Genomic DNA, 461,373 nt, shown 5'->3' on the forward strand with positions numbered 1-461,373 from the left:
GGGCTATTGTGGATAGTTTGATGAATCTGCCTTTACTATATTGGGCCACGAATGAAACTGGCGATCCCCGGTTTCAAGAAATCGCCATACGTCATGCGGATCGGTTGCTGGAATGTCTGGTGCGAGCAGATGGATCAGTTGGCCATATTGCGGCCTTTGATCCCGCAACAGGGGCCTTCCAAGGCATTGTCGCAGGCCAGGGCTTCGATGAAAAATCTGCCTGGGCGCGAGGCCAAGCTTGGGCGCTTTACGGCTATGCACTCAGCTATCGCCATACGCAACAGGAGCGCTATCTTACTGCCGCTAAAAATATTGCAGCGTTCGTGATACCCAAGCTGCAAGAAGAGGACTATCTCTCCTTAGTGGATTACCGGGCACCTTATCCAAATGGCAAGAAGTACGATGCCAGTGCAGGTGTGTGTATTGCCTGTGGTTTGTTGGAATTAGCCAATTGGGTGACCACCGCCAAAGCTGAGGCCTATCAAAATGCAGCGGTCAGAATTTTGCAGGCCACGGTTGATCAGTGGTGCGATTGGGATACCCAGGCAGACGGTATCGTCCGCATGAGTTCGCAGTCCTATCACCAGCAAGCAGAAACCCACGTGAAGTTGGTTTACGCAGACTACTTCTTTATTGAAGGCATTCTACGTCTTTTAGGCAAAGACTTTATGATTTGGTAGAAAGGTGAAATGAGTGGAAAAAATCAATATTGTGGATCGAGCCAGCCTACGTCAGTATTTTGACAGCCTGCTCACACCCACCGAGAAATATCGGCAAGCGGGCAATGGTCGCCTCAATCTGGGCAGCAGCGCCACCCACTACACGCAAGACCAAGCCCAAATTGAAGGGTTTTTACGGGAACTTTGGGCGGTGGGACCGATGTATGGCAACGGCGATTTATCCGATGCCGATTTCCAATATTATCGGCAAGCTATTTTGAATGGTGTTGACCCGCAACATCCTTATTATTGGGGCGTCGTACGGGATTACGATCAGCTGATCGTGGAGATGGCGTCGCTAGCGGTCACGTTGATTGAAACTAAAGCAAAATTCTGGGATACCCTCACGCCAGATCAACAGCACAATGTGTTCAACTGGCTAAATCAAGTCAACAGCATCGGTGTGTGGCCCAATAATTGGCGGTTTTTCCGAATCTTGGTGAATGTGGCGTTTACCAAGTTAGGATTAAGCGCAAGTCAAGAGAAGCTGCAGGATGATTTAGCGCTAATTGAATCAAAGTCGTTAGCGGAAGGTTGGTACTTTGATGGTTCACCGACCCAAATGGATTACTATATTCCCTGGGCGATGCACTACTATGGATTGTTGTATGCCCATTATATGCAACAGGAAGACCCTAAACGCAGTGCCTTATTTGTTGCTCGGGCCAAGTCATTTGCCCAAAGCTTTCAATATTGGTTTGATACCAACGGGGCGGCGGTGCCGTTCGGACGCAGCTTAACTTATCGGTTTGCCCAAGCCGCGTTTTGGTCCGCCTGTGTGTTTACCGGTGTTGAAGTCTTGCCTTGGGGTGAATTGAAGACACTGGTTTTTAACCACCTGAATTATTGGCAAACACTGCCAATTACTAAGCCAGATGGTGTTTTGAGTATTGGTTACGGCTATGAAAATCTTTACATGTCGGAGCATTACAACAGTCCTGGTTCGCCATATTGGAGCTTCAAGACGTTCATCGTCTTGGCAGTACCACAAGACCATCCATTTTGGACGGCAAAAGCAACTCAGCCCACCCGAGCAGAGCAAATTCGAATTACGCCCGCCAAAATGCTGATCACCAATCAACAGGGAACGAACGTCTGCTTGTATCCCAGCGAACAGCTGGCTGCTCAAGCCCATGGCGATGAAAAGTACAGCAAGTTTGTGTATTCTTCACGATTTGGCTTCAGTGTGAGCACTGGGAAGCACGGCTTGGAAGACGGTGCATTTGATAATGTGTTGGCTGTGGCCGAAGTGGATAGTGATCTATTCGTCCATAAGCCGCTTGATCTGGCAGGCAAAGTGACCGATGAGTGGGTGCAGCATACTTGGTCCCCGCTGCCGGCCGTGGCCATTGTCAGTACAGTGGTCCCGTTAGGCGAGTGGCATGTGCGAATTCATCAAGTCACCAATCAACGGCCCCTCCAGGTCGCAGATGGCGGGTTTAGTAATCTGCTGCATGATAGCCATCCAGATGACCATCCCGCAGTGAATTATGCAGGCGGTCTCGGCTTCACGTCGGCCATTGGGACAACCGTCACGACCAATTTACTGGGCTTTGAGCAAGTGACCAGAGTTTTCCCCAGTCCGAATTCCAATCTAGTTTATCCCAACACCATTATTTTGACGGCGGTGGGGACTTTGACATCGGGTACTCATGTACTGATCAGTGCACATTATGGTGGTGATAAAATCCCGGTTGTTTCACCGAGTGTTGATTATCGGGATGAAGAAGTCGTTGTTAAATTTGCAAATCGGAGTATCAGAGTTGATCTGCGCAAAGATGAGTTGACGCTATCTCTGCGGTGATGAAGCGATGATGTATCGCGGGTGAAAAGGCCTGGTTGAATTCAATGTGCGAAACGACGTACATCGAATTAGCCAGGCTTTTTCTTTAAAGATTCGCCAGCCATGAAATTGAGCGGACTTGATCTAATTTACCAGCAGGTAATTTAATGCCACGTTACACAGGCTCCGCTTCAGCATAAGTGGATAGTACAAGGCCAATAAACTCGATCACACGATTCTGATAGGCATGTCGTCAAAACAAAAAGGCCCATAGTTACGCTGATTAAACGCGACTATGAGCTTATTAACCAATCTCCCGCCCCCCGATCCACTAATCAGCAAGCATTACTGGACGAGTCAATTGCCAGTCAACTGGATCAACGGAAGCACTTTGGAAAATGTGGTTCATGATTAAGGAGGCCGCGCCAATGACGCCAGCATCTTCCCCGAGTTTAGACACCTGGATTTGAGGAATGTCGCCTACGGAAAAGTGGTTCTCCTGAACGATTGGCACAATCTTTTCTAGCAAGTAATCCTTTGAATTGGTCATGCCGCCTAACAACACAATTCTTTGAGGATCAAGGAGATTAGTGATGTTCGTAATGGCAATGCCCAAGTATTGCAGCGCATTACTGACTACTTGAATGGCCACTGGATCGCCAGCAATTGCCGCATCAAATACTTTTTTACCCGTGAGGGGTGTTTGAGTTTTCAAAATAGTCTCTTCACCACGGTCAACAGCCGTTTTCGCATCGCGGATAATCGCACTGATAGAAGAAACGGCCTCAACACACCCATGATTCCCGCATGCACATAATGGGCCGTTGGGTTTAATCAATGTATGTCCCATTTCCGTGTAGCCATTATTGGCGCCTTCATAAAGCTCAGAGTGGGTGATTAATGCCGAGCCAATTCCGAAGCCTAAGCTGATACAAAAGATGTCTGTTGCACCGTCATCGTTGTCAAAGTTTTGTTCCGCTAAAGCCATGCACTTGGTGATGTTGTGTATCTCGATTGGCAGGTCAATGGAACGCATCAATTCAGTTCTGATTTCTGACGTGGCATACTTCATATTTGGTGAATATATTAATTGCCCAGTAGCTCGATTGACAATGCCAGGCGCACCAATACCGATTCCGACCACAATAATACCCCGACTGGCGCAATCGGCAATGATTTGGTGAATGCGAGTATCTAAAATGTTCATCAGTGTGCGATCGGTTGTGGGTGTTGGAATGATCTCTTTGTAAACGACTTGTCCCTTTAAATTCATGACGGCGAAGCGGAGATTGGTGGTACCCATATCTACACCCAAGACAAAATATTGCGTGCCATCAAAACTAACTAGTTGGGCGGGCTTACCTCCCGTTGACTCTGCACGCCCATCTTCCTTAACTAACTTTAGTAACTCTAGCCCGCGGACAATGTTACTGATTGCGGGCACTGTCAGCCCGGTTTCTTGAGCAAGATTGGTGCGGGTGGTAGTTTGATGGATGCGAATTAGATTTAAGACACGTGTTTGATTTGAAGATGAAGTTTGATGATTCAAGGCGACACTCCCCTTATTTTTTAAAATGGATGAAAGGTTTCTAAAAATGTTTTCGTATTCTAGTTGACAGGATAAATGATAGCGCGTACAATCCACTTTGTAAAGTGAATTAATTAAGTGATGTACAATGCTTAGGAGGGACAAGTATTGGTCAAGAAAAAGCTTGGAATTGTTTTGGCTAGTCACGGTCCATTTGCACAAGGAGCACTTCAGTCGGCACAACTAATTTTTGGTCATGTCGATGCTGATCGGGTATTCGCCATTACGCTTAACGCAGGCGATAATGTGGGGCAGTTTGCAGACAAGTTGGCAGCGGCTGTAAAGCAGTTGCTGCAGGAAAATGAAAGGGTCGTCATATTGACGGATATGTTAGGCGGATCGCCCAACAATTCTGCAATGGCACTGCTTCTAAACAATGCACAGGTGGATGTGATTGCGGGCTTCAACATGGGAACGGTAATTGAATTACTTTCGAGAATGGACACTGATGTGGACATCAATGAGCTGGTGAAACAAGGCCAGCAGGCATTATTGAACGTTCGAGAGAAAGTAGAGGAATCGAATAAGGAGGATGACGACGAATGGCTGTAGCATTTGCAAGAATTGATGACCGGTTACTACACGGTCAAGTCGTGACGACTTGGATTAGCCGATACAGTATTGAACAGGTAATTATTGTCAGTGACAATGTGGCTCAAGACACCACCCGCCAATCCATTTTGAAAATTTCTGGACCAGCAGGGTTACGCCTCGTTTTCTTTGATACGGACAAGTTCATCAAAGTATACAACAAGACGGAGATCAAGCGTACGACCATGCTTTTGTTCACCAATCCGGAAGAGGTATTGCGGTGTATTAATGGTGGTGTCAAGATTCCATTCTTGAATGTCGGGAATATGAGTAAGAAGGACGACAACGAGAAGATTACTGTGGGGGTCGCTGTGACCGAAGAAGATCGACAGGCATTTAAGGCAATCTTAGATACCGGAGTCGAGGTAATGATTCAACAAGTACCAGCAGACAAGAAAGAAAACATGGCTGATTTTGTAAAGTAAGGGGATGTTGAGATGTTAATCAAAGCATTATTAATTACTTTAGTGGCGATCATTGCGACAGTGGATTACAATGGGCCGCTGTTCATGCTGCATCGCCCATTAGTGACAGGCTTCATGGTTGGTGTAGTGCTGGGAAATATCACACAGGGCTTGATGATTGGGGCCACGCTGGAGCTGATGTGGCTAGGCGTGACCGGAATTGGCGGTTATACGCCACCGGACACAATCTCTGGCGCAATTGTCGGAACTGCCTTTGGTATTCTGGCGGGGCAAGGGACGACAGCGGCTATTGCGATTGCCGTGCCGGTTTCTGTCGTTACCCAACAACTTGATGTATTGGCCAAAACTGCGGATATCTATTTTGTAAAGAAAGCAGATCGAGACGCGGAGAATGGCGATATGAGTCATATTGGCTTGTGGCAATATTCATCGTTGGCAGTCATTGTATTATTCAAGATCGTACCGATTTTCATTGCCGTGTTAGTTGGCGGCAACTACGTTAAGTCACTATTCGCACTCATTCCACCAGTTATTATGAAAGGCTTGACAGTTGCTGGCGGCATCTTGCCGGCAATTGGGTTCGCAATGCTGTTGAATATGATGCTGAAAAAGAACATGTGGGTTTACTTGTTGGTCGGTTTCACTTGCGTGGCATTCGGCAAGATGTCGACGATTGGGGTGACCATGGTGGGGATCATTGTGGCTTACTTTGGCTCTCAAATTATGGCTAATCACAATAGCAGTCATGGTGGCGGGCAAACGGTAGCTGCTGCACCCGCACCGCATGCTGCCGGTAATACCGAACAGAAGTCGAATGATTCCGATGATGAGGAGGATTATGACCTATGAATGAAGTAAAAGGCAGTGTGAATACACCACAAAAGGCGAACAAAGCATTGGATAAGCGTGACCTCAATAAAATGTTTGGTCGGGCGCTGATGTATGGCGGCTCATGGAACTATGAGCGGATGCAGAACTTGGGATTCTTGTATATGATGATTCCGGCATTGAAAAAGATCTACAAGAAAGATGACAAAGCCGAAGTATCGCAAGCGATGAAGCGTCACCTAGAGTTCTTCAACACCAACCAAACAGCAGCACCATTCATCGCGGGTGTGACTGCAGCTATGGAAGAGAAGCAGAAGAATAAAGGTGCAGAAGCAATTAGCGGTTTGAAAGTTGGTTTGATGGGTCCCTTAGCTGGGCTGGGTGACAGTTTGATCTGGCTAACCTTGGTCCCTATTTGCTTTAGCCTGGGTGCATCGTATGCCAAAAACGGCAGCGTATTAGGTGTTATCATCGCCTTGTTCCTGGTTAACGTCATTAATATTTCACTGAAGTATTTCGGCCTTCGGTTCGGTTATAATGCAGGATCTGATTTCATTAGGCAGGCTCAGCAAGAGGGACAAATGGAACGGATCACCAATATGGCTGTTGGTCTGGGGCTCGTGCTGGTAGGCGGATTAGCTGCGCAAATGGTCACTGTGAACTTTGCTTTGACATTTACGCAAGGAAAGCTAACGGTATCACTGCAAAAAGTCTTAGACGGCATAATTCCGGCGATGGTGCCAATGGCTGTCACCCTGTGGATGACGAAACTGTTACGCAAAGGGCGCAATCCGGTTGTTTTGATCTTTGCGACAATGATTGTTTCCATACTCTTAGTGTGGGCCGGTATCCTGAAGTAATACGATAGGAGGGGCCGTTGTGCAGTTGTATTATAAGGTTCCAGCACATAGTTGGAACGAAGCGTTGCCGATTGGCAATGGACATTTAGCGGGAATGGTTTACGGAGATCCGCTTGACGATACGGTCGAGCTAAACGATGAAACCATTTGGTATCGTGGGGCAGTTGATCGTAATAATCCGGATTCTGTTGGCCATCTCCAAGAGATTCGCCGCTTGATCGCTTTGGGCAAGGTTAAAGAAGCGGAGTCGCTCGAAGCATTGTCGATGTACGCTGTACCGAGGGATCAAAGCCATTACGAAGTGCTTGGGGAACTCTTTATTCACCAAAACGGTTTTTCTAGTGATGAAGTCATGCGCTATTCCCGCCGGTTGGATTTGAACGACGCGACAGCCACCGTTCAATTTGAAGCTCAAGACACAACATACACGCGTCAATATATCACCAGTTTTAATCGGAATATGATGATTATCCGTTTTACTACGTCGAATACGGGCGCGCTCTCCTTGAATTTCTCGCTTGGTCGAAAAAAGCGATTTAGTGACGGCATTACCAAGTTTCAAAACAATGGAATCATTATGACTGGTAATGCCGGCGGGGACCACGGTGTCCGTTTTCATGTCGGACTCCGTGTCTTGCAAACTGATGGCGAGGTTTCTGTGATTGGCGAAACGATCACAGTGCGACGTGCCACTCATCTGGATATAGGGCTGGTCACTTCGACCAATTACCGTCAGCCAGGTGGAGAAATGCTAATTGCTGGTGCCTTAACGGCGTTAGATGATATGGCTGTTGATCAGGAAGTGCAGCATTCAGTTGAAAGATACCAGCGTCAGTACAACCGAGTCGGGCTGCAAATAACAGAGGATTCGGATTCTGAACAAACAACGACAGAACGTTTGGCGGCAGTGCAACAGGGACACCAAGATAATTATCTGCTCAATTTGCTGTGGAACTATGGGCGTTACTTGTTGATCTCCGCTAGCCAACCTGGTGGGTTACCAGCGAATTTACAAGGCATTTGGTGTGACGATCTGAATCCGATTTGGGGCTCTAAATACACCATCAATATCAACACTGAAATGAACTACTGGATGGTTGGGCCATGCGATCTGCCCGAAACAGAATTGCCGTTGTTTGATATGCTGGAGCATATGCGTCAGCCTGGGCGAGTGACGGCAAAGACGATGTATGGTGCACGCGGATTTACAGCGCATCATCATACAGACGGCTTCTTCGATACCGCACCTCAGTCGCATACAATCGGTGCATCCGTTTGGCCACTCACAATACCGTGGCTGCTAACCCATATCTGGGAGTACTATCAATACTTTGGTGATCTGAACCTTGTCAAACAACATTACGCCATGTTTAAAGAGGCGGCTTTATTCTTTGAAGATTACCTCTTCGAACACAATGGGTATCTGATGACTGGACCCTCAGCATCGCCGGAGAATCGCTATCGGTTGCCAGACGGACAAGAAGCTAATGTGACATTTTCACCAACGATTGACAACCAAATATTGCGCTTCTTCTTCGAGTGTTGTATCGATTTTGCAAATCTGGTCCATGATGATAGTGACTTTGTGGCCAAAATCCGGGTAATGAAAAACAAATTGCCACCCACTAAGGTTGGAAAACATGGACAAATACAGGAATGGATTGCTGATTATGACGAAGTAGAAGTTGGACACCGTCATATTTCACCGCTGTTTGGGTTGCATCCCGGGCATGAGATTGATGTGGATAAAACACCCGAATTAGCGAAGGCAGCTGCGGTGACAATTCAGCGTCGGCTTTCGAATGGGCATTATTTAGATGCTAGCACACGGGACAAAGCAATCTCAGATTGGACATCCAGCGGATTATCTGCGAATACTCGAACTGGTTGGAGCTTAGCGTGGCTTGTCCATTTTTATGCGCGGTTGCGTCAAGGAAATAATGCTTATGGCGAGATACAGGGACTGATGGCACACTCGATTCTCCCCAATTTGTTTTGTGATCATCCACCTTTTCAAATTGACGGAAATTATGGTGTGGTGAGTGGTATCTGCGAGATGCTATTACAGAGTCAAAACGATCAAATACTGATTTTGCCGGCATTGCCGAAAGAAATCCCGAATGGCTCTTTCACTGGCTTTCGAGTACGTGGTGGTCAAAAGGTTTCTGTCTCGTGGTCCAATGGCTTTGTGCGAAAAGTGACGATACACGGGAAACCGCATGAATCCGTGCAAATTCGTATACTTGGTGAACGGCTTGAGCAGGGTATTGAGAAGAACGTTGATTTAACGTTAGACAGCAAAGGAGTTTCAGAATTGTCGTTTTAGTATAACCACAATGAAAGTTTCAATGTTTATGATGTTACATGAAGAATCCAAAGTACTTTACGCTGATTGGTGGGAAGGCTTTGGATTCTTTGTGTTCGATAATAGTCTATCCGATAGCAATGGGTGACGCATGAACGGTAATGGCTAAAAAAGCCGTCACCCAGCAAAGGATGACGACACTGTTTTGTCCCACTTCCGGGAAGTTTAATTGTTGAATTTTGAATTCAAAAACACCGCTTCCAGTGATACGCTGAAAGTATAACGATACTTAGGGAGGCCATACGCAGATGGTACAGGGGAGAAAAGCTTTTCGTACCCATCATTGGCTGATGGGTGGATTGTTATTACTGGGAACATTTTTGTCACTGCTAGTCACGGCGCCAGTACACGCGGCCGTGAAGGGAACAAATACGTTTAGTCCGATCGCGAAGACTTTGCCGCTGCCGGTGAAGAATACGGTTCAGGTCCGGGCAGATGCACCAATTTCAGAGTGGATGCCGGATGTGAATCTGCAAAAGATCGTCCTGTATAATTACCAACAAGACGTTGATCAGAACATGACGCTTGATCAATTGACGCAAGCGGATATGGCAAAAATGACGCGGCTTGTTTCGGCGGATTATCAAAACGTAAGTAAGGCCAATTGGCAGAGCTTATTGGCGATAAAATCGTTAGAAGGGCTGCAATATGGTACAAATCTCACCGAAATCAGTTTGCAGTCTGATACGGATGCCAACCTTAATTGGGGAAATACACTCTATGCATTTGGGAACATTTCAGATATCTCACCATTGAAAGGGCTGTCCAAATTAAAATGGGTTGATTTTGCTGAGCAGAAAATCACTGATGTTTCGCCATTGGCCAATTTGACCAACTTAACCCACGTCGGTCTTGGATACAATCAAATTGCAGACATTTCACCATTGGCTTTTATGGCAAATATACCATCTACGATTGTGAGCACGTTGGGGACTGCCTTTCAGTCTATCCGGAGGCCAACAATTACCGTTAATCCGGCAGTTACAGAAATTGTGACGCCGACTTACAATATCAAAAATTTAAAAAATACCAGTGTTGCAGTCCAACCGTTTAAGTCCAGCGATGCGTCAATCCCGGACAATGACCGGACCACTTTTATGCGTTACTCGTCTACAGCCGATGGTACGAATGTTAATTCAACGACGATTCAGTGGACGAACCTATCGAAAAATGGATTGGGATATTTAACGGCTTACTGGAACGCACCGACTTATGCTCTAGAGGATGAATACGCGGGTGTTGTTATTACGCCTTATGTCCTCGACGACACCATCGGCAACATCTTCGTTAACTACGAAACCGCCGACGGCACGCCGCTCCACGACCCGACGATCCTCGCCGAAAAACTGGGCACCGACTACGACCTAACCACGAACACAACGGTCAAAGAAATCGTCGATGGCATCAAGGCGCAGGGCTACGACGTGAAAGTCACCGGTAACGAAAAGGGCACCTACACCAAGGAAGGTACCACGGTCACTTACACGTTCACCAAAGCACCGGCTAAAGTGAAAGTCCCCGTCCACTACCTTGATGCCGATAAAAAGACCATTGCCGGTCAAACAGACGGCGAGCTCAGTGGTGTACCCACCGACAAACTCTCCGCTGCCGACTGGGCCACAGCCCAACGCACAATTGATGGCTATACGTATTCCCACGCGGAAGTGGATGGCAAGACCATCGATCCAACCACGCTGACTTACGCCGGCCTTTCTACCGGCTTGAACATGATCTACACGAAGAATGCGCCGGTGGAAAAGAACGGGACAGTAATCGCTAAGTATGTGGATGAAAATGGCCATGACCTGAGCAAGGCGGTTACTCAAACGGGCAAAGTCGGCGACCCCTACGCGACGGCGCAGCTGGCAATCGACGGATACACATTCAAGCAAATGGCTACGGGCAGTGCGCCGGTCAAGGGCCAATACATTGACGGCACACTCACTGTAACGTATGTGTACGCACCCAATACTCCCGCGGAGCAATACGGCACGGTCATCACGCGCTTCGTCGATAGCACTGGCACCGTCATTCGCGATCAAGTATCGACGACTGGGAAAGTGGGCACTAGTTACACCACCAGTCCGGTGACCGTGAGTGGTTATACTTATCTGCGCGTGGCCAGTGGCAGTGCGCAGCCGAGTGGCCAATATATCCATGGGACACTGATGGTGACTTATGTGTACCAAAAGAATACCCCGCCAGTGACCCAATACGGGACAGTGATTGCGCAATACGTGGATGATCAAGGCAACACCATCCGCACCGCGATTACGACTAGTGGCCTGGTCGGCACCAACTACACCACCGGCCAACTGACGATTCCTGGCTATACCTTCAAACAAATCGCCAGCGGCAGTGCGGCCACCAGCGGTCTCTACGTCAACGGTACATTGACCGTGACCTATGTGTACACCAAGGACACTGCACCGATTCCCGAAACGAGCAAGGTGATTGCGCGGTATGTGGATGAGAATGGCACCGCGATCCATGATGAGATCGTGACCACCGGTAAAGTCGGCGATCCGTACAGCACCGACCAGCTGCTGATCAAGGGTTACACCTATCAGCAACTTGCGGCTGGCAGCGCGCCAATTTATGGACTGTATACAAAAGATACCCAGATCGTTACCTATGTGTACAGCAAGATCGACACGGGCGGTGAAACGCCAGGCACCGGCGATGACGGCGACAAGACGCCAGGGACCGGTGGCGAAAGCGGCGATAAACAACCGACGACGCCGACCAAGCCAGGTCAAGGCGGCGGTACTACTGGTGGTACGACCAGTCCAGTAGAAACACCGACTGGGAATAGCGAAGTTGCCAGAAAGGGTCAATTACCGCAGACCGACGAGGATGAAGGATTGACCTCAATGCTGCTGACGATGCTGGGCGTCGTATTGCTCGGTGTGGCAGCTGTGTCGTATCGGAAACTAAGAGATTAAAAACTGTTCGGCAATGAATAAAAATGTCCGTCGTTTTCTGCATTTCCTAGCAGAAACGACGGACATTTTTACGCCCAAAAACTGAATCCACCGTTCTTGTCTAGCAAAGAATGGCCTTTATTTATCACCCAAGATCCCCTCCAACCAGCCAATCACCTCGTCATAAACCTCATGATTCGCCACGGTCGGCATCCGGTCAAAATCATGCTGATCAGCATTAATCGACACCAGGGTCGCCCGTGGATGCCGTGCTTTTTCCTGAATGGCGATACCAAAAGGTACATCCGGATCATGAAGAGCGTGGCAAATATACATCGGCGGCAGTGCTCCGAACTGAACAGGCCGCTGCATCGCTGGTGTGGCGTCAATATACCCCTGCCACTGGCCCTTTTGCCGCACGGTCAGATAAACAGGGAATCTTTCCGTCAAACTGCCCGTGTATTGCGGTTTTTCCTGCGGTGCGGGCAGCGTCACGCTGGCAAATTGCTGGTAGTAGGCGTCAGGTTGCACCAGCTTGGGCGAGAAAATATCGAAGAAGCCGTAGAAATTGATAAACGCTTTGGGCTGAATCGGCAAATCCTGCGCCATCAATAATTGATAGGCCAAATAGGCGCCAGCGGAACGGCCAAAGAGAATGATCCTGCTTGTGCCAGTCAGCCGCAGACAATTTGCACAAAACCAGTCGTACGCAGTCTGGACACTCTGAATGATCGTTGGCAAAGACACTTCCGGCGCCAGCGGGTAATCAATACTCAGGACGTTGTAATCAGCTGCGGTGAACTGGTCGATGTAGGCAGCGGGCAGGTCGTTTTTGTCACCGTAAATAAAGCCGCCACCGTGGATGTAAAAAATGGTACCGCGATTGTGACCACCCCGGGCCGTATAAAGCTCGGCGTGTTGGTCATCCGTAATTGTCAGCAAAACCGTCATCTCCAAACTATGGGATTAAATGAGTTTCAATAAATTGATACCGATCATCAGATTGGCCAGCGTATCCGTGTTGCGCAAATCAATATGGTACTTCTTAGTCATCTTTTTCAGCCGATAACTCATCGTTTTGGGGTGAATATACAAATTATCGGCACTATCGGTCACGTTATACAGGTGTGCAATAAACGCGTGGAGGGTGTCCACCAAATCGGGTTCCGCCCGGTGCATGGCCAGCAACTCAGTGGGAATCACCGCTTCCAGGTCCTGCGTATTCAGGTGATTCAGCAGCAGTTGATAAATACCCAGGTCGTTTTTGGTCACCACAAAAAATGGCTTATCGGCGTAAATAATGCTGGCGAGCAATAGCACGCTGAGACAGTCCTCGGAGGTTTCTTTGAACTGGGCAAAAGGAATCTTTGGACTAAGCACCACATGGGGCTGGTACTGCCGGTGCTTTTCCGCAGTGACTTGCTGCGCCATGGTCAGCAGTTGGGCCTGCACCGCGTCGATGGCCATATCGGCTTGAATGATAAACAGCAGTCGGTTGGGCCAGATCCGATACAGGCAATGGGGAAAGCGGGATTGGGTGTTTAGGATCAGATGGCGGGTGAACACCGGATTCTTTTCAAAAAAGGTGCCATCTGCCGTGCTGTCGATGCCGGCCTCGCAATACACTAAGAAAAACTCCCGCGTCGGGTCAAAGCCATGTTCACTTAAGATTGCGGGGAAGTTGGCCGTGGTCTCGTGGGTTTCGTTAATGACTGAGTCAATGGCGTCGTTGAATTGTGTCCGTTTCACGTTTTCCAGATTGGTCTGGATGGTTTGCTGGAGGCTGATGAAGTTGACAGCGGTGTCGACGGCAATATAGTCACTGTCGGATAACGGCTGGCTTGATTCGGCAATACATAAGAACTGGGGCGCCGTCCCGGGAACATTTAATTTGGTCAACACTTCCGAGTGCTGCGTCGAAGCGCGCGTGAAGGCATGGTGAAAATAGCTGCGACTGTGCAATTTGTTGGCAGGATGGGGCGTCACCGTTTCGTGGCTAATCGTCCCGTCTGGTTGGTCAGTGCGGTCGGCCCAGCGAATCCCACCGACAATGGTGACGGGGTTGCCTAGGATTGTACTGAGCAATTGCAGCAGCGCCCGGGTGTTCGGCGACTCCGCCATCAAGGCCACGTACTGCTGATTGATTTCCCGATAGTACCGCAACTGTCGATTGGTTTCGGTGAACAACAGCTCCATCACCTGCAACATGATGTCCCGATAGCGAATATGGTTGTCGATCAAAATCAAAGGCAGGCCGATCGCCATACTGACTTTCTTAATCGCCGGCGGAATGTGCTGCAAATAGCGGCCCAACTTCACGATCACCGCGGCACATTGCAGTTCGCCCAGCCGCCGGAACAATGAAACAAATGTGGATTCTGTTTCTTCTGTGTAGCCCACCAGACTGGTCAAAATAATTTCATCCGGCTCGACCCATTTTTCCACATCATGACCCTCCATGATCATAATATCGGCCACTGGCCGGGTGATCAGATCGGGGGTGCTCACCACTTGGGCATTTCGGAGCACACTGAGTTGAAGCACATCAGATAGTGTGACTTTCATTGGAAAACACTCCTTGTTAGTTATATTGTAATCCTTTTCACAACAGGTTCTTTATCCCGGATGGATAAAAAACTACCTCCCACTTTACCATGTTGCGCCAATGTACTGAAACGGCTTTCTTTGTATGGTGGAAACGTAAACAACGAACAGGGAGGTTCAACAATGTTATATACGGTAGTGAAAGATAATTCGTACCAAGATTCGATCAGCCTGATGATGCTGACGACGACCCTGAGTGACATGGCGGGCGTCAATAAGGTCCAAGTGATGATGGGGACGGATGCCAATAAGGACATTTTCCGCGAAGCCGGTTTGTTAACCGACGAGGCGAGCAAGGCTCAACCCAGCGATATGATGATCGTCATGGATGTGGATCAAGAAAGCCGCCAGCAGGCCGTGCTGGATGCCATCGAAGCGTATTTCAACGATATGGCGCAAAAGAAGAGCCAAGTGGGCAGCAGCGAAGACGCCCATGTGACCAACTGGCAAGACGCCCTGGATGCTTTGCCGGATGCCAATGTGGCCTTGATTTCCGTCCCCGGCATTTATGCGGCCGATGAAATCGACAATGCCTTGGATCACAATTTGAACGCATTTGTATTCAGCGACAATGTTTCCTTGGCCGATGAAGCACGGCTCAAGAAAAAGGCCCATGAAAAAGGTCTGCTTGTGATGGGTCCAGATTGTGGTACCGGCATTATCAGCGGCGTACCCATGGCCTTTGCCAATGTCGTGCGCCCCGGCAATATGAGTCTGGTCGGTGCTTCCGGCACAGGAATTCAAGAAGTGACCACTGCCATTGAGCGGTTAGGCGGCGGAGTGATCCACGCGATCGGTACAGGTGGCCGGGATCTGTCCACCAAGGTTGGCGCCCGGACCATGATGGATGCCCTGGTCGGTTTGGCTAACCACGACCAAACCGAAGTGATCGGTGTCATCTCGAAGCCGCCGGCAAAAGAAGTCCGGGATGAAGTCGTGCAATTGCTGCATGACATCCAAAAACCAGTGGTGGCTATTTTCCTCGGTGAAAAGCCAGACCACCATGAAGAAGATGTGTATCTCGCCCATACGCTGGAAGAAACCGCCAAAATCATGCTGGACCTGGCGGCCGGCAAGCCCGTTCAAGAAAACTATTATTCAGCCAAACCCCTAACCCCAGTAGTGCCTGCATTAGTGGGTAAAAAGATCAAAGGCCTGTATTCCGGCGGCACGTTGGCCTATGAAGCCGGCATGATGATCTCTGAGGCTTTGAACCTGGGCGGCATCATCAGTGCGGAAGGCTACGTGCTGAAATCTGACGGTTACGATGTGATCGATTTAGGGGATGACATTTATACCCAAGGCCGGCCCCACCCGATGATCGACCCGTCCATCCGAATCGAAAAGATTGCTGCCCTGGCCAATGATCCGGATACCGGTGTGATCTTGTTGGATGACGTGCTGGGCTATGGCACGCATCCCGATATGGCGTCGGCCCTGGCGCCGGCAATCAAGAGCGCCATCGAATTGGCGGCTCAAGACGGTCGGGAATTACACTTTGTCGGCACGATTGTGGGGACCAACGAAGATCCCCAAGATTACGGCGAACAAGAACGCGTCCTGACCGAAGCTGGCGTCACCGTGTGTGCCACAGACGCCGAAGCCGTGCGTTATGCCTTGAATCTGGTGGGCAAAGACATCCAAGAACCCAATAAGGCGGTCGTGCCCTATACAGCGGCGATTCGGCCATTACCAGAAATCAGCGAGAGTGTATTAGACATGCTGTACACCAAACCCCGGGTCATCAATGTGGGGGTCGAAAGTTTCAACGAACCAATCACGAAGTTTGGCGGCCAGTCCGTTCAGTTTGACTGGAAACCAGTGGCGGGCGGCGATCAAAAGATGATTCACTTGTTGAAGAAGATCAAGCAAGTGCAGCAAGTCGAAAAAGATAATGAAGAAATCCTCACCGCATTTAAGCAAGCCATTCCGTATTTAATTGATGTGGTTCCAGCGAAGAGTGTGATCAGCGAACTGAACGGCAACCACAAGGTCTTGCTGCATGCTGGTCCGCCCATCGATTTTGAAGATATGACGAACCCGATGCAGGGTTCCTGTGTCGGGGCAGCGCTCTTTGAAGGCTGGGCCGAAAACGAAGACGATGCCTGGCGCCTGCTGCGTTCCGGCGAAGTGCAATTTATGCCATGCCATTCCGTGCGCGCCGTGGGTCCCATGGGCGGCATCACCTCCGCCAACATGCCGGTGATGGTTATCGAAAACCGGTTAAAGAATAACCTGGCGTTCTGCACGCTGAACGAAGGTATCGGTAAAGTCCTCCGCTTTGGTGCATACTCCCAGGAAGTTGTGGACCGGTTGGACTGGATGCGGGATGTCCTTGGCCCGACCCTGTCCGCAGCGATCAAGCCCACTGGCGGCCTGAACATCAACGTGATGATGGCCAAAGCCATTACGATGGGCGACGAATTCCATCAGCGCAACATTGCCGCGAGTTTGGTATTCCTCAAAGAAGTGGCACCGTTGATTATTCAGCTGGACATTCCAGAGGATACCAAGCGGCAAGTGATCCAATTCTTGGCCGACACCGACCAATTCTTCCTGAACATCATGATGGCCACCGGTAAATCCATCGTGGACGCGGCCCGGATGCAGAAAGTGGGGACCATCGTCACGACCATGACCCGGAATGGCCGCGACTTCGGCATTCGGATCGGCGGCATGGGCGATCAGTGGTTCACCGCACCGGTGAATACGCCCCAAGGACTTTTCTTCACTGGCTTCTCCCAGGCCGATGCCAACCCCGATATTGGCGATAGCGCCATTGCGGAAACAGTGGGCTTTGGCGGCATGTCCATGATTGCGGCCCCGGGTGTCACTCGGTTTGTCGGCGCTGGCGGATTCGCTGATGCGCAGAAGATCTCCAACGAAATGATGCAGATTTCCACGGAACACAATCCGAACTTCACCATTCCCACATGGGACTTCCAGGGAACACCGTTGGGGATCGATATTGTCAAAGTAGTGGAAACAGGCATTACGCCAATCATCAACACGGGGATTGCCGGTAAAGTCGCCGGCACTGGTCAAGTCGGTGCCGGGACAGTCCGCGCACCGCTGGACTGCTTCAAGAAAGCCTTAGTGGCCTACGCTGCGAAGTTAGGTATCACGGCTGATGACGAGGAGCAGGCTGTTCAAGCAACAGTCACTGTGTAACATGGCCGGGCAGAATGAGCGGAGCAACTACATCCGCTCTTTCTTGCGTGGCGGCTTGGGGCAAGTCGACAGTGTTTTCCAGCACAGTCTCAACGTGGCGTTTGATGATGAACTGCTGCATATCGGCAGCATTGCCAGCGGTCTGTCGGTGTTTGGAATCACTTTGGCCAATGGTGAAATTGAACCGCTGCTGGCGGCTGTCCAAGTCAACGACGAAGTCATCTTTCGCCAGGGGCAATTGACGATTTACACCCGGTCGCGGATGTTCCGGTACCCACTGGATAAATTTGGGGAAAAGGACCTGCGCATTCCCAGGATGATAGTCGATCACAATCGCTTGACCCAGTTGACGGCGTTAGCGAACGAAATGCAGATCAGCGCGGATATTGGCTTGTCACAGGAAAATTATCACGTCGTTAAGCAGGGACTCACTGCACCGATGCGAACAGGTGTTTCACACACGATTGATTTCATGATTGGGCGGGGCAAAGGGCTAACGCCCAGCGGCGACGATATGCTCGTGGGCTATCTGAGTGTCCTGCAAGCCCTTCAGCATCCGGCCAATGCAATGTTTACGGCACCGTTGCGGGCTAAGGTGAATCAGCAGGCCACCACCCAGGTCAGCCGGAATTACATCACCGCCTTGCTCGACGGGTATGTGAGTGCGGATATCCTGGCACTGCTCCAAGCCCTCACTGACAATATTCCCGCAAATGAACTTGCTAAACGAATGCACACCGTACTGACAATGGGCCATATCTCAGGGCATGACACGATCATGGGCATGGTATTGGCCGCACACATGATTCTTGGAGGAAATGAAAATGGAAAATGAAAAAGCTTTGGGAGGAATCAAGGCCCGGTACCAAGCCATGAATGTGTCTCAACGATACTGGTGGAAAGTCGTCGCCCTCTGTTTCGTGGGCTGGATCCTGATGTACGCGGACCGCACGATCCTCAACCCGGTCCAAACTCTGATCGCACAAGAATACAACATCAACAATACCCAACTCGGTTTGGCCAATAGTATCTTCTTCCTGACTTACGCCGTTACCCAGATTCCCTTCGGCGTATTGGGGGACAAGTTTGGCCGGCGACTGGTGATTATGGTCGGTTTCCTGGTGTTCGGTATTATGACATTCTTCACCGGGATTGCCACGTCATTCGGTATGTTCTTATTATTCCGGGCATTGGCCGGCATGGGGCAGGGCACATATTACGGCCCGCAGTATGCCCTATCGACGGAAGCCATTCCGACCAAGGACCTGACCCTGGGCACCGCCATCATCAACAGCGGGATGGCCTTTGGGACGTCAGGCGGCTATCTGCTGTCCAGTAATCTGGTCCTGCAGCGCGGCATGTCCTGGCAAACACCGTTTTATATCATGGCGATTCCGACAATTATTGTCGGTGTGCTCTTCATGGTGTTACTGAAAGAAAAAGTCGTACGGCCGGAAGATCAGGATAGTGCGGCCACTGCGGCAGCGGCAGAAACAGCAAAACCAGCAGCGAAAACCAAGGTCATCGATTTATTCAAGAACCGGAACCTGTTGCTCGCCTTCATTCTTTGCTTCTGTTCCATCTATGCCAACTTCGTGATCATCACGTGGCTGCCGCAATTCTTACAGGCAGAACGCGGTTTTGAAGGGAACAGTGTCGGCTTCATTGCTTCCCTGGTGCCGTGGGCATCCATTCCTGGCGCCATCATCTTTGCCCGCATTTACGACAAAATCAAAAAGACCAAACTGATGATTTCAATGCTCGTACCGCTGTCCCTGCTGGCGGTCTTCGGTATCGCGTTTGTCACCAACCGGACCCTGCTCATAGTGGTCCTGATCGTCTACGGATTGACTGGGAAATTAGCCATTGACCCGATTCTGGTGGCCTTCGTGACGAAAAACGCCCCCCGGGCAGCTTTAGGCACCGCCTTGAGTGCTTACAACTTCATCGGCATGAGCGGCTCGATTCTCGCACCGTACATCACGGGCTGGATCGCCGACAGCTTTGGCTCCATGCAAATCGGTTTCTATCTGGCTGCTGGATTACTACTGGTCGGCTTGATCTGCTTCAGTTTTGCCAGTGACAAGCGCAACTTGACGACGGACTAATTGGAAAGAAGGACGTGTACGATGGAAAAAACAATTGTAGTGGCATTAGGCGGCAACGCCATCTTAGAAAAGGACCCTACCTACGAAGCACAAAAAGCGGCTGTGGAGCGTACCGCTAAGTTGTTAGTCCGCTTAGTGGAGAAAGGCTACAAAGTCATCATCACCCACGGCAACGGTCCCCAAGTCGGGAATCTATTGCTGCAGCAAATTGCCGGCGATAGTGACAAGACCCCGGCCTTGCCGCTGGACTCCCTCGGTGCCATGACCCAGGGCAGCATCGGCTATTGGCTGAGCAATTCCCTAGCAAAATATTTACACCGTGCCGGAATCCATAAAGATGTGGTGCCGGTGGTGACCCAAACTGTGGTAGACCGTAATGACCGGGCTTTCTCCCGGCCCACCAAGCCCATTGGTCCGTTCTATACAGAGGAAGAAGTGGATATTCTCAATCTACAAAACCCCATGTTTGTCTATCGGGAAGATTCTGGCCGCGGTTGGCGGCGGGTTGTGCCCAGCCCGCGACCGGTGCGGATTCTGGAAATCGAAGGCATTAAATCATTGATTGATGCGGGCCAAATTGTTATCGCGGCTGGCGGCGGCGGCGTCCCCGTGGTGGAACAAGATGACGAATTAGTCGGTGTGGAAGCGGTGATCGATAAAGACTTCACGGCAGCTAAACTGGCCGAACAAGTCCATGCCGACGAATTCCTGATTCTGACTTCAGTCGGGAATGTCTATCTGGACTTTGGCAAACCCACGCAACGCGAGATTACCCATATCGATGCCAACGCACTCAATAAGCTCATTGCCAAAAAGCAATTTGCGGAAGGCTCCATGCTGCCGAAAGTCACAGCGGCCAAAGAGTTTGTGGAAAATGTGCCCGATGGCAAAGCAATTATCACCTATTTGGATGGTTTAGAAGACTTTATTGAACACGGTGCAGGCACGGTCATCACCCGGTGGCCAGAGTCCGTCCCGGCCAAGTAGGCCTAACCTACTGGCGGCAACGAAATAGGAGAAATCAAGATGCGCAAAAGAAAACCGTTGTCCATGTCGATTCAAATCTTTGTGGCGATGATTCTGGGTATTATTGCGGGCATGCTGTTTGGCAAATCAATTGCCCCGATCAAACTGCTCGGAGACATCTTTATTCGACTGATTCAGATGAGCATTGTGTTGTTGGTCATGGGTCAAGTGATCGAGGCGGTAGGTAGTCTCAATATCAAACGGTCGGGCAAAATAATCGGCCAGTCCGTCGTCATTTTCCTCATTTCTTCGTTAGCCGCCGCGGTCTTCGGCATTGTCATGGCCGTGCTCTTCACCCCCGGTGCCGGCGCGTCCTTCAGTGGCGCCGCCAAATCCCAATACACGGCGGGTAAAATGCCGGGCATCAGTCAAATTATCCTCGACTTCTTCCCCAATAATGTCTTCGATGCCATGGCCAAAGGCTCGATCGTGCAGACGATCGTGTTCTCCTTGGTGTTCGGACTGGCTTTATCCTTGTATGTCCATCAAGAAAAGGCGACCCATTTACTGGACACCTTGCGGGAGATCAACAGTATCGTGATCCGCATGGTCGGTCTGGTGATGAAAATTGCGCCAATCGGGGTATTCGCCCTACTCGCCGCCACGACAGGCCAGATGGGGTTAACCGTGATCAAACCCATGATTAAATACTTGGGCGTTTACGGACTGGCCACACTCGTATTCCTAGGTTTATGGCTTATCGTGATCGGATTAGTGACCCGGCTGCCGCTGGGCGCACTGATCCGGCGTATTAGCCGTATGTCGATGATGGCTCTGGCGACTACCTCGTCGGCGATCACGCTGCCAGTGGCGTTGAAAGACACCAAAACAAAACTCGGCGTCAAAGACGAAATTGCTCAAATCGTATTGAGCCTGGGCATGTCACTGAATTCCAACGGCTCCGCCATGCATATGGCCATCACACTGGTAACCATCAGCCAGATTTACAATGTGCAATATTCCTGGGGCACACTAGCCTACGTCGCGGTGTTGGCCACACTCGCATCGTTAGCCAATGCCGTTGTCCCGGGCGCAGCACTCGTATCGTTGACCATCGTGGTCCCGCAGATGGGCCTGCCCATTGAAAGCATTGCACTATTCGCTGGGATCGACTGGTTCGTGGGCATGTTGCGGACGATCCTCAATGTGGATTCTGATGTGTTCACGTCGCTGATTGTGGGGCATTGGAATGATGCGCTTGACTTTCCGAAAGAGGCTGCGTTGGTGGAGGATGGTGTTTAGCTGGTCGTTGTAACAAAAATCCGGTCGTTCAGCTTTAAAATGCTGAATGACCGGATTTTTTGTACCATCTGATAGTGAAGAAGATTGTGGTCTCGAACCTTCACACATACGACAGAGGCACTGTCATTACGTGCTTATTCAACAACCTGAACAAACGGTAAAATCTCTGCTGCCAATTTCTTGAAGTCCAAATGATTCACCGTTTGCAGTGTATCGATGAAATGCGGCGGTACTGTCGGATGCAATGCCCCGCAGATTGCCGCACTGATTGCTCCGATTGTGTCAGTATCCCAACCGATCACGGCGCTCAACTCGGCCGCCCGCACCGGATCGCCATCAGCCAATTGCACCACTGCAAATGCCGCCGGAATGCTTTGCAGTGTTTCCATGCCGGTACCCACTTCTTGATAAAGCCGGGACAAGGCAGTGGCGATATTGCTTTCATCCGTCACGATTTTGCGTGCCCACTGCAATCGATAGCTGAGAGAGGCTGATGGAAAATCAAACCCAGTCGTGGCGCTGCGGTCAATGAAATCCTGCGCAATCTCCCAGACCCGATCAATCTCTGTGCCGCCCCGAACACCATAGCTGACGGCAGCAGCCACTGCACTCGCACCCTGCAAAGCCACCCGCGTGTTGTGGGTCGGTTCGCAAACTGTGTACACATCCTTAATCAGTTTGTCAGGATTGCGGTAATCAGCGAGAATGCCGATGGGTGAAATTTTCATTGAAGCACCGTTCGTGGTACCAGTGATGCCAGTCCGATGCACCGGTTCACCGGCCGCTAATGCTTTTAATGCCTTGACGGTGGAAGGACCAGATACATAGGCGGCGACGGCCGAATTGTTTGACCAAGCCGTCAGATGATCAATATACGCTTGCGTATTGATTTGACCCTGATTTTTGACAATCATATCGTGAATCATGAGTGTGTTAATGGTATCGTCGGTCACTTCACCAGCCTGTAATGTCCGGCCAAAAGTGTCGTCGACATCCGACGGCAATAATTGATGAATACCTTGAGGATAGTGCTGGACAATTTTATCCTGCGACCAGCACTCTGTCGGCATCCCCATGGCATCCCCTAGTGCACAGCCGACATAGGTACCCCAAATATGATCTACTAGCGCCATTATTGAGCCACCGCCGTTTCCTGACTGTGATTAAATGGAATCACTGTAAGCAAATCGTCACCGGCTTTGACCTTTGCTTTAGTTGTTGGCAAGATATCAAGAAAGTCCTTGGAATTAGGCACGACAAGGTAAGTTTCCGTGCTGTAATGCTTTTGTGCTAATAAAGGAAAGTCCACTTGGGCCAGCGGTTCACCACGTTTAATGGTCTGTCCTTGGGTCACGAGCGATTTGAAACATTCACCTTTTAATTCAGCGGTATTAATGCCGAAATGGATTAACAGCTCAGTGCCACTGGCCGTCGTGAGTCCAATAGCATGCCCGTCGCCTGCCACAGCGGTGACTGTGCCAGATACCGGTGCGACGATCTCATTGTTGGTAGGGTGCAACAAGATACCCTTGCCCATCGAACCAGAAGCAAAAACCTTATCGGTGGAGTTGCTGATTGCTTCAACGGTACCCGCTACGGGTGCAGCAATCCTTTCATTGTGCAGCAACGGTTGATCAGCACCATTTGCGACAGGGCTTGTTTCGCTGAAAGTGAAGTAAGTGAGCAGGAAGGACACGGCAAAAGTCACCGCCGTGGCCAACAATGCAATCCAAACGAAAGCAAAGCTGCCGGTCTTTGGATTGATGTACGAAACGAAACCGAGTACGCCAAATGAGAAGGCATACTGGCGTGCGCCAGCTAGAGCCATGATAATCCCACCGGCCATGCCACCTAACATGGAAAAGACGAACCGTTTTTTCACCGGCAAGCTGAAACCATAGATGGCGGGTTCAATGATACAGAACAGTCCGGAAATCATTGCTGGAATAGCCAATGCTTTTTGATTCTTATCCCGAGTCTTCAAGAAGACCGCTAGGACAATTGCTGTTTGAGCAAAGTTGGCCGTGAAGGTCATGGGGAAGATACTGAAGTCATACCCTAAAGACCCCATGTTGGCGAGGGCAACCGCCGTCAAAGCCCAGTGCAGTCCAAGAATGACCAACGGCTGATAGAGCAGGGCCACGACAATGGCAGCCAGCAGCGGGGCAAAAGCATAAAGCTGTTCAACACCATTGGTGATTAATACGCCCAAAACGTTAGTGACTGGTCCGATCACTAACATCGAGATAGGACCAGCGATGAGGATCGTGAGGAAATCATTCAAATTGTGGGAAAGAATTTCCGGAATAACCCGTTGCAAGACCTTTTGTACTTTGGAAGCGAAGAACGTAATAAACAAAATTGGAATGACAGTTGATGCATAACCGCCTTGCGGGAACAAAATTGGAATGCCAAAGAAGGTCTTATACACTTTGGTTGCGAAAATCGTATCCGAGAATAATGTATACAGGGCATGTTTGGCCACCAACCCGGATGTGAGTTCAGGCAGGACCAAAGTGGCGCCCAGTAGTAGACCAACGAAGGGTTTCAAGCCGAATGCCTTGGCACTGGTATAACCCAAGATTACTGGGAAGAAGTAAAAGGCGGCCTGACCAAGGGCGTGCAGAATAATGTAGGCCCCATTGGTTTCACTAACCACATGTGTGGCCACTAGTAATGCGAGAATGCCCTGCAGCAGACCAGAGGCAGTTAAGATCCCCAGCACCGGAGTGATGCTTTTCGTAATAATTGCAATGAGTTTGTTCAAAGCACCCTTGGGTTCCTGTTTCTCGGCAGCTTCTTCCGAAAGCCCCAGCTTGCGCATTACCTGGTCATAAACCGCAGCCACACCTGTGCCGATAACGACTTGATACTGACCAGGTGCGGTTTGCGCCGTCAAAATGTCGGGCGATGTTTCAAGAATAGCGGGATCTGGCTTGTTGTAATCATGCAGCACAAAACGCAATCGGGTCATACAGTGCGTGACGGAACTAATGTTACTGGGGCCGCCCACGTTTTTGATGATGAAGCTGGCCAGTTTCTGACTATCAACCACTTTTTTCTCCTCCTTAGACTAAAAAACGGGCAATACTCAAACACGAAAAGAAAACTCTTCCCTGCTTGAGTATTGCCCGTGAGGTTACAATCTCAACAATATTATTGAATTAGGCGCTGCACGTGCAGAATGAGGTAGGCCTGTTCTTCCTTATCCACAGTGGTGTGCAACCGATTCCCCAAATAATGTACCACATCCGCCACACATTTGGTAGCCTCCGGATAAACTTTTTTGATCTGATGATAAAGTTCGGATTGAGTGTATCGAGATGCTTTGTTTTTCAATACATGCTGGATGAAGTAGCGCAAATGCACTACAAACCGTGAATAATTCAAGGAATCTTGGTCCAGTTGAATAGTAAAGAAACGTTCAACGATTTGGGTCACGTTAGCAATAATTTCCACGGCAACTTCCGCATCGTTTTGGGTCTGATTCTCCTGACCATTAACGAAATGCAGGGCGATAAAACCTGCTTCATCCTCCGGCATCTGGATATTTTCGTAGTATTCGATGGTGTCAAGGGCGTGTAGTGCAGCCTGGAACTCTTGGGGATAAATATGCTTAATTTCCCACAATAAAGAATTCGTGAGTGACTGATCAGCGTGGTATCGCTGCAAAGCATAATTGATGTGGTCAGCAATCCCGATGTACGTCATGTCATTAAATACACAGTGAAGTTCCGTTTGTGCTTCTTCGACGATCTTGTCCGCCAACTTCAAGTGGTTCACAGGCACTTCGGCCAACAGCTGTACATATTTGTTGGTCGTATCAGGCGAATCAGCCACGAAAACCCGATCAATTTTTGCTTCATTGACCGGATCGCCTATTTTGGACTGAAAAGCAATTCCCCGACCGAGTACAACTTCGTCGAGTCCAGTGGTGGTACGGGCCAGAATGACGTTGTTGTTAAATATTTTTTTGATTTTCAAGATGCTCGCTCCATTTTTGCTGTGTCGTCCCTTCGATGCCCACAGTTTATCATATTAATCAGAATTTTAAATTGCTAATTTGCCGATAAGTTTCGTAAATAAAGCGTTAACCATCGATTTGTACTTGACAGTAGCCAGAAAGATGAGTGCAACATCTTAATTATGTGCGCGAAATCCTAAGATTAATCGCTTACATTCAAAATGTAAGCGCTATATGATAAGGCTGTGGTGCTTTACAGAAAATAAATAGGAGGCGGTCAAAGGAGTCGGGGACGAGAGCAAGTGGGAAGGATTTCTCTGTTTTTCAAGACGAATGGAGGAAACATCGAAATGAAGAAAATGTTTAAGGTAGGTCTTGCGTTAGCTGCCGCAGCAGGGATGTTGGCACTAATGCTGGCCGGCCATGGTGGGACTGCGCACGCGGCTGATACGACGGAGCAAGCTCCACAGTTTATGGTTTATTATCGGGCGTGGCGAGACAAGGAAATGCAAGGTGTGAATACAAACTTACCGGATAAAAACACTATTGCAATGACGGACTTACCGACTGGTATTGATATTGTCAATGTATTCAGTTATGTACCACCCGAGCAAGCAGGGATGGAAAAACAGTTTTTTGATACGTTGAAGTCGACTTATGTGCCGGCTATGCATGCGCGTGGGGTAAAACTGGTTCGAGCATTAGATTACAGCGGCTTAACGAATATTTCCAAACAATATGGTAGCGACCCAACGGATGAACAGTTTGACACATACGCCAAGGGGTTGCTACATGATTTATCTGAACAATGGGGATTAGACGGTATTGATATTGACATGGAGAAACAAGTGTACGAGACCACCCCTGCGCAAGTAAAGCTTTCTGACGGTGTGGTTAATGCACTATCCAAGTATATCGGGCCAAAATCCGGAAACCCAGATACTCGGTTTATTTACGACACAAACGGGACAAACATGAATCCGTTTCAAAATGTTAAAGATGCGTTCAATTATCTTGGGTATCAACAATATGGCGCTAGATCAAACCGGACTGCCAGAGCCGTGGCGGCGTATGAGGGAATTGGATTTACCAAGGATAAATTCTTGGTAGGAAATTCGTTCCCTGAGGAACAGGACACCACTGATTGGGGAGATACTAAGCCTGACTATGTAGGAAGTAATATCTATGACATTGCCAAGTACACACGGGAAAATAATCTAGGCGGCATGTTCCTTTACGCAGTAGACCGTGACGGACGGGACCACGACGCGGATATTAACAGTATTTTACCAACCACTTTCTCCTGGACTAAGGCAGCTCTCGAAGAGGTTAAGAGAGTTACGTTAGATCAGGCCAAAGCGATCGCAAATTACTATTTAGACCAAAACAAGGGCCAATGGACGGCGGACCAAATTAAGACCGCTCAAGAAACCATCACTAATGGCACAAACATCTATGATGTGAACAAAGCGTTCTTAAACACTGTATACGATCAATCCCTCAGCCCCACCTTTGATCCGCTTGCTGTTAAGAAACAAATGGAAGACGCCGCGGCTCTTGATGCAGCCAAGCAAGCGGCCTTAGCCAACATCGACGCAGCCGCAACAGCTGCCAAGGTCGCCATCGACGGCCAAACCACCTGGTCAGATTGGGCGAAGAAAACAGCCCAAACTAATGTGGATAATGCCGTCGCGGCAGCTAAGAAGGCCGTCAATGGGGCGACTGATGTCGCTGGCGCCAATACTGCTGCTACGCAGGGTGTTCAGCAAATCGAAAAGGCTGCGTCCACGCGGCCAGTACCGCCGACACCACCAGTACAGTATCCTGATCCTGCTTTCACGTTTGCTACAAACTGGGTGAAAGACGCTACTGTGACCCAAGGCCATGACTTTGATCCGACTGATGGGATCTATGCGTGGACAAACAATAATTACACGACCAAGATTCCGGTCAAAGATTGGCAAATTGTCGGCAAAGTGGATACCAGTAAAGCAGGTACGTACACTTTGACCTATACGATAACCAATGAGTTTAGTCGGACAGCAACCTATACGCGGACCATCACTGTGGTTGCCGATACCTCGACGAAATTCACTGATATCAACGAAATCATTTACGTCCAAACAACCAAGGCCAGCCAGTACGCCTATAACGACCAATTTAAGGAAGACGGCAAACTGGCCGGGTTGATGCTCGGTTCTGCTTGGCGGACTGCGCGCAAAGCGGTCACGGGCAACGGCGACACCTACTACCAAGTCGGTGCTAATGGTTGGTTGAAAGCCAGTGATGTCACCCTGACAACAGTTGTCGACGAAACTGGGATCGTCCAAGTGACTAATGATCAAGGCGCTGGTACCGTTGATAACCTAACCAACGGCCAAAAGGTGCAGACTCTTAAGAACGGCACCGCCTGGCGTTATACCGCTCGGGCCGGGGACTATTACCTGGTCGCGGATCGGCAATGGGTTAACGCTAAAGACGTGACTGTGACTCCGACACCTACTTCCGGTATTTTTAAGGCTGGTGCCAAAGGAGCTGCCTTGTATAATGGCGCTGGTGAAAAGCAGAGCCGCACATTAGCAGCTAAAACCGAATGGCGCATCACAGGTGTGAAATGGATCAGCGGCCATGCGTATTACCAGGTAGCCAAAGATCTATACGTGCAAGCAGCAGACGGCGTGATTGTTTACAACGTCGGCAAACAAACTGTCCAGTTGTATGACAATCAAGGCAACACTGTGAACGCGGTTCTCGGTGCCCAAACCAGCTGGCGCGTTACTAGTGCAGTGTCGCGTTTAGGACATTTGTATTATCAAGTGGCGACCAATCGGTTTGTGCGGATTTATTAATTTCGTGAGCTAGTGTGAAGTCAACGGATAGTCCTCAGACTTTTCTGGGGACTATTTTTGCATAGGCTGATGGTTTTCGAGAACTGGTAAAAATTAGTCAATCAAAGAATGCCGATCAGCAAGGAATATTTGTAGGAAGTGGAATACCAGTTGAGTCCACTCCGGAATCATGTTCCAACAATAAGATTGGTCATTCCAAGTTTAATATCTGTTGAACGGTGCATTCAACGCACAATTTTGCGCATGGTGACAGATCTGACATATGTGAGGTATCATAGCTATCGACATTGGATTGTTTCTGGTACCATTTGTGATGAGTAAGACTTAAGTGTACGAGTTTGGGAGGAAAAAATGGGAATTATTTCGAAGGGCGAGTGGATTGCTAAGGATATTCAGTATCGGATTTTTGAACAGCCAGGCAAATTCGATCAAATCTTGTCATCAGAGCGCCAATTATCAGTGGAATACGAAGTATCACGGAATACGATTCGTAATGCAATCACGATTTTGGAAAATCGCGAAATTATCCAGCGAGACGGAAAAGAGTATCGCTTATTGCCGACCAAAGAAGATTTTGAAACCCTTGAGATTATGGGAAAACAATCCTGGCGGACTCAAAACAATGTTGTTCTGGATACGAGCTTTGAGACCAACAAAGTGCAATCTCAAGAGCTCATGCAACCACTTGGAACAAATGTGCGCAAAGTATCCTATATACGAACTTTGGCGGATTCGAATACACCAATTGGAATTGAAACGGCCGTATTGCCAACGAAGGCACTGGATGACGAAACTGTCGCGAACCTGCATTATCAATCAATCCTGTTGTTCGTCGGGAAACAATTCAGTGAGGCCTTTTCCGAGGAATATCAGCAGGTCAATCTGGAGCATGCTGATGAAAAAATGGCACAGCTGCTTAAGGTGCACCGAGGAGAAGTTGTCGTTGACAGGCATTCGCTATTTGTAAGCAAAGACAATTCTATTTTTGTGGAACTAAAATCGAGTATCTTGCCTAGATTCAGTGTAATTGTGCAGCCTGATCAAGATATCAATACAAAGGTGGATGGATTTGTTGAATAATGAGTTTAAGGCGCCCCTTTACATACAAATCGAAAGCCTTATAGAGAATAAGATTGTGGGACAAGAATATCTGCCGGGTGAGCGTCTTCCAGGTGAACGCGAATTGGCCAGTACTTATGGGGTTAATCGAATGACGGTTAAACGGGCAATTAACAACTTGGTTTCGCGCGGTTTTTTGATCCGCAAACAAGGAAGCGGCACCTACGTAAAATCACATGGGGTCGGTGATAAGTACTATTTCGATTTAGCCTTCACGAACGAGCAATCGAATGCGGGTATTTCTGAGTTATTGGCAAAAAACGGAATAAAAGTCAGTAACCAGATTTTAGGACGAGAAATGATCGTGCGGTCGCATTTCTTGGCAAAAAAGTTGGGACTCTCAGCAGACGACGAGATCTTTGGACTTCATCGGGTACGAAATATTGATAATGAACCCTTTGCTGTCGAATATAATTACTTGCCTGGAAGTTTGTTTGCTAATGCGATGGAGATTGACTTTCAGACAATTGGGCTTTATGACTACATGAACTCCAAAGGAGCGCAACCCCGTCATGTTTATCAACGAATACAAACCTTGCGCGCAATGGAAAAGGAAGCAACTTTATTACAAGTAGACAAGGGTGATTGGCTTTATTTGATTCAGTACCAAAGTGCAGATCAGGAAGGCCGCCTTGTGGAATATACGGAAAGTTTTTTAAATCCGGAAAAGGTGAATCTGAAATTTACCGTTGTAAAACCCTCTATCTGACAGGCAATTAGAAAAAAACTGCGAATAAATTTCGCGGTTTTTTTATTTTCCCAGAAAAAGCGCTTGCATTTACTTTTTGCGGTGGTATATTAATTGGTGAAACCGAATTACAAATAGAACCACTTTGAAGGGAGTGAATTTTTATGCGGATGCAGGATTACGTCCGTTATTCACCCGAACAGTTAGCAAAGAACCAATCTCAAGGAGAAAGGTTAGTCAGAGGGATTGTCCGTGTATATCGGAAGAGGACAGTTAGCTCGTTGGTCCTGGTGGCTTCTGGATCATCATTAAATGGGGCGATGATGGTTGCTCAATACTTGATGAAGGCTACCGGTAAGAATGTCATCACTATTACACCTGAATCGATACTCGCTGGTGGCGCATTAATTGATGAGCATAGTTTTGTCATCGTGATTTCCCAAAGCGGTGCCTCAACGAACATTATCGCGGCGCTTAAGTATTTTCAAGATGAAGGCATTGAGACGGTTTCATTGACAGGAAATATTGAATCGCCAATGCGTGAATATTCCGATCGGATTTTTGATTATGGTGTCGGTAATGAATACGTTGATTTTGTCACAATGGGTGTCCAAACCCTAGTTGAGTTCTTTTTGATGTTTGGCTTAGCTCTTGGTAGCGACGGTATTTCTGAAAGCACGTTGAAAGACCTTGGTAACACTATCCGCGATCAAGACACAGTAATCAACACAGCGGAAGCGTACATCAAGAAGCACAAGCTGCAGTTAGCGCAGCAACAACCCGCATTCTTTGTAGGCAATGGACCAAATTATGGCGTCGCAAAAGAGGGCGCTTTAAAGTTTCAAGAGGCCTTGAAGCGGCCCGCCATGTACTATGAGCCGGAAGAATTTCTTCATGGACCAGATATGCAGTTGTCACCGGATTATACGGTGTTTTTGCTAGATGATTTGAATACGGCTTCTCGATTTGATGAAGTATTTACCGCACTACATTTGATTACACCAAATATCCATTTTGTCACATCACGTTATTTCTCGGAAAAGGTTCCAAACGATGTCATCAATATTCCTGGAGCTTCAAGTTCCGAGTTAGTCCCTTTGCTCACGTTGCCAGTGATTCAATTAATTTCAGCAGAGATGGCGGATATCGGTCAAACATGGGAAACAACACCATTCTTTGCCGAGTTTGATCAGAAGATTGCGATCAAAACGCAGGACTACCAAAAAGAACTGAAATCTATTCAGCAAGAGTGGGAAAAAGATCAACAGAAATGAGGCTAACACAGTGACTGAGGTTGTGATTGCTACACATGGGTATTTGGCTAAGGGACTGAAGGACTCTATTGAGTTCATTTTAGGGAAGCAAGAAAAACTGATGGCTGTACCGGCCTATACAGATGATTGCTTAGATCCAAAATCCAAATTCAAGCAAGTGATTGCGGAATTTCAAAATGAGGATATTGTGTTCGCGACTGATGTTTTTGGCGGGAGTGTGAATAACGACCTCCAACAGTTATGCCACGGACGTAACAATCTTCATCTGGTGACTGGGGTAAACATGCCGATGCTTTTGCAGTTAATGATGAGTCTGAATGGTGGTAGTACAGAAACAGCAATTGAGGAAAGCGTTGAGGCGGGGAAAAAAGGAATTGTGAACTGCGACAACTCAACAAATCAGTCAGTTACTGACTTTGACAGTTTTTAGGAGGGAAGAAAACATGATTAAGATGATTCGCGTTGATTATCGACTATTGCACGGTCAAGTCGCATTCTCGTGGACGCAGGCAATCGGCGCTGATGCACTATTATTGGTCAGTGATACGGTAAAAGATGATCCATTACGCATGCAATCATTGCTTCTGGCAAAACCTGAAGGTACTAAGGTGGTTGTGAAAAATACTGAAGAGGCGATCCAGGCTTTGACGAGTGGCGTCACGGACAAATATAAACTCTTCATTATCTGCGAAACCCTATCAATTGCGGAACAAATTGCGAAAGCAGTGGAAATGAAGCAGATCAACGTGGGCAATATCGCCTATGGGGAGGGGAAAGTACAAGTGAGCAAGAGTGTTTTCCTAAATCATCAAGACGCAGAACTGCTCAAGAAGATGGTCAACGAGGGATATGATCTTTATATTCAGATGGTTCCGTCAGAGGTAAAGATTAGCGCAGCAAAGGTGCTAAAAGAGGTGTCATAAAATGATCATCAAAACAGTGTTGATTTTCTTAATCACGCTTCTTGGATATTCTGAATGGCTCCTCGGTACAAGCTTTGTACAACGCCCCATTATCCTAGGCCCGCTTGTTGGGTTAGTGATGGGAGATATCAATCAAGGTATTATTATGGGCGCAACATTAGAGTTGGCCATGGTAGGGGCTGTATCAATTGGTGCGTATAATCCGCCAGATTTGATTGCGGGGACGGTTTTAGGCGTTTCGTTAGCAATCCAATCGCACGCCTCGGTGGCGGCATCGTTAACTCTAGGTATTCCAGTAGCAACGATTATGCTGGCGATGAATACAGCTTTTGGTCAACCGTTAATGCTCATCTTGATTCACCGAATTGATAAAAACGCTGCGAAAGCCGATACTGCCGCGATGACTAGAAATATGTTACTAGCGGGTTATGCCCAAAACTGGTGCGGTATTATCTTTGTACCACTAGCATTTTACTTTGGCTCATCGTTTGTGACGACTCTCTTAGGCAATGTGCCTGATTTTATTCAAACAGGTATGAACATTGCTGCAGGTCTGCTGCCGGCACTTGGTTTCGCAATGCTGGGCCAAATGATCATGAATAAGAAAGTGGCCGCATTCTTCTTTCTGGGATTCTTCATGGTCGCCTATGGAAAAATATCGACCACCGGAGTTGCCATCTTTGCGGTTTTAATCGCACTCATTATGTATATTTTCATCGATAAAGAGAGTGCCAGTAAAACTGGAACAGAAAGCAATGCCGTTCCAAATCAACACGCAGAAGGAGGCGGGTTCGATGAGTTTTAGTCTTAAACCAGCATACGACAAGACAATCCACAAGAGTGATCTTCAGCGATTATTTTGGCGCACGATTCCCTATGAGCATTCCTGGAACTATGAACGAATGGGCAACGTCGGGTTTGCATGGGCATTGATTCCAATATTGAAAAAGCTGTATCCAGATAAGGCTGATTTCTCGAAGGCTTTAAAACGGCACCTTGAGCTTTACAACGTGACACCGTATATCGTGACGTTGCCGTTGGGCATTGCAGCAGCGATGGAGGAAACAAATGCTGCAGATACAACATTCAATGAACAATCGATCAGTGACGTTAAGCTCGCCCTTATGGGGCCTTTAGCAGGAATTGGTGATGCTTTCTTTTGGGGCACACTCCGTATTCTTGCGACCGGTATCGGGACAACTTTAGCGCTTAAAGGAAATTTGTTGGGACCAATTCTTTTCTTCCTGGTATTTAATATTCCACATTACTTGATTCGGTATTATGGGACATTTGTGGGGTATGGATTGGGTTCAAGCGTCATTGGCAAAGTACAGAGTTCAGGAGTAATGGCAAAGCTGACAAAGTATGCCTCAATTATTGGCATGATGGTTGTTGGCGCAATGACGATGGAAATGGTCAAGGTTGATTTCGTTACCAAAATTGGTATTGGTAAAAGCTCAACCTCCATTCAGTCGTTGATTGATGGTATTTTTCCTGGCGTGGCCACGCTTGCGCTGTTTGGCCTAATGTATTGGTTATTGAAGAAAAAGGTTAACCCGTTAATGATCATGCTGTTGATCTTGATTGTCAGCATTGGTGCGGCGTATTTTAAAATCTTAGGTGCATAACCTGACGAATAAGGGGTTTTGGAAATGTTAAAAAATTTTGATGTTGATAAGTATTTAAATGGCGGTAAAGAAACCTACGCACAACGGCAAAATATCGAAGCACTTGCCGACGAGCTAGCACAAAAGGATTACGACAATGTTGTGATGGTCGGAATTGGTGGCACATGGATGGAATGGTATCCGGTAGCAATGTATCTGCGCCGGCTTTCCAATTTTCCAGTGTATTTGGAAAACGCGGCAGAGTTCGTATTGAGTAAGGACAAACCATATTTGAGCCAAAAATCACTGGTTCTTACTGCATCAGCGTCAGGGACCACTAAGGAAATTCTTGAAGCGGTTAAATACTGCAACCGCAAGGACATTGATGTTTACGGATTTACGAAAGATGAAACGACACCGTTGGATAAATTGTTGAAAAAGTCGATTTACAATCCAATGGGTGATTGCGAGGATTCCTACCTGATGTACTTTATGCTAACCTTACGCATCTATGAACAATGGGGGCACTTTAAAGAATACAAACGGTGGGCGGATCAAATGGCAGTTCTGCATGAAAACTTGCTCCGCTTCAGAAATGAATTTGAACCGCGTGGGGAAATAATTGCGCAGAAATATCATGATGCGCCATTGACCATGATTGTCGGTTCTGGGATGTTGTGGGGAGAAACAGCGCTGTTCTCAATGTGTATTCTGGAAGAAATGCAGTGGGTACGTACACGACCAGTCACCTCCGCAGAATTTTTCCATGGCGCATTGGAATTAGTTGATAACACACTCCCAGTATTCTTGGTTAAGGGTGAAGACGAATATCGGCCACTGGATGAACGTGTGGAGAGATTTGCAAAACAGCACACGGATAAGTTTGAAGTATTTGATACCAAGGACTTTGTTTTCAACGGTATCGATGATGATTTTCGTCAAATTTGTTCGCCAATGATCGTGACTGCCATTTTAACCGAACGCCTCGCCGCACTATACGAGTTAAATACGGGTCATAGTCTGGACTTCCGCCGTTACTACCGTCAATTTGATTACTAGAAGGTTCCTTTTGAGTGAGCAGACCATTTGCTTTTGTGAGCAAATGATCTGCTCACTCTTTTTGCCAAATATTTCTAATTCCATATTGGCATTCACCCCGACCTATGGTACCCTTACCAAGTAAACGTTTACGTGGAGGAAATCAAATGCCAACCATCAAAGACATCGCCACCCAAGCCGGCGTATCAATCGCCACCGTTTCCAGAGTGTTGAACAACAGAGGCGGGTACACCGAAGAGACCCGGAAGAAAGTCATGCGCGTTGCGGAAAATATGAATTATTACCGTAATGAGATGGCCGCTGGACTCAAAAAAAGTGCGGCGCGGATTATCGGGTTAATTATGCCAAAGTCATCGACGCTGTTTTATGGCGACATCATTGAAGGCTTGGAGTCGGTGGCGCAGCAACGTGGGTATGGCGTCATTATTGCACATGCCAGCGGGGACGGTATTAATCTCAGTGAAATCATCAGCATTATGGCGGAACGGCGGGTGGAAGGCCTGGTCATTGCGTCGTTTGCCCTGGCCCAGAACGTGATCACGCAGATTAACGGCCTGCCTTTTCCGGTCGTATTGGTCTCCACCCAGTCAGACGACAGCATCCCGTATATCAAAGTTGACGATGAGGCGGCAGCCTTCGACGCCACTGAATATTTAATTCAACATGGCCACCAAAAGATTGCGATTGCTGGTCCCAATGTCACGGATAAGATTGCCGGAATGACGCGGATCAAAGGATACGAACGCGCGATGATGAAGCACCACTTGCCGATCGATCCGAATTGGATTTTTTACGGCGACTTTTCATTTGAGGCCGGGATCCACGCCATGAAGCACTATTTCCAACTTAGTAATCGGCCTGAGGCAGTCTTTTCTGTATCGGATGATACGGCCATTGGGATCATGAACACGGCGATCCAAGAGGGACTGCAAGTGCCCGCCGACATTGCCGTGATCGGGTACGACAATACGCGGGTGGCGAGAATGGCCAACCCGGCACTCACGGCGATTAGCCAGCCCTTTTTCCAGATGGGTGAAAAGGCTGGCAACAAAATCATGAGTGCTGCGGCAGACAATATACCGATTCAATCGGAAATTCTACCGCATACGATTGTAGAACGGCAGTCAGTATAATTTTTTACCGGTGACGTAAACGTATACGTCACCGCCACCAACAGATTTTTTTTTAAGAGGAGGATACTCAAATGTCCGAAAAACCGCTATCGGCCCAAACAAACCAGAACACTGTCCAAATCACTTTTCCCGATCAAACCCAACTCGCATTGCAAGTTTTCAGCGATGCCATTATCCGGGTCTGTCCCATTGATGCACTGCCAGCCGCATCCTATGCCGTGGTGGCCAAACCGCAACCCACACAATTTACCGCCACGGTCAAAAACGGTGTCGCGGCCATCAACACAGCAGCTCTCCACGTCAAAGTCTATCCCGATCACCATATGGACGTTTTCGACCAAAACGACCGGGAACTCATCATGGACTACCGCGGGCAGCGCCAGCCGCTGAACCGCGACCTGGCGGCTGACGAGACGTCACTGCTCGAAGAAGAAGGTCATGCCGGTCATGAAGAGATCGACGCGACTGCGGCCTTGACCCTTACCAAACAACTTGATCCCGACGAAGCTTTTTACGGTCTCGGTGACAAGACCGGCTTCATGAATAAGCGCGGTTATGAATACGAGAACTGGAACACCGACGATCCTGCGCCGCAAATGGAAAACTTTACCCGGCTCTACAAGTCGATTCCCGTGCTCTATGGTCTTCGCCAAGGCCGCCCCTATGGCCTGTTCTTCGATAATCCATACCGCAGCCATGTCGATCTGGGCAAGGAAAGCCCCGCTTACTATTCTTACAGCGTGGTCCACGGTCCGCTGAATTACTACATCATCGGCGGTCACCGGCTGGCCGATGTGGTCGCCAATTACGCTCACCTGACCGGCACGGTGCCTTTGCCCCAGCGCTGGACTCTGGGCTATCAACATTCTCGGTATGGCTACCAAGACGCGCCGGAGATGATCCAGATCGCCGATGGCTTCCGCCAGCACGATCTGCCCTGTGACGCGCTTTATTTTGACATTGACTACATGCACGGCTACCGGGTCTTCACCTGGGATCCCGGGCGTTATCCGGACCCCAAGAAACTCATTGCGCAATTGCACGAGAAAGGGTTCAAGGCGGTCACGATTATCGACCCTGGGGTGAAAAAAGACCCCGGCTACACGGTGTATGACGACGGCAAGAAGCATAAAGTATTCGTCAAAACACCCGCTGGCAAGAACTATGTCAATCGTGTTTGGCCTGGCCGGACAGTATACCCAGATTTTGGTAAGCCCAAAACTCGCCAGTGGTGGGGTCAGTGTCATTTAGCCTTGACTAAGATCGGTGTGGACGGGATTTGGAACGACATGAACGAGCCGGCATCGTTTGACGGACCAATTCCTGATGACACAGTCTTTTCAGACAATGGTAAAAAGTCGACCCATGCCAAAATGCACAATCTCTATGGTCACAACATGTCTCATGCGACCTACGATGCGCTGAAAGAACAGACTGGTCGGCGGCCGTTTGTCATCACCCGAGCGGCTTACGCGGGCACCCAGCGCTATGCGACAGTGTGGACCGGTGATAACCACAGCCTGTGGGCGCACTTGCAAATGATGATTCCGCAATTATGCAATCACAGTATGAGCGGTTTCAGCTTTGCGGGGACGGATCTAGGCGGTTTTGGTTCCGACACAACGCCCGAATTGCTCACTCGCTGGATCGAGGCGGGATTGTTCAGTCCGTTATTCCGGAACCACAGCGCACTGGGTACGCGGCGCCAGGAACCGTGGCTGTTCGGTGAACCCACCTTATCCATCTATCGCAAATATCTTAAGCTGCGCTATCGCTTTATTCCGTACCTGTACGATCTTTTTGCTCTGGCGCAAAGCGCTGGCAAGCCGGTAATGCGGCCGTTGGTTTATGACTTTGACGAGGATCGGCAAGTGTACGATATCGACGACGAGTACTTAATCGGTGATGCCCTATTGGCGGCGCCGGTGGTGACAAAAGGCAAGACCAGTCGCCTGGTCTACTTGCCCGCTGGCCAATGGATCGATTTTTGGACCGGGAAAGTCATCCCTGGTGAGCAAGAAATTCGAGCCGCTGCGCCGCTGGATACATTACCGTTGTATGGTCGGGTCGGTACCATGATTCCTTGGGGCCCAGCGCACCAGTTTCTTACCGATGAACCAGACCAAACCATGACCTTCAAGGTGTTTGGCGATACCGCCAGTTACGACCATTACCAGGATGACGGGTATGATTTTGCGTATCAAAAGGGCGAGTTCAACCAGTACCACGTCACCTTTGCCCAGGGCAAACCGGCTGTGACACTGACGACAGCTGGCTACCCCGCGGGCTTGTACCCGGAAATCACCGTCGCGGCGGGTGATCAGACATTTGCATTGCAGTTAGAGAACGGAAAATATCAACTAATCGATAAGAATTGAGGTAATTGAAAATGAGTCAAGGAAAATGGTGGCAAAACGTTGTCATGTACCAAATCTATCCGCGCAGTTTCCAAGATAGCAACGGTGACGGCATCGGAGATATCCCAGGGATTATTTCACGGTTGGACTATTTGCAAAAACTGGGCATCGGCGGCATCTGGCTAAGCCCAGTATACCAATCCCCCAATGATGATAACGGCTACGACATTTCTGACTACGAAGCCATCATGCCGGAGTTTGGGACCATGGCGGATATGGACGAACTGATCGCAGAAGCAAAAAAGCGGAATATCCGCATCATTATGGACCTGGTAGTCAATCATACCAGTGACGAGCACAAGTGGTTCGCAGCCGCTCGCCAGTCCCGGGATAATCCGTACCACGACTACTATGTCTGGCGGGATGGCCAGGGCGACGGCGACATCCCCAACGACCTGCAGTCCACTTTCGGTGGCTCCGCCTGGACCTATGAACCTGCAGTCGGTCAATATTATCTGCACCTTTTCAGCAAAAAGCAGCCGGATCTTAACTGGCAAAATGACAAGGTGCGCCATGAAATCTATGACATGATGAACTTCTGGATCAACAAAGGCATTGGCGGCTTCCGCATGGATGTCATTGACCTGATTGGGAAAGAACCGGACAAAATGATCACCGGCAACGGCCCCCAATTGCATACTTATTTGCAGGAAATGAATCAGGCCACTTTTGGCGGCAAAGATCTGATGACTGTCGGCGAAACCTGGGGTGCCACCCCGGCTATTGCCAAGCAGTATTCCGACCCCGCCCGCCACGAATTATCCATGGTCTTCCAGTTCGAACATGTCGGCTTAGATCAACAACCTGACGGCGAGAAGTGGGATCTCAAGCCGCTCTCAGTGCCAGCACTGAAACAGGTTCTGTCCAAATGGCAGACTGCCTTGGGCGACCAAGGCTGGAACAGTCTCTTCTGGAACAACCACGACTTACCGCGGATTGTGTCCCGCTGGGGCGATGACGGCCAGTATCACGACCAAAGTGCTAAGATGTTTGCCATCTTGCTGCACATGATGAAGGGGACCCCCTATATTTATCAGGGTGAAGAAATCGGTATGACCAATTACCCGATCACTTCAGTGGATGAAATCAACGATATCGAAAGTATTCAAATGTACCACGCCCGACTAAAGGCGGGCTATACCAAAGAAGAGATTCTCCGGTCCATCAATGCCAAGGGCCGCGACAACGCCCGGACACCGATGCAGTGGGATACCACAGCCAACGCCGGTTTCACTACCGGTACACCGTGGCTGCATGTGAACCCGAATTACGTGCGTTACAACGTTCAAGCCAATCTCGCCAATCCCCATTCGATTTTTGCGACCTATCGGCGCTTGATTCAGTTGCGCCAGAATAATGATTTAGTGGTCTGGGGCGATTATGCATTGGTGCCAGATACGGCGGATAACGTGTTTGCTTATTATCGAACGTATCAAGGAGAACGTTGGTTGATCGTGGCTAATGCGGCTGCGGAAGATAACGTGTTTGAACTCCCAGATGCTGTGGACGAGCACATTATTGGAAATTATGATGATCAGGATGTCAAAACTGGGCGGATTGAGTTGCGGCCTTTTGAGGCGTTTGTGGTGAAGGTTCGTTAATCGATTCCGAGAATTGTAGACAATAAAACACCGGCTGAAAAGTTGCTCGTCACAGACGATTGCTTTTCAGCCGGTGTTTTATTGCTGCTGCTATTTTGTCGTTTTTCGTGCCACCAGTGGTAACACTTCCTGAATAGCCTGATCCCAGACACGCCACTCATGTGCCCCTGGAACGAGTTTTAGAGAATTCTTGAATCCAGATTGTTGGGCCAACACATGGAACTTCTTGTTCATCTCTAAGAAAGGGTCTTCGTTTCCGCAAAGTTGCCACAAAAAAGGTCTCTTTTGATTGGCGGGCCAATGCTGAACTACGGAGATTAAATCATTCGTGCTGCCAGGCAATTCGGTTATCCTGCCAAAAAGCTCATTGTACCAAGGCGTTCGCTCAGGGTGTTCATGCCACTGCTCGATAATATCAGGCACACCTGACAATGCGAAGGCCCCAGCAAACGTTTCTGGATGGAGTAGAGCACACTTTAATGCCCCATAACCGCCCATGGATAATCCACCAACATATGTGTCAGCAGGTTGTGTCGACAATGAGAACCACTGACGGCAACGCGCCACCACTTCTTCACTGATGTAGTTGAAATAACGCATGCCACTAACGGTATTCGTATAATAGCTGCGATCCGCCCGCGGCATGATAACGGCCACTTGTTGACCACGCGCATAGTCCGCAATTTTGGTTTGCTCTAACCAGGCATTTTCATCATCCCCGAGGCCATGAAGCAGCAACAGTATCGGTAAATTGGGTTGCGCGTTTTCTGGCAACAAAACGTTTATGCGGGAACGCATACCGAGTTTTTCTGAACCAAACTCAACGTGAAAAACTGCCAATGGTGAGATCTCCTTCCCGATATAAGGTGAATGAACCGGTATGGCGTGGATGCAGGATGGTTGTCTCGGCTTGTTTTTCTGTCCAAAAATCGTCGCTAGGCATGATGGTGTCCTGATCAGTTAATGCAATCACGGTATCAGTTGTCTTGATTGAAAAAGAAACTTGGTGATTGCTCAAATTGATTATCTCGGCGGTGGTATAGGCCAACTTCCAGGAGGTCACAGTAGTATCCATAGCCAACATTAGGCCCTGTTTGGCGCCGATTGAGATGGAATGTCCCCCAAAGAGCGCACGTCCTTGTGCATTGTGCAAGATAAATGTGGCGGGGACGTCCAATGTGTTCAATAGATGAACAAGTGTCCCATCGGTGCTTTGAGTGATAAAAGCCAATACAAATGGTGCTGCCGGTGTCAGAGTCAACTGGGGCGTGACTTCGAATTGATTCAGCAGCAGCTGGTAGAATGCCGGGTCAAAACGGCCTTCTGAGCCCAAGAATGCAACCTGCCCCCGGCCAACGTTGAATAATGCTCCTACTGCAGCGTTCGATTCCAATTCGCGCCAGAACACAATACTGTCTCGTTGAGTTGGTTCGAATGATTGAAATTGATGAATCCGAACCTCTGGCAGTCCTTCAGCAAATGCGTGGTGTGTAATTGTCGGGAAGTAGGTCACTGATTCCCTTTTCAGTTGTAATGGCATCAAGCCGAGACCGTTGATCAGGGTCGTATCAGGCTGGCCGGTTAAATCGGTTACGGGCAATTCCCCCTGGAGGAGGAGTTGGCCACCCTTGTTAACATAATCCAATAATCGTTGCTGTACTGTTCCTGGCATGGCTTGCCCAGTAGGAACCACCAAGACATGGTGATTATCGTGAGTGGGTAAGTCCTTTTGCAGGTCCCAAGCATCATAGTTGTATTTGGCAGACAACAAATTCAGAAAAATATTATTCCAGGGTAGGGTGGCGCGATTAGTTTCTTGGTCGGCGACGAAATTATCGGATACCTGGCTTTGCGGATAATGATACTCAGTCATGTAATCGTCGGGAATGAAGCCCACGGAAATCGGTGCAGTCACTGAATGCATCGACGCCAATAAACTGTCGGTATTCTTAATGATGTTGCCCACTTGAGCCATGGCGGGCAGGGTATAGTTTGATTTGCCCTCAGGTGATAGCAGCGAACCAAAACCATGGCGATACCCATGAATACCAATACGGGAGTTACCATCGGCCACGGGTACTGCCAATGATCGGTTAAAGCCGCCGGTAAACAGGTAATCATTAATCATTTTGGTGCCCTGGGCTAGTTGTAACCGCGTCTTCAGAGGCAGGGCACTAGCTTCTATTTGCATGGGCAAATGATCATCGTTATTACCCGAACTGGCATTAAATTCCAAAGTGGTGAGCGGCCAATCACCGTCGACACTCTGCATGAAACGATTGAGCGTGTATAAATGGGTAGCAGTGGTCATATCGAAGTCGCCGAAATAAACATCCGTGCCAATAACGACGTCTTTCAGATCAAAGGTGTCATAGAGCTGACTGATGCCAATGGGGAATGTTTCACCGCGGCCTTGATCAGTACCGTGGACATTAATGAGCAAAGGGGTATCGACAATTCCTGCATCACGGACAGTGTCAGCAAGAAAGGCAAGGTAATTCTTAAAGCGATACCGCATGTAATAGCCCAAATCATTTTGATATTGCAACACCCATGCATCGTCTGGTTCTTCCATGTATTGGCGAGTACGGGCAGCGGTCAAGAAATCTGTTGGATAGACCGCCGGTAACTGGTCATGGTACTTATTTTGCAACCATGTTGAAAACTCAGCGATAGTTATATCTGTGAGATCAGGCGCATTGCTGATCCAACTGAGCATCCCCACTTCGTTGTCCAACTGAACACCGATGATTGGGCCGCCATGGACCTGTAAAGCCGGTGCCAACACCTGGCAAACAGCCTGCAGCCAGTTTTGAGCAGTCCGTTTAAAATCTGGATTCGTATAATCAACTGTCCCTGTGGGTACTGTCTGGCCGTGCCAAGAAGTGGGAATAATGGTGGGGTATTTATCTCTTACCCAGAATGGAATTCCTTCGTTCTTCAGTTCGGCCATATTAAAGGGTCCCGGTCGGGCAATCAAATAGAGTCCATTTTGATGAACTAAGTCAATGAAGTCCTTTAAGTTATGTCGTTCATCTAACTGACCGGTGAAGTCAAATACGCCTTCTTGTTCTTCATGGACCAGCCACGGAATATATGTGGACACAGTGTTCATGCCGGTCGCCTTCAATTCGGTTAACACGGATTGCCAACGGGCCGGCGGTAAGCGGAAGTAGTGAACCTCACCAGCTAAAATTGTAGTCGGCTGGCCATCAATTTCAAAAGTGAGAGAGTCTGTCTTGATCATGATTAACTTTTTCCTCTCCAAGCGATCCGCGTTGGATCACTTTGGTTTCAATGTAATGATTACCCGCTTGACCGTTATTTTTAATCATGTCAATCAAGGTCTGGGCGGCGGTTTCGCCCCATTTATGTTTGGAGTAATCAATTGTCGTGAGTTGCGGTGTTAGATAGTGGCCAATGAGGTCATTATCGAAACCAATAATTTTGATATCTTTGCCGACGGTATAACCCAGTTCGGGCAAAGCTTCATAAAGACCGATTGCCAGCTCATCGTTGAGAGCAAAGACACCAACATTTTTGAGATGGGCATTACTGATCTTTTTCGCTGCTTTGCGACCACCATCAATCGTGAAATCGCTGGGAATAACGATAACGGGTGCATCGGTCTTATCACTTAAAGAAGCCAACGCAGTTTGCAATCGCACCTGCGAATCGTAGGAATCAGAAGGGCCACTGATGAAGACATAGTAGTCAACATTGGCTGCTACTAATGCGTCAATTGCTTGTTTGGCCCCCTTAGAATTATCCAATAAGACTTTATGCACATTGGTTCCGGATAGTTCCCGGTCCATAACAACCATTTTGCTGCCTTGTTTAGCAAAGCTTTTAATCAGCCGATCGGGGAAGGCTTGATCCAAAATCACCGCGCCGTCCACAAACTTCTGAGGAATGAGTGCCCGCGACTTATCACCGCCCGCCCCAACAATCAGCTCATAGTGATTGGCGCGAAGGACTTGATCGACGCCATCAATGACGTGGCTGTAAAAATCCCCGCCAAAATCGGCGACATACATCGCAATAATATTGGTACTTTGTTTCTTCAGGGTGCGTCCTGCCAGATTAGGCACGTAATTGAGATCCATGGCAATGTGCATGATCTTGGCACGTGTTTCCTCGGTGACCTTGGAACTGCCATTCAAGGCATAAGAGACTGTTGAAATCGACACACCTGCCTTTTGGGCGATATCACGAATACCGGCCACTTAAATCCCCTCCATATTGTTAGTAATCGGATCTTACTTCTCTGCTTGAACATTGAATCCTTGTAAAATGTACTTTTGGAAGATAATGAAGATAATCACGATCGGTATAACCATAAAGGAGGAGCCGGCCATTTGCAAACCATAATCTGAAGTGTGTTGTCCCTGTAGTAATTGGAGCCCAACTGAAAGGGTATAGTACTTCTGATCGTTGGCGATAATCAATGGCCACAAGAATGCATTCCAACCGCCGATAAAGGTGAGAATCCCCTGGACGGCCAAGACCGGTTTGGAGATAGGGATGATGATGTGCCAAAAAATGTACCATTCGCTGGCACCATCAAGTCGGGCAGCTTCAATAATGGAGTTTGAAATATTGCTCATGAATTGACGGAACAGGAAGATGGCAAAGGCACCCACTAAACCAGGCAAGATAATACCCGCTAAGGTATTGGTCAAGTGCATTTCATTCAAAATGAGGTAAACCGGGATCATAGTGACTTGTCCAGGAATCATCATGGTGGCTAGCACCAGAATAAATAGTGGGCCGCGTCCTTTGAATTTAAATTTGGCAAAGCCATAGCCGGCCATTGCATTCAGTAACATACCCAGGAAGGAAAACAGCGTGATAATTAATGTGTTTTTGAGATAAACACCGAAATTGCTATCCACGAACAAACGTTTGTAGTTGTCGAATGTCCAGTGGTTGGGTAAAAAGTTTTGAGTGGCTTGCGAAATTTCAGCGTTGGATTTGAAAGAAGAAAGAAACATCCATAAGAAGGGCAGGATAGTGATAACGCCCCAGAATAGTAGGATTGCGCCCACTGCGACTTTGCCGTTGCGCACGGCTGACTTATTACCATTAATCATAAATACAGCCTCCTAAAGTCCTTGTTGTTTCTTTTGCAGTTTGAATTGCACTAACGTGGCAAGAATAATTGCGGCGAACATAATGAACGAGCCGGCAGCCGCGTAACCGAAATTACTGTTCTGGAACCCATTTTGATAAACAAACAGAGCGACAGAATTAGTACTGTTCAACGGGCCGCCCTTAGTCATGACGAATGGTTCATCGAAGAACTGGAACCAACCAATCAATGTGGTGACAGTCACGAAGAAGATGGAGAATGATAAGGAAGGCAGAGTGATGTGGCGAGTTTGCTGCCACCAGCCAGCACCATCGAGCTCAGCTGCTTCGTAAAGCGATTCAGGAATGCCCTGTAAGGCGGCCAAGAAGATCAGCATATTGAGACCGATGGCTTTCCATACAGCCAGAATAATTAATGATATCTTGGCCGTAGCTGGATCACTGAGCCAAGGGAAGGGTCCCATACCAATCTTACCGAAGAGATTATTCAGTAAGCCCATGCTCGGGTTGTACATATAAGTCCAAACCACTGCGACCGCCACGGTATTGGTGATTGAAGGTGTGTAGAAAACCAACCGCATAAACCGGAAAAAACGATTTTGGCCGAAGTTGATGAGAATAGCGACGGTCAAGGAAAGCAAGATGACCAACGGGACCCCAATGACAACATAGTACCCAGTGTTCAGAATTGACTGAAGAAAAGCACTGTCGTGAAACAGTTGCGTGTAGTTTTGTAATCCAATAAATTTGATTTGTGACCAATCGCCTAAACCTGTGATGTCCAAACCAGTAAAACTGATGATCAGGGCAATGAAGATTGGGATCAGAGAGAACAGTGCCAGCAGGAGCAGTGCCGGCAAGACAAAGGTATAGGGAACTAGCTTGTCGCGTAATGTCTTAGCCATGAGAATGGCTCCTTTCATTAAGAGGGTGCAGCGGCCCCGATAGTTTCCGACAACCAAGGACACTTGGACAAAAATCGTCACACTGAAAGATTTTGCCCAGGATGTCCTTGGCTCCAGGAAACTGGGTCGCGAATCCCATTTAGAGGACGTGTGCTGGAATAATTTTGAAATAAATACCCCGAGAATACACAAGGGAATTCTCGGGGCAATACAACGCGATACTTCACGTGCCGCGATTATAGTGAGTCAGTACCGCTCCCGGTGAGCCAATTATTTGTTCAATAATTGCTCGGTTTGAGAATTCAGTTGATCCATCGCTTTTTGAACGTTAGCCCCTTGCATAGCAACGGGTTCCCAAGCCTTCAAGTAGTTTTGACCGATTTGGTCCCATTGCTTGATTAAAGGCATTGGTTCAGAACTGTTCAGTTGCTTACGGAATACTTGGATACGGGAGTCGCTTAAAGATTTGTCAGTCCAAGCAGACTTCAGAGTCGGCATTGAGTCGCTGTTCTTGTAGTACTTTAATTGACTGCTCTCAGTAGACAGATACTTCAGCAATTTCATTGCAGAAGACTTATTTTTGCTGTAATTGAAGACTGCCAAGTTACCACCACCAGTATTGGACATGTTGTTATCTTTACCTTTAGGTAATACAGCGACGCCCCATTGATCATCTTTCAGACCGGCATCTTTTTTCACACTAGCCATCATCCATGGACCGGAGATAAACATCGGAATTGGTGCTTTGCCACCGAAAGACTGGCCGATTGTCAATTTCAAATCTTGTTTAGGAGAAGCACCATTCTTGTAAAACTGAGCCAGATATTCCAGTGCTTCTACAGTTGGCTTCTTGTTGAATTGCGGTGTTTTACCTTTAATCAGCGTAGCACCGTTTTGACGAGCAAACATAAAGCCAAATGTTGGTTCAGCGAAGTCAACATTGAAGCCGTACATATTCTTGCCGCGCTTAGATAGTTTTGTGGCAGCGTCATATAATTCATCCCAGGTCTTCGGTGCTTCGTTATAACCGACCTGTTTCAATAGATCTTTCCGGTAATACAGTACCCGGGTTTCAACATACCAAGGCACGGCATAATACTTACCATTGAACTCGGTTGTCCTAACGGATCCTTCAAAATACTTGTCTGGGCTGATATTCTTGTCGCTCTTAACTTCTTTGGAGATATCCATCAAGCTCTTTGAGCTCACGTAATTGGCCATGCCAGTGGTACCCATTAGTACTAAGTCAGGACCGGACTTGGAAGCAGCGGCGGTCAAAAGTTTATCGTTGTACTGTGACCAAGGAATACTCTGAATTTTGACTTTGATACCAGTTTTCTTAGTGAACGCATCCACCATTGGTTTTACGGCTGTATCGGCGTCACCACCGTACCAGAAGGTGATTGATTTGCCGTTGGATCCTGAAGAACTGTTATTGCTGTTACCACAACCAACAAGGAGCAGGGCGGCAGCTACAGCAGCTGCGGAAATGCCCAACCATTTCGTTAACTTCATTTGTTAATTCCTCCGTTTTTGGAATTCGTAATCGAAACGTTTCTACGACTATGATTATACACGAATCGGAACCGGTTACAACTATTTTTTCGATTTTTTTTGAAACTGCTTAAAACGCTGATATTGCAGTGTTTGTAACTGGTATAGGCCAGGCTCCTACACAGCTTATTTTGATACGGATACGCGGTAATCAGTATCAAATGGCAGTGAGAATGTTGAGTTAAACGTTTCTTCATCGGCCAGTTTGAATACACTGTTAAGCAGTGTCGCAATATAGATTCCTGGGCCGCTGCTGTACAACCGCCAGCCGCCTTTCACAGAAACGGATTGATTACGAACATCATCGAAATGTTCTTGGGCGGCATACCGATCAGGAAATGCTGCGTCTGAGCTGGAGAAGTAAACATTGGCTTGACGTAATGCTGCATTGCTCACGCGGGATTGAATATTGATGGGGTTCACCAATTGTAATAATCGCCAAGCTTCTGCTTGATCCCCTGTCTGAGCGACGGCATCGGCATACCGAATATGGGCGTGGACATACAGTAATCCAATCTCTCGACCGAAGTTGGCCGCTTGTTCAGCTCGCTTGAAGATGTGGGAAACACCGCCACGGTAGGTGGAAGGCTTATTCATTAAGCGCACACCGTCTGGGAATAACAGGTGCTGAGTGATAAGCTGCAACGCATGCTCGGATTGCTGCTCATCAAGGATGTGACTCAACACACCTTGCGACAAGGGCAGCAACCGATAGTCGATGCCGGTTAAACCGTCGTTCGGATGAATGATGGGTGTGACATGATGGTTGGCGTCCATCTTGATGAAACCAGGCAGTACATCGTCCTGCATGAAATACCGCTTGAAATCGCCCATCATGTCGTCGGCTAATGTTTGTAGACTCTGGGCAAAATCTGGAATGCTGGCAAATGCCTGGGCCGCATGGCGTAATGTTTCGATAGTCAGTTCTTCGGTCCAGGTACTGGCCATTTCCTTTTTTTGGCGGGCATCGGCGGGTTGCAAAGTATCGTCCCAATCGCCATCACCATAAGCGGAGACTTTGGTGTTGTAAAGGAAATGGCTGGTAATGTAGGCTAACTGACGCTTAATATGGTCTAATAGGCTCTCAGATTCAGCGAGCATCTTGTGCTTTTTCAGGGACATATACGGCAACACTTCACTCAAAACACTAGTGTCTTGAGTGGCTAACAGATAATCGGTCACCACTTTGAGTGGCCATACAATCACGTCTCCATGGCTCTCATCAGCAAATTGTCCTGAATATTCGTCGTACATGAACCATTGGGGCCAATTACCATTTTCACTGAATTGATGGCTGTAAAGATGAAGAATGATTTGTCGAACAATATCATAATGGCCGGTCGATAAAAACAGTTCGGTTGGGCCTTGGGAAACATCCCGCGTGCCCCAGGCAGCACCACCGTATTGCTCTAATCCATGGGGTGAGAGCATGTGCACCAGTGCGTCATGGGCATACCAGCGTAAGACAAGATTTGTCTGCTCTGCCATATCCTGTTTGGCAGGGTTATTTGTAGTGACTTGGAAGTGCCGCAACAGCGATTCGAGATAGGCATGATGTTGTTCGCGGCTAGTGGCGATTGGCTCAGAGTCAGGCGCTTGAACAGTATTAGTTTGTGTCACAATACTGAATTGACTAACAGAATCAAACGCTGTTACCAGTTGATGCGTGGAATCATTCGTGGCGTGACCTAAAATGATCTCTTCCCGACCAATATTGAATGCTTGGGCATTATGCGAATACCGAATACTGTATACACGGTCAGGATCGATTTTCGCCATGGCAGTATTTACTTCCGGTGAAAGTGCGATGGTGTTGTCTGTGATGTCTAGGAGCGGCTTCTCGCCCAATGTTTCTGTATCCCACTGGGAAGTGACCCAGACGTCATAGCGTTGATGATTCAGTGAAGCAAACCGGAGCGTGACTTGCTGCTCCGTACTGCTGGCATCATCACTGATTTTTAATGTGTCGTCGTCAAGTTGATAATACCAGTCGCCACCATTGAAGGTCATGGCATAAGCGGAAGGCATGGTCAGCAAATGATATTGTGTGTCATTCGCTGGTCGCACATAAATACGGGTTCCAGTAACTTTGAACCAGTTCAACGCACTGCGGGTATTGGTAATCATAATGTTCATGTTCGTGTTGCCAAAGACCACATGGGATTCAAAGACGCCAGGCATGAACTGTGTGGCAGCCAGAACAGGTTGAGTGGGGGTCATGGTTCGTTCGGCCATGATAATGTTCCCAGTTAAGCGTTCCTGTTGGTTTTCTTTTTCAGGCAACACGACATGGGTATCATCGGGAGTGAATAAGGACAGCACCTGTCCGGTTTGGCCCCGTTCTACCTGCCGTTGTTGCGGGAACAATGTGGTGAGTTGAGTCTCAGTTAAGGGCGTTCCCGTTAACGGTTGACCCAAGGACTGGTTTGCCGCTGGCAGAGAAACTGACTGCCAGGTCGGGTTGACCGCGGATAGCAGAGCAAAATTTGCTTGAATGTCCGTATCAGGAATGAGTTTTTCCAAATTGCCATTGGGTTGGGTGGCCTTAAATGAAGCATAGAATGTCACTTTGGTGTCGTTTCCTTTAATTGTCATGGGAGCGGAACGTAAAGCAGTGAGGGCACATTCATATTGCAGCACCCGACTGGGCAAGTCTGCTTGACTCATCGCGCTGGGCTCGTTGGTACTCTTGTAATCAGTACCGAAGAACTGAAATCCGTCAGTTGCATAGCTGGCAAGTGACGTTAAAGCGCCTTGTTGTAGGTAAGGATACTGACCGGCTTGCGGCTGATTCTGACGTGCCGTAATCGTGATATGTCCGTCACTGGTGAAGGGGTGTTGATCCAGATATTGGGAGACGTAAGCCTCGTTACTATTCACAAATCCGGGTTCACCTAAGCCCAAGTCTTGGACGTAAGTTAAATCCGCATTGATCGACTGGGAACTGTGGAGTGTAACATGCCAAAACCAGGTTGTGCTCCCAAGCAATAGGGTGAGGGTATACTCAACGCCATTAAATTGGCCTTGCCACCGAGCACCATTTTTGGAGAGCGACAAGTGGCTGGTGCTTGCGGGTCCAATTAAAGGTGTGTAATGGTACTGTCCATCAGCTTGGATACGCAAGTAAATATTAGCCATGCTGCCATCCAATGCGTTCCCGGCGACCTGGTTGACCATGATGTTGTCGGCCGTGATTGTGCCGATTGCGCCGTTGTTTAGTAAATTAATCGTGATGTGATCATTTTTGAGTTGGTGCATATGATTGCCTCCTGAGTTTATTGATGTGTCACAACGGTAAAGGGCTGACTGGCCGTATGGGCGGAGTCAAATCCAAGCATTGCAGTGTAATTGCCCTGATCGGTTGCTCGATGCAAATCAGCGTGGATGGTACTGAGCTGGTCGTAAGGCACTGTCAAAGTAATTGTTTGAGTTTGATCAGCTGCTAGGCTGATTTTCTTGAAGGCTTGTAATTGTTTGACGGGTTGAACTGTTTCCCCAATTGTTTGATGGGTATAAAGTTGCACAACGGTCGTACCCGCATGATTGCCGGCATTGTGGATTGTTGCTTGAACCATCAGCGGTTGGTCGGGAGACACGCTTTGCGGAGAAAGCGTCCAATCGGAAATGGTGAAATCACCGTAACTTAGACCAAACCCAAACGGATACAGTGGTGAATTAGCCGAGTCAATGTACTTCGATAAGTACTTGTTCTCGTCATCAGCTGGTGTGCCGGCAATTGGGCGTCCGGTATTGTAGGCATTATAGTAAATCGGTACTTGCCCCACGTTACGAGGGAAAGTCATCGGCAAACGGCCACTGGGATCGACTTTACCACTGAGTACGTTAGCGATGGCTGCGCCACCTCGACTACCAGGGAACCAAGCGAGTAATACTGCGTCGGAGAGTGCGTCAACTTCAGTGAGGTCTAATGGCCGTCCTGTAATCACGATGGTAATCAGTGGTTTATTCAATTTGGCAAGGCGCCGCAAAAGCATTAGTTGTTCAGTTGGCAGTTTGATATCCGTCACACTGGTTGCCTCGCCGCTTTCGCTGGCAGGTAAGCCCAGTACGGCGATGATCGCTTCTTGTTGGCGGCTGGCATTGACAGCGTCATCCAGTTTACTCAATTGCAAGTGATGATATTGTGTTCCGGGCGTTACGGTGAGGTTGCTAAATTGTTTAGCGAGTGCGGCCGCAATTGTTTCGGTTTTCTCCGGATCACCTTGCCAGGACCAGCTACCGAGAATGTCGCCAGTGTCGGCGGCGGGTCCCACTAGGCTGATGGCAGTAGCAGAATTGAGCGGTAATGTATGATGGTTATTTTTCAACAGCACCATTGATTGTTCGGCTGCTGCCTGGGCAGCAGCGAGATTTTTACTTGTTAAGGTTACTTCTGTCTCCCGTTTGTCGCTCAAGCCACGGTATGGATCGTTGAATAGCCCTAATTGTTCTTTCAAGATAAGAATGCGTTGAGCAGATTCATTGATCAGCTGTTCGATTTGCGTATCAAGTACTGCAGCCTTCGTCAAGTATTTGGCATAGGCAAAGGACATCATATCGATATCGACCCCAGCCTTTAATGCGAGGTCGGCAGCATGTTGTAAATCACCAGCCACTCCGTGATGGATAATCTCGCCAATGGCATCCCAATCTGAAATAAGCACGCCGTGGAATTGTAATTCATTCCGGAGGATATCTCGCATCAGATGCTGATTGACAGTAGCAGGGACACCAAAGAGGGTATTGAATGATGTCATAACCAGCAGTGCCTGAGCTTCAATGGCGGCTGCATAAGCGGGTAGATATTGCTCCCGAAAACGCCATTCAGAAATATCAACCGTGTTGTATTCCCGACCGGCTTCCGGTGCACCATAAGCGGCGAAATGCTTAACACACGCCGCAATATGTTCTTGATCAAGAGGCAGTGTACCCTGAAATCCATTGACAGCTGCCTTGGCCATCACGGAGTTCAGATAGGGATCTTCGCCAGTGGATTCCATCACCCGCCCCCACCGCGGGTCACGCACTAAGTCCACCATTGGTGCAAAGGTGATATGAATACCACCGGCAGCTGATTCTTTGGCGGCTATGGTGGACGCAGTCTTCATGACTTGCGGATCGAAACTGGCACCAAGGGCTAACGGAATTGGGAAGATAGTCTTGTATCCATGGACCACATCGGCCATAAAAAGCAAAGGAATACCCAACCGACTGTGTTTTAGATAATTATTCTGTACCTGGCGAACGGTTTTGGCACCTGAAATACCCAACACTGAACCGGCGCTATAAAGCGCTGCTTCGTCAAGGTGGGCTTCCTTCAAGGGACCAGTAATGGCGACATTGTCTCCCTGGAAAAAGTCGGCGCTTAGTTGCAGCAGTTGCCCAATCTTCTCTTCAATTGTCATCTGTTTCATCAAGTCTTGGATGTTCTTGCTGATCATGCGATTATCCTCCTGTATGTTGTCTCTTTTGGTTAATCGAAACGTTTCACCAAAAGCATATAGCGTTTTCAGAGGGAATGCAAGAACTTTTTGACGAGACGCACCTGAATTGCGGCACGTTGGGAATTCGTAGTGCGTTGAAGCTTTGACCATGATTGAGCAATCAACTATCATTAAGGTAGATAGAAAGGTTCGGCGTGGTGAGAAACCAAGGGAGGGATTGTCAGTGTTCGAGCTAGGAGCAGAGGAAATCATTGGACGATTGTTATTGGCAATTGTCGTTTCCGGACTCATTGGTTATGATCGGGAACACAAAAATCGCCCAGCAGGAATCAAAACCCACATTTTGGTTTGTGTTGGGGCTTGTATTCTTGCTTTGGTGCAAAAAGAAATTGGCTACAATGCATTGAATACAGCCCAGGCATATCCCAAACTCGCAGGCGTGGTCCGGGCCGATGATGCACGCCTAATCGCCCAGGTCGTCAGCGGCATTGGCTTTCTCGGCGCCGGGACGATTATTGTCCAAAGGCAAGCAATTCGTGGATTGACTACAGCGGCCAGCATCTGGGCAGTGGCTTGTTTAGGTATTGCTGTCGGGATGGGTGATTACGTCATTGCCATATCAGGCACCGTGGTTGTATTTGGCGTGTTAGTCTTCATCCAAAAGATCATTCGTGTGCATGCATACAAGAAACTTGAGATTCAGTACAAACATAAGCTGGAGACCAAGGAATTCATCCAGCAGTATTTTGATGAGCACAAGATCGAAGTGACTGACGTCAACTTCAGTGTGACTCAGAACGAGGATTCAACTGTGTACACGAACATTTACGAAATTGAAATTCCCAGAGAACTGAGTTATGCCGACATCATTGAGGATATCTCACTGAACAAGAATATTATGCATATCCAAACAGTGAGTGTTTAGAAATTCAAAAAACGACTTGATAGCGAACTGAAAGCACACCTGCTGAAAAGGTACCGTGAGTAACGGTGCTGTCACCAACAAGTGTGCTTTTTCAATGTATATTCAAAGACGCCGGTCAGCCGACGCTAGACAAGCCTGTGAAGAGATGATAGGGTAATTTTCAGATAACAGCGCTTACAGTATGGAGATGCAAAAAATGGAAAGCAATCAAGACCTTATCTATCATTACGTGCGAGAATCGATTTACTCTGATCCGAAGAATGGCAGTGGTGTGACAACTGAATTCATCGCCACCAACTTGCAAATGCAGCGGACGAATGTGAGTGCTAATTTAAATAAACTGGTGCGCCAAGGGAAACTAGTAAAAACGAAAACTCGGCCAGTTCGATTTGCCATGCCGAGCACCCAGCCCGCAGGTGACGCGTTCACGACCTTGATTGGCAGTTCTGGCAGTTTGAAAAGGGACATTCAATTGGCTAAGGCGGCCATTCTGTATCCCAGTGGCAACCTGAATATTCAAATCACGGCGCATCCAGGAAGCGGTACATCAATATTTGTTGATCGGATTATCCACTTTGCCGAAGAAAATCATGTTGTCAATAAAAACGGTCCGACGATTGCAGTCAATTGTCGAAACTATGCCAATGATATCCACGCGTTAGATGCCGTTCTTTTTGGTGAAAATGACGACTTTGTCGATAGCTGTTTTGACCAGGCCAGGGGCGGTGTCTTGTTTGTCAATCACTACGAATATCTTACCGCCGGTCAGCAAGCCCGCATTGTGGATTTATTGGATAAAAGTACTCAGTTTTACGAATTAAATGAAAACCCGCAATTTGCCCCCGGTAAAGCACCCTTCATGATTTTCTCTTGCTCAACGCAAGGAAAACGCCAACTGGAGCACAAGCTTCCGGTTGTGATTACTTTGCCTAGTTTAGACGAACGACCGCTCAGTGAAAAAATGCAGTTGATCAATCGTTTCTTTGCGCAAGAAGCGCGCACTTCAAAACGCACGGTGAGTGTGGGAATTCCAGCATTAAAGGCCCTGGTGCTGTCAGATTACGTGCATAATATTAAAGAGCTATTGGCGGCAATCACAATGGCCTGTGCCAATGCCTATGTGCGCGTCGTTAACGATAAAAGGGATAGTATCAGTGTCAGTTTAGAGGACTTGAAACCTGCCTATCGCAAGTCGTTGTTAAAGGAAAAGGAAAATCAAACCACGCTGAATATTCTCTTTGGCGATATGGAGAAAATGATTTTCGATCCAAGTGATGACAATACCACTGCGCGATCGAGAACCACGTCTGAGGATATTTATGGGGATATTAATAAGCAATATGCGTCGCTAGTAGATCGCGGCGTCGGCAGTGCCAACATTAAGAGCTTAATCGATGGCCACATCAAGAAGCTTTTTGATAAGTACAATTATTACGATTTTCTTGATAGTGGTGCCAATCAGCAGCAGTTGGCTAAAATTGTTAAACCTCAAATCATTGAGATTGTCCGTGACTGGTTATCGGCGTGTCGGAAGTCGTTGAATCGCAGCTTTGACAATAGTGTATTCTATGGGCTCTGTTTACATATCAACTCATTGTTAACAGTGAAAGTGGGCCACAAGCGGCTTGAGGAAAACCAGGCTAAGCAACTGATTGTCCAATATTCTCAGGAATATAAGGAATCGGTGAAATTGGCACAGATTTTGCGTGATGAATTGGGTTTGCATTTGCCGCTGGAAGAAACAGTGCTGCTCATGTTTTTCATTACCCCGGAGAAGGCAAGTACGAAGGGACATCCCGTTGTTTTGTACATCATGCATGGGAACAGTACGGCCAGCTCATTGATGGAAACGACAAATGCACTCAACCAAAATCACAATGCTTATGGGTATGATTTGAACCTTGATGTCAGTACCAAGACAGCAATGCTCGAAATCAAGGCCCAGATTCAAAAGATCGATCAAGGACAGGGCGTCATTGTCATTTACGATATGGGTTCAATAAAGATCATGTTGGAAACTATCAGTGAGGAGACAAACATCAAGATTCGCTCAATTCAAATACCAATTACACTGATTGGGATTGATGCCGCCCGAAAAAGTGCCATGGAAACAGATGTTGACTATGTTTACCATACAATTTCCACAGATATTCAACAAATGGTGGTTACGGAACAGCAGCGTCCTAAATTGATCGTGACCCTTTGTCATACTGGGGAAGGCGGTGCGGAACAACTCAAAAATTATATTGATCAATATTCGAAATTGGGTATTCAAGTCAAAGCTTTGGCGATGGCCAATAAGCAAGAGCTGGTTAGCGAAGTGAATGACCTGCGCAAGGTTTACCAGATTCATGCTTTTGTGGGGACATTCAATCCCCAGTTGTTTGGTGTTCCATTTATTCCAATTAACAAAGTATTTGAAAACACCCGGAAGGATCTCGATCAAATTTTGATGTTTAAACCGGTGCTTTCTAATGCATTTGCCTATGACCAAATTTACCGATACTTCCAGGAAGAGTTCAAATACGCCGACGTGGCACTGCTCAAACGATTCTTGCCTGAAATTATGGATGAATTATGCTTGGCCTATGATCTGAAGGAAGATCAGCGAGTGGGCTTGTTCGTCCATCTTGGTAGTATGGTGGAACGGTGTTTGGCAGATGATACGACCGTGAGCGAGCCGCAGGGGAAACAAATACTGACTCATTATCCAGAAGATGTCAGGCGGATCGGAAAGATACTCAAGCCGTTGGAAAAATCATTCAAAATCATTGTGACAGATGACGAGATTGCTTCGATTGTGACCATTGTAAGGAAACTTTAGAACGAGGAAAAGCCAAGAGGCTTAGCGTGTTCGATGCGCTAAGCCTCTTTGACTGCTCGATTTTTGATAATGTCTGTTTCCATGTCAAGCAGGGTACTCGACATACGGCCTAACATTAATGCTTGGCTAAACCATCCGAGAATTCTGTTGTGTTGATCTGGTTGATAACTATCAATGTCCTCAATCAGAGTTACCTTCGTTTTTTCTTCTTCAGGTTCAGTTAAGTAGGTGACTGTGACGGTATCAGCGACCGATCTCGAAGTTAACTAGTATTTCTCGCCGCGAATATACTGGTCAATCTTGAACACTACATCTGTCTTGGCTTTCTGGTAGTGCTTCGTGTAAGTTAATCCTCCTTTGACTGACGAATGATTCAAGCGGTTGCCGGTGTTCTCCAATACATCATTAAGGACCCGGTCTTCCAGATAATCGAAAAACTCAGTGCTGGTAACGTCTAAAGTGCGAATTATTTTCATGGCCTCATTATAAGACCAACTGTCGAGTTAAATCAAACCGCTTACATTTAGAGGACTTAATGGATTCCAATACACAAGCCGTCGCCAGCTATACACTAGTAAATTTTTAAGCAAAAAACTGATACACAAATTGAGTGATGTTGATTAAGTCCGTCTTTTCCATTACTGAGGTGGATCAAATTGAGGATTGTGTATCAATTTAGCGATACACAAATAAAGTAAGCGCTTTTGCAACGTGCCCTGCTAGCCTTTATCATGAACCATGTAAACAGAAACAGGACGGAAGCAGGCGGGGATATGTTGGATAAAGAATACAACGACGAAACGGAAAATATCGCAATGGAGATCATTGCACATTCTGGAGATGGTCGGTCACTGGCGTTTGAAGCATTGAAGGCAGCGCGGGAAGGCGATCATCAGAAGGCTGAGAATTTATTGGCGCAATCCAATCGGGAGATCAATAAGGCACACAATGTGCAGTCTCAGATGTTAGTGGATGAGGCCAATGGTAAGCAAACGGATTTCAGTATTTTACTCATCCATTCACAGGACCATTTTATGGCGAGCATGTTGGCCAATGAGTTGATATCCGAAATGGTGCGGATGTATCAAACATTTGAAGGAGGCAAGCAAGAATGAAACAAATGAAAATTCTACTGGTTTGTGCAGGCGGAATGTCCACCAGCATTTTGATGAAGAAGCTGCAAAAGTACAGTGACGATCGCGGTATGGGCGACCAAATCACGGCGGTTGGACTGGGCGCATACGAGGACGTTTATCGAAACTACGATGTCATTTTAATGGGGCCGCAAGTTTCCTACCGCGTGGATGAAGTGAAACAAACAACCGGGTTACCCACCGCTCCGATTCCATCTTATGACTATGCTGTCGGCAATAGCGACAATATTTTCAAATTGGCTGAAAAGCTTGTGACAGACAATGTGTCTAACTAATCCACTGCTGTTTTCAATCGTGTAAGGAGGAAAAATCATGGAACGCTTCTTTAATAGCAAAGCCATGGCAGGTTTGCAAAAATTTGGGCAGAAGCTCGGAACCAATAAATTCATCACAGCGTTACAAGCAGCAATGATGTCTTTAATGGGAATCTTGATGGTCGGAGCAATTTTCCAAATCATTACTTCGGTTTTGGGACCGACAATGTTTGGGGTTTTATCGGATAAGAGCGTCATTTTTAATTACTTGAATATTCCTTATCAGTTCTCGATGAACTCGTTATCTCTCTGGGTAGTCTTATTCCTGGCATTCAACTATGCCAAGACGTTGAAAATCGAAACGCCGATTATGAGTGCAATTAATGCGTTATTTTCATTCTTAATCGTGGCGGGGGCCCTGGTCGTTGCCAAAAGTGGTGCCGTCAGTATCGATATGACTTATCTTGGTGCCCAAGGCATGTTCATTGGGTTTGTTGTTGTCTTCATTTCGGTACAGGTCGAGAAGTTTTGTATTGATAAGAATATCCGGATTAAGATGCCTGATGTGGTACCGCCGTTCCTTCAGGACGGATTCTCAGCTATTTTGCCATTGTTCTTCAATGCCATTATCTTCCTGGCTGCGTCTTTAGCAGTGACAGTTTTGACCGCTGGCAAACTCACCATCACATCTGGATTCATGGCGTTACTGGCGGCACCATTAAGCGCATTAACTTCCACAGTGGGTATCTTTATCCTTTGTATCTTTGGTGCATTGCTGTGGGTCTTCGGTATCCACGGCACAATGATTTTAGTACCGATTATCATGCCATTGTCAATTCAAGCAGTCTCTGCCAATGCGGCCCTTCATGCTGCGGGTAAACCTGTTGTTTTCTATCCCGTGATGTTGTTTGCTTACATGGCCGTTGCTGGTGGGACAGGTAACACATTAGCATTGGCGTTGATGTCACTGCGGTCAAAGTCGAAGCAGCTGAGCGCAGTGGGTAAGATTTCAGCCATCCCAGGTTGGTTCAATATTAACGAACCAATGACTTTTGGGATTCCCATCATGTACAACCCAATTATGAGTATTCCTTACGTCCTGAATATTCCGGTGGTGATGTTGTGTGCACTAGTTCTTTACAAAGTAGGATTCTTTGTCCCTGGCTGGATTGTGATTACCGCTTTGTTGCCAATGGGCTTTGGTAGTTATCTCAGCACACTGAGCTGGACTAACGCCATTGGTGACTATCTCATGCTGATTCCATCTGCGATTGTCTGGTATCCGTTCTTCAAAGTTTACGAGAAGCAATTAGTCGCTAAGGAAGCCAAGGCAGCTGCAGAAGAAGCCGCTCAAGCAAAGGAACAAGCGGCGGCAATTAGCGCCGATCATGATGATACACCGACAATGGGTACGCACGAAGCACAACCAGAATAGGAGGAAACAAAATTGGTATTTCCAAAAGGATTTCTTTGGGGCGGTGCGACGGCTGCCAACCAATGTGAGGGCGCTTATGATGTGGACGGCCGGGGATTGTCGCGGATGGACATCACGACTGCGGGCACTTTGACAGAACGCCGGCAGGTGACATACACCTATCCAGATGGCCGGACTGGTAAGGGCCTCACCATTCCCACAGGCGCTCATGGGGCAGTCCTACCGGGAGAATACTATCCCAATCATGACGGCATTGATTTCTATCATCACTACAAAGAAGACATTGCGCTCTTTGCGGAAATGGGCTTCAAGATTTTCAGAATGTCCATCTCGTGGTCCCGTATTTTCCCGCATGGGGATGAGAGTGAGCCGAATCAAAAGGGCTTAGAATTCTATCGCAACGTCTTTGAAGAACTCCACAAATATGGGATCGAACCACTGGTGACCATTTCTCACTATGAAACGCCATTGTATCTTGAGGAACACTACGGCGGCTGGAACAATCGAAAGATGATCAGCTTCTACACGCATTATGCGGAGACACTGTTTAAAGAATACCGTGGACTGGTGAAGTATTGGCTGACCTTCAACGAAATCAATACCACGATTATGTTTTTAGAAATGCTCGGGGGGAAGGCAGACGATGCGGCTTACCAACAGGCTTATCAGCAATTGCACTATCAATTTGTGGCAAGTGCCCAAGCGGTGAGCATCGGTCACCAAATTAGTTCAGACAATCAAATTGGCTGCATGATTTGTGGCATTGTCTCTTATCCACTAACCCCGGATCCCCAAGACATCATGAAGAATCGTCATGCTTGGGAACAAAACATTTTTTACTCAGGCGATGTGCAATGCTTTGGTGAGTATCCGACATTTTCCAAGCGCCTATGGGATGCACATGATGTTCATCTCGATATCACAGATCAAGATCGCGCCGATTTGAAGTCTGGGACAGTGGATATGTACACCTTCTCCTATTACATGTCGAGCACAACGACGACTCATGCGGTGGAAAATGATGCTCAGGGTAACTTCTCAATCGGAGCGAAGAATCCTTACTTACAATATTCCGAATGGGATTGGGCAGATGACCCAGCCGGCCTACAGTACTATCTGGAAGTTATTTACGATCGGTACCATTTGCCATTGATGATTGTTGAAAATGGCCTAGGTGCAGTGGATAAGGTGGGAGCAGATGGCAGCATCCACGACCCGTACCGGATTGCCTATATGGCAGAACATATTGAGGCGATGGAAAAAGCCATTGCAAATGGTGTTGATTTGGTCGGGTACACCAGTTGGGGATGTATTGATCTGGTTTCCGCAGGAACAGGACAGATGTCTAAACGGTATGGTCTGATTTATGTTGATCGAGACGATGCGGGTAATGGCACTTTTGAACGTCGTAAAAAAGACAGTTTCTATTGGTATCAGAATGTGATTCAAACGAATGGGGCGGCGGTTGCCGTACCTCAAGTCTAGAAGGGTGGATATCTCAATGGCATTTGATAAGAACTTTCTTTGGGGCGGTGCAACCGCAGCAAATCAATATGAAGGCGGATATTTAGACGGTGGTAAAGGACTCAGCACATCAGATGTGTTAACTGCCGGGGCACACGATAAGCGGCGCCGGGTGACTTGGAAGAACCCCACGACTGGTGAAACAGGATCAACGAGTTTCGACTTTTTGAAATCTCAACGTGTCGTTCCTGAAGGGACGGTCCCCGCAGTATTGAATGATGAGTACTATCCAAGTCATGTGGCCACAGACTTTTATCATCACTACAAAGAAGACATCGGCTTAATGGCAGAGATGGGCTTCAAGGCCTTCCGGCTAAGTATCAATTGGGCCCGCATTTTCCCTAATGGTGATGATGCAGAGCCCAACGAAGAAGGATTGGCGTTTTATGATCATGTCTTCGACGAATGTCAAAAACATGGGATTGAACCGCTAGTCACCCTCTCCCACTATGAAACCCCGCTGGCGCTGGCAATCAATTACAATGGTTGGGCGAGTCGTCGGCTGATCGACTTTTTCGTTAAATACGCTACCACTGTCATGACGCGGTACAAGGGTAAGGTGAAGTATTGGCTCACATTTAACGAAATCAATGTCATGGAAATGGCACCCTTCATGGGCGGTGGGGTCATTGCCAGTTCGCCGCAGATCAAAGCGCAGGCCGCCCACAATCAATTTGTGGCCAGCGCGAAAGTGGTTAAGGCGGCACATGAAATTGATCCGACCATGCAAGTTGGTCAAATGTTGGCTTATGGTCCGCTCTATGCTTACACCGCTGATCCGGCAGACCAGTTGTTAGTCATGGAACAGATGCAGGCGAGCATGTTTTACGCCGATGTCCAAACCGGCGGCCATTATCCCCAGTACCGGCTTAAGAAGTATGAGCGGGAAGGTATCAAACTGGATGACACCCCGGAAGACTACAAGCTGTTAGAGAAGTATTCAGCCGACTTCCTGAGCTTTTCTTGTTATGGTTCCAATGTGGTGACCACCCATGAAGATGGTGACAAGACCAGTGGGAACTTCATGATGGGCATTAAGAATCCATATTTGAAGACCAATGCCTGGGGCTGGGCCATTGATCCCGATGTGCTGCGGTTGGCACTCAACACACTCTACGATCGCTATCACAAGCCATTGTGGATCGTTGAGAATGGGATTGGCTGGGATGACCAAATCTCCGCAGACGGTAAGATTCATGACAGCTACCGGATCGAATACCTGCAGCAGAACCTCAATTCAATGCGTGATGCCGTGACGATCGATGGTGTTGATCTCATGGGGTACACCATGTGGGGCTGCATCGACCTCGTCTCCGCAGGGACCGGCGAGATGAAGAAACGTTACGGTTTTGTCTATGTGGATCGGGACGATAACGGTAACGGAACATTGGACCGGACGCCCAAAGATTCATTCTATTGGTACAAGAAAGTGATCGCATCAAATGGCGAAGATTTAACAGATTCGTTGAATGCGGAGAGTGTTGCAGCCAAATAAAGCGTTAATAAGATCACTAAGCAAGCCAGCTTTTGCAGTACGCAGGAGCTGGTTTTTGCTGTCGCCAGTACCGAACATTACAGATTTTCAAAAACTGAAAATATCCACGGTGATTAGAAAATTGACCCCTGAGACCCGGAAACAAAACAAAGCAAGCGTTTTCTATAATAGAAGACAGAAAGGGGTCATCAAAATGACAAATGAGCAATTTCCAGATAACTTCCTATGGGGAGCCGCCACGAGTGCATTCCAGGTGGAAGGAGGAAATCAGGAAGATGGCAAGGGCTTGTCTGTTGCAGACATTCGCTCGTATCCGAAGCGGCATCAGCAGTTAGACACAACTGTGAGTGTTGACCACTATCATCATTGGCGTGAGGATGTTCAGCTGATGAAGGAATTAGGATTGAAAAGCTATCGTTTTTCAATTAATTGGAGCCGAATATTTCCCAACGGTGATGAGGTAGAACCAAATCAAGCGGGTTTACGTTTTTACCATCACCTGATTGATGAACTGGTTGCTGCTAATATCGAACCGATGGTCACGATGACCCATTTTGATCAACCATATGGATTGGTTAAGAAGTACGGCGGTTGGGTGGATCGGCGATCCATTGCGGACTTTGTCAAATATGCCAAGTGGTTGCTTAAAGAATTTTCCCCGCAGGTGCGTTATTGGTTAACCATCAACGAACAAGCGGTGATGGTACTGGCGACGGATATGTTGGGCATCGATGATCACCTTGATGAGCACACGCGGTATCAGATGGCCTACCAGGCTAATTATCACATGTGGCTCGCCCAGGCAGAGGTCTATAAGCTTTGCCATGACGAATATCCAAATTGCATGATCGGTCCTGCCGTCTCTTACATCACCACGTTACCAGCGTCGCGCAAGTCTTATGACATGTTAGCTGCTAAAGAATTGGAAGATTTTTATTCTTTTGCCCAAATGGATGTGGCCATCCATGGCGTCATTCCAAAATACTTTGAAAATGAGCTGGCTAATCTGAATATCGAAATAAGCACACAACCAGGTGATGAACAAGTCCTTCAGGAAGGTCGCGCTAATTATTTGGGCGTGAACTGGTACTGTACAACAATTGTTGAAGCCAGGCGCGATGCCGATCCAAATGGTTTCATTTTCCGGCGAATCAATCGGGTTATAGATCCTGATTTACTGTACACGGAGTGGGGCTGGAACTTTGATCCAGTTGGCCTGCGATACGGTCTGCGGCAATTAAATGATCGCTATCCAAATATCCCAATTGCGATTACAGAATGTGGTTGGTCCGAGCGAGAGGAACTTATTGAAGGAAAAGTCCACGATCCCCAGCGGATTTCATATCTGCACGACCATATCCATCAAATGTGGCTGGCCATTCAAGATGGCGTCAACGTTTTCTCGTTCAACCCGTGGTCGTTTATTGATTTACTCAGTAATGGCGACGGCATGGAGAAGCGTTATGGACTTGTCTTTGTTGATCGGACTAATTTTGACGAAAAGAACCAGAAACGTTACAAGAAGGATAGTTTCTACTACTATCAAAAGGTTCTTCAAACCAACAGTCTTCAGCCCAATTGATGTATCGCCAGCAGGCGGCGGACATAGTAATCCGAAAAAACACGCATGGGATAATTGCCAATTGCTAAATGGCGTCGACTGCTTAAGAAAATAGTTTGGACAAAGCCAAACATATCCATGGCATTGTAATTTTGAGTGATGAGTACCAGTGGAATTTCCGAGGTAGACAAGTGTTGATAGAAGCTCTGATAATGAGCAAAAAAGTTTCCGTAGTTTGAAAGTATAATGACCAGATCTCGACTGGTGTAGCGCGTCATGACTTCTTTCATTTTCACTTGGCTTTCTGCAACTTCAACTGCTTTGCCTAGAACCAGATAACCAAGCTGGATATCCTTAGCCACTTGCAACGAATCGCTGAAGCCGAGCAGAGCGGTGTTCTCTGCTTGGTCGACACGATGAATCAGTTCGTCAACATCTTCAAAGCGCAGGGTCTGTCTGAGATCCTCCAGCGCGTCAATGACTTGACCAGTGTATTCAGATAGAAATGTCTGCGGCTGGGTATTGACCACCGACAAAGTAGACGGTGACATTCGTAAAAAGGAGTTCTTTGAGGAATGGAGCACCTCATCAAAATATTGACGAAAATCCCGAAAGTTTTCCAAACCAATCATTCGCACAAACCGACTAATGGTCGCTTGAGATGTGTATGTTTTCTCTGCCAGTTCCGTAATCGACAGTTGGGGTATCTCACGCAAATGGCGAAGAATATAACTCACGACCTTGTAATAGGTATCGGTGGTGCTCGCGTTATTGTAATATCGGTAAATCACGGCAATCGGATCCATAATTTCTCCTAACGAAAGGTTGGTAAAAATGACCAAGCTTTATTCACATTTTGAAACTGGAATTGAAAAATACATTCTTCCAGCGGCCACCAAATTTGGTCAGAACAAAGTGATTCAAGCCATCTCAGGGGGCTTGATGTACACATTGCCCTTGACCCTGGGTGCATCTGTATTCTCCATCCTGGCAAACTTTCCCATCCCAGCGGTGGATAAGTATTTCTCCACCCTGGGGCTGACGGCCCACTTCAATGCAGTTTTGGGCGGCACACTTAATGCCATTGCACTATTTATTGCTTTTTCTATTCCTTATGCATACACGAAATTGTTGAATCGGTCAAGCGCCAATCCGCTCATTGCAGCGATGTTATCGGCAGCATCATTCATCATCATGATGCCGCAGACGGTTGGTAAAGCTGGGAAAATATCTGCACTCTCGTATGATTATTTGGGCAGTTCAGGGATGTTTGTTGCGATCATTCTTGGCCTGGTCATCGCCCGGATATATGTATGGTTGTCCGGCAAAAAGCGACTGGTGATTCACATGCCAGATGGGGTGCCGCCAATGGTCTCCCAGTCGTTTGAACCACTGCTTGTTTCCCTACTGATCATTCTGGGCGTCGTCGCTGTCCGGATCGTGTTAGGATTTACACCGCTCAAAAATATTTTCTCTTTAGTGCAAATGGTGATTGGCGGGCCATTATTGAAACTTGGCAGTTCTGCACCGGCATTAATTGCAATCACAGTAATTGCTAACGGCCTATTTTTCTTCGGAATCCATCCCAATGCGATTAATTCTGCACTGATGCCATTGCTCTTAACGTTTGCGATGGCCAACGTTGAAGCAGCGCAAAAGGGTTTGGCCATGCCCTACAAAGACATTATGATTTTGAACAGCTTCTTGAATAACGATGCCGTCGGAAGTACGCTGAGTTTAATGGCTGTTATTCTGATTTTCTGTAAAAGTAAACGATATCGGTCGTTTTCTAAAGTGGCAATTGTCCCCAACTTCTTCAATATTAACGAGCCGGTGATTTTTGGCCTCCCAATTATGCTCAACCCAGTACTACTTTTACCATTCCTGATTAGTACAGTGGTCACTGCGTCCATCGGTTATTTAGGTTCTATTACCGGGTTCATTGCGACGTATAATCAGGCCCTGGCGCTTGGCATTCCCTGGACAATGCCAAAAGTTATCACAAGCTTCTTCACAATGGGCTGGCAGGGTGTTGCATTACGAATTCTGTGCTTTGTACTAGTCGGTGCAATTTATTTACCCTTTATCAAAGCGCTCGACAAGAAAGAGCTGGATAAAGAAAAGCTGGATCTCGCGCATGAGCAACTCACGGCGGAGAAAGCATCGATGAATCTTGTGAAGGAGTAACGAAACAATGAAATTATTAGCAGTCGATGTTGGCGGCACATATACCAAATATGCACGATACGATTCTGAGGGAGAAAAACTGCGCGAACTTCCCAAGCAATTAACACCTCAGAGTACGACAAGTGACCTCATCAGCCAAATTGTTGGTGTTCAGAACACGCATCAGGACATCGAGGGAATCGCCATCAGTATGCCAGGCACTTTAGATAACAGGACTGGATATATCTATCAGGGCGGTGCGTTACAGTACAATTCAGGCAAGAACATTGTAGAATTGCTGACTCAAGCGGCACATTGTCAAGTGGCAGTGGAAAATGATGCACGCTGTGCTGCGATGGCTGAGATGTGGAAAGGGAATTTGATTGGCATTAATAACGCACTCGTATTGGTCCTTGGTACTGGATTAGGGGGTGCCATTGTCCAAAATGGTGAGATTTATCGCGGTACGCATTTATATGCCGGAGAACTGTCAATCCTAATGACCAAGTCAATTACGGAATATGGCCTGCAAGCCGTTCTGGGTGCCCAGGTGGGAATCCCCGCTTTCGTGAATGAAGTGGGGGAAAAACTTGGCCGGAAGATTACAGGACCACAGCTATTTGAACTTGTTAAAGAGAGAAACGCAATAGCGACTGAGGCATTCCAACAGTACATCGACAACTTTGTCCCGCAGCTCTTCAATTTTCAAATTATGTACGACCCGCAAAAGATTTTAATCGGCGGCGGTGTCAGTAATAATCCTGTATTCGTGAACCAGTTACGACAGTCGCTTGAGGAGTTTTATGATCGTTTGCCGATTCATATTGCCCACGATCCTCTGGGTGTTTGTAAATTTGGCAGTGAAGCTAATCTGTTAGGTGCGGTCAAGAATTATCTTGATCGGGAGAGAGCATCGGAATAAAGCAAGGGGGACACACTACTTGGCAATCGCTTTTGCCAAGTAGTGTGTCCCCGTTTGATGTGTCGTTTTTAAGCCTGTGACCGATAGGCAAATCGGGTCGAATAATTCAGTTGTTTCGTTTCAATGAGCTCGTGGTACCACAAACCAGACTTCTTTAGATGCCTGGCAAGATTATCTTCAAGATCAATCTCAACTAAACCGTAGCGGTTCTTAAAGGCATTCATGGGAGATACATTATCCGTAAACGCCCAAAGCATATACCCTTCGCAATTTGCGCCTTCATGAACCGCTTTAAGCAACCACCAGAGATGCTCACTAATGAAGTTGATGCGGTAATCATCCTGAATTTGACCTGATGAGTTCTTAAAGCGGCGCTCGTTTTCAGTGCCCATCCCATTTTCACTAATGAACCAAGGGAAATTGTTATAATCATCACGCATCACCTTGGCCATGTCGTACATCATTGGCGGGTAAATCTCCCATCCCCGAGAGTTGTTCATCTTTCGGCCAGGAAGTTCAAAATCGCTGTAGTACTTCCTGGGATTAAATGGAGCGGACGGATCCCACTGATGTTCCGGTGTTTTCACACGTTTTGGGAAGTAAAGATTAAGGCCAATTACGTCAATTGTGTTGGCCTTAATTAAGGCTAGTTCTTCATCAGTGGAGTTAAACAGGATGTGATTATCACTGAGCAATTTAATTAATTCTGGTGAGTAATCTCCTTTAATCAGCGGATCTGTAAAGACCCGATTATAAAGTAGATCGAATCTTTTCGCTGCGAGAACATCTAGTTGGTTGTTAGTCGCACGCGGATACGCAAATTCCCAATTATGGATAATACCAATTCTACCACTTTGGCTAGATGAGCGAAAAGCCTGTACGGTTAATGCAGTAGCTAAGACTTTATTATAGTTGCACTGCATCCACTTTTTTGGATTTAAATCATGAGGATAACGAAGGCCATCTAAATGAATACGGGTCTGCGGCACAATTGGCTCGTTGAAAGTGAACCATTGGTGGACGCGATCCCCGTATCGTTCAAACAAGATCTTTGCGTAACCCACGAAAAGATCAACTACTCTTTTGCTATTCCATCCATCATATTTGTCAATCAAGAATTGCGGCACTTCATAGTGTTCGATCGCAATCATTGGTTCAACATTTGCCGAAATCAGCGCATTAATGACATTGTTGACATGATCGGCGTAGTCCTCATCCACCACTAAGTTTTCGTAATCCGTAAAAAATCGTGACCAGTTAATGGAAGTTCGATAATGACTAAGACCAATTTCTTTCATGAGAGCAACATCTTCCGAATATCGGGTCATAAAATCGGTGGCAACGTCAGGACCTTTACCCTCATGCCACACAAAATATTCGTGCTTAAACCAATCATCGAGATAAGAGTCCTGGCCGGCTTTCTTTCCGTGCCAGCCTTCTGTTTGCCAAGCTGATGAAGCAGCACCAAGCATAAAGCCTTCGGGAATCTGCATTGTATTATTCCTCCTCTTACAAGTCTTGTTTAGGATTCATCCGGTTCATTGCTTGCACAAAAGGCAAGTAGATCAATATTGAGACAATGATACAGATGACTTGGGTTGCGACTGCTCCCCAGTTACCACCTGTGGCCAACCAGCCACTAATCAGAGGTGGCGTTGGCCAGGGAACCATCACGTATGCCCTGGCGGCAAACCCCCAGGCGGTTGCGAAGTAGCCAATGGTTCCGGTAACCAGCGGAGTAATGATGAATGGAATGCCCATGATCGGATTTAGCACAATCGGTAAACCAAAAATAAGTGGTTCGTTGATATTGAACAGACCTGGAACAAAGCTAAGTTTGACAATTGAACGTGTGTCTTCACGCTTACTCGCAATAAGGACGGCAATCATTAAGCCAATGGTGACACCGGATCCGCCCATTGACATGTACATATCCCAAAATGGCATCGTGATGATGTTTGGTAATGCCTTACCTGCATTGAAAGCCTCTGTGTTTGCCGCGATAGCAGCCAACAGTAGTGGTTCACGAACTGGTTTGATCATTTGATTTCCATGAATACCAATCAACCAGAAAATTTGTGCGACTAACATTAAAGTTAAAATCCCAGGAAGACCTTGTACTACGTTTTGCAAAGGCTTCTGAACCAGATTGTAGATGATGTCGTATAAGTACATTCCGGTCATTTTCTGGATGAGAAAAGCGCTTGTGCCAATAATGCCGACTGAAAGCATGGTTGGAATGAGCGCCGAGAAGCTGCGTGAAACATTTGGCGGTACACTGTCTGGCATCGTGATAATGAGCGATTTTCGAGTTGATAACCATGCATATAACTCTACCGAAACGATGGCAATGAACATTCCTAGGAATAACCCTTTGGTATCAGTGTATTGTTTTGCAAAAACGTTGGCGATTTCCAATGTTTTCTTGCCATCAAGATACTGATAAACAGAAGGGTTGACGGTGATGTAACTCATGAGGGCAATGATGCCAGGAAAATACCCTTCAATGTGATTTCGCTTGCCCATCTCGATACCGATTAGGAATACGGCATAAATTGTGAAAAAACTCAAAGTAGCGTAATTGATTGCATCAGATATTGGCTTTAGTTGAACCAACCACCCTAATGCCTTGATCTTGGCTAATCCGTTGACATTATCAAATACCATACTGGAAAACAAAGTCGCAAAAGCACCAGTGATGATGATGGGGATCAACGAATAAAATGAATCTTTGATCGCCGATATGTATCTGTTGCTGTTGACGGCTAAAGCAACACGGTTAAGGCCCCCAATAACTTTCTCCTTCAAAATAATTCCTCCTTTGTAAAGTTCAGTAATGAACGGGATAACGCTTACACGTTACCAAAGCACATTCTAGATGTCAATAGTTTTCAAAAACAGGTTGAAACGATGTAAATTACTTTCAATGGTGACACCCCGACTGGACGTTTCAGGATCAGAATGACGTGCGACGTGATAAACAGTCAGAACTTGTTGATGTACAAAACAGACCAATATTTTTTAAACCGTGAGAAAGCTCATGCGGTCACGAATTATGCGCACGATACCACGATCAGTACTAGTTAAAAATCGAAAAACAGGCTTGACAAAAATTGAAGAAAGCCTTTACACTAATGCTGGCATCAAAAACAGGCATACATGTATGCATAAATTTTCGAAATAGGCGCTAATCAGGCGATTATGAAAAAACTATGCAAACATGGACAGAGCCAATGACTACCAAAAATGTTATGGGAATGATCAAATGGAATATCGGGATGTAAGTCCAACAGTTCAGGCAGAAGAAATGCTCAGATATCTGACAAATGGAATGACTGATGGTGAATCCTTTCCGTCAGAAAGAACGTTGACGGAAAAGATTGGTATCAGCAGAACATCGTTGCATGCCGCAATTACGCAGTTACGCAACTCAGGTGAGGTAACTTCTCAGGAACGCCGGGGAATGACAGTGAATAAAAAGGCCATATTAAATATGCTGGATATGTCCTCAATGTCTGATGAATTGAACCACGCTGGGAAAAAGCTGACTATTCGTTTTCTGAATAGTCAGATTCGACCCGCCGAACCTGTAGAGGAAGCATTTTTAACAGTCGGTGATGGAAAAGTTGTCGAGATATCGCGGGTCCGTGACTTGAACGAAGTACCGGTGACATTTGAAAGGGCAGTTTTGATTGCGGACAAGTTTCCACAACTTGAGAAAGTTGACTTCACGAATCGCTCGTTATACCAAACCTTAGCGAGCAAATACCAAATTAAGGCAACATATGGGCGTGAGGAAATTGCTTATTGTGCGGCTGATGATTTTTTGGCCTCGAAACTCAGTGTGCAAGTTGGAGAACCATTATATCGAGTAGTCAGTCGGACATATGATCAACACGACCAGCCGCTGGAGTACACAACCCAATATTTAGTTGGGAAGCATATTAAGTATCGCTTTTACGCAAAAGGCATATTCGACTATCGGGAGGATGATACCAATGACTCTGTTTGAGGATATTGCAGATGAAATATCCCAAAGAATTAACGAGGGATTTTATTCTGCCAATTCGTCATTACCAAACGAGATCGAATTGCAGGCAAAATACGGTGTCAGTCGGTCAACGGTGCGTAAAGCAATAGACATACTGGTTGAACAACATAAAGTCGTGCGAAAAAGGGGAGTGGGATTATTTCTTGCGCCGGAAATCTCAGCACAGAATATTTTAGAAATGACAGGTATTGCGAAGCCGGCCAGCATTGATGATTTCAAAGTTATCATGCGTGATAAGTACTTGCGAAAAGCAGGTCCGCTTTTTGCGCACCTACTACATATACAGGAAAATGAGCTTGTATATTATGTCAGCTTTCTGCAGCAGGGTGGGGAGAAGGTCACTAAAGAAGTATTGATACTACCGCTACAATATTTTCCGGATTTTGATGTCTCAGTGCTCAAAGTCGTTACAGTACTTGAGGCGATGAGCTCAGGAAAAAGAAAAGTAGCTGACATGGAACAGCAGCTTCAGTTGATCACGGGATCAACTGAGCTGGTGAAACAACTGCAAATTTCGGAGAACGCGCCGGTATTTAAAACGGTCAATTTTATGTATACAGAGGGCGGTGATCCCATTGCGCTAGAAACACGATTCGAACCGGCAGAAGTAACGAAGTATGTGGTTGATTTCTAAAATGAAATGGAGGATCTATCATGATCAAATTATTACGTGTCGATCATCGCCTTTTACATGGTCAAGTGGCAGTTTCGTGGTTTAATTCGCTGGATGTCAACACGATTCTAATCGCTAACGATGCGGTAGCCCAAGACGATTTCCGCAAGTCTGCGATTCGGCTAGCCAAACCAGAAAACGCAAAGCTAGTAATGAAGTCAATCAGTGACAGCGTGGCCGCAATAAATTCGGGAGTGACCGATAAGTATAAGATGCTAGTCGTTGTTGAGTCTGTTGATGATGCGGATCGGTTGATTCGAGGAAGTAAAGAAAAAATCGCAGCATTAAATGTAGGCGGTACCAAACCGCGAGAGGGTACCATTAATTATTCCAAGGCCGTCAATTTAACTAGTGAAGAGGCTGAGAAGTTAGCGGCTTTAGAACACGATGGCGTGAATGTCTACTTGCAGCAAGTGCCTAACGAAACAGCTGAGAAGTTCTCAAAAAAATAGAGAGGAGATGTGCTAAATGAGTCCAATTATTACTGCGATTCTTCTGGCCTTAACTGCCATGTTAGCTAACGGAGAGTATTTCTTGGGATCGTCTATGCTTTCTAGGCCATTAGTGACTTGTACAATTGCCGGTATCATTATGGGCAATGTCCACGCTGGTATTGTGATGGGTGCGACACTCGAGTTGGCGTTTATCGGTTCATTTTCAATTGGCGCATCAATTCCACCAGAAATTATCTCGGGTAGTATTCTGGGAACTGCTTTCGCCATTGGTGCAGGGAAAAGCACAGCCGTAGCACTGACGCTGGGAATTCCGATTGCATCACTTGTATTAATTATTAAAAACCTTTGCTTCATTTTTATCTTGCCATTCTTTGTGCATAAAGCGGATCAGTACGCTGCTGAAGGTGATGATAAGGGTGTCGGTAGAATGAATCTGTTGGGCGGTTTTTTCTCAGTCAACTTGCCCATTGGCTTGATCGTGGGTATTTCATATGTTTTGGGCAGTCCTATGATCAAAGCGTTTCTTGGAATTATTCCGAAATTCGTGATTAATGGTTTAGGCATTGCCACAGGATTGCTCCCTGCATACGGGTTTGCACTTTTATTGAAATTGATGATTAATAAGCGAAATGTCGTATTCTTCGTTCTTGGATTTGCTCTGGCTGTCTATTTGAAAGTGCCAGTGACTGGGGTAGCCATTTTTGGTGGTTGCTTGGCACTTATACTGACTGGTTATGCGGCATTTAAAGCACACGGTGAACCGACGGCAGCCACTGCAGGTCCGGCTCCCGAGAGAAATAGTACAAACAGTTCGGACAAAAATGGAGGCATCGATTATGAAGATGAAGAGTTCTAAACTGCTGACGCGCAAAGACTTAATGAAAACATTCTGGCGCTCCTTCACGATGGAATGGGCTTGGAACTACGAGCGACAAATGAATCTAGGATATTCATATGCGATGATTCCCGCATTGCGCAAGATTTATAAGGGCCAAAAAGGGAAGATGGTATCTGCGCTCAAACGACATCTTGAATTCTTTAATGTCACACCTTGGTTGTCGACATTTCCGCTAGGCATCTCCATTGCTATGGAAGAACAGAATGAGCTGAATCCAGATTTCGATCCAGAATCCATTAACAACATCAAAGTGGCGTTAATGGGTCCATTAAGTGGACTGGGTGACTCGTTTTTCTGGGGAACCCTGCGCGTGATTGCAACAGGGATCGGAACTTCGTTGGCGCTGCAAGGGAATATCTTAGGACCAATTCTTTTCCTGCTCATCTTCAATATTCCGGCAATCTTAGCGCGGTATTATGGGCTGTATCTTGGCTACAACATTGGCGCCAGCTTCATTGAAAAGGTTCAGAAAACAGGATTAATGGATCGCCTATCATATGGTGCTTCTGTTTTAGGCTTGGGAGTCGTAGGCGCGATGGTAGCGACAATGGTGACCCTAAATATGCCGTTAAAACTAGGTACGGGTAAAGGTGCAGCATCAGTCCAGAGCATTGCAGATGGTATTGTGCCAGGAATTCTCCCCCTTTTATTTACGCTGTTTGTTTTCTGGTTGGACAAAAAGGGGGTTAAAGCGCAGTGGATTCTATTGTTGATCGCTGCTATTGGCATTTTTGGTGCATGGACCGGAATCTTAGGATAATGGGAGGCCTTTTATGAAGAACATCGAAGATTACGTATATCTGGAACCAAAGCTGTATGCCGATGTTATTAAGAATCGTGAACCACTTTTTTCGAATCGGTTCAATTCTGCCAATGTCAGTGGAATCGACTCAATTGTGTTATATGCAACGGGCTCTAGTGCCAATGCAGCTTTTGCGGCAGCACCGTTCATGAGCCACGTTTTACACATGCCAGTACAGGTAGAAGAACCGTCATTTGCTGCAAACTATGGGTTATTCACCAATCGGCATACCTTGTATATTGCAATTTCACAGGGCGGGCATAGTTACTCCACGATTCACGTGGTGGAGGAGCTACAAAAGAAAGGACATTTGGTTTATGTCCTAACGTCAGACCCAACGAGTCCAATTTCAAATATTGGACAAAACATCTTAGACATGGGCATGCCGATAGAAGAGATGCCATACGTAAGTGCAGGGTACAGCGTCACCATCTTGGATTTAATGCTTATCTCTTTAGAGCTCCAAAGCACAAAAGAAACAATCTTTGATATTGATAAATACGTTAACCGGATTAATCATGTCATCGAAGAAATGCCAGCAGCGATTAAGCGTGCTTCAAATTGGGTTAACCAACAAATTCCCCGTCTGAATGAGGCATCCAGAGTAATCTTTATCGGGTATGGAGCAGGATACGGCGTAGCACGTGAAGGAGAAACTAAGATTACTGAGACTGTCCGAATCACCGCGCAAGGCAAGGAACTTGAGGAGTATATGCACGGGCCCTATTTGGGATTGCATCAAGACGATGATATTTTCTTCATTGAACCGCAGGGGCGTCTACAGAAACGTGCCGTTCTACTCAAAAACTTTTTGAGCGAGCACGTAAAATCAATTCAGACAATTTATTCCAGCTTCTCCCCAGAAGCGAGCGTAAACGATCTGATGCTGGAGTTGGATACTGACGAGTTGCTCACATCACTCTTTCTAACCACCCCCATTCATTTATTGGCTTATCGTTGGTCACAACTTAAGGGTCATGATCTAACAGTGTCTGCCTACCCAGATTTTGATAAAATCACTGGTTCCAAAATTTGAAAAGCGAGGTAATTGAAATGCTGAAATTTGATAAAGAAAAGACTTTAGAAAACGTTAAGGGTGCTTTGGCACTTCGCCCAGAGATTAATGCAGTTGTCGATGAAATTAATACGAATGGATACAGCAATGTGATGTGGCTGGGTATCGGCGGCACGTATGCTTCCGCCATGCAGGTGGTCGTGCATATGAAAGAACGTAGTGCCATTGAGACATTCTATGAAAATGCGGCAGAATATCTCACAACAGGCAATCGCCGAGTGACAGACAAGACGCTAGTCGTTCTTTCTTCTGTCTCTGGCTCAACTGAAGAGATTGTTGAAGCAGTGGAAAAAATCAAGAAAGAAGTTGGGGCGACGATTCTTGGTTTCATCGACAACGATCAAGCCCCCTTGGCAAGTATGGTCACGCATCTAATTTCTTACCCAACTGACGAGCAGTTGAAGTTCTTCATGGTGGCTGATCGATTAATGTACTTGGCGGGCGAATTTCCAGATTACGATGAATTTTACAAAGAAATGGATGAACATTTTGCCAATGACATCGTTAATGTAGAAGAGAGCGCTGATGCCTTTGGTTTGCAATTTGCCGAAAAACATCATGAAGACGATATCCACTACTTCGTTGGTGCAGGCAATCAATGGGGAGCCACATATTCTTATGCAATGTGTTACTGGGAAGAACAGCACTGGTTGAAGACGAAGTCAATTGAAGCGCCAGAGTTCTTTCACGGGATGTTTGAAATTGTTGAACGAGACACACCAGTTACTGTTTACGTGGGTGAAGATTCTCAGCGCAGTTTAAGTGAACGAGTAGCCAACTTTTTGCCTCAAATCTGTGGAAATTATACAGTAATTGACTCGAAGGAGTATGACTTGCCAGGGATCTCTGAAAAGTATCGAGGTACTCTTTCTCCTTTCATCTTCCATGCGATTAATAATCGAATTGATGCGCATATTGAGCACATTAATCGTCATCCAATGGATATTCGACGTTATTATCGACAATTACAATACTAATGGGGGAGATTGTATGAAGGCAGTTCTGGTATGCACACACGGTCGCTCTGCCGCAGCACTTGTCCAATCCGCGGAGATGATTTGCGGTCAACAGGACGCATGTGTCACAGTACCCTTCAATGTTGGTGAGTCACCAGAACAACTTACCGATGCCCTGACATCGACTTTGGCTGGATTGAAGGATGTGAGTGAACTCATTTGTCTGACTGATCTTAAAGGTGGTACACCATTCAATACTTTGGTGATGCTTAAGCAAAATCATTCGGGAATGGAAATTGTTACTGGTGTCAATGTACCAATGCTTCTGCAACTGTTTATTCAACGTGAACAACTATCACTTACTGAACTGGTTAGTTCTGTCATTGAAGCAGGCGTGGACGGTATCTATCGCTATGAGATGCCAACAGAGAATGAGGATGAAGAGTTCTAAAAATGCGTTTACAGAAAGCGGGACACGCAAAGAATGCGTTGTAGCCGCTTTTTCCGCTGAAATAAAATTTCATTGAAAACCACAGATTATCAATGCTGGTGAAAAAATATTTGAGCTAAATAGTTGACGACGGCGAACAAGTGGGAGTAATATTCAAAGTGTAAGCGGTTACTGTATCACAAGAAAGGGGAGTATTCTCATGCATCATCTCAAAAAGGGATTTTGGATGGTCGCAGCGGCAGTTGTGTCCATGTTGGTGTTGGTCGGGTGTGGCAATGGCTCTTCCTCTTCAAGCGGTTCAGGTGACAAGGGTTCTAACGTTACGCTGACTGTTGGTTTCTGGAAGGGGGATTCAGCTACTGAGTCACAGGCACGTAAGGATGAATTTAAGGCATTTACTAAGAAAACAGGCATCAAGATTCGTGAGAAGGTCTATAACGACTACAACACACAATTGATGACCGATCTGGTCGGAGGGACGGCACCAGACATTTTCTACGTGGATTCTTCAACTTTCCCATCACTCCAACAAAAGGGAGTTCTAGAGTCACTTGACTCTTATATGAAGAAGGATAAATTCACATCAAGTGATTTTTACAAACCTACCTACGATGCTTTCAAGGGAACTGATGGCAAGCAATATGGGGTTCCCAAGGATTATTCAACACTGGGACTGTACTACAATGAAGCATTGCTCACTAAGGCAGGCTACAAAGCAAGTGATATTCCGAAGACAGATACGGAATTTTACAAGTTTTTGGCACAATTAAAGGACAAATTACCCGGCGTGACGCCGTTTGTATTTAGTCCCTTATTGGCGCGTCAAATGTATATCATGCAGTCGACTGGTGCAAAAATCGTTGACAGCAAGGGTAATGCCAACTTGGACGATCCTAAGATTATTTCCGCGCTGGAACCAATGGTTGATGCTGATAAGAAGGGTTTGATGAAGACCTTTAAAGAAATTGGTTATGGGGCACCACAGGACGCGTTTGGTTCGGGTAAGGTTGTCTTTTCCGATGAAGGATCTTGGCAAGTATCTGGTTTGCAGGAAAACTTCAAGAGCTTGAAGTGGGGGACGACTGAATTACCTTCCACCAATGGCAAACAGGCTAATATGGTCTTCACTGTGAGTTGGTCAATGAATGCGCAGTCCAAGCATAAGAATGAATCTTGGCAATTGATCAATTTCTTGACCAGTAAGTCAGAGATGGCCACTTATGCGAAGAAGGCTTCAGTATTACCCACCCGGAAATCAGTTGCGAGTGAACTGAATTTGAATGATAACAAACAGATGGCGCCATTTGTAAAGGCTGCTAATTACGCTACACCGTGGATTGCGGGAACGAATCTAGCTTTGATTCAAACCCGATATGAAAACATTTTTCCTTCCATTTTGCAGGGGAAAGTTAGTTTGAAGACAGGATTGACGGAAGCAACGCAGTCTGCCAACAAGGATATTAAGCAACAAGGCAATTAGGTTGCGTCATGGCTAGAAAGGCCCGCTTCGGTTTATTAAAAACTAGGCGGACCTTTTTTCTGACGAGGGGTGATTATTGATGAGCCGTGCTGAAAGAAAAAAAGAGTTGATACAGGCGGCGGTATTCGTTTTACCAACGCTGGCTGTATTATTGGTTTTCACGCTATTTCCGGTTGTTTATGCGTTCTATCTGTCACTTAACAAGGTGAATCTGGTTGGCAATGTCTCTTACCAGTTTGTTGGCTTTCAAAACTTCATCAATGCTTTCAATGATAGTCGAGTCGCAGAAGCATTGTGGAATACTGCAAAATACGTTTTGATTGTTGTTCCTATTCAAACCGTATTAGCGTTGATCCTGGCAACAGTATTGAATTCTGGAATCAAATTTCAAAAAACTTTTCGTTCATTACTGTTTATTCCTACGCTAACATCTAGCTCCGCACTTACACTGATTTTCATGTTTATCTTTAGCTTGAATGGTCCGATCAACTCGTTATTGATGGACTTGCATGTTTATACACAGCCAATTAATTTCTTGAATGATCAGAGTACGGTGCTCTACGCGATTATGGCAATGAACATTTGGTCAACTGTGCCAATGTTTATGACCATTTATCTGTCTGGACTTCAAGATATCGATTCGGCGATGTATGAGGCGGCGGACATTGACGGTGCCAATATGTTTCAAAAGTGGTTCAAGATTACGATTCCCCAAATTGCACCAGTGACGAATTATGTCGTTATGATGGGCTTGATTTCTACGTTCCAATTATTTGATCAACCGTACATTGTGTCACAGGGATCAGGTGGTCCTAATAATTCCACTTTGACACTGTCGCTGATCATTTATCAATACGCATTTCGGCAGTTTGGCACGATGGGATATGCATCGGCCATTGCGATCTTACTCACAATCGTGATCTTTATCATTTCAATGGTCTTTCGTCGCTTCTCAAGTGAGGATATTACCGGGGAGGGCAGATAAGTATGAAAACGAGAGGAAAAAAGATAAGCCGCACGGTGGCTTACGTGTTGCTAACAATTTATTCAGCCATCACGCTGTATCCGTTCATCTGGGCGTTTTTCGCCTCTTTCAAACCTTATAGCGAAATTGTTAAGGTCGGGGCACCATTGATTCCCCACACTTTTTCGATGGCTAACTATCAATACATTTTTACCCAAGATCCGCTTTTCCCTAAATGGATCATTAATTCCCTGGTCATCTCCATTGTAGGGACGCTCATCAACATTGTGTTCAATAGCATGTCTGGATATGCACTCGCAAGATTACATTTTCCAGGCAGAAATGCATTGTTCATGATCATCTTGGTTTGTATCATGGTTCCCGCCCAGATCTTACTCATTCCTAATTATCTAATCATGAAAGCATTGGGAATTTTGGATAGCTATAGCGCGCTGATATTACCTTCAGCGGTAAACTTCGCATATATTTTCATGATGAGGCAGTTCTTCATTTCATTTCCCAAGGAATTGGAAGAATCGGCGCAATTGGATGGTTTAGGCAGGTTGGGGATTTTCTACAAAATCGTTGTCCCAATGGCTAAATCATCCATTGCGACACAGGCAATCTTTGTCTTCTTGGCTTTCTGGAATGACTTTATGCGACCGCTGCTTTATATCACGACAGAGAGTAAGTATACCCTCACACTGGGATTGCAATCGTTTCAAACACAGCATGGGACACAGTGGAATTATATTATGGCCGCAGCGATGATCACCATTCTGCCCATCATCGTCCTTTACGTTTTGCTCAATCGTTACTTTATGGTGGGCATGCGTATTGGTGGTGAAAAGTAATTTGGGAGTGGACAAGTTTGTCGTGCAGTGAGGAGGAACAACATGCTCAATATGATTGGTGATGGCCTGTCTCTAACTGGAACTTCCGCTGGGTTGAGGCGACAAGAAACGGCCAAAAACTTCTTGAGATTAATTACCATTATCCTGTTAACAGCAGTATTGTCAGTTGCCCTCCTTGCCTTTCAAAGTGTCCAAGGGTATCGCCGATTCGTTAATGGGATGCAACACACAGACTTCACCCTAGTGAACAATAAGCTATCCTTGCCAGGACAGTTAGTGGATATTCGGTCCAGCTACGGCACGGTGAATATTCAGTTTTCTAAAACTTCATTTAGCGTCGGCCAGGCTGAGTTCAGTTTAGCTTCACTGGCGGATGCGAAGGATGGCAAACACTTAGAAAAGTCTGATTTTCAAACGATGCAGTCCGCGACTGCCAATACAGTTTTACAGAGCAGCTTCGTCTATTTTTACACGACTCAGGTAACGTTTATTGCAGTTGCGGTAGCGCTATTGCTGCTTTGGCCATTTATTCTAAAAGTATATGTGCGTAATAGTCTGGATTGGACATACGCCGAGAGCTTCAATCTGATGACAAGGTCAATGATTTATCCCATATTGATCTTCTTCGTCACCAACCTTATGCAACTGTCCGGGAAAGTATCCATGTTGGCATTTACTGTGACAGCACTGATTTTTCCATTAATTTTTCTACGCCGGATTCGAGAGCAAACAGAGAGAAGGTCATGATATGAGCAGTATTGAATGGTGGCAAAAAGCGACTGTTTATCAAATCTATCCGCGCAGTTTTCAAGATTCCAACGGTGATGGTATTGGCGATTTGCCAGGCATTACACAACGACTCGACTATGTGAAGTCGCTCGGTGTAGATGTACTCTGGTTAAATCCTATTTACGAGTCCCCCAACGATGACAATGGATATGACATATCGAATTATCGCAAAATCATGCCTGAGTTTGGCACAATGGATGATTTTGACAAATTGCTGTCAGGAATTCACACCCGTGGGATGAAACTCATGATGGATCTGGTGGTGAACCATACTTCGGATGAACATCCATGGTTTCAACAGGGTATTGATCCAAGCAGTCCCTACCACAATTTCTATATTTGGCGGAAGGGAGAGAAGGATGGCACACCACCCAATAATTGGCGGTCAGAATTTCATGGACCAGCTTGGCAGTTTAACACAGCTAATGAAGAGTGGTATTTGCACCTCTTCAGTCAGAAACAACCCGACTTAAATTGGGACAATCCAGCCGTACGAGCCGAAGTATACGACATTATGAAATGGTGGTGTGAAAAAGGAATTGATGGTTTCCGCATGGATGTCATTAATTTGATTTCCAAGCCAACAGGCCTGCCAGATGATCCGCTTGTTGCTGATGGTAAATCCTTCTCATCGTTGCGTATGTCCGCTAACGGGCCGCATGTTCATGAGTATTTACGGGAGATGAACAGGAAGGTATTATCCCAGTATGATTTGATCACAGTGGGTGAGACCGGGGATGTGACCGCAGAAGATGCAATTAAGTACACAGGCTTTGATCGGCATGAATTGGAAATGGTCTTTCAATTTGAACATATGAGCTTAGACAATGATCCCCAATTCGGAAAGTGGTCAACGCGAAAGCTCAATTTGGTGGATCTAAAGAGGAGCTTGAGTTATTGGCAAGAAAAACTGCATGGTCGTGCTTGGAATAGTCTGTATTGGAATAATCACGATCAGCCTCGGGTAGTTTCTCGGTTTGGTAATGACACGCCACAATATCGATCCGTTTCTGCAAAGATGCTGGCTCAGACACTCCATTTCCTACAGGGAACGCCCTATATTTATCAGGGTGAGGAATTAGGTATGACCAATGCTCGCTCAATGACATTAGCAGATTACAAGGATTTGGATACGCTTAATGCTTACCAGGAACTTGTGGAGGAAAAGAAGTTGATTTCTTCCACAGAGATGATGGCGGCGATTCAGCGACGATCACGGGATAACGCACGGACGCCAATGCAGTGGGATGCCACCAATAATGCCGGGTTTAGTACGGTCACACCATGGCTTAAAGTGAACGGAAATTACGTCGACATCAACGTTCATGATGAGGAAACAGATCCAGACTCGGTTCTAGCATACTATAAGAAACTGATTTCGGTGCGTCAGGGGCACGATGTCTTCATAGACGGTTCTTATCAGTTATTGGACCCAACCGACGACAAGGTCTATGCGTATGTCCGAGAGAATGGCTCTGAGAAAGTCCTCGTCATCAATAACTTTTCAGATGAATTCTTAAAACGCGATTTTGCTAGCCAAATTGATAAAACTGTCCGATTGCTCATCAGCAACTACGCCAGCGATCAAGGAATGGATAATTTGCGACCTTATGAAGCAAAGTCCTACATTGTCCAAAAGCAATGATCCAAAGCGTGAGAAGAGAGGAGGACACAATTATATGTCACAGGATACTGATCTTCTTTGGCTGGTGAAGGAAACCCAATTTGACAGCCAAAAATTGGGAAAATATGAATCGATACTTGCTCTTGGGAATGGCTATATGGGCATTCGATCAGCAACTGAAGAGCATTATGTGGGTGAGAAACGGGATACATTTGTTAATGGCACCTTTGATCAATTTGACGACACGGAAGTGACAGAATTACCTAATGTTCCTGACGTGTTTAGACTGCGGTTATGGGTTGGCGGGTATCCGTTAGATTTAAATACTGGACAGCTCAGTCATTATCAAAGAACGTTAAATTTACAGACTGGTGAATTAACGAGAGAATTCCGCTGGGAAATTGGGGAATATGCACTTCAGTTTGCTTCCAGCCGCTTTATTTCATTTGCGGATCGCCATGTATTGGGAACAAAGATTGTGATTACCAATCTGGGTAAAAAGCCCCTCCCAATTGTCTTCGAAAGTGGTATTGACGGCCAGCAAACTAATTCAGGGAGTCAGCATTTTTCAGATGGTGAGAAACGATTGTACAAGGGGAAAACCTTACAGTATGTGACCGAAACGAATCAATCACACATTCTGGTGAGCATTACTGCTAACCAAGACTTTTCTGTTGGTGATCACAGTACAATTGAGCAAACCAGAACGTTAATGCCACGTCGGCAGTTACTACGCGAGTATACTGTTAGTCTTTCTCCAAGTGAGGATTTAGTATTCGAGAAGAATGCGGCTATCTATTCATCGCGAGACAACGATGTTGTATATCCAGATCAAAACAGCTTGCAACAAGCAGGGTTGAAAAGAGCCGATGAACTTGTTCGTGATGGGTATGTCAGCAATTTACACCAATCAGCAGAAGCTTGGCGGAAGAAAGTGTGGGGTAAGATGCCAATCACAATTGATTCCAATGATTTTATGGATCAATTGTCTCTGAATTTTGCGCGTTATCACTTACACGTGATGACACCGGCACATGATGCAAGAATGAACATCGGTGCGAAGGGGTTGACGGGGGAGGGATACAAAGGTCACACATTTTGGGATACTGAATTATTTATCTTGCCGTATTTCATCTTCAACTATCCAGACATCGCGCGGAAACTAGTGACCTATCGCTATCACGGATTGGCAGGTGCACGACGAAAGGCTGCAGAGAATGGTTATCGAGGTGCTCAATATCCGTGGGAATCATCTTGGATTGAAGATGGTGAAAGTACGCCAATTTGGGGACCGGCCGATATCATTACCGGCACACCAATGAAAATTTGGTCGGGGTTTATTGAACAACATATTACCTCCGATGTGGCTTACGGTATCAATGAGTATTTGAACGCCACACAAGATAATTTGTTTGGCCGGACGTATGGATATGAGGTAATTTTCGATACAGCCCGCTTTTGGACCAGTCGAATGAATAGATCCGAGAATCGTCAGCAGTACGATATCAATGATGTCATTGGACCAGATGAGTACAAAGAACACGTGAACAACAATGCCTTCACAAATTACATGGCCTATTGGAATATGCAATTAGCTCAGAAGTTGATTGCGAGGTTGAAGAACGAGAAACCAGAAATTTACAGGCAGTTTGATCAAAAAATGAACTTGCAGCAATTAGCAATTGACCTGGCTGACTGTTTAGCCCATCTGTACCTGCCGCAACCAAACGCGGAGCAGATTATTCCTCAGGATGACACTTATCTTTCTAAAAAAGTGATCGATCTGACTCCTTTTCGGAATGCGGGAAAAGTGGACGAGATATTCGATCATTACAACCTGAGCCAAATCAATGACATGCAAATAACCAAACAAGCCGATGTTATCCTGCTGCTGTACTTGTTTGAAAAATCTTTCTCGAGTGAGACAAAGCGTGCTAATTGGGATTATTATGAACCCAAGACAACACATGACTCATCTCTTTCCAGGCTGACCCATAGTATTTTTGCGGCGGATTTAGGGCTGCAGGATGAAGCATGGCGCTTCTACGAACAGGCAAGACAGATCGACTTAGGCAACAATACCAATAGCAGCAATGATGGCGTTCACGCGGCAGCACTCGCTGGTATTTGGAATATGGTGATTTTCGGATTTGGCGGCATCAGGTATTTGGACGGTACACTGCGTATTACTCCTAATCTTCCCCGAAAATGGCGGTCGTTGGATTTCCGTATTTGGTGGCATCAACAGCAGCTCCACATTCATGAAACACATGATCGGTTAGAAATCGAGAATTTAACGCAGACGCATCCGGTTAAATTCACCTGCAGAGAAAATGAATATGAATTGAGCGATCGGCTCGTCATTTCGATGGATTGATGTTGGGGATGTTATACATCGGACAAGTTTTAGCACTGAGACTCGGAACCTTGCTCCGAGTCTCAGTGCTATTTTCATTTCTGCGCCAACCAATAATCAACTTTTTTCTTGACTGTAATCGCTTACCTTGTAAAATATAGATGGTTGAAACAAAATTTCATAAAAAGACAAATGAACTGAAATGACAGATTGCTTTGATCAACTCGTTACCACAGTTGGTGCAAGTAAAGAAGGAGGCTATCATAATGCCGATTAAACGTAAAATTACCAATGCACAGGACAGTTTATCTGACGTAGAGAAGAAGATAGCAGATTACGTGTTAGGTCATCCGCAGGCAGTTCTTGATATGACAGTGGCCCAATTGGCAGAAGCGTCAGATGCAAGCGCTGCAACAGTCGTTCGTTTAACAAAACGGATTGGAGTTGGTGGTTTTACTGCCTTCAAGATTGAATTAGCGGCTGACTTGACCAAACAGAATATCGACGTGGATTTAAATGCCGATATTGCTCGGAATGAGTCACTTTCGCGGCTTAAGGAGAAACTGTTGTACAACGCGAAAGAAGCGCTGCAGGATACTGTGGATCAAATTGATATTGAAGTATTTAGCGAAGTGGCGCGGATGCTGTCTGGGGCACGGCAGATTTATATTTTTGGCGTCGGTGCCAGTTTTTTGACCGCCCAGAATATTTCTCAAAAATGGAGCCGAATTGGTTACCCAGCCAATGCACTGAACGATTTAAACGTATTATTACCAGCGATTGCCAATGGAACAAAAAGAGACGTACTTTGGATTATTTCGAATTCGGGGGAGACGCCAGAAGCAATTTATGCGGCGAAGACGGCCAAGATTTCCCATGTTGGAGTAATATCGCTGACGAAGTTCGGTAATAATTCTGTTTCTTCCGCGAGTGATATTTCGGTCCATACCAGTTTGCCAATTGAGCGTCACCATCGTATTGCGGCCACTAACTCACTGTTGACGCAGTTTATGGTTGTTGACTTATTATTCTACTATTTCGTTAGCCGTCATTATGATGCCAGCACAAACGCAATCAACCGGTCCAAAGACATTGTTGAGGCGTACCAAAATAGAGAACTGCGTCACAAAAGAAATTTTATTTCTGAGAAAAAAATTTAACACTAAATACTTGAAATTATGTTTCGTTTGGGTATACTTAAAATGTAAGCGGTTAAGTACCGGGGAAAGGGGAGTGTTTTATGAGCAGAATTCTTTGGGGTGGTGCCACTTCGGCAAGTCAATATGAAGGGGGCTTCACCGATGGCAAAGGGATGGACACGCAAGATTGTCGGCCATACATTCCGCGAACAAGTAATGCCACAACCGAAACTCGGCTTTTGACGCAGAAAGTAATTGATGAAGCAAAAGATCCAAATAGTTCTCGTTATTATCCATTTCGAGTTGGCACGAAAGGATATGAGTATGGACTGACCGATATTGATCTTCTGGAGGAACTAGGTGTCGATATCTATCGTCTGTCTATTAGCTGGTCACGTTTGTTTCCAACTGGTGAGGAAGAAGAGCCGAATGCTAAAGGTGTAGCATATTATGATGCAATTTTGCAAAAGCTGCACGCTGCGGGCATCAAAATATTCCTAACAATCAACCACTACGCATTGCCACTGAGTATTGTTGAAAAGTATCGCGGATGGACAAATCGTAAAACAATTGATGTGTTTGTTCATTTTGCCAAGTTTGTTTTTAAAAAGTGGGGTAACATTGTCGATTATTGGTTACCCTTTAATGAAATTAACGCAGGGTATTTCAGCCCGTATAACGGTGTTGGATTGGTTAAACCAGAAGATGCAGATTACAGTTATGACGATGTCTTTCGTTCCCTGCATTACCAGTTTGTTGCGAATGCACGAACAATTCAAGCAGCACGCAAAATGGGTGTACCTGGAAAGTTTGGGGCCATGGTTGCATGCTTTTGTTACTATCCGTTGACACCAAGCCCTGAAGATAATTTGGAACTTGTACGAGACGAGGAAGTCAATCAATGGTATTGCATGGATATTTTGGCCAAAGGGAAGTATCCGTACTATGCACAACCGTTCTTTGACAAGCATCACGTGACTTTCGAAATCACAGAAGAAGATCGTAAAGTCTTGAAAGAGAACACTGTTGATTTTGTTTCCTTTTCGTATTACTCATCTTCCATTTGCACTGTGAAGGAAAATAGCACTCAAACTGCCGGAAACTTAGTTGTCACAACTAAGAACCCTTATTTGAAGGCCACAGAGTGGGGTTGGCAAATTGATCCAATTGGATTACGGACAACGTTGCATAAGGTATACGACCGGTATGAGAAGCCAGTGATCATTTCCGAGAATGGTTTAGGCGCACGCGATCAGCTTGAAGCAAATGGTGCGGTTCATGATCCGTATCGCATCGAGTACTTCAAAGAACACTTCAAACAGATTATTGCTGCCAAAAATGAAGGGGTTGATGTTCGGGCTTATATGGCTTGGGGAATCATTGATATTGTATCTGCAGGCAGCTGTGAAATGGATAAACGTTATGGCGTGATCTATGTTGACGCAGATAACGATGGTCACGGTACTTACAAGCGATACAAGAAGGACAGTTTTAATTGGTATCACAATTTCATTCTGGAGCAACGAGCGAAAGGAGAAAAATAACATGAAGAAGATTTTGATCGTTTGTTCTGGCGGAATGTCTAGTGCGATCGTGGAAAAAGCACTGAAGACAGAAGCAGACAAAAAAGGGGTAGAACTAGAGGCGAGTGCTGTTGGCTCTCCTCAGGCGCAAGACGCGATTGAGAATAATGATTGGGACATGATCTTGGTTGCACCGCAAGTACGTAATCGTTTCGATACCTTTAAGGGATATGCGGATAAGAAGGGTATCACAATTGAGAATATTCCGCCGCGTGATTATAGTCCATTGGGAGGGCCGCACCTTCTTAAATTGATTGAAGAATCCTAAGGAGGGATCCCTCATGAATAAGATTCTAGATACGCTCAACGATAAAGTGACGCAGCCATTATCCAAACTTTCCGAGCAACGTCATTTGCGAGCTGTTCGTGATGGCGTGATTTCTGCGATTCCGCTCATCATCATTGGTAGTTTCTTCTTGATTATTGCATTTCCGCCGATTCCTACAAATTGGGCTTTTCACCAATGGGCAACAGCGCATGCCTTGCAGATCCTAATCCCGTATCGACTAACCTTTTGGATTATGTCGCTGTATATCTGTTTTGGCATTGGGTATAATCTGGCAAAAAGCTATGAATTGGATCCCTTAGCTGGTGGACAGCTATCTGTGGCGGCATTTTTATTGAGCATTATGCCTGTAACCACAAAGGCAGGATTAATGCTCCCTATGGAGAGCTTGGGGTCTGTCGGTATCTTTCCTTGTATGATACTTGCCATCTTTGCTGTTGAAGTCCTGCGTGTTTGTAAGAAGCACAATCTGACATTCAAAATGCCGGAGCAGGTGCCCAGTTCAGTGGCTCATTCTTTTGAAGCTATTGTACCAGCGGGAATCATCATTTTGGTTATGACGTTAATCAACGTTGTACTCAAAATTAATTTGGAAACAGTAATTCAAACCCTGTTTTCGCCATTAGTCAAGGCGGGAGATACACTGCCTGGGGTACTAGTACCGGCGTTCCTGACGGTATTTCTGTGGATCTTTGGTATTTCAGGAGATTCAATTGTAGGTTCTATTGCCCGGCCAATCTGGTTGCAGTATTTCACGGAAAATGCTGAATCAATGTCCAAGGGACAGCAACCCACGCATATTGCACCAGAAACGTTCTTTCAGTGGTTTGTTTCAATTGGTGGTTCAGGTGCCACGATTGGGTTGATTATCTGTGCTTTATTGGTTGGTAAAGCCAAGTACACGAAATCAATTACCAGGGCGTCAATGATTCCGGCTTTGTTCAATATTAACGAACCAATTATCTTTGGCTTCCCAGTAATGTTGAACCCTATCTTCTTCATTCCATTTATTGGCGCACCGTTAGTAATGGTCACAGTCTCGTGGTTTGCATTTAAGCTGGGCTTTGTCCACCTGATGTTTGTTCAGCCGCCTTGGACATTACCAGCACCAATTGGCGCATTCTTGGCCACTGGTGGCGATTGGCGAGCAATTGTCTTATGTCTGGTCGATATCGTCATTGCAACGGTTATCTACTATCCGTTCGTCAGGATGTATGACAGACAGGAATTAGCTAAGGAACAAGAGGGTTTGAGTGAGGAGGATGCAGGATAATGACACGCAATCGGAGAATGCCCAACTTTCTCAGCGCAACTGTTTTTATTGTAGGACTAGCGTTAATCAACTTAGCAATTATTGCTTTAAACGACAGTCTCCACTCTAAAGCGTTGAGCTTTTTCGGTAACACTGTGGGGATTGGGTTACTCTTTCCTGCGGTCTTACTCTACATCGAACGTAAAGAACACTTTAATCTTCGCCGATATGCTTACTTCGCTATCATGACAACAATTGCGGTCAGCATCATTACGTATTTGTTCGTGATGCGCTTTTAAGAAGAAAAGTGAGATGGGGACATAAATGGAAGAACTTGAAGGACAAATTTTTGATATCATTTCACACAGCGGCACTGCGCGAGCGGACCTTTATGACGCGTTGGAAGCTGTGAGAAGCAATGACTATGCTAAGAGTGACAAACTTTTGGCAGAAGCGAGTACCGAGATGACATTGGCCCACAATGTCCAAACAAAGCTCATTACGGCTGATCTAGCGGGTAAGACTAATATCTCCTTGTTGCTTATCCATGCGCAAGATCAACTGATGACGACAATGAGTGAACAAACGTTAATTGAACAAATGATTAAAATGCAAAAAGACATCAACGCACTTAAGCGTGTTGAATAGAGATAACCCAGCATGTGCTAGTGTGGATTGAAAAAGGTCCGAAATCACCGACTTTTGCCAGTGATTCCGGACCTTTTCTGTTTATTACGACTTGAGCGAACCAGCGGCTGCTACCTTTGAGTCTTCATAAAGTGAAGCACCGTTAGTTTCGATCACGCGCTTGTACCAGTAATAAGAATCTTTGGGATAACGGTCATAGGTTCCACGACCTAAATCGTCTAAATCAACATAGACAAAGCCGTATCGCTTACTAATCTGGGAGGTGGAAGCACTGATAATATCAATGCAGCCCCATGTGGTAAAGCCCATCACATCCACACCATCCCGGATGGCTAAATTGACCTGTTTGAAGTGATCACTGAAATATTTAATTCGGTAATCATCGTGAACTGTGCCGTCAACGAAGGTATCTTTGGCACCGATGCCGTTTTCGACAATGAAGACAGGCAGATGGTACCGATCATAAATATCGATTAGCGAAATACGCAATCCCACTGGGTCAACTTGCCAGCCCCAGTCACTGGTTTCAAGATAAGGGTTCTTGACGCTAGTGGTTAGATTGCCCCCAACCTTTTCCATATGATCCTCATCAATACTCTTCACCATTGTCATGTAGTAGGAGAAGGAGACGAAATCTACCGTATACTGTTTGAGGATCTCCTCATCACCTTGGTGCATCTGGACATGGATGTCGTGAGAATTGAAATAATTCTTCATGTATTGAGGATAGGCGCCAAAGACTTGCACATCGGCGTAGAAGTAGTTGTTGCGATTGTACTGCTGGGCAAGCAGCGCGTCTTCTGGATTAGGCGTGAGCGGATAAGCAAGCGTTTTGGTCATCATACAACCAATTTTGGCTGTCGAATCAACCTTTCGTAATTCTTTTGTGGCCAGTGCACTTGCAAGAAATTGATGATGCAGTGCCTGGTAAATTGCTTGTTCGGCTTCTTTTTTGTTCGCGTATTTTTCTTCCACGACGCCGACTGTCGTAAACGGATGACGAAAGACGCTATCAATTTCGTTAAAAGTCAGCCAATAATGCACATACGGGTTGAACTCTTGGAAACAGACCCGACAAAAGCGAATGAACAGGTCAACGACTTCTCGGGAAACCCAACCGTCGTAGTGATTGACCAGGTAAAGCGGCATCTCATAGTGGGCTAAAGTGACGAGTGGTTCAATGCCCAATCGATTCATTTCTTTGAATAAGTTGCGGTAAAAGGCAATGCCATTCGCATTTGGAGTGCTTTCTGTACCAGTCGGGAAAAGCCGGGTCCAAGCAATAGAAACCCGCAGACATTTCATTCCCATCTTAGAAAATAACGCCAGGTCTTCCTTGTAACGGTGATAGAAGTCAATACCGTGGCGCTTAGGATAGTAAGTCGTGTCGTCAGTCTGCATGGCTTTTTGAATTTGCGTCGGTGAGACATGCCATTGACTGACATAGTCTTTGGGATCGACATTAGGCTTATATTGGGCGACATCGGCCACTGACATTCCTTTACCGTCAATGTTCCAGGCTCCTTCTGCTTGGTTAGCTGCAATCGCGCCGCCCCATAGAAAGTTTTTTGGGAAGTAACTTTTCGTCATGATCGGTATTCTCCTTCTTTATGCCTCAACGGCTGCTTGTGGATCACTAAATGCATAGTCCTGATCGTCTGTCGTAATGTGAAAGGCGCCAACTTCTTGGGTGTTCGTCACGATTAGCATCGTGGTGGTGTCGTAGCCTTTATCGCGCAATAGGGCAAGGTCAACCTGACCGATATGCTGCCCCTGGGTGACATGGTCGCCCTCCTTTACATCAATCTGATACCCGGTACCTTTTAAGTTCACAGTATCAATACCGATATGCACAAGGACTTCCATGCCATTGGCGGATTTAAAGCCCAGCGCGTGTTTTGTTGGGAAAACAGTGGTGACAGTGCCTGTAATTGGCGCAAGTAAATTACCGTTTATCGGTTTGACTGCGATGCCTTCACCCATTGCCTTGCTAGCGAATACTTCGTCAGAAACTTGATCTAAGGGAAGAGCGTCACCTGCGAATGGCAAAGTTAATTCATTATTGGGCGTCACATTGTCGGTTGCTTTTTCTGGATCTTCACCAAGGCCAAGGATGTATGTCAGTACTGCAGAAAGGCTAAAAGCAATGGTGATACCAATCAGATAGAAGATAAAGGTCTTGCCAAAAAAGGCGGGCAATGTGGTTAAAGCTGGGAATACATAGACAATGGCTTTGGTTTGCATCATTCCCATAAAACCGCCGGCTACTGCGCCAGCAATCGTCTGGGCAATCAGGGGACGTTTGAAGCGAACGGACAAACCGTACACGATTGGTTCCGTAATGCCTCCCAATAATGCAGGAATGAGCGATGACAGTGCGAGTGTTTTAACATCTTTGTCTTTGGAACGGAAAAAGACTCCCAGGGCGGCGCCGGCACTTGCAAAAGTCGCCGCCGCAACCATTGGTCTGATAATGTCGTAACCATGGGTCGCTAAATTGTTAATCATGATCGGAACAACTCCCCAATGGATACCAATCATCACAAGGTATGTCCAACCACCGCCGATAATAACACCAGCGAGTAGTCCACTGTGTTGGCTGATGAAATTAACAGCCGTGCCCAGGCCGTTGCCCAAAGCGACGCCCACCGGGCCGATTACCATGACAGTCGCTGGCACCATGATTAGCAGTGCAATCATCGGTAAAAGGAAGATCTCTAAGCTTTTTGGGACAAACCGATTCAGCACTTTACGTTCAAACTGAGCATAGATAAAAATCGCAATGATGGCTGGAATGACGGTGCCTGAGTAGCCCATCAGGATTGCCGGAAGACCAAAGAAATCCACTTTGACACCGTTTCCTGTGACGAGTTTCGTGAAGTTTGGTTCCAATAGTGCAGCGACGATGGCCAAGCTGACGAATTGATTCGCTTTAAAAACCTTGGCCGCACTCACAGTTAGGAATAAGGGTAAGAAATAAAAGACACTGTTGCCGGCGGCGGACAAGATTGCGTATGTACTCGACTTTTCACTCATCCACTTAAAAGTTGTGAGGATGACTAGCAATGCCTTAATCATCCCAGCACCAGCTAGGGGCATAATGATCGGGTTAAAAATCGAGGATAGCACATTGAAGAAACGGGTGAGAATATTACCCTGTTTACTATCGTCTGTACTGGTCGTGTCTGCTTCACCGTCCAATGCACTCTGAATCGAGTAATTAGCCATGACACTGTCGTATGCCTTATCGACATCATTGCCAATGACGACTTGGAATTGACCGTTCGCCTCGACAACGGATAAGACACCGGGGATTTTCTTAATCTGATCGGCGTGGGAATGAGCAATATTTTGATCTTTTAGGCGAAAACGGAGCCGTGTAATACAATGATACAGATCGATGACGTTCTCTTCGCCCCCGATTTGGGAAACAATCTGTTGGGCCATGGCGGTGTAATCTTTACGCATGGGATATTCTTCCTTTCGTGGATGTTTCATACTGATAGTGCTATCATACTGAACCGCTTACAGATTTTAGAGAAAGTTCGCAAAATGGAAACCACAGGAGGGTCAATAAAATGGGTTTGTTAATTGTTCGCTTACTCACACTTCTGAATACGGAGGATAGTCATTCAACAGTTTTCCACGTTGCCGAGACGTTGGTAGAGCACTACGATCAAATTGCTGATCTGAGCATTGGTGACATGGCTATGCTGGCGAATGTTTCCAAGTCAACGATGTCCAAGTTTGCCCGCAAAATTGGGTTTGATGATTATTATGACTTGAAAGACAGTGCCCCCTTTGTAGAGGATCGTTTCAATAATCGGCTGAATTATTTAACAAATATTGTGGACACTTTGGAGAAAAACGAGCTGGACGAATATTTCTCTGCCATTCAAGAAGATATTGATACGTTGCGTCAATCAATAGATAAGGCAGCGATTGATCGTTTAGCCCAAGCGCTGGTTCGGTATCACAAAGTAGCCGCCTTCGGGCTTTTGTTCTCGGAGTCGGCTGCGCTGGACTTTCAATACAAATTGGCGTACAACGGCAAATTTATTTTTACTTGTCAGGAAGATCTGAAGCAGGAGCAATATGTTCGGGAGGCCGGTGAAGATACATTGATCATTGTATTCACCAATTCCGGTAATTACGTTCAACAGAACCAATTGTTGCCAGGCTGGCCAAAGAAGAATTCATTTCGCCATTCCCGAGCACACATTTTTGCCGTGACAGCCAATCCAGAATTGGCCAAACTGAGTTACATCGAAGATACGATTGTTTTTCCGCACCGTACAAGCATTCAGACACACGCGTTTCTGTATCAGATTATTATGGATCTCATTGTTGCCCGTTATCGCCACTTTGCCTTGAAAAATGGAAACTAAGTGGGTACGTTAGACTGATTATGCCAAGTAATAAGCATAGTGTTCATTCTGAAATTCCCGTGGTGTGTTTCCGGTGATTTTTTTAAAAGTTTCAATAAAGTGACTTTGACTGGCGAAGTTGAGCAAACTGCTCATCTCTTTGGCGCTGTGATCAGTGAAAAGAAGTAAGTGTTCTGCTTCGCTAATTTTTCTTTCTAAGATGTATTGATGGATAGTTTTGCCAGTTTCAGACTTGAATTTTGTGGACAGATAGGACTTATGCTTTTGCGTGGTGGCAGCCAAATCATTGATGGTTATTTTTTCGTAGATATGGCTGTCTACATAATTAACCACGGTTTTCACGAGCAACGAGTTGTGGCTGAGAGGATACCGTTGCACCATGTCGGCAAAACGATAGGTGGCGTCCTTGATGTAAACTAACCAATCTTCTGGCGAATGAATTCGGAATAATCCTTGAATCAAGGCGTCGGATAGTCCAAATGCTTGATTGACGGGAACGCCCTCACTAATACTTATGCGGGTGAAGACTGCCACAAAGTCAGAGAATTTTAACTTCAGTCCTTCTAACTCATTAACAGATAGATGGACATCGTAGGTCTCCTTCATCTTATTAAACAACCAACCGATTTTTTCGGGTTCTCGGCGCTTGATGTATTCAGTAAAACGCAATTCAAATTGATAGGAGTCAAAAGTCGATTCCTGGATACGACGGTTATATAGATTCTCCTCTAAAGCAGCATCCGTATTGGGCGCCAGTGTATGGGTCACCTTTGCGTAGCGCCATTGTAGCCGGCTTTTGGGCAGGCTCTGGCGAAAGATGATTTGATATAAAAGCAGCACAAAATTTTCAAAGGTGTGCGGATCCTCTTTGGTGTAATGCAAACCGTAAATGTAGCGATGACCGTTGTAAAGCAGCGTGGTTTCAGCAGAGCCAGCCACCCCGCAGGGACCAATAAACATGATTCGTTGGACACCGTCACCGTCGACAAAACCGAAGCTGGCCAACATCGTTTGGTAATTATTGTAAAGACGGATCTGGTCAGTACCACGCCATGTCAAAATACCACTTGGTAATTCGTTTTGAAGAAGCGGTAACGTGGATGAAACAGCTTGACCCGTGAGGTCGACAATCATCGCCGGGATTAAATATTTGTGGTAAAGGGTAGCGATAATTTTTTCTAAAATAACGGTGTCCATTGGGATATTCCTTTCTTGAGTTCTATCAGTGCGGTCAATTTTTTCATCGCCGATCTTTTCTGATATAAACAAGACCTTTCTTGTATATTCTAACCCAAGTTCCACCTATAATCACCATTGAAGCGGTTACAGAAAGGAGCTTGATTTTGAATAAAACGACTCTCAAGGCATTATTTGATGATATGACGTCCACAGAAAAAGTTGCTCAGACCATCCAAGTGAACGGCGATTTGGTGGGGGAGGGATCTTTAAAAACTGGTCCACAAGTGGACTTGGGATTCTCCCGCGGATTTGATTTTAATACCGCTGGATCGGTTTTTAATGTAACCAAACCCGATCAGTTACGAGCATTGCAAAAGAAAGCGATAGAGGAATCTCCTCACCACATTCCATACCTATTCATGGCGGATGTAATTTATGGATTTCGAACAATCTTTCCGATTCCTCTGGCTCAAGCAGGCTCATTCGATTTTGATAAGTTGAAGAAAGCGGCCCAAGTCACTGCAAGAGAAAGCTACAACAACGGTATTCATTGCTTGTTCTCACCGATGCTGGACCTTAGTCGCGATCCTCGTTGGGGGCGCGTATTGGAGTCGCCAGGGGAAGATGTTTATACGGCAAAGGCATACGCCAAAAGTATCGTGCAAGGATATCAGGGTGATGATGGAGATGTCAGCATGCCTGGGAGAGTCGCAGCCTGTATTAAGCATTTTGCCGGCTATGGGGCACCAGAAGGTGGGCGCGAATATAACACTGTGGACATGTCCACTCAGCGCTTGTTCAATGAATATTTGCAACCATATCAGGCGGCGATTGATGCGAATTGTCAATTGGTAATGACTGCCTTCAATGTGTTAAATGGAACTCCAGCAACCGGAAATCGTTGGTTAAACAGAGATGTTTTGAGAGGACGGTTTGGCTTTTCTGGCCCATTGATATCGGACTATTCAGCCATCAGTGAGTTGCAATCCCACGGTATGACAACTTCTGTGGAGGAATCTGCCAAAACTGCTTTGATTGCAGGAGTGGATATGGACATGATGACATCCGTGTATGCCAACGCGTTACCCCAACTCATTCGACAACCAGAGTTCGCCAAGTTATTAGATGAAGCGGTTTGGCGTCTATTGGTTTTAAAAAACAAGCTGGGACTTTTTGAAGATCCATATCGTGGGTTAACAACCACCAATACGGGCGAGGTATTAAGACCAGAGGATCGCGAGTTGGCAACGCGGCTTGTGGAAGAGAGCGTTGTACTGCTGAAAAATGAGGATGTGCTGCCACTGAGGAAAGGTAAAAGTGTAGCATTGATTGGTCCATACGCGGACAGTAGGTTAACACTTGGATTCTGGGCTTCAGTAACCGGCAATCCCATGGATACGGTCACTCTGAGGGAAGGATTGAAGCAATCTTATTCGGATGAGCAGCTTACCGTGGCGCAAGGATTCAACTTGTTTGAAAGTTACAGCAATCTCGGCGCTTATCAACATATCTTGGAAAAGGTCAATGGGCCATTACAGGATGAACAGAAATTGATTCAATTAGCGTTGACCGCTGCCCGAGAGAGCGATGTGATTGTTTTGACGTTGGGCGAGCAGTTTATGGAATCTGGGGAAGCAGCCTCGAAAGCACACTTAGCGTTACCAATGAGAGAAAAGCGCCTCTTGAAAGCTTTGGCAGATCTCCATAAGCCAATTGTCGGGATACTGTACACAGGTCGACCGCTGGTACTGACGGATATTGTCCCTTACCTTAATGCACTTTTGGTGGCCTGGTATCCTGGCACAATGGGTGGGGTTGGTATTGCCAACGTATTAACTGGCGTCGCTAGCCCATCTGCTCGGCTGTCAACGAGTTTTCCACGAAGCGAAGGTCAAATTCCGGTGTATTATGCACAAAATACGACTGGGCGGCCAATGGGCCAAAACAATCATTCCGAACGATTTATCTCACGCTATATCGACGAAGCTAATCAGCCTTTGTTTGGATTTGGTGCAGGGTTGAGCTATGCCAGTAGTGTTGCACATTGGCAGACACCTTCAATTACAGATAATGGCGTTTTGCTGCCATACGTGGTGACCAATAATTCTGACCGATCAGCGGCGGTGGTGGTCCACATCTATGTACATCAACCGGCATCACCCATTGTGCCACCAGAGAAACGGCTTGTTGATAGTGAGTTTTTGATCCTTGCTGCCCGTGAAACAGTCGAAACTCAGGCGATAATCAATCAATCTGATTTGTCCTTTTTTGACAATAAGGGAGTTTCACATTTCCAATCAGGTAATTACGAATTCATTTTAGATGTTCAAGGACAAGAAGAAAAAACCAACATCGAATTAGGGGGATTTAAGCAATGAAAAAGTTAGAGGACTTTTTAAGCCGGTTTTTGATGCCCATGACAGAGAAGCTGCAAAAGAATAAAATTTTGGCAGCATTGATGGAGGGATTCATTCGAACAAGCCCAATTACGCTGGAAATTGCCTTTATCACAATTATCGGAAACTTTCCACTTCCAGGGTGGAGCGCTATGCTCACCCGCGCCGGCTTGTTAGATGATTTTCAAGCAATTACCAATGGCGCAACAGGCGTCTTTTCACTCTATGTAGTTTACAGTTTAGCATTTTCATATGCCAAACAATTGGGGGCCAACGAGCGCAACTCAGCACTAATTTCACTTGCTAGTTTTATTATGCTCATGCCCCAATCCATTCCCACCATCGCGGTTGAACATGGCAAAAATGTTGAAAAGGCAGTTGGCGCCTTGAAACTTGATTTTCTTGGCGGTCAGGGCCTTTTCCTGGGAATGATTGTGGCGCTTGTTGTGACCCGGTTATATGCGTACTTATCCACCAAAAAGTTGATGCTAAAATTACCCGACAGCGTGCCACCCATGGTTACCCAGTCGCTTGCTCCAATCTTTGTAGTGACGATCATCTTTACGCTGACCTTACTGGTGCGCATTGGATTTGGCTTAACGGGCGCTGGCGACATTTTCAACTGGTTTGTCAACACAATTAATGCACCCTTAAACAAGCTAGTGGCCAGCCCATTATCTATCATCTTGATTGTTGAACTGCTTGCCCTGCTTTGGTTCTTTGGGATACACAATGCTGTTTTGCAGGGACCGCTTGGCGCTATTAGCATGGCGATGGTGGTTGGAAACATCACGGCGTTTCAAGCTGGAAAGCCATTACCGTATTTAACGCCTTCTGTCATTTATATGGGCATGTACGCATCTGGATTCATGGGTTTTGTCACATTTTTCATGATTAAGTGTCGATCTGCAAAATTCAAACAACTTGGGAAATTGGCATTTATTCCTTCTTTGTTCAATATCACAGAACCCATTATGTTTGGGGTGCCCATCATGTTTAACCCAATCTTCTTTATCCCACAGGTGTTCACCCAGTTGATTGCTGGTTTTGTAACCTGGGGACTCACTGCAACGATTTTGCCGATCACGCTCAATCCGACGATGTCGCTACTACCTTGGACAACACCAACGTTTATTAAGATGCCGTTGTCGGGTGGTCTGAACTACGCAATCCTGATGGTAATCTCGATGGCAATTGGAATCATCATGTGGTATCCATTCCTGAGAATTGCCGATAAGCGAGAATATGCGCTAGAGATGGCCGCAGCCGCCGAACAGAACACGGCGACTTCTGAAGTGCAGGCGTGAACTAGATAAACTATTCAATGGATCAGCAGAAGGAGACGAGTATCTTGCAAGTTATTCCAGTGTTAGAGAGTTACACGGCATCCACCGCATTAGCCCAAGAAGTACCGCAAGCGGTGGACACAATCCGGGCGTTAAAGGGTAGCACGGGGGCATTCCAGTTATTATTGCATGGTGACCAGACGAGTCACTTTGTCCTTGATACGCAGTATTCACTGCCGGATGCTCTGGATATTCCCATTTTTCGCATTAGCATCAATTCGCCGTTACCAGTCAGTGCACACTTTTTAGATTATTATCGAGGAGAGGGTGAGGTAGAATACGCGGATAAGTTGACCGAAGTGACTGCACAAACCTATTCTGCAGATCGATATACCCCAATTTACATTGAAATGCCACTTGGTAAAAAAGTGAAATCTGGAGATTATCCGGTTGAAGTCTCCGTTTATCAGGCAGGAATAATTGGCACGGAAAAGCGTATCAAGGCAATAAAACTGACTGTTTCAGTGATTGATTATCAGCTTCCAGAAGATGTCACAGCCGACTTTGATCTTGATATTTGGCAGCAGCCCTCCAATCTTGCACGCATGTTTAAAGTTCCGTTATGGAGCGATGCGCATTTTCGACTAATTGATCAAATGGCGCATATGATGGCAAAAATGGGTCAAAAAGCTGTTACAGTCATTGCCGGAGAAATACCGTGGAAAGGATGGTTCAGTTACATTATTAAGGACTATCCGGCTAATCTATATGAGTACTCGATGGTTAGAGTTATTCGCCAGGTGGACGGAAAATTAAGCTGTGACTATTCTGCTCTGGATCGTTATGTCGAGACCTTTTTTGCCGCCGGGGTCAAGGACTACATTGATGTCTTTGGCTTGTTAGGCGTTTGGACACCACCTTTCTTTCCGCTGATTAAGACGGCTGATTATCCTGAGCCATTAGTTGTGCGGTACTATGATGAACGGCAGCAAAGCTTTACTTTTGTTCAAGATCAGGACCTGTTGAGAGAATATTTGCGTCAACTATTTAACCATTTCAAACAGCAGGGTTGGTGGGGGAAAGTGCGCTTGTTTGCGGATGAACCTCAACCGGCTCAGGTGACAACATTTAAGGCGTCAATCAGGGCCTTAAAAGCGATAGATTCCTCAGTGCAAATTAAGGTGGCAATGGATAAAGAAGAGGTGTTGGCGGATCTGATTGATCAGGTCGATTATCCAGCCCTGTCTTTCTACACGGCATCTCGCCATGGCAAGGAGATTGAAAAGACTCATCCAGGACGAACGCAGTTCTATATATGCAATTACCCAGAACGTCCGAACACGTACCTGCACAGCTCTCTGCTTGAAGCGCGTATGCAGGGCCCAGTAGCGTATATGATGGGAATGAATGGCTTACTGCGGTGGGCGTTCAATTGCTGGCCAGAAAATGCACGCAAAGATATTCGCTATAATGTTTCAAGTTTGCCGATTGGTGACCTGTGTCTTTGCCATCCTGGCGACAACGGTAATATCTTGCCGTCAATGCGCATGCAGGCATTACACCGTGGATTAGAGGATTATTGGCTGTTGAAACAGGCGGAAAAAGTTGACCAGCCCAGGGTAAAAAAAGCACTCGCCACTTTGGTGGGATCAGATGATCCGGGTTTATGGATGACTGATCGTCATCACACAGCGCCAGAAGTATTTCATCAGACAGCTGCAGACTTTGATCGGTTTCGACAGGTACTACTGGAGATACTGACGGTGTAGGATTGAACGGCTGGCATAAAAACAGAAAACAAGTCATGGACGATATTTCTAAAGTTGAAATATCGTCCATGACTTGTTTTCTTATGGGAGCATAATGTCAGCGTAAGCAGAGTTCTGAACCACTTTTGCTAGTGCAACCAGCGCGCAGGCGCCTCGCGCAGCAGCTGTTTCCTGATATGGCAAAATTGCCACAGTGGTGTTCTTTTTTGTTGGAATAAACGTCAATTGAGTAGAAATGGTTTCTGAAATCTGCTGATGGAACTCCGGTTTCTGCAGGATTCGACTATTTAAATAAATGGCATCTGCGTCACACATCATTAGTAAGTTAGCCACAGAAATGCCTAAATAGCGCACCGCCTGATTCAGACTTTGGGTAATAAATGAATCACCCAGATCATAAGCAGCCAGCACCGTATCTAGGTTGATTTTAGTTGGATCTGCGACTAAAGATCGGAGTACCGTTGTGTTGGAGTTACGGTACAATAGGCGCGCTTTCTTCAATATCCACGTTTCTGAAATATAGGTTTGGAGACAACCTCTTTTACCGCATTCGCACTGAAAGCCATCTGGATTAACGACAGTATGGCCAATCTCACCGATGTAGTAATTACGTTTAGGATGCAAACTGTTAGGCTCAATGAAAGCGGCATAAAGGCCATAACCTGAGTGAAGAAAGAGAAACTTGTCTGGGGTATTGGCAGAATCGAAAAGGAAACGTGCCAATGCCATGGATTCAATGTTGTTTTCAGCCAGTATGGGCAAAGAAATCGCTAGGCGGATTTTTGACAAGTCAAAAGTGTTCCACATCGGGTTATTGGAAATGATTGTTTGGTGCTCACCATCATAATGGCCTGGAATGGCAACGCCAACCCCTAAGAATTTATGATGCGGGTAATTTTTCACAATTGAATTGATTTTCTCAGCAATTAAACCATTAATATCTTGGTTTTGAACTTGCTCGTAAGGGGTTAAATTACTGCTTAAGGGATTGCCTAGAATGTCGCAAACAAAAGTAGCCATACCGGAGAGGCTGAAATCAACGCCGATGCAGTAGCCAAAGTTCTGATTAAGCTCAATCACTTTTTGCTTGCGGCCAGAACCGGTACCCGAAACTTCTTGCCCAGTTTCTACAACCATATTTTCAGTAATGAGTTGTGCGACAGTTTGCGAAACTGTGGCAGGAGTCATGCCAGTACCTTTATAGATTTCTGTGCGAGTGGCGTGAGGATGCCGGTAAATAAATTGTACAGTACGCTCACGGTTATGATGATTGATTCCTTCGTTGACCATCGACATTCGCTCCTTTATTTTAATTATAAAATAAAAAAATAGCCGAGGCAAGCGTGCAAACACGTCAGAAAATGTATTCATCAGCCTAAGAGACGATTCATTAACTGAATATCGGAGCGGCAAGAGGGGGCTAGAATTTATTTTTTTAAAAAATAAGTCTTGCCTTTAATCCGCTTACACGTTATCGTTAATTATGAAATATAAATAAAGGGGATGCAGAAATTGCAGACGTTTATGTCATTCTTGCAGAACAAACTCGCTCCTGTCGGCGAGAAGATCAGCAAACAGCGTCATTTAAAAGCGTTGCGAGAAGGATTCATGCTAGCCATGCCACTTGTCTTGATTGGTTCCATTTTTGTACTAATTGCTAGCTTTCCCATTGCAAGCTGGACCACTTGGCTCCATGCTCATGGGCTAGACGTTATTCTCAACAATATGGTGAACAATAGCTTCGGGTTAATTGCTTTACTGACAACATTTGGTGTGGCTTACCGGCTGGCGGAGTCTTATCACGTTGATGGATTGTCAGCAGGGGCACTATCTGTCGCAAGTTTACTGTTGGTGACACCATCAATCCTTAACAAGGAAAATATCGCGGGAATTCCATACCCAGCGTTGGGCGGGAAGGGGTTGTTTGCCGCCATTATTGTTGGGTTTATTACGGCTGAGATTTTTCGTTGGTTTGTTCAGAAGAATTTTACGATAAAGATGCCAGGAAGTGTTCCAGAAGTCGTCAGTAAATCTTTCGTCGCGTTGGCTCCCGGCGCAGTAATTCTAGTCTTTTTTGAAACTCTAACCGTAATTTTGAAGGCGCTCAACATTGGTAGCGTTAATGATGCTTTATCCATCATTATCGGTAAGCCATTGTCACTCATTGGCGGATCGCTTATCGGAACCTTCGTGGCGATTTTCCTGAATTCTCTCTTTTGGTTTTGCGGAGTCAACGGCGGACAAATTGTTAACACAGTCATGCAGCCAATTTGGTTACAGTTTACAGATGAAAACAGAATTGCCCTACAAGCGGGTGCAGCACACCTTCCCAACATCATTACACAACCTTTCATTGACCTATTTGTTTACATGGGCGGAGGTGGTGCCACCATTGGCTTAGCATTGTGTCTCATGTTCTTCAGTAAGAGCAAGGAGTATCGAACACTGGGGAGAATCTCTGGTATTCCTGCACTTTTCAATATAAATACGGCTATTCTTTTCAGTTTCCCGACTGTGCTTAATCCGATCATGCTGATACCGTTTATTCTGACACCACTGGTTAATGCGACGCTGACATATTTTGCTATGCTGCTCCACTTTGTTCCATTGACCACTGGCGCCACATTGCCGTGGACTACCCCGCCAATTATTGGTGGATTCTTAGCCACCGGGGGAAGTATTAATGCGGCAATACTGCAAGTGATTTGCGTGGCCCTCTCCTTTGCAATTTATTATCCGTTTTTTAAAGCAGCAGACCATGCTCGATTGGTAGAAGAAGAAAACCAGGAGGTTGCATAAATGACTGCAACAGTTTTACAAAGTGTCGATGACACGACCATGCGTTTTGCTCAGAATGAGCTCTCCCACTATTTGAGGAAAATGTTACCAGAAAATAGTCAAGATCCGGCGCAGGCGAGCATTCGTTTGGTACTTAACAAGGATCCTCATCAGGATGAACTGGACCATGTTCGAATTACTATGGAAGAGGGGCAAGGAAAAATTGAGGGTAATCATCCGGTAGTCGTATTAATTGGTGTCTATCAGCTGCTGCACCACTTTGGGGCACGCTTCGTTCGGCCTGGACGTAATAATGAGGTGATTCCTTCAATTACGATGGATGTTTTCAACCAGCCTTTCAGCTACGACCATAAGGCTAGTTATAAACATCGTGGAGTCTGCATTGAGGGTGCAGATTCTGTCGAAAACATTATGCAGTTTATCGATTGGCTACCAAAAATCGGATTTAATACGTTCTTTGTCCAATTTGAGAACCCGTATACATTTTTTAAACGGTGGTATACCCACGAGTTTAATTCGTATTGGGATAAGGGTACCTTCACTAACGCCATGGTGGAAAAAATGAGTCGGCAAGTGGATGAGGCAATTGCAACACGCGGGCTTAAGCACCATCGTGTGGGTCATGGTTGGACGGGAGAGGTGCTTGGGTATTCTTCGAAGTTTGGCTGGGAGTCGGGGCTGAGACTGCCAGAAGAGAAGGAAAAGTTTGTTGCAGAAGTTAACGGTAAGCGTGCACTGATTGATGGTACTCCCATTTTGACTAGCTTGGATTTTTCTAATCCTGTTGTTATACCAAAAATGTCAGACGTGGTTGTCCAATATGCAGAGCAGCATCCTGAAGTGGACTACTTACATGTTTGGCTGTCCGATGCAAATAATAACATTTGTGAATGTGAACAGTGCCGCAAGGAATTACCAGCAGATCAATATGTTCGATTCCTCAATTACCTGGACCAAGAGTTAACCGCACATCATCTCAACACCAAGATTTGCTTTTTGCTGTATCATGAACTTCTTTTCGCACCAGCAAAGGAGAAAATTAAGAACCCAGAACGTTTCACAATGATGTTCGCACCGATTAGCCGAACATTCGAGAAGAGTTATGCAGACGTAAATTATACCCAAGACATTCCCGCCCCTGCCGTCTATAAACGGAACCAAACCACACTGCCAACAACTTTGGAAGAGAATCTTTCATTCTTGTTTGACTGGCAAAAGGGCTTTAAAGGGGACAGCTTTGTCTATGATTATCCCCTTGGTAGAGCACACTATGGGGATCTGGGATATATGAATATCAGTCGTATTATTTCCCGTGATGTTAAGTATCTTAGTCACTTGCATCTCCATGGCTACATTAGCTGCCAGGAGTTGCGTGCCGGCTTTCCGACAACTTTCCCGAATTACGTCATGGGTCAAACGTTGTGGGATAAAGAGACTAACTTTGAGGATCTTCGTCAGGAGTACTTTGAGGCAGCATATGGTAAATCAACTTACCCTGCAGTGGTGAAGTATTTACAGAAAGTCTCTGATGATTCTAGCAGTGATTATTTTAATGCCATTGGTCCACGGGTGAGCGAACAAATGTCTAAACGATATCAACGGATCGTGGCAGAAGCAAGGGATTTCTTGCCAGTTATCAGAGTTGCGTTATCTGAGGTGACGGGGACACAGAAGAAAAACTGGGAGGTGTTGGATTACCATCGTCAATCAACCCAAAAGTTAGCCCAAGCTCTGTCATGGTTGGCAGACGGGCAAACGGACCGAGCAGAAGCGGAGTGGCAAGAGTTTGTTGATTTCATCAAATTAAACGAGAAATTCTACCAACCGTATTTGGACGTTTACCGCATTATTGAAGTGGCAACAAATTACGCGGGATTTAAGTATAGGGATGCTCCCGTGCAAGAGTAGCTACAGTCAACCAGTACTTGTTCCTTAGCACACACGAAAAAAAGGCCAAACGATTCATCGGGCGTTGAAGTCTGATGTGGATCGTTTGGCCTTTTTCCTAATTAATTGTACTGATAATGAATCATTGATTGATATTCGTCGTGCAATTGCTGGTTGAGTTTGTCACCACCATCAAGATTGGCGGAATAGAAAATCGGTGGATGTTTAATTCCGTGTTGAACCATTCGTTGGCAAACTTCTACAATAATCGTATTGAGAATTGCTGCACCGATAACCGTGGAAGTTGGTCCAACTTTTTGGTTAATCCCAGGGATGGGACAGGCAGCATCACCAATATCGCCGTGATTATCAATGACGACATCGGCAATTTCAAAGAGGCGTTTCCCAGATGAATGTCTACTAGTAACGGATTTAGAGTATGTCAGATTTGTGAGGGCGATGATTTTAACCCCCCTTGCTTTGGCTGCTAGCCCTAAATCGATAATTACGGGATTACGGCCAGATACCGAATGAAGAATCAGCACATCATCTTTTTGAAATGGTACCGTACTTGCTAGTGCTGTGCCATATCCTTCCAATCGCTCCATCTTGCTGGTGAAAGTGATTGGCTTACGATCAAGCATCAATTCTCGACCAAAGATGGCATTAATTGTCATCATGCCACCAGCACGGTAATACATTTCCTCGGCAAGAATACCAGCATGACTAGCACCGAAGATGTAGATTGATTGTTTTCTCAAATTTGCCTGCAGCAGGAGCTCAATTGCTTTATTGATGTTTGGTGCTTCATCCTTCTGTACGGTAGTCAGCAGTGCCTGTACTTTATCCATGTATTGATACAAAGTTATAAGCCTCCAAACAGTTTACCAATTCCTTGAGCAATCATGCTCCAAAGACTTAAATCATTGCCACCAAAAATCAATATCCAGTTACGAATAGTATGGCTAAGTAACACGCCAGAGAAACCAACCAGAGCGACCATAACGAAGGAAGCAGTGGCAGTCCCAATTACCGCACCACGCACACCACCTTGACCTTCACCGATGACAGCCGCACCACCGCATTCGAAAAAGCTAGTGATGACAAGCGGTACAAGCAGGATGCCAAACAGGTTAAATGAGTTGGCGATAATGACAAGAATTGTGGAGGTAATCATTGCCGTGATAAAGCCAATAATGACAGCATTTGGTCGGTAATTGAACAGAATCGGCACGTCAAATGCAGGTTTAGCACCAGGCACTACTTTTTCAGCAATTCCTTGGAAGGCCGGTACGATTTGGTTGATTAATAACCGTACTCCGTAAAGTAAGATGAGCAGACCAGCGCCAAAGGTAAGGCCTTGGTTGATGGCATACATCACCAAATTGCTTCCCTTTGGTACAAGCACAGGGGCAATAATGCCGACGATAATATCAACTAAAAACATGACCATGCCGCCCGTGATAGAGATTTCATGAAAGAAAGACAACCCCTTGGGAATATTCAGATCTTCTGTGGAGTGGGCCTTGTTACCGACCCGTTTTGCAACAAATCCAGAAATCATTGAAAGAATACCAGTTGGGTGACCGATTAAGAAGGAATCATCGCCGGTTGCGTCCCAGACGTAGTGCCGCATGATCCATGGCATAAAGGACCAGTAACAAGCAGAAATGATTGCACCAAGGATAATCAATAGATTTCCGCGGACACCGCCTTCGACCAAACCAGCGATGATGACGAAAGGCACCCACCAAAGCATGTGGCCTGTAAGGAAAATAGTTTTGACGGGAGTGAAACGGGCGATCAGCAAGTGAATGATCAGTCCGAGGAACATAGCCATACCCACTGCCCCACCATAGTCGGCAGTAAATGTGATATCTGACAACCCTTTTGCCACTTTAACGCCCATTTGAGTTTGGACGGCGGTATTAATGCTAGCGATTGTGCCTGTCAGCATATTCACCCCTTCGGTTAGAATCAACATGCCGAAAGCGGCTGTGAGAGACCCTTTGATGATATCCGCAAATGGTTTGCGTTGAATCACCAAACCTAAAGCTGCAATCAGACCTAATAGAATGGGTGGATTTTGCAACACGTTTTTTGCAATCCAATTAATGACAACCATTGACTATTCCTCCTTCCTAGATGAAAGATATTTCTCAAGTTTCTCCCTAACCTCGCCTTTATCCATATATTTCTTGACGGCATAGACCGGATTTTTGGTGGATTCTTGTAAGTCAGGCGATAATTCCTGACTCGTGAAATAAACGTCCGCATCTGTTGCCTTTGCCGTGGCAATGTCAGTGTTTTCAACAGTGGCATCAATATCCAAGTCCTTAACAACCTTGTCTAGAGTCATTTTTAGGACCATTGAGCTGCCAACCCCAAATCCACAAACTGCTAAAATTTTCATTTTGCTACCTCCGATTTTTTTAAAAGCGTAATGATTTGCTGACGATTACCAGCCAGTATGGTTTGATAAGAATGATCGTCCATAAACACGCTCATTACTTTTTGCAGACTCTTTAAATGGCTTGTATTGTCAACAGCGGCCATGATGAGAAAGATTTTGACTGGTTTACCAGCTAAATCAACCGACTGTTTTGTAACCAACAGACTCATTCCAGGCTTATTGACGCCTTCGCCGGGCCTTGCGTGCATTAAGGCAAAATAATCAGTGAGCACCATATATGGCCCGTTTTCTTTGACGCTTTGAATCATATGGTCGACATATTCATTCGTAATGACCTTTGCCCGGATTAATGGAACGCTGGCCATTTTGACAGCTGCTGTCCAGTCGGGCACATGGTCGACGACCTGGATTTCATCTTCAGAAATAATTGCTTTTGCCAAGGGTTACTTCACCTCCATCATTTTTGAAATAAACCAGTTTTTATCCTCAATGCCCTTCATTAACAGGTCCATGAAGGGTTCAACAGCAGCAGTGTCTTTCTTCCGGATCATGAGTAAAGCAATCACATCCGCTTTGTAGTTTCCCCAAGGAATCGGCTTATCCAAAACCAAAATAGAAATATTTGTGTGATCAACCAACGCCGGATCACCGTGGGGGATAACGAAGCCATTGCCCATATAGGTCGATTGAATTGTTTCTCGTTGCTGAACGGATTCTTTGAACGCCTGTTGGTGGGCTTCGGAGTCCCAGGTATTCTTATGAATTAAGAAATTTAAGGCTGTCTCTCTAGTTTTCAAATTATCGAAAAAGACGTGCCCGCTAAGTCCGGTTAATGTTTTTAAGAGATTTCCGGCGTCGGTTTTGTTTTGGTGCCGATCGGGTGCTGTTGTAATATCAATGTACTTACTCATGACATTTTTCATATCTTCCGTGGTGAGCAATGGCGAGATGTTAACGACTGGCTGACTGACTTTGCCAATACTGACAGTTGTGAGGATGAGATCCACATCGTCGAGATCCATACGGGCTAAATTGGCCACGGAAACGGCCTCAATCAGTGGAATGTCGGGAAAGATCCGTCTGATTTTCGCCGAAATAAGGGAGCTGGTGCCGATGCCGTTAGGACAGACAAATAGGATTCTGCGCATCTTTTTGGTGCGTTCGATGGCTGCTTGGAAATGAATAGTGACGAAGCCAACCTCATCAGCTGAGATCGTTAAATGGTTGTCGTGTCCAAAGTCGTTCAGTGCATACCACACTACCCCAAACAGTTTGCGATAATTCTTTCGGATTTCTGACAACAGCGGATTGACCACTGTCGTATTAGCCCGCAAACGCAAAACGAGCTGATACAGATGGACAAGTAAATCTGACTCCAGCCGACTATCTTGATTAAGATCAATATCTATGCCGGTACTGACACTAGCAATAAGTTTCTTGACCTTTTGCTTGAATAATCCAGGAATCGTTGCATTCTTCATAAAAAACTTGAAGCCATTACCCAAGATGACATAGGAAAGATAACGTAATTCTGCTTGTGAAAAATGATACATCCCGTCACTTTCTACACTCATGAGCAAGTCATAAACCAGTGGATATTTTTCAAATTGGAAGAACAAATCACCAAATTGGTTCCGTTCATCCACCTCAATATGGTGACCCGCACGACCACGCGTTATCACAATGGCCGTGGTAACCAGAATGTCCTGAAGATAACTCTCGGGCACTTCCAATTGCCATTTCTGCAACTTCTTTTCAAAAGCCTGCCGTAACTGCTTCAGCAACGTCATGTCCAGAAACATGGTGAGTGCAATCGTATTTGGGATAGGCGCCAGCATTAAATCCAGCACAATTCGTTTGGTGACGCGTTGTCTGAGTACTTCACCTCCTTTAATATATGTACCAGAGTTGTCGAATGCCAACGGGGCATTTTCCTGTGCTAGTATTTGCTTCGCAGTTGAGATGTCACCGGCGATGCTGCTGCGTGAGACAAAATACTCATCAGAAAGCTGTTGATAGCTGAGGTGTTCCCCGTTCAGCAGTCGAGAAATTATCTCGTATTTTCGGTCTTTCGGACTGAGATTTGCTTTTGCTATCACGTGATCACCTTCACCTTGTAGTTTATCGGTGTTGTTGAATGCAAGGTAGGCCAAAAAAGAAAACCTTTTCGTCAATATGAACTGAACACCTGAGGACAACAAAAAAACTCGCAATCACGTGGTAGAAATGTGGTTGCGAGCAGTTATTAATGATTATGCCGAATGAGACGTTAGGGCGTTATTTCGGTGTTTGATTGAATTGGGGATAGGCTCAAAATATCCGGCATCCGGTATACATGAAAATCAACAACCAAATCATCTAGCAAGTGGTCTTGATCAAATAGACAGGTGTAAATACCTGCATTATCACCTGTTTGAATATCCATTGGGCGATCGCCGATAATCACGGTTTTTTCTTTTACCAAAGAGAATTGTTCAATAATGTAATTCAGACCTGCTGGATTTGGCTTTCTCGGAAACCCGGTGTCAATACTGTAGATTGCGGAAAAATAATTGAGCAGCCCATGGCGGCTTAGCAAGTCATTCAGAGTATTTTCATCACGATGAGAGAGAACAAAATTTGAAGAACCGTTGTCCTGGATCTTCTGAAGTGTATTTTTTGTGCCAGCAAAAGGTAAAGCAGGTCGGACAATTTTCCTTTCATACTGGTGAAACACTTGAACGAATTCTGAGTTTGCAATGCCGTGAGATTCAACCAACTTTTTGATGGAGTGACGTTTAATAATACGATAAGCATCTTCGTCACCAATATCTAAGTCGAAATCCTTCAGAGCACGCATTACTGCAGTCATCATATTCGGATAAGTGTCAAAGAGAGTGCCATCAAAGTCCCAAATGTATGCGTCAAACATTGTTTGCTCCTTCCTTATTGCACCATAATAGCGGTTTGACCAATGGCCGCATCAGCAATTGGTTGTGGTTGTACATTGTTGAAGTGATCGCTATTGGTCACGATGAGCATGACCACGGGGTCTAATCCCGCTTCTTTGATTTTGGCCGGAGAGAAGTGAATTAATGGCTGGCCGACTGTGACCGCATCTCCCTTTGTTACTAAGTTCTCAAAGTACTTCCCCTTTAAAGAGACAGTGTCAATCCCAATGTGAATTAATAGTTGAATACCATTTTCTGTATCGTCAATACCGATGGCATGTCCTGTTTCAAAAGTAGCCACGATTTTACCATTCACTGGTGACACAATCTGATCACTGTTTGGATCAATTGCGATGCCTTTACCCATGATTCCAGATGAAAATGTGGGGTCATTTACATCAGCCAAAGGATGCACCTTACCGCTGACGGGGACCATGAGAGGAACGGGTGTATTTAAAGATACCGTACTGCCAGAGGAGACATTTTGATTGCTTAAATTTTCCACGGAATTCGGCTGTTCCGCCACTTTTATCGAATCCGGCTGATCATCAAATCCAATAATCCAAGTGGCAACGAATGTGACAATGCTGCTGATTAGTAATGTCGCAATTGCCTGTGGAATATAATTTTCAGTCTTTGAAAGCCACATTGGTAATGAAAGCAAGCCGGGGGTGACATAAATAAATGCCTTCATCTTCAACAGACCGGCAACGACACCAGCGGAAGCCGCACCAATCATGGCGCCGTACATTGGCTTTTTCAGCTTTAAATTAACACCATAAAGTGCAGGCTCGGTGATTCCACCGAGATAGGCCGTGATACTGGAAGAGAGAGCCAAAGAACGCAACTTTTTGTTTTTTGTCTTTAAACCAACGGCTAGAGATGCAGCTGCCTGTGAGATGTTGGAGCAAAGGGCCACCACCCGAATAATGGGATCGAATCCCTGTTGTGCAACGAGCATGATGCTGATTGGGCTGAGAGCCTTGTGCACACCCATCGAAACCAGCCATGGATACAATGCGGCTAAAACTGGAATGGCTAGCCAACCAACATTGTTGTACATCCATAGGCTTGCATTTGCGACTCCTTCAGATACCAGGTTGCCTGCCGGTCCAATGACTACAAAGGTCAAGGGGAGGGTGATGAGCATCACCATCATGGGTTCAAAGAATACTGCGATGGATTGTGGAGTTATCTTTTTTACCCATTTTTCAACGTAGGACATGAGCCAAACTGACAGAAGGGCGGGGATGATCTGGGCAGAATAACTGACAAGCGATACGTTAGCCCCTAAGAAGTTAATTGGCGCTTTGGCGGCGACCAATGCCGTCCAAGCCGGGTGTAAAGTCGCCAATCCCACAAAGGCACCGAGGTATTGGTTAGCACCAAAGATCTTGGCGGCAGAGAAGCCAACAAAGCCTGGCAGGAAAAAGAATCCTGTATCGAAAATTAGGTTCAAGAGAATATACGTCTGTGATTTGTCGCTGATTAGTCCAGTTAACGTCAGAACGAGGAGTAAAACTTTCCCCATCCCTGCACCAGCCATGATTGGAATGACGGGGGCGATAGTGCCAGTAATGGCTTTAATAATCCCATTGAAGATGGATGCCGGCGTAATCTTTTTCTTTTCTGTCAGTGCGTTTTGCAGACTGGGATCATCAATTCCCAGATTCCCAATTTTTAGAATATCATCGTAAACATCCGTAACATTAGTTCCGACGACAACCTGATATTGTCCGCCGGCTCGGGCGACGGAAAGTACACCATCGATTGCTTTGACTTGGTCATCATTAATTGATTTTTCATCCTTGAGGACAAAACGTAGACGGGTTGAGCAATGAATCAAGGATTGAACGTTTTTTTGGCCACCAACGGCTGTGAGAATGTTTTGTGCCATATTCGATGTTGTCATTTCATTTCACTCCTAATCTGATGACTTGTTCGATGTGGATGGTGAGGTACAACTTTTCATCATCGTCCAGCGGATAGTTATACTTTTGGGAAATATAGCGACTTACTTTTTCTGCACAAGCAAATGCGTCATGATAACGGGTTGCCAAAACGGTCAATAAATCCGATCCTGGAAGTCTTCTTCCTGGTGTCTGGTGAGAAAGGATGTTCATCGCAAAATACTTGAGATGAGTAACGAATCGGTTATAAGCCAAGGAGTTTTCGTCCAGATCGACGTTGAGAGTGTATTTCACAATGCTGAGAATCTGATTGATAAAAGCGGTACTTTTGTAAAATTTATCAATGTCTTGATCCGTTTCTGCACCAATTATTTGGATGGCAATAAAGCCTGCTTCATCATCGGTCCTTTGAATGCCTGTGCTGTCGTAAATCATTGCAACGGCCTTTTTGCCCACTGCATATTCTTCCGAGTAGAAACGTTGAATTTCAAACAGAAGTCTATTCTGGAGTACTAAACCTGACGTGTAACGCTTGATTGCGGCGTTGATATGATCAGATAGAGCAAGGTAAATTGTCTGACTGAACTTTTGTTTCAAATCCACTTTGGCCATATCAACAATTTCTTTGGTGAGCAGGATAATGCTGATTGGAATGTCTTGCAACATGTCCACGAATTGACGTTTGACACCTGGTTCGCGAATCACAAATGTTTTAATGATCTTTGACTCAGGTATTTCCTGTCCTTGATGACCGCCATAAGCAAGTCCCTTACCCATGACAATGACTTCGTTTCCATTGGTGTCTTTGCTGATCACAGCGTTGTTATTGAGAATTTTCCTAATGCGCATAGCGTCACCTCCCCACGAAAAAAACCTATTTATGGCCGTAATAAATACGACTCATAAATAGGTTTTGTGTCGCCTGATACCTGCTTAACAACCCTATCATCTGATTAGCTAAGCTCACTGTACAACAAACCAGACTGATATGCAAGCGCTTGCTCTCACCATCTTAGACGAAAGAAGGCTCGTGTATTACAATGGTACGGATTGACAGCGCTTTAGATCGCCCGGATGTGGTAAAGGCCCGTCAAGGAATTGATTCACCATACAGGTGCATGTAGAAAGTTAGTCAAGGCAGTTACCACTTCTAGCTATGATGGATAGATGATCCGGGAGAATGGAAAGAGGAGGGAATAGGATCATGATGATTTCAAACTTTGACAAATTGACGGTGCCGATTTCTGGTCTCGATTGGTCGACGCTAAGGGCAAAGTTTCAACCCAAATCAGAAATGGTTGACGGTCACGAGGTGTTCAGATTTAACCAGAATTTGGAGAATGCCCATCATGTTATCTCAAGAACTCTAAACATGGCGGTGGAGCCTGTGGAGACGTACATTCCATGGCATGTGCATGATTATATTGAGTTTTCTGTGGTCGTTAAGGGAGAATGTGTCTTTGAGTTTTTGGATCAAACGGTCACTGTAACGGCAGGCCGAGTCATGTTAGTTGATCGACGGTGTGCGCACCGAACAAAGTCGTTAACAAAGAAGGATTTGGTACTCGAGATTGGAATTCGGGCATCTTTACTGCAGTCAATTTTTCTTGATGCGGTACCCACACAGAGCATACTGACTGACTTTGTTCGGCAACTATTCAATAAGACTGCTTATGCAGAACGTTATTGGCAATTTGACAAAGTGAACCAAGTGACACTTGTATCAATTATCCAAGGTTTGATTGAGGAATATACGGGAGAAGCGTCGTTAGTCAGCGAACTGGCACAGTCTTTTATCCAGGCATTACTAATCTTGTTAATGCAACAATCTCGAACCATCAGTCATGATCAGCCTCATCTCAATAAATACCACGCACAGCCTCTAGATCTCATACTCTATATTGATGAGCATTATCGCGACATTGGATTGTCCCAAATGGCCGCTTATTTCAATTACTCGCCTAATTATTTATCTTCTGAGTTGAAGAAAGCAACGGGAAAAGTGTTCAGTCAATTGGTCCAACAGAAACGAGTGGCTGTTGCTAAAGCATTATTGCGTCAGACCAATTGGCCAATTGAGGTCATTGCTGAGCGAGTTGGTTATGAGAACCCTGTTTTTTTCCATAAGTTATTTAAGCGCGAGGAACAACAGACACCAGCGGAATATCGTCAGAGGACACAATCGTTGAATCGAACATAGTGTACTGAGGAATCGCTCATTCCCAGGAGTGATAGCGCTTGCTATGATGGCTTTAGATAAAGAAAGAAGGGGCTATCATTGAAAGCACTGCAAGGATTTATGGAAAAGCATTTTATTCCAGTGGCCACACGTATCTCGGCTAATAAATGGATTCAAAGCATCAGTAGGGGCACGATGAGCCTAATGGGTATCATTATTGTCGGAGCAATTTTTTCACTGCTCAATAGTATTGGTATTCCTGCTTATCAAACCTTTTTGAAGGGAACTGGGCTTGCAAACTTTTTAAGTTTTGTGCCGGCTGTTACGATCAATGCGATCGCATTGTACATGGTATTCTTGATTGCCTACCAGGCCGCACACATGTTTGGCAAGCCGGAACTTGGTGTCAATGTGGGCGTTATTGCGTTGGTTTCATTCTTGACGTTAGTACCATTGCAGATCAAAACGCCTAAAGGCGCACTGCAAGCAATCACGTCCATGAATGTGGACTACATCGGTTCGCGCGGCGCATTTACTGCAATTATTACTGCAATGATTGTGACGACAGTGTACCTTTGGATTGTTAAGAAGAATTGGGTAATTCACATGCCCGATGGTGTACCATCACAAGTGAGCAAATCATTCACCGACATTATTCCGGCATTCGTCATTCTTGCACTTTTTGCATTAATTCGGTGGGGATTCAGTGCTACCTCGTATGTTTCGGCCACTGATTTCATTTACAAAATTTTACAAACACCAATTGAAAATTTAACAGGATCATTGCCATCCTTTATCATTTTGATTATTCTGGCTCAATTACTTTGGTTCTTCGGCATTCACGGTTCTTTCACGATTTTACCTATCTTGATGCCGATCTGGATTGGATACATTAATTCAAACATGGCGGCATACCACGCCGGTCGTCCAATTCCGCACATGTTCAATATTGAGATGTACAATATGTTAGCCATCGGTGGTGCTGGCGGCACGCTTGGTTTTGTCATCGTGATGTTGTTGTTTGCTAAGAGTCAACAGTACAAAAAAATGGCTCGTTTGGTTATCTTACCTGGATTATTCAACATCAATGAGCCCTTGATCTTTGGATTGCCAATCATTTTGAATCCAGTCCTGTTCATTCCGTTTGTATTCACGCCTGTGTTGATCCTACTTTTAGGATATGCATTGATGGTAACTGGAATTGTCGGTGTGCCAATAGGATTGTTTCTTCCGGCGAGTACACCGATTGTCATTTCTGGAATTATGCAGGGTAGTTGGACATATGCAGTTTGGCAAGTTGTTGCGGTACTGATCTCATGTCTCACCTACTACCCATTTTTTAAGATCCTAGATAAAACGGCTCTGGAGGACGAGACTAATGCAGCTCTTCTGAAGGAGGCAGACTAAAAATATGGCTAATCCATTTTTATGGGGTGTATCGACATCTGCGTTTCAAATTGAAGGGGCAGCGACCGAAGATGGCAAAGGATTGAGTACAGTAGATGTTCGGCCCGGCAAGGGAAATATTGCAGATACGAGCGTCGCTGCTGATTTTTATCATCGATGGCCAGAAGATGTAAAGCTGTTGAAAGAGCTTGGTGTTAACAGTTTTCGATTTTCACTAAGCTGGTCTCGAATTTTGCCCAACGGAACAGGGGTGGTCAATAAAGATGGGATACAGTATTACAATCGCTTGATTGATCAATTGTTACGGAATGGCATTCGGCCAGTGGTTACACTGAATCACTTTGATATGCCAGAAACTCTGATCAAACGGTATAACGGTTGGCTTTCTCGACAGTCCGTCGATGATTTTTCAGCCTATGCAAAACTGGCTTTCACGCTATTTGGTGATCGAGTCAAAACTTGGCTCACAATTAATGAACCGCTGATGCTAATGTTTAATCCTGGATATAATGGCAGTCACTATGCCGATCCGGATACGCCAAGCGTTCACAATTATCAAATGCTGCACTATATTCTACTGGCAGAGAAGAAAGCAATGAAATTGTGTCATGATATTGTGCCAGAAGGGAAGATTGGACCGGTCACTGCCTTCCAAAATGTCTATGCTGCCAGCAAAAATAGTGAAGATATTCAAGCGGCACGCATTGCTGAAGAACAGCTCAGTTACTGGATATTGGATGTGGCTGCCAAAGGACACTACCCTGAGGATACATTGAGTCGCCTGCAGCTCTTGAAACTTGCACCGACAGTTACAAATGAAGATACAGAAATATTCCAGTCTTCCTTCCCAGACTTCATTGCATTCAATTATTATGCAAGCATTACTGCCGGTGCACCTAAAAAGCAAAATGGTTTTTTACCACCATTCTTCCGATCAGTAGATTTCTCAATTGATATGGGAGAAGAACGGAAAACCAACAAATGGTCTGCCATGAGGGCTGATCCAGCTGGATTGGCCATGTCGGCAAAGAAATTAGTGAATCGTTACCATTTGCCAGTGATGGTTACAGAAAATGGCTATGCCGATACGATGATGCCGGACGATAATGGTGAGATACACGATTGCGAACGAATCACGTTTTTGAGGGAGCATATTAAGGTGTGTCAACGATTGTTGGATGAGCATGTACCAATCACCGGTTATTTTATTTGGTCATTCTTAGATTCATTAAGTGGCCGCGAAGGATTTAGCAAACGTTATGGCTTAGTTTTCGTCAATCGCACCGATACAGAATTGCGCGATCTGCGACGTATTCCTAAGGACAGCTACTATTGGTATCAACATTTCTTAAGTACGGGAGGTCTTTAGATGATCGATCCATTTTCGTTTCCAAATATTCATTTTCCTGAGCAGTTTCTTTTTGGCGCAGCGACGGCTGGTGAACAAGTGGAGGGCAATAACAAATCGCAGTTCGATACACGGGTGTATCAGCAAAATGTTGAAAATGAGGGCATGCAATACGCATTACCAGGGAAGGCAGCTAACAGTTGGGAGCAATTCCCTGACGACGTAGCGCTTTTGAAGAAGATGCATCTGAACCTATATCGAATGTCGATTGAATGGTCGCGCATCGAGCCAGAGAGAGGACACTATGACGAAGTTGCAGTGGCCCACTACATTGACCAATTCAAGCAATTGCGCGAAGCAGGGATTAAGATCTGCTTAACGCTTCATCACTTTGCTCATCCACAATGGTTTGAAAAACAAGGGGCTTTTCGCACATTGGATAATGTATCTGAGTTTCAGAAGTATTTGACGTATATTGTTCCCAAGGTTGCGCCTTATGTAGACTATTGGATTGTTATCAACGAGTCGAATCTTCCTTTTCAATATTCCATTACGGAACGGATGAATCTGTTGACTTATCACGCGATTGGATATGGACTAATTAAAAAGTACTCTGATAAACCAGTAAGCTCGGCAATCTCTTTTTCCCCTAAGCATCCCTTTCGAGGTAGTGAAAATTCGTTGGATCAACTCATGGCAAAGTGGCTTGACTACACGGAAAATGAATATTTCATACATGCATTGCGTACGGGTGAAGTCACTATGCCTGAACATGACGCTTATACTGTTGAGGGGTTAAAGGATTCTTTTGACTACTGGGCCGTCAATATCTATGTGCGCCAGAATATTGATGGGCATAAGGCCGATTACCGTTCTGGCGACTATGCGGCCACCCACCTCGATGTGTTGCCTCATCCATTTTATATGGAAGAGATTTCTCCAGAAATCATCATCGATATGGCGGCTCGCTTTTCTGACAAACCAATTTTGATTACTGAAAATGGATTTGCCACAACCAATGACGATGTCCGAATTGTGTATATTGCTGAAATGTTGCAGGAAATTCACCAGGCAATTCAAATGGGGTATCCAATTATTGGTTATACGCATTGGTCCCTATTGGATAATTGGGAATGGGGAGATACAACGCCAACCTTTGGACTTGCTTCCGTGGATGGACAGTTTAACCGACATTTGAAGCATAGTGGAGAGTTCTATGGAGATATTGCTGAAAGCGGACAGTTGACTCAAGAAATTTTACGTCAGTATCTGCATGAACAACCAAAACTAGATTGATTTTGACGAGAAAAAATCCAGATTCAACAATAGGAAATGTGAGCAGCACTGGCCTAACAGCAAAATTTCTTTATGCTGAGTTAGTAGGTGTGTCGGATATACGGGAAATTCGGTTGTAAATTTTCATTATACCTATACCAAATTATATGGTGCATGGCTCCGTAGGAATCTCGACGTGCCCAATGAAACCAGTTGGCGATTATTCTGGTGAATGTTACAGAAAACATTGACTAAGTGGGAAAAGTGTTTACCATAAGGTTCGTAAGCGGAAACAACAACTTACTGTAAGAAAGGGGTTCTGTGTAATGTATGATCCGAAAATAATGGCATTAGCGGAGAAAGAGGCAGAATCCAACTTGCAGACCAAAGAGGGCGGCCCCTTCGGTTCAGTAATTGTCGATAAGGATGGCAACATTGTGGCGCAAGGTCATAATCAGGTTTTGCACAATAATGATCCGTCGGCGCATGGCGAAATTGTGACAATGCGCAAGGCTTGTCAGAAGTTGAACACATATGATTTAAGTGGATGCACCTTGTACACCAACGCTTATCCTTGTCCAATGTGCTTGGCTGCAATTATCTGGGCTAATATCAAGACTGTCTACTATGGCAATACGGCTAAAGATGCCGCTGACATTGGTTTTCGTGACGACTTCATCTATAAGTTTATCAATGGTGGGGCAAGCGATACGTCTGTGTTGAATTTGCAGCAACATGATCGCGACAACACGATGAAGTCCTTCAAAGCCTTCAAAGAAGACTCCGCCGCTACAATTTATTGACGGTTAATTCTGAAAACTGAATAGGGTGTGTGAAACACCTTTATGTATATGGCGAATGGCTGGCGAGCGCTTTTGAAGCGGTCGTGAGCTATGCGCCATTTTTGTTCTATTGATGAGGTGAATAATATGGCACAAGCAAATCCAACAGCAGTGACTACACCGTCTTTAGATGATGTGTGGCATGATAAAAAACAGCTGCGTACTGAGATTTTAGGCGGCATTACCGCATTCTTTGCCATTTCCTACATCATTGTCGTGAATCCGATGATTTTGGCGGATGCGAAAATGCCGGCTTCTTTGACGATGTTTTCTACGATTTTTGTTTCTGTAATTGGCTGCATGTTAATGGGGATCTTTGCGGATGCCCCTATGATATTGACGCCTGGCATGGGGGTCAATGCTTTCTTTACTTATACTTTGGTTGTCGACATGCGTCTGACATGGCAGCAAGCCATTGCCGTGTCAATTATCGGCAGTGTTTTCTATTGCATCATTGCCTTCAGTAAGCTGTCCCAGATTATTTCGGATGGTATTCCCGATTCCTTGAAAACTGGTATTACCGTGGGTATTGGTGTCTTCCTAGTGCAGATTGGCCTGCAAAAAGCTGGCTTGATTAAGTCCGGCGGCTCCCGCTCCTTGTTGGCCTTTGGGTCATTGGCTGATCCGTCGGTGATCTTGGCGATCTTCGGTCTAGTATTGAGTCTCTGGTTGTTCATGCGCAAAGTACCAGGGGGATTTGTCATCAGTATTGCTGCCACGACTATTGTGGGTCTCCTGTTTCAGATCAAAGGCCAAACGGTACCGAATGCATCACTGGGAAATCTGGCACATTACGGTGACATCTTCATGAAGGGTGATTTCAGCCAAATCTTGACGCCCAAGTTTTTGCTCGCCATCTTTGCCATGGCTATGATTCAGTTGTTCGAAGCTATGGGGATCTTAGAGGGGATGTTGCCGGATAAGAGTAAGTTCAAGAAATCCTTTGAAGTATCAGCATTTACGACATTCTTGTCTGGTATTTTTGGCACAAGTCCGACTGTGGATGCGGCCGAAAGTGCCTCCGGTATCCAAAGCGGTGCGCGGACCGGCGTGATGAGCATTACTGTAGGTATTATGTTTGCCCTATCAACATTCTTCGTCCCACTGCTCAGTTTCGTTCCCCAAGCAGCGGTGGCACCCGTCATTATTATCACCGGTGCTTTGATGATGGAGGATCTGAAAGGTCTGGACTTTGCTCATTTAGAAAACTGGTTCCCGGTCTTCCTGATTGTCGTGATGATTCCATTTACCGGTAGTGTTTCCACCGGGATGGCATTTGGCTTTGTCAGTTATCCGTTATGCCAGTTGTTAACGGGTCACTACAAGCGCATTAATGCGGTTAACACGACATTGGCGTTGGCATTTTTACTGACGTTGGTTGCTAATACGTTCCTAAGCTGAACCATTGAATTGGGTGTATTTAAGCGGTCCAACAATTAAAAAGTTGCGCCGCTTTTTGCGTTTTCTCAAAGTGAAAAAATACCGACTTGAGGTAGGAAAGCTTTCACTTCCAATCTCAGGTCGGTTTTTATGCACAAAGTTAGGCAAGAACGTTGGCTGTTTTTCAGCAGTCTCACGTATTGAAAATCATCTTTAAAGATGGTTCTTGGCTGGCAGTACGACCAAGCGGCACAGAACCAAAGATTAAGACGTATATTGCAGCGCGGGGCAACTCAGCTGCTGATGCGGCCACCGTTCTAACCCAACTGACTAAATACGTCCAGCATTCGCTGTACGAGAAGAACGCAAAGTAACGAGACAACAGCAAAACAGAGGATCTCTCCGTTGGGGGGAATCCTCTGTTTTTTGGTATAGGGGGGTGGAATTAGACTGTTTGTTTTGTCTGAATGGCGGCTATTCGGTTCATGGCGTTGTCACTAGACGTACTGCTGATTTTCAGTCTTGTTGTGCACTGCTTCAGAAAAGTCTGTAAAAATGAGTTCAGATAGATTAACGCCGTTATTGGTTGTGATTAACCAAGCCCACACCTGAAAAGGAATAACGGCCAGCAAAGGTGCCTTAAAAGGATCGTCAAGGTGGCCCAAGAATAAAGTCTCCTCATCGGCAGGCCATTCATTAGTGAGGCTAACGGTGAAGATGTTTTTGATATAGCGCTGTTCGTAAAGACGCAACGCGTGCATTTTTTGTTTGATTGTTTGGTTGGCTGCTGTCTCAATATAAAATTGGCAATCGGTAGGATGAATACCAAGATAAGGGCCATGCATGAAAGCCTCTAGATCAAATCCAGCGGATGGTTCACGAACGACCTCGGTAAATTTGGTCGCCATTTCTGAAACGGTTCCGTTTGTTGCACCATACCCGATGGCGGTGTATTGCGTGGGATGATGCAGAGCAGATTGATGATCATGATAAAATTTCTCACTCAAATCGATTGTTGAAGGAACTCGTTCGATTGTCTTTTGAAAACTGCCCAGTTCACTTTTTTCTTGCTGCGGTGTAATTATATTGGCTCGACGCGCGTAGCGTAATCCCAGCAGCATAAGAGAAAGTACAGTAGCGTTGTAGCCCATTGTGACATAACCGACCCATTCTTTACCGGTGAGAATATCCAGAGTTGCATCGGACGCACGCGGCAGTTCCGTATTTGGCTGGCTGGTGACAGCGATTGAGTAGATGTTTTGAGACGCTTGCACTCTTTGTATTGCAGTCAGGGTCGCAGTGCTTTGACCGCTTTGCGAAACACCAATGACAAGATCGGTGTTTGAGTCAATTGTTTCATACATTGCGTAGTTGAATGGTTCCTCAATTTGAACATGAACTTTCGCAATTTTTTCGATATAAAGCTTGGCACTCTTGGCTGCATTAATACTTGACCCAGTACCGAGAATCAACCAATGTGTTGTACTCAATGGTGCCTTATCTAATGTGGCATCAATCTGTTGAGGATAATGGTTTAAAATCCGTTTCAGGGCAGTGTGTTCTTGATTGATATAAGTGTACATTGTCGGTTTCATTATTGTTGACCTCCAAAATAGTGGTTCAGAAAAGTTGCAACACCATCATGTGAATTATCGTGCGTTAAATATGGCACAGCATTTTTTACGGTAGTTGCTGCATTCCCCATTGCGACACCAACGTTGACTGCTTGCAGCATGGCCAAGTCGTTTAAGCCATCACCAAAAGCCATGGTGCGATCTAAGGAATGCTGATTCTCTTCACAAATTCGACGAATAGCTGTAGCCTTATCGGTTTGATACGGCATCAATTCAATATTGTTGGGTGCTGAAGAGGAGGTGGATAATGTGCCCAGGCTTGTTAATGCTGCTCGTGCATGTTTCAGTTCTTTTGGTGCATTATCAGAAATGAGAATTCCATTGACAATGGATTTACGGTGTTTAACCAATGCTTCGGCGGAATCGATATGAACAAAGCGTTGCTGTCCAGTCCCGGTGACTCTGTTTTGTGTGTCCTGAGTAAAGTAAGAGGGTAAATTCTTTGTGTAAAATACGCGCTGAGTAGTAAAAAGAAAAGCCGATAAATTTGTGGCTTGGCCGACTTGGTAAATGTCATGCAGGGCGGCGGCACCAAGCAGTTTTTTCTCCACACCACTAGACGTTTTTACCACAGCGCCATTCGAAGCTACAATCTCTAAGTAGGGACTGATTTGGTTAGCAATGAGTGAAGCTGAAGCTAGCATGCGTCCAGTTGCAATGAATAAGCGATGTCCCTGTTGATGCAATAAATCAATGGTATTGATGGTGGCTGGTGAAGCTTGCTGATTATCATCCACCAATGTGCCGTCGATATCCATAAAAATATAGTATGGTGCCATGTTTACTCCTTCTTCTTTTTTAAGGGATGACCTGATGATTCACGAATAATCAGCGTAGGTAAAGCAGGGGTTGGAATAGGTGGTATTTTCTCTTGACCGGTGGCTGTGAGCAGCTTATTAACAGCAATGTTCGCTAAGTCTTCATTGTGGTGGTCAATGGTCGTCAGTCTTGGGGTGAAATAATTACCATTCGGAAAAGCATCACAGCTGCCAATTGCCACATCATCTGGGCAAGATAATTGGTGATCGTTTAACGCACGAATTGCACCAAGCGCAACTTGATCATTAATAGCAACGATCGCTTCGGGAACCTGCTGAGTATCGATGAAGTGCCTCATACCCTGATAACCGTCTTCGACATAGTAATCACTCAACAATACGTTTTTTGCAGAGTAGTCTGCGTAAGTGGTCATCATTTTGCGGTAGCCTGATAACCTTTCATTGGTGATGGTAATGTCTGGTTGTCCACCTAAGAAGGCAATGTTCTTATAACCGCTTGCCAACAAATGTTCGGTTATCATTTCAGCGCTCATTTGCTGATAACGTGGGACAAATTCGCAATCAACACCCTTGACTGGTTGGGCGACAATCACGACGGGTAAATGATGAGCCATCTGTTCGAGGGCAGTAATGTAATGCGGATCAGGCGTTGCTTGATCAATTTCACCACCTAGTATTAAGACGCCGTCAACTTTTTTTTCTTGCAAATTACGGAAAGCAGTAATTTCAATTTGTACGGTATCTTTCTGATGTGTATGACCAGCAGTCATAGTATTAAACAGAAGAAGGGAGAACCCAAAGTCTTCGGCGACGGCTTCAATATTTGATACGAGTGCGGTGAAATAGGGATTGGTGATATCTGATACAACAACACCTAATGTGTTGGTGCGTTGATAAACCATTCCGCGTGCAATCATGCTGGGTTGGAACCCGCTTTGGTCAATGATTGCTTGGATTTTCTTCCGTTTAGCGGGGTTGACATGCGCTTTATTATTTAAAACACGAGAGACCGTTGATACGGAGACGCCAGCCATACTGGCAATTTCTTTGATAGTCAATTGCTTCTTGTCCATATTGCACCTCCAAGACATCTTGAATTCAGTGTATGTCTGCAAGAGTAAATTTACAACAAAATTGGTAACGTTGTCAAATGATGGTGAATGGGTATTGACAATCGACTAATTCAGTAATAGCATTGTTCTCGTTGGTAATGGAAACGGTTCCCGATAATTAATAACGTTACCAATTGGGAGGAGAATGCGTGACGTTAGCAACGACGATGGCATTAGACGTTGGTGGTACAAAGATCTTGAGTGGCGAAATAGATACACAAGGTGGGGTTCATGACTTACAGAGAATCCCATCAAATGTCCTTACCCAGAAGGCTGCCACCGAGCAAATGATTCAAATACTCGCGACACGGTTATCCAATACAACAGTTGGCAATGTCCGAAGTATCAGTATTAGTACAGTGGGGCGAGTGGATATACACAGCGGAGTTTGGCATGAAATTGATCCTAAACGGGCTAGCTCAATTGCGTTAGCTGACGATTTAGCACAGCGCTTTAACCTGCCTGTTTACGTGGGCAATGATGTGTATTGTGCGACTTTAGCTGAGCTCCAATTAGGAATGGGTCAGCAAACAGACGAGTTCATTTATCTCAATGTTGGTACCGGTATTGCTGGTCGGGTTGTCTCTCGCGGGAAAATTATTGTGGGTGCGCATAATGATGCTGGGGAAATCGGGCATATGGTTGTTGACATGGATAGCCACGAACAATGTGTTTGCGGCCGTTACGGTTGTGTCGAACCGATTGCCTCTGGATTAGGGATGAGCAATTATGCAAAGAAGTTGATGCATACAGGAGCCAAAACGATATTACAAACAGAAAGCGATGGTCGTATCGGAGCAAAACAACTTTTTGATGCATTCGATAAGGGAGACCTGGTCGCACAAAAAGTGATTAATCGCGCATTGAAGGGGATCAGTACGTTGATACTGAACCTCATTCGAGTGTCTGATCCAGAGGCGGTGGTTCTTGGCGGTGGTGTCACAAATAATGGATGGCTTCTCAGTCATTTACAACCATTAATTACACCATATATTTCGGACACCAAGCCAGTTAGGGTCGTTTCTAGCGCCATTGATCCTAACCATATTTCGTTAATTGGCGCTGGATTACGTGGATTTTGAAGGAAAGGAGAATGATGAGTTTGGCTAAAGTAGACCAGTATCTCCAGACGACACATAATTTAAGCGAATTACTTACACCGCCTGCAGTACAAAATTTGCCACTGGGCGATGAGCCAACTAAATTACCGCTAACTACTCAAATTGGTCACTGGGAGTCTCGCGATCGTGGTGAGGTGATTAGTAAGACGGTTGATCGTGTTCAATTGTTGTCACCAACTCGCTATGAGTCATGGCCAAAAGGTGCTCCGGCTGATGGAGATTACATTCAGTACGGTGAAACCACAGCAGCATTAGTACTAGGTCGTGAAAATTGGGAAGATTATAACCAGCTTTATTTTCAAGCAGAGGCTAAATGTACCAATGTGATTAATCCTAACGTGACATTGTCGTTTAAGAACGATGGCAAGGTCAAAATACCCGATCAGTATCTACGGGATGGATTTCATTCCATCGATTTAGCCAACAATCAGAGCAATTTGATTGTTGTGGATATCAGTGATTTACCACGTGACGCAATCACAGAAATTGCACTCAGCACAGCCGCAAATGGATCTTATCTAAATTTGCCTGGTCAGATTGATCTAACATTTAGCAACTTCCGTTTGGCAAAGACTGTTTCAAGACAAACCACCCATGGGTGGAAACCAACTCCAGGACGTATTGTTGTATCACAAATGGGCTATGGATCTTCTGATAAGAAAGTGGCAATCATGGCCAAGCAAGATACAGATCAAAGCTTCTCGTTGGTCAATGTGGATACAGGAAAGGTGATGTTGACTAAGAAATGGCTGGAGGAGTCTGTTGCAGATGATGCGGTTTTGTTAGCTGGTGATTTTTCGGATTACACAGAAACCGGAACTTATCGAATTCAAAGCGGTAGGAACCAATCCACCGAATTTCAAATTCGTGATCAATCGGGACTGTGGTCGGCTTCTGTATTCAAGACAATGAATTTTATCTTCAGTGAACGCTGCGGTTATCCCGTTCCTAGAATTCACGGCACCTGTCACGCTGATGTATATGCAAAGCACAAAGAAATGGTGCTTGCTTTCAATGGCGGTTGGCACGATGCTGGTGATTTGTCGCAACAGACGGTACAAACAGCAGAAGTTGCGTTGAGTCTAGCAGAGGCCGCTCATGCCTACCGGTCAACGAATGAAGCTTTATCTGTTCGCCTTGATGAGGAATCGAGGTGGGGATTCGATTTTGTCCTCAAAACACGATTCGGTGACGGTTATCGGGCGACCAGTGCTGGAACTTCACGGTGGACAGATAACTGTATTGGTAATTTTGATGACGTACGGGCACGCGTACACAATAATCCCTATGAAAACTATTTATTTGCAGGCATCGAGGGTCGGGCCGCCCAGTTGACCGACGATGACACTTGGCGAAAACGGCTCATTCAGGTTGCTGTACAAGATTTTGCGTTTGCAGAAGTGGAGTTTGCAAAAAAGCCATATGCACCCGAAAAAATAATGTGGGAGCATACGTATAACACATCGAAGGCGACCTATCATGCCACGGTTGCCTGGAGCGCGGCCATTCTATTCGAGACAACAAAGGGCCAACAATATTACGATGCGGCGTTGGCAGCAGGGAAACGATTATGTTTATGCCAAGAACACCATGGGATACGTTTGGATAATGGAGATATTGTACGCGGTATATTTTACAGGGATGAACAACACAAGGTATTCCAGCACTTTAACCATCAGTCGCGAGAACATCTTTTTGCTGCGGCATTAGCAAAAATGATAGCGATTACTTCTGGGGAAACGCGTGAGAAGTTCCGCGCAGCAGCGCGTTCGTATGGTGACTCCTTATTGTACTTACAACAGTTTACGAAGCCTTACCCGATGATTAGTGCTGGACTTTATCGGGATGATGAATATCGGGATCACGATAGCTTTTATCACCAACATTTGTTAGTGGATGAGTCAGCAGAAATTGAATTTCGCTCACAGTTGAAAAAGGGAATACGTGTGGCGCCGCATATCTATATCAAACGGTTCCCGGTCTGGTTTTCATTTCGTGGGAACAACGGTGTCCTATTATCAACAGGAATCAGTGCCGCTATTTTGGGCCACACATTACGTGACCATCAGTTAATCCAATTGGCAATTGATCAGTTGAACTGGGTAACAGGATTAAATCCTTTTGACCAATCCTTGATGCTTGGTTTAGGGACTTATTTCCAAACGCAATATGCGGTTTCATCCGGTCAACAAGTTGGGGAGCTGCCCGTTGGTATTGAAACACTGGGAGATGAAGATATACCTTATTGGCCGTCATTCAACAATGCTACCTATAAGGAAGTTTGGATTGCTAATGATGGCAAATGGCTTTCGTTAATTGCCAATGTGCTGGGACTACATTGAGGAGAGTATGAAAACATGAAATCAAATGGGTTTATTGACGGATTATCGAGCTTTGCTGGAAAACTATCAACTAATCGGTACATTATGGCGATTCGAGATGCCTTTGCAAGTACCATTCCAATCACGATTACGGCTGCATTTTTCCTGTTAATTAATAATGTGTTGTTGGCGCCTAAAACTGGATTGCTGCGTGATATGCCGGGACATGACCAAATTATGGCAGTCGGGGTCCAAGCATATAACGGTACACTGGGAATTCTGACAATTTTGGTCACGTTTTTGATTGGTTATCGGTTAGCCACATACATGGATAGCGATGGTCCTATGGCTGGGATTGTTTCAATGGCAAGTTTCGTTGCCTTAGTTCCTAATGTATTACAGGTCACCACGAATGCCGGGAAGAATGTGGCAGTGAGCGGAGTGCTCACCCAAAGTGAGACTAGCGCAACTGCGATGATGATGGGCATTATCGCAGGTCTGCTAAGTACGACTTTGCTTGTGAAGTTATCTAAAAATACACATCTGCAGATCAAGATGCCTGATGGGGTACCACCGGCAGTTGCTAAAGCGTTTAGTTCTTTGTTTCCAGCATTTATCACAATTACTTGTTTTGCGGTAGTTGAAGAATTGGTTGTCGGAATCGTCCATATGTCCGTTTCCGATATCATTGTCAAATTATTGCAAGCACCTTTAGTTGGCGGGTTTCAATCACTCCCTGGTATCCTATTATATGTTTTCCTATCCACGGCGGTCTTTATCTTCGGTATTCACGGCGCGTTTGTGTTCGGGGCAATCTCGGGCCCAATTTTGTTGACATCCTTACAACAAAATATTGACGCCATTAAGGCCGGTAATTCGGCACCAAATGTAGTCACACAGCCCTTTCTAGACGCTTATGTTTACATGGGTGGTGGTGGCACTATGATGTGCTTGGTGATTGCCATCTTGATTTTCTCCAAGCGTAAAGATGAGCGAATGATTGCAAATATTGGTGGTGTAGCCAGCTTGTTTAACATTAGCGAACCGATGATGTTTGGTGTGCCAATTGTGTTTAACCCGATTTATGCGATCCCATTCATTGCTACTCCGATGGTCGCAACAATATTAGCATATGCGGCGACTACACTGAACTGGGTAAAGACCACTTATATCTTGGTTCCTTGGGTCACACCACCAGTGCTTTCCGGATATTTAGCAACTGGCGGCGATATTCGAGCGTCGTTATTACAATTAGTAACATTGGCCATCGGAGTATTGATTTACGCTCCGTTTGTTATCGCGTCTAACCGCGCGTTTCAGAAAGAACAATTGGAAGAACCCGCTGCATAGTCTACGTATCTTTAACAGAGTTCTTTATTGGATTTAGACGTTTTCAGAAACGAAATGGCCTATCCGTTCAATTATGCGGATGGGCCATTGTCTATCTCTAGGTTATCAATCAGTTATTCTCTAACTTTGCAACACGAGGGTTGAATTATTAACCATTGCCCCAGACGGACTCTTCGTGACATTAATTGCTTGATCCGTCTGGTTGTCAGTAATGATCATTACGACCATTGGATCGTAACCAGCTTTCCGAATCTGGTCAATGTCCATTTCGATAAGGGTATCATGGACATTGATACGGTCACCAGGCTTTACTTTGGCAGTGAAGTACTTTCCCTTTAAAGCCACAGTGTCGATACCGAGATGGATCAGAATCTCCACGCCGCAGTCGGCCTTGATCCCAATTGCATGTTTCGTATCAGCCAACATTACAACTTCCCCGCTAACCGGTGCTTTGACTTCGTTAACAGTCGGTTCGATGGCGATCGTCTTACCCAGTATTTGTTTTGCAAAAGTCGGGTCTGGAATTTGGTCAGTGCTGACTAATGTTCCTTCAACGGGTGAGGCAATAGCGACAGTGGCACCGGCAGGGCTTGTTGGTCTGGCAACGGTATTGATGGCATTGACGCTGGCCGCTTGGTTCTCTTGCGCTTCAATCTTTGCTTCTTCTTTGTTTGGATCAAAGAAGAAGTATACTAGACCGCCGCTCACCAGCATTGCAGACAGGTGAATGATTAAATAGTTCATTATGGCTGTGCCGCTGTATAAGTAGGTCACTAACCCAGGAATCGCGGCAACGCCCATTCCAGTGCTGGCCGCATGCAGAATGCCGGCAATCCAACCGGATACTGCACCACCGCATAGTGCAAAGATAAATGGTTTGCCAAAACGAAGATTGACACCAAAGATGGCCGGTTCCGTAATCCCTAAGAATGCAGATAGGGAAGCTGAAGTGTAGAATCCGCGTTTTTTACGATCCTTCATTTTCAGACCGGTGACTAATGCTGCTGTGGCCTGTGCGATAATACCACCGGTGATCATGGCATTGAATGGATTGAATCCAGTGGTCGCCAGCAGGCTGCTTTCCAGTGCAAGGAATATGTGGTGCATACCAGTCACCACGATGGCCTGCTGGGTGCCGCCAATTATTAGACCGCCGAGACCGAACGGTAAGGTGATTACAAATTTTGCAGCTGTCAGAATGGCCTGTTCAATGATCTTGCAAATGGGACCAACGAACAATAGTCCCAACAAACCGGCTACGAGAATAGTGAGAAAAGGGGTGACGATCAATTGAAGGGCATCAGGTACTTTTCTCTTCAACCATTTCTCCACATTCGCACCAATAATGACAACGATTAATGCAGGTAACACTGAACCAGCAAAACTCGTGATGTTGAGTTGCAGGCCTAAAACATTAAAATGGATTGCTTTCTCAAGCCCTTTGGCGACATTATCTGGATTGGGCAGAGCTGGATTAACCAGCATCAAACCGAGAATGATACCGAGAACGGGCGTGCCGCCAAATTGTTTCATACCTGACCAAGCAATTAAGACAGGCAAGAATACGAAGGCTGTTTTCATCAAGATGGTGGCAATCGTCATTGCGGTGGGGTCCATTTTGATGCCAAACGCGTTGATACAGTTAATGAATCCACCAAATAGACCAGTGGCGACCAATGCTGGAATGACGGGGATGAAAATGTCGCCAAGAATACGTGAGAATTTACGCGGTAAGGACATGCCGGCATAAATATCTCCTTTGATATCGGTATCCACAGAACTGCCGCCGGATGCTTGTAAGACAAGATCATAGATCCGGTCAACCAAGCCAACACCCAGGATGATCTGATATTGTTCGCCAGAGAAGAACTGGCCTTTCACACCATCAATATTCTCGATTGCTTGGGTATTGATTTTGTTCTTGTCGTGCAATGTGACCCGCAACCGAGTTGAACAATGCCCCAACGCACGAATGTTTTCTTTACCACCAATATCGTTCAAAATTGAATTCGCGATTCGTGAATCATCTTTATTCATTATGTCTTACCTCCTCATGGTCGCGCTGCAGTGCCGTCGGGTAACCGGGCTAGTGTCCAGTCATCTGTGACTGCGACGGGCGGAAACTCTTCGGCTGCGGCTTCGTCAACGGTGACCCCAATACCAGGTTGATCATTGACGTATAAATATCCCTTCCTGATCATCGGTGTGCCTGGGAAGACGGTATACGTATTTTCACCAATGCTGTTGCTCCATTCTTGAACACCGCAGTTTGGTGAAGAAATACTCAACTGGGCACTAACGGCATGGCCAATACCGGAGAGATCGCCAGGTCCATGCCAGGCGGTCCGAATGCCGAACATCTCCGCCATGGCAATGATTTTGCGCACGGGCGTGATGCCGCCGGCTTGACTGATATGCAAGCGTAAGTAATCGGTGTATCGATTGGTGAGCACATCCATCCATTCATGGGGGTTATTGAAGAGTTCGCCAATGGCCAATGGGATTGATGTTTGCTGGCGTAAGCGAGCCAGCCAGTCAATCTGTTCGGGGGGTAAAGCATCTTCCAGGAAAAATAAATTGTAAGGTTCCAGCCGCTTGGCGAAATTCAACGCATCTGCTGGCGCCAGCCGTTCGTGGACATCATGGCTGAAGGAGATCTCATTACCGAATTCTTCACGGAGACGGGCAAATAACGCGACTGTGGTGTCCATATACTCCTGCGGATCATAATAATGACCAGCCGATTTATGGCTTGGACAATGCAGATTCTGTGCTTTACCACCGTAGCCGCCAATTTGGACTCGGATATTTCGCCAACCTTGTTGGACTTTATCGCGGACCATCGTGACGGCGTCTTCTATCGTGGGGGCTCCGACATGGATATAAGCGGGGACGGCATCACGGCACTTGCCGCCGAATAGTTCGTAAAGCGGCAGCCCTGCAATTTTTCCTTTAATATCCCACAGCGCCATATCGACACCGGATATCGCGTTATTGAGTACCGGCCCATTGCGCCAGTAGCTGCTATTGGTCATGGTTTGCCAAAGGTCTTCGATTCTTTGGGGATCCTTCCCGATAAGAAACGGTTTCAAGTAGTCGTTGACGACAGTCTCCACAGCCTTATAGCGCTGAGTGAAAGTGGCACATCCCCAACCAAATATTGCGGGATCATTCGTGGTCACTTTGACGACCAGCAGGTTAATTCCTTCTGGCGCTGTGACGAGTGTGGAGACGTTGGTGATCGTGAATTGATTCATAAGAACCCTGCTCTCTAATTGATTACAAGGTCAGTATATCCGAAGCGCTTACAGATGAATATAGAGTTGGGACAAACAGCAAAAAAACACTTTGATTGACACTTTGTCCCAGTTGATGGGATAAATTCCAGCAAATAGTCATTTTCTATATGTTGGCAAACAGCCGTGTTAAACGGTATCATCGAGATGTGCAACTTGGTCTTATTTTGGTAAGCACACGCAGAAAATGGTCTGTTTTGAAATAAGTTTCAAAGGAGAATTGTCATGAAAGTGGCGGAACTGGTTAATCACAACTACGCTCGGTTAACTGCAAATGATCAATATGTTTGGCAGTATGTGTCAAATCACCGCACAGAGGTGGTCAACATGACCTTGGCGGAGTTGGCGAAAAAAAGCAATGTGTCAAAGTCTTCAATCCTGCGATTCACGCAAAAGATCTCATTTCGCGGATTCTCTGAGTTTAAATATGCGCTGAAGAATGAAGAAACCACCCAGTCGCTTGAAGCGGCGCCGGTCAAGAAATTTGGGACAATCATTAACGCCACATTGGACACGCTGATGACCCATGATTTTAGCGGTACGATCCGGTTGATGGTGAGAAGCCGTAAAGTCTTCCTTTACGGTACTGGTAACTTGCAAAGACTGATGGCCCAAGAAATGCGACGGCTGTTTCTAGCAGATAACGTCACTCTTTTTGTGGTAGAAGGGGTTGATGAAATCAAGGCACTGACCCGAACCCTGACGTCTGAAGATTTAGTGTTTCTGATTTCTTTGCATGGTGAGTCGGACAATGCGATATCCTTTGCCCAGAGCTTGCGGACGAATGGGATTCCATTTGTGTCGATTACCAGCTACATTGACAATGAGATTGCTAAGCTTGCTAACGAGAGTATTTTCGTCAATACCGGCGAGATTGAGATTTCGGAGAATCATACTTTGGAGGTGGCGGATGGTTTCTTCCTGTTAGCCAGTATTTTGTTCCTGCGGTATTGTGAGTTTACGAATCAGAAGTGATTTGATCGGCCACTTTGGCAAAATAAAAAAACACAGGATGATCAAAGCTTGCACACACAGTGCACCTTGATCATCCTGTGTTTTTCGGTATTGTGGCGGGTTCTTAAACATTTAATTCGACGGATCGTGACGTTACCGCGCAGATTCAGCAGTTACATTCATACCAGTCGTATCTGCCTCAGCCAGCGCATCTTTGTGCATCTGTCCCAGGTACCACTTAAATAGTACTCCGTAGCCGATAATTGCGACCAATGATGAAAGGATCAGCTTTAAATCGAAGGTATTAAAGGCTCGTCCAAATAGAATAGCCAGCATTTTTTCAATCGGATCAGAATCAATGGAACTGAACAGTTGCCCTTTGGCTAATCCTTTCGGAAAGTTGTTCATGGCAATTGAAGCACTAGTGATGAATGGTGCAATCAATGTGGCGGCCCAAAGGAAGATCGGCACCATGATGGTACCAATTAGGGTCATTCGAATGACACGGCCTTTAGTAACCAATAGCAGCGCCGGAGTTAACACGGTCAAGATGATACCGCCTAAAGGCAAGACCCGATTACCTGGAAGAAACATTGCAATAATCAACATAATTGGCGCAAGGATATTCGCCACGGCCCAAATTTCTGCTCTAGAGGCTAAAATTGGCCAGTCGATGGCCACATATAATTTTCTGCCGCGTAGTTTCGAACTCATCATGGTTTGAATGCCGCCAGATAACGGTTCAATAGCAGGACCAAACCAACCGCCGACATAGGCAAACAATTCCAAAGCGACACCAGCAGTGAAAGCAAGAGTGAGAATATTAGCTACGCTTTGCTTACCTAATAATCCGATGAAGACACCTAAGTAAGCACCAATGGCAAACTTACTGCCCCAGAAGCCAATTTTTTTGTTCAAAGTGTCAGCATCAAAATCGAATTTGTCGATAAATGGAATGCACTTGTCGATTAATCGATTCAGAAGCATCGCCAGGGGCATCACCAGTAATGACGGATGAGCAGTGGTCGTGATATTTTCATCATCATAGCCCAGTAATTCATTAATTGTGGGTTTGATGGCATCTGCATTGAACAGCATGAGCATGATAATGACCACCACAAAGAGGGATGTGACAAATAGATTGCCGCCAGAATAGTGATGAATAAGCAATCCCAGGATGGAAACATTCCAAATATTGAACAAGTCAACATTCAGCGTATTCGTCAACTTGAAAAATAGCATCACCAAGTTCGTGATAATGGCCAAGAATGCAAAATACAGTGTATAAACTGATCCCCAAGTAATTACTGCTAGCGGAGCCCAGCCTAGATCGGTGATGTTAAGACTGACCCCAGTTGATTTAACAAAGGCATCCAGCGCAGGACCAAACGAAGTCGTTAGTAATGAGATGACCGCGCTCATTCCGGTCAAGGCCACGGCCATACGCAGGCCACCTTCGACAGCCTTTGAAAACTTCACCTTAAAGGCCAAAGAGAGCAATGTGATGATGAAGAACATCATTGCAGCGCCCCCGAGGCCGATAAAGAAGTCAAATCCAGAACGGATTGTATTAATGATCATTATGGATCCTCCTGATTCACATTAGTTTACGTAATCGGTTACGTAAATCAGGACAACAACACTTTAGCGTATTCAGAAATCGATTGCAAGTTTTATTTTTAGGGTTGACAGATTCAAACGGCAACGCTATCATTTGTTTACGTAATCGGTTACGTAGTTTAACGAATGAGGACTCAACATGACGACATTGAAAGATATTGCCCGTTTAGCGGGAGTTTCCACGGCTACTGTTTCGCGCATTATTAACGGTAAAGGCGAAGCTGGACTGGATACGATTCGTAAAGTTAACAAAATTGTGGCGGAGATGGGCTATAAGCCAAATACTGTTGCAAAAACTCTTTCTCGGCGCGAGTCGTCATTAATTGCCCTATTGATTCCCAATCTGAACAACCCGTTTTTCAGTGAATTAGTCGGGGAAATCGAGCGAGCAGCGAATCAACACGGCTTCCAAATCTATTTGTGTAACAGTGAAGATGATCGGGAAAAAGTTGAATACTATCTGGAAACAATGGCTGACAATTATGTCATGGGGGCTATTATCAACTCACTGTTTGTCACGGTGGAGGATTTGCGTTGGCTAGAGTCACGTGGCATCTCCACAATTACAATAGATAGAACACAACTTGCACACCCTTATTCTGCGGTAGCTGTCGATCATGTACATGGGGGCTATATTGCTGCGAAGGAAGTGATCGGCGAGCGCCATCATCAGCGGCTAGTATTCCTGTCTGGGCCAGCAAACGAAAAAAGTTCAGAAGACCGTTACGCAGGTTACTTGAAAGCAGTTAAAGAGGCAGATGCAGTTAATCTTGGTCAATTGTTCGGTAATTTTGATATTACCTCAGGTTATCAGGCCTGTTATGACTTTTTGCAGGACGGGACTATCATTGATGGAATTGTCAGTTCTAACGATGCAATGGCGCTGGGTGCGATTCGTGCTTGTCAGGATTTGCAGCGCCAAGTACCGAAAGATATCCGTATCATCGGCTATGACAATACCAGCTATGGTGCATACTCAATCCCTCGATTGAGCACGATTAATCAATTTAAAAAGAAGTCCTCAGACATCATTATTGAGGAATTAATTCGGGTACATCAACACAATCAAAAAGCCAAAAAGTACCAAATGGAACCAGAACTCATTACGAGAGAGACAACTTGAAAGGATCTTTAAAATGATGAAATTATCACCGTCATTAATGTGTACTGATTTAGCCAATGTGGCTAAGGATATCAATGAATTGGATGCTGCTGGCGTGGATCAGTATCACATTGACATTATGGATGGTCAATTTGTTCCCAATTTTACTTTGGGACCGGATTTTATCCATGCAGTACGTCAGCAGACCGAGAAACCGCTGGACATCCATGCCATGGTGGAAATGCCGGAACGGTTCATTGACTTGTTTCATGACGCCGGTGCCGACATGATTGCTATTCATGCAGAGGCCACCAAGAACCTACAAGGTACACTAACGCATATTCGTGATTTGGGGATGAAGGCGGGGGTCGCAATTAATCCGTCAACTCCTTTGGATGTTTTAAATTATGTCTTTAACGTAAGCGATTACGTAATTGTAATGACCGTTAATCCTGGATTTGCTGGACAAAAGTTTATCCCCGCAATGTATGGAAAAATTCGCGAGTTGAAGCAAATAATCACCGAAAAGCACTTGGACATTGCCATTGAAGTGGATGGCAATTTGGGTACAGAGACAATCCCTAAGTGTATTGAAGCTGGTGCAGAGTGGTTTGTTGGTGGATCAAGCTCTGTCTACAAGAAGGGCCACTCATTGACTGATAATGTGCAGACAACAAAACACTTGATGGCACAGACAGTTACGATGGCAAGTCAAGAATAAATGGAGGGGTATCAAAATGAAATATGATGTTGCAGTGTTGGGAAGTATCAATTTGGACGTTAAAGCACTCGTCAAACAGTATCCGGCATATGGGGCCACGGCAACGGCCAGGGATATTCAAATGCTGCCTGGTGGTAAAGGTGCCAATCAGGCCGTCGCAGTCGCTAAACTGGGTGGTAAGTTAGCATTTATGGGGGCAATTGGTAATGACGGTGCCGGCAATCAAATGATTGCTAATTTACAAGCTAACCATATCGATACCCAATTCATAGTTCGTAAAAACGATATTGGAACGGGAACTTTCATTATTCTACTGGATTCTCAAGGTGAAAACACAATGGTTGGAACATTAGGGGCCAATGGCGCGTTGACGCGACAGGAAGTCGCTCAGGCGATGGCGAAGATCGATGCGCCGGTCCTTTTGCTGCAAATGGAAACCAGTCGAGAATCTGTTTTGACCGCATTACAAGAGGCAAAGCGTAAGGGTATGTTTGTTATCTTAGATCCAGCACCAGCAGACAATTTTTTTGAGGAAGCCTTGAAGTATGCAGATTGTGTCACACCGAATCAACAAGAAACCGAAAAAATAACAGGTATTGCTGTCCATACTCAGGAAGATGCAGAAAAGGCCGCGAAGATGATTGCTCAAAAAGGCGTCCCCAATGTGATTGTGAAAATGGGCAGTGTGGGTAATGTGGTTTATCACCAAAATCAGTTAGACTTTGTGCCGGCAACGAAAGTTAGGGCTGTTGACACAGTTGGTGCCGGTGACACATTTGCGGGTGCAATGGCCACTCATTATGCTCATCATCGTGATCTATTGGCTGCGGTCGAGTTTGGCAACGCCGCAGCGTCAATTAAAGTCAGCCGTACCGGTGGGCAGAAATCCATCCCGACATTAGCAGAAATGACGCAACTCGTTTAGTGACAGATGAATATTATTTAAAAGGGCAGCGAATACCTGATGTCAGTAGATTATGACAGCAGATATCGCTGCCTTACTTATTGCAGCAAAAAGTGTGCTTTCGAAAACCCGTGGATATTTATGATAATTAATGGTTGCAGATGAATAATTATGGTGATACACTGGGTTTGTTAACAAAGCAAGGAGGATGTTGGAAATGAAATTAGCCACAAGAATCAATTCGTTTTTACCCGTATACGATAACGATCTGAAAAAGGTACTTAAAGAGTTACACGGTCTGGGTCTGACCCATGTGGACCTAAATTATCCAGAACATGTCAAAGGTTTTTCAGGTGCAGAAATGAAAGCGCTTCTGGAGGGCGATGATTTGCAGCTTAACGGTGTAGCGCTCCGTTTCCGTGATGAATACGTCAGCGGCGAGATTGGCAATCCCAACCAAGAAATTGCACAAAAAGCTTTAGATTTGTGCAAATCGGCGGCCGATTACTGTCGTGAAGCCGGCGGTCACGTAGTCACGATTTGGTTAGGACATGATGGTTTCGATTATAACTTCCAAATTGATTACACTCAGGTCTGGCAGCAACTGGTCCGTGCTTTTCAAGAGATTGCTGATTATGCGCCTGATTTGAAAATCAGCATTGAATACAAACCATTCCAACCCCGGGCTTACGCTTTTATCGACAGTATGGGTGTGACGGGTATGATGTTGCATGATATTGATCGGAAGAATGTGGGCGTTACCTTGGACTATTGCCACATGCTAATGAAGCATGAGAATCCAGCCTTTGCCGCAGATATTTTTGGTGGTCGCAAGCAGCTTTTCGGTATTCACCTCAATGACGGTTATGGTTTGAACGACGATGGCTTAATGATTGGCACTGCGAGTCCGTTTAAAACCTTAGAGTTCTTGTATTACGTTAAGAAGCATCATTACGATGGCGTGATTTACTTCGACACCTTCCCAGTGATTGAGGGTCCAAATGAAGAATGTGAACGCAATATGGCGATGATTAAACACTTCGAAACAGTGCTCAATCGTGTGGGTATGTCAGAAATCGGTAAAGTGGTGCAACAAAATGATGCTATTGCCGCTCAAAAGTTAATGCTGAAGTTCTTAAACAGCCCGAGCTGAGTGGCTCGCGCCAAAAAATCATGATGAGGTGAAAAAGATATGGATTTCGATGCAGCTGCAAAAGATATTCTCGCGGATGTTGGCGGGGCGGAGAATATTGGTAATATGACCCATTGTGCGACTCGGCTACGGCTGAATCTAGTTGATCGCTCGTTGGCCGATGATAAAAAGGTCGAAGCAATTCCCGGTGTCTTGAACGTTGTCTATAAGGCAGGACAGTATCAAGTACTAATAGGCACTGAAGTGCCCAAACTGTATGCCGCATTTGAGCAGTTAGTGAATACTGCGCGAGGTAATGCGCCAGCAGAACCTCAAACTGCCAATAAGGGGACATCGCAAGGGGGAATTAGTGCAATTGTTGGGAATGTATTTTCCGCAATTTCCGCTATCTTTGCACCATTACTACCTGCTCTGGCCGGTTCAGGAATCTTACGTGGTTTATTGATTCTCTTTGTCCAATTAGGACTCATTAAAACCGGGAGTGGCACATACACCATTCTCAATGTCACATCAATGACCGTATTTTACTTCTTACCCGTTTTACTGGCCTATTCGTCAGCTCGCCGATTTGGCGCTAGCCCTTATATTTCAGCGTTAATCGGGGCAGCATTGATTCACCCTGATTTCATCGGTTTAATGGGTAAGACTGGTAATGGGGCGACTACCAATCTTTTTGGCATCCCCGTTGTATTAATGAATTACAGTTCGACAGTCGTGCCGATTATCCTAGCAATTTGGGCATACTCGTATTTGTACAAGTTTTTAGATCGTAAGATTCCAGAGAACTTGAAGCTGGTCTTACTACCTGCTGTTTCTTTAATTATTATGGTACCGCTTACTATGATTGTCATTGGCCCCATCGGTGTTTACAGCGGCGAGGGTGTCGCACACATGGTAAATTGGTTGATTGATCGCAGTAGTATTTTGGCCGGTGTCGTTGTCGGCGGCGGCTGGAGTATATTGGTGAGTCTGGGGATCCACTGGGCAATTAACCCAATTATGATTAATAATGTTTCCACCTATGGCTTTGACTACATTGTGCCTTGGACATTTGCTTGTAACTTTGCAGTGATTGGAACCACGATTGGAGTTTGGCTCAAAGCCCGAGACACGAAGTTACGTGGTTTTGCGTTGACGGGATTGGTGACAATTGGCTTGTCTGCAATTATTGAACCCACTCTGTTTGGGATGTTAGTGAAGCATCGTAAATTATGGTTGGCGCAAATCATTGGCGGCTGTGTTGGTGGTGCTTACCTCGGTTTGACAAAGGTTGTCACGAACGCCTTTGTCTTTGGTAGCGTGACAACTTTTCCTGCCTTTGTTGAGAAAAATTCCGGGAATTTTATTAATGCCATGGTGGGCATGCTCATTGCCCTGGTTACTTCGGCCGTTTTGGCGTTCTTCTTTACTAAACGGGATGAAAAACTGGCATAATGTGCATCCCTAATATTGATTCTCTCCTGACCGGATTGATGTCATAATAGACGAAGTATGACTACTCGAATTCATCATCACCAGGAGGTTAATATGATTCCTTACGAACGGCAAGAAAAAATTTTGGCAATCTTGGCGGATCACGATTTAGTCAAGATTGATGAATTACAATCCCAGTTGCCCGACGTGTCAGCTTCTACTCTAAGACGGGATATTAAAACGTTGGAAAGTGAAAATAAGATTGAACATCTTATTGGCGGGGCCATTAAAGTGGCCTCGGCAACTGGCGAAGTGCCTATTGTGCAAAAGATCGCCATAAATAGTGGGGCTAAAAGAGCGATTGCTGAGCGGGCGGCTAAAGAAATTCATGAACAAGACAGCATCTACGTAGATTCTGGATCGAATTGTACTTTTCTCCTGAATCAGTTGCTGGGTCGACAAGTGACCATATATACCACCAACACGGCGGTATTGAGTATTACTGGTGCTATTGAGGCCGATATTATTCTACTTGGTGGTCAATATAATCCAGCAATTTCTTCTCTCAGTGGAGCACTGACGGAAAGCAATTTGAGGAGTCTTTATTTTGATAAAGCTTTTCTTGGCGTGAACGGCGTGGATGAAATAAAGGGGGTTACAACTCCGACTATCTCGGAAGCCACCAAGAAGCGACTCGTCAAGGAAAATTCACGAAAAACTTATCTGTTATGTGACAGCAGTAAGTTTCATCGTTTCTCAACAGTCAAGGCGTTTGATTTAAAAGATGTTGTGCTGGTTTCGGATAAGCAGGACGCTAAGTTGGGTAAGCAAGTGCCATTACTTGTCGCTCACTAAATGCAGTTTTTTTAAATTGTGCCTTGACACATCTCCTGAAAGCACTTACTATGGTTTTTGTAAGTTCAAACGGGATTGTTACTGATTCGATCAGGCATCACCCACTGAAACCGGCAAAACGGGATCAGTGGGTATTTTTATAGCAAGGGAGGCCAGTCAACCGTGAAGTTCGTTAATAAAATCAACAACAACGTGGCACTGGCCCAGGATGAACATGATGTTGATTGGGTTCTGATTGGCCGAGGCATCGGCTTTGGGAAAGAACCCGGTGATCCAATTACCGAGGACCAGATCGACCGGCGTTTCAAGGCCCAAAAGGATGAAGTGACGCACCAAAATCCGCCCGCCATGCTGCAGCATATTAACCCCGATACCTTACAATTAGCCACTCTGGTCAGTGATCGTGTGGCAGAGCGGTTAGGGATTCACTTCAGCAATTACAACTATCTGGCTTTGGCCGACCACATTGACTTCGCACTAGAGCGAGCCAAGGGGGATCAAGATTATCCCACCGAGTTGCGGTGGGACGTTAAAAACTTGTTTCCTAAGGAATACGCCGCCGCCCAGTATGCCCTGGCTCTTATCCAGGAACAGACTGGTGTGAAGCTTCCACCCAGCGAGCTGACTTTCTTCACTTACCATTTTGTCAGTGCGCAAAGTGATGAGACTTTGCTGGAAGATACGGTGGAGGTGGCGAATCTCGCAAACCGGATCATCGAGATTGTGAGTTATTCCTTCCAAATGCAGCCGGATCCCACATCCCTCAACTATGCCCGCTTTATGACCCATCTGCGTTATTTCATTATTCGCCAGTTGAAAGGCGGTAGTGAGGAAATTGCCTTAGATCCCTTGATCGGCGAGGTAGTGAAGGAGCGGTACCCCAAGGCGTATCAAGCCGCTGTGAAGATTGCCGAGTATTTGCATCAGAGCAAAGGCTGGACGATTTCTGAAAGTGAAAAGATGTACCTGACGCTGCACATCTGGCGCCTGACAAGAGAATAGAATATAAAGTACATACGGATTGTAACTGGTTCGACCAGGCATTACCCAAGTACTTTTCAGAACAACCGACGCGTTCGGCTGCTGTGAAAAGTATTTGGGTTTTTGTTTTTCTAAGCGTGGGCCCACGCTGGCGACCAACTTGAATACTCAACATTATGGAGGTAGAAATAATGGCAGATAATGCAAAAATTGCCAGCACCGTCATTAAAGAAATTGGCGGAAAAGAAAATGTCACCAACGCGTGGCATTGTGTGACGCGACTGCGGTTTAACTTAAAGGATCGGAAACTCGCTCAAGTGGACGCGATTAAAGATATTCCTGGCGTTATGGGTGCCCAATTTTCTGGCGATCAATTCCAAGTCATTATCGGTAATACCGTCGGTGATGTCTTCGAAGAGGTTGAAAACGTCCTGGGTGGTACGGGTTCCGCGTCTGGGAGTACCGAGAAAGAAAGCATTGTCTCCAAGCTAATGGACATCATCTCCGGTATTTTTACCCCGATTCTGCCAGCATTAGCGGGTACCGGGCTGATCAAAGGTCTATTGGCGCTGGCACTGACATTGCACTGGACCACGGCGACTGCTGGTTGGTACCAAGTGCTGTATATGATCTCAGACAGTGTTTTTTATTTCTTGCCATTCTTCGTTGCTGTATCGGCGACCCGCAAGTTCAAAACCAGCGAATATTTGGGCCTCTCTGTCGCTGGCGTATTACTCTATCCCACAATGGTGAATGCTTATAACGCCATCTCGGCGGGTAAAAAGGTGGCTGCGATCACGCTGTTCAGCGGCGTGAATGTGCCATACGTCAATTACACTTCTTCGGTTATTCCGATCATTCTTGGCGTTTGGTTCCTGGCGATTGTCCAGCGCTGGGTTAAAAAGTGGATGCCGGATGCCATTACGATGATGTTCACCCCGATGGTGACGCTGGTCATTGTCGTACCGGTGACATTACTCGTCTTTGGTCCGCTGGGGACATACGCCGGGAATGGTTTAGCGGTTGGTATTTCTTGGTTGTTCACTCATGCGGGCCCAGTGGCCGGGTTAGTACTTGGCGCGACCTTCCCGTTAATCGTGATGACCGGGATGCATTACGCTTTCGTACCGATCGTCGTCAACAACTTCAAAGTACTCGGTTATGATGCCACGATCTTCCCCATCAACTTTGTGACCAACATGGCTCAGGCTGGCTCTGCTTTCGCTGTGGCCATCCGTTCAAAGAATGCGGCCACGAAGCAATTAGCCACTTCCTCTGGTATTTCTGCTTTACTCGGAATTACTGAGCCAGCAATGTACGGAATCAACTTGAAGAAAAAGAAGCCGTTCTATGCGGCGTTGGCAGCCGGCGGTATTGCTGGTGCATTTGTCACTTTCTTCGCGGTTAAGGCCTTTGCCATGGCGGGGCTAACCGGTTTAACTGCGTTACCAGTCTTCATCAGTGCCAAGACACCCATGAATATTGTGTGGTTGGCCATTGGGATCACTATGAGTTTCGTATTGTCTTTCATCTTTACGCTGGTTTTAGGCTTTGAAGATGATGTGGTGGCCGCTCCCAGCGCGACGAAGCCCGTTAAAAAAGTGGCCGCGGCGGATAAAACAACCGTTGGCGGCGCCACAATTCTGGCTCCCGTTCAAGGTACGCTCGAACCGCTGAGCAGTGTGGCGGATGATACATTTGCCCAAGGAATTATGGGTAAAGGCGCTGCGATTATTCCTGAAGACGGCGAAATTGTCGCGCCAATTAGCGGAAAAGTGACTGTTTTACCGGATAGCAAGCACGCTGTGGGTATCACCGGCGATGATGGCACGGAATTACTCGTCCATGTGGGTATCGATACCGTTGAACTGGGCGGCAAGTTCTTCACCGCTGCAGTTAAAGCCGGCGACCATGTCACAGCTGGTCAAAAGCTGTTGTCCTTTGATTTAAAACAAATCAAGGAAAAAGGATACGATCCGACGGTGATGATCATTGTCACCAATAGTAATGACTTCACTGATGTTTTGCCGATGAACGAATCTGGTGTGATTTATCCCAAAGAACAATTGCTCGTTGCGATTAAGTAAGAGACAGAAAGGTTGTTAATATCAATGTATAAGAATAGTTTTCCCCAAGGCTTTAAGGATGGTTTCTTGTGGGGCGGCGCCACGGCTGCCAATCAATTAGAAGGCGGCTGGAACTTGGATCACAAGGGCCTAACCACGGCAGAAGTGGTTGAACGAGCCACTGATCGGAAGAACTTTACCTTTGATAAGGTCACCAAAGAAAGCCTGGAAAAGGCGCTGCACGATCCTTCAGATACGCATTATCCCAAACGGCGGGGCGTTGATTTTTACCACCACTATCAAGAAGACATCAAGCTGATGGCCGAAATGGGCTTTAAGGCTTTCCGCCTTTCCATTGCCTGGGCGCGAATCTTTCCCAATGGTGATGAAACCACGCCCAACGAAGAAGGCTTGGCCTTTTACGACCGCGTCTTTGACGAACTGGCCAAATACAACATTGAACCCGTTGTGACCTTGTCCCATTATGAAATGCCGCTGGGGTTAACGTTGAAACAAAATGGTTGGGCAAGCCGGGAGACAATTACTGATTTTCTGCGGTACACGGATGTCGTTTTCAAGCGTTATGCCCACAAAGTGAAATACTGGCTGACGTTTAACGAAATCAATGCCAGCACATTCGGGTTCATGGGTACTGGTGCACTGGATAGTGATCTTGCTCCTCAAGCGCAACTGCAATTGCGTTACCAGGCGCTGCATCATCAATTTATTGCCAGCGCGCTGGCCGTGCAGCAAGGCCACAAAATCAATTCGAACTTCAAGATTGGCTCCATGCTGGCGCGGATGCAAACTTATCCGGCTACTTCCAAACCAGAAGATGTTCGCGCTGCCCAGGAATCTGATGACAGCAATCTGTTCTTCACCGACGTCCAAGTGCGCGGCGAATATCCAGAATTTATGAACCGCTTCTTCGCTGAGAACGGCATCACAATTGCCATGGAACCGGGCGATGAGGATATCTTGCAAGCCGGCAAGGTGGATTACTTGAGCTTCAGTTATTATATGTCGACGGTGACATCGCAAAAGAATGCTGGCGATAAGTCAGTTGGCAATATGGTCTTTGGCGAAAAGAATCCGTACTTAGAAACTAGTGAATGGGGTTGGCAGATTGATCCAGTTGGTCTGCGGATTACACTCAACACACTCTGGGATCGTTACCGAGTGCCTCTGTTTATTGTTGAAAACGGTCTGGGCGCCACTGATAAGCTGACGGCAGACGGTCAAGTCCACGACCAATATCGCATCGACTACCTCAAGAAGCACATTGAACAAATGAAGGAAGCTGTTAAAGACGGCGTTGATTTGATGGGTTATACCATGTGGGGTCCGATCGATTTGATCAGTGCGTCTACTTCAGAAATGTCCAAACGGTATGGTTTCATCTATGTGGATCAAGACGATGAAGGTCACGGCAGTCTGCGCCGTATCAAGAAGGACAGTTTTGATTGGTACAAGAAAGTCATTGCTTCCAATGGCGAAGATTTGAGCGAATAAGCTTTACAGTCTACACAAGTCACGGGTGCATTTTGCCGTGGCTTTTTGTTTTGGCATTTTTCCGTATTGCTTCTGAAAAAACAATCATCTCAAGCAGGGTTGATTAAAAACTTGTACTGATTTTTTCGACTTTCCAAAAAGGACGACTCCTTTTTTGCAATTTCAATCTCATTCGATTAAGATGAAACCAACTTTTATCACGAATAAAAAGGAAGTGCTGTCATGACCGTCACAATCAAAGATGTGCTCAGACTCCCCTCCATGCGCGGTGCGGTCCTACTGACAGACTCCGCTGGTCTGGCCAAGCCGGTCACGGCCGTCTCGGTGCTGGAATATTCTGATCCTACCCCGATGCAAAAAGACTTGAGCAATAAGATTAAATACTTGGGCGACGAGTTGGTCTTGACGGCGTTTGCCAGTGTCGCCAATGATGTGGCCGCGCAATGCGCGAATATTCGGCAAATGGCGCATTACGGTGATACGGGCATGATCCTCTTTTATGTGGGGTTGTTGATGCCGAAAGTGGATCCGCAACTGATTGAAACGGCCAATGCGGTGGGTTACGTGCTCATCATGATGCCGCCGAAGGATAAAAGCCTGGCATACAGCAGCGTAATCTCCGACATTATGCAGGAAGTCTTTCTAGATCGGATCAATAACCCGGTCTTTGCCATTGATATGTTGAAGCGGGTGACCAAACTGCCGGATACGCTGCATTCGGTGGATACGGTTCTACGCATGTTGTCCGATCGATTGCATTGCAGTATTGCCTTGCTGGACCGGGACTATCAGTTGCTGCAAAGTGCTGCCTGGCCGGCCGAGCGGCAGGAAGACTGGGACCGGTTTGCCGCGGCGGAACAACAGCACCAACCGATTACGGATGACCGGATCATCGACTGGGAAACCGTCAGTGATACGAAACAGTGGGGCATGATTCGGTTGCTGTTGTTAATCGACGGGCGGCGGATGAATGTGTATACCCGCAGCCAGATTATTGAAGCCATTCAGATTGCGCTGGATCTGTGGGGTCACGAGGCCGGGCCGGTGAACAAAGTGGCATTGCTGGCGGCGGTGATGGAGGATGAACCGATCCGGATGCGTCACTTGGGCGAGTATTACCACCTGGATTTGAGTCAAATCCACCATATGTGGCTGATTCCAAACTTCCAAGGATTGGAGCGCCATGCCCATCAGACTAAACTCGCGGCACTGTCGGAAAAGTATGCGCCCATTGCGATCTGTGAACGGTATAATGGCATGCTGTTTATCGTGCCCAGCGGTGATTTGGACCCGATCACGTGGGAAAAATGGGGTAATGCGCTGGCCGCTCAATGTCATGACTGGCAAGCCGCGGTGCCGGTGCGCTGTCAAGATGTGACCACCCCGGCATTGGTGCGGGAAGCAGTGCAGCTGACCCAGGAAGCGGCGAGCGATGCGGCAGTGATTTTTTACCGGCAACCGGTGCTCACATTGGGTAATCTTCGTCTGGCTAAGACGGCGCGGGAGAAACTGTCCGCTGGGGAACAGAATATTAGTGCGTATCTGAATCGTTGGTTAAGCTTGTTCAATCAGCGGGAACAGACTGAACTATTGCAGACCTTAACCACCTATTTGCTGGATACGCACCAGAACGCAGCGGCCACAGCGGCGTTCTTATACGTGCATCCCAATACCGTCAAATACCGGCTGAATAAACTGGCTGGTCGTTTTGGTTTTCCCGTGGGCCAAATGCCGGATTCGTGGGCGTTATATGAATTATGCGGTGTCCTGCGGCTGGCGTATTATGCCAAACAGTGAGTTTCTGACTCATCCACCGCGCAATTAAATAATGAGAAGTGACCATTATGTTTGTCCATTACGACAAATTCAATGGTCTTTTTTTGGCTGGAAAAACATAGACGCCGACTCAGTGCCGCGGTAAGCTGGTCAACAATTAAATACTGATAACTGATTGATGGCATCTTGATGCTTTTTAACATTATAGTTCTCATTCAAATGAGTATCGGTATCATTAACCAAAACTGGAGATGGTTTTATGGCAGCGAATGTCCCTGTGTCTGAAAAGGAAAAAATGAGCACCATGACAGATGATTATTCCCTTTCCCGGGTCCCGGCTGAAGGCAAGACCCCCATGTGGAAAGTTTTGATGGTGCAAATCGGCGGCTTTGTGGCGCTGAGCCAGTTCATGCTGGGTGCCGAGCTGGGCTACGGCATGCCCTTTTGGGACGCCATTATTGCCACGACGCTGGGTTCCACCTTGCTGGAGTTCATTGCCTTTGGCTTAGGCGTTGCGGGCCAGCGAGAAGGCCTATCTACCAGTCTTTTGTCCAAGTGGGCCGGCTTTGGTACGTTGGGGTCAGCGATTGTTGGTCTGACCTTTGCCATTAGCCTGATCGGCTGGTTTGGGATTCAAAACTCGATCTTCGCTCAAGGAATCATTTCCTTGCTCGGTGGCCACATTAACTTTGCGCTCGTCGCCACCATTACTGGATTAGTGGTCACTGCGTCGGTATTGTTTGGTTTCAAAGGCCTTAGTTGGACGTCCAACATTTCCGTACCGGCTTTCATTATCGTCATCGGCTTGGCCACGTATAACATGTTGAAGGGCCACACGATGACCGCCTTGATTACTATGGCAGCGCCGGGTACAGCGCTGACCATGAGTGCAGCAGTCACGATGGTCACCGGGAACTTCATTATTGGCGCGATCATCATGCCCGATCTGAATCGGTTCAACCATAATGCGAAAGATGTGTTCATGGTTTCCGTTGTCGGTACCTTGATCGGTGAGTTGGGCGTGAACGTTCTGGGCGTCCTAATGGCCCATGCGGTGGGCAGCCAGCAGATCATGCCGATTATTTATCAGCTGACCGGCGGGTTCGGTATTTTGCTGGTTATTTTCTCCAGCGTGAAAGTCAATGATTTGAATCTGTATTCGGCCACCTTGGATTTTGCCAACTTCTTTAAGCAGGTCTTCCACTGGAACTTGAATCGGGGCATGATCACCATCGTCGCCGGCGTGTTGGGCACTTTTCTTTCTGTGATCGGCTTAATCGATCAATTCAGCGGCTTCCTGAACATCCTCGGTGTCGTCTTTCCGCCAATTGCGTCCATTATGTTTATCGATTATTGGGTCCTGAAGCGGTCCCGGAAACAATTGGACGAAAGCCGCGCGAAGGGTGAATTGCCTGAAAAATCGGAAGTCTTTCACCCCGTGACGATTGTCGCTTGGGTCGTCGGCAGTGCGGTGGGCTTCTTCGTCAATTGGGGTATTTCATCCTTGAACGTCCTGGTGGTCTCTGGGTTGGTGTATTTCATCGGCATGAAGATTTTTGACAAGCAGCCTCAGGAAACAGTGATTACAGAAACGGCACCGGAGAAAGAGGAGGATGATGCGTAATGCGCAAACTTGATATTCCCGCCATTCAACATATTGCGACGGGCGCCGCGCTGATGGGTGCCGGGGGCGGCGGCAACCCGTTCATTGGCAAACTCATGGCCATCAGTGCGGTCCGCCAATTCGGTCCTGTGACATTGCTGGATCCCAGCGAGGTACCGGATGATGCGGTGGTTAGTTCCCCATCCGGCATCGGCGCACCCGCCGTCACCCTGGAGAAATTTCCCAACGGCAGCGAATTTAAACTGGCAATGAAAAAACTGGAAGATTTGTTGGGCAAGCCGATCACGGCTGTCTTCCCCATTGAAGCCGGCGGTATTAATTCCATGATGCCGCTGGTGGTCGGCGCCCAGATGCACCTGCCCGTGGTGGATGCGGACGGCATGGGCCGGGCCTTTCCCGAACTGCAGATGTCCACGCTGGTTTTGGCGGGACATAAGATTTGCCCCATCGTGATGGCAGATGAAAAAGGCAATTCGGTGATCATCAACACCGACGATCCCCACGATGCCGAGAAGTTTGCTCGGGCGATTACGGTGCAAATGGGGGCCACAGCCCAATCGGCCAGTGATACGACCACTGGCAAAGCACTGCGCGAAGACGGCGTGACCGGCATCATGACGCTGTGTGAAAAGATTGGGACGCTCCTGAGTGCTGTCAGTCAATATCCCACAGTGGCGGATGCTTTGCAGGACTTATTGCAGGTGACCCATGGCTACCATATGATGACGGCCAAAATTACGGATATTCGGCATGTCACCAAGGGTGGTTTCAACTTCGGCACCGTCATTTTCAACGGTCTCGATGAAGACCAGGGCCACACGGGCCAGCTGGAATTTCAAAACGAAAATATTGTCTTTAAACGAGAGGACACAGTGCTGGCCACTGCCCCGGATATCATTGCCCTGGTGGATACGGAGACGTTGATGCCAGTCACGAATGAAATGCTGCACTATGGCAAACGGGTGTTTGTGCTGGGGATTCCGTGCAACCCGAAATGGCGCACCCCAGCCGGCATCAAGAGTGTGGGGCCGCGGTACTTTAAGTACGATTTGGACTATGAACCCGTGGAAGATCGGGTCAAGGCGTTTCGGAGTCAGACGGTGGAGGCGGTGAAATGAAATATCGGTTAGGTATCGACGTGGGCGGTACGAATACGGATGCGGTGATTTTGGACGAGCAGCAAACCGTCGTTGCCAGTATCAAGACCCACACGACGGCAGATATTGAATCGGGGATCGATCATGCCATTGCCGGGGTATTGGCTGAAAGCGGCATTGCCCCCGCAGACATTCATTGGGCGATGCTCGGGACCACCCAGGCAACCAATGCCATTGTGGAACGTAAGGAGTTGGCCCGAGTCGGTGTCATTCGGCTGGGTTACCCCGCCACCGTGGCGATTCCTCCTTATACGGAGTGGCCGGACGATATTGTTCAGATTCTTTCCGGACAGTACGCTTTGGTCCATGGCGGATACGAATATGATGGGCAGACATTGACCATCATGGATGATGACGAACTGCGCGAGGTCTTAACTGGTTGGCAGGGCAAGGTGGACGCGTTGGCCGTGGTCGGCGTCTTTTCTGCCCTGAATAAGGATCAGGAAGAACACGTCGCCGCAATCGCGCAGGAGACTCTGGGTGCCGATATTCCGGTCTCTTTGTCCGCCACGATTGGCTCCATTGGGTTGATTCCGCGAGAAAATGCGACCATCTTGAACGCGGCTCTGTATAAAGTCATTCAGCGGGTGACCCGCGGCTTTTCCGAAGCCTTGCGTCAACGCGGTGTCAACGATGCCACGGTCTATCTGTGTCAAAATGACGGTACCGTGATGTCCCTGGACTTTGCCGCGCAGTATCCGATCTTAACCATCGGCAGCGGCCCCACCAACAGTATCCGCGGGGCGGCTTACCTGGCTCAGAAGAAGAATGCGCTGGTGCTGGACATCGGCGGGACAACCTCTGATATCGGGGTGCTGGTGAATAATTTCCCCCGCGAATCCAGCAAAGGGGTTGAAGTCGGTGGTGTTCAGACCAACTTCCGGATGCCCGATATTTTGTCCATCGGCCTGGGCGGCGGCAGTATTGTCCGGCAACACGCAGATGGTTCTGTCACTGTGGGTCCGGATAGTGTCGGCTACCGCATCACCGAACAGGCCCGCTGCTTTGGCGGTGATGTCCTCACAGCCACCGATATTGCGGTCCGATTGGGTAATGCAGCGTTAGGTGACCCCAGTTTGGTCACCGATTTAGACGATGACTTGGTGCAAAAAGCGGCGGCGGAGATTCGCCGGATGCTGGAAGAAGCCATTGATAAAATGAAACCCAGCGCCGAAGATGTGGATCTGATCCTAGTCGGCGGCGGGATGATCATCGTCCACGGCCAACTAACCGGCACCGCCCACACGTACACAGACTCCCACGGCGGCGTGGCCAATGCCATTGGCGCCACGATTGCGCAAGTGGGTGGCCAATACGAGAAGTTGTACCAATACGCTAATGTCGATCGCGCTAAAGCGATTGCCGATGCCACCGCCTTGGCCGAACGCCAAGCGGCTACTGCGGGGGCGATTCCAGAGTCGACCCAGGTGGTGGACGTGGAAGAGATTCCGCTGGCCTATGCACCGGGGGATACGACTCGGGTGAAGGTCCGGGCTGTGGGGCAGTTGAAGTAACTGACGAATTGCAGAGAAGACTCTTTGAGAGCGCATTTTTCCGTGCTCTCTTTTTTTGCCAAACCATTGAACATTTGTTCCCCTGGATGCTATAATCAACCCAATAAGGGAATAAATATTTTTGAGAAGGAAATTGATATGTATGGCGTACGATATTTTCACTCAGCCTAAGCAGGCACCGCTACGCACTTCAAATATTCAATGGCGTATACTGGGTACACTAAGAAAGGACAAAACCAATGATTGATGCCAATGCACTCCGCGATAGCCATCTGAAATGGCTCCAAGATAATACCATTTTTAAGCAGATTGACGACGGAATCGTCCGTATCGAAACCAGTTTTGTTGATGCTGGTGGTGATGGCATTATTATTTACGCTATCGTAGACGAGGTGCCGCCTGTTCAAATTATTTTATCCGATGATAGCTGGACACTGGAGACTTTGGCTGAGCGCGGTGTATCTTTTGAAGGGTACCTAAAGCGCCAGAAGCTATTGATAAATAAATTGCATTCGTCGGGGGTGCAATTAACAGACAGCGAGCTGACCATCCAAGGAAATCTGGAGCAGTTCTCTGAGTTAGTCAATCGTTTTCTGCAGACTATTATTTTTATTAATGACATGTCCATGATGGCCAATTTTGATGAATAACTCTGACACAAAACAAGGAGAAAACCTGTATGGGACTCGAAAATGAAGAATGGATTCCGGATCCATACTATAGGGACCGATCTGCACATATTGATGAAATCACAACACCTTTCACCGACCCTCTCGGTGACAATATTCGTTTTTTTGTTGTCCCACTCACCAACGGACAGATTTATCTGACGGATGACGGCAATACGATCCTTGACTTGACCATGCAACATCCCGAGTACGACTACCATGAGCTTGCTCAACACTATCAGAACATTGCCAGTCAGCATCAACTCTTTTTGAGTGCGGATGGTGTTTTGGGTATTGTGGGTACTAATAAGCAAGTGGCACTTTTAGCGGGAAAAATGATACAAGTCATTCGGAAAATCAATGAGTTGTGGTAACGCCACTTTTAGTAATTCGGGGTGCTTGTTCAATGACAGCCAACCAAGTAGTCGACATTGCACATACACTAATGTTGATGATGTGTATTTCGTGTGCATGAAAGGAACTGTGTATGGAATGAGAAACAAAAATACATATCAGATAATCGGTAATTTAGATCCAGCGGAGGGTGTTTTCGCTGGGAAGGTCAAGACGCAGAAAGTAGGTAATTCAATCAGTTTACCGGTACCGAGAACGGTTAAAATCAGGGATGGCATTCAGTACAACACGATTGTCTTTCCAGATGGGACAATTGTTTATAAGCCGAAACCACAGTCTCAGGGAGACGAAAACCCTTGGTTGGACGGTGAATATGACCATTGCGATTTTCGTGAAGCGTTGGATCATGGTCTGAATTATAGTGACGAGAAACGCGCTGGAAAGGAACTATAGCAATGGTCCCGTTCAAACGAGTGTCGCAGTTCGGCGTTCGTAATGGACTGGACAGTCCCATTCAGGGCAATATATTTAACTGGTAGGTAATCATCAGATATGACTCGGTAAAAAGACACGGAAAAATTGTCGGTCACGTTAGCGATGAATTACTACGGGCATTACTGACGAAGGTACATCAAATTTACAACCTTTCAGATTGAACTCGGTTGGTGGACGGTTGTAACCGGAATTTACACACATGCAACCGAAAGGAAGGATCTGCATGAAATACATCTCTGGGCTTTACGCCCTGAACATCCCGGATCCAGCAGAACAAACTACTGGTGATTGGCATTGGGGTGCGTTGGACTGGACCCGTATTCCTCTGTTCAATTCAAGCAACAGTATCTACGGTGATTATGGCATCCGCCGTAATGCCAATGTTCCTCATGCACCAGGGAATACGTTCTACAATGTGGCTAACCACATTCGCGCCTTGTTAGATATGCTGGTTGCGGGGCAGCTTGACTTGGCAGGCGGAATGCGTGACGATTTTATTTGCAATGATGCATTGACGCCAGAAGTGTCCGATAAAGTATGGCAGTTGCGGCACACTACAAATTGGCTGCAAATCGATAAATTTATGGGTAGCGAGTATTTCATGCAGTGGGAGGACTACAAAGATGATCGCACTCACGCCGCAACAAAGGCGACACAAGGACCTCATTCGTGATTTTCTGGTGTATGTCAATGATCAGGATGCTCAATATGTCCTCAGGGGTGGCACAGCGCTCATGGTCTGCTACGGCCTGGACCGGTTTTCGGAAGATGTCAACTTGGATGGTCATGGGGTGGCAATCAGGAATTATGTTAGTCGCTTTGCGCAAAATCGAGGGATTGATTACCACATAGTCCAAGATACCGATACCGTGAAACAATTTGTACTGCAGAACGGCAACGACCGATTGGGGATTGAGACAGTGTACCGTAGAAAGTACACAGATCCAACAACCATCAATAAAATCAACGGCATCAGCGTCTACAATCTCGATGCGTTGGCGATAATGAAGAACAACGCTTACCAGAGCCGGAACAGGATACGAGATTTGTACGATTTGATCTTTATACTGACCCACCATTGGGATGATGTTAGTAAACATACCAAGGCGACAATTGCAGATGCGTTTTCCTATCATGGATTAGAACGGCTTGATTATGACGTGAAAACCCAGCAAGATGTTTTGATCCCTGAGGAACTGGTGGACCAAATGACTAATAATTTTCCTGGCATTTACGATCGATTAGGTTTGGTTGGTGACACAAACCGTAGAACCAGAGACTGAAAAGAAAAACTACTACCAAGAGTGAAACAATATGGCTGATTCAAAAACCACCATGTCTGCACGAGAAATCGCTGTGAAACAATTGGCGGAAGAACTGGTGGATTTGCCGAAGAAGAAAATCCACAATGCGCAGGAACTGGCTGATTGGTTAAACGACGATAAGGTTTGGAACTGACAGAACAGTCGCACAATTTACATTAGCTGAAAAAACCTACTTGGCGTCACGGACAATGTCTGTGGCGCTATTTTTGATTGACGCAGTCTAATTGATACAACGTGCAACCGTCCCCAAACGTTGTGATTAGGCCCTTTATGGCATATTTTCTTTAACCCGCTTTTCCCCACGTAAACTCCCCCGTTACCATCTTGATTCACAACAGTTACAGAATCCCAGCGAAAAATATATATTCCAACCGTATCATTAACCTCGTTCACCAGATCAATGAAAACGAGGGAATCATCTTGGCTATCATCGAACTCAAACACGTCCGCAAACAATACGACAAGGGCGAAACCATATTCAACGACTTGAACTTATCCATCCAAGAAGGTGACTTCACTGTCATCGTCGGCCCCTCTGGTTGCGGCAAGTCCACCTTGTTGCGTATCATGGCCGGCTTAGAACAGGTTAGCGGCGGCGAAATCTATATTGCAGACAAACTGGAAAACGATGTTCCCGCCAAGAAGAGGAATATCGCGATGGTGTTTCAAAATTATGCGTTGTATCCCCACATGACTGTAGCTAAAAATATCGGTTTTGGTCTGAAGATGCGGGGAGCAAAGAAGGCCGTCATTAAAGAAAAGGTGCAAAACGCTGCCGAAATGCTGGATTTAACAGCGTATCTCGACAAATATCCCGCTGACCTCTCCGGCGGCCAGATGCAGCGGGTGGCATTGGGTCGGGCAATCGTCCGGGATTCCAAAATCTATTTGATGGATGAACCCTTATCCAACCTGGACGCTAAGCTGCGGGCCACGATGCGGGTGGAACTCACGAAGCTGCACCGGCAAATGCAGGCGACGACGGTGTACGTCACCCACGACCAGACGGAAGCGATGACGATGGCCGACCGGATCATTGTTCTGTATGAAGGAGTGATCCAACAGACTGGGACTGCGGATGAAATCTATACCCATCCGGCCAATACTTTTGTGGCGTCCTTCATTGGGATTCCGCCGATGAATCTCCTCCAGGCTTCCCGTCAGGATGGCGAATTCTGCCTAGCAGGCCAACCGCTCAATATTAGTAAGGTACCCGCTGATCAAACCGACCTCATTATCGGTTTACGCCCCGAAGATATTTCCCCTACCTTCGACTCACCGATTGCAATGACTGTGGATGTTGTCGAAAATATGGGCGCCGATCAATACGTTCACGGCACGCTAGGCGCGCAACCGATTGTTTTTCGCGACAGCAGCCACACTCATTACCATCAAGGTCAATCCGTGGGCCTGCACTTCAATCGGCACATCAGCAACTTCTACGATCCACAAACGACGCAACGGTTGGAGGAAGCAACATGGCAATAAAACCGAACAAATGGACGTTGCTTCTCTTCCTGGCGATCCCGCTGATTCCGTTGGCCGTGTTCTGGATTTTTCCTTTGTTGGTATCGATCTGGCTCAGCTTCACCGACTGGGACTATATCAGCCCGACTTTTCATTATGTGGGCCTGAACAACTACACCCAATTACTCAGCAGCCACGACTTCCAGGCCGCCGTGGGCCACACATTGTATTACACAGTCTTCAGCGTGATCCCGATCATTGTCATCGGCTTCCTTCTGGCTGTCTTGCTGAACCGCTTGAAGTATACGTACAAATTCATTCAGTCACTGCTCTTTGCTCCGTGGGTGACACCCATGATCGGCATGGCGATCGTCTGGTCCTGGATTTTCAACAGCCAAATCGGCCCCCTTAACCAGGTGCTCCACGCGCTGCATTTGCCCGCACCCCAATGGCTCAGCAACCCCCAGGCCGCCATGTGGACGATCATCATTGTGACGATTTGGAAAAATGTCGGGTGGGCGGCCTTGTTTTACGGTGATGCCATCTCCAAGATTCCCCGCAGTTTGTTTGAAGCGGCGGATGTGGAGTCTTTATCCATCTGGCAAAAGATCACCCACGTACTGATTCCACTGGTCTCACCGACGACACTATTTTTATTCATCGTCGAAATCCTGGACTGCCTCCAGGCCTACGATCAAATCACGGTGTTGACCCAGGGCGGTCCCGCCGGAGCGACGCGCACATTGCTTTATTTGTATTACGAGTTAGGCTTCAAACAATTTCAAATGGGTAGTGCCACCGCATTGTCTATCGTTATTCTGGTGGTGGCGGCGATCCTGTCGTTCATTGCCATCCGCCTGTCGCGGCATCACGTGTATTACTGATGATGTTCACACAGGAAGGGAGGTGATGGCAGCACATTTTTCAGCACATATTTAAAGGAGGGACATATTTGAAACACATGGAACGTATCCAGCGGCTGGTCATCTTCACGATCTTGCTGCTGTGCGGTGTGCTGATGGTTTACCCGATGATTTGGATGCTGGTTAGTTCGGTGAAATCCACCAGCGATGTCTTCAGCGATTCGCTGCGTCTGATTCCCACTGCTTTCCACTGGGAGAACTTTGCCAACGCACTTGCGGCGGCACCATTTCTCACCTATCTATGGAACAGCACCTGGACGACCACGATCATTGTGGTACTGCAGTTGCTCTTTGCCAGCATGGTGGCTTACGCCTTGACCCAGTTCGAATTCTTTGGCCGCCGCGGTTTGTTCGCCATCATTCTGGGCACGTACATGCTGCCGTCGGCGACGACGTACATTCCCAGTTACGTGATTTTGGGCAAGCTGAATTTGCTCAACTCGCTCTGGGGTCTGGTCATTTCCAATCTGGCTAATGTCTTTTCAATTTTACTGCTCCGGCAGGCTTTTCTCAAAGTCCCTAAAGAAGTGATTGAAGCGGCCCGGTCGGACGGTGCCAGCGAGTGGTCGATTCTGTGGCGCATTGTGGTGCCGATGAATCGCAACACCTTGCTCAACGCCGCCTTGATCAGCTTCGTGGGCAGCTTTAACGACTATCTTTGGCCATCACTAATCCTCAATGACAAGCACAACATGGTAATTTCCGTGGGGCTGAACCAATTTTCCAATTCGTTAGGGTCGTTTGAAAAATCATTTCCTATCGTCATGGCCGGCACTGCGCTGGCCGTGATTCCATTGATCGTGGTCTATGTAATTTTACAACGGTATTTTGTCCACTCGGTGCAGACAGCGAGTGTGAAAGGATAATCTGAGGAGGTTATTTCAATGCAACATGGACATTGGCGGCGTTGGGCCGCTGGTTTAGTGGCAGTCAGCGCGGCCGCCATGGTATTACTCAGCGGCTGCGGCAAGCAAACCGCCGCCCAATCGACCAAGAAGGTGCAGATCGAATTTTGGTACGGCTTAGGGTCGGATGCGGGGAAAGAAATGGAGTCAATCATTAGCGACTTCAATAAATCCCAGAATCAAGTCACGGTCAAAGGGGTTCAGCAGCCAGATTACGATACCACTCGGCAAAAGGTCCAGGCGGGCTTAGCCGCTAAAAAGGCGCCCGCGGTGTTTTTAACGGACCCCGGCGTGGTGCAAAACTACGGCGGCAGTAAAGGTGTTTTGCGCGATTTGACGGCTGACGTGCAGGCCAAGAGCTTCAACGCGTCCGACTTGCTGCCGGTGTTCACCAAAGATAATAAGGTCGATGGCCATTATTACGGTGTTCCGGCATACGGCACCACCCAAATCATTTACTATAACAAGAAGGTATTAGAAAAAGCCGGCGTAAGCGCCAAGTCCGCATACGCCACCTGGGAAAATGTCGCTGAGGCGGCTGCGACCATTAAGCAAAAGGCCGGTACTCAGAACGGCCACATGATCATGTGGGGACCGGACAACTTAGAAGATATGGCCTTGAGCAACGGCGGTTCTTACTTGAGCAAGGATGGTAAGAAGGTCGCGATCGATAGCCAGGCCTGGATCAGCGCATGGGAATTTGCCCGCAAGCAGATTTGGGACACCAAGAATATGGCGATCATTTCCGGCGGTCAAGGCTGGGCTTACTGGTACAAGACTATTGATGCCGTGATGCACAGCCAGGCCGGCAGCTATACCGGTTCATCAGGCGACAAGGCCAACTTGGATTTCTCCTACATTGATGCTGCGGAACAACCCGGGATGAACGGTCACGAGGCTAAACCGGAAGCCGGTGCGCTGAGCATGGCGCTACCGAAGACGGACACCGATGCTCAAGCCCAAGCCGCTTTCAAGTGGATTTCTTACTTCTTGAGTAAAAAGGTGCAGGGTCAGTGGTCGATGAAAGTCGGTTACGTTCCGGTGCGCCAGTCCACCAACAATGATCCGGATTACAAGAAGTACGTCAGCACGCACCCGTACCAAAACGTAGCCTTTGAACAGGCGAAACACGCCTCCCCGGAGTTCATCGACCCCACTAAGGGCAAGATTACGGATATTTTGAAAAATGCGGCTGACCAGGTGGAACTGCAAAACAAACCAGCGGCGACTGTCTTGAAAGCCGCTGCCAAACAAGCCCAAGCGGCGCTAGATGCCGTGCAAAAGTAAGGAGGGTCGATGCGCATGTTACAAGCAACCAAGTATGATCTAAAGTGCCGTCAAGGTTACGGTGTCTTCGAGTTTGATGTCAGTGGGGCGGTTCGTCAAGTTGCGCTGACATTGGTCAGCCAACAAAGCGATTGGGTGGAAGTGTCATTCGTCCACAACGAGCAGACAGTGGGCCAAACTCTGCTGACCCATCGCCAAACCGAGCGGGTGGTATTGATCGGCCAAACGATCCCAACGACTTCTCCCACGGTGACACTCCAGGCTGATCTCACTGGTCATTGGCGCCTGGTGTATTTCGTCAGCGGCGAAAATGCCAATACCGAACATCTCACGATGACCATGAGCCAGACCAGTGAACTGGTGCGGCGGGACCCAGATAGTGATCGGGATGTGCTAGTCGATCCGGCTCAGCGATTGGACAAGCAGGGGTGGGTGAAAGGCGATTTTCACACCCACACGATTTATAGCGATGGCAAAATGACGCGCAGTCAAAATATTGAAAGTGCGAAAAAGCAGCACTTGGATTTCTTTGTGGCCACCGACCACAATGTGGTAACGGGTTCTTGGCCCAAGGGGAGCGCCATCAGTACTTTTGCCGGTAGTGAAGTGACCACGCCCTTTGGCCACGCCAATGTGTTGGGCCTCACTGACCGGCCTTACACCGCTGCCAGCTACGTGCAGTTAAACATGGCAGATGGGGCCGTCGCCTTTCTTACCCAGTTGGGGGAACACAATTTGTTATCCATCAACCACCCGTTTCTGGGTCCCTGGTCTTGGTCGCTTCCGTTGCCGTTGCGAGTGTTGGGCGCAATTGAGATACTGAATGATCCCACTTATGCAGATAATGTGCGCGCCACTGACAAGGCGTTGGCCTTCTGGAGCCAGCTCTGGAGTCACGGCTGGCGGATTGCCGGGATCGGCGGGTCTGACAGCCACATGCTGCCGACAGAAACATACGAGGGCAGCACCCGGCCGTCGCTGTTGGGTGATCCCGGAACTTTTGTCTATGTTCCGGCATTGACTCGGGAGAATGTGGTGGCCCAGGTCAAAAAAGGGGCGACCATGGTCTCCCGTATCGGCCGCCCAGTATTCACTTCCCCGGATCAGGCGGACTTGTTGCCTGGGCAACAATTAGCCGCCACGGTGCATCATTTTGCACTGGCTTTACCCACCGATTTGACCACCGACTACACGATTCAATGGTTGTTGGACGGGCAGATCGTAAAATCAGAGAAAGGGCCGGCCAGCACTTATGAATTGGATGTGGCTTCAGGCTATCACTGGTTGCGGGCAGATGTCCGGGATGAGGCCGATGTATTGGTGGCCACTTTGACGCCTGTGTATTGGGGCACGAAGACGCCGGACGTGACCACCTTCACCGAGGTGGCGGCGGGTGCGTAAGGGTGTTTTGTTCGACAAAGATGGGACGCTGTTTGACTTTCAATCACTGTGGGGCAAGGCCATTGCCGACTTTCTCCAAGCGCCGGAATTACAATTGGTGAAGCAGCCTGGCCAGTTCCAGCTTGATCTCGGGGTCAACGATGACGGCCGCGTGCGGTCGAATTCGCCGCTGGCGGATGGCACCAACGCGGATATTGCCCTAGTGCTAGTCCAGCATCGACTGTTTCATGGCAGTTTAGAATCAGCAGAACAGTTCGTGGCCAGCTTCTTTCTGCGGTTCCTGCAGCACCATTTGTCAGATTTAAAACCATTGGGGCCCTTAGCGGACTTGTTTGCTGGTTTGCAGCAAGACGGTTTTGCGGTGGGAGTCGCCACGAGTGATAGTCTGGATGCCGCGCGGTTGTCCTTAACCCATGCCCAGGCGTTGAGCCAGGTGGACTTCATCGCTACCCCCGACCAGTATCCCAGCAAGCCCGATCCGGCATTGTTATACGCCTTTTGTCGAGAACAAAACCTGCATCCCACTGATGTGTTGGTGGTGGGAGATTCACCGGTGGATATGGCGTTAGCGCAACATGCCCGGGCGGGAATCGGAGTGTTGTCCGGAGTGGGAACGAGGACGGAGTTGGCGACACCTTATGTTTATCCCACGGTGATGGATGTGCCGTATCTGACTGTGTTCCAAGAGAGTTCCTCCAAGTAATTGCACATGACGGGAATAGGCATCCGGCCGATGAGAGACGGGTGCCTATTTTTTTGCGGACGGGAGAAAGGCTTTGCATCTATTTATCAAATTCGTGCGAGTCCAGCGCATATTGCAGCATGATATCGACTAAATCAACAATTTTAATACCCTGCTCAAACGAAAGTTTCTTGAGCGTATTATAAGTCGATTCCCGAACTTGGACGGGATGTGTCTTTTCGGTTTTAGGCTGAAAAACGCTGCTTTCAAAGTCATCCGACTTTTCCAACCCAGTTAATATTTGCTGCAAGTAATCTTTAGCCATTGTTTTCACCCAATTCGTGTCAGTTCTTCATTTAAAACCCGCTGATACATGTCCAAAGCCCGCTGATCCCAAGCTGCTTTAGCACTAATACCTTCATCGGTAAATACCTTAATTCGTTCCTGGTTCCAGATGACATTGTGCAATACGGCTTGACCAAAACTAGCTCGGGCATCTGTTAAAAATCTTTGATTGTCTGGTTGAGTTAGGCTGCCACGCGAGAGGAGTGGGACGATGCCTGACACAGTAAATGACGCATCAGACGCTTCACGAAAATCAGCGAGGTGGTGCGCAGCTTCTGAAAAAAGAGAAAAGGAAGACTTTTGATTTTCTAAAAGCAAGAAGACAAAATTACTGGCGATTAATGCGTTCATGGATAATATATCCCACCGAGCGGGCACATCAAGCAGAATATATGAAAATTTCCGATGAATATTCGCGATTAAATTGGTCAATATTCGTCCGGCATCGTCATCGTTTGCCGCAGTGACAATTGGCGACCATAAATTTGTTCGCAAACTACCGGGAATAATAGCTAAGTTTTCTTGAACATCAAGAACTTGAGAATTGAGATCGCCATCTTTCAGTCCCTGGAAAACATTTTTAGAGGTGTCGTTAGCAATCGAAAATGTCTTTTGAATTGCATGGGTTGAAACAGCGCTTGGATCTAAATCAATCAGTAAAACACGCTCTTTCATCCGGGCGAGTAAATAGGTCTCAAGTGCCGCCATGGTTGATTTACCGGATCCGGCCTTTAGATCAAAGTGTAAAATGACTTTTTGTTCCACCAACGTATCTCCTTACAATGTCTTAGTCCTCGTTACGTCATCTATTCTATCATTATTACCCAGATCACAATGTTCTGGATATCTGGCGCAATACGCAAAAGGCGGTAACCATATGGGCTGCCGCCAAGCTTTTAACGCTAATCTGTATCTAACTTCTGGGTATCGCGGTCGAAAATTCTGAAGAATGGGTAATACCAGGCAATAGATAAGAAAATTTCAACGATATTCCAGACTGCTCCTTGCCAACCGGAGATTAGGAATCCGGCAATGATTGGTGGCGTGGTGAACGGAATATTTGTCCCATTAGCGATTGGCACCCAGCCAACCGCAGTCACTGCCCAACTCAGACTGGCAAAGACGATCGGTGATAACGCAAAGGGAATCATGAGGATCGGGTTCAATACAATCGGTAAACCAAAGATCAGTGGTTCATTAATATTGAAGATACTAGGAGCAAAGGCCAGTTTACCCAGTGTCCGCAACTGTTTGGAATGGGCGAAGTATGTACAAAGGATGGCCAAACCAATGGTAGTTCCGGTGCCGCCAAGCTTAATGTAGTTGGCATCGAACTGCAAGTTCATGATATGCGGCAAAGACTTGCCAGCTTGAAATGCGGCTTGGTTTTGAGCAGTAAGGGTTAGCCAAATTGGCTGCATCACAGAATTAATGATGCTCGGACCATGTAAGCCGAAGGTGAAGATCAAGGCCTCTAAGAACTCGACGACGATTGTTGCACCGTAGGAAGACCCAATTTTCAATAGTGGTGTTTGAATCAGTTTCAAGACAAAACCCTGAAAAGTACCAAACTGGGTCAGGGCGAACAACATGCGAATCGACACCGCAATGATCATGATGACCGCACCCGGCAGTAGGGCGGTAAATGAGTTGCTGACCATATCTGGCACACTGGATGGCATTTGGATTCGCCATCCCTTTTTGATGAAAATACTGAACAGCTTAACAGTTAACAATGTGGCGACAATACTCAGAAAGATACCGCTAGGGCCAATGGCAGCAACAGGGATTCCTTCCGCTTTGCTCTTATCAAGAATGACTGGATTCAGGATGAAGATGGCAACAAAAGAGAGAATGATCGACTGGATGTCATCCACATCCAAACTGCGGGCCATGCTTTTGGCCATGCCGACCACCACGTAGATTACCATGATGTTCATGGTCATATCATAAGGAACACTGAAAAATGTTGACCAACCACTACCAAAAAGACGAGTCATAAATTCGGTGTACCCAGGAATTGGCAAGTTGGCAAAAAGCAGGAAAATGGAACCGATGATCAAGATTGACGTGGCACCAAAGAAGCCATCACGGACCGCACTGAGATAGATATTCGAATTCAGTTTATCCGCAAACGGATTGAGATATTTTTGAAGCCAGTCAATAAATTTATTCAGCATAAGGCACCTCCAATTGCAAACGTTTCACTCAACAAAGCCCATTATATGCGCTTACAAAACCTTGTCAAGAAAAAATTATAAATAATTTTTAGGTTTACAAGCATATTGGTGAGGGATATAATGTAACCGCAATCAATAGGAGGCGGCAACAATGAAAACGATTATGCTGGTTTGTGCTGGTGGCATGTCCACATCACTGCTGGTATCTAAGATGGACGAGGCAGCCAAAAAAGAAAATGTGACCTACAAGATTTTTGCGACAGGAGCCAGTGCAGTTCCCGATGAACTAGCTGACAAACATCCCGACGTGATTCTTTTAGGTCCGCAAGTGCGGTATATTGAATCCAAGGTTCAGAAAATGACTGATGTCCCAGTGGCGGTCATTGATATGCGTGATTATGGCACGATGAATGGGAAAAATGTGTTAGCAACGGCTGTTAAATTGCTAGACGCATGATGGCAAGTCATCCAGACAGTCGAAAAAGCAGTTTAACCTGTGCAGAAGTTAAACTGCTTTTTTGTGCTGTCGCATATTCCGCCGGAAAGTGAATCATCGGCCCAGTCCTTTGCCACCTCTTGACACGAACAACTAATGTGTCATACTCCAATATGTAATGACATATTGGAGGAACGAAAATGAAAGAATATTCAATCGATGATTTTTGCCAACTAATTGACCATACTAACTTACATGCCGACGCCACAAAGGCTGATATGAAGAAGCTTTGCGATGAAGCCAAGGAATATCACTTTAAAATGGTGGCAGTGAATCAGGTTCAATCGCAGTTTTGTTCCAAACAATTGGCGGGAACGGATATTCATACCGGCGCAGCGATCGCCTTTCCCCTGGGTCAGGTCTCGATCGCTGGTAAAGAATTTGAGACGAAAGATGCAATCGAGAATGGCGCCAATGAGATTGATTACGTCTTGAACATCACTGAGCTTAAGGAAAATAATAATGACTACATTGAGGACGAAATGAGTCGAATCGTAACAATTTGCCACCAGGCTAATGTACTCTGCAAAGTGATTTTTGAGAATTGTTATTTGACTCATACGGAGATTGTTCGCGCTGCTGAAATCGCCAAACAAATCAAACCCGATTTCATTAAGACTTCAACTGGTTTTGGTACTGGTGGTGCAACAGTAGCGGATGTCCAATTAATGAAGCAAACCGTGGGGGATGCAGTCCACGTGAAGGCCGCTGGGGGCATTCGCAATTCGGATGATTTCCTGGCCATGATTGAAGCCGGTGCTGATCGGATTGGTACCAGCTCAGGTATTAAAATTGTTAATGCATTAAAGAAACGGATGGCAGTTGACGGGGTACAGACCATTCAATTGGCCCGGTAATTATGATGATTGGAGATGACTCACAATAGTCACGACAGCCAGAAGTCACACCGATTCCCACCAACATAAATATCAAAGAGTAGAAGCGGTTTTGCGCAGCAAAATTCAGAACGGGGAATTTCAAGAGGGACATTTAATTCCAAAAGAAGTGGAATTGGCAGCTCTTTTTCAAGTAAGTCGACCCACAGTTCGTCAGGCAGTGCAAGAATTGGTCAATCAGGGCTACCTGGAAAAGCGTAAACGTCGGGGCACAATCGTGACGTCGAGAAAAATCTCGCAAGAATTCACGCATGTGATTGAGAGTTATAACAAGGAAATGAATAGTAAGGGGTTGACCACCGCCACTCAAGTACTCAGTTTTAGGAGCGAACAGGCTAGTGCTGAAGTGCAAGCTGCTTTGGGATTAGATCACGGCGCTAAAGTGTACCGATTGGAGCGGTTGCGGTTCGCAAATGAGCAACCGGTAGTGTGGGTGACGTCGTTTGTCCCATTTCGCCCATTACCCAAGTTGGGTCAGGTTGATTTTACGCAGCAGTCACTATATACCGAGTTGGCTAAGGCCCAACACAAAATTGTCCGGGTCCGGCGTAAGCTGGAGGTGATGGCAGCTGATGAATCCACAAGTGTGATGCTGCATATTGCTGTCAATGCGCCGATCTTTTATTTTCACACATGGGGCGCGACAGTGAGCGGAGAAATTTTCGAATATTCCGTCGCTAAATATCGTGGAGACATCAATTCCTTTCAATTTGAAATCAATCAGCGAAGTTAATCACCGGAGTGATATGAGCCAAAAGTCCATCAAAGGGTACAGGTGGACTTTTTTTGTGGGTTCATCCAGGCCAAGGCCAGATGTATACTCGCGACTAGTGTTATCAATTCAGCGATATATATTAATATATCGCTGAATTGTCGAGAGGGGTAAACGCTGGCAGTCACAGGGTAGCCGCGACATGTGAGAGAATAAAATGGGGACGCTTTCTTATTATTGGTATAGACCAATAATAAGCCCGCAATAAATATCAATATTGACTTGCAAAGGATTTGGATGTGTCTATAATTAATTGATGTAAGCAGTTCGATTTCACAATTAGGCTTTTGATATTTTGGATACTTGTGCGGTATTGTTCATTTAGGATAAATATTGTTCGTCCTAACATTCAGATTTTCACTTGTAGTCTTCTATAATTGAAGGTAGTTTTAGTGTTCTTTTATTTAGTATTAGACTGCTAGCGAGTTACTGAGTGATGGTGCCGCTTTTATTTTTAGCTTCAAAAGTAAGGGCTTTATTGTCGATCGAATCATGCCTTGCATTTTTACCAATGTGGTGGAACGGAGGTTTGAGATGAAATACTTGCTTCTTGTGAGTCATGGCGGCTTTTCTGAGGGGTTGAAAAGCACGCTGGCCATGTTTGCTGGCGGTGCAATGGATTCTGTGTTGGTCGTTGGCTTGAAGCCGGGCGAATCTGTTGAAACGCTTGGCAAGCGATTTGATCAGACTGTGGCGGCTTTGCCTGCAGATAGTCAGTTCGTTGTGTTAGCAGATATGATCGGTGGCAGCCCACTGACCACAGTATGCAATGTGCTGAACGAGCACGACATGTTGGATCACAGCATCGTTTTAGGGGGAATGAATTTCCCGATGGCACTGACCGCGCTTCTATCAAAAGATACGATCGATGATGCCAGTGAATTGAAGGAAAAGATTCTTTCTGAGGCACGTGCGGCAATTAAAGAGTTTACTGTCAAGTCAGATGATTCTGACGATGACGATATTTAAGGGAGTGGATAACGATGTCAGTAACTTTTGTACGTATTGATGACCGTATGATTCATGGCTTGATTACCACCCGTTGGGGTAAGGAAATGCCGGTTGATGGTATTATTGCCGTTAATGATAAGGCAGCTGATAACCCGATTCTTAAAGAAGCCTATCAGGCGGCAGCACAGGACAAAAAGACGTTTGTATGGACGATGGATCACTTCAATAAAGTGAAGGATCGTGTTTTAAGTTCCAAGACACGGTACTTTTTGATTACCAAGAGCCCACTAGATATGAAGACAATCTTAGTGGACTGGGGCTTTAAACCTAGTGATGTGAAGACAGTTAATGTGGGTCCAGGGAATGATCGGCCCGGTGCAATCAAGTTGGGGGATAATCAATCCTTTACCCAGGCAGAGGGCGACGCTTTTGAAGCTATTTCCAAGGCGGGCTACAAAGTTGATTTTGCACTGCTGCCGGATCAGCACATTGGCGATTGGGATCGTTTTAAGTCAAAGTTTGGTTATTAGTTAATTGGATTTATACATCATCTTAATAGAAGAAAGAGATCTTAGTTATGACAATAAGTTGGCTACAGGCCGCTGCTTTGGGCTTGTTTGCATGTCTTTGTTCTAACTCATGTATGGCAGGTCAAGCAGTCGGCAACTACACTATTGGGCGACCGTTAGTTGGTGGTCTTGTCTGCGGTATTATCCTTGGTAACATTCCACTTGGTATTGCGTGTGGTGTCGCGATGCAGTTGGTTTACATCGCGTTGGTGACACCAGGCGGCACAGTGTCAGCTGATGTTCGTGCAATTTCTTATATTGGTATTCCGCTGGCAATGGTTGCTATTTCTGCTCGTGGGTTGAATCCGTTGGGGAGTTCTGCAGCAGATTTGGCCAAATCAGTGGGGACCTTAGTTGGTACTGTCGGGACTGTATTGTATTACGCCGTCGCGACAATGAATCTGGTTTGGCAGTCATTTGGTTGGAAGGATGTCCAAAAAGGCAAATTGGATCGGCTCTATGCGGTTAATTTTGGCTGGCCTTGGATTTCCCATGCGCTATTCTCATTCTTACCAACAATGTTTTTGACGTATTATGGGGCAACTGCCGTGACCGTTTTACGTAATGCCTTACCGATGGATGGTATTGCGATGAAGACGCTGTTCACAGTTGGCGGCATGTTGCCATGTGTTGGGATTGCTATTTTGCTTCGGCAGATTGTTAACCGGCCCACTGATTTTATCCCATTCTTAGTTGGTTTCACACTCGCCGCTTCTTTGCATTTGAACCTGGTGTCAGTGACGATTATTTCACTGTTGTTTGCCGTTATCATGTATGAGATTGAAATGAATACTGGTTCTACTGGTACAGGTAGTGGCTCATCTCAGGCACAGACTGCGAGCAATAGTGGCAGTGATGATGATGACGAGGAGGATATCTAATCATGGAAGAGACGCAAAATACCAAGAAACTTGACCACAAAACGTTAAGTCATTCATTTCACCTGTGGTTTTGGGGTGCGTTGACCTGCTTTTCACAGGAACATATGCAGACATTCGGATATATGTCTTCTATGCTGCCAATACTTAAGAAGTTGTATCCCAACCACGATGACCAAGTGGATGCGATTCACGCCTATACTGCCTTCTTCAATACCAACCCAATGCTGGGTACTGTAATCATTGGGATCACAGCCAGTATGGAAGAAGCCCGAGCCAACGGGAAAGACATTGATGGTGGTACGATTAACGATATGCGGGCCGGTTTAATGGGCCCTATCGCCGGCATTGGTGACTCGTTGATTGATGGGACGTTAATTCCCATCCTGTTGGGGATTTCGCTAGGGATGTCTTCCGGCGGTTCGCCAGTAGGCGCCATTTTCTACATTATTGTGTGGGTATTGATTGCTTACTTTGGTCAACGACTCCTTTATTTCCGGGGATATTCACTCGGTGATAAGGCCGTTGGATTCTTGGTTGGTAAACAAGGTTCTGCTGTTCGTCACGCCATCAGTATTATTGGTAGTATGGTCGTTGGTGGTGTCTTAGCATCATGGGTGAATGTCACCACTTCTCTGCGCTTGCGTGGTGCCAATGGCAAAGTCTTCTTGAACCTACAAAGTAAATTGGACAGTATTTTCCCAGGATTGCTCACTGTGGCAGTCACGTTCTTCTGCTGGTGGTTGATGGCTAAGCGGCACGTATCAGCCATTTGGACAATGCTGATCTTAGTGGCAATTTCCTTAGTCGGGGTTTTACTCGGCTTCTTCAACCCTGGTTTGTCTTATTAAAACGAAAGCGCCAGACAGCATAGAAAGGACTAATTCAGATGACAATTGACGAAATGCGTAAGGGCTATGAAAATGAAGTGGCTTACCAAAAACACATGCTTCGAAACCTGGGTTATTGGTTTCAACTATGTACGGCGGTAAGTGGGATTGGTATCGTGTTGATCTATTTCTTCCATGCGAAGAATTTGTGGCTGAACATTTTGGGTATTGTCTTGTTTGTGATTGGTGCTCTCGGCATGTTGCTATTTGGTTATACAGGCTGGAAAGGGCAGCAGAATATTAAAGCAGTAGTGAATGACTATCAAAAGAAAATTGACTATCTGCATCAAGGTGCCCGTAAGCTGCATAAGGCTAAGGCCCGTGGTTAAGGCTAACCAGCGCTGAACAAATTAAGACTAATTCTGTGGCAATGTTATATTGCTTTGAAATTAGTCTTTTTTTGTGGTGATATTGCTCACTAGAAAGTGTTGAGACATATGACAGGACGTGATCGCCAGGTGTTGCTCAGTGGGTTATGCTGGATATTCAATTAGCAGCTGTGTCTTTTGCGCATAGATCATCGCGGTCAGGACAAGCACCAACGTCCCTGCACCGGCAATCAGCAAAATCAGCCAAGCAGCCAGTCGGTCAAAGAGGGCGCCGAAGACTAGTGTACCCAGCGGCATCAGCAAGCTAGAGACTGTGCCGGATAACATGAAGACTCGGCCTTGCATGGCCGGTGGTACCAGTTTCTGCATCATCGTCTGGATCGGCGTATTGACCATGACCAAGACGATCCCAATCGTGGCGTTGAATAGGCCATAGAAGAGAACATTGCCGGTCATTGACCACCCCAGCTGGACGGGGATTCCCAGGAACATGAGGATGATCGCCAGGGTCATGATCCCCCATAAGGAAACCAGGAATGGGTGGTGTTTCAGCGTCATCATACTCAAACTGATACCGCCTAGGATCATTCCCACGGCAAAGCCAGAATCGGTCAGGCCATAAAGTGTGTTGGGCATCTTCAACAGCGTGACTTGGATGTAAGGCAGGCCGACATTGACCGCCGCAAATAGGAAGTTGATACCGGCGCCGAACAGGCAGGAGAGCAGGATTAGGCGGTTGCCCTTCAAGTAATGCAGGCCATCGCCGAAGTTAGTGAATAACGATTGCTTCGCAGCAGGATCGAGGCTGGTAGAGGCCGCTTTTGCCGGCTGAGATGCGGGTACGACGGCAAAGGTGAGCCGCAGAATGCAAGCCAGTGTTAACAGCTCAAAGATGATTTCCACCAGTGCAAAGGTGGCGATCGACAAGAACGAATAAATGACCGCACCAATGATTGGGCTGACGAGTTGCGCCAGAGAAGTGACGGACTGGTTCAACGAATTGACCCGTTGCAGCGTCTGACTGGGAAACAGGGTGACTAGGCTAGCGGATAGTGCCGTACTCAGGAAACGGTCAGTGATCGTTAGAATAATCAGCAGGCCGATCAGTTCCTGATAATAATACTGGGGCCATTGCATAAACGTCAGCGCAAACGCCAGCAATCCGATGCTAGTCCCAATTTGTGCGGCAATCATGATGCCCCGGTGTGACCGAGTGTCCACAATGTAGCCGACAACCGGCGTCAAAAATAATGCGACTAATGGGCCGACCATCAGTGTGATGCCCATCCCCAGGGCAGAACCAGTGCGGTGCAAGATATACAGCCCAATGGCAAACGACAACATCCCGCTGCCAAACGTCCCAAAGAAGTTGACACTGAGCAGCGTGATCATTTGTTTGAATGACGGATCATTTTTCATTTTCATCATAATTACTCTCCCTGACACAGTAGTTGACTATACAATATACTGTGTGCTGAGCATCGGTATCGGTCTTAAGACTGAAATTAGGAATATTTAATCTCAATTGTACCTGATTGATGGGACTAAGGACATCTGATGAGCGGGGCGAATGAGCAAAGTCGGAGAAGAGTAATCGAATAATGAGGACGGCCCCCACGATTCCGTTCAATTTCTACGCAAGTCTCGTATGGACCTAAAAGCCCTTAGGCAACGCATACATGAACAATGTTTTTCAGGTGGTGTTAGAATTGCCCTGTAACTAACGTGGTTTAATGGGGGAGTTGGGTTTAATGATTAAGGAAAAGGAATTGCGGCCAGGGAATCGCTGGCTAATTGGGGTGGCAGTACTCTTTGCCGCACTAGCGGTGTTGTTTTCTGCTATTCCAGTGCAGGCCGCAGACGATCCGAGTGCGGGTACGGTCGCCGGTCCGGTGATTGTTCACTACTTAGAGGAGGATGTCTCGCCGATCACCTGGGAGGCCTCTGGCGCCCCCCTGACTAGTGAAGCAAAGTATCCCAATGGCCAGCTTGTTGGTCAGCCTTATACGGTACAAGTGAATCTAGTACCGAAGTATCGACTTGATCGCATCGATACAGCCCGAAGTGTCCCGCTCAAGGGCACGCTGACGGCAGCGGGCGGGAACATCTATGCTTACTTTCACAGAGTAGGGTATGTGTACACCCATTATGTGGACAAAACGGGTGCCGATTTAGCGACTGAAGAATTGCATTGGGGCATCGCGGATACGGCATATAATTTTGCTCCGGCAGACATTCCGGGTTACCAGTATCAAGGATTACGCTCAGACAGTCCGTCAAATATGGGAACTTATCAGTTTGTCCTGATCCCCACTCATATTTATTTTGTCTATGCCAAAGTGACCACTGGGACGGTCACTGCCCATTACGTGGATGAAAATGGAAAGGCCATTCATGATCCTATCGCCACAACGGGGACTATCGGTGATCCATATACCACTGCTCAGTTATCGATTGACGGGTACAATTTTCAAAAAATGAGTGCCGATAGTGCTGCGACTAGCGGTCAATACACGGCGGATCCGCAAAACGTGACCTATGTCTATGCGCCAAAACCGCCGGTGACCCAGGGAACAGTGGTGACCAGTTATGTGGATGAAAAGGGTCAAACTATTCATCCAGACAACACGACGACCGGTCAAACTGGGACTGCTTATACCACTGCACCGGTCGATATTGCTGGATATACCGTGGCCGGACTGGCGCCGAACAGTGCTGCCCCTGCGGGTCAATACACCGCCGGGCCGCTCCATGTGACTTATATGTATACAACCAATGCGCCAGTGATCCAAACTGGTCAGGTCGTCACTAAATATGTGAACGCCAACGGCCAACCACTTCATGCGGACACCACCAGCAGCGGCCCAGTCGGTACGGGTTATACCACCCAGCCGCTGGCGATTGCTGGCTATTCGAATCCGCAAATCGCTGCTGGCAGTGCTCAACCGACCGGCCTGTATACCGTAGGGGCACCATTAACCGTCACATACGTCTATACCAAGACGGTGATCCCGCCAGTCGTGCAATACGGTACAGTCACCACCCAATATGTGGATAGCCAGGGCAATTCGATCCATGCTGCGGCCACTGCCAAGGGAGTCGTTGGGACGGCGTACAATACCGACCAATTGACCATTCCAGGCTACACATTTAAACAAATTGCTGCCGGTAGTGCAGCGACTAATGGGGTGTTCACGAATGACTCGCAAACCGTGACCTATGTGTACGAAAAGACAGTCACCCCGCCAGTCGTGCAATACGGCACAGTCACGACCAAATATGTGGATGCTCAGGGTAATTCGATCCATGCTGTAGCCACTGCTCAGGGAGTCGTTGGGACGGCGTACAATACTGACCAATTGACTATTCCAGGGTACACGTTTAAACAAATTGCCGCGGGTAGTGCAGCGGCCAATGGTGTGTTCACAAATGGTTCGCAAACAGTGACCTATGTGTACGAAAAGACAGTCACGCCACCGGTGGTTCAAACCGGTCAAGTGACCGCTCAGTACGTAGATGACCAGGGCAATGTGCTGCACCACGAAATTGTCACGACCGGAGCCGTGGACAGCCCGTATGCCACCGAGCAATTAACCTTTGCTGGGTATACTTTTAAGCAAATCGCTGACCACAGCGCGCCGGCAGATGGCCATTACACCCAGAATGCGCAAACCGTGACCTATGTGTACACCAAGACCAATCAAAGCGGTCAAACGCCAGGAACAGCCGGCCAGTCCGGTGATCACAGCGGCTCTGGGCAAACTGCGGGTGGTCAGGCCGCGGCACCAACTCAGCCAATCCAACCAGGGGCCGTGGCGACACCCACTAATACAAAGACAATGACGCGACAATCTGCGGCTCGATTACCGCAAACAGGTGAAGCGACTGGTTGGGCAGCGGTACTGCTCACATTATTGGGTACTCTGTTGCTCGGCGGAGCCGTCGTATCCTATCGCAAACTACAAGATTAAGTCATATTTGGAGAGAAGACACCCGTGACGGCGCAAATCAGCGTTGTCACGGGTATTTTTGATGCAGTGACAGCTTTTAGTGAAGTAAATGTCAGGGCTGTCCATGAACTGAGAGGTCTTAATGATTAATACCCGCAGTACGCGTTCGACCGATGGGGGTTTACCGATTGTTGCAATAGTGTTACAACCGAATGGAGGGGATGTATTTGTAATGAGAAATCCAAGGGGATTGAACGCAAGGCACCGGTGGTTCATTGCGGCCGGGGTGCTTTTTGGTATCCTGGCAATCCTGTTTTCAGCGTTACCTGTTCAAGCATCGGCAACTGGTGAAACTAGTGACGGCGCGCACGCCGTGGCTGTTGAGGCAACGGGTACTGTCGTGGCAGATTTTGACGATGAAAATGGGCAGCCAATTGCGGGACATCCAGAGGCATGGATAATGAGAGATGTGGGTTCAAAGTATACCTGGAATCCACCCGTTATTCCCGGTTATACATACAAGGGTTTGGCACCGGGCAGTGCACCAGTGACTGGGGTGATTACCAATGATGTACAGTTTATTAAGTTCGTGTACATAAAAGGTGCCGTCACCCAGGGCACGGTCACGACCAATTTCGTGGATGACCACGGCAAGACGCTCCAGCCCCCCGTGACCACCACCGCAAATACCGGCACCCCGTACACCACGACGCCAGCGGTCATTGCGGGATACACGTTCAAAGGATTAGCGCCGCACAGTGCCCCGGCGGCTGGCCAATACACTGATGGCACGCTGCAAGTGACGTACATCTATACCAAGAATGCGCCAGTTGTGACAAATGGCCAGGTCGTCACCAAATATGTGGATCAAAATGGCAAGCCGCTCCACGCTGTCACGGACATCAGCGGTAAGGTTGGAACAGACTACACAACGACTCCGCTGACGATTGCTGGGTATGACAAGCCCCAACTGGCTGCTGGCAGTGCCCCGACGACGGGGAAATTTTCGACCCAAACCCAGACGGTGACATTTGTTTATCGAAAGACGGTCACACCTGTGCAATATGGAACAGTCAACGCTCAGTACGTGGATACCCAGGGTCAGGCCATTCATTCGGCCATCACGACGAAAGGAATTGCCGGCACTAAGTACGCGACTAGCCAGCTGACAATTCCCGGGTACACGTTCAAACAGATGGCCAAGGGCAGTGCGGCGACCAGCGGTGTCTATGGTACCGGTGCCACGACCGTGACCTATGTGTACGAAAAAAACACCACACCGCCGCCAGTCGTGCAATACGGTACGGTCAACGCTCAATATGTCGATTCGCAAGACCGTGCCATTCATGATCCAATCTTGACAGAGGGTGTTGTCGGAACGGCCTATACCACTCACCAATTGACAATTCCCGGCTATACGTTCAAACAAGTGGCCGCTGATAGTGCGGCTACCAGCGGCATGTACATGGATGGTGCTTTGACCGTCACCTATGTGTATGAAAAAACGGTCACCCCGCCCGTCGTTCAAAACGGTACGGTGCACATCCAATATGTGGATGCGCAGGGCCACGCGATTCATCCGTCAGAGATGACCCAAGGTATGGTGGGCACAGTTTACAACACCGACCCGCTGACCATTGCCGGTTACACCTTCAAGCAGATGGCTGCGGCGAGTGCCACCGCGAATGGTATTTATCTGGGCACCCCACAAACTGTGACGTATGTCTATGCCAAGACTATCATGCCGTCTAAGTCTGGCGAAGTGATTGTTCAGTATGAAGACGATCAGGGCCACATGCTCCGTCAAGATATTGATACGATTGGAAAAGTAAATAGTCCTTATGCCACTAAACGGTTGGGTATCCAGGGTTATACTTTTGAAGAAATGGCCCCGGACAGCGCACCAGTTGATGGCAAATACCAACCTGGCGAGCAGATCGTGACGTATGTTTATCGTGAAAACGATCAGGGCGGCAAGACATCTGATACGGCTGGTCAAAATAATAATGATGCTGCTGGTCAAGGCGACCAAAATACGAACAGCCGGCCCAGTCAACCGAGTATGATTCAATATATGGATTCGACGAGCACGATGGGTTCTGTTGGTCTCGCTAATACACCGGAGACGGCGGCCCAGGGTGGTCAAGCCGCCGTGCAATTGCCTCAAACCGGTAAAACTGCCGCACAGTTACCCCAAACTGGCGAAACAGCTGGCTGGACATCTGTATTATTGACGGTCCTTGGTGCCATGTTGAGTGGCAGCGTGGTTGTGACTCAGCGTAAGCGTCACGATTAACACGCAGACAACGAAACACCCGTCGTACACGCATTTGCAGTGTGTTGTACGACGGGTGTTTTTTAGCGCTGATTTTAGACGACGGCGCGTTTGAGCACGCGTACTTGAATATTTTGCCAGAACCAATGCAACCCGAATGCCGATGCAAAGGCCAGCACCCAGGTACATAGATAAATACCCACAATGCCAATCACGGGATGGGCGGACATCAGCTGCTGCCCACCAATATGCCACAGAATTTGTGCCCAAAAAACATTGGAAAGATAAGCCTTATACGCAAAATTGGCGAAGGTGTGCACGGTATACGTGAAATGCATTTTGTGCCGCAGCTGGAACAAGCCTAGCGCCGCAATCAGTCCAATGATGCTCAGATCGTACACCGTCATGGAGGGCTTGTAATACGGGGCATTACCCAGGGATACCGGTAGACCAAAAGCAAGCAGCTCGCGGTTAGTCCAAACAAATGTGCCGACAAAAACAATAGCAATAAGCCACCACCATTTCTGAATGACCGTATTGAAGAAGTGCCGATATTGCCAGGCCAACACACCAAAGACACCGTAAATAAAGAAACTCAGGAAGAACCGGTCGAACAAATACCAATCCGTCATATGTGGACCGTGGAATATATTCACATCGTAGAACCACAACCACAGCGCGGTCACTAGGATTGCTCCGCAAGCGGCAATAATTCCGTGCCGGATATTGGCTCCACACCACCGTCCGATCAGCCAAAACAGCGGCATCAGGATAATGAACTGCAGCATCATCGTGTTATACCACAGATGAGGCGCGGCGTTGCCGTTAACGAAATGCCACAAAAAACTGCCGATATCGTGATACTGGTTGACCTGCTGGACCCAGGGCATCAGGAACAGATACACGGCAGTCCACCAAATTGTCGGTACAAACAGGGCGTGCCACTGCTTTTTTATGTAGTTTGGGTACGTCAAATCGGTATCAATGGTCGTCCGCGTCGTCGTATACAGAATGCCGAAGATGAAGGCCGGGGCGGTGAATTTGACGAAATTATAGACAATGCCAATACCTGTTTGCACGCCGCTGCTGGGATTCGTCGTGAGGGCCAGCCCCAGAATCGTCTGCAGCATCACGGCGGTACAGGCGCATAGTTTCATGTAGTCGCCCAGATCGGCCCGGGGCGACTGACTTTTTTTGTTCATTTTGAAAACCACCTCTTTTGATTTTGTGAGATCAATTAGGCGGTTTCATCCACGGCCAATTTAGCAAAGCCCACCGGAAATAGCAAGCTATATTTTAAGCGTGCGCTGGCGCTCGGTCACAAATAATTCGACGATGGCATTGGCCACCATGCGTCGTACGGGCGTTTCTTTGCCTGGGGCTTCAGTCAGATAAATCGTGCGAAACGGTGGTGTGGGAATAATCCGAGCCAGATGCAGTTTGCGGCCGACCTTTTGCCAAGTCACCGCCGGAATGAAGCCCACGCCCACATTATTCGTCAACAGTTCGCGGATCGTGGCCGGGTCGTCGGACTCATATTGATATTTCAGTTGAATATTGTATTGGGCTAAATATTGATCGATCGTTTCCCGTAACGGTGTATGCCGACCCATGCCAACGATGGGCAGCTTTTGGAGCTGCTCAAGGGACATGTAGGGCGCGGTGATTTGATTACCGGCGCCGCCGATAAAGATTTCTTCACTTAACAAAGGAATGGCGGTGTGCGTATCGGGAAATTGGCGGGTGGAGATAACAAAATCGGCTTGTTGTTGGCCGGGGGCGGGTAAGATTCGCTGATTGAGGTGAACCGGCACATCGGGCAACTGGCGCTGAATGCGATGCAGCAGATCGGGAATGAGCGAAGACGCCACTTCCACGGATAGGCGGACTGGTTCCTTGGTCCCGGCATGGGCGTCCTTGAGTGCATCAATGCCCTCCTGCAATTGGGTGAGCGACTTGCTGACATAACTGTAAAATAGCCGTCCGTTGGCATTGAGCTGAATACCGCGGCCGACACGATCAAACAAGGGGACACCCAGCTCACTTTCTAATTGCTGAATCAGTTTCGACATGGCCGGCTGGCTGATGAACGCCAACTTGGCGGCCTGGGTTAAATTGCCGGTGTCGGCGACATACAGAAAACCCTGGAGATTGGATAAGTTCACGACAATACTCCTTTGATTGATAACTCAGAAGAATGACTAATAGCTAATATTCATTATACACACGCATGAATCACGCTTACAGTAACGATGTGAGATCAATTAGGTTTTCTTTGGCAAAAGGAGGACACACGTTGAAACAATTGTGGGTGTTTCCCGGACAAGGCGGCCAGCATGGCGGCATGTTAGCGCCAGTCCCGGCGGTGTTAAAGGAGCAAGTGGCGGCACTTTTGGACATGTCGTTCCCAGATACGGATGCGGTCTACACCGATTCCGTGCAGTTGCAGGTGGCCATTGCGTTGCTGCAAGTGAGTGAGACTCAGGAATTAATGGCTGCCGGGTTTACGCCCGAACTAGCTGCGGGTCATTCGCTGGGTGTCTTTGCGGCCGCGTATTCATTGGGCAGTCTCCAATTGGATGATTTGTTCAAAATCGTCCACTACCGGGCCAGTTTGATGCAGGCTTCATACCCCAGCGGTTACGGCATGGGCGTTATTGTGGGACTGCCCCGAACCAGTGTCGCCAAGTTGGTGGCTCAGGTGACCACGACTGACGCGCCAGTGTACACCTCCAATCAAAACGCGCCAGATCAAGTGGCGCTTTCCGGCGAATTGACTGCCATTGATGCGGTATTGCAGCTGGCCAAGGCCAACGGTGCCGCTAAAGCGCTGCGCTTGAGGGTGCCGGTACCTTCCCATTCGCCGTTGATGAATGGGGTGGCCCAAAAGCTGACTAAGGCAATGGCCGGGGTGCAATTGACGCCGCCGCAAGGGATCTATTTAACCAACGACGGCGGCCGGCCGACCAAAGATCCCGAGGTCATTCGGCGGGACTTGAGCGATAACTTGGCCCATCCAGTTTTCTTCGACGATATGCTGGCGGTGGCGGCGGACTATTACCCCCAAGTGGTGGTTAGTTTCCAACCGGGCCAACCTTTTCGCAAGGTGCTCGCCAATCGTTTTTCAGATGATGTCCATCAAATCGGGTTAGCATCAATGTCGATTGACGATGCCACCTTTTTATTGAATAAGTGGGAAAGAGGTTCTCAAAATGAGTGATACAGAACGCAATTGGCATAGCCATCGCGATGCCAAAGCGGCGCGCTTGGCGAATGCGGCCAGTTTGTTAGATGGCAAGTTTGCCAAGACCAAGGATGCCAAGGCCGTCTTAGAAACATTATTGAGCAGTGGCGACAAGGTGGTCCTCGAAGGGGATAACCAGAAGCAGGCCAGCTTTTTATCGCAGACATTAGCTTCGGTGGATCCGGCGAAGATTCACGATTTACACATGATCATGTCCAGTGTTTCGCGCCCGGAACATCTCGATATTTTTGAAGATGGGATTGCCAGCAAACTGGACTTTTCATTTGCTGGGCCGCAAAGCACCCGAATTTCGCAAATGATCGCCGATGGGACATTGAAGATCGGCGATATCCATACATACCTGGAGCTATACGCCCGGTTGTATATTGATTTGATCCCCAATGTGGTCCTGGTGGCTGCAGATAAAGTGGACCATGAAGGTAATCTTTATACCGGCGCCAATACGGAAGAAACCCCGGTCATTGTCGAGTCCGCGGCGTTCCATGATGGCATTGTCATTGTACAAGCCAACGAGATCGTCGACAAAGTACCCCGGGTCGATATTCCTGGGGATTGGGTCGATGTGGTGATTCCTGCCGACGAACCCTATCAGCTGGAACCGTTGTTTACTCGGGACCCGCAAAACATTACCGAACTGCAGATCTTGATGGGCATGATGGCCATTCGCGGGATCTATGAGAGACACAATGTCCAGTCCGTCAATCACGGCGTCGGCTTCAATACTGCCGCCATCGAACTATTATTGCCGACATACGGTGATCAATTGGGATTAAAAGGCAAAATCGTCCCGAACTGGGAAGTGAACCCGACCCCGACCTTGATTCCGGCCATTGAAAGCGGCTGGATCAAGTCTATTCACAGTTTCGGCGGTGAAGTCGGGATGGAGCAATACATCGCCGCTCGGCCAGACATCTTCTTCGTCGGTCCCGATGGTACGATGCGTTCCAACCGGGCATTCGGCCAAATGGCTGGCCAATATGCGTTGGATATGTTCGTTGGTTCGACTTTGCAAATTGACCAGTATGGTAATTCCTCTACTGTGACTAAGGGCCGGTTATCCGGCTTCGGCGGTGCTCCAAACATGGGCAGCAATCCCACCGGGCGGCGCCACTCCACTCCGGCATGGCAGAGCCTGAAGCCGAAAGATGACCCCTTGGGCCGCGGCCAGAAACTTGTGGTTCAAATGGTGGAAACATTCGGGTCCAATAAACGGCCAGTGTTCGTCGATCATTTGGACGCGGAAGAAGTACAAAAAGAAGCCAAGTTGGCTAATGTGCCAATCATGATTTACAGCGAAGATACCACCCACATTGTCACCGAAGAGGGCATTGCGTATCTGTATAAGACCGACAGCATGGCCGAACGGCAAGCAGCCATCGAAGCCATTGCGGGGGTTACCCCCGTGGGCATGCGCAGTACGGAAAAAGAATTGGCCGACCTGCGGCGTCGCGGAATCGTGGCGTTGCCAGAAGATCTGGGCGTGCGTCGGACCGATGCCAAACGGTCTTTGCTGGCTGCCCAGAACATGGAAGATTTGGTCACTTGGTCCCACGGTTTATACAATCCACCGGCGAAATTCCGGAGCTGGTCATAGGAAAGGGGTAGCACATAATGGAAAAACTACATTTTACATTCAAAGCCACACAACCCATCACCCATCCGGTGCATATCGGTGTGGTGGCCTCAGGCGATCTGGAAGTCATCATGCGGCCCACGACGGGCGATAGTGAACTCGACATCGTCACCGGCAGCGATGGGTTCCACGATGTTTGGCAGCATGTATTGGAACGGTTCTTTGACCGCTACCCCATCCAAGCCAAGTTTGAAATCAATGACTTCGGGGCTACTCCTGGGGTCGTCAATTTGCGGTTGACCCAAGCAATGGAGGCGTTAAAAGATGCGCAATAGTTTTGTTGAATTACACGCCCGTCAGCGGGCCGAAGCGTTACTGGATGCCGGTACTGGCCGGGAATTGATTGGTCCCTTGGATAATATGATTTCACCACAACTGGAACCCCAGGGTATCGTACCCGAAAGTGACGATGGCGTGGTGATCATGAAGGGCCAAATCAACGGTAAAAATGTCGTCATTGCGGCCATTGAAGGGGCCTTCCAGGGCGGCGGTATCGGCGAAGTCAGCGGCGCCAAAATTGTTTCAGCTTTCGAACAGGCCCTGGCCGACAACAAGGCCGGCAAGACGATTTATCCAATCATTATTTTGGACACTGGCGGCGTGCGGCTGCAGGAAGCCAATTATGGGTTGCTGTCCATTTCTGAAATCCATAATATTGTCATTGCCTTGAAGAAATATGTGCCAGTCATTGGTCTGGTGCCTGGCCGGGTTGGCTCTTTCGGCGGCATGTCGATCACCTCGGCACTACTCTCTTACTTGATCGGTACCGATCGGGCGCGCATTGGCCTGAATGGTCCAGAAGTCATTGAGCAGGAAGCCGGTGTGCGGGAGTTTGATTCCAGCGATAAGAATCTGATCTGGAATACGCTCGGCACCAAGCAACGGCTGGCCACGGGAATTGTGGATGAAATTGTGGACGATGACGTGGTTGCCTTTAAACAGGCGATTGCTGCGGCCATTACTGCGCACAAGGATTCTCACCGGGATCAAAAGAGTGATTTCTATCTGACCTTGCTGGACCAGTTAGATCCGACAGCGCCGCTGGATACGGTGGGTTACCGCAAGATGTTTGCGGCCGTGCAGCCAGAAACGCATCACTTGGCGCCGGCGCAGGCCAGTCAAACCCCTGGTACGCCCAGTCGTGGTCGGTTGTGGTTTGAAAAGCTTACCGGGATTCAAAATGCTCAAAGTGACGTGTCGACTGTATTGCATGCCAAAAAGGATGGCCGGGAATACATCGCCATCGTGGCAGATGAACATAATCGCTTCCCCCGGGTACGGCATGGCGAAGTCGGCTTAGTGGAAGGTTTCACCGTGGCCTCCGTGGTCAACGATCTAGTGGCTGCTGACAAGGATAAGGCCGTCAAGACCCCGATTATCATGGTCGTGGATGTGCCCAGTCAGGCTTATGGTTATAAAGAAGAATTGATTGGGATTCACCTTTCTCTGGCCGCCAGCGCCGCCGCCTATGCCCGCGCCCGGCAAGCGGGTCACCCGGTTGTGGCCTTTATCCCTGGGGACGCCGTTTCAGGCGGCTTCCTGGCTCATGGTCTGCAATCCAATCGGTTGATCGCGCTGGATGATCTCGGCATTACTATTCAGGCCATGTCCAAAGCCAGTGCCGCTCGGATTACCCAACGGACCATTGCCGAACTGGAAGAAGCAACAAAACACGTACCGGCCATGGCTTACGATATTGAAAACTACCGTAAGTTAGGGGCGTTGTATAAACTGATTGAGGGTGTCCATTCTAAAGATGCCAATGACCAGGCCGTGGCGACGGTGCAAGGTGTGATTCAACATGCCCTGGACAGTTTAGAGGATGCGCCGACGGATCTGAGCTTCCGCTATACCAACCCGATTGCTGTTAAGTCTGGCCGGGTAGCCACTAATAAAGTACGTCAAATGATGGCGGAACAATGGCCAGATTGATTGCGCCGCATACGCTGATCAAGGTGGGGGACTTGGCTGACTTGAAGCCAGTTGACTCTCGCCGCCCTTTACCAGATTGGGCTTTGGCGATGTTGCAACAAGCCCCTTATGTGATTGTTCGCCGTGGTTCCCAAGAGAAAATGCTGCCGGTGGGGATTCGCGGATTTCAAAAGAGTCAACGATTTCCGGCGGTGCTGCCGATGGACCGCGTCACACCAGACCAGCTCATCACGCCGCAGCAAATTATTGCCAGGCAGCTTTTGCGCCAGTTGGCACCGAACCGCCTGGCGCTGCCTGCTTTTCAGGCGTTGCAGCATGCCACTACGGTATTACGGGATTATCACTGGGGTGTCGGCGGCAGCCTGCAATTTGAACTGGTCACGGGCTTGCCCATGGCCAATGAAAATAGCGATTTGGACATCATCATGGATTTGCCGCCACAGGATCTTTCTGTCACACAAGCCCGGGCGTTGCTGCAGGCGTTGAACCAAACCGCCGCCCACGCCGATGTGCAGGTAGTGGCTGGTCAGGATGGTTTTTCATTGGAAGAGTATGCCAACCACACCAGTCATACAGTGATGGTGAAAAGTGCTGCCGGACCATTGTTAACTGTAGATCCGTGGGCTTATTTACGATCTCATGGAAGGGATGATGGGACGATTGCAGCAACAGGTGAAACTGACTGATGGGACAACGCTAGCTGTGACAGTCACGGGTGTGGGCTTACCCATCGTCTTTCTCAATGGGTTTGGCGGCTACCAAGCCATTTGGACCGCACAAATCCAGCCGTTGGTGGCGTTGGGTGGTCAGACCATCACCTTTGATTATCGCGGACAAGGAGATTCCACGGGTGACTGTGCCAGCAATATCAATGACTTGGCCGATGACTTGCAGCAATTATTGACGAACTTGCATGTGCAGCGCCCGGTTCTGGTGGGCCATTCCATGGGCGCCAGCTTAATTTGGGCTTTTCGTCACCGCTATCCCGATACAGCGGTACGCGGCTGGGTCAGTGTGGACCAAAGCCCTCAGATGGTGAACGATGCCGATTGGCCGTACGGGTTTCGGGGTTTGACCGCAACTAACCAAAAGGACTTTTTGCAGATTAAAAGCCGGTTGCACGAGACCCTGCATGGATTGGACGGCGGCGTGTTGCGGGTTTTAGGCGATGCCGAAGCACGACACCCATTTAATCCCGCGGACGCCCAGAGACTGCTTTTGTCCCACCTGGCCGATGATTGGCGGCCCACCGTGCTGGCGGAGCAGTCTCCGGCATTGATGGTATCCGCGCGGCAGAGCCCGTATTATCCGTTGGGGTATGCGGAATGGTGTCAGAAGCGTAATGATCACGTGCGAGCAGTGGTGATTGAGGACTGCGGGCATGATGTGATGGCTGAGGTGCCGGCGGCGTTTAATCAGACGATGCGGCATTTTGTGCAGCAGGTGAAACAGAGAACGTAATTATTGAGGCTCCAGGCATGAGTGCTTTTGACTCTACCTGGGCCTTTTTTAATAGGTGGACGAATGCTGATATCGCAAGGCCTAGAGAGTATAAAGGGGGCAACCCGTAAGTTAATTGAGTTGTTGATAGATCGATATCTGAGCTATAATGCCCATAGAAAGCGCCGTGCACCAACACGACGTTCTCTAACAGAACCGCTTTAAGAGTGGTAGCCATAGTTATAGCAAGTTAAAAACCGCTAGTCCCTGGGTTGAGGCAGAGCGATTTTTTGCGCTCATTTTCGAATCACAAAAATCGACTCAACCCAGTGGGACTAAAAGGATTGCATCAATATTGCCATGCTGTCCTAGTAAGCCAATTAAGTTGTCGACAAAACGACATCCATGCTATAATGCCCATAGAAAGAGCGCCGTGCTCCAAACACGACGCTCTCTAGCAGAACCGCTTTAAGAGCGGTAGCCTAAGTGAGAACAAACAATTAAGTCGCTACGTCACCCGGCAAAAGGTTTGAGCGGCTTTTTTGTTTGCTCATTTTCGAAGTGTTCGACGCAAGCGCCGAACAGCGCTGACCAGATTGGTGATTGCTTTGATCAGACGCGTTAACGTCTTGAACAAAACAATGAGACCAACCAGGAAAGCGAGGATGGCAGCAAAATGCTCTGCCATCATAAGCTCGCAATGCCTCCTTCCTTCGTAGATTCCTGTGCGTGACGGTTTCACCCATCGGCACCACCCTCTTTCGCGAAGTGAAGGCCACCGCTCATATCCCGTTTCTGCTTTTCTGATTGTACCATGTAAGCGGCTTTCAATCACGGGAAAAGTCGCTGAATTCCTTTATTCCCACCAGGTTGAGCCGCTCACGGGTGCTGACGATGAACTTGGTGGCGCGGAGTGAGTATTAGGAACACTGCCCTTGAATTTGTGATACTTGTAGACAAGAAATTTACTAGTCAGTTCGAACGCAGTAAGGAGTGGCTCGACAATGGAAATTGATGCATTGATCAAGGAGAAACGGAAGAATCCGGATTTCAATCAGGCTTACGAGGGTGAGGGCGAAAAACTCGCCACAGCGGTTGCACTGTACCACGCACGTGAAGCCGCTGGTTTGACTCAGGCTGAGTTGGCTGAGCGCGCCCACACGACGCAAGCGGTAATTGCAAAAATTGAGCGCGGCGACAATGTTTCGTTTGAGAAACTACAGGCAATTGCCCATGCGATGGGAAAGACACTCACTGTCGGATTCAAATAGGCTCTGTCGTTTTGCTGATCCAATCTATTGCTGACCGATGAAGACCTATGGCATGCAGAAAGCCGCTATCCCCACGATGAGGAAGGCGGCTTTTTACATGGTTCAATTCTTTATATGGTGTCTAATACGTCAAGATTACATGAGGTCCTGTCCTGCAAAACCTGTCTTATCCGCATCCGTAATCGCTCGAATCACATGACACGGATTTCCCGCAGCAATCACATTATCGGGAATATCATGGGTCACGACACTTCCCGCGCCAATAATCACGTCGTTACCAATCGTCACACCCGGCAAAACCGTCACATTGGCGGCGAGCCAGCAGCGGTTGCCAATCGTAATTGGTTTCGCGATACACCCGCCAATCTGTCGTTCTTTGGCGTCGAATAAATGGTTGCTGGTATAAAGGCCCACTTTCGGACCGAACAGAACATAATCGCCAATCGTGACTTTGGCGCCATCCAAGATCACACAGTCGTAATTGGCATAAAAGTTGTCACCGACATGGATGTTACGGCCAAACTCACAGCGGAAATTTGGACTGACCACTGGCTCAGTGCCGGCACTGCCAAAGAGGTCGCGGACTAAAACAGCTTTCTTATCCTCGTCGTCCTCTCGGTTGATCTGATTTGTCAGCAGGGTGGAGCGTTGACGTTCCTGAATTAATAAGGGGTCAAGGTCGTTATAGGGCTGGCCGGTGGCCATGTACTGGAATTTTTCGTCTAGGTTCATTGCGTATGCTCCTTGTATGATGTCTTGCTTTTCTGGCGGTATTGATTCCTATCGTACCAGACAAGAAGAGACTGTGCGGAGTGGATAGTCGTTAACAGATTTCTGGTGCGCGTTTTTCATACTGACGGTAGTGTAATTACTTTGGCTTTTCCCCGGCCAATTAGTAGAATGAAGATACAAACGGAGGAAAACACCATGACAGTCACTTTGGAACGACCATACATCACCATTACCAATATCATCTGGAGCTTTGATTGGCGGACGCAGCAGATCAATGTGTTGTTGATCAAGCGGGCGGATGCGCCTTTCAAAGGTTTTTGGGCGTTGCCGGAGACTGCGATGCGGGTACATGAGGGGGCCCACGAAGCGGCTCTGCGGTTGGTCCGAGAAAAAATCGGCCTGTCCTTGTCCGCTGTCCATGCAGAACAGTTGGCGACTTTCACCGCACCGGATCGAGTGCCAGGTAATCGGGCACTTTCACTGAGTTATATGACGTTCTTACCAGACCGGCCAAAGCTTGTACCTGGACCAGGGACGACAGATGCCCAGTGGTTTGCTTTAGCGCCAGAGGGACATGGCCATTTCAGTTTTCACTACGGGAAATATGCCTTTACCACCTTGGCGGACAATGAATATTTGCATGATCAAACGCCCACGACAGGGTTGGCGTTTGATCATAACTGGATTTTGACTGTGGCGTGTCGACGGATTGCGAATAAGTTGAATTATCAGCCGACGATTCTGCTGATTTTAGGTCCCACTTTCACACTCAAACAGGCCCGATATATTTACAACCAGTTCGGCCAGCACGAGCCGGATAATTCGAACTTTTTGCGCAATCACCAGCATCTGTTAACGGATACGGGGACGAGTCAACAGGATGGGCCAGGCAGGCCAGCCAAGGAGTATCGCTTGACCCACGCCTAATATTGGCAAGAAGGGTGCGGGTTTCGACGTGGCCGACGGGAGTGCGGCTTTCGTTTTGCAAGTGTGCAGCGGGATAAAGCATAGGTCATATCGACGAGCACCTGGTTTTCAAAAAATGATGGGGGATTAGCATGCGTTGGAAATTGAGTGAGGGACAAGAAATTATTGTGCGGGTCGTATTGGGGGCTTTTGTTGCGTTCCTTTTTCTTTTGCTGATGGGTATGCGTGGTGCGGAGTTACTGAAAAGCACTTTCAGCGCAGTACTGGCCCTGACCATCGTGTACGTAATACCGGGCGTTTGGCGAATGTGGAGGAAAAGCAGTCATAAGTAGTTGCTGACTGGTTATTTTAGTCGAAATTAATTACGAGGAAGATCAGGATGAACAAATGGAAGTATTTCAGAAAGCTGATGCTTAACATCGCACCCTCAGTTCTTGCGGTAAGTGGCGCCCTAATCGCATCGATGCTGTGGGTGAAAATTGTATTTCTTATCTTTGCTGTTGTTGCGTACGGCATCGTGTCCTATATGCAGGCACTGGCAATGGTGGATAATGACGATTTCCACGAGCGGATTGGTGCATCGGTGGAAGGCATGAAAAAAGCCGGCTTATTACCACATGCCATCAGTGTGAATGGAAAACAGATCAAGGGTAAAAAATAATTTGAATTCTGAATCACTGTGTTGATGTTTCCCGCGGTTTTCTAGTGTCCCGAGTGTAATTCATGCTTGATGCTACCTGAGTGGTTAGCGTACACTTCTTCTTGCCGTTATATATAAGCAAAAATGACTTTTATAGGTGTGCGACTCAAGGAGGAAATTTACGCAAAGACCCAGGCGCTTATTATTGATCATCGGCGCTGTGGTTTGTGACCGCCTAGCCGATACGTATGGGCGAAAATACGTCCTGATGGGCACACTGACTCTTTTCTCAAGACGATGGCTGGTTCTACAAAAGATCATGAAAAAGCCGCCCAAATTTCAGTGCATCACTGGTGAGCGGCTTTTGCTACATTATTGTACATGATAGAAGGCACAGGCCCCTCGTATCATGATCTGCGGATCTCCGTCGTGCCTGGTCAGTTTCTGGTCACGCATGTCGAACTGGCTCACTCGCGCGGCACTTGACGCAAACTGTGATAAAAATTTTCAGGAGTACCGATCAGCACAATAATGATTAGTGTGTCGGAGTCAATGATGTATGCAGTTCGATACGATGTGTTGGCATATCGAAAATTGAATGCATAGTATCCGGCGAGGTCGCCAGTTTTTTGTTTGCCAACACTGGGATCTTCAGCAATATCGCCGTGCATTGTATTAACCAACCGCTCTTTTAGCCTTTTGTTCTTGAGTTTATTCAAAAATTTTAGAACTCGCGGTTCGGGCTGGACTTTATAAGCCGATGGCCTTTTTCAACTCCTCCTGGGTCATCACTTTGCCAGTTGTGTGTGTCCGCATGTGCCTGAATGCGGCGGGGATGGCGGCTTTACGAGCGTTAAACTCCGTCAGTAAGTGATTGCCGGTATAGCCTTCTTTCACGAGATCTGCCAGAATATCCGAAGTAAAGTCAAAGAAATCGTTTTCCGTGTCTGTATCCACAAACTTATACAGAATTCCCTGCTCTGTGAGTTCGGGTTCTACGGTCTGCCCTTCAGCAATATTGAATTCCTTAGGGACAGTTAGAGTTAAAGAGTTTCCTTGTTTTCGAGTTTTCGTCAACAATTGAAATTCCTCCTTGCAAGTACACCGTAATTATAATGTTCTTCCTTGTTTGTACGTGGTACTTAGTCAAAAATCCGTCGTGAAGCGCACCTATTATGGAGGTAATCATTTGGGGAGCTCACGCTGTAATTCCCGCATCCGGAAACAGCAACTGCAACCATTGCAAACTCAGCGACAACCAAGGCGTTACAGACGGTTCTAAGTCCTGGTCTCCCGAACGCCCGCGGGTCAGGGCATTGGCCAAGGACAGGCCATGATGACCTTGCGGGAAAATATGCAATGAGAAAGGCACTTTGGCCGCATTGAGCGCCTCGGCAAAGGCCAAGCTGTTTTGGACCGGCACCACCTGGTCCGGCGCAGTGGCCCACAGGAACGTGGGCGGTGTGGCGTTCGTCACTTGTTTCTCCAGTTCAGACGCTTCTTTGAATAAAGGCAGCTTGTCGATGCCCTTTGTCCGCAACGCAGACGTTAATCCGTCGTCTGAATTAACTCGAGAGGCTGCCATGGCCGCAAAAGAAACTAACGCATAGCCAAGCATTAAAGCGTTCGGCCGCACATCAGCCGCTTTGTATCCTTGCTCGGTCAAAAATGATGAATCTGCCAATGTGCTGATCGCCGCTGCGAGGTGACCGCCGGCAGAGAAGCCTAGAGTCGCGACTTGATCTGGATCAAGGAACCAGGCATCCGCATGGGCACGAATCTGGTGCATCGCTTCGGCGGCTTCCAATAACGGCACCGGCCACATCACGGGCAATACGGAGTAATGCAGGATAAAGGCCTGGAAGCCATGACTGGCAAAGGCCAAGGCCACCGGTTCGGCTTCCCGAGCGGAAACCATCGTGTAACCACCGCCAGGCATAATCAAGATGGCTGGCCGATGTTCCTTACCCGGGATTTCTTCCGTAGGCGTTTGAATATAACCAGTCAGAGTGGCCGTTTGACTCAACGACGTCGACAATTTATGTGTCACAATTTCCATGTGCAGACCTGCTTTCTTAGAAAGACATTTTGAGACATGCATTCACACAAGCTAATTATACCGTTTTCAGAGTGCGAGACTCTAAAGAAAAAATGGGTGCTCATCACTTGATATATGCCGGGGCATATATCATAATATCAATAGAAAGAGTGCCGTGTGTCACCACGACGCTCTCCAGCAGATCCGCTTTACGAGCGGTGACCAAAGTTGATAAGCACGCAATTAAGCCGCTACACCACCCTGGAAGGTTTGAGCGGCTTTTTGCTTGCTTATTTTCGAAGAGTTCGGCGCAAGCGTCGAACTGCGCTCACCAGCTTGGTGATTGTTTTGATCAGATGGGTTAAGGTCTGAAGCAAAACAATGAGACCAATCAGGAAAGCGAGGATGGCAGCAAACACGCCTGCCATCATAAACTTGCAAGGTCTCCTTTCTTCTCAGATTCCTGTGCGTGACGGTTTCACCCATCGGCACCACCTTCTTCCACGAATTGGAAGGCCACCGCCCATATTCCGTTTCTGCTTTTTTGATTGTATCATGATGCATCATTCAAATCACGAAAAATCCGCTCAATCCCTTTATTCCCACCGGATTGAGCGGATTTTTGTTGTCCACAGAAATCAATTATCGTGGTCGCTGATTAACAGTGTCCACGATGCCGCTGGTTTCGCACATAATACCCCATTGGATAACTGAGATACCGCAGTGCCGGCAATTCATCCACCGCCACAAAACCCGGGTGGGCGTTGATCACATCGGGAATCCGATTCGTCACCGTCGCACAGGTATGGGCCACTGTATCCGGCTTGGCCACGGAGAAATTGGTGTTGGGTTCGCCGAAGAAATGCCAGTCGCACAGGTCGCCTTGACCGGGCAGATACACCTGGCCGATCGTTTGCAATTTCAGCACCGGCCCTTGATAGGTTTCAATCGTACACACGGCTGACATCCCAATGGCGTCACCAGCGGGAATGTCTTTCCCGGTCGTATCGGAATGCACAACTTGCTCGCTGGTTACCGGCACGCGGACTTCGCTGATGTTCTTAATGGTCCACCCCAATTGGCTGACCAATTCTTCGCCGGAGTTCCACATGTAGGAAGGGAAGCTTTCGACGTCAGTAATCTGTGTCTTGAATTCATCTGCAGTTAGGCCGACGCCGTGGGCATTCGCCAGGGCGATGCCGTAATCTTCGACATTGTAGCTAACTGCCCCTTCAATTCGGTCAATCCGCTGACAGCCGGCTGCTACAGTCAAGGGAAGTTGGCTCCAGAAAATGTCCTGCATCCCGGACCCCGTAATCGTTACGCCGTTTTCCTTGGCGATCCGATTGAGTTCATTGGTCTGCTGGGCAGAAGTGCTCCAGGAATAGAAAGCTTCCTCGCTGGTGGTAATAATATTAACGCCGTGTTCCAGGATTTTGACAAAATGATCGTAATTGTCTTGGACGAAGCTAAACAGTGTCACCACGGCAATGTCGGCATCGACAGAGGACAGCACCTGATCGGGGTCGTTAGAAATCTTGATGCCCAGTTGGTGGCCTAAATTGGCGAAATCACCGACATCTTGGCCGACCAAATCAGGATTATTATCGATGGCGCCGACGATATCGGCCCCTTTTTCAATCATGTATGGAATGAGCGACTTGGCCATATTGCCGCAGCCGTATTGAATGACACGCACTTTATTGAGTTTCAAAGAAAATCCTCCCTTGTTCTTGTTCACTAGTATGCAAGAACAGCATAGCGTATTTGTTTTCTCTGTTCAAGCGCTTACATAAAGAAATAGGGAAGCACGAAAGAGAATTAATTGCAGGGAGAATTTGCTGTGGTGCAAAATTCAGGACACATTTCTACTATTTGTTCACAGCAAGAACAAGCCGCAGAGCACAAACCGTCTTGAAATTCTGCCTGAATTTGCTGTGATGCAAACTTTCGGCCACTTTTTTTAACTTTCTCAAAATTTCTTTGCCGTTTTTCCGCCGCTTATTCGTTGTTATTAGTGTAAGGCAAGCGGGCCTGCGGCTTACAAATCTAACACCCACTAATTGGAGGAGAAACGAATGAATAAAGTTTGGTTGAGCAGTTCCATCGCATTCACCCTGGAGAACGAAAGCTATAAAGACGGCGAGTTGACTCGGCGTTTCCAAAACATCGCCGAAGACGCCACGCCTGAAGATATTCAAGCAGTCGGGAATGCGTTGAAGGCACTGCACGCCGGTGACGTGATCGCAGATACGATTCTCACCACTCAGTCCCACATTGGCTAGTCGCTAATCGAAAAGGAGGAAAACACGCATGAAGCAATTACAATTGAAGTTTCACACATCTGAAGGCAAGAGCAAGACCCTGTCCGTCAATTACGTGGATCAAGAATTGACCGGAGATCAGGTCAAAAGCACCATGGAAAAAATTGCCGCCACGAAAATCTTCATCAAGGGTGGCGTGCACCTGTACGATGTGCCGGTATCGGCGAAGTATGTGGAACGCACTGAAACACCGTTGTTCGGTGACGACGCTGGTACGGAAACTCCGGCACCAACTCCAGAAGTGCCTGCTGGTCGTTAAGATCGTTTGTCTGCTGGTGAAAAGGTAACGTTCTGATTTAACTAAGCATGGCCGGCGCCCAGGCCTGGCTGTGCTTTTTACATATTAATGAGAAGGATTTCGGAGGGCAACCGTGCGTTGTGTAAACGGGCTCCGATCACCCGACGTAAACGGGCAAAGCCGAGCAGAAGCTAGGCTTTGCCCTCTGCCCCCTAGTTGCAAATCAAATAATCCGTATGCATGATCTTATACAGCAACCGCCCATCATCCGCATTGATCGGCACTGGCCGCCGTACTGTGGGAATCCGGGGCACCAGCAGATACCAGCACTCCTTCGGCAGCAAGTGGTCGTTGGGATGGGAAAAATTGTATATCTTCAACGCCTTCGCAATGGCCACGTCTTGATGGACCACCTGCAGCGTGTAAAATTCGTTCAGCCACCGGCGCCGCCGTTCCCAAGGTTCTGCCGTTTTGGGGATGATGTAAACATAGTATCCATACATAATAATCACCTAATTCTATGTTAGCGAACTGGTGTTCATAATGCAATGATCGGCATCAAAAATGTATCTGGATGAACTGGAACAGTTGGTAGTCGCGGAGACGGCAAAGGACTATCAGTGCGGACGAAAACGGCCCTGCAGTGCCTATGCTATAATGTCGCTTAGAGTTCAATGAGCCGAACAAGCGGAGGTGTGTATGATGGCGACGATGAAAGATGTAGCCCGGGTGGCAGGGGTCAGTCTCGGGACGGTATCCCGGGCAATCAACAACGCTCCCGGGGTGAAGCCGGTCACGATGAAAAAGGTGCAGGCTGCCATCAAGCAGTTGGATTACGTGCGAGATGACTATGCCCGGGGCCTCAAGACAAATTCGTCCCAAACCATTGCCCTGATTCTGCCCACCATTTGGCATCCTTTTTTCTCTGAATTTGCGTATTACGTGGAAAAAGCCTTGTACCATCTCGACTACAAGCTGATGCTCTGTAATTCGGAGTCGGATTCTGAAAAAGAGCGGGCCTACATTCAAATGGTGGCGCAAAACAAGGTGGCGGGGATCATTGGTATCACGTATAGCGAGATCGACCAGTACGTTTCCTCCAACCTGCCCTTTGTCAGTATCGACCGGTACTTTACGGAGGATATTTCTTACGTCACGTCGGACAACTTTGCGGGCGGCCAAATGGCGGCGGAACAATTGATCAAACATGGCGCAACGCAGCTTGCTTATATTGCTGGGTATTCTCAATTCAAGAACGAAACGACCCGGCGCCGTGACGGCTTCCAGGCCTATTTAGCTAAGACTGGGCTGGAAAATGACGAGATTTTTGAACCGGAACCGATTCATGATTTGCCCAAATTATTGGATGGTTTGTTACGGCGCCGGCCTAATTTGGATGGCCTATTTTGTGTCAATGACTTTATGCTTCTGCAAGTGCGCCGAATTCTCCAACAGAAGGGCATTCGAGTGCCGGAAGATATCCAGATGATCGGTTTTGACGGCATTCGCATGGCGGAGGATGAACCGTCCGAACTTTCGACGATTGCCCAGCCGGTGGCAGAAATGGCCCAGGCTGCGGTCGACATTTTGATGACGAAGATCAAGAATCCAGATGTCTTGCCAGAGATCAAAGTGCTTCCAGTGGAATTTTGCGAAGGCAAAACCACTAAGCCGATGTGACATGTTCCTTTTTTATCGATTAATTTGGAAACGTTTCAAAAATATGTTGACAGTAATCGCTACCAATGATATTCTTTGAGCGTAGAATGAAACGTTTCAAAAATAACCAATTAAAAATCATTCAGGGGGTATCATGATGAAGAAGTGGAAGCTTGGCATGATCGTGGCGGCTGCAGCACTGTCTGTGGTTGCCTTAGCCGGTTGTACAGCAGGTAAAAGCAGTAGCGGTGCAGATGATAAGAATGTGACGATGTGGGTGCACTTTTCTAAAGAAGATCCAGAAGGTAAGGCCATGGTGCAAAACATTACGGCCTTCAACAAGGAGAACAAAAAAGGGTACAAAGCCACTGTCCAATATATTCCCCGGAGTGGTTCCGGCGGCGGTTATGAAGACAAGATCAACGCGGCGTTAAACTCCAACAGTTTACCGGATGTGTTGACACTGGATGGCCCGAACACGGCGGCTTATGCGGACTCGAAGATCATTCAACCGTTGGGTAAGTACATTACGAAGAAGAGCGACATTTTACCCAGCATCATCGATCAAGGAACCTACAAGGGTAAATTGTATGCCGTGGGTTATTCTGAATCTGGTGTCGGCTTCTATTACAACAAGAAAATGTTCAAAGACGCCGGCATTACTGAGGCTGAGTTACCCACTTTAGACAAGCCCTGGACTTGGGACCAGTTCAACGCCATCCTCAAGAAATTGACGGAGAAGTATCAAGGCCCAGCTATCGACATGCAACTTTCCGATCATTCTGAAATGGCTATCTATTCCTTGGCCCCGTTCGTTTGGTCTGCTGGCGGTAACATCACCAACAAAGCCGGAACAAAAGCCGTGGGTTACTTTGATTCTGCGGCCACGCAATCCGCCTTTAAAGAAATCCAAGACATGGTTAAAAACGGCTACACCACAATCAGCCCGAAGCAAAAAGGATTCCAAACTGGTAAATATGCGATGTTGATGTCCGGCTCCTGGACGATTCAAGAACTCGATAAACAGTATAAAGACATTAGCTACGGAATCTTACCTTATCCGGTATCACCGAAAACCAAGAAGTTGGTTTCTCCCACTGGCAGCTGGCAGTATGCCATGAGCGCCAGTACGACTAAGACTGCAGCCTCTGGTGCATTGATCGATTTCCTGAGTGCCAAGGCCCAAATGTATCGAACCAGTATGGCAAATACTGTACTGCCTGCTCGGAAGAGTGTATCCGATGAAATGATGAGTAAAGTGACTGAACCCATGCGTTTCTTAATTAAGCAAAACCAAGAGAGCGGTCATGCACGGCCAGTATTGGTGAAGTATCCGCAAGTATCCCGAACCTTTGCCGAGACAGTGACTAAGGCCACCTATTATAAAGAGAACCCAGATATTAGCGCATTGATGAAGAAACAAGCGCAGGAAATTCAACAGTACTTGAAGTAGTTTTTTGAAACAGTTGCGCTGCTTCGCCGAGGCGTGGCCCCGCAGCTGTTTCTTTGGCTAAAAAGGAGGAAAAAACAATGCGCAGTACGCTTTCTGCCCGTTCTAAACAGGCCTGGCTATACGTTGCTCCGGCACTGTTACTGCTGACGCTGTTTCTGTTTGTCCCGGCGGCACTATCTATTTATTACTCATTAACGGATTACAACATGTTGGCTCCCCAGGCCAAGACGTTTATTGGTCTGGGTAATTACTTTAAACTCTTTGGTGATCCAATCTTTTGGAAGAGTGTTAAAAACGTCGGGCAGTTTGTGCTGTTCGTGATGCCGCTGCAAGTCGGAACAGCATTAGGGCTGGCCCTGATTGTCCATAAGCAGCGACCGGGCAATACGTTTTTCAAGATCTCATTTTTTGCCCCAGTCGTGGTATCTTTGGTTGTCACTTCTGTCCTTTGGCTCTACATTTTGAATCCAGAACAGGGGCTGCTCAACGGGATCTTGGCACAATTCGGCATCAAAGCCCAACCGTTCCTAACCAGTCCCACTCAAGCAATGTTCGCGATTATCGGCATTTCCGCCTGGCAAGGCGCTGGTTATCAGATGCTGATCTTCCTGGCCGGACTGCAAAATATCCCTTCTGATGTGTACGAAGCGGCCACCATTGATGGTGCCAACAAATGGGAACGTTTCATTCATATCACTTTGCCCATGCTTAAGCCCACATCCGTGATGATTTTGACCACAACCTTTATCGATGCCTTCAAGCTGATCATTCAACCAATGGTCATGACCCAAGGCGGACCGATGGATTCCACGATCACACCGGTATACTACATCTATCGCACCGGTTTTACTGACCGGAGTCTGGGGTATGCCAGTGCCATGACCATGGTGTACGGCCTGGCGATCATTATCTTCACGATTTGCCAGCGGAAGATTACCGGAGGTGACAATAATGCCTAATCACAATTACAAAAAAATGGCTAACACGATTATCAGCACAATTTTAATCACCTTGCTGGCGCTATTGTTCCTGTTTCCGTTAGTCTGGATGCTGGTCTCGTCGATGAAGCCGGAAGCGGCGATTTATAAAGACATCGGCGGAATCAAAGCCTTCTTGCCGTCCTTTGACATTGGTAGCTGGGGGACCGCGTATCGCGAACTGTTATCGCGGTTCAACGTGTTCATTTACTTGTTGAACAGTATCTTCTACGGCTTGTCCGTGACGATTGGCTCGATCATCGTCAATTCATTAGCAGGCTACGGCTTTTCTAAATTCCGGTTCCGTGGTCGAAAAATGTTGTTTGGTTTACTCTTAGCTTTGTTAGTCATTCCTGGTGAGACGATCATTATCCAGAAATTCCAAATTGTCCGCTCCATGGGTATCTTGAATACGCCGCTGGCGGTAATTTTCCCGTCACTGGCCGCGCCTTTCTACATCTACATGTTCAAGAACTTCTTCGATGCCATTTCGGATGACGTCATTGAATCGGCCCAGCTAGAGGGCGCCAGCATGTTCACGATATACTGGCGGATCATGCTGCCGATGGCAAAACCGGCGATTGCGACAGTCGGGACGTTATCCTTTATCGGCTCTTGGAATGACTATATTTGGCCACTCATGGTATTAACGGATTCCAATCGGTTCCCGTTACAAGTGGCGATTACGAATATCAATAATACGCAGCCCGTCTACATGAATCAGGTCATGGCAATACTGACGATTTCCACGATTCCGTTGATCATTGTCTATGTCTTCTTCCAGAAATACCTGGTTCAAGGTCTGGGCGCGTCTGGAACGGGGGAGAAGTAGCAGTGACAATGACAATTCAAGCGGCAGAGAAGTTTGCCAAGGAAAATACGGCCCAGGTAGCCGCGCAGTATCGACCGAAAATTCACTTTGCAGCCCCGTACGGTTGGCTCAATGATCCCAATGGGTTGATTTATTATCAGGGGTATTACCATTTGTATTACCAGCACAATCCCTATGGGGCCAACTGGGATACGATGCACTGGGGCCATGGCCGCAGCAAGGATTTGGTGCATTGGGAAGATCTGCCCATCGCCATGGCCCCGGATGAAGAGTATGACCGCAGCGGTGTGTTTTCGGGGTCGGCAATTGTGCATGACAACCGATTGTATGTAATGTACACGGGGCATGTAGTGGCCGAGGACGGCACTGTGACGGAAACGCAGAACATCGCTTGGTCGGATGATAGTATTCATTTTACGAAGTATGAAAAGAATCCGGTTCTGGCTGCGGCACAGTTGCCCGCCGGCGGTGATCCTGCGGATTTCCGAGACCCAAAAGTCTTCACCCATGCGGGTCGCTTTTATGCAGTGATCGCGGCAGCCGTGGATGGTGCCGGGCAGATTCTGCTTTATGAATCAGAGGACTTGTTGCATTGGCAGTATACATCGTCTTTGCTGGCGAACTTGCCCGAATTAGGCCGGATGACCGAATGTCCCGATTTCTTCACGATCGGCGGGCAGGATGCGTTGGTATTCAGCGCGATCATGCCCAATGAGGAACCGCACTTGGTCCAGATCGCGTTGGGTAAGCTGGACTGGGCGACAAAGACTTTCCAGATGGATAGTTTACAACCGCTGGATCAAGGCTTGGACTTCTATGCCCCGCAATCATTTGAGCACAACGGTCGGCGCATCGTGATTCCGTGGCTGCGCCATGCGGAAATGGTCAATTACTTGGCAGACCATGACCAGAACTGGAACGGTCAGATGGGCATTCCGCGGATCTTAACGATGGTGGATGGTCAATTACGCCAGACGCCGGCAGTGACTGGGGCGGCTTTACAAACCGTGACTTTGGCGGAGACGGCCACCCGGTCGATCCCTGTAGCTAGTATTTTGACATTGAAGAAAGGTCTGGCAGTGGGACAAAGCATTGATTTAGAGAGTCCCGATGGGGTTGTCAAATTGCGCCAGACGACCGCAGACACATTGGAATTGCAGGTGCACTGTGACTTGGAGCAGCGCCAGTTACCAATTAAGACGCCGACCGGTCAGGGGGCATTAACTTTGGTACTCGACCGCAGCGCGTTGGAAGTTTTTGCGAGTGATGGGGCGGCTGTGGCCAGTCTTGTATTCTTTTTTCCAAGTGCGATTGATACGTTGAAATACGCCGGCGAGGCCAATCAACTGACCGTGCAGTCGTTTGAGGCGTGAGGAGGTATGAATGATGTTTGGTGGTATTGAAGCGGGCGGCACGAAGTTCGTGCTGGCAGTCGCCGATGATAATTTAAAAATCGTCGCCCGAGAGCATCTGGATACAACACAACCGGAAGCAATGATGCCGGTAATCATTGATTTCTTCACGCAACATCCGGTGACGGCGCTGGGCATTGGATCATTTGGGCCCATCGGTGTGAATCCGCAACAAGCGGATTATGGCTATATCAAGAAGACACCGAAACCTGGTTGGGCAGACTATCCATTTCTGCCCCGGTTGCAAGATGCGCTGAATATTCCCATCTATTGGACCACCGATGTGAACGTGGCCGCTTATGGTGAAATGCTGGCGGGTGCTGCCCAGGGCAAGAAGAACCTGGTGTACATCACGGTAGGCACCGGAATTGGTGCAGGTATCATCGCGGATGGCCAGATTTATTCTGGCATTAGCCACCCTGAAGTGGGCCACTTGTTGATGCATACATTACCGGATGATCATTTCGCTGGGGTTTGTCCTTATCATCAGTATTGTTTGGAGGGTATCGCGGCGGGGCCGGCGATTGCGGCGCGTAACGGTCGGCCAGGGCGGGATATCACACGGGACGATCCGTTCTGGCAGGTGGAGGCGTATTACTTAGCTCAAGCGTGTGTTGATCTGACGCTGACCTTAGCACCGGAGATGATCGTATTTGGCGGCGGTGTGGCTAACCAGCAACAGCTCATGCCGTTGATTCGGTCGTCCTTCATCACCCAGCTCAATGGATACGTGGATACACCGCCCGTGGACAATTACATTGTCCATGCGGGATTGGGGAATGATGCGGGGATCGTGGGCAGCTTGCTGCTGGCGAAGAGTTTGGTCGCAAAGACAGTGAATGCACCATCTGTGTAAAGATAAAAGGCTTCGCTAAGCTGTGTCCAATGTGGACAGCTTGACGAAGCCCTTTTTGGTTGGTTCAGATGGTTCTTACACAGTTTCCAGAACGAACATATCATGACCAATATGTCGATCCAAGGAGAACTTCACTCGACCATTTTCAACAGTGAACGGAATCTCTTGATGATCACTGACCCGTTCGATCCGCTTAATTTCTTTCGGCAAGTGCAGCGAGAAGTCGATATCGACCAGGGGCAGCTTGTCTTCAATGATGTCGGAATACTTGCTGCGGTGTTGTTGGACATAATGCAGCAGGTGCAACACATACCGTTGTTGGTCAGGTTGCTCGTTCAACACCACATCAGCCGTACTGGGTAAATTCGATTGAATGATCGTATCTGCGTTCAGCAATGACTGAATGGCATCAATCACGGCCACTTTATAGTTATGGTTGGCAGTGGCGTTGTACAGCGTGAAAATCGGATGGGCAAAGAAGACAAAGGCGTCATTTTGCGCAATCGCTGGATAATCCGTCTTCTGGTGGAAAGGCGCCTGCATGTGACTGTAGAAATGTTGATAGGTCCGGTTGAACCAGGGCTCATAGATCAAAGCCAAAGACTTGGCGCCTTCCGTCAGGGTCGTGTTCATCCCGCTGCGATAAAGCACTTGTTCAAAGTCTTCGCCATTGCGTATCCAATAATTAGTTTTATAGGGATTGTGTTGGACGAACTGCACAGGGAAGTTCTTGAAAGCAAACTGATTCTGTGCAAAACCGGCATGGAAGGAACTGAGTACTTTGCCTCCGGCGGCGGTAAACGCATTGACCCGGTCCACGAGTTGTTCTGTGGGCGTGACACCGTCGGGCAGGACGATCAGACGGTAGCGCGACCAGTCCATGACGGCATCGACGACATCGAAACTGAGGTGCGCTTCATTAAGCATCGCCACTGCACCCGCCAAAGCGGCAGGAATTTTTTCGCCCACTTGACGATCGGGATAGACAATGGCGATATCCGCCAGGGAGCGGGTGTCATCTAGATAAGCTTCCAATGGTTTGATTTGGTTAAACACGTTGCCAATCAAATCGTAGGTGTGGGGTTGCAGGCGACCGTTGGGGTACATTTGATCCCCAATTGACACTTTCCCACCGTGGGCCAGAATCAAGAACACTTCATATTCTAAAGCGGCGGGGTTCTTATAACTGCCGAAATCAGCCCAGCCGAAGTGGAACTTGGACGTCATGCCGAGATAATCCATCCCCAGGTTCTTGGCATAGCGGACCGTGGCGGGGAAGTAGCCGTAACCCCAGAGGCTGCTGGCCAAGGCTTCAATTTCCAAGTGGGAGTTATCTTTCAAGGTCTTGCGAATCGTTGGATTGATCGAACCCGCATTGTAAAAAATGGGGCAATCCGGCACTTGGGCGCGAATGAAGGCAGACAAGTCGTTTTCAAAATGCACCGTCACTTCATCCGCATAGTGTTGAACCTGCTGGGGATCAGTGGCATCGATGCCGGCTGCGTTCATCTTGGCCATACACGTATGGCAATAGCACGGTGATTGACGAATGATGTCGAAGAACAGGCCATCCAGGCGGCCTTCAAAATGTTGAATAACGTCTACAATTTGGGCCTTTAAGTAATCGACATACGGCGAGTTGAGACAAAGCCGTTTGAAACCGGGGTCCAATGGCTTGATCACAGAAGCTTGTCCCTGCAACACTTCGCCATCTTGATTGCGTTGGAACCATTCCGGATGCTGGTTGCCGATGAATTCATCAAATCCCACCGAGAGATAAATCGGGGCTTTGATCCCGGCTTCATGGGCCGCGTCGACTTGCTGGGATAAGAGATTGATATGCAAATCGGGATGATGATTGGCGGCGTCAGTGTCATAGAAAGCATAGCCGTGATGATCTTTGGCAAACAAGGTGATGGAATCGACGCCGGCTGCCAGCAGCGTCTTGGTAAATTCCTGCGGGTCAAAATCGGTGGCAATTGGACTGCCGAGTTCTGGCGTGTGAAAATCGAGATGGATCTGACGATATGGTAAATGGCTTGTCATAAGTTTATCCTTATCCTTCCGTTTGAGTGTCAGTGGCTTGGGCATTGGCGAGTTCTTGCGCATATTCGGTGCGGTCGAGGCGCTTCACGAAGGGCGCCCAGATCGCCACGTTGAGTGCGCACAAGAAGACTTGGAACAATGCCACGCGCCAGCCGCCCACGAGGAAGCCGTTGACCAAGACCGGCATGCCTGCGATATTCACGCCGTTGAAGCGCGGCAGAATGTTCACTGCAGTAGCCAGATAAGCCAAGATGATATTAATACTGGCGCTGAAAGCGGAGGGGATCAGCAGTGTGAAATTCAGAACGAAGGGCACCCCGAAGGCCAGTGGCTCGCCAATGCCCATCAACATGGGAATAGCGGATAAACGAGACAGAATGCGATACCGCTCCGACTGAGCTCGCCATAACCAGAATACAAGACCGAATAATACCACCGCACCAGCGCCGTACACGTTAATGAATGAGTAACCGATAATGTTTGGCAATGGTTTCCCGGCTTGATAAGCGTTCAAGTTTTCCAAGTCCATTTGCAGGTATACAGGGAGCATCACGCTCAGGGCGACCAAGTGACCATGGATACCGAAGAACCACAGCAGTCCCACGACGGCCATGATGACCACCAGTGCGATCCAGCTGCTGCCCAATGCCTTTAGGGGCGTTTGAATGAGCAGCTTAATCAGACTGGGCAATGTTTCGACACTGGTTTGCGAAAAGATGATTTTCACACCGAAGAAAATGAGGAGCACTGCACCACCGGTGGTTAATGCGGCAAATGACCGAGTGATCATTTCTGGCACACCATTGGGCATCTTGATGTATAAATTATGTTTTTTGAAGAAACGCATGATTACCGGCACAATCAAAGCCACCACGATTGCGGTAAAAATGCCTTCCGCGCCTAATAATTCAATTGGCAGGGACACGCTGCCGCTTTTACTGATGTTGAACGGCTGGACCACCAAGAATGCCATGATGGACAATAGACCGGCCATGTAGCCGTCTTGCTCTTGCGACTGGGCCAAGTTGTAGGCGATCGCAAAGGCGGTATAAATGGACAGCACACCGTTGGTGACTAAATTCGGGTATTGCAACAAAGGTTTGATGCCAGAGTCCACGAGGAACTTCTGATAACCCGGATTACTGATGCCCGCCGCGATCGTGGTGACGATCACAAGCAGGGACCCGATGATGATAATTGGCATCAATGAGGCCAGACCTGACGAAACCGCCTTAATATATGGATTTTCTTGAATTTTTCCTGCGACGCCTAATATGCGATCAATGAATGATGTTTTCTCTTTTGCCACTGCTATTTCCCCCTCAAAATTTGGATAGGATTGATAAAGTGCGATGTATTAAGGGTTGAGCAGTCTCCCTCGCAACAACTTCAGAATACTAAAAACATTTGCGTATTTAAAGCGTTTACACCTGAGATGGCACATCGCCGTAAAAAGCGTCATGAACTTGTTCATAAATGTTCAAGATCGTTCAATTGTCGTCAATCCTGCAAACAAAAACGGCCTCGAATCTTTTGCAAGACTCAAGACCATGACGATTTCTATTAGTTCACAGTGGAATAGGTTGAACAGTGTGAATATCGACAGACTGCTTGATCACGTTATCCCAGTCGTTGGGACTCAGCTCACCCAACACGTGCAGCTGCGTCAGCATATTTCCCAACACACTGGCTTCCACCGGTCCGGTTACCACTGGCCGGTGGGTGTAGTCGGCGGTGAGTTGCACCAGCAGCCGGTTTTGGATCCCGCCGCCAAACATATTAATGGCTTTGACGGGTTGGCCGGTGACTTCTTCCAACTCGGTCAGGACCTGCTGATAAGAATGGGCCAAACTTTCCAGCACAGCGCGAATCAGTTCACCCCGGGTTTGGGGCAAATGCTGATTGGTTTGAGTCAGGAAACGGATGATCTTTTCTTCCATTTCACCTGGGGTACTGAACACCGGGTCATTGGGGTCAATCGTACTACCAATACTGCGGGCGGCAATGGCGTCTTGGGTGAGCTGGTCGAAACTGATGCTGGTACCCAGATATTGCCACTCTCGTTGGAGTTCTTGCACGATCCACAGACCGGTAATGTTCTTAAGCAGATTATTGTCGCCAAAGAAGCCGCCTTCGTTGGTCAATCCCGCGTTGAAGGCTTCGGTTGACGTGATCGGTTGGGCGGTTCCTTGGCCAACGATCGACCAGGTGCCGCTGCTGATGAACGCCGTGTGCGTGGGCGCAGCGTCAATGCGAGGGGTGGCGAGTACACCGGCGGCGGTGTCGTGACCAGCACCGGTGATGACCTGCATCTCCGGATTCAAGTGCAGTTCACTTACGATTTGAGGCACGAGCGGGCCTAATAATTGGCCGCCCACAGTCAAAGGGCCAAACCATTTGGCTGGGATACCCAGTGCCCGCAGAATCTTGGCGTCCCAGGTTTGACTTTCCGCGTTCACCAGTCCAGCGGTGCTGGCAATGGTGAATTCGTGGCTGCGCTGGCCGCTGAAGAAAAAGCCGATCAGGTCGGGCATCATCAGGACATCTTGGACCTGTTCCGGTAAGAATGGATAACGTTGTAAATCGGCGAACAGTTGCAGGTTGGTGTTGATGTTGGCCGGTTGGACCCCCGTACGCCGGAACAGCTCGGCTGGGGCTATTTTTTGCGCAAAACTGGCGGCGGCCGCTTCCACACGGTCATCACGATAACTATGCGGGGTAAACAACACTTCATCGTGCGCACTGATCATGCCATAATCCACGCCCCAGGTATCAATGCTCATGCTGGCGAGTTGACCCAGATCGTTTTGGGCGATACTTAACCCATATTTGATTTCTTGAAAGATCTTCAAATAATCCCAGTACAGGCGATTGTGGATTTGGACTGGCCGATTGGCAAAACGGTATTGTTCTTTCAGCGCAATTTTGTGCCCGTCAAATTCCCCAGACATCACCCGGCCGCTGCTGGCGCCTAAATCAACGGCAATGATATTTTTCGTCGCTGTCATGGGCATTAACCGTATAACGGGCCGAATGTCCGGCAGGCATTAAAATCGGCGGCCTCTAGGTTTTCGGTGCCCAGCGAGGACCAAGCCCGGGGGCGGAAAATATCGGCTTCGGGCACATTATGCATATTGACCGGAATGCGCAGGATGGCGGCCAAGGTAATTAAGTCTGCGCCGATATGGCCGTAACTAATCGCCCCGTGATTGGCACCCCAGTTGTTCATCACATCGTAAACGGACTTGAACGCACCATGACCGGTGAGCGTCGGCACAAAGAAAGTGGAGGGCCACCCGGGATCGGTTCGTTCATTCACCGCCGTAAAGACGTTTTCTGGCAGATCTACCGCGTATCCTTCAGCGATCTGAAGGACTGGACCGACACCTTTGACTAAATTGAGCCGGCTCATGGTCACGGGCATACCGTCTGGACCGCCTTGGGTCACATAATTACTGGAGAAACCGCCGCCTCGGAAATAGCCAATGTTAGCGGGAATCCAGCGGGTATGCGCCAAATTGGCCTGGGCTTCCGCCTCACTGAGGTCCCAAAACGGTTTGATGGCCGGTTGTCCATCAACCTTTTCCTGACCAGTGGCATCCAGCGTTTGGGCGCCAGAGTTACTCAGATGTAAGAAACCGCCTGCGGCCAGACCGGTGAGCTGTTCGCCGCTCACTCGTTCAACAGCGGCCGCACTCCAATAGGTGCGCACATCAGCAAAGATTTGCGGCGTGTTGGTCAATAGATAGTTGAACAGCATCGTCGCCCCGTTCAGACTGTCGTTTTCCGTGGCAAAGACATGGGGTGCATGGATGCCGGTCCAGTCATACTGGGAATTCATCATGGCTTCCATGTAGTCGCCATTGGGGAAATGGTCGGTCCACTGACGCTGGCCTTGGAAACCGGCCGCAATGGCATAATGACCATCGGCTTCTTCCTTGAAACCCAGTTCGGCCAAGCGCGGATTGCCGTCCATTAAGTCTTTGGCAATGATCAGCATCTTCACGCAGGTTGCCAGTTGGTCGGCCTTTTCCGCATCGGTGAATTTCTCTGGATTATCGGCATTATAAATATCCGGGCCCACCGGTGTGTTTTCTTTGGCCCAAGCCAGCGCCTGGTCAAACTCGTCTGGATCATAAATCTTTTCATCCATCCGACGCACTAACTCACTCATATCAATATATTCGTTGCGCATGCCTAAGTAATCTTGGAAAAAGTCAGGATCGACTGTGGACCCGCCGATGCCCATGGCGACGCCGCCAATGGACAAATAGGCCTTATTGCGCATGATGCCAGTCGCTAAAGCACTCTTGGCAAAACGGAGCAGTTTCGCTTGCACATCCGCCGGAATACTGGTGTCATCCGCATCTTGCACATCTTCGCCATAAATGCCAAAGGCCGGGATGCCCTTTTGCGTATGCACGGCCAGGGCGGCGGCCAAATAAACGGCGCCCGGGCGTTCCGTGCCGTTAAAGCCCCAGATTGCATGGGGGAGATCTGGACTCATATCGATGGTTTCACTGCCATAACACCAGCAGGGAGTGACTGTGATCGTGCCGCAGATGCCGGTACGATCAAATTTTTCTTTAGCTGCTGCGGCCTCCCGCACTCCGCCAATGGTGGTATCGGCGATGACGGTCTGCACCGGCGTGCCATCGGGGTAACGTAAAGTTTTCGCCAATAAATCGGCCACGGACTGGGCCATCGCCATTGTTTGGGCTTCTAAAGATTCCCGAATCCCTTTGCGCCGCCCATCAATTGTGGGACGAATACCGATTTTGGGATAATTGATTTTTAACATATCGATCCTGCTTTCTATCATTGTCAGAAATGGAGCTGCTCATGCTCCTTATATTAATCGCTTACATTTTCACTGAGAAGCAACGGTGCCACTTCTGGCAAGTCGCCATATATTCGTGCGCATTTCGCCATAGTTCGCCACACTTGTTCAGAAGAGTACATCAGCGCCGGCTTGCTGCCAGGCGCGGGACAGGGTCTTGCTGGGGGCTTGATCCGTCACGATCGCGTTAAGCTGATCAATGCCGCCCAGGCGGTAATAGCTCTTGACGCCGAACTTAGAATGATCGCACAGCAGGATGGTTTGATCCGCATGGGCCATCATTTGCCGCTTCATACTGCCTTGGGTTTCGCTGGACATATACACGCCCTCGCCCGTCACGCCGACGCAGGAAATGATCGCCAGATCGGCACGGAAACTATTGATGAAATCCATCGCGGCGTCGCCGACAATGGATCCGGAACCAGTGCGCAGCCGGCCGCCGGTGACAAAGGTCTTCACGTTCGTCGCACTATCCAGGGTGACCGCCAGGCGCAAGCCGTTGGTGATCACGATGATATTGCGCAGCGGGGTGAGGTAGTTGGCCATGAAGGAGGCGGTACTGCTGGAGTCGACGAAGATGGCGTGGTTGTCACCCAGAAAGACGCTGGCCGTGTCGGCGATCTTGCGCTTCTCGGCTTCGTGTTCCTGTTCACGGAAAAGATAAGACAACTCCACATTTTCAGGTTTGACCAGTTCCACCCGGCCAAACTTGCGGGCAATTTTACCCATAGTTTCCAACTCCAATAAGTCTCGGCGCAAAGTTGAGGCGCTGACAAAGAGGGATTCCTGTAAATCGCCGGTGGAGACGGTGCGTTTTTGCTGGAGAATTTCCAGTATTTTGGTTAATCGTTCATTCTTAAACAACTTGTTCACTTCCAATCAATCACTTGCCTGTATTATACAGCAACCGCTTACTTTTACGATAACTAACGTTTTTTAATTGTCGGGGCGACTTCTTGGTGGCGAGTGATGACGAAGTGTGGCGAATTAGTCGCCAAAATTGTGCCCCCCGTCCAACTCCGATGTGCAAACGATATCTTGACTGTTTTTCCATTTATACTAAAGGCAAATATTGATTGAGAGCGAGTGATCATAATGGAAATGATGTTCCAGAAAGAACGGGCTGATTTAGCGCATACCGTCCAAGTGATGTTTGACCGGAAAGATACCAATATTGCAGGCGGTAATATGTCGACGAAGGTATTTGACCAAGATGAACATCCTTACATCCTCATTACGCCCACTTTTATGTCCGAAACGTATTATGCGGAATTGCACCCGGCGCAAATATTAGTGGTGGATGCAGAAACAGGGGAAAAAATTGACGGCGTCGGGGAAGTCACCCGGGAGATCAACATGCACGAAGAAGCCTACCGGGTCCATCCTGGTATTCGTTGTGTCTATCACTCTCACGCCGAAGAGTCGATGTTTTGGGCTACCAGCGGACTGGATATGCCCAACGTGACGGAAGCCACCCGGGAATTAGGGCGAATTCGCGTCTTGCCCTTTGCACCGGCGACCAGCAAAGCATTAGCGGATATTGTGTACAATGCGTTGCTGGAAATCGGTGATAAGGCCATGGAAAATGTCTTTCTTTTGAACAGTCATGGCATCGTCATCACGTCGACTGATCTGCACATCGCCGTGCGGATCTTGGAAACCCTGGAATGGAACGCCAAGATTGCCTATCAGCAGACGATTTTCATCAAGCTGGGACTGCTGGATGACTATCAATCCTGCGGTAAGAACTACAAAGAGCCGTATAAGGAAGTGCCGCTGATTGCAATTCCGGAGATTCCGATCAAGGCGAAGGACATGCCGTTCCCGGAGAATCCGCAGCGTCCGGAAGCAGAAATGCGGCCGGGTGAAGTGGGGAATGATGAGGGCTATCACGCCAGCGTCTAAATGTATTTCGGTCTGCTTCCGGTTTGTTTGCACAGAAAAAGGTTTCTTGCGCAGGAGCAAAACAATCTGCGTAAGAAACCCTTTTGCGGTTAAAGAACAATCTGCCACAATGCGATAAAGATCAATCCGGCGCCCATGATGCCCACGGTCACATTCATTACTTTGGTCATGATGCGGCGTTCCTGATCGTCCATGTCCTCAATCATACTGATGTTGTAGTCATTGAATGGGCCGGCATCCCAGAAGCCGACGTAGTGGGACAACAGGTCCTTTTCATGCGCGCTCAAGGGGTTGACACCGGGGTGCAATAACAGCTTATCGTCAAACATCTGATACATGGCATTACTCAACATCGCCCCGTCCCGATCCTTGGCGGCCTGCGCTGTGATTTTTTGAAAGGTGTCGGCGAATCGTTGCCAATCCCGCTGGTCATCTTCGGTACTAATGAGCGGCTGCCATTCAGCCAGTTTAGTCTTGAAGATTTCCATCACCGCTGGGAAATGGCGGCGCTGATAATGATTATTCCACGTCAGCCAGCGGTTATCCCGCATCAAGCGGGTGTTTTGCCAGTTGGAATAGGTGAGCCATATCAGCAAGCCCAACGTGAGCAGGGTGTTCGAAAGGTTAGGAAAGCTCCAGGCTTGGGCCAAGCGTTGCAGACTGCCAAAGAGCCAGAAGGCGGAGATCAGCAGGCTGACGGCGGTGGAAAGCAGTTGGCGTTGCCGCAGTTGCGGATTTTTCCACATTTCGTCATAAATCGTCTGGCGGTGTTTCAGAAAAAGCACCATGTAATCTAGAATATCCAGGGAGTGCAGTTGGCGGTAAGCACGCATGAAGGTCACCATGATGACGATCAGGGCGCCAATGTTCAGCACGCGATTAATGTTATCTAACAGCGGCATGGCCCAGTTCCTTTCTTGTTCAGAAATAGCGTCTCTCTATTTTAGAAGGAAATGCGACCTGCATCAAGAATGCGGATTAGTTTCTGGCTGCTTTCAAATCCAACTTTTGCGATTGCTGGTGAGTCCGCAACAATAGTACCGCGGCTAAAGCACCGATCAGCGCAATGACGGCCGCCGTCAGAGTTAATGCGATCATCCCATTATCAAAGGCCCGCACGACAATGGTTTGGATCTGGTGGGCAAAGGGACTTTTTGCTAACCGCGCAGAAAAGGCGATGGTGTGACCAGAGAACGGTCCGGCGTTGATTAGGGCATCCTTAATGCCGTTCAAAGCCTGCGTCGGCATTTTTACCTGGGGTAACGCCGTGTTGAGATGGGCCATGTAACTGTTGTTCTGGATCAAGCCCAAGCCAACGACCCCCACAGTGGTGCCAAATTGGCGGAAGACATTGAGCAGTCCAGAGGCCATGCCCATCTCGTGGGGCGCGACGCCAGCCATACCGGCCGTGTTCAGCACCGGATTGACGATGGCGTTCGTGATCCCGATCATGACCATACCCGGCCACAGTTCCAGGAAAGATACACCGGGCGCGATGACCCAGGCAATGGTCAGGTAGCCGATACTGCCGATGAGCATGCCGATACTGATCATCCATTTACTGGAGAAGCGGGCGGTCAACAGGCCGACGACTGGTCCTAACACCAGCGACCAGACACTCATGACTAATTGACGCACGCCGGTTTCAATGGCGGAATAGCCAATGTAGTTCTGCATCAGGGCGGTCAAGAATGCATTATACGCATAAATACCGGAACCCAGTGCAAAGGCGACGATAACGGTGCCGACAAAGTGGCGTTCCTTGAACATCCCTAGGTTGATCATGGGATGAGCGACGCGGCTTTCAACAAAAATAAACAGACTCATTACCGCGATCCCGCCGATAAGCAGGATGGCAATCTCAGGATTAGTCCAGCTCCAGCGGGGATGGCCTTCTTTGACGATCAAGCCGTAAATGATGGCGAATAAACCAATGGCCGACAGCAGCATGCCGCCGACATCAATTTTTTGATTTTTACCATAGCTGGGTGTTTCTTTCACGTACACGATGGTCAGCACAACGGCGAGAATGCCGAAGGGGACATTGACGTAGAAAATCGCGGGCCAGCCGAAGTTTTCAACCAAATAGCCGCCGATCAAGGGACCGGAAGCCGTGGAGATTCCGATGACGGAACCTAAGATGCCCAGGGCGAGCCCCCGCTGCCGACCGGCAAAGTTAGATGCCACTAGCGCCATGGACAACGACATCATCCCGGCGCCGCCAATAGCTTGCACGCCCCGGCCAATATCGAGGATCAATAGACTGGGCGCCATACCATTCACAGCGGATGCCACGACGAACAAGATGAGCGAACCCAAGAAGATCTTCTTCCGGCCGTACATATCGCCGAGTTTCGACATAATCATGAGCGTCACGGCGTACACCAAGGTGTAGGCGTTCAGGACCCACTGCAGATCGGTGAACGTGGTGTTGAAATCCTTCACCATGGTGGGCAGGGCGACGTTGACGACGGTGACGTCCAACAGGCCCATGAAGACCCCCAGACCCATGGCCGCCAGGGCGATCCATTGTTTAACGGTGGTTTTTTGCTGTTGCTTATCCATTCTTTGCCTCTGCTTTCTGCTACAAAGTATTTTACTATTTATGACACAGTAATCGACTATACACTATACTATGTATTGACTAAGTTTATCGGCCTTAGGACTGAAGTTAGGCGCATTCGACTCCAATTTACTCGCATCGCAGTACCGAGGACATATTGAGTGAACAGCATGTGGAAAACGAGACTAACCAGCGCAGGTAATGAAACGGGTCACGCTCCAAAACATAACGCTATTCCTTTTTTCTAGGTTCCATTTTTGTTGCCGTTTATCCATTTTTTCCCGCTGCCTGTTGAATCAAAACTTGGCGGGAATCATTGATCCAATCCAATTTGGTGTGACAGAGGGCAATGCTCAATTCGAGATTACGGATCGTCCACTGGACATACGGCTTGTTGGTACTTGGCTCTTTGAGAACATTCTGCAGATGAGTCAGGACGCCTTCATAGGTTTTTAAGTCCGCCTGGGTTTGTGTTTCGTAATCATTTAAAATGGCTTTTTGATGGGCCAAGTCTACAGCCGGCATGCCCCGAAACTTGAAGCGAAACATCGATTCCCGCTTGGCATCCGGGGCGATGGGTTCAGCCATCAAGGCCAAGAAGCGTGCTTTGCCTGCTGGCGTAATCTGGGCCACCTTTTTATTCCGCGGATCGGTTTCATCTGCCAAAAATTCAATGTACCCATGGTCTTCTAACTTGGCCAGCAACGGGTACATTACCCCATTGGAAATCTCTCGTCGGGGAACAAGGCTGCTTTCGACCACTTGGCGTAGTTTATACCCAGTCATGTTGCGGGACATCAGCGTTCCGAGAATCAATAATTCGTACATGCATACCTCCATATGTCGTAACGACTGGTTAATAATAGGTCGTTTCGACGGATTGTGCAAGTGAAAACTTCCATGAAAACGACTTTTTATTTCTGCAAATAAAAAGTTGGCGTCAAATGACACCAACTAAATATAAGAAGAAGTACGTTTTCACATTCTTTGAATAAGGCGTTTTGACAGATCGATTGTAATAATAGTCGGAGCCAATTGAGGGGGTGACCTGCTGTGAAAGTAATTAATTCTTCGGCTGGAACAGCAGCCAACTCAAGTTATCAAATAAACGAGGTGGGAACTATTGAATAGGAAAAGCTCTGGGAGAAAACCTTGGGTTGCTTATTTAAACTTTGCAAGAGCTGAAATCATCTCGTCCAATTTCTGTTCCCAATCGGGCGCCTTAATGATTCCACTTGTTGCGCCACTGCCATCAGCACCAAGCATCATTACCTTCTCTACATCTTTTCCGGTACTGACACCGGCGGCCTGCATAATCAAGATGTTAGGATCGACATCACGAACGGCCTTGTTGGTTTCTTGAATGTAAGCCTCATTGCTAGTGTTGCCTAGGCCAATCAAGCTGGTAGGCTCACAAATCATTGCTGTGGGATGTAATTCAGCAATGGCGGCACTTTGCGCAGGTGTATCGCTGCACACGACTGTCATCAGGCCAATTTCTTTAGCGCGTTTAATTGTGGCATCTAGAGTAGCAATCGTCAGTGGTTTTTCTGCGTGGTTTAACACGACGGCCTTGACGCCCTGATGCTTGAGTGCTTCTGGCAATACATGACCCATACCACGACCTGGTTTGAGTGAATCCATGTGTTGGGCAGTGATGATCAGATGACTTGTCGATTTCACGATATCGGGGATATCAACTAATTGAGCGGTGAACATCACATCTACTTGGTATTTCTCGGCAACCTTATCTGATAGTTGTGCCAGTTTCAAAGTGTCTTGCCCAAATAGATAAGACTTTGGATTGACAATAAAGAACGGTTTCTTCATCACATTTCACTCCTGTTCTGTGTTAGTCTCCGTACTGGTATTTATTGGTTTTGAATACGCCGAAATAGTGCTCAGCAAGATTCTGAATTTCATCGCGCTGATGTTCGGCCATTTCGGGTTCGTTTTCGAATGGCTTTTCTTGGGCGGCTTTAAGTGAAATGTTGGCGAGATCAGTGTAGATATTGACCTTGGTGACACCTAGTTCCACGGTCTTGGTCAGATTTTCATCGCCAGACGAGGATCCACCATGAAGAACCAGGGGAATATTGAGTGCTTCCCGTAAAGCTTGAAGTCGCTCAAAATTCAACTTAGGAATCCCATGGTGCTTGTAAACGCCATGAGAGGTACCGATCGATACCGCCAGCGAATCAACTTGCGTTTCATTCTGAAATGCAGTTGCTGCGTCTACCTCGGTGTAATTGCTGTTATCTTCGGTAGAATTGGTACCAACATGGCCAATCTCGGCTTCTACATTGACCCCTCGTTGATGGGCATATTCGACAATTGATTTAGTGGTTGCAACGTTTTCTTCGAAAGACTTATCGGATGCATCAATCATCACGGACGTAAAACCATTGGCGGCTCCCCATTTAACCAAATCTGGATCGGTACCATGGTCTAGATGCAGGATGACAGGTACGCTGGCTTTTTCACCATAGTATTTGCCCAAGGCCAGCGCATCGTAAATGTTGATCTCTGCTGAATGCTTTTGCGCCCATGCCAGAATAACGGGTAGATTTAGTTTTTCTGCTGCTGCAAGTTCTGCACGAATAGAGTTGCTATCCCAATAATTAAAGTGGGGGAGCGCAAATCCCTTATTCCGCGCTTGTTCGAGATACAACTTTGAAGTGACTAACATTTTTACTATCTCCTTTGTCTGTTACTTGAAATATTTGGCTACATACTGACCGAGAAAATCGCGCGCAACTTTAATGTTGTTCTCGTATTTGCCATCATCAGTTGCCCACATTTCGATGACAAAGGGTCCGCGATAGTTCAGCCGATTTAAAACCTTCATGCAGCCATCAAAATCCACATCACCCTCACCATAGGGCACATTACGAAAGCTGCCCTTTCCGTCTCTGGAGACGTATTTAGCATCTTTGAAATGGATTTCAGTGATACGGTGAATGCCTTTTTCGATTTCCTCGCCAGCTTTGTTTTCTGTCCATGCGGACAAATTTCCAAGATCTGCAAAGATTTGGAGCCATGGCGAGGGAACATTACGTTCAATATTCAAGATGTTACTGATACTACCGGCAAAAGAGTCATCCATTGTTTCAATGGATAAAGGAACTTCTTTTGAGGCAGCATAATCAACACAACGTTGAATGTTTTCAATGTAGTATTCACGACTGGAAACTGTCTTTGGTTGTTCAAAAACATCGTACCCGGACGTTAAGATGTTTCGTGCACCCAATGATACAGCGAGATCAATTGCTTTCTTGATTAAGCTGATGCCTGACTCGCGAGTATCTTTATCCGGTGATCCGAGTGGATACTTGCGATTGGCACTGACGCACAATGACCCAATTCGAATATCTTCAGCAAACATGAAGTCGACGATGCTTTTTCGGGTATTGCGATCCCAATCCAAACGACTCAACCGATCTGGATCTTCATCAATACTGAGCTGCATATAATCGAAATCGTACTTCTTGGTCAGCAATAATTTCTGCTCAAGCGGCAACGATTTTGGCATTGCCTTTTCGTACAATCCAAGTAAGTTTGACATTTAATCGCCCCTTTGTGGCATACTCCTATTCCTGTGCTAATTCGGTTACCTTATTCATCCAGGTGGAATATAGTGGATAAATTTGTTTGTACAATTCGTAATACTTCTGGTATTTTTCGTGATTCTCGGGAATCGGGTTAATTACTCGATCGTATGTCACCATTGCATCCGTCGCTTCGAACAGATCTTTATACGCACCACCAGCTACGGCAGCAATGATGGCCGATCCGATACAAGGCGCCTCAAGTTGGGTGGGCACTTTCAATGGAATATTGGCAACATCTGCGTGAATTTGCATGAATAAATCGTTGTACGCGGCACCGCCGCAAATAATGATGCTCTTGGGTGCAAATCCGCTTTCCTGGAATGATTGAATAATGTTATACGTTCCGTACGAAGTTCCTTCCATGATTGCACGGTAGATGTTGGCCCGAGTTGTGCGCAATGAAAGGCCGTACATCATTCCACGAATGTTACCGTCAGTATAAGGGGACCGATTGCCCTGCCAGAAGTCCGTCATCATTAAGCCGTCAGAACCTGGTGCGATGTCTTGGGCACTTTTGTTCAATAAGTCGTAAATAGAAATGCCCTGTTTTTTTGCCTCGGGGTAAAGATCTTTGCACATATTTTTAACAAACCACTTGGTAATTGATCCAGTTGATACTTGACCACCTTCGACTAAATTCAGTCCACGAGTCAGGCTGTTGCTGTACGTTCCCCAAACACCGCGTTTATTGACGTTGTTCTTGGTTACTGCGAATAAGAGGTGAGACGTACCGGTAATTAGAGCTGTATCATTGTTATGGATAGCGCCAATGCCGATCATGCCTACATTTGCATCGACACCGCCTTGCCCAACAATAGTTCCTTCTGGTAAACCCAGGTTGGCAGCGGCAGCAGGGGTTAATGTGCCCAATTTATCCCCCAAACGATTGATCTTTTGAGGGAACTTTTGCAGCACATCACCAACACCCATTCGGTTGTAAAAATCTACAGGCCAACCACCATTGTTTTCGTCATAGAACCAACGAATGGAGATATTATTAATGTTGCAAGCCCAGTTATTTGTTAATTTATAACCGAGCCAATCCGCTGCCTCACAAATGATATCGGCTTTGTTGTAAACATCAGTAGCTTTTTCTTTCAGCCACATTGCCTTTGGCAGCATCCATTCTGGGGATACCTTGCCGTACCCAGTGATCCGCAATGTGGGATCGCCGCTAGCAGACACGCGGGCAGCTTGTTTTGTTGCCCGTAAATCCATCCAGAGAATTGCATTCATCAGTTGGTTGCCGCTACGGTCACAAGCAATGACTGTGCAACTCGTGACGTCGTAGCTCAGCGCAATGATATCCTCTGGTGCAATGCCCGCTTTTTTGATGGCATTTTTTGAAACCTTGCCGAGTGCTTGCCACCAATCAATGGTTGACTGTTCCGCCCAACCATTGTGTGGGATGACAGTTTCTAGGTCCTCAGTGGAGAAGACAATCTCCTTACCCTGTAGATCAAAAATCCCAACCCGGACTCCGTTAGTACCATAATCGATACCCATGACGTATTTCTTACTCAATTTCAACATCTCATTTCTTTTTGTTGTAGGTTATTCGCCAATCAGCGCGACATTACAGTTGCGAGTGCGGACGCGGTTTTGATCCCAGTCGACAAAATATAGATAACCAACTGTGCCAATTAATAGTTCTCCGTCTTTGATGACAACAGTCTCGCTTGATCCGAAAATCGAGGCACGGATATGTGCATCCGCGTTCAAGATTGTCGCTGGATCAGCATCATATGAAGGGTCCGCTTCGTTGAGTTGCTTCAAAAAAGCAACATGTTTTGGGCCCGGATACAGATAATCTGATTCGGTCATTTCACGCGGTACGATCTTATCCAGGATTTTCACCATATCGACTTGGAGCAGCTCGTCGTCATTCCAATCCTTGTCATGAGTGAACTCATCAAAGATCACAGAACAGGTAGTATGCGGTGATGAGACCAGGCAAATTCCGTTTTGAATTCCGGTGGACTTTACAAAACTTTTGACCTCATCAGTAATGTTGGTAAAAGTGACCCGACGGCCATTTGATTTAACGTGTAACTGTTTGTATTCGAATTTCATCATTACTTACTCCCTTTTTAGAACGCTGCATTAATTAATTGACACACTTTGATCCAGACCCAACCGATCCAAGTAGTGGCGCTTCCGATGAAATTCGTCATGTATTGAATTCCCTTGGGAACCGCGATCTTGCTCATTCTGGCGGCATTTGTATAGAACACACCGATATCGGTGCCCACATACATGATGCAGATTAAAATGAGAGTGCCAGCAATTGTCATTCGCAAAATATTCCGCTTGGCGAATGGGGTGATGAGTGCCAGTAAGAACATCAATGATGCTAAGTCAACGAAAGGAAGGACCTTATTCCCTGGAAGAATAAAGGCCAGTACAATTGCGATTGGGATCAAGATTAAACCAGTGGCCAAAACAGAAGGTTCACCGATCAGAAGCGCTGTATCCATCCCAATGTAGAACTTGCGATTTGGGAACCACTTCTTCATCTGCTTCTCAACGGCATCACGGACGATTCGCAAGCCAGAAACAAGAATGTCGATCATTTTTGGTAGCAAGACCATTGCAGCGGCAATGTTGACCGCTAGTGTGAGAATCTTTGGCACGTCATATCTAGCAAGTGCAGCAATTGCGGCCCCAAGCAAGAAGCCAAGAGTCATTGGTTCGCCAAACACGCCGAAACGTTTTTGAATTTTTTCTGGATCCAGTTGAACCTTATTTAATCCTGGAATCTTTTCGATAATCCAGTTCGTGGCAATTCCAAATGGAATCCAGGCAAGACATGTCAAGTGGGGGAAAGAAATCCCTTCCAAGTCGATTGACTTATATTGCTTTTGAATAATCGGTGCAGTCAGGTCTGCCACAATCAATGTCAGAGCGAAGATTACCCAAGTGCTGATAATAGACAGCCAGAAATTATGCGTCGCCGCATAGACGTTGGCGCCAAGTAGTAGGAAAATCCAATAATTGAAGATGTCAATGTCGACCGTTTTTGTAACTTTCGTGATTAGCAGTATTGTATTTAATGCAAGGAAACCAACGACTGCAACGGGCATTAGTGGTGACCCCCAGCCAATGGTTGAAGCAGTTGGCCACCCTGTATCAACAACGGTTAAGTGCAAGCCCATGTTACTAACCATTTGTTTGGAGGCTGGACCAAGATTATCAAGAAGCAAGTTGATAACTAATGAAACGCCTGTAAAACCAATTCCGACGAGCATTCCTGCTTTGAAGGCTTGGGATACTTTCAAACGAAAGATCATACCAACGAAGAAGAAGATAATGGGCATCATTACGGCTGCCCCAAGACCTATAATTGAATTAATGAAGGACATCTGGAACCCTCCCTGTTTACCAAAGTGTTGGATCACTGGTATCAACTGCGGTGTAACCTTCGCGGAACGCGCGGTTGATGACTTCTTGCTTACGGACAAAGCCGCCAGCAATTAGAAACTCGTTCGGCAACTTTTCCTTTAAGTCCTGCACCTCCTCGATTGCGTTAATGGCGGGTAAAACCTCTATTCCAGAAAAGTGGGCTCCTTTTAGAACGTTTTCGCTTCGCTCCAACGAGATGGAATCGACGAGAAATAGACGATAAATGGTTTCCAATCCTAACGAGTTGGCTTCAAAAAGAGCGTGTAAGTTCGCGGAAACAACACCGTCGACCTTATAGGCGTTCTTGAGGAGTTTTAATCCCTCGCGATCGGCCTTAAAGCCATTCATGAACTCCAAATGGACAAAAGCTTTCTTTTTGGCTGCGTGAATTGGTTCGACAATCCCGTGCAAATTACAAATGTTGGTTTTAGTCAAAAACAAGATTGGAGCGTCTCCATTGCAGGCCTGGTCCAAGAATCTCAGATTGTTTACGGAAGGAATTACAAACTGTTTCATACTTTATCCATTTCCTTTCCAATTTAAGAAAAAGTGCACAAAAAGAGGGCACCTAAGAACATAGTGTATACGCACACTATCTTCTTGGGTGTCCTCTTTTCTCTAGCCCCAATGTGTTACTATTCACTTTTCGACTGTAATGTATCACGGAATGTATGCGTTGTCAATTAGAGTGCTCAAATTTTTTTGCGGAGTAAAAAGAAACTCAAATACCAGCACTGGCCTGTGAGCGGTACAAACCATAACGCTGTACCTTTCCCCTAAGCTCCAGTAGAATAGTGTATAGAAGGGGAGTTGAAGCGGATGAGTGACGCAATTTTTACCCTCCACGATGTTGGCTTTTCCGTACCGGAGAGGACGTTAATCGCGGATGTTTCATTTACAGTGGCGCCGGGAGAATTTGTCACCATCGGTGGGCCGTCGGGGTCGGGGAAGAGTACGTTGTTGCGGCTGGTGGCGACATTGTTAACGCCGACTGCGGGAACGATTACTTATGATGGTCAGCCGCAAGACAGTTATGAAAAGACCGAATATCGACGGCAGGTATCGTATTGTTATCAGCAGCCGAGTTTGTTTGGGGAAACTGTCTGGGACAATTTGGCGTTTCCGTTTCAGATTCGCCATGAAGAAATTGATGAGGATCGCATGGTGCAGGCATTGGACATGGTTCATTTGCCGGCGAATATGCTCCGTCAACCGATTACGGATCTTTCTGGTGGAGAAAAGCAACGGGTAGCGCTGATTCGCAATTTGCTCTTCACGCCCAAGGTGCTGCTCTTGGACGAAATCACGACTGGGTTGGATACAGTGACCAAGGATGCTGTGCATGAAGTAATCAAGAATTTAAACCATCAGGGACTCACAATCTTGGCGGTGACCCATGACGAAGTAGAACTGGCCGCGGCAGATCGACTCTTGACCATTGTGGATGGTCGATTGGCGGTGAGCGTATGACGCAATTAATTGTGACGCCGACTGCGCTGATTTTCGCTGTAGCGCTTGTTGTTGTGGCATTAGTGATCAGTCTGAAAGAGAAGATCGGGCTGGAAAAGGATTTGATTGTCGGAGTTATTCGGGCGGTTATCCAGCTGACCGTAGTTGGTTACGTACTGACCTACATCATTCGGGTTAATCGCCATTGGTTGACGCTGCTGATGGTGGTGATCATCATTGTGAATGCCGCCTGGAACGCCCGGGGGCGGGCCAGAGGAATTCCCCATGCTTTTGCCATCAGCTTGCTGGCGATCACTACAGCCACCGCGGGAACCATTGCGTTATTGGTGTTGGCCGGTGCGATTGCCTTTGTCCCCAGCCAGATCGTCCCGATTTCCGGGATGATCGCCAGTAATGCCATGGTCGCCATTGGTCTGGCTTACCGCAGCATGAATGGCCAATTCCATGACCAGCGCCAGGCATTGTTAGAGCGATTATCGCTAGGCGCGACGAAGTACCAGACCGCCATCGCCGTCGTGCGAGAAGCCATTCGGACGGGGATGAGTCCGACGATTGATTCGGCGAAAACGGTCGGACTGGTCAGTTTGCCGGGGATGATGTCCGGCCTGATTTTTGCCGGAGTTGATCCAACGAAGGCTATTATGTACCAGATTATGGTAACGTTTATGTTGATGGCAGCCACCAGTTTGGGTAGTACCATCGCGTGCTATCTGGCTTATCCGCAGTTTTTTAACGCGGATCTGCAGTTACGTAATTTTAACTAAGCTATTATAAACAGACAAAAAGCCGGTGCAAAATGCATCGGTTTTTTGCATCTCAAAAGAACTTATCTTGTTCTCTTGCTTATCCGAATGTTTGTTCGTACAATGGAAATAAGAACAAATGTTTGGTGGTGCTGTAACAACCCGCCACATTTAATTGAGCGGTACGGAATAGACTGAGAGGACGAACAAGCATGGCAAAGAAAAAGCAGTTGGACCTTTCTGACATCTATCAAAAGGAAGGACAGGAAAAAGATAAGGCGCTGCAGAAGGCCTTGACCGATATTGAGAAAGCATTTGGTGCAGGCGCTATCATGCGGATGGGCGACAAGCCGCGCATGCAAGTGGACACGATTTCGACCGGCATTCTGTCGCTCGATATGGCTTTAGGCATCGGTGGTTTACCCCGCGGTCGCATGGTGGAAATTTACGGGCCAGAATCATCCGGGAAAACAACCGTAGCCCTACAAACTGTGGCGGCGTTGCAAAAGGCTGGCGGCACTGCGGCGTATATTGATGCCGAAAACGCCATGGATCCGGTGTATGCGCAGCATTTGGGCGTGGATATCGACCAGTTATTGTTATCGCAACCGGGCAGCGGCGAAGAAGGATTAGAAATCGCCGATGCCTTAGTGAATTCTGGTGCGGTTGATTTGGTGGTCGTGGATTCTGTAGCTGCCTTGGTTCCCCGCGCAGAGATCACCGGGGAAATGGGCGATGCGCACGTGGGCCTGCAGGCGCGGTTGATGTCCCAAGCGTTGCGTAAACTAGCGGGTAATGTCAACAAGACGAATACATTGGTCATCTTTATTAATCAGCTAAGGGAAAAGGTCGGGGTCTCGTTTGGCAGTCCAGAGGTTACACCCGGCGGCCGGGCGCTCAAGTTTTATGCGTCCATTCGATTGGATATTCGGCGGACTGGACAGTATAAAGACGGTACTGAACTGATTGGGAATACGGTGAAAATTAAAGTGTCGAAAAATAAGCTGGCACCGCCGTTTAAAGAGACGGAGACCAACATGATTTTTGGCCAGGGTATTGAACATTACGGGGACTTGTTGGCCTTAGCCACGGTAAAGGATCATGAAGTCATCAACAAAAGCGGCGCCTGGTATTCCTATGATAATGTGCGCATTGGTCAAGGGGCACCGAATGCCACCAAATATCTGAAAGAGCATCCCGAAATGGCGCAGAAGGTTGAGGGCCAGATTCGGCAAAATGCAATGCCGAAGGAAGAAAAGGACAGTAAGGATGAAGCCGCTGATAAGGCAAGCTCATCGGCCAAAGTGGTGAAGAAGGCGCAGGACACATCCAAGGAAACACAGAAACAGCCCGATGCTGAACCGGTAAAAGAATTGAATGTGACTGCGTGAGCCAGGATGGTGCTGTCTTCTGATCAATCAGTTTCGTGTGTCACATCAGTCGAAGTTGGCGTCACAGCTCAACATGGCCAGTCTCGTCTTTTACTTCTTGCCGCATCCGGCGACGATAGTCAGTGAGACGCTCTTTGTTGTCTGAGTGGTTTTGAGACAAAATCTGTTCTGTCTCTGTAAAGGCCGCTAAGGTTTCGTCGTTCGGTTGTTCTGTGGGCACTTCGATTTGAAAGGGAAACTTACCGGTTTGTACGAACTGAGTCAAGAAGATTTTTACTGCATCGGCCGTACTCATGCCGATCAATGAAAACTTTTTGTCAGCTTCCTTTTTTAGCTTATCGTCAACACGTATATTAGCCATAATGATCACCTCTGTGCACATAATACCATCGTTGGTACGCAGTTAGAGATGTTTGCTCACAAGCAAAAGAATGTTATTTTATGAATGCTTCTTTTTCGTGATCCTATACGAGTAGTCGTCAATTTTGGCGGACCACTCACTATTGATGGAAGTAGTACTTGTTTTTACATGGCAGCAAAAGCTACAAAAAGCAGTCTAGGCAGTACCATTGCTACCTGGCTTATCTGTAGTTTTTCAATTCCAACTCGCAATTGCGTATTTTTAATTTAGAAGGGGGAAGGTTTCACCTTTCAACAGCATATATTGACATCAACCCAATATATGCTATTATTAGTTCAGGGAAGAAATTCAGCACTTACAGGGAGTCAACGATGGAAAAGCCAAGGTTTCGATATTTTAAACGGGCTAATGGGCACAGCGAGTTTCTTGAGTTTTTGAGTAGTTTGCCGACAAAGGATCAAGCAAAGTTATTATCGGCTATTCAAATTACACAAGACAAGGGAATTGCAATTGCCAGTCGCTTAAAGATCACCAAAAAACTAACGGATAATCTGTACGAGTTGCGGTCTAAGCAAAGCAGTAATATTCAACGGGCTTTGTACTTTCATATTGTTGGCAATGACTATGTGATTACGCATGGTTTTACAAAGAAAACCGACCGAACGCCACCCGCAGAAATTGCTCATGCCATTGAATTGCGTGCCGAATTCTTCGCAAGGTATAAGGAGGATGAAAATAATGGCTGACTTACATGATTTTACCCAAAAAAATACAGGCAGTATCGATGATTATATTGCTAAGATGGCAAAGAACCCGGAATTCCGTGAGGCAATGGCGGCAGAGTATGGGAAACTAGCGAGTGCGGCTGCCTTAATTGAGGCCCGAGAAGAGGCTGGATTGAGTCAAGAAGGACTTGCTGTGAAGGCCAATGTACCGCAATCAACCATTGCTCGGATTGAGTCTGGCCAAAATACCAGTATTGCGACGTTAACTAAGATTGGTGCGGCATTGGGCAAGCATATGATTATTAAGTATGCATAGTTGATTTAGAAGCCGAAACGACCGGAACCCGGATGAGGAATGGCATTTCAACATTTAGTTGTTCTGCCTAGGGAGCAATCTGCTAATACTCAAAATCCAGGTGGATATTGCGGAGTAGTAGTCAAAAATTGTTGTAATCAAAAAGCCGATGCAGCACGCATCGGCTTTTTGATTACAACGGTTTAGGGTAGCAGAACGAACAGCAACGCTCCAGCAATCCCACCCAGAAACGGTCCCACGATCGGTACCCAAGAATAGGCCCAATCCGAATCGCCCTTGTTGGCAATCGGCAGGAAGGCATGGGCTAACCGCGGTCCCAGATCCCGGGCCGGGTTGATGGCGTAGCCGGTGGTCCCGCCTAAGGAAAGACCGATGGACGTGATCAAGATGCCGACGCCGATGGGATTCAACCCGTCGGTCCACTTGCCCCGGGAGAAGGCGAGCAGACCGAAGATCAACACGGCGGTGCCGATGAATTCAGAAATGAAGTTGGCAAAGTAGCTGCGAATGGCCGGACCGGTGGCGAAAACGCCCAGTGTGGTGGCCGGATCATCCGTAGCCGCCCAGTGCGGGTAATATTGCAGCCAGACGACGACCCCGCCGAGAAAACCGCCGATGAGTTGGGCGATGATGAAAGGCGCGACCCAGGCCCAGGGGAAGCGGCCGATGGCGGCGAAGGCCAAAGTGACAGCGGGGTTCAAATGGGCCGGACCCATGAAGGCGGCGGAGTAAACGCCGAGGGTGACAGCCAGGCCCCACCCCATGGTGATGGCGATCCAACCGGCGCCTTGGGCCTTGGATTTATTTAGCGAAACGCCCGCGACGACGCCGTCACCAAGGAGGACCAGGATAAAGGTTCCCACCAGTTCGCCTAATGCTTGTGTCCACATACTGTTCATGTCGTTCCTTCTTTCTAACGGATCGCAGCCGGGGTGTCGGCCTGCTTCAGGTAGGTCAGTTCACTTTCCGCAATGGCGGCATCCAGCCGGGACATTTCACTGGCTTTTTCATCCGCATCCCAATCCAGTAAACGGGCCATTTCGTCAATGACTGGCTGCTTCAAAGCCGGCAGCGTTTCGGCGTGGAACAGAATTGCGTTGGTCCGGCGCAGGAGATAGTCCACCGGGTTCAGCGTCATTTCTTCATTGATCGAGTAGCGCAGGCTGATGGTCTCCTTGAGGCTTAAGCCCGGGGCCGCACCATCTTGAACATACGTCACCACGCGGCTGGTGTTGGAACCGAAGCGATTAGCCAAGTCCTTAGCGTCTTCTTCTGGTAAGCCGGCATCCATGGCAATCCGTGTGTAGAATGAGATCGTGTCGTATACATTGGTTGGATCGAAATGACCACCGGAAACTTGCAGTGTCTTCGAATCAATGTCTTTAGTTTCCACGTGGAACTTTTCAGCCAAAAGGCGGCGAATCAAGGCCAATGCGCCAGCGGCCATCTTACGGTAGTCGGTGATCTTGCCACCAGACAGCGTGATCATGCCATCGGGCGCCTGGTGCAGCGAACTGCCCCGAGATACCTGGGACGCAGTGGGACCCGCTGCTTCGGCGTGGGCAGTTTCCAGTTTAGAAATGGCCCGTTCCACATCTTGGCGCGTCGCTGTTTTGTCTTCATAGGCATCGACGGTTTTAATCAACGCATCAAAGGATTCATCAGAAACCTTACCTTTGTCGGCGCCCCCGCCGTTGTAGTCGGAACTGCTGTTGTTGGCGATCAGCGGCCGCAAGCCGGCCCAGCTGGCCTGAATATCATCAATCGTGATGTGGGCTTCAGGGTAGCGGGTGTTGATGACTTTCAACAAATAGTCCAGGTCTTCTTGTTCCACCCGCGGGTGCTCGTAATCGCCGGTGTAGTCCGTGTCGGTGGTACCAAAGTAGGTCTTGCCTTCCCGGGGAACCACGAAGAACATGCGGCCGTCGTTGAGACCGGTGTCCAGATAAGTGGGCTGGGGCACAGGCAACCGAGAGCCGTCAACCACAAGGTGCACACCCTTGGTCGGCCGCAATGTCGGCGCTTGGCTTCCTTTATTGTCCAGAGCCTTGAACTTGTCAGACCACGGGCCAGTGGTGTTGATGACCAATTTGGCGTGTATGTCGAATTCCTCATCCGTCAGCAAATCCTTGACATGCAGCCCGGCCACTTGGCCAGCATCGTTATAGATCACGCCGGTGGCTTGGACATGGCTGGCCACCGAGGCGCCCAGTTCGTCGGCTTCCTTGATATTTTCGATGACCAACCGGGCGTCATTGTTGACGTAGTCCAGATAGACACCCCCGCCCTGCAGGCCGGTCTTCTCGAGGTGCGGTTCTCGCTGCAAGACTTCATCTCTGGTGACCGTGTAATTGGCGTACTGAGAACCCTCAACATCGGCCAATTGATCATATAGATTCATGGCGATCTTGACGCTGAACATGTCGAAGGTGCTGCCAGGTTCGTCGTATATCGGCATCAGCATCGGGAACGGTCGGGGAATGTGCGGCGCAATGCCTTGAACAACGGCGCGCTCTTTGACGGTGTCAGAAACCACCCCGACGTCGAATGTCTTCAGGTAACGAATCCCGCCATGGACCAGCTTGGTGGAGCGGGAACTGGTGCCTTCAGCGAAGTCCTGCATTTCGATCAGCCCGGTCTTCACGCCGGACGCCGCAGCTTGGATGGCGACCCCGGCGCCAGTAATGCCGCCGCCGACGATGAGCAGGTCAAGGTCAGTGTGTTTTAAGGTTTCAAGGGTTTGGGTTCTCGTATTTTTAGAAAACGCCATAGTTAAGATCTCCTTTTGCGGAATATATGAATTGAGACGGAACTTTGAATCATGGTGGATACAGTGCTAATGCGGAGCAATCGGAGGTGGCAGGGGGCTCAGTGGTGGAAACCACACAGCGGGCCGGTTTTGCCCGCTGATGTGGTTAGGCGACTTGAAGACCGCGCACTTTGCGGGCTTCAAGCGCCGTCACCACTAGCTACGCCTGCGGCTTCGCACTTGCTTCGCTTCGCCACCCCTTGACACCGGAGATTGCGCAGCTTTAGCACGGCACACAAGTGGAAATTATGTCCCATACTCAATGTAGAAAATCAATTATTCTTCGGCTCGTGCTTGTACATCTGAGTGGCGGCGACAGCTTGTTGCCAGCCTTCGTACAGGAAGTCCCGTTCCTTGGCATCCATCTCTGGTTCAAACCGTTTACCGATCCCGACGATACTTTGCAGCTCATCGGTACTGTTCCAGAAACCAGTCGCCAGGCCGGCCAAGAAGGCAGCACCCATGGCGGTGGTTTCCAGGTTGGCAGCCCGTTCGATGGGAATGCCCAAGATGTCCGCCTGGAATTGCATCAGATAGTTGTTGTTGGCGGCTCCACCGTCGACGCGCAAAGTCTGGATCGGAATACCAGTGTCTTTGTTCATCGTGTCCACGACGTCCCGGGATTGGTATGCCAAGGATTGCAGTGTGGCTTTGATGAAATCTTCCCGGGTGGTCCCCCGGGTAATCCCGAAGACAGCGCCGCGGGCGCCAGAATCCCAGTACGGCGCGCCTAATCCGGTGAAGGCGGGCACGACGTAGACTTCATTTTGACTCTGGGAGGATAAGGCAGCGGCTTCGGAATCGCCAGCCTTTTCCAGCAGCTTCATCGCGTCCCGCAGCCACTGAATCGCACTGCCGGCGACGAAGACGGATCCTTCCAGCGCATAGGTGACCTTGCCGTTCAAGCCGTAACCGATCGTGGTCAGCAGATTGTGATTGGACAGCGTCGGTTTTTCACCCGTATTCATCACGATGAATGCCCCGGTGCCATACGTGTTCTTAACCATTCCCGGTTCCAGGGCCAACTGGCCGAATAGCGCAGCCTGCTGGTCCCCGGCCATCCCGGCGATGGGCACGGTGCTGCCAAAGAAGTGGTAGGCCGCAGCATTGCCGTAAACTTCAGAGTTGCTCTTCACTTCTGGCAGCATGATCTTCGGAATATTCAATAATTGCAGAATCTCGTCGTCCCATTCCAGGGTATGAATGTTAAAAAGCATGGTCCGAGATGCATTGGTATAGTCGGTGACGTGGAAAGCCCCGCCGGACAACTTCCAGGTCAGCCAGGTATCGATGGTGCCAAAGAGCAGCTCGCCTTTCTCCGCCCGTTCCTGGGCACCCGGCACATGGTCCAAAATCCAGCGGACCTTGGTGGCAGAGAAGTAGGGGTCAATGATCAAGCCAGTGGAATCGTGAATCTTATCCGCATAGCCCTCGTCCCGCAGCTTATCGGCGATTTCGCTGGTCTGCCGAGATTGCCAGACGATGGCGTTGTAAATCGGCAACCCAGTTTGCTTATCCCAAATCACCGTGGTTTCCCGCTGATTGGTAATACCGATGCCGACGATCTGGCGCGGTTGAATCCGGGAATTGATGAATGCTGTGGCGATGGTCGACAACACCGCATTCCAAATTTCATTGGCGTTATGCTCAACCCATCCAGGGTGGGGGAAGTATTGCGGGAATTCCCGCTGGGCATCAATCACCTTTTGCCCATCGTGATTAATAATCACTGCCCGGGTACTCGTGGTACCTTCGTCAATTGCCAGAATGTATTTCTCTTCTTCAGCCATGGTTCACTGCCTCCTTGGAGTTTAATTGCACACAATGAGTTCGCTTACATTTCTTTATTGAGCTTACACCTTTGGGACAAGTTCTGACAAATATCTTGTCTCGATTATTTTTCTGCCGTGGTCGGTATATTTTCGGAATTGCAAAATTCGCCTTTGCGGTTTGCATTTTTAGAAAAGGCTGGTGATAGCGATCGTGTTATTTAAAGAATAACGATTGTATTTTCGAAGTTGTTTCTTATCGGTTTTGAGGCAGCTTTGAAAATATATACAAACATTCACAGACTGATAATGATATCGCTTTACTTAAGGAAAAGTTGTGTCAACGCTCAATATTTGAACTATAGTGGAGACGAGTATTCATTGTCGTGAATATTCTTGATTGTTTTGATACAGGGTACAAATATGGGGGGAACTTGTTTTGTCACGCACAAATTTTGTCAAAGGGAGTATGGCGCATTCCAAAGTGCACTTCACATTATACAAGGCCGGCAAACGCTGGCTGACGGCGGGAATTACTGTCACCGCCATGGGGTTGGCGTTAGGGGCGCCACACAGCGTTTCCGCAGCGAGCGTTAAGGGATCACTGGAATCGCCAGGGGAAACCACGACAGCTGAGGCAGCACAGGGTAACACAGTCGCATCTGACCAACGTGAGCCACAAAGCACAACGGCACCGGTCGTTGCCCAGCCGACGACACAAGCCGGCCAGACGAATGTCGACGCAACACCTAACAAGTCGGCTCAGACTACCGCAACAGCCCAGACGAGCCCAACGGAATCGAACCAAACTCCGGTGGCTAAGACACAGACAGCCAGCAAGCAGCCGGTGAAGCCGCAGCCCGGCGACGCACAAACAACCCAACCGCAGCAAAACAAGGCACAACCAGTGCAAGTGCAGGTGTCGAAAACACAACCTGCCGCTGCCAAGGCACAACCAAGTCAGCCGACAACAACCACACATTCTGGCACAGAATCCGATACAAAGGGTGCCTATCAACAGGATGGCAAGCAAACCGACCAAGCCAATCAACAAGCGAAAGCGGCGAATGCGGCTAAAGCAGCGTTGCAAAAGTTACTGGATCATCCGCAGCCAGACGATGCGCAATGGACCACGGCGATCAATCAAGCATTGAAGACTTACCAAACCGCAGCGACGGCTTTCACCGGTCAAACCACAGCCACCGAGCAGGCCGTGAAAGATTACGAGGCCGCAGTGGCCGCGTATATCAAGAACGGCGGTCCCAACCAAGGGGCCATTGATCAGATCACCCCTTCGGATACGACCGCCAAGACGGATGCCGCCAAACTGGCCGCCTATGAAAAGCAAATTGCTGCCGTCCAAAGCGGCTTGGGCCAAGTGCAGGAAATTCAAGACCACCTGGCCGCCTATAAGACGGATAAAGCCACGTATGCCGCGGCCCAACAGGTAATTGCCGCAAATAAGCAGTTGACCCAGACAATCACCGGGTTGAACGGGGCAATCGACGGCATCAAGTACAGCGCCCAAGCCGGTGATACGGCGACTGTGACACAATTATTGCACACCTTAGATTTGATTAAGGGTGAATACGATGCGGATGTCACTGCGTACCAAGCCCAGGCCAAGAAATTTAATCAAGCCGCGCAAACGGCCGCCGACCAAGCTCAGGCTCAGCATCCGGCAGCGATTGATACCAGCAGCCTGAATGACAATCCGACAGATCAGCAGTATCACCAATTCGCCGATGCCGCCACTACGACAGCCCAAAACAATCAAGATGTGAATACGGTCAAAAATGCATACGCGGATGCGCAAAAGGCCTATCAAGACGATATCGCTGCGCCCCAAGAAAGCACACAAAAAGCGGTCACGGATTGGCAGCAGGCCGCGGATCAATATAATCAGACGATTCAGCAGATTGAGCAGCAGCCCAATGCGCAGACCGATGAAACAACGCTGACAAATCAGGCCAATGCATTTAACCAAAAGCAACAAGCCGCGCAGGACACATTGACGGCATTTAACAAGAGCCAAAGCGATTATCAGAAAAAGTTGGCCGACTACCAAACTGCACTGAATACATACACCACGCAACGTCATTTAGCCCATCAGGACGCCGGCAGTATCACTGATTTCACCCATGCCTGGCAGCAGTTTACCACCAGTGCGGCCACGGCCATCGCGCAGAATACGCAGGTCATCACGCATAACGCAGCCGCCTATCAGCAAGGCCAAAACTTAACAGCGGCTTTCCAGGCTGTGCAGCAAAAGGTGACGGCCATCAATCAGGCGGCCCAAGCACAGATTGCGGCGGCCGATCAGTTTAACAAACTAGTCAACCAGATCAGTACCACGGGTCAAGGGGTGTGGAGTCAGTATAACAGTAACCCCAACGCCACCAATGCGCAGGGACAGCCGGTGGCTTCCGACAACATCGTGGCACTGGGCCAGTACTTGATCGATCAAGACTTTGCCTATCTGAATGCCGTTTACGGTGAAAATTACAAACCAGATACCAAGGCTGTGATTGACACCATTGATTCCGGGGCTAAAATTACCCGAACCTACGTGGAAACTCATCTTTATCCCGGTACCGCTGACCGGACATTAGCAACGCTGAAGAATCAAGCGGGCAGCTATGCCAATGTTGTGGATGGGTTCAATCAGGCATTGCAAAATTACACCACGGCCACGCGTACAACGCCAACAAATGGGACAGATCAAGGATTAACTCCCTTGGTGGACAATGTCAGCGCTAGCGCATTGAAGTTTGAACAGAGTATTAATGCGGCGAATGGCTTTATTGCCCAGTTCAACCAAGTGTCTCAATATGTGGCGGATCATAGTGCCGATCAAAAAAATAACGACACCTTGCATCAACAGATACTGGATCCGAACGTAAGCAGTACAAATGAGTCGACACCGAATACTGGTGCGTCGATGCTTGGACCGAAGAGTGTGAATATTAACATCTTACTTGATAACAACGGCACATTAGCTGGATTGGTTGGTGTTCCCGATTCTGGCATTGACAGCCCAGTCTATGCAACCGGCAGTATTACTCATCATACTAGCGAACAAAACCCGAGCCGAGTATTAACGCCGGATGAAATTGATCAATTGCTGCACCCCACCGACATGCAGAACAACTATGATGGATCACCGACGACAATCAACTCAATCATGCAGGTCAATGGAAAAACCTATTATTTAGCTGGTTTCTACATTAACGAGCCAACACGGGTTATACCGAGTTATGACAATGTGAACCAGCTCTATGTCTTCCGCACAGCAGATCCAATGAACGAATTAGAGCAAGTCTTGCAGGGCTTCAGTGTATCGATGTCCAATCAAAACAACTCTGATATATATCTGCTCATGGTTCCTGTGGACACGACCAATTCAATCACACCGACGATTCATGCCACGCCGGTAACTCCAGTACCCAGCGAACAGATTAACGTTGGCTATACTAATGTGGCTACACCCACAGCGCCCAAGACAACCAGCCCGGCACCCGCCGCGCCGAATACACCAGTGAATCCAGGACTCGATCTCCATTACGCGACTGCCTCGGACCCGAGTTCTGTGGTCGCCCCAACGATTGATACCACCACAGTGCATCTTGCCGACGCGCCGACGATTACATTGCAGGCACCAAAGACACCGACTACTCCGGGTGGCAATACGCCGGGCCAAGGTGGTAACACTCCGGGCCAGGGTGGCAACACCCCAGGTCAAGGCGGTAACACACCGAGTCAGGGTGGTAACACACCGGGCCAAGGCGGCAATACGCCAGGCCAAGGTGGCAATACACCGGGCCACGGCAGCAATACCCCGGGTGGTAACACGCCAGGTCACGGTGGTAATACCTCAAGTGGCAATAATCCGGGCCAGCCAAGTACCGGCACACACACGGGTCAGCCACATCAAGCGGGCCAATCTGGTGATCACTATGCCAGCCACAACAATCCAGTTGGGCAAAATCCCCAACCGATGAATCTGGTGACGCGTACTGCCCAGACCCAACCGGGCGTTTCGACACACTGGAGTTTGCGGAACATTACACAGTTGCCAGGCCATCAGACTGGTACACCGACGTTACCGCAGACTGGTGAGCGGTCAGAAACTGGTTGGACTGTATTAGGTGCAGCGCTAGCGGCATTCACCGTTTTGTGCGGTTGGACGCTTGAGCATCGTAAACAGCGCAACGCGTAAATATTAAAAATAGAGATTTCACAAAGCACCCTTTTCACGGATATGAAAAGGGTGCTTTGCTGTCCGATGGCCCGGGGACGCGTCAAGGCGGGCTTGATAATCGCACCGGATTTGATGAGTTAGGTATAGTTTAAGAGTATCGTCATCAGAAAGATAACACGCCGACTAATCATTGAGCGTGTCTCGCAGGAGCAAGACAAACAGGAGGCTGAGGAGGCACAATTTATACACACACTTGGGTGGCAGAGCTTATGCTGGACCTGTACGATTATGTGCCGGATAAAAATTTCAAATCAAGTGGTTGATCCTAGTTGCGGTGAAGGAAGCTTTTCTACAGAGATTGTCACACGTTTGTGTCAGCCAATGGAATCGCGCCGGCTTTCTTTCTTGGATTTGGCAGACTTATTAATGCGCCCGTCCGTCTTCTGAACAGGCAACCATCCACCCAAAAGCCATCTGAAACTGTGTCACTAATTCAGTCTCAAATGGCTTCTTTGTGCTAGATGCTAAATCAATCATTAGAGAAAAAATTCTGGTACTGAAACCGACTACTGACCACATGCCGCATGTTCAACAAAATAATCCGGTTGTTGGAATCATAGTATTGCTTAGTGGCCAACAACAAGGGTTCTTGGGCATCAATGCGTAACAATTTCTGCTCTTTTTTAGTGGGCTGGGTAATGACATACGTTTCAGAGACAGCATGAAGATCCAAATCAAGAGACGACAACGCCGCATAAGGATCTTGCACCTTCAGATATCCCCTGGACAGTGGCGTGGAGATGGGCGTTCGAATGAGGAAGGTATCAATGAGCAATGGTTCCTGGAGCGCCGATGTGAGCAGCGACACCCGAGTGATTTTTTGCTGTGCAGAAATATTCATTAGCTGCATGACTTTATCAGAGGGCGTGGTGTGCTCAAATTCAATGAGTTTGGTCTGGCGCTGGTCGGCGGTCTTCCCCGTATTTGGCTGGGGCGCTAAGTTCAGCAAAGAATTGGTCATCTTCGCTGGCCGTTGCGACACATAGGACCCCTTACCCTGCATCCGGTAAATATAACCCTGCCGTTCCAACTCAGATAGTGCCAAGCGAACGGTGGTCCGACTCACGGAATACTCTTCACCAATTTCCTTTTCCGAGGCTAATTTATCATTTACCGCCATCTCCGCTTCGATTTGTTTGGAAAGCGTTTGGGCTAATTGATAATACAGCGGGATTTTCACATCGGAATCGCGCATCGACTCATCTCCTTGTCACAACAAGATACCTACATAAGAAAGACTATCATGTTTCCAAATTATGTCAATGAAGTGCTTGTTAACAGGCGTAATTCCAGGTATTGACTTCCTTATAAAAACGCATACAATAGGTGTCAGTGGTAATGTTGTTATAACAAGTACCGAGAGGAGGATGAAAATGACGAAACGTTTACTGGATTTTGTCGCCTCAGATTTTCTATCAGCCACACCCATGGAATTGAAACAGGCCATCTTGGCATCTGAGGGGCGGACGATCATGGCCGAGAATGTGCCTGTCGCGCAGCCGTATCTATTGGGTGTCACGAATGCAGAAATTGAACGGGCTGCGGGTGCGGATTTGATTTTGTTTAACGCGTTGGATGTGTTTGATCCCAAAGTGGTGGGCACGCCAGACGATATTCCCCCGCAGCAGCAAGTGCAATGGACTAAGAAGGCGGTGGGCCGGGCCATTGGGGTCAATTTAGAGCCGGTGGATCTAGCAGCCACGATGAATGAGGGCCGAGCCAATATCTCAATTGGTCGGATCGCCTCGCCAAAGACCTTTACCAGTGCCGCCAAGTTGGGCTTTGACTTTGTCTGTCTCACTGGGAATCCAGGCACTGGCGTCAGCAACCAAGCTATTTTAGAAGCCATTGGGGTTGCCCAGAAGTATTTCCCCGGTTTGGTGATGGCGGGCAAAATGCACGGTTCTGGGGTCGCGGAAGAGGTTATGAACCTTACCATTGCCCAAGAGTTTATCAATGCGGGTGTCGACGTGTTGTTAGTCCCCGCACCGTATACGATTCCTCATTTTGAGCCCCAGGATCTGCGGCAGATCACGGATTACGTCCGTCAATACAATCAAAAACTGCCCATTGAGAAAAAGGTGCTGGTGATGGCCGCCAATGGGACCAGCCAGGATTCTTCTGATGAAGCCACCATTCGGCAAATTGGCCTGGCGGCAAAGGCGGCTGGTGCGGATTTGCAGCACATTGGGGATTCCTTCAACGGGGTGACGTTGCCCCAGAATCTGTTTACGTTGGGCGAAGTGCTGCGCGGGGTGCGCCATCAATTGATGATGCTGGCCCGGTCCAATATCCGGTAATCACGAAAGGGAGAGGAAAAATGACGAAACGATTATTAGATTGGCAACGCACAGATTATCTCGATGTTCCAGGAACACAGGCTAAACAAGCCATTATTGCATCTGAAGGGCGGGTGATCATGGCAGAGACGGTATCGTCGTTTCCAGCCATGTACGGCGGCATCAGTGGGGCTCAAGTCGATGCTTCCTTTGGCGCCCAGCTGATCCTGCTCAATACGTTTGATGTCTTCCATCCAGAGATTAAAGGATTGCCCACTGCGCCGGCTGAATCCCCTGTGGCAGCTTTGAAGGCGAAGGTGGGTGCGCTGGTCGGGATCAATTTAGAACCCGTCGATGAGACTGTTCAGACTTTTGATGAACAATTTGCCATTGCCAAGGGACGGCAAGCCACCAGCGAGACGTTTGCGGCGGCGGAAGCTTTGGGTATCGACTATGTTTTGCTGACCGGCAACCCGAAGACCCAAGTGACGAACCAGAAGATTAGCGCGGCGATCAAAGTGGCAAAGCAAGCTTTCCACGGTTTGATTTTTGCCGGTAAAATGCATTCCTCCGGGGTGGATGAACCGGTGATTACTGCTGCAGATGTAGAGGAATTCATCAATGCCGGCGCCGACGGTATTTTACTACCCGCACCATATACAGTGCCTGGATACAGCCCCGAAACACTGGCGCCGCTGCTCAAAATTATCGCCGATTGGAATTCCCGGCCAGAAGTCCACCATGATTACCAGCAGCGGGTGGTGACCATAGCGGCCAACGGCACGAGCCAAGATTCTGCTGATCTGGCCACCATCCGGCAAATCGGCTTGTCCAGCAAGGCATTGGGCTTTGACGTTCAGCATGTGGGAGATTCCTTGGGCGGCTTAGCTGATCCAGAAGCAATCTACGCCTTGGGAGTAGCCATTCGGGGGAAACGGCATCAAGTGCAAATAATGGCGAGACACTGAAGCAAAGGAGTGGAAAACCATGGAAGAGAAGAAAAGTGGATTTATGAATTTTATTGAGGAAAAAGTTTCTCCGTTGGCAGCGAAAGTTGCTGGAGAAAAGCACCTCATGGCGATTCGAGATGGCTTGGCGCAGATTATTCCGCTGGTCATCGTCGGGTCGGTATTCATTCTGTTACAAGCTTTGCCAATTCCTGGATATGACAAGTTCATGAAGGGAATTTTTGGCGCTAGTTACATTATCAAACTGGGTTACGCCATCAATGGGACCTTCAGCCTGATTGCCCTCGTATCGGTATTTACCATCGCGTACAATCTGGCCCGTAATTATCATCAAAATGGGTTGAGTGCGGGTTTGCTATCGTTGGCGGCATTCGTTGTCTTGATTCCCTTGACCAAAGACGGCGCCGTCCCATTGAATCTATTGGGCAGTCAAGGTTTGTTTGTGGCTATTATTGTGAGTCTAATTACGGCCCATATTTATCGGTTTATGATCACCCATGATTTATACATCAAGTTGCCCGACGCGGTCCCGCCGAATGTCACCCAATCCTTCGTGGCATTGTTCCCCGGTTTTGCCGTCGTCATGTTCTTCTTAATTATTCGCTGGCTCGTCGAGTGGGCGGGCTGGGGTTCGGTTTTCAGCATCGTGACCAAAGTCATTGGCGGTCCGCTACAGGCTGTCGGTACCGGATTTTGGGGCGGCTTCATTGCTGTCTTGGTCATCCACTTGTTCTGGATCTTCGGTATTCACGGTGCTAACGTGGTCGGCAGTGTCATGGCACCCATCTGGTTGGCTGCCGCCGACCAAAACCGGCTCGCTTTCCAAGCCGGCAAGCCGATTCCCAATATCATTGCCCAACCGTTTTTCGACAGTATGTTATGGCTCGGCGGCTCCGGTATTCTGCTGGGCTTAGCGATCCTGGTGACGTTCTTTGCCAAGAGCACGCAGTTTCGAGAATTGGGGAAGGTCGGCTTTGTGCCCACCATCTTTACCATCAATGAACCATTCATGTTCGGCATCCCCGTGGTGCTCAATCCATCGATTCTGATACCGTACTTGTTAGCACCGCTGGTGAACTACAATATTGTGTATTGGGCGACGTACTTTAACATCATGCCCCGGGTAACCGGCGTGCTACTGCCGTGGACGATGCCGCCATTTATCAACGGGTATCTGGCGACCAATGGTTCCTGGATGGCCGTCCTGGTGCAGGTGGTTTGCTTGCTGGTGTCGATGGCGATTTACTACCCGTTCTTTAAGATTATGGATAATCAGAATTTGAAGCAGGAGCAGGCGTTGGCGGAAAAGGCGAGTTAGGCGGCTGCGGAGTAGAGTGATTTGTGTGAGTGAAATCTAGGATTGGTTTTCTTTGGAGAACTGGTTCTGGATTTTTTTGTGCTTCAGATTTTAATTCGGCGGAAGAGTGAAGATGGTCTTAATGGCGAGATTGTCTGATAATTCACAGTAAATGACCAGTCCAGTGGACATTTTTATGTAAAGCGGTTACATTGTTTCAATCTATACTAAGTGTGTGAGGGGGAGACGACGTGCAAACACACAGCAGAGAATCCAGGCTGATTAATTTGTTGTTAAATGCTAACGGTTATTTGACTGCGGATGAGTTGGCAAATCAATTGTTGGTTTCTGCAAAAACTGTTTATCGAATCATTGATCGCCTCAATCAAGGCGTACCCTCAGGACGGCTCATTACCAGTACGAAAGGACTTGGGTTTCGTCTGAATTATTCGATTTACCTGAAGGAGGGCAAGACAAAAAATAAAGGACCGGACGAGGTAGTGAGTTCTGCAGAGCGACAAGGCATGATTTTAGATAAGTTGCTGGAGAATGCACCGCGTGCTTTCCGCGTCCATGACCTGTTTGAACCATATTATGTGAGTGATTCGCAGATGGAAGTGGATATTCAGGCCATTCGGAAAATGCTGGCAGTTTATGATCTGCAATTACAACGACAAAACTTGCGATTGACAATTGTTGGCCATGAGAGAGAAATTCGCCGTGCACTGCAAGATCGATTCATCTCCAGCGGTTTGATTGATCTAGATACGTTGACACCTGAATCACAATTATTAGATCCCTCAGCCACAGCATTTGCGATTCAACAATTACGCAACATCGAAGAGGAGACTGGGGGTACTGTACCTTATCCTTATAACGTCAATATTGTCTCCCATCTCTATATCTTGATTACCCGGAACCAAGTAGTCCAGCAAGCGGGCGATTCCACAGCGGCATTCAGTATGGACAGTGACGTGATTAATAATCATCCAGCACTGTACGGTATTGCCGCCAAAATATTAGGCCATGTGGAAAGCTATGTCGGTCACACGCTACCGTTGAATGAGAGCTATTATCTGATGCAATATTTGCTGGCATCCCGGCTGGCCTTCAAACGAACCAAGAAGCCCCAAAAATCGGCATTGGATAGTTTAGTTGAGCGAGTGACACGATCGTTTGTTGATGGGGTCAGTCGAGCCAGTGAGCAACCGATTCAGGATGATCGCTTGGCCACCGACTTAGAAAGTCATATTCGCCCGATGCTTACTCGGCTAAACAACCGCATTATGGTCCACAACGTGTTGCTGAGGGACATTCAGGAAGAGTATCCATCATTATTCAAAAGTGTGCAGCAAACAGCAGAAAAGATCAGTCGGCAATATCACTTGCCGGAAATCTCCAGTGATGAAATTGGCTTTATCACGTTATATTTTGCCCGATACTTTGAAGAACACAAACCAGGACTCAATACATTGGTGGTATGCACCAGTGGCCTGGCTACATCAAAGCTGCTTGTGACAAAGTTGCGCACAACTTTCCCAGAACTTTTGATTCAAGGTACATCAGCGAAGAAAGATGTGGGTCGCCACATTCAAAGATTGGGACCAATTGATTTAATTATTTCAACGATCGATCTGGAAAATGTCAATCACATTCCGGTAATCGTGGTCAGTGCATTATTAACCGACCGTGATCGTGAACGAGTACAAAATACGATTAATCGTTTAGAGGGGAGCGAACAAATGCTGAGTGATGTGACCAATACCGCTCTCATTCAGTTAAGCGTGGACGCAAAGGACTGGGAGGATGCCATTCGGCAAAGTGCCCAACCGCTAGTCACACAGGGATATGTGAGCGCTGGATATGTCGAGGATATGGTACAAACCACTCGGGAATCTGGGCCCTATATCGTCATTAGCAAAGGCGTTGCTTTGCCCCATGCGCGGCCAGAAAGTGGGGCTCAAAAGGTGGGAATTGCCATCGCCACATTGACGAAACCAATCCCCTTTGGCAACAAAGCAAATGATCCGGTCCGTTTTGTCTTTGCACTCAGTGCCACAGACAGTCGGACACATCTGCGGGCGTTATCGGAATTAGTGGATTTTATTGGTGATCGGGACTTCCTCCAGGCGTTACAGAATGCAACGGCGCCCGAGCAGGTGTATGACCTGATCAAACGATACGAAGAAAGGCATGATTTTAATGGCTAAAAAATATTCTGTATTAGTGGCTTGCCGCACAGGTATGGGCTCATCCATGATGTTAAAGATTAAGGTCGGTCAAGTCGCTCGGGAAAACGGCTTTCCATTGGACGTCTCCCATGATGTGATTGATGCTGCCAAAGGAATGGATCCAGATTTGTTAATCACGATGGCGGACCTGGTCCCTGATGTGCAGGGGGATGTGCGCCACGTCATTGGGATCAAGGATTTAACGGATAAAGAAGAAATCAAAACCAAGTTGGAAGAATTTCTCAAGAGCCAAGGTGAGGATAGTTAACAGAAGGGAGACTGTTTGATATGAATGAGTTGCTGACTATCCTGATTGATCTTTTAAGCTCGGCGGCCATTATGGTGGGAATTATTTCCTTTATTGGGTTAGTGGTTCAAAAGGAAAGCCCGGCTAAAGTTGTGAGCGGCACGATCAAGACAATCGTTGGATTCCTTGTTTTCTCAGTTGGTTCCGCGGCTGCATCCACAGCACTGAACGATTTCCAGAAATTATTTGCGACAGGCTTTCACCTGCAAGGGGTATTACCCTTAGCTGAGGCAGTCACCGCTTTGGCCCAGCAACGGTTTGGGACCACTGTGGCGTTGGTCATGACGACCGGATTTGTGTGGAATCTGTTGTTTGCTAGATTTACACCCATGAAGTATATCTTCTTGACTGGCCAACATAACCTGTATTTAGCGGCTTTATCGACAATTATGTTGAAATCTGTTGGCTTGTCCAATCCTTGGATCATTGGTATCGGTGGGATTATCGTGGGCTTCATGTCCGCCGCAATGCCCGCCATTGCACAACCAGGGATGCGCAAGATCACTGGTGGGGACGACATTGCCCTCGGGCATTACGTGTCATTGGGCTATGCACTCTCGGGTTGGCTTGGAGGCAAGGTGGGTAATCCAGAAGACAGTACTGAAAAACTGAAACTGCCCGGCTGGCTGAGTATCTTTAAGGATTACGTGATTGGTGTGTCGATCACAATGGTCATTTTCTACTACATTGCGGCCTTTATTGCTGGGCGCGGGGCGGTGGAAAAACTCTCTGGTGGTGTGAGCTGGCTGGTCTATCCGTTACTTCAAGGGTTGCAATTCTCCGCTGCTTTGTACGTCATCATTACGGGGGTTCGGTTACTTCTGGGAGAAATTGTAAACGCATTCGTAGGAATCTCCGAAAAGCTGATCCCGAATGCCAAACCTGCATTGGACGTTCCAGTGGTTTTCCCATATGCACCAACAGCGACTGTGATTGGATTCATTTCTTCCTATGCCGCCGGGCTACTCATGATGTTTGTCTTTGGCGCCCTTAAGATGCCAGTGATTATTCCCGTGGCTGTGCCTTATTTCTTCATCGGCGCGACAGCCGGTGTGTTTGGCAATGCCACTGGTGGATGGAAAGGTGCAGTAGTTGGTTCCTTTGTGATTGGTATTCTCATTGCAGTGGGGCCATCGCTGGTTTATCCAGTCCTGCAATCAGTCGGATTGAAGGGGACAGCTTTCCCAGAAACAGACTTCAACGTCCTGGCGTTGCTCATTAAGTATATTGGTCAACTATTCCAAATGATTTTCTAAGGTAAAACGAGGAGGTTTCTAAATGGCTACAAAACTCGATCAACTGACAGTCGATACAATTCGTTCTTTGACAGTGGATGCTGTGCAGAATGCCCACCATGGGCACATGGGGATGCCACTGGGAACAGCACCCATGGGTTATGCCCTGTGGCGCTACTATCTCAAACAGAATCCCCACGACACTCATTGGTTTGATCGTGATCGGTTTGTATTGAGTGCGGGGCATGGCTCAATGCTGCTGTATTCATTGATGCATATGTCAGACTTCCCGTTGTCGATTGAAGATATTAAAAAGTTCCGGCAGTTGCATAGCCTCACGCCGGGGCATCCAGAAATTCATAAAACAGCTGGGGTGGATGTGAGTACGGGGCCTCTGGGACAAGGTTTCGCGATGGCGGTGGGTTTAGCAATCGCAGAAGCGCATTTGGCGGATCGCTTTAACCGGCCTGGTTTCCCGATCATTGATCATTACACCTATGTGGTCTCAGGGGATGGCGATTTTGAAGAAGGGGTCACACAAGAAACAGCATCCATCGCTGGTAACCTGGGGCTGCATAAACTGATTGTATTGTGGGACGCCAATCATGTTACTTCTGATGGACCGCTCACAGTGTCCAATCAAGAAGACGAACTGGCCAAGTTTGCGGCCATGGGTTGGTACACGCTGGAAGTCAAAGACGGTAATAATATTGATGAAATTCGGCTGGCCATCGAAGCCGCAAAACGGTCATCTAGCCGGCCCACGTTGATTAAAGTGAATACCGTGATCGGCTTTGGTTCCACGATGGCGGGCACTTCGGATATTCACAGTGATCCTGTATCAGAGAGTGAAGCAGCGCATATGCGCCAATCGTTTGGCTTTGCTGATAAGCCCGCATTCTATGTCCCAGACGAGGTGAAAAAAGGCTTTGCACCCATGATTGAACACGGTGAAGCCACCGAACTTGCGTGGCAGCAAATGTGGGATAAGTACCGTGCGGCGTATCCCCAAGATGCTTCTGTGTTGAATCGAATTATTGATGAAAAATTACCACTGCCAGATATTGCTGACCTTGAAATTCACGGCGATATGCCGACGCGTGGGGCATCTGGGAAAATCTTGAATAGTATCTATCCCGAGTATTCAGTGTTGGTTGGAGGAAGTGCCGATTTGGGAACTTCCAACAAAACCACAATCACAGATGAATTCTTCATGTCCCAGCATCGCTATGCCGGACCCAATATTTACTTCGGTGTACGCGAATTCGGGATGGCTGCGATTGCCAATGGCATTACGCTGCATGGCGGATTGCGGGGTTACACCGGCACTTTCCTAGTCTTTTCCGACTACATGCGCAGCGCCATTCGCCAGGCGGCGATTATGCACACACCCACAATCTTTGTCTTTACCCACGATAGTCTCCATGTGGGTCAGGACGGGCCTACCCATCAGCCCGTCGAGCACCTGATGTCGTTACGGGCGATGCCGAATATCACAGTGTTCCGTCCGGCAGACTCGACTGAAACCAAGGCGGCTTGGGATATCGCAGTGAAATCGACTGACCGACCGGTGGCGATTATTCTGAATCGACAACCAGTACCGGAATTAGCAGACTCAGATATGGATAAGGCTGAACGCGGGGCATATGTGCTCTCTGACGCGCCAAATGGGCACCATCCTGAAGGCATTATTATCGCCACTGGTTCCGAAGTATCTATCGCGGTTGAAGCACAGAAACAGTTGAATGCGGATGGACAGAACGTCCGGGTGGTTTCGATGCCTTCTTGGGAGCTATTTGAACAACAGGATAAGGCGTATCAGGAGACGGTTTTACCCGCCTCCGTCAGTCGGAGAATGTCGATCGAGTTAGGTGCGACGCTGGGTTGGCAACAGTATGTGGGGATGAACGGTGTCCGGATGGGCTGGGATCAATTTGGCGAGTCGGCGCCGGCGGCGGATATTATTAAGGAGATCGATTTTACGGCAGATCGGGCGGTGAGGATGTACCGGGCGGCGTATGTGGAATCTTCAGTGGTTCAATAAATTGGTTTGAAACTATAACGATGGAAGCTCATGGTCAATTGCTTAGTGCAAGTGGTTGTGGGCTTTTTTAGTGAAGTAAATGTGCTGGTAATGAATTAGTCAGGTCTTGCCTGCTCGTGCAAAATCTTCGACAACTTCTCCAACGTAAACAAGCAAGGCAACTGCGAAGTCACATCTTGTTCTCGGTAAGACTCTTTGTTGATGTAGTAAGCAATATTGACGTCAGACAACCGAGCCACTGTCGAATCGGCGGAATTTGTGATGGAAATAATATGGCTGTTTCGGAAGCTAATGTTGCTCAGATAGTTAATGATCTCAGGTGTTTCACCAGATACCGATAATGCCACGACGCAGGTTTTTTCCAGGAGTGTGGGAGATAAATAGGCCATTGGATAAGTTACAGGGTCCTCAATCCGCACTGCCATGTGGAACATTGAGGAAAAATATAATGAACCATACTCCGCCATTACATTGGAAGAGCCCACACCAATGAAAAGCACCAATTCAGTGTTCTGCAGCAATTTGATCGCAGCATCGATGCTTTCTTTGTAGTCCGATTGTTCCGTCCGTTTCAGAAAATCGATATATACACCAGTGTCCACCTGATTTTGCCGTTGGTTATCTTGAGTCTGCTTCAGCAGCAGTTTCAAGCGCACCTTGAACTCTGTAAATCCAGAAGATTCGAATTTATGACAGAAGCGCTGGATGCTGGCCGTGCTGGTATGCGTCGCTGCGGCCAGTTCGCGAATGCGCATGAGCACGACCTTGTCCATGTGTTGCAGTACATATTTATAAATGACGAGGTCAATATCGGATAACGGGATGGTTTTGTCTAGAAAGAGCATGTGCGTTTCCTCCTTTGCTGTCAGTGTACCACGGATGATACACGTTGTGTCGCAAATGTCACATTTACCTGATCGCCGTTCTGGTGCCTGTTAGCGCCAATTGTATTCCCTTTCAGAGGCTCGCCAGCTAGACTGAAAGATGAATTAAGGAATCGCTTACGGACACAGGGAGGAATTTTCAATTATGGAAAAACGCAAAATTAAGATTGCCACAATCGGGGGCGGCTCGGGGTATACGCCAGAACTCGTCCAGGGATTCTTGGATCGTTACGACAAGATGCCAGTGGCTGAACTTTGGCTCGTGGATGTACCGGCTGGGGAAAAGAAACTCCACATTATTGGTGCCATGGCGAAACGGATGGTTGCTAAAGCAGGGGTACCGATGAAGATCGTCACCACAATGGATCGGCGGGCTGCTTTGAAGGATGCGGATTTTGTCACGACGCAATATCGAGTGGGACAATTACCCGCCCGCATGAACGATGAGAACATCCCGGCAAAATACGGTTTGATCGGCCAGGAAACCAATGGTGCCGGGGAATTGATGATGGGATTACGGTCGATTCCCGTGTTGATTGATATTGTGCATGAGATGGAAGAACTGTGTCCCAATGCATGGTTGATCAATTTTGCGAACCCTGCAGGCATGATGGCTGAAGCGGTGACCCACTACACCAAGTGGACGAAAATTATGGGCTTATGCAACGGCCCTGATAACATCGTCCGAGACATTGCCAATGCCTTGAACGTCACGAAGGATCGCATCTATGTCGAATTTATTGGTCTGAACCATCTGGTCTTTGCCAAGCATATCTACCTGGATGGCCGTGAAGTCACCAAGCATGTCATCGATTTGGTGACTAGCCAGCAGCAGCGGGTCGACAATCCGGGCGTAGGTAATTGGAATACCGATTTCCTGCAAAGCTTGGGCGTTATTCCCATCAGTTATCTGCAATATTATTGGAAGACGCGCCAAGTCTTGGCAGAAGAAAAAGCAGCTATTGCAGGCGAGGGTTCACGGGCGGTCGTGGCCGAGCGGTTGGAGCAGCAGCTTTTTCATATTTACGAGAATCCAAAATTGACGACAGTACCACCGGAATTGAAGAAACGCGGCGGTTCTGGTTATAGCGAAGCTTCCTGTAACTTGGTGTACTCCATTTACGCCGACAAGCAAGACATGCAAACGGTGAATGTCCCGAACAATGGCGCTTGTCTCGATATGGCACCAGATGCCGTGATGGAACTGAACTGTGTCATTTCTGCCCATGGCGCATTGCCCGTGACGACTGGACATATGCCATCTTCCGTCGCTGGAATTGTTCAAGAAATGAAAGCTTTCGAAGTGGCCGCGTGCAAAGCCGCAGTGACGGGCGATTATGGGACCGCATTGAAAGCCATGACGATCAATCCGTTGGTGCACAGTGATGTGGACGCCAAGAAGCTGTTGGATGAAATGTTATTGGCCAATAAGGAATATTTACCGCAGTTTGATTTCAGCCAATTGGAGGGGAAAACACATGAAGAAGTTCATTAACAGTATCTTGCCGTTCTTCTTAAAAATCGGCAGCAACAATTACCTCACAGCCATCCGGGATGGGTTGTCCTTCACCGTGCCGTTTACCATTGTCGGTAGTCTGTTCTTGATCGTTGGGAACTTTCCAATTATCGCCTGGACGAATTTCATCAAGCCTTACACGCCAATGCTGAATTCAGTCGTGAATGTGTCCTTTGGTATGCTTGGACTCATTTCTGCCATTGGTATTGGCTACTCGCTGGCCAAAAACTTCAAGATTGAGCTATTGTCCAACACGATTATTACCACCATTGCTTTTTTACTCGCCACGGTGGATAACAAGTTTCAAATTAGTGTCGCCAACCTCAGTGCGACTGGGATGTTTACAGCTATTCTAGTGGCAGTCTTGACTACGGTGGTTTCTCGCTTCGTCGTAGCCCACAATTTGACCATTAAATTACCGGATAGTGTTCCCCCAGCCGTGGCGCAGTCGTTTAACAGTTTGACGCCAGCAGCTCTGGTGTTACTGATTGTCTGGCTCATTCGGGTGGTCTTGCAGATCAACGTCAACGACATTTTACAGCGCGTTTTCCAACCACTGATTTTTGGTCTGAATACCATTCCCGGATTGCTGGTCTATACCTTTATCGCCCTGGCGTTATGGTTGATCGGGGTCCATGGTCCCAACTTGTTGGCTGGCATTGTCACCCCTATTTTCTTAAGCAACATTGCCGCCAACATCAAGGCCTTCCAAGCCGGCCAAACGGTACCGTATGATGTCGCTGATGGGTTCTGGACGTTGTTCCAAAACATTGGTGGTTCCGGCTGTACGATCGGTCTGGTCCTGGCCATGCTAGTGGCCCGCAGCAAAATGTATCGGGATCTAGGGCGTCTGAGTATTGGCCCGGCCATCTTCTGTATCAATGAACCGGTCATCTTTGGGTTCCCAATCGTCATGAATCCGATCATGGCCATCCCTTTTGTCGCAACCCCCATGATTCTTGGCGCCATGACCATTGTCTTCATGCGCTTAGGCTGGGTTGGCCGGATTGTGACTGAGGTGCCCTGGACGACACCGCCGATCATCGGACCATATCTGGCCACTAACGGCAGTATCGGCGCCGCGATCTGGTCCGCCTGCACGATTGTCATTTCCTACGCGCTGTACTTCCCGTTCTTCAAGATTTTGGATCGTAAGCAGAGTGCAGCAGAAGCGACAGAGGAGAAAAACAATGCGCCGGCATCTGCCAGTGTTGTGAGTGGAAAAGGAGCAACAGAATGAATAAACCATTAGTTGTCGCGATCGTTGGTTTCGGTAAAAGCGCGACCCGGTATCATTTGCCCTATCTGATTTATCGGGGGAATGTTCAGGTGAAGTACGTCGTGAATATTCAACCAGAACCGCAGCGCGAAGCACCATATAAAGAATTGGGCATCCAGTTTGTGGACAGTCTCGATCCCATTTTGGCGGACGACGAGGTACAACTACTGACGCTGTGCACACCTCCCGCGACCCATTTTCCATTGGCTAAGCAGGTGCTCAATGCGGGCAAGAACGTGATGGTGGAAAAGCCGTTTAGCGAAACGGCGGCGCAAACGGAAGAGCTGCTGCAGTTAGCGAAAGAAAAGCAGTTAGTCGCCATGCCGTTTCAGAATCGGCGATTTGATAGTGACTATCTGACGTTGAAGAAAGTATTGGAACGAGGGTACGTGGGCGAACCATTAGAACTGGAGTCCCATTTCGATAAATATCGCCCCGATAACGCTGTCCATCAAGGCAAACCCCGCGACGGCTCGTTCTACGGCTTGGGTATCCATATGCTGGATCAAGTGATTGCAGTGTTTGGCCGACCCCAATCAGTCGGTTACGATATTCGGGCAATTCAAAATCCGGAAAGTACCGTTGACGATTATTATGAGGCCAGTCTCTATTACGACCGCTTCAAGGCCATTGTTAAAACGAGTCCGTTAGTGGCAGCACCGTACCCGCGATTCATCTTGCACGGCACGAGGGGGTCCTATATTAAGTACGACATCGACCAGCAGGAGAATGATTTGAAGCTGGGGATGAGTCCGATTACGACTGGATTTGGCCAGGATTCACCAGATCAGTTTGGGGTGGTGAAGTACCATAATCCGAGTGGGGACTGGATTACGAAGCAGATCCCGTCGGAACAGGGGGATTATGGACGAGTTTACGACAGTTTGTTCAATACGATTTTGAAGGGTGCACCCAAGTTGGTGTCGGATGAGGAGACATTGCTTGATATTGAGATATTGGAGAAGGGGGTGAGTCAGCCAAGCCCAAGTGTGGTGCGGTTTGGTTAGTTGGATTTGGATCTTCCTATAGATGTGACGAACCCGGAGGCGGATGACTGTGCCTCTGGGTTCTATTGTTTTGAAGCTTATGGACTCAAATGACACACGGACTCAGAAGGTTTAACAAAAGCACAAACATCATTTAGACCTGTCCGGTCGAAATCTTAGAATATTGTTTTTGTGCTGTATATTTTGACCGTTTTCAGAGAATAAGTGTTCTATGCCTTTTGGCGTTTCATCTTGCACTGCGCGATTGTCTTCCAACATGTCTTTGTCTTGTGCGTACAAAATGATTTTCTCTATCGAGGCAATCGATTTAGCGTAGGCAAACAAAATAAACTCGATACCATCTTTGGCCATCAGAGCATTGAGCTGCGCTGGTGAAAAAATTCGAGAATAATTTTGGTAATAGTCTCGGAAAATGACGCTCAAGAACCGAGTATTTGTGATTAAGATAACGTGATCATTGAAAACACATACCTTGCGTAGTTGACTCAATTCGATTTTTACTGTGACGCGACTATTAGTCTGGATTTCTTTCAGCCTTAATTCTGGGATAGCGATGTCTTCTGGGGTAAGAACAGGTCTCGGATGCTTGGGCTTTTGGGTGATGATTCGAGCTATATCTTGCATGTCAGATTCGAATTTCACTTTGTCAATTTTTCGAAGATCATCATGCATGTTGTCAACGATCATTGTAATAATATCGATATATTCATCGTAGTTGAAAATATCGTGACTAAAATTCATCCACGGGTGATGTGATGAATCAGTTCCCGCTGAAAGCACTTCAATTTCCTTCTCTTTTCTCATTAGTATTGTCTCCCTCGTTACATTGATACTAGCTTTAAACAACCAGTATAGTTATACAATTGCAGCTTACGACATGGATCAAATTGTTTCAATAGGTGTTGGGTATCAGCATGGCTCATCAAGTGGCCGGTAAAATCAATTACATAATTTTGCAATTCCCAAAGTCGTGCATGTCCCTTGGAAATGTGCGATAATTTCGGTTAGGAGCATTGAACATAAGTATGTGGGGAGCTAACCATTATGAGCAAGAATTTTGACTATTTGAAGCTGAATGAAGACAGCAGCCAGTTTTTCCCAACGGCTATCGCTTCTGAACGGCAGTACGCAGCCGGTGAATATGACTCCGCAATGACTAATATCCGAAAAATCGCTGAAAACATTGCCGCATATGTCCTTGATCAGAATTTTCTAACAGTTAAAGGGGCTTACTTTGATAACTTGAGGATCATTAGCTCAAACAGGCTTGTTCCACGTAACATTCTCGACTTATTCCATGAGATTCGCCGTAATGGAAATGCTGCCACTCACTCTTTGAATCAATATTCACAAAAAGAAGCGTTGAAGACATTACGCCAATTAACTGATTTGTTGTATTGGTTTTCAGAAAAATATTGTAATTTTCATGGTTTCAAACCAGTATTTCAGGAACCTCAACTTGAGGTGAATTACACAACATCTGAGCGGCGGTTGATTTATGTGCAGACGGCTGACAACACATCAGGTAAGTGGCCCGCCTTTGTTGGACGAGAAAAAGTTGGTGAAGCCACTGCTACTGCAGATCTAGAAAAGGATTGGCGTAAAAACAGTCAGGATTTACGCGATGTTGCCATGAAACGTATTCGAAGTTATATGGGTACATCCGGCGTACCTACAAAAGTTCAGTGGGTTGAGTTGGCTTATCGAGAAAAAGACAATTCTTGGTTTACTGATCATGATGTACATCGAGTATTAGACCGTTCTGGCGTTAAAAGAGATACTGAATTAAAGGAAAACGGTGGACATGAGTGGTTTGTTACTAATGTTGATACTGTAAAAAGCGCCATTTCTGCGGTTAAAGAGGGACGTGAATATATAAATGCAAAGTTCTCAACACAACCTCAAAAAATAGTACTTCGTCCAGAGCAACAAGAAGCAGTCAAAAAGACGAAAATTGTTTTTAAGACCCCAAGAAAAATGCTTTGGAATGCTAAAATGCGTTTTGGAAAAACTTTATCGGCTCTTGAACTAATTAAAGAAGAACAGTATGAACGAGTTTTAATTATGACCCACCGACCGGTTGTAAAAGATAGTTGGTTTGCGGATTTCAAGAAAATCAACATGGATTCGCTTGGTTACGTTTATGGCTCAAAAGCAAAAGGTGCAAGTCTCGAATACCTTGCTCAAAGTGGCAAACCATATATCTACTTTGCAAGTATTCAGGATTTACGCGGTTCAGCTGCGTTTGGTGGCCAAGTTGGAGTTAAAAATCAATTGGTTAAAGATATTGATTGGAGTTTGGTGATTATTGATGAGGCGCATGAGGGAACACAGACAGAAATTGCGCAACGCGTAATTGATGGTGTAACAAAACAAAATACGCGCGTGTTGGAACTTTCAGGCACTCCATTTAACATTCTGGATCAATATGCACCAGATCAAGTTTATACTTGGGATTATGTCATGGAGCAGAGTGCAAAACGTGATTGGAATAGCAAAGCGCACCCGGGTCAAAACAACCCTTATTTAAGTTTACCCAAGGTCTCAATGTATACATTTGAGATGAAGAACAACTTTTCTGATGATCGTTTTCTCGATGTCGATGATCGCTCTTTTAACTTTCATGAATTTTTTAAAGTTGATAAGAAGACAGGCCACTTTATTTATGAAAATAAGGTGATTCAGTTTCTGAATAATATCACATCGCCCTCTTCGAAAAACAATTACCCATTCTCCACGAAAAAGTTTCGAGACGAATTGCGACATACATTGTGGCTGATGCCATCCAGAGATGCTGCCAAAGCCATGAAAGAGTTGATGGAGAAACATCCTGTTTTTGGACATGAATATCGAATTATCAATGTAGTTGACCAAGATGACGACATGAACAATACTGATTCCGATTTGCTACGCGTTCGTAAAGCTATCGGCCCACATCCGGCTCGTACACGAACGATTACATTAACCGTTCGAAAATTAACAACGGGTGTGAATGTTCCGGAATGGACAGCGGTATTTTTTCTGTCGAATACAAACAGTGCAATGCAATACTTGCAAGCGGCATTCCGCGCACAGACAGCATATTCTGATGAAGAATTTGGCATGAAAACCGATTGTTACATCTTTGATTTTGCTCCAGATCGTGCACTCACGGTCATGGCTGATGCAGCAAGTTTAAACACTGAAGCGGGCAAACTAGCTACAAAAGATCAAAAAGCAAAGATGGGCGAACTTTTGAATTTCTTGCCAATTATTGGAGAAATAGGGCAAGGAATGAAGCCATATAGAGTGGATAGTCTGCTTACGCGATTAAAGCGGGTTTATGCTGAAAAAGCAGTGAGTAGTGGTTTTGACGACGATTCTCTATACAATGATAAATTCTTGCTGATGAGTAATGTAGACGTTTCTGCATTCAATGATCTGAAGGCGATAGTTGGAACAACCAAAGCACAAAAAAAGAAGATCTCAATTGATATAAATTCTCAAGGATTGACGGATGAGCAATATGATGAGGCACTCTTCGCAGAGAAGAAGCTTCCAAAAGAACGGACTGAAGAGGAAAAGACACTATTAAAACGAACCAAGTTATTAAAAAAACAACGGAAAACGATGATTTCAATCTTACGTTCTATATCCATTCGAATTCCGATGATGATTTATGGAATGAAAATTGATATTGATCGAGACGTGGATATTGACACGTTTATCCGATTAGTGGATTTAGAATCTTGGGAAGAATTTATGCCAAAAGGAGTAACAAAGGAAAAGTTTCGGGAATTCGCAAAATACTATGATCCAGAAATATTCATTGAAGCAGGTAGAATCATCCGTCGAAGAGTTCATCGGTTAGATAAGATGCAGCCGCTAGATCGGGCTGCTGCCCTGGCTACAATTTTCGGGACGTTCAAAAATCCAGACAAAGAAACTGTGTTGACGCCGTGGCGAGTTGTAAACATGCAATTAGGAATGACAATTGGCGGATATTCATATTTTGATAAACAATATGATCAAGAATTCGATAATACTAAATCGGTTAGACGCTGGATTGAAACTAATCAAACAGAGAAAACTTTTTCTTCACGGACAAGAATGTTGGATATCAATGCCAAAACTGGGTTGTATCCATTGTATTTGGCGACCTCATTGTTTTATTTAGCACAGAAGGAGCTTAATGAAGGGACTGCTGGGAAGTTTTCTTCATTTGATGAAGATAATCTGTGGCAGCGGATTTTACGCAATAACATCTTTGTTGTCGCAAAAACTCCAATGGCACAAACTATAACGCAGAGAACGCTTGCTGGGTTCAAAGACTATTCCACGAATGTTGCGTATATTGGTAATGTTGTCAGTGAGGCAAAGGCAAATGTTGAATCAGGCGTTGACCACGTCAAGGAGGCTTTTGGTAACATGAAATTTGATGTTGTAGTTGGAAATCCACCGTATCAAGAAGAAGAAAGAGGTGGAAGCCTTAGTAAGAAACCGATATATAATTTATTTATGGATATGGCTTATCAATTAGCTGACAAAGCCGTGCTCATCACACCAGCGAGATTTTTGTTCAATGCTGGCGACACACCCAAAACCTGGAATGAAAAAATGTTGCACGATAAACATCTGAAAGTTGTTTATTATGAACGTGACAGTAACAAAGTGTTCCCACGAACAGATATCAAAGGTGGGATCGCAATTACGATGCATGACACGACGCAAAACTTTGGTGAAATCGGAGTATTCACACCATACGCTGTTCTAAATAATATAGTACGAAAAGTTCGATTAGTTACCAAGGATTCGTTGTCTGACATCGGCTTTTCACGAACAAGTTATAAGCTGACTGAGAAAATGCATATTGATTTTCCGGAGGCTGCTGATCACCTAAGTGAAGGCCATAAATATGATGTAGCTTCCAATATATTTGACAACCTTCCAAATATATTTATCAAAGACAAGCCAAATAACCATCACAGTTTCATTCGAATTTTGGGAAGAAGTAACGGAAAAAGAGTTTATCGCTGGGTGAGAAGAGAGTATATCAATGACCATCCAAACTTGGATAAATATAAAGTCTTGATTGCAAGCGCTGTTGGCAGTGGGCAGTTGGGGGAGGCGTTGAGCACAGTAATAGTTGCAGGTCCAGGTATCGGTCACACTGAAACCTTCATAAGCATTGGGTCGTTTGACTCCAGTTTTGAGGCTAATGCTGCGCTAAAGTATGTCAAAACAAAATTTGCACGCATAATGTTAGGCGTTCTGAAGGTGACTCAAAATGGTCCAATATCAGTGTGGCGAATGGTTCCACTGCAAGATTTCACACAACATTCAGATATTGATTGGTCTAAAAAAATTTCCGATATTGACCGTCAGCTTTTCTCTAAGTATGGGCTCAATAGTAAAGAAAGAGCTTTCGTTGAATCAACTGCAGTGGGGATGGTTTAATGACAGAAAGGATTATTAAATCGAATGAGCGGGTGAAAGAACATGGTGAAGTTTTTACACCCAGACGAATCGTAAATTTAATGCTTAATCAAAAGGAGTTGAAGGCCCCATTATCATCGCTAAGTACAACCTTTCTTGAGCCAGCAGCTGGTGAGGGTGCTTTTCTTACAGAAATACTGCGAAGAAAGATGTTGCTGGCTGTACGATTGAGCAATGACCTTGACTCCTATGAACAGAATTCGTTAATTGCGCTATGCTCACTGTATGGGATCGAACTTATGGAAGACAATGTCAAATTGCTTGCCATGAATATGTATCAAACCTTTTTTAATCAGTATTCGAAAGAAGCAACTAAATATGGAGGGAAAGTTAATACGCACGTAATAGAAAGTGCAAAGGTAATTATTTCCGCAAATATGGCGGAAGGAGATGCATTGAAACAAATCACGAAGGATGGACAACCTATTATTCTTAGTGAGTGGAAGCTTCTTCCAATCAAGAGAAATATAAGGAAGGTTCACCGAATAGAATATACATTAACTGCCATCATAAATAATGAAGGACCAGTTGTTTCTGGCACCGTGGAAAGGACAAGCAAACAGCTGAGCTTATTTGCTGACGATGATCATAGTGAGACAAGTGCTGCATATGAGTTCTTGCCCGTTAAAATAACGGAAGTGTATAAGCAGAAGATGATTAAAACTGAGCCTCTATAAATTTGCATTATTAATACGTTCATATTTCCTAGACACGTGATAATTTACTTGAGTTACTGAGTAAGACAGACGGTTAACTTGGAACACTCATGAACTGATATAAAAAAGCGGCGTAACCTCTTTAACTTTAACTGTACTATATCATCCATATTAAGAGCTCTACCGCTTCGGAGATATCGTCCACCATCAAGAAATGGGTTATCGCCCGTTGATTATCTAAGGAGGTCATACTGGATCGTTACTGTACGTAGAACCACGCAGAGGTCAGGTCTATCCCTTGGCATTCGCCCAGCTCTCTCTCGTCTAACGACTTGACCAATGCACGCATCGGTCTGTCATCCTACACGCGATAGTGTTTTCGCTACGCCGAAGATTTATACCCCGCTGACATACATACTACGCGTAACCCTATTGCTAAATGTTTAAACAAGAAAGTTTGGCACACATTTGGGTTCTGAATGGCAACGACGGTAAACCACATAACCCTGTCTTTTGATATTTGGCCAGTACTTGTAAGCATACAAATAGGGCGGTCATTATGCTTCAACGTGAACTTTTTCATAAAAGAAACGTGAATGATGTTCCTTTGTCGGTCCACGATTTGCTGAGCTTGATGGCTTTGTGGGGTGTTCTCGGAATAAATCCAGACTCAGAGATTACCAGCATTCGAACGAATCCGTCGTGCTCGGATGTTATTATTTCGAAGTATACAAAGAGCAGTTGGCTCAATTTCACTGGCGGCTACGTGGGATTGACGCTCTTCGCGTAAGTGGAAAATAATATCCATCAGTTAACAGAATAAAGCAACGATGGCGGGTTAAAAGAAGTGTGACACAGGCATACTAATGAAGAATGAAGGAAGAGTACTAATGGAAAATAGAATCACGTTCTACTCCACCCATGATCTAGCGTTTAGCATGGAATATGTAAGAATCAAAGAAAGAATAAAGCGGCTTCAAAATCTAAGTAAACCGGGCCTAATGGATATTCTTGAGCTAGCACAAATATGTCGATACTTGGATACCGGTAATGACAGTAAAAAAACATCAAATAGCGAGAAAGTGATAAAAAAGGAAATCAATAAATGGTTTTCGACAATTTCAATTGACAATTTGATTAGCGAGATCACTCGGTCAAGCCTAAGCAAACAATATGAGGATGAATTGTGGGAAAGGATTGCTCTATCTAAGTATTCTGACAATGAAGTCAAAAAGATTTTAACGAAGTATTCAGATAATAAAATCGTATATCCAATGAGAAACAAAAAAATTGTGAAAAAATACGGATATAGTATACTACAGAATTTAATTAAATATGACGGAAGTGCGGAAATTATTTTATCTAGAAAGGAAAACGGAGTTACACTTCCGTCTGAATTAGTGGAAAATGAAGAAGACAAAATTTTAACCCAGTATATTGACTCTAAGCGTCCCAATCCGGGTTTTTTAAAAGCAATATCATTGGACGGTACTGCTTCGTATAGTGTTCGTCTTCGCGCATTGAAAAAGTATAGTAGTACAATAGAAAAACATTTTCAAGAACATCATACCGGACGTATTGGCACGGAAATCAATGTTGAGATTACAACGGATTTAAACGCGAACCAGGATTATGATGTGCAGAAAGAAGAGAACGGTAGTAATATTAAATTGATAATTCGGTTCAATGGTAACCACTTATTAAATCTCGTGGATTGGCCAACGATTTTAAATAATTTTGAGTTTATTTTTGGATTAATTAACTCTGACGGAATCCTTAATATGGCGCCGTTTACCGAACAAGGTGGCGTATTAGAAAGAATATTGAGTGAGACTGGCACAGGAATGTTTCCGGATAATTTTACTTTTAAACAACTAGCATCTATCGACATTCTTTCTTTTAATGCTTATTATTTTTTCTTACAAAGGCAGGGCATTGATCTTGAAAGAATAATCGAATGGTTTTTTAATGATTACTTAGTTAAAAATTTTAAAATTGAGGGATTGAGTATTTCTGTAGTGAACGCGATGAGTAGTTCGCCAGAGTTAAAGACGTTAAACGCAATGTCACAGCTACACCGAATAATACGAATGTACAGTTTGTTTTCTGCAGACAAATATTTTGATCGAGACCTGATAGACTCATTTTCTGACACGCCTCGTTTCGCTGAAATTGGTAGTATCGCACACGATAAATATATCAAAGTTTTGGATCAGGGACTAGTTTATGCGCAATACGTTTTATTTTCCGATCAAAGTCCGTTATCCAATAGCTTTGAACAGAACGTGGGGAAATCAATTGCGACTAACAATCAAAAATGGTCTGATTTTAACGAATATCAAACTGCTATTCTGGATCACTTGATTCGACTACACATTCTTCAACATGATGGGAAAAAGTTAACTTTTACTGATCCTTCTATGTATCGATTACTGCATTCAAGTTTTACTTATGGAGTTATCCCCACTTTGAAACTTGATCCTTTCAGAAATAATAAGATGTTACAAAAGTGGTCTGCTAAAAAAATGGTCATATATCAGCCTACACTATTAACACCGTATGAATCGAATTTATTCGACTATTATTTTTCAGATAAATACCCCAATGGCCTTGGATTGAGAAATAAGTATGCCCACGGTGCATTCAATTCAATCCCGATATCAATGCACCGTTTAAACTATATGTTGTGCCTTCTCTTTATCGTATTGATCATTCTCAAAATCAAGAATGAATTGGATTTAAATGATCGGAGGAACCAATGATATATTTCGTGATGTGCTGATATGGGCTTCTCTATGTTGATTTGGAATTTTTTCATTCTTTTTTATTTTTGCGAAAATTGCTGTTGGAAGACGAATTTTATATTCAATAAAATCTACTGATTATAGTCGGTGTGGCTGTCAACTTACTGATTGTTTACTGAGGATTGAATCTTTAGCTCTCGATCTTTGGCAGTGCCGTTCGCCGTTCACTGACATCAATGTGTTATTTACTCGCCACTCCCTCGGCGCCATCCCCACTAAACCCCGAAACGCCTTCGAAAATGAGAACTGCGACCCATAACCCATACCCCACGGCCCTCGCCACCACACTAATCGGCAGTGCCGTCGTTGTCAGCAACTCGCACGCCTGCTGCATCCGGTAGCTTTTAATGTACGCCTGAGGCGATTGCCCCGTCACCCGTTTAAACAATCGATGAAGATAACTGCGGTCAATATGCAACGCCTCCGCAATTTGTGCCACAGAAATATCATCTCCGAAGTTTTGGGAGATGTAAAAGAGGGCGTATTCGACGAGCTCAGTGGTTGAAGCGGCTGCGTCGGTGGATAAGCGTGGGTGGGTCTGGCATAGGGTATAGAGAAACTCAAACAGCTTGCCGGTCATGGCCAGATTTCGGTTCTCTTGCACCTTCGCTGCTTGAATGACCGCGTGGGCGGAATCCAGTAGCGGCGAATCGGTCGTAAAGCTGAATAGCGGGTCGTGACTGTTCAGTGCCGTCGCTGTGAGGTATTTTTCGGCAGATTGGCCAGAAAACCCGATCCAGAGATATTTCCAGGGATTATTTCTGTCAGCTTTCACCATGATTAGGGTCTGTGGCTCAATCAGGAAGCCTTGGCCTTGGTGTAAATGATACGTGTGGTCCCGGACTTGATAAACGCCTTTACCAGACAGCACAAAGTAGACCATGTAGCCACTGCGCACGGTTGGCCCGTAGGTGTGGTTGGGTGCGCATTGTTCTGATCCGCAGGTGTAGACGTTGACGTCCTGGTTAATTGTGCGGTTGCTGCTTGAGAACTTATCCATCATTGCCGCTTCCTCCTCAGTCCACATTTGGACATGTTACTTCAACATTGTACCATGTTCAATAATTATCACAGCGCTTACACTATGGCTGTCAATTGATTTACGGACGGAATTATTCCACGCAATTAATAAGGAGGAGCGTACTATGTCTTTCCAACAGAAATTCATTGATAAAGTTTTGCCAATTGCGACAAAATTAGCCGGGAACAAATACTTATTGAGTCTCCGGGATGGTTTCATGGTGGCTTTCCCAGCCACGATGTTTGCTTCCATCATGATCATCATTCAAAACCTGCCGGCCACTTTTGGCTTCCAGAAGTTCTTGCCCGCGGGGGTGATGCAGTTCCTGAATGATTTCCTTGGACCGATCAGCAACGCGACGATGAATATCACGGCCTTGTTTGTCGCCTTTGGGGTGGCTTATCAACTGGCCGATAAGTTGCATGCTTCTAAGCTGTATGCCGGCGGCATTTCGTTGTCGTCATTTATGCTGTTACTGCCCATGACGAACACCAAGGCCGGGACATTTATTCCGGTGGACAAACTTGGTGCCCAGGGTATGTTTGTGGCCATCATCACGGCGATTGTTTCCACCATCATTTTTGCCCGGTTGGAAAATGCCAATATCACGATCAAGATGCCTGAACAGGTACCACCAGCCATTGCGGGTTCGTTCGTGGCCATTTTACCAGGGGCGGCCTCCTTAATGACGTTTACCGTGGTTCGCTATCTGTTCACCTTCACCGCTTGGGGCAATGCCTTTGACTTTATCTACAAAATGTTGCAGGAACCATTACAAGGCTTAGGGGCGTCTTTACCGGCTGTATTACTGATTATGTTCATTTCCCAGTTGTTATGGTGGTTCGGTATTCATGGCACATTGGTGGTCAATTCTGTGGTCGATCCGATTATGGCAGCGTTGGCGATTGAAAACTACAACGCGTATCGTAAAGGATTACCGTTACCACATATCGTGAACACGACCTTCATGGGCGTCTTCGTCATTACTGGGATGATCCTCGGTCTCTCTCTGGCCGCTTTGATCTTCGCGGCTAAGTCGGCTCGGATGAAACGGACGATGGAAATGGTGGCGTTACCCGCGTTCTTCAACATTTCTGAACCAATTACCTTTGGCTTACCGATCGTGTTGAACCCGACAATTTTCATTCCCTGGGTGCTTTGTCCCATGATCATGGCTGGGGTATCGTATTTCGCTATGAGTATTGGCTTAGTACCACGGCCGACTGGGGCGACGATTGTCTGGTCCACACCAGTATTCCTATCTGGCTGGTTAGGCACAGGGTCCATTCGGGGCGCCATCCTGCAACTGGTGAACGTGGCGATTACGACCGTGATCTGGTTACCTTTCTTAAAAGTCCTCGATCATCAGTATCTGACGGAAGAACAGGCGACTGCAGCCACAGAAGCAGCGACTGCAGAAGCTGCGCCGACTGTGCATGAAGTGACAGCGACGGCAGAAGAGCCGAGTGCACCACAAGCCACACCAGGCGAATCGGCAGTGACCAAGTAGCAAGGAGGACAATTGTGAAACAAGTCAGTACAAAATACAAAATGAAGGCCACGCCACAACGGGTTTATGCCGTCATTCTGGCGGAACAGCTGCGTTACTTTCAGTTCTATGACGCCACGGTGACTGAGTTGCAGCAGGGGACCACGATCCAAACCCAGCTGCGGACGAAAACGAGTCGTAAATTGGTCCCGGCAACGATGACCATTACCCAGTTGGTCCAGAATGCGGCTTTTTCATCAGTAGTGGCTTATCACGGCGGCGCCATCGCGCAAACTTTTGCACTGACAGCCTGTGCGGATGGTCAGACGGAGGTCACTTATACGGAACAAAACCAGTTTGATGATAAGCGGGGCGACTTGAATTTCGATACTGTAAGCCTGCTGTATCGATTCTTCTACAAGCGAGCGGTCACTAAACGATTGAAAAAGCTGGCCGAGATTGTTGAAAATGACAGTGGCGATCTCCAGACGGGGGTGGCACGGCATGCTTGACGTTTACGACAACCGTATCTTTCATCTGCACAATGATCAAATCAGTTATGCCCTCCATGTTTTACCCAATGGTCAGTTGGGTCATCTATATTTCGGCGCGCCGATGCATGGTAGCCAGGCAGATTGGCAATACCTGATTGATTCGGGAAGTAAGTCTGGCGGCACAGCTAAGTTTTCTGCGGATTCTGATTTCACCTTGGCGGACACTGCCCAGGAGTATCCAGTGTGGGGCACGACAGATTATCGCCAGGGGGCGTTGGCCATTTCCCAAGGGCAAACGCCACTGTACCCGGATTTTCAGTATGATCATTATCAAGTATTGCGGGGTAAAAAGCGCGATTTGGGCTTTCCGCGAACGTTTGGCGAGGACGATGAAGTCGAAACCTTGCAGATTACATTGGTCGATCACGTGTTGGCGCTGCGGTTGGTGCAATCTTATTCGCTATTCCAAGACCAGGCCGTGATTGTCCGCTCCCAAACAATAACTAATGAGAGCGATCAAGCAGTGATGTTGGATCGGATGCTGAGTAGCAGCCTAGATTTACCCCAGGGACAGTTTGAGTTTGTTCATCTTTCTGGAACGTGGGCGCGGGAACGGCAAGTGAAAACGCAGAACCTGGTGCAGGGCCGGGCGGTAATAGAGTCGCTGCGGGGTGCGTCCAGTCACCAGCAGAATCCGTTTGTTGCTCTGCAGCGAGACCACGCCGACTTAAATCACGGCGAAGTTTTTGGGATGAATCTGGTTTATTCTGGCAACTTTATCGCGGAAGCAGAGGTTAATGAGTGGGCGCAAACCCGGATGATGATTGGTATCCATCCTACAAGTTTCACGTGGAAACTGGCACCGACGGACTCTTTTTCCACGCCGGAAGCGGTGCTATCATACAGTGATCAAGGATTGTCAGGATTAGGGACGGTGAACACCCGTTTTATTCGCCGCCACATCATTGCGCCCCGCTGGCAGAACCGACCGCGACCGATTGTATTAAACAGTTGGGAAGCCGCGTATTTTGACCTCACAGAAGAGAAGCTTACTACATTATTGAATGCGGCTGAAGAAGTGGGGATTGAATGCTTTGCGGTAGATGATGGCTGGTTTGGCCAACGGGACGACGATCGTTCTTCCTTGGGGGATTGGGTCACGGACAAGAAGAAATTTCCCCAGGGGATTAAACGGTTCTCGGAAACGGTCCACGATCATGGCTTGCTCTTTGGCTTATGGTTTGAACCGGAAATGGTTTCTCCGGGTAGTCAATTAATCAAGGCCCATCCAGATTGGGTGGTGCGTCCGGATAAGGGACGGTATTCCATCGCCCGAGGTCAGTATGTGTTGGATTTTGCCAATCCTGCAGTGGTGGCCAATGTGTTTAACCAGATGAAAGCCGTCATTCAGGCGGCCCGAGTGGATTATGTCAAATGGGATATGAACCGCAACATCACGGAGGCTTTTTCCCCGTATTTGCAGCAACAGGACCGCCCACAAAACGAATTTTTCCACCGTTACATGATGGGTGTGTATCAGCTGTATCAATTATTACTGACGGAATTTCCAGATCTGCTCATTGAGGGTTGTGCGGGTGGTGGTGGCCGCTTTGATTTGGGTATTCTGTATTACAGTCCGCAGATTTGGGTCAGTGATAACAGTGATGCGATTGCGCGTCTGAGTATTCAATCGGGTACCGCCCTGGGCTATCCGCTGGAGGCCATGAGTAATCACGTGACGGCCGTGCCGAATCATCAGATGCAGCGGATTACGCCTTTAGCGACCCGCTACAATGTGGCGCAATTCGGGACGTTAGGGTATGAGCTGGATTTGACGAAGTTGACTGCACCGGAGTTGGCGACGGTTAAAAAGCAGATCACGTGGTACAAGCAGCAACGGCCCTTGGTTTGGCAAGGTGCGTTCCAACAATTACAAGCGCCTGCTTTTGGCGACAAAAATACGGTGGCTTGGACCATCACTAGCCCGGATCAAGAACACATCCGCGTGGGATTTTTCCGGATTTTAGCAGATGTGGCGGGTCGTTCCGTCGACTTCTTGAAGATCCCTAGTGCTGATCCAACAACGCAGTACTGCATAGACGAAACGGGGTCGGTGGTGAGTGGCGATGTTCTGCGGCGCGTCGGTTTGCGTCTGCCGTATCAGTTCAATGGGGCTAATCAAACAGAGGCAGTTTTGCAGGGCGATTTTCAATCTGCGGTGATAGAACTCACTGCAGTGAAGAAGGTGAGCAATTGAATTTCAACTTAGACGATCGCATTCTTCACGGCGGCGATTATAATCCAGAACAGTGGCAGGATTACCCGAATATTTTGCAGGATGATATTGACCAGATGAAACTGGCCCATGTCAACACGGTCACCCTGGGCGTGTTTGCTTGGGGCGCGCTGGAACCGGCAGAAGGCGTCTACGATTTCATTTGGATGGATCAAGTCTTTGAGCGGATTCAGCGCATGGGTGGCAATGTGATTTTGGCTACTCCCAGTGCGGTGCCCCCGGTGTGGATGAGTGAAGAGTATCCAGAAATCAACCGCACCGATGACCACGGGCAACAGCATACCCATTCTTTTCGGCAGATGTTTTGTTTTTCGTCGCCCATTTATCGGGCAAAGGTTCGCGAAATCAATCAGCAGTTAGCCAATCGTTATGGCCAGCATCCTGCGTTGGCAATGTGGCATGTATCGAATGAGTATTCAGGTGCCTGCTATTGCCCGCTTTGTGAAGAAAAATGGCAGCGTTGGCTTGAGCATCGGTATCACGCGTTAGCAGGCGTCAATGAGGCTTGGGTCACGACGTTTTGGGGCAGTCAATATTCCGCGTGGTCGCAAATTAAGGTGCCCAGCCAACTCAATGAGCACAAGAATCATGGCATGGCGCTGGATTGGCAACGGTTCTGTACGGATCAGTTAATTGATTTCTGTGATGCTGAACAGCAACCGTTGCGGGCTGCTAATCCTACCATTCCCGTCACGACCAATTTCATGGCGGAAGGAAATGACGGCAACTATATTCCGCTGCAAGGCATCGATTATGGCCGTTTTGCCCAGCATCTGGATGTGGTCAGTTGGGATTCATACCCTCAATGGGATTTCGATCAAAGCGTGAGCACAATACCTGCAGTCCAGGCTGCTTTTATCCATGACCTGTATTATGGTCTCAAACAAAAGCCATTCATCGTCATGGAATCTTCCCCCAGTCGAGTCAATTCACCAATTGCTAAGGCTAAACGGCCGGGTATCCATCTGTTAAGTACCATGCAGCAGGTGGCACACGGTGCTGATGGGACGCTGTACTTTCAATGGCGCCAGTCCCGAGGCAATTCCGAGAAATTTCATGGCGCCGTGATTGATCACACGAATGATACCAGTAATCGAGTTTTCCAAGAGGTGGCACACTATGGTCAGATGTTGGAAAAATTGAGCCGAGTGAAGGGGAGCAAGCACCATGCGCAGGTGGCCATTTTGCTCAGTTGGGAATCGCAGTGGGCGATGTACCGTGAAGCGGCGTTTGGTCGAAACCGGAAAGAGTATTTTCAGATGCTGCAAAAACATTATCAGTACTTCTGGGAACATGATATTCCAGTGACGGTGGTGACGCCGGACACAGATTTATCCGACTTTGCACTGGTGATTACACCGATGCTGTATCTGATGACGGATGCGTTAGCCGACCGGTTGAAACAGTATGTGGCTGCCGGTGGCAAACTGGTGGGTTCTTACATGATGGGGATTGTGGATGAGCACGACCAACTCATTCAAGACCAGTGGCGACCGCAGTTGTCGGATGTGTTTGGTATTGAGCTGGGTGAGTTTGATTCGCTGTATCTGGGGGAATCAAATGAAATCACGTTTACAGGTCAGAAATTTGCTACACATGATTTTGATCAGCTGGTTAAACCAGTGGATGCTAAGGTGCTGGGCAAGTACAATCGTGATTTTTACGCCGGTAGTCCGGCTGTGACTAGCAATGATTTTGGCCAGGGTCAGGCATTCTATGTGGGTGCCCGACTGAGTAGTGATTTCATTACAGCATTCTATGATGACGTGCTGGGTGGGAAGAATCAATGGCAGCCCGACTTCTTGCAGCAAGGAAACCCGGTTGTTTCGGTACAGAGTCGAGAAAGTGAGCAGGAGCGGTTTGTTTTTGCGATGAATTTCAGCGCAACGGTACAGCGCATTCAATTTTCTCGACCACTCACGGAAATTGAAACTGGCGAATCCAGCCAACTGGTTGAATTGGTACCGTATGGAGTCAAGGTCTATTCAGAACCAATTACCTGAACATAACCAAAAAATCGGAGACAAGTCATGATGGCTTGCTCCGATTTTTTGATTACCCCGAATACACCACACTGTCCCGCAAAATATCAATAATCTCTGTATAAGACTGGGTATCCAACAACTTCTGAACCGTATCCGCATTGGAAAGTGCCGCAATCAGGGCATCGAAGATCACCTGAAACTCATCATGGTCATTTGGGCTGAGTCCCAATAGCACGATAATCCGCACGTAAGAATCACCCCATTGCATCGGCTTGTGGTTCAAAACAAAGGCTATGGTCGTGTGGGCGGTCACTGGTTTAAGCGGGTGCGGAACGGCGATGTCTTTCACGAAGGCAGTAGAGGACAGGGCCTCGCGTTTGAGCACATCATCTTTGAAGGTGGTAGAGACATACCCTTGATGATTCATTTGCTCACACAGCCAAGTGATACAGGATTGGGCACCGTTGAAGTATTGTTCCCGAAAAATCAGGGATTCTGGGAGGAAACGTTCAATATAATGAACCAGTTTATCCGAATTGGCGTGATCTTTAATATCCGCAATGCGCTTTTGCAATATATCCACATCGTGTTGATCAATGAATGGAGAAATCTGCAAGATTCGTGTATCGGGAACAGGTGATGCAGTACCGATTACCCGGTCATAATCGACATCAGCGGGTAAATCACGATAGCTTTGGTAGGTATCCACGATCGTCATGACCCCATCCAGTGCGGTCCGTAGCTTTTCTCGAATCATATGGTTACTGTCCAGATAATTTTTATCCACCAAATAAAAGTCATAAGCGGCAGGTTGAGAATTGGTCATGAGCAGTGTGCCAATATGCATGGCGATAAAGTCGATTTCACTTTCGGGAATATGTTTTTCAAAAATGTCGGTCAATTGTGAACAGATGAAGACGGCGATATCGTAGATGAACGGGAACTTCTTCTTGATCGACTTATTGACGGGCGGAGTATCTTGGTTACCAGTATCCAGACGTAAATAGAGGTTTTGAATGTGCAGTGCGAAGCGAGAAATGAAACTCGCATCGCCGCCAAGGTTCAAGGAGTAGTTATTGTCGACCGCCCGCAAAAGAACCAGCGACAGCAAGTAGAAGCGAGGCGCGACGAGGTCCTTCAATTGGGTTTCAGTGGGTTGGCGATAATGCAACGTATCCAGTAACAGCAGCCCTAAATTATCGACTTCCGGCGGGGTCATTGTGATTGCAAACTGGGCTTTAATCTGTTCTGCAATTTCCCGGGCGACACTCATGGCACCAGTTTTAATCAGCTGTTGGTGGATGGCTTCATTGACGGAATTGTCGATCCGATGGGCGCGGGTGATGCGATAAATTGAAATTGTTAAGTGCATGAGGATATTGTTCAACGTGCCGCTGTCGATATGCAAATGATGGCGGGCGGCGGTTTCCAACAGAATCTTTTTCAACCCGAGTTGTTTGCCTTCGGAGAGCATGAATTCCCGTAAAATATCTTGTTGGCTTTCCTGATTCAACAAGAGGTACATCAAGTGACGTTTATCATGTTCGGCGCCGGTGAGATGGACTTCGCCGTGATGACTGGTGATGGCGGTATTGCGTTCCGCTAAATAGTCAGTTAAATCGGTCAAACGCCGATCCAAGGTGGCCTCGCTGACGTGAAGCCGTTGGGCGAGGGCGACTTTACTGATGCCGACTCGCTTTTCGTAAAGGAGAATTTTCAAGATAGCCAGACTGTCGCTGTTCAGCTCAAATCCCCGTTGAATCACGCCTTTTTCATACTTATAGCCTGCTTTAGCAGAAGAAATCGTGTAACCTTCTCCCACTAATTGGCGGACGTAATTGCGGATGGTGCGAGTGGTGACGGACAGGGCAGAAGCCAGGTATTTTCCGCTTAGATATTGTGATGGGGCTCCCTGTAATAGTTCTAGAAGCTGTTGTTGCGCGGTTTTTCGATCGGCCATTTCCTATATTCCTCCATTCAAATCTTAGCGGAAAATTTGTGATGCCGGTTTTGAGTGTAAGCGTTCTATACTGAATTTGCAAACAAGGAAAGGATGATTGAAATGACCAAACGAATTCTCTTAGTGTGTGGCGGCGGTGCATCTAGCGGTTTTTTGGCAGCCAACATTCGTAAATATGCAAAAAAGCAGGGCGCGGATATGCAGATTGAAGCGCGTAGTGAATCAGAACTGTCCAATTACATTAACGACATTGATGTGCTCCTTGTGGGCCCACATCTGGCCTATATGGAAGACGAGATTAAATCCATGACTGATCCGAAGGATATTCCCATGGCACTGATTGATGAAGATGATTATGGGATGATGAACGGTGCGGCGGTTTATGATCAGATTGTGACCATGTTAGGAGATGATTGACCATGCAAGGCTTTATCGACTGGATGAATAAGTCATTCACTCCCAAGATGAACAAGATCACTGGGAATGCGTGGGTGGCCGGTATTCAAGATGCCATCATGGGCGTATTACCGCTGATCCTGGTGGGTTCGCTGATGACGTTACTGTCTTTGCTGAAGATGGTAATTCCGGCCATCCCTGATCTCAGTATGATTAACAACTTTTCCTTCGGTATCATGAGTCTCTTTATTGCATTCCTCATTCCGTACTACATCATGCAGCGGAAAAAGGTGTTAGATAAAACCATCGTTGCCGGGACGGCCGGTGCGGCATTGTATCTCATTGCTATTTTCCCCAAATTTTCAGCAGACGGCGCGACGGTATCTTTCACATTCGAGCGGTTCGGCGGCGTCGGCATGTTCGTGGCTTTGATTGCGGGTTTATTCACGGCATTCGTGATGTTTCTCTTCAGCAAGTTTTCGTTCTTTAAAAACAACGATGCATTGCCAGACTTCATTGTCGTCTGGTTTGACTCATTATTACCAGTGACATTGATTCTTTTAGTGGGCTGGGCATTCACGTTCCAGTGGCACATTGATCTGTTCATGGTGATCAATGCCATTTTCAAACCATTGACCGCTTCGGCGCAAAGCTTTGTGGGATTCGTATTCTTCACATTCTTAGGCGTTTTCTTCTATTCCTTCGGGGTCAGTGCGTGGGTGCTTTATCCCATTCTTTACGGCGTTTGGGTCCAGGGCATTCAAGAGAATGCAAACTTGGTCGCTGCTGGCCACACTGCCACAAATATCAATACGATGGAAGTGGCAGCCGGTTGGATCAATCTTGGTGGGATGGGGGCGACTTTTGGCCTTGTCTTCATGATGGCTTTCCTAGCCAAGTCTAAACGATTGAAACTGATCGGTGGCACGGTCTTGGTACCGACTATTTTCAACATTAACGAGCCAACGATATTCGGCGCACCAGTCGCCTTCAACCCCGTCATGATGGTTCCCATGTGGATTAATGGCATTGTTCTGCCAGCGATCACGTGGCTAACGATGCACTTCGGCTTGGTCACGATTCCCGACAAGATGAACCAGATGTGGTACCTGCCCATCGGCGTGTCGACGTATATCTTCAACTTGGATTGGCGTGGACTGGTGTTGATGGCAGTCAACTTGGTGATCTCGACACTGATCTGGTACCCATTCTTCCGGGTGTATGACAATCAGTTGGTGGAGACAGAAGCTGCGAAAGCACGGGCCAAGAAAGAAAAGCAAGCCGCTAAAGTGGCGGCAGAAAAATTACAGGGGGCGACGGAATCATGAACACAATCATGAATGAGGACGAATTGAACAAAGTGAGTATGCAGATCATCCTGCATGCCGGCGATGCGCGGAACCAAATCACAGAAGCATTGAATAAAATTGGTGATGAACAGTTTGATGCCGCCAGCGAATTGCTGACACAGGCCCAAGAGAATCTCAAGAAGGCCCACGAGTCGCAAACCAGCACGATTCAATCAGCCGCCCAGGGTATGGAAATTCCTTATTCGGTATTGTTCACCCATGCGCAGGATACCTTGATGACCATCATGAGCGAGCTCAATCTCGCCAAGCAGCTGATCAAGTTGTTCCGTAAGGTATCGTTTAAGGAGGACTGACATGGGTAAGCAAACATTTCCAGATGGTTTTCTCTGGGGTGGGGCCACCTCCGCGTATCAATTTGAAGGCGCCCGGGACGAAGACGGCAAGTCCCGTTCCATCGTGGACAACAGCATCAATGCCCATTACACGGATACTTCAATCACCTCAGATCACTATCACCATTGGCGAGAAGACGTGGCGCTGATGAAGGAGTTAGGACTCAATTCCTATCGTTTCTCAATTGCCTGGCCGCGCATTATTCCTTCTGGCAACGGGGCCACTAATCCAAAAGGGATCAAGTTTTACAGCGACTTAATCGATGCTTTGCTGGCGGCAGGGATTGAACCGGTGGTGACGATTTATCATTTTGACCTCCCCCAAACCTTGCAGGATCAATATGGCGGCTGGCGTTCGCGGCAAATCATTGCAGATTTTGACCATTATTGTTATGTGCTTTACAAAAACTTTGGTGATCGGGTCAAATATTGGCTGACGATTAACGAGCAGAGTAACATGTTTGCCTTACCCTACTTGCTTAATCTCAGCGGTGATGAGTCGGAAGAACGCGTGAAGTTCCAGATGAACCATCACATGATGCTAGCCAACGCCCAGGCAATTATTCGCGCCCATGAGATGATGCCCCATGCGATCATTGGTCCGGCCATTGGACTTTCGCCTTATTATGCGTTGACTGCAGATCCTCAAGATGTCATTGCTGCGCATAACGCCACCGTTTTCCGTAATGACTTCTTCACAGATCTTTACTTCAAGGGTACTTATCATCCAGAGGTGATGAATTACTTGGTCGCCGATGATCTGGTGCCTGATATGGAGCCTAATGATGCCGCATTGCTCATGAATCCGGCGGCAAAACCTGACTATTTGGGCATTAATTATTATGAAAGCAAAACCGTCCGGGCCGCACCCAGGGATACGGCTTACCATTCACCAGCCATGAGTGTCACTGGTGAGGATGTCCGAGTTGGCGAAACACGGCCGGGGTTGTACCAAGAAGTAGCGAATAGTCATTTGCCGACCAACGAATGGCACTGGGAAATTGATCCGGCGGGATTGCGAATTTTGTTGCATCAAATTTATGACCGCTATGGCGTACCGTTGATCATTACGGAAAATGGAATTGGTGGCGTGGAACAGCTTACGTCAGACCATCAAATCCATGATGACTATCGGATTGATTTTTTGGACAAACACTTGGTGGAACTACGGCAGGCCATTGCTGAGGGTGTTGATGTGATTGGTTACGAACCATGGTCGTTCATGGACTTGCTCAGCACCACGAATGGTTTCCGGAAGCGGTACGGGTTTGTTTACGTTAACCGGACGGATGAAGACTTGCTTGATTTGAACCGGTATAAGAAGGATAGTTTTTATTGGTATCAGAAGGTAATTGAAACGAATGGTATGTCGTTGTGAGACAGGAGCGCTGCCATTGAGTGAATGTTAAAGTCCCCTAATTGTTGACGGTTGATGTGGTCACGATTAGGGGACTTTTCAGTTACGTCAATACAGCACTATTTTCAATCCGTGCATTTCTAACAAAAGATTAATGAGGGACATTGGTTCAGCTCATTCCACTGGCTATGCTCAGCGCCATATTGCTATACTGGAACCATCAGAAAGGCAGGGATCATCATGCTCAAGACGGTCGAATTAGGTTTTGAGAACACAGATAAGATGCGTTTGCCAGCAGATGTCATTGACCTAGCGTTGGACGGAATTGCCGAATCCTTCTACTATTCAAACTCAAGCCAAGGCGCTTACGAATCAACCACCCGCGAGATTAGCCGGGGACGGCTGACGATTCGTAAGGACTGGTTTGAGCAGTTGGCTGATCGACTGTTGGCGAGTGGACGCAAACAGTCGAATGATCCAGTTGTTGACAAGGCGCTACCACATTATTTCCAAGTTGATCGGGATAGTGTCACTGAATGGTTGACTCAGGGACTGGCGGCAGAAGAGATCAAACAAAAGTTGCTGGAGCGGCTGACCGTGCATTTCGTTGAAACAATGCCTGCAGATTTGACAGAGATTGTTTTGATTCGATCGGATAAGCCTGCCGAGGAGTTGTCCATTCCTTGGCGTAACCTGACCCGTGAAGAGCAGCTCGACTACAATGAATTGGCTGTTAATTTGGAATCTACGACTCGTTTCATTGTCATGTTTGATGCGCGGGATCCCCATATCCAAGACGCTGATCATGGCCGAAAAGAGGCCCAACGATTCGGGCTTCTGGGGGATGGAGACATACGATAGCGGCAGTCGGTCAATCATTGGTACTGGAAAGGCAGCAATCTGTGCCTCATTTTCCGCTTGGTTGAAATCTTAATCATAGAAAACGTGTAAGGAGTTGTCATTATGGACATAACCGCCTTATTGGCAACAATTGACGCCAAAAAAGCGACAATAGGCCATTATCAGCCGCTGCCGGAAGAAGAGATGCGCATCTTGGCGCACCAAACGAAAGTAGAACATGTCTGGTCGTCGAATGCGATTGAGGGCAATACGTTATCTTTGTATGAAACCATCTCGGTTCTGGAAACCGGCCTTACGCCACAGGGCAAACCGATCAAAGATGTGCTGGAAGTTTTGGACTTATCAGATGCGTACGATTATGTAATGGATTTGGTCCAGGAAAAAGGACCGGTCACGCAAACAATGATTCGTGATCTCAACCGTCTTGTCACCGCGAAAACAACCCAAGATGTGCGACAGGCCGGCAACTATCGAGATATTGAAGTCTGGCCGCAGGGATTGCCAAAGAACACCTACACCGAATCAGTTGATATTCGTCCCCAGATGGCACAATTGGTTGCCTGGAGCAAAGAAAGTCACAATTTAATGCATCCTATCCTATACGCTGCGGAACTGCATCGGCGTTTTGTGTCCATTCATCCGTTCATCGATGGTAATAGCCGAACAGCACGGCTGCTGATGAACTTTGCACTACTAGAAAGTGGATTACCTCTGATCAATATCCGCCCAGACAGTATATCCAGAGACAAGTACATGCAGGCACTCTATCATGCCCAACAGACTGGCGACCCTGATCCATTCGATCTCTTGATTGCGCAGTATGTCGATAAGGAGTTTGATGAACGCATTCAAGTTTTGAAACTTCACGAGCAAAACATAAAAGATGCAGAGAGCCAGACAAATCTGCCCAAAGATAAGTAACGTCAGTACCAGACATTGCAGACAAGACACTTGATCTATTACATTTGATCGGCTAAGATCCTAGATCAATTGATTGATGATAGGAAGTGGCTTGGATGGCACCAATTAGCGACCAAGAAATCAGGAATAATATGGATAAAATGGTGGACGCCCCGATCATGGCGGGGGTCCACTATGGTCATGATTACCCAGATGAGGCCTGCTTTATTCTGCGTGACGGTACATTAGTGTACGGTGGGTTGGGCTTTTGGACTCAAAAGGATGCAACCGCGGTATTGCAAGTAATGATGGGCAAACATGCGCGTAATGACTTTCAGACAATGGTTCTGGAAGCTGGATTGGTGGTGTCTATGCCTGCGGAATACAAATACATTGTTTACGGTGGACCAACGACGAGCCAGGAGAGAATTTTGACGGAATTGCGTGAAATTTTTGGATTTGACGAGTAGATAATGGGTATGTTTAAAAAATTGGTCAGCAGCAACGTAGCCGGGATAGCCTAAATGATTGGCAAGCACTTCGCAACAGTCCATGGAAGTAGAAATATCCTGTTCATTCACGAGTCTTTGCTAAAACTCTTTTTTCTCTCGATTGACAGCGCTTCATTGCACTGCCACAATAGCAATACAATTTAATTCGTTACTTGCTGTTGAATGGTCATAAGTATGCACATAAATCGCAGAAAAGAGGACACCACTATGTTAGCTTTCACCGATCTTGGTCGCCATTACACCCAAGCCGAACTAGCGCAGGCCAAGAAACAGAAGATCCCAATCATTACCGCTTGGCGCGGTGAACGAATATTTGTCAGCTTTGTCATCGGTCCACTCACAAATGGCAAGATACCTGACATCCACATTGATCTGCCTGACAATTGGAATGTGAAAATCGGAGTCGTCCGGGAAACTTCTGCGTACATTGGCCGCGGTATGACCTGGGGTGAGATACCCACGGGACCGAACAAGATAGCTCCGGACTATGTGCAGCCACTGGTCGATTTGAAAAATGTTCCGGCGCCGTATTTGAATTGTGTGGCGACGATTGAAGTGCCAGACGATGGTCACTCGCCTATTCCGCTAGAGACAACTATTCAAGCTGGAGATGAGAAGCTACCTTTGTCCATACTCGTTAGCCGGATGGGGAATCCTGATATTGAGCCATCGCTGTTCAGTCTGGAGCTTTGGGAATATCCATATGCCGTCGCCCGGTTCTACCATATCCCGGAAGATCAGCTCTTCGGCCCAGAGCACGAGCGCTTAACCAAGGAAAATCTGCAAAAGTATGTCGAGATGGGTGGGCAGACTATTGCCACGACGATCGTCGAAGACCCTTGGCATCATCAGACTTATGATGCTTATCCCAGCCTGGTGCAGTGGACACAAACAGCGGATGGCTTTCATTTTGACTACACGAATTTCGATCGGTATGTGCAGTGGAGCCTGGATTTGGGGATTTACCAGAAGATCAAATGCTTCTCCATTTTGCCGTGGGAAAACGAGATTAAGTACCGCGACGCCCAAGGTGCGTGGGTCACAGAGCAGCCGGCCGTGGGTTCTGACCGGTGGCGGGAAATCTGGACGGCTTTCTTAACAGATTTCATTCAGCACTTAGACGTGAAGAATTGGTTTGACCGGACCTATATGGCGTTGGATGAGCGGCCGATTGAAGAAATGAAGACGGTCATTGATTTTATTGGTCAGTTCAAAAATCAGTTGGGCCAGCCGTTGAAGCTTTCGGGAGCGGTGAACTACCAGACCGTGGCAGCGGATGTGCTGGACCATTATGAAGACATTTCAATCAATCAGTCGGATATGGGCGATCCCCATGATTTCAAACAATTCGTGGCCGATCGGCATGCCAAGGGGCTAGAGACGACTTTCTACAATTGTGTGGGTAATTATCCCAGCATGTTCGCATTGAGTGAACCCATTGAGACATCGTATCTGTTGTGGTATTTCGCCTCGTTAGGTATTGACGGGTTCCTACGCTGGGCGCTGGATGCGTGGGTGGCCGATCCATGGCAGTCGGTCAATCATTGGTATTGGGAAAGCGGCGATCCGTTCCTGTTGTATCCCCATCAGGATGGCGACGACGCCCCATATTTATCCCCGCGGATCATGATGATGGAACACACCCTGTCCCAGATCCGCCGGTGGCGGTTTATGGCGACAGAAGAAGTGACGCGGGATATTCGAGGGATGAAGACGCTGACGGAATACTTGGATACGCTGATTGACACACCCTTACCCGCGAAGACAGTGAACGAGTACGGCGCGACCGTGGGTGTGAATGAAAAAGCAGACCGGCAGTATATGCGCAAAACGGTGGCGAAGATTGAATCGTTGGTAGCGAAGATGACAATGGATCATACCAGTAGTGCAATATAATCGGGACGTGTGACCACCCATAGCAGTTACGAAAACTGCGATGAATTCATAAACAAATTAAATTGCCCCGTCCCTGTGATAATGCTATAGTCGCCTTGTTGTTGACGGCATCAACTGTCAACGACAAGGCGATTTTTCATTACATACATACTAACCATTTTCTGGCAATCCAGGATAAATGGTTTTGCTTCGGAAGGAAGTCTGAACAATGGCAGATAGAAAAGCGACACCCATCGCCAAGATTTATGAAGCTTTGAGTGCGATTGCAGACAAACGGGTCACATTCCCGGCCGATCAGCCAGGGGAAGCACTGGTTGTTTCGTCAGATCACAGTAAGCAGTATACGGTCCGTTTTGGGGACGGCTTTTACTCCGCCAACGACAACGCCACATATTGGCAACATTACGCGGGATATCCGATTGTGGCGGTGTTAATTGAGCAGCATAAGATTGGCCTACCCTCAAATTCAGAGAAAATCGTCCAAGCGTTTGCTGGCGTTGATTGGAAGGCATTGAATACGCAGTACAAGAATGATTATGATAAATCCACCGCTGACTTTCTCAGCCAAGTTGATGATCCCAAGCCACTGCAGAAATTGGTGCGGATCATTGATGATCAATTGGGTGCCTTGGACTTCGAAGTGAAAGGTAATCGGGCCCAGATGCGCCATCCTGAGCAGTGATTCGCGATTGTCACGCCAGCGTTGGATATACTGAAATCACTGAGAAAGTGAGTTGTTGCAGCATTTAGAAAAGCGCCACGCAATCGTGGGGCTTTTCTTATCTAGTGGGCTTTCTAACTCCTGGGGCAACATGCTACACTGATTATGTAAGCGTGTTATACGGTGCCAATAACCCACGCGGGCTGAAGGGAGTCAAGTCAATGACCAGGGCAATTCTAGCAATTGATGTCGGGGAAACAAGAACGATGGCGTGCGCCTTTTCGGCCACCGATGAAGTGTTGTTTCAAAAGTTGGTGGCGTCTGATTTAACCAGTCGGGCCAACGCGTTCCAAGCGATGACGGACTTGATTGATGAAGCCCAGCAGGTGAAAGAGTTGGATATCACGGCCATTGCAGTGGACGCGGTGGGGCAAGTGAATCCAGCCTCAGGTACTTGGTTTGGTATGAGCAGCCTCATTAAGGACAATATTCCGCTGGCGGCGATGCTGCAGGAGCGGTATCAGTTGCCGTGCTTTGCGTTGAACAAGGTTTACGCGGCCGCCTTTGCTGAACTAACTCATGGCATTGGGCAGGAGTCCCAGAATTTTGTGTATTTGGATGTAGCGACGCATATTGCCGGCCGGGTGGTGAACCACGGCCGGATTATCAATGGGACGCATCAATACGCCGGAGAGTTTGGCCATACGGTAGTTGATTTCAACTCACCGATTCAGTGCACCTGCGGTCGGTATGGCTGCGTGGAGACCTTTGCTTCCGCTACCGGCATGTCGAATGTTGCCAAGCGCCTCATTGATCAAGGCGAGCGCACGGTCCTGCAAGTGGACGATACGGGTTGTGTGACTATGAAGCAAATCATGTCTGCACTATCAGACGGTGATGCGGTGGCGGAAATGGTAGTCGAGCAAGCTTCTCGCGGTATTGCGACGTTGATTGCCAACCTTATTCGAGCAATCAACCCGGCGGCTGTCGTGGTTGGCGGCTATGTGGTGGAGAATTCCACTTTCGCCTTGCGGGTAACCGATCATCTTGATCCAGAAGCGATGCGGCTGGTTGATGATGGGGTAACGCGCACGAAGTTGGATTGGCGTTTGATGGCAGCCTTGGGTGCAGTGACGTACGCACAACAACAATTACGTCAATAATTTAGCCATTAGAAAAAGTTCGGAGCGTTTTAACGTGTCCGAACTTTTTTTGTGGCTGTCGTTACTTTTCTAATTGAAACGCACTTACCCCATGCGCTGGCAAAGTCATCGTGATCTGGCCGTCTTGGATTAAATATTTTTGATCCGGCCAAAGCGGGGTGATTGTCTGGTCAGTATACGCGTAGGCGATGTCATGGATCGTGTCTGGCAGCTGTTCCCATGCGAATGTGTATTCTTCTGGAAAATCGCTCTTGTTGAAGAAACATAATGCCGCTCGTCCATTAGAGAGATATTTCGCCAGCACATCCACTTGATCGTTATCCGCGTCCAGATCGATTAGGTCGGCGGGTAAGAACGGGGCCGACTGATTAACGGCAATCACCTTTTCATTAGTGACCACCGGCAGCCAGTCGCCAGTTTGATCCCGGATGTCGTTGCCCAATACGAGGGGGGCGGATAGAAATGCCCACAGCGTGAAATGGGTCATGTTTTCGGCGGGCGTCAATGCGCCGTTGCCCACTTCCAACATGTCCGGGTCAGCGTAACTGCCTTCAGTGGCCAAGGCACGCACAGATAACAGCTTTTCGTAACAATCACGCACGGAGTCCCAGTTGTTACGGATGTCTTCGTGAATGCGGTATGCCCCGGCAAAAGCGGGCGCCCATTCCCAAGGACGATTACGACCGTGCTCACAAACGGAATAGACAAAAGGGGTCTCGCGCTGGCTGGATGCTTGCGCCTGGTTTAATGCGTTCGCCATCGTCCGGTAGCGTAATATCGCGTCTGTGCGCCGATCCCGGATTGGATTATGCAATTGGATGTATTTCGTGCCGGCGGTTAGCGTAATTAATACTTGGACGCGACCGCTGGCACTCCAGCCGCTGGATCGGGGGAAATGCAGCACATATTCATTGTCGCCGGTGTCGGCCACGAGCAGCTTGCGATTTTGACTGTGTGTTTTGCGATACACCACGGTTAATACATATTGACCTGGGGCAATTCCGGCGGTGTCAAAAGTCAGTTGGCCAGCGGCATTGGCCAAACCGCTAATGGCCAATGTGCCATCGGCTTGCACCGCCCGTTGCACAGCACCTGTCAAAGCGGCTGTGCCCAAGGGTAAATTCAACGTTTCATCTGTCACCGTGTTGAATAATGTCACGGCAATAATGTCTGGCGCATCGTTCAGCAACTTTTCATCCGTGGTGAGATCCACCACGTGGCAGTAATCGTATTTCAAAAAGTCGATGCCGAGTTTGGTGAAAGTGACGGCATCGCGCTTCTCATGACCGTAACTCGCAGGCATATCTTCGCAGGTTAATGGACCACAGGAGCTGTACAGTCCCACTTTCAGGTCCAGATCATGGATCTGATCAATCATTTGCCGTCCGTGGGGGAAATTACTGAGATCAAATTGAAGATTGCCTTGCTCATCGCGGTCGGAGGACTGCCAGCAGTCATCTAAATTCACATATTGATAACCAGCAGCCGCCAATCCTGACTTGTGCATGGCCTGCGCACTTTCCAGAATGACGGTTTCGTTGATGTTTTGGCGAAAATGATTCCAGGAGGACCAACCCATCACAGGGGGTGAAACGGATTGCGACATTGTTAAATCTCCTTTCGTTCACTGAACAATTAGTGGATAATCAAGAATACAATATTATTCTGATAATGTGATTATATGGCATTGAAAGACGACTGACAAGGAAGAGCTGTGAACTTTTTAATTTAACAGTTGACAAATAGTGTTTACTGAACGTATGATGATATCAGTTCAGTTGTAAGCGTTTTAAAACTAGGAGGGACTCAAAATGAAGCGAAACGGTTTACTCGGCATCACTGTGATGCTGGCAGCGGCAGTGTTGGTTGGTTGTGGGAGCGGTAATTCGGCTGGTTCTAGCAGCAGCGGCAAAGTCACCTTGTCTTTTGCCAGTTGGGACACAAAGCAGGCCGTGGGTTTGCGTAAGATGGCGGACAAGTTCGAGAAGGACAATCCGAACATCAAGATTAAGATGGAAACAACGCCGTGGGACCAATACTGGACCAAGATGGAAGCAGCGACGACGGGCGGGAAGATGCCTGATGTGGTGACCATGCACTCCAACGAATCGTATAAATACATGTCCAACGACATGCTGATGAGTCTGGAAGATATGGCGAAAAAAGGCGATATCAAATTCTCCAACTACAACAGCGGTGTGACTAAGCTTTATATGTACAAAGGCAAGCATTACGCCGTGCCGAAAGACGTGACCAATATTGGACTGTGGTACAACAAGACATTATTCGATCAGGCCGGCGTGAAATATCCGGATGGTACTTGGACCTGGGAAACTTTTGCAGAGAATGCGAAGAAGCTGACGAATGCGGCCAAGGGAGTTTACGGTTTTGCGGCAGCAACTGCACCTGAAACAGGTTATTACAATTTCATTTATCAAAATGATGGTCAGATTTGGAGTATGAACGAGAAAAAGTCACACTACAACGACAAAAACACAGTGGGTGCGCTGCAATTCTATCAGGATTTGATGCTGAAGGATAAGGTTTCGCCTAGTGCCCAAGTGCTGGAACAGACCGATCAGATCAACTTGTTTGAATCCGGTAAAGTAGCGATGATCATGGCCGGTAACTGGGGTGCTGAAGAATTAGCTTCCAACGAATATACGGCCAAGAATGCTGACGTGGCGCCGTTGCCCAAGGGTAAGAAGCAAGCCACAGTCACGAATGGTTTGGCTTGGGGGATTTCTGCTAAGACGACTCATCCGAAAGAAGCCCAAAAGTTCCTGAAATTCTTGGCCTCCAAGGAAGCCAATACGATGCAATCCGATCTGGGTGTCTCAATTCCTGCTTATGAAGGCTTGGGTCAAGGCTGGACGGATAAGTACAAGAAGACCTTTGCGCACATTGAAAGCTTCAATGAGCAATTGAAGTACGGCGTGCTGCGGCCATTCAATGCCAACACGATTAAATGTGAAACATTGTCCAACGAACAAGTGGGTAAGATGATGTCCGGTAAGCAAACCGCCCAAGAAACTGCGGATACAGTCGCTAAAGGTATCGACAAGATCCTCGCGGGTAAAGAGTAGGAGGTGTTCTGAATGCACCACCAACGGAGAATCGGAAAATATCGCGTCAATGAGATTATTTGGGGCTACCTGTTCATTCTGCCCACGGCCGTTGGCTTGATTGTGCTGAACATCAAACCGGCGATTGATACGATCTATATGAGCTTCAACAAGTCGGCTGGCTTTGGCAGGATGACGTGGACGGGCTTGGACAACTACAAACGGCTGATGGCTGACCCAGAAGTATGGCAGTCGTTACTGAACACGTTGAAATATTCGGTCATCGCCGTACCGCTGATCGTGGTCTTTTCCTTAATCGTCGCGGTTTTGATGAATCAGAAGATCAAGGGTCTCAGTGTGTATCGAACCCTCTACTTTCTGCCGGTGGTCGCGGCCCCGGCGGCGGTGGCAATGATTTGGAAATGGCTATTCAACTCGAACTATGGGCTGATCAATCAAATGTTAGGAAACTTCGGAATTAAACCGATTAACTGGTTATCAGATCCGGACATTGCTATCTACACTGTCATTATCGTGGGTGTGTGGAGTGCAATCGGGTACAACATGGTGCTGCTGATTGCGGGGTTGCAGGACATTCCTAATGATTACTATGAGTCGGCGGAAATTGATGGGGCGGGTCCAATTCGTCAGTTTTTCACCATCACACTGCCTTTAGTCACGCCGACACTTTTCTTCGTAGTGGTGACGACGGTCATCGGTGCCTTCCAGGTATTCGATTCGATCTTCATGATGGTACAGCAAAACACGGATGCCATGTACAAGACGCAGTCGCTGGCGTATCTTTTCTACAAATATTCCTTCATCTTGAACGATAAAGGATATGGATCGGCGATCGTGGTGTTATTGTTGGGCATCATATTGATCATCACGGCGATTCAACTGAAGCTGCAGAAGAAATGGGTGTACTACTAGAAAGGGGCTAATCAGCGATGAAGAAACGACATCCGCTTGTCCACGTGGTGCTCATTCTCGGCGCAGTGGTGATGATCGTGCCGTTTGTTTGGATGATTCTGACTTCGGGGAAGACCCTGACGGAATCAACCCAGGTACCACCAACAATTTTTCCTAAGAAATTTGAATGGAGCAACTATTCGGCAGTTTGGGCGCTTTTGCCCTTCGGTAAGTTCTATCTGAACACGTTACTGTTGGTTATTGGGCGGGTCTTTTTCTCAGTACTCACCAGTGCCATGGCGGCCTATGCGTCGGCCCGACTGCGCTTTCCTGGGCGCAACCTGTTCTTCGGGTTAGTGTTGGCGCAAATGATGATTCCGGGTCAGATTTTCATCACGCCCCAGTACCTGTTAGCCCAACAGTTGGGCATCATTGATACAGTTTGGGGATTGATCCTGCCAGGCTTTGTCAGTGCGTTCGGGACATTCCTGCTACGTCAGTTTTTCCTCACGATTCCCAATGAATTGGAGGAAGCGGCGGTTTTGGATGGGGCGTCAATTTGGACGATTTTCTTCAAAATCATGCTGCCGCTGGTGCGTTCAGGGCTCGTGGCGTTATCGATTTTCACGGCATTGTTTGCCTTCAAGGACTTGATGTGGCCAATGATTGCGACGACGTCCGTCGATAAGACAACCTTGTCGGCGGGGCTGGCCAACTTGCAAGGGCAGTACGCCACCAACTTCCCGCAATTGATGGCGGGTTCGTTATTGGCAGTGTGGCCAATGCTGGTACTCTTCATCATTTTCCAGAAGAAGTTTATCCAAGGGATTGCCACAACCGGCGGTAAGCTGTAATATCAATCTGTTCACTGAACGGGCGTGAGTGCCAAGCTCGCGTCTGTTTTTTACATAATTTGAAAAGAAAAATACGGAGGAGATTATGCATGGCAGGAATTCGCGATGTGGCAAAAGAAGCAAAAGTGTCTGCAACCACGACATCTCGGTTTTTGAATAGCGATCCAGATTTGATGATTACAGATGAGACGAAAAGGCGAATTCTGGCAGCGGTGGAAAAACTGCATTACGTAAAACGGTCCAATAAGTCGCGCAAAACCACGCGAATTGGGTTGTTGGTGACGAAGACGGAACGTGATGAATATGATGATCCTTATTTCCGGGATATTCGGCTGGGAATTTTGGATGGTCTCAAAGCGCATTCGTTGGATATCGGCGTAACGTACCATATTGGCGATAAAATTGACGCGATGATGCTGCAAGGCTTGGATGCATTTGTGATTGTGGGGACACTGGAACATGCGTGGTTGGATAAGATCTATGCGGCCAATCAAAACATCGTGCTGGTCGATGATTACTATGGGCCGGCCAATATTGACGCGGTGTATCCAGATTTTCAACAGTCTACAACTGCGGTATTGGAGCGACTCACTAAACAAGGACATCAACGGATTTCTTTCATTGGCGGTGCGGCAATGTCCTGGCTGGAGAGCGGGAAGATCGTGTGGCACCCGGAAGGCGATTTGCGGTTGCGAACGTATCAGCAATGGATGGACGATCACGATCTTGGTCAATACAGCCATTCGTTTATTGGTGGATGGGACTATATGGATGGGGCGGAACAGACCCGAAATTTACTTCAGCATTTCCACGATCGGACTGACTTTCCCACTGCGTTGGTCGTGGCCTCTGATCCATTGGCCATCGGTGTTTACCGCGAGCTGCATACTGCTCATATTCGGATGCCCGAAGATCTGGCGGTGATTTCTTTCGATAATTCTGCTGTGGCAGATTATTTGACACCGTCTTTGACCAGTGTGAAATTGCGGCCCTATGAGATGGGGAAGAGTGCCGTGCGCATGGCGGCAGAGCGGATTCAGGGCACGCGGGATTATCCGCTGCGGGTGTTATTGCCGACGGAGATTATTGGGCGGGAGAGTGACGACTATAGTCGGAAATCGGAAGAAAAGACGAGTTAACGAATGCGCTGCTGCCCTGACGGCAAAAAAACAACCGTCAGTAGACTATTGGCGTAGTCTGACGATTGCTTCTTGATTGTTAGTTTTACCCATTTTGCCAGTCGTTATTCAGCGACTCTGCGAAGGGTGTCACTTGCCGGTGGCACCTTTTTGCTGTCCTCATGATACAAGATTCTCCTTCGTTATTGTAAAGAGTGAATTCGAGATGATGGCAATAAAAATGACGATGCGCCAATTCAGCGCGCCCTCCGGAAAACTGGTATAGTCCAACAGTAGAATTCAATAACATCGACTATTAAATATGGATTCCGTGTCACCAAACCTGACAAATCCCATTGCGTGTTCTCTAAACTTTGGTATACTGATTGAGAATTATTGGTATATACGTGGGAGGAGATCGTTATGCATCTCGAAGAGGATTGTATTGGCAAGTTACCAGTGGCGGACGACGTACTTTACGGCATCAACACCACTCGGGCATTGCACAACTTTGATATCGCCAAAGAACGTACAGACAGTTTGATTTTTGAGAGCTTGATTCAAATCAAGAAATCTGCGGCAATCGTGAATCATCGCGCCGGTACATTGAATGAGCAAAAGGCCAAGTTAATTGTTGCGGCTTGCAACGAGTTATTGCTGGGTCAACATCAAGACGACCTGGTGGCCCCGGCCATTCAGGGCAGCGCCGGCACTTCGGTGAACATGAACGTCAACGAAGTCGTGGCGAAATCTGCCATGAGTTTAGCGGAAAATGTGACGATACAGATCAACGATGATGTGAATCAGTGTCAGTCCACCAACGACACATATCCCACCGCCGGTAAGATGGCGATACTTAAAGCGTTGCCGCCGTTGCTGCAACAAATTGATAAGATGATTACGACACTGCTGGATCTGGCGAAACGCTATACTGATGTGCTGAAAGTGGGCCGTACCCAGCTGGAAGACGCCGTTCCGACGACTTACGGCAATAGCTTCCACGCGTATGCCTCACTCTTTCGTCGGGATGTCACCCGTTTGCGCACGGCTGCCGAAGCACTACATACCGTCAATCTTGGCGGCACCGCGATTGGTACCGGCCTGAATGCGACGGACTATTACCGCAGCCATATTGTAGACGCTCTGAACACGACCAGCGGCTTGGATCTGGAATTGGCTGAAGACATGATCGATGCCACTCAGAACACGGATACTTTCGTGACCTTTTCCAGTGCGATGAAGGTCTTAGCCGTGGATCTCTCCAAATTCTGTAATGATCTGCGTCTCTTGAACAGCGGTCCGCAGGCTGGTTTTAGCGAAATTCGCTTACCTGCTAAACAGGCCGGTTCGTCGATTATGCCCGGCAAGGTCAACCCGGTCATTCCCGAAGTTGTCAACCAGGTCGCCTTCCAAGTGATCGGGCAGGACCTCACCATCAGCATGGCTGCTGAAGCCGGCCAGCTGGAATTGAACGCTTTTGAACCAATCATGTTCCGAGATTTGCTGCAAAACGAGCGCTACCTGACCAATGCCATCGATACGCTGGTACGTAACTGCCTCGCTGATCTGACAGTGAACGTTGCCCAGTGTGAAAAGAATGTCCATCATTCCGCAGTTAGTGCCACTGTCCTGAACCCTTATCTCGGCTATGTGGAAACCACTTTTTTGGTGAAAGAGGCCTTGGCAAAGGGTGTCAGTGTGCAGACACTGTTGAAAGCTAAGAAACTGCTTGATCCAGATCTGGTGGAACGGCTGTTTTCGCCGGCCGTGATGACCAATCAAGTGCCGACGACGCAATCACGGTTTGAAACGCAGCGTTAATTCTTTTCTGTAATAAAAAAGCTTCTTGTTTACCCGCTCATCACACGCAGCTGGGGCAAGAGGCTTTTTTATTTGAAACGAGCTATCGAACTGAGCACCATTTACTTGTGGCATTGTCATGTGATGAAACAATTATTCTTCAATAATGACGGGCGCGGCGGGGGCTTTGGCAAACGTGATGTGCCAATTGATCCCGGTGCCAATGCGATAGACGTCGGAGAATGAATCTTGGTTGATGGCTACGCCGATGTTGATCAATGAATTGACGTAGACCAGCGGCTCACCGACGCGGACTGCCGCAAAGGTGCGGGTGAACGGCATCTGGTTTTGATAACGCAGGTGATCGTGGTGATAAATGGAGACCAAAACGCGGTCACCGGTATGAATATTGAGTTCGTGAAATGCATGAAGCGAGATATTCGTCCACAGCGAACCGAAACGGATGTCCAGAATGTCGATCGTCCCAGAAACTTGGCCGGGCTGTTGAGTCACTTCACCCAACGGTAATTTGACGATTTCGGCGATGGGCAAATTTTCGCCCAGGTCGTTGAAACTGATTTGACTGCTGGCTAATTTGGCTCCGTTGTAGGCATAAATATCGCGGCCGTGGAACGTGTGGCTTTCCTGACTGCCAGGCAGTGCGTTTTTAACTTCATCGATTTGGCGGATACCTTTTAATCCAATATAGGTCGCGATATGCGTTAAGGTGCCGTTGTCCGGCGTGATGATGTAATGGCCATCGTTGGTTTCGGCCACAATACTGCGTCGATCGCTGCCCACGCCGGGGTCAACCACAGAGACAAAGACGGTGCCGGCGGGCCAATATTTGACGGTTTGGTAGAGCCGGTACGACGCGGCAAAAATGTCATACGGTGGGATTTCGTGGGTGAGGTTATAGATCCCCAAATCTGGATTCACTTGGAAGGCCACCCCGTACATGGCCGCCACTGCTCCATCGACGAGCCCAAAATCTGTTTGCAACACTAACTTGGCCATAACTCAATCACTCCTTTTTCACTTTTACGGGTGCAAAAAAGGCGCCCCGTCTAAAAGACTAGACAGGACGCCAACGCGCGGTACCACCTGATTTGCTTTGCATTCAAAGCCCCTCAAAAGCTGCGTAAGGAGCAGCGGTCCGTGCGTTTTTCAGATTCATTCACCGCGGCCTGACAGCGTGGTTTTCAGCGTCCCCACAACTCTCTGGATATCAGGTGGCTCGGTTACTATTTCTGACCCGCAATTGCTTGATTGAGGAAAGAATAGCGGAGGATAGCACGAATGTCAACTGAAGTGGATTTTAATTTGTTCGGAATGACAACGGTAAAAGCGCCACTCATGTCTACGAAAACAGTGATCAACAATCAAATGGCGAAGGAAGCTTTTGATTCTGTCCGCTTCAACGGAGATTGAACAGCTGCTTTTTATCACTCCAAGGCACGATTTCCGTACCATAACGGGAAGCAATATTATACGCCGACTTTGACACTTTGCTCGTCTCGTCATTAAAAATAATCGTATAGGTGATTCGATGGCTGTTTAAAGCTTCGTTTTTTTTAATGTCATCAAAAGTCACACTTTCAGCCGCCACACGATCGAAACTTGGTCTTGGTACAACCTGTATTAGGCGCAAAGGTTTGGATTCTGTACCACCGATGGCATAGTCGATATGATAAGGATTGCCTGTTCTCCCTTGAATGGGATAATTGGGTAGTACTTCAAATTCGTTTTTGGAAAGGTAGTCGCCCACTTCTTGCCTGAAGATATTTGATACGACGCCTTTACGTGTTTGCGACAAGTCGTCAATGCGTAAAACAGCTTGTAAGAGATGTTGCTTCAAGACAGGAAAATTCTTGATAGGGCCAGAGACACTGAGCACCCCCTCCTTATCCAAAGAGACCTGATATTGTTGCACAATGCTTGAAAGAAGTTCTGACCGGGTATCATTGTTCATGTTGATTCCCAACAACTCTAGATCATTGATGGTATTACCTTCATCAGTCAGCAAGAATTCGCCGTCCTTTGTTGATGGAATCATAAAAAGTTGGATGTTATCACCAAGTGAATTAGTGAAAGGCGTAGTGACCTCATCCCCATCTGGAAGTGATTCAACATGATATTGTTTACGCAGCCACATTGTATAATCTGTAATCCATTGGTCGGTCATCATTTCAAGCATCACCTTTCCATTCGAGCGTCCCGTTAAATATCAACGATTGTTTGATTATATCATGTGGTAAACTACGCGTTTAACAAAAAACAGAGCAACAGGATCGTTGCCCTCAATAGTTAAATACGTGAATTTGGTGCGTTGATGTGAAGTACTCACAAGCCATCCGTTACTGACCACGTAATCGTCGTCTGATACGTATCCGGCGTAATTGCCTGTTGCGGTACATTCAACTGCACGCCCAACGATCCCCAATTCAGCTTCCGCGAGCCGTAAACCGATGACTGGGCCAGAATGTGGGTATCGCCATTGACCAATGCTAAGGTCGCTGCTCGGCCGGTGAAGCCAGTACTAATATCAGCACCCGCAGTCGCAAAAGTAATTTTTGCCCCGACCAAAGTGGCATGGCTAGATACCCCGCGCATCGGACCGGTGGCGGTGATGCTCACCTGCCAGCCACCGGTACTGGCCGGAATGCCGGTGTGCGGCCGAGTATCCGTCACCACAGCCTGGACACCGACCTGGGAGGGCAGCCACAAATTGCCCTGACTGGCCGCCGTGGCTGGTCGCTTGCCAAAATTAATATTCGGCGGTGTGATCGCCAGATATTTTTGCGTACTGGGTCGATAGATATACGCAATCTGTTGCGGCGTGGCGCTCGTGGCATTGGCCTGGTAATAGAAAGTAGGCGCTGTGGCACCCTTGGCGTCGTGCCAGGTGCTGGTGGTACCGCTGCCGGTGAATTCGTAATATCCCAGATACGTGTAATCCGCCAATACAGTAGGTTGGGGCGCATTGGCGATGGGGTCCGCGAGCAGACCGGAAAGCGTACCGCCGGTAGTCCCGGTAATTTCCTGGGTGGGATGGCCTGTCAAAATTGGATCCATCGTCGTTGCCCCGGGACTAGTAATGTCCCAATAGTGGAAGAGCGCTTTGGCAGCCGGCTGAGCGTTACCAATGTGCGGCACAAAATTGCCGGGATCAAGATTAATATAGTCGGTGATAATCGGCGATTCTTTCAACTTTTCCGCGGCTAACGGCGCATCTAAGGTTCCCGGCACATAGTAATAAGAACCGTCCACTCGCTTACCCGCCGCATCGATCAATTCCGGTGATTGGTCATAAATATAAGCGCTATGACCCAAACTCATCCCGTTACTGTCCGCTGATACACCGGTGGGATAAAGCGTGGCGGGCAGGGTCCCTGAATAGTGAAGTGTGAAAGCCGTCGTGACGGTTTGTCCCCGGTCAATGGCCCCAAAATTGATTTTCAACTGGTTGCCAGCCTGACTGACATTGGGATTACTACCGGTTTTGAGCTGCAAACTGCTGGGCAGTTGATCCAGAGCGTAAACGCCCATCCAAGTGGCCGGACCGGTCGCGGGATTCGTGATCGACGCAGTGACGTTCACATCGCCATTCGGCGGCAGTGCATAAGTCCCATTTCCCGCTGCCCCGGCATAACTGAGGGTCATCGTGGGAATATTGGTGGTCCGTCGATAAACATAAGTCACGATGGTCAATGATGTGTACTTCGTCGGATCCACGGTGTAAGACCACTGGTCAATCGTCCGATCAAAGCCGTCCTTATTCGTGGCGATATTCACCCGTTTGGTGACGGGGTTGCCATTCGCATCGTACGTTGTGAACAGAATATGCGACAGCACCCCTTGAAAATTATTGTTGTCTATTGCGGACGTAATCTGCACTGGCGCGGTTGTTTTCTTCACCGTGGTCTGGGTAAAGGTCTGCGTGTCGGCCACCGACATGCCGTTGGTGGTGACTTTCCGGACCAACAACGTCGGATTTTCCGGCGTGAAATAGCCCCGCAGCCGTTGCACCGATTGTTCGGCGTAGCGCGCACCGGTGGAACCTTGGATCATGAAGGCGTAATACCGCTTCTGATTGATCAAGGCAATTTCTGGAGCCGTTAATGTACGCCGCCATGTCATCGTCCGGCGGGTATCGTGCAGGTCTGTTAATGTCACTGCGAGTTGATGCTGAGCGGCATTATACACAATATTTAATCCGGCCCAATTACCACTTAATAAATTGACGGAAGTGGCAGCGGCGCCGTTCAGCGGCGTCTCGGAGACCGCTGACCCGGTATCGCTGGCTGTGTTGGTCAGATACCCGGTCCCATCGGTTTTGGTCAGCATGCCGTAAGGGCCCCATTGAGTCGTATTGTTTTGCGGAATGCGGTTGTCCACCTGCCCATCGATCCGATTATCCCAAGTCGCATAAGCGTCCCCGTTGGCCGCATTGTCATGGCGGGGGTCCTTATAAAATGATCCGGAAATTGAACCGGTTCGCCCGACCGTTTGGGCATCGTTGCCCCAGTTCCAATAGGAATCCAGCTTAAACCCGAACGCGTTCATCAAATCGGCAGTGCCCAGGTTGCCCCCAGCAGAGCCAATGGAATTAAGCGCTTGGGCAACAGTTTGGTTTGGTCCCAGTTCGTTGGCAGTATAGGTGGGATGCAAGGCAAACCCGATCCCATCGGCCATGGTCGCACTCGGACTATCCACCGAGGCCTTCATCAAGACCTGCCAGTTAAAGGAAAAGTCCTGGGTCATATCGATCCGCGTATTCAGCGTGACCGCGCCTTTTTTGTACGCCAGTGCCGGGGTCAACCGGATTTGGCTCCAATTCCCGTCGGCATCGGTGTAGATCTTGGCGTCACCAGTGGGCGCAAAGAAATCTTGTGACTGATTGTCGCCAATATTGACCTGATTACCGCTAGGTCCACTGGCGAGTAATTGCTGTGTGACTTGATTTGCCTGCAGTAACGGCGCCATGGCGTCCAATACGGTCGCCGCCTGGGCCGTATTCAGGCGCACCAAACACTTGATGACATAAAACGTGAAACACACGGTGACCATTAACGGCCACCGATTTTGAACGTCACGACGCCCCGTGACAACCCTTCTTTTTTCCAAAAGAATCCCCCCATATTGATGAGACTGGGACCCAAGATAATACTGCCCACAGTCGCATATGTGCATCATAAATTTACACGCGGCAATTTTAACACGCCAACTTTATTTTTGTATTCGATAAGCATCGTTCGGGTTTGAAAAAGTGGCACCGTTTCCCACTTTTTACTGGATTGTGACGGAATGGCCGACAACCTTTTACATGGGTCCCGTACACTAAAAAAGGCTTGTTGTGCCGCCGGTCGGGGTCCGGGGAGATTGCTGGTGGTGGGAATTGGCCTAAACCTATTCAAGGGAGCAAAAATTTCTGATGGGAAATAGAGTCCAGAAGATTGGTTCGATTGTCCTCGCCGCGTGTCTCACAGTGGGACAAGCAAGTTTGGCAGCGCCGGCTTTTTCCACGGCCCAGGCGGCCGCTCAAACGGCCACGACACCCGCTGCACCGGTCATGAAGTCGATTACTAGCGATACCCAGGATCAATTGGCATCCGGCGTGACCGAACGGCATGTGGTCTATAACGATGCCAAAGGAGCCCGCACTAATTTCTTTTCTGTCTCAGTCGATCTCCATAATAAGAACACCCAGCTGGTGGCCGGGACGCCCAATGACGGTACGAGTTTCGGCTTGCAATCCGTCCGGGCAGAAGCCAATGCGGCGATTGCCAAAGGCCGCAAAGTGGTGGCCGGGGTCAATGCCGATTTCTTCAACATGAGCACCGGTGAACCCCAAGGCAATGTCGTCAAGGATGGGGTACAGATTCATGCGGCCACCAGTCTTGATGAATCTTTCTTTGGGGTGAAAAAGGACGGCACGGCGGTCATCGGCACGCAGGCCCAATACACGCAACTCAAGGGTCAGCTCCAACAGGCCCTGGGCGCGCAAAACATGCTGGTGCAAAATGGCGCCATTAAAGACACCACCGCGATCAGTACCGATAATGCGGCCCGGACCGCTGTCGGTATCAAGGCCGACGGGTCCGTTTTCTTCGTCACGATTGACGGACAGCAAGCACCGTTTTCCAGTGGAATATCCATGAGCAACTTGGCGGAGCTGATGAAGGAACAGGGTGCAGTCAATGCCGTGGATCTGGATGGCGGCGGTTCGACGACGTATGTCTCCCGGACACTGGGGACGGATACCCTGTCTTTGAAAAATAGTCCCTCCGACGGCAACGAGCGGGACGTGGCGAATTCCTGGCTGATTGTTTCGAATGAAGCGGCTACCCACCAGTTCACGAGTGCCACCGTTTCCCCGGCCAATCAAGTCTACACGCCCCAGTCCAGTGTGACGTTCACGGCCAAGGGAGTGGATGCCGCCGGTTACTCGGCGCCGCTACCCACCAGCGGCTTGACCTGGAGCCTGGCCGATGCCGCCATGGGCAGTATTAATCCCACTACTGGGGTGTTCCAAGGCAATGGGAAAGCCGGGCAAGTGAAGGCTAACCTTTCTTTCAATGGGAAAGTTGTCGGCAGCAGTACCATTGACCTGGAATATCCAGACACCTTCGCGACCACCAATACCGATCAAACGTTGGAACCTGGCGCAGTCACTGACTTGGGTATCACGGCGTCCTATAAAGGGCAAACCGTCCAATATGGACCCAAGGATCTGACCTGGACCATTGCCAAGGACCTCGGCACCGTGGACGCGGCCAACAAGTTCCATGCGACGACGGGTAAAACTCACGGTACGATTGATGTGCAGTTCAACCACACCAAGCTGGCCGTGCACCTCAACGTCACGGTGGGCCAAGATCCCGTCGTCGTGGAAGATGCCGAGAATCTCACAGATAAAAAGGCACTGGATAAATATTGGACCAGCAGCGCCGGTTCCCGAGGCGAAACAGTCTCCTTGGATACCAGCACTGCGCCGGATTCGCCGGTCCGGTTTGGCCAGCACGCGGTGAAAATGAACTTTGACTTCACCACTGGGCAAAAGAGCAGCACGTTGATTACTTATGCGGGGCCAAACGATACAAAGTACGCCCCGGGGACCCCGGATTCGGTGGGTGTGTGGGTCTATGGCACGCCGGAGTCCCAAGGTCTGCAGTTATGGTCCGGGTTAGAGGATGCGAACGGCGTCGGCTTTGGCATTTACCTGCCGACGCAACCCGGCCAGAGCGGGTCCATTGGGGCAATCAATTGGCTTGGTTGGAAATATGTGTCTTTCCCGATTCCCGAGGGACACAAAGCACCCTATAAATTGATGTCCGGCGGGTACGCACTAAGCGTGATGTGTCTGAAGTCCGGACTGCTCAACGGTGATCCCATGACGAAAGGCAGCATTTACCTCGACAATTTCCGCTTTGTCTATACCAAGGAACTGACCGATGACACGAAGTCGCCGATCGTGGACCGTATTAATGTCGCCAACCAGACCTACACCAACAGCCAGGTGAATATCACCACGGCGATCCATGACGACACCAGCGATCCCCATGCCAGCGGCATCAACTGGGACAAGAATCGCATTTGGGTCGACGGGACGGAATATACCAATGCGAAAGGTCACTATTCTTACGATAAAGATGGCACCTTCACATTGTCCGGTTATCAATGGGCCGATGGCGTGCATCATGTCAAAGTCGCCGTGCAAGATAATTTTGGTAATGAAACCGATCAAGATGCGTACTTTACGGTAAAAACTGGGAACGGTACAAGCCTGGGCCTGGCCGGTCAAGGAAGCAATGCACCGCTGGGCGGCACCTATCAGATGAATCTGACGGCGGATAACGTGGCCAATGTGAAAGAGGCGACCGCCACTATCAACTTGGGGCAAGGCTTCCCGGTGAAAAAGGTCATCTTTGCTAAGAGCGCGGCCGGCAGTACGTATCAATACAACAAAGACACAGGTGACCTGACGCTGACCATCCAGAATCAAGGCGGCGCCAAACAGGCCGATACACTGGCCCAGATTCAGGTGAGTGTGCCGGAAACGACACCTGCCGGAACCAAGTTTACCGATAGTTTGACAAAAGGCACCGCCACCTTTGCCGACGGCACCACTGGCACCTTTGCGGCTAATCCAGGCAGCGTGCCAGTCCAGGCCGCATATCAAGTCAGTCCCAAACAATTGGTGGTTGGCGCCAAAGGGACGGTCCAAGTCCTGACTGCCGCGGGTCAACCGGTTGAGGGTGCCACAGTCACAATGACCAGTGCTGCCGGCAAAGCGATCGTGTTAGGTAAGACAGATGCTAAAGGTGAACTGGCCAGTGAAGACCTCACTAAGAGTGTCCAGAAATACAGTTTGCAGGCGAGCAGGGACGACAATTACAGCTTCCCTGTCGATGCGCAATCCTATACCGCGCAAAAGACCGCTATGCCGGTGAATTTGCTGGCCGGATCGACCCAAGATCCGACCACTGAGAAGACTATTACTTGGATGACCAACCCACTGAAGGGTGAAAATAAAGCGATCATGCAAGTGGCGGTTAAGCCGGCTGCAGCCGCCAATGCGTTGCCAGAGTTCAAGGATTACACCGGCAAGCGCCAATTACTCACTTACAGCGAGGACGGCAGTGCTGTAGAGCTCAGCAGTGTCACCGCAACGGGCTTGACGCCGGGCACCACTTATCTTTATCGGGTGGGCGATGGTAAAAATTGGTCGGACACCCGCACCTTTACGACTTTGACCGATAGTGATCACTTGACGTTCAACATTTTCGGCGACACCCAAGTCACCGATCCTACCGGGTTGGATGATTTCAGCAAGATTTTGACCCGGATTGAAAATGATCCAGTGAAATCCGCCTTTGCCATCCATGTCGGTGACTGGGATGATGACCAGACCGTCTTCAACGAAGCCGATATCACGGCTGCCATGTTCAACCAGCACCCGGATTTTGACTCGGAAGATATGATTCACGTTCTTGGCAACCACGAATACATGGGCGACGACGGTACCAAGTCTGCCGCCATGCTGGGCTTGCCCGATACCAACGGTCCAGAAGCGAACAAGACCGGTACCTATTCCGTCGACTACGGCAACTTGCACATTGTGTCGCTCGGTTGGACGGATAATAAAGACGAGATGCAAAAGGAAATGGACTGGCTGCGGCAAGATGTCAAGAAGTCTCACCAGACTTGGAAGATCATCGTGACCCACCAACCCGCTTACAACAAGAACCCGGCCGATGCCCAATCCATGCTGTTCCACGACATGCTGGTGCCGGTGTGTGACGAACTCGGGATTGATGTGGTCTTCAATGGTCACGACCACTCTTATGGCCGGACGTATCCGTTGGTGGCGAATAAAAAGAATCTCAAGGGCACGGTCTACATTGCCGCTGGGCACACCGGTGACAAGACTTATGATATTAAGCCCAATGACCCGGATGCCTTTGCAGTAGTACAGAAGGACAAGAATGAAAAGGTCTATCTCACCATTCACATGAACGGCAACAAGATGGAAATTCTGGCGCAGCACCCAGATGGCAGTTTGGTGGATAAAACCGAATTGACCGCCCATCAGCAGGCCACAACACCCACGACGCCCACGACTCCGACCACACCGACAACGCCAACCGTGGACAAATCTGCGTTGACTAAGGCAGTGAGAGCCGCGCAAGCCGTGCAGCTGGCAGACTACAGTAGCCTTGGCCAAGCAGATTTCAAACAGGCGTTGACCAAAGCTGAAGCAGTACTTGCGGATGCCCAATGCCACCGCGACAGATGTGGCGACAGCGTTGACTAATCTGACTAAAGCCCAGGCAGCACTGCAAAAAGTTCCAGACAAGACCGCTCTGGCTGCCACAGTGAAGAAGGCCCAAGCCATTGATCTCAAGAAGTATGAGACTGCCGGTCAAGCAGCGTTCCAGACGAAGTTACAGTCCGCCCAAAAAATGCTGGCAGATGGCGCGTTGACCCAGGCCGACCAAGGCCATGTCGATGCGCTGAACAAAGATTTGACCCAAGCGATGGCGGCTTTGAAGCCACTATCCAGCAGCTCCAGCTCAAGCAGTTCCAGCAGTGCTAGTAGTGCCAGTTCAAGTCAGTCTGGTGCGGGCAGCGCTAGCACCAGCAGCACCAAAACCGACAGCGGTGCCGCAGCCAGCAGTCGCGGTACCACTTCTGGGACCACCACAGGCGCATCATCGTCATCGGCCAAGCCGAAGACTGGTACTTTACCCCAAACTGGTGAAGCAGTCAGCCACGACGCCATGTTGATTGGCGGATTGATGATCCTGTTTGGCCTCACCGTTTACGACATTATGCGGCGCAAGAAGTTACCGAAGCATTAAACTAAATGCAGAAATAAAAACCCATTCCAAATGCCAATTAAGGTGTTTGGAATGGGTTTATTTGTCACTCAAAAATATTATTTTAGTCTTTTGCGGTCGCCACCGGTGCATCCAATTCAGCACCGTTGGTTGCAATGACGTGTTTATACCAATAGAACGAGTCTTTCCGTAGCCGGCGCAGAGAACCATTGCCAGCGTCATCCTGATCCACATAGATGAAACCATAACGTTTGCTCATTTCGGAAGTGGAAGCAGAAATCAGATCAATTGGTCCCCAGGTGGTATAACCCATGAGTTGGACGCCGTCTTCAATGGCTTCGCGCATTTGGGCAATGTGTGCCCGCAAGTAATCAATGCGGTAATCGTCGTGAATTTTGCCGTCACTGGTCACTTTATCTTCGGCACCAAGGCCATTTTCCACAACGAACAGCGGAATACGGTAACGATCCCACATGTCATTGAGACTGATCCGCAAACCGACTGGGTCAATCTGCCAGCCCCAGGCACTCGTCTGCAAATACGGATTCTTTTCACCAAATACGAAGCCATCATGGAAATGTTCAACATCTTGATCCGCGTTGGTCACTGTGGACATGTAGTAACTGAAACTGATGTAGTCCACGGGATTCTCACGGAGCACCTTTTCATCATTAGGATCCATTTGCAACGTAATATGATTCTCCTGGAAATAGCGGTTCATATATTCTGGATATTCACCGCGAGCTTGGACATCGGTATAGAACAAGTTAAGCTGATCGCTCAGTTGCGCCGCCCGCACATCTTCTGGATTTGGTGTCTGCGGATAGGTTTGCATCCGGGCCAGCATGCAGCCAATCTTCGCATTGGGATCAATGGCGTGGCACTGGGCCACGGCTTTGGCACTGGCGACAAATTGATGATGTAATGCTTGGAAACGGAGTTGGGCCTTTTCGTTTAATGACAAATCTGCATCAACGGCACCAGTACCCGTGAAGCCGCCAGTGATCGCGTTGATTTCGTTAAAGGTCATCCAATATTTAACGACCCCTTTGTAACGCTTGAACAACGTTTCCGTATAACGCAGAAAAGCTGTAATGGTTTGACGGGAGGCCCAACCGTTTTGCTTTTGTGTCAAGGCTAAAGGCATTTCGTAATGGGAAATTGTGACGACTGGTTCAATGCCGTACTTGTGACACTCAGCGAAGACCTTGTCGTAGAAAGCTAAGCCGGCTTCATTGGGCGTGGCATCGTCGCCGTTGGGGAAGATGCGGGCCCAGGCGATGGACAGGCGGAAGGCCTTGAAGCCCATTTCTGCTAACATAGCAATGTCTTCCTGATAGTGATGATAGAAATCAACACCACGGCGTTTAGGGTAAGCATTGTCGGTGGGATCAGCTGCGGCCTGAGCGATACTTTCCGTCGTGACTTGGTTCATGCTGAAATCTTCGCGGGTCTCGGCTTTTTTCACCACTTCAGCAGTGGTCAGGCCCTTGCCGTCGACATTCCAGCCGCCTTCTAATTGATTAGCAGCGGTGGCACCGCCCCAAAGAAAATTTTTCGGGAAGCCAGTGGGGATTTGTTTAGAATACATGTGATTACCTCTTTCTGAAATGGGTTTAGGATAACGTGAGTAAGGGTTGATCTGTGGTGACGGTCGAGCCGGTGAACGGCTGCACGTCATGGTAGCGGCGCGTGTTGGTCACGACCACCGGCGTGATTAAGGAAAACCCGGCGGCTTTGATCTTGGCCATATCGAAGCGGACAAGGGGCTGGCCTTGTGTGACGCGGTCACCTTGTTTGACCAGAATTTCAAAGCCGTCACCATTCAATTGCACGGTGTCCATGCCAATGTGCATCAAGATTTCAGCGCCGGCGTCAGTATTTAAGCCAACCGCGTGACCGGTGGGGAAGACGAGGGCAATGGTACCGTCGGCGGGTGCACGCAGTGTCCCATCAGTGGGATCAATGGCGATGCCTTTACCCATGGAGCCAGAGGAAAATACTGGATCAGCAATATCATTGAGCGGAACAATTTTACCGGCTAATGGGCTGGTGAGTTGCTCTCTCGCGTTATATTCAATATCAGTTTGTTCAGGCGTGACAATTGTTTTAGATGCCGTAGTGGTGATGTTGCCTGCTGCGGCCAATACTGGTTCTGCAGATGGTGCCGGAGTGGCGGCGGTCGCTTTCGTGATTGGATCGACATATTTACGGCCGAGGACAAATTGCAGACCAAAGCCCAATGCTGCCGCGACGACAATCGCAATCAGCATGCCGTAAAAGGACATATCAATGCCAGTCTTCGGATTGATCATGCTGGGGATACCGAAGATACCCAGACCGCCCATCATGTAGTTGGCACTGCCGAAGAAGCCCATAACGGCACCGCCGACAGCACCAGCAATACAACTAAATACGAAGGGACGTTTGCGCGGTAAAGATAAACCATAAATCGCTGGTTCGGTGACTCCGAAGATGCCTGAAATGGTGGCTGGGATACCCAGTGCGCGGGTCTTTTGATTCTTGGTTTGCAAAGTCAAAGCTAAAACGACACCAGTTTGAGCAAATGAAGCAGCAAATGACAGCGCCAGTACGGGGTCATATTTCAAGGTTGCCAGATTGGCCATGGCGACTGGAATTAAGCCCCAGTGCAGGCCAAACATGACGAGGACTTGCCACAAACCGCCCAGCAGGATGCCGGCAATGATCGGGCTCAAGTGGTAAACCGCCAAGAATGCAGTCGATACACCAGTACTTAACCAAGTGGCTAGGGGTCCGATGAATAATAGCGTGACAGGAATGGTGATTAATAAAACTGTGAAGGGCACTAAGAAAGTTTTTACAGCATCTGGAATGAATTTACGTGCCTGTTTTTGAATAACCGAGGCAAACCATACGGCCACCAGAATAGGAATGACGGAGGACGTGTAGTTCATCATAATCACGGGCATGCCCAGAAAAGTCGTGTGAATTGGCGCTTGGAACATGGCCCCTTTAAATAAGGTGTAAAGGGTGGTGGAGCTGCTGTTCATCGCGACAATGGCGGGATAGCACAGGGTTGCCCCAATCGCTAGGCCAACGAAGTGATCCAATTTGAATTTCTTTGCGGCGGTGTAGCCTAAGATCACAGGCAAGAAATAGAAGAACTCGTCACCAATCGCATACAGAATTTGATAGGTGCCGGATTTAGATGATAACCAACCGAAAGCAACGAACATGGCGGCGAAGCCTTTAATCATCCCGGTGGCACAGAGCACACCCAGAATTGGGGAGAAGATGCTGGAGACCAAATCAATGAATCTGTCCAGCAAGCTCAGATGCTCTTTGCTGTCTTCTTCATCGGCATCCACGACACCGCCGTCCGCAAAACCGCCGACCTTGATCAAATTGTCATAGACATCGGCCACATTATTGCCAATAACGACCTGATATTGACCGCCAGACTGAACGACGGTAATGACGCCGTCTGTATTTTCCAGTGTTTTAGTCGCGGCCTTCTTGACGTCGCGTAGTTTGAACCGTAACCGGGTGGCACAGTGGACGACGCTGCGGACGTTGTCTTTGCCGCCGACGCCCTGGATGATGGCATGACTTAAATCGGTATAATCCATAATTCTCATTCCTTTCGATTAATTCCATAAAAATAGCCAAGGCGATTCGCCTCCTAAAATTGGAATTTCAGAGGGAACCGACTTGGCTAATGCGAGTGTGATACTCTAACACACCAATTGTGTCGATGATTAACGATGCGTAACACGCCAAACGTGTAAAGTGAGATACACTTTTTCGTTCAGTGATAACTGCCAATGCTGTTGGACGGCCAGATAATGCTCAATTCGTTCGACCGTGACATACGCATCATGGTATTTAGTTTGAATCAATTGGACGATCGCCGGGTCCAGTTCTGGCTCTGGATCAGTATTGGTCAATCCGTTCAGCCGGCGAATAATAAATGATTGCAGATGAGCAATGAACCGGTTGTAGCTGAAGGATGACACATCCAATGCTTGACCGTGGGCAAATTGGACAATGGCGACAATACCGGCGATCAGTTGCGTCATCAGCATGGTATCTTGCACATGAGTCTGCTTATTTTCAGCATTGACGATGTGCAAAACGATGGCTGGGATCTCCGCCTTGGTGAACGCAGGCTGCTTGATGTAATCATCCTGGATCAATTGGTACAACTTAGTGGCCAACTCGTATTCAGGCGGATAAAGCTGTTTAATCATCCAGGTCGTGCCATTGTCGGTCAGTACCAGGCCCTGTTGCAGCCGCTTGAGCACCAAATCCATGTGATCAATGAGGCCAAGGTACTGGGTGCGGGTAAATGAGACAGGCAAGGCCGCCTCGCTATCTTTGACAATTTGCTCAGTGATTTCCACCGCTTGTGGTGCGAAGTGTGCCAGCTCATTAAGTTCTGTGTGGTTTGCCGCATCTGTGACGAAGCGGCGTTGAATCTTATCTGCGGAAATCTCTTCGCCACACTTCTTGCCAAACCCGACACCTTTGCCAATGACCACATACTCTTGACCGGTTTCGTCCTTGGTTAAAGCGCCATTGTTGCCGAGACTTTTAACGAAAAACACGCACTCACCCATCCCTTTAAAAACGAAAACCCACAGTACGACCGATGCAAAGCAAACAATGCTTTGGTGGCCTGTGCTGTGGGCTGATGCCTGAACCTAATCAGTAACACGTCCAATTGATTACGGTTTCAATCCTAACCGATGTAAGCAAGCGCTGTCAAGGATAAATTTCAAAAAAATTCGATAAGTATTGCTGCTGGAAATGAGTCAAAACATAAAACCATAGGTATAGAGCCTGATGGTACGCAGGTTTAAAGCACTCAGCTGACCGATAATTTAAGATCTCAAAATTGATCGGAAATTAAGGGCAAAAATAAGGTTGACGAGTGCTTTGCAAACGGTTACGTTAAATAGTGAGCAATACTTTTATATCAAAAAAGAGTTGTGAAAGGGGAGAATTTCATGCTCAATATCGTGGAAAAACTGCTCATGCCAATTGCGATCAAACTGGGGAGAAACCGGGTTCTGTTAGCAATTCGGGATGGCTTTTTGATCACCACGCCATTAATTATCGTGGCCTCATTATTTCTTTTGTTCAACAACTTTCCCATTCCTGGTTGGGAAAACTTCTGGGCTGGCCTGCTTGGCAAGGGTTGGCAGGGGTGGTTTGCCAACGTGTCCCGGGCCGTGTTCAACATGGTGGGTTATTTAAGCTGCTTCGGGACCGCCTATGCCTATGGGCGAGCACTCAAGACTGATGCGGTTCAAGTCGCTGGCAGTGCAATGGTGGCGTTCATCATTTTGACGCCGACCACCATTAACATTAAAGGCGGCGATCCCATCGTCGGTTTAGACATGACCTATCTGGGCACCGATGGTATCTTCTTGGGGATCATTGTCGCCTTGGTGGCTACTCGATTATACGTGTTTGCTACCAAACGCGGCTGGACGATTCACATGCCCGATGGCGTGCCGCCTGCAGTCACTGACTCCTTTGCAGCACTTATTCCCAGCGGCCTGGTGATCTTGGCCTTCTTCTTTATCCGGATCGGTTTTAGTCTGACCCCATTTGGGACAGTTCACCAATTCATTTTCAGAATTTTGCAGACACCATTGAAAGGTGCCGGCAACACCCTCACGGCCAATATTATTTATGGCCTGGCATGTACGGTGTTCTGGTCCTTTGGTATCAATGGCCCGGCCGTGGCCAATTCAGTGTTCGGCCCGGTAACCAAGGTGTTGACAATGGAAAATCTAGAGGCTTTCCAAGCTGGTAAACATCTGCCCAATATCTTCACCGACCCCTTTTCCAATTTCTTCACCAATTTCGGCGGCGGGGGCAGTACGCTGTCGCTGGTGATCGTTATGGTGCTGTTTTGCAAGTCAGAACGGATCAACAAGTTGGGCAAGCTGGCGATTGTGCCGGGGTTTTTCGGCATCAACGAGCCAATCATCTTCGGTTTGCCGGTTGTGTTGAACCCGATCATTTTAATTCCGTTTAACCTGGTGCCGCTCGTGAACCTGCTGCTTTCGACACTGGTGACGAAGCTTGGCTGGATACCCTACACCAACGGGGTGGCGCTGCCGTGGACCACGCCGGTGGGATTCTCCGGGTATTTGTCTACGGGGAGTCTCATCGCTTCAGTGTACCAAATTGGTCTGCTGATCCTTGGTTGTGCCATCTATTATCCATTCGTGAAAATGCTGGATAATCAGTATTTGCGGGAGGAAGCCGGCTTACCAGATGAAGAAGTCGAAATGGACAGTTCAGACGCGCATGCGATGGCCCATTCATGATTGAAGGTTTTGACACTTAGAAGGCCAAAAAAGTGTGCTTAGGCCATGTGCGACAACGGATTGCGCTGATAAACATTTGATCGAAAAGTGCGTAATCTATCTTCCACAAGTGTCCCTCAATTATTAAATTGCCAGCAGCCTAATTGACAATCCTAGTCCAATTTTGAATAATGAGAGCAGCGGGCAGATGACGCTGATACCAGCCGTCGTCAAAACTGCTAGACGTGATTGGAAAACGTCACGTTGCCCGGCAGAGGCTTTGTATCTGACATGTTAGTCTTAGCACGGGACGTCTCCGTGCTCGTTTTCAGCCTCACTGGGAACAGTGGGGTTTTTACTTGCCTATTTGTTGGTGGTACGCGCACAATAAGACTCAAATGGAGGCGAGACCATGACAAACGAAAATGACCGGATTAACGTGCGTGTGGATGCCAAGCTTAAAGAACAAGTCACTCGGGTTTTGGATGATTTAGGACTGGATATGACCACTGCCATTACGCTTTATTTGGCGCAAGTGGTTCAGGACAAACGACTCCCGTTTGTTCCCGATACAATGGATCCTTTGGACCGTGCCACCACGATTGCCCTGAATCAAATTGCACGCGGTGAGAGTGAAGAATTCGATACCGTTGACGCTTGGTGGCATAGCTTGAATTCTAACTAAGCAATCGGTGGAGTTTGTGAGTTATTTAGTGGGCAAAATGATCAATATCGGGTAAAGTAAGAACTGAGCAAGCCTTCTTTTGTAAAATCGTGAGGTGAATATAATGTTCAGTGAAACCCTGACCCAATCCCAACGAGACGCCATTATGACCGCGATGACTGCTGAGCAGCTGGAAGTATTGCATCAGCAAAAATTAGGTCGCATGAAGTCTTTGTTTTTCAACTCTTTGTATCAGGACGGCGAACATTTTGAGTTTGTGGACATGATTGATGATCCTGGGAGAAAGCTGAAGTTGCGTTGTGAATGTGGACGACCGTTGAGATACCAGTACATCTTGAAAGATACTGAGACTGGCCGAATCCTGAAACTTGGTTCGACCCATTTTGCCCAGCACACTAACATTGCTCCGTCATTGATTAGAGAAATTAACAAGGGTGTCAAGCGGATCAATTTGACGTTGGATGAAATTTTGATTCCATTTAGCCATGGCGTGCGTTTTCCGACCGAAGATTACCTAGAAGCGCAGGATTATATCGAGAGTCCGAATTTGAAACGCATTGAATCTTTTCGGCATGCTGATTTGCCACCTTACGCACAGGATATGGATGCCATTTATGATGGCTTAATGCGACTGCGCGCAGAAGAGGAAGAAGCTGCCCGGCGGGAACGAATTGCGCAACAGGGCAATAATGTCAGTTCTAACCATAATAAAAAGTTATGGGCACCACGTTTTGGAAAAATCCGAGGCACCACAGGTATCGAAAACGGAGTACAATTCTTCGATTTGTCAGACGCACAAGAAGATGATGAGTCAGACGACGCTAGCGGTCTGAACTTTGCCCAGAAGTGGCTGGAAGAGCAGCGACAGGCGCGAAATACCCACATAATCGATCATCAATTGAGCGTTGAAGAAAGAAAGCAACAACTCTTGGAACAGGCCAAACAAGACTTGAGCGAAGCGTTTGATGGCCAAATACCGGAGTATATTTCCTCAGACGATGTGGATTATTTGGTGATCATGTACTTTATCGCTTATCGCGGACACAATCAGCCGCTGTATTTTAAACCCGTGGCGCAGTTTGTCCAAAACATGGAACGGAAGTATTCCTTGGATGTGAATACAGAATCCGGGTTGATTGAGGAGAAAAGTAACCGGTTGGTGGCTGCGTTGATGCAAAAGGGGACGCTTAAAGTTCAGCGGATTGGACCCGATAAATGTTACCTATACCAGCCCCGGTCCACGTAACAGGAAAGATAAATGCGTTGATGATTTATTTGGTCGATGATATTATACAAACAGGCAAAAGAAACGACAATCATTCACCGCAACGGTCTTACCAACCGTTGTATATGGCGGCCACCCTCAGTTGGATGGCCGTTTTCTTTGACTCTTTCCGTGTGCAAAACACGACCTGATGCTCTGTGTGATAACCGTTTATGCAGAAACCTGTTTTACCAACAATGCGTAATGCAGTCACGATGAGATGGTACAATGACCGTCAATGGGGGAGTGAACTCTTAAAATCTGCACAAGGGGATGGCCCATGGATTACGAGAACAACGAAGTAGAAGACGCCGTGAGGATTGAATCCAACAACGCGATAGGAACGCTGAGAATAAACGGATTATTTGATTATTCGTCAGATCGGACGATTATTGATGCTTTCGAAAAGTTGAGAATTTGGACGGCACGAGAAATCACGCCACGCATTGTGATTCAAGTGATCCAAACGCCGGGGATTGGGCCTGCAAAGGTTCAGCGGATCATAGATGTACTCACGCCACTTATTCAAAACAGTCAGGATACTGTTCTGGTGCACCAATTAGACCAAGTGCTTGTCCGTATCCATGGGTTCGAAAACAGTGTGACTGAGCAACGGGTGACCAATCTACCTGTGATGCTTGCCAAAGATGAGACAACGGTGGCCGATATTTTCTCAGATATGCGGCAACCAGGATTACTGAATGCATTCAGGTCTGCTGCAGTTGAGAAGTTGAGTGACCTGACGCCAGAAAAGTTGGTCCTTGTTTTGCGCGGTCGGAGCATTGGAATCAAGCGGCGCGATCAAATTCTGGAAATTTTGGATGATTACGCTCAACGCGCATTGTTGTTGACATCTCCCAAGATTGCAGCTACACCAGTTACGGTTATCGCGCCTCTCCTGACGACAACGCATAGAGAACTTAGCGAGGAAATCGAACGCAGGAACGGGATTGTGTACACCACGACGTGTTCCGACTTCTTAACAAGCGCGCGCTATTCTGTTCTAAGAGTACTGATTCATCGTCAATCTACTCGTGATCAGAACAGTGTTGGTCAAGAAAATTTGTACGGAGGTTTGCCAACATGGATTCAAGCAATTAGCCGATTTCTTGAAGCAGACTTTGGACTATCAAGAGAACAGACGATGGGAGAATTGCAGGCTGTTTCGGATCAGGCGCTGATTGAGAATATCAACACCTACCATGCATTACAACAAGGAAAGACGTTCGATTTGAATGCTTTTGAGAAGACACTGCTTCCTAATCGGGCAGTGTCCTTTAGACAAGGGATGATTGAAGGGCAGTCAACCACTGATATCGCAAAACAGCTAGGGTTGAGCCGAAATCGTGGGTATCAAAGCATGGCGGCTAATGATGTGGCATTCAGCCGGTATTGGCAGAAGAATCAGCTTACGCTGCATCTATTGTTAGCAACCAAGTGTGAGTCCTTCAACATCTCCGAGCACTATACGCCGCGGTTGGCGAAGGTTGTACAGAAGAGTCTGAAAGATGAAGATGCCGTTGCCGATCTTTGGTTCAGTTGATTATTCTGACCGTTATGCACAAACTGAAATGTTTTGCGTATCTATTTGTAAAGGACAATGTTGACATCCACGATCTTTTTCGTATACGATCAATTCGTACATATATGGAGTGCATGGCTATCTACGCTTTGTGCGCATAAGGAACAATCAAATCCAACTGAGAAGCCAAAGAAGCGATTGAGAAAGACGATTAGTCGTTTGCGCGATCGGAGGCTATTACGGTGAATAATGACGAATATTTCGACAAAACCATGGACCAACTGGATGCATATATCGATGGAGACGACAGCAAAGTGATTATCGATACGTTGCCCCTTACTGATCCGCCTAAATTCACACCAGCGCAAATTAAGGCTATCCGGCACAGTGTCGCTGTGACACAGCGAGTCTTGGCACACATGTTAGCCGTATCACCGCGCACTGTTGAATCATGGGAAGCTGGCCGCAGTGAACCAAGTGGCAGCGATCGCCGGTTGTTACAGATCGTTGAACAAGACCCGAAAATCATCAGCAAAGTATAAATTACTTGTGGATTGAGGAAAACATGCACCACAAGGCGGTCATCCGAAAAAGATGGCCGTTTTTTTATGCCAAATTTTTTCCTCACAAGCCCGCGTGGACAAAGCCTTTCCAGAGAACATTGAAAACGGTAACGTGTTCTTTTGAGCAAAAACTGTTGACACGAAAAACTTAAACGTTTAAGATGAAAATCGTAGAAATGATAACGATTACAAAACGATCACCGAGGGGAGATTATCCAAATGAAGTTGCATCGAATGTTTGGCGGTGTCATGGCCGCCGTTGTTGCTCTGACGCTGGCTGCGTGCGGCAGCGGGAGCAGTAATAGTAGTTCCAGCAGCACCCCAGCAAATCCCACATTGAGTTCTAAGCGGGTGAAGTCGGGGACACTCACAGCCTATGTGGCCAAAGGGAAGAATACCGATTGGCTGAAGGCTTCGTTGAAGTTGTACAACAAGAAATATGGTACGGACTTGAAGTTGAACCCGACCGATGTGGCACCGGCCGTACCCATGGTGCAAAAGATCACGCCGATGCTGGTTGCAAAACAGAGCATGCCAGATCTGGTTTTCTTACAGGATAGCAACGCTGGCGCAGTGATGAGCAAGTTCTCCAAAGACTTCTACTCATCTCAGGACTACGGTTTTGTGAAGAAGTATGGCGATGATTTCTATACCGCCAAGATGAATTATGCCAAGAGTATCGCACCGGATAAGAAGGTTTACGGCTTCCCCAACGACTGGGGGACCACGGTGCTTTTCTATAATGACGCCCTCTTCAAGAAGGCTGGGATTAACTTTGCTGATGTGAAGACTTGGGATCAAATGATTGATGCCGGGAAGACGCTGAAGGAAAAGACCGGCAAGAACTTGATGTTCATGCGCGATACCGGTGACTTGGATACCGTCAAGAACATCGCCATGCAGTTGGGCGCACCGTTGATCGACAAGAACGGAGCCGTCGACATTTCTAACCCGAAAGTAATCAAAGCTTATTCCATTCTGAAGAAGATTCAGGACGCTAATATTGTGTCTTACGGTAATATGGCCGACTATCTGAAGATTGGTCAACAGACTGGTATTATTCAGGCCGGCGGTTGGTTCGCTTCCATGCAACAAGAAAGCTATCCCAACGAAAAGGGCGACTGGCGCGTCCGGGCACTGCCATTGGTGAATGCCAGCGATAAAGTCATTCAACCGGCTAACGGCGGTTCCTCCTACTACGTACCGAAGAAATCCAAGAATGGTTTAGCGGCCATGCAATTCTTGACCTTTATGCTGACGGATAAGAGTTCTCTGGATGCTTATATCAAGCTGGCTGGTTTACCGGCCAATACGACGGCGTACAAGTCAGCGGCAGCTAACGAAGGTTTTGCTTATTACGGTGGTCAAAAGCTGACCCAAGAGATGAACAAGATCACGCTAGACAGTTTAACCGTTTATTCCTATCCGTATGTCAGCGACCTGGATACGTACCTTGCCGCCGCCAGCTACGACGTGAAGAAGAACGGTACTGCACCAAAAGCAGCACTCGATAAACAGGCACAACTCTTTGCTGACAAGTACAGCATCAAAGTGGTGAAGTAAGTAATTCGTCACGGCGGGGTTGGGACAAAATCCTGAATCCTGATGGCTATAGTGCCAATGCGGAGCAATCGTAGGTGGCAGGGGGCTCAGTGGTGGGAACAGTAATAAACTTGGCCCGGTCCTGGCCAAGTTTATATACTGTTAGGCGACTTTGAGACCGCGTTCCTCAGCGGGCTCAAAGCGCCATCACCACGTTCCAGCCCTCTGCCACCGGAGATTGCGCAGCTTTGGCACGGCCCCATCAGGCAGGATTTTATCCCACCCCCGCTTTTTTAAAGGAGATTATCATGGAAAAACAAAAGCACGGACTATCAAAATATACCGGCGCAGCCTGGTTGATGATTCTTCCTTTCCTGCTGTTCTTCGTCGTGACGATCTTAATACCGACACTGATGTCTTTGTATTTCAGCTTTGCCAGTATCGGCGACAAGATCGACTTCATCGGCTTGAAGAACTTCATCGCGGTTTTCAAGGATCCGCTGTTCCTCCAGTCCTATGCCAACACCTTTATCTTCATGATTGGTTCCATTCCCATCACGATTTTTCTCTCGTTATTGTTCGCGGTGCTGCTCAATTTACCCCATGTGCACGGCCAAGGATTCTTCCGGACGAGTTACTATTTACCGGCAGTCACCTCCGTCGTGGCCGTGGCTTCTGTGTTCCTGACGTTCTACAATCCCACTGGTTTGCTGAACAATGTGGTGACGCACCTGGGCGGCCAGCCCATTCCGTGGTTAACCGATCCGTTCTGGGCGCGGATTTCGATCATTATCATTTCCATCTGGCTGAACATTGGGTTCTATACGGTCATGTTCCTGGCTGGCCTGCAGAATATTTCCAGTGAAATTTATGAAAGTGCCGAAATCGATGGCGCCAGCAAGATGCGCCAATTCTTCTCCATCACCATTCCCTCGTTGAAACCAGTCATCCTGCTTGGCGTGATTCTCAGCACGATCAATGGGTTGGGGGCCTTTGAAACACCGAACATCTTATTCAAGAACTCCTATGGTCCAGAAAACTCTGCGGTTACCGTGGGGGTCAACCTGTATAAGACAAGTTTTGAACTGGTCGATTACGGGAAGGCGTCGGCGATTGCCTGGACGATGGTGATTGTCGCGGTAATTCTGTCACTGATTCAGTTCAAGATTGGAGGTAAGCGCAATGACGCGTAAACACAGACTGAATGCCATTATCGTCTATGCGGTATTGATCATTGGGATGATTATCTTCATCGCGCCTTATGTTTACATGATTCTAGCCGCGACGCAGAACAACGAAGTGATTTTGGGTAAAAATCCCTTCTTCGGTTTTGGCAATTACTTCCTGAAGAACCTGCAAGAGGTGCAAAAGGATTACCAATATACGCAAGTTCTGCTGAACTCGGTGATCATTACGGTGATTGGGACGACAATTTCTACCGTGATCACCACGTTGGCCGGTTACGTCCTCGCCAAGTACCGTTTCCGCGGCGGTAATTTGATCTTTTACTTGGTCATGATTGCGCGAATGGTGCCACAATTTGCCTTGATTATCCCGACTTTCTACATTTTGAGCCGGATGAACCTGACCAACACGTACACCGGGGTCATTTTACCCAGCTTGGCTTCCACTACGTCGGTCTTCATGATGCGCCAATACGCCATGGATTTTCCCACAGAATTGATGGAGTCGGCGCGGATTGATGGCGCCTCGGAATTCATGATTTTCCGGCGAATCGCCGTGCCAGTCTTACAGCCAGCCATCTTGACCACTGGCCTGCTCACGTTTATGGGCTACTGGAATGCCTACCTTTTCCCACTTATTATCTTGAGTGATCCGAAGAAGTTCACGGTGCCGCTGGTGATTCAAAATATGACGCAAAATACGTACAAGTCATTGAACTACGGCGCACTGATGTCCGTGCTGGCCACATCTGTTGTCCCGATCGTCATTCTATACATTTTGCTACAACGCAAATTCCGTTCGAACAACGTGGCATCAGCGATTAAATAAGCCTGGAGGTGTACTATTTAAGCAAATGCAATACAACGAAATAGGGTGAACATGGTGAGGACCAATATTAAAGACATTGCCAAAGCGGCTGGGGTGTCAACCGCAACGGTTTCGTACGCCTTGAACGGGGGAACAGGCGTCAGTGAGGCCACTCGGAAGAAAATTCAAAAAATTGCACGAACGATGAATTATACGCCGTTCTTATCGGCCCAAATTCTTGTCCGGCAGTCGTCCCAATTAGTATGCGCGTTGGTCGATTCCTACGAAACGGATACCAACAACGATTTACTGCAAATTTTGGAGGAACAATTTCAAAAAGCCGGCTACCAAATGCTTACGACGAGTCAAGTGCTGCCGGAGTTGCAGCAATCAGATTTGTTCAGCGGCATCATCGTCCTGGATCTCGGACTGACGAACAAACGGCGGCAACAGATTCTCGCGTTGAACCGGCCCACAATCTTCTTGGCCGGGGCAACCGCCGAGCAATCCATGAGTATTATGACCGATAATGCTGGCGGCATGCAGCTGATCTTTGCTGAAATGCAGCGCAGTGTACACCAGCGGGTCTGTATCATTGCGGGGCGAAAGGCGTCGTATAACAATACGCAGCGACTGACCGCTTTGCGTGAACTTTTTGCGACGCAGCGACCGGATATCAACTTTGACGAGATCGTTTATCCCGGCTACTTTTCCAGCCAGAAGGCATATCAATTAGGTCAAAAACTGATGGACCAGTATGATGCGTTCATTTGTCTAAACGACGCCATGGCCTTCGGGATTTACCGCGCTGCTTTTGAACGGGGCCTCACGGTGGGTCAAGATTTGTCGGTGACCGGGTTTGATGATGTCCTCATGGGGGCATTTGCGCTGCCGGGGCTGACTACGGTGGGCTTTAACCATCAGAAGTGGGCCAAAGCCGTCGTTGACCAGTATTTACAGTTGCAAAATGAAGAAGTGACAACCACCATCCATCAATTGATTCCGGCTGAATTGATCTCCCGAGGCTCAGTCCGGCAATCGTGAAAAGAGGAGAAATGATGACGGACAGCAAGTGGTCTTTAGACCAGGTCGGTGCCCAACACCTGCTGGATCAAGCAAATACCAAAGTGACTGCTGAACTAGCGCGCTTAGGCGCCAAGATTCCATATGCCGCCAAAGACGGTGTGTATCAAGAAGACCGCGGCCAGGATGTGACCTGGTGGACCAATGGGTTCTTTGCGGGGATACTATGGGAACTGAACCAAGTGCATCCCAACCAGGCCTTTGTTGAGCGGGCCCGCCAGGATAGCGACCACCTAATGACCCGCTTCCGCCAATTTACGACAATTGATCACGATATTGGCTTCGTCGCGCTGCATACCACTGTGGCCGACTATCGCATCACGGGGTCAGATAAAGCCTACCAGGAAGCATTGCTGGCGGCCACGGTCTTAGCCGGCCGCTACAATCCCCAAGGCCGTTTCCTGCGCTGCTGGAATCAGCCGGGCCGGGAAGGTTGGGTAATAATCGACAGCATGATGAACTTGAATCTGTTGTTCTGGGCGAGTCGTGAGTTGCATGATCCGCGCTTTGCCCAGATTGCCGTCGCCCACGCGGATACCGCGCTGGCGCATCATATTCGGCCCGATGGCAGTGCCTACCACATTGTGGGGTACGATCCGCAGTGCGGCGGCGTGGCCAATTATCCCCAAGGCCAGGGCTATTCACCCGAATCGTCTTGGACCCGGGGGCAAGGCTGGGCATTGTACGGTTTTGTGTTGGTCTACCAGCAGACCGGATTTGTCCGCTACTTGGCGATGGCTAAAACAATTGCCGCATACTTTATCCAACAGGCCAAGAAGTTCAACTGGTTCATCCCGGCGGATTTCAATGCACCGGACAATGGTACCCATGATTTATCTGCGGCGATGATCGCGGCCAGTGGCTTGGTCACGTTGAGTGAGTTGACGCATGATCCGCAATATCGGGCGGCGGCCGAAGAGCTGATTTTACACAATCAGACCCGCATCGATCTGGATCCAGAGCGGGATGGGATTGTCCAGGATTGCACCGGTTCGTATACCAGCGATGATCAGAGTGGAGAAAGAAATGTGCCCATCATTTATGCCGACTTTTTCTTTATCGAAACCTTGATGAAAATGGCCGGAGATCCATTCTCCATCTGGGCGGTGCCAGATGTGCTAAACTGACAAAGAGCAAAGGAGTGGATGCGGATGAAGATTCTTGTGACTGGGTTTGACCCTTTTGGCGCGGATAAAATTAATCCAGCGATTGAGGCCGTGAAACGATTGCCGGCAATCATTGCTGGCGCAACAATTATTAAATTGGAGATTCCCACCAAGTTTAATGTATCCGCGCAAGTTGTGCACACGGCCATTGCGGCGGAACATCCTGATTACGTCCTGAACATCGGTCAAGCCGGCGGGCGCTTTGCCTTGACGCCGGAGCGGGTGGCCATCAATTTGGACGACGGCCGCATTGCCGATAATGCCGGTTATCAACCAGTGGATCACACCATTCACGCAGACGGGCAGACTGCCTACTTCACGCAACTGCCGATTAAAGCGATGGTCCGGGAAATTCGTGAAGCTGGCATCCCCAGCGCAGTATCCAACACCGCCGGGACCTATGTCTGCAACCACATCATGTACCAGGTACAGTATATGCGGGATAAAGAATTCCCGGATATCAAGGCAGGTTTCATGCATATTCCGTTTTTACCGGATCAGGTTGTGAATCGACCTGGTACGCCGAGTTTGTCGCTGGCCGATGATGTCAAAGGCATCACGGCAGCCATTGCGGCAATCGTGGCTCGGGATGGCCAAGGTGACATTAAAACCATTGAAGGCACCATCGCATAATCGGTGAACAGTACCAACACGAAACGGTCGTTATCAGTCGCGACCGTTTTTTAAGTGGGATTGATGTAACCGCTTGCATTCAGGGCGTCCGATTCGTTACACTAGACTTGTGAAGAATTCTTGGACTATCCATACAAAGGAAGTGGTGGCCGATCAATAGCCGCATGGACCAACCCACAGCAGTATCATTTCTCGTTGCTGCCTGTTTACGCAAACCGCTGTAAACAGACTGTGCCCTTGGGGAGGGACATACCAATGAAAAATTGGGTGAATGACAAACTATTACCCGCTGTGCTGAAGTTTTCCAATACAAAAGTCATCTCGTCAATGAAGAACGGGTTAATCTATACCATGCCATTGACGATCGTCGGTTCAATTTTCTTGTTACTCTCGAATTTCCCGGTACCATCCGTCTCCGATTTCTTTATGAAAACTGGCTGGACGATGCGGTTCGCGCAGGTCACTGGGGCCACATACGATCTCATTGCGCTGATTTCGGTATTTGCGATTGCCTATCAATGGGTAAAAGAAGACGGGTTCCAAGGCCTGCCAGCTGGGATACTGGGGATGGTGGCCTACGTCATTACATTAACGCCAATTAAACAAGTGATGAATACTTCTGGGACCAAAGTAATCGCTACTGCCACTGGTGTCATTGATAAGTCTTGGACTGGTGGTAAAGGGATGATTGCCGCGATTATCTTGGGTGCGGTCGTCGGGTGGATTTATTCTTGGTTCTTGAAACGGGATATTCGAATTAAACTCCCGGACCAAGTACCTGCCAACGTCACTGGTGCCTTTACCGCTTTGATTCCGGCCGCAGTCATTATGACCTTGGCTTTTGGCATTTATATCTTCTTCGATGGTGTTTTCCACATGACTATGGTGGATGCTATTTACCGGGTCATTCAAACACCGTTGCAAGGGCTCACCGATAATGCGGTGGGACTGTTTGTCTATATCTTCTTAATTTCTTTCTTGTGGTCGTTTGGGATCCACGGGCCAATCGTTGTGGGCGGTATTTTAGGCCCGGTTTTGTCGGCCAACACATTGGAGAATATCAAACTATTCCAAGAAGGTGGACGCGCAGCATTGGAAGCCCGGGGCCATGTCTTTGTCCAACCGATTATTGACCAGTTTGTGACAGTCACTGGTTCTGGCGTCACAATTGGATTGGTCGTGTTCATGCTATTTTTTGCCAAGTCTAAAATGCTCAAAGACCTTGGCAAGCTTGCTCTTGGCCCGGCAATTTTCAACATTAACGAGCCATTGCTTTTCGGGATTCCCATTGTGTTGAATCCGGTACTGATTCCGCCTTTCATCATTACACCATTGGTGACTGGTATGCTGACGTATCTCGCCATCTGGTTGAAAATCTTACCCGTCCTGTCCGGTGTGACAGTGCCTTGGACCACGCCAGCGATTATTTCGGGATTGATCATCGGCGGAACGGATGGTTGGAAGTTCATGCTCTGGCAAGCATTAATGCTGGTGCTTTCTTGCGTCATCTGGTTCCCCTTCGCCCGTATCCAAGATCGTCAAAACCTGGCGATTGAGCGGGGTGAAGATCCAAGTCAATTAGCAGACGATATCGCAGAAGCAAAGGATACTGCCACCACACATGAGGCGGCTAATTAACCAATTTTCTTGAATGCCCATCTAACGATTTTGTTAGATGGGTATTCTTTTTGCCAAAAATGCCAGTATGACGTGATTTTGGTAAGAAATTTCAGTTTTTGAGCATTTGCCATGAGAACGGTTACCTGATACTATAAGCGAACTGGAATGAAAGCAATTAGCATTTCAGCAGGGGTAAAGGATGCATTTGGGAATGCCGTTAACACCGTCACCATAGGATTACGGAAAGGAATTCCCATAATGAATAAAGTTGAAAAGAGTCGGCCGCGTCTATACAAGGCCAAAAAGAAATGGCTAGTACGGGTAGCAAGCGTTGTCGTGGTATTGGGGACCGGGATGACATTGAGCACCCAGGCAGTCAGTGCTGCAGAAGACGAACACATCGCACCGCCGGAAAGCATCATTCATGCGCACACACTGAAAAAAGAACCAGAGCTAGGAATCATCGAAGAAGTGCCAAACACTCCTGAGACAGTATCTGAAGGGGACAAACCTGCGTTGTCAGATTCAGATAACGCCTCAACCGCCACAGCAAAATCACCGGTATCAGCGAGCATTGCGACGCCAGAAGTTGAATCAGCGCCGTCAGCGGGCAAAAAAGACGAGTCCAAGCAACCAACCCAAACCTCAATAGAACAAGCCGCTCCAACAGCGGCCAAAGCAGAACCCCAAACGGTTCAACCAAGCAAACCCACTCAGACAGAACAAGCCTCGCCGTCTGAGAAAGCTGCACCAGCGGCCACTGTACAAGACGAACAGCCGGCTACTCCGAGTGAGGCAGAAACACCGCAAGAAGATAACCACGATCAACCGGCCGCGTCAGAGAAAGACAATGCAGTGTCCACCGCCGCAGTGGTTGATGAAATGTCCACTGAGACAGCAGATACTGCACCGATCAAGGAAGAACCGACCGAGAAATCCATTACCGCCACCCTCAACACGCTCATTCCAGACGACCATTTCCGGGAACAAGTCGTGGCGGCTTTGCAAAAAAACGGCGTGGTATCGACCAAGCAAGATCAAGAAACGATCGGTACTCAGGATCTGAGTCAGTTGACCCAATTACAATTGGGCGACTGGGTCACGGCTAAATCGGAGGCGGGGTTAGCCGAACCAGGCGTGTGGACGGCCAAGGAGTCGGTCAAAGTCGCTGACTTAACCGGCATCGGCAATTTAACTGGTCTGCAGAGCCTCACCTTAACGGATAATGATTTCACCAGTTTGCCAGTGGAAATCAACCGACTAGCTAACTTACAAACATTGAAGATCACCCGAAACACGGCATTGACCGAATTGCCTGATCTATCCGAATTGCACAATCTGCAACATTTGACCATCACCAATAATCCACAATTAACCACACTGCCGCCATCAATTAATCACTTGACCCAACTGCAGGGTGAGTTGGACTTAAAGGGCAACAGTTTCACCACCCTCCCAGATCTCAGCCAGCTGCAACAAATCACATCACTAAATTTGAACAATAACCGGCTGACCGATGTCGCGGATGCCCATATTGAGAAACTGACTAATCTGCAAAAACTTGCCGTGGGTTCACAAGAAGACTCCCGGGAAATCAACGTCCAAGGCAACACTTTTCTGGCCGAAGACGGAGATACCACAAATACATTATTTGATGTGGTACCGGACCAGAGCAGCAACGTCCACTTGGATTATGATCCTGCCAGCCAAGCAGCTCATTTTACCCGCCAGGATAAAGACGGACAGGGCCAATACGCCTTGACCAATGTTTTCCCGCAAGCAGATCGGGCCCATTACAATCATTTAACTGAAGTGCCTGCGGCCTGGGGAGTATTAACGCACTTGCAAGCACTGGATCTGAAAGGTAATGACTTGACCGAGCTGCCGGGCGTGATGGCGAATATGTTCGGATTAAAGACATTGAATTTGGGCAACAATCAATTCACGACGGTACCCCTCGCAGTCGAGAACCTGCTGCAAACCAATCCCGATTTACACGTCGACTTCAGCAATTACTTGGCCAATTACCCGTCATTTGGGACGTATCGCAACCAAAATGGCATTCCAGAAACAGAATTTTACCATGCCCGCGAGCAAGAGACACTCCCAGGTTGGCAAGGCGATAAGGATCGGGCCTTGAATCAAGTGATCCATTATCCGACGCATACGGTGGACTACAATGACTCAAGTTTTGCCCTAACCGGTGGCCAAGTGAAGTTAGCAGATGGCACCAAGGCCAATGACAGTCAATTTTTACGATTGGCAGACGCCGTTTATACGGGACCGGGCCATTTTCTTGGTCAGAGCGACGCGGATACAGAGCGGGTGACGCCATACTTGCATTTTCCCAGTCAACCCAATGGTCATGATATCACCGGTCAATATGCTGGCCTGTTTGATGCGACGAACAACACATTTAGCTTGCTAGCGAATGACGGCAAGAATCTTTACCCGCATCAAGATCCATACGGCAGCGGGCACGATCGGTATCAGGCCATCTATGGTCAGCTGCTGGATGGCGGGTATTATATGGGACTCATGCTGCCGGAAAAGCAGGGTGAAAAGACCAATGTCGGCCAAACCTATGTCCTGAATTTAGGCGTGGGCGGCCAACATGCCGTGACACCCGGCGGGGCAGTGGGCAAGGCCAACCTGAATTTCGACAAGGCCGGCATGATGGCACCGGATCGATTAGGGTATTCCCAAGTTGCCGTGTTACCCATTCAGTTTATCAAGACGCCCAAGTTGGCCGATGTGTTACCGGATGAAAAGTTCCGGACACAAATCGAGGAAGCCTTGAAACAAGCCAAAGTCATCGGCGAAAATCAGTCGGTCAGTGTGGCTGATTTAAAGAAAATCCGCGTGATTACACTGGGCGGTAAAAAAGCGGTGGATAAAGTGGGTCAAGTGCGCCAGGCTGATCCAGAGAAACAGATTATGGACTTGGCCGGTATTAGCACTTTGGCTAATTTGGAAGAATTGACGATTACTGACAATGGTTTCACCACGCTTCCGGAAGAATTGAGCCAGTTAAAGAAGCTGACCAATTTGAAGATTACCCGCAATCCCAACTTGACCGCATTACCGGATCTGACGGGGTTAACCCAATTGACCCATCTAGAGATCACCAACAATCCGCAGCTGACCGAGTTGCCGGCTTCCATCAACACCCTAACTAACTTGACAGGTACACTGAACTTAGCGGGCAACAGCCTCACGACCTTGCCGGATATGAGTCAGTTGCAAAAACTGAGCGGGTTGAATTTAAACAACAATCGGCTCACGGATATTTCCCAGGCACACTTGGGTCAACTGACCAGTTTACACGAATTAGGCCTGGGTTCAGTAGAAGAACAGCAGGAAATCAACGTGGCGGGGCAAGTGCGAAAAGACGAGGATGAGGGCATTTACGATTTGGTACCCTTGGCGGACAGCAACGTTCATTTAGACTACGATCCTGCCAATCATGCAGATCAAGCCACGTTGACTAATGCAGCCGGAGAAAAAGTGTATGCCCTGCCGGAAGTGTTCACCCAAGCGGACCGATCCCACTATAATCATTTAACGACTTTACCAGCTGAAATAGGTCAATTGACACAACTGGAGACACTCAATCTGAAAGGTAACGATCTGATCGACTTGCCGGATCAGTTAGCTGACTTAACCAACTTGAAGAGCCTGAATTTGGGTAATAACCAGTTAACAACCGTACCCGTTGCGGTGGCCAAACTCTTGGCCAGCAACCCCAATGTCCACGTGGATTTCAGCAACTATTTGGTCAACTATCCCTCCTACGGCACTTACCGGAATCAAAATGGCATTCCCGAGACAGCCATCTGGAATAAAGAATCAAGCAGTTTTGTCCTACCCGGCTGGGATCTGACTAAGGATCGGGCGGTTAACCAAGTGGTGAACTTCCCCACTCAAGTCGTGGACTATGGTCAGTCGACTCGGACAATGAATGCGGATGGTGCAATTCAATTGACTGATGGCACGATTGCCAATGACTCGCAGCTCATCCCCTACGATACGATTTACCAAGGCCCGGGACATTTCTCCGGCACAGTGGATGATGATAAAGTGTACAGTTATCACTATTTGGTGCATAAGGGTGCCCCTAATGGTCGTGATCTGCTGGGGCAAGAAGCAGGAATCTATGGCGCCACCAACAATATTGTGCATTTCAAAGAGAATGTCCACACGCCTTATCCCAATCGCGATCCCTCCGGTACAGACCATGATGAAGGGTATGCGCCGCGAGAAGAATTGGTAGATGGACGGTCTGTTTTGACGGTGCTTTTACCGCAGCACCACGCCGCAGATGGGGATAATGTGGGCAAAACGTATGAAATGCGTTTGGACATCGGCGGTCGCTACCCCATCGTCGCTGGCCAGCCCTTGTATAACAATCCGCCGAGTATTGACGGCAAAAACGGGGCCATTAATCCCGATAAGGCCGGTTATTCCATGGTGGCCGTGGTGCCAGTGACATTTGTCAATACGCCACCGGTAGAGGATGTACCAGAAGCCACTGAGGCAGAAAGCACAGCGACACCAGTGGACGCCGATGAATCAGCGGGTACACCAGTCGTTGAGGAGGCAGCCACGGATCAGTCATCGGACAATGATGGCACACCAGAAGCTGTGACTCCGGCGGCGGCCAACGATGCAGAAGAAAGTATGCCGACGGTGGCGACTGATACTGTATCCGAGGTGGCGGACTCGGAAATGCCAGCGGAAACAGAGGACCAGACAGTAACAGAACATGACGTGGATAGCAAATCACCTGCGTCAATAGTCGTCGATCCAAATGACTCAGCCGAAGATCAGGATAACCGCGAAGACAGTCCAAAGACTGAAGCCACTGCAGAAGATGTCGTCACGCCTGACCAATCTGAGGAAGAAATGGATCAAGCCAGCGGCCACGAATCAGAGGAACACCGCCATGATGGCAACACCTTCGCCGGCACGCTGGCAGATCAGGCATCACCAGCCACCAGTACGACTGTGCCAGTTGAAAAGTCCCCAGAAAATCACGAAGTACCCGAGCAAATCTCGGAAGCAGCAAACGATGCCGATAAAACAGACCACGCCATCACGTCATCAATTGAAGCTGCCAATAATAACGCGGCAGAAACAGTGGCGCCACCCGTTGATCAGGTACCCAGCAGCGCCACTTCAGAAGATGTTCCCCATGAAACAATTTCTGAAGTGCGCGATATCCTGGCACCTGGCCAAAGTGAAGACACAAAACCCGCAGAAACACCGGTACCGGTGGCTAATCCCACCCAAGATAGTCTCCAACCGGAAATGGCCGCGCATGTTCATAGTGAACAATCACTGGACCAGGCCCCGGCTGAAGACGAGGTACCAGTCAACGAATTAGCGTTAGCCAACCCAGATGCGTCCCGCGACGCACCGCAACCATTACCGACGGCACCGGTCAAAGCAAGTCAAACCGCCGGAAAACTGCCCCAGACCGGCAACTTCCGCAGCCTGCGGACAGTCATCATCGGGTTGCTCCTGGTGGTCCTGTCACTAATGACCTGGCGCCGGAAGCACAACGATCAGGACGAAGATTAACCGCAATACAGCCCTCCCAATTTAGCGTTTCACAGGCACCAGCGACATCGACGTCCAGCGCACAAACCGCGTGCTGGACGTCTTTTAATTGGTCTGGTTATCGGCACTAGCGACATTGTGAAATTAAGCACCGATTCCGCGGTACTTTTCACATGTGGAACTGTGGGAATATCGAAATTGGTCAAGGCTATCATTTCACAATAGGTGATGAAAAAGAGTGGGCTGTAAGCACGCTTATCAATGCTTTTGACAATTTCTTTCCAAATTGTGAATCACCCAGCGAAAAATGTGGGAAGAATTGTTGTGGGACTTACCCGGGTGTGTCCTCATTGAAAAACCGCTGTAACAAACTACTTCACTAATGAATATCTTTTTGAAACGCACAAATTGGTCCAGAAAAACGATATGTTGACGGTTTTCATCCCCTCATCCCCCGCATACTGAAGATGTCCAAAAAGGGGCGAGCAACATGAAAAAGCATATTGTGCGATTAATGATATCAATCGCGAGTCTTTTCGGTTTATTGGTTGGGGTGTTAGCCATTTCGGCACCACCGGCTTCTCCCCAAAGCGATGTTGTCGCAGCGACCAACGCGGTTTACAAACCAAATGTCACTGCGGTACAGAATATGATGCTTCTCGAAATTAATCGGTTGCGGGCCCAGAACCACTTGGGCGCGTTGCGATTGGATAACGGTATTACGAATGCTTGGTCCAACCAGATCGTGCAACGTAATGCCCAACTGCCTTCCCTCCAGCATGATCCGAATCAGCCGAATGTTTTGAACCGGTTGGGATTTTTACTCACCGGGGAAAACTTAGCATCCACACCGGTGGGTGTACCGCGGTTGTTTGGCAGCCTGCGCAAGCCCGCGATCACGGACGACGCGACCTTAGCCGTTCAGATCGTTGAACAGTACTACGACGATTATGGTGTGGCTGATTACGGACACCGCAAGAACTTGTTGAATCCTTACTTCACGAACGTGGGCATTGCCTTTGCGCTGAAGAAGGACACAGACGGTAATTACATCGTCTACAATGCATTGGACTTTGGCGGGAATACGCCGAGCTGGCAATACAGTGTCGTCCGGGCGTATTTCAACTATTCTCAACAAAACGGGTTGAGCGGGTATTATCCGACCCGGTACACACCATCTAATCCGGCGTCTTTGCGGATTGCAACAGTCACCGGTAAGTGGGGTGTGCAACTGAATATTGGCTATGGCCCAAGTGCCCGTTATACCGGGCGCACATTGCCGAAGGGTTCTCAGTGGCAAGTGAGCAATATCGCTCGCGATACGCAAGGTAAGACTTGGTATTTAGTAGGAGGTAATCAATGGATCGACGCGGCTTATACCAGTGTCAACTTCTAGTTTTGGAGCAACGAAACAAGCACTCTGCTCTGGCAAATTAAGGGCAGGGTGCTTGTGTGGTTTTGGGATAAAAATACATGACAAAGAAGGAGTTTTTATGTTTCATCGTTTCTCCCGACTGGACTGGGGCGCACTCAGCGTGTTCCTGTTACTGGTTGGCGGCGGGACCATTCTGATCCTCGCCAGTGTTTCGTATTCCTTTCGGCCATTCATTGCGCATTTTGGCTGGCCGTTATTTATCATCGTGATCGCGATCAGTACCTGGGTGCTGATGCTCACGATGTACTACATTTTCTTAATGCTCTTTGGCTTCGGCAAGGCCAAACGCGATTATCCCATGATGGCGCCGCGCAGCCGGTTCATTATTCTGATTCCTGCGCATAATGAAGAAGCTGTGATTGGTGCGACACTGGCACACTTGGCTAAAGTCGACTATCCCCGGCAGCTGTATCGCGTGGTGGTTGTCAGCGATCAATCCACCGATCGCACGGCGGCCATTGCCCGGGATTACGGCGCCCAAGTGGTGGATACTGCCCAGCATAAATTCCGCCGGATCGGCGTGGGTAAGCCGGCAGGGTTGCAATACGCAGTGAATGAGTTGACCAAGCGGGACGAATTGAAGTGGGCGGATCTGGTCATGGTGCTCGATGCTGATAATTTCACCGACATCAATATCCTGCGCGAATTGGACAGTCAGTATCAGGCCAAACATTTCACCGCCATCCAAGCTTATTTGGATAGTAAGAATGACGAAAGCCTGTTAACGCTAGGCTATGCCATGTCGTATTGGACGATGAACCGGTTCTTCCAGCTGAGTAAATATCGCTTGGGCCTGGACAACAGTATTGGCGGCACCGGTTTCGTGGTCCAGACCGCCTGGCTAATGGCCCACGGCGGTTTTCGCTCCCGTAGTCTGACAGAAGATTTAGAAATGGAGATCCGCATCGTCGAAAGCGGCGGGACGGTGGGATGGAATCATTTCACCCGAATCTATGACGAAAAGCCAGAGCGGCTCCGGGCCAGCATGATTCAACGCTACCGCTGGAGTCGTGGTCACTGGTACACAGCGTTCCACAACCTCGGCCCACTGCTCAAGCATTTCTTCAAAACCGGTGATCTACGGGACCTGGATCAAATCAATTACCTGTTCTCCATGCGCCAGAATCTTCAATATCTGCTGGCCGTGATCTTCGCTTTGAGCCTTGGCGTGAGCGTTCTCGTCCCTCAACATGGTGCATACCCCGGCTGGTTTATTGATGTGGAGCGCAGCTATTTCGTTCCCCTCACCGTGCTTAATTGGGCGATTCTGCTGGAAGGTTTCTTACCCATGGTGGCAGGCTACTTCTATGATGCCCGGGGCTTTAATAAGCGGCGCTGGTACATGGCATTGAAGGCGCTAGTGGCCTTCTATTACTTTTCACTGACGTATCTGCTGGTGCAGATTGCCGGGCTGGTGACGTTCCCGAACCAGCGGGCGTGGTCGCATACGGCGCACGGGTTGACGGAGTTGAAGCGGGTGTAATAAACAAATAGCCCATCGAGAATTGCATGTGACACAATTCTTGATGGGCTGTTTGTTTGGGTTACTATAACGTAAAGCCTGGTGTGATGCCTTGATAAATAGGATGTGCTTGTGGCCACATCCTATTTATATTGAATCAAGTTACTTGACAGCCCCGCTGGTGACACCCGCGATAATGTACCGCTGGAAGAAAATGTACATCAGTAAAACAGGCGCTAAGACCAACATGTAGGAGGCAAAGGCAAGATTATAGTTGGTCGAGAACTGACCTTGGAAAACGTATTGGGCGAGTTGCAGAGTTTGTTGTTTTGGATTGCTCAATAGTACCAAGGGCATTAAGAAGTCGTTCCACGTCCACATGAAGGATAAGATTGCGACAGTGGCATGCATCGGTTTCATAATTGGGAAGACAACCTTAAAGAATACTTGGAGCGGAGTTGCGCCATCCATGATGGCGGCTTCTTCTAGTGCAATTGGGATTTGTTTGACAAATCCGGCATACAGGAAGGTATTCATGGGCAACCCAAAGATAATGTAGAGAATGGTAATGCCAAAGACATTATCCATATGGAACATGCTAACCTGCTTCACCAATGGCAGCATGATAACGTTGAAGGGGATGAACATCGCTGATACCAAGTAATAGTATAATCCATTGAAAAGTTTGCTATGGCTACGGTAGCGGGTAATGGCATACGCGACAAAGGAGTTCGTGATAATCGTAAAGACGATATTGACCACAGTGATGAAAAGTGTGTTCAAGAACTTGGTTGGGAAATCAGTCATTTCCCAAGCATCTTTGAAGTTTGACCAATTGATTTTTGATGGCCAAGCTAAGACGTTGTTCATTTGGCTAGGATCCTTCAGCGCAATAACCACAGTTAAATACAACGGACCGAGAATTGCGAAGATGGCAAGCACCGCTAGAATTGCAGTGGCCGTATAGTTTGTATGGTTCGGCCTTTCGCGCTTAAGCTTTTTAGGCTTTACAGAAGTTGTTTCTGTTGCTTGCATTATTGTAATCGCTCCTCTCGCTTATTCAAGATCCGTAATTGGAATAGTGAAATCGCTGCAACGACGATGAAGAGAACAACGGCGTTGGCTGATTGAATTGCAAATTGCGATCCTTGGAATCCTTGGGTGTAGATCAATACGGAAATTGAAGTGGTACTATTCCCCGGGCCACCACTAGTCATGGCCATGATCTGATCAAATACCATTAGGTAACCTTTGACAGAAAGCACTAAATTGATGGTAAAAAATGGTGCAATCAATGGAAATGTAATGCGCCAAAATTTTTGCCATGGGGTTGTGCCGTCGAGTTCAGCAGCTTCGTAAATTTCAGTGCTAATTGATTGCAAACCGGATAAGTAAATCAAGGTATTGAACGCCAGACCTTGCCAAATCGTAACAATCAATATACCGATCCACGCATGATCTGTGCCCAAAATGTTGGAAGACAGCCAACCAATATTTAAGGCTTGGCCAAATTGAGGAATCAGCGTGCCGAATATGAAGTTGAAGATGAACCCAACAATTAAGGTTCCCAACATATACGGCAGAAAATAGAGAGCCTTCATCGTATTTTGAAACTTGATCCGTGAGTTCAATCCAACGGCAAGCGCCAGAGAGATTAAATTGACAAGGATTGTCGCTACAAGGGCAAACTTAAAGGTAAACCAGTAAGCATCGCCAATCTGACTGTTGGAAAACATATAGAGATAATTACGCAATCCAACAAAATGCCATGCGCCATAACCGGGCCAATCAGTAAAACTGTAAAACACGCCGCGGAGGAAGGGGATCGTATGAAAAACGAAAAACAGAATGATCATTGGTGCGACGGCGATGTACAGCGTTGGGCTAATTTTACTTTTTGTTCGTTTCCGCAACGTGTCCACACACCTTTCTACTTATTCTTCACATTAGCGGTATTGAATGTGTTGTCGATGTTTTGCAATGTCTGTTTCACGTTCTGGCTGGCAGACATTCCCTTGGACGCATTCAATGCGGATTGAGTCAATGGCTTAGACATGTCAAATGCGGAAGGATAGTAGTGATCTGGATAGTTTTTGACATTGACCTTTTCAATTTCTGGGGAAATGCCAGCAACCAACTTGCTGGTTTGTTTAACGCCGTCAATGGCTGAGAAGGAGAATTGTTCTTGCGTGTATTTCTCAGCAGAACTCTTCTGCATTAGGAATGCCACTAACTTGTTGGCAGCGGAAGATACCTTTGTCTTGTTGTAGATACCGAATGCAACGTCAATTCCAGATACAACATGGTTGTCGCTGGCACTATTAGTAACAGGGAACATGAACATATCGGCATCAATATCTTTATTCAGTTTGGTGATTTCAGGAATTTCATAATTCCCGTTGATGATCATAGCTACCTTGCCATTTGCAAAGTCACGGTTGATATCGTTGTAGGAAGTGCCCATGTAATCTTTCTGCGCATACTTCAAAGGTTCAAGCCATTGGTTTAAGGCTGCTTTGTGAGTAGCAGCAAAAGTGCTCTTATTGTTCAAACGGGTCTTAATCCAAGAATCTGGGATGACATTACCGACAATTTGGTTCCAGGGTGACAATGTTGTCCAGGAATCTTTAAATGCTACTCCAAATGGAGTAATGCCTTTGCTCTTAAGCGTTTTGGCGTCGGCCATTAATTCATCCCAAGTCGTGGGGATTTTCGTGATACCGGCTTTCTTGAAAAGTGATTTGTTATAAATAATGCCAGAAGCATTAGTGGCATAGGGCACTGCATACAAGCCCTTTCCGCTATACAGACTAGTGATCATCTTCTGATATGTGGGATCAACAGTTTTGACGTAGGATTCCTTGCTTAGATCTTTAAACACCTTGGCATCTTGCATTGCTACGAAGGTCGCATCGCCACCAATACCAACAACATCTGGAAATGTTCCCTTGGTCAAATCAGTTTTCAATAGCGTTGCTGCATTCGTGGGGGATGAAAACTCCACATCAATCTTTGGATTCTTCTTTTCAAACTCTTTGATGAGCTCTTTGTAGGTCGATGCATTTTCCGTTTTGGTACTTAAAAACTGAACTGTTGTTTTACCGTTACCACTAGAAGAACTTGAACTGCCGCACCCGGCTAATGCTAACGTAAGGGCCGTTGCTCCTGCAACGCTCAATAATAATTTCGTGAACTTCATTGTTATTCTCCTCTTCGTTGTGTATCTAATGGTTTTGTTGATTCTCGAATTTCAATTTCAAAGGGAAATGTCTCACCGTTAATTGACTCACCGCTGGTGATATGCTGCAATAATGCAGTAGCGCCAGCTTTACCCATTCGATAGAAGGGTTGACGAACCGTTGTTAAACGGGGCCGTACCATTTCTGATAAACGTGTGCCATCAAAACCGGTAACGGATAGATCATCTGGCACGGAAAGCCCAAACTCATGCGCGGCGGCGATAACCCCTAATGCTGCCTCGTCGCTCACGCAACAAACAGCTGTAATGTCGTATTCGCCACTATAGAGTCGTTTGAAACCGGTGTAGCCAGATTCATAACTAAAGTCGCCACGTTGTACCCAAGCAATACTGGGTACCATACCAGCATCCATCATGGCATCGCGATAGCCTTTGATACGGGGCGCGCCAGTGACATGGTCATCTGGATCAGCGCCGATGATGGCGATGTGCTGATGGCCAATACTTAACAGGTAACTTGTTACAGCATGCATTGCCGCCACATCATCAATGACAAAGGCTGGCAGACTATTATTTCTAGTTGATGTGGAAATCAACGTTGTGTTCAAGCGCAATCGTTGAATCAGCGTTAAAGCTGTTTCTGTAAACTGATTAGAAACAATTACTAACCCCTCGACCTGCCGATTACGCATCATGTTGATATTTTCCAGTAGTCGGCGTTCATCACCACCAATGCCAGTATGGGCGAGAATGACATCATAACCAGCTGCATATGCAGCATCTTCAATGCCATTGATAATGTCGCCGGAAAAACTCGTACTAACGCTGGGGATGAGAATACCGATAATTTTGCTTGATGCGCTGACCAATGTATGTGCAGCCGCATTTTTCAAATAATGATGGGCATCCGCAATTTTATTAACTCGATCAAATGTCTCTTGACTGTAACCACCAGTACCATTTAGCACGCGGGACACAGTGGCAATTGAAACCCTTGCCTCCTTTGCGATTTCCTTAATTGTAATCATGACAATCCCTCACCTGTTATACATGTTCGATAAAGTAACTTCCCAAAACCGCAAATCCAGTAAACGTTTACACAAACAATATAACACCGCTTCCAGATTTACGCAAATGTTTACGTGGAATTGTTATGTTACAGTTTTTGAAACTGCCATGAAAGCTTTGAAACAGGCAGTTCTATTTCAGTGGCACAACGAAAATATTAAGAAAAATCAGATTTGACCAACCGATTAATGACAAAGAGGGGCAGATACTTCACGTTGACAGCTTTCAAATTCCATGCTTACAATGCCAGGTAGTTGAAGCGGTCCCAAGAAGGAGGAAATCTTACCATGCACGATCCATTTGTCATTGCATTACCGGATATCAACAACCATGCACCGGCCAATCTAGAAACGGTCTTTAGTATTGGCAACGGGCATTTTGGTATTCGTGCCAGTGATCCGTTGAGTCATAGCGCAACTGGTGGCACCATCGTGAACGGCTTCTTTGAAACAGCACCAATCACCTATGGCGAATCGGCGTATGGATATGCCAAAAACCATCAAACCATTATCAATTTACCCGATTTACGTGCAGTCACAGTCACTGATGAAGCGGGGGCTGCTTTTACCACTCAGAAACTAGTCAGTCAGGAATTGGATTTACACACAGGATTGTTGACCACTGAGATGATTTTAGCCACGCTGGATGGCAAACGGCTGCATTTGCAATTGACCGAAGCGATTGGTCAAACAAACCAGAACGTCGCTGCATTGCAGTATACTTTTACCCCACTTAGCTTCTCGGGAAAAATCACCGTAACTAAAAAGCTGGCCTTTTACCAAGCTGCTGTGACAGACGATGATCCGCGTAAGGCTCGCGCTGTTCAATCATTACAGATTGACGATATGGCGGTTGATCAAGGCCAAGCTATCCAGATTACGACTGCCAGTACGCATTTACGTGTTCAAATGGCCCTCTCTGTCCCGGAAACAACTACTTTAGACTTGACACAGAATCAAGCGACGGAGTTCTTTGTGGGGGCTGAGGTGGGGCCTGTGGGCAATGCTGATGGTGATTATCCAACCTTGGTACTGCCGCCAGATTTAGGGACAGTCGCAGAAGATGGACAACAATATTGGCAGCAAGTTTGGGCTCAAGGCACAGTGGACATTACTGGTGACAAACCGCTTGCGCAGGGTATCCACTACAACATTTTTCAATTGAATAGTTCTGCTGGCCGGGATGGGCACACTAACATTTCTGCCAAAGGTGTCAGCGGTGTGGGCTATGAAGGTCATTACTTCTGGGATACGGAAATGTACATGCTGCCGTATTTCATCTTGACTCAACCGACAATTGCCAAGCAGCTGTTGGCTTATCGCTATCACATCTTGCCCCAGGCCAAAGAACGGGCCCGCACGCTGGGTGTGACGAATGGTGCCTTGTTTGCTTGGCGGACGATTAACGGCGAAGAAGCCAGCGCGTATTACCCTGCCGGTACGGCTCAATATCATATTGATGCCGATATTGCTTATGGGATTGGCCAATATTACGCCGCCACTGGTGATTTGGACTTTATAACCAAGATGGGCTTTGAAATGATTGTTGAAACCGCTCGTTTCTGGGCCAATTTTGGTTCTTGGTTTATCAAAGACGGCAAAAAGGTCTTCGGTTTCTTCGATGTCACCGGGCCAGACGAATACACGGCACTGGTGGACAATAATTACTACACCAACCGGATGGCTCAGCACAACTTGGAATTAGTGGGACAATTGATCAAGGCATTCCAAGACGCTGGTCAGGCATTACCAGTTTCGGTTAGTGAAAAAGAACAGGCCGATTTTGAAATCATCGCCGATAACATTTATCTGCCATACAACCAGGAACATCAGATCAACGCGCAAGATGACAGCTTCTTCGATAAGCCGGTATGGCCGTTTGCAGAAACACCGAAGGAAAATTATCCGTTGCTGCTGCACTATCATCCACTGATGATCTATCGGCACCAAGTGAATAAACAGGCGGACACGTTACTGGCGGATTACTTGTTCTTTGACGATGTGCCGACTGACCAATTGCAACGGGAATATGATTATTATGAATCAGTCACCACGCACGATTCCTCATTATCGCGGGCAATCTTTAGCGCGTTGGCAGCACGCTTAGGTATGGGGGCGAAAGCTTACTCATACTTTATGGATACGGCGCGAATGGATTTAACGGATTTACAGGGAAACACCGCCGATGGACTCCATCTGGCCAATCTTGGGGGTAGCTGGCTTAGCATTGTCACCGGGTTTGCCGGGCTGCACTACACGGCAGATAATTTGACAATTACTAATCATCTACCGGAAAATTGGGAAAAATTGGCGTTTAAGTGCCAGTATCAGGGACGACAATTGCAAGTTTCGATGTCCCATTTTGGAACTGAAGTGACTGTGTTAGCTGGTGATCCACTGGATATTACGATTGATGGCGTGCAACAGAAAATTGCAGCGCAGTAGTCCCAAATTTTGACAGTATTATTGATGGGCAGCATTTGCGATTGCAAATGCTGTTTTTATTTGTGCGCCCGGCATGGGCGCTAACTCAGGGGACTGTAGGCCGCAGTAGTCGGAACTACTAGTCGACGGCAACGGTGTTCACCGTGAGGTGGAATCTGAAGAAAGCAGTTACTAAAATTTTTAAAAAAGAACGTTGACCGAAAACGTTTTTGTAGTATACTAACAAATGTAAGCATTTGCAAGAGAGGAGGATCAACGAATGAAGCGGTACACCATTGTGAGAGCATTGGCAGCGGTTATTGATGTGATTATCATTTATGTTCCGAGTGTCGTGCTGTTTAACACATTTTTAGTGCATCAAATTCGCTACGCCGATCTCATGGCGCAAGCAGTATTTGTTCTTTATAACATTGTGGCAGTGACCGGTTTCCATGGCCAAACGATTGGGAAATACTTTGCTCGACTACGTGTCGATACGAGCCAATTGATGAGTCAGCGCACTTTTTTTGCGGGTATGCGGGAAGTTGCCAAGTTGCTATATTTCACGCCAATCATCGGAGTGCCGCTGATTGGGATCAATTTACTGGTGTGTTTAGTGACTGGCAAGATGCTGGAAGACTACATCGGCCAAACTGCAGTTGTGATCAATCCGAATGGGCGGGTGATTAAGCCATGAATCAAGCGATTTCGAATAGTCCATTATCCAAGATCTCGACCGGAGCATTGGCACTGCTGCTAATCCTAACAATTGTGGCAATCTATGTGCTGGCGTACCATTTTCGCAACGATTATGATCCGAAACGATTGATTAAGTCGTATGCAGTGTTCTTCTTACCATTGCTGGGTGTCGGTTTGTTGCTTCACATCCAAGTGATTCTAATCGTTGGCATCTATCTGGCTGGGATCTTTGTTCTAGTATTTCGATCCAACCATTACTTTTATGGACGTTAATTTTTTTAGACTTTTCCAAAAACGTTTTTGGAAAGCGATTAATATTTTGGGAGGTAAGTGATTTTGGCATCAACAATCCAATATGCAAATAATCCGTGGGAAGTGAGGGAGGCCAGTTTCGACAGCCGCAACTTGGGAAAGTATGAAACAATTTTTGCCTTGGGGAACGGCTACATGGGCAGTCGAGCAGCGACCGAAGAGCACTATGTGGGTGAAAAACGAGATACTTTCATCAATGGCACCTTCGATAAATTCGATGCGGATGAGGTGACTGAGCTGCCCAACGTGCCTGATGTCTTTCAACTGCGATTGCGGGTCCATGATCAGCCGCTGGATCTCAATACCGGCTGCGTCACAGATTATCAGCGGACACTAAACCTGCAAACAGGGGAATTGACCAGGCAGTTTAAGTGGCAGTTTGACGATCGCCAATTGAATTTTCATTCAAGCCGGTTCGTTTCGTTCCATGATCGGCACGTTCTGGGATCTCAAATTACGATTACAAATGATGGTTCTGCGGATTTGCCGCTGGTTTTTCAAAGCGGCATTGATGGCCAGCAAAGCAACTCAGGCAGCCAACACTTTAATGATTGGGAGAAGCGGCAGTATGAGGGCAAGGTTTTGCAATATGTCGCCAAAACCAATCAATCCAACATTCTGTTTGTCATTACCGCTGGACAAAATGTCATGGTTGGCAAAAACAGTGAAATCGTAAAAACACGGACCCTCATGCCCCGCCGCCAGCTATTGCAGGAATTCACGATTCGTCTAGCCCCCGGTGAGTCTCTCGTCTTCGAAAAAAATGCGGCGATTTTCACGTCACGGGACAACGACGTATTATATCCCGACAAAGAAAGCCTACAGCAAAACGGATTGCAACGGGTCGATCAGTTAATGCGCGATGGCTATCAAAATAATCTCCAGGCCTCGATTAGCGCGTGGCAACAAAAAGTTTGGGAGAAGATGCCGATTACCATTGACTCCCCTGACAACATGGATCAATTATCACTGAATTTTGCCCGGTATCATTTGCACACAATGACACCAGCTCATGATGAGCGCATGAATGTGGGCGCAAAGGGTCTCACTGGTGAAGGGTACAAGGGCCACACTTTCTGGGATACAGAAATGTTTATCCTGCCGTATTTCATCTTTAATTTTCCTGATGCGGCGAGAAAACTGGTGAAATACCGTTACCTTGGTCTGGGCGGGGCTCGGCGCAAAGCCGCTGCTAATGGTTTCAAGGGCGCCCAATATCCTTGGGAATCGGCCTGGATTGATGATGGCGAAAGCACGCCAGTCTGGGGAGCGGCAGACATCATTACCGGCAAAGCCACCAAAATTTGGTCCGGGTTCATTGAGCAACACATTACCGCCGATGTGGCATACGGCATGAACGAATATATGAACGCTACCCAAGACCACCAATTTGCTGAACATTTTGGCTATGAAGTAATTCTAGATACGGCTCGTTTTTGGACAAGCCGGGTTGAGTGGCACGAAGACAAGCAGCAATACGAGATTTGTGATGTCATTGGCCCAGATGAATACAAAGAACATGCGGACAACAATGCCTTCACAAATTACATGGCCCACTGGAATATGCAGCTGGCACTGAATCTGATTGATCGGTTGAAGCAGGAAGAACCACTGATTTACGACCGCTATGATCGGAAGATGGATCTGGTGTCCTTACGGCAGGATCTGACGGATCGGTTGGCTAAATTATATTTACCGCAGCCTAATACTGCCGGGGTCATTCCGGAAGATGATGCGTATCTATCTAAGCAAGTGCTGGATCTGAAACCATATCTGGATGGCAATGATGTGGGTGCACTATTCGACCACTTTAATCTGGATCAGGTGAACGACATGCAGATCACCAAACAAGCGGATGTTATCTTGCTGCTGTATCTGTTTGAAAAGCAGTTCCCCGCCCAAGTGAAGCATGCCAACTGGGATTACTACGAACCAAAGACGACCCACGATTCGTCACTCTCGATGTTGACCCATACGATTTTTGCCGCGGATTTGGGACTCAAAGACCAGGCAGAAGATTTCTATGAGCGAGCACGCTTGATTGATCTTGGACCGAACATGAAGAGCAGTGATGAGGGCATTCATGCGGCATCAATCGGGGGGATTTGGAACATGGTGATCTTTGGCTTCGGCGGTGTGCGGTATTTGGCGGGTCAGTTACGGATTAATCCAAATCTACCGGAGAAATGGCGCTCACTTGATTTCCGAATCTGGTGGCATCAACAGGAGTTACACATTCATGAAACACAAGATCAACTCATCATCAAGAACTTGACCGGTACAGCACCAGTACACTTCGAGCATGAAGGAAAAGAGTATTCCGTTGACGATACATTAACCATTGGTCTCAAACAAACAGCACCACAATGAAATGGAGGATTTCAAAATGAAGTTAGGGAAGAAATTGATGGCAGTCGCCACAATCGCGTTGGCAGGATTAACGATGGCGGCCTGTGGCGGCGGTAACACCGCATCATCATCTGGGAGTGGCAGTTACAAAGGACAGAACCTCAAGATTGGGGTTTGGATCGGTTCTGACCAAGAAAAGCAAGGAATGAACGACCTGATTAAGGGCTTTGAAAAGAAGACGGGTGCGAGGGTAACAGAGAAGGTTTATACCGACTTTAACACCCAGATTCAAGCTGATTTAGCGGGACATAAAGCACCCGATGTCTGGTACATGGATTCAGCAATGTACCCATTTTTCCAGAAGCAAGGTGTTTTACAACCGTTGGATAGCAAAACAGTTAAGACAAGCAACTTCTATCCGGCTTTGATTAAAGCCTTTAGCACCAATGGCAAGGTCTATGGTGCACCGAAGGATACTTCGACATTGGCGCTGTATGTCAACAACGACATGCTGAAGAAGACTAATACCAATATTAATGATGTACCCAAGACTTATGAGGATATGATCAAGTGGCTGCCCAGTTTCCAAGCTAAATTGGATACCGCTTATGGTAAAGGTAAAGTGCACGCCATGGCTTACAACCAGGATATGGCCCGTAACCTGTACATCATGGAACGCAATGGCGGTCAACCGATCACCAAGTCGGGCAAGGCTAATTTAGCTAGTGATCAGGTCGTTAAGAATCTAGATCTGTATAAGCAGCTGGTAGCGACTGGTGCTGCAGTCACACCTAAAGAAATCGGTCAAGGCGATAACGGGACGGCATTCGGTGCTGGCAAAGTGGCCATGATGGAAGAAGGTAACTGGACTTATCCAGTGCAAAAGAAACAATACAAGACTAACTTCACGGTGTTACCGATGCTCAGTTGGGAAGGCAAGCAAGGCGGCATGATCTTCACTGTCGGCTGGGGCGAATATGCGCAGTCTAAAGTGAAGCCGCTGGCCAATGAATGGATCAAGTACGTTTCTTCTGTCGCTACAATGAAGAAGTACATTGAGACGACAGGCACCTTACCAAGCCGGCCAGATGTCGCAACGGATGCCAAGTTGGATGACAATGCCTCATTGAAGGTGCACTTGGATGCCAACAAGTATTCCACTGTATGGCAAGCAGGGACCACCTTAACCACCATCAACACCTCTTACCAAAACTTCGTCGGCAAAGGTTTAACCGGCAAGACACCATTGAAGAGTGCCTTGGAATCAGCGGATAAACAAGCTAACGCAGCAATTGACAAAGCCAAGTAAAGAATTAATCAATGGCGCCTGGCCCAGCAAGGCTGGGGGCCATTGGTGTGAGCGTCCCGCACGACTGGAATGGTTACACCAATGGCCGCCCAACTGATATGCAAATGACTGGCGCTGTTTTCATTAATGGAGGATCGAAAATTATGATGGAAAAAGAAACTGTTGCAGGAGGTAAACCCACTCGACCCAAGAAAAAGTTTGACCGGCATCGCGCTGATGCCATTCAAGCATATAGCTTTCTAGCCCCAGCGTTTCTGGTCATTCTGGTTTTCTTCATTGCCGCATTTGTATTTGCGCTGTATATGTCTTTTAACAAGGTCAACATGTACAACAATCAGTATACTTTTCGCGGTTTACAGAATTATGCGGAAATTTTCAAGGATAACATTGCACTCACAGCATTGAAGAATACCAGCCTATTTTCATTAGTGGTTGTGCCCTGTCAAACGGTATTAGCACTGATCATTGCTTATGCGTTAAGTTCAAAAGGCATCCGTTTTAAGAAGTTATTCCGATTGATTTATTTCTTACCCACATTGACATCCAGTGCAGCGTTGACTTTGATTTTCATGTTTATCTTTAACGTTAATGGGCCGGTTAATGGATTTCTCACGGGCGCTGGTTGGTTAACGAAACCAATCAATTTCTTACAAGAACCGCAATACGCATTGAAAGTCATTATGGTCATGAATATTTGGTCCACGGTGCCCAACTTCATGACAGTGTACTTGGCGTCGCTAGTGGACCTGCCAGATTCATTATATGAAGCGGCAGAAATGGATGGCGCCAATGCCTGGCAAAAACTGAGGAGTATCACCATACCATATTTACGGCCAATCACAACATATGTGCTGTTAATGGGGATTATCGGCACATTCCAGATGTTTGACCAAGCCTATATCTTTTCCAATGGGTCCGGTGGCCCAGACAATTCAACACTGACGGTAGCGTTAATGGTTTATCAATATGCTTTTGGCCAGATGAACACGATGGGCTATGCCTGTGCGTTAGCGTTGTTCTTAGCAGTGGTCATCTATGTGGTTGCTCGCTTGGCTGAGAAGCTAAATGGCGGCAATGGCTTAGCCAATAATTAAGGAGGGATAAAAGATGCACAAACATACATCCATTGGCAAAATCATCCTCTATGTGGTGATGACGATTTATGCGCTGCTGACGTTATATCCCTTCTTATGGGCGATTTCAGCATCGTTTGAACCATTGAAAGAGATCGTGAGCGGCAATATGAGCCTGTGGCCAAAACAGTTCACTTTTGCGAACTACCAGTATATGATGGGCACATCGGCGCAATTTCCGCGGTGGTTTATGAACTCAGTTTTTGTTTCCACTGTGGGGACAGTCATTAATATTTTCCTGAACACGATGGCTGGCTACGCACTTGCGCGATTAAGTTTCCCGGGGCGTCAACGTATTTATTACGGTATGTTATCTTTAATGATGATCCCGACGCAGGTGCTGCTGATTCCAAATTACCTGATTTTGATGAATTTAGGCATGCTGGATTCATACAGCTCATTGATTTTGCCTTCTGCCATTAATATCGGCAACATTTTCATGATGCGCCAGTTCTTCTTGTCTTTCCCGAAAGACGTGGAAGAGGCGGCGGAAATCGATGGTCTGGGCCGAATCCAAGTGTTTTTCCGGATTGTCTTTCCGTTGGCTCGGCCATCAATTGCCACGCAGGCCATTTTCACTTTCATGGGCTTCTGGAATAACTTCATGCAACCCATGCTGTATATTACGACGCCTTCAAAATATACTCTGACACTTGGGTTGCAGTCGTTTACCAACCAGCAGGCGGGGGTCCGCTGGGATCATTCCATGGCTGCCAGCGTCATTTCGATCTTGCCAATCGTGATCCTGTATATTATCTTCAACAAGTACTTCTTACAGGGGGTGCGCATGGACAACGAAAAATAGCGAATAAAAGGGGCGTAACAGATGGCAGTAACGATACGTGATGTCGCACGAGCAGCCGGAGCTTCGAATGGGACAGTATCGCGGGTGTTCAATAACTATCCCGATATTAGTCAGAAAACACGGGAGCGCGTGATTACGATTGCTCAAAAAATGGGTTATGTGCCCAACGTTGCCGCTAGAACGCTCTCTTCTAAGTCAATGCAAGTCGTGGCCCTTATTCTCAGTGACCTGCTGTCATCTAAAGAAAATAGTATCTCCATGGAAATGATGTCAGGGGTCTATCGTTATGCGGACGATCACGGCATGCAATTCGTGTTATATTTGACAACGACTAAACAGCAGCACGAAAAGTCCTTTGATCAATTTTGCCAGGAACGAAATATCACTGGTGCGATTATTCAAGGACTGAAAACCACAGATCCGTATTTTGAGGAAATCGCTAAGTCCTCTGTACCGGTCGTTTTAGTCGATTTAGATCGGGGCGATCCCAGTATTGGGACTGTATCGATTGATAATGTCCAAGCTGAAAATGAGGCGACCCAAGTACTGCTGCGTAACGGTGTGCAAGATCCGGTGATGATCAATGGTTCGATCAATGCGCAGGTGAGTATTCAGCGGGAAGCAGGATTCAAACTGGCATTGTCCAGTTTTGGTCGTACGCCTAAAGACTATACTGTGCAGTATGCCAACTTTGATCAAGAAATTGCCGTGGCTAAGGTGCAGCGATTATTACGTGAGCATCCTAGTGTGGATGGTTTGGTTTGTGCCTCTGACTCAATGGCCATCGCCATTTTAGAGTATTTGCGCAAACAAAAGATTCGCGTACCTGAGGATATTCAGCTCATTGGCTTTGATGATTTGATCATCGGCCAATATATGACGCCCACTTTAAGTTCGGTTGAACAACACATGGAGCTGATTGGCCAGCAATCGTGCCATCTGTTAAATAAAATGATGCGTGGGATGAAGAAAAGCGAACCAAAGCGAATCTTTGTCCCTTATGAAATTATGGAGCGGGATAGTACCGCTATATCAAAAGAAAATTGAGGAATTGAACACATGATAAAAGGATTTGTTTTTGACCTGGATGGCGTCATTACGGATACCGCTAAGTACCATTTCCAAGCATGGAAAGAGATGGCGGCTAAAGAATTGAACATTGTGGTCACACCGGAGCTGAACGAGCATTTGAAAGGTGTCAGCCGAATGGACTCTTTGGATGTGATTTTACGGGCCGGCGGTAAAGAACAGGATTATACCCAAGAACAAAAGGTGGCTTTGGCCACAGAGAAAAATGATCTGTACAAAAAGTTAATCAGTCATATGACTGCAGCCGACATTTTACCGGGAATCAACGACTTTTTGACTGATCTGCAACAGAATGATTACCCAATCAGTGTCGCGTCAGCTTCCTTTAACGCCCCGGTGATTATTGAGCGACTGGGATTGAGCTACATTTTGGATAAGATTGTGGATCCAGGCACGCTGCATCACGGTAAACCGGATCCAGAGATTTTTGAGAAGGCGGCCGATCTGATTGGCACGCCGTATGCTGAAACTGTTGGACTGGAAGATGCCACGGCGGGCATTGCTGGCATCAAGGCGGCGGGAATGTTTGCGGTCGGGATTGGGCCGAAGAGTAAATTACCCGCTGCAGATATCAATTTTGACCAGACTGGTGATATTTCGTTAACCGCTATTGAACGGGCATTTGATAGGATTCGTCACTGATTGTGTTTCATTGGCAGTATTGTTGAGCGTTTTTCAGCAATGCTGCCTTTTTTTGTACATAATGGGAATTTTGAAAATGCATTGTAGTGCATTTTCAAAAGAAATTTTCGTAAAAATGTATTATACTGCATTTTGGCGTAAAAAATACAGAAAGCTACATTATGATGCATTTTTATGGATAATAAGGGCCAGAATGCAGTATAATGCATCTAGGAGGGAATGCGATGCTAATCAATCGACCGACATATTTAAATCAACTCATCAAGCTTCGTGATACTGATCTGGTTAAAGTGATTACGGGAGTTCGACGATCGGGGAAATCAGTCTTACTAATGTTATACCGTAATTGGTTGCAGCAAAATGGCGTCGCTGATGACCAAATTGTGTATGTCAACTTTGAAGACTTTGACATGGAGTTGGTGCGGACGGAGCAACAGTTGCATCAATTGTTTGAACAAAAACTAAAGCGAAATCAGCATACGTACATCTTGCTCGATGAAATTCAAAATGTGGAGGGCTGGCAACGAGTGGTTAATGGTGTCCGTGTCAGCTTTGATTGTGATATTGTCGTGACTGGCTCTAACGCTAAGATGTTATCGGGAGAACTGGCCACGCTCTTGAGCGGACGTTATGTTGAGATCCCGATATACCCACTTTCTTTTCGGGAGTTTTTAACAGCTAAAGAAATCTCTCCAGATTCACGGCAAGTTGATCGCGCCTTTCGCGAATATGAGCAGTTTGGTGGCTTTCCAGCAGTCGTATTGGCAAATGACGCAGTTAAAGACCAAGTGTTGCAAGGAATTTATGATGCGGTACTGTTAAACGATGTTTCAATGCGGGGTGGCGTTCGCGATCCTAGCGTGTTACGCACATTGGTGGGCTTTCTCGCCGACAATACAGGCCAACTGATTCAACCGACTAAGATTTCAAATATCCTAAAGAGTAGTGGTGTCGATGTCAGTCCCCACACAATTAATCGGTATCTCACTTTGCTGGAAGATGCATTCCTGTTTTCCCGAGTTCGGCAATATGATTTGCGCGGTAAACAGTATCTGCGAACGGCGGGCAAATATTTTATTATTGATCCTGGATTACGCCGATCGGCGGTGGGACGTCGCGAGGGTAATTACAGCAATCAATTGGAAAACATTGTGTTCATTGAATTGTTGCGGCGAGGATATCGGCTTTCTGTCGGTAAGCTAGACAGTAAAGAAATCGATTTTGTTGCACGAAAAATTGATCAAGTCATGTATGTGCAAGTGACTTACGCGTTGCCGGAAAACACCCATGAAACGGATAATTTGTTGATGATTAAAGACAATTACCGAAAAATCGTGATTACCCAACAACATTATGAATTTGATAGCGTGGCGGGCATTCCAATCATTAATGTGGTTGATTGGTTGTTGGATGACGGGGATCAGATTGGTGAATAGGTTAATCAGCAGTTCCACACCATTGATTGATGTGGGGCTGCTTTTTTGCTCGGGATAATTAGTTAAAATGCAGCATAATGCATTTTGACCGAAAAACATCCTCAAAATGCATTACGTTGCATTCGTCCGCAAGAATAAAAAAGCCCCGCCGAAACCGGCAGGGTTGAAAGGGCACGGACTAAAGAGGATAGGAAAAAGGGTGATTACTCCCTTGCTCATAGTATAACATTAGTGCTCAAATAAGTGTTAGCGATTTGTTTTAACCGCCGACCGAGACTGTCTCTGGCAGAGTGCTCCCACCATCGATAACCACAGGTGTACCAGTGATATAAGATGATTCGTCGCTGACTAAGAAAGCGGCCAAATTACCCACTTCTTCAATCGTACCCAACCGTTTGCCCAATGGCACAGCCTCTTGAATACCAGTCGTCGTGGCACCGGGATCATTCGGGGATGATTGCTTTGCAATGTCATCAGCCATTGGTGTTTGGATGTAACCAGGCAAGATGGCGTTCACGGTAATACCGTATTCAGCGACTTCTCGGGCACATGCTTTCGTGAAGCCCATGATGGCCGCTTTTGTTGTCGCGTAGGCACATTCGCCGGGATCGGCGACCATGACACCAGTGACGCTGGATAAATTACAGATACGACCGGCTTTTTTCTCGATCATTGTGGGTAGCACGGCTTTGGTCACATTCCACACACCATTGATATTAATGGCAAATTGGCGGTCGCGGTCCGCATCACTAGTGGACAACAGCGAGCCTAATTTGATGATCCCTGCGTTGTTCACTAAGCAATCAATTGTGTCAAAATGTTCCAGAACTTTGGCCACACCGGCCTGCACACTGGCGGTATCAGCCACATCCATGTGTACACCGAAGGCATCCAAACCTTGGCTGTTTAATTCTGTGACAGTGGTCGTCAGTTCCGGGGCGATATCCGCCAGTGCAACCTTTGCACCCTTCCGCGCTAGGACTTGCGCGATGCCTTTACCATTTCCCATTGCGGCACCAGTGATTAAAGCCACTTTACCTGTTAGTAATCCCATTATTTAGCCCTCCTAAAGCTGTGATTTTCTACACATTCAGCATACCATAGACCGTGTTCCTGGAAGTGGAAATAGTGAGCAATAATCGTGCGACTGGACTTCAAATTAAACAAGCGCTTACAATAGGAATTGGTGGCAACGTGGAAAAATGAAGAGAGGGAGAGACCTTGGATCGAGAATATATTCTTATGTATGCACGACAATCACGCTACGGCATCGACAACTGGCACAGCACGATGCACTCGCACTACTTCACAGAAGTTCTATTAGCAACGGATGGGGCAGGTGAACTGCAGTTAACCGATCGTACAATTCCGTTGCGCAAAGGGGCCGGTGTGATCATCAACCCCTATGTGTTACACACCGAGTATTCTTCACATCAACAGCCATTGGAGTACATGGTATTTGGTGTTGATCGAATTCGTTTAGCGGACCTTGGGAGGGGACCAGTCGAAGTCGCGCAGTATCGCGATGACCATGGGGAGTTGCAACCATTGCTAAAGTCCATGGTGCATGAATACGCTGAGCGCCGGACAGATTCTGCGATTGTGTTGAATTTAATGGTGACTGCAGTGATGACTATGATTACGCGGGATCGCTGGCAGATGTTACCAGCCAATTCAGCACAAATTCCCCGTGAAGCACAATTGTTAAAGGACTATTTAGACAATCACTTTAAGGAACACATGACTTTGGATGACTTGAGCGTCACGCTCCATATTGATAAATTCCATTTGATTCGAATTTTTAAAGAGTCATTTGGGGATACGCCAATGAATTATGTGGGTACGCGGCGGTTAGCGGAGGCAATGAATTTATTGCGTACGACTGATTACAGCATTGGCCAAATTGCCCAAATTACCGGGTTTGATTCCCAATCCTACTTTAGTCAGATTTTCAAAGGTAAAATCGGTGTCGCGCCAGCCACGTATCGGCAATTGGCCCATCGATCGGCCCACGCCTTGCAAGAAACCTAAACTCTTAGCCAATATCCATAAAATCAAGCGCTTCCAAGCCGTGGTACACTATGGGTGTTGAAAAGGTTTTCATTTTGTTCATTCCTGAGGAGGGAAACGTAATGAAGAAACGTTGGTTATTAGCGGCCGTGGTCATGGCCGCCAGCACTGCATTGTTAGCTGCCTGTGGGAGCAATAGTGGCAGCGGTGCAAATAGCAGCAGTAGTAGTTCTAAGACACTGAACGTCGCCGCTTTGGAAGGTGGTTACGGTTCAGCCGCATGGAAGGCTGTCGTCAAAGACTTCGGGGCAGCTAATCCAGGCGTCAAAGTGAAATTAACAATCGACAAGAAGTTGGAATCTGTCGTATCGCCTAAGATGAAAGCGGGCGACTATCCGGATGTTGTCCATTTGGCCACTGGCCGTCCAGATGCCTTGACTGAAACGATGATCAAGAGCAAGGGCATGGAAGACTTAAGTGACGTCAAAGACATGACGATTCCGGGCGAGAAGAAGAAAGTTTCTGATGTCCTGATGCCGGGCTTTGATGGCACTTTAGCCACAGAGCCTTACGCAGATGGCAAGACTTACATGATGCCCATGTTCTATGCCCCGACTGGCTTCTTCTACAATGCGACATTGTTGAAGGATAACGGTTGGGCAGTACCGAAGACCATGGATGAGTTGATGGCTTTGGGCAAGAAGGCTGAAGCAAAGGGCATTGCATTGTTCACTTATCCGACCACTGGTTATTTGGATAGTATGACCTATTCTCTGTTGGCTGATATTGGCGGTAAGAAGTACTTTAACGACGCCATGGGCTACAACCATGATGCATGGGCCGGCAAAGAAGGCACACAATACTTCAACTTGGTGGGCAACTTGGTTAAGCAATCTGCGAAGACCACAGTCGCCAACGCCAACAACGAAAACTTCCGGAAGAACCAACAACTGATTTTGGACAACAAAGCAGTCTTCATGCCTAACGGGACTTGGGTCACTAGCGAAATGAAGGATGCACCCCGAGCGAAGGGCTTCAAGTGGGGCTTCATGGCTGTTCCTGGGGTGAAGGCAGACGATCAATATGCTTACACTTACTTTGAACAGATCTGGGTACCAAAGAAAGCCAAGAACAAAGCATTGGCCAAGAAGTTCATCGCCTTTATGTATTCTGACAAAGCCACTAAAGACTTCTTAAAGGGCGGCGCAGTACAACCCGTTAAGGATGTGACCAAGCAATTGGATGCCGAACAAAAGACGTTCTACAGCGTTTATGACAATGGCGCCAAGGTATTGGTTGGTTCCTTCCAGAATGCGAAAGCAGTGGAAGGCGTCAACATGACCGACACACTGTTTGGTGAAATTACTTCTGTCACTAACGGCACGAAGTCAATTAGTCAATGGCAGCAGGATGTTGTTAAAGCAGCCGATCAATTAAGAGAATAATCGGCGCAGTAATTCAAACCGGTCGGCGGTTACTTTGCGCCGGCCGGTTTTTCTGAACTGAAAGGATGCGATCCATATGAATGGACACGCCAAGCGTACCCGCAGCGTCTTCATTACTCTCGCCCTCGCACCGGCGATCATCCTGATGACCATCTTCATGCTGTATCCGGTGTTGTCGGTGTTTCAAATGTCCCTCTTCCGGTGGGGCGGCTATAGTGCGGATAAGGAGTTTATCGGTTTCGCCAACTTTGTGACGCTGTCCAAGGATATGAACTTTATCCGGTCCATGCAAAACACAATCTTGTTAATTGTATTAGTCACGGTCGTCACGTTGGCGTTTGCGCTGGTCTTTGCAGCGATTTTGACCCGGGTGAAATTCCTCGGGGTGGGGTTGTTCCGAGTGATCTTCTATATTCCTAACATTCTCTCCATCGTGGTGATCTCGGCAATCTTTTCCGCAATTTACGATCCGAGTCAGGGGTTGCTGAATAGTGTGCTGCGGATTTTCCATGCCAGTTCCTGGCAAGGGGTGCAATGGCTGGGTAACGAGAAGCTGGTTATTTTCTCCGTTGCCTTTGCTCTAATCTGGCAAGCCATTGGTTACTACATGGTGATGTATATGTCAGCCATGGCCAGTATTCCTGAAGACTTGTACGAAAGTGCATCGTTGGATGGGGCCAGTGTCTTGCGCCAGTTCTTCACGATCACGATTCCGTTGACTTGGAACACGATTCGGACCACGTTAACCTTCTTCGTCATTTCTACCATTAACTTGAGTTTCCTGTTGGTGACTGCGATGACCGGTGGCGGACCGAATGGTTCCACGGAAGTCTTCCTCAGTTATATGTACAAACAGGCCAATACCAATAGTGCGTATGGCTATGGGATGGCCATCGGGGTGGTTGTCTTCGTCTTCTCGTTTGCCTTGTCCGCAATTTTGCAGGCCATTACCAAACGCGATGTCTATGAATTCTAAGGGGTGAAAATAATGACGGACACAAAATCCAAAGGCACCAAACTATATAAGCTTTTTGTCTATTTCGTCTTGATCGCCCTCGCCATCGTCATTGTGGTGCCTATCGCCTGGGTGTTCCTGGCCAGTGTGAAGGGTAATGCAGAATTCTATGGCAATCCGTGGTCCTGGCCCAAGAGCTTCCATTGGGAAAACTTCACGTCAGCCTGGACGACCGCCGGTATGGGCCGCTATCTGGGAAACTCCGTGTTTGTCACGGCGTTATCCCTGGTATTGCTGATTATCATTGCACTGCCGGCATCCTACGTCCTCGCGCGGTTCCGCTTTTTCGGACAAAAATTTTGGAACGGATTCTTCATGTTAGGGCTGTTTATCAATGCCAACTACATCGTCGTGCCAATCTTCCTGATGTTGCTGGACGGTGATACCAAGCTGCAGCAGCTTATCGGTCATCCGTTCTTCATGAATAATCTGTGGGTGTTGTCGCTGGTTTATGCCTCAACGGCCCTGCCGTTCACGATTTACCTCCTTTCTAACTATTTCCGCACCTTACCGGCTAGTTTTGAAGAGGCTGCCTATATTGATGGGGCCGGTTATTTCACCACCTTCATGAAAGTGATGGCGCCCATGGCCCGGCCGTCGATCATCACCGTGATTCTTTTCAACTTCCTGTCCTTCTGGAACGAATACATCATGGCGTTAACGTTGATTCCTGGTGATAACAAGACGTTGCCAGTGGGTTTGCTGAATCTATCCGCGGCGCAAAAGTCGGCCCAAAATTACGGCCAACTCTACGCTGGTTTGGTCATTGTCATGTTACCGACGCTGATCCTCTACATTATGGTGCAAAAACAACTCACCAAAGGCATGACCGTCGGTGGTGTCAAAGGTTAATAGAAAGGAAAAGTGAATGGTGATGGCAAAGACCACAGGGCGTTTGACGATTCCCAGTGATGAGAATTTCTTACATGAAACAGAACAACTAATTGAAAAATGGGGGGCCGATGCAATTCGAGACTCTGACGGGACCAAACTCGACACGGCCCTGAAGCAACTCTCCATTAAGCTGTACAGCACGTATTTTGTTGCCCGGGGTTACAACGATTTTGCTGAAAAACATCCCGAAACTGTGCAGGAGCTGTACTTGATGTCTGATCGGGTGACGGCGACGAGTGATCAACTCACAATTGACTTCATGGCCCATTACTTCGACCAACAAATTCAGCCCAATTATCACGACGATCCGGCCGAGTATTGGGAAGTGATTGATCGGACCACAGGAGAAGTGGTGCCCAGCCAGCAATGGCGGGTGGACACGAAGAATCATACAGTGACCATGACGCATGTCGTGCCTTATCATGAATACACGGTCAGCTTCTTGGCCAATATGATTTGGGATCCCACGGAAATGTACAATCATTTGACCAATAATTGGGGCGATCGTGCGCACCAGATCCCGTTCGATGTGCGCTTCCCGGATGCCGAGCAATTTATGCAAAAGACACTGAAAGATTGGCTCGCGGCTAACCCAGAAATCGACGTGGTGCGCTTCACGACTTTCTTCTATCACTTCACGCTGGTTTTTGATGACCAGGCACGCGAAAAGTTCGTGGACTGGTTGGGCTTTGGCGGTACAGTGTCTGTTCCAGCATTGAAGGCATTTGAAAAAGTGAAAGGCTACAAACTGCGGCCTGAAGATTTCGTTGATCAAGGCTTCTATAATTCCAGTTACCGGGTACCTTCCAAGCACTATCGGGATTACATTGATTTCGTCTCTGCCTTTGTCGCGGATCAAGCCAAGATTTTGGTGGATATGGTCCACGATGCTGGCAAGGAAGCGATGATGTTCCTCGGCGATAATTGGATCGGCACAGAACCTTACGGGCCCAACTTCGGCAAGATTGGGTTGGATGCTGTCGTGGGTTCTGTGGGCAATGCGACCACCCTGCGGCTAATCAGTGATATTCCCCACGTGAAATACACCGAAGGCCGGTTTCTGCCGTATTTCTTCCCGGATGTGTTCCATGAAGGCGGTGATCCAGTGGCCGAGGCCAAGCAGAATTGGCTGACCGCTCGGCGCGCCATCATGCGCAAGCCGGTGGACCGGATCGGCTACGGCGGCTATCTAAAATTAGCTGCGCAGTTCCCGGACTTTGTCGATTATGTGACCCATGTGGCCGATGAATTCCGGGATATCTATAGCCGTATTCACGATACCCATCCTTACGCCGGCCTCACAGTGGGCGTCCTCAATGCGTGGGGCCAGCAACGCGCGTGGCAGCCGTTCATCGTGGCCCATGGCAAGTGGTATAAGCAAGCCTATTCTTATGAAGGGGTCATGGAATCCTTGGCCGGACAGGCTGTTAACGTCCAGTTCTTGAATTTCGACGATATTAAGACCCATGGCGTACCAGAAAACATTGATGTATTGGTCAATGTCGGTGCAGCCGGCACCGCATTTTCTGGCGGCGACTACTGGAAAGATCCGGATGTATTGGCGGCGATTCGGGCATGGGTGGCGGCTGGTCACGGTTTTGTCGGGATTGGCTCACCCAGTGCGATTCCCGGCACATACGAAGGCCGGACCTTCCAGTTGGCCGATGTCTTGGGCGTCGATCAAGAAGCGGGCTTCTCTTTGTCCACGGACAAGTATCCCGCCCGTGATGTATCGACGCATTTCATCACCGAAAACCGGGAAGATCCGCTGGATTACGGCGAAAGCACCCATGACGTCTATCCGTTCCCGGATACGACGGTAATTGATCAAGGACACCATGAGACTTATCTGACGACCCACGATTATGGCGACGGACGCGGCGTTTACCTGGCTGGGTTGCCTTATTCACCGCAGAACTCGAACTTGCTGCTCCGAGCAATGTTCTTCGCGGCGAGCAAGGAAGATCAATTCAATCAGTGGTATGCGACGAATCCGGATACGGAAGTCGCGGCATATCCGTCGGCGGGTTACTATGCGGTCTTGAACAATACGGACCAGCCGCAGAAGACGACGGTTTACACGACGGCGGGACACCAGACGGATGTGAACTTAGCCCCCGGTGAGATTCGATGGGAGACGATCTGAGATGAATAGTAAGATTAAAATCATTGTCAGCAGTGTGCTCTTTGTTCTCTTCCTGGTACTGGTTGTCGTGGGCCAGCGGCATATTGGTTATGCCGGGTTGGGGACGATGATGGTTGGTTTGGCTGGATTGTTGGGACTGTTGTGGATGTATAATAAGCAATATCAATAACTATTTATATAAACACTCGATATTTTCGCTCCTAAAAATACCGGGTGTTTTTTTGCGGCAAATATCCAATATTTTGATACTTTTTGCCAATTTTCCTAAAAGAAAAGCGTTTACAACTGGTATATGATATCAGTGTAAGACCGTATATACGGAGCACAGTGATTGAGGGTGATGCTGATAAAAGCAGCAATATTGCATTGTCGGTACAAATCAATTAGCAAAGAGGGGAAGAAACATGCGAATCAAGTCAAAGTGGTTGAAAGGCTTCACCGGCGCCCTACTTGGGGGAGCTGCAGTGTGTTTGGCGTTGGGATTCATTCAGCCGCAAAATGTTCACGCAGATAATACGAATTATTATGTGGACTCTGTATCTGGCAAAGATACCAATAGTGGTACCAGTCCAGACCAAGCCTGGCAAACTTTAACGAAGACGAGCGAGCAAACTTTTGGACCGGGGGACAAGGTACTCTTGAAGGTTGGGTCCGTGTTTGATGACCAAGCACTGAGTTTGAAGGGATCAGGATCGAAAGAAGCCCCAATTCAATTGGACGCTTATTTTTCAGCGACCAACATCGGGACCACTGCCCTTCAACAAGAAAATAAACCCAAAATTAATACTAATGGTAAAGCCACGTCTGGTGTTGCGTTAGTCAATCAGTCTCATTGGCGAATTAACAATCTGGAAGTGACGAATACAGGACTTGATCAGACGGCTGACAAAGACAATGGCACAAAACGAGCCGGTATTAGTGTCATGGGTCAGAATATTGATACCGTTGAAGATGTTCATGTCGACTCAGCCTACGTACATGACGTAAACGGGGATAAGTTCATTAAGGATGTTGATAATGGCGGCATCATTTTCTGGATTAACGATGATGATGATCACTCCACCCGATTTATCGATGCATCAATCACGAATTCCCATGTGCCAATGTATACCGGACTGGCATCAGCATTGGTGCCAGTACACATGATGGTCTTTTCTATGACATGGGTGGTAAAGTGTCACAAGAATTAATGGATAAGTATTACCATCGTGATGTTGTCATCAGCCACAACTTGGTTGAAAATGTCGGCGGTGATGGTATTGTACCAATGTTTTCTTATAAACCGTTGATTGAATACAATGTTTCTCGCGGTGCATGTCAGACTGGTAAAGAATATGGTGAGGCCGCGGGATGGTACTCAGCAGCAATCTGGCCGTGGCGTTGCTATGGTGCACTATTCCAATATAACGAGGCATCAGATACTGTCGCTGAATTGAACGGTGACGGGATGGCGTTCGACTGTGATTATGGCGAAAATACTGTTTACCAGTACAACTATAGCCATGACAATGGTGGTGGATTTGTTCTGTTCGTTAAGAGCGAAGGCTTAGGCTCCGTGTTCCGCTACAACGTCTCTGTCAATGATCGGCGAGAAATCATTTTGGCCTCTAACACATTGCCAGCTCATTTTTACAATAACACTGTAATTAATGACCAACCCATTCAGATCATTAATCGGGTAAACTCCTCTGATATCACTCTAACTAACAATGTATTTGCTTATACTAACCCTGTTGATCCGATGAAAGTTTTTTCAACTCTAAATGACGATCAGAAATACAACAATAACTTGTATATCGGATTAGCCGGCGTCGATGAAGCGACAATGAAGGGCCTTGATTCTGGCGCTAAGGTAGACACTATGGACAATGCGTTTGTTAATCCAGGTTTCGAGGGTGACGGTTTTGAGGGCCTGAAGGGCTATCAACTGAAGTCCAGTTCTCAAGGTGTCAACGCTGGCCAGTTGATTAAATATGTGACAGGAGAAAACGGCCCTGCTGATCCAGTCAGCGGTAATTATTTCTCCCCAACATTGACTGCGACCGACTTTTTTGGTAATCCAGTATCTACGACAGAAAACCCAGATATGGGCGCCATTAATGCAGCATTGGCCCAGACCATGCAACCAGTTGTTAATGTTAAGGATGATACAGATCCAAACAGATCAGTCATTACAGTCAATACCGCGAGTGGTGCGAAAGTGACCCTTTGGAGCGGAAAGGTTGATCAAGAAGTGACTGCTGATGACGATGGTGTGGCGACTTTCTTCGTAGATAAACAAGCCGAAAAGCAAGGCTTCAATATTTACGCGACTGCACCTGGCAAATCGGTATCAGAAGGAGTGACTGTCTTTGTTCCGGCGAAACCGACGTCTCCTACAACTGATAAGCCAGGCGTTTCGGTCAAGGACGATACCAATAAAGACAAATCAGTTATCACTGTAACAACTGAAAAGGGTGCAACAGTCACTTTGAAAGATGGTGACAATGTTGTGAAGACAGCCACTGCTGATGAAAACGGTGTGGCAACATTTACGATTGATAAACAGGCACAAAGTCACGATTACACTGTTACCGCTAAAGCTGGTGACAAAGAAATTTCAGATGCTGTTAAGGTTACCGTACCCGCAAAGGCGACTACTCCGCCTGTGACACCGCCAGTCACCTATCCATCACCGGAATTAACCTTTGATGATGGCTTCGTGAAGGACGCGACAGTTACTCAGGGTAAATCGTTTGATCCCAATGCAGGCATTCATGCTTGGCAGGATGGCAACCATCAAACAGCGATTCCGGCTGGTGATTGGAAAGTTGACGGTAAAGTGGATACGAGCAAGACAGGCACCTATACGTTGACTTACACGATTACTAATGCCTTTGGCAAGACCACAACATTAACTCGTACGATTAAGGTTGTCGCTGATGATTCAGTGAAGTACACAGACATCAACGATGTTGTGTTTGTTCAAACCACCAAGGCCAGCCAATATAGTTATGATGACAAGACCGGTCAATTTACCAGCAATGGTCAACTAAAAGGCCTGACAGTAGCCACTGCTTGGAAGACTGCGCGTAAAGCCGTGACAGCTGATGGCACAGTGTACTATCAAGTGGGCGCCAATGGTTGGCTGCGTGCTGATGACGTGACATTCTCTCAATTAGCGAAAGCCAATGGCATTGTGGACGTCATTAATCCCAAGGGTGCAAAAGCGACTGATGATCCCATGGCTTCCGCGAAGACAATTCAGACATTGCCGGTAAATACTGGTTGGAAATACTCAGCCGTGGCAACAAATGCGGACGGTACGCGGGCTTATCTGGTGGCAGATCGGCAATGGGTTCAGGCAAAAGATGTCGTTGAACGTACTTCTGCCAAAGCTAAGTTTGTAATCGGCAAGACAACTGCACCTACTTTCACCAGTGACGGTAATGTGGTGAAGAATCGGACATTGAAACCCGGCACTGCTTGGAAGGTAACCGGCATTAAGTATACTAACGGTCACGTTTACTATCGAGTAGCGACTGACCTGTATGTGCGTGCTGACTACGGCAACTTTACTGCATAGCCAAACTCGACTAATTTGAACCGGTCGTAAAGAGTCCCACCATTCTTCTTCCTCCTAAGAAATGGTGGGATTTTTTAATGCAATTAAAAGCGGTATATACCAATAAGCATCAATCTAAATATGCAATAAAACAACAATTGCTGCCAATTATTCTAATTGATAAGCGCTTACATTACAGTATCATGGGGATTGTAGGGACAGGTTGGTAGGATTACCAAATGAAGGAGAATTATGATGAAGAGAAGAAATTACAATCGGTTGTATATCTCTCTCGCAGCCATTGTTTTGCTGCCAATGGCAGGAGCTGTCGTATACGACCAGCATGATGCAGTCCGGGCAGCAGATACAGTGACGGCACAGGCCGAAGAGGTAGCTTATCAGAGTGATTTGAGTAAGATAGCAAATTGGCAAAGCGTCAATGTCAAAGGTGGATTCACTGCAAAGTATGTGGATAACGCTTTGAATCTGCAACGCTCGGGCACTGCGAACAGTGTTGTGATCATGGACATTGCTAGCCCATCGTTGGCTGATGGTGAGGCCCAGTACACATTTACGTATAGTGCGGCCGATGCGAATACTGGTCGAGTGGGTATTTCGTTCCGTAATACTGATTCCGGTCAGTGGGCCTTCGTGGGATACAACACCAGCGGCAACTGGGTGGTTGAAGCGGATAAAAACTATTCTGGCAGCGGCAGCGCATGGCAGGATCTCAATATCGGTAAAGCGTTAGAAGCAGGGAAGTTATATACGATGAAGATCCAATATGTCGGCAAGCATTTAACGGTGTGGCTGAATGGCGATCAAATCATTGATGGTGACTATGCACTGTTGCCAACTTCTGCGGGCCGTGTGGGGACTCGGTTATGGTATGATTCTAAGACTTTGTCGATCAGCAATTTTGCGGCCAATAGTATTGGCGCAAAACCTGCCGATCCAACTAAAATTGTTCAGGTGACACCGGTCAATTTACAAACGAAAATTAACGAAGCGCCCGTCATGCCGGAGACTGTTCAGGGGTTACAGGTTGACGGTAAGAGGGTTGATGTCCCGGTGACATGGGATGAAATTGATCCGGATTCGTATGCCAAGGCGGGAAGCTTTACTGTTTCTGGTAAAGCAGCTGATCTTCCAGTGACGGCAACAGTATTGGTAACTACCCCAATTCCCACTTTTGAGGGACCAACAATTGAATCATCGACTTTGAAAGTCACTTTGTCGGATAAGTATCCTGAAGCTCGGCAATACCAGCTTAAAGATACAGGAAAGACTTTCGGTGGGACACAAGACGAACTCACGACGGTGAAGATTGACGGAACGGATTATACGCCCGCAATCACTTACGAGAAGAAGTCGGACACTGAAGGAGTTTACCATGTGAATGTGGCCGACAAGGTGAGTTTTGATGTGTTAGCCACTGTCAAGGATAAGACGTTTAAGTTTAAAGTGGATAATATTAAAGAGGTTGGTTCATTTAAGCTGCACACACTCGAATTCCCAGGCCAGAACATGATTTCGGTCTATTCCAGTGAAGATGGCACGGAATTTGCTGGTACGCGCATGTATACTGCGACGAGCGCCTCACAAAACGGTGCGACTGGGGATACTTTCCGTAAGTTGGGTGTACAAAAGGATGGCATCACTGAGCATTACATGTATGGATTCTTGAATAATCAGGATACTGCCGCTGCAATTTGGACGAACGCGGCCCAGGACGGTGCCAGTAAGAGCGAGAATAACCGGATCACTTATACGACCAAGAAAACGGATAGTGGTATCAATACTGGATTAAGTACAGGCGCGTTTGCTTTGCGGGCAGCTGAAGATAACACAACCGCGTTGAGCGATACCATGATTCCTGCACCAGAAGTGGCTGTATCTTTCGGTAAAGATGAAAACAACGATAAAAAAGTGGACTGGCAAGATGCTGCGATTGCATTCCGCCAAGTGATGAATGAGCCGAAAGGTTGGCAAGATACCAAGCGTGTGGTTGCCCAACGGATTCCGATGAACTTTGCGTCGCAGGCGACTAATCCATTCTTGGATACGCTAGATGAAACCAAACGGGTTTATAACATTACCGATGGCTTGGGCCAAACTGTCCTGCTTAAGGGATATCAAAACGAAGGCCACGACTCTGCTCACCCAGATTACGGCGCAATCGGCCAACGTCAGGGTGGCACCGCCGATATGAACACGCTGATCAATGAAGGCCATAATTATAATGCCAGTTTCGGGGTGCATATTAACGACACGGAAACCTATCCTGAAGCTAAGTCCTTCAGCGAACAATTGGCTGATCCCACTAAACCACGCTGGGATTGGTTAGATCCTTCTTACGCGATTCGGCAACGAAACGATGCTATTAGTGGTAATCGTTACAATCGGTTCCAGGAATTGAAAGCCGAAACACCGAATCTTGACTATATTTACGTGGATGTTTGGGGAAACCAGGGTGAAGCAGGTTGGGAATCTCGGCGGTTAGCTGCGGAAATCAACAACTTGGACTGGGTCGTGCATAATGAATTCCCAAGCTCACTTGAATATGACTCGTTGTGGAATCACTGGTCCGCTGAAAAAGCATATGGCGGCAGCAGCACCAAGGGATTCAACAGTAACATCGTTCGTTTCATTCGGAACAATGAGAAGGACACCTGGGTGATTTCCGACAACTCCCTGCTCGGCGGAGCTGAATTCGAAGCGTATGAAGGCTGGGTCGGCAAGACTGATTTTGCCAGCTTCGTTGAAAAGACCTACCAAACAGATCTACCCACTAAATTCTTACAGCATTTCGAAATCACCAATTGGAATGCCAAATGGGATGATGCCAAGAAGGACTATATTGGCAATATCAAACTGGATCATGATGTGACGGTGGATAACAGTAGCGGCACGAAGACCATTGATGTGAATGGGACCACTGTTTTACAAGATACATTGAGTTATGGATCAAGCATTGGTCACAGCGTCAGTTATCTGTTGCCGTGGGATTCTTCAGATAAGGTTGGCAACGGTGTTAAGCAAGGGACTGCCGATACTGATGGCCTGAATTATGACAAGCTTTACTATTGGAGTGATGACGGTAAATCGCAGACTTGGCAATTGCTAGACAAATTTAAGGGCGCTTCAGCATTGCATGTTTACCAGTTAACTGACCAAGGTCGGGTAGATAAAGGTACTGTTCCCGTTTCTGGCGGCAAAGTGACGCTGGATCTGAGTGCAAAGACCGCTTACGTTTTGACACCAGAGGCAGAGAAGACTGAGAGTGTTGTCTTCGGTGAAGGCAATCATCTTAAGGATCCAGGATTCAATGCGAAGGGTACATTGTCTTCTAATTGGAAGATTGATAGTGGCGAACCGGCAGTGATTAAAACTGACATGGGTGACTATATCATGCAAGCCGGTGCACCTAAGATGGCCGTCAGCCAACCGATTACTGGACTGAAGAAGGGTAATTGGAGTGTTTACGTGAATACCGAGACCCATGACCGGCGAGTGACGATTACCGTGACTGCTGGGGGTAAGACGTTCACCAAGACATTCAAGGATTCCACTGCCCAAAACTTCATCCAGGCTGACGTAAATCACACCGCAGGTTACCAGGAAAAGAACCTTTCCTACATGCAAAAGGCCCGGGTTGATTTCACAATGCCCACAGATGATGCCAATGCGACATTGACGATCAGTGCTGATGCCGGCAAGGCAGATGATCACACTTACTTCGATGATGTGCGTGTCGTGGCGAGAAATACTGATTTGACCGTGAATAAAGATGGCAAGAGCGTCGACAAAGACGGGAATAAGGTTGTGATCTATCAGAACTTTGAAGATACGCAAGCCATTGGTCTTTATCCATTCGAAAAGGGTTCTGCTGGTGGTGTTGAAGATCCCCGGGTGCATCTATCCGAACGGCATGACAAATACACGCAATACGGGTGGAATGGTAACAAGATCGATGACGTATTAGAAGGCAACTGGTCGCTCAAAGCGCACAAACAAGGTGACGGGTTGATCTATCAAACAATTCCACAGACGGTTTACTTTGAACCTGGCAAGCAGTATCAGGTTGAGTTTGATTATCAAACAGATGGCGACCAACAGTACATTGCGGGATTTGTGGATGGCGAATATGATCCAGATCGAGATGACATTGGTGATGAAGATAAATTCACATTGGTGGAGGCATTAAGCCAGACTAATGGGGACCAGTCCGCAGCAGATCAAGAAGCTAATCATACGAAGCATTTCAGCACGACAATTACGGGTGCCAAAGACGGTAAGCTTGGCTTCTTGATTTATAAGATTGAAGGCAGTACGGACTTCATTTTGGACAACTTCTTAGTGACTGAAGTGAAATCTGAGACAAAGCAAAAGCTCACTGCGGATAATGTCACCATTAAAACTGGCGACGCTATGCCAAAAGAGTCTGACTTCAATATTGTGGCGTTGGACAAGGACGGCAAGCCGGTAGCAGTTAAGGTTGATCTTTCCAAAGTCAAGACCAATACCGTCGGTAAGTATCCAGTTGTGATTACGACGGACGATGGGCAAACACTCACTGTCATGATCAATGTTGTAGCCCGCGACGGTGGCGGTACCGTGACGCCGCCAGTGACACCGGAAGATGGGACGAAGTTCGAAACGATCAAGGACAAGGTGATCTCTGTCCAAACGGGTAAAGCACATCAGTACGTGTACGATAAAGCGTCTGATAGCTTTAAGGTCACCGACAAAGCACCGTCTCTTGGGTTGGCAACAGAATGGCGGACAGCGAAGAAGGCCGTGACCAAAGACGGCGTCACGTATTATCAGGTGAGCGCTGACGGCTATCTGCGTGGTGAAGATGTCACGATGGCCAAGATGAAGAAACAAAACGGTGTGGTGATCGTGACCAACGACGAAGGTGCCATTGCCCGTAACGATACCACTGCAGATGCCACTAAGGTGCAAACCTTGAAGAAGGGTACTGCTTGGCAATACTCTGCTGTGGCGACTAATCCAGATGGCACAAAATCCTACCTGGTCGCTGATAAACAGTGGGTTTCTGAGAATGACATTCGAGTTCAAGGTACGCAAGTTGTTGATTCGAACTATCCGGTTTATATCCAGACCACTAAAGCCCAGCTCTATTCTTACAACGAAGATACTGGCCAATTCAAAGCATTGGGCAAGGATCGCGGGTTGAAGCTTGCGACTGCTTGGAAGGCCACCAAGAAGGCCACTACAGCCGACGGGGCGGTTTATTATCGGGTTGCGACCAATGAGTGGTTGCGCGGTCTAGACGCGACACAGAGCGTCACCACGGCGGCTCAAGGTGTTGTGCAAGTGACTAAGTCCGGTGGGGCAGCAATTTATGCAGATCCAGAAGCCAAACCAGGCAAACGCACTTTAGCGAATGGCTCACAGTGGCAGTATCACGCGGTATCCCGTAGCGCTGATGGTTCAGTCGCGTATCTAGTTGCAGATCGAGAATGGCTGCAAGCAAAGGATATTCGCGACAACGGCAAGATCTTTAAGGTTGGCGCGAAGAGAGCACCACTTGTTAACGGTCAAGGGAAAGGACTGAATAAAACACTGAAGCCAAATTCAGCATGGAAGGTAACAGGCACACGATTCATTGATAATATGCTGTATTATCGTGTGGCCACCAATGAGTTTGTCCGTGCTGATTACGGCCGGTACCAATAAGCACCACTCTGATTGAAGATTCCTCCTAGAATAAGAAAGGTCGTTCGCTGCTGTGAACGACCTTTTAGTATACACGTTAGGAAATCTCTAACAAAATCCGAATTGTAACTGGATTTTTGATAGCAATTGGAGTCCGGGATGATTTATCGAATGACCAGTGAGCCAAACCACTCATATGTTTTAAAATAGTGTTTGGAGAAGGCAAAAGAAATACGGACATGTCAATTGTTGAGGTTTAGATTCCATTGAGTCTAGCAAGCAAGGATCAACTACAAAAGTCGTAGATGTACTATGCAAAATCTGATGCAGAAAATATTGAACGTGACAAAAATAAGGAGAAATGGCAATGAATGCAGTAAATGAGGCAAGTGCGCAATTAATCAAACAGTGGTTGGATAAGTGCGAGCGGGAGGGCATTCTTCCTTGGAAATGGGACTTTAAGTTAGAATCCGTTGCAGGTAATAACAAGAATGTTTTGGACATTCAAAATGAGAGTGATCCAATTCAGCGAATCTTTATGTGGTATCGTCTTCCCAAAAAAGAGTCTCCAGAAACAGAACAAACAGAACTGGCAAAAGCAATTTACACCGTTGCTTTTGGTGTGGATCGGAAACAACTGGGCATTGGGTTTAGCATGGATGTCATGAATTCATTTTGGACCACTTACCAGTGGGCTATTCTTAAGCGCTATGGAATTAGCTTCGTTAAATCGATTGAGTTTGGAAATGAGCATGACACCAGTGATCCCGCAGATCATAGTCTGCGGAATGAGTATTCTGACTATTCTGCTGTTAATGACTTATTTAAACCATTCGCGGCAGCTGAACATACGATTGGCAATTTTGTGCTTGTATCAAGGGGATTTAATAACGGAAGGGGAAATTATGACTATTGGGATTTAGGAATGTGGTTAATCAAAACATTCTTGGATTACGTGGAAAGCTCCGCTTGGGAAGGGTATGTGGACAAACTGTTTCTTCAACCTTTCGTGACAGACACCTATGAGGTCGCGGAATTCTGGGAAGATCATTTTGACGAATCCGAATCTATAAAGCCTGATGGTGGTGAAGATAAGCAAAAGACGTCTCAATTAATTTCACAGTGGCTAAATCACACTTATCTTAGTATTGAGGAACGAGGAAAATTCATCACGAAGACATTGTGCGAAACACTCGGCGAAAAAGATTATCAATTCTACAAGACTCATCTAGAAACGCTGTCGTTCACTCCAAAATTCGCCAATGAACTGTGGCCCGACTTTAAGAAAAAGTAGGTCTAATGTATCTTTGAAAACGGCATAGCAAATCCCCCGGAATTTCAGCTAAAAATTCCGGGGGATTTGCGTTACTTATTTAGTAGGCAATATCGGTATTAATAGATTCGAACAAACTGATTCGTGGCAACCTGATAATACAAGTGTCCCTGCCGAGCAGTAACACTCGCCACTTGCCAGCTTGTATTTGCGGCTAAACTGCGATCAATCGTATCACCTTGCTGGTTGTACAACTGTGCTGCTTGCTTACCTGTGTTGTAAACCAGCGTGCCCGCAGTGGCTTTTACGTACAGATGAGAAGCAACTCGGTAGTAAACTTGGCCGTCAATAAACTTGACGCCGCTGACCTTCCATTCAGTCTTTGCACCCAATGTTCGACCAGCCGCATTACCGGCTTCGTCATACAAGGCAGCACCATTGTTACCCGCTTTGAATGTCCCTTGGGCCGCCACAGCGACTGTCTGAACATCGTCAGCCTTTACCCATTCGTTGTTGCCAACTAGGTAATAGCCATTAGCAGAGGCAAAGTATTTCCACGCAGTGCCATTCTTCAGTGTCTTCACAGACTTGCCATCAACTGCATTGTTGACGGTTTGCGCACCCGCACCATTCGTGACACTGACAATACCGGCTTCTTCTACCATTCGTGCGGTGGTGATGTCGATACCATTCAGCCAACCGTTGCTGCCAACTTGATAGTAAGTGACACCATCCACGGTGATCGCCTGGCGTGCTGTCTTCCAACCAGAAGTCACGGCTAAACTGGCCAAGGCATCGTTCTTGGTGAATTTGCCAGTCTTAGCATCGTAGCTGTATTGATCTGCATTGGATGCTTGCACATAAATCACCTTGTTGATATCGGTGAACTTAACGTGTCTTCGGTAGAACTTGCAACCACTTTGATTGTACGGGTTAATGTGGCTGTTTGGTTGTAACCATTCTTGATCGTATACGTGAGGGTGTAGGTGCCAGGTTTGTTCACATCGACATTCCCAGTCACTGTCCAATCGCCAGCCGGAATTGCTGTGGTCTTTGAGCTATCTGTCCAGGCACTGATTCCCGCATTTGGATCGAAGGATGCTCCCTGATTGATGGTTGCGTCCTTCTCAAACCCATTGGTGAAGCTGAATACAGGGGTTGGATAAGTGACAGGCGGTGTGACCGGTGGGGTGGGCCTGTCCGTGGATTGGATAGCCGCTAAAGTGATGTTTTCAGTGACTGGCGCTGTCGTGTAAGTTCCGTCAGCGGTTAATGTCACTGTCTTACCGTTGATTGTATAGGTGCCGTAGTAGCCACTGTCTACTTTGACGGTGAAAGTGACCTGAGAGCCAGGTGTCACTTGATCGCCGCTATTGATGGTCTGACCGCCCACCGAAGCGATGATTTGGATGTGGTCCGTATTTTGGTAGGTGACAGAGAGACGATTCAGTTCGAGGGCCTTGATGGCATCATTCAACTTTTTCGCCACAGAATCGATCCGCAATTGACTTGCATTGGTTTGTTGGCGGAGTGTTTCCGCTTCAGCCAAGGCATCAGTCACTGCTTTGAATGAATCAGGCGTGTAATTACCAGCGACAAGTTTCTTGGCCGCAGCGATAGCCTGGTCCAAGTCATTCCAATTCAATGGTGTATCGGTGATTGAAGCACCAAATGAAATATCCTGGAACACCGGTGCTGTCGTGAATTTGTTATCTGCATCGAGCGTAATTGTCTGACCGTTTAGGGTGAAAGTTGGCGAATAACCCTTGTCAGCAGTTGCTGTGAATGTCACTGTTGCGCCTGGTGTAATGGCATCACCACTGGTAATGGCTTTGCCGTCGACTGTGGCACTGATTTTGACGTGCTCTGTACTCGGGAACGAAATAACAGGTTTAGCTGCCGGGGTTGGCGGGTTCGTACTGCTGCCATCCATGTAGTGGCCCAAAACGCCGAATTCATTGATGACACTGGACACACCCCAAACCTCATTAGAACCCGTGATGATGACTTTGATGGCTTTGACATTCTCGATTGGTTGATCAAATGCGATCGGTTCAGAGTCAATTGTGTCGTCATTATGCGGCCATGTAATATCCTTGACCTCGCCAACTTTATTGGTAAAGGTAATGCCATCAGTGCTGGCATACACTTCATAGCCTGTTGGTCCCTGTGACTGACCATACCAGGATGCCAGAGCCACCGCACTCATGGAAATCGGCTTAGTCCAAGTGTAGGTGAAATAGTTCTTACCACTGGTAACAAGGTCCGCGAAGGGTTTCGTCAATGCCAAGACACCGGTACCGCCAGTCGCATGGTCGTCTAGAATGTTATCGTTGAGATAGCTGGCTTTTTTACCTGTATAAAGCGCGGTGGGATCAACGTATGCAGTCGCGTCTAATCCAATGTTGACATCTGTTTCCGCTGATTGAGTGAGTGTAATTTTGACTGTTGGTTGCAATTGATCAGGATTGCTCACGTTATCTGGCAATTGCAATGTGCCTGTGACGACTTGTTCCTTATCGTTTGTCGTGTCAAAGCTGTATTGATTCCAGACAACGGGAATGTCTACCGAATTCCCGTTGTCCAATTGACCAGTGATCTTATCGGGAATATTCAACTTTGTCCAATCATCGCCAATGGCACCAGTGGCTGTTATTGGCGTCAACGACTGCAACGCGTTCTTGGTTACTGTGGCGGTAGTAAACACACCTTGAATAGTCAAATCTTCGTTGACGTTAGCGACAGTGTATTGGTTGTTGCTTACATCATAGGTCTTGCCATTCACGATGACTTGAGCGAGCTTATAACCGTCATCTGCTTTACCTGTGATGGTTACTGATTGACCATCTTTAACTTTCTCAGCAGGTGCGGTAGTCACTGAGCCATGGTCGCTTGCTGAAATCTTGATGGTGTGGGTTTCGCCGACTGCGGCCTTCGTTGAAATTGTATAAACCTTGATACCGTGGCCAGGAATGGCGTCTGTGGTCAGGGTTTTACCAATTTCTTTGGTGGCATCAGTTGCAGCCCAAAGATCTGTCGCAGAATATTGATCACTGACCGGCAGCGTTGTCCGACTGTCTTGTGCCTTTAGTGTGGTCAAATCCAATGATTGGGGCGTGCTGGCAGAACTGTTACGGTTTAAGAAAGCCACGGCTACTTGTTGATCGGCTAGCGGTTTAACCAGAATATCAATGCCATTGACATTGTTCTGGATCCGTTTGGCCGCAAGCAATGGTTCTGCTTGATTAAGCGCGATGACTTTCTTGTTGGTAATCACGTCATACGCCTTGTTTTGCGCGTCGTGATTAATTGTGCCGTCTGCATTCATCAATCCCCGAATATCGTTGCCCAGGATCAACGGTGCGGACATCATGGACCAAAGCGTAAAGTGTGATTTGTTCTCTTCGTAGCTCAGACCGTTACCCACTTCCAGCATATCCGGATCGTTATAGGCGCCCGGTTTCTGGTAAGCATAGAGGCCAACTGTGGCATCATAATTAGTGAGCATTGAACCCCAGCTAGCGCTGATATCATGGGTGGTCCGCCAAGAGTTGGCATAATTACCCGCCCAAGTCCAGGGTTGGGTTCGGCCATGCTCAGAAATGGAGTAGAAGACCGGCCGGACTGGATTGCCCGTGATTGCTGCCTGCGCAGTTGTGGCCTCTTTCAATGCGTTGCCCATTTTGCTATAGCGCATCTGCGAATCCGTCAATTGATTGGTGATCGGATTCTGCAAAGTAATTGTATTCGTGCCTTCGTGCAATTGAATGGGGATTTGGACTCGGGCAGTGGGACTCCAGCCGCTGGTCCGGGATTCAATGGTGTCATAAGTTTTAGCACCGTTTACCACGGCTTGAATGTATTTCGTATATTGAGAATAGGTCTTGTAAACACCGATCGTTAGCGTATATTGACCGGCTTGCGTGGCCAGTACATTATTGAATGTGATTGTCCCGCCGTTTTTGCTAAGACCAGTGACGTATTGACCGTCATCTGCGCCGCCGCCAGATTTAACTGTGGCATTGCCAGATAGGGTGGCAGCTTCCGCTTGCATGTGGGTACCTTCACCAGAGCCTGCGGATGCTAATGAAATATAATCGACATCCGGCGCAATCGAGAAGAAACCATCAGGCGTTTGCATATCGCTATCCATATCCACCACATGGCAATAATCATCCTTCAGGTAATCAACACCCCATTGGGCAAAAGTCGTGGCGTCTTTTTGTTCATGCCACAAAGAGCCGGGCATATCTTCACAGGTTAAGTCGCCAACCGAAGTGTATAAACCGACTTTGAGACCTTTTTGATGTAATTGAGTAATCAAATTAGCCCCGGATGGAAATGTGGCCGGATTCCATTGCAGACTACCGTTTTGGTCTCTTTGGGCGGATTGCCAGTCATCGTCGATATTCAAATAACGATAACCAGCATCGCTTAAACCACTTTTGACCAATGTATCCGCGATACCGTTGATTTGCTGTTCGCTGACATTTTGCCGAAATGCATTCCACGATGACCAACCCATCTGTGGCGGTAGAGCCGATGAAGCGGTGTCTGCACTGGCCATGTTGGGTCGACCTACAGCGAATGCCAACAAGCCGACGAACGCTAACAGAAACAGTCCTTTAAGGAACTGCTTACACTTATTCATGATTGTCTCCTCCAATCAATTTTTCTTCCCTGATACCTAATTTTGACTGCCATAACGGGCATCAAATTCACGCATGATTTTTTGACTGCCCACGATGTAGCCTTGTTGCTTGAACAGGAGCGGAACAATGTGTTCATTTTGCTGAACCTTGTAGCGGCTGTAATAGGCACTAACAATATCCGCATTCTTGGGATCAAGCACATTGATAAAATGAATGACCGGTTTCTTGTTGGCATAAGTCCCTTGAGCGGCCATTGTGCTCCAGTACCGTTCAACAGCGTTGCAATATGGACACTCAGGCTTGTAGAAGAAGGTATAAGTGTCTGCTGACTGATTAGCTTGTAGCCACTGTTCCCGCTGTTTGGTGGTCAAATTTTGCAAGGCTGTTTCACTCACCAGCTTAAATAAGTTTTGATTGATCACCTTCTTACCAACCACTGGTTGACCGGCAATCGTGAGCACAGGATCAGTACTGGCTGCCGCATTTTTGCCGGTGAGTTGGGCGGCTGTTTTTTGACCAGCGGCCGAAGTTAGGGACTGCGCTTGAATGGCAATTGGCAGATCTCCTAACAATGCGAGCTGCTGTTTCACTTGGGTGGCAGAAGCGGAATCTGATGATGGATAGTAGTAATTGACTGGAATTTTCTGGTTGGTCACTTGGGCAGTCCGACTGGATTCTGTCGCAGGCTGTCCACTTTTTGCCTGTGTACAGCCTGTGACACCAATGAAGAACAGACCGAGCAGCACGATGAATATACCTTTACGCCAAGACCTAAACATAGATTCAACCTCCCATGAATGATTTCCAAAGAGCTGGAACAAAGTGATCACTTTTGAGCCTTTGTGTCCACTAAAGTTCGGCCCGAGTGTATCATGTAAGCGGTATCCGGTCAACGGGAAATCAACATTGGTATATACCGCATAACCCCGAAAATGGAGGTTTATCAACATTGTGATAACTTACGCCAATATTTCTAACAAATAAGCGCTTACATATGGGGTACTATGAGCGCCGTAGGGAGTTGTTGGATGGATTAATATTGGAGGAAAAGTTAGATGAAAAGGAAGAATTACAATCGCCTGTATATCTCCTTGGCGGCAATGGTACTGATCCCTGTCGCAGGGGCGGTGGTCTATCATCAGGATGTACATGCGGCGGATGTGGTAGCCACCAAAACAGATGCAGTGGCTTATCAAAGCAATCTTCAAAACACAGCAAACTGGCAAAGCATGACCTCTGTTAATGGATTCAAAGCTAGCTATGCGGATGGTGCGTTGAATTTGCAACGGTTAAGCGGAACAGAGAACAACACGGTGTTGGTGGATACCGCCAGCCCGGTGTTAGCCGATGGAGAAGCACAGTATACCTTCAAGTACAATGATGCCGGTGCTGTACCGACAGAAGTGGGCCGTGTGGGTATTTCATTCCGGGATGTGCAAACCACTAAGCAATGGGCATTTGTGGGGTACAGCAACAACGGCAACTGGGTCGTCGAGGCGGATCATGATTACAGTGGAAGCGGCGGCAGCAGTTGGAAAGATTTGAACATCAAGCAACAATTGCAGCCTGGTCAAACTTACACGTTGAAAGTACGATATACGGGTAAGCATTTGACCGCTTGGTTGAATGATGCCCAGATTATCGATGGAGGTTATGCCTTCTTACCGACAGCGGCTGGTCAGGTTGGCACGCGGCTGTGGTATGACACCAAGACTTTATCTATCACGTCCTTCTCGGCGAACAGCATTCAATCAGGCGGCGAAGTCACGCCGGAGGACCCTGATAAAATCGTGAAAGTCGCGCCAATCAGTTTACAGACCAGTATCAATCAAGCCCCCACTCTGCCAGCAACAGTTAAAGGGACGACTGCCGATGGTAGAACGGTTGATGTCCCAGTGACTTGGGGAACAGTGGATCCGGCAGCATATAGTAAAGCGGGTAGCTTCAATGTCACTGGGACTGCAGCGGAGCTACCAGTGACAGCCACTATTGCAGTCACTGTACCTATTCCGACGTACACGGGACCAACGATTGAGTCGGCCGCCATGAAAGTGACACTGTCAGATAAGTATCCCGAAGTCCATCAATATTTCTTGAAGGATACTGGGAAGACATTCAATGGTACACAGGATGAATTAACGGTGGTACGGATTGACGGGACGGATTATCAACCCACGATCACGTATGAGCCACAGTCGGCCACTCAGGGCGTTTACCACATCAGTATTGCTGACAAGGTCACGTTTGATGTCCTAGCCACTGTGCAAGACAAGACATTCAAGTTTAAGGTACAAAATGTACAAGAAATTGGTGCATTCAAACTGCACACGTTAGAGTTCCCGGGCCAGAATATGATCTCGGTTTATTCGAGCGAAGCGGACGCATCGTTTGCAGGGGCCAAGATGAACACGGCGACCAGTGCTTCCACCGATGGGGCAACGGGTGATACATTCCGTAAGCTGGACACCCAAGCGCCGAATAAGACAGAACACTACATGTACGGTTTCCTGAACAATCATGATACTGCGGCGGCCATCTGGACCAATGCGGCGCAGGATGGTTCGGGTAAGAGTGAAAACAACCGAATCACGTATTCAACAAAGCAAACAGACAGCGGCGTGAATACAGGTTTAGGTACTGGACCGTATACTTTGCGACCGTTAGAAGACAATAGCACACCATTTACCGGCACCCTCATTCCTTTACCGGAAGTGGCTGTTTCCTTCGGCAAAGATGAGAATGGTGACAACCAAGTTGATTGGCAAGACGCGGCGATTGCTTACCGCCAGATTATGAATGAACCAATGGGCTGGCAAGACACTCGGCGGGTCGTCGCACAACGGATCCCTATGAATTTTGCTTCACAGGCCACGAATCCGTTCTTGGATACACTAGATGAAACCAAGCGGGTTTATAACATCACTGATGGTCTAGGCCAAACTGTTCTACTCAAGGGCTACCAGAGTGAGGGACATGACTCTGCGCATCCGGATTATGGTGCAATTGGGGCCCGTCAAGGCGGTGTTGACGACATGAATACTCTGATCAACGATGGTCATGAGTATAATGCCAGCTTCGGAGTCCATGTGAATGACACAGAGACGTATCCAGAAGCCAAGGCTTTCAGTGAACAGCTTGCCGATCCAAGTAAGCGCGGCTGGGACTGGCTCGACCCGTCGTACATGATCAAACAGCGTGATGACGCCATTAGCGGAAACCGCTACAACCGCTTTAAGGAATTGAAGTCTGAAACCCCTAATTTAGACTTTATTTATGTAGATGTTTGGGGCAATCAGGGTGAAGCTGGTTGGGAATCCCGCCGGTTGGCCGCTGAAATTAACGGTTTAGGATGGGAAGTCCACAACGAATTTCCCAACGCACTGGAATATGACTCCTTATGGAATCATTGGTCTGCTGAAAAAGCGTATGGTGGCAGTTCTACTAAGGGATTTAATAGTAATATCGTGCGTTTTATTCGTAACAACGAGAAAGACACCTGGGTGATTTCGGATAACTCACTGCTTGGCGGTGCCGAGTTTGAAGCCTATGAAGGCTGGGTGGGCAAGACTGATTTCGCCAGCTTTGTGGATAAGACTTACCAAACCGATTTACCCACTAAGTTTCTACAGCACTATGAAATCACGAACTGGAATGCCGTTTGGGATAACGCCAAGAAGGATTATGTGGGTGCGATCAAACTCGATCATGGGGTTGTTGTCGACAATAGCACTGGGACAAAGACCATTACAGTGAATGGGACGACTGTATTGAACGACAAACTCACGTATGGGCAAAGTGTCGGTCATACGATCAGTTATTTGCTACCTTGGGATTCAACGGACAAAGTCGGCAATGGTATCAAAGCAGGCACTACTGATACAGATGGCTTAAATTTTGACAAACTATACTATTGGAACGATGCCGGAACCACCACGACATGGCAATTACTAGATCAATTTAAAGGTGCCAGCGCACTGCACATTTATCAATTAACGGATCAAGGACGGATTGACAAAGGGACCGTCGCCGTAGTCAACGGCCAGGTGACATTGAATCTGGCGGCGAAAACAGCATATGTATTGACGATTGCCGCTGAAACACCGGAGAATGTCACTTTCGGAACAGGCAGTCACTTGAAGGATCCGGGGTTCAATGCGAAGGATACTTTAACAACGAATTGGCATGTGGATAGCGGCAATCCAATTGTCACCAAGACTGACATGGGCGATTATGTGGTTCAGGCTGGTGCGGCAAAGATGGCCATTAGCCAATCCATCACAGATCTGAAGAAAGGCAATTGGAGCGTTTATGTCAATACGGAAACTCACAATCGGCCGGTGACCATCACCGTCACAGTGGGTGGTAAGACATTTACGAAGACGTTCAAAGATTCCACTGCTCAAAACTTTATTCAAGCAGATGTAAACCACACAGTTGGTTATCAAGAGAAAAATGCCTCGTACATGCAAAAAGCCCGGGTAGACTTCGTTGTGCCCACCGATGGTGCTGAAGCGACTCTGACGATCAGTACAGATGCTGGCGCAGCTAATGATCACACGTATTTCGATGATGTCCGAGTAGTCACCCGCAACACCGACTTGACCGTCAATAAAGATGGTGAAAGTGAAGATAAGGACGGTAACAAGGTCGTCATTTATCAAGACTTTGAAGATACTCAGGCCATTGGTCTCTATCCATTTGAAAAAGGTTCGGCTGGCGGCGTCGAGGATCCGCGAGTCCATCTGTCTGAACGACATGACAAATATACGCAATATGGCTGGAATGGCAATCGGATTGACGATGTCTTATCGGGTAATTGGTCGCTGAAAGCCCACAAACAGGGCGATGGTTTAATTTATCAAACTATTCCGCAGACTGTCTACTTTGCTCCTGGGAAACGGTATAAAGTGGAATTCGATTACCAAACCGATGGCGACAAGCAGTACACACCAGGGTTTGTCGATGGTGAGTATACGCCCGACGAGAATTTGGGTAATGCCGCTAAGTTCACACTTTTCACAGCGCTGAGAGCCACCAATGGTGATCAATCAACGGCGGATTTGACGGCTAATCATACGCAGCACTTCAGTGGCACAATCACAGGGGCTGCAGATGGTAAACTGGGCTTCTTCATCTATAAAGCGGACGGCGATACGGACTTCATTTTGGACAATTTCCTTGTCACTGAGATGAATAGTCCGGTGATTACTGTTCAACCGATTAAAGCACAAGCAGGAACTGATCCCAAGACGATCAACTGGATGACTGGGGTCAAAGCTGTTGATGCCAACGGCAAAGACTACACGAGTCAGATCAAAGTGGATTATTCAAAGGCTGACTTCACGCAACCCGGACAGTACCAAGTGTTTTACCGGATCAGTAACAATGCAGGCGAAGTGATTGCAGAAAACACCGCAGTTCTGACGTTAACGGATAAGGACGGGAATGTGCCGGCTTATGTCACTGCCACGGAATCCGGCTATGTTTTAACGAGTCCTAACGGTCAGGTTAAGACCACAGTGGCGATCGATCAAAACCAGCAGTTAACCTATTCTGTTGTCCGGGACGGTAAAACATTTGTGGGTTCTTCGCAAATGGGCTTTACCGTGAATGGGGTGGATTATGGCAAGAATGTCCACTTTGGTCAGCCCGCTACCGACTATATTGTGAATGATCAGATCAGCGTCTTAGGTAATAGTGCCACGACTGTGAACCCGTATGTGGTTGTGAGCGTGCCGGTGATCACTGCGGATGGTGTCACGTATCAAGTGAATTATCGCCTGTACAATGATGGCACTGCATTCTCCTACCAATTCAACGGCAGCGGCAACAACAAGGTGCAGGAGACCACCCAGTTTGTTGTACCAGAAGGCACTAAAGCGTGGGCGGGTTATGACGCTGAACATTATGCCAATTATGAATCATTGGTTCAGCAACTCGATTTGACCAAGGCAGGTGCGGCCGGGATCAATCCGGCCGTGGCTTTACAACTAACAGATGGCAGTTACGCAGCACTTCTGGAGGGTAACGCTAACGCCACTTATCCAGGCACAGCCTTTAATGTGGTAGGAAGCAATACTTTCCAAATTCAGACGAATTGGTCAACCACCACTCCGACAGTGACGTTGAATGGGCCATTCACGACGCCGTGGCGGATTGTGGCCGTAGGTAGTTCACTGGACGATCTGGTTAATAACCGGATTGTCTATTCGGTCAATCCAGCGAAGAACGAAACGCTTTTCGCCAATCAAGATAGTTGGGTGAAACCGGGTCGGTCGACTTGGTCTTGGATTGCGGACGGCGGCACCAAGGGCGTTACGCCAGAAAATATGCGGTTATACGCAGAAGAAGCGGCGAAACTGGGCTTTGAATATAACACCATCGATGAGGGTTGGGTATTCTGGAATGGTGGTAATAAGACTAACTATGATAGCCAGTTGTATAAGGATCAACTGACTTCTGTCGCTAACTTTGCCAAACAGTATGGCGTGAATTCCATCCTCTGGAGTGCCATGAACAACATGACGGGGAATATGCCCGGCATGAGCAATATCAATGATGTCAGTGATTTCTTGAATATGGCTAAAGAGACCGGAATGGCCGGAACGAAGATTGATTTCTGGCCGAACGAAAGCAATCCGGCCAACATCGGGTTGTATCTGAACACGCTGCAAGAAGCAGCCAAAGATCAGCTGATGGTCATCTTCCATGGCTCTGCAAAACCGACTGGTTGGGATCGCACTTATCCGAACGAAATTAGTCGGGAAGGAATTCGGGGTTATGAGCAGGTCAGTTACGATGAGAACTCCCGTGATCCGAAGATTCCGTATGCACCGTATCTCTACTACACGACCCAACCGTTTACGCGGTTCTTACAAGGGCATGCCGACTTCACCCCGGAAACCCGGACAGCTGGTGAAATTGCCAGTCTGGTATTGACGGACAGTCCGATTCAAATGATCGCAACGAGTCCTCAGGAGCTGTTGGCAAACCCGGCGGTTGAGATGATCAAGTCTATTCCAACAGTTTGGGATAAGACCGTTGTCCTGCCGCAAAGCGAAATCGGCAAGACGGCGATTATCGCAAAGCAAGCGGGCGGTAACTGGTTCATCGGCGGCGTGGCCAACACGAGTAATGTCAATGTAGACATTGACTTGAATCAATTGCTTGGCGATGGCACTTACCAACTTGATCTTTGGCGCGATACTGTGGCAGCGGACCAAAACGGCAAGGGCGGTAAGATGGTTGAAGAAACGCGAAATATCACGAAGAACGATCATCTGACCCTGGCAATGCTGCAACATGGCGGATTTATCGCTCGAATCTCTAAGTTATCCTTGTCTCAATACGGTGGTGTGATTGGCAAGCCAATTGTGGTCACTGCACCACAGGGAGCCACAGTGAAGTATACCGTGGATGGTAGCGATTCATTATCTTCCGCAACTGCCAAGGCCTATCCAACGGCAGGATTAACACTCAAAGAATCAACCAACCTGAAGGTCACCATTACTGACGGCGACGGGAAGGGCACAACGATTGCGCATCGGTTCAACGCAATCAATGATGGAGATCGGTTACGCGAAGATTTAACGCAACTGATCAACCAGAGTCAGACCTTGAATTCAAGTGAATACACGCCTGACTCGTATGCTGAAGTACAAACGGCGCAAACCAATGCCGAAAAAGTGCTGGCTGACGAAAAAGCGACAGATGATGCCATTACTAAGGCAGGACAAGACCTGACGGCGGCCATGAATAATTTGATTTTGAAGGCGGCTGCTAACGTGTTGCCAACCACTAAGATTACGGATTATCAAGGCGGCGAGCCCAATTCAGCTGCTGAAGCACTGCAAAAGGCTTTTGATGGTGATAAGACCACTATCTGGCATACGAACTGGAACGGTACCACCATGGATAAAATGAGCTGGGGAGTGGTCTTCGACAAGGCCTATCCAGTCAATGGTTTCACGTATTTACCGCGACAAGGCGGCAGTAATGGGATCATTACCGAATATCAAATCGTTGGTTACACCAGCCTAGATGAAAATGGAAAGATGATTACTTTGGCCACTGGCAAATGGGCTGGTGATGCCACGTTGAAGACGATTAATTTCCCGACAGCAAATATTTCAGCTTTGGTCTTTGTCCCTGTTCACACAATTGGGGATTCGCCAGATAAGTTCGCTTCGGCGGCGGAATTCCAGATCTTGATTGAACGGACAGCACCTACAATTGAGGGGATCAAGGATATCACCATTCCGACAGGTACCGACGTCAGTCAGTACAATTGGTTAAGTGGGATCACTGCGACTGATACGATTGATGGTGATGTGACCGGTCGAATTAAAGTCGATACCAGCACTGTCGATACCAGCAAAGCGGGAGATTACAATCTGATCTATACGGCCACTAACAAGGTCGGGACTCTGGCTACGCAGACAGTTAAAGTCCATGTTGTGGGTGATGAACAACCGGGCAGCAAGCAAAAACTGACCGCGGATAGTATCACAATTAAAGTCGGCGATAATCTTCCCAAAGAAGCTGACTTCAATATTGTAGCGCTGGACAAGGATGGTAATGCAGTCACAGCGACGGCCGATGTGTCGAAAGTGAAAACGGACCAGGTCGGCGGCTATCCAGTGGTCATCACCACAACGGATGGGCAAACGATCACAGTGCAAGTTAACGTGGAAGCCCGGGCAACGGGTGCGCAGCTCACTGCGGATAGTGTCACGATCAAAATTGGTGATCCGGCACCCACTCAGGCTGATTTCCACATCGTCGCTCAGGATAAAGATGGTAAACCAGTAGCAGTCGAAGTGGATCTATCCAAGGTCAATACAGCGGTTGCGGACGACTATCCAGTGTTGATCACGACTGCTGACGGTCAGAAATTGACAGTCTTCGTCCATGTCACACCACGCGGCGATGAAGGGACCACTGTGAAACTGACTGCGGATAATGTCACCATCAAAGTGGGTGACCCATTACCCCAAGAAGCTGATTTCCATATTGTTGCCCAGGATAAGGATGGGAAACCTGTGGCAGTTCAAGTGGATCTATCCAAGGTTAATCCGAAGGCAGCTGGTGATTATCCGGTCGTCATTAAAGCGGCGGACGGTAAAGCGTTGACTGTTATCGTGCATGTGATCGCCAATGGCGGTGGAGGCACGGTGACCCCGCCGACGCCAGTTGCGAAGACGGAATTCACCACAATTGATCGGCAAGTATTGGCTGTTCAAGCGGGGAAAGCACCTCAGTATCAATACGATGCCGCGAGTGACAGTTTTAAGGTGTCTGACCAAGAGCCGTCGTTAGCTATTGGAACGGAATGGCTCACAGTGAAGAAGGGGGTAACAACGGACGGTACGACGTATTATCAAGTGAGCGGCGTCGGTTACGTACGGGCTGAAGATATTACCAACGCTAAAATCACGCTGCAAAAGGGTGTCGTGGTGGTGACCAACGCGAATGGGGCTGTGGCTCGGTTGAATACAACTGGCAACGCTGTACAGGTGCAGACTCTGAAACCAGGGACGGCATGGCAGTACACTGCGGTCGCCACTAATCCAGACGGCACAAAAGCCTATCGGGTGGCGGATAAACAGTGGGTTTCCATCGCTGATGTGCGGGTTCAAAACACCCAAATCACCGGTAATAATTATCCGGTCTATGTGCAAACAAATGATGCGCGCCTTTATCATTACGATGCGAGCACAGGCACATTCACGCAACTTGAGCGTGGTCTGAAACTCGCTACGGGATGGAAGTCCGCTAACAAAGCCGTGACGGCGGATGGCACGACCTACTATCGGGTTAGCACGGATGAATGGTTGCGCGGCAGTGACGTGACCGCCAATGCGGTGACCGGGGCAAAAGGGGTTGTTACGATTGCAGTAGCACCAAGTGCCAAGACATCGACTGACCCAGATGGTAAAGCAACTACCGAGCATCATTTGCTTAACGGCACATACTGGTTGTATTCTGCCGTTGCCCAGAATGCTGACGGTACCATTTCGTACCTGGTCGCTAACAACGAATGGGTACAGGCTAGGGATGTCCGTGATACGGGCCGAGTCTTCACCATTGGCAGTAAGGATGCACCGTTAGTTAACGGTCAGGGTAATCCAGTTAATCGTACATTAAAGGCAGGCACTGCTTGGAAGGTAACCGGATGGCGCTTTATCGATGGCGCTTTGCACTATCGGGTATCCACGAATGGGTTTGTTCGGGCCGACCTGGGTCGTTACGAATAAACACCTGAGAGTGGACTGATTAATTGCAAATTGTAAAGGCAGTCATTTGCTTCGGCGAATGGCTGCCTTTCATATTCTATGTAAAGAAAGGAATATTACAACGTTAATTAAATTAAAAAGGATATTTACAACGTAACCGTTTTCGGGTACTATACAGGTAAGGAGGAAAAACCAATGGATATCGAAAAACTAAAGCACCAATTAATCGTATCGTGCCAAGCATTACCTGACGAGCCCCTCCACAGTGCATATATCATGAGCCGGATGGCATTGGCTGCCAAGCAGGGCGGAGCCGCTGGTATCCGCGCAAACGGCGTTGAAGATATTCAGGCTATTCAGAAAACTGTTGATTTACCAGTGATCGGCATTATCAAACGGGATTACGAAGATTCAGATATTTATATCACGGCTACGATTAAAGAAGTGAAGGAACTTCTGGATGGGACCACGGCGGAAATTATTGCCACGGATGCCACCAGGCGGGTGCGACCTTATCGGGAAGATGTCGGGGAATTGTTGAACATGATTCACGGCGCTGGTCGATTGGCGATGGCGGACATCTCGAATCTTGATGAAGGGATTGCGGCCAGCCGGTTAGGTTTCGACATCATTTCCACCACGATGTCGGGTTATACCCCATATACGCCGCCCATTGACCAGCCGGACTTTGATTTGGTAAAAGAACTTTCTAAAAGAGTATCGACACCTGTCATTATGGAGGGCCATACCACGGAACCTGGTCAAGTGGTCCAAGCATTTCAACTCGGTGCTTTTGCGGCGGTGGTGGGCGGTGCGATTACGCGCCCGCAACAAATTACCGCGCGTTTTACCAAGGCTGTTGATGAATATCGGCGGGGTAATGATGGGAAGGAGGACGCAGATGCGTAAATTGCTGGTTTGTGATTTGGACGGCACATTGTTGGATATTCACAACAACATTGATCCAACCACATTGCAAAGTCTCAAGGACTTCATCGCTGACGGTAATGATATTAGCGTGTGTACGGGTCGATTGGATGAAGATATTAAATACGTTGAGCATCGATTGAATTTCAAAAGTGCATTCCGCATTAGTCAAAATGGCGCAGTGATTCGGGACGCACAGGATCAAATTGTCTTTCAGGCCACGATTGCGAAGCCATTGGTGCCCATGATCAATCAGATTCTGTTCAACCAAGGGTTACGGGTCGAAGTATCCAGCATCAATCACCGCTACTTCCCATCACCACGACCGCAGGGGCAAGTGGCGGAATTCTTGGATACTTCCATTGTGAATCCAGATTTAGCGGCATTGACGGAGACGCCAGCATTTCAACCAGTCATTTACTTAACCTTTGGCGACACCGATCATTTTCGACCAATTGTGACCGCCTTGAAGGGTGAACTGGGAGACCAGATTAATGTCCAACAAACCAGTCCATCTTCACTTGAAGTGTTTTCGCCGAAAGCATCCAAAGGCCTAGCAGTCAAGCAAATCATGCAATGGCAGGGCTATGACGCTTCTCAATTGTATGTGGCGGGGGATGCAGAAAATGACACCACAATGTTTCCGCTGACGTCCAATAGCTTTGCTGTGGGTGACTTAGCGGATGCGCAGACGATTGATCGCGCCAGTCAGCATGTCCCCACAGTGGGGGCCATCATTCAACAGATCATGGAGGTGAGTTGATTGACGAAAGTGTTGTTTATTCCACTCGATGAGCGACCGTGCAACTATGCCTATCCAATACGGCTATTTGACTATGTAACTGATGATCAAATCATTTCATTACCACCGGAATTGCTTGGATACCGTAAGCATGGGGCAAACGTTGAACTTATCCGCCAGTTTATTGACGATAATGTCAGAACCGCTCATGTACTGGTGTTTTCCTCAGAAATGGTGATGTTTGGCGGATTGTTGCCCTCGCGGGTATACGACCCAGTTAAACAGGCACCCAATATCCAGAAATACGAGCAGTTTTTGACCAAGTTGCGTCAGAAATATCCGGGTTTAAAGATCTTTGTCTCGAACTTAATTATGCGGACCCCGCGCTATAGCAGTGGTGACGAAGAACCGGATTATTACGAACAGTACGGTAAGGAAATATTTCGGCGGGGTTGGCTAAATAATAAATCTGAACGTGCTGTCTTGACCACGCAGGAAAAAGAAGAATTGGACGATTTGCAGAACACCATTCCAACAGCAGTGATTGCTGATTATGAAGGGCGCCGCAAGCTTAACTTGGCTGTGAATTTGGCGAATGTGGCGCTTGTCCAGCAAGGCATCATTGATTACTTGACTATTCCCCAAGATGACAGTGCGGAATATGGGTATACGGCGCAAGACCAAGCAGTTGTATATGGGCGAGTGAAAATGCTGCGTCTGCAAAATCGTATATCCATTTATCCTGGGGCGGATGAATCAGGGTATACATTGTTGGCGCGAGCAGTTCAGCACGATGCGGATCGACAAACTAAGATTTATCCGCTTTATGCCAGCCCCAGTGGTGCGTTAACCATTCCCCTTTATGAAGACCGACCGCTCAACCAGACCGTTGAAGCCCATATCCTCGCAGCTGGGGCGTTGCCAGTGGAAACACCAGCCGAGGCAAGTATGATTTTAGCAGTCAACACTCCGGGCAACCGGATGATCGAGGCTTCAAGCCAACGCAGCCAACCTGAGTTGACCTACGACACTTACCGAAACCTTCGTGGTTTTGTTGCCAAGATCAAGATGTATCTCTCGCAAAAAAAGTATGTGGCCATCGCTGATAGTGGTTATGCCAACGGCGGAGATCTTGAATTAGCCGGGATGCTTGAGCGAGCGGGATCAATCGATCAACTCGCTGCTTTGCGTGCGTGGAATACGGATGCCAATACCGTTGGCAGTACGATTGCGACGGCAATTATTCTGCGCCATGCCACGCAAAGGGATCGGTATCAGGAATTATTGAGTTGTTTTTTGGATGACTATTGTTATCAAGCTATTATCCGGCAACAGACGGTGCAAAATCTTTTACCTGCTCTTGGTCTAAATTATTTCAATTTGGGTGAACAGAGTAAACAAGTGGCCGACTATGTGACTGGGCAAACGGTTGAGGTTGCAAAGACCTTACTGCCTAGCCAAATGGCCACGCTCACCCCCGCTAAAATCAGTATTTCGTTTCCGTGGAATCGAATGTTTGAAGTGAACGCACGCTTATAGAAATGGAGGAGTAATCTATGGATGCGCAAAATAGTCCCATGGTGAATAAGATGTTGAGTGTTGCTAATAAGATTTCGACACAGAAGCATATGATGGCCATTCGTGATGCTTTCATTGCCTTAATGCCCGCGACGATCATCGCTTCATTCTGGATGTTGGTCAACAATCTGTTATTGAGCCCAACAAACGGTTTGTTTAAGAGCGTCAAGTGGCTGACGGACCTATCAGCAATTGGTAATCAAATCTACAATGCCACATTGGGAATCTTGGCAATTCTGGTCGCATTTACCATTGGCGAAAAGCTGGCTGAGAACTACCAAGATGATTCACCAATGTTTGGCGGTGTATTCGGTGTCATCTGTTTCTTCATTATGCTGCCTGCGCAACTTCAAATTGCGACGGTGGATGGAAAAATGGTGATCGTCCCGACAATCTTTTCTCAAACCCAGGTGAGTGCTACTGGGATGTTCTTAGCTATTATTGCCAGCATAATCGGCGTCACGTTATTATGCAAGTTTAACCAAAACGCGCATTTACGAATCAAAATGCCGGACGCAGTGCCGCCAGCGATTGCCAAGTCATTCAACGTGTTGATTCCAGCCTTCTTAGTATCAACGATTTTTGGCGCTTTGGAGTTTGCCATCGAAACTGGTTTGCATACGAATGCGCCTGATTTAATTGTCAAATTCTTCCAGGCACCGCTGGTCGGCTCATTCCAGTCAATCTTCGTGATTCTTTTCTATGTATTCTTGAGCAATTTCCTGTGGGCGTTCGGTTTACATGGGCCCTTTATTCTGGGCGGTATCAGCGGCCCAGTCCTGACAGCAGCGATTCAACAGAATATGGATGCGCTAAAGGCCGGCAAAGCATTGCCCAATATTGTGACGCAGCCATTCCTTGATATATACGGTTGGATGGGTGGTGGTGGCGTTATGATGTGTTTGGTTATTGCCATTCTAATCGGTTCTAGACGAGAGGATTATAGGACAATTGCCAAAGTTGGACTTGTTCCGGCATTCTTCAACGTCAGCGAACCAATTCAGTTTGGTTTGCCAGTTGTGTTCAATCCAATTTTGGGTATCCCATTAATTATTGCACCAGTGGTCACCGTGGCGATTGGTTATGGTCTGACTGCGATTGGCTGGGTCTCACGGACGTCAGTCATTATTCCGTGGACGACACCGCCAATCATTTCCGGGTATCTGGCCACCAACGGCGATATTCGTGCAGCAATCATTCAAGTATTCTTACTCGCCATTGGGACACTGATTTATCTGCCCTTCGTTCGTTTTGCTAATCGGCAAAAGATAGTAGACTAAGGGAGTATAGAAAATCCTAGGAGTGAAAGAAATGAACGTGCTAGCGACAATCAATGGGCTCTTTCCATCGCTGACTAAATCGGAACAGAAAGTAGCGCAGTATGTGGAAGTGAATGCTGATGAAGTGGTCCATCTTTCGATCGGTGATTTGTCGCAGAAGGCAGGTGTGGCAGACACCACGGTGATTCGGTTTTGCCGCAAGTTGAAGTTCCGTGGTTACCAAGACTTCAAGGTGGCATTGACTAGAGACCTGGCAATCAGTCAGGAACGGGTCAAAGCCGCCAATGATGGTGAAACGTATCCAGTCGTAGCGGAATATTTGGACTATTTGAAACAAGCCAATGCCCAGATCGATTTAACGAATGTGGATCAAGCTGCCAAAATGATTGATCAGGCTGGTCGAGTCTTTTTATTAGCGGCAGGTTTTTCAGGCATTGTGGGGCGGTATTTCCGGGAACGAATGAAACGGCTGGGGAAAGTCGTGGTATTCGACGGGGATACGCACTTGCAAACCATCGATCTGGCTAGCATCCAACCCCATGATCTGGTGATCGCAATTTCGCAAACTGGTAATACGGTGGACGTGGTACGCAATATCCAACTGGCGGGTAAATTAAAGGCACCTGTCATCAGTATCACTAACTATTTGGATTCCGAAATTTCAAGTATGAGTGATTTAACTTTGGTCGCACCACCCGGCCACGGCAAAGATAGTTCTGAATTACCGCCGGTCATGGGGCAACTGGTCATTATTGATTTAATCTGTCAACATATCCGTGACCAAAACCCTGAGCGTGCGAAAGAAATGCGGGACCGGATTAACTCAGTTTTGATTGAGGGCTTGTAAAAAGGAATATTGAAATAACAAAAACTGTGGTGAGCCGGACAATAGTCCGCACCACAGTTTTTTGTTGCGTTTTGAAGACTAGGATCACATCAAAAATGGGATACTGGGGTCGTCTTGAGTATTTGAAAATTGTGTTCAAAGTCGTGGTTAAAGAGACAAGCATAAAGTGTGTTGAGAACATACTCGATGGCCAATTGTGACGAGAAGTCTGAGACTTTGTGCTGCGAGGTTTCTTTACGCGGAATTTGTAGCACTTCAGTCGCATAAATTGCTAGAGGACTTTCGGCATCCGCAGTGATGGCAATGATTGGCGTGTTATTGCGGCGAAAATGTTTAGCATCGTTGACGATTTCTGCGGTCTTACCGCTGGCTGAAATCATCAGAGCGGCATCCTCCGAGGCCGAGTTGGCTGCAAGATAAAATTGCTCGGCCTGTAAGTTGATCAGCCGAACATAATGTTGAATCCGCAAAACCTTCAGTTGAAAATCGGTGAGCCGGATATAGTTGCTGCTGACGCCGATCCCATAAATTTGTTTGGCATTCAAGAGTAATTCCGTCACTCTTTGCAATTGTTTTAAGGACAACAATCCCTGCGTCTCAGTGATTGTTTCTTTCGTGAGTTGCGCAATCTTTTGGGACACCATTAATGGATCATCAACTGGCAAGAATGGCATATTCGCATCAATCTCGGACAAAGAATTTAATCCTTGTGCATAATCACGGGACAAACCAACCTTGAATTCGCGAAAGCCAGAAGTGCCGCAGCGCTTGCATAAACGGACAACGGCTGAAGTAGACGTATGGGTGTTTTGAGCCAAGGTATAAATGGACATTTCTAACACGGCATCCAGATTTTTCAAAATATATTCGGCGATGACCTGCTCGTTATAGGTTAACTTCGTGTTCGTTTTTAATTGGTGAATCAGGTTCATGAGTTGGTTCTCCTTCACACGTTTTATTTGTCCTTAATAATGACACTTTGTGTTGCGCCTATTCGCTGGCACTCAACTTTTACCGACACATTGTGCCAAAGAGACGAGAAACCCTGTCAATCCGTATTGTAAGCGCTAATATAATTGTTGACAAGAGAAAGAAAGAAGGAAAAACCAATGAATAGCATGACCAGTTGGGTCGAAAAGGCCATTGTTCCCAAGGTTTCAAAGTTCACCAATTTGCGATACTTTCAAGCTTTGCGGGCCGGCTTCTTCGCTATCATGCCGTTGACAATTATTGGATCAATATTTATGTTGATCACCGATTTCCCAGTGCCAGGGTATGCTTCTTTTATGGCGGGAATCTTCGGTAAGGATTGGGCCAATTATATTTCTCCCGCATATCGGGCGACATTTAACATGATGGGATTCATGTTTGCTGGAACGATGTCATATAAATTGGCTGAGAATTACAAACTGGATAAACTGACTTCCATGGTCCTTGGGTTGGTCGCCTACGTGATCGTTTTGCCAAAGACAGTGAGGTCTGCCAAGGGAGAAATCGTATCGAACGTTTTATCCTTTGATTGGACCGGTACGCAAGGTGTTATCACAGCCATTATTATGTCCATTATCACTGTTGAAATCATTCGATTCTGTGTCAAGCGTAACCTCACGATAAAGATGCCCCAGAGTGTTCCCGATATGGTGAGTAAAGCATTCAGTGCGCTGATTCCAGGCTTCCTGATTGCCTTAGTAGGATTAATTATTAGCGGTGTGGGGATGGCCATTTCTGGTTCTTTCCCGCAATTGATTTATTCACTGGTGCAAGTACCGATTCAAGGTGTCATCGGAGCACCGTTCGCAATTATCATTGTGGCCGGGCTAAACGGACTCCTTTGGTGGTTCGGTATTCATCCAACAGTCATTAACTCGATGCTCTACCCAATTCTGTATGCCAATGCCGATAAGAATCAGGCGTTGTATGAAGCAGGTAAGTTAACATCACATTCTGGGAATTTTGGTACTGTGCAGATGTTGGATCAATTTGCAACGATCGGCGGTGCCGGGTGTACGATCGGCTTGGCCATTACAATGGTCATCGTGGCCCATTCCTCACGGATGAAAGCCATGTCCAAAATTGCAGTCATTCCGTCGTTCTTCAATATTAACGAGCCGATGATATTTGGTTTGCCAGTCATCTTTAATCCATTGATGCTAATACCAGTTACCATTGCACCAATCGTATCGGTTTTACTGGCATTCTTATCCATGTCGATTGGATTTATGCCAATGTTTCGTAGCATTCAGGCACCTTGGGCCACGCCGTTTCTGTTTTCGGGGTTTCTCGTGTCCGGATGGCAAGGTGCAGTGACTCAGTGTGCGGCCGTGGCGGCGTGTGTCGCCATCTATTACCCATTTGTGAAGGCACTGGACAATGAATATACGAAGGAAGAACAAGGTCAAGAAGGGACAGAATACTAATCATGAAAGCAGAGAATTACGCCGACATTGTCACTGAAGTGGATAAAGAACAAGCCGAGCCATTTGTACCGATGGCGCCGGAGATTGTCCAAACGTCATCTTTTTATTTCGCGACATACGAACAATTCATGGCAGATAGTGCAGATGAAAAGAACCATTTTGTTTATACGCGGGGTTCAAATCCGACGATTCGTTCTTTGGAAGACAAGTTGGCATGGCTTGAAGGCGGCGAGAAGTGTAAGGTGTTTGCATCTGGGATGGGGGCCATTTCATCGACTCTTTTCACTCTTTTACGTGCCGGCGATCATATTTTGATGGTGAACACGATTTATGGTGAAGCAGTGTCTTTTGCCAAGTATTTGGCCAAGTTCGGCGTGGTACTCGACAAAATTGATGTGGGTAATACGGATGAGATTGAAGCACATATCACTGAGCAGACCAAGATGATCTATTTTGAGAGTCCATCATCGCAGAAATTTGAGATGCTTGATTTAGAAAAGATTGCCGCCATGGCGAAAACCAAGAAGATTTATACGGTGATTGATGGCACTTGGGCATCACCTTTGTTCCAACACCCCTTGGACCATGGTATTGATATCGTGATTCATTCATTATCCAAATATATTGGCGGTCACTCAGATTTGGTCGGTGGTGCAGTCATTGGCAAGACTAACTTGGTGGACAATATCTTTGCCAACGGTCATCAGGCGTTAGGGGCCGTGATCAGTCCCTTTGATGCCTGGCTGGCCATTCGAGGAATCCGGACATTGCCGGTGCGCATGGCCTATGTCGATAAAGCCATCCGTACTGTATTGGATCAATTGAAAAATGATCCGCGCATTGCAAAAATTGACCATCCATACTGTGGTGATGCAGAGCAGCAACGCTTGGCATCCAAATATTTGAGCGGGTACGGTTCACTGTTTGGGATGGACATGGCTGATGAAGACTTCGATAAATTGAAAGTGTTCGTGGATAGCTTGCGCGTGGTGTCCATCGGCGTCAGCTGGGGTGGTTTTGAGAGTCTAGCACTGCCGTCATACAAGGGAAATAACAAGGAAAACTTAGTCGCTCGTGGATTGCCAATTTCCCATATCCGAATGTACGTTGGGCTGGAGGATCCACAAACAATTGTTACGGACATTCACCAGGCAATGGATAAGGCGTACGGTAAGATTTAAACTGAAAAATAATTCGATGAAAGACTGCCAGGACCGTTCTTGGCGGTCTTTTAATTCCCACTTTTGATATTTAATCACCACAATCATTGCTTATACTGCCGTTTCAAGCCATAATGAACGTAATTTAATGGAGGGCTTAAACGGGATGCCGCAACTTTATTTTATTTGCACTGGTAATTCCTGTCGCAGTCAAATGGCCGAGGGGTTTGCCAAGGCTATTTTCGGTGCTGATTGGCGAATTGCCAGCGGTGGTTTAGAAGCACAGGATTTGAATCCTTTGGCTGTTAAAGTAATGGCAGAAAAGGGTATTGATATTTCTAATAATAAATCGACAGTGATTGATCGAGATTATTTGAGTCATTCTGATTTCGTCGTTGCGCTTTCTGACGTGGCTTGGGAGAATTTTCCGCCAGCTCCGCCGAGTGTGCAACGACTTTTTTGGCGGATTCCGGATCCGGCGACCGCGCGGGGGCGTGACGATGCCGAGGTTTTGCCCGTGTATCGGTTAGTGCGCGACGCCATTCAGCGCCGGGTGTTTGCCCTGAAGGCGGCCGTTGGATAGAGCCTTGAAATCCATATTTCCCCACTGTTGTCGGATCTCATCACGGATGTCATAATCAAGGTACATCATAAAACGAAAGGGCTTTACAATTATGCCGCAAATATATTTTCTCTGTACCGGGAATTCCTGTCGCAGTCAAATGGCAGAAGGATTTGCTAAAGCAATATTGGGATCACAATGGCGGGTGGCGAGTGCAGGCATTGAAGCCCATGGCCTGAATCCGTTGGCTGTGCAAGTGATGGCGGAGAAAGGAATTGATATTTCTCACAACCAATCTAAGATGATTGATGACAACTACCTATTCAGTTCTGATTTAGTGGTGACGCTTTGCGGCGATGCGCGGGATCGGTGTCCAATAACGCCGCCACAAATTAAACGGCTGCACTGGCCGCTGGCTGACCCCGCTCAGGCGCAAGGCACAGAAGCACAAAAGCTGACGGTGTTTCGGACGGTGCGCGATGAGATTGAAAAACGCGTCGAGGCATTGGTCCGAGTAGATGAAGGGAGCCGTGTCGATGACTGATAATCTAATCGTAACCGATCAAACCATCAGTCTAGATGATTTGGCGGAGGGTACGACTTATCGCCACTGCACGATCGACTATTCTAATCAGGAGATTAACGTCCAACGGGTGACACTGGATAACTGTACTTTCCGCCAGCACGACTTCTCGAAGAGTGCCTGGTTGGATTGCACTTTTATTGGAATCGATTGGTCGAATTGTCAGTTTGACGGCAGTTATTTTACCGACTGTGTCTTTCAAGATGCCAAGCTGTTAGGTGCCGATATGTACCGTTGCGGCCTGATTAATCTAAAAATGACGGACTGCCTAGCCAATTACGTCAATTTTTCCGAAAGCATTATCAAGGGCATTACTGTGCAAGATTGCCGACTTGTTGAGTCTTATTGGACCGCCATCAAATTCACCCGCAAGATCAGTTTTCACGGATGTGATCTGACCCGAGCAGACTTTGGTGAGACCAAGCTGAAGAGTGTCGATTTCACTTCGTCCGAGTTGAGCGGCTTACGGTTCGATTGGCACTTGGCGTACGGGATGAAGATTTCTCCAGACCAAGCACCGAACTTGGTGGCGATGCTGGGCATTAATGTCGTGTCGTGATAAGGAAGGATGGGATGTCATGATCAATACAGTCACTGTGATCGGGAGTATTAACGTAGATAACATTTTGCACATTCAAGCGCTGCCTAAACCGGGTGAAACCATTGCGATGAGTGGGTATTCAACTGCCGGTGGGGGTAAAGGTGCTAACCAAGCAATCGCAGCGGCCCGGTCCGGTGCTAAGACTGCGTTTATTGGCGCAGTGGGAAACGACGCCAATGGTGAATACATGAAGACCCAGCTTCTTGAGAATGGGATCAACGTTCAAGCGGTCAAAACGACCTCTGAGGCGGCGACTGGTCAGGCGTATATTTTATTGCAGAGTTCTGGACAAAACTCAATCATCATTGACCACGGAGCTAATGCCCAGGTGACAGTGGCCGATGTGGACGCGGTGGCGGCTGCGATTCAGTCATCCACCTTTTTGGTGACAGAATTTGAAACGCCATTGCCCGCGGATGAAGAAGCTTTTCAAATTGCTCGGGCAGCAGGTGTTAAAACCATTTTGAATCCTGCCCCGGCAGTGGCTCAGATTCCAGAGTCGCTGTTGCGGCTGACGGACATTATTGTGCCCAATGAAACAGAGAGCCAAGCGATCACTGGTATTTCGGTCGATGATGAGCCGTCATTGAAGGCGAGTGCTGAATATTATCACAAGTTAGGCGTAGAAACCGTGATTATCACCTTAGGCGATCGGGGAGCTTATGTCGCCAGCGGCAATATTTCAGAACTGGTGCCAGCCTACAAAGTGCAAGCTGTGGACACCACGGCTGCTGGGGATACTTTCATTGGTGCTTTAGCTGCAGAGTTGCGGCCAGACGGCAGTAATCTCTTGGCAGCAGTGCAGTATGCCAGTCGAGCAGCCTCCCTCACGGTTCAAAAACTTGGGGCGTTTCCGTCTATTCCGTTGAGAAAATCAGTGTTGCTTGCCCAGAAAGAATAATAAAAGCCGAGTCAACTTTGCAAGGCTGACTCGGCTTTTATTGTGACCATAATCTACTCTGGAACTTGGGAAAGCACTTTACCATCTGGGCCAATAATTTGGCCATTATGATCTTGCCCATCCAACAAAACATCCACAATCTGCTGGCCGGCTTCCTCAACGGATTGCATAAATTGACCTTGTTGATGGTGATTGATGTCGGTTGACACGCCACCGGGAAATAGGCCAAAGATACTCAATGGTTCCTGATGCTGGATAAAATCAGCGGCCATATTTTGAATCAGCCCGTTCAAGGCATATTTCGACACGCTATAAGCCAACGGATGGTACCACACTGTCGTGGATCCGGGACCGGTTAAATTAGCAATGCGGCCATGATTGGTACGTAAGGTGGGTGCCATTGCCTGAATCACAGCCATGGTGCCTAACAGATTAACTTTTAGTGTGGCCTCTAAATCGGCCGGAGTCGTCGCTAAGGCACGCTTTTCCATGTCTCCGGCAATGCCCGCATTGTTCACGAGCAGCGTCAAATCTGGATGGTGTTGGGCGACGTCATCGCCGGCTTGAGCAATCGAGTCTGGATCATTGAGATCGAGCGCGACTTGATCAAAATGTGCCATATCTAAACCACTTGCGACTAGTTGGTTCGTCGCTTCTGTGGCCTTGTTCAAAGTCCGGGCAGCAATGATCACTTGCCAACCGTGATTGGCTAATTGCCGAGTGATTTCGTAACCGATACCACGGTTGGCACCGGTCACTAGCGCTGTTTGTGTCATACGATCACCTCATTGATTTTTGTTGGACTACTTGTTGGTGGCGGCGATGGCGTTCACCAACCATTGCTCGAACTGTGCCGGATCCACCGCTGTGGCCACGGTGGCGTTGGGAGCATGGTGCAAGCGGCCAGTGAGATCGATCAGCGAAGCACCGGCCGTCAAGGCCCCTTGGGTTTCAATTGCGATGTAGGTATCCACCAAAGTAAACATTTCGGGTTCAACTAGCATGGCAATTGCCAAGGCATCATACATCCGCAGTCCAGTCTCGAAACTGCCGCTGCGGTAGTGAGAAAAGAGACCGTAAAACATATCGCCGACTTTACCAAGATGCTTGATCTTCTCAGAGGTGGCCGGCATCACTTCGGCTTGCAGGCCCACTTCCAGAGGGGCCACTTTTATGGGCACGCCACTCTGGAAAACCATCGCTGCGGCTTCTGGATCACTGACGAAGTTGAATTCGGCTAGGACACCATAATTACCGCGGCCCAACGCACCGCCCATCAAGACAATTTCTGCGATCTTTTCCCGATCGGCGGGATAGAGATGGAGCAGAATCGCGATATCCGTTAATGGGCCGATCCCAATCACCGTCGTCTTCGTGGTGTTGTGGTTAATGACCGCATGCATTGCTGCGACGGCACTTCGGGTGTGGTCTGCGGTGACTGTTGGTGTGGGGAAAGGATACCCTTTCATGCCACTCTTGCCATGAATCACACTGGCATTGATGGTGGGACGCAGCAAAGGTCGATCACTGCCGGGGACTACTGGGACATTTTTTCCTAAAAAGGTGAGTAATTGCAGTGTATTGTGGGTGGTGTTTTCAAGATCCACGTTGCCAGCCAGGGGTGTGATTAGCTGGATATCCAACTGGTCACTGGCGAGTGCCACCGCAATGGCGACGGCATCGTCAATGCCGGGGTCGGTGCTGATGATGGTGGGTTTTGGGGTTTGTGTAGACAAAATGTTGCCTCCTTGTGAGTGGTGTATTGTTACTATTGATAGTATCGCGAATGGTCGGTAATTTATACAGTAGCCGCTCTCAATTGAAAGTGGTTGAGCTCCTCAACGTGACAAAAGTGTTAGCTGAAAGCATTTACACCCAAACGGCGAGAATGCTATATTGGCTGAGCAAAGACACTAAGCAGATAAAAACGGGGAGATGACCAATGAGTAAAGTATTAGGCAGGCGGTGGTTGCGCTTTGTGTTGCCGCTATCGATCATGGTGATCATCGGTTTGATGTTGTGCGATGTACTGATCGGCATCGGGCACGGGGCAATCGCGCTTAACTTCAAGCGGTATGCGGTCATGTTTGTGTTTCTCAATGTGTTGGGGCTCATTTTTAAAGACCGCGAATGAGTCGAAAAAAGCAGCCGCGTCAGTTAGAAGTTCTAGCCGGCACGGCTGCTTTGCTGATTTCAGTAATAATTTACGCAATGGGGAGTGACCAACAAAAAGTGACCACACGGGATCGTCAGTAATGATGCAGCCTCTGATTATTAGGGCCTTTAAATGAGAAAATACTGGTTCAGATGTCCCAAAAATGGATGTGGATGTGAAATGTAATAAACAACACATGTGACTTAATCCAAATGACCTTGTACCGAAAATTAAAATCGCGATAATATTAAGTGTGATTGTGAATCGGTGGCCACGGTTTCACAATATTCCCTCTCTGCTGACGTTCGACGTGGTCGCCTATGCTCAATCTCCCAATCTCCCAATCAACCAACCTTCCTCCCAGAAGGACTCAACCACCAAAATATCCCAGTTTTGGTGGCTTTTTTCGGCTCTTTCGGTTGATATATTCAATTTGAATGGCCCAACCTTTTTGACCATGTTTTTCGACAACCCACCAAATGTAATAAATAACAAAAGTGACTTAACATTCATCGTATTGAATATTGTCGCCTGGCTGAGCATAATAATAAGTGTAAGGAATCCGATCATGGTTAATGTCCCCCATACGTTGGCTAGGTGACGGTTTCCTTTTTCCCCCATGTTTCCACCCCCCCGTGGAACATACTCGCCGGCCTTGGCCGGTGTTTTTTTGGATTAAAAGAGAATATGCAAACGAAAAAAACGTCCTCGGTGAGAAAACCGGGGACGTTTTTATTCGCGCGGAGTGATTAATCTGTACCAAGAATCTGATTGATTTCTTGACTGTAAAGATCCGATTTACCCCCGAAGACGGCTTGGATCCCGCCACTCACATCAACTACGGCGATTGCGCCGAGCTTTTTCATCGAGTTTTTGTCTACCGTGGCATTGTTCTTCACGGCGACACGTAATCGCGTGGCGCATGCTTCGACAGATTCGATGTTCGCTTGACCACCTAATGCCGCAATAATGGCCATGGCTTGGCCGGCTAGACCGTTATCACCGGTCGGCGTTTTGGCAATGTCGGCATCAGCACTGGCGGGTACGGTGGCGGCTTCTTCGTCATTGAACATGCCGGGGATGGCCACCTTGAAGTGTTTGATACAGAAAGTGAAGACGAAGTAGTAGACGAAGGCCCACGCTACACCGAAGGGCAGGACATACATCCAGTGGGTTTTATCTTGGCCTTGTAACACTCCGAAGAGCAAGTAATCGATCAGCCCGCCAGAGAATGAGTTACCAATGCGGACATTCATGATATCGGCGAAGAAGAAAGACAGACCGTCCAGAAATGCGTGGATGACATACAGCCATGGCGCAACGAACAGGAAAGTGTATTCCAAGGGTTCTGTGATCCCCGTTAGGAATGAGGTTAAGGCACCGCTGAAATACAGGCCCCCGTTCTTTTTACGATTGGCCTTTGGAATGGCTCGGTACATTGCGAACGCAGCCGCAGGTAAACCGAACATCATCGTGGCGAACCGGCCAGCGAAGAAGCGGGTCCCGTACGTGAAAAGACCTGTGTGATGCGGATCAGCCAACTGGGCAAAGAAGATGTTTTGCGCACCGCTGATGGTATGGCCAGCGACCACTGCGGTACCGCCCAGTGAGGTGTACCAAAACATCGGATAGATGGTGTGATGTAAACCGACAGCACCCGTCAACCGTAATAGGAAACCATAGAAAAAAGTCCCGATGCTGCCCCAAGTGGCAATGGTTTTCCCGGCCTCAACCAGGGCGCCTTGAATCGGGGGCCAAATGATATAGAAGATACTACCCAGAACAATAGCAGCTAACGAAGAAATAATGGGAATGAACCGGGATCCGCCAAAGAATCCCAGGAATTGCGGCAGTTCAATTTTTCGATAATGGTTGTGGAGATAAGCCACAACGCCACCGACGACAATGGAACCTAACACCCCAGTGTCAATGGTGGCCCCTTTGGTGGAGAACATTTGGAGCAGACCGCTGATGGTGGCGGTGTAAACCAAGTAGGCCACACCACCGGCTAAGCCAGCGGTTCCTTTATCGCCGTTGGCCAACCCCACGGCGATCCCGATGGCGAAGATCAAGGCAATGTTCGTAAAGACCGCACTGCCGGCGAAATTCATGATTTTCAGAATGGTTTGCAACCAACCTTGATTGAGAAATGGATAGGCCTGCAGAGCACCCGCATTGGTTAATGCCCCGCCCAGACCGAGCAAGAGTCCGGCAACCGGTAAGATGGCAATCGGCAGCATGAATGCGCGGCCTAATTGCGAAAACTTCTTAAACATGTGTGACACCCTCCTCAATGTGTAAGGCTTGAATAAAGCGAGCGGCAATTTCTTTCGGTCGGGTAATCGCGCCGCCCACGACAATTCCCTTTGGTCCAATGGCCTGCACTTGCACAGCTTGTTCTGGTGAATGAATTCGTCCTTCAGCAATCACGTCGATATCTTGCTCGACTAAGTGCTGAATCAGGTCAAGATCTGGTCCATCCAGTTGCGGACTTTCGGCGGTATAGCCGCTCAGCGTCGTCCCCACGAAATCAATACCGGCCTGCCAAGCATTGACGCCTTCTTCTTCGTTTGAGATATCAGCCATGAATAATTGATCCGGGTACTTGGCTTTGATGGCGGCGATGAATTCATTGATTGTCAGCCCGTCATGACGGGGGCGCAGAGTGCAATCCAGTGCAATGACGGCCACGTGACAGGCGGCGAGTTCATCGATTTCTTGCATTGTGGCGGTGATGAATGGCTTTTCTGGCGGATAATCGCGTTTGATAATGCCGATAATTGGTAAATCTACCGTGTGCTGGATCTCTTTGATATCCCGCACTGAATTAGCGCGGATGCCGACTGCACCGGCTTCGGCGGCCGCTTTGGCCATCAGCGGCATAATGCCGCCAGTGGGTGTGTACAGCGGCTCACCAGGTAGGGCCTGACAAGAGACAATGAGACCGTCGTGAATTTGTTGGATAAACTGTTCTTTCTGCAATAGGATTTCCTCCATTTCTTGATGTATTGGATAATTCCTCCAAACACAATATAACACCGCTTGACTATCCTGTAAACGGTTAATTGGAGAAATTCTCCAATTATTTTTGGTATAATGTGAAGAGCAAACGAAGGGTGGCCGATTATGGACAGCACGCAATTGATCCGGGAAAAATATGATGAGTTGACGAAGTCGGAGAAACGGGTGGCAGACTTTGTCCTGTCTGCGGGCGAAAAGATCATGTATAGCACGATGAGCGATTTGAAGGCGGCCACTAAAGTAGGGGACGCGACGATCATCCGGTTTTGTCAAAAACTTGGTTATTCTGGTTTTTCTGATTTTAAGATCGCCGTCGCGAAGGAGAATTTCTCCAAAACGGAGTTGCACGAGGAATCCACGCTTTATGACGACATGGCCAACCATCTCAGTGATGCACTGCGGGCGACGGCCAAATTGATCAAGAAGGATAATCTGCGGACGGCTGTCAAACTAATGACGGATGCCAAGTCGATCTACCTATTTGGGGTCGGCAGCAGTGGGGAGGCCTCCTTGGCTTTTGAATCGATTTTATTGCGGGCAGGCGTCCGAGCCGTGGCCGTGCCTGATCCGCATTTTCAGGCCCAGATTGCATCGTTGCTTACCGCCGATGATTTGGTCTTCGGGTTTTCACTGTCGGGCCGTACTAAGGATACATACGATTCCTTGCATATCGCCCAAACGAACGGCGCTAAGATTGTGGCTATTACCAATAACCCGCTCACACCAATCGGCAAATTGGGTGACGTGGTGCTGCAGACAGCAATTGAGGAATTCTTGAATGGCGGCTCTGTGGCGGGCCGGGTGTCCCAGCTCTATATCTGTGATGTGCTGACCCATGAATACGAGATCACCAACCATATCGATGCCGTGTCATTGCGGGAAAAAGTGCTGCGGGCGATTATTGATAAGAGCATCGATTGAGAAAGGACGGTGGATCAGCCATGGTCAACGGTGATATGATCCGGGATTTCAGGGTACACGTGCACCATTTGGCTGAAAGAGTATCGCGTTCCCGATTGTTTGATATCGTGGGAACGATTGGCATGCAAAACTCCCCGCCTGGTGCCTGGGAGCAGGCAGTTTTCAATCGAGTGCGCGGGGTGACTGCAGCAGAGTTGCGTCACGTGTTGGAAGAAGGAAACGCGTTGTGTCAGGCGTGGAGCTTTCGGGGCGCACCGGTGGTATTTCCGTCTCGGGATAGCAATGTTTTCTTGGATGCCTTGATCGCTGAAAAAGGCGAGGAGCCTTGGATCTATACGGCTGGGTTAGTACCGTCTTTGGATAAACTGGGTTTGGATTATGCTACTTTGCTGGCGTTGGTGGTAGATGCGACGGGTGGTGTTCTACAACCGGGAGTAACGGTGGTTGGCAAGACCCAGTTGGATACGCTAGTCGCCAAACAGGTGGAAGAACAATTACCGGTGACTCAGATTGCGGCTTGGCAGAATCCATCACCCTATGGAGCTAACCAAACCCTCGGTCAAGCTGCCGTATCCTTTATGCTGCGGCCAGCGAGTTTTCTGGGTCAGGTGGCATTTGGGCCTCGCCGCGGGCAAACGCCGACCTTTATCCATCCGACGCTCCCACCAGCAGTGGACGGAGCCCGTGAATTGGTCCGGCGGTTTGTCCACGCATATGGGCCCACCAATCGCCAAGAATTCACGAAATGGTTGGGCAGTTCCACGGCCCAAGGGAAACGACTGTGGCGGCTGATTAAACAAGAAGTGACCCAGGTGAATGGTGGCGTGATGCTGACGGAGGATCTTCCGGCACTAACGGAGCTGCACAGTCTTGGCGGTGTTCGGTTATTGGGTCCCCACGATCCTTTTCTTGATGCAAACGGCCGGGACTTGTTGCTGGCGGATAAACAGAAACAGCGTCAGGTTTGGCGAACGGTGGGTAATCCGGGGGCGGTGCTTAATCAGGGGCAAATCGTTGGCAGCTGGCGGCAACAGCGTAAGCAACGAGATAAGCTGACGATCACAGTAACGCCTTTTTCACCATTCAGTTCTGAGCTGAAAAAAGAAATTGCCGCAGAGGCCCAGGACTATGCTGATTTTCTGCGAGTCACGGACCACGAACTCACGTATAATTAATGCGAGGTGAAGTTGTTGAACATCAAAGTGATCGGCGTCGGTAAATTGAAAGAGAAGTATTTCAAGGCGGGCATTCAGGAGTACAAGAAGCGGCTGGACAAGCTGGCGAAAGTCAACATCGTGGAAGTGGCGGATGAAAAGGCACCGGAATCATTGTCTGAGGCGGAAATGGCCCAGGTGAAGGAAAAAGAAGGTAGCCGAATTCTGGGTAAGATTAAAGACAAAGAGTATGTCGTTGCCTTGGCTATTGAAGGCAAACAGCGCAGTTCTGAGGCGTTTGCCAAAGAAATTGCGGATCTGGGGACGTATGGCCACCCGGACATTACGTTTGTGATCGGCGGTTCCTTGGGGTTAAGCCCGGAAGTGATGAAGCGGGCAAATGATACGCTGAGTTTTGGTAAACTAACCATGCCTCATCAGTTGATGCGCTTGGTGTTGATGGAGCAGATTTATCGGGCGTTTATGATCAATATTGGGAGTCCGTACCATAAGTAACTAAGCGTGTGTGCCATTCAAGGAGGGAAATTACGTGACCAAGCATTGTTTAATCTGTGACCGTATCAAGTTGATCCAAGATAACAAGAATCCGTATTTTGTCCGTGAGTTGAACACTGGCTATGTGGTGCTGGGCGACAGCCAATACTTCGAAGGTTACACTTTGTTTTTGGAAAAACATCATGTGACGGAACTTCATCAGCTGGCGCCGGCTGAAAAACTGGCTTTTCTTGAAGAAATGAGTCTGGTGCAAGAGGCGTGCGCCAAAGCGTTTCACGCGGATAAGATGAATATTGAACTGCTGGGTAATGGTGATGCCCACGTGCATTGGCACCTGTTTCCACGGCATAATGGCGACACAGCTCAGCCGGGACCGGTTTGGTGGACACCGATGGACGTGATGTTTAGTGATGACGTGGTGAAGGATATGCCGCGGTTGAACCGGTTAAAGACGGCATTGAGTGCGGCGCTGGATGAGGTGTTGAAAGTACGCGCGACCGAGGATGGAGTGAAGAACCTCAACCAGGGAGATTAAGATACCAATCAAAATTGCACTCATTAATCGGGATGGCGCAGTCGGCGGCGACGAGTCGTGGATTTTCGCCCTTGTTTCCGAAATTTTAAAACAGCAGCCAGATCATGGGTAGTAATCCAATCCGTGATCTGGCTGCTGTTTTTCGGTCGGGAAAATATTTCTTAATGTGCAGTTGACTTCACGTTTAAAGTGGGAGATAATCAATGTGAAGCATACTTCACGTTTAGAAAGAGTGAATGCCAATGAAAGTCGTCAATCGGGTTGCTGAAGTCCGGCGTGCCCAGGGACTGACCCAGGCGGAACTGGCCGACCGCGTCGGGGTGACCCGCCGGACGATCATTTCGCTGGAAAAGGGAAACTATACGCCGTCGTTGACACTGGGATTGATGTTAGCGGACGCTTTGGCACTGCCAGTACAGGAAATCTTTGCGTTGGTAAAGGAGAGATAAGCCATGAAGAAGATCGTGATTGAGCAGGTCGGGAATATTGGCATTATGCTGCTGTTCACCGCCGCCACCATTGATATGATCAACAGAAGCTACTTTGGTGCCAACGGAATTCGTTTGGAGTACGGATGGATCAGTAATGTATTTGTTGTGTGGCTCATGGGATTTCTGATTATCCGGCATTTACTAGCCCGCAAAGATCGGTCATTTAATCCAGATGCGGGCGAATTTAGTGCCGCTGACGAACGGGAAGAACGTATTGCCGATCGGTCTGTCCGAATGACATACCGGTTCCTAGTGACTGGTGTGATGGTGAGCCTGCTGATTATCAGCGGTTTAGGCATCGTGAACGGAATGGACACCCGGCTGCTGGCCAAAATTAGTGTACTGATTTTGGGCGTGTTGGTTTCCATTGGATTTGTCGTCTATACGATTTGCTGGATGTACTTTGACCGGCGTATGGGGTGAACCGTCAGGAGGTGTAGCCCCTTTTACTTACTGAAACGTAATTGAAGCGATATACTAACCCACGTGGTAGGAGGTAGTATATGAGTCAAATTAATGTCAACCTGGCGAACCTAATGGACGATTACACCTCATTTACGTTTGGTACTGCTAAGCAATACAATGTCAGTTCCTATCAGTTAGAGAAAGGCATTTTCCAAGGCATTTTAACGAAACCGAGCGCAGGGACGTATGTTGTCGCAGGCTATTTAGAAGACGAGATGAGTATCATTTCCCAACGTTTCTCACGGGTGGTGTTTTCACAGGAGTCGGCCCTTGTTTTCTATGATTTAAGTGATGAGATGCCGTGGCGATATACGATGACGTTTCCGAAGGGTTATCATGCAGCGCCTGGCACTTTGGAAGACAGTTATATTCAAGCACAATACCGCACCGGTCGTTACTATTCAGCAGGAATCACGACACAGTTAACGCCCGACAAGAATAAAATCTCAATTTATTCTGTTGAACGATCACTGCTAGATGCCTGGAATTCTCCGGATACCCAGCCCTATATCAAGAACGATGCGGCAAAACGATATATGGAACGACGAGACAGAGATTACCAAGAACTTTTGACCCTCGAAAGAGAGCTGTATCCGAAATCGACTCTTTCCAAAGTTTTGGAGGTTATTGCCCAATGACGGCCAATCAGATGCGCGATAAAATCAATCGGTTTGCAATAATTTGAATTCCAGTACAATCGAGTGCAACCACTAGTTGACACTTTGCCCGTTTGAGTTGGTAGCCACCACCGCATATTTCTCCGATAATAGTCAATGTCAGGAGGGGTTAGCGATGGAATTTGCAGAACAACTGCGTGATCAGCGCCGAAAAGCGGGCCTTTCTCAAGAAGAGGTGGCCGAAAAGGTTGGGGTGACTCGGCAGACTGTCTCTAAGTGGGAAACCGGCCAAGCGGTACCGGAACTGTTTAAAGGAAAGATACTAGCAGATCTGTTTGGCCTCACGTATGATCAATTGTTGGGCCATGACATCACCATGAACGATCCAGATTGGGAACAGGCCTCGGATCAAATTGATTGGACCAGTGCTTGGGCTAAGAAATATCCAATTCTTCAGGATTACCAGCACATGACCAAGGCGAGAATGTTGAGTCAGGAAGTCTCTGATTTATATGATCGGGTGAAAAAAGAGTTGGGTCTGAGCGAATTAGATGCGTTCCTAGTCGTGAAGGACATGGTGTATCAACGGTATCGTACTCGTAAACGACCGGCGGGAAAGTGAAGTTGCCGCTCAGGCTAGGTTGACAGAGAATACAGAGGCATGCTAAGATTTGAGCATCTTAATAAGCGAGCGAGGTATGTTTGTGTCGGCCATTGCGTAAGGAATCATTTGTGATACAAAGAGATTTTGATGGATGCTCTTTGTGTACCCAAATGCCCTACGGAATGGAACGGCGGATGCAAACATTCGCAGTCTCTTTTGTGGCGGAGTGGGAAACTGCGCTTTTTTTCGTACAGAGGGCGGAGCCGACCGGTTAGAAGCGGCGCAGCCCGTTTCTTTTTCGGGGGACATCTGGGTACATCAGGCTGTGACAAGAAAGGACCAAAAACTTCTATGTTTAATAATTTAGCATCGGCGATTGTGCGCTAACCGGAGGGTTTGTGCACAGCACCATTTTGCAAAAACCTTCCTAACTGGAGTCAGTAATGGATTAATTAGGAGGGTACAATTCGTGAATCGAGAAAACAAACGAAAACAATACGCTAAAGGATATTACAAAACACACGCTAATCATGACAGCTTTACCTGCAAAGTCTGCGGGCGGCCAGTCATGCCCAACGGTGCTGGGACCGACCAGCGCAACCATTGTCCCAACTGCCTAAGCAGCTTACACGTGGACATTGAGCCTGGTGATCGCCAAGCTAATTGCGGCGGCATTATGGACCCTGTCGCAGTATGGGTCCGCAAAGGCGGCGAATGGGCGATCATTCATCGCTGCCGGCGGTGTGGAGAATTGTCATCGAATCGCATTGCAGCGGACGACAATCCCATGAAACTCATGTCCATCGCCATGAAGCCAGTGGCTGATCCACCATTCCCATTGGATAAAATTGAAGAGATGACCGCATTAATGGCGGGCGATGGCCAGTTGAAGTTCTGATTGGTCTCCATCGCTACACGAAACGTCCGGCAGATAAAAACTGTCGGCGTTTTTGCGTACTTCCGATAAGTAGTACAATCAGCTCTAAGCACCATAATTCTTTGTCAGAAGGACTGTTGCATTTGAAAATCCAAGAAGGCTATATGCCATTCCATGAATACAAGACCTATTACCGGATCGTCGGCGAACCCAATCCAGATAAGGCGCCACTGTTGCTGATCCATGGTGGCCCCGGGTCATCACACAACTATTTTGAACTCATTGATGACTATGCCAATACCGGCCGTCAGTTGATTATGTATGACCAAGTTGGCTGTGGGAAATCGTCTTTACCAGAAGATCCAGCCGTGTACGTCAAAGAAACGTGGGCTGAAGAATTGATTGCACTGCGCAAGTACCTACACTTGGATGAAGTGCACATGCTGGGGCAGTCTTGGGGCGGCATGTTGGAAATGTATTACCTGACCAGTTTCGATCCTAAAGGCATCAAGAGTGTCATGATCGATGGTTCACCGTCGTCCATTAAGTTGTGGATTAAAGAGCAGCATCGGCTGATTTCTTACTTGAGCTATGAGGACCGCACGGCAATCGCAGAGGCGGAACGGACGGGCGATTTTGAGAACGTGAAGTATTTGGCGGCTAACGATCGGTATATGGAGCGGTATTGTTGGGATGATCCGGATGAGAATTCACCGGAACCGCTGCGTCGACCGACAAATGGTAAGAGAGCCAGCTTGATCGCTGAAGGGCCTAATGAGTTTACTGAGAATGGCACCATCAGCGACTTCGAAGTCACGGACCAGTTGCACAAAATCCATGTACCTGTGCTGGTGACCAACGGGACCGATGATCTATGCACGCCGTTGATTGCCAAAACGGTGTATGACCATATTCCTGGTGCCAAGTGGCACTTATTTGCGAACAGTCGGCACTTAGCGCTGCTGGATCAGCACGATGAATTCATCCAAGTTTTGGATCAATGGCTCACTGCGCACGACTAGAATAAAGGTTAGCATGAAGCAAATAGGGCAAACTGTTAATGATAATGGTTGCCACCTTATTTGGGGCTAGGTCATAATTGTTTTCTGACCAGCGGCGCAGGATCATGGTGAAGCTTGATTGAAAGGCAACAAAATAATATAGTGCCTCGTCATCCGATATTTCTGGATGACGTTTTTTTACAGGTACGATGAGTAGTCGATATAGCTGATCAAATCCCTCTTGAATGGGAAAATCATTTCGGGTACGCAGGACAATCTGGTAGAACCAGCCATTCTGGCGAATGAATAGGAGGAATTCCTGAAGTGATGTCTGATCCAGGAAAGAGTGGTGCTGAAACTTTGCAGTGTCAGCGAACTCGGATAACAGTTCCTGTCGTTTACTGGCCTGTGTTTGGTCAACTAAATCAAATACGTCTTGATAATGTGCATAGAAAGTTGATCGGTTAATATGCGCAGCGGCGCAAAGCTGACTGACTGTGATTGCCTCCGGCGCTGTGGTTTTGAGTAAGTGAAAAGTAATAGTTTGTAATTGGTGGTGCGTCGCCAACCAATGCCTGTTGTGTTCCGCCATACGACAACCCTCCAAAAATCCAACACTTGTCTGAATATTGATGGCTGACTTTATTTTACCCACCTCGTAAAGTAAAAGCCATAAGGAGTGTGATTGGAATGAAGGCTGCAATCTACAAAGGTAAGAAAAACATTGAGTTAGTGGAGTTACCTACACCACAGGCGGGGGATGATGATGTGGTGATTCAAAATATTTACGCCGGAATTTGCGGTTCGGATGTCGCGGTTTACAATCACGGGACCGAAACTGGACATAAAGTCGGAATCAACCATGAGTTTGGCCATGAAGCAATCAGTCGAGTCGCAGAGGTGGGTAAGAATGTAACAGGTTTTAAGGTGGGAGAGCGTGTCTATCCTTATCCCCTGTATGCACGGGGAGATACTAGTCGGGCCGGTAGCATGGGGGCGTTTTCTGAATACATTCTGATTCCCAATGCGCAACTGAACAAGCAGCTTTATCCTGTGCCGCAGGCGATCGATACTCGGATTGGGGCAATGATTGAGCCCTTTACTGTGGGGACTTGTGCGGCACGTCATGGTGACCCTCACCAGGGCGATCAGGCTATTGTCTATGGTGCAGGAACAATTGGGTTATCCGCGGCTGTCGCATTGACACATTTTGGTGTCAAGCAGGTTGTAGTCGTGGACCAATCGGACTTTAGACTGAATATTGCGCGCCAATTGGGGTTCGAGACAATCAACAATGCTCATGAAGATGTCCGGCAAAAGGGGATTACACTGCTGGGCAGTACCTTTGGAATTCATGGAGAATGCCCAGATGCGGCAATTTTCATCGATGCGGTCGGACGTAATGATATTTTACATGATTTTATCGAGTTTGGACCAATCGACAGCCGCTTTGTTTCAGTGGGAATTAATAACACCAAACCAGATTTCAATTTTTTGGAGCTCACTTATGGATCAAAAAGTGTTGGTGGATCTGGTGGATATCGGCCGGAGGATGTGCATACGGTGATGACGATAATGGCCAGTCAACAATTCAATTTAGCCACAATGATTACCCAAGAAGTGGATCAAGCTCACTTAGAAGAAGGAATCAAGACGGCTACGGATGTTGACCATGCATTGAAGGTACTGGTTAATTATCATATTCAATAAACAATGTTGCAAAAGCTGCCGAGGCAGCTTTTTTGTTACCTGATTTGTAAAAAATTTCCCGGGAAATACTGGCCGCTACATTTTGTTGCTGGTAATCTGATGGGTACCGACTTAAATTTAATTGCGAGGAGTGATGAGAATGACGATCGGTCAACGATTAGCCACTGCGCGACAACATGGCAATCTGACGCAAGACAATGTGGCAGCCAAACTGCACGTGACCCGCCAAACGGTGTCGAGTTGGGAAAATGAACGGACTTATCCTGATATTACAAGTTTGGTGGCTTTGAGCAGTTTGTATCAACTATCTTTAGACGACTTGATTCGAGAGGATGCGGACATGGTGAAAGCATGGCAAGGTAAAGAGGCCGCGTTGCGCGACGCGGCAATTATGATGCGGGTATCGTTATTATTGGATGTGGGTTTTTGCTGTTTCTCTTGGCGCACGAAATGAAGGTACCAGGATTCGCGACTAGCCACGGCGTCGGTTTGTTAATTGTCCTGATGACCCTGACGAATGCATTGGCCATGCCGCGAATCGGCCGATATTATCGTGTTTTGCGGGGTACCACTGCAAAAAGAAATGTTTGGAGAGGTGTAATCCTAGTTGTTGGTCTCGTGGCAGTGACCGGTCTATTGGGCTGGACTCAGTACTCAAATTCATCCGTGGTGCTGGCTGTCGGCTATGCGGTAGCGATGGTGGTACTATTCTCACCACGTCAGCGGCAAGACCAGTAATGTAAAAAAGCACCATTCATCAATGAACAGTGCTTTGGCTAGTAGATGCAACGGTACTCGCTACGACAACAGGTGCTTAAAAGTAAGTGGTTCCTCGCCAGTATTCAGCAATTCGCGCAGAATTACTGAGCAACCACCCAGCAAGGTGCATTGACGGACATCGGATACAAGATCTATCTGAATTGGACTGCTTGCGTGCTTGGGGATATTGTTTTGAATTTTGATCAATAATTCAGGAAGCGCCTGTATCAGGCGAGAATTCAGAGCAATTCGTTCTGGGCCGATTGTCATTGTGACATTGTAGATGACATTAGCGATGTAGTAGCAGAAGTCATTGAGGATTCCAGTAATCAAAGAATCCGGTCTGCGATACCAACTCACCAATCGCTCCAAATCAAAGTTCTTCCAGCCTGTTCTTTCACGGACAATCTGAAGTATGGCTGTTTCAGAACAGATACTCTCGATTGTTCTCAGTTGTCCGCGGCTGCTGAGACTATGATCATATACGACACTTTGGCCAATTTCGCCAGCTTCACCATGATTGCCAGTACGCAAGCGACCGTCGATGATAATGCCAGCACCAATCCCTTGGTGGATGCTGATACATATCAGGTCTTTGGATCGTTGATGGTTATCAAAATCACGGACATAGATTGCTGATAGGTTGGCTTCATTTTCAATTTTTACCGGGACGTGAAGGGTGGTATTCAGTTGCGTGGCGACATCAACTTTTTTAAAATCAAGAAACGGTGAAAAAACGACTTGATTTTGATCAACAATACCATGAACGGCGACGGCGACTCCTCGCAAAGGAACTCCCTTTGGAGCATCTGCATCTTGTGCATGTGCAATCATTATTTGCATTCGTTTTTGAATATCGTGGTCTGGTTCTGCGTATTCGGTCACGGAAAATACACTGGCATCAATCCGGCTCATCATGCGATATACGACATCTTCACCCAACTCATATATGACAACATACCCAAAATCGACATTGAGCTGCAAGTTTGTCGGACGGCGACCGCCGCTACTTGTGCTTTCGCCAGGACCAAGCTCTGTGACAAAACCCTGATTAATCAGTTTGTCGACAATTTCGGACACCGAGGGCTTGTTTAGTCCGAGGTTGCGGGATATTTGGCTTCGCGAAATAGTGCCATTAGCAATAATTTGCCGGATTACTTTTTGCTCATTCATCTGTCGGATGGGATTCGTTTTGTCCATGACGTTTTCGACTCACTTTTTCTAAGTTTAATCGGCTAAGCGATGACTTCTAGGAGCTTTTCACCTCTGCTTTGATTAATTTCATCCCTGGAAAGAGGGCATGGCTGAAAGATCCTGGAAGATGGATACAACCGTCAACAATCCCTGGCGAAATATTTGATTGTCCTAACGAGACTACCTTTTTGATGGGTGCGATGGGCAGTTGATGCAGATCAATACGATCTTGACGTTCTTTCATGGGAAAAAGATAGTAGGCATCCGCTTTTTCAGTAATGGCACAGCCAAGCTTTTCTGTGGCTTGGATAATTTCTGGAGAACATGCGCGTGTTCCGTAAATTCCGTCACCATTGAGTGATAGCCAGCCACCCAGATCGTGCAGTGCTTTTTTAGCCGGTGTAGGAATTAACCCCTGTGCAGTTGGGCCAACACCGAATACGACATTCCCGCCTAGTGTGACTATTTTTAGCAAATCGCTAATGATTTGTTTAGTGGATTTATATTGATCATGGGGAATATAACCCCAATTTCTAGCCAGTGGAATGTTGCTTTCCCATGGAATCGTAGGTCGGGTAGCTAGGGTGGGAATTTGTCGTTCTGGTGTCACGTAATTTTCGAATCTGCCACCAACGGTTCGATCGACTACCAGCATTTGTGGTTGTCGTGAGCGAACTTGATCCATGAGCTCAGCTAAGTGGAGTGGCTCCTGCGGATCTTTTACCCAACCGGCGTCCAACCATAGCATCGCCAGGGGACCGTATTGGGTGGTGATTTCCTGCAATTGTTGGTGAACGAAATGAACGTAACGTGTCCACTTCTCTGGCTCTTCTCTAATATCATACCCCACTGTGCGACCATAGTGTGTTTTTGGTGACGGCCAGTAATTTTCACTGTACCAATCGGCCTTAGAATAATACGCACCAACCGCAATGTTCGCCTGACGCATGGCTTTGGTAAAAGCACCAAAGACATCCTCATAACGGTCATTGTGGTACGGGTAGTGTGGGTTGGTGATTTTGTAGTTACTTGCATTGGTATCGTACATATTGAACCCATCGTGATGTTTCGTTGTGAAAATAGCATATGTAATGCCTGCTTGGCGAAACAATTCAGCCCAATGGTAGGGATCGTAATGGGTCGGGCTGAATTGGTTTGCTAGTTTCCAGTAATCCCTTTGTAATTGCGCCATATTTGAACGAAAGGCAGTTGGTTGGCGCGCCCACTGATCTTGGGCTGACAACTGCCAAGATTCCACGATGCCAGCCTGCGCATATAACCCCCAGTGGATTAAGAGACCGACCTTTTGATCTTGAAACCACGATAAAGACTTTTTTAATGCATGAAACTCTGGATATGGCTCGTAGTCTTCTAAGGACCAATTATGGTTTTTCTGCTCTTCAATGTCTTTTCGCATATTAATCATTCACCGCCGATCAAAGCTGTACGGTCTTTGTGAGATTGTCGACTCGAAGTTCTAGAGCATCTGGTAATGTCCAGTCGCCATTCAAATCAATGTATTTCACTTGGCCTAGGGGCAACGAGAAGACGACTTCTTGGGTGCTGTTTGCTGGCAAAGTGTTGCGGACAAAGGCCTTCAGCATATCTCTTCTTTGAATCACGGTACCGCCAAATAGTTTAACAAAAATCAATGTCGATTCATGGATGACATGGTTTGAGCGGTTTGAAACTTGAACAGAACCAAGGATCGTATTCGCAGACAAGGAAACGGTCAGATTTGAATAATTGATTTTGCCATAATGGAGACCATAGCCAAAAGGAAACTCAGGTGATCCTGACAAATCATAATAGTCTTCATTTTTTGGTGCGTCCCGTTGGTAATAGTAGACCGGAAGTTGACCACTGTTTTTTGGATAAGTCATACTTAGTCGCCCGGATGGATCAACTTTTCCGGTCAGTACGTCGACAATTGCGTTTCCGCCCTGTTGTCCGGGATACCAAGCCGTGATGACAGCAGCGGAGGCAGGCAGGACATATTTTAGGCTATGCGGGCGGCCTTCAATTAACACGGTCACGATTGGTTTTCCAGTTTTCTCTAAAGCTTGAATGAGTTGGTTTTGTGCGCCACCAAGAGCAAGTGAGGCCAGGTCAACATTCTCACCTGAATCCATGTTAATCCCTTTAGAAGAAACGGCACCGTTATCCAGGAATTTGAGGTTGAATTCACGGGTGCTTGAACCGCCCAGAAACGCAATAATCACATCCGCATTGGCCGCCTTGGTGACAGCCTCCTGAATTAGGCCCGCGCTGTTAGATCGATCACGGATCTCGCAACCAAGGGCATAATCTGCCGTATCAAATGCGGCCCGAATGGATGCAAGGGGGGTCTTAGTCATAAATTCCACAGTTTGTGGGGCGGTATAGTCACCTAACAAATTATAGAAAGCATTTGCGTTCGGGCCGACGACCAGAACTTTTTTCTGACGATTAAGAGGAAGAACGGCAGGGTCATTTTTTAGTAAGGTGATGCTTTCAGTGCTGATCTGGTGATTGAGTTTCTGTGTTTCATCCTGTGTTGGGTGGAACGAAGGAAACGGATTGTCGAATAGCCCAAGCAAAAACTTGATGCGTAACACATGACTTACCGCGCGATCCAATGCTGCAGACATATTAGTATCGAAATTGTCGGCAATTTGAGTGTAAACATTATCCCATAGGCTCAAATCAACACCAGCATTCAATGCAGCGATGATTGCCTGTTTAGGGGAATCGTATAGCTGAGCTAACCGATCTAAGGCAGTGCCATCAGACATGAGTAATCCTTGAAATTGATATCGGTGGCGCAAACTAGTCAGTAATGACGCGTTAGCATGACAGGGAACACCGTCAATATCGTTATATGCAACCATTACACCAGCCGCATTTTTAACAGCGTTAAAGAGCGGTGTATACACTTCTTTAAATTCTCGGGCACCCATTGATACGCTGCCGGAATTATGTCCGCCTAAAACCTCACCCTGTGCAATAAAATGTTTTAGTACCACACCAATGTGGCCATCTTGCTCTGTTGTAGATGGAACCGGAGCTGCTCCAAAATCAACATTTTCCTGAATCAAGTGGCCCTGAAAGCCATTTACGATGGCTTGACTGAATTGAGCACTTAACATAGGATCCTCACCAAAACATTCCTCTGTGCGCCCCCAACGCGGATCTTTTGCTAAATCAAGCGTAGAAACGAGAGCAAGATTGATCCCCAAATTACGTAGTTCCTTAGCCTGTAGACCAGCCATTTCAGTCATTAGGGCGGTGTCAAAGCTATTTCCTTTGCCAATATTAGTTGGATAGGATACGCCATTTAATCCTTGGTGACCATGGGGACATTCCTCAGAGAAAAGTGGAGGAATACCAAGACGTGAGTGGTTGACCACGTAGTCTCGCATGAGTTGAATTAGATCATGTGCTTCTTGACCAGTGACACCATTGTCAAAGTTAACACCACTCCAGGGATCGGCTCGTAACACACCATATAATGCACCAATACCTCCACCCCATTTAACGTGCTGCTTAAAGTAGTCAGTCAGCTTGACGCCATCTTGATCCTTTTTATAGCATTTCCAGCCATAAAGATGCTGATTAACCTGCCCAACCTTTTCTTTCAATGTCATTCGGCCTAACAGATCAGAGGTTCTTTCGTTAATCGTAAGTGTTTTGTTTTGATAGGGTAGCATAACGTCCTCCTTACGCTTTAGCTTCGTTAGTAGACTTCACTTTATTGCTGGCCATCACGAATGGAATGTAAATCAGAACATCTAGGGCAAGCAAGAGGAAAGTGAGGATGGTTGCTGGAATATTACCAGCAGTGGAAACATACGTCTGAATACCAGTTGGCGTAATCCAAGGCGCCATTGCCACCATTCGTCCGACGATACCGATGTTGGTCAATACATATGCAATGACCAGATTCAATGACGGGATGAGTGCGGCTGGAATCATAAAGATTGGGTTCATCACAACTGGTAAACCGAACATGATCGGTTCAGCAATATTGAATACGCTGGGAACCAGTGCTAACTTAGCGATGCTCTTTTGTGCTTCTAATTTGGATACGAGGAAGATGGCGATGATTAGGGCCATCATACAGCCACCACCGCCAAGCAAGCCATAGCTGCCGATGAACGGTCCATTAACAATGTTGGGGATGGCTTGGTGATGGGCGAAAGCCGTCATATTTTCTTGAATTGATTGCAGTTGAGGCGCTGTGGTGATTGGCGATAAGATACTGGAACCATGGAGTCCAAATACCCAGAGAAAGTCCGAAATGAACTGTAGGAAAATCATTCCGACTGGGGAAAGGACAAATCCGCGTAACGGCGTTTGAATTGCTGTATTGATAATGTCAGGGATACTCAGCTTAGACAATGTCGTAATTGCATAAACTGGAACAGCCACAACGATCAACACCAGAACTTCTGGAATTAAAGAATTGAAGGTCGATGCCACTGCAGGTGGGACGCCGTCGGGCAGCTTGATTTTTAATTTATCGTATTGTGAAAAATGGACAAACAGTTCAGTGCCCAAAATACCGGCAAACATGGCTACGAATAAACCGGATGAGCTTGTCAGACTCTGCATGAAGATACCTGTTGCTTCAGCAGTTTTACCGTTAGTGAGCGTTACCTGACTGGTGACAGGCATCATCAAGAACATGAGCGCGACGCTCAAACCACCGGCATTGATGGAATTAAATCCAGATGCAGAGATGCGGCCGTTGTTGACATACCAGGTGCTTAGATTTACCCCGATGTTGTAACAAACCAAGATTGCCAAAATACCAAGAGTGGCGTTATTCATTAAGGTTGCTAAGTTTGCCAACTGCGATAAATCGACAAATTGGTTAACCCATGCGTTTGAAAATATCAGAGCGTTTAACAAGATAAAGATTGATGCCGCCATAATCAGCGGCATTGTGACGATAAAACTGTCACGAATAGATGTTAAATGGCGCTGATTATTCAATTTGGTGGCGATTGGCAACAGTTTATCGGATAATTTATCCACAATCTTCATAACCTTTTTCCTCCTCAGAACAAGTGTGATTTCGACCGCCCGGAGAACTAGTATTGGTGTTCTAAAGGCGTATTTGAATGATTCCAGATGTTTGTTAGCGTCCCTAACAAACTCAACAAAAGTATAGCGCTTCCAGATATTCTGTCAAGCGCTATCAAAAATTATTTTTTGGGAGTCAAAGCTGTTACTTTTGAAGTGTCCACCGCAAAACGAGTATGATAACAGAAACAGCCACCCGCACCAGCACATGCCGCCAGTGGACGTGACCATACAAAGCGTAACCATTGCCAATGGCGACACCGAGCAATCCAACTAAGCCAACGGGTATCAACCAATACCAGTACAGTCCAAGCAGTAAGCACCCACTGAAAAGTAATGCACCCAGCACCAACCATCCAGGCACATTATGGCAGGCCGTGATTGCCGCAGCGGCCATTGCGCAGCCGTATACAACAACTAGCGCAGTCAACAATATTGTCATTGTAATCACCTCAACACCAGTTAATCATGTGGGGTCCACCCCACAGCAAGGGAGTTGGCCAAAATGTTGATCGGAGAATTTATCCAAAAATATCAAACAACCAAAGATACTGTCCGGTTTTACGTGGCAGAAGGATTGCTCACGCCAGCCCGGCATGGTCGCAATTATTGGTACTCGGAAGCGGATGGCTCGGATTTTGAGCAGATAAAAGCGTTGCAAGAAATGGGATTTTCGATTGCTTCGATTCAACAAATCCGTGAGCAGCATGATAAACATTGCGGCACGACCGAGCAGTGGCGGTACAATCTCAGCTTAATTGACCGAGAATTGACTGGCATTACACAACGAGAGGAAGAGTTAGCCCACCGTCGAGCGAGCCTGGAAGACCTCAAAAGTCAATTGATGACCCGGTTAGGAGAAAGCCAGTAAGATGATTCAGCACGAAAATGTTCAAGTCGTACCACGACTGCCATTTAAATATTATTCCCACGATCCGCTCACTTCCATTGATGTGGCTCCTCACTGGCATCAAGGCATTGAGCTCAATTATCTGGTGGCGGGTGGCACACTGAAGTTTGTGACGGACGGACAGACCCGGGAATATCACCCGGGTGATATTTGGGCGGTGAATCGGCGGGCTGTGCATAGCGCCACTGGGCCAAGCGAGGCTGATTGGGATGAGTTTGGCTTGATCATTGACGATGATTTTCTGCAATCTCAATTATCTGAAAGCGTGAATTGGCGGATTACGCTCACGGGGCCGAAGTCTCAAAGGGCGGCGCCGGCGGCATATGAAGAGATCCGGATGCACTTATTAGCAATGCATGATCTTTTGACGAAGGGGGTCACCGATATCACACGGCTGTCCATCCTGAGCCATTTTTATGCGCTATTAGTGGTCCTTCAGGCCCATTTCACTGTGCCGCTGGCGGCTTCCGACGTGAATCCCAATCCCAGCTTGACCGATACGGTGATGACTGTGATCAGTCGTAACTATGTCGATCCGCAATTAACGGGGGAGGTCTTGGCCCAGCAATTTCATGTGTCGTTAACGACTTTGAATCAGCAGTTCCGAGTCAACTTGCAAATGTCGGTGAATCGTTACATTCGGTTGGTCCGGTTGATGGCGGCCCGAAGGTTATTGTTGGAAACTAATCGTACCGTCGCATCCATCGCAGGTAGTAGCGGTTTTTCCAGTGAGAAGACGCTGACTCGCAACTTTAAGGTATGGAAGGGCATGACGCCCACTGAATATCGGCAGGCTTTTGCCCGCTATCACAAAAATGGGGGCAATGGCCTTTAAAATTGTCCCTTGGAAGCCCTTTAAATACGATATGCTACCTCCTGTGAATACGAATACAGGAGGCTTTTTAATGTCCATAGAACGAAACTTAATGCTTGCCGGGAAACTTTATAATTCAAATGATGCGGAATTGATCCAGTTGCGTAAGCAGGCTCAGCAGGCAATTTATCGGTACAACCAAACGGCGCCAGATGAAGGTGCCGAGCGGGCTAAAATTTTGACCAACTTGGTAGATTGTCCGACAGCGGACGCGCATATTGAAGTGCCAACGCGGATGGATTATGGCGGCAATTTACATATTGGTCGGCGATTCTATGCCAATTACGGCAGTATTTTCCTTGATGTGGCACCGATCACGATTGGGGACAACGTCATGTTTGGCCCCGCCGTCAGTGTTTACACGGCAGGCCACCCCATTGTGGCGGATGTGCGCAACGAAGATTTGGAATATGGTCATCCGATCACAATTGGCAGCAATGTGTGGATCGGTGGCAATGCGGTCATCTGTCCGGGGGTCACAATCGGCGATAATGTGGTCATTGGTGCCGGTGCCGTGGTCACCAAAGATATTCCTGCAAATGTGGTCGCTGCCGGCAATCCAGCGCGGGTCATTCGTCCGATCAATGACAATGATGAACGTTTCTGGCAAGCCGAGAAGAGGGCCTATTTAGAGGCCATTCAACATGTGTAGGCGATAGGAATGAAATCAAAAACATGGTTAACAACGGCCAGTATTTTGAGTATTTCTCTGGTCGGTGGGGTGGCCACAATTATTACCGGGATTTTGCCGCAAATGGAACAAGAATTTGCGTCAGTTTCCACGACCATGGTGGAGTGGTTGGTGACCGCCGCTAATATTAGTGCATTAGTCACACTCTTACTGAATCCTCTGCTCACGAAACGTTTTGGGATTAAGAAGGTCGTGGTGGTGGGCCTCTGGGCGGCGGCTTTGACCGGTACCATTCCGGCTTTTACCCATTCCTATGGTCTCGTTTTGGGAAGCCGACTTTTTCTGGGCTTGGGACTTGGCCTGTTTTCACCCCACGCCATTGGCTTGATTGCCCATACCTATCATGGAGAGTTGCGCGCCCGCTTGTTAGGCTATCAGACTGGTCTCGGCGCCCTGGGGATCGCTATTTTCCTGGCGTTGGCAGGCCTCGTCGTGACTGTGAATTGGCGTGGCGTCTTCCTCCTCTACCTGTTGTTAGGCGGCGTTGCCGCCCTCGCTATGCGGGCGTTACCAGAACCAGCCACAATCCAGTATACTGATAAGGAAGAGCTGCACAAGCTGCCCTTTTCGCGCTGGCTACTGGTGGGTTTAGCTTTTGTCACGTATCTGCTGATTTGGGGTGTACAGCTTAAATTACCGCGCTTGTTCATAGAACACGCCTTTGGCAACGCTGAATTGGCCAATTGGACGCTATCCGCCATGAATATGGGCGGGCTGATTGCCGGTTTAACATTTGGCCGCGTCCACCAGCATTTACACCAATATACCTTAACTCTCGGCTATGCCGGCGCGGCACTCTCTGTGGTCGCACTATTGACCACTAAGAACCCCGCCGTAGCGGTGGCGGCTGCCGTATTTTTCAATTTTATTTATTCCTATACTGGTCCTTATCTGGTGTATCGCAGCCAGTTGGATTTACCCACCGGGCAGATTGACGCCATGAGCAGCTGGCTCACCATGGCCACGATTATCAGCGCATTTTTTGCTCCGCCAGTCTGGAATTTGCTCGGACTAATTGGTCCCGGAGCGGTGACGGACAATGTGCTGCTGTGGATCGCAGGGGTGTTAGGCCTCATCGCAATCACGGTGACTGTCGTATTCCGTCGCCAAGCTCGCCCCATATTAGAAACTACCATGCAAGATAATAGAAAGAGGCCTCATCCATGACGATTAAAATGATTGCACTTGATATTGACGACACATTGCTTGATTCTAAGGGAAAAATTTTGCCCAGTACAATTACGGCGATTCATGAAGCTTTAGCGCGGGATATTAAAATTGTCCTGTGTACTGGCCGGCCGCTGGCGGGTGTGGCCCATTTTCTCAAAGAATTGGGTGTGACTGGAGACGATCAGTATGTCGTGACCTACAATGGCGCGGTGATTGAATCTGTGTCGGGGCATGTTCTTGTCAAGCACCTGTTGAATAAAGCGACCTATGAACGGTTGACGCAATATGCCGCTGAACATCACATTCCATTCAATGTGTTAGACGAAAATAGCACGATCTATACAGCGGATCGGGACATCGATTTCATCACCGTCGTTCAGGCAATGGAAAATAGTGCGGGCATTTTTGTGCGGACACCGGCAGAAATGCCAGCGGATTTTGAAATTGCCAAGGGCCTCTTTGTGGGCACCGAAGAGCAACTGGATGCCGTGGAAAGTACCGTGATGGCAGAATTTTCTGATGCGTATTATGTCGTGCGCGCCGGCCGTAACTTCTTGGAAGTGATGGATCCGAAGGTCGATAAGGGCAAGGCATTGGCCGAACTGGCACAAAAGCTGGGCATGACGGCGGATGAAGTGATGGCCGTCGGCGATGAAGGCAATGACCTGCCGATGTTTGAGTTTGCTGGGACCGCCGTGGTCATGGGAAATGGGTCGGAGGTAGCTAAGGCCCACGCCGATTATGTCACGGGCACCAATGATGAGGGCGGTTTAGCCGATGCCATTCGTAAATTTGCGCTTACTCCCGTAGAAAACTAATTCTCTTTTATCCACTGCATGGGTAATATTGGATTAACGGTGTCAAATCGAAATGACGGGACTGATTGTGATGGAAAAGACGCTGTACTTCATCGGCGGACCAATGGGCGCCGGTAAAACGGCGGTCAGTAAGGTGTTATTGCAGCAATTACCCAACGCCGTCATGCTGGACGGTGATTGGTGCTGGGTGATGGACCCATTTGTGGTGAACGAACAAACCAAGACGATGGTGATCGGCAATATTCACCATTTGCTGAATGCTTTTATCGCCGAACCGGATTTGAAGAATATCATCTTTTGCTGGGTGATGGACGAACAGACGATTATCGACACGGTATTGGCGGGACTGACGTTAGAGAATGTCGCGCTGGTCAACATATCGCTGGTGCCTAGTGTGACCAAGCTGACGGAAAACATCACTGCGGACGTGCAAAACGGAATACGGACGGCTGAGGCAATTCCGGCAGCAATTGCGCGTTTACCAAAGTTTGCGATGGTGGACAGTATCAAGTTGGATACGACCCACCTGTCACCCCTAGAGGCTGCAGGAAAGATTCGGCAACTGTCGACTGGGCGATGAATTTGTTTGGACGCACTATATTCTTTTAAGAAAGAGGTAATTTCACGATGTTGACCACACCACGTCTTACGATTCGACCATTTCGCCATGAGCCACAGGATTTGTCTGCACTATTTGCGATTTTATCTGATCAAACCGTCAATCATTATTTACCGTGGTGGCCAGTGGCGTCGCTGACGGAGACAGAAAAGTTCTTCCAAACCAGAATTGCGCCGCCGGCTGAATCAGAATGGTTGGCAGTTTGTTTCAAGACAGATAACCGACCAATCGGGTACATCACGTTATCCAACGGTACCGCCCGTGATCTGGGATACGGGTTATTGCCAGACTATTGGGGGCGCGGGATAATCACCGAAGCTGCCAAGGCAGTGGTGGCCTCTCCGGCTGTACAAAAACTGGCTTTTATCACGGCCACCCATGATGTCCAGAATCTGGGCAGCGGGCGAGTAATGCAGAAGCTGGGAATGCATTATCAGTATTCCTACGATGAAAAGTGGCAACCCAAGAATCGACTGACCACTTTTCGATTGTATCAACTGAATTTAGCGGATAAAAATGCGCCGGTTTACCGAGAATATTGGGAGAAATATCCAACTCATTTTGTAGAGACAATTTAGTTTGTTGACTTGTACGCGATGTGACATGTTACGTGCAATCAAAAATACACAAAAGCGCGGCGAACAGATAGAATGGCACCACATTCGAATTGCCGCAGTACGATAATAGTGAGCAATGCGAATTTTATGCGTAAAAACCCGAGAATCAGTGTAATTTGTTTTTTTCGTTCAATATTTAAGCCTTTGGCGATAAACATCAATGATGTTTATCGCTATTTTTTTGCATTTCAGAAACGGACGTCTTTTTTTTGAAATGGTCTCTGACGCCTATTCGGCATTCCATATTCGCAAAACTAAATATTCACAGTGTTTCCATGACGATAATAACGAGTCGTTATGGAAACTAGAAATGAAATATCTATATGCAAGGGCTGTTGACAATTATTTAAAAACATCTGTTACTCATTCAAAACGCAATGAAATCTCATTATTGATGCGGTGATTCCCACTTTTTGCTATTCTTCAAACGGTTAACCATTGTTTGAATAGCTCAAGATTTAATTTCGCGAAATCGACAATCAGCTTGTCATTTCTAGTCGTTGACCGCATCGCTACGGTTCTTTTTTCGTGCGGTACGGTCAATGGCTTGTTCGTTCACGAATACGGAGGGAATCATGAAAAAACGAGAATCTTTTTTTCGCTTGTTTTATATCCTGGCATGTTTTCTGCTGCTGGGTCAGTACTTTGGTTCGCTGACTCAGTTGCAAGCTGCCGGTGATACTGCTTCAGGAACAGATATTAGCACCGTACTGCCAGCGGATGCTAATAAAACTTTAATCGATAGTGCAACGGCATCATTTACGGATGCCAGTGGTAAGCCTGTTGATCCCCAATCAGTGACTTCCAGTACTAATATCAATTTGGCCTATCAGTGGTCGATCCCTGATACGTTGAATGATGGCTACCAACTAAAAGCAGGTGACTATTTTACTTTCCAATTGCCAGAAGGTATTGCTTATGATGCTGCCCAGAAAGGCAATCTAGGAGATTACGGCTCTTACACAGTTTCTCCAGAGGGCCAAGTCACGTTTACGTTCAATAGCAATGTTGAAAACAAGGATGGTGTCCACGGTACTTTTAATTACAAGCAGACCGTGTCTCAAGAAACCACAGGCGGCGAACACAACATAGTCATTCCCACTAAGGGAGAAGACCAAACCATTCCGTACTTCGTTACCCCAACAGGTGGCAATGCAATTGCGAAGACCGGAACGGTCACACCAGATAAGCAGGAAGTAATCTGGTCGGTTATGGTAAATACCAATTTAGATACGCTGAAAAATGCTCAAATTATCGATACGATGCCGGCTAACACAACACTGGTTAAGACTGTTGTTTATCCGGTGACTGTTGATTTAAAGGGCAATGTCACCGCGACCGGGACAGCATTAACAGCGGACCAAGACTACACCGTCGACAAGAATGGTACGATTACACTGATCGGCCAATACGCTGATACCCGCCAAGCCTTCAAGGTGGAATACACGACTACGATTGATGCAGCCGCAGTGCCCGAAGATGGCGGATCGGTGGAGTTCAACAATACTGCCATCCTGCGCAATAATGAACAAGATGCAGCTGCCGATGCGAGTGTGACAGTGAATTACGGTAATTTTCTGGATAAGAAATTCGACGGTCAGGACAAAAACGGCGGTCAAAAATATAACTGGCATATTGATTACAATTTCAATGAAAAACAGTTGCCAGAAAATACACAATTGACCGACCAGCTTTCTCCCAACCAAACATTTAGTGGTGATCCCACATTAACGTACGAGGACGGGACCACTGTTCCGAAGGATCAATACCAAGTTGATTACGATACCGCCAAGGGAAAAATGACGATTACTTTCCCCAATGGCTTGACCAAAGGGGTGAAGGTTGCCTATCAATCAAAGCTTATTGATCCGAATGATACGACAACGAAAATTAGCAATTCAGCTTCCAGTGACGGCAAGACTGTGGAGTCCGGCGAACAGCCTGTGGGTCAACAAGGATTGACGAAAACAGTGGATACTGTAGATTACAATGCAAAAACTGTGGCGTGGCACCTGGATATCAACATGGCTCGACAGGATATGGCCGACTGGGCGCTAACGGACACAGTGCCAGATGGACTGACCCTGAATTCAGATTCGTTTGTCCTACAAGATAAAGATACCGGTAAGACGCTAACCAATGGTGAAGATTATCAAATCACAGCACAAGAAGGCGGCTTCAAACTCGAATTTTTGGGTGATCTCAAGGCACACGCCAAAGATTGGTATACGTTAACTTATACGACCAATTTTGACATCAACAAATTGCCTGCGAACCATAAGTGGACCAACAAGGCCACAGCCACCTGGACGGATCAAAATGGCGCTAGCCATACGAACGATGGGCAGGCCGACTTTACACCCAAAACAGAATTTATTAATGACGGCAGCAAGTCCGGCAGCTACAATGCCACCACCAAAACAATTCAGTGGACAGTGGTAGTGAATTATAACCAATGGACATTGGCTGATGGTGCAGCAATCACGGATGCGATTGTGGGGGACCAAGACTATGTCGCCAATAGTGCCAAGCTTACCACGGCTAAGATCAGTACGGATGGTTCCTATACCCCAGGTGACGCTGTGTCGGATCCATCCATCCAGTATGACGCAACAAAGAAGACTCTCACAGCTTCATTACCCAAGGGCGACAGCGCCTATGTATTGACCTATGAGACCAGTCTGGCCGGTAAAGTGATTGACCAACCAACTTACGACAATACTGCAAGCTATCAAAACGGCGATGAAAAACATGACTTGACGGCAAAAGTCACGGTGCCGCACAGCGGTAGTGTAGTAGAAAAGGATGGACAGCAAGATCCCACTGATTCCAATTATGCTTTATGGAACATTTGGGTCAATAAGGCCCAATCCACATTGAAAAATGTGAAGGTGGTCGATACACCATCAACGGACCAGATTATTGATGAAGCGTCCGTTGTTGTTTATCCAGCTACACCGGCAGCCAACGGTGACTTTACTGAACAAACCGACGCGCCCCTGAAATTGGGCACAGATTATACGCTCGCTGTTCAGACAGATCAAAGCACCGGCGCCCAAACGTTGACTTTGGAATTCAAAAATCAAATTTCCAGTGCGTATTCAATTCACTACCGCGCACTGATCAACTCGGCGACGACTGACTCGGTAAGCAATGCAGTGGTTGTGACCGGCGATGGCGAAAAGACCGTCAATGATAGTACGACCAAAGATGTGGCAGTGGTCACCAGCAATGGCTCAGCGGACGGTCAAAACACCAATCTGGTCATTCAGAAAACTGATGCCGACACGAAGGACCCTCTCGCCGGCGCCAGCTTTTCGCTCTATGCAATCGGTGCTGACGGAAAAAAAGGTCAGCTACTGAAAGATGGCACCACAGATGACAAAGGTCGCTTGGCCTGGGGTAATCTCAAGTCTGGTCAATACATCTTGCAAGAAACAAAGGCGCCTGAAGGTTACGTGATTGCGGATGATCTGGCACAGGGCAAAGTCGTCACAGTGGATTACACTAAGGCCGATGACGATAACAATGTGACGCTGCCAGAAACGAATCAGCAGGGTCAGGTGACCATTACCAAGCGTGATGATACCACTCAGGCACCATTAGAAGGTGCGGAATTCAGCCTGTACCAAGAAGATGGCACATTAGTGAAGGCTGGTTTGCGCACGACTGCAGATGGCACAATCACATACAAGGGACTCACAGCCGGACAATACTATGTGGTTGAAACAGCGGCGCCGGATGGCTATCAACTGGATCACACAACGAAATATCCGTTCACAATTAGTGGCCAAAAAATTAGCCAACAAGTGGTTGTCAATGACGCGCATAACCCAGTAACAGTCCAGGGAACAAAAACTTGGTCTGATCAAAATGATCAGGATGGGGTACGTCCAGCTCAAATTGTTGTCCATTTGTGGGCGAATGGTGAAATAACGCCGTTTCAGAAGACGGTGACAGCCCAGGACCAGTGGCAGTACAGTTTTACCGATCTACCTTTTTACCAAAACGGCAAACCGGTCACCTATACTGTGTCGGAGGATCCTGTCGCAGGCTATGCCACCACCATGCAAGGCTTTGATATTACCAATATACACACGCCGGAAACCACCAATGTGACTGGTAAAAAGACGTGGCAAGATAACAATAACCAGGACGGTCAGCGCCCTAGTCAAATCGTGGTGCACTTGCTGGGTAACGGTGTGGCGGCTGGCCAGCAAGTAGTGACTGCGAAAGACAGCTGGCGTTACAGTTTTACCAATTTGCCCAAATTCCAAGATGGTAAATTGATCAATTATACCGTTGAAGAAGAACCGGTGGCGGGCTATGCGACCACCATTAACGGTTTTGATATCACCAATCAGCACACACCGGAGACGGTCAGTGTAGCCGGGCAAAAGGAATGGCAAGATAACAACGATCAGGACGGGCAACGGCCTAGCCAGATTGTGGTACACTTGCTGGCCAATGGTGCGGCAGTCGATACTCAAGTCGTCACTGCAAAGAATCAATGGGCGTTCAACTTCGTGAATCTACCGAAGTATCAAAATGGGCAGACCATTGTCTACACGATTCAAGAGGACCCTGTACCTGGTTATACGACAACCATTGATGGTTTTCATATCACCAACCGCCACACGCCAGAGACAACTAGTGTGCAAGGAACCAAGACATGGCAGGATAAAAATAACCAGGATGGCCAGCGTCCCAGCCAAATTGTCATTCATCTATTGGCCAACGGTACTGTTGTGAGTCAGCAAGTGGTGACGGCAAAAGACAACTGGCACTACAGTTTTACCAACCTGCCTAAGTATCAAAATGGCAAATTGATTACGTATACGTTGCAAGAAGACAAGGTGCCTGGTTATGCCACAACGGTCAAGGGATTCGATGTGACTAATATCCATACTCCCGAAACCACCAATGTCAGCGGTACGAAAACCTGGCAAGATGGCAACAACCAAGACCGCGTACGACCCAGTCAAATTGTGGTTTACTTGCTGGGAAATGGCGTCGAAGTTGGCAAACAAGTCGTGACCGCAAAGAATGACTGGCAATACACCTTTGCTAATTTGCCGAAATATCGGAATGGCAAATTGATCACGTACACATTGCGAGAAGCGCCTGTATCTGGATATGCGACCACAATCAAAGGCTTTAACATCACCAATACACACGTGCCAACACCGGTGGGGCCAAACAATGAGCAACATGCCAATGGCAGCAAGTCAGCGGACGGCGGCAGGTCAAAGGATGAAAACAATTCTAAGGCCAGCACATCGACGGCGCACTTGCCTCAGACCGGTGAAGCGTTAAGCGATGGTCTGATGGTTCTGGGTCTTGTCCTGATTGTCGGAGTCGGTGTGATTTACGCTGTTGGGTTACGGAAAAGAAAAAATGATAAAGACTAAGCGTTAGAGAAATAAAATACCGCAGAGGAATTCTGCGGTATTTTTGTGTATTCGGAAAGTGCTTTGACAAAACTGCGATTTGGTTCAGACGTAATTTAATAATTGGCTGCCTTCTGCACGGTTGCTGCAGCATCCATCGCTGCCCGGATCGTCTTGGTATAGGCGGCTAAGTACTCCGGTGCATCCGTCCCATGCTGGCGAACTAAATCCACAATCGCGCTGCCAATGATCGCACAATCGGCAATTTGGCTCATTTCAGCTGCTTGTTCCGGGGTGTGGATGCCAAAGCCGATTGCTGTGGGTATGTCCGTGTACTGCCGAATGCGGGCAATGAGCTGAGTTAAGTTATGGGCAAATTCATCCCGCTCGCCGGTGATGCCCAACGCGGAGACGACATAGATAAAACCAGTGGCGGCTTTGGCGATTTTTTCCACTCGCCGATCAGAAGTGGGCGTGATCAATGGGATCAAATCCACATCATATTGGGTGGCAATGGGTGCGAGTTCATCCCGTTCTTCATAGGGTAGGTCGGGAATTACCAATCCTAGCACGCCAAGTTCCTGGCAGCGGCGGCAGAATTGGGCATAGCCATATTTGAAAGGAATGTTGACGTAGGTCAAAAACACGATGGGGACTTGCGACTGCTTTCTTACTGCAGCCACGATGTCAAATACCGTCGTCGGCGTCACGCCTGCCGCGAATGCGCGCAAGTCAGCGTCTTGAATGACGGGGCCATCAGCGGATGGGTCAGAAAAGGGAATGCCCAGCTCCATGATGTCCGCACCGTTTTCGGCTAGCGCGACGACATTTTTCACTGTTGTGGCGAAGTTGGGATCGTCGGCCACGATAAAAGGAATGAATGCTTTGCGGTTGGTAAAAACTTGTTTTAATTTAGTCATCAATTTCCACTCCTTTATATTTGGCAATGCTGGCGACATCCTTATCTCCGCGGCCGGACAGGGTACAGATAATGATCTGATCCTGGCGCATGGTTGGGGCTATCTTTTGCACATAGGCGACGGCATGGCAGCTCTCGATGGCAGCGACGATACCTTCTTCTCGGGCAATGTACTCAAAGGCGGCGACGGCTTCGTCATCGGTGATGCCCACGTATTGTGCCCGGCCTTCTTCTGCCAACGCGGCGTGCTCCGGGCCAACACCTGGATAATCAAGGCCGGCGGAAATGGAGTAGACCTTGTCAATTTGACCGTTTTGATCCTGTAAGAACAGGGACTTCATACCATGGAAAATGCCCACACTGCCACGTTCAATGGTGGCGGCGGTGCGATTGCTATCCACCCCTTTACCGGCGGCTTCCACACCGACTAGTTGGACACTAGGATCGTCAATAAAGTCGGCGAAACTGCCAATGGCATTGCTGCCGCCGCCCACACAGGCCACCACCATGTCCGGCAGCGTGTGCTTTTTCTCTTGCAGCTGCTGCTTGGCCTCTTTGCTGATGACGCTTTGAAAGTCGTGGACCATTTCGGGGAAGGGAGCCGGTCCCACCGCGGAGCCGAGAATATAGAAAGTGTCATCAATCCGGCTAGCCCATTCCTGCATTGTGGCGTTCACGGCGTCTTTGAGCACCATGGAACCGGTGGTGACGGGATGGACCTTGGCGCCCAACAGCTCCATGCGGTATACATTCAGCTTTTGCCGTTCAGTATCTTCTTTGCCCATGAAAATTTCACATTCCATGCCGAACAGAGCGGCAATGGTGGCGGTGGCGACACCATGCTGGCCAGCGCCGGTCTCCGCGATCAGGCGGGTTTTGCCCAAGTGCTTCGCGACCAGCGCCTGGCCGATGACGTTGTTAATCTTGTGGGCGCCGGTGTGGTTCAGGTCTTCCCGTTTGAGATAAATCTGGGCGCCGCCAAGGTCTTCCGTCATGTTTTTTGCGTAATAAAGTAATGAGGGCCGGTTAGCGTAATTGACCAGTAAGTCGTTTAATTCAGCGCGAAAGGATGAGTCGTTTTTCAGCCTGTGATATTCTCGATCGATTATCTCCAATTGGGTCATGAGCGTTTCTGGAATGTATTGACCGCCGAATTCTCCGTAACGGCCCTTTTTCTGGGTTTCTAACATATTTAAACTGCTCCCTTCGCGTTGGTGACGAATGCTTGGATTTTTTGGATGTCTTTATGGTGGTCGGTTTCCACACCGCTGGAAACGTCGACCACGGCGGGCCGCGTGATTTGAATGGCAGTGGCGACATTGGCTGGTGTCAGACCGCCGGCGAGAATGGTCGGTTGGTGAACTGTGGGCAATGTTGACCAGTCTAACGTTTGGTCGCTGCCCTGGCCGCTATCTACCATCACGTAATCGGCCGGTGAATCGGCGGCGATGGCCTGTTGGACAAAGACTTGGATGACTTGCATCCCGGCCGCTTGCAAAGTCTGGACTTTCTCGTTATATACGCCACCATGCAACTGGGCGATTTGAATGGCGCCGGTATGGTAGGTTGCCAGGATTTCATCCACGGATTCGTGAACGAAGACGCCGACAGTTTGAATTTCAGGGTTCAATTGTTGCCGCAAGTCCTGGGCGATGGCCGCGCTGATTTGATGGCGGCCAGGGGCGAAGACAAAGCCGGCAAAGTCGGCGCTGGTCGTGTTCACCGCCGCCACATCAGACGGCGTCATCAGTCCGCAAATTTTCACTTTCATCATTGGCTGCCTCCTTGAATGCGTGAATCAACTGCGCTTTATTCTGGGATCGCATGAGTGCCTCGCCGACGAGGATGCCATTGAACTGAGCCGCCTGCAGCACGGCTGCCTCCTGGGGATGATGAATGCCGCTTTCAGCGATCACCGCAATGCTTTCTGGAATGAGATGACGGAGACGAATGCTGTTAGTGAAATCCACCGAGAAATCCTTCAAATTGCGATTGTTGATGCCGATAATGTTGGCCCCGGCAGTCACTGCCCGCTGGATTTCTTCCGCATTGTGGGCTTCCACGATGGCGGATAGTCCCAGGGATGCGGCCAGTGCGAGATAATCGGCCAACTGGTCATCGGTGAGAATTGCCACGATGAGCAAAATGATGCTGGCGCCGTTCGCCCGGGCTTCATAGATCATGTAGGGATCAATGGTGAAGTCTTTGCGCAGGAGCGGGACAGTGGTGACTTGGCTGACTGTGCGCAGATAACGGATATCGCCCTTGAAATAAGTGGGTTCAGTTAAGATAGAAATCGCATCGATGCCGGCGGCCGTGTATTCCCGGGCAATTTCTGCGTAGGGAAACTCCGCGACGATTTGCCCCTTGGAAGGAGAGGCCTGTTTGAGCTCGCCGATGACATGTAATCCGGGAGTGTGCAATTGTTGAGCAAAATCCGCAGCCGGTCGGGGTGCTTGGTCGGCCAGTTTCTGCATTTGGGCTAAAGACACCTGCTGCTTTTCACTGGCTAGCCGTTTTTCAGTCGCGATCACTAAGTCGTCTAGAATCATGCGACCACATCTTCTTGCTTGCTGAAATCGATGAGCCGATCCAGTTGGCGGGCGGCGGCACCGCTGGCGACGGTTTGGCGGGCCAGTGCGATGCCGTCTGCGATCGACATTTCTGGATGGGCCAGGTGTAAGGCCGCACCGGCGTTGAACAACACGGTGTCTAGCGCAGCGCCTGGCTGGTTGTTCAATACAGCGCGGGTGATTCGAGCGTTATCGATCGGCGTGCCGCCGACTAAAGCGGCCTCTTGGGAGCGGGTGAAGCCGAACTGTTCCGGCGTTAACTGATATTGAGTGATTTCGCCATTTGCCAATTCCACGACATCGTTGACGTTCGTGGTGGTCAGCTCGTCGAGGCCATCTTCGTTGTGCACGATTAAGGCGTTGGTGACACCCAGTTTCTCCAGTACATGGGCCATGGGTAGGAGCAGTGCATCGTCATAGACGCCCAATAATTGTTGCCGGGGATGGGCGGGATTGGCCAAGGGGCCGAGAATATTGAACAGCGTCGGGAAGCCCAACGCCTTGCGGACCGGGGCAACGAAGCGCATGGAGCGGTGGTATTGTTGGGCAAACAGGAAGGCAAAATTATTTTCTTGGAGACTTTGATAACCCAGCGCCGGGCTTTGGTTGATGTCGATGCCTAGGGCTTCCAGCACGTCAGCGGCGCCGCTCTTGGAGGAAGCGGAGCGATTGCCGTGTTTGGCGACCTTCGTGCCCGCTGCAGAAATGACGATGGCGGCGGTGGAAGAAATGTTGAAAGAATTAGAATGATCACCACCGGTGCCCACGATTTCGAGGACATTGTCTGTGGTCGGAAAGGCCAGAGCCTGTTCCCGCATCGCGGCGGCGGCACCGGCAATTTCATCCGGCGTCGGTTTCTTAATCGTCAGGCCAGTGAGCAGACTGGCAATTTGGCTTTCTGGCACTTGACCAGTCATAATTTCGTTCAAAACAGTTTGACTTTCAGTAAACGTGAGATCTTCTTGATGGATCATTTTGACCAGTGCTTCTTGAATCATAGTGATTACCTCCGATAGGGTTGACCGTGGGTGACTGACAGTTGCATATGCTGATTCCTGGCCAAATTTGCCATCGTTTTTCCACTCGTTTCATCATCAAAAAACACCTCCATCGTCTTGGTTCGCTCGGGTACAAAAAAATCCGCCCATAACAAGTCTCTTGTTAAGGACGGATTTTCCGCGGTGCCACCTTAGTTTGATTGATCGATTGGTTGTGTCAAAAATGAATTGATCAATCACTCTCTGCGAAGGGCCAACACCCTTCCGACAACTGACGTATGCCTAACGTTTCCCCATACTGGTCGAAACTTTCTGAAGAACCCTCAGTGGTCCATTTGATCATCTGCGTTCGGCTGCATTCACATCGGCTAGCAACTCTCTGGACGGGCATAATGATTTTGACTTCCACTTCAACGGTTTATCGAGCGAATTAAATTATGAATCGTATGTTAGACGGTTGGAGAAAGAATGTCAACAGAGGATCTGAATTAAATTTTGATGAGTTTATCAATCGAGGCGATTTGACTTTCAAACTCACGCCGGGGAAAATAATTGTTGCAAAGTTAAAAACATAGTCTGGTTGGTAGTCCAGACGCAGCCACTGGGCTGTCAGTATCCTTCCTCCTGGATGTCCTTATTTTGCGAATCGAAATAAGGAGGAGTTAACATGGCCACTCAAAGTCAGTTAACAGTGTTTTACGATCAGTCATTTTTCCGCGGTGTATTTGAACGTGTCATCAAAGGACACTATCAAGTTGCAAAAGTGACGTTTGGTACTCAAGAACCGACACTCAATCAGATTCAGACTTTAATTATGCAGCAATGGTGCGCGCTGCGCTGGATCGACAGTAACTCTCTAGTGCCAGTGGTCGGTCAGGAACAACAAAGCAGCAAGAAGCGACAACGGCTGGCTCGTCAATTGGTGCAGAAGCACGGCAATAATCATCGGTCAGAAGTAGTGCTAAAGTTGGCACATCAACAAAACTTGGTGATTAAAAAGCAACGGCGGCGAGAAACTAAGCAGGCCCACGCTGCTGAAGTTCGGCGAAAAAAGCTGGCCAAGCGGTTAGAGAAACATCGCGGCCACTAATTGAATCGTGGGGAGAAGCTGGCGTTGGCCGGCTTTTTTCTTACAGAAGGGATAATGCAAATGACATCTGCTGACGAAATTTTCACTGCAATCCAAAATGATCCGGAAAATGAAAAGTATACGAAACAGGGAATCCAGCCGCTGTACTACGTCGATCCCCAGGCAACCATCCTTTTAATCAGCCAAGCGCCGAGTCGTAAGGCGCAAGAATCGATGGTGTTTTGGGATGATGCCAGTGGCCAGCGCTTGCGGGACTGGATGGGAGTGACGACGGATGAGTTTTATCATTCTGACAAAATTGCTGTGCTGCCGTTGGATTTCTACTATCCAGGTAAGGGCAAGCAGGGGGATTTGCCACCGCGGAAGGGATTTGCAGAGAAATGGCACGAACCGTTGCTCAAGCTGATGCCAAATATCCAACTGACATTATTGATTGGCCAATATGCGCAACGGTATTACTTGGGCCGCAAACGCCAGAAGACGTTGACGGAAACGGTGGCCCATTATCAGGATTACTTGCCGGATTGTTTCCCGTTGGTGCATCCTTCGCCGTTGAATTATGGGTGGTTGAATCATCATCCGTGGTTTGGGGAGAGGGTGGTGCCCGCGTTGCGGGAGCGGGTCAGGGAATCATTTGAGTGGCGTTCGGTCTAGACCAATATTTGTTAAATGCTTTGTTACTTAGAGAAATCTCGAAAATTAATGAAACCCCTTACCGGTCCAATTCAAAATTGATTTACATTCATGGAAGCAAGGCCTATGCTGAATATGCAATTCTGAAAAGAAAGCTGGCGTTGCCATGAATAAATTCATGCAATGGTTGCAGGAAACTATTATGCCGCCGATGGAAAAAGTTGGGAATAACAAGTACTTGGTCTCAATTCGTAATGGATTGGTCCTGACTTTGCCCGCTATCATCAGTGGTAGTATTTTCCTGATTTTGGGAAATATTCCAATCACAGCCTGGACAAATTTTATTAAACCTTACAGCAACATGATTGGTGTTGCCGTGAGCGGGTCCTTCGGTATTATTTCGCTACTGGCCGTTATTGGGATCGGATATGAACTGGCCAAGGCTTTGGATGTCGATCCAATTTCCGGGGCGGGCTTGTCTACTGTGGCTTTTATTATCACGTCCTTTAATGACAAGTTTAAATTGGACACGGATAACTTTTCCAGTAGTGGTCTATTCACTGCCATCATTACGGCATTTGTTTCTGTTTTGATCATGCGCTTCTTCGTGTCTCACAATATCGTCATTCGCTTGCCCAATGGCGTACCCCAGGCAGTATCCAATTCATTTGTTTCGCTGCTGCCAGGGTTTGTCATTCTGCTCTTATTTTGGGTGATCAGAATGCCGTTGCACATCAATATCAATTTGGTCATTGAGTCCATTTTCCACCCACTGCTATTCGCGATGAACTCTTTGCCCGGGATATTGGTTTACACATTGCTGGTTAGCCTGTTGTGGGTGTGTGGGATTCATGGGGACATGACCCTCGAAGGCATTGCCGATCCGATTTTCCTCCAGTTCCTAGCGGCCAACGGAACTGCTTGGGCTAAGCATCAACCACTGCCTTACGTGACATCATCTGGATTCTCCAGTTTACTGGTCAATGTGGGTGGTACTGGGGCAACGATTACGTTGGTGGCATTGATGTTGTTTTCCAAGAGCCGGACATATCGGGATCTTGGTAAGGTGGCATTTCCATCGGCTCTGTTTGAAATTAACGAACCTGTTATCTTCGGATTTCCCATTGTGATGAATCCAGTGGTGATGATTCCGTTTATACTGGTACCATTGATTCTTGCCACGGGCTCGTATATCTTGATCACCATTGGTTGGATGAATGCACCAGTGGTGATGGTGCCATGGACCATGCCGCCAATTATTGGCCCGATGATGGCTACTGGTTGGGATTGGCGTGCCGGTGTTTGGTCGGCGATCGAGCTTTTGATTGCTGGTGCGATGTATTATCCGTTCTTTAAGGTCGCAGAGAAGAATATGCTGCGGGACGAATTGGCGGATGCTAAAAATAAAGTCGAATAGGTGAAAAATACCACGTCATAAAATCTGGCGTGGTATTTTTTAAACTTATTTAGTTACACAGGTGAATTAATTTGCGCGAGTTGAACCACTTCATCGGCTAGTGCCGCAATTTCAGGATGCAAGTGATGTGTGACCATTACTAAAGTTAATTTAGGGAATGAGAGCAAACACTTTTCAAGAGCAAGACTGGCATCTTTATCCAGGGCAGAAGTTGCTTCGTCCAATAGTAGAATACGACGACCACTTAATAACGCTCGGCCCAAAGCAATACGCTGTTTTTGCCCGCCAGATAGATCGGTACCGTTGTGGGATAACAAAGTGTCTAAACCATTGGGCAAATGGCTGATGAGTGGGCCCAATCCGACTTGGTCGATTACACCTGTTAGATGAACGGGGTCGACAGATTGGCCAAGTGTTAGATTCCACCGCAGATCGGCATTGAAAATATAGGGATCTTGAGTGACGTACGCTAACTGAGCGTGGAGCGCATCAGCAGAAATATGGTGGTAATCCAGGCCATCAAAGCTGACCCGTCCGGTATATCCGGTGAGCTGACCGCTGATAATACCCAGCAAAGTTGACTTTCCAGTGCCGGAATCACCCGTCAAAATGATTTTTCGACCAGCGGGGATGGTCAGTGATAGATCATGCAAAATGTTATCTGAGCGATCTCCGTACCGATATGTGATATTGGATAGCTGTAAGCCAGTGTGAAGAACTGGAAGAGGGGCGGTCACAGGAGTTGGTTTGGCCCTGGTGCTGGCTAACTTGCCCATAATTGGGGCCACAGATCGGAACTCTCTGTAGTTAAAGGCGATGCCCGATAACTCAGCAAAAATGGTGCCGCCAAAATATTGAACGCCGCTGATTGCGCCAATGGGTGTTAAACGATACAGAATTAAGCCTCCAGCCTGGGCCAGTAGAATCAGTTGGCTCAGAAAGGACAAGCCATTCGTGCTCGCGTACATGGCACCACTTGCGCGACCGAAGGCAATGTAATGAGCATTTACGTCTTTAGAGACAGTCACAACTTTTTGGGCCATCACTTTGGTGAGATTAGCCGTAAACAGAGTGTCAAACCCGTTCAGCATGTCCTCCAACATATTGACCAATCGCTCGTTGGCTTTAGTCCGGGCTAACGAGGTACGATCTAGGCGAGCTTTGAAGATACGCGGAAAGATCACCATTGCGCTGGATAAACCCAGCACTGTCAACAAAAGACTCCAGTGGAGAACAAACAAAGTGGTACCGCTGAAAATGATTTCGGCGATTTGTTGAATAATCATCAATGCGTCCCCAATTCCATATTCATTGATCGTAGCAATGTCATTGGTTAGCCAGGAAGTATAGGTGGCAGTGGTTTCCCGGTGAAAGTCAGCATAATTTTGTGTGCCTAGTCCTGCAGCGACATCAGCTCGGATCAGGGTGTCAATCTCCTGAGTCAGTTTAACTTTTTGAACTGTTTGAAAATAAAGCAATACGGCATAGCTGAGATCAGCAGCAACGGTGACACCTACCCAGGCAAAGAAAGGAACGGTTTGATGTTTGACGATCACTGTTAGGGCATTGACGCTGCCAATGCCGCCCACTGTTAACAACCCAGCGTTGCAAATAATAATAGTGATCACTAGGGCCAAGTGTGTACGGCATTGGCCAAAATAGTGCATTAATGTCATGAAATACATTCCTCATTTCTCAAATTCAAGGATCGATCAACTTGAGAAGTGAACAGCGAAATGCGCTTGATTGCGGTCTGCGCGGTAAGAAAGCCCTTCGCCGCACGCAAAAAGCGGCGCAAATCATCGCCGATTCACGCCGCTCATATTTATATTGCACATAATGGTCGGATTTTAACGCTCCAATTGATGTGAGCGCCAGAGTGTGGATGATTTTAGGGTGATTCCTGTTCTGTTGTTTTCCATCGTCCACAGTCCCTTCTTTACGCGTTCACTTGATGTGTTCATGGTACTCATTGTATGAATTAAAAGCAACAAGTGTATGGATTTCGTAAGGACGGCGCAGCAACCTGACACGCTTTTGAATAAATATCGTCTCGCTCGATCTTGTCCGTGAGGGTGCGGAAATTTTTGTTAGTTACTGTTGACGGAATCTAACTAAGCGACTATACTGCATAATTGTTAGTTAGGAAGCAATAAAGCTAACGAACATTTCCCCGCCTTATCGACGAGATACAAAAGTGGAGGCACTCTATGCAACGATCATCAACAATGGCCACCCGCACACAAAATAGCGCAGGGCCTAAAAAAATCAACATCCGAAATTTCACAAAATTAATTGGCTCAATTTATCCCCATTACTGGCAATTAGGCTTGGGCCTTGGCTTAGGTCTCATCGCCACAGCCGGGCAATTATTTGTCCCATCCTTTGCGGGCAAACTGATTAACCAGTTAGGCCATTCCATTAATCAGACCATGATCATCACGATCCTGATCCTGTTCATCGGATCCGCGTTCATCAGTGCGATTTCCGGGGCATCACTGGGAATCTTTGGCGAAGATGTGGTGGCCAAGTTAAGGACAAAACTGTGGGCTAAATTACTTGCATTACCAGTCAAATATTTTGACACCACCAAGTCGGGCGAAACAACTTCCCGGCTGGTCAACGATTCGACTCAGGTCAAAGATTTGCTGGCAAACTCAGTCCCTCGGATGGTTACCTCCATCATGCAACTGGTGGGTGCGTTGGTTTTAATGCTATTGATGGATTGGAAAATGACGGCAATCATGTTTGCGGTTGTGCCACTATTCATCGCCGTCTTTTTACCAGTTGCGACTAAATCACGAAAAATTGCGTTTGCTCGCCAAGACAATCTAGCAGCTTTTTCAAGTGAGGCTGCTGATGTACTTGGTGCTGTCCGATTGGTTAAGTCTTCTAATGCAGAGAGTGTTGAGAGTAAAACGGGCAACAAACGGATTCAAGGCTTGTACAAATTAGGGGTCAAAGAAGCGATCTATGATGCAATCGCGCAACCCATTACCACCATGCTGATGATGGGAATGATCGTCGGCGTCCTGGCCTATGGTGCTAGTCGAGTAGCCACTGGGACAATGAGCATGGGGACACTGTTTGCTTTCCTCATGTACCTCACCCAGATTATTGGCCCATTTACCACCCTAGGCCAATTCTTCACAGACGTGGCGAAAGCCAGTGGCTCCACGGCACGTATCAATGAATTGTTGAATGAACCTGAAGAACCGCGCACTGGTAAGGCGTTGCCCGATGTGAGTGGTGCCACGTTAGCGATGGAAAACGTGAACTTCTCTTATGAAAAGGGTACCCCGGTATTGCGTGGTGTATCCTTCACTGCTGCACCCGGCCAAGTCATTGCCTTTGCTGGACCTTCTGGTGGCGGCAAGTCCACAATTATCAGCTTGTTGGAACGCTTTTACCAACCTAATGCCGGTCAAATCACAATTGGCGGTCAAGACATTAGTAAAGTGAATATCGCGGATTGGCGCGATAAAATTGGCTTAGTCGGTCAAGACGCCACCATCATGACGGGTACGATCCGGTATAATTTGACTTATGGGGCTAAACAAGCATACACCGACGATCAACTTTGGCAGGTGTTAGAAATGGCCTACGCTAAGGATTTTGTGCAGGCAATGCCGAACGGATTAGACACCGAAGTGGGTGAACGCGGCATTAAAGTATCTGGCGGCCAACGTCAGCGCCTGGCCATTGCTCGGGCATTCTTGCGCAATCCGCAGATCTTAATATTAGACGAAGCCACAGCTAGCTTGGACGCAGAATCAGAGATGATGGTACAAAAAGCACTGAATAAATTGATGAAAGGGCGCACGACCATTGTTATTGCTCACCGTTTAAGCACTATCGTGAATGCGGATCGGATTTACTTTATCGAAGCGGGTACTGTGACCGGCAGTGGCACGCATCAAAGCTTGGTGGCCAGCCACCCGGTTTATCGTCAGTATGTGGCAGATCAATTTGGTCAAGTGGCCTAAGGAAGGGAAGAAACATTGACAGAGATAGCAGATGAACTACTCACAACATTTCGCGCATTGATGCAAAAAGGGACTTTTCGGGGCGCAATGGTCAGTTCCTGGTGGGAAAAGCAAAATCAGCAGCCCAATCAATTGCGGGTTCTACAATTACTGGTTGAAAAGGGTGAGTTGACCAATCGTGACTTTGTCGATGCACTGGATATTCGGCCCAGCTCTGTGAGTGCGTTGGTGCAAAAGCTGGAAGATGCTGGCTTCATTGAGCGGCACGACTCACCCACGGATAAACGTGTTCAACTGATCGCAGTCACTGATAAAGGACATCAATTTGTCCACACGACGACAAGGTTTGCCAATGACTTGCCAAGCAAAGTCTTTCAACCTTTAAGCGCGCAAGAACAAAGCGAGTTATTGCGATTGCTGAGTAAATTGAATGCTGGCATACCGGAGGATGTGGACTTCCAGTGGCCGGAGGGCAAACAATTCGATCGCATGCGGGCATGGGCGGAACACTTCCGTCAAGGCGGCGGGCGCGACTTTCCGAATGGATTTGGTCGGGGACCACGGGGGTTCAATTAATCGTCATCAGAAAAGAGCAGCTATCCTGAAAAATATTTCTCAGGCTGACTGCTCTTTTTTGTGCAATTGTCGATCAAAATCAATCCACCAAAACCCGTGGCAGCCGCTCAGCAAACCGAATCGAAAGCTCCCACGGCGCAATCCCTGTATGATGGGCCATATCCGTCAACGTCAGCCGCTGTCCGCCATCTTCACCAAGCAGCGTGACTTTAGTATGTACCGGCAAGGGGCCAGGCAACTTAACCACCAATGCATCCATGGTCAGATTACCAATAATCGGACACTTCTCACCGTGGATCAGCAGTGAGAACCCCTTTAATCGCCGACTCAGTCCGTCACCATAACCAATGGCCACTGTACCGACCCATTCATCAGTTGGGGTCACGTAGGTATGCCCATACGAGACACCTTCACCCGCGGGCAACTTTTTCACCATGATCAATTCAGATTCCAACCGTTCAATCTGATCTAAATAGTCATCCGGTCGAATCGTCCCCTCAGACGGTTCCATGCCGTAAACCACAGTGCCAATGCGAATCACGTCGGTGGGCACCTCGGCGGCATGATACATGGCAGCGCCCGAGTTGGCTACATGGACCATTGGTGGTTTGACCAGCCCATCAGTCATGACATGCCACCGTGTCACTTGTCGCTCAAAATAGTCAGTCTCGACTGTGTCCGAATCCGCAAAGTGGGTCATGAGACCCTGATAAACAAAGCCAGTCGGATGCGCCTGTAAAAACGCCACACAGGCTTCCGCTTCGGCGCGCTCCCGGCAGCCAATTCGCCCCATCCCGGTGTCTACAGCCAAAGACACCAACAATGGTGGATGACCATCCAAATAGGGCAGAGCTTCCTTGAGCCATGCCAAACTGGAGACGGTGACCATCACCTGCTGATCGGCACAAACACCGGCGTACGCCGCATCCAACCAGGACATGATGAGGATCGGCGCCGTGATTCCCGCCGAGCGCAAGGTCAGTGCTTCATCCAAAACGGCTACGGCCAAGCCGTTCGCGCCGCCCGCCAGCACCGCCTGACTCACAGGCAAAAGGCCAAAGCCATAACCGTTATCCTTGACGGCCATAAAGATAAATCGACAGCCGGACGTTTGGCGCACCACCGTCAAGTTATGCGCAATCGCCTTACGTGAAATCAACAACCGAGTGGGACGATGAGCAGCCACAACCATACCAACAACCCTACTTTCCATAAGCACATTGACTCCATCATACCGGAACCTAGAAAGTTAACAAGCCAATCTCCATCCAGTATAGAAAAAAGGCTGTGACATAAGTTTGAATCCAGATATAGCTAGTGCCAATGCGGAGCAATCGTAGGCTGAAATGGGCTCAGCTGTGGAAACGTCACAGTGGCCCGGTTTTGGCCACTGATGACGTTAGGCGTGTTTGAGACCGCGTTCCTTAGCGGGCTCAAACCGCCGTCACAGCTAGCTTCGCCTGCGGCTACGCACTAGCTGCGCGTCGCCACCCATTTCAGCCGGAGATTGCGCAGCTTTGGCACGGCACACCGAGAGACAACTCATGTCGCAGCCATTTTTCTTTACACTTACACGCGGCTCAAATACCGCTTCAAGAACTCCTGCGTCCGCGCTTCCTGCGGATGCTCAAAGATCTGTTCCGGCGTACCGCTCTCCGCCAAAATGCCATCATTCATAAAGCAGACAATATCTGACACATCGCGAGCAAACTGCATTTCGTGGGTGACGATGATCATCGTCAACCCCGTGTGGGCCAGTTTCGACATGGTGTTCAACACTTCATCCACCATTTCGGGGTCCAGCGCGGAAGTCGGTTCATCAAACAACAATACTTCTGGATCCATTGCTTCCGCTCGGGCAATGGCCACCCGCTGCTGCTGACCACCAGAGAGCTGGCTGGGCTTGGCATTGACGTAGGGCGCCATCCCAACCCTTTCCAGCAGTTCCATGGCGTGGTCCTTGGCTTCGTCAGGATTGCGCTTCAAGACCGTAGTTTGGCCCACCATGACGTTTTGCAGGACATCCAAATTGGCAAACAAATTGAAACTTTGGAACACCATGCCCACCTTTGCCCGGTACAGTGTGACATCGAAGTCGTCACTGAGAATGCTTTGATTGTGGAAAAGAATATCGCCGCCAGTGGGTTGTTCCAACAAATTAATGTTGCGCAGCAGGGTGGATTTACCACTCCCGGACGCGCCAATAATCGATAACACTTCACCCTTGTGGACGTCCAGGTTGATATCCTTCAACACTTCATGATCGCCAAACGACTTGTGCAGATTTTGCACCTGAAGAATCATTTCGTCTTTCATTATTCTGCGTCCTTTCTGGGAGCCCCACCGATACGCGGTGTTTCCACTTGCATTTGGTTATTCATTACGTTGTAGTTTTTCGGTCCGTCCATATGCTTTTCAATCAAGCGGAAGGCCCGTGAAATTGTGAAGGTCATGATCAGGTAGATACCGGAAATGACCAGGTAAGTGTGGAAGAACTGGAAGTTTTGCCCGGCGATGGTTTCCCCGGAGAAGAACAGTTCAGAAACTGAGATAACACTCAGGACCGACGTATCCTTGATATTCACGATGAATTCGTTGGTCACTGCGGGCAGAGAATTCCGCACCGCTTGGGGAAGGATGACTTTCCGCATCATTTGGAAATGAGTCATGCCCAACGCGTTGGCGGCTTCGAATTGACCCGCATCCACAGAAGTAATCCCCCCGCGAATGATTTCAGAAATATAGGCCCCGGTGTTGATCGACACGATAATCAGCGCGGCGGCGGTGCGGTCAATGCTTAAATGTAAGGCCTGGGCTGAACCATAGTAGAGGACAGCAGCCTGTACGATCATTGGTGTGCCCCGGAAGACTTCAATGTAGACAGCCAGTAACCAATCAAACAGGCGCAACAAGCCACGCTTGCCAGTGGAACGCGGCCGGGGAATCGTCCGAATGATGCCGACGAATAAACCGATCAGGAAACCAACTAACGTACCGACGACGGCTAAGAGAATGGTCATCCCCACGCCCCGTAAGAGCATGCCGCCGTATTGCTGCATCAAGCTGACAAACCAGTTGCCGGTGTTCCCGGTGGAAGGTTGATTGGCCACAGCCTCATTCATGATTTGAGTCCGTTCTTTTTGGGAAATACCAGCCAAAACTTCGTTGATTTTGGCTTTGTATTCGTAACCCTTACGAACCCCGATGGCCAAATCACTTTCGTCTGGATTAGTCTTGAATCCCTGTCCCTTAGCAAAATGGATCATCTTTAAATTGGGATTCGCGGCCTCCGCAGAACTGCCTTCAGGCACTTCGGAAGCATACCCGTCAATGGTGCCGGACTCAATCGCGGCCCGCATCGCCGGGAAGTTGTTCATGGCTGGCTCCTTGATCACGCCCTTGATTTGCGAAATGGCGTCGTAATCAGAGGTGCTTAACTGGCCAGTAATCTTGGCTCCCTTGAAATCTTTTAGTGATGTCGCATTCGCATATTTGCCGTCCTTGCGAACCACGATCGTCATATTTGATACATAATACGTATTGGTGAAATCAATCGTTTTGCGTCGTTCAGGCGTCGGGGACATCCCCGCAATAATGGCGTCAATCTTGCCAGAAGTCAGTGCTGGGGGCAGACCGTCCCAATCCGTCTTCACCACGACGGGGGTTTTACCTAATGCCTTGGCGATCCGCTTGGCAATCTGAACATCATAGCCATTAGCGTATTCAGAAGATCCTTGAATCTTCACAGCGCCGTTGCTGCTGTCGTTTTGGGTCCAGTTAAAAGGGGCATAACCGGCTTCCATCCCAACCTTAAACTCACCATTATCCTTGCTGGCGGCTTGGGTCGGTGTGGCCAACATCCCCGCCAAACCGAAGCCCAGTCCGAGAACCGCGAAAACGGCCCAGAATTTTCTAAATAAATGCGACATGCTAATTCTCTCCCTTCAATGTTTACCACCGAGGGGAAATAGAGAACCAAAAAGGCCTTTGTCAAATTCAAGAGAATTCAACAAAGGCCTAAAACTAATTCTTCATCAAGCAAGAACCAGAATAGCGCTCCTTAATCAGTCGGCGTGAGCCAATCGGTTAAGACAGTTCCGCGGGTATTCCCCAACGGCCCCAACACGCAGTGTCACGGCACACTGCCCATTTCGGCGGTTTCTCCTCCTGCTCCTTCAGCGTATCCGCATACTCCAGAGCACTCATAGAATCCGCAACCTCTATTTCTTCGTGGTAGTTATTTAGCTGTCTGGCATTGATACTAGCGGACTCACCGGCACCTGTCAACTACCAATTTGAGAAAAGTGTCATTTTATGACCAAAATTTTCTCATCGTTCCTGTCAAAGCTTAGTTTAACCGCAACCAATGATCGATGTCTTGGCGCCGGACGAGCCGGTAGCTGACGAAATTGAAGATCAGCCAAACGACTAAGAGGACCGCGGCGACGATGCCAATTTCTAACCAGGGCAGCCGGAATCCGACTTGATAAACACCGCTCAATTGGTTCAGCAGGACCATGGTTAACAGTGTCCCGAGCACACTGCCCCAGAAGAGACTGGCCACGAGTAGCAGACCATTTTCAATGGCCAGCATCCCGGCAATTTGCGGTGGGGTGGTACCGATGGATTGGAGCATGGCCAGTTGCCGCCGTCGTTGGAGCAGATTGGCAAAAATGTGGTTGATGATATTGGCCAGGCTGACTAGGCTGAGTAGGGCCAGAAAACCATAAACCAGCAGTTGCGCCGCAGTCAGGATGCCCTTGTTGGTTTGATCGCCCGCAATACTATCCCAGCCATTACCTGGGAATATTTGTTGCACCGCTTTGAAGACGGCGGCGTGATCTTTCTTGTTTGTGAGGGTTACTGCGTAACGCACCGGATTGCCCTTGGATTCTAGCTTCACGTCCTTGGTAATGCGGGCATATTGAGATTCGGAAATGACCAATCCATCCCCCACAGTCCGGTAAAGGATATTGTTGGGCGTAATGGTTTGATCCACATGGATGGTCCCGTACTTTTTGAATTGCAGGTCGCCTTGGAAGCTGGCCGGTAAATTTCGGTCGATCCGTCGCTGCCCATTGACGTAGACCCGGGTCGTTGTGGAGATCAAAGTGGTCTTTTTATCAAATTGATTTTTCAGCACTTGGTCTGGCACGATCCAAGCAGTCATATCGGACATCCGGAAACCAGTTGGCCGTTTGCTCAATTCCAGCCCGGCCGTCTTGGCGGCAAAGGCATCGGCCACCCCGGGCGTGGTCTTTAATTGGGCCAAAGGTTTGGCGATGCTTTGCGTCGCGTAGCCGTCCCCCGAGATGTCGGCCACTGGGTCAAAATCATTGCTCACGTCCCGCAGCACGGTCCGGGCAAACTCCGTAAAGCCCACAAAGATCATGATAGAAATACTCAACGTGGCAATCATTGTCCAACGGACGCCGCCGCTGCGCCGGTAATTTTTCACGGCTAAGCGGCTTAATGGCGTTGGCGCCAAGCGGCCCCAGATGCCCGGCTTTAATTGGCGTCGGCGCAATTTTGGCGTGGTTAAATTATCCCGCACTGCTGCTAAGGGACTCACCCCGGCCGCCCGTGCTGCCGGACGGGCACTGGCTAAGAAAGTAATCAGGATCATGAACAGGGCACTACCGACCAGCGGCCACGGACTGATCGCCAAGTAGAGATGAATATCGATCTCCATCTTGGTAAAATACTGGTTCAGCGTGGCCATGGTGACAGAAATCCCGCCGATTCCAGCGGCGTACCCTAACACTAACGCAGGTAATATCAGGGTGACCCCTTCGCGGTAGACCAATTTTCGAATCTGCTTTGGCGTCGCGCCGATAGAGCGCAACAAACCATAACGCTGAATTCGGGAACGGACACTGAGATTGATACTGGTATAGATCATCATGCCGGCCGCGATACCGATAATGGCCAGCATGATGGCCAGCAACGTCACAATCGTCGCTTTATCCCGCAAATTACTGCCGGCGCCAAGTAATGCCAATGCACGGTCAGCAAATCGGACGTTCAAAAGCGGGTCAGGCACACCATAGCGTTTGGCTAATGCTGTCATGTTCGCCTGCACCCGATTTAAATTTTTTAGGCTGCCGGCCACTAAAGCTGGCCGATTGGCTAAATTCTTCTGATAGGTGATCCAGGTATAGGCATTAGCAAAATCATGGAACCCAGTGACGGAACCCACCACGGTGAAGTTTTTGGGGCCATTAATGGTTTGGAGGCGGACTACCCCGCCAGCTTTGTACTTAATCCCCACATTACTGGGGACCAGTAACTCAGACGTGGTGCGCGGCAACCGCCCCGTCGTTAGGATGGGAGTGACTAAGGTTTTTAAGGCGACTGGATCCATTCCCGTTAAAGTGGGCAGTTGATCAGATTCCCAGTCGGTAATGCCTGACAATGGTTTGACTGTGCCGAGATTGGATCCGGTGACCACTTTCTCAAAGCCGCCGTTTTTCACCAAGCTGGCGACATTCTTCCGCGGAATATTGCTGATGGCCACTTGCATCCCGCCGGTATCCTGGATAGATTTGTGATACAGACTGCTTTGGGCACTGGTAAAACCGACGAGACTGGCCACCGCCAGTGTTGCCGCCACGCCCATGGACAGAATGGTCAAAATTGTGCGGCCCTTTTCCCCCTGAAGCGTGCGCAGAGTAAGTCGATTAATGATCCCCATCTGGCTCACCCCCTGTGAGTTTGCCATCGGTGATGGTCATTACCCGATCGGCTTGGGCCGCAATATCGGGATCGTGGGTGATCACCACTAGGGTTTGGCCGCGCTTGGTATTGGCTGCCCGCAACAGATCCATGATGTCTTGAGAGTTGCGCTGATCCAAATTACCAGTGGGTTCGTCGGCTAAGACAATCGCCGGGTGGTTAATAAGCGCGCGGCCAATGGCGACTCGCTGCTGCTGACCGCCGGAGAGTGTCGTCGGCAGGGCCGTGCGTTTGTCACTCAAGCCTAAAATCGCTAGTAGCTCGGTGATCTCTTTTTCAGGCACTTTTTGCCCATCCAAATCAGCGGGCAGCGTGATGTTTTCTTCCACAGTGAGGGTCGGCAGTAAATTATAGAATTGATAAATCAGACCGACTTGGCGCCGGCGAAAAATGGCGAGTTGTGTCTCGTTCAGTTGAAAAACATTTGTATCGTATAAATGGACTGTGCCGCTGGTCGGTTTATCCACGCCGCCCAGCATGTGCAGCAGCGTGGATTTGCCTGAACCGGAGGGCCCGACGATCGCCACGAACTCCCCTGCTTCAATGGATAAATTAGCATGATCCAGTGCGGGCAGTTCTTCGGCGGAATACTGCTTGGTTAAATCGGTGGCTGTTAAGATCGACATGATAAAGACCTCCCTCTCTACTGTCTTCAGGATATCAACTGAAAGTGACAGGGAAGTGACTGGTGATTATTTGTAAAGAGAAAAAGTGAAGGTCACGCCTGCATCAGTATTGGCCACCTGCAGCCGGCCGTCGCTGGCCTGGGTAATGCCGGCCGCAATCGCCAGGCCAATGCCGACGTTATGAGGATTACTCTGGGCGCCGCGGTAGAACCGCTCAAAGATGTGGGGCAAATCTGCCGCCGCAATGGCAGGGCCTTGATTGGTAATGGCCAGGGTGGTGACCAGAGGATTATCCGTCGTATTCACGGTCACTGTCGAATGGGCCGGAGCGTGTTCACTGGCATTTTTGAATACGTTCACCAAGGCTTCGCGGAAAAGTGCCGGGTTGACCCGCACGGTGAGCTGTTCTGGTACCTGCCAGTCAATGGCCAGATCTTTGGCGGAAATTAAAGGTAATAAAGGATTCAGCGCTGATTTGAGTAGTTCATCCACGCTAATATTTTGTTTTTCCTGACTGAGGGTATGGGTATCGACTCGGGCCAACAGAATTAACTGTTCCACTAGCTGGGCTAAGCGGGCGTTTTGCCGCAGCAATTCTGCCTGGCTGGTTGATGCATTAGCCGGCGTCAACAGTTCACTCAGGTTTTCAATCGTGGCAATTGGTGTGCGCAACTGATGGGCAATATGCGTAATGGCTTGGGTGAGGTGGTCCCGATCCCGCTGCAAATCTGCACGCAGACTCTCGGTTTGCCGGACATAGTGGAAGATTTGGTTATTGAGTTGGGAAAAAAGGCCCTCGTCGTTCAGGGTAATGGCGTAATTTGCCCGACCATGGACGGCCGCATCCAATTGTGCGTTCGCCGCCGCCAGTCGCAATCCGACTCGCCGGCTCCACCAGATGGCCCACCCCAGTAGCAAAACGGCGGCTAAAATCAGGATGGCCACCAGCACCCCAATGTGAACATTGGTCAACCACCACAGCAGGGTGCTGCACAACGCCAAAAAGACCCACAAGCCGCCTGCCAAGATTATGGCACTGCGGGTCTCCGGTGCCCACCACCACCTACTTTTGTTCTTGCCCATTTAAAAAGTACCCCATTCCTCGGACAGTTTTGATCAATTGCGGCCGAGTTGGATCATCCTCCAACTTTTGCCGCAGCCGTTTGATTGTCACGGTGAGTGTATTATCTTCGACGAACGCATCTTGGCGGTCCCACACGGCGGCAAGGATTTGTTCGCGCGTCAAAATCGCATCCGGGTGGGCAAAAAGATAGGCCAGCAGCCGGTATTCGTTGGCACTTAAAGAGACCCGTTGACCGTAGCGAGTGACAGTGTTTGTCGCCGATGTCAAACTTACCCCGTGATAAGTGATGGCCGCTGGCGGCAGCAGCTTGGCGATGCGGGCCTGCAATACCCGCAGGCTGACCGGTTTAACGACGTAATCATCGGCCAGCGCTAATCCCTGCAGTACGGCATTTTCACTATCATTGGCCGTCAGCACCAAAATTTTGCAAGTCAGCAACGGCCGCCAGTCCTTCAACCACGCTAGCCCGTCACCATCAGGCAGGGCCAGATCCAGCAGTAATAGGGCGAAGTCGTGTGCTTGTACCGCCGCCGTGGCCGCCGCTAGGGTGCCCACGGCCGTGACTTTGGCTTGGCGTTGAAAGAAGGCCGCCAAGGTTTGCTGTAATACCGGTTCATCTTCCACGATTAAATAATGCAAAGCAGCGCTCCTTTCTCATAGGTAATAATCGCCCCTGATTAACCATACAATTGCTGGAAAACGGTGTCAAAAATGAGGCCTGGCTTATTCCCCGTGGGGCTTGCCCCGGGAAACGTGGTCCGCATGGGCCAACATTTCATTGATGATGTCCAAAATATGGGGATCGTCTAGCCGATAATAATTGGCCTTGCCCACGCGGTGAGCGCTCACCAATTGGTGCTTACGCAACTGGGCCAACTGGTGGGATGCCACGGATTGTTCCAAGCCCAATAGATCGACCAGCTCGCTAACGTTTAACTCCTTTTGTTCCAGCGCAACTAACATTTGCAGTCGAGTGGGATGACTCAGCAATCGAAAAATTCGCTCCGCTTCTTTGAGCTGGGCGGGTTTAATGAGAGTGACTGGTGGTTCGGTTTTGACCATTGTGTTCTCCTTTCATATGTTGTATCCTTCATATGTTGATGATAACATATCAGGAGAGGACATGCAGATATGATTAAGACCATTATAACGGGTGTGACTGCCTATATCTCGACTTCCATTGATTACCTGCTTATTTTGATGGTGGTGTTCGGCAGCACTCCGAAGAAGCAGCGCTGGCTGGTGTATTTTGGCGATTTATTGGGAACAAGTATTTTAGTCGGCACAAGTCTGCTCCTGGCCTTCGCGTTGGGGTTAGTGCCGGCCACTTGGTTACTAGGGCTCTTAGGTCTGATTCCTGTGGGAATGGGACTCAAGTTGCTGATTTGGGGCGATGACGATAGCGATAGTGAGGTGGATGACGCCTTGCGCAAGCACCGCAGTATTATTTTGAAAGTGGCGTTGATCACCGTCGTGACGTGCGGAGCAGATAATATTGGGATCTATGTGCCGCTGTTTACGCAAATTGAACACAGCATCATCCCGGTGATTCTGGTCACCTTTATTGTGATGCTGACACTGTTTTGTCTCAGCGGTTACTTGATCAGTCGTATTCCCAAGGTGGCGGGTGTGCTGGAAAAATATGGCCGGTACGTGACTGCGGTGGTATACATTTTGATCGGGCTGGATGTCCTCTGGGATGGCGGCACTCTTCAGCACATCTTTTTCTCACAACATTAAGAAAGTTCGTCTTTTCCGGCCTTTTCCTTGCACTACCCCGGGTCAACTTGGTATGGTGGTATATGGAAGGAATTGATGTCCATGACAAAATATGTATTTCGTAAAGCACCACGGGCCTCTGGGTTAACCGTTTACAAACAGGCAGTCGAGAAGCTGCATGCGCCTCAACAGTTTGCCAAGGAAATGGCTGCACTGGGTTTCCCAGAGTTTGAGAAAAACAAGTGATGTGTTTACGGTATCAAAATCATAAGCACCAAAAAGAGCCTGACGTTTGACCGAAGTGGTCTGGACGTCAGGCTCATTTTTTTTGCTCTACAGCCGTGCCAATGCTGCGCAATCTCCGATTGCTCCGCATTGGCACTACTCGTATCAAGAAGCAAAATTTCACCGTAGGAGATTAAAACAAATTAAATCTAGGGCTTCACGTTGTACTCTGCAAAGATTTCTGGCAGGCTCTTCAGGTTAGCACCGTCATAGGCTTTGAAGAATTCATGAACGTCGGTCAGGTGGTCCAAGGTATTATTGGCGTTGTAGGAGCTGCTAATCCCTTCGATCCATTCGCCATTCTCGTGTTTCAAGGTGAGTTCTTCCACGGGAATGCCGCGTTTATCAGTAATCTTAGCATCGATCAAGAACGGGCGGCCGGCTTTGGTGACTTCTAAAGCCTTGGCGAAGGCGGTGGGGAGTTCGCTGGATTTGCGCACTGTCACCGCTTCGACGCCCATTCCCCGGGAGATCATCGCAAAGTCCTGGTCGTCAATGAAAATCCCGCTGTGGTTCATGGGAATGTCGTCCTGTTCAGACTTGATGAAGTTCAAGCTGCCATTGGAGGTAATGATGTTGATGATCGGCAACTTATATTTGCGTTCGGTAATCAAGTCCTGCATAACCATGGAGAACGCGCCATCGCCGGCAATGTGGAAGACTTGGCGATCTGGATAAGCCAACTGACCAGCCAAAGCACCAGGGACACCGGAACCCATGGAAGCAAACAAGGCGGAAATGACCCACTTGTTCTTTGGTGTTAGGTTCAAGTAACGGAAGCTGTTGATGATGTTGTCGCCGACATCGATGGAGAAGACGGCGTCATCTTCCGCAATTTTATTGATTTCCCGGTACACCTGTTCAAATTCCAACGGTTCAGTTTCCCGATTGGTCATATGATCCAAGTAAGCGCGCCAGTTCTTTTGATCTGCCACGGCCGCTTTGAAGAATGCAGTCGGGGCCACGGCTTCAGAGCGGGCCAGCATCATGTCGACGAAGGCGCCGGCATCGGACCATACGCCCAGGTCCAAGTAATGGTGGCGGCCGAATTGCGATTCATCCACATCCACTTGGACAAACTTGAAGGGATGGGTGCGATAAATCAAGTTGGCAAACGGGAAGTCAGCACCGATAGCAATCACCAAATCAGACACAGCAAAGATTTCGTCTGCCGCCTTGGATGCCGCCCGGTTTAACGTACCCAGGTTGCCTTCGTAGTCGTCGGGAATCAAACCCTTGGCTAAGCCGGTGATGGCGATGGGCACCTGCAGTTTCTGGGATAATTCAACGAGTTTTTTACCGTTATCGCGAATCCCCCGGCCCACATGAATAATGGGACGTTTGGCGGCTTTGATCATTTCTAAGACTGCGTCTACTTCCAAGTCGTTGGGTTGCGGTAATGGTCTTTCCTTGTGGTCAGTCGGGGACACAGAGCTGTATAGGTCGTCGGGAATCGGCACATAACCAAAGTCGTTGGGAATGACGACCACAGAGACACCCTTGTTCTTGTAAGCTTCGCGGATAGCTTTATCCACCACATAGGGCAGACTTTCAGGCGTCATCACCAACCGGGCATAACTGGCCACATCGGCAAAGATTGGATTTTCATCAAATTCTTGGAAATAATTGTAGTTCATGTTGGTTGAGGGCACTTGACCGATTAGGGCTAATACCGGGGCATGATCTTCCCGGGCATCGTACAGGCCAGTGAGCAGATTGGTGGCCCCAGGACCGGCAGAACCAAATGTCACTGCCACTTTACCGGTCAACTTGGCCTCAGCCGCCGCGGCTAGCGCACCGACTTGTTCATGCCGGATTTGGATGTATTGCATTCTTTCTTTTTCGATATCCAAGGCATTCATGGTGGAGTTGAAGGACCCCCCAGGATAGCCATACATATGTTGGATCCCCCAAGCTTCCAACACCTTCAGCATGGCCACAGAAGCAGGTACTGTCTTCACCGGAGCGGCGGTTTGGCTGTTTGAAACAGCGCTCGTAACTGTGTTTTTCATATTCGTTAAACTCCTTTTTGTGATTGCATTCAGTGGTGCAATTTGCGGAATTAAGTTGTCTACAATCTTAATGTCTACAATTTATCACGAACCGAAAACGATTACAAGAGGAAAGTAAGCGTTTCTGTTCTAATTTTTGGTAAAAACTGTATCAGCGAAAAAGGAAACGGGCAATCTGCTGATCCACAATCGGGTTTTGATGCAGCGCACTATGATAGGCAGTAAAGGGCGAACCGTGAATCACGGACAGTTTGGCACTGGCAGCCAGGGGTTTGACTTGGCGGACGAAATGCTGCACGGAGGCCAGTGATACTTGCCAGTCGCTGTTCATATTCCATATATCGCCACCAATGGCCAGCACTTGTAAGTCGCGGGGGGTGTCGGCAAAGTCACTGTCGTCCCGGGCGCCTCCGGAGGCAATATTCACGAATCGTTTGACTGCTGGCTGTTTGCCGGCCTGCCGGTGGGTGAGATACCGAAAGGCCAAAAACCCGCCCATGGAATGCCCGACAAGGTTGACCTGATGAATACCATAATCTTGGTACAACCGCGTCATGATGGTATCCAATTGACCGATCTGTTTCTCCGGGTTGCGGGCATCCGCAAAGATAATATTGATCAGCGGATTGCGCTGATTCAGACGTGCTTTTTGCGTCACCGTTAATCGGCCATTGCTGGCCACTTGAATGGTCATGGCGTCCGTGGCAATACCGTAGCGGTCAAAGCGTTGAATCATGGGTGAAAAGGTCCACGAGTTACTGTTGTATCCCGGAATAAACACCGTCGCGACCCGCTCCTGGGGTACTTTGAGATGCCGCAATACGTTCAACTGATTTTGCCACCACAAGGTGCCGCTCACAGCCAGTATTCCTGTAACGCCGGCCAGCCAACCCACCACTTTTGGCCAACGCCGTTTCTTTTTCTCCACAAAAATACCCCCTTTTATTCTCTATTCTACGGTGTTCTCACCGGAAAAAGTGGCGGCATGCTCATGGGAGAAAAAAAGCAGCACCCAATTTGTTGGATGCTGCTGGATACGGTGATTACCGATCTTCAAACTTGAATTTACTCCAAGGCCGAATGTAATCTAAAAGACGGATTTCATGTTCATTGATACGACCGACCTTGTTCTTACGTGGATCGCTGTGGGGTTCCAAAACGATCTGTAATTCGTTCTTGTAATGACCAAAGTCATCGTTGCCGACCAACACATCGCCGCGTTGGAATTCTTCAGTGTTGTCGTGGGCCGGGTTGGGTTCGTCTTTATACGTGACCCGCGGCATCGTGGAACGAATGACCAGAGCGTTAATGTCCCCGCGTCGGAAGTGTTGCGGCTTTAAGACGATTTCCTTTTCGACAGCAGAAGCGGCCGGGACGAAATCGATATCGAACTGTAATTGGTAACGGTTCGTTTCGCTCAATGCTTTCAATTCATCTTCGCTGGCATAGGCGTTACCAATCAGTACATCATCGATCAAGCCTGTCGCAAATAATTGTTTGGCCTGGACAGAGATGGGCAGATGACGATCTTCTTCCAATGTCGGTAAACCGTCGTTGACGTTCCAAGGACCCATATTGCCATGGGCACTGGAAACGAAAGCTGCTGTGTGAATGCCGTGTTTCTTAAACCGAGTCGTGGTCCGAGTAAAGAAGTCCATGGGCAGACCGGTACCCACTTGCGGATAGAAGTTGTGGCAGCCAAAGATGTAAGGTTCGTTGGCTTGATAGCTGAGCACGTTATCCAGATAAGCCACATCGTTACTCATGTTCAGCTCGATGATTAAGCCGTAGGGGTTGTAAGACATCATGGCTTCTGTGGCGCCGTTGAAGCCTTCGTCCAACCGGACACCCGCAGCTCCTAAATCGGCAAAGAACTTCAAATCAGAATAACTGATTCCAAATTTGTCGAAAATCCGGGGAGAAACATCCAATACAGTGGAATAGCCGAGCTTATTGCCATATGCAATAATCTTCTTGAACTTGGCCTTGGTCCCTTCAGGATCGTCGGCTTCCAGCATGGACATAAAGATCCGGGTGAAGCCATACTTGTGCCCTAAATCTAAATAACGGGCATCTTCTTCAAATTTGCTATGGTCGGGATAAATAGATAACCCGAGTTGACGAAAAGTCATGACAGAAAATTCCTCCTCATAATTTTGCGGCCGGATTGATTGGCGGCCACAAATCTGAATGCACTTTCATTGTAGCGACTTTGGACGGGAACGCGCAAGGGCAAACCATAATTTGATGGGCAAATATGTTGACGAAATGCGCGTCCTCACATATGCTGACGGCAGATTCAAAATGGCGATTCTGGGTGGAAAGAAAGTATGGAGGACAATACGATGTCTCAACAACAGAAGGCTCACCATATCTGGCCAATATCCTCTGATTCTTCAATTGTCCTATTCTATGGTGTTGCATATTTTACCGCGTACCACTGGTTTGCACCGGCCACGACTTGGCGTGCGCAAAATTGGGCCTATTGGATATTGCTGATCGTCAATGTGTTCCTTTTAGTACTCAATATCATCAAGTGGCGGCGTGAACAAGCGGCTTTGTCGACCTGGCAGAAAATCGACATATTCCTTCCGCTGGGCGTCTTATTGTTAATGAAAGTTGTGGATTTAATCGTTTTTCAGCGTTTGTTTTAAGTCGAGTCATCCGCCTAGGGAACCGCTTACGTTTCAGATATAATGAAGTGGGATCTGAATAAACCACACGGGCGGTGGAGACAATGAAAAAAGGGACAGCTGTCGTTGGTGGGATTTTGTTATTTCTTGGTTTGGGGATTTTTATTGAACAGATGGAATCGCAGTTACCGATCAGCGCAACTCGTAATCCGGCGCTGAATCAGGTCATTCAGCAACAAGTCCAAACAGCAGTTGCGGATAGTACCAAACATCAGGTCAACAGCAACACTTATGATGAGAACCAATTAACGGTGCACTTGATGGCCACCAGGCGTTATTTAGTGGCGACCAGTCAACCAATCTTTGATCAATTTAAAACAGGCAAGCTCACTATTCGGTATCAGATCACCCGCAAATTACTGGGTGAGGAAAGCCAAAAGGGCACTTATTTGAAAAAAGGTGACGGGATGACCGATGGTACCGGCAGCATGTTGTTGGCTAAAACATCCGGGTATTACAAGCTGTATCATCGGATGACGGAGCAAACTGTGCATAGCGATGTCCTGGGTCATCCCCGGGGTGCCGCTGCCGATGAATGGGTGCGGATTGCGGCCGATCCGGTGACGATGCAAATCGGCAAGGAACCATATCTTGAAAAAGTAGCACAGTAAACGACAAAACGGGCGCCCAGTTGGACGTCCGTTTTCTTAACACAGTCAATGATTATTTTTGTTTTCGATTCTGATAAATGTCCCACTTACCCATCACGATGCTGTTGCACAAGTCAGCATAATGGATGCCGGCTGCTTCAGCTTCTTGAGGCAACAGAGACAATGGCGTCATCCCGGGCAACGAGTTGGCCTCAATCACATACAAACCGTCGTCATTCCAGAAGAAATCAATTCGGCCGTAGTTTTCCATGCCTAAGACGTTCATCGTTTTGATCGCCAATTGCTGCATTTCCCGATGGACATCGTCCGGGATGTCTGGTGGGGTGATGAAATCGGTGTGGCCGGGTTGGAATTTATGTTTGAAATCGTACCACCCGTCTTTGACTTTGATCTCAATGGCTGGCATGGCCTGGCCGTTGACCACACCCAGGGAGAATTCCCGGGCCTTAATGAATTCTTCGATGACAACTTCATTGTCAAACCGGAAAGCATCATCCAAGGCGGCGGTCAATTCGTCAGCCGCGTGGACGATATGGGTACCGACGCTGCTGCCACCATTGCTGGGCTTTACCACGATGGGGTAGCCAAAGGGAATCGTGAACGAGTGGCGCTGATCTTCTCGGACCGCGATGAAATCAGCGGTGGGAATGCCATTATATTTCATCACTTCTTTAGACACTTTTTTATCCATCGCGACGCCGGAAGCCAAGGGACTGGAGCCGGTGTATTTAATTTCGGATAGATCCAAAACCGCTTGGACCTTCCCGTTTTCCCCATCTTCACCGTGCAATCCCATATAAACGATGTCGGCATGTGCCAACACCGGCATCACGTTCTTTCCGAAAAGTCCCCGGGTACCATCCGTACGTAGTGCATTGATGGCTTCATCAGTCAAAATCTCGTCGGAAATCTGGTATTTCGGCATGCTCTGTTCTTTGGTGAATAATGATTCCACAGCGCCAGCGTGAGCCAAGTCGACGCCTAAAAACAGATCGACTAATGCGACCTCGTGGCCTTTGGAGCGCAGCGCATTGGCGACTTTGGCGCCGGAAGACAGAGAAACATTGCGTTCGGTACTGCGACCGCCCGCGAGTACAACGATTTTCATGAATTAACCTCTTTCCAGTGATATGCAGGGTAAAACAACACGTTAGCGAGGGTTGTTTTGCCGTTTGATTGCGGGAATCAAAGGACTTCTGACCGACTGCATGAGTCGGGAAGTGATCCGGCGTGCATCGCGCAGAGCTTGCGGGATCCGCTTCTAGAAGGGATTGATGACCGTTTCAATAGAACCTTAAGGATAGCATATTGTACAGGCATCCGGCTAGCCTGAAACGCGAGTTTGATGTTAAAATTTAGGTAATGAAATGAATGAGTATTGGGATGGGCAAGAGCCTCTGTCGCCGTGCCAAAGCTGCGCAATCTCCGGTGGCAGGGGGCTGCGAAGCGCAGCAAGTGCGAAGCCGCAGGCGTAGCAAGTGGTGACGGCGCTTTGAGCCCGCAAAGTGCGCGGTCTCAAAGTCGCCTAACTGCATATAAACTTGGCAAAACCGGCCAAGTTTATTGCAGTTTCCACCACTGAGCCCCCTGCCACCTCCGATTGCTCCGCATTGGCACTAGTTGTGTCGGTGGATCTAGTTCTATCCCTCTGCGTTAACTAATGACAAGCAAGAAAGAGGGAATCTATGCGAAAAATTACAAGTCATATTGTTGGCCGGTACGCCATTTTTGCGTTGGCGTTGGCTTTGATTGCAGTCAGTATTAATCTGTTTTATGCCCCCCACGGTGTGGCAGCCGGTGGGGCGACCGGGATTGCGGTCCTGGGGGAAGTGGCCTTTGGTTGGCCGGTAGCGTTGACGACATTAGCAATCAACATTTTGATGCTGGTGGCGGCGGTGATCTTTTTGGATAAGGCCACTACGGGGCGGATTCTGCTGGGCAGTTTTGCGTTGCCTCTAATGCTAGGAATTATCCCACAGATGAAAGTCGTTAACGATCGGTTGTTGGCGGTGATTGTGGGGAGTGCGATCTTTGCGGTCGGTGTGGCACTGCTTTATCGGATCGATGCTTCCAGCGGTGGGACCACTGTGCCGCCGCTGATTTTTAAGAAATACTTCAATTTAAAAACATCGGTGGGATTACTGACCGTGGATTTGATCGTGTCTCTGGGGAACATTTTTGTCAGCGGCACGGAAGCATTTATCTTGGCTGTTTTCTCCATCGTGATTACCAGCATCATTATGAATTACATCGAAACAGGACTGGACCGTAAAAAGACGGTGTTCGTGATGAGTAACCAAGCCCTGCCGGAAATTAAACGGGTGGTCAACGAACAATTGCCCCACGGCTTGACCGTTTTACCGGTGACCGGCGGCTTTTCTGCCGAAAGCCGGGAGATGTTAATGATCGTTGTGGAACAAGCAGATTATCAGAAACTGACGAAACAAATCCTGACAATTGATCCCGACGCTTTTATCACAGTCGCGGATGTGGCGGCCGTACACGGTGGGATCTTCTAACTGAAAGAAGCGAAAGCAATGGCTAGTGTATCGATTCCAGAAGATTTGGCCCAAGCGGAAAAGCGGGTGGCGGAGTTGCAAACTCGCCACATTGAAGCCACGGTGGATGATGTGATTCAGCAGGCGATCACAGATTATGTGCAAGAAATCTTGATGGAGGGGCTGGAAGGCTCTTATGTCACGACGCACTTTGCGGATGATCAGTTGACGATCACTGAAGACGCCACCGGTAAGACGATTACGACGATCCCGGCACCAGCAGGCGGCTTCCAAGCCGCATTCCGTAGTCAAGGTCGGATGCTGATGCAGAATCTCGCCAGCAAGGTTCAAGAAAAGTTCCGTGACCGTATTATTCGCGGTTAAATGGAGCCAAAAAAGAGCGTTCAAAATGCATTTTTTCAGCATTTTGAACGCTCTTTGTTTGTCATGTTCAGTTTAAGATGCTTGGGTAGAGCTGCTGCCGCTCATGATGCTGTTGATGGTGGCAACGACCACATTACTAGGAATGGCAAAGCCCATGCCATCGACGGTCGTCCCGCTGGAGGTTTGCCCAGACAGTTTCATTGAGGTAATCCCGATGATTTGACCGGATAGATTGATCAGCGGACCGCCAGAATTACCGGAGTTGATTGCGGCATCAGTCTGGATGGCCTTCATCGTGGTGGTACTTTGACTATTGTCATCCTCGGAAACTGTGACTGTCCGGCTGGGGGCGGAGACAATTCCTTCTGTGACGGTGTTGGCGTATTCAGAGCCCAGAGGAGAACCGATGGCCAGAACGGATTCGCCAGCCGCAATCGTGCTGGAGTTGGCAAACGTAGCGACGGCGCTTACTTTGCTGGCATCAATGGACAATACGGCAATATCCTTGCTGGCACTGGTACCGACCAGAGTAGCGGTCAGTTTGGTGCCGTCGTTCAGCAGGACTTGCAGCTTGTCGGCACCATCGACGACGTGGTTATTCGTCACGAGATATGCCTTACCATCGCTCTTCTTGAAGATCACACCGCTACCTTCACTTTCGGATGACGAGGACTGACTTTGAGAGTCGCTGTCATCGCCAAAGCGACTGCTGTAGCCGCCGTATTGATCACTGCTGCCGGTTGATTCGGTGGTAGCAATCACCGAGACGACCGCGTTAGCGACTTTCTTATACGCCGCCGTGGCCGTTCCGCTGGTTTCACTGGTGGTCGAAAGGTTCGTGGTAGTCGCAGTACTGGTCGTAGTGGCATTGGTGGCTGTTGCAGTTTGTTGATTTTGATCAATGGCATACACCACGCCGCCGCCAACCCCGCCGCCTAACAAGGCAGTGGTTAAGGCTAAGATAACAATTTTGGATTGACCCTGACGTTTGATTGGTTGTTCATTCTTCTCACTCATATTAAACTCTTCCCTTCGTTTGCTTGATTGTCTTTACTATATCGGGCAAAAGGGGAGAATCTGGTAAAAAGTGGCGGCTAAATTGGGATCAAATGATGACCTTTTTTCGTCATCACCACGTGTGCTTCTGGACTAAAAATCAGATGTATTCGTCATTTCTCAACGCTGGTGTGGCGTGCTGTGGGGGACTTTGCGGTGTCAGATTGTTCTGTCGCAGGACTCTGGGTATGTTCTGTCTTTTCCCACTTGGTCATATGCAGTAATTGCCGTCCCAGGGCAATACAGGGAACGGGAATTAGCAACACCAGGTAGGCCTGGTAAAGAATACTCAGCCCAATGGCTTGAGGATAGGTTGCTGGTTTGATTTTGGCAATGTTTTCGTGGTACTCGAGTCCCACGGCCAAACAAATGATCAAAGAAAGCGCCAGAATCATGATCAAAGCGGGACTGATCCAACCGGCCGGGGAGTGCAAAAAGTTATAGACTTGGAGGACCAGTGCCACGACATTGGCAATGGGAATGAACGTGGATAAAACGGGTAATACCAGCCATAAAGTGGTGTCCAATTTTTGAAAAAAGTTGGTATGTGAACTGATCCAAATGGCTGGCAGATAACGCCAGCATTGCATGCTGCCTTGACACCAACGGACGCGCTGACGAATCAGCGGCCGTACTTTTTCGATGCCGCTTTGATATACGACAATATCATCGCTAAATGCAGTAGTGAAACCTTTGGTCCAGGCCTTCAAGGTGAATTCAAGATCTTCTAGCAACCCGTGTCCCCACGGATTGGCCAGAGCCATCGGCAACCGCATGAATTGACCATTCCCGGAGGCAATTCCTTGCCCATACGTTTGGCGGACTTGTTGCAGTGCGCTATTGATGCCCATAAACTCAAAGTCTTGCATCTGTGTGAGCCAATGGTCATTATTGTAGATTTTCACGCTGCCTTGTAGCATATCGACTGCGGGATGTGTCGTGAAATAGGTGAAGACCTTGGTAAGATCGGCGGCCTGGATTATCGAGTCGGCGTCCAAAATACCGAGGATGGTGTGGGCGGGATCGATCTCTGTATGTTGATGAATCGATGCGACCGCCGCGTTCAACACTGCTCCTTTACCCCGGTGAGCGTCTTTTGGTTCGCGATTAAGCAAAATAAGGTTTGGATACTGCCGCTGTAACTGTTCAATAATGGCCCGACTGCTATCCGCAGAATCATCATTCACGGCGATCAGTTGGCTCTTGACTTGGGGTGGCATTTTTTTCATTTCTGTCAACAACTGGCGAATGGTTTCACCGATCACCTGCTGTTCGTTCAATACCGGAATCACCAGGCAGAATGTGAACTGATCTAGTTTGTCCACCGGCTGAATAGTGGGTAAATGAATACTAGCTGAGAGTGCAAAATTCACGAGATAGATCAAGTAAGTAATTAGCGAGATGGTAATAATCCATGTTAAAAGCATGATATCCTCTCCTCCTAACGCGTCCGGCTGAACTGCCGGATGATCAATTGGCCCCCTAAGGCGATTAAGATGACGATCGGCAGATACAATACGATGTGGTAGCGACCTTGGACTTCAAAGATCAGTGAACTCAGGAAAAAGCCGTCGAGTAGCAGCACTTCGTAAAACAGTGAATTGATATCCATGTGGGTTAAAGCAGACTTTTTCAACATTAAAACCAACTGCCACAAGACACTGGCAGCGGCCAGCAGCAGTAACAACACAAAATACACGACACTGCTTGCGACTCCCAAGGGTAAAATTTGGTTGAAATAAGCCCCTGACGTTTTTCCTGCGGTATTGTATAAGAACCAATTGGCGCCATAATCCTCGCTCATCAGGTTGATCGTCTTTTTCCACAAGAAATTCATGGGCCCGGTGCGTTGGATGGCGGTCAGATTGGCTGTCGAAATTGCGGTCATCCGGTCGGTGATTTGGTGATAGCGAGTATCTAATGCCATGTCTTTCTTTCCCAGGATGCGATCTGTTTCGTTGCGAATCTTAGCGTTGTAAGCACCGCTCGTGGCGACAGAGGTACCAGTGGCGAAAAAGTAATGCTGTTCCACCGTAGCAGGGGCAAAGTTAATTCCATAAATAACCCGGTACAAGGGAACGGAGACGGCTGTGAGTAGACTAAAAGTAAGTGCAAAGATTGCAGTTGTCGTCAGGAGACGGCGAAAACTGATCCGCTCACTGGCGACGCTGAACACGCTAAAGAATAAAACGACGACGATCCACACTAAGACGATGGGGCGAATCGCGTTCGCTAAAAATAACAGAAGCAGTGAACATCCCAGATAGAAATAGTTTCTGGTATGCGTCTTGTTGACAGTGTACAGCGCGTCATAATAGAAAATGAATGAACCCAGCAGGAAGACCAGGAAAAAAGATTCAGGGGCATTCAAAATTGAGTATAGCCAAAAGGCTGGAATAAAATGAAACAATAGCGCGGCAAAAATAGCGACGGATTTGGCTAAAAACTTTCCGAGTAACATATACAGCATGAAGATACTGATCCCGCTGAGGATGATGCTGACGACCTGTCCAGTGATCGTACTGGGTATGAAGAAGCTGTCAAAGACACTGAAAAACCAGGCAATATTAAGTACGTGGGGCCAAAGGATATTGTTACCCAGGGTGCCGGCTGACAGCATCTGCTGCCAAGTCGTGCCGCCCACTACGCTTTTGGCCAAATTGTCATAGGTCCAGAAATCTGAAGTCAAGGTGGCCGGATAACGGATCATAAAAATCAATTTCAAGGCCGTGAGCAGCATAATCACAATAAATATGATCAAGCTATTCTTGTTCTTCAAAAAATATGCCAGTCCCCCTGCCAAGCCGAGTCCTGCCAAGCTAAGCAGACTGGCCCCGGTAACCGTTTGCAATTGATTGTAAGTCTTGAATTGCGCAGTCTGCAGTGTGGCCCAGATCATCAGCACAAGTAATAAAAAGGCGACTAGCGCCGCTAGCCAGATGGCTGTTTTCTTTAACGTTTGATTTTGCATTTAGTCTCCCGGACCCGCTCCCTAGAATATCCAGGGTGAACCCAGAACATGCTCCCTTCCATAACGCAATACTGTGTTCCCAAACCGGCACCTGAGCGCAAGATTTACCGCCCCATGGTGGCGCACTCAACAGTCCGTGTTCTGGATTTTGCCACAGAGGGCAAAAAATGTCTTGCAATATGCTTACAACTTTTTCGAATTGTTTGAAGCCTCGGCATCGTCAGCGTGGCGGAATTTGAGCATAAAAAGAGGCCGGAACGAAATTCCGACCTCTAGAGAATGCAGTGCCACCGTGAATTGTATCGTATTGGTACGGCAATTCAAGACAAACTTAATCCACCGACTTCAGAGCTTCCAACATATCCACATTCTTCAACCGATGATTCACGAAGAATCCCAGGAACAACGTAATCACAGCGACCACGAGGAGCGGCAGGATGAATCCCATGGCCCCCAGCGCTGGATTAAACATCACTTCATCCGGCGGCACCGCCCACAGAATGTATCGGTGAAGCAAAGCGCCCAGACCGTAACCGACGATGATCCCAAACAGAGACAGAATGATCGTTTCCCGATAGATGTACATCGTGACTTCGTTATCATAGAAGCCCAACACTTTGATCGTGGATAATTCCCGCATCCGTTCCGACACGTTAATGTTGGTTAAGTTGTAGAGAATCACGATTGCCAGCAAACCCGCCACAATGATCAAAACCATCATGATCTTGTCCAGCGAGTTAACAATGGTCGAAATTTGCGAGCGTAGAGTGGTATTTTGCACGACCCCGGCCACGCCAGTCAGCTTCATAAATTGGGCAGATTGTTTCCGCGTATTCCGTAAACTGCGATCCTTTAAATTGACTAAATCAGCATTTGTGCTGAACGACTTGGCGAAGGCTTGGGTATACGCTGTTTTGCTCATAAAAGCAAAGTGGCCCATGTACATCTCTGTGATACCGGTGACCTTCATCCGCCGCGGGGTATTGTTGCTGTCCCGCAGCGTGATCGTATCCCCCACTTTGGCACCGAGGAGGTCGGCCAGCCGTTCAGAAATGACGACGCCATTGCTTTGCAGGGAAAGTTTTTGTTGCGATTGACGATTAATCAACCGGATATAGTTGTTGAAAGTGTCCGCATCACTGGGGACAATCAGTTTGATTTGCTGGGTATCGTTGGCCTTACCAGCTACCTTCGTTAATTGCTCATAGTGAATGGTGGTATGTTCTTTGACGTCCTTCTTCGCCAGTAGCTGATTGATCTTATTTTGCTGACTCGCAGGGACATAGTTGGTATGTGCGACGATTAGATCGTAGTGGACCAGGTCGCCAAATTGCCGTTGATTGATGCCAGAAATGGAGTGCTGGACAGCGAGTCCTGTGAAGAGCAGGGCAACTGAACCGGCGACACCAAAGATGGTCATAAATATTCGTTTCTTATACCGGAAAATATTTCTGGCAGTGACCTTGTGGGTAAAACTCATCCGTTTCCAGAGGAAGCCGATGCGCTCTAAGAAAATCTTCGAACCGGCCGCTGGCGGCTTGGGCAGCAACAAATTCGCCGGCTTATCCCGCAATTCGCGGCGAGCCACATAATAGGCGGGCACGACTGTACTGAGAATTGCCAAGATGAACGCAATGATAGTCACACCCCAGTGGATGTGTAGTTGAATCGGCGGCAGGGTGAAGCCGATCCGATAGGCGTTATAGACGATGTAGGGCAACAGAGTATGGCCCAAGGCAACACCCAAAATTGTGCCAATGATGCTGGCCGTGGCGCCGTAAATGGTAAACTTCTTGATCACATCAGCATTGTCGTAACCCAGTGCTTTCAGAGTGCCAGAATTGATCCGTTCTTCATCCACGAACCGCGTCATGGTGGTAATGGTCACCAAGGCGGCCACGAAGTACAGGAAGATGGGGAAGATGGCGGCTAGAGAATCCACGATCCAGGAGATAGTACCGAAGATTTTGTACCCGTCGCCCCAAGGGACTTCTCGTCGTGAATCCCGGGCATAAACTGGTGCGGACAGGTGCTTGAGGGTCTCCTTAGCTTCAGTTAAAGTTTTTTCCGCTGCGGCAATTTTCTTTTTGGCCGCTGGTTTTTCGCGGTTGAATTTGGTCAAACCGTCTTGGTATTCCCTTTCCTTAGTGGCTAGTGTATTCTTAGCCGCTGCCAGTTGCTGCTCACCGTTTGCCTGTTGGGCGGTTAAGGTTGATTTGGCCGTGGTCAAAGCGGACTGCTTGGTTTGCAGTTCCGTCCGGGCTTGGGCAATTTTGGCGGCGTTTTGTTGGTATGCCGCTGATTTTTGCTGCAATGTTTCTGCTGTTGCTAGCCATGTTTGCAAACCGTTGCGGTATTGGCCCATCCCCGTGTTGTAATCCTGTACACCTTGATTGTATTGGGCGAAGCCGGTGTTGTATTCTTTTTCTTTTCCAGCCAACATTTGCTCGCTGGCTGCCAATTTGTTTTTGGCCGTCGTCAACGCAGCGGTGTTTTCCTGCAATTTTGCCTTGGCTGCTGTCAGTTCCTGATTGGCGGCAGCGTATTTGGTTTGGCTCGCATCCAGCTGGGTGCGAGCTTCCTGCAATTGCTGGGCACTTTCAGTTAACTGTGTCTTTGCGGTCGCGAGTTCCTTTGCGGTGGCATCAATCTGTGCTTCGCCCTGATTGATTTGGGCCATTCCCGGCGTGTATTTATCTTGCATAAACGCCGTGTAGGCTGCTTGTATTTGATTAAGCTTCTGGTTCGCACCAGTTAGCTGCGCGTTGAGTTCGGCGCGCTGGGCGTCAGTGAGATGGGGGTCGGCCAACTGCTTTTGTAATTCCGCGATCTGGGCTTGTAATTGACTGATGCCTGTTTCGTATTGGGATTTGCCGTCAGTTAGGGCGTCTTTTTGTTTGGTTAAAGCGGTTTGCTTCTCGGCCAAAGCAGCATTCGCGGATTCCCATTGCTTTTGCTTGGCCGTGAAAGTTTGCAGATTTTGAGTGTATTCTGCTTCTTTGACGTCTAACAGCGCTTTTTGCTGGGCTAATTCTTTGGCGGACGAGGCAATCTGGGTCTGGGCCTGATTCAGCTTGGCTTGATTGACACTGATCTGTTGATACTCATCCGCAATTTGCATCTTGCCTTGATTAAGTGCCTGGGCAGCGCTAGTTAATTGTTGGTGGGAACTCACTAACTGAGCTTGGGCACTGGCCAGTTGGTTCTTGACTGCTTGCAGCTGCGTCCATTTAGCGGTCAGCGTGGTTTGGCCATTGGCTAACTGCGTTTTGGCACTGTTCAATTGGCTTTCTGCGCTGGTAAAAGAGGCTTGGGCGCTTTGCAACTGCTTTTCACCATCGTTGATCTGGCTTTGGGCAGTGGCCACCTGAGTGTTTAGTTTTGCCTGATTGGTCGCAATCGCCGTATTGGCGGCTGCAATCTGGGTTTTCGCAGATGCTAGCTGCTTTTGGGTATCGATTAGTTTTTGCTTAGCGGCATCAATCTTTTTCTGGCCGCTATCAATTTTTGCCTGGGCTTGTGTCTTGATGGCCGCCAACCGTTTTTGCGGTTGATTCTTTAACAGGGTCTTGAGCTGATTCTTGTGAGTCGCCAGCAGTTTCGTATACTGGGTGGAATAAGGATCAACACCCTGAGTATCCTGGTAGGTTAATCGGGCTAACATGTAAAATTGAGAATCAAAGGCGTTCTTGGGTACCACGGCGTATCCCTGCAAACTGCCAGAACCAGAAGTGGATTGGCCCATGTTCACATCTGAAATCATCTCAGAAGAGTGGACGAAACCAACGATCTTGAAGGCGTGGGTTTTTAAGACTTTGTTCCCCAGTGCATCGGCTTTTTCGGTCACCTGATAAGTTTGGCCGATCTTATAGTGCTTTTCTTGTTCCGCATTCAGCGCGATTTCGTTGCTGTGCTTGGGTAGACGGCCTTTGACCAGTTGATATTGGGAGACTTTTTGCGGGGCAGAGTAAATCCGAATACTGGTCGTGGATCCTTTGATGGCCACATCTTTGAGGTAACCAAATTCAGCTTGACGTACCCCTTTGGCTTGTTTAATCGTTTGGACATCGTTTTTGTCCAATCCGTAATCTGCAATCACTGAGACATCGGCAGTGTTGTACTGGTTAAAATAACTGGTGCCGGTATCGCGCATATCTGGTCCGGTGACGTACAAACCGACCAGCGCAAAAGAACCCAGCAGCATGAGACCCATGATGGAGAAGAAGCGGCCCCATGATCCAGAAAATGATTTGCGAATATCTTTCCATAGTGCTTTTTTCCTCACGATTGCAGTCTCCTTACCATTCGATGTTGGCTATCTCTTCGGGGTGGGCGTGTTCTTCAATTTTTTCGACCTTGGCATCGCGGAAGTGAATGACGCGGTCGCCAATCGGGGCAATGGCGGCGTTATGGGTTACGATAATGACGGTGGCCCCGCGTTTGCGACTCATGTCCTGCACAATTTGCAGCACTTGCTTGCCGGTGCTGTAGTCCAAAGCCCCAGTGGGTTCGTCACATAACAGAATTTTTGGATTCTTGGCCACTGCCCGAGCAATGGCCACCCGCTGCTGTTCCCCACCGGATAGTTGAGAGGGAAAGTTATTGATTCGATCGGCCAGCCCCACGTCTTTTAACGTCTGTTCCGCGTCCTGGGCGTCGCTGACAATTTCAGAAGCCAGTTCGACGTTTTCCTTGGCGGTGAGATTCTCGACTAAGTTATAGAATTGAAAGACAAAACCGACATCATCCCGACGGTAGGTAGTTAGCTGGCGGGCATTATAATTGGCAATGTTTTGGCCATCAATGATAATGTCTCCTTCGTCATTGCTATCCATGCCACCTAGGATATTCAACATCGTGGACTTGCCGGCACCGGATGCGCCTAAAATCACGACGAGTTCGCCCTTATTGACTTCAAAATTAATATCATTATTGGCGACGATGGTTGTGTCACCCATTTGGTACCGTTTATAACTATGCTTGACTTCGATATAGGCCATGTTTGCGTCCTCCTTGATTTAAAACCAACAACGTGTTGCTTTATGAAGAGTATACGGATGACGAGGAGCACCTGACAACCATCAAAATGTTGGAAAGTGTCGTTTTAAACGCTGATACTCTATAAATATCAACACGGTGTTGCTTTTAATGATTGCGGCCGGCATAATGAGCATTGAGGTGATTTAAATGGCAACTCATGGTAAGGTGTCCAAGACCCAGCAAAGAATTAAAGAAGCGTTTATCTATTTGATTCACACGAAGGGCTTCGAGCGGCTGACGATCAGCGATATTACCCAGTATGCCCATATCAACCGCAGTACGTTTTACGCGCATTACCAAGATAAATTTGATTTGATTCATCAATATGAACAGAAGTTTCTCACGGCACTGCGCGACATTATTAGTAATCGGTTGGCCGCCGCAATGGTGGCGCCGAACAATGGCCCAGAGACGATGGTGACTTACGACGCAGTGCGTAAGATGCTGGATTACATTGCCGCGGACTTCGATCTGGTCAAGGCACTGATCAGCCCAGGCGGTGATCCGCAAGTGGTGAATGAAATGAAGAAAATGCTGCGGGAAATTATTGATGCCGATCTTTACCAAGTGAAGGGGAATACAAAAATGACCACGGTCATCCCGGACAATTATGCCCATGAGATCGTGGTCGGTGATATCGTCAACATCGTGACATTTTGGCTCAGCCAGGACAATCCAGACAGTCCAGAAGCAGTGGCCGAAATCATTATGAAAACGCGGTTTATGAGTCCGTATCAGTTGCTGGGGATTCCCCAGTAACTGGCGGTTGTGCACCAATTTCATGGAAATATTCTGCCAGAAATGGATGCATGAAAGCCGTCCGCTGGCGGGCAATTTGTTGCGCAGCCGGTGTATTCATCGTGGCTGCTAGTTTGAACAATTTTTCGTAGAAATGATTCACGACTGTAGACGGCTGCCGATAATTGGCGGCCGTTAATTCTTGGCGGGGCAAAATGGCGGGGTCATAATCGGGATTGTTGTGGGCAGCACCATAACGGATGGCCCGAAAGATCCCAACGGCCCCCAGTGCATCCAGCCGGTCGGCGTCTTGTACGATTTGTCCGGCTAAATCCAAAGATTGGTGGGTGTCGATATTTTTAGCAAACGACATGTGATCAATGATGAAGAAAATCGGCTGGATTTGCGCGGCCTTTAATCCGACGGTGTGTTGCAATTCCTCGCTGAGAGCTGTTTTAACCGTCGCCGGATCAGCCACCAGCTTTTCATCGTAATAGTCATGTAAATAGGCAGTGGCTAACACGGTGAAGGCATCCACTTGCGGGTAGGCTGCCAGCAGCTGCTGGGCATTGGCCACAACGCGGCGAATATGTTGAAAATCGTGCCCAGAATGGTCATGAGCCGCCTGCTGCTTCGCTAGTTGGGCAATCTGGGTGAGGGCATCCATTAAAACGCCCGTCCCAGTAGTAAAGCACCGAAGATGATTAAGTAAGACGCCACCAGATAAGCCAAGGTAACAACGGAATAGAGCGGGTTAAAGAGCATTGCAAACCCGATAATGATGCCAATGATCCCCATCACAATGTTGAAGCCTCGGTGCAAAGAAAAGTCTGCGGCGGCGATGGACATGATGGAATCCAGCAAGAACCAGAAGGCAAAGAGATAGGCAGTGAACAACACGCCAAATTGCCCATTCGCAAACAGCAGCAAGCCGAGTAAGATATCCAGAATCCCGGTAGGCAGGATGTAGGGTGGTCGGGCGACCCCAGCCTTCCCCATGTCATACCACACCACAATGTCCATGATCCCTTTCAGCAGACTCCCAATGGCAAAGGCCCAAACGATCCCAAACAATGCGTTACCGGGTTTGGTAAAGGCCCAAATACCTAAAACGATGAAAACAATCCCCAGTAATGCCAACGGCAAGCGGAAATGTTTCCGTGGTGATTCAAAACGATCCATAATATTACCTCCTTTCCTTCCATTCTAGCATTTCCACTTACAGAAAATATGTTTTGCTTGTTGAAAAGCCGTGGAAAGCATATTTGACCGTCGTTTTGGCGTTTCCCGATATAATGACCTGGAAGGGTAGGTGGAGACATGTTCAAAAGTACAGTGTGGCGAATGATTCGCTTTTTTGCTCGGCAATTGGCGGATGCCAAACGTTATTTAATTGCCGTGATGGTGATGTTGGTGGGGACAGCTGCCATTCAGTATGCGATCCCGCGCATTACGCAAAGTGTGATTGACCAAGTTATCCCGAAAAAAGAAGTAGGAACATTGGCTTTGAGCGTGGGGGCACTGCTGGTGTTAACGGCAGTCACAGGGCTACTGTCGGCTGGCAGTAATTACTTGCTGGCGCGGGTGTCCCAGAGTGCAGTGGCCCGCCTGCGCAATACATTGTTTGGCCACGCTCTGAATCAAGATTTCGCGTTTTTTGAAACAAGCAAAACTGGTGATTTGATGGTCGTATTGACCAGCGATGTGAACGCGTTGCAAGGTCTGCTGTCACCCAATGCCTTGGGGCTGTTTGGCAGCATTCTCACCGCCGTGGTGGTGCTCGTGATTATGCTGATTCAAAATCCAGTGCTGACCGGCTTGATCGTGTTGACCTTTCCCATCCTATTCATTGTCAACCTGTTTTTCTCCCGCCTGATTCATGGGGCATGGCGACGGGTGCGACAGTCCACGGGGACGATGAACAACCAGATTCAAGAAAGTCTGGCGTCGATTCTTTTGATTAAGAGTATGGCCACAGAGGATCAAACGGCAGCCACTTTTGCCAAGGTGAATGAAGACAACCGCAAGAATCAATTGGCGGCCACGACGTATTTTGCGGAATTCTCACCGGTCATTGATTTTGTGGATTATTTGGGCACAGCCTTGATTATCGGGGTGGGTGCGTATCAGGTGATGGGAAACAGTTTTACCGTCGGGGGCATTGTGGCCTACCTTTCCTATTTAACAATTCTACAGGCACCGGTACGCTCGCTCACTAACTTGATCGATCGCTTCCAGCAGGCTGTCGTGTCCTATGAACGGATCGAAAATTTATTGGCGCAGGCACCCCAAGTCGTGGATGTGCCCGATCCGCAACCGTTGCCGACTTTCCACGAGGCAGTTCAGTTCGATCATGTGGATTTCCATTATGGCAATGGTTTGCCAGTGATTCAAGATGTGTCTTTTGACTTGCCGAAAGGAGAAACTGTCGCCTTAGTCGGCTCATCTGGGGCTGGCAAGACAACGATTACGAAGCTGCTGGACCGGTTCTATGATGTGACGGCGGGCCAAATTACGTTTGACGGGATTGATATCCGGCAGGTCCGTGCTCGGGATTTGCGCCGGCAAATCGGCGTCGTGACGCAAGACGTGTTGTTACTGGATACGTCCATTCGCGATAATATTGCCTACGGTCTGGGGACGGTCACGGATGACGCCGTGTGGGCGGCGGCAGAAGCGGCCAATATCGCCGATTTTGTCCGGTCGTTGCCGGATGGGTTGAACACCCGCGTGGGTGAACGTGGGGTCCGGCTGTCTGGCGGGCAGAAGCAGCGGATTGCCATTGCCCGGATTTTTCTCCAGGATGCGCCCATTGTGGTCTTGGATGAGGCCACAGCGGCGTTGGACAATGAGACAGAACGATTCATTCAAACGTCCTTCGATCGATTAATGACCAACCGAACCAGTTTGGTTATTGCCCATCGGTTATCGACGATTCAGCATGCTTCAGAAATTCTCGTGGTGGAGGATGGCAAGATCGTTGAACGCGGTACCCATCAGGAATTATTGTATAAGAATGGTCGCTATGCCCAGCTCTATGCGCTGCAATTCAAGTAGCTGTAAGGCCGCAAAAAAATCGAAACCAATATTAGCAGACTATTGACACGAGTGCTAATTGCTGCTACTATAATAGTTGGTCGGAGGGAAAAGGATCAAGATCCTGATTCCGCCACTGAAGTATTTTTGCGAAAGGAAGTTTTCTGTTATGGCAATGAATGATATGATGACTCGTCGAAACAATAATGACTTGATGAATGGTGATCCGTTCTTCGATAATCTGTCTCAACGTTTCTGCGGTCCTGTTTCTAACTGGATGGATTGGTTCAATCCGTTAGTAAACACCACGGCAGTTAACGGCTTACGTACTGATGTGAAAGAAACCAACGACAGTTACATCACCCGGGTCGATATTCCTGGTGTGGATAAGAACGATATCAAATTGAACTATCACGACAACGTTTTGAGTATCAATGTGGTCAAGAAGAATGTATCCGACCATGCTGATAAGGATGGCAATGTATTGATGTCCGAACGCAGCTATGGCGCCATGAGCCGCAGCTATCAATTGCCGAATGTGGATGTCAACGGCATCCAGGCAAACTACGACAAGGGTGTACTGACAGTGACTTTGCCGAAATTGAACGGTAAGGAAGATGCTAGTCACAACATCGATATCCAGTAATCGTGTTTCTCCCCAACCACTGGTGAGCAGGGGTTGGGCAAATGACCAAATATGACCGTTAACTAAATACCATTGAAATCCCCAGGCTAGCAGTGAAGAAACTGACTGGTCTGGGGATTTTTGTGTGAAGAGGGCGGAGCCGACCGGTTGGAAGCGGCGATGCAGCAGATCTATGGTCACAGCAATATTAAAAAATCGCTGTAAGAGGCAGAATCGGAAACCAACAAGACGATTTAGGGTACTGACCGGAACAATGCGACGATCCTGAAGAAAATGTGCACGTCAGCCCCTCTTCGCGGACGTGGCACAGATAAAAGCACCGCCATTCGAAAAAATGGCGGTGCTTTTTATTGACTAGGAGATCTGTTAGGACGGTTGATCCACTGCAACAATGGCAGCCTCATAGGGCTGTAATTCATGGAGGGGATCACCATGTTGGGCCAAGTAGTTGTCGAGAATGATGCGGCCAGATGCAGGCATATCGGGGACTGTTTGCGTCTCCTCGGACAAATTGGCGAGCACCAGCCATTGCTTGTCACCCAAGGTGCGGCGGTAAACAAACAAGTGGGGATCATCCGGCAGTAACAATTCGAACTGACCCGAAGTCAAGATATCTTCTTGATGGCGTAATTGAATCAAACGCTGGTAATATTTGAAGACTGATTTCTGCGCTTGCCGATCAGCCGAGACATTGACAGAAGGATAATTGGGGTTCAATTTGAACCACGGATCACCCTTGGTAAATCCGGCATTTTTAGTCCCGTCCCATTGCATCGGTGTTCGGGCGTTGTCCCGACTAATTTTTCGGGCGGCCTTTAAGAAGTCCGCACTGCTGATGGTCTTTTGTTGCGCCACCAGTTTTTCGTAGTTCGTCTTCAATTCGATATCTTCATAGTCGGCCAATTCAAATCGGGGATTGGTCATGCCGATCTCTTCCCCTTGATATATGAAAGGCGTCCCTTGCAGACCGTGCAAAACGGTGGCGAAGGCAGTGGCACTTTCGTACCGATAGGTGGTGTCATTCCCCCAACGGGAGGGTGTGCGGGCGCGGTCGTGATTTTCAAAATACAACGCATTCCAGCCATGATCGCGCAAAGCGTCTTGCCAGTTCGCCAAGATCCGTTTCAGCTGGACTACATCCATCGGCTGAATCGCCCAGCGACCGTTCACGTTACCGGGTTGGCGATCCACATGCATGTGCTCAAAGGTGAAGATCATATCCAATTCTTCCCGTTGCGGATCTACCAACAAGCGCGCATCCGTGCTTTTCGCAGAAGGAGACTCACCGACACTGACCATTGCAAAGGGGGCCAATACTTCATTGTGCATTTCGTGAATAAATTCATGCATTCGGGGACCATCATTTTGATTGCCCATGACCACCGGCAAGTGTTGCGGATTCGGATAATCCAGGAAACGCTGGTCTTTGGAAATTGATGTAATGACGTCCATCCGCCAGCCATCTACACCATGGGCTTTCCAGTAGCGCATCATGTCATAAATTGCTTGCCGTACCAGTGGATTTTCCCAGTTTAAGTCTGGCTGTTCTTTGGCGTAATAATGCAGGTAATATTGTTTGCGACTGGGAACATACTCCCAAGCGGAGCCGCCAAAATTAGAGCCCCAGTTGGTCGGGGGATCACCATTGGGTTTGGGATCCCGCCAGATATAGAAATCACTGAAGTAGTTGTCACGACTGCGGCGGCTTTCTTGAAACCAAGGGGACTGGTCAGACGTATGATTAGCCACCATATCCATGATGATCTTTAACCCATGCTGATGGCTGGCGTGAATCAGGTGAGCAAGATCGGCATTGGTGCCAAAACGAGGATCAACCTGCCGATAATCTGTGATGTCATAGCCATTATCCACTTGCGGAGAAAGATAGATGGGGCTCAACCATAGTGCGTCGACCCCCAGTGCTTTTAAGTAGTCGAGCTTTTGCTCAATCCCAGGTAAGTCACCGATGCCATCGCCATTACTATCCATGAAACTTTTCGGGTAGATTTGGTAAATGACTGCCTTTTGCCACCAGTTCATCGCTTACAGCCTCCTTTTAAACGATACCGACTAAAGCCAGGCCCACAGAAATCACAATGGCGCCAAGGATCAGCCAGTTGAGTGAAACGTTCTTCTTCTTCAGTAAGTAAAAGCACAGCAAAGTGATTGCTAAAGGCAACAGCCCAATGAAGATTTGGTCTAGCATACTTTGCGTCTTGAGAATGGTCTTACCACCCAACACCATGTTCCACTTGATGCTGAATTTCACCATACTGCTGGTCATTGCACCGACCATCATCAGCCCAACAATGCTGGCTGCCTTGGTCATGATGTTGATCAGATCTTTTTTGTAGAGGTCCTCGATGTAAGTGGAACCCAGGGTATACCCCAATTGACCGCCATACCAGCGAACCAATTGTACGGGGATATTAAATAGCAAGAGGAAGATAATGGGGGCCAATAAGTTGCCACTTTCAGCAAGACTCACGGCGATCCCAGCTGCAATTACCCGTAACACACCCCAGAAGAGTGAATCACCGATACCGGCTAACGGACCCATTAAACTGGTCTTGATCGCGTTAATGGATTCCACGTTGAAATCTTTACTTTTGGCGTTTTGCTTCTCCATGGAGGCGGTAACCCCCATGATGAAAGGGGCCATGGCTAAGTTTGTATTGAAATAAGACATCTGGCGGACCATTGCTGCTTTTTTAGCATCATCGTGGCCTTTGTAGAAGTGGTTGATCACTGGCAGCATGGAATATTCGAAACCAGAGGCGCCTTGTTTAGCAGGTGTCACGGCAGAATATAGTGTGAATGACCGCCAGTAAATTTGGCGCAAGATTTTCTTTTCAGCAGCGTCTAGTTTACTTGTAATTTTTGACATGCTTTATTTCTCCTTCTAATCAAAGAATGCGTCGTTTTCTTGTTCATCTTTGGACACCGGTTTACTCGTACTGGGTGCTGCAGCCACGGTGGACATTTTTTGTTCCAAAGTGTGGACTTGCATATCCCGTTGTGCAATTAGGATGGCGATGATGAAGCCCATCACAGCGACGGCAATCAGGGGAATCTTGAAGTAAGCGACGATCAAGAAGCCTAAGAAGTAAAATACCGAGATATTCTTATCCCACAGGATCTTCATCAGCATCGCCATCCCCACGGCTGGTAAGACATTACCAGCGACGGTCAATCCATGGACAATAACATTCGGAATTAGTTTGAGGACAGCCTGGGTGGCGCCTGAGCCGACCAACATGGCAAAGAATGGAATTAAGGCATATAAGAACCATTGCAAACCCCACAGGCCAAAGTGCAAACGGACGATCTGCTTTTGCTTGCCAGCAGCGGCCAGACTGTCAAAGCGACTGGCAAAGGGGCCGACAACAGCCACATACAGCAAGGTTTTGATCTGTAACCCGATGATGCCGAGCGGAATCGCCAGGGGTAAAGCGACCCCTAGGCCACCGTGCAGCTTAATGGCAAAAGCCACTGCCAGTGCGCTGGCTAAGCCGGGTTCAGCGGCTGAGGCACCGCCAATATTGACGATCCCCATGAAGATTGTTTCCAAGGAGGCACCGACCAACAGGCCAGTCTTCACATCGCCCAAAAGAATTCC

Annotated in this window: 376 protein-coding genes, 5 pseudogenes and 1 riboswitch (2 of these 382 running past the window's edge); of the genes and pseudogenes, 252 read left to right on the plus strand and 129 right to left on the minus strand. The window is 47.8% G+C overall.

The features are described from left to right. Together FD09_RS00255 and FD09_RS00260 are read left to right on the plus strand one after the other, a co-directional pair. Window positions 1–680 carry the 3' portion of a glycoside hydrolase family 88 protein gene (locus FD09_RS00255; RefSeq protein WP_057817091.1) on the plus strand. It extends 466 nt beyond the left edge of the window, so 680 of the gene's 1,146 nt are visible here — the last part of the coding sequence; its start codon lies off the left edge, out of view; the stop codon is at window positions 678–680. 13 nt (window positions 681–693) lie between these two features. Next, on the plus strand, window positions 694–2,523 hold the full coding sequence (locus FD09_RS00260) for a DUF2264 domain-containing protein (RefSeq protein ID WP_057817093.1): 1,830 nt from the start codon (window positions 694–696) through the stop codon (window positions 2,521–2,523). 310 nt (window positions 2,524–2,833) lie between these two features. Here the strand turns inward: FD09_RS00260 and FD09_RS00265 are convergent, their stop codons facing one another. Next, on the minus strand, window positions 2,834–4,051 hold the full coding sequence (locus FD09_RS00265; RefSeq protein WP_057817095.1) for an ROK family transcriptional regulator: 1,218 nt from the start codon (window positions 4,049–4,051) through the stop codon (window positions 2,834–2,836). A 147-nt stretch (window positions 4,052–4,198) separates the two neighbouring features. Here FD09_RS00265 and FD09_RS00270 point away from each other — a divergent pair, with 147 nt between their 5' ends. From FD09_RS00270 to FD09_RS00295, 6 genes and pseudogenes are all read left to right on the plus strand, one after another. Further along, a complete protein-coding gene (locus FD09_RS00270) occupies window positions 4,199–4,642 on the plus strand; it encodes a PTS sugar transporter subunit IIA (protein ID WP_057817097.1) in 444 nt (147 codons plus the stop codon). Next, window positions 4,633–5,106 (plus strand): PTS sugar transporter subunit IIB, encoded by a 474-nt coding sequence (locus FD09_RS00275; RefSeq protein ID WP_057817099.1) that lies wholly within the window; start codon window positions 4,633–4,635, stop codon window positions 5,104–5,106. Before FD09_RS00270 ends, FD09_RS00275 begins: the two co-directional genes overlap by 10 nt. A 12-nt stretch (window positions 5,107–5,118) precedes the next feature. Next, window positions 5,119–5,829 (plus strand): annotated as a pseudogene (locus FD09_RS00280) (PTS mannose/fructose/sorbose/N-acetylgalactosamine transporter subunit IIC); the annotation flags it as partial. A 122-nt stretch (window positions 5,830–5,951) separates the two neighbouring features. After that, window positions 5,952–6,794, plus strand: coding sequence for a PTS system mannose/fructose/sorbose family transporter subunit IID (locus tag FD09_RS00285; RefSeq protein WP_057817103.1), 843 nt, complete (start codon window positions 5,952–5,954; stop codon window positions 6,792–6,794). Window positions 6,795–6,813: 19 nt separating this feature from the next. Next, window positions 6,814–9,120, plus strand: coding sequence for a glycoside hydrolase family 95 protein (locus tag FD09_RS00290; RefSeq protein ID WP_057817105.1), 2,307 nt, complete (start codon window positions 6,814–6,816; stop codon window positions 9,118–9,120). Window positions 9,121–9,407: 287 nt separating this feature from the next. Further along, entirely contained in the window at window positions 9,408–12,104 is a 2,697-nt protein-coding gene (locus tag FD09_RS00295; protein WP_057817107.1) for a MucBP domain-containing protein, read from the plus strand. A gap of 117 nt (window positions 12,105–12,221) precedes the next feature. Here the strand turns inward: FD09_RS00295 and FD09_RS00300 are convergent, their stop codons facing one another. Both FD09_RS00300 and FD09_RS00305 read right to left on the minus strand, forming a co-directional pair. Further along, the gene (locus tag FD09_RS00300) at window positions 12,222–13,025 is read right to left on the minus strand and encodes an alpha/beta hydrolase (protein WP_057817109.1); all 804 of its coding nucleotides are present in this window, start codon (window positions 13,023–13,025) and stop codon (window positions 12,222–12,224) included. Between the two features lie 24 nt (window positions 13,026–13,049). After that, a complete protein-coding gene (locus FD09_RS00305; protein ID WP_057817111.1) occupies window positions 13,050–14,648 on the minus strand; it encodes a PucR family transcriptional regulator in 1,599 nt (532 codons plus the stop codon). Window positions 14,649–14,810: 162 nt separating this feature from the next. Here FD09_RS00305 and FD09_RS15805 point away from each other — a divergent pair, with 162 nt between their 5' ends. The 5 genes from FD09_RS15805 to FD09_RS00335 are packed head-to-tail and all read left to right on the plus strand — an operon-like array spanning window position 14,811 to window position 22,234. Further along, entirely contained in the window at window positions 14,811–17,858 is a 3,048-nt protein-coding gene (locus FD09_RS15805; protein ID WP_083487353.1) for a bifunctional FdrA/YlbE family protein, read from the plus strand. Between the two features lies 1 nt (window position 17,859). After that, the gene (locus tag FD09_RS00320) at window positions 17,860–18,693 is read left to right on the plus strand and encodes an oxamate carbamoyltransferase subunit AllH family protein (RefSeq protein WP_057817113.1); all 834 of its coding nucleotides are present in this window, start codon (window positions 17,860–17,862) and stop codon (window positions 18,691–18,693) included. Next, entirely contained in the window at window positions 18,683–19,966 is a 1,284-nt protein-coding gene (locus FD09_RS00325) for an MFS transporter (RefSeq protein ID WP_157053631.1), read from the plus strand. The genes FD09_RS00320 and FD09_RS00325 overlap by 11 nt, the downstream gene beginning before the upstream one ends. Before the next feature lie 21 nt (window positions 19,967–19,987). Then, complete coding sequence (gene arcC / locus FD09_RS00330) at window positions 19,988–20,953, plus strand: carbamate kinase (protein WP_057817117.1); 966 nt, start codon at window positions 19,988–19,990, stop codon at window positions 20,951–20,953. 39 nt (window positions 20,954–20,992) lie between these two features. After that, window positions 20,993–22,234 carry a dicarboxylate/amino acid:cation symporter gene (locus FD09_RS00335; RefSeq protein WP_057817119.1) on the plus strand — a complete coding sequence of 414 codons (1,242 nt, stop codon included), beginning with the start codon at window positions 20,993–20,995 and terminating at the stop codon, window positions 22,232–22,234. Window positions 22,235–22,368: 134 nt separating this feature from the next. Here the strand turns inward: FD09_RS00335 and FD09_RS00340 are convergent, their stop codons facing one another. The 3 genes from FD09_RS00340 to licT (FD09_RS00350) all read right to left on the minus strand — a co-directional run bounded on the left by FD09_RS00340 (window position 22,369) and on the right by licT (FD09_RS00350) (window position 26,218). Then, window positions 22,369–23,367: an ADP-ribosylglycohydrolase family protein gene (locus tag FD09_RS00340; RefSeq protein WP_057817121.1), complete on the minus strand. Its 999-nt coding sequence runs from the start codon at window positions 23,365–23,367 to the stop codon at window positions 22,369–22,371. Next, on the minus strand, window positions 23,367–25,289 hold the full coding sequence (locus FD09_RS00345) for a beta-glucoside-specific PTS transporter subunit IIABC (protein ID WP_057817123.1): 1,923 nt from the start codon (window positions 25,287–25,289) through the stop codon (window positions 23,367–23,369). Before FD09_RS00345 ends, FD09_RS00340 begins: the two co-directional genes overlap by 1 nt. A 101-nt stretch (window positions 25,290–25,390) precedes the next feature. Next, window positions 25,391–26,218 (minus strand): BglG family transcription antiterminator LicT, encoded by an 828-nt coding sequence (gene licT, locus FD09_RS00350; RefSeq protein WP_057817124.1) that lies wholly within the window; start codon window positions 26,216–26,218, stop codon window positions 25,391–25,393. A gap of 330 nt (window positions 26,219–26,548) precedes the next feature. Here licT (FD09_RS00350) and FD09_RS15810 point away from each other — a divergent pair, with 330 nt between their 5' ends. The 12 genes from FD09_RS15810 to FD09_RS00410 all read left to right on the plus strand — a co-directional run bounded on the left by FD09_RS15810 (window position 26,549) and on the right by FD09_RS00410 (window position 40,868). Then, a complete protein-coding gene (locus tag FD09_RS15810) occupies window positions 26,549–29,047 on the plus strand; it encodes an EndoS/ChiA family endoglycosidase (protein WP_083487357.1) in 2,499 nt (832 codons plus the stop codon). A 351-nt stretch (window positions 29,048–29,398) separates the two neighbouring features. Further along, window positions 29,399–30,127 carry a GntR family transcriptional regulator gene (locus tag FD09_RS00360; protein ID WP_057817126.1) on the plus strand — a complete coding sequence of 243 codons (729 nt, stop codon included), beginning with the start codon at window positions 29,399–29,401 and terminating at the stop codon, window positions 30,125–30,127. After that, window positions 30,120–30,875: a GntR family transcriptional regulator gene (locus FD09_RS00365; protein WP_057817128.1), complete on the plus strand. Its 756-nt coding sequence runs from the start codon at window positions 30,120–30,122 to the stop codon at window positions 30,873–30,875. The genes FD09_RS00360 and FD09_RS00365 overlap by 8 nt, the downstream gene beginning before the upstream one ends. Window positions 30,876–31,018: 143 nt before the next feature. After that, window positions 31,019–32,128, plus strand: coding sequence for an SIS domain-containing protein (locus FD09_RS00370; RefSeq protein ID WP_083487360.1), 1,110 nt, complete (start codon window positions 31,019–31,021; stop codon window positions 32,126–32,128). Window positions 32,129–32,138: 10 nt separating this feature from the next. Further along, a complete protein-coding gene (locus tag FD09_RS00375; protein WP_057817132.1) occupies window positions 32,139–32,558 on the plus strand; it encodes a PTS sugar transporter subunit IIA in 420 nt (139 codons plus the stop codon). A 13-nt stretch (window positions 32,559–32,571) separates the two neighbouring features. Next, window positions 32,572–33,051, plus strand: coding sequence for a PTS sugar transporter subunit IIB (locus FD09_RS00380; RefSeq protein WP_057817134.1), 480 nt, complete (start codon window positions 32,572–32,574; stop codon window positions 33,049–33,051). Window position 33,052: 1 nt separating this feature from the next. Then, window positions 33,053–33,856 carry a PTS mannose/fructose/sorbose/N-acetylgalactosamine transporter subunit IIC gene (locus tag FD09_RS00385; RefSeq protein ID WP_057817136.1) on the plus strand — a complete coding sequence of 268 codons (804 nt, stop codon included), beginning with the start codon at window positions 33,053–33,055 and terminating at the stop codon, window positions 33,854–33,856. After that, on the plus strand, window positions 33,846–34,679 hold the full coding sequence (locus FD09_RS00390) for a PTS system mannose/fructose/sorbose family transporter subunit IID (protein WP_057817138.1): 834 nt from the start codon (window positions 33,846–33,848) through the stop codon (window positions 34,677–34,679). The genes FD09_RS00385 and FD09_RS00390 overlap by 11 nt, the downstream gene beginning before the upstream one ends. 24 nt (window positions 34,680–34,703) lie before the next feature. Continuing rightward, a complete protein-coding gene (locus FD09_RS00395; protein ID WP_057817140.1) occupies window positions 34,704–35,717 on the plus strand; it encodes an SIS domain-containing protein in 1,014 nt (337 codons plus the stop codon). A gap of 146 nt (window positions 35,718–35,863) precedes the next feature. After that, on the plus strand, window positions 35,864–36,850 hold the full coding sequence (locus FD09_RS00400; protein WP_057817142.1) for a LacI family DNA-binding transcriptional regulator: 987 nt from the start codon (window positions 35,864–35,866) through the stop codon (window positions 36,848–36,850). 71 nt (window positions 36,851–36,921) lie between these two features. Further along, window positions 36,922–39,228 (plus strand): glycoside hydrolase family 31 protein, encoded by a 2,307-nt coding sequence (locus FD09_RS00405; protein ID WP_057817144.1) that lies wholly within the window; start codon window positions 36,922–36,924, stop codon window positions 39,226–39,228. 11 nt (window positions 39,229–39,239) lie between these two features. After that, complete coding sequence (locus FD09_RS00410) at window positions 39,240–40,868, plus strand: glycoside hydrolase family 13 protein (RefSeq protein ID WP_057817146.1); 1,629 nt, start codon at window positions 39,240–39,242, stop codon at window positions 40,866–40,868. Between the two features lie 90 nt (window positions 40,869–40,958). On the opposite strand, the gene FD09_RS00415 is transcribed toward FD09_RS00410, so the two are convergent. The 8 genes from FD09_RS00415 to FD09_RS00450 form a co-directional block, all read right to left on the minus strand. Further along, a complete protein-coding gene (locus FD09_RS00415; protein ID WP_057817148.1) occupies window positions 40,959–41,708 on the minus strand; it encodes an alpha/beta hydrolase in 750 nt (249 codons plus the stop codon). Next, the gene (locus FD09_RS00420; protein ID WP_057817150.1) at window positions 41,689–44,115 is read right to left on the minus strand and encodes a beta-galactosidase; all 2,427 of its coding nucleotides are present in this window, start codon (window positions 44,113–44,115) and stop codon (window positions 41,689–41,691) included. The genes FD09_RS00415 and FD09_RS00420 overlap by 20 nt, the downstream gene beginning before the upstream one ends. Next, window positions 44,087–45,094, minus strand: coding sequence for a LacI family DNA-binding transcriptional regulator (locus tag FD09_RS00425; RefSeq protein ID WP_057817152.1), 1,008 nt, complete (start codon window positions 45,092–45,094; stop codon window positions 44,087–44,089). The genes FD09_RS00420 and FD09_RS00425 overlap by 29 nt, the downstream gene beginning before the upstream one ends. A gap of 33 nt (window positions 45,095–45,127) precedes the next feature. After that, complete coding sequence (locus FD09_RS00430) at window positions 45,128–45,961, minus strand: carbohydrate ABC transporter permease (protein WP_057817154.1); 834 nt, start codon at window positions 45,959–45,961, stop codon at window positions 45,128–45,130. Between the two features lie 12 nt (window positions 45,962–45,973). Beyond that, window positions 45,974–46,864, minus strand: coding sequence for a carbohydrate ABC transporter permease (locus FD09_RS00435; protein WP_057817156.1), 891 nt, complete (start codon window positions 46,862–46,864; stop codon window positions 45,974–45,976). 270 nt (window positions 46,865–47,134) lie between these two features. Continuing rightward, the gene (locus tag FD09_RS00440; protein ID WP_057817158.1) at window positions 47,135–48,379 is read right to left on the minus strand and encodes a sugar ABC transporter substrate-binding protein; all 1,245 of its coding nucleotides are present in this window, start codon (window positions 48,377–48,379) and stop codon (window positions 47,135–47,137) included. A 165-nt stretch (window positions 48,380–48,544) separates the two neighbouring features. After that, window positions 48,545–51,676, minus strand: a complete 3,132-nt coding sequence (locus FD09_RS00445) for a GH36-type glycosyl hydrolase domain-containing protein (RefSeq protein WP_057817160.1) — start codon at window positions 51,674–51,676, stop codon at window positions 48,545–48,547. Between the two features lie 17 nt (window positions 51,677–51,693). Beyond that, entirely contained in the window at window positions 51,694–53,859 is a 2,166-nt protein-coding gene (locus FD09_RS00450; RefSeq protein WP_057817162.1) for a glycoside hydrolase family 3 N-terminal domain-containing protein, read from the minus strand. 226 nt (window positions 53,860–54,085) lie between these two features. Between FD09_RS00450 and FD09_RS00455 the strand changes: the two genes are divergently transcribed. Together FD09_RS00455 and FD09_RS00460 are read left to right on the plus strand one after the other, a co-directional pair. Then, complete coding sequence (locus FD09_RS00455) at window positions 54,086–54,787, plus strand: MgtC/SapB family protein (RefSeq protein ID WP_057817164.1); 702 nt, start codon at window positions 54,086–54,088, stop codon at window positions 54,785–54,787. Window positions 54,788–54,983: 196 nt separating this feature from the next. Next, window positions 54,984–57,611: a PRD domain-containing protein gene (locus tag FD09_RS00460; protein ID WP_057817166.1), complete on the plus strand. Its 2,628-nt coding sequence runs from the start codon at window positions 54,984–54,986 to the stop codon at window positions 57,609–57,611. A gap of 266 nt (window positions 57,612–57,877) precedes the next feature. On the opposite strand, the gene FD09_RS16620 is transcribed toward FD09_RS00460, so the two are convergent. Continuing rightward, window positions 57,878–58,087, minus strand: coding sequence for a DUF3284 domain-containing protein (locus FD09_RS16620; RefSeq protein WP_235812175.1), 210 nt, complete (start codon window positions 58,085–58,087; stop codon window positions 57,878–57,880). Between the two features lie 297 nt (window positions 58,088–58,384). Here FD09_RS16620 and FD09_RS00470 point away from each other — a divergent pair, with 297 nt between their 5' ends. From FD09_RS00470 to FD09_RS00495, 6 genes are all read left to right on the plus strand, one after another. After that, window positions 58,385–58,726 carry a PTS lactose/cellobiose transporter subunit IIA gene (locus FD09_RS00470; protein ID WP_057817168.1) on the plus strand — a complete coding sequence of 114 codons (342 nt, stop codon included), beginning with the start codon at window positions 58,385–58,387 and terminating at the stop codon, window positions 58,724–58,726. Further along, window positions 58,723–59,040: a PTS sugar transporter subunit IIB gene (locus tag FD09_RS00475; protein ID WP_083487369.1), complete on the plus strand. Its 318-nt coding sequence runs from the start codon at window positions 58,723–58,725 to the stop codon at window positions 59,038–59,040. The genes FD09_RS00470 and FD09_RS00475 overlap by 4 nt, the downstream gene beginning before the upstream one ends. 37 nt (window positions 59,041–59,077) lie before the next feature. Beyond that, on the plus strand, window positions 59,078–60,454 hold the full coding sequence (locus FD09_RS00480; RefSeq protein WP_057817170.1) for a PTS sugar transporter subunit IIC: 1,377 nt from the start codon (window positions 59,078–59,080) through the stop codon (window positions 60,452–60,454). A gap of 12 nt (window positions 60,455–60,466) precedes the next feature. After that, the gene (locus tag FD09_RS00485) at window positions 60,467–61,939 is read left to right on the plus strand and encodes a glycoside hydrolase family 1 protein (RefSeq protein ID WP_057817171.1); all 1,473 of its coding nucleotides are present in this window, start codon (window positions 60,467–60,469) and stop codon (window positions 61,937–61,939) included. 16 nt (window positions 61,940–61,955) lie between these two features. Next, complete coding sequence (locus FD09_RS00490; RefSeq protein WP_057817173.1) at window positions 61,956–63,473, plus strand: family 1 glycosylhydrolase; 1,518 nt, start codon at window positions 61,956–61,958, stop codon at window positions 63,471–63,473. Between the two features lie 193 nt (window positions 63,474–63,666). Further along, on the plus strand, window positions 63,667–65,055 hold the full coding sequence (locus FD09_RS00495; RefSeq protein WP_057817175.1) for a glycoside hydrolase family 1 protein: 1,389 nt from the start codon (window positions 63,667–63,669) through the stop codon (window positions 65,053–65,055). On the opposite strand, the gene FD09_RS00500 is transcribed toward FD09_RS00495, so the two are convergent. Beyond that, window positions 65,043–65,840, minus strand: coding sequence for a MurR/RpiR family transcriptional regulator (locus tag FD09_RS00500; protein ID WP_057817177.1), 798 nt, complete (start codon window positions 65,838–65,840; stop codon window positions 65,043–65,045). The two genes, FD09_RS00495 and FD09_RS00500, sit on opposite strands and share 13 nt — an antisense overlap. A gap of 28 nt (window positions 65,841–65,868) precedes the next feature. Between FD09_RS00500 and FD09_RS00505 the strand changes: the two genes are divergently transcribed. Both FD09_RS00505 and FD09_RS00510 read left to right on the plus strand, forming a co-directional pair. Further along, window positions 65,869–67,221 (plus strand): PTS sugar transporter subunit IIC, encoded by a 1,353-nt coding sequence (locus tag FD09_RS00505; RefSeq protein WP_057817179.1) that lies wholly within the window; start codon window positions 65,869–65,871, stop codon window positions 67,219–67,221. 7 nt (window positions 67,222–67,228) lie between these two features. After that, on the plus strand, window positions 67,229–68,122 hold the full coding sequence (locus FD09_RS00510; RefSeq protein ID WP_057817181.1) for an ROK family protein: 894 nt from the start codon (window positions 67,229–67,231) through the stop codon (window positions 68,120–68,122). 68 nt (window positions 68,123–68,190) lie between these two features. Here FD09_RS00510 and FD09_RS00515 read toward each other — a convergent pair whose 3' ends face one another. Continuing rightward, window positions 68,191–69,615: a glycoside hydrolase family 1 protein gene (locus tag FD09_RS00515; RefSeq protein WP_057817183.1), complete on the minus strand. Its 1,425-nt coding sequence runs from the start codon at window positions 69,613–69,615 to the stop codon at window positions 68,191–68,193. A 16-nt stretch (window positions 69,616–69,631) separates the two neighbouring features. After that, window positions 69,632–70,936, minus strand: coding sequence for a PTS sugar transporter subunit IIC (locus FD09_RS00520; protein WP_057817185.1), 1,305 nt, complete (start codon window positions 70,934–70,936; stop codon window positions 69,632–69,634). Window positions 70,937–71,342: 406 nt separating this feature from the next. On the opposite strand from FD09_RS00520, the gene FD09_RS00525 reads away from it, so the two are divergent. The 20 genes from FD09_RS00525 to FD09_RS00620 all read left to right on the plus strand — a co-directional run bounded on the left by FD09_RS00525 (window position 71,343) and on the right by FD09_RS00620 (window position 90,458). Continuing rightward, window positions 71,343–72,134 (plus strand): GntR family transcriptional regulator, encoded by a 792-nt coding sequence (locus FD09_RS00525; protein WP_057817187.1) that lies wholly within the window; start codon window positions 71,343–71,345, stop codon window positions 72,132–72,134. After that, window positions 72,121–72,807, plus strand: coding sequence for a GntR family transcriptional regulator (locus FD09_RS00530; protein WP_057817189.1), 687 nt, complete (start codon window positions 72,121–72,123; stop codon window positions 72,805–72,807). Before FD09_RS00525 ends, FD09_RS00530 begins: the two co-directional genes overlap by 14 nt. A gap of 20 nt (window positions 72,808–72,827) precedes the next feature. Continuing rightward, window positions 72,828–73,298, plus strand: a complete 471-nt coding sequence (locus FD09_RS00535; protein WP_057817192.1) for a PTS sugar transporter subunit IIB — start codon at window positions 72,828–72,830, stop codon at window positions 73,296–73,298. 16 nt (window positions 73,299–73,314) lie between these two features. After that, window positions 73,315–74,157: a PTS mannose/fructose/sorbose/N-acetylgalactosamine transporter subunit IIC gene (locus FD09_RS00540; protein WP_057817195.1), complete on the plus strand. Its 843-nt coding sequence runs from the start codon at window positions 73,315–73,317 to the stop codon at window positions 74,155–74,157. Further along, entirely contained in the window at window positions 74,138–74,959 is an 822-nt protein-coding gene (locus FD09_RS00545) for a PTS system mannose/fructose/sorbose family transporter subunit IID (protein ID WP_057817197.1), read from the plus strand. Before FD09_RS00540 ends, FD09_RS00545 begins: the two co-directional genes overlap by 20 nt. Window positions 74,960–74,972: 13 nt before the next feature. Continuing rightward, the gene (locus tag FD09_RS00550) at window positions 74,973–76,037 is read left to right on the plus strand and encodes an SIS domain-containing protein (protein WP_057817199.1); all 1,065 of its coding nucleotides are present in this window, start codon (window positions 74,973–74,975) and stop codon (window positions 76,035–76,037) included. A gap of 17 nt (window positions 76,038–76,054) precedes the next feature. Then, window positions 76,055–77,053 carry an SIS domain-containing protein gene (locus FD09_RS00555; protein WP_057817201.1) on the plus strand — a complete coding sequence of 333 codons (999 nt, stop codon included), beginning with the start codon at window positions 76,055–76,057 and terminating at the stop codon, window positions 77,051–77,053. A 13-nt stretch (window positions 77,054–77,066) separates the two neighbouring features. Then, window positions 77,067–77,483, plus strand: coding sequence for a PTS sugar transporter subunit IIA (locus tag FD09_RS00560; protein WP_057817203.1), 417 nt, complete (start codon window positions 77,067–77,069; stop codon window positions 77,481–77,483). 199 nt (window positions 77,484–77,682) lie between these two features. Further along, on the plus strand, window positions 77,683–78,963 hold the full coding sequence (locus FD09_RS00565; protein WP_057817204.1) for an ABC transporter substrate-binding protein: 1,281 nt from the start codon (window positions 77,683–77,685) through the stop codon (window positions 78,961–78,963). A gap of 79 nt (window positions 78,964–79,042) precedes the next feature. Continuing rightward, window positions 79,043–79,948 carry a carbohydrate ABC transporter permease gene (locus tag FD09_RS00570; protein ID WP_057817206.1) on the plus strand — a complete coding sequence of 302 codons (906 nt, stop codon included), beginning with the start codon at window positions 79,043–79,045 and terminating at the stop codon, window positions 79,946–79,948. A 2-nt stretch (window positions 79,949–79,950) separates the two neighbouring features. Beyond that, window positions 79,951–80,781, plus strand: a complete 831-nt coding sequence (locus FD09_RS00575; protein ID WP_057817208.1) for a carbohydrate ABC transporter permease — start codon at window positions 79,951–79,953, stop codon at window positions 80,779–80,781. Between the two features lie 42 nt (window positions 80,782–80,823). Continuing rightward, the gene (locus FD09_RS17120; protein ID WP_057817210.1) at window positions 80,824–81,528 is read left to right on the plus strand and encodes a hypothetical protein; all 705 of its coding nucleotides are present in this window, start codon (window positions 80,824–80,826) and stop codon (window positions 81,526–81,528) included. A 1-nt stretch (window position 81,529) separates the two neighbouring features. Continuing rightward, window positions 81,530–83,215, plus strand: coding sequence for a glycoside hydrolase family 13 protein (locus FD09_RS00585; RefSeq protein WP_057817212.1), 1,686 nt, complete (start codon window positions 81,530–81,532; stop codon window positions 83,213–83,215). Next, the gene (locus FD09_RS00590; protein WP_157053632.1) at window positions 83,112–85,571 is read left to right on the plus strand and encodes a glycoside hydrolase family 65 protein; all 2,460 of its coding nucleotides are present in this window, start codon (window positions 83,112–83,114) and stop codon (window positions 85,569–85,571) included. The genes FD09_RS00585 and FD09_RS00590 overlap by 104 nt, the downstream gene beginning before the upstream one ends. 245 nt (window positions 85,572–85,816) lie before the next feature. Beyond that, the gene (locus tag FD09_RS00595) at window positions 85,817–86,710 is read left to right on the plus strand and encodes a MurR/RpiR family transcriptional regulator (RefSeq protein WP_057817216.1); all 894 of its coding nucleotides are present in this window, start codon (window positions 85,817–85,819) and stop codon (window positions 86,708–86,710) included. Between the two features lie 80 nt (window positions 86,711–86,790). Next, window positions 86,791–88,233 carry a glycoside hydrolase family 1 protein gene (locus tag FD09_RS00600; RefSeq protein WP_057817218.1) on the plus strand — a complete coding sequence of 481 codons (1,443 nt, stop codon included), beginning with the start codon at window positions 86,791–86,793 and terminating at the stop codon, window positions 88,231–88,233. 1 nt (window position 88,234) lies between these two features. Further along, on the plus strand, window positions 88,235–88,540 hold the full coding sequence (locus FD09_RS00605; protein WP_057817221.1) for a PTS sugar transporter subunit IIB: 306 nt from the start codon (window positions 88,235–88,237) through the stop codon (window positions 88,538–88,540). A 13-nt stretch (window positions 88,541–88,553) separates the two neighbouring features. Continuing rightward, entirely contained in the window at window positions 88,554–89,831 is a 1,278-nt protein-coding gene (locus FD09_RS00610; protein WP_057817222.1) for a PTS sugar transporter subunit IIC, read from the plus strand. After that, window positions 89,831–90,109 (plus strand): hypothetical protein, encoded by a 279-nt coding sequence (locus FD09_RS00615; protein ID WP_057817224.1) that lies wholly within the window; start codon window positions 89,831–89,833, stop codon window positions 90,107–90,109. Before FD09_RS00610 ends, FD09_RS00615 begins: the two co-directional genes overlap by 1 nt. Window positions 90,110–90,134: 25 nt before the next feature. Continuing rightward, on the plus strand, window positions 90,135–90,458 hold the full coding sequence (locus FD09_RS00620; protein ID WP_057817226.1) for a PTS lactose/cellobiose transporter subunit IIA: 324 nt from the start codon (window positions 90,135–90,137) through the stop codon (window positions 90,456–90,458). Window positions 90,459–90,542: 84 nt separating this feature from the next. Here the strand turns inward: FD09_RS00620 and FD09_RS00625 are convergent, their stop codons facing one another. Further along, entirely contained in the window at window positions 90,543–92,048 is a 1,506-nt protein-coding gene (locus FD09_RS00625; RefSeq protein WP_057817228.1) for a glycoside hydrolase family 1 protein, read from the minus strand. Window positions 92,049–92,066: 18 nt separating this feature from the next. Then, window positions 92,067–93,926, minus strand: a complete 1,860-nt coding sequence (locus tag FD09_RS00630) for a beta-glucoside-specific PTS transporter subunit IIABC (protein WP_057817230.1) — start codon at window positions 93,924–93,926, stop codon at window positions 92,067–92,069. Between the two features lie 110 nt (window positions 93,927–94,036). On the opposite strand from FD09_RS00630, the gene FD09_RS00635 reads away from it, so the two are divergent. Continuing rightward, window positions 94,037–94,846 (plus strand): MurR/RpiR family transcriptional regulator, encoded by an 810-nt coding sequence (locus FD09_RS00635; RefSeq protein WP_057817232.1) that lies wholly within the window; start codon window positions 94,037–94,039, stop codon window positions 94,844–94,846. A gap of 18 nt (window positions 94,847–94,864) precedes the next feature. Here the strand turns inward: FD09_RS00635 and FD09_RS00640 are convergent, their stop codons facing one another. Next, complete coding sequence (locus FD09_RS00640) at window positions 94,865–96,043, minus strand: helix-turn-helix domain-containing protein (RefSeq protein ID WP_057817233.1); 1,179 nt, start codon at window positions 96,041–96,043, stop codon at window positions 94,865–94,867. Window positions 96,044–96,189: 146 nt separating this feature from the next. On the opposite strand from FD09_RS00640, the gene FD09_RS00645 reads away from it, so the two are divergent. The 3 genes from FD09_RS00645 (at window position 96,190) to FD09_RS00655 (ending at window position 101,476) form a co-directional block, all read left to right on the plus strand. Next, a complete protein-coding gene (locus FD09_RS00645) occupies window positions 96,190–98,403 on the plus strand; it encodes a glycoside hydrolase family 3 N-terminal domain-containing protein (RefSeq protein ID WP_057817235.1) in 2,214 nt (737 codons plus the stop codon). Continuing rightward, entirely contained in the window at window positions 98,400–99,728 is a 1,329-nt protein-coding gene (locus FD09_RS00650) for a PTS sugar transporter subunit IIC (protein ID WP_057817237.1), read from the plus strand. Before FD09_RS00645 ends, FD09_RS00650 begins: the two co-directional genes overlap by 4 nt. Before the next feature lie 164 nt (window positions 99,729–99,892). After that, window positions 99,893–101,476: a DUF4091 domain-containing protein gene (locus FD09_RS00655; RefSeq protein ID WP_338054080.1), complete on the plus strand. Its 1,584-nt coding sequence runs from the start codon at window positions 99,893–99,895 to the stop codon at window positions 101,474–101,476. A gap of 81 nt (window positions 101,477–101,557) precedes the next feature. Here FD09_RS00655 and FD09_RS00660 read toward each other — a convergent pair whose 3' ends face one another. Further along, on the minus strand, window positions 101,558–102,766 hold the full coding sequence (locus FD09_RS00660) for an ROK family transcriptional regulator (RefSeq protein ID WP_057817241.1): 1,209 nt from the start codon (window positions 102,764–102,766) through the stop codon (window positions 101,558–101,560). 222 nt (window positions 102,767–102,988) lie between these two features. On the opposite strand from FD09_RS00660, the gene FD09_RS00665 reads away from it, so the two are divergent. Both FD09_RS00665 and FD09_RS00670 read left to right on the plus strand, forming a co-directional pair. Continuing rightward, window positions 102,989–104,275, plus strand: coding sequence for a PTS sugar transporter subunit IIC (locus FD09_RS00665; protein ID WP_157053652.1), 1,287 nt, complete (start codon window positions 102,989–102,991; stop codon window positions 104,273–104,275). After that, on the plus strand, window positions 104,276–106,183 hold the full coding sequence (locus FD09_RS00670; RefSeq protein ID WP_057817245.1) for a DUF4838 domain-containing protein: 1,908 nt from the start codon (window positions 104,276–104,278) through the stop codon (window positions 106,181–106,183). A 101-nt stretch (window positions 106,184–106,284) separates the two neighbouring features. On the opposite strand, the gene FD09_RS00675 is transcribed toward FD09_RS00670, so the two are convergent. The 8 genes from FD09_RS00675 to licT (FD09_RS00710) all read right to left on the minus strand — a co-directional run bounded on the left by FD09_RS00675 (window position 106,285) and on the right by licT (FD09_RS00710) (window position 114,264). Continuing rightward, window positions 106,285–107,025, minus strand: coding sequence for a sugar isomerase domain-containing protein (locus FD09_RS00675; protein WP_057817247.1), 741 nt, complete (start codon window positions 107,023–107,025; stop codon window positions 106,285–106,287). A gap of 2 nt (window positions 107,026–107,027) precedes the next feature. Further along, window positions 107,028–108,287 carry a PTS ascorbate transporter subunit IIC gene (locus tag FD09_RS00680; RefSeq protein ID WP_415649603.1) on the minus strand — a complete coding sequence of 420 codons (1,260 nt, stop codon included), beginning with the start codon at window positions 108,285–108,287 and terminating at the stop codon, window positions 107,028–107,030. 3 nt (window positions 108,288–108,290) lie between these two features. Beyond that, window positions 108,291–108,575 (minus strand): PTS sugar transporter subunit IIB, encoded by a 285-nt coding sequence (locus tag FD09_RS00685; RefSeq protein WP_057817249.1) that lies wholly within the window; start codon window positions 108,573–108,575, stop codon window positions 108,291–108,293. Continuing rightward, complete coding sequence (locus tag FD09_RS16175) at window positions 108,572–109,015, minus strand: PTS sugar transporter subunit IIA (RefSeq protein ID WP_057817251.1); 444 nt, start codon at window positions 109,013–109,015, stop codon at window positions 108,572–108,574. The genes FD09_RS00685 and FD09_RS16175 overlap by 4 nt, the downstream gene beginning before the upstream one ends. A 3-nt stretch (window positions 109,016–109,018) precedes the next feature. Next, window positions 109,019–110,674, minus strand: coding sequence for a BglG family transcription antiterminator (locus tag FD09_RS16180; protein WP_235812178.1), 1,656 nt, complete (start codon window positions 110,672–110,674; stop codon window positions 109,019–109,021). Between the two features lie 170 nt (window positions 110,675–110,844). After that, window positions 110,845–111,486, minus strand: coding sequence for an HAD-IA family hydrolase (locus FD09_RS00700; protein WP_057817254.1), 642 nt, complete (start codon window positions 111,484–111,486; stop codon window positions 110,845–110,847). A 14-nt stretch (window positions 111,487–111,500) separates the two neighbouring features. After that, on the minus strand, window positions 111,501–113,417 hold the full coding sequence (locus FD09_RS00705; RefSeq protein ID WP_057817256.1) for a beta-glucoside-specific PTS transporter subunit IIABC: 1,917 nt from the start codon (window positions 113,415–113,417) through the stop codon (window positions 111,501–111,503). Between the two features lies 1 nt (window position 113,418). Beyond that, on the minus strand, window positions 113,419–114,264 hold the full coding sequence (gene licT / locus FD09_RS00710; RefSeq protein ID WP_057817258.1) for a BglG family transcription antiterminator LicT: 846 nt from the start codon (window positions 114,262–114,264) through the stop codon (window positions 113,419–113,421). Window positions 114,265–114,619: 355 nt separating this feature from the next. On the opposite strand from licT (FD09_RS00710), the gene FD09_RS00715 reads away from it, so the two are divergent. From FD09_RS00715 to FD09_RS15820, 7 genes are all read left to right on the plus strand, one after another. Then, window positions 114,620–115,615 (plus strand): AraC family transcriptional regulator, encoded by a 996-nt coding sequence (locus FD09_RS00715; RefSeq protein ID WP_057817260.1) that lies wholly within the window; start codon window positions 114,620–114,622, stop codon window positions 115,613–115,615. A 78-nt stretch (window positions 115,616–115,693) separates the two neighbouring features. Then, window positions 115,694–117,001: a PTS sugar transporter subunit IIC gene (locus FD09_RS00720; protein ID WP_057817262.1), complete on the plus strand. Its 1,308-nt coding sequence runs from the start codon at window positions 115,694–115,696 to the stop codon at window positions 116,999–117,001. 4 nt (window positions 117,002–117,005) lie between these two features. Next, entirely contained in the window at window positions 117,006–118,370 is a 1,365-nt protein-coding gene (locus FD09_RS00725; RefSeq protein WP_057817265.1) for a glycoside hydrolase family 1 protein, read from the plus strand. Beyond that, window positions 118,371–119,645: a family 1 glycosylhydrolase gene (locus FD09_RS00730; RefSeq protein ID WP_057817266.1), complete on the plus strand. Its 1,275-nt coding sequence runs from the start codon at window positions 118,371–118,373 to the stop codon at window positions 119,643–119,645. A gap of 305 nt (window positions 119,646–119,950) precedes the next feature. Next, on the plus strand, window positions 119,951–120,427 hold the full coding sequence (locus tag FD09_RS00735; RefSeq protein ID WP_057817268.1) for a nucleoside deaminase: 477 nt from the start codon (window positions 119,951–119,953) through the stop codon (window positions 120,425–120,427). Between the two features lie 126 nt (window positions 120,428–120,553). Then, window positions 120,554–121,867, plus strand: a complete 1,314-nt coding sequence (locus FD09_RS00740; RefSeq protein WP_057817270.1) for an NCS2 family permease — start codon at window positions 120,554–120,556, stop codon at window positions 121,865–121,867. Between the two features lie 179 nt (window positions 121,868–122,046). Beyond that, window positions 122,047–122,220 (plus strand): hypothetical protein, encoded by a 174-nt coding sequence (locus tag FD09_RS15820; protein ID WP_420806829.1) that lies wholly within the window; start codon window positions 122,047–122,049, stop codon window positions 122,218–122,220. A gap of 123 nt (window positions 122,221–122,343) precedes the next feature. On the opposite strand, the gene FD09_RS00745 is transcribed toward FD09_RS15820, so the two are convergent. The 3 genes from FD09_RS00745 to FD09_RS00755 are packed head-to-tail and all read right to left on the minus strand — an operon-like array spanning window position 122,344 to window position 125,332. After that, window positions 122,344–123,441, minus strand: a complete 1,098-nt coding sequence (locus tag FD09_RS00745; RefSeq protein ID WP_057817272.1) for an SIS domain-containing protein — start codon at window positions 123,439–123,441, stop codon at window positions 122,344–122,346. After that, entirely contained in the window at window positions 123,441–124,259 is an 819-nt protein-coding gene (locus FD09_RS00750; protein ID WP_057817274.1) for an HAD family hydrolase, read from the minus strand. Before FD09_RS00750 ends, FD09_RS00745 begins: the two co-directional genes overlap by 1 nt. A 2-nt stretch (window positions 124,260–124,261) precedes the next feature. Continuing rightward, window positions 124,262–125,332: a LacI family DNA-binding transcriptional regulator gene (locus FD09_RS00755; protein ID WP_057817276.1), complete on the minus strand. Its 1,071-nt coding sequence runs from the start codon at window positions 125,330–125,332 to the stop codon at window positions 124,262–124,264. Window positions 125,333–125,520: 188 nt separating this feature from the next. Between FD09_RS00755 and FD09_RS00760 the strand changes: the two genes are divergently transcribed. Genes FD09_RS00760 through FD09_RS00770 form a run of 3 tightly spaced genes read left to right on the plus strand, consistent with a single transcriptional unit; the run spans window position 125,521 to window position 130,163 of the window. After that, window positions 125,521–126,453, plus strand: a complete 933-nt coding sequence (locus FD09_RS00760) for an ROK family protein (RefSeq protein WP_083487383.1) — start codon at window positions 125,521–125,523, stop codon at window positions 126,451–126,453. Between the two features lie 20 nt (window positions 126,454–126,473). Then, window positions 126,474–128,834: a glycoside hydrolase family 9 protein gene (locus FD09_RS00765; RefSeq protein ID WP_162261456.1), complete on the plus strand. Its 2,361-nt coding sequence runs from the start codon at window positions 126,474–126,476 to the stop codon at window positions 128,832–128,834. A 15-nt stretch (window positions 128,835–128,849) separates the two neighbouring features. Then, entirely contained in the window at window positions 128,850–130,163 is a 1,314-nt protein-coding gene (locus FD09_RS00770) for a PTS sugar transporter subunit IIC (protein WP_057817280.1), read from the plus strand. A 120-nt stretch (window positions 130,164–130,283) separates the two neighbouring features. Here the strand turns inward: FD09_RS00770 and FD09_RS00775 are convergent, their stop codons facing one another. Further along, window positions 130,284–132,200: a PTS sucrose transporter subunit IIABC gene (locus FD09_RS00775; protein ID WP_057817283.1), complete on the minus strand. Its 1,917-nt coding sequence runs from the start codon at window positions 132,198–132,200 to the stop codon at window positions 130,284–130,286. Window positions 132,201–132,214: 14 nt separating this feature from the next. Then, on the minus strand, window positions 132,215–133,420 hold the full coding sequence (locus tag FD09_RS00780) for an enolase C-terminal domain-like protein (protein ID WP_057817285.1): 1,206 nt from the start codon (window positions 133,418–133,420) through the stop codon (window positions 132,215–132,217). 264 nt (window positions 133,421–133,684) lie between these two features. Between FD09_RS00780 and FD09_RS00785 the strand changes: the two genes are divergently transcribed. Then, on the plus strand, window positions 133,685–134,434 hold the full coding sequence (locus tag FD09_RS00785; protein WP_235812179.1) for a MurR/RpiR family transcriptional regulator: 750 nt from the start codon (window positions 133,685–133,687) through the stop codon (window positions 134,432–134,434). A gap of 132 nt (window positions 134,435–134,566) precedes the next feature. Here the strand turns inward: FD09_RS00785 and FD09_RS00790 are convergent, their stop codons facing one another. Continuing rightward, window positions 134,567–135,994, minus strand: coding sequence for a PTS transporter subunit IIC (locus FD09_RS00790; protein WP_201782843.1), 1,428 nt, complete (start codon window positions 135,992–135,994; stop codon window positions 134,567–134,569). A gap of 178 nt (window positions 135,995–136,172) precedes the next feature. Here FD09_RS00790 and FD09_RS00795 point away from each other — a divergent pair, with 178 nt between their 5' ends. From FD09_RS00795 to FD09_RS00910, 25 genes are all read left to right on the plus strand, one after another. Then, entirely contained in the window at window positions 136,173–137,156 is a 984-nt protein-coding gene (locus tag FD09_RS00795; RefSeq protein WP_057817290.1) for a LacI family DNA-binding transcriptional regulator, read from the plus strand. A 13-nt stretch (window positions 137,157–137,169) separates the two neighbouring features. Beyond that, complete coding sequence (gene rpe, locus FD09_RS00800) at window positions 137,170–137,856, plus strand: ribulose-phosphate 3-epimerase (protein ID WP_057817292.1); 687 nt, start codon at window positions 137,170–137,172, stop codon at window positions 137,854–137,856. Window positions 137,857–137,872: 16 nt separating this feature from the next. After that, on the plus strand, window positions 137,873–138,781 hold the full coding sequence (gene rbsK / locus FD09_RS00805; RefSeq protein WP_057817294.1) for a ribokinase: 909 nt from the start codon (window positions 137,873–137,875) through the stop codon (window positions 138,779–138,781). Between the two features lie 196 nt (window positions 138,782–138,977). After that, window positions 138,978–139,913: a sugar phosphate isomerase/epimerase family protein gene (locus tag FD09_RS00810; protein WP_057817296.1), complete on the plus strand. Its 936-nt coding sequence runs from the start codon at window positions 138,978–138,980 to the stop codon at window positions 139,911–139,913. Window positions 139,914–139,952: 39 nt separating this feature from the next. Continuing rightward, window positions 139,953–141,347: a PTS transporter subunit EIIC gene (locus tag FD09_RS00815; protein ID WP_057817298.1), complete on the plus strand. Its 1,395-nt coding sequence runs from the start codon at window positions 139,953–139,955 to the stop codon at window positions 141,345–141,347. 93 nt (window positions 141,348–141,440) lie between these two features. Then, window positions 141,441–142,181, plus strand: a complete 741-nt coding sequence (locus tag FD09_RS00820; RefSeq protein ID WP_057817299.1) for a DeoR/GlpR family DNA-binding transcription regulator — start codon at window positions 141,441–141,443, stop codon at window positions 142,179–142,181. A gap of 162 nt (window positions 142,182–142,343) precedes the next feature. After that, complete coding sequence (locus tag FD09_RS00825; protein WP_057817301.1) at window positions 142,344–143,183, plus strand: PRD domain-containing protein; 840 nt, start codon at window positions 142,344–142,346, stop codon at window positions 143,181–143,183. Between the two features lie 170 nt (window positions 143,184–143,353). Next, a complete protein-coding gene (locus FD09_RS00830; protein WP_057817303.1) occupies window positions 143,354–145,249 on the plus strand; it encodes a beta-glucoside-specific PTS transporter subunit IIABC in 1,896 nt (631 codons plus the stop codon). Window positions 145,250–145,273: 24 nt separating this feature from the next. After that, window positions 145,274–146,740: a glycoside hydrolase family 1 protein gene (locus tag FD09_RS00835; protein WP_057817305.1), complete on the plus strand. Its 1,467-nt coding sequence runs from the start codon at window positions 145,274–145,276 to the stop codon at window positions 146,738–146,740. A gap of 222 nt (window positions 146,741–146,962) precedes the next feature. Continuing rightward, window positions 146,963–148,537, plus strand: a complete 1,575-nt coding sequence (locus FD09_RS00840) for a PucR family transcriptional regulator (RefSeq protein WP_057817307.1) — start codon at window positions 146,963–146,965, stop codon at window positions 148,535–148,537. A 238-nt stretch (window positions 148,538–148,775) separates the two neighbouring features. Beyond that, window positions 148,776–150,140 carry a purine-cytosine permease family protein gene (locus FD09_RS00845; protein WP_057817308.1) on the plus strand — a complete coding sequence of 455 codons (1,365 nt, stop codon included), beginning with the start codon at window positions 148,776–148,778 and terminating at the stop codon, window positions 150,138–150,140. Beyond that, window positions 150,140–151,258, plus strand: a complete 1,119-nt coding sequence (locus tag FD09_RS00850) for a DUF917 domain-containing protein (RefSeq protein ID WP_057817310.1) — start codon at window positions 150,140–150,142, stop codon at window positions 151,256–151,258. Before FD09_RS00845 ends, FD09_RS00850 begins: the two co-directional genes overlap by 1 nt. Further along, window positions 151,255–152,811 (plus strand): hydantoinase/oxoprolinase N-terminal domain-containing protein, encoded by a 1,557-nt coding sequence (locus FD09_RS00855; RefSeq protein WP_057817312.1) that lies wholly within the window; start codon window positions 151,255–151,257, stop codon window positions 152,809–152,811. Before FD09_RS00850 ends, FD09_RS00855 begins: the two co-directional genes overlap by 4 nt. A gap of 239 nt (window positions 152,812–153,050) precedes the next feature. Continuing rightward, window positions 153,051–153,461, plus strand: a complete 411-nt coding sequence (locus tag FD09_RS00860) for a DUF1828 domain-containing protein (protein ID WP_057817314.1) — start codon at window positions 153,051–153,053, stop codon at window positions 153,459–153,461. A gap of 29 nt (window positions 153,462–153,490) precedes the next feature. Then, window positions 153,491–153,853: a DUF1828 domain-containing protein gene (locus FD09_RS00865; protein WP_057817316.1), complete on the plus strand. Its 363-nt coding sequence runs from the start codon at window positions 153,491–153,493 to the stop codon at window positions 153,851–153,853. A 97-nt stretch (window positions 153,854–153,950) separates the two neighbouring features. Then, entirely contained in the window at window positions 153,951–154,286 is a 336-nt protein-coding gene (locus FD09_RS00870; RefSeq protein ID WP_157053633.1) for a hypothetical protein, read from the plus strand. A gap of 265 nt (window positions 154,287–154,551) precedes the next feature. Then, entirely contained in the window at window positions 154,552–155,001 is a 450-nt protein-coding gene (locus FD09_RS00875) for a hypothetical protein (protein WP_057817320.1), read from the plus strand. Further along, entirely contained in the window at window positions 154,952–155,611 is a 660-nt protein-coding gene (locus FD09_RS00880) for a nucleotidyl transferase AbiEii/AbiGii toxin family protein (protein ID WP_057817322.1), read from the plus strand. Before FD09_RS00875 ends, FD09_RS00880 begins: the two co-directional genes overlap by 50 nt. Window positions 155,612–155,642: 31 nt before the next feature. Beyond that, window positions 155,643–155,786, plus strand: a complete 144-nt coding sequence (locus FD09_RS16185) for a hypothetical protein (protein WP_157053634.1) — start codon at window positions 155,643–155,645, stop codon at window positions 155,784–155,786. 287 nt (window positions 155,787–156,073) lie between these two features. Beyond that, entirely contained in the window at window positions 156,074–157,141 is a 1,068-nt protein-coding gene (locus FD09_RS00885) for an ABC transporter ATP-binding protein (protein ID WP_057817323.1), read from the plus strand. Further along, window positions 157,132–158,004 (plus strand): carbohydrate ABC transporter permease, encoded by an 873-nt coding sequence (locus tag FD09_RS00890; protein ID WP_057817325.1) that lies wholly within the window; start codon window positions 157,132–157,134, stop codon window positions 158,002–158,004. The genes FD09_RS00885 and FD09_RS00890 overlap by 10 nt, the downstream gene beginning before the upstream one ends. A gap of 77 nt (window positions 158,005–158,081) precedes the next feature. Next, window positions 158,082–158,909 carry a carbohydrate ABC transporter permease gene (locus tag FD09_RS00895; protein WP_057817846.1) on the plus strand — a complete coding sequence of 276 codons (828 nt, stop codon included), beginning with the start codon at window positions 158,082–158,084 and terminating at the stop codon, window positions 158,907–158,909. A gap of 18 nt (window positions 158,910–158,927) precedes the next feature. Continuing rightward, complete coding sequence (locus FD09_RS00900) at window positions 158,928–160,235, plus strand: extracellular solute-binding protein (protein ID WP_057817327.1); 1,308 nt, start codon at window positions 158,928–158,930, stop codon at window positions 160,233–160,235. Window positions 160,236–160,250: 15 nt separating this feature from the next. Continuing rightward, window positions 160,251–161,636 carry a CehA/McbA family metallohydrolase gene (locus tag FD09_RS00905; RefSeq protein WP_057817329.1) on the plus strand — a complete coding sequence of 462 codons (1,386 nt, stop codon included), beginning with the start codon at window positions 160,251–160,253 and terminating at the stop codon, window positions 161,634–161,636. Then, window positions 161,629–162,339 (plus strand): HAD family hydrolase, encoded by a 711-nt coding sequence (locus FD09_RS00910; protein WP_057817331.1) that lies wholly within the window; start codon window positions 161,629–161,631, stop codon window positions 162,337–162,339. Before FD09_RS00905 ends, FD09_RS00910 begins: the two co-directional genes overlap by 8 nt. Window positions 162,340–162,418: 79 nt before the next feature. Here FD09_RS00910 and FD09_RS00915 read toward each other — a convergent pair whose 3' ends face one another. The 3 genes from FD09_RS00915 to FD09_RS00925 form a co-directional block, all read right to left on the minus strand. Further along, a complete protein-coding gene (locus FD09_RS00915; protein WP_157053635.1) occupies window positions 162,419–162,643 on the minus strand; it encodes a hypothetical protein in 225 nt (74 codons plus the stop codon). 5 nt (window positions 162,644–162,648) lie between these two features. Beyond that, window positions 162,649–163,428 (minus strand): ParA family protein, encoded by a 780-nt coding sequence (locus FD09_RS00920; RefSeq protein ID WP_057817336.1) that lies wholly within the window; start codon window positions 163,426–163,428, stop codon window positions 162,649–162,651. Window positions 163,429–163,565: 137 nt separating this feature from the next. Continuing rightward, a complete protein-coding gene (locus tag FD09_RS00925; protein WP_157053636.1) occupies window positions 163,566–164,843 on the minus strand; it encodes a PTS sugar transporter subunit IIC in 1,278 nt (425 codons plus the stop codon). A 151-nt stretch (window positions 164,844–164,994) separates the two neighbouring features. On the opposite strand from FD09_RS00925, the gene FD09_RS00930 reads away from it, so the two are divergent. The 8 genes from FD09_RS00930 to FD09_RS00965 all read left to right on the plus strand — a co-directional run bounded on the left by FD09_RS00930 (window position 164,995) and on the right by FD09_RS00965 (window position 170,624). Continuing rightward, entirely contained in the window at window positions 164,995–165,300 is a 306-nt protein-coding gene (locus FD09_RS00930) for a PTS sugar transporter subunit IIB (protein WP_057817338.1), read from the plus strand. 179 nt (window positions 165,301–165,479) lie between these two features. After that, window positions 165,480–166,196 (plus strand): deoxyribose-phosphate aldolase, encoded by a 717-nt coding sequence (gene deoC, locus FD09_RS00935; protein WP_057817340.1) that lies wholly within the window; start codon window positions 165,480–165,482, stop codon window positions 166,194–166,196. Window positions 166,197–166,221: 25 nt separating this feature from the next. Beyond that, window positions 166,222–166,968: a GntR family transcriptional regulator gene (locus FD09_RS00940; RefSeq protein WP_057817343.1), complete on the plus strand. Its 747-nt coding sequence runs from the start codon at window positions 166,222–166,224 to the stop codon at window positions 166,966–166,968. Window positions 166,969–167,541: 573 nt separating this feature from the next. Continuing rightward, window positions 167,542–167,976: a PTS sugar transporter subunit IIA gene (locus FD09_RS00945; protein ID WP_057817345.1), complete on the plus strand. Its 435-nt coding sequence runs from the start codon at window positions 167,542–167,544 to the stop codon at window positions 167,974–167,976. Window positions 167,977–167,990: 14 nt separating this feature from the next. Beyond that, complete coding sequence (locus tag FD09_RS00950) at window positions 167,991–168,488, plus strand: PTS sugar transporter subunit IIB (protein WP_057817347.1); 498 nt, start codon at window positions 167,991–167,993, stop codon at window positions 168,486–168,488. Window positions 168,489–168,535: 47 nt separating this feature from the next. Further along, complete coding sequence (locus FD09_RS00955; RefSeq protein ID WP_057817349.1) at window positions 168,536–169,408, plus strand: PTS mannose/fructose/sorbose/N-acetylgalactosamine transporter subunit IIC; 873 nt, start codon at window positions 168,536–168,538, stop codon at window positions 169,406–169,408. A gap of 2 nt (window positions 169,409–169,410) precedes the next feature. Next, the gene (locus FD09_RS00960) at window positions 169,411–170,256 is read left to right on the plus strand and encodes a PTS system mannose/fructose/sorbose family transporter subunit IID (RefSeq protein ID WP_057817350.1); all 846 of its coding nucleotides are present in this window, start codon (window positions 169,411–169,413) and stop codon (window positions 170,254–170,256) included. Window positions 170,257–170,294: 38 nt separating this feature from the next. Next, window positions 170,295–170,624 (plus strand): hypothetical protein, encoded by a 330-nt coding sequence (locus FD09_RS00965; RefSeq protein WP_057817351.1) that lies wholly within the window; start codon window positions 170,295–170,297, stop codon window positions 170,622–170,624. A gap of 144 nt (window positions 170,625–170,768) precedes the next feature. On the opposite strand, the gene FD09_RS00970 is transcribed toward FD09_RS00965, so the two are convergent. Next, window positions 170,769–172,052: an MFS transporter gene (locus FD09_RS00970; protein ID WP_057817352.1), complete on the minus strand. Its 1,284-nt coding sequence runs from the start codon at window positions 172,050–172,052 to the stop codon at window positions 170,769–170,771. A 323-nt stretch (window positions 172,053–172,375) separates the two neighbouring features. On the opposite strand from FD09_RS00970, the gene FD09_RS00975 reads away from it, so the two are divergent. Both FD09_RS00975 and FD09_RS00980 read left to right on the plus strand, forming a co-directional pair. Next, complete coding sequence (locus FD09_RS00975) at window positions 172,376–174,595, plus strand: MucBP domain-containing protein (protein WP_057817353.1); 2,220 nt, start codon at window positions 172,376–172,378, stop codon at window positions 174,593–174,595. A 211-nt stretch (window positions 174,596–174,806) separates the two neighbouring features. Beyond that, window positions 174,807–176,870 carry a MucBP domain-containing protein gene (locus FD09_RS00980; RefSeq protein WP_162261457.1) on the plus strand — a complete coding sequence of 688 codons (2,064 nt, stop codon included), beginning with the start codon at window positions 174,807–174,809 and terminating at the stop codon, window positions 176,868–176,870. A 74-nt stretch (window positions 176,871–176,944) separates the two neighbouring features. Here the strand turns inward: FD09_RS00980 and FD09_RS00985 are convergent, their stop codons facing one another. Both FD09_RS00985 and FD09_RS00990 read right to left on the minus strand, forming a co-directional pair. Beyond that, window positions 176,945–178,051 (minus strand): acyltransferase family protein, encoded by a 1,107-nt coding sequence (locus tag FD09_RS00985; protein ID WP_057817357.1) that lies wholly within the window; start codon window positions 178,049–178,051, stop codon window positions 176,945–176,947. A gap of 87 nt (window positions 178,052–178,138) precedes the next feature. Then, window positions 178,139–179,014 carry a LysR family transcriptional regulator gene (locus FD09_RS00990; RefSeq protein ID WP_057817359.1) on the minus strand — a complete coding sequence of 292 codons (876 nt, stop codon included), beginning with the start codon at window positions 179,012–179,014 and terminating at the stop codon, window positions 178,139–178,141. 131 nt (window positions 179,015–179,145) lie between these two features. On the opposite strand from FD09_RS00990, the gene FD09_RS00995 reads away from it, so the two are divergent. The 6 genes from FD09_RS00995 to FD09_RS01020 are packed head-to-tail and all read left to right on the plus strand — an operon-like array spanning window position 179,146 to window position 185,140. Further along, window positions 179,146–180,069: an ACP S-malonyltransferase gene (locus FD09_RS00995; RefSeq protein ID WP_157053637.1), complete on the plus strand. Its 924-nt coding sequence runs from the start codon at window positions 179,146–179,148 to the stop codon at window positions 180,067–180,069. Next, window positions 180,062–181,708, plus strand: coding sequence for a malonate decarboxylase subunit alpha (gene mdcA / locus FD09_RS01000; RefSeq protein ID WP_057817361.1), 1,647 nt, complete (start codon window positions 180,062–180,064; stop codon window positions 181,706–181,708). Before FD09_RS00995 ends, mdcA begins: the two co-directional genes overlap by 8 nt. 17 nt (window positions 181,709–181,725) lie before the next feature. Further along, complete coding sequence (locus FD09_RS01005) at window positions 181,726–182,022, plus strand: malonate decarboxylase subunit delta (protein WP_057817363.1); 297 nt, start codon at window positions 181,726–181,728, stop codon at window positions 182,020–182,022. Then, window positions 182,012–183,679: a biotin-independent malonate decarboxylase subunit beta gene (gene mdcD, locus FD09_RS01010; RefSeq protein WP_057817365.1), complete on the plus strand. Its 1,668-nt coding sequence runs from the start codon at window positions 182,012–182,014 to the stop codon at window positions 183,677–183,679. Before FD09_RS01005 ends, mdcD begins: the two co-directional genes overlap by 11 nt. Beyond that, a complete protein-coding gene (locus tag FD09_RS01015) occupies window positions 183,667–184,365 on the plus strand; it encodes a malonate decarboxylase holo-ACP synthase (protein WP_057817367.1) in 699 nt (232 codons plus the stop codon). Before mdcD ends, FD09_RS01015 begins: the two co-directional genes overlap by 13 nt. Next, window positions 184,328–185,140 (plus strand): alpha/beta fold hydrolase, encoded by an 813-nt coding sequence (locus FD09_RS01020; protein WP_162261458.1) that lies wholly within the window; start codon window positions 184,328–184,330, stop codon window positions 185,138–185,140. The genes FD09_RS01015 and FD09_RS01020 overlap by 38 nt, the downstream gene beginning before the upstream one ends. Window positions 185,141–185,669: 529 nt before the next feature. Here the strand turns inward: FD09_RS01020 and FD09_RS16190 are convergent. Further along, window positions 185,670–185,810 (minus strand): hypothetical protein, encoded by a 141-nt coding sequence (locus FD09_RS16190; RefSeq protein WP_157053638.1) that lies wholly within the window; start codon window positions 185,808–185,810, stop codon window positions 185,670–185,672. Window positions 185,811–186,123: 313 nt separating this feature from the next. Here FD09_RS16190 and FD09_RS01025 point away from each other — a divergent pair, with 313 nt between their 5' ends. After that, window positions 186,124–186,390 (plus strand): helix-turn-helix domain-containing protein, encoded by a 267-nt coding sequence (locus tag FD09_RS01025; protein WP_057817370.1) that lies wholly within the window; start codon window positions 186,124–186,126, stop codon window positions 186,388–186,390. 135 nt (window positions 186,391–186,525) lie between these two features. Here the strand turns inward: FD09_RS01025 and FD09_RS01030 are convergent, their stop codons facing one another. After that, entirely contained in the window at window positions 186,526–187,122 is a 597-nt protein-coding gene (locus tag FD09_RS01030) for a sugar O-acetyltransferase (protein WP_057817372.1), read from the minus strand. Between the two features lie 168 nt (window positions 187,123–187,290). On the opposite strand from FD09_RS01030, the gene FD09_RS01035 reads away from it, so the two are divergent. Both FD09_RS01035 and FD09_RS01045 read left to right on the plus strand, forming a co-directional pair. Beyond that, complete coding sequence (locus FD09_RS01035; protein ID WP_420806831.1) at window positions 187,291–188,049, plus strand: NUDIX hydrolase; 759 nt, start codon at window positions 187,291–187,293, stop codon at window positions 188,047–188,049. 379 nt (window positions 188,050–188,428) lie between these two features. Further along, window positions 188,429–188,710: a hypothetical protein gene (locus tag FD09_RS01045; RefSeq protein WP_057817379.1), complete on the plus strand. Its 282-nt coding sequence runs from the start codon at window positions 188,429–188,431 to the stop codon at window positions 188,708–188,710. Window positions 188,711–189,156: 446 nt separating this feature from the next. On the opposite strand, the pseudogene FD09_RS01050 reads toward FD09_RS01045, so the two are convergent. The 5 genes and pseudogenes from FD09_RS01050 to FD09_RS01065 all read right to left on the minus strand — a co-directional run. Further along, window positions 189,157–189,423 (minus strand): annotated as a pseudogene (locus FD09_RS01050) (type II toxin-antitoxin system RelE/ParE family toxin); the annotation flags it as partial. A gap of 16 nt (window positions 189,424–189,439) precedes the next feature. Then, on the minus strand, window positions 189,440–189,769 hold the full coding sequence (locus FD09_RS01055) for an AbrB/MazE/SpoVT family DNA-binding domain-containing protein (RefSeq protein WP_057817382.1): 330 nt from the start codon (window positions 189,767–189,769) through the stop codon (window positions 189,440–189,442). A gap of 118 nt (window positions 189,770–189,887) precedes the next feature. Next, entirely contained in the window at window positions 189,888–190,748 is an 861-nt protein-coding gene (locus tag FD09_RS01060; RefSeq protein WP_057817385.1) for an alpha/beta hydrolase, read from the minus strand. A gap of 222 nt (window positions 190,749–190,970) precedes the next feature. Next, window positions 190,971–191,291, minus strand: coding sequence for a hypothetical protein (locus tag FD09_RS16195; RefSeq protein WP_235812180.1), 321 nt, complete (start codon window positions 191,289–191,291; stop codon window positions 190,971–190,973). 94 nt (window positions 191,292–191,385) lie between these two features. Then, window positions 191,386–192,441, minus strand: coding sequence for an NAD(P)H-dependent amine dehydrogenase family protein (locus FD09_RS01065; RefSeq protein WP_157053640.1), 1,056 nt, complete (start codon window positions 192,439–192,441; stop codon window positions 191,386–191,388). A 364-nt stretch (window positions 192,442–192,805) separates the two neighbouring features. Here FD09_RS01065 and FD09_RS01070 point away from each other — a divergent pair, with 364 nt between their 5' ends. After that, entirely contained in the window at window positions 192,806–193,012 is a 207-nt protein-coding gene (locus tag FD09_RS01070; RefSeq protein ID WP_057817387.1) for a DUF1659 domain-containing protein, read from the plus strand. Between the two features lie 28 nt (window positions 193,013–193,040). After that, window positions 193,041–193,310, plus strand: coding sequence for a DUF2922 domain-containing protein (locus FD09_RS01075; RefSeq protein WP_057817389.1), 270 nt, complete (start codon window positions 193,041–193,043; stop codon window positions 193,308–193,310). A 191-nt stretch (window positions 193,311–193,501) separates the two neighbouring features. Here FD09_RS01075 and FD09_RS01080 read toward each other — a convergent pair whose 3' ends face one another. Further along, a complete protein-coding gene (locus tag FD09_RS01080; RefSeq protein WP_057817391.1) occupies window positions 193,502–193,792 on the minus strand; it encodes a hypothetical protein in 291 nt (96 codons plus the stop codon). Between the two features lie 199 nt (window positions 193,793–193,991). On the opposite strand from FD09_RS01080, the gene FD09_RS01085 reads away from it, so the two are divergent. The 6 genes from FD09_RS01085 (at window position 193,992) to FD09_RS01110 (ending at window position 200,478) form a co-directional block, all read left to right on the plus strand. Next, on the plus strand, window positions 193,992–194,969 hold the full coding sequence (locus FD09_RS01085) for a LacI family DNA-binding transcriptional regulator (RefSeq protein ID WP_083487401.1): 978 nt from the start codon (window positions 193,992–193,994) through the stop codon (window positions 194,967–194,969). A 136-nt stretch (window positions 194,970–195,105) separates the two neighbouring features. Next, window positions 195,106–196,401 carry an ABC transporter substrate-binding protein gene (locus FD09_RS01090; RefSeq protein ID WP_083487403.1) on the plus strand — a complete coding sequence of 432 codons (1,296 nt, stop codon included), beginning with the start codon at window positions 195,106–195,108 and terminating at the stop codon, window positions 196,399–196,401. A 77-nt stretch (window positions 196,402–196,478) separates the two neighbouring features. Beyond that, window positions 196,479–197,360 (plus strand): carbohydrate ABC transporter permease, encoded by an 882-nt coding sequence (locus FD09_RS01095; RefSeq protein WP_057817396.1) that lies wholly within the window; start codon window positions 196,479–196,481, stop codon window positions 197,358–197,360. Between the two features lie 16 nt (window positions 197,361–197,376). Beyond that, window positions 197,377–198,210 (plus strand): carbohydrate ABC transporter permease, encoded by an 834-nt coding sequence (locus FD09_RS01100; RefSeq protein WP_235812181.1) that lies wholly within the window; start codon window positions 197,377–197,379, stop codon window positions 198,208–198,210. Between the two features lie 8 nt (window positions 198,211–198,218). Next, on the plus strand, window positions 198,219–199,583 hold the full coding sequence (locus FD09_RS01105; RefSeq protein ID WP_235812189.1) for a glycoside hydrolase family 32 protein: 1,365 nt from the start codon (window positions 198,219–198,221) through the stop codon (window positions 199,581–199,583). Between the two features lie 10 nt (window positions 199,584–199,593). Then, a complete protein-coding gene (locus tag FD09_RS01110; protein ID WP_057817402.1) occupies window positions 199,594–200,478 on the plus strand; it encodes an ROK family protein in 885 nt (294 codons plus the stop codon). 75 nt (window positions 200,479–200,553) lie between these two features. On the opposite strand, the gene FD09_RS01115 is transcribed toward FD09_RS01110, so the two are convergent. The 5 genes from FD09_RS01115 to FD09_RS01135 form a co-directional block, all read right to left on the minus strand. Further along, window positions 200,554–202,524: an alpha-amylase family protein gene (locus FD09_RS01115; RefSeq protein ID WP_162261459.1), complete on the minus strand. Its 1,971-nt coding sequence runs from the start codon at window positions 202,522–202,524 to the stop codon at window positions 200,554–200,556. 10 nt (window positions 202,525–202,534) lie between these two features. After that, window positions 202,535–203,833 carry a PTS sugar transporter subunit IIC gene (locus FD09_RS01120; protein ID WP_057817406.1) on the minus strand — a complete coding sequence of 433 codons (1,299 nt, stop codon included), beginning with the start codon at window positions 203,831–203,833 and terminating at the stop codon, window positions 202,535–202,537. A 259-nt stretch (window positions 203,834–204,092) separates the two neighbouring features. Then, a complete protein-coding gene (locus tag FD09_RS01125; protein ID WP_057817407.1) occupies window positions 204,093–205,532 on the minus strand; it encodes a rhamnulokinase in 1,440 nt (479 codons plus the stop codon). A gap of 5 nt (window positions 205,533–205,537) precedes the next feature. Beyond that, window positions 205,538–207,325, minus strand: coding sequence for an L-fucose isomerase (locus tag FD09_RS01130; RefSeq protein WP_057817410.1), 1,788 nt, complete (start codon window positions 207,323–207,325; stop codon window positions 205,538–205,540). Window positions 207,326–207,472: 147 nt separating this feature from the next. After that, a complete protein-coding gene (locus FD09_RS01135; RefSeq protein ID WP_057817412.1) occupies window positions 207,473–208,228 on the minus strand; it encodes a DeoR/GlpR family DNA-binding transcription regulator in 756 nt (251 codons plus the stop codon). A 231-nt stretch (window positions 208,229–208,459) separates the two neighbouring features. Here FD09_RS01135 and FD09_RS01140 point away from each other — a divergent pair, with 231 nt between their 5' ends. Beyond that, window positions 208,460–209,269 carry a class II aldolase/adducin family protein gene (locus FD09_RS01140; protein WP_057817414.1) on the plus strand — a complete coding sequence of 270 codons (810 nt, stop codon included), beginning with the start codon at window positions 208,460–208,462 and terminating at the stop codon, window positions 209,267–209,269. A gap of 89 nt (window positions 209,270–209,358) precedes the next feature. On the opposite strand, the gene FD09_RS01145 is transcribed toward FD09_RS01140, so the two are convergent. The 10 genes from FD09_RS01145 to FD09_RS01190 all read right to left on the minus strand — a co-directional run bounded on the left by FD09_RS01145 (window position 209,359) and on the right by FD09_RS01190 (window position 219,361). Further along, window positions 209,359–210,171, minus strand: coding sequence for a hypothetical protein (locus tag FD09_RS01145; RefSeq protein ID WP_057817416.1), 813 nt, complete (start codon window positions 210,169–210,171; stop codon window positions 209,359–209,361). A gap of 76 nt (window positions 210,172–210,247) precedes the next feature. Next, complete coding sequence (locus tag FD09_RS01150) at window positions 210,248–211,834, minus strand: MFS transporter (protein ID WP_057817418.1); 1,587 nt, start codon at window positions 211,832–211,834, stop codon at window positions 210,248–210,250. A gap of 265 nt (window positions 211,835–212,099) precedes the next feature. Further along, window positions 212,100–212,660, minus strand: coding sequence for a PadR family transcriptional regulator (locus FD09_RS01155; RefSeq protein WP_057817420.1), 561 nt, complete (start codon window positions 212,658–212,660; stop codon window positions 212,100–212,102). Between the two features lie 333 nt (window positions 212,661–212,993). Beyond that, window positions 212,994–213,662: a triose-phosphate isomerase gene (locus FD09_RS01160; RefSeq protein ID WP_057817422.1), complete on the minus strand. Its 669-nt coding sequence runs from the start codon at window positions 213,660–213,662 to the stop codon at window positions 212,994–212,996. A 22-nt stretch (window positions 213,663–213,684) separates the two neighbouring features. Beyond that, window positions 213,685–214,521 carry a class II fructose-bisphosphate aldolase gene (locus FD09_RS01165; RefSeq protein WP_057817424.1) on the minus strand — a complete coding sequence of 279 codons (837 nt, stop codon included), beginning with the start codon at window positions 214,519–214,521 and terminating at the stop codon, window positions 213,685–213,687. A 21-nt stretch (window positions 214,522–214,542) separates the two neighbouring features. Beyond that, window positions 214,543–215,379: an L-ribulose-5-phosphate 3-epimerase gene (locus FD09_RS01170; protein WP_162261460.1), complete on the minus strand. Its 837-nt coding sequence runs from the start codon at window positions 215,377–215,379 to the stop codon at window positions 214,543–214,545. A gap of 43 nt (window positions 215,380–215,422) precedes the next feature. After that, complete coding sequence (locus tag FD09_RS01175) at window positions 215,423–216,967, minus strand: FGGY-family carbohydrate kinase (protein WP_162261461.1); 1,545 nt, start codon at window positions 216,965–216,967, stop codon at window positions 215,423–215,425. 30 nt (window positions 216,968–216,997) lie between these two features. Next, window positions 216,998–217,516, minus strand: coding sequence for a YjbQ family protein (locus FD09_RS01180; RefSeq protein ID WP_057817431.1), 519 nt, complete (start codon window positions 217,514–217,516; stop codon window positions 216,998–217,000). A gap of 17 nt (window positions 217,517–217,533) precedes the next feature. Next, window positions 217,534–218,805 (minus strand): PTS galactitol transporter subunit IIC, encoded by a 1,272-nt coding sequence (locus FD09_RS01185; protein WP_057817433.1) that lies wholly within the window; start codon window positions 218,803–218,805, stop codon window positions 217,534–217,536. Between the two features lie 16 nt (window positions 218,806–218,821). Next, the gene (locus tag FD09_RS01190) at window positions 218,822–219,361 is read right to left on the minus strand and encodes a glycerol-3-phosphate responsive antiterminator (protein WP_057817435.1); all 540 of its coding nucleotides are present in this window, start codon (window positions 219,359–219,361) and stop codon (window positions 218,822–218,824) included. A gap of 303 nt (window positions 219,362–219,664) precedes the next feature. On the opposite strand from FD09_RS01190, the gene FD09_RS01195 reads away from it, so the two are divergent. The 3 genes from FD09_RS01195 (at window position 219,665) to recA (ending at window position 222,449) form a co-directional block, all read left to right on the plus strand. Then, window positions 219,665–220,315 carry an ABC transporter ATP-binding protein gene (locus tag FD09_RS01195; protein ID WP_057817437.1) on the plus strand — a complete coding sequence of 217 codons (651 nt, stop codon included), beginning with the start codon at window positions 219,665–219,667 and terminating at the stop codon, window positions 220,313–220,315. Then, complete coding sequence (locus FD09_RS01200) at window positions 220,312–221,079, plus strand: ABC transporter permease (RefSeq protein ID WP_057817440.1); 768 nt, start codon at window positions 220,312–220,314, stop codon at window positions 221,077–221,079. The genes FD09_RS01195 and FD09_RS01200 overlap by 4 nt, the downstream gene beginning before the upstream one ends. Before the next feature lie 191 nt (window positions 221,080–221,270). Continuing rightward, window positions 221,271–222,449, plus strand: coding sequence for a recombinase RecA (gene recA / locus FD09_RS01205; RefSeq protein WP_057817442.1), 1,179 nt, complete (start codon window positions 221,271–221,273; stop codon window positions 222,447–222,449). 61 nt (window positions 222,450–222,510) lie between these two features. Here the strand turns inward: recA and FD09_RS01210 are convergent, their stop codons facing one another. Continuing rightward, complete coding sequence (locus FD09_RS01210) at window positions 222,511–222,810, minus strand: type II toxin-antitoxin system RelB/DinJ family antitoxin (RefSeq protein ID WP_057817444.1); 300 nt, start codon at window positions 222,808–222,810, stop codon at window positions 222,511–222,513. Between the two features lie 371 nt (window positions 222,811–223,181). Here FD09_RS01210 and FD09_RS01215 point away from each other — a divergent pair, with 371 nt between their 5' ends. Together FD09_RS01215 and FD09_RS01220 are read left to right on the plus strand one after the other, a co-directional pair. Continuing rightward, window positions 223,182–223,556: a type II toxin-antitoxin system RelE/ParE family toxin gene (locus FD09_RS01215; protein ID WP_057817447.1), complete on the plus strand. Its 375-nt coding sequence runs from the start codon at window positions 223,182–223,184 to the stop codon at window positions 223,554–223,556. After that, window positions 223,549–223,851, plus strand: coding sequence for a helix-turn-helix domain-containing protein (locus tag FD09_RS01220; RefSeq protein WP_057817449.1), 303 nt, complete (start codon window positions 223,549–223,551; stop codon window positions 223,849–223,851). Before FD09_RS01215 ends, FD09_RS01220 begins: the two co-directional genes overlap by 8 nt. A gap of 182 nt (window positions 223,852–224,033) precedes the next feature. Here FD09_RS01220 and FD09_RS01225 read toward each other — a convergent pair whose 3' ends face one another. The 3 genes from FD09_RS01225 to glpK all read right to left on the minus strand — a co-directional run bounded on the left by FD09_RS01225 (window position 224,034) and on the right by glpK (window position 228,450). Further along, a complete protein-coding gene (locus tag FD09_RS01225) occupies window positions 224,034–224,741 on the minus strand; it encodes an MIP/aquaporin family protein (RefSeq protein ID WP_057817856.1) in 708 nt (235 codons plus the stop codon). Window positions 224,742–224,764: 23 nt separating this feature from the next. Further along, the gene (glpO, locus tag FD09_RS01230; RefSeq protein ID WP_057817450.1) at window positions 224,765–226,621 is read right to left on the minus strand and encodes a type 1 glycerol-3-phosphate oxidase; all 1,857 of its coding nucleotides are present in this window, start codon (window positions 226,619–226,621) and stop codon (window positions 224,765–224,767) included. 311 nt (window positions 226,622–226,932) lie between these two features. Next, window positions 226,933–228,450 (minus strand): glycerol kinase GlpK, encoded by a 1,518-nt coding sequence (glpK, locus tag FD09_RS01235; protein ID WP_057817452.1) that lies wholly within the window; start codon window positions 228,448–228,450, stop codon window positions 226,933–226,935. Between the two features lie 448 nt (window positions 228,451–228,898). Here glpK and FD09_RS01240 point away from each other — a divergent pair, with 448 nt between their 5' ends. Continuing rightward, window positions 228,899–232,648, plus strand: a complete 3,750-nt coding sequence (locus FD09_RS01240) for a KxYKxGKxW signal peptide domain-containing protein (RefSeq protein WP_162261462.1) — start codon at window positions 228,899–228,901, stop codon at window positions 232,646–232,648. Between the two features lie 511 nt (window positions 232,649–233,159). Here FD09_RS01240 and FD09_RS01245 read toward each other — a convergent pair. After that, window positions 233,160–233,885 carry a GntR family transcriptional regulator gene (locus tag FD09_RS01245; protein WP_057817456.1) on the minus strand — a complete coding sequence of 242 codons (726 nt, stop codon included), beginning with the start codon at window positions 233,883–233,885 and terminating at the stop codon, window positions 233,160–233,162. A 178-nt stretch (window positions 233,886–234,063) separates the two neighbouring features. Here FD09_RS01245 and FD09_RS01250 point away from each other — a divergent pair, with 178 nt between their 5' ends. From FD09_RS01250 to tkt, 7 genes are all read left to right on the plus strand, one after another. Then, window positions 234,064–234,990, plus strand: a complete 927-nt coding sequence (locus FD09_RS01250) for a DUF7916 family protein (RefSeq protein WP_057817458.1) — start codon at window positions 234,064–234,066, stop codon at window positions 234,988–234,990. Between the two features lie 20 nt (window positions 234,991–235,010). Continuing rightward, window positions 235,011–235,937, plus strand: coding sequence for a DUF7916 family protein (locus FD09_RS01255; RefSeq protein ID WP_057817460.1), 927 nt, complete (start codon window positions 235,011–235,013; stop codon window positions 235,935–235,937). 19 nt (window positions 235,938–235,956) lie between these two features. Continuing rightward, window positions 235,957–237,255: a PTS cellobiose transporter subunit IIC gene (gene celB / locus FD09_RS01260; protein ID WP_057817462.1), complete on the plus strand. Its 1,299-nt coding sequence runs from the start codon at window positions 235,957–235,959 to the stop codon at window positions 237,253–237,255. Window positions 237,256–237,485: 230 nt separating this feature from the next. Further along, window positions 237,486–239,444 carry a BglG family transcription antiterminator gene (locus tag FD09_RS01265; RefSeq protein ID WP_057817464.1) on the plus strand — a complete coding sequence of 653 codons (1,959 nt, stop codon included), beginning with the start codon at window positions 237,486–237,488 and terminating at the stop codon, window positions 239,442–239,444. Continuing rightward, window positions 239,437–239,733 (plus strand): PTS sugar transporter subunit IIB, encoded by a 297-nt coding sequence (locus tag FD09_RS01270; protein WP_057817466.1) that lies wholly within the window; start codon window positions 239,437–239,439, stop codon window positions 239,731–239,733. Before FD09_RS01265 ends, FD09_RS01270 begins: the two co-directional genes overlap by 8 nt. Window positions 239,734–239,753: 20 nt before the next feature. Beyond that, window positions 239,754–241,028, plus strand: a complete 1,275-nt coding sequence (locus tag FD09_RS01275) for a PTS ascorbate transporter subunit IIC (RefSeq protein ID WP_057817468.1) — start codon at window positions 239,754–239,756, stop codon at window positions 241,026–241,028. 22 nt (window positions 241,029–241,050) lie between these two features. Beyond that, complete coding sequence (tkt, locus tag FD09_RS01280; protein ID WP_057817470.1) at window positions 241,051–243,051, plus strand: transketolase; 2,001 nt, start codon at window positions 241,051–241,053, stop codon at window positions 243,049–243,051. Window positions 243,052–243,146: 95 nt separating this feature from the next. Here tkt and FD09_RS01285 read toward each other — a convergent pair whose 3' ends face one another. After that, window positions 243,147–243,896, minus strand: a complete 750-nt coding sequence (locus FD09_RS01285) for a MurR/RpiR family transcriptional regulator (protein ID WP_057817472.1) — start codon at window positions 243,894–243,896, stop codon at window positions 243,147–243,149. Window positions 243,897–244,080: 184 nt separating this feature from the next. Between FD09_RS01285 and FD09_RS01290 the strand changes: the two genes are divergently transcribed. The 3 genes from FD09_RS01290 to FD09_RS01300 are packed head-to-tail and all read left to right on the plus strand — an operon-like array spanning window position 244,081 to window position 247,737. Continuing rightward, complete coding sequence (locus FD09_RS01290) at window positions 244,081–245,430, plus strand: 6-phospho-beta-glucosidase (protein ID WP_057817474.1); 1,350 nt, start codon at window positions 244,081–244,083, stop codon at window positions 245,428–245,430. Beyond that, a complete protein-coding gene (locus FD09_RS01295) occupies window positions 245,414–246,691 on the plus strand; it encodes a PTS sugar transporter subunit IIC (protein WP_057817476.1) in 1,278 nt (425 codons plus the stop codon). The genes FD09_RS01290 and FD09_RS01295 overlap by 17 nt, the downstream gene beginning before the upstream one ends. Then, on the plus strand, window positions 246,688–247,737 hold the full coding sequence (locus FD09_RS01300; protein ID WP_057817478.1) for an oxidoreductase: 1,050 nt from the start codon (window positions 246,688–246,690) through the stop codon (window positions 247,735–247,737). Before FD09_RS01295 ends, FD09_RS01300 begins: the two co-directional genes overlap by 4 nt. A gap of 129 nt (window positions 247,738–247,866) precedes the next feature. On the opposite strand, the gene FD09_RS01305 is transcribed toward FD09_RS01300, so the two are convergent. Continuing rightward, window positions 247,867–248,541: a hypothetical protein gene (locus FD09_RS01305; RefSeq protein ID WP_057817480.1), complete on the minus strand. Its 675-nt coding sequence runs from the start codon at window positions 248,539–248,541 to the stop codon at window positions 247,867–247,869. A 240-nt stretch (window positions 248,542–248,781) separates the two neighbouring features. Here FD09_RS01305 and FD09_RS01310 point away from each other — a divergent pair, with 240 nt between their 5' ends. From FD09_RS01310 to FD09_RS01320, 3 genes are all read left to right on the plus strand, one after another. Then, complete coding sequence (locus tag FD09_RS01310; RefSeq protein ID WP_057817482.1) at window positions 248,782–253,173, plus strand: Eco57I restriction-modification methylase domain-containing protein; 4,392 nt, start codon at window positions 248,782–248,784, stop codon at window positions 253,171–253,173. Next, window positions 253,173–253,889 carry an N-6 DNA methylase gene (locus tag FD09_RS01315; protein ID WP_057817484.1) on the plus strand — a complete coding sequence of 239 codons (717 nt, stop codon included), beginning with the start codon at window positions 253,173–253,175 and terminating at the stop codon, window positions 253,887–253,889. Before FD09_RS01310 ends, FD09_RS01315 begins: the two co-directional genes overlap by 1 nt. A gap of 869 nt (window positions 253,890–254,758) precedes the next feature. Then, the gene (locus tag FD09_RS01320) at window positions 254,759–256,630 is read left to right on the plus strand and encodes a hypothetical protein (RefSeq protein ID WP_057817486.1); all 1,872 of its coding nucleotides are present in this window, start codon (window positions 254,759–254,761) and stop codon (window positions 256,628–256,630) included. A gap of 223 nt (window positions 256,631–256,853) precedes the next feature. Here the strand turns inward: FD09_RS01320 and FD09_RS01325 are convergent, their stop codons facing one another. After that, a complete protein-coding gene (locus FD09_RS01325) occupies window positions 256,854–257,675 on the minus strand; it encodes an AraC family transcriptional regulator (protein WP_057817488.1) in 822 nt (273 codons plus the stop codon). Between the two features lie 142 nt (window positions 257,676–257,817). Between FD09_RS01325 and FD09_RS01330 the strand changes: the two genes are divergently transcribed. The 4 genes from FD09_RS01330 to FD09_RS01345 are packed head-to-tail and all read left to right on the plus strand — an operon-like array spanning window position 257,818 to window position 263,975. Beyond that, on the plus strand, window positions 257,818–259,203 hold the full coding sequence (locus FD09_RS01330; RefSeq protein WP_083487411.1) for a PTS sugar transporter subunit IIC: 1,386 nt from the start codon (window positions 257,818–257,820) through the stop codon (window positions 259,201–259,203). 14 nt (window positions 259,204–259,217) lie between these two features. Next, complete coding sequence (locus FD09_RS01335; RefSeq protein WP_057817490.1) at window positions 259,218–259,694, plus strand: DUF3284 domain-containing protein; 477 nt, start codon at window positions 259,218–259,220, stop codon at window positions 259,692–259,694. Continuing rightward, the gene (locus FD09_RS01340) at window positions 259,687–261,933 is read left to right on the plus strand and encodes an alpha-galactosidase (RefSeq protein WP_057817492.1); all 2,247 of its coding nucleotides are present in this window, start codon (window positions 259,687–259,689) and stop codon (window positions 261,931–261,933) included. The genes FD09_RS01335 and FD09_RS01340 overlap by 8 nt, the downstream gene beginning before the upstream one ends. Next, the gene (locus FD09_RS01345) at window positions 261,930–263,975 is read left to right on the plus strand and encodes a beta-galactosidase (protein ID WP_057817494.1); all 2,046 of its coding nucleotides are present in this window, start codon (window positions 261,930–261,932) and stop codon (window positions 263,973–263,975) included. The genes FD09_RS01340 and FD09_RS01345 overlap by 4 nt, the downstream gene beginning before the upstream one ends. Before the next feature lie 52 nt (window positions 263,976–264,027). On the opposite strand, the gene FD09_RS01350 is transcribed toward FD09_RS01345, so the two are convergent. Further along, on the minus strand, window positions 264,028–265,917 hold the full coding sequence (locus tag FD09_RS01350) for a BglG family transcription antiterminator (protein WP_057817496.1): 1,890 nt from the start codon (window positions 265,915–265,917) through the stop codon (window positions 264,028–264,030). 102 nt (window positions 265,918–266,019) lie between these two features. Here FD09_RS01350 and FD09_RS01355 point away from each other — a divergent pair, with 102 nt between their 5' ends. The 10 genes from FD09_RS01355 to FD09_RS01400 all read left to right on the plus strand — a co-directional run bounded on the left by FD09_RS01355 (window position 266,020) and on the right by FD09_RS01400 (window position 275,365). Then, window positions 266,020–266,334 carry a PTS sugar transporter subunit IIB gene (locus FD09_RS01355; RefSeq protein ID WP_057817858.1) on the plus strand — a complete coding sequence of 105 codons (315 nt, stop codon included), beginning with the start codon at window positions 266,020–266,022 and terminating at the stop codon, window positions 266,332–266,334. Window positions 266,335–266,336: 2 nt separating this feature from the next. After that, the gene (locus FD09_RS01360) at window positions 266,337–267,641 is read left to right on the plus strand and encodes a PTS sugar transporter subunit IIC (protein ID WP_083487412.1); all 1,305 of its coding nucleotides are present in this window, start codon (window positions 266,337–266,339) and stop codon (window positions 267,639–267,641) included. Continuing rightward, window positions 267,638–267,976: a PTS lactose/cellobiose transporter subunit IIA gene (locus FD09_RS01365; RefSeq protein WP_235812182.1), complete on the plus strand. Its 339-nt coding sequence runs from the start codon at window positions 267,638–267,640 to the stop codon at window positions 267,974–267,976. The genes FD09_RS01360 and FD09_RS01365 overlap by 4 nt, the downstream gene beginning before the upstream one ends. A 1-nt stretch (window position 267,977) precedes the next feature. Further along, window positions 267,978–269,393, plus strand: coding sequence for a glycoside hydrolase family 1 protein (locus FD09_RS01370; RefSeq protein WP_057817498.1), 1,416 nt, complete (start codon window positions 267,978–267,980; stop codon window positions 269,391–269,393). 219 nt (window positions 269,394–269,612) lie between these two features. Next, on the plus strand, window positions 269,613–270,233 hold the full coding sequence (locus FD09_RS01375; RefSeq protein WP_057817499.1) for a hypothetical protein: 621 nt from the start codon (window positions 269,613–269,615) through the stop codon (window positions 270,231–270,233). 102 nt (window positions 270,234–270,335) lie between these two features. Then, complete coding sequence (locus tag FD09_RS01380; RefSeq protein WP_057817501.1) at window positions 270,336–271,154, plus strand: Fic family protein; 819 nt, start codon at window positions 270,336–270,338, stop codon at window positions 271,152–271,154. Window positions 271,155–271,249: 95 nt separating this feature from the next. Further along, window positions 271,250–271,603, plus strand: a complete 354-nt coding sequence (locus FD09_RS01385; RefSeq protein ID WP_057817503.1) for a hypothetical protein — start codon at window positions 271,250–271,252, stop codon at window positions 271,601–271,603. Between the two features lie 249 nt (window positions 271,604–271,852). Next, on the plus strand, window positions 271,853–273,541 hold the full coding sequence (locus FD09_RS01390; protein ID WP_057817505.1) for a DUF4091 domain-containing protein: 1,689 nt from the start codon (window positions 271,853–271,855) through the stop codon (window positions 273,539–273,541). Window positions 273,542–273,749: 208 nt separating this feature from the next. Beyond that, window positions 273,750–274,223: a hypothetical protein gene (locus FD09_RS01395; protein ID WP_057817507.1), complete on the plus strand. Its 474-nt coding sequence runs from the start codon at window positions 273,750–273,752 to the stop codon at window positions 274,221–274,223. Window positions 274,224–274,423: 200 nt separating this feature from the next. After that, window positions 274,424–275,365: an ROK family protein gene (locus tag FD09_RS01400; protein WP_083487415.1), complete on the plus strand. Its 942-nt coding sequence runs from the start codon at window positions 274,424–274,426 to the stop codon at window positions 275,363–275,365. A gap of 61 nt (window positions 275,366–275,426) precedes the next feature. On the opposite strand, the gene FD09_RS01405 is transcribed toward FD09_RS01400, so the two are convergent. Then, a complete protein-coding gene (locus FD09_RS01405) occupies window positions 275,427–276,971 on the minus strand; it encodes an alpha-galactosidase (protein ID WP_057817512.1) in 1,545 nt (514 codons plus the stop codon). 205 nt (window positions 276,972–277,176) lie between these two features. On the opposite strand from FD09_RS01405, the gene FD09_RS01410 reads away from it, so the two are divergent. The 5 genes from FD09_RS01410 to FD09_RS01430 all read left to right on the plus strand — a co-directional run bounded on the left by FD09_RS01410 (window position 277,177) and on the right by FD09_RS01430 (window position 283,135). Continuing rightward, window positions 277,177–278,451, plus strand: a complete 1,275-nt coding sequence (locus tag FD09_RS01410; protein WP_057817514.1) for an ABC transporter substrate-binding protein — start codon at window positions 277,177–277,179, stop codon at window positions 278,449–278,451. A 12-nt stretch (window positions 278,452–278,463) separates the two neighbouring features. Continuing rightward, a complete protein-coding gene (locus FD09_RS01415; RefSeq protein WP_057817516.1) occupies window positions 278,464–279,363 on the plus strand; it encodes a carbohydrate ABC transporter permease in 900 nt (299 codons plus the stop codon). 17 nt (window positions 279,364–279,380) lie between these two features. Further along, window positions 279,381–280,196 carry a carbohydrate ABC transporter permease gene (locus FD09_RS01420; RefSeq protein ID WP_057817518.1) on the plus strand — a complete coding sequence of 272 codons (816 nt, stop codon included), beginning with the start codon at window positions 279,381–279,383 and terminating at the stop codon, window positions 280,194–280,196. A gap of 89 nt (window positions 280,197–280,285) precedes the next feature. Continuing rightward, window positions 280,286–281,335, plus strand: coding sequence for a LacI family DNA-binding transcriptional regulator (locus FD09_RS01425; protein WP_057817520.1), 1,050 nt, complete (start codon window positions 280,286–280,288; stop codon window positions 281,333–281,335). A 402-nt stretch (window positions 281,336–281,737) separates the two neighbouring features. Further along, window positions 281,738–283,135, plus strand: a complete 1,398-nt coding sequence (locus FD09_RS01430) for an aspartate ammonia-lyase (protein WP_057817522.1) — start codon at window positions 281,738–281,740, stop codon at window positions 283,133–283,135. A gap of 132 nt (window positions 283,136–283,267) precedes the next feature. Here the strand turns inward: FD09_RS01430 and FD09_RS01435 are convergent, their stop codons facing one another. Further along, window positions 283,268–284,131: an SAM hydrolase/SAM-dependent halogenase family protein gene (locus FD09_RS01435; protein ID WP_057817524.1), complete on the minus strand. Its 864-nt coding sequence runs from the start codon at window positions 284,129–284,131 to the stop codon at window positions 283,268–283,270. 282 nt (window positions 284,132–284,413) lie between these two features. Between FD09_RS01435 and FD09_RS16880 the strand changes: the two genes are divergently transcribed. Beyond that, a complete protein-coding gene (locus tag FD09_RS16880; RefSeq protein WP_268873275.1) occupies window positions 284,414–284,545 on the plus strand; it encodes a hypothetical protein in 132 nt (43 codons plus the stop codon). On the opposite strand, the gene FD09_RS01440 is transcribed toward FD09_RS16880, so the two are convergent. Beyond that, complete coding sequence (locus FD09_RS01440) at window positions 284,532–285,311, minus strand: DUF1828 domain-containing protein (protein WP_235812183.1); 780 nt, start codon at window positions 285,309–285,311, stop codon at window positions 284,532–284,534. The genes FD09_RS16880 and FD09_RS01440 overlap by 14 nt on opposite strands. A gap of 146 nt (window positions 285,312–285,457) precedes the next feature. Next, complete coding sequence (locus tag FD09_RS01445) at window positions 285,458–288,241, minus strand: lectin-like domain-containing protein (RefSeq protein ID WP_157053643.1); 2,784 nt, start codon at window positions 288,239–288,241, stop codon at window positions 285,458–285,460. Window positions 288,242–288,548: 307 nt separating this feature from the next. Between FD09_RS01445 and FD09_RS01450 the strand changes: the two genes are divergently transcribed. Together FD09_RS01450 and FD09_RS01455 are read left to right on the plus strand one after the other, a co-directional pair. Beyond that, the gene (locus FD09_RS01450) at window positions 288,549–292,931 is read left to right on the plus strand and encodes a phosphodiester glycosidase family protein (RefSeq protein WP_057817530.1); all 4,383 of its coding nucleotides are present in this window, start codon (window positions 288,549–288,551) and stop codon (window positions 292,929–292,931) included. Continuing rightward, entirely contained in the window at window positions 292,888–293,478 is a 591-nt protein-coding gene (locus FD09_RS01455) for an LPXTG cell wall anchor domain-containing protein (protein ID WP_057817532.1), read from the plus strand. The genes FD09_RS01450 and FD09_RS01455 overlap by 44 nt, the downstream gene beginning before the upstream one ends. A gap of 82 nt (window positions 293,479–293,560) precedes the next feature. On the opposite strand, the gene FD09_RS01460 is transcribed toward FD09_RS01455, so the two are convergent. The 3 genes from FD09_RS01460 to FD09_RS01470 all read right to left on the minus strand — a co-directional run bounded on the left by FD09_RS01460 (window position 293,561) and on the right by FD09_RS01470 (window position 298,046). Further along, a complete protein-coding gene (locus FD09_RS01460; RefSeq protein ID WP_057817534.1) occupies window positions 293,561–295,048 on the minus strand; it encodes a glycoside hydrolase family 1 protein in 1,488 nt (495 codons plus the stop codon). Between the two features lie 25 nt (window positions 295,049–295,073). Then, entirely contained in the window at window positions 295,074–297,068 is a 1,995-nt protein-coding gene (locus FD09_RS01465; protein ID WP_057817536.1) for a beta-glucoside-specific PTS transporter subunit IIABC, read from the minus strand. Between the two features lie 129 nt (window positions 297,069–297,197). Continuing rightward, a complete protein-coding gene (locus FD09_RS01470; RefSeq protein ID WP_057817538.1) occupies window positions 297,198–298,046 on the minus strand; it encodes a PRD domain-containing protein in 849 nt (282 codons plus the stop codon). Between the two features lie 402 nt (window positions 298,047–298,448). On the opposite strand from FD09_RS01470, the gene FD09_RS01475 reads away from it, so the two are divergent. The 15 genes from FD09_RS01475 (at window position 298,449) to FD09_RS01545 (ending at window position 320,312) form a co-directional block, all read left to right on the plus strand. Next, window positions 298,449–299,783, plus strand: coding sequence for a PTS sugar transporter subunit IIC (locus tag FD09_RS01475; protein ID WP_057817540.1), 1,335 nt, complete (start codon window positions 298,449–298,451; stop codon window positions 299,781–299,783). A gap of 391 nt (window positions 299,784–300,174) precedes the next feature. Then, complete coding sequence (locus FD09_RS01480; protein ID WP_057817541.1) at window positions 300,175–300,447, plus strand: type II toxin-antitoxin system RelB/DinJ family antitoxin; 273 nt, start codon at window positions 300,175–300,177, stop codon at window positions 300,445–300,447. A 103-nt stretch (window positions 300,448–300,550) separates the two neighbouring features. Beyond that, window positions 300,551–301,693: a hypothetical protein gene (locus FD09_RS01485; RefSeq protein WP_057817543.1), complete on the plus strand. Its 1,143-nt coding sequence runs from the start codon at window positions 300,551–300,553 to the stop codon at window positions 301,691–301,693. Window positions 301,694–301,991: 298 nt separating this feature from the next. Then, window positions 301,992–303,254, plus strand: coding sequence for a hypothetical protein (locus FD09_RS01490; RefSeq protein WP_057817545.1), 1,263 nt, complete (start codon window positions 301,992–301,994; stop codon window positions 303,252–303,254). Between the two features lie 221 nt (window positions 303,255–303,475). After that, window positions 303,476–303,775 carry a helix-turn-helix domain-containing protein gene (locus FD09_RS01495; protein WP_235812184.1) on the plus strand — a complete coding sequence of 100 codons (300 nt, stop codon included), beginning with the start codon at window positions 303,476–303,478 and terminating at the stop codon, window positions 303,773–303,775. Between the two features lie 240 nt (window positions 303,776–304,015). After that, window positions 304,016–305,359: an ABC transporter substrate-binding protein gene (locus tag FD09_RS01500; protein ID WP_057817546.1), complete on the plus strand. Its 1,344-nt coding sequence runs from the start codon at window positions 304,016–304,018 to the stop codon at window positions 305,357–305,359. Between the two features lie 287 nt (window positions 305,360–305,646). Then, complete coding sequence (locus FD09_RS01505) at window positions 305,647–306,531, plus strand: carbohydrate ABC transporter permease (RefSeq protein WP_057817548.1); 885 nt, start codon at window positions 305,647–305,649, stop codon at window positions 306,529–306,531. Next, a complete protein-coding gene (locus FD09_RS01510; protein ID WP_057817550.1) occupies window positions 306,521–307,351 on the plus strand; it encodes a carbohydrate ABC transporter permease in 831 nt (276 codons plus the stop codon). The genes FD09_RS01505 and FD09_RS01510 overlap by 11 nt, the downstream gene beginning before the upstream one ends. A gap of 51 nt (window positions 307,352–307,402) precedes the next feature. After that, window positions 307,403–308,374 (plus strand): LacI family DNA-binding transcriptional regulator, encoded by a 972-nt coding sequence (locus FD09_RS01515; RefSeq protein WP_057817552.1) that lies wholly within the window; start codon window positions 307,403–307,405, stop codon window positions 308,372–308,374. A gap of 14 nt (window positions 308,375–308,388) precedes the next feature. Beyond that, complete coding sequence (locus tag FD09_RS01520) at window positions 308,389–309,540, plus strand: glycoside hydrolase family 88 protein (protein ID WP_057817554.1); 1,152 nt, start codon at window positions 308,389–308,391, stop codon at window positions 309,538–309,540. 24 nt (window positions 309,541–309,564) lie between these two features. Continuing rightward, window positions 309,565–310,212, plus strand: a complete 648-nt coding sequence (gene pcp / locus FD09_RS01525; protein WP_057817556.1) for a pyroglutamyl-peptidase I — start codon at window positions 309,565–309,567, stop codon at window positions 310,210–310,212. Window positions 310,213–310,467: 255 nt separating this feature from the next. Continuing rightward, window positions 310,468–311,850: a PTS sugar transporter subunit IIC gene (locus FD09_RS01530; protein ID WP_057817558.1), complete on the plus strand. Its 1,383-nt coding sequence runs from the start codon at window positions 310,468–310,470 to the stop codon at window positions 311,848–311,850. A gap of 240 nt (window positions 311,851–312,090) precedes the next feature. Beyond that, window positions 312,091–317,415, plus strand: coding sequence for a leucine-rich repeat domain-containing protein (locus tag FD09_RS01535; protein ID WP_057817560.1), 5,325 nt, complete (start codon window positions 312,091–312,093; stop codon window positions 317,413–317,415). A 469-nt stretch (window positions 317,416–317,884) separates the two neighbouring features. Continuing rightward, window positions 317,885–318,790: a CAP domain-containing protein gene (locus FD09_RS01540; protein ID WP_057817562.1), complete on the plus strand. Its 906-nt coding sequence runs from the start codon at window positions 317,885–317,887 to the stop codon at window positions 318,788–318,790. A gap of 97 nt (window positions 318,791–318,887) precedes the next feature. After that, window positions 318,888–320,312 carry a glycosyltransferase family 2 protein gene (locus FD09_RS01545; protein WP_057817564.1) on the plus strand — a complete coding sequence of 475 codons (1,425 nt, stop codon included), beginning with the start codon at window positions 318,888–318,890 and terminating at the stop codon, window positions 320,310–320,312. 141 nt (window positions 320,313–320,453) lie between these two features. Here the strand turns inward: FD09_RS01545 and FD09_RS01550 are convergent, their stop codons facing one another. From FD09_RS01550 to FD09_RS01565, 4 genes are all read right to left on the minus strand, one after another. Continuing rightward, complete coding sequence (locus tag FD09_RS01550) at window positions 320,454–321,326, minus strand: carbohydrate ABC transporter permease (protein ID WP_083487421.1); 873 nt, start codon at window positions 321,324–321,326, stop codon at window positions 320,454–320,456. Next, entirely contained in the window at window positions 321,326–322,147 is an 822-nt protein-coding gene (locus FD09_RS01555) for a carbohydrate ABC transporter permease (RefSeq protein ID WP_057817865.1), read from the minus strand. The genes FD09_RS01550 and FD09_RS01555 overlap by 1 nt, the downstream gene beginning before the upstream one ends. A gap of 74 nt (window positions 322,148–322,221) precedes the next feature. Further along, window positions 322,222–323,490 carry an ABC transporter substrate-binding protein gene (locus FD09_RS01560; RefSeq protein WP_057817568.1) on the minus strand — a complete coding sequence of 423 codons (1,269 nt, stop codon included), beginning with the start codon at window positions 323,488–323,490 and terminating at the stop codon, window positions 322,222–322,224. 2 nt (window positions 323,491–323,492) lie between these two features. Continuing rightward, window positions 323,493–324,518: a LacI family DNA-binding transcriptional regulator gene (locus tag FD09_RS01565; RefSeq protein ID WP_057817570.1), complete on the minus strand. Its 1,026-nt coding sequence runs from the start codon at window positions 324,516–324,518 to the stop codon at window positions 323,493–323,495. 327 nt (window positions 324,519–324,845) lie between these two features. Between FD09_RS01565 and FD09_RS01570 the strand changes: the two genes are divergently transcribed. The 10 genes from FD09_RS01570 (at window position 324,846) to FD09_RS01615 (ending at window position 336,755) form a co-directional block, all read left to right on the plus strand. Then, a complete protein-coding gene (locus FD09_RS01570) occupies window positions 324,846–327,002 on the plus strand; it encodes a glycoside hydrolase family 65 protein (RefSeq protein WP_057817572.1) in 2,157 nt (718 codons plus the stop codon). Window positions 327,003–327,261: 259 nt separating this feature from the next. Further along, the gene (locus FD09_RS01575) at window positions 327,262–327,678 is read left to right on the plus strand and encodes an RDD family protein (protein WP_057817574.1); all 417 of its coding nucleotides are present in this window, start codon (window positions 327,262–327,264) and stop codon (window positions 327,676–327,678) included. After that, complete coding sequence (locus tag FD09_RS01580) at window positions 327,675–327,953, plus strand: hypothetical protein (protein WP_057817577.1); 279 nt, start codon at window positions 327,675–327,677, stop codon at window positions 327,951–327,953. The genes FD09_RS01575 and FD09_RS01580 overlap by 4 nt, the downstream gene beginning before the upstream one ends. Before the next feature lie 57 nt (window positions 327,954–328,010). Beyond that, entirely contained in the window at window positions 328,011–330,362 is a 2,352-nt protein-coding gene (locus FD09_RS01585) for a glycoside hydrolase family 65 protein (RefSeq protein WP_420806832.1), read from the plus strand. Between the two features lie 16 nt (window positions 330,363–330,378). Further along, complete coding sequence (locus tag FD09_RS01590) at window positions 330,379–331,650, plus strand: sugar ABC transporter substrate-binding protein (protein WP_057817580.1); 1,272 nt, start codon at window positions 330,379–330,381, stop codon at window positions 331,648–331,650. 143 nt (window positions 331,651–331,793) lie between these two features. Then, on the plus strand, window positions 331,794–332,744 hold the full coding sequence (locus tag FD09_RS01595; protein ID WP_057817867.1) for a carbohydrate ABC transporter permease: 951 nt from the start codon (window positions 331,794–331,796) through the stop codon (window positions 332,742–332,744). A 13-nt stretch (window positions 332,745–332,757) separates the two neighbouring features. After that, entirely contained in the window at window positions 332,758–333,588 is an 831-nt protein-coding gene (locus FD09_RS01600; RefSeq protein ID WP_057817583.1) for a carbohydrate ABC transporter permease, read from the plus strand. Window positions 333,589–333,609: 21 nt separating this feature from the next. Further along, window positions 333,610–334,635: a LacI family DNA-binding transcriptional regulator gene (locus FD09_RS01605; RefSeq protein WP_057817585.1), complete on the plus strand. Its 1,026-nt coding sequence runs from the start codon at window positions 333,610–333,612 to the stop codon at window positions 334,633–334,635. Between the two features lie 12 nt (window positions 334,636–334,647). Beyond that, entirely contained in the window at window positions 334,648–335,319 is a 672-nt protein-coding gene (pgmB, locus tag FD09_RS01610; protein WP_057817587.1) for a beta-phosphoglucomutase, read from the plus strand. A 224-nt stretch (window positions 335,320–335,543) separates the two neighbouring features. Next, window positions 335,544–336,755: an ATP-binding protein gene (locus tag FD09_RS01615; RefSeq protein ID WP_057817589.1), complete on the plus strand. Its 1,212-nt coding sequence runs from the start codon at window positions 335,544–335,546 to the stop codon at window positions 336,753–336,755. A gap of 259 nt (window positions 336,756–337,014) precedes the next feature. On the opposite strand, the gene ucpA is transcribed toward FD09_RS01615, so the two are convergent. Then, the gene (gene ucpA / locus FD09_RS01620) at window positions 337,015–337,809 is read right to left on the minus strand and encodes an SDR family oxidoreductase UcpA (protein WP_057817591.1); all 795 of its coding nucleotides are present in this window, start codon (window positions 337,807–337,809) and stop codon (window positions 337,015–337,017) included. Between the two features lie 167 nt (window positions 337,810–337,976). Here ucpA and FD09_RS01625 point away from each other — a divergent pair, with 167 nt between their 5' ends. From FD09_RS01625 to FD09_RS01665, 10 genes are all read left to right on the plus strand, one after another. Continuing rightward, window positions 337,977–338,786, plus strand: a complete 810-nt coding sequence (locus FD09_RS01625; protein ID WP_057817594.1) for a helix-turn-helix transcriptional regulator — start codon at window positions 337,977–337,979, stop codon at window positions 338,784–338,786. Window positions 338,787–338,887: 101 nt separating this feature from the next. Then, window positions 338,888–340,210, plus strand: a complete 1,323-nt coding sequence (locus FD09_RS01630; protein ID WP_057817596.1) for a carbohydrate ABC transporter substrate-binding protein — start codon at window positions 338,888–338,890, stop codon at window positions 340,208–340,210. A gap of 76 nt (window positions 340,211–340,286) precedes the next feature. Next, entirely contained in the window at window positions 340,287–341,186 is a 900-nt protein-coding gene (locus FD09_RS01635; RefSeq protein ID WP_057817598.1) for a carbohydrate ABC transporter permease, read from the plus strand. A 12-nt stretch (window positions 341,187–341,198) separates the two neighbouring features. After that, complete coding sequence (locus FD09_RS01640) at window positions 341,199–342,077, plus strand: carbohydrate ABC transporter permease (RefSeq protein ID WP_057817600.1); 879 nt, start codon at window positions 341,199–341,201, stop codon at window positions 342,075–342,077. Between the two features lie 22 nt (window positions 342,078–342,099). Next, window positions 342,100–344,265: a 1,3-beta-galactosyl-N-acetylhexosamine phosphorylase gene (gene gnpA / locus FD09_RS01645; protein ID WP_057817869.1), complete on the plus strand. Its 2,166-nt coding sequence runs from the start codon at window positions 342,100–342,102 to the stop codon at window positions 344,263–344,265. Between the two features lies 1 nt (window position 344,266). Beyond that, window positions 344,267–344,434 carry a DUF6903 family protein gene (locus FD09_RS16535; RefSeq protein WP_164480539.1) on the plus strand — a complete coding sequence of 56 codons (168 nt, stop codon included), beginning with the start codon at window positions 344,267–344,269 and terminating at the stop codon, window positions 344,432–344,434. 235 nt (window positions 344,435–344,669) lie between these two features. After that, on the plus strand, window positions 344,670–345,455 hold the full coding sequence (locus FD09_RS01650) for a hypothetical protein (protein WP_057817602.1): 786 nt from the start codon (window positions 344,670–344,672) through the stop codon (window positions 345,453–345,455). After that, window positions 345,440–347,830, plus strand: a complete 2,391-nt coding sequence (locus FD09_RS01655; RefSeq protein ID WP_162261463.1) for an immunoglobulin-like domain-containing protein — start codon at window positions 345,440–345,442, stop codon at window positions 347,828–347,830. The genes FD09_RS01650 and FD09_RS01655 overlap by 16 nt, the downstream gene beginning before the upstream one ends. 234 nt (window positions 347,831–348,064) lie before the next feature. Continuing rightward, window positions 348,065–353,515 (plus strand): endo-alpha-N-acetylgalactosaminidase family protein, encoded by a 5,451-nt coding sequence (locus tag FD09_RS01660; protein ID WP_057817607.1) that lies wholly within the window; start codon window positions 348,065–348,067, stop codon window positions 353,513–353,515. Between the two features lie 346 nt (window positions 353,516–353,861). Continuing rightward, the gene (locus FD09_RS01665) at window positions 353,862–354,788 is read left to right on the plus strand and encodes a hypothetical protein (protein WP_057817609.1); all 927 of its coding nucleotides are present in this window, start codon (window positions 353,862–353,864) and stop codon (window positions 354,786–354,788) included. A gap of 98 nt (window positions 354,789–354,886) precedes the next feature. On the opposite strand, the gene FD09_RS01670 is transcribed toward FD09_RS01665, so the two are convergent. From FD09_RS01670 to FD09_RS01680, 3 genes are read right to left on the minus strand one after another with little or no spacing between them, the layout of a single operon-like run. Next, entirely contained in the window at window positions 354,887–355,627 is a 741-nt protein-coding gene (locus tag FD09_RS01670) for an SLAP domain-containing protein (RefSeq protein WP_235812185.1), read from the minus strand. Between the two features lie 5 nt (window positions 355,628–355,632). Further along, window positions 355,633–359,418 (minus strand): immunoglobulin-like domain-containing protein, encoded by a 3,786-nt coding sequence (locus tag FD09_RS01675; protein WP_057817613.1) that lies wholly within the window; start codon window positions 359,416–359,418, stop codon window positions 355,633–355,635. Window positions 359,419–359,454: 36 nt separating this feature from the next. Continuing rightward, entirely contained in the window at window positions 359,455–360,198 is a 744-nt protein-coding gene (locus FD09_RS01680; protein ID WP_057817615.1) for a hypothetical protein, read from the minus strand. 450 nt (window positions 360,199–360,648) lie between these two features. Between FD09_RS01680 and FD09_RS17125 the strand changes: the two are divergent. The 8 genes and pseudogenes from FD09_RS17125 to FD09_RS01710 all read left to right on the plus strand — a co-directional run. Continuing rightward, a pseudogene (locus FD09_RS17125) lies at window positions 360,649–363,972 on the plus strand (endo-alpha-N-acetylgalactosaminidase family protein); the annotation flags it as partial. Between the two features lie 9 nt (window positions 363,973–363,981). Beyond that, a pseudogene (locus FD09_RS17130) lies at window positions 363,982–364,548 on the plus strand (hypothetical protein); the annotation flags it as partial. Between the two features lie 369 nt (window positions 364,549–364,917). Then, window positions 364,918–369,675: pseudogene (locus FD09_RS17135) on the plus strand (glycoside hydrolase family 97 N-terminal domain-containing protein); the annotation flags it as partial. 174 nt (window positions 369,676–369,849) lie between these two features. Further along, window positions 369,850–370,563 (plus strand): N-acetylmannosamine-6-phosphate 2-epimerase, encoded by a 714-nt coding sequence (locus FD09_RS01690; RefSeq protein WP_057817619.1) that lies wholly within the window; start codon window positions 369,850–369,852, stop codon window positions 370,561–370,563. Further along, window positions 370,556–371,344: an HAD hydrolase family protein gene (locus FD09_RS01695; RefSeq protein WP_057817621.1), complete on the plus strand. Its 789-nt coding sequence runs from the start codon at window positions 370,556–370,558 to the stop codon at window positions 371,342–371,344. Before FD09_RS01690 ends, FD09_RS01695 begins: the two co-directional genes overlap by 8 nt. 9 nt (window positions 371,345–371,353) lie before the next feature. Continuing rightward, window positions 371,354–372,862 carry a DUF4127 family protein gene (locus tag FD09_RS01700; RefSeq protein ID WP_235812190.1) on the plus strand — a complete coding sequence of 503 codons (1,509 nt, stop codon included), beginning with the start codon at window positions 371,354–371,356 and terminating at the stop codon, window positions 372,860–372,862. Window positions 372,863–372,879: 17 nt separating this feature from the next. After that, entirely contained in the window at window positions 372,880–374,181 is a 1,302-nt protein-coding gene (locus tag FD09_RS01705; protein WP_057817624.1) for a PTS sugar transporter subunit IIC, read from the plus strand. A gap of 31 nt (window positions 374,182–374,212) precedes the next feature. Continuing rightward, window positions 374,213–375,028 carry a MurR/RpiR family transcriptional regulator gene (locus FD09_RS01710; RefSeq protein WP_057817626.1) on the plus strand — a complete coding sequence of 272 codons (816 nt, stop codon included), beginning with the start codon at window positions 374,213–374,215 and terminating at the stop codon, window positions 375,026–375,028. Between the two features lie 89 nt (window positions 375,029–375,117). Here the strand turns inward: FD09_RS01710 and FD09_RS01715 are convergent, their stop codons facing one another. Beyond that, the gene (locus tag FD09_RS01715) at window positions 375,118–375,960 is read right to left on the minus strand and encodes a MurR/RpiR family transcriptional regulator (protein WP_057817628.1); all 843 of its coding nucleotides are present in this window, start codon (window positions 375,958–375,960) and stop codon (window positions 375,118–375,120) included. Window positions 375,961–376,137: 177 nt separating this feature from the next. Here FD09_RS01715 and FD09_RS01720 point away from each other — a divergent pair, with 177 nt between their 5' ends. From FD09_RS01720 to rbsK (FD09_RS01745), 6 genes are all read left to right on the plus strand, one after another. Next, window positions 376,138–377,445, plus strand: a complete 1,308-nt coding sequence (locus FD09_RS01720; RefSeq protein WP_057817630.1) for a PTS sugar transporter subunit IIC — start codon at window positions 376,138–376,140, stop codon at window positions 377,443–377,445. A 2-nt stretch (window positions 377,446–377,447) separates the two neighbouring features. After that, entirely contained in the window at window positions 377,448–378,626 is a 1,179-nt protein-coding gene (locus FD09_RS01725) for a trans-sulfuration enzyme family protein (protein WP_057817632.1), read from the plus strand. A 145-nt stretch (window positions 378,627–378,771) separates the two neighbouring features. Next, on the plus strand, window positions 378,772–379,188 hold the full coding sequence (locus FD09_RS01730) for an arsenate reductase/protein-tyrosine-phosphatase family protein (protein WP_057817633.1): 417 nt from the start codon (window positions 378,772–378,774) through the stop codon (window positions 379,186–379,188). A gap of 91 nt (window positions 379,189–379,279) precedes the next feature. Beyond that, window positions 379,280–379,711 carry an arsenate reductase (thioredoxin) gene (arsC, locus tag FD09_RS01735; RefSeq protein ID WP_057817636.1) on the plus strand — a complete coding sequence of 144 codons (432 nt, stop codon included), beginning with the start codon at window positions 379,280–379,282 and terminating at the stop codon, window positions 379,709–379,711. After that, window positions 379,704–380,309, plus strand: a complete 606-nt coding sequence (locus tag FD09_RS01740; protein WP_057817638.1) for a pentapeptide repeat-containing protein — start codon at window positions 379,704–379,706, stop codon at window positions 380,307–380,309. The genes arsC and FD09_RS01740 overlap by 8 nt, the downstream gene beginning before the upstream one ends. A gap of 22 nt (window positions 380,310–380,331) precedes the next feature. Next, window positions 380,332–381,252, plus strand: a complete 921-nt coding sequence (rbsK, locus tag FD09_RS01745; RefSeq protein ID WP_157053655.1) for a ribokinase — start codon at window positions 380,332–380,334, stop codon at window positions 381,250–381,252. 53 nt (window positions 381,253–381,305) lie between these two features. On the opposite strand, the gene FD09_RS01750 is transcribed toward rbsK (FD09_RS01745), so the two are convergent. Further along, the gene (locus FD09_RS01750; RefSeq protein ID WP_057817642.1) at window positions 381,306–382,028 is read right to left on the minus strand and encodes an SDR family NAD(P)-dependent oxidoreductase; all 723 of its coding nucleotides are present in this window, start codon (window positions 382,026–382,028) and stop codon (window positions 381,306–381,308) included. Window positions 382,029–382,055: 27 nt separating this feature from the next. Beyond that, on the minus strand, window positions 382,056–382,988 hold the full coding sequence (locus FD09_RS01755; protein WP_057817644.1) for a nucleoside hydrolase: 933 nt from the start codon (window positions 382,986–382,988) through the stop codon (window positions 382,056–382,058). Window positions 382,989–383,194: 206 nt separating this feature from the next. Between FD09_RS01755 and FD09_RS01760 the strand changes: the two genes are divergently transcribed. Both FD09_RS01760 and FD09_RS16885 read left to right on the plus strand, forming a co-directional pair. Then, entirely contained in the window at window positions 383,195–383,386 is a 192-nt protein-coding gene (locus tag FD09_RS01760; RefSeq protein WP_057817646.1) for a hypothetical protein, read from the plus strand. Next, window positions 383,383–383,508: a hypothetical protein gene (locus tag FD09_RS16885; protein ID WP_268873276.1), complete on the plus strand. Its 126-nt coding sequence runs from the start codon at window positions 383,383–383,385 to the stop codon at window positions 383,506–383,508. Before FD09_RS01760 ends, FD09_RS16885 begins: the two co-directional genes overlap by 4 nt. Window positions 383,509–383,731: 223 nt before the next feature. Here the strand turns inward: FD09_RS16885 and FD09_RS01765 are convergent, their stop codons facing one another. The 3 genes from FD09_RS01765 to FD09_RS01775 all read right to left on the minus strand — a co-directional run bounded on the left by FD09_RS01765 (window position 383,732) and on the right by FD09_RS01775 (window position 386,389). Beyond that, the gene (locus FD09_RS01765; protein ID WP_057817647.1) at window positions 383,732–384,028 is read right to left on the minus strand and encodes a hypothetical protein; all 297 of its coding nucleotides are present in this window, start codon (window positions 384,026–384,028) and stop codon (window positions 383,732–383,734) included. Window positions 384,029–384,156: 128 nt separating this feature from the next. Beyond that, on the minus strand, window positions 384,157–385,683 hold the full coding sequence (locus FD09_RS01770; RefSeq protein WP_057817649.1) for a PTS transporter subunit EIIC: 1,527 nt from the start codon (window positions 385,681–385,683) through the stop codon (window positions 384,157–384,159). Next, on the minus strand, window positions 385,676–386,389 hold the full coding sequence (locus FD09_RS01775) for an N-acetylmannosamine-6-phosphate 2-epimerase (RefSeq protein ID WP_057817651.1): 714 nt from the start codon (window positions 386,387–386,389) through the stop codon (window positions 385,676–385,678). Before FD09_RS01775 ends, FD09_RS01770 begins: the two co-directional genes overlap by 8 nt. Before the next feature lie 144 nt (window positions 386,390–386,533). Here FD09_RS01775 and FD09_RS01780 point away from each other — a divergent pair, with 144 nt between their 5' ends. The 10 genes from FD09_RS01780 (at window position 386,534) to pepI (ending at window position 393,630) form a co-directional block, all read left to right on the plus strand. Further along, window positions 386,534–387,349 carry a MurR/RpiR family transcriptional regulator gene (locus FD09_RS01780; protein ID WP_057817653.1) on the plus strand — a complete coding sequence of 272 codons (816 nt, stop codon included), beginning with the start codon at window positions 386,534–386,536 and terminating at the stop codon, window positions 387,347–387,349. Continuing rightward, window positions 387,346–388,524 carry a winged helix DNA-binding domain-containing protein gene (locus tag FD09_RS01785; protein ID WP_235812186.1) on the plus strand — a complete coding sequence of 393 codons (1,179 nt, stop codon included), beginning with the start codon at window positions 387,346–387,348 and terminating at the stop codon, window positions 388,522–388,524. The genes FD09_RS01780 and FD09_RS01785 overlap by 4 nt, the downstream gene beginning before the upstream one ends. A 15-nt stretch (window positions 388,525–388,539) precedes the next feature. Continuing rightward, window positions 388,540–389,019, plus strand: coding sequence for a 23S rRNA (pseudouridine(1915)-N(3))-methyltransferase RlmH (rlmH, locus tag FD09_RS01790; RefSeq protein ID WP_057817657.1), 480 nt, complete (start codon window positions 388,540–388,542; stop codon window positions 389,017–389,019). Window positions 389,020–389,053: 34 nt separating this feature from the next. Next, window positions 389,054–389,554, plus strand: coding sequence for an HIT family protein (locus FD09_RS01795; RefSeq protein WP_057817659.1), 501 nt, complete (start codon window positions 389,054–389,056; stop codon window positions 389,552–389,554). A gap of 242 nt (window positions 389,555–389,796) precedes the next feature. Continuing rightward, window positions 389,797–390,003: a helix-turn-helix transcriptional regulator gene (locus FD09_RS01800; protein WP_057817661.1), complete on the plus strand. Its 207-nt coding sequence runs from the start codon at window positions 389,797–389,799 to the stop codon at window positions 390,001–390,003. A gap of 3 nt (window positions 390,004–390,006) precedes the next feature. Next, the gene (locus FD09_RS01805; RefSeq protein WP_057817664.1) at window positions 390,007–390,468 is read left to right on the plus strand and encodes a DUF2178 domain-containing protein; all 462 of its coding nucleotides are present in this window, start codon (window positions 390,007–390,009) and stop codon (window positions 390,466–390,468) included. 80 nt (window positions 390,469–390,548) lie between these two features. Continuing rightward, the gene (locus FD09_RS01810) at window positions 390,549–391,148 is read left to right on the plus strand and encodes a type IV toxin-antitoxin system AbiEi family antitoxin domain-containing protein (protein WP_057817666.1); all 600 of its coding nucleotides are present in this window, start codon (window positions 390,549–390,551) and stop codon (window positions 391,146–391,148) included. A gap of 154 nt (window positions 391,149–391,302) precedes the next feature. Then, complete coding sequence (locus FD09_RS01815) at window positions 391,303–391,749, plus strand: helix-turn-helix transcriptional regulator (protein WP_057817668.1); 447 nt, start codon at window positions 391,303–391,305, stop codon at window positions 391,747–391,749. 451 nt (window positions 391,750–392,200) lie between these two features. Continuing rightward, entirely contained in the window at window positions 392,201–392,629 is a 429-nt protein-coding gene (locus FD09_RS01825; RefSeq protein WP_057817672.1) for an RNHCP domain-containing protein, read from the plus strand. Window positions 392,630–392,751: 122 nt separating this feature from the next. Next, window positions 392,752–393,630 (plus strand): proline iminopeptidase, encoded by an 879-nt coding sequence (gene pepI, locus FD09_RS01830; protein ID WP_057817675.1) that lies wholly within the window; start codon window positions 392,752–392,754, stop codon window positions 393,628–393,630. On the opposite strand, the gene FD09_RS01835 is transcribed toward pepI, so the two are convergent. Continuing rightward, entirely contained in the window at window positions 393,614–394,201 is a 588-nt protein-coding gene (locus FD09_RS01835) for a TetR/AcrR family transcriptional regulator (RefSeq protein ID WP_057817677.1), read from the minus strand. The two genes, pepI and FD09_RS01835, sit on opposite strands and share 17 nt — an antisense overlap. Window positions 394,202–394,299: 98 nt before the next feature. Between FD09_RS01835 and FD09_RS01840 the strand changes: the two genes are divergently transcribed. The 3 genes from FD09_RS01840 to FD09_RS01850 all read left to right on the plus strand — a co-directional run bounded on the left by FD09_RS01840 (window position 394,300) and on the right by FD09_RS01850 (window position 396,057). Continuing rightward, window positions 394,300–395,319: a zinc-dependent alcohol dehydrogenase gene (locus FD09_RS01840; protein ID WP_057817679.1), complete on the plus strand. Its 1,020-nt coding sequence runs from the start codon at window positions 394,300–394,302 to the stop codon at window positions 395,317–395,319. 139 nt (window positions 395,320–395,458) lie between these two features. Continuing rightward, complete coding sequence (locus FD09_RS01845) at window positions 395,459–395,773, plus strand: helix-turn-helix transcriptional regulator (RefSeq protein ID WP_057817680.1); 315 nt, start codon at window positions 395,459–395,461, stop codon at window positions 395,771–395,773. Continuing rightward, the gene (locus tag FD09_RS01850) at window positions 395,770–396,057 is read left to right on the plus strand and encodes a CobD/CbiB family protein (RefSeq protein ID WP_057817682.1); all 288 of its coding nucleotides are present in this window, start codon (window positions 395,770–395,772) and stop codon (window positions 396,055–396,057) included. The genes FD09_RS01845 and FD09_RS01850 overlap by 4 nt, the downstream gene beginning before the upstream one ends. Window positions 396,058–396,117: 60 nt before the next feature. Here the strand turns inward: FD09_RS01850 and FD09_RS01855 are convergent, their stop codons facing one another. The 5 genes from FD09_RS01855 to FD09_RS01875 form a co-directional block, all read right to left on the minus strand. After that, the gene (locus FD09_RS01855; RefSeq protein ID WP_057817684.1) at window positions 396,118–397,278 is read right to left on the minus strand and encodes an ROK family transcriptional regulator; all 1,161 of its coding nucleotides are present in this window, start codon (window positions 397,276–397,278) and stop codon (window positions 396,118–396,120) included. A gap of 49 nt (window positions 397,279–397,327) precedes the next feature. Then, window positions 397,328–398,698, minus strand: a complete 1,371-nt coding sequence (locus FD09_RS01860) for an alpha-L-fucosidase (protein ID WP_083487430.1) — start codon at window positions 398,696–398,698, stop codon at window positions 397,328–397,330. 10 nt (window positions 398,699–398,708) lie between these two features. Further along, window positions 398,709–400,961, minus strand: coding sequence for a glycoside hydrolase family 3 C-terminal domain-containing protein (locus FD09_RS01865; RefSeq protein ID WP_057817688.1), 2,253 nt, complete (start codon window positions 400,959–400,961; stop codon window positions 398,709–398,711). Window positions 400,962–400,971: 10 nt separating this feature from the next. Next, window positions 400,972–402,300 (minus strand): PTS sugar transporter subunit IIC, encoded by a 1,329-nt coding sequence (locus tag FD09_RS01870; protein WP_201782846.1) that lies wholly within the window; start codon window positions 402,298–402,300, stop codon window positions 400,972–400,974. A 184-nt stretch (window positions 402,301–402,484) separates the two neighbouring features. Continuing rightward, window positions 402,485–402,781, minus strand: a complete 297-nt coding sequence (locus tag FD09_RS01875; RefSeq protein WP_057817691.1) for a hypothetical protein — start codon at window positions 402,779–402,781, stop codon at window positions 402,485–402,487. Window positions 402,782–402,844: 63 nt separating this feature from the next. On the opposite strand from FD09_RS01875, the gene FD09_RS01880 reads away from it, so the two are divergent. The 8 genes from FD09_RS01880 to FD09_RS01915 all read left to right on the plus strand — a co-directional run bounded on the left by FD09_RS01880 (window position 402,845) and on the right by FD09_RS01915 (window position 413,449). Further along, complete coding sequence (locus tag FD09_RS01880) at window positions 402,845–403,210, plus strand: MerR family transcriptional regulator (protein ID WP_057817693.1); 366 nt, start codon at window positions 402,845–402,847, stop codon at window positions 403,208–403,210. A gap of 1 nt (window position 403,211) precedes the next feature. After that, window positions 403,212–404,084 (plus strand): AraC family transcriptional regulator, encoded by an 873-nt coding sequence (locus tag FD09_RS01885; protein WP_057817696.1) that lies wholly within the window; start codon window positions 403,212–403,214, stop codon window positions 404,082–404,084. A 70-nt stretch (window positions 404,085–404,154) separates the two neighbouring features. Continuing rightward, window positions 404,155–404,775, plus strand: a complete 621-nt coding sequence (locus FD09_RS01890; RefSeq protein ID WP_057817698.1) for a sugar O-acetyltransferase — start codon at window positions 404,155–404,157, stop codon at window positions 404,773–404,775. Between the two features lie 9 nt (window positions 404,776–404,784). Next, window positions 404,785–405,981: an MFS transporter gene (locus tag FD09_RS01895; RefSeq protein ID WP_057817700.1), complete on the plus strand. Its 1,197-nt coding sequence runs from the start codon at window positions 404,785–404,787 to the stop codon at window positions 405,979–405,981. Further along, entirely contained in the window at window positions 405,978–406,802 is an 825-nt protein-coding gene (locus FD09_RS01900; RefSeq protein ID WP_057817702.1) for a Cof-type HAD-IIB family hydrolase, read from the plus strand. The genes FD09_RS01895 and FD09_RS01900 overlap by 4 nt, the downstream gene beginning before the upstream one ends. A gap of 52 nt (window positions 406,803–406,854) precedes the next feature. Continuing rightward, window positions 406,855–407,382: an AAA family ATPase gene (locus tag FD09_RS01905; protein ID WP_235812187.1), complete on the plus strand. Its 528-nt coding sequence runs from the start codon at window positions 406,855–406,857 to the stop codon at window positions 407,380–407,382. A 47-nt stretch (window positions 407,383–407,429) separates the two neighbouring features. Then, window positions 407,430–407,999: a GNAT family N-acetyltransferase gene (locus tag FD09_RS01910; RefSeq protein WP_057817704.1), complete on the plus strand. Its 570-nt coding sequence runs from the start codon at window positions 407,430–407,432 to the stop codon at window positions 407,997–407,999. A gap of 614 nt (window positions 408,000–408,613) precedes the next feature. Next, entirely contained in the window at window positions 408,614–413,449 is a 4,836-nt protein-coding gene (locus FD09_RS01915; RefSeq protein WP_057817706.1) for a Cna B-type domain-containing protein, read from the plus strand. A gap of 95 nt (window positions 413,450–413,544) precedes the next feature. On the opposite strand, the gene trpA is transcribed toward FD09_RS01915, so the two are convergent. Genes trpA through trpD form a run of 5 tightly spaced genes read right to left on the minus strand, consistent with a single transcriptional unit; the run spans window position 413,545 to window position 417,918 of the window. Continuing rightward, complete coding sequence (trpA, locus tag FD09_RS01920) at window positions 413,545–414,348, minus strand: tryptophan synthase subunit alpha (protein ID WP_057817708.1); 804 nt, start codon at window positions 414,346–414,348, stop codon at window positions 413,545–413,547. After that, entirely contained in the window at window positions 414,341–415,537 is a 1,197-nt protein-coding gene (gene trpB, locus FD09_RS01925; RefSeq protein WP_057817710.1) for a tryptophan synthase subunit beta, read from the minus strand. The genes trpA and trpB overlap by 8 nt, the downstream gene beginning before the upstream one ends. A gap of 2 nt (window positions 415,538–415,539) precedes the next feature. After that, a complete protein-coding gene (locus tag FD09_RS01930) occupies window positions 415,540–416,121 on the minus strand; it encodes a phosphoribosylanthranilate isomerase (protein WP_057817712.1) in 582 nt (193 codons plus the stop codon). Then, window positions 416,081–416,899 (minus strand): indole-3-glycerol phosphate synthase TrpC, encoded by an 819-nt coding sequence (gene trpC, locus FD09_RS01935; protein WP_057817714.1) that lies wholly within the window; start codon window positions 416,897–416,899, stop codon window positions 416,081–416,083. The genes FD09_RS01930 and trpC overlap by 41 nt, the downstream gene beginning before the upstream one ends. Beyond that, window positions 416,896–417,918, minus strand: coding sequence for an anthranilate phosphoribosyltransferase (trpD, locus tag FD09_RS01940; RefSeq protein ID WP_057817716.1), 1,023 nt, complete (start codon window positions 417,916–417,918; stop codon window positions 416,896–416,898). The genes trpC and trpD overlap by 4 nt, the downstream gene beginning before the upstream one ends. 667 nt (window positions 417,919–418,585) lie before the next feature. On the opposite strand from trpD, the gene FD09_RS01945 reads away from it, so the two are divergent. From FD09_RS01945 to FD09_RS01955, 3 genes are all read left to right on the plus strand, one after another. Continuing rightward, window positions 418,586–419,008 (plus strand): YjdF family protein, encoded by a 423-nt coding sequence (locus FD09_RS01945; RefSeq protein ID WP_057817718.1) that lies wholly within the window; start codon window positions 418,586–418,588, stop codon window positions 419,006–419,008. Window positions 419,009–419,068: 60 nt separating this feature from the next. Further along, entirely contained in the window at window positions 419,069–419,662 is a 594-nt protein-coding gene (locus FD09_RS01950) for a uracil-DNA glycosylase family protein (RefSeq protein ID WP_057817720.1), read from the plus strand. A gap of 145 nt (window positions 419,663–419,807) precedes the next feature. Continuing rightward, on the plus strand, window positions 419,808–421,058 hold the full coding sequence (locus FD09_RS01955; protein ID WP_057817722.1) for a PTS sugar transporter subunit IIC: 1,251 nt from the start codon (window positions 419,808–419,810) through the stop codon (window positions 421,056–421,058). A 53-nt stretch (window positions 421,059–421,111) separates the two neighbouring features. Here FD09_RS01955 and FD09_RS01960 read toward each other — a convergent pair whose 3' ends face one another. Beyond that, entirely contained in the window at window positions 421,112–422,686 is a 1,575-nt protein-coding gene (locus FD09_RS01960) for an ATP-binding cassette domain-containing protein (RefSeq protein WP_162261464.1), read from the minus strand. Between the two features lie 582 nt (window positions 422,687–423,268). Between FD09_RS01960 and FD09_RS01965 the strand changes: the two genes are divergently transcribed. Both FD09_RS01965 and FD09_RS01970 read left to right on the plus strand, forming a co-directional pair. Then, window positions 423,269–425,044, plus strand: coding sequence for an ABC transporter ATP-binding protein (locus FD09_RS01965; RefSeq protein ID WP_057817726.1), 1,776 nt, complete (start codon window positions 423,269–423,271; stop codon window positions 425,042–425,044). 15 nt (window positions 425,045–425,059) lie between these two features. Beyond that, window positions 425,060–425,620 carry a MarR family transcriptional regulator gene (locus tag FD09_RS01970; RefSeq protein WP_057817728.1) on the plus strand — a complete coding sequence of 187 codons (561 nt, stop codon included), beginning with the start codon at window positions 425,060–425,062 and terminating at the stop codon, window positions 425,618–425,620. A 79-nt stretch (window positions 425,621–425,699) separates the two neighbouring features. On the opposite strand, the gene alr is transcribed toward FD09_RS01970, so the two are convergent. From alr to FD09_RS02010, 8 genes are all read right to left on the minus strand, one after another. After that, entirely contained in the window at window positions 425,700–426,812 is a 1,113-nt protein-coding gene (gene alr, locus FD09_RS01975) for an alanine racemase (RefSeq protein WP_057817876.1), read from the minus strand. A gap of 377 nt (window positions 426,813–427,189) precedes the next feature. Then, the gene (locus tag FD09_RS01980; RefSeq protein WP_057817730.1) at window positions 427,190–427,936 is read right to left on the minus strand and encodes an amino acid ABC transporter ATP-binding protein; all 747 of its coding nucleotides are present in this window, start codon (window positions 427,934–427,936) and stop codon (window positions 427,190–427,192) included. Further along, window positions 427,936–429,549: an ABC transporter permease subunit gene (locus tag FD09_RS01985; protein ID WP_057817733.1), complete on the minus strand. Its 1,614-nt coding sequence runs from the start codon at window positions 429,547–429,549 to the stop codon at window positions 427,936–427,938. The genes FD09_RS01980 and FD09_RS01985 overlap by 1 nt, the downstream gene beginning before the upstream one ends. A gap of 114 nt (window positions 429,550–429,663) precedes the next feature. After that, window positions 429,664–429,851, minus strand: a riboswitch (Lysine riboswitch). A gap of 117 nt (window positions 429,852–429,968) precedes the next feature. After that, a complete protein-coding gene (locus FD09_RS01990) occupies window positions 429,969–432,314 on the minus strand; it encodes an ABC transporter permease (RefSeq protein ID WP_057817736.1) in 2,346 nt (781 codons plus the stop codon). Beyond that, window positions 432,301–432,981, minus strand: a complete 681-nt coding sequence (locus FD09_RS01995) for an ABC transporter ATP-binding protein (RefSeq protein WP_057817737.1) — start codon at window positions 432,979–432,981, stop codon at window positions 432,301–432,303. Before FD09_RS01995 ends, FD09_RS01990 begins: the two co-directional genes overlap by 14 nt. 66 nt (window positions 432,982–433,047) lie before the next feature. Next, entirely contained in the window at window positions 433,048–434,064 is a 1,017-nt protein-coding gene (locus FD09_RS02000; RefSeq protein ID WP_057817739.1) for a sensor histidine kinase, read from the minus strand. Beyond that, on the minus strand, window positions 434,045–434,704 hold the full coding sequence (locus FD09_RS02005) for a response regulator transcription factor (RefSeq protein WP_057817741.1): 660 nt from the start codon (window positions 434,702–434,704) through the stop codon (window positions 434,045–434,047). Before FD09_RS02005 ends, FD09_RS02000 begins: the two co-directional genes overlap by 20 nt. 84 nt (window positions 434,705–434,788) lie before the next feature. Continuing rightward, window positions 434,789–435,127 (minus strand): ArsR/SmtB family transcription factor, encoded by a 339-nt coding sequence (locus FD09_RS02010; RefSeq protein WP_057817743.1) that lies wholly within the window; start codon window positions 435,125–435,127, stop codon window positions 434,789–434,791. A gap of 69 nt (window positions 435,128–435,196) precedes the next feature. On the opposite strand from FD09_RS02010, the gene FD09_RS02015 reads away from it, so the two are divergent. Both FD09_RS02015 and FD09_RS16200 read left to right on the plus strand, forming a co-directional pair. After that, entirely contained in the window at window positions 435,197–435,805 is a 609-nt protein-coding gene (locus FD09_RS02015; RefSeq protein ID WP_057817746.1) for a cadmium resistance transporter, read from the plus strand. Between the two features lie 81 nt (window positions 435,806–435,886). Further along, a complete protein-coding gene (locus tag FD09_RS16200) occupies window positions 435,887–436,030 on the plus strand; it encodes a hypothetical protein (RefSeq protein WP_157053648.1) in 144 nt (47 codons plus the stop codon). Between the two features lie 188 nt (window positions 436,031–436,218). Here the strand turns inward: FD09_RS16200 and spxB are convergent, their stop codons facing one another. The 3 genes from spxB to FD09_RS02030 form a co-directional block, all read right to left on the minus strand. Beyond that, window positions 436,219–438,081 (minus strand): pyruvate oxidase, encoded by a 1,863-nt coding sequence (gene spxB / locus FD09_RS02020; protein ID WP_057817748.1) that lies wholly within the window; start codon window positions 438,079–438,081, stop codon window positions 436,219–436,221. Between the two features lie 151 nt (window positions 438,082–438,232). Continuing rightward, window positions 438,233–439,009 carry an alpha/beta fold hydrolase gene (locus FD09_RS02025; RefSeq protein ID WP_057817749.1) on the minus strand — a complete coding sequence of 259 codons (777 nt, stop codon included), beginning with the start codon at window positions 439,007–439,009 and terminating at the stop codon, window positions 438,233–438,235. 115 nt (window positions 439,010–439,124) lie between these two features. Continuing rightward, window positions 439,125–440,213, minus strand: coding sequence for a DUF871 domain-containing protein (locus FD09_RS02030; RefSeq protein ID WP_057817751.1), 1,089 nt, complete (start codon window positions 440,211–440,213; stop codon window positions 439,125–439,127). Window positions 440,214–440,426: 213 nt separating this feature from the next. On the opposite strand from FD09_RS02030, the gene FD09_RS02035 reads away from it, so the two are divergent. Together FD09_RS02035 and FD09_RS02040 are read left to right on the plus strand one after the other, a co-directional pair. Continuing rightward, window positions 440,427–440,735, plus strand: a complete 309-nt coding sequence (locus FD09_RS02035; RefSeq protein ID WP_057817753.1) for a hypothetical protein — start codon at window positions 440,427–440,429, stop codon at window positions 440,733–440,735. 83 nt (window positions 440,736–440,818) lie between these two features. Next, complete coding sequence (locus FD09_RS02040) at window positions 440,819–441,385, plus strand: hypothetical protein (RefSeq protein ID WP_057817755.1); 567 nt, start codon at window positions 440,819–440,821, stop codon at window positions 441,383–441,385. A gap of 52 nt (window positions 441,386–441,437) precedes the next feature. On the opposite strand, the gene FD09_RS02045 is transcribed toward FD09_RS02040, so the two are convergent. After that, window positions 441,438–442,493 carry a D-alanine--D-alanine ligase family protein gene (locus FD09_RS02045; RefSeq protein WP_057817757.1) on the minus strand — a complete coding sequence of 352 codons (1,056 nt, stop codon included), beginning with the start codon at window positions 442,491–442,493 and terminating at the stop codon, window positions 441,438–441,440. A 577-nt stretch (window positions 442,494–443,070) separates the two neighbouring features. Between FD09_RS02045 and FD09_RS02050 the strand changes: the two genes are divergently transcribed. Both FD09_RS02050 and FD09_RS02055 read left to right on the plus strand, forming a co-directional pair. Next, entirely contained in the window at window positions 443,071–443,904 is an 834-nt protein-coding gene (locus FD09_RS02050; protein ID WP_057817759.1) for a YitT family protein, read from the plus strand. Between the two features lie 18 nt (window positions 443,905–443,922). Next, window positions 443,923–444,267 (plus strand): hypothetical protein, encoded by a 345-nt coding sequence (locus FD09_RS02055; protein WP_057817761.1) that lies wholly within the window; start codon window positions 443,923–443,925, stop codon window positions 444,265–444,267. Window positions 444,268–444,339: 72 nt separating this feature from the next. Here the strand turns inward: FD09_RS02055 and FD09_RS02060 are convergent, their stop codons facing one another. The 5 genes from FD09_RS02060 to FD09_RS02080 form a co-directional block, all read right to left on the minus strand. Then, complete coding sequence (locus tag FD09_RS02060) at window positions 444,340–445,284, minus strand: S1C family serine protease (protein WP_057817763.1); 945 nt, start codon at window positions 445,282–445,284, stop codon at window positions 444,340–444,342. Between the two features lie 152 nt (window positions 445,285–445,436). Further along, window positions 445,437–446,750 carry a glycosyltransferase gene (locus tag FD09_RS02065; protein WP_057817765.1) on the minus strand — a complete coding sequence of 438 codons (1,314 nt, stop codon included), beginning with the start codon at window positions 446,748–446,750 and terminating at the stop codon, window positions 445,437–445,439. A 14-nt stretch (window positions 446,751–446,764) separates the two neighbouring features. Further along, window positions 446,765–448,294: a glycosyltransferase family protein gene (locus FD09_RS02070; protein WP_057817768.1), complete on the minus strand. Its 1,530-nt coding sequence runs from the start codon at window positions 448,292–448,294 to the stop codon at window positions 446,765–446,767. Between the two features lie 331 nt (window positions 448,295–448,625). Beyond that, a complete protein-coding gene (locus FD09_RS02075; RefSeq protein ID WP_057817770.1) occupies window positions 448,626–452,579 on the minus strand; it encodes an FtsX-like permease family protein in 3,954 nt (1,317 codons plus the stop codon). Window positions 452,580–452,592: 13 nt separating this feature from the next. Further along, window positions 452,593–453,294, minus strand: a complete 702-nt coding sequence (locus tag FD09_RS02080) for an ABC transporter ATP-binding protein (RefSeq protein ID WP_057817772.1) — start codon at window positions 453,292–453,294, stop codon at window positions 452,593–452,595. 187 nt (window positions 453,295–453,481) lie between these two features. Between FD09_RS02080 and FD09_RS02085 the strand changes: the two genes are divergently transcribed. Continuing rightward, window positions 453,482–454,093 (plus strand): TetR/AcrR family transcriptional regulator, encoded by a 612-nt coding sequence (locus tag FD09_RS02085; RefSeq protein WP_057817774.1) that lies wholly within the window; start codon window positions 453,482–453,484, stop codon window positions 454,091–454,093. Here the strand turns inward: FD09_RS02085 and FD09_RS02090 are convergent. Further along, the gene (locus FD09_RS02090) at window positions 454,056–454,739 is read right to left on the minus strand and encodes an HD domain-containing protein (RefSeq protein ID WP_157053649.1); all 684 of its coding nucleotides are present in this window, start codon (window positions 454,737–454,739) and stop codon (window positions 454,056–454,058) included. The two genes, FD09_RS02085 and FD09_RS02090, sit on opposite strands and share 38 nt — an antisense overlap. After that, complete coding sequence (locus tag FD09_RS02095; RefSeq protein ID WP_057817776.1) at window positions 454,739–455,254, minus strand: DUF308 domain-containing protein; 516 nt, start codon at window positions 455,252–455,254, stop codon at window positions 454,739–454,741. The genes FD09_RS02090 and FD09_RS02095 overlap by 1 nt, the downstream gene beginning before the upstream one ends. Window positions 455,255–455,392: 138 nt before the next feature. On the opposite strand from FD09_RS02095, the gene FD09_RS02100 reads away from it, so the two are divergent. Both FD09_RS02100 and FD09_RS02105 read left to right on the plus strand, forming a co-directional pair. Continuing rightward, window positions 455,393–457,129, plus strand: a complete 1,737-nt coding sequence (locus tag FD09_RS02100) for an ABC transporter ATP-binding protein (RefSeq protein ID WP_057817777.1) — start codon at window positions 455,393–455,395, stop codon at window positions 457,127–457,129. Between the two features lie 154 nt (window positions 457,130–457,283). Next, window positions 457,284–457,754 (plus strand): Hsp20/alpha crystallin family protein, encoded by a 471-nt coding sequence (locus tag FD09_RS02105; RefSeq protein ID WP_057817878.1) that lies wholly within the window; start codon window positions 457,284–457,286, stop codon window positions 457,752–457,754. Between the two features lie 366 nt (window positions 457,755–458,120). On the opposite strand, the gene FD09_RS02110 is transcribed toward FD09_RS02105, so the two are convergent. The 3 genes in view from FD09_RS02110 to FD09_RS02120 are tightly spaced (at most 16 nt apart) and all read right to left on the minus strand, a layout consistent with a single transcriptional unit that may run on beyond the window. Then, on the minus strand, window positions 458,121–459,794 hold the full coding sequence (locus FD09_RS02110) for an alpha-glucosidase (RefSeq protein WP_057817778.1): 1,674 nt from the start codon (window positions 459,792–459,794) through the stop codon (window positions 458,121–458,123). A 16-nt stretch (window positions 459,795–459,810) separates the two neighbouring features. Continuing rightward, on the minus strand, window positions 459,811–460,641 hold the full coding sequence (locus FD09_RS02115; RefSeq protein WP_057817779.1) for a PTS system mannose/fructose/sorbose family transporter subunit IID: 831 nt from the start codon (window positions 460,639–460,641) through the stop codon (window positions 459,811–459,813). A 15-nt stretch (window positions 460,642–460,656) separates the two neighbouring features. Further along, window positions 460,657–461,373, minus strand: partial view of a PTS mannose/fructose/sorbose/N-acetylgalactosamine transporter subunit IIC gene (locus tag FD09_RS02120; RefSeq protein ID WP_057817780.1) — the 3' portion only. It continues 108 nt past the right edge of the window; the window shows 717 of its 825 coding nt (coding positions 109–825); its start codon lies beyond the right edge, outside the window; its stop codon occupies window positions 460,657–460,659.

This window comes from Schleiferilactobacillus perolens DSM 12744, from assembly GCF_001435585.1.
Classification (GTDB): domain Bacteria; phylum Bacillota; class Bacilli; order Lactobacillales; family Lactobacillaceae; genus Schleiferilactobacillus; species Schleiferilactobacillus perolens.

Excerpts from the sequence above, each read along its gene's own strand:
- FD09_RS00620 (WP_057817226.1), top strand. The coding sequence starts at position 90,135 with ATGGAAGAACTTGAAGGACAAATTTTTGATATCATTTCACACAGCGGC.
- FD09_RS00905 (WP_057817329.1), top strand. The coding sequence starts at position 160,251 with ATGTTACAAGCAACCAAGTATGATCTAAAGTGCCGTCAAGGTTACGGT.
- FD09_RS01945 (WP_057817718.1), top strand. The coding sequence starts at position 418,586 with ATGGCCACTCAAAGTCAGTTAACAGTGTTTTACGATCAGTCATTTTTC.
- FD09_RS01190 (WP_057817435.1), bottom strand. The coding sequence starts at position 219,361 with ATGAAACAGTTTGTAATTCCTTCCGTAAACAATCTGAGATTCTTGGAC.
- FD09_RS00470 (WP_057817168.1), top strand. The coding sequence starts at position 58,385 with ATGTTGGATAAAGAATACAACGACGAAACGGAAAATATCGCAATGGAG.
- FD09_RS00775 (WP_057817283.1), bottom strand. The coding sequence starts at position 132,200 with ATGAATAAAGATGATTCACGAATCGCGAATTCAATTTTGAACGATATT.
- FD09_RS01465 (WP_057817536.1), bottom strand. The coding sequence starts at position 297,068 with ATGGATTATACCGATTTAAGTCATGCCATCATCCAGGGCGTCGGCGGC.
- FD09_RS01590 (WP_057817580.1), top strand. The coding sequence starts at position 330,379 with ATGAAGTTAGGGAAGAAATTGATGGCAGTCGCCACAATCGCGTTGGCA.
- FD09_RS00850 (WP_057817310.1), top strand. The coding sequence starts at position 150,140 with ATGCGCAAACTTGATATTCCCGCCATTCAACATATTGCGACGGGCGCC.
- FD09_RS01605 (WP_057817585.1), top strand. The coding sequence starts at position 333,610 with ATGGCAGTAACGATACGTGATGTCGCACGAGCAGCCGGAGCTTCGAAT.
- FD09_RS00845 (WP_057817308.1), top strand. The coding sequence starts at position 148,776 with ATGGCAGCGAATGTCCCTGTGTCTGAAAAGGAAAAAATGAGCACCATG.
- FD09_RS01530 (WP_057817558.1), top strand. The coding sequence starts at position 310,468 with ATGAAAAATTGGGTGAATGACAAACTATTACCCGCTGTGCTGAAGTTT.
- FD09_RS00495 (WP_057817175.1), top strand. The coding sequence starts at position 63,667 with ATGACAAATGAGCAATTTCCAGATAACTTCCTATGGGGAGCCGCCACG.
- FD09_RS01730 (WP_057817633.1), top strand. The coding sequence starts at position 378,772 with ATGCCGCAACTTTATTTTATTTGCACTGGTAATTCCTGTCGCAGTCAA.
- FD09_RS01475 (WP_057817540.1), top strand. The coding sequence starts at position 298,449 with ATGCTCAATATCGTGGAAAAACTGCTCATGCCAATTGCGATCAAACTG.
- mdcA (WP_057817361.1), top strand. The coding sequence starts at position 180,062 with ATGAGTGATACAGAACGCAATTGGCATAGCCATCGCGATGCCAAAGCG.
- FD09_RS01005 (WP_057817363.1), top strand. The coding sequence starts at position 181,726 with ATGGAAAAACTACATTTTACATTCAAAGCCACACAACCCATCACCCAT.
- FD09_RS01140 (WP_057817414.1), top strand. The coding sequence starts at position 208,460 with ATGGAAATGATGTTCCAGAAAGAACGGGCTGATTTAGCGCATACCGTC.
- FD09_RS01195 (WP_057817437.1), top strand. The coding sequence starts at position 219,665 with ATGAGTGACGCAATTTTTACCCTCCACGATGTTGGCTTTTCCGTACCG.
- FD09_RS00500 (WP_057817177.1), bottom strand. The coding sequence starts at position 65,840 with ATGGATCCGATTGCCGTGATTTACCGATATTACAATAACGCGAGCACC.
- FD09_RS00660 (WP_057817241.1), bottom strand. The coding sequence starts at position 102,766 with ATGGTCAACGAAGGAATCAATCATCATAACCGTGAGCGTACTGTACAA.
- FD09_RS01680 (WP_057817615.1), bottom strand. The coding sequence starts at position 360,198 with ATGTTTAGGTCTTGGCGTAAAGGTATATTCATCGTGCTGCTCGGTCTG.
- FD09_RS15805 (WP_083487353.1), top strand. The coding sequence starts at position 14,811 with ATGTTATATACGGTAGTGAAAGATAATTCGTACCAAGATTCGATCAGC.
- FD09_RS01550 (WP_083487421.1), bottom strand. The coding sequence starts at position 321,326 with ATGCAAGCAACAGAAACAACTTCTGTAAAGCCTAAAAAGCTTAAGCGC.
- FD09_RS01535 (WP_057817560.1), top strand. The coding sequence starts at position 312,091 with ATGAATAAAGTTGAAAAGAGTCGGCCGCGTCTATACAAGGCCAAAAAG.
- FD09_RS00360 (WP_057817126.1), top strand. The coding sequence starts at position 29,399 with ATGGGAATTATTTCGAAGGGCGAGTGGATTGCTAAGGATATTCAGTAT.
- FD09_RS01510 (WP_057817550.1), top strand. The coding sequence starts at position 306,521 with ATGACGCGTAAACACAGACTGAATGCCATTATCGTCTATGCGGTATTG.
- FD09_RS01145 (WP_057817416.1), bottom strand. The coding sequence starts at position 210,171 with ATGCCGCTGTTAGATAACATTAATCGCGTGCTGAACATTGGCGCCCTG.
- FD09_RS00685 (WP_057817249.1), bottom strand. The coding sequence starts at position 108,575 with ATGAAAATTTTAGCAGTTTGTGGATTTGGGGTTGGCAGCTCAATGGTC.
- FD09_RS01845 (WP_057817680.1), top strand. The coding sequence starts at position 395,459 with ATGACGATCGGTCAACGATTAGCCACTGCGCGACAACATGGCAATCTG.
- FD09_RS01780 (WP_057817653.1), top strand. The coding sequence starts at position 386,534 with ATGGACAGCACGCAATTGATCCGGGAAAAATATGATGAGTTGACGAAG.
- FD09_RS00730 (WP_057817266.1), top strand. The coding sequence starts at position 118,371 with ATGATCGATCCATTTTCGTTTCCAAATATTCATTTTCCTGAGCAGTTT.
- FD09_RS00815 (WP_057817298.1), top strand. The coding sequence starts at position 139,953 with ATGGATTTCGATGCAGCTGCAAAAGATATTCTCGCGGATGTTGGCGGG.
- FD09_RS00860 (WP_057817314.1), top strand. The coding sequence starts at position 153,051 with ATGATTGATGCCAATGCACTCCGCGATAGCCATCTGAAATGGCTCCAA.
- FD09_RS16885 (WP_268873276.1), top strand. The coding sequence starts at position 383,383 with ATGAGTCGAAAAAAGCAGCCGCGTCAGTTAGAAGTTCTAGCCGGCACG.
- recA (WP_057817442.1), top strand. The coding sequence starts at position 221,271 with ATGGCAAAGAAAAAGCAGTTGGACCTTTCTGACATCTATCAAAAGGAA.
- FD09_RS02050 (WP_057817759.1), top strand. The coding sequence starts at position 443,071 with ATGCGAAAAATTACAAGTCATATTGTTGGCCGGTACGCCATTTTTGCG.
- FD09_RS01215 (WP_057817447.1), top strand. The coding sequence starts at position 223,182 with ATGGAAAAGCCAAGGTTTCGATATTTTAAACGGGCTAATGGGCACAGC.
- FD09_RS00945 (WP_057817345.1), top strand. The coding sequence starts at position 167,542 with ATGAAATACTTGCTTCTTGTGAGTCATGGCGGCTTTTCTGAGGGGTTG.
- FD09_RS01955 (WP_057817722.1), top strand. The coding sequence starts at position 419,808 with ATGAATAAATTCATGCAATGGTTGCAGGAAACTATTATGCCGCCGATG.
- FD09_RS00880 (WP_057817322.1), top strand. The coding sequence starts at position 154,952 with ATGATCGCACTCACGCCGCAACAAAGGCGACACAAGGACCTCATTCGT.
- FD09_RS01275 (WP_057817468.1), top strand. The coding sequence starts at position 239,754 with ATGAATGAGTTGCTGACTATCCTGATTGATCTTTTAAGCTCGGCGGCC.
- FD09_RS01315 (WP_057817484.1), top strand. The coding sequence starts at position 253,173 with ATGACAGAAAGGATTATTAAATCGAATGAGCGGGTGAAAGAACATGGT.
- FD09_RS00420 (WP_057817150.1), bottom strand. The coding sequence starts at position 44,115 with ATGATCAAGACAGACTCTCTCACTTTTGAAATTGATGGCCAGCCGACT.
- FD09_RS16880 (WP_268873275.1), top strand. The coding sequence starts at position 284,414 with ATGTCAACTGAAGTGGATTTTAATTTGTTCGGAATGACAACGGTAAAA.
- FD09_RS00830 (WP_057817303.1), top strand. The coding sequence starts at position 143,354 with ATGGCAGATAATGCAAAAATTGCCAGCACCGTCATTAAAGAAATTGGC.
- FD09_RS01415 (WP_057817516.1), top strand. The coding sequence starts at position 278,464 with ATGCACCACCAACGGAGAATCGGAAAATATCGCGTCAATGAGATTATT.
- FD09_RS16195 (WP_235812180.1), bottom strand. The coding sequence starts at position 191,291 with ATGCATCATGATACAATCAAAAAAGCAGAAACGGAATATGGGCGGTGG.
- FD09_RS00595 (WP_057817216.1), top strand. The coding sequence starts at position 85,817 with ATGCCGATTAAACGTAAAATTACCAATGCACAGGACAGTTTATCTGAC.
- alr (WP_057817876.1), bottom strand. The coding sequence starts at position 426,812 with ATGGTTGTGGCTGCTCATCGTCCCACTCGGTTGTTGATTTCACGTAAG.
- FD09_RS02040 (WP_057817755.1), top strand. The coding sequence starts at position 440,819 with ATGAAAAAAGGGACAGCTGTCGTTGGTGGGATTTTGTTATTTCTTGGT.
- FD09_RS01865 (WP_057817688.1), bottom strand. The coding sequence starts at position 400,961 with ATGCTACCCTATCAAAACAAAACACTTACGATTAACGAAAGAACCTCT.
- FD09_RS01075 (WP_057817389.1), top strand. The coding sequence starts at position 193,041 with ATGAAGCAATTACAATTGAAGTTTCACACATCTGAAGGCAAGAGCAAG.
- FD09_RS00865 (WP_057817316.1), top strand. The coding sequence starts at position 153,491 with ATGGGACTCGAAAATGAAGAATGGATTCCGGATCCATACTATAGGGAC.
- FD09_RS01675 (WP_057817613.1), bottom strand. The coding sequence starts at position 359,418 with ATGAATAAGTGTAAGCAGTTCCTTAAAGGACTGTTTCTGTTAGCGTTC.
- FD09_RS01840 (WP_057817679.1), top strand. The coding sequence starts at position 394,300 with ATGAAGGCTGCAATCTACAAAGGTAAGAAAAACATTGAGTTAGTGGAG.
- FD09_RS00575 (WP_057817208.1), top strand. The coding sequence starts at position 79,951 with ATGAAAACGAGAGGAAAAAAGATAAGCCGCACGGTGGCTTACGTGTTG.
- FD09_RS01725 (WP_057817632.1), top strand. The coding sequence starts at position 377,448 with ATGAAAGCAGAGAATTACGCCGACATTGTCACTGAAGTGGATAAAGAA.
- FD09_RS01885 (WP_057817696.1), top strand. The coding sequence starts at position 403,212 with ATGATTCAGCACGAAAATGTTCAAGTCGTACCACGACTGCCATTTAAA.
- FD09_RS00390 (WP_057817138.1), top strand. The coding sequence starts at position 33,846 with ATGAGTTTTAGTCTTAAACCAGCATACGACAAGACAATCCACAAGAGT.
- FD09_RS01880 (WP_057817693.1), top strand. The coding sequence starts at position 402,845 with ATGTTGATCGGAGAATTTATCCAAAAATATCAAACAACCAAAGATACT.
- FD09_RS01900 (WP_057817702.1), top strand. The coding sequence starts at position 405,978 with ATGACGATTAAAATGATTGCACTTGATATTGACGACACATTGCTTGAT.
- FD09_RS01815 (WP_057817668.1), top strand. The coding sequence starts at position 391,303 with ATGGAATTTGCAGAACAACTGCGTGATCAGCGCCGAAAAGCGGGCCTT.
- spxB (WP_057817748.1), bottom strand. The coding sequence starts at position 438,081 with ATGAAAAACACAGTTACGAGCGCTGTTTCAAACAGCCAAACCGCCGCT.
- pgmB (WP_057817587.1), top strand. The coding sequence starts at position 334,648 with ATGATAAAAGGATTTGTTTTTGACCTGGATGGCGTCATTACGGATACC.
- FD09_RS01100 (WP_235812181.1), top strand. The coding sequence starts at position 197,377 with ATGGCTAACACGATTATCAGCACAATTTTAATCACCTTGCTGGCGCTA.
- FD09_RS01990 (WP_057817736.1), bottom strand. The coding sequence starts at position 432,314 with ATGGGGATCATTAATCGACTTACTCTGCGCACGCTTCAGGGGGAAAAG.
- FD09_RS01695 (WP_057817621.1), top strand. The coding sequence starts at position 370,556 with ATGCGTAAATTGCTGGTTTGTGATTTGGACGGCACATTGTTGGATATT.
- FD09_RS01565 (WP_057817570.1), bottom strand. The coding sequence starts at position 324,518 with ATGATTACAATTAAGGAAATCGCAAAGGAGGCAAGGGTTTCAATTGCC.
- FD09_RS01850 (WP_057817682.1), top strand. The coding sequence starts at position 395,770 with ATGAAGGTACCAGGATTCGCGACTAGCCACGGCGTCGGTTTGTTAATT.
- FD09_RS00320 (WP_057817113.1), top strand. The coding sequence starts at position 17,860 with ATGGCCGGGCAGAATGAGCGGAGCAACTACATCCGCTCTTTCTTGCGT.
- FD09_RS01870 (WP_201782846.1), bottom strand. The coding sequence starts at position 402,300 with ATGAAGATTGTGGATAAATTATCCGATAAACTGTTGCCAATCGCCACC.
- FD09_RS01020 (WP_162261458.1), top strand. The coding sequence starts at position 184,328 with ATGATGGGACGATTGCAGCAACAGGTGAAACTGACTGATGGGACAACG.
- FD09_RS01835 (WP_057817677.1), bottom strand. The coding sequence starts at position 394,201 with ATGGCGGAACACAACAGGCATTGGTTGGCGACGCACCACCAATTACAA.
- FD09_RS00925 (WP_157053636.1), bottom strand. The coding sequence starts at position 164,843 with ATGCTGAATAAATTTATTGACTGGCTTCAAAAATATCTCAATCCGTTT.
- FD09_RS01310 (WP_057817482.1), top strand. The coding sequence starts at position 248,782 with ATGAGCAAGAATTTTGACTATTTGAAGCTGAATGAAGACAGCAGCCAG.
- FD09_RS00370 (WP_083487360.1), top strand. The coding sequence starts at position 31,019 with ATGCGGATGCAGGATTACGTCCGTTATTCACCCGAACAGTTAGCAAAG.
- FD09_RS01410 (WP_057817514.1), top strand. The coding sequence starts at position 277,177 with ATGAAGCGAAACGGTTTACTCGGCATCACTGTGATGCTGGCAGCGGCA.
- FD09_RS01515 (WP_057817552.1), top strand. The coding sequence starts at position 307,403 with ATGGTGAGGACCAATATTAAAGACATTGCCAAAGCGGCTGGGGTGTCA.
- FD09_RS01490 (WP_057817545.1), top strand. The coding sequence starts at position 301,992 with ATGGATTACGAGAACAACGAAGTAGAAGACGCCGTGAGGATTGAATCC.
- FD09_RS02065 (WP_057817765.1), bottom strand. The coding sequence starts at position 446,750 with ATGCTTTTAACATGGATTATTACCATCTCGCTAATTACTTACTTGATC.
- FD09_RS01910 (WP_057817704.1), top strand. The coding sequence starts at position 407,430 with ATGTTGACCACACCACGTCTTACGATTCGACCATTTCGCCATGAGCCA.
- FD09_RS01180 (WP_057817431.1), bottom strand. The coding sequence starts at position 217,516 with ATGAAATTCGAATACAAACAGTTACACGTTAAATCAAATGGCCGTCGG.
- FD09_RS01890 (WP_057817698.1), top strand. The coding sequence starts at position 404,155 with ATGTCCATAGAACGAAACTTAATGCTTGCCGGGAAACTTTATAATTCA.
- FD09_RS01615 (WP_057817589.1), top strand. The coding sequence starts at position 335,544 with ATGCTAATCAATCGACCGACATATTTAAATCAACTCATCAAGCTTCGT.
- FD09_RS01665 (WP_057817609.1), top strand. The coding sequence starts at position 353,862 with ATGAATGCAGTAAATGAGGCAAGTGCGCAATTAATCAAACAGTGGTTG.
- FD09_RS01520 (WP_057817554.1), top strand. The coding sequence starts at position 308,389 with ATGACGGACAGCAAGTGGTCTTTAGACCAGGTCGGTGCCCAACACCTG.
- FD09_RS01250 (WP_057817458.1), top strand. The coding sequence starts at position 234,064 with ATGACGAAACGTTTACTGGATTTTGTCGCCTCAGATTTTCTATCAGCC.
- FD09_RS01660 (WP_057817607.1), top strand. The coding sequence starts at position 348,065 with ATGAAGAGAAGAAATTACAATCGGTTGTATATCTCTCTCGCAGCCATT.
- FD09_RS00725 (WP_057817265.1), top strand. The coding sequence starts at position 117,006 with ATGGCTAATCCATTTTTATGGGGTGTATCGACATCTGCGTTTCAAATT.
- FD09_RS02080 (WP_057817772.1), bottom strand. The coding sequence starts at position 453,294 with ATGGCCTATATCGAAGTCAAGCATAGTTATAAACGGTACCAAATGGGT.
- FD09_RS01760 (WP_057817646.1), top strand. The coding sequence starts at position 383,195 with ATGAGTAAAGTATTAGGCAGGCGGTGGTTGCGCTTTGTGTTGCCGCTA.
- FD09_RS00855 (WP_057817312.1), top strand. The coding sequence starts at position 151,255 with ATGAAATATCGGTTAGGTATCGACGTGGGCGGTACGAATACGGATGCG.
- FD09_RS01595 (WP_057817867.1), top strand. The coding sequence starts at position 331,794 with ATGATGGAAAAAGAAACTGTTGCAGGAGGTAAACCCACTCGACCCAAG.
- FD09_RS00785 (WP_235812179.1), top strand. The coding sequence starts at position 133,685 with ATGAAAGTGGCGGAACTGGTTAATCACAACTACGCTCGGTTAACTGCA.
- mdcD (WP_057817365.1), top strand. The coding sequence starts at position 182,012 with ATGCGCAATAGTTTTGTTGAATTACACGCCCGTCAGCGGGCCGAAGCG.
- deoC (WP_057817340.1), top strand. The coding sequence starts at position 165,480 with ATGAAAGAATATTCAATCGATGATTTTTGCCAACTAATTGACCATACT.
- trpB (WP_057817710.1), bottom strand. The coding sequence starts at position 415,537 with ATGTTAGAAACCCAGAAAAAGGGCCGTTACGGAGAATTCGGCGGTCAA.
- FD09_RS00680 (WP_415649603.1), bottom strand. The coding sequence starts at position 108,287 with ATGGTTGTCATTAATTGGATTGCAAAAAACGTGTTGCAAAATCCACCC.
- FD09_RS01320 (WP_057817486.1), top strand. The coding sequence starts at position 254,759 with ATGGAAAATAGAATCACGTTCTACTCCACCCATGATCTAGCGTTTAGC.
- FD09_RS00965 (WP_057817351.1), top strand. The coding sequence starts at position 170,295 with ATGACAATTGACGAAATGCGTAAGGGCTATGAAAATGAAGTGGCTTAC.
- FD09_RS01255 (WP_057817460.1), top strand. The coding sequence starts at position 235,011 with ATGACGAAACGATTATTAGATTGGCAACGCACAGATTATCTCGATGTT.
- FD09_RS00545 (WP_057817197.1), top strand. The coding sequence starts at position 74,138 with ATGAAGATGAAGAGTTCTAAACTGCTGACGCGCAAAGACTTAATGAAA.
- FD09_RS01360 (WP_083487412.1), top strand. The coding sequence starts at position 266,337 with ATGCAAGGCTTTATCGACTGGATGAATAAGTCATTCACTCCCAAGATG.
- FD09_RS00430 (WP_057817154.1), bottom strand. The coding sequence starts at position 45,961 with ATGATTAATGGTAATAAGTCAGCCGTGCGCAACGGCAAAGTCGCAGTG.
- FD09_RS02100 (WP_057817777.1), top strand. The coding sequence starts at position 455,393 with ATGTTCAAAAGTACAGTGTGGCGAATGATTCGCTTTTTTGCTCGGCAA.
- FD09_RS01160 (WP_057817422.1), bottom strand. The coding sequence starts at position 213,662 with ATGAAGAAACCGTTCTTTATTGTCAATCCAAAGTCTTATCTATTTGGG.
- FD09_RS00895 (WP_057817846.1), top strand. The coding sequence starts at position 158,082 with ATGGAACGTATCCAGCGGCTGGTCATCTTCACGATCTTGCTGCTGTGC.
- rbsK (WP_057817294.1), top strand. The coding sequence starts at position 137,873 with ATGAAATATGATGTTGCAGTGTTGGGAAGTATCAATTTGGACGTTAAA.
- FD09_RS16185 (WP_157053634.1), top strand. The coding sequence starts at position 155,643 with ATGGCTGATTCAAAAACCACCATGTCTGCACGAGAAATCGCTGTGAAA.
- FD09_RS00325 (WP_157053631.1), top strand. The coding sequence starts at position 18,683 with ATGGAAAATGAAAAAGCTTTGGGAGGAATCAAGGCCCGGTACCAAGCC.
- FD09_RS00400 (WP_057817142.1), top strand. The coding sequence starts at position 35,864 with ATGCCAACCATCAAAGACATCGCCACCCAAGCCGGCGTATCAATCGCC.
- FD09_RS01600 (WP_057817583.1), top strand. The coding sequence starts at position 332,758 with ATGCACAAACATACATCCATTGGCAAAATCATCCTCTATGTGGTGATG.
- FD09_RS00535 (WP_057817192.1), top strand. The coding sequence starts at position 72,828 with ATGATCAAATTATTACGTGTCGATCATCGCCTTTTACATGGTCAAGTG.
- FD09_RS17120 (WP_057817210.1), top strand. The coding sequence starts at position 80,824 with ATGCTCAATATGATTGGTGATGGCCTGTCTCTAACTGGAACTTCCGCT.
- FD09_RS00900 (WP_057817327.1), top strand. The coding sequence starts at position 158,928 with ATGCAACATGGACATTGGCGGCGTTGGGCCGCTGGTTTAGTGGCAGTC.
- FD09_RS00460 (WP_057817166.1), top strand. The coding sequence starts at position 54,984 with ATGGAAAGCAATCAAGACCTTATCTATCATTACGTGCGAGAATCGATT.
- FD09_RS01440 (WP_235812183.1), bottom strand. The coding sequence starts at position 285,311 with ATGCTTGAAATGATGACCGACCAATGGATTACAGATTATACAATGTGG.
- FD09_RS02045 (WP_057817757.1), bottom strand. The coding sequence starts at position 442,493 with ATGAAAATCGTTGTACTCGCGGGCGGTCGCAGTACCGAACGCAATGTT.
- FD09_RS01810 (WP_057817666.1), top strand. The coding sequence starts at position 390,549 with ATGAGTCAAATTAATGTCAACCTGGCGAACCTAATGGACGATTACACC.
- celB (WP_057817462.1), top strand. The coding sequence starts at position 235,957 with ATGGAAGAGAAGAAAAGTGGATTTATGAATTTTATTGAGGAAAAAGTT.
- FD09_RS00410 (WP_057817146.1), top strand. The coding sequence starts at position 39,240 with ATGAGTCAAGGAAAATGGTGGCAAAACGTTGTCATGTACCAAATCTAT.
- rpe (WP_057817292.1), top strand. The coding sequence starts at position 137,170 with ATGATGAAATTATCACCGTCATTAATGTGTACTGATTTAGCCAATGTG.
- FD09_RS01355 (WP_057817858.1), top strand. The coding sequence starts at position 266,020 with ATGACCAAACGAATTCTCTTAGTGTGTGGCGGCGGTGCATCTAGCGGT.
- FD09_RS01030 (WP_057817372.1), bottom strand. The coding sequence starts at position 187,122 with ATGAACCTAGACGAAAAATTCCAGTACATGGCCACCGGCCAGCCCTAT.
- FD09_RS01965 (WP_057817726.1), top strand. The coding sequence starts at position 423,269 with ATGCAACGATCATCAACAATGGCCACCCGCACACAAAATAGCGCAGGG.
- FD09_RS00510 (WP_057817181.1), top strand. The coding sequence starts at position 67,229 with ATGAAATTATTAGCAGTCGATGTTGGCGGCACATATACCAAATATGCA.
- FD09_RS01640 (WP_057817600.1), top strand. The coding sequence starts at position 341,199 with ATGACGGACACAAAATCCAAAGGCACCAAACTATATAAGCTTTTTGTC.
- FD09_RS01425 (WP_057817520.1), top strand. The coding sequence starts at position 280,286 with ATGGCAGGAATTCGCGATGTGGCAAAAGAAGCAAAAGTGTCTGCAACC.
- FD09_RS01740 (WP_057817638.1), top strand. The coding sequence starts at position 379,704 with ATGACTGATAATCTAATCGTAACCGATCAAACCATCAGTCTAGATGAT.
- FD09_RS01480 (WP_057817541.1), top strand. The coding sequence starts at position 300,175 with ATGACAAACGAAAATGACCGGATTAACGTGCGTGTGGATGCCAAGCTT.
- FD09_RS01930 (WP_057817712.1), bottom strand. The coding sequence starts at position 416,121 with ATGATGAAAGTGAAAATTTGCGGACTGATGACGCCGTCTGATGTGGCG.
- FD09_RS00840 (WP_057817307.1), top strand. The coding sequence starts at position 146,963 with ATGACCGTCACAATCAAAGATGTGCTCAGACTCCCCTCCATGCGCGGT.
- FD09_RS15810 (WP_083487357.1), top strand. The coding sequence starts at position 26,549 with ATGAAGAAAATGTTTAAGGTAGGTCTTGCGTTAGCTGCCGCAGCAGGG.
- FD09_RS00490 (WP_057817173.1), top strand. The coding sequence starts at position 61,956 with ATGGCATTTGATAAGAACTTTCTTTGGGGCGGTGCAACCGCAGCAAAT.
- FD09_RS01370 (WP_057817498.1), top strand. The coding sequence starts at position 267,978 with ATGGGTAAGCAAACATTTCCAGATGGTTTTCTCTGGGGTGGGGCCACC.
- FD09_RS00480 (WP_057817170.1), top strand. The coding sequence starts at position 59,078 with ATGGAACGCTTCTTTAATAGCAAAGCCATGGCAGGTTTGCAAAAATTT.
- FD09_RS00740 (WP_057817270.1), top strand. The coding sequence starts at position 120,554 with ATGGCACAAGCAAATCCAACAGCAGTGACTACACCGTCTTTAGATGAT.
- FD09_RS01570 (WP_057817572.1), top strand. The coding sequence starts at position 324,846 with ATGCACGATCCATTTGTCATTGCATTACCGGATATCAACAACCATGCA.
- FD09_RS01365 (WP_235812182.1), top strand. The coding sequence starts at position 267,638 with ATGAACACAATCATGAATGAGGACGAATTGAACAAAGTGAGTATGCAG.
- FD09_RS00405 (WP_057817144.1), top strand. The coding sequence starts at position 36,922 with ATGTCCGAAAAACCGCTATCGGCCCAAACAAACCAGAACACTGTCCAA.
- FD09_RS00950 (WP_057817347.1), top strand. The coding sequence starts at position 167,991 with ATGTCAGTAACTTTTGTACGTATTGATGACCGTATGATTCATGGCTTG.
- FD09_RS02095 (WP_057817776.1), bottom strand. The coding sequence starts at position 455,254 with ATGGATCGTTTTGAATCACCACGGAAACATTTCCGCTTGCCGTTGGCA.
- FD09_RS00565 (WP_057817204.1), top strand. The coding sequence starts at position 77,683 with ATGCATCATCTCAAAAAGGGATTTTGGATGGTCGCAGCGGCAGTTGTG.
- FD09_RS02090 (WP_157053649.1), bottom strand. The coding sequence starts at position 454,739 with ATGGATGCCCTCACCCAGATTGCCCAACTAGCGAAGCAGCAGGCGGCT.
- FD09_RS01270 (WP_057817466.1), top strand. The coding sequence starts at position 239,437 with ATGGCTAAAAAATATTCTGTATTAGTGGCTTGCCGCACAGGTATGGGC.
- FD09_RS01455 (WP_057817532.1), top strand. The coding sequence starts at position 292,888 with ATGCCCAATGCCACCGCGACAGATGTGGCGACAGCGTTGACTAATCTG.
- FD09_RS00960 (WP_057817350.1), top strand. The coding sequence starts at position 169,411 with ATGGAAGAGACGCAAAATACCAAGAAACTTGACCACAAAACGTTAAGT.
- FD09_RS00750 (WP_057817274.1), bottom strand. The coding sequence starts at position 124,259 with ATGGCACCATACTATATTTTTATGGATATCGACGGCACATTGGTGGAT.
- FD09_RS01290 (WP_057817474.1), top strand. The coding sequence starts at position 244,081 with ATGGAAAAACGCAAAATTAAGATTGCCACAATCGGGGGCGGCTCGGGG.
- FD09_RS00705 (WP_057817256.1), bottom strand. The coding sequence starts at position 113,417 with ATGACAACATCGAATATGGCACAAAACATTCTCACAGCCGTTGGTGGC.
- FD09_RS00335 (WP_057817119.1), top strand. The coding sequence starts at position 20,993 with ATGCGCAAAAGAAAACCGTTGTCCATGTCGATTCAAATCTTTGTGGCG.
- FD09_RS01720 (WP_057817630.1), top strand. The coding sequence starts at position 376,138 with ATGAATAGCATGACCAGTTGGGTCGAAAAGGCCATTGTTCCCAAGGTT.
- FD09_RS01105 (WP_235812189.1), top strand. The coding sequence starts at position 198,219 with ATGACAATTCAAGCGGCAGAGAAGTTTGCCAAGGAAAATACGGCCCAG.
- FD09_RS01705 (WP_057817624.1), top strand. The coding sequence starts at position 372,880 with ATGGATGCGCAAAATAGTCCCATGGTGAATAAGATGTTGAGTGTTGCT.
- FD09_RS00445 (WP_057817160.1), bottom strand. The coding sequence starts at position 51,676 with ATGCACCAACTCAAAAATGATCACATCACGATTAATTTACTAAACAAC.
- FD09_RS01375 (WP_057817499.1), top strand. The coding sequence starts at position 269,613 with ATGCTCAAGACGGTCGAATTAGGTTTTGAGAACACAGATAAGATGCGT.
- FD09_RS01545 (WP_057817564.1), top strand. The coding sequence starts at position 318,888 with ATGTTTCATCGTTTCTCCCGACTGGACTGGGGCGCACTCAGCGTGTTC.
- FD09_RS01770 (WP_057817649.1), bottom strand. The coding sequence starts at position 385,683 with ATGTTTAAGAAGTTTTCGCAATTAGGCCGCGCATTCATGCTGCCGATT.
- FD09_RS01080 (WP_057817391.1), bottom strand. The coding sequence starts at position 193,792 with ATGTATGGATACTATGTTTACATCATCCCCAAAACGGCAGAACCTTGG.
- FD09_RS00795 (WP_057817290.1), top strand. The coding sequence starts at position 136,173 with ATGACGACATTGAAAGATATTGCCCGTTTAGCGGGAGTTTCCACGGCT.
- FD09_RS00530 (WP_057817189.1), top strand. The coding sequence starts at position 72,121 with ATGACTCTGTTTGAGGATATTGCAGATGAAATATCCCAAAGAATTAAC.
- FD09_RS01110 (WP_057817402.1), top strand. The coding sequence starts at position 199,594 with ATGATGTTTGGTGGTATTGAAGCGGGCGGCACGAAGTTCGTGCTGGCA.
- glpK (WP_057817452.1), bottom strand. The coding sequence starts at position 228,450 with ATGGCTGAAGAAGAGAAATACATTCTGGCAATTGACGAAGGTACCACG.
- FD09_RS02030 (WP_057817751.1), bottom strand. The coding sequence starts at position 440,213 with ATGACTTTTCGTCAACTCGGGTTATCTATTTATCCCGACCATAGCAAA.
- FD09_RS00985 (WP_057817357.1), bottom strand. The coding sequence starts at position 178,051 with ATGAACAAAAAAAGTCAGTCGCCCCGGGCCGATCTGGGCGACTACATG.
- FD09_RS00305 (WP_057817111.1), bottom strand. The coding sequence starts at position 14,648 with ATGAAAGTCACACTATCTGATGTGCTTCAACTCAGTGTGCTCCGAAAT.
- FD09_RS01300 (WP_057817478.1), top strand. The coding sequence starts at position 246,688 with ATGAATAAACCATTAGTTGTCGCGATCGTTGGTTTCGGTAAAAGCGCG.
- FD09_RS01540 (WP_057817562.1), top strand. The coding sequence starts at position 317,885 with ATGAAAAAGCATATTGTGCGATTAATGATATCAATCGCGAGTCTTTTC.
- FD09_RS16620 (WP_235812175.1), bottom strand. The coding sequence starts at position 58,087 with ATGAAAATAATTCGCACTTTAGACGTTACCAGCACTGAGTTTTTCGAT.
- FD09_RS00560 (WP_057817203.1), top strand. The coding sequence starts at position 77,067 with ATGAAGGCAGTTCTGGTATGCACACACGGTCGCTCTGCCGCAGCACTT.
- FD09_RS01915 (WP_057817706.1), top strand. The coding sequence starts at position 408,614 with ATGAAAAAACGAGAATCTTTTTTTCGCTTGTTTTATATCCTGGCATGT.
- FD09_RS00915 (WP_157053635.1), bottom strand. The coding sequence starts at position 162,643 with ATGGCTAAAGATTACTTGCAGCAAATATTAACTGGGTTGGAAAAGTCG.
- FD09_RS00770 (WP_057817280.1), top strand. The coding sequence starts at position 128,850 with ATGAAATCAAATGGGTTTATTGACGGATTATCGAGCTTTGCTGGAAAA.
- FD09_RS00635 (WP_057817232.1), top strand. The coding sequence starts at position 94,037 with ATGGGTTTGTTAATTGTTCGCTTACTCACACTTCTGAATACGGAGGAT.
- FD09_RS01165 (WP_057817424.1), bottom strand. The coding sequence starts at position 214,521 with ATGTTAGTCACTTCAAAGTTGTATCTCGAACAAGCGCGGAATAAGGGA.
- FD09_RS00515 (WP_057817183.1), bottom strand. The coding sequence starts at position 69,615 with ATGCAGATTCCCGAAGGCTTTATGCTTGGTGCTGCTTCATCAGCTTGG.
- FD09_RS02000 (WP_057817739.1), bottom strand. The coding sequence starts at position 434,064 with ATGGGCAAGAACAAAAGTAGGTGGTGGTGGGCACCGGAGACCCGCAGT.
- FD09_RS00790 (WP_201782843.1), bottom strand. The coding sequence starts at position 135,994 with ATGATCATTAATACAATCCGTTCTGGATTTGACTTCTTTATCGGCCTC.
- FD09_RS01630 (WP_057817596.1), top strand. The coding sequence starts at position 338,888 with ATGAAGAAACGTTGGTTATTAGCGGCCGTGGTCATGGCCGCCAGCACT.
- glpO (WP_057817450.1), bottom strand. The coding sequence starts at position 226,621 with ATGGCGTTTTCTAAAAATACGAGAACCCAAACCCTTGAAACCTTAAAA.
- FD09_RS01210 (WP_057817444.1), bottom strand. The coding sequence starts at position 222,810 with ATGGCTAATATACGTGTTGACGATAAGCTAAAAAAGGAAGCTGACAAA.
- FD09_RS01325 (WP_057817488.1), bottom strand. The coding sequence starts at position 257,675 with ATGATGGATAAGTTCTCAAGCAGCAACCGCACAATTAACCAGGACGTC.
- FD09_RS00820 (WP_057817299.1), top strand. The coding sequence starts at position 141,441 with ATGATTCCTTACGAACGGCAAGAAAAAATTTTGGCAATCTTGGCGGAT.
- FD09_RS01855 (WP_057817684.1), bottom strand. The coding sequence starts at position 397,278 with ATGGACAAAACGAATCCCATCCGACAGATGAATGAGCAAAAAGTAATC.
- FD09_RS01245 (WP_057817456.1), bottom strand. The coding sequence starts at position 233,885 with ATGCGCGATTCCGATGTGAAAATCCCGCTGTATTATCAATTAGCCCAA.
- FD09_RS01555 (WP_057817865.1), bottom strand. The coding sequence starts at position 322,147 with ATGATCATTCTGTTTTTCGTTTTTCATACGATCCCCTTCCTCCGCGGC.
- FD09_RS01400 (WP_083487415.1), top strand. The coding sequence starts at position 274,424 with ATGACCAGGGCAATTCTAGCAATTGATGTCGGGGAAACAAGAACGATG.
- FD09_RS00600 (WP_057817218.1), top strand. The coding sequence starts at position 86,791 with ATGAGCAGAATTCTTTGGGGTGGTGCCACTTCGGCAAGTCAATATGAA.
- FD09_RS02110 (WP_057817778.1), bottom strand. The coding sequence starts at position 459,794 with ATGAACTGGTGGCAAAAGGCAGTCATTTACCAAATCTACCCGAAAAGT.
- FD09_RS01340 (WP_057817492.1), top strand. The coding sequence starts at position 259,687 with ATGCTTGACGTTTACGACAACCGTATCTTTCATCTGCACAATGATCAA.
- FD09_RS01875 (WP_057817691.1), bottom strand. The coding sequence starts at position 402,781 with ATGACAATATTGTTGACTGCGCTAGTTGTTGTATACGGCTGCGCAATG.
- FD09_RS02060 (WP_057817763.1), bottom strand. The coding sequence starts at position 445,284 with ATGAGTGAGAAGAATGAACAACCAATCAAACGTCAGGGTCAATCCAAA.
- FD09_RS01025 (WP_057817370.1), top strand. The coding sequence starts at position 186,124 with ATGGAAATTGATGCATTGATCAAGGAGAAACGGAAGAATCCGGATTTC.
- FD09_RS00975 (WP_057817353.1), top strand. The coding sequence starts at position 172,376 with ATGATTAAGGAAAAGGAATTGCGGCCAGGGAATCGCTGGCTAATTGGG.
- FD09_RS00980 (WP_162261457.1), top strand. The coding sequence starts at position 174,807 with ATGAGAAATCCAAGGGGATTGAACGCAAGGCACCGGTGGTTCATTGCG.
- FD09_RS00610 (WP_057817222.1), top strand. The coding sequence starts at position 88,554 with ATGAATAAGATTCTAGATACGCTCAACGATAAAGTGACGCAGCCATTA.
- FD09_RS00780 (WP_057817285.1), bottom strand. The coding sequence starts at position 133,420 with ATGAATCAATTCACGATCACCAACGTCTCCACACTCGTCACAGCGCCA.
- FD09_RS01085 (WP_083487401.1), top strand. The coding sequence starts at position 193,992 with ATGGCGACGATGAAAGATGTAGCCCGGGTGGCAGGGGTCAGTCTCGGG.
- FD09_RS00875 (WP_057817320.1), top strand. The coding sequence starts at position 154,552 with ATGAAATACATCTCTGGGCTTTACGCCCTGAACATCCCGGATCCAGCA.
- FD09_RS01380 (WP_057817501.1), top strand. The coding sequence starts at position 270,336 with ATGGACATAACCGCCTTATTGGCAACAATTGACGCCAAAAAAGCGACA.
- FD09_RS01635 (WP_057817598.1), top strand. The coding sequence starts at position 340,287 with ATGAATGGACACGCCAAGCGTACCCGCAGCGTCTTCATTACTCTCGCC.
- FD09_RS00625 (WP_057817228.1), bottom strand. The coding sequence starts at position 92,048 with ATGACGAAAAGTTACTTCCCAAAAAACTTTCTATGGGGCGGCGCGATT.
- FD09_RS01330 (WP_083487411.1), top strand. The coding sequence starts at position 257,818 with ATGTCTTTCCAACAGAAATTCATTGATAAAGTTTTGCCAATTGCGACA.
- FD09_RS01430 (WP_057817522.1), top strand. The coding sequence starts at position 281,738 with ATGCATCTCGAAGAGGATTGTATTGGCAAGTTACCAGTGGCGGACGAC.
- FD09_RS01035 (WP_420806831.1), top strand. The coding sequence starts at position 187,291 with ATGAAGATACAAACGGAGGAAAACACCATGACAGTCACTTTGGAACGA.
- FD09_RS00475 (WP_083487369.1), top strand. The coding sequence starts at position 58,723 with ATGAAACAAATGAAAATTCTACTGGTTTGTGCAGGCGGAATGTCCACC.
- FD09_RS00810 (WP_057817296.1), top strand. The coding sequence starts at position 138,978 with ATGAAATTAGCCACAAGAATCAATTCGTTTTTACCCGTATACGATAAC.
- FD09_RS01420 (WP_057817518.1), top strand. The coding sequence starts at position 279,381 with ATGAAGAAACGACATCCGCTTGTCCACGTGGTGCTCATTCTCGGCGCA.
- FD09_RS01090 (WP_083487403.1), top strand. The coding sequence starts at position 195,106 with ATGAAGAAGTGGAAGCTTGGCATGATCGTGGCGGCTGCAGCACTGTCT.
- FD09_RS00450 (WP_057817162.1), bottom strand. The coding sequence starts at position 53,859 with ATGATCAGCAAGAACATCCAAGACTTGATGAAACAGATGACAATTGAA.
- FD09_RS01395 (WP_057817507.1), top strand. The coding sequence starts at position 273,750 with ATGGCAGATAGAAAAGCGACACCCATCGCCAAGATTTATGAAGCTTTG.
- FD09_RS01450 (WP_057817530.1), top strand. The coding sequence starts at position 288,549 with ATGGGAAATAGAGTCCAGAAGATTGGTTCGATTGTCCTCGCCGCGTGT.
- FD09_RS16200 (WP_157053648.1), top strand. The coding sequence starts at position 435,887 with ATGACAAAATATGTATTTCGTAAAGCACCACGGGCCTCTGGGTTAACC.
- FD09_RS01225 (WP_057817856.1), bottom strand. The coding sequence starts at position 224,741 with ATGTGGACACAAGCATTAGGCGAACTGGTGGGAACCTTTATCCTGGTC.
- FD09_RS01200 (WP_057817440.1), top strand. The coding sequence starts at position 220,312 with ATGACGCAATTAATTGTGACGCCGACTGCGCTGATTTTCGCTGTAGCG.
- FD09_RS01995 (WP_057817737.1), bottom strand. The coding sequence starts at position 432,981 with ATGTCGATCTTAACAGCCACCGATTTAACCAAGCAGTATTCCGCCGAA.
- FD09_RS00505 (WP_057817179.1), top strand. The coding sequence starts at position 65,869 with ATGACCAAGCTTTATTCACATTTTGAAACTGGAATTGAAAAATACATT.
- FD09_RS01750 (WP_057817642.1), bottom strand. The coding sequence starts at position 382,028 with ATGACACAAACAGCGCTAGTGACCGGTGCCAACCGTGGTATCGGTTAC.
- FD09_RS01800 (WP_057817661.1), top strand. The coding sequence starts at position 389,797 with ATGAAAGTCGTCAATCGGGTTGCTGAAGTCCGGCGTGCCCAGGGACTG.
- FD09_RS00650 (WP_057817237.1), top strand. The coding sequence starts at position 98,400 with ATGAAAAAGTTAGAGGACTTTTTAAGCCGGTTTTTGATGCCCATGACA.
- FD09_RS00670 (WP_057817245.1), top strand. The coding sequence starts at position 104,276 with ATGACTGCAACAGTTTTACAAAGTGTCGATGACACGACCATGCGTTTT.
- FD09_RS01980 (WP_057817730.1), bottom strand. The coding sequence starts at position 427,936 with ATGAAAGACGAAATGATTCTTCAGGTGCAAAATCTGCACAAGTCGTTT.
- FD09_RS00615 (WP_057817224.1), top strand. The coding sequence starts at position 89,831 with ATGACACGCAATCGGAGAATGCCCAACTTTCTCAGCGCAACTGTTTTT.
- FD09_RS16535 (WP_164480539.1), top strand. The coding sequence starts at position 344,267 with ATGAATAGTAAGATTAAAATCATTGTCAGCAGTGTGCTCTTTGTTCTC.
- FD09_RS00550 (WP_057817199.1), top strand. The coding sequence starts at position 74,973 with ATGAAGAACATCGAAGATTACGTATATCTGGAACCAAAGCTGTATGCC.
- FD09_RS00605 (WP_057817221.1), top strand. The coding sequence starts at position 88,235 with ATGAAGAAGATTTTGATCGTTTGTTCTGGCGGAATGTCTAGTGCGATC.
- FD09_RS01710 (WP_057817626.1), top strand. The coding sequence starts at position 374,213 with ATGAACGTGCTAGCGACAATCAATGGGCTCTTTCCATCGCTGACTAAA.
- licT (WP_057817258.1), bottom strand. The coding sequence starts at position 114,264 with ATGCGCATTAGGAAAATTCTCAATAACAACGCTGTGATCAGCAAAGAC.
- FD09_RS00930 (WP_057817338.1), top strand. The coding sequence starts at position 164,995 with ATGAAAACGATTATGCTGGTTTGTGCTGGTGGCATGTCCACATCACTG.
- FD09_RS00555 (WP_057817201.1), top strand. The coding sequence starts at position 76,055 with ATGCTGAAATTTGATAAAGAAAAGACTTTAGAAAACGTTAAGGGTGCT.
- FD09_RS00295 (WP_057817107.1), top strand. The coding sequence starts at position 9,408 with ATGGTACAGGGGAGAAAAGCTTTTCGTACCCATCATTGGCTGATGGGT.
- FD09_RS01505 (WP_057817548.1), top strand. The coding sequence starts at position 305,647 with ATGGAAAAACAAAAGCACGGACTATCAAAATATACCGGCGCAGCCTGG.
- FD09_RS01575 (WP_057817574.1), top strand. The coding sequence starts at position 327,262 with ATGAAGCGGTACACCATTGTGAGAGCATTGGCAGCGGTTATTGATGTG.
- FD09_RS01895 (WP_057817700.1), top strand. The coding sequence starts at position 404,785 with ATGAAATCAAAAACATGGTTAACAACGGCCAGTATTTTGAGTATTTCT.
- FD09_RS01295 (WP_057817476.1), top strand. The coding sequence starts at position 245,414 with ATGAAGAAGTTCATTAACAGTATCTTGCCGTTCTTCTTAAAAATCGGC.
- FD09_RS00970 (WP_057817352.1), bottom strand. The coding sequence starts at position 172,052 with ATGATGAAAATGAAAAATGATCCGTCATTCAAACAAATGATCACGCTG.
- FD09_RS00340 (WP_057817121.1), bottom strand. The coding sequence starts at position 23,367 with ATGGCGCTAGTAGATCATATTTGGGGTACCTATGTCGGCTGTGCACTA.
- FD09_RS01715 (WP_057817628.1), bottom strand. The coding sequence starts at position 375,960 with ATGAACCTGATTCACCAATTAAAAACGAACACGAAGTTAACCTATAAC.
- FD09_RS00640 (WP_057817233.1), bottom strand. The coding sequence starts at position 96,043 with ATGGACACCGTTATTTTAGAAAAAATTATCGCTACCCTTTACCACAAA.
- FD09_RS01460 (WP_057817534.1), bottom strand. The coding sequence starts at position 295,048 with ATGTATTCTAAACAAATCCCCACTGGCTTCCCGAAAAATTTTCTTTGG.
- FD09_RS00715 (WP_057817260.1), top strand. The coding sequence starts at position 114,620 with ATGATGATTTCAAACTTTGACAAATTGACGGTGCCGATTTCTGGTCTC.
- FD09_RS00540 (WP_057817195.1), top strand. The coding sequence starts at position 73,315 with ATGAGTCCAATTATTACTGCGATTCTTCTGGCCTTAACTGCCATGTTA.
- FD09_RS00440 (WP_057817158.1), bottom strand. The coding sequence starts at position 48,379 with ATGAAGTTAACGAAATGGTTGGGCATTTCCGCAGCTGCTGTAGCTGCC.
- FD09_RS01560 (WP_057817568.1), bottom strand. The coding sequence starts at position 323,490 with ATGAAGTTCACGAAATTATTATTGAGCGTTGCAGGAGCAACGGCCCTT.
- FD09_RS02070 (WP_057817768.1), bottom strand. The coding sequence starts at position 448,294 with ATGCAAAATCAAACGTTAAAGAAAACAGCCATCTGGCTAGCGGCGCTA.
- FD09_RS01045 (WP_057817379.1), top strand. The coding sequence starts at position 188,429 with ATGAACAAATGGAAGTATTTCAGAAAGCTGATGCTTAACATCGCACCC.
- FD09_RS01435 (WP_057817524.1), bottom strand. The coding sequence starts at position 284,131 with ATGGCCAAGTTAGTGTTGCAAACAGATTTTGGGCTCGTCGATGGAGCA.
- gnpA (WP_057817869.1), top strand. The coding sequence starts at position 342,100 with ATGGCAAAGACCACAGGGCGTTTGACGATTCCCAGTGATGAGAATTTC.
- FD09_RS00955 (WP_057817349.1), top strand. The coding sequence starts at position 168,536 with ATGACAATAAGTTGGCTACAGGCCGCTGCTTTGGGCTTGTTTGCATGT.
- FD09_RS01070 (WP_057817387.1), top strand. The coding sequence starts at position 192,806 with ATGAATAAAGTTTGGTTGAGCAGTTCCATCGCATTCACCCTGGAGAAC.
- arcC (WP_057817117.1), top strand. The coding sequence starts at position 19,988 with ATGGAAAAAACAATTGTAGTGGCATTAGGCGGCAACGCCATCTTAGAA.
- FD09_RS01860 (WP_083487430.1), bottom strand. The coding sequence starts at position 398,698 with ATGATTAATATGCGAAAAGACATTGAAGAGCAGAAAAACCATAATTGG.
- trpA (WP_057817708.1), bottom strand. The coding sequence starts at position 414,348 with ATGACTAAATTAAAACAAGTTTTTACCAACCGCAAAGCATTCATTCCT.
- FD09_RS00275 (WP_057817099.1), top strand. The coding sequence starts at position 4,633 with ATGGCTGTAGCATTTGCAAGAATTGATGACCGGTTACTACACGGTCAA.
- ucpA (WP_057817591.1), bottom strand. The coding sequence starts at position 337,809 with ATGGGATTACTAACAGGTAAAGTGGCTTTAATCACTGGTGCCGCAATG.
- FD09_RS00385 (WP_057817136.1), top strand. The coding sequence starts at position 33,053 with ATGATCATCAAAACAGTGTTGATTTTCTTAATCACGCTTCTTGGATAT.
- FD09_RS02015 (WP_057817746.1), top strand. The coding sequence starts at position 435,197 with ATGATTAAGACCATTATAACGGGTGTGACTGCCTATATCTCGACTTCC.
- arsC (WP_057817636.1), top strand. The coding sequence starts at position 379,280 with ATGCCGCAAATATATTTTCTCTGTACCGGGAATTCCTGTCGCAGTCAA.
- FD09_RS01060 (WP_057817385.1), bottom strand. The coding sequence starts at position 190,748 with ATGGAAATTGTGACACATAAATTGTCGACGTCGTTGAGTCAAACGGCC.
- FD09_RS01950 (WP_057817720.1), top strand. The coding sequence starts at position 419,069 with ATGACATCTGCTGACGAAATTTTCACTGCAATCCAAAATGATCCGGAA.
- FD09_RS01905 (WP_235812187.1), top strand. The coding sequence starts at position 406,855 with ATGACGGGACTGATTGTGATGGAAAAGACGCTGTACTTCATCGGCGGA.
- FD09_RS01285 (WP_057817472.1), bottom strand. The coding sequence starts at position 243,896 with ATGCTCTTTCTAGACAAAACCATCCCGTTATCCGATATTGACCTCGTC.
- FD09_RS00585 (WP_057817212.1), top strand. The coding sequence starts at position 81,530 with ATGAGCAGTATTGAATGGTGGCAAAAAGCGACTGTTTATCAAATCTAT.
- FD09_RS01015 (WP_057817367.1), top strand. The coding sequence starts at position 183,667 with ATGGCCAGATTGATTGCGCCGCATACGCTGATCAAGGTGGGGGACTTG.
- FD09_RS00285 (WP_057817103.1), top strand. The coding sequence starts at position 5,952 with ATGAATGAAGTAAAAGGCAGTGTGAATACACCACAAAAGGCGAACAAA.
- FD09_RS01690 (WP_057817619.1), top strand. The coding sequence starts at position 369,850 with ATGGATATCGAAAAACTAAAGCACCAATTAATCGTATCGTGCCAAGCA.
- FD09_RS00870 (WP_157053633.1), top strand. The coding sequence starts at position 153,951 with ATGAAAGGAACTGTGTATGGAATGAGAAACAAAAATACATATCAGATA.
- trpC (WP_057817714.1), bottom strand. The coding sequence starts at position 416,899 with ATGATTCTAGACGACTTAGTGATCGCGACTGAAAAACGGCTAGCCAGT.
- FD09_RS01805 (WP_057817664.1), top strand. The coding sequence starts at position 390,007 with ATGAAGAAGATCGTGATTGAGCAGGTCGGGAATATTGGCATTATGCTG.
- tkt (WP_057817470.1), top strand. The coding sequence starts at position 241,051 with ATGGCTACAAAACTCGATCAACTGACAGTCGATACAATTCGTTCTTTG.
- FD09_RS01155 (WP_057817420.1), bottom strand. The coding sequence starts at position 212,660 with ATGTACGAATTATTGATTCTCGGAACGCTGATGTCCCGCAACATGACT.
- FD09_RS01350 (WP_057817496.1), bottom strand. The coding sequence starts at position 265,917 with ATGGCCGATCGAAAAACCGCGCAACAACAGCTTCTAGAACTATTACAG.
- FD09_RS01985 (WP_057817733.1), bottom strand. The coding sequence starts at position 429,549 with ATGTCGCATTTATTTAGAAAATTCTGGGCCGTTTTCGCGGTTCTCGGA.
- FD09_RS01305 (WP_057817480.1), bottom strand. The coding sequence starts at position 248,541 with ATGAGAAAAGAGAAGGAAATTGAAGTGCTTTCAGCGGGAACTGATTCA.
- FD09_RS00755 (WP_057817276.1), bottom strand. The coding sequence starts at position 125,332 with ATGGACAAGAAGCAATTGACTATCAAAGAAATTGCCAGTATGGCTGGC.
- FD09_RS01385 (WP_057817503.1), top strand. The coding sequence starts at position 271,250 with ATGGCACCAATTAGCGACCAAGAAATCAGGAATAATATGGATAAAATG.
- FD09_RS01405 (WP_057817512.1), bottom strand. The coding sequence starts at position 276,971 with ATGTCGCAATCCGTTTCACCCCCTGTGATGGGTTGGTCCTCCTGGAAT.
- FD09_RS02115 (WP_057817779.1), bottom strand. The coding sequence starts at position 460,641 with ATGTCAAAAATTACAAGTAAACTAGACGCTGCTGAAAAGAAAATCTTG.
- FD09_RS01150 (WP_057817418.1), bottom strand. The coding sequence starts at position 211,834 with ATGGATAAGCAACAGCAAAAAACCACCGTTAAACAATGGATCGCCCTG.
- FD09_RS00700 (WP_057817254.1), bottom strand. The coding sequence starts at position 111,486 with ATGTTTGACGCATACATTTGGGACTTTGATGGCACTCTCTTTGACACT.
- FD09_RS01240 (WP_162261462.1), top strand. The coding sequence starts at position 228,899 with ATGGCGCATTCCAAAGTGCACTTCACATTATACAAGGCCGGCAAACGC.
- FD09_RS00380 (WP_057817134.1), top strand. The coding sequence starts at position 32,572 with ATGATTAAGATGATTCGCGTTGATTATCGACTATTGCACGGTCAAGTC.
- FD09_RS02010 (WP_057817743.1), bottom strand. The coding sequence starts at position 435,127 with ATGGTCAAAACCGAACCACCAGTCACTCTCATTAAACCCGCCCAGCTC.
- FD09_RS00395 (WP_057817140.1), top strand. The coding sequence starts at position 34,704 with ATGTTAAAAAATTTTGATGTTGATAAGTATTTAAATGGCGGTAAAGAA.
- FD09_RS01390 (WP_057817505.1), top strand. The coding sequence starts at position 271,853 with ATGTTAGCTTTCACCGATCTTGGTCGCCATTACACCCAAGCCGAACTA.
- FD09_RS01125 (WP_057817407.1), bottom strand. The coding sequence starts at position 205,532 with ATGACAGCGACGAAAAATATCATTGCCGTTGATTTAGGCGCCAGCAGC.
- FD09_RS02055 (WP_057817761.1), top strand. The coding sequence starts at position 443,923 with ATGGCTAGTGTATCGATTCCAGAAGATTTGGCCCAAGCGGAAAAGCGG.
- FD09_RS01185 (WP_057817433.1), bottom strand. The coding sequence starts at position 218,805 with ATGTCCTTCATTAATTCAATTATAGGTCTTGGGGCAGCCGTAATGATG.
- pcp (WP_057817556.1), top strand. The coding sequence starts at position 309,565 with ATGAAGATTCTTGTGACTGGGTTTGACCCTTTTGGCGCGGATAAAATT.
- FD09_RS01500 (WP_057817546.1), top strand. The coding sequence starts at position 304,016 with ATGAAGTTGCATCGAATGTTTGGCGGTGTCATGGCCGCCGTTGTTGCT.
- FD09_RS00435 (WP_057817156.1), bottom strand. The coding sequence starts at position 46,864 with ATGGCTAAGACATTACGCGACAAGCTAGTTCCCTATACCTTTGTCTTG.
- FD09_RS02035 (WP_057817753.1), top strand. The coding sequence starts at position 440,427 with ATGTCTCAACAACAGAAGGCTCACCATATCTGGCCAATATCCTCTGAT.
- FD09_RS00525 (WP_057817187.1), top strand. The coding sequence starts at position 71,343 with ATGGACAGAGCCAATGACTACCAAAAATGTTATGGGAATGATCAAATG.
- FD09_RS01115 (WP_162261459.1), bottom strand. The coding sequence starts at position 202,524 with ATGACAAGCCATTTACCATATCGTCAGATCCATCTCGATTTTCACACG.
- FD09_RS00735 (WP_057817268.1), top strand. The coding sequence starts at position 119,951 with ATGTATGATCCGAAAATAATGGCATTAGCGGAGAAAGAGGCAGAATCC.
- FD09_RS01765 (WP_057817647.1), bottom strand. The coding sequence starts at position 384,028 with ATGGGGGAAAAAGGAAACCGTCACCTAGCCAACGTATGGGGGACATTA.
- FD09_RS01485 (WP_057817543.1), top strand. The coding sequence starts at position 300,551 with ATGTTCAGTGAAACCCTGACCCAATCCCAACGAGACGCCATTATGACC.
- FD09_RS01095 (WP_057817396.1), top strand. The coding sequence starts at position 196,479 with ATGCGCAGTACGCTTTCTGCCCGTTCTAAACAGGCCTGGCTATACGTT.
- FD09_RS01580 (WP_057817577.1), top strand. The coding sequence starts at position 327,675 with ATGAATCAAGCGATTTCGAATAGTCCATTATCCAAGATCTCGACCGGA.
- FD09_RS00630 (WP_057817230.1), bottom strand. The coding sequence starts at position 93,926 with ATGCGTAAAGATTACACCGCCATGGCCCAACAGATTGTTTCCCAAATC.
- FD09_RS00890 (WP_057817325.1), top strand. The coding sequence starts at position 157,132 with ATGGCAATAAAACCGAACAAATGGACGTTGCTTCTCTTCCTGGCGATC.
- FD09_RS00745 (WP_057817272.1), bottom strand. The coding sequence starts at position 123,441 with ATGAAACCGACAATGTACACTTATATCAATCAAGAACACACTGCCCTG.
- FD09_RS02105 (WP_057817878.1), top strand. The coding sequence starts at position 457,284 with ATGAATGATATGATGACTCGTCGAAACAATAATGACTTGATGAATGGT.
- FD09_RS01650 (WP_057817602.1), top strand. The coding sequence starts at position 344,670 with ATGCGAATCAAGTCAAAGTGGTTGAAAGGCTTCACCGGCGCCCTACTT.
- FD09_RS01220 (WP_057817449.1), top strand. The coding sequence starts at position 223,549 with ATGGCTGACTTACATGATTTTACCCAAAAAAATACAGGCAGTATCGAT.
- FD09_RS16190 (WP_157053638.1), bottom strand. The coding sequence starts at position 185,810 with ATGATGGCAGAGCATTTTGCTGCCATCCTCGCTTTCCTGGTTGGTCTC.
- FD09_RS01130 (WP_057817410.1), bottom strand. The coding sequence starts at position 207,325 with ATGTTAAAAATCAATTATCCCAAAATCGGTATTCGTCCCACAATTGAT.
- trpD (WP_057817716.1), bottom strand. The coding sequence starts at position 417,918 with ATGATTCAAGAAGCACTGGTCAAAATGATCCATCAAGAAGATCTCACG.
- FD09_RS02085 (WP_057817774.1), top strand. The coding sequence starts at position 453,482 with ATGGCAACTCATGGTAAGGTGTCCAAGACCCAGCAAAGAATTAAAGAA.
- FD09_RS00835 (WP_057817305.1), top strand. The coding sequence starts at position 145,274 with ATGTATAAGAATAGTTTTCCCCAAGGCTTTAAGGATGGTTTCTTGTGG.
- FD09_RS00570 (WP_057817206.1), top strand. The coding sequence starts at position 79,043 with ATGAGCCGTGCTGAAAGAAAAAAAGAGTTGATACAGGCGGCGGTATTC.